Annotated in this window: 409 protein-coding genes, 3 tRNA genes, 2 other RNA genes, 10 pseudogenes and 1 riboswitch (2 of these 425 running past the window's edge); of the genes and pseudogenes, 192 read left to right on the forward strand and 232 right to left on the reverse strand. The window is 63.4% G+C overall.

The features are described from left to right. The 4 genes from FPZ08_RS07880 to FPZ08_RS07885 all read right to left on the reverse strand — a co-directional run. Positions 1 to 82 carry the 5' end (the start) of an outer membrane protein assembly factor BamB family protein gene (locus tag FPZ08_RS07880; protein WP_146289466.1) on the reverse strand. It extends 2,537 nt beyond the left edge of the window, so 82 of the gene's 2,619 nt are visible here — the first part of the coding sequence; the start codon lies at positions 80 to 82; its stop codon lies beyond the left edge, outside the window. Positions 83 to 169: 87 nt separating this feature from the next. Continuing rightward, positions 170 to 343, reverse strand: a complete 174-nt coding sequence (locus FPZ08_RS21880) for a hypothetical protein (RefSeq protein WP_186767247.1) — start codon at positions 341 to 343, stop codon at positions 170 to 172. Further along, positions 343 to 498, reverse strand: a complete 156-nt coding sequence (locus tag FPZ08_RS21885) for a hypothetical protein (RefSeq protein ID WP_186767248.1) — start codon at positions 496 to 498, stop codon at positions 343 to 345. The genes FPZ08_RS21880 and FPZ08_RS21885 overlap by 1 nt, the downstream gene beginning before the upstream one ends. Next, positions 498 to 737, reverse strand: a complete 240-nt coding sequence (locus FPZ08_RS07885; RefSeq protein WP_146289467.1) for a hypothetical protein — start codon at positions 735 to 737, stop codon at positions 498 to 500. The genes FPZ08_RS21885 and FPZ08_RS07885 overlap by 1 nt, the downstream gene beginning before the upstream one ends. A 132-nt stretch (positions 738 to 869) precedes the next feature. Here FPZ08_RS07885 and ku point away from each other — a divergent pair, with 132 nt between their 5' ends. Beyond that, positions 870 to 1,709 carry a non-homologous end joining protein Ku gene (ku, locus tag FPZ08_RS07890; RefSeq protein ID WP_146289468.1) on the forward strand — a complete coding sequence of 280 codons (840 nt, stop codon included), beginning with the start codon at positions 870 to 872 and terminating at the stop codon, positions 1,707 to 1,709. Positions 1,710 to 1,711: 2 nt separating this feature from the next. Continuing rightward, on the forward strand, positions 1,712 to 4,279 hold the full coding sequence (ligD, locus tag FPZ08_RS07895) for a DNA ligase D (protein WP_146289469.1): 2,568 nt from the start codon (positions 1,712 to 1,714) through the stop codon (positions 4,277 to 4,279). A gap of 203 nt (positions 4,280 to 4,482) precedes the next feature. Here the strand turns inward: ligD and FPZ08_RS07900 are convergent, their stop codons facing one another. After that, positions 4,483 to 4,713: a hypothetical protein gene (locus FPZ08_RS07900; protein ID WP_146289470.1), complete on the reverse strand. Its 231-nt coding sequence runs from the start codon at positions 4,711 to 4,713 to the stop codon at positions 4,483 to 4,485. An 87-nt stretch (positions 4,714 to 4,800) separates the two neighbouring features. Here FPZ08_RS07900 and FPZ08_RS07905 point away from each other — a divergent pair, with 87 nt between their 5' ends. Continuing rightward, the gene (locus FPZ08_RS07905) at positions 4,801 to 5,109 is read left to right on the forward strand and encodes a hypothetical protein (RefSeq protein WP_146289471.1); all 309 of its coding nucleotides are present in this window, start codon (positions 4,801 to 4,803) and stop codon (positions 5,107 to 5,109) included. Between the two features lie 31 nt (positions 5,110 to 5,140). On the opposite strand, the gene FPZ08_RS07910 is transcribed toward FPZ08_RS07905, so the two are convergent. Continuing rightward, positions 5,141 to 5,398: a hypothetical protein gene (locus FPZ08_RS07910; protein WP_146289472.1), complete on the reverse strand. Its 258-nt coding sequence runs from the start codon at positions 5,396 to 5,398 to the stop codon at positions 5,141 to 5,143. A 123-nt stretch (positions 5,399 to 5,521) separates the two neighbouring features. On the opposite strand from FPZ08_RS07910, the gene FPZ08_RS07915 reads away from it, so the two are divergent. From FPZ08_RS07915 to FPZ08_RS07925, 3 genes and pseudogenes are all read left to right on the forward strand, one after another. Continuing rightward, the gene (locus FPZ08_RS07915; RefSeq protein ID WP_146289473.1) at positions 5,522 to 7,273 is read left to right on the forward strand and encodes an alpha-amylase family glycosyl hydrolase; all 1,752 of its coding nucleotides are present in this window, start codon (positions 5,522 to 5,524) and stop codon (positions 7,271 to 7,273) included. Positions 7,274 to 7,284: 11 nt separating this feature from the next. Then, a pseudogene (locus FPZ08_RS07920) lies at positions 7,285 to 7,868 on the forward strand (cysteine hydrolase family protein). Continuing rightward, a complete protein-coding gene (locus FPZ08_RS07925; RefSeq protein WP_146293000.1) occupies positions 7,865 to 8,824 on the forward strand; it encodes a TIGR03885 family FMN-dependent LLM class oxidoreductase in 960 nt (319 codons plus the stop codon). The pseudogene FPZ08_RS07920 and the gene FPZ08_RS07925 overlap by 4 nt, the downstream one beginning before the upstream one ends. An 8-nt stretch (positions 8,825 to 8,832) precedes the next feature. On the opposite strand, the gene FPZ08_RS07930 is transcribed toward FPZ08_RS07925, so the two are convergent. The 11 genes and pseudogenes from FPZ08_RS07930 to FPZ08_RS23005 form a co-directional block, all read right to left on the reverse strand. Beyond that, a complete protein-coding gene (locus tag FPZ08_RS07930; protein WP_146289474.1) occupies positions 8,833 to 9,201 on the reverse strand; it encodes a DUF6766 family protein in 369 nt (122 codons plus the stop codon). A gap of 41 nt (positions 9,202 to 9,242) precedes the next feature. After that, a complete protein-coding gene (locus FPZ08_RS07935; RefSeq protein ID WP_146289475.1) occupies positions 9,243 to 10,136 on the reverse strand; it encodes an SDR family oxidoreductase in 894 nt (297 codons plus the stop codon). 167 nt (positions 10,137 to 10,303) lie between these two features. Next, positions 10,304 to 10,867, reverse strand: a complete 564-nt coding sequence (locus FPZ08_RS07940) for a hypothetical protein (RefSeq protein ID WP_146289476.1) — start codon at positions 10,865 to 10,867, stop codon at positions 10,304 to 10,306. Positions 10,868 to 10,877: 10 nt separating this feature from the next. Continuing rightward, complete coding sequence (locus tag FPZ08_RS07945) at positions 10,878 to 11,120, reverse strand: EF-hand domain-containing protein (RefSeq protein WP_146293002.1); 243 nt, start codon at positions 11,118 to 11,120, stop codon at positions 10,878 to 10,880. 529 nt (positions 11,121 to 11,649) lie between these two features. After that, a complete protein-coding gene (locus FPZ08_RS07950; RefSeq protein WP_186767249.1) occupies positions 11,650 to 12,348 on the reverse strand; it encodes a response regulator in 699 nt (232 codons plus the stop codon). Between the two features lie 2 nt (positions 12,349 to 12,350). Beyond that, positions 12,351 to 13,700, reverse strand: coding sequence for an HlyD family type I secretion periplasmic adaptor subunit (locus FPZ08_RS07955; protein ID WP_246132830.1), 1,350 nt, complete (start codon positions 13,698 to 13,700; stop codon positions 12,351 to 12,353). A gap of 23 nt (positions 13,701 to 13,723) precedes the next feature. Then, positions 13,724 to 15,712 carry a calcium-binding protein gene (locus FPZ08_RS07960; protein ID WP_146289478.1) on the reverse strand — a complete coding sequence of 663 codons (1,989 nt, stop codon included), beginning with the start codon at positions 15,710 to 15,712 and terminating at the stop codon, positions 13,724 to 13,726. A 4-nt stretch (positions 15,713 to 15,716) separates the two neighbouring features. Beyond that, positions 15,717 to 17,468 carry a type I secretion system permease/ATPase gene (locus FPZ08_RS07965; protein ID WP_146289479.1) on the reverse strand — a complete coding sequence of 584 codons (1,752 nt, stop codon included), beginning with the start codon at positions 17,466 to 17,468 and terminating at the stop codon, positions 15,717 to 15,719. A 57-nt stretch (positions 17,469 to 17,525) separates the two neighbouring features. After that, positions 17,526 to 20,858, reverse strand: coding sequence for a calcium-binding protein (locus FPZ08_RS07970; protein WP_186767250.1), 3,333 nt, complete (start codon positions 20,856 to 20,858; stop codon positions 17,526 to 17,528). Between the two features lie 208 nt (positions 20,859 to 21,066). Beyond that, positions 21,067 to 22,419, reverse strand: a pseudogene (locus FPZ08_RS23000) (hypothetical protein); the annotation flags it as partial. Between the two features lie 147 nt (positions 22,420 to 22,566). Beyond that, positions 22,567 to 26,136 (reverse strand): annotated as a pseudogene (locus FPZ08_RS23005) (peroxidase family protein); the annotation flags it as partial. Positions 26,137 to 26,618: 482 nt separating this feature from the next. On the opposite strand from FPZ08_RS23005, the gene FPZ08_RS07980 reads away from it, so the two are divergent. From FPZ08_RS07980 to FPZ08_RS07990, 3 genes are all read left to right on the forward strand, one after another. After that, a complete protein-coding gene (locus FPZ08_RS07980; protein WP_146289481.1) occupies positions 26,619 to 28,046 on the forward strand; it encodes a sensor histidine kinase in 1,428 nt (475 codons plus the stop codon). 116 nt (positions 28,047 to 28,162) lie between these two features. Beyond that, the gene (locus tag FPZ08_RS07985) at positions 28,163 to 28,882 is read left to right on the forward strand and encodes a response regulator (protein ID WP_146289482.1); all 720 of its coding nucleotides are present in this window, start codon (positions 28,163 to 28,165) and stop codon (positions 28,880 to 28,882) included. 42 nt (positions 28,883 to 28,924) lie between these two features. Next, positions 28,925 to 29,287, forward strand: coding sequence for a substrate-binding domain-containing protein (locus FPZ08_RS07990; protein WP_146289483.1), 363 nt, complete (start codon positions 28,925 to 28,927; stop codon positions 29,285 to 29,287). A 511-nt stretch (positions 29,288 to 29,798) separates the two neighbouring features. On the opposite strand, the gene FPZ08_RS07995 is transcribed toward FPZ08_RS07990, so the two are convergent. From FPZ08_RS07995 to FPZ08_RS08005, 3 genes are all read right to left on the reverse strand, one after another. Continuing rightward, positions 29,799 to 30,560 carry an NAD kinase gene (locus FPZ08_RS07995; RefSeq protein WP_146289484.1) on the reverse strand — a complete coding sequence of 254 codons (762 nt, stop codon included), beginning with the start codon at positions 30,558 to 30,560 and terminating at the stop codon, positions 29,799 to 29,801. 10 nt (positions 30,561 to 30,570) lie between these two features. Beyond that, positions 30,571 to 31,788, reverse strand: coding sequence for a tyrosine-type recombinase/integrase (locus FPZ08_RS08000; protein ID WP_146289485.1), 1,218 nt, complete (start codon positions 31,786 to 31,788; stop codon positions 30,571 to 30,573). A gap of 214 nt (positions 31,789 to 32,002) precedes the next feature. Further along, positions 32,003 to 32,078 (reverse strand) — tRNA-Thr (locus tag FPZ08_RS08005). A gap of 279 nt (positions 32,079 to 32,357) precedes the next feature. Between FPZ08_RS08005 and FPZ08_RS08010 the strand changes: the two genes are divergently transcribed. The 15 genes and pseudogenes from FPZ08_RS08010 (at position 32,358) to FPZ08_RS08080 (ending at position 54,741) form a co-directional block, all read left to right on the forward strand. Next, positions 32,358 to 34,097, forward strand: a complete 1,740-nt coding sequence (locus tag FPZ08_RS08010; RefSeq protein WP_146289486.1) for a type I secretion system permease/ATPase — start codon at positions 32,358 to 32,360, stop codon at positions 34,095 to 34,097. Next, on the forward strand, positions 34,094 to 35,443 hold the full coding sequence (locus tag FPZ08_RS08015; RefSeq protein WP_146289487.1) for an HlyD family type I secretion periplasmic adaptor subunit: 1,350 nt from the start codon (positions 34,094 to 34,096) through the stop codon (positions 35,441 to 35,443). The genes FPZ08_RS08010 and FPZ08_RS08015 overlap by 4 nt, the downstream gene beginning before the upstream one ends. Before the next feature lie 587 nt (positions 35,444 to 36,030). Further along, complete coding sequence (locus FPZ08_RS08020; protein WP_146289488.1) at positions 36,031 to 39,429, forward strand: VCBS domain-containing protein; 3,399 nt, start codon at positions 36,031 to 36,033, stop codon at positions 39,427 to 39,429. Between the two features lie 253 nt (positions 39,430 to 39,682). Further along, positions 39,683 to 40,087 (forward strand): annotated as a pseudogene (locus FPZ08_RS22295) (VCBS domain-containing protein); the annotation flags it as partial. A gap of 127 nt (positions 40,088 to 40,214) precedes the next feature. Beyond that, positions 40,215 to 41,768: a VCBS domain-containing protein gene (locus FPZ08_RS08030; RefSeq protein ID WP_186767251.1), complete on the forward strand. Its 1,554-nt coding sequence runs from the start codon at positions 40,215 to 40,217 to the stop codon at positions 41,766 to 41,768. Further along, positions 41,719 to 43,185 (forward strand): calcium-binding protein, encoded by a 1,467-nt coding sequence (locus tag FPZ08_RS08035; protein ID WP_186767252.1) that lies wholly within the window; start codon positions 41,719 to 41,721, stop codon positions 43,183 to 43,185. The genes FPZ08_RS08030 and FPZ08_RS08035 overlap by 50 nt, the downstream gene beginning before the upstream one ends. Before the next feature lie 110 nt (positions 43,186 to 43,295). Further along, positions 43,296 to 44,033, forward strand: coding sequence for a hypothetical protein (locus FPZ08_RS08040; RefSeq protein WP_146289492.1), 738 nt, complete (start codon positions 43,296 to 43,298; stop codon positions 44,031 to 44,033). Further along, on the forward strand, positions 44,030 to 45,427 hold the full coding sequence (locus FPZ08_RS08045) for an O-antigen ligase family protein (protein ID WP_146289493.1): 1,398 nt from the start codon (positions 44,030 to 44,032) through the stop codon (positions 45,425 to 45,427). The genes FPZ08_RS08040 and FPZ08_RS08045 overlap by 4 nt, the downstream gene beginning before the upstream one ends. A gap of 109 nt (positions 45,428 to 45,536) precedes the next feature. After that, entirely contained in the window at positions 45,537 to 46,232 is a 696-nt protein-coding gene (locus tag FPZ08_RS08050; protein WP_186767253.1) for a metallophosphoesterase family protein, read from the forward strand. 99 nt (positions 46,233 to 46,331) lie between these two features. Continuing rightward, the gene (locus FPZ08_RS08055) at positions 46,332 to 48,488 is read left to right on the forward strand and encodes a GumC family protein (protein ID WP_146289495.1); all 2,157 of its coding nucleotides are present in this window, start codon (positions 46,332 to 46,334) and stop codon (positions 48,486 to 48,488) included. A gap of 262 nt (positions 48,489 to 48,750) precedes the next feature. Further along, a complete protein-coding gene (locus FPZ08_RS08060; RefSeq protein WP_146289496.1) occupies positions 48,751 to 49,965 on the forward strand; it encodes a glycosyltransferase family 4 protein in 1,215 nt (404 codons plus the stop codon). Between the two features lies 1 nt (position 49,966). After that, a complete protein-coding gene (locus FPZ08_RS08065) occupies positions 49,967 to 50,947 on the forward strand; it encodes an NAD-dependent epimerase/dehydratase family protein (RefSeq protein ID WP_146289497.1) in 981 nt (326 codons plus the stop codon). A gap of 94 nt (positions 50,948 to 51,041) precedes the next feature. Further along, complete coding sequence (locus tag FPZ08_RS08070; RefSeq protein WP_186767254.1) at positions 51,042 to 52,352, forward strand: flippase; 1,311 nt, start codon at positions 51,042 to 51,044, stop codon at positions 52,350 to 52,352. A gap of 21 nt (positions 52,353 to 52,373) precedes the next feature. Further along, complete coding sequence (locus tag FPZ08_RS08075) at positions 52,374 to 53,747, forward strand: O-antigen ligase family protein (protein ID WP_146289499.1); 1,374 nt, start codon at positions 52,374 to 52,376, stop codon at positions 53,745 to 53,747. Between the two features lie 4 nt (positions 53,748 to 53,751). Beyond that, entirely contained in the window at positions 53,752 to 54,741 is a 990-nt protein-coding gene (locus FPZ08_RS08080; protein ID WP_146289500.1) for a sulfotransferase family protein, read from the forward strand. A 7-nt stretch (positions 54,742 to 54,748) separates the two neighbouring features. Here the strand turns inward: FPZ08_RS08080 and FPZ08_RS08085 are convergent, their stop codons facing one another. After that, the gene (locus FPZ08_RS08085; RefSeq protein WP_146289501.1) at positions 54,749 to 55,549 is read right to left on the reverse strand and encodes a sulfotransferase family protein; all 801 of its coding nucleotides are present in this window, start codon (positions 55,547 to 55,549) and stop codon (positions 54,749 to 54,751) included. Between the two features lie 62 nt (positions 55,550 to 55,611). On the opposite strand from FPZ08_RS08085, the gene FPZ08_RS08090 reads away from it, so the two are divergent. After that, a complete protein-coding gene (locus FPZ08_RS08090) occupies positions 55,612 to 56,694 on the forward strand; it encodes a glycosyltransferase family 4 protein (RefSeq protein WP_186767255.1) in 1,083 nt (360 codons plus the stop codon). Here the strand turns inward: FPZ08_RS08090 and FPZ08_RS08095 are convergent. After that, positions 56,675 to 57,610, reverse strand: a complete 936-nt coding sequence (locus FPZ08_RS08095) for a phage head spike fiber domain-containing protein (protein ID WP_146289503.1) — start codon at positions 57,608 to 57,610, stop codon at positions 56,675 to 56,677. The genes FPZ08_RS08090 and FPZ08_RS08095 overlap by 20 nt on opposite strands. Then, positions 57,610 to 57,873 carry a spike base protein, RCAP_Rcc01079 family gene (locus FPZ08_RS08100; RefSeq protein WP_146289504.1) on the reverse strand — a complete coding sequence of 88 codons (264 nt, stop codon included), beginning with the start codon at positions 57,871 to 57,873 and terminating at the stop codon, positions 57,610 to 57,612. Before FPZ08_RS08100 ends, FPZ08_RS08095 begins: the two co-directional genes overlap by 1 nt. Positions 57,874 to 58,053: 180 nt before the next feature. Here FPZ08_RS08100 and FPZ08_RS08105 point away from each other — a divergent pair, with 180 nt between their 5' ends. Further along, complete coding sequence (locus FPZ08_RS08105) at positions 58,054 to 59,499, forward strand: tetratricopeptide repeat protein (protein ID WP_146289505.1); 1,446 nt, start codon at positions 58,054 to 58,056, stop codon at positions 59,497 to 59,499. 34 nt (positions 59,500 to 59,533) lie between these two features. Here FPZ08_RS08105 and cysN read toward each other — a convergent pair whose 3' ends face one another. The 6 genes from cysN to FPZ08_RS08135 all read right to left on the reverse strand — a co-directional run bounded on the left by cysN (position 59,534) and on the right by FPZ08_RS08135 (position 65,566). After that, complete coding sequence (cysN, locus tag FPZ08_RS08110; RefSeq protein WP_146289506.1) at positions 59,534 to 61,423, reverse strand: sulfate adenylyltransferase subunit CysN; 1,890 nt, start codon at positions 61,421 to 61,423, stop codon at positions 59,534 to 59,536. Then, on the reverse strand, positions 61,423 to 62,331 hold the full coding sequence (gene cysD, locus FPZ08_RS08115) for a sulfate adenylyltransferase subunit CysD (RefSeq protein ID WP_146289507.1): 909 nt from the start codon (positions 62,329 to 62,331) through the stop codon (positions 61,423 to 61,425). Before cysD ends, cysN begins: the two co-directional genes overlap by 1 nt. A gap of 26 nt (positions 62,332 to 62,357) precedes the next feature. Beyond that, positions 62,358 to 63,149: a 3'(2'),5'-bisphosphate nucleotidase CysQ gene (gene cysQ / locus FPZ08_RS08120; protein WP_146289508.1), complete on the reverse strand. Its 792-nt coding sequence runs from the start codon at positions 63,147 to 63,149 to the stop codon at positions 62,358 to 62,360. A 165-nt stretch (positions 63,150 to 63,314) separates the two neighbouring features. Beyond that, the gene (locus tag FPZ08_RS08125) at positions 63,315 to 64,019 is read right to left on the reverse strand and encodes an exopolysaccharide biosynthesis polyprenyl glycosylphosphotransferase (protein ID WP_246132832.1); all 705 of its coding nucleotides are present in this window, start codon (positions 64,017 to 64,019) and stop codon (positions 63,315 to 63,317) included. Between the two features lie 387 nt (positions 64,020 to 64,406). After that, positions 64,407 to 64,760, reverse strand: a complete 354-nt coding sequence (locus FPZ08_RS08130) for a hypothetical protein (protein WP_146289509.1) — start codon at positions 64,758 to 64,760, stop codon at positions 64,407 to 64,409. A gap of 239 nt (positions 64,761 to 64,999) precedes the next feature. Next, on the reverse strand, positions 65,000 to 65,566 hold the full coding sequence (locus tag FPZ08_RS08135) for a transglutaminase-like cysteine peptidase (RefSeq protein ID WP_186767257.1): 567 nt from the start codon (positions 65,564 to 65,566) through the stop codon (positions 65,000 to 65,002). 520 nt (positions 65,567 to 66,086) lie between these two features. Between FPZ08_RS08135 and FPZ08_RS23010 the strand changes: the two are divergent. Next, a pseudogene (locus FPZ08_RS23010) lies at positions 66,087 to 66,266 on the forward strand (LuxR C-terminal-related transcriptional regulator); the annotation flags it as partial. Positions 66,267 to 67,533: 1,267 nt separating this feature from the next. On the opposite strand, the pseudogene FPZ08_RS23015 reads toward FPZ08_RS23010, so the two are convergent. Continuing rightward, positions 67,534 to 68,754: pseudogene (locus tag FPZ08_RS23015) on the reverse strand (ATP-binding protein); the annotation flags it as partial. Between the two features lie 184 nt (positions 68,755 to 68,938). Next, positions 68,939 to 69,109 carry a hypothetical protein gene (locus FPZ08_RS21895; RefSeq protein WP_186767258.1) on the reverse strand — a complete coding sequence of 57 codons (171 nt, stop codon included), beginning with the start codon at positions 69,107 to 69,109 and terminating at the stop codon, positions 68,939 to 68,941. Positions 69,110 to 69,360: 251 nt separating this feature from the next. On the opposite strand from FPZ08_RS21895, the gene FPZ08_RS08155 reads away from it, so the two are divergent. From FPZ08_RS08155 to FPZ08_RS08230, 16 genes are all read left to right on the forward strand, one after another. After that, positions 69,361 to 69,984: a hypothetical protein gene (locus tag FPZ08_RS08155; protein ID WP_146289513.1), complete on the forward strand. Its 624-nt coding sequence runs from the start codon at positions 69,361 to 69,363 to the stop codon at positions 69,982 to 69,984. 195 nt (positions 69,985 to 70,179) lie between these two features. Next, positions 70,180 to 71,181, forward strand: coding sequence for a PDDEXK family nuclease (locus tag FPZ08_RS08160; RefSeq protein ID WP_146289514.1), 1,002 nt, complete (start codon positions 70,180 to 70,182; stop codon positions 71,179 to 71,181). Beyond that, the gene (locus FPZ08_RS08165; protein WP_146289515.1) at positions 71,178 to 73,379 is read left to right on the forward strand and encodes a Mu transposase C-terminal domain-containing protein; all 2,202 of its coding nucleotides are present in this window, start codon (positions 71,178 to 71,180) and stop codon (positions 73,377 to 73,379) included. The genes FPZ08_RS08160 and FPZ08_RS08165 overlap by 4 nt, the downstream gene beginning before the upstream one ends. Beyond that, positions 73,376 to 74,395, forward strand: a complete 1,020-nt coding sequence (locus FPZ08_RS08170; RefSeq protein WP_146289516.1) for an ATP-binding protein — start codon at positions 73,376 to 73,378, stop codon at positions 74,393 to 74,395. Before FPZ08_RS08165 ends, FPZ08_RS08170 begins: the two co-directional genes overlap by 4 nt. Position 74,396: 1 nt before the next feature. Continuing rightward, on the forward strand, positions 74,397 to 75,920 hold the full coding sequence (locus tag FPZ08_RS08175; protein WP_146289517.1) for a hypothetical protein: 1,524 nt from the start codon (positions 74,397 to 74,399) through the stop codon (positions 75,918 to 75,920). Positions 75,921 to 76,203: 283 nt separating this feature from the next. Continuing rightward, positions 76,204 to 77,271 carry an acyltransferase family protein gene (locus FPZ08_RS08180; RefSeq protein ID WP_146289518.1) on the forward strand — a complete coding sequence of 356 codons (1,068 nt, stop codon included), beginning with the start codon at positions 76,204 to 76,206 and terminating at the stop codon, positions 77,269 to 77,271. A 201-nt stretch (positions 77,272 to 77,472) separates the two neighbouring features. Continuing rightward, positions 77,473 to 78,141: a phosphoribosylformylglycinamidine synthase subunit PurQ gene (gene purQ / locus FPZ08_RS08185; protein ID WP_146289519.1), complete on the forward strand. Its 669-nt coding sequence runs from the start codon at positions 77,473 to 77,475 to the stop codon at positions 78,139 to 78,141. Beyond that, positions 78,141 to 78,794 carry a Pr6Pr family membrane protein gene (locus tag FPZ08_RS08190; protein WP_146289520.1) on the forward strand — a complete coding sequence of 218 codons (654 nt, stop codon included), beginning with the start codon at positions 78,141 to 78,143 and terminating at the stop codon, positions 78,792 to 78,794. The genes purQ and FPZ08_RS08190 overlap by 1 nt, the downstream gene beginning before the upstream one ends. Next, a complete protein-coding gene (gene purL, locus FPZ08_RS08195; protein ID WP_146289521.1) occupies positions 78,791 to 81,028 on the forward strand; it encodes a phosphoribosylformylglycinamidine synthase subunit PurL in 2,238 nt (745 codons plus the stop codon). Before FPZ08_RS08190 ends, purL begins: the two co-directional genes overlap by 4 nt. Before the next feature lie 79 nt (positions 81,029 to 81,107). Beyond that, the gene (locus FPZ08_RS08200; protein WP_146289522.1) at positions 81,108 to 81,659 is read left to right on the forward strand and encodes a hypothetical protein; all 552 of its coding nucleotides are present in this window, start codon (positions 81,108 to 81,110) and stop codon (positions 81,657 to 81,659) included. A gap of 91 nt (positions 81,660 to 81,750) precedes the next feature. Beyond that, on the forward strand, positions 81,751 to 81,984 hold the full coding sequence (locus FPZ08_RS08205; protein WP_146289523.1) for a BolA family protein: 234 nt from the start codon (positions 81,751 to 81,753) through the stop codon (positions 81,982 to 81,984). Between the two features lie 6 nt (positions 81,985 to 81,990). Then, the gene (locus FPZ08_RS08210; RefSeq protein WP_246132833.1) at positions 81,991 to 82,308 is read left to right on the forward strand and encodes a DUF6665 family protein; all 318 of its coding nucleotides are present in this window, start codon (positions 81,991 to 81,993) and stop codon (positions 82,306 to 82,308) included. Further along, positions 82,305 to 82,931: an HAD-IA family hydrolase gene (locus FPZ08_RS08215; RefSeq protein WP_146289524.1), complete on the forward strand. Its 627-nt coding sequence runs from the start codon at positions 82,305 to 82,307 to the stop codon at positions 82,929 to 82,931. Before FPZ08_RS08210 ends, FPZ08_RS08215 begins: the two co-directional genes overlap by 4 nt. A gap of 126 nt (positions 82,932 to 83,057) precedes the next feature. After that, complete coding sequence (grxD, locus tag FPZ08_RS08220; RefSeq protein ID WP_146289525.1) at positions 83,058 to 83,393, forward strand: Grx4 family monothiol glutaredoxin; 336 nt, start codon at positions 83,058 to 83,060, stop codon at positions 83,391 to 83,393. Between the two features lie 147 nt (positions 83,394 to 83,540). Beyond that, entirely contained in the window at positions 83,541 to 84,758 is a 1,218-nt protein-coding gene (locus FPZ08_RS08225) for an MFS transporter (RefSeq protein WP_146289526.1), read from the forward strand. 130 nt (positions 84,759 to 84,888) lie between these two features. Continuing rightward, on the forward strand, positions 84,889 to 86,142 hold the full coding sequence (locus tag FPZ08_RS08230) for a multidrug effflux MFS transporter (RefSeq protein ID WP_146289527.1): 1,254 nt from the start codon (positions 84,889 to 84,891) through the stop codon (positions 86,140 to 86,142). Here FPZ08_RS08230 and FPZ08_RS08235 read toward each other — a convergent pair. From FPZ08_RS08235 to FPZ08_RS08275, 10 genes are all read right to left on the reverse strand, one after another. Further along, a complete protein-coding gene (locus FPZ08_RS08235; protein ID WP_146289528.1) occupies positions 86,136 to 86,768 on the reverse strand; it encodes an ATP-dependent Clp protease proteolytic subunit in 633 nt (210 codons plus the stop codon). The two genes, FPZ08_RS08230 and FPZ08_RS08235, sit on opposite strands and share 7 nt — an antisense overlap. 151 nt (positions 86,769 to 86,919) lie before the next feature. Continuing rightward, the gene (locus FPZ08_RS08240; RefSeq protein WP_146289529.1) at positions 86,920 to 87,258 is read right to left on the reverse strand and encodes an SRPBCC family protein; all 339 of its coding nucleotides are present in this window, start codon (positions 87,256 to 87,258) and stop codon (positions 86,920 to 86,922) included. Beyond that, entirely contained in the window at positions 87,255 to 87,569 is a 315-nt protein-coding gene (locus tag FPZ08_RS08245) for an ArsR/SmtB family transcription factor (RefSeq protein WP_146289530.1), read from the reverse strand. Before FPZ08_RS08245 ends, FPZ08_RS08240 begins: the two co-directional genes overlap by 4 nt. A gap of 199 nt (positions 87,570 to 87,768) precedes the next feature. Beyond that, positions 87,769 to 88,572 carry an inositol monophosphatase family protein gene (locus FPZ08_RS08250; protein ID WP_146293012.1) on the reverse strand — a complete coding sequence of 268 codons (804 nt, stop codon included), beginning with the start codon at positions 88,570 to 88,572 and terminating at the stop codon, positions 87,769 to 87,771. A gap of 11 nt (positions 88,573 to 88,583) precedes the next feature. Then, positions 88,584 to 89,450 (reverse strand): tRNA 2-thiocytidine(32) synthetase TtcA, encoded by an 867-nt coding sequence (gene ttcA / locus FPZ08_RS08255; RefSeq protein WP_146289531.1) that lies wholly within the window; start codon positions 89,448 to 89,450, stop codon positions 88,584 to 88,586. Between the two features lie 64 nt (positions 89,451 to 89,514). Next, the gene (locus FPZ08_RS08260) at positions 89,515 to 90,591 is read right to left on the reverse strand and encodes a putative transporter (protein WP_146289532.1); all 1,077 of its coding nucleotides are present in this window, start codon (positions 90,589 to 90,591) and stop codon (positions 89,515 to 89,517) included. A 142-nt stretch (positions 90,592 to 90,733) separates the two neighbouring features. Further along, a complete protein-coding gene (rpsD, locus tag FPZ08_RS08265) occupies positions 90,734 to 91,351 on the reverse strand; it encodes a 30S ribosomal protein S4 (RefSeq protein ID WP_146289533.1) in 618 nt (205 codons plus the stop codon). A 175-nt stretch (positions 91,352 to 91,526) separates the two neighbouring features. Beyond that, on the reverse strand, positions 91,527 to 92,114 hold the full coding sequence (locus FPZ08_RS08270; protein ID WP_210246868.1) for a DMT family transporter: 588 nt from the start codon (positions 92,112 to 92,114) through the stop codon (positions 91,527 to 91,529). Next, the gene (locus FPZ08_RS22155; protein ID WP_210246869.1) at positions 92,102 to 92,389 is read right to left on the reverse strand and encodes a hypothetical protein; all 288 of its coding nucleotides are present in this window, start codon (positions 92,387 to 92,389) and stop codon (positions 92,102 to 92,104) included. Before FPZ08_RS22155 ends, FPZ08_RS08270 begins: the two co-directional genes overlap by 13 nt. A gap of 83 nt (positions 92,390 to 92,472) precedes the next feature. Further along, the gene (locus tag FPZ08_RS08275) at positions 92,473 to 92,769 is read right to left on the reverse strand and encodes a DUF1330 domain-containing protein (protein ID WP_146289534.1); all 297 of its coding nucleotides are present in this window, start codon (positions 92,767 to 92,769) and stop codon (positions 92,473 to 92,475) included. 156 nt (positions 92,770 to 92,925) lie between these two features. On the opposite strand from FPZ08_RS08275, the gene FPZ08_RS08280 reads away from it, so the two are divergent. Then, complete coding sequence (locus FPZ08_RS08280; protein ID WP_186767259.1) at positions 92,926 to 93,720, forward strand: CPBP family intramembrane glutamic endopeptidase; 795 nt, start codon at positions 92,926 to 92,928, stop codon at positions 93,718 to 93,720. Here the strand turns inward: FPZ08_RS08280 and FPZ08_RS08285 are convergent. The 4 genes and pseudogenes from FPZ08_RS08285 to FPZ08_RS08300 all read right to left on the reverse strand — a co-directional run bounded on the left by FPZ08_RS08285 (position 93,717) and on the right by FPZ08_RS08300 (position 97,199). Then, positions 93,717 to 94,957: pseudogene (locus FPZ08_RS08285) on the reverse strand (MFS transporter). The gene FPZ08_RS08280 and the pseudogene FPZ08_RS08285 sit on opposite strands and share 4 nt — an antisense overlap. A gap of 94 nt (positions 94,958 to 95,051) precedes the next feature. After that, complete coding sequence (locus tag FPZ08_RS08290; RefSeq protein ID WP_146289536.1) at positions 95,052 to 95,837, reverse strand: RNA methyltransferase; 786 nt, start codon at positions 95,835 to 95,837, stop codon at positions 95,052 to 95,054. A 57-nt stretch (positions 95,838 to 95,894) separates the two neighbouring features. Next, the gene (locus FPZ08_RS08295; RefSeq protein ID WP_146289537.1) at positions 95,895 to 96,491 is read right to left on the reverse strand and encodes a GNAT family N-acetyltransferase; all 597 of its coding nucleotides are present in this window, start codon (positions 96,489 to 96,491) and stop codon (positions 95,895 to 95,897) included. 141 nt (positions 96,492 to 96,632) lie between these two features. After that, on the reverse strand, positions 96,633 to 97,199 hold the full coding sequence (locus FPZ08_RS08300; protein WP_146289538.1) for a GNAT family N-acetyltransferase: 567 nt from the start codon (positions 97,197 to 97,199) through the stop codon (positions 96,633 to 96,635). Between the two features lie 116 nt (positions 97,200 to 97,315). Here FPZ08_RS08300 and FPZ08_RS08305 point away from each other — a divergent pair, with 116 nt between their 5' ends. Both FPZ08_RS08305 and FPZ08_RS08310 read left to right on the forward strand, forming a co-directional pair. Beyond that, entirely contained in the window at positions 97,316 to 97,735 is a 420-nt protein-coding gene (locus FPZ08_RS08305) for a GFA family protein (RefSeq protein WP_186767260.1), read from the forward strand. Continuing rightward, positions 97,732 to 98,067, forward strand: a complete 336-nt coding sequence (locus tag FPZ08_RS08310; protein ID WP_210246870.1) for a TfoX/Sxy family protein — start codon at positions 97,732 to 97,734, stop codon at positions 98,065 to 98,067. Before FPZ08_RS08305 ends, FPZ08_RS08310 begins: the two co-directional genes overlap by 4 nt. 1 nt (position 98,068) lies before the next feature. Here FPZ08_RS08310 and fabF read toward each other — a convergent pair whose 3' ends face one another. Together fabF and FPZ08_RS08320 are read right to left on the reverse strand one after the other, a co-directional pair. Further along, positions 98,069 to 99,355 carry a beta-ketoacyl-ACP synthase II gene (gene fabF / locus FPZ08_RS08315; protein WP_146289540.1) on the reverse strand — a complete coding sequence of 429 codons (1,287 nt, stop codon included), beginning with the start codon at positions 99,353 to 99,355 and terminating at the stop codon, positions 98,069 to 98,071. Between the two features lie 60 nt (positions 99,356 to 99,415). Beyond that, positions 99,416 to 99,832, reverse strand: a complete 417-nt coding sequence (locus FPZ08_RS08320; protein ID WP_146289541.1) for a MarR family winged helix-turn-helix transcriptional regulator — start codon at positions 99,830 to 99,832, stop codon at positions 99,416 to 99,418. Between the two features lie 144 nt (positions 99,833 to 99,976). Here FPZ08_RS08320 and FPZ08_RS08325 point away from each other — a divergent pair, with 144 nt between their 5' ends. Together FPZ08_RS08325 and FPZ08_RS08330 are read left to right on the forward strand one after the other, a co-directional pair. Next, a complete protein-coding gene (locus FPZ08_RS08325; RefSeq protein WP_146289542.1) occupies positions 99,977 to 101,188 on the forward strand; it encodes an NADP-dependent isocitrate dehydrogenase in 1,212 nt (403 codons plus the stop codon). A 185-nt stretch (positions 101,189 to 101,373) separates the two neighbouring features. Further along, on the forward strand, positions 101,374 to 102,108 hold the full coding sequence (locus FPZ08_RS08330; RefSeq protein ID WP_186767261.1) for a head GIN domain-containing protein: 735 nt from the start codon (positions 101,374 to 101,376) through the stop codon (positions 102,106 to 102,108). A 52-nt stretch (positions 102,109 to 102,160) separates the two neighbouring features. Here the strand turns inward: FPZ08_RS08330 and FPZ08_RS08335 are convergent, their stop codons facing one another. The 4 genes from FPZ08_RS08335 to FPZ08_RS08350 all read right to left on the reverse strand — a co-directional run bounded on the left by FPZ08_RS08335 (position 102,161) and on the right by FPZ08_RS08350 (position 106,809). Further along, positions 102,161 to 103,843, reverse strand: coding sequence for a vWA domain-containing protein (locus FPZ08_RS08335; RefSeq protein ID WP_146289544.1), 1,683 nt, complete (start codon positions 103,841 to 103,843; stop codon positions 102,161 to 102,163). Positions 103,844 to 103,965: 122 nt separating this feature from the next. Further along, positions 103,966 to 104,847 (reverse strand): FecCD family ABC transporter permease, encoded by an 882-nt coding sequence (locus tag FPZ08_RS08340; RefSeq protein WP_425457579.1) that lies wholly within the window; start codon positions 104,845 to 104,847, stop codon positions 103,966 to 103,968. Positions 104,848 to 105,035: 188 nt separating this feature from the next. Continuing rightward, the gene (locus tag FPZ08_RS08345) at positions 105,036 to 105,977 is read right to left on the reverse strand and encodes an ABC transporter substrate-binding protein (protein WP_146289545.1); all 942 of its coding nucleotides are present in this window, start codon (positions 105,975 to 105,977) and stop codon (positions 105,036 to 105,038) included. A gap of 4 nt (positions 105,978 to 105,981) precedes the next feature. Then, positions 105,982 to 106,809 carry an ABC transporter ATP-binding protein gene (locus tag FPZ08_RS08350; protein WP_146289546.1) on the reverse strand — a complete coding sequence of 276 codons (828 nt, stop codon included), beginning with the start codon at positions 106,807 to 106,809 and terminating at the stop codon, positions 105,982 to 105,984. 110 nt (positions 106,810 to 106,919) lie between these two features. Further along, positions 106,920 to 107,135: riboswitch (cobalamin riboswitch) on the reverse strand. A 92-nt stretch (positions 107,136 to 107,227) separates the two neighbouring features. Between FPZ08_RS08350 and FPZ08_RS08355 the strand changes: the two genes are divergently transcribed. The 3 genes from FPZ08_RS08355 to FPZ08_RS08365 all read left to right on the forward strand — a co-directional run bounded on the left by FPZ08_RS08355 (position 107,228) and on the right by FPZ08_RS08365 (position 110,181). Beyond that, positions 107,228 to 108,196: a glycerophosphodiester phosphodiesterase family protein gene (locus FPZ08_RS08355; protein WP_186767313.1), complete on the forward strand. Its 969-nt coding sequence runs from the start codon at positions 107,228 to 107,230 to the stop codon at positions 108,194 to 108,196. Positions 108,197 to 108,294: 98 nt separating this feature from the next. After that, entirely contained in the window at positions 108,295 to 109,215 is a 921-nt protein-coding gene (locus tag FPZ08_RS08360; RefSeq protein WP_186767262.1) for a DMT family transporter, read from the forward strand. Positions 109,216 to 109,296: 81 nt separating this feature from the next. Continuing rightward, positions 109,297 to 110,181: a DMT family transporter gene (locus FPZ08_RS08365; RefSeq protein WP_146289549.1), complete on the forward strand. Its 885-nt coding sequence runs from the start codon at positions 109,297 to 109,299 to the stop codon at positions 110,179 to 110,181. A gap of 126 nt (positions 110,182 to 110,307) precedes the next feature. Here FPZ08_RS08365 and alaS read toward each other — a convergent pair whose 3' ends face one another. Together alaS and recA are read right to left on the reverse strand one after the other, a co-directional pair. After that, a complete protein-coding gene (alaS, locus tag FPZ08_RS08370) occupies positions 110,308 to 112,956 on the reverse strand; it encodes an alanine--tRNA ligase (RefSeq protein WP_146289550.1) in 2,649 nt (882 codons plus the stop codon). Between the two features lie 176 nt (positions 112,957 to 113,132). Then, a pseudogene (gene recA / locus FPZ08_RS08375) lies at positions 113,133 to 114,207 on the reverse strand (recombinase RecA). Between the two features lie 282 nt (positions 114,208 to 114,489). Between recA and araD1 the strand changes: the two are divergent. From araD1 to FPZ08_RS08400, 5 genes are read left to right on the forward strand one after another with little or no spacing between them, the layout of a single operon-like run. Next, entirely contained in the window at positions 114,490 to 115,485 is a 996-nt protein-coding gene (gene araD1 / locus FPZ08_RS08380) for an AraD1 family protein (RefSeq protein ID WP_146289551.1), read from the forward strand. Between the two features lie 56 nt (positions 115,486 to 115,541). Then, positions 115,542 to 116,561 (forward strand): aldo/keto reductase, encoded by a 1,020-nt coding sequence (locus FPZ08_RS08385; protein ID WP_146289552.1) that lies wholly within the window; start codon positions 115,542 to 115,544, stop codon positions 116,559 to 116,561. A 59-nt stretch (positions 116,562 to 116,620) separates the two neighbouring features. Further along, positions 116,621 to 116,974, forward strand: a complete 354-nt coding sequence (locus FPZ08_RS08390) for an ArsR/SmtB family transcription factor (RefSeq protein ID WP_146289553.1) — start codon at positions 116,621 to 116,623, stop codon at positions 116,972 to 116,974. A 9-nt stretch (positions 116,975 to 116,983) separates the two neighbouring features. Continuing rightward, complete coding sequence (locus FPZ08_RS08395) at positions 116,984 to 117,481, forward strand: SRPBCC family protein (RefSeq protein WP_146289554.1); 498 nt, start codon at positions 116,984 to 116,986, stop codon at positions 117,479 to 117,481. Next, positions 117,478 to 117,657, forward strand: a complete 180-nt coding sequence (locus FPZ08_RS08400; protein WP_146289555.1) for a hypothetical protein — start codon at positions 117,478 to 117,480, stop codon at positions 117,655 to 117,657. The genes FPZ08_RS08395 and FPZ08_RS08400 overlap by 4 nt, the downstream gene beginning before the upstream one ends. A 130-nt stretch (positions 117,658 to 117,787) precedes the next feature. Here FPZ08_RS08400 and FPZ08_RS08405 read toward each other — a convergent pair whose 3' ends face one another. The 8 genes from FPZ08_RS08405 to flgB all read right to left on the reverse strand — a co-directional run bounded on the left by FPZ08_RS08405 (position 117,788) and on the right by flgB (position 124,687). Continuing rightward, positions 117,788 to 118,183, reverse strand: a complete 396-nt coding sequence (locus FPZ08_RS08405) for a DUF2237 family protein (protein WP_146289556.1) — start codon at positions 118,181 to 118,183, stop codon at positions 117,788 to 117,790. Then, on the reverse strand, positions 118,180 to 120,753 hold the full coding sequence (gene cckA, locus FPZ08_RS08410) for a cell cycle histidine kinase CckA (protein ID WP_146289557.1): 2,574 nt from the start codon (positions 120,751 to 120,753) through the stop codon (positions 118,180 to 118,182). Before cckA ends, FPZ08_RS08405 begins: the two co-directional genes overlap by 4 nt. A 373-nt stretch (positions 120,754 to 121,126) precedes the next feature. Beyond that, a complete protein-coding gene (flhB, locus tag FPZ08_RS08415; RefSeq protein ID WP_146289558.1) occupies positions 121,127 to 122,209 on the reverse strand; it encodes a flagellar biosynthesis protein FlhB in 1,083 nt (360 codons plus the stop codon). A 3-nt stretch (positions 122,210 to 122,212) separates the two neighbouring features. Continuing rightward, positions 122,213 to 122,980, reverse strand: a complete 768-nt coding sequence (gene fliR / locus FPZ08_RS08420) for a flagellar biosynthetic protein FliR (RefSeq protein WP_146289559.1) — start codon at positions 122,978 to 122,980, stop codon at positions 122,213 to 122,215. A gap of 2 nt (positions 122,981 to 122,982) precedes the next feature. Further along, positions 122,983 to 123,249, reverse strand: a complete 267-nt coding sequence (gene fliQ, locus FPZ08_RS08425; RefSeq protein WP_146289560.1) for a flagellar biosynthesis protein FliQ — start codon at positions 123,247 to 123,249, stop codon at positions 122,983 to 122,985. A 249-nt stretch (positions 123,250 to 123,498) separates the two neighbouring features. Continuing rightward, positions 123,499 to 123,834 carry a flagellar hook-basal body complex protein FliE gene (gene fliE / locus FPZ08_RS08430; RefSeq protein WP_146289561.1) on the reverse strand — a complete coding sequence of 112 codons (336 nt, stop codon included), beginning with the start codon at positions 123,832 to 123,834 and terminating at the stop codon, positions 123,499 to 123,501. Between the two features lie 21 nt (positions 123,835 to 123,855). Beyond that, positions 123,856 to 124,266: a flagellar basal body rod protein FlgC gene (flgC, locus tag FPZ08_RS08435; protein WP_146289562.1), complete on the reverse strand. Its 411-nt coding sequence runs from the start codon at positions 124,264 to 124,266 to the stop codon at positions 123,856 to 123,858. Positions 124,267 to 124,279: 13 nt separating this feature from the next. Continuing rightward, a complete protein-coding gene (flgB, locus tag FPZ08_RS08440; RefSeq protein WP_146289563.1) occupies positions 124,280 to 124,687 on the reverse strand; it encodes a flagellar basal body rod protein FlgB in 408 nt (135 codons plus the stop codon). A 181-nt stretch (positions 124,688 to 124,868) separates the two neighbouring features. On the opposite strand from flgB, the gene FPZ08_RS08445 reads away from it, so the two are divergent. Together FPZ08_RS08445 and fliP are read left to right on the forward strand one after the other, a co-directional pair. Beyond that, entirely contained in the window at positions 124,869 to 125,552 is a 684-nt protein-coding gene (locus FPZ08_RS08445) for a flagellar biosynthetic protein FliO (RefSeq protein ID WP_146289564.1), read from the forward strand. Beyond that, positions 125,527 to 126,312, forward strand: a complete 786-nt coding sequence (fliP, locus tag FPZ08_RS08450; RefSeq protein WP_425457599.1) for a flagellar type III secretion system pore protein FliP — start codon at positions 125,527 to 125,529, stop codon at positions 126,310 to 126,312. The genes FPZ08_RS08445 and fliP overlap by 26 nt, the downstream gene beginning before the upstream one ends. Positions 126,313 to 126,462: 150 nt before the next feature. Here fliP and FPZ08_RS08455 read toward each other — a convergent pair whose 3' ends face one another. The 5 genes from FPZ08_RS08455 to FPZ08_RS08475 all read right to left on the reverse strand — a co-directional run bounded on the left by FPZ08_RS08455 (position 126,463) and on the right by FPZ08_RS08475 (position 133,140). Beyond that, the gene (locus FPZ08_RS08455) at positions 126,463 to 129,813 is read right to left on the reverse strand and encodes a tetratricopeptide repeat protein (RefSeq protein ID WP_146289565.1); all 3,351 of its coding nucleotides are present in this window, start codon (positions 129,811 to 129,813) and stop codon (positions 126,463 to 126,465) included. A 162-nt stretch (positions 129,814 to 129,975) separates the two neighbouring features. Continuing rightward, positions 129,976 to 131,025 (reverse strand): MotE family protein, encoded by a 1,050-nt coding sequence (locus FPZ08_RS08460; protein WP_146289566.1) that lies wholly within the window; start codon positions 131,023 to 131,025, stop codon positions 129,976 to 129,978. Continuing rightward, positions 131,022 to 131,450 (reverse strand): DUF6468 domain-containing protein, encoded by a 429-nt coding sequence (locus FPZ08_RS08465; RefSeq protein ID WP_146289567.1) that lies wholly within the window; start codon positions 131,448 to 131,450, stop codon positions 131,022 to 131,024. The genes FPZ08_RS08460 and FPZ08_RS08465 overlap by 4 nt, the downstream gene beginning before the upstream one ends. Further along, complete coding sequence (fliM, locus tag FPZ08_RS08470; protein WP_146289568.1) at positions 131,450 to 132,637, reverse strand: flagellar motor switch protein FliM; 1,188 nt, start codon at positions 132,635 to 132,637, stop codon at positions 131,450 to 131,452. The genes FPZ08_RS08465 and fliM overlap by 1 nt, the downstream gene beginning before the upstream one ends. Then, positions 132,637 to 133,140, reverse strand: coding sequence for a flagellar basal body-associated FliL family protein (locus tag FPZ08_RS08475; RefSeq protein ID WP_146289569.1), 504 nt, complete (start codon positions 133,138 to 133,140; stop codon positions 132,637 to 132,639). The genes fliM and FPZ08_RS08475 overlap by 1 nt, the downstream gene beginning before the upstream one ends. 289 nt (positions 133,141 to 133,429) lie before the next feature. Between FPZ08_RS08475 and flgF the strand changes: the two genes are divergently transcribed. From flgF to FPZ08_RS08525, 11 genes are all read left to right on the forward strand, one after another. Continuing rightward, positions 133,430 to 134,167 carry a flagellar basal-body rod protein FlgF gene (flgF, locus tag FPZ08_RS08480; protein ID WP_146293018.1) on the forward strand — a complete coding sequence of 246 codons (738 nt, stop codon included), beginning with the start codon at positions 133,430 to 133,432 and terminating at the stop codon, positions 134,165 to 134,167. Between the two features lie 14 nt (positions 134,168 to 134,181). Next, positions 134,182 to 134,967, forward strand: a complete 786-nt coding sequence (flgG, locus tag FPZ08_RS08485; RefSeq protein ID WP_146289570.1) for a flagellar basal-body rod protein FlgG — start codon at positions 134,182 to 134,184, stop codon at positions 134,965 to 134,967. Between the two features lie 11 nt (positions 134,968 to 134,978). Further along, entirely contained in the window at positions 134,979 to 135,923 is a 945-nt protein-coding gene (flgA, locus tag FPZ08_RS08490) for a flagellar basal body P-ring formation chaperone FlgA (RefSeq protein WP_186767263.1), read from the forward strand. A gap of 20 nt (positions 135,924 to 135,943) precedes the next feature. Next, entirely contained in the window at positions 135,944 to 136,681 is a 738-nt protein-coding gene (gene flgH / locus FPZ08_RS08495) for a flagellar basal body L-ring protein FlgH (RefSeq protein WP_146289572.1), read from the forward strand. A gap of 198 nt (positions 136,682 to 136,879) precedes the next feature. Then, complete coding sequence (locus FPZ08_RS21900) at positions 136,880 to 137,038, forward strand: glycine zipper domain-containing protein (RefSeq protein ID WP_186767264.1); 159 nt, start codon at positions 136,880 to 136,882, stop codon at positions 137,036 to 137,038. 235 nt (positions 137,039 to 137,273) lie between these two features. After that, positions 137,274 to 138,764, forward strand: coding sequence for a carboxypeptidase M32 (locus tag FPZ08_RS08500; RefSeq protein WP_146289573.1), 1,491 nt, complete (start codon positions 137,274 to 137,276; stop codon positions 138,762 to 138,764). A 50-nt stretch (positions 138,765 to 138,814) separates the two neighbouring features. Further along, entirely contained in the window at positions 138,815 to 138,964 is a 150-nt protein-coding gene (locus tag FPZ08_RS08505; RefSeq protein ID WP_146289574.1) for a hypothetical protein, read from the forward strand. A 208-nt stretch (positions 138,965 to 139,172) separates the two neighbouring features. Continuing rightward, the gene (locus FPZ08_RS08510; protein WP_146289575.1) at positions 139,173 to 140,768 is read left to right on the forward strand and encodes an ABC-F family ATP-binding cassette domain-containing protein; all 1,596 of its coding nucleotides are present in this window, start codon (positions 139,173 to 139,175) and stop codon (positions 140,766 to 140,768) included. A gap of 97 nt (positions 140,769 to 140,865) precedes the next feature. Next, on the forward strand, positions 140,866 to 141,300 hold the full coding sequence (locus FPZ08_RS08515; RefSeq protein WP_146289576.1) for a curlin: 435 nt from the start codon (positions 140,866 to 140,868) through the stop codon (positions 141,298 to 141,300). Between the two features lie 82 nt (positions 141,301 to 141,382). Beyond that, the gene (gene csgH / locus FPZ08_RS08520; RefSeq protein WP_146289577.1) at positions 141,383 to 141,769 is read left to right on the forward strand and encodes a curli-like amyloid fiber formation chaperone CsgH; all 387 of its coding nucleotides are present in this window, start codon (positions 141,383 to 141,385) and stop codon (positions 141,767 to 141,769) included. 322 nt (positions 141,770 to 142,091) lie between these two features. Further along, a complete protein-coding gene (locus FPZ08_RS08525; RefSeq protein ID WP_146289578.1) occupies positions 142,092 to 142,511 on the forward strand; it encodes a curlin in 420 nt (139 codons plus the stop codon). Between the two features lie 191 nt (positions 142,512 to 142,702). Here FPZ08_RS08525 and pbpC read toward each other — a convergent pair whose 3' ends face one another. The 4 genes from pbpC to FPZ08_RS08545 form a co-directional block, all read right to left on the reverse strand. Beyond that, positions 142,703 to 144,820: a penicillin-binding protein 1C gene (gene pbpC, locus FPZ08_RS08530; RefSeq protein ID WP_146293020.1), complete on the reverse strand. Its 2,118-nt coding sequence runs from the start codon at positions 144,818 to 144,820 to the stop codon at positions 142,703 to 142,705. Between the two features lie 165 nt (positions 144,821 to 144,985). Next, entirely contained in the window at positions 144,986 to 150,481 is a 5,496-nt protein-coding gene (locus FPZ08_RS08535) for an alpha-2-macroglobulin family protein (RefSeq protein ID WP_146289579.1), read from the reverse strand. Positions 150,482 to 150,638: 157 nt separating this feature from the next. Beyond that, entirely contained in the window at positions 150,639 to 151,058 is a 420-nt protein-coding gene (dksA, locus tag FPZ08_RS08540) for an RNA polymerase-binding protein DksA (RefSeq protein ID WP_146289580.1), read from the reverse strand. 153 nt (positions 151,059 to 151,211) lie between these two features. Next, positions 151,212 to 151,631, reverse strand: coding sequence for a flagellar assembly protein FliX (locus FPZ08_RS08545; protein ID WP_186767265.1), 420 nt, complete (start codon positions 151,629 to 151,631; stop codon positions 151,212 to 151,214). Positions 151,632 to 151,923: 292 nt separating this feature from the next. On the opposite strand from FPZ08_RS08545, the gene FPZ08_RS08550 reads away from it, so the two are divergent. The 8 genes from FPZ08_RS08550 to flaF all read left to right on the forward strand — a co-directional run bounded on the left by FPZ08_RS08550 (position 151,924) and on the right by flaF (position 159,238). Next, positions 151,924 to 153,003 carry a flagellar basal body P-ring protein FlgI gene (locus tag FPZ08_RS08550; RefSeq protein ID WP_246132886.1) on the forward strand — a complete coding sequence of 360 codons (1,080 nt, stop codon included), beginning with the start codon at positions 151,924 to 151,926 and terminating at the stop codon, positions 153,001 to 153,003. Next, entirely contained in the window at positions 153,003 to 153,323 is a 321-nt protein-coding gene (locus tag FPZ08_RS08555; protein WP_146289583.1) for a rod-binding protein, read from the forward strand. Before FPZ08_RS08550 ends, FPZ08_RS08555 begins: the two co-directional genes overlap by 1 nt. Further along, on the forward strand, positions 153,320 to 153,787 hold the full coding sequence (locus FPZ08_RS08560) for a hypothetical protein (RefSeq protein WP_146289584.1): 468 nt from the start codon (positions 153,320 to 153,322) through the stop codon (positions 153,785 to 153,787). The genes FPZ08_RS08555 and FPZ08_RS08560 overlap by 4 nt, the downstream gene beginning before the upstream one ends. A gap of 104 nt (positions 153,788 to 153,891) precedes the next feature. Further along, the gene (locus tag FPZ08_RS08565; protein WP_146289585.1) at positions 153,892 to 154,230 is read left to right on the forward strand and encodes a hypothetical protein; all 339 of its coding nucleotides are present in this window, start codon (positions 153,892 to 153,894) and stop codon (positions 154,228 to 154,230) included. Positions 154,231 to 154,439: 209 nt separating this feature from the next. Continuing rightward, entirely contained in the window at positions 154,440 to 155,903 is a 1,464-nt protein-coding gene (locus FPZ08_RS08570) for a flagellin N-terminal helical domain-containing protein (RefSeq protein WP_146289586.1), read from the forward strand. 688 nt (positions 155,904 to 156,591) lie between these two features. Next, the gene (locus FPZ08_RS08575; RefSeq protein ID WP_146289587.1) at positions 156,592 to 158,373 is read left to right on the forward strand and encodes a flagellin N-terminal helical domain-containing protein; all 1,782 of its coding nucleotides are present in this window, start codon (positions 156,592 to 156,594) and stop codon (positions 158,371 to 158,373) included. A 117-nt stretch (positions 158,374 to 158,490) separates the two neighbouring features. Next, complete coding sequence (flbT, locus tag FPZ08_RS08580) at positions 158,491 to 158,886, forward strand: flagellar biosynthesis repressor FlbT (RefSeq protein ID WP_146289588.1); 396 nt, start codon at positions 158,491 to 158,493, stop codon at positions 158,884 to 158,886. Beyond that, positions 158,867 to 159,238 (forward strand): flagellar biosynthesis regulator FlaF, encoded by a 372-nt coding sequence (gene flaF, locus FPZ08_RS08585; RefSeq protein ID WP_146289589.1) that lies wholly within the window; start codon positions 158,867 to 158,869, stop codon positions 159,236 to 159,238. The genes flbT and flaF overlap by 20 nt, the downstream gene beginning before the upstream one ends. Positions 159,239 to 159,310: 72 nt before the next feature. Here flaF and FPZ08_RS08590 read toward each other — a convergent pair whose 3' ends face one another. The 3 genes from FPZ08_RS08590 to FPZ08_RS08600 all read right to left on the reverse strand — a co-directional run bounded on the left by FPZ08_RS08590 (position 159,311) and on the right by FPZ08_RS08600 (position 164,956). After that, entirely contained in the window at positions 159,311 to 161,266 is a 1,956-nt protein-coding gene (locus FPZ08_RS08590) for a hypothetical protein (protein WP_146289590.1), read from the reverse strand. A gap of 17 nt (positions 161,267 to 161,283) precedes the next feature. Beyond that, positions 161,284 to 163,122 (reverse strand): flagellar hook-associated protein FlgK, encoded by a 1,839-nt coding sequence (flgK, locus tag FPZ08_RS08595; RefSeq protein ID WP_146289591.1) that lies wholly within the window; start codon positions 163,120 to 163,122, stop codon positions 161,284 to 161,286. Positions 163,123 to 163,189: 67 nt separating this feature from the next. After that, positions 163,190 to 164,956 carry a flagellar hook protein FlgE gene (locus tag FPZ08_RS08600; RefSeq protein WP_186767266.1) on the reverse strand — a complete coding sequence of 589 codons (1,767 nt, stop codon included), beginning with the start codon at positions 164,954 to 164,956 and terminating at the stop codon, positions 163,190 to 163,192. Between the two features lie 228 nt (positions 164,957 to 165,184). On the opposite strand from FPZ08_RS08600, the gene FPZ08_RS08605 reads away from it, so the two are divergent. From FPZ08_RS08605 to FPZ08_RS08620, 4 genes are all read left to right on the forward strand, one after another. After that, the gene (locus tag FPZ08_RS08605; RefSeq protein ID WP_146289593.1) at positions 165,185 to 166,051 is read left to right on the forward strand and encodes an ATPase; all 867 of its coding nucleotides are present in this window, start codon (positions 165,185 to 165,187) and stop codon (positions 166,049 to 166,051) included. 67 nt (positions 166,052 to 166,118) lie between these two features. Further along, positions 166,119 to 167,039, forward strand: a complete 921-nt coding sequence (locus FPZ08_RS08610; RefSeq protein ID WP_146289594.1) for a homoserine O-succinyltransferase — start codon at positions 166,119 to 166,121, stop codon at positions 167,037 to 167,039. Positions 167,040 to 167,261: 222 nt separating this feature from the next. Beyond that, positions 167,262 to 168,713: a YcjX family GTP-binding protein gene (locus tag FPZ08_RS08615; protein ID WP_146289595.1), complete on the forward strand. Its 1,452-nt coding sequence runs from the start codon at positions 167,262 to 167,264 to the stop codon at positions 168,711 to 168,713. Continuing rightward, positions 168,710 to 169,720 (forward strand): YcjF family protein, encoded by a 1,011-nt coding sequence (locus tag FPZ08_RS08620; protein WP_146289596.1) that lies wholly within the window; start codon positions 168,710 to 168,712, stop codon positions 169,718 to 169,720. Before FPZ08_RS08615 ends, FPZ08_RS08620 begins: the two co-directional genes overlap by 4 nt. A gap of 4 nt (positions 169,721 to 169,724) precedes the next feature. On the opposite strand, the gene FPZ08_RS08625 is transcribed toward FPZ08_RS08620, so the two are convergent. The 6 genes from FPZ08_RS08625 to cysG form a co-directional block, all read right to left on the reverse strand. Then, positions 169,725 to 170,045: a 2Fe-2S iron-sulfur cluster-binding protein gene (locus tag FPZ08_RS08625; RefSeq protein WP_056232065.1), complete on the reverse strand. Its 321-nt coding sequence runs from the start codon at positions 170,043 to 170,045 to the stop codon at positions 169,725 to 169,727. Between the two features lie 16 nt (positions 170,046 to 170,061). Continuing rightward, the gene (locus tag FPZ08_RS08630) at positions 170,062 to 171,087 is read right to left on the reverse strand and encodes an NAD(P)/FAD-dependent oxidoreductase (protein ID WP_146289597.1); all 1,026 of its coding nucleotides are present in this window, start codon (positions 171,085 to 171,087) and stop codon (positions 170,062 to 170,064) included. A 71-nt stretch (positions 171,088 to 171,158) separates the two neighbouring features. After that, positions 171,159 to 172,433: a phosphoadenylyl-sulfate reductase gene (locus FPZ08_RS08635; RefSeq protein ID WP_146289598.1), complete on the reverse strand. Its 1,275-nt coding sequence runs from the start codon at positions 172,431 to 172,433 to the stop codon at positions 171,159 to 171,161. After that, positions 172,420 to 174,078: a nitrite/sulfite reductase gene (locus FPZ08_RS08640; protein ID WP_146289599.1), complete on the reverse strand. Its 1,659-nt coding sequence runs from the start codon at positions 174,076 to 174,078 to the stop codon at positions 172,420 to 172,422. Before FPZ08_RS08640 ends, FPZ08_RS08635 begins: the two co-directional genes overlap by 14 nt. Beyond that, positions 174,065 to 174,388, reverse strand: coding sequence for a DUF2849 domain-containing protein (locus FPZ08_RS08645; RefSeq protein ID WP_146289600.1), 324 nt, complete (start codon positions 174,386 to 174,388; stop codon positions 174,065 to 174,067). Before FPZ08_RS08645 ends, FPZ08_RS08640 begins: the two co-directional genes overlap by 14 nt. Before the next feature lie 4 nt (positions 174,389 to 174,392). Continuing rightward, complete coding sequence (cysG, locus tag FPZ08_RS08650) at positions 174,393 to 175,784, reverse strand: siroheme synthase CysG (protein WP_146289601.1); 1,392 nt, start codon at positions 175,782 to 175,784, stop codon at positions 174,393 to 174,395. A 236-nt stretch (positions 175,785 to 176,020) separates the two neighbouring features. Between cysG and FPZ08_RS08655 the strand changes: the two genes are divergently transcribed. After that, positions 176,021 to 176,464, forward strand: coding sequence for a hypothetical protein (locus tag FPZ08_RS08655; RefSeq protein WP_146289602.1), 444 nt, complete (start codon positions 176,021 to 176,023; stop codon positions 176,462 to 176,464). Here the strand turns inward: FPZ08_RS08655 and FPZ08_RS08660 are convergent. The 3 genes from FPZ08_RS08660 to FPZ08_RS08670 all read right to left on the reverse strand — a co-directional run bounded on the left by FPZ08_RS08660 (position 176,461) and on the right by FPZ08_RS08670 (position 179,634). Further along, a complete protein-coding gene (locus FPZ08_RS08660) occupies positions 176,461 to 176,781 on the reverse strand; it encodes a 2Fe-2S iron-sulfur cluster-binding protein (RefSeq protein WP_056232048.1) in 321 nt (106 codons plus the stop codon). The two genes, FPZ08_RS08655 and FPZ08_RS08660, sit on opposite strands and share 4 nt — an antisense overlap. 79 nt (positions 176,782 to 176,860) lie before the next feature. Then, positions 176,861 to 178,036: a class I SAM-dependent methyltransferase gene (locus FPZ08_RS08665; protein WP_146289603.1), complete on the reverse strand. Its 1,176-nt coding sequence runs from the start codon at positions 178,034 to 178,036 to the stop codon at positions 176,861 to 176,863. After that, positions 178,033 to 179,634 carry a peptide chain release factor 3 gene (locus FPZ08_RS08670; protein ID WP_146289604.1) on the reverse strand — a complete coding sequence of 534 codons (1,602 nt, stop codon included), beginning with the start codon at positions 179,632 to 179,634 and terminating at the stop codon, positions 178,033 to 178,035. Before FPZ08_RS08670 ends, FPZ08_RS08665 begins: the two co-directional genes overlap by 4 nt. Before the next feature lie 175 nt (positions 179,635 to 179,809). Here FPZ08_RS08670 and FPZ08_RS08675 point away from each other — a divergent pair, with 175 nt between their 5' ends. Further along, positions 179,810 to 180,499 (forward strand): AraC family transcriptional regulator, encoded by a 690-nt coding sequence (locus FPZ08_RS08675; protein WP_186767267.1) that lies wholly within the window; start codon positions 179,810 to 179,812, stop codon positions 180,497 to 180,499. Here FPZ08_RS08675 and FPZ08_RS08680 read toward each other — a convergent pair. The 3 genes from FPZ08_RS08680 to FPZ08_RS08690 all read right to left on the reverse strand — a co-directional run bounded on the left by FPZ08_RS08680 (position 180,483) and on the right by FPZ08_RS08690 (position 183,206). Continuing rightward, positions 180,483 to 181,613, reverse strand: a complete 1,131-nt coding sequence (locus FPZ08_RS08680; protein WP_146289606.1) for an epoxide hydrolase family protein — start codon at positions 181,611 to 181,613, stop codon at positions 180,483 to 180,485. The two genes, FPZ08_RS08675 and FPZ08_RS08680, sit on opposite strands and share 17 nt — an antisense overlap. Positions 181,614 to 181,848: 235 nt before the next feature. Beyond that, positions 181,849 to 182,610, reverse strand: a complete 762-nt coding sequence (locus FPZ08_RS08685; RefSeq protein ID WP_146289607.1) for a nucleotidyltransferase domain-containing protein — start codon at positions 182,608 to 182,610, stop codon at positions 181,849 to 181,851. A gap of 203 nt (positions 182,611 to 182,813) precedes the next feature. Next, entirely contained in the window at positions 182,814 to 183,206 is a 393-nt protein-coding gene (locus FPZ08_RS08690; protein ID WP_146289608.1) for an Hpt domain-containing protein, read from the reverse strand. Positions 183,207 to 183,566: 360 nt separating this feature from the next. Between FPZ08_RS08690 and FPZ08_RS08695 the strand changes: the two genes are divergently transcribed. Further along, on the forward strand, positions 183,567 to 188,606 hold the full coding sequence (locus FPZ08_RS08695) for an apolipoprotein A-IV repeat region-like domain-containing protein (RefSeq protein WP_146289609.1): 5,040 nt from the start codon (positions 183,567 to 183,569) through the stop codon (positions 188,604 to 188,606). 187 nt (positions 188,607 to 188,793) lie between these two features. On the opposite strand, the gene FPZ08_RS08700 is transcribed toward FPZ08_RS08695, so the two are convergent. Next, on the reverse strand, positions 188,794 to 189,690 hold the full coding sequence (locus tag FPZ08_RS08700; RefSeq protein ID WP_146289610.1) for a LysR family transcriptional regulator: 897 nt from the start codon (positions 189,688 to 189,690) through the stop codon (positions 188,794 to 188,796). A 236-nt stretch (positions 189,691 to 189,926) separates the two neighbouring features. Here FPZ08_RS08700 and FPZ08_RS08705 point away from each other — a divergent pair, with 236 nt between their 5' ends. Continuing rightward, a complete protein-coding gene (locus tag FPZ08_RS08705) occupies positions 189,927 to 190,526 on the forward strand; it encodes an NADPH-dependent F420 reductase (RefSeq protein ID WP_146289611.1) in 600 nt (199 codons plus the stop codon). A gap of 60 nt (positions 190,527 to 190,586) precedes the next feature. On the opposite strand, the gene FPZ08_RS08710 is transcribed toward FPZ08_RS08705, so the two are convergent. From FPZ08_RS08710 to acs, 6 genes are all read right to left on the reverse strand, one after another. Beyond that, positions 190,587 to 191,171, reverse strand: a complete 585-nt coding sequence (locus FPZ08_RS08710) for a dihydrofolate reductase family protein (protein WP_186767268.1) — start codon at positions 191,169 to 191,171, stop codon at positions 190,587 to 190,589. A gap of 65 nt (positions 191,172 to 191,236) precedes the next feature. Beyond that, positions 191,237 to 192,436, reverse strand: a complete 1,200-nt coding sequence (locus FPZ08_RS08715) for an MFS transporter (protein WP_146289612.1) — start codon at positions 192,434 to 192,436, stop codon at positions 191,237 to 191,239. Between the two features lie 87 nt (positions 192,437 to 192,523). After that, entirely contained in the window at positions 192,524 to 193,585 is a 1,062-nt protein-coding gene (locus FPZ08_RS08720) for a glycosyltransferase family 4 protein (protein ID WP_246132834.1), read from the reverse strand. 420 nt (positions 193,586 to 194,005) lie between these two features. Continuing rightward, positions 194,006 to 194,803: a UDP-2,3-diacylglucosamine diphosphatase gene (locus FPZ08_RS08725; protein WP_146289613.1), complete on the reverse strand. Its 798-nt coding sequence runs from the start codon at positions 194,801 to 194,803 to the stop codon at positions 194,006 to 194,008. 114 nt (positions 194,804 to 194,917) lie between these two features. Continuing rightward, a complete protein-coding gene (locus FPZ08_RS08730) occupies positions 194,918 to 196,006 on the reverse strand; it encodes a glycoside hydrolase family 3 protein (protein ID WP_186767269.1) in 1,089 nt (362 codons plus the stop codon). 606 nt (positions 196,007 to 196,612) lie between these two features. Further along, positions 196,613 to 198,556 (reverse strand): acetate--CoA ligase, encoded by a 1,944-nt coding sequence (gene acs / locus FPZ08_RS08735; protein ID WP_146289615.1) that lies wholly within the window; start codon positions 198,554 to 198,556, stop codon positions 196,613 to 196,615. 175 nt (positions 198,557 to 198,731) lie between these two features. Between acs and FPZ08_RS08740 the strand changes: the two genes are divergently transcribed. Then, a complete protein-coding gene (locus FPZ08_RS08740; RefSeq protein WP_146289616.1) occupies positions 198,732 to 199,298 on the forward strand; it encodes a hypothetical protein in 567 nt (188 codons plus the stop codon). A 6-nt stretch (positions 199,299 to 199,304) separates the two neighbouring features. Here the strand turns inward: FPZ08_RS08740 and FPZ08_RS08745 are convergent, their stop codons facing one another. The 4 genes from FPZ08_RS08745 to FPZ08_RS08760 all read right to left on the reverse strand — a co-directional run bounded on the left by FPZ08_RS08745 (position 199,305) and on the right by FPZ08_RS08760 (position 203,160). Next, entirely contained in the window at positions 199,305 to 200,630 is a 1,326-nt protein-coding gene (locus FPZ08_RS08745) for a lipopolysaccharide biosynthesis protein (RefSeq protein ID WP_146289617.1), read from the reverse strand. Beyond that, positions 200,627 to 201,805 (reverse strand): lipid II:glycine glycyltransferase FemX, encoded by a 1,179-nt coding sequence (locus FPZ08_RS08750; protein WP_146289618.1) that lies wholly within the window; start codon positions 201,803 to 201,805, stop codon positions 200,627 to 200,629. The genes FPZ08_RS08745 and FPZ08_RS08750 overlap by 4 nt, the downstream gene beginning before the upstream one ends. Positions 201,806 to 201,916: 111 nt before the next feature. Then, a complete protein-coding gene (locus FPZ08_RS08755; protein WP_146289619.1) occupies positions 201,917 to 202,624 on the reverse strand; it encodes a YjbE family putative metal transport protein in 708 nt (235 codons plus the stop codon). Between the two features lie 152 nt (positions 202,625 to 202,776). Then, on the reverse strand, positions 202,777 to 203,160 hold the full coding sequence (locus FPZ08_RS08760; protein WP_146289620.1) for a c-type cytochrome: 384 nt from the start codon (positions 203,158 to 203,160) through the stop codon (positions 202,777 to 202,779). Positions 203,161 to 203,315: 155 nt separating this feature from the next. Between FPZ08_RS08760 and FPZ08_RS08765 the strand changes: the two genes are divergently transcribed. Then, a complete protein-coding gene (locus FPZ08_RS08765; RefSeq protein WP_146289621.1) occupies positions 203,316 to 204,656 on the forward strand; it encodes a hypothetical protein in 1,341 nt (446 codons plus the stop codon). A 223-nt stretch (positions 204,657 to 204,879) separates the two neighbouring features. Here the strand turns inward: FPZ08_RS08765 and FPZ08_RS08770 are convergent. Continuing rightward, positions 204,880 to 204,955, reverse strand: a tRNA-Lys gene (locus FPZ08_RS08770). 164 nt (positions 204,956 to 205,119) lie between these two features. After that, positions 205,120 to 205,326, reverse strand: coding sequence for a hypothetical protein (locus tag FPZ08_RS08775; RefSeq protein WP_146289622.1), 207 nt, complete (start codon positions 205,324 to 205,326; stop codon positions 205,120 to 205,122). A gap of 365 nt (positions 205,327 to 205,691) precedes the next feature. Between FPZ08_RS08775 and FPZ08_RS08780 the strand changes: the two genes are divergently transcribed. Continuing rightward, on the forward strand, positions 205,692 to 206,795 hold the full coding sequence (locus FPZ08_RS08780) for a pyridoxal phosphate-dependent aminotransferase (RefSeq protein WP_146289623.1): 1,104 nt from the start codon (positions 205,692 to 205,694) through the stop codon (positions 206,793 to 206,795). Here the strand turns inward: FPZ08_RS08780 and FPZ08_RS08785 are convergent. The 12 genes from FPZ08_RS08785 to FPZ08_RS08835 form a co-directional block, all read right to left on the reverse strand. Continuing rightward, positions 206,792 to 207,706, reverse strand: coding sequence for an endonuclease/exonuclease/phosphatase family protein (locus FPZ08_RS08785; protein ID WP_146289624.1), 915 nt, complete (start codon positions 207,704 to 207,706; stop codon positions 206,792 to 206,794). The two genes, FPZ08_RS08780 and FPZ08_RS08785, sit on opposite strands and share 4 nt — an antisense overlap. A gap of 104 nt (positions 207,707 to 207,810) precedes the next feature. After that, positions 207,811 to 208,260: a GNAT family N-acetyltransferase gene (locus tag FPZ08_RS08790; RefSeq protein WP_186767270.1), complete on the reverse strand. Its 450-nt coding sequence runs from the start codon at positions 208,258 to 208,260 to the stop codon at positions 207,811 to 207,813. A gap of 54 nt (positions 208,261 to 208,314) precedes the next feature. Next, positions 208,315 to 209,874: a 2-isopropylmalate synthase gene (locus FPZ08_RS08795; protein ID WP_146289626.1), complete on the reverse strand. Its 1,560-nt coding sequence runs from the start codon at positions 209,872 to 209,874 to the stop codon at positions 208,315 to 208,317. 113 nt (positions 209,875 to 209,987) lie between these two features. After that, complete coding sequence (locus FPZ08_RS22600) at positions 209,988 to 210,113, reverse strand: hypothetical protein (protein WP_281285679.1); 126 nt, start codon at positions 210,111 to 210,113, stop codon at positions 209,988 to 209,990. 98 nt (positions 210,114 to 210,211) lie between these two features. Then, complete coding sequence (locus tag FPZ08_RS08800; RefSeq protein WP_186767271.1) at positions 210,212 to 211,099, reverse strand: PhzF family phenazine biosynthesis protein; 888 nt, start codon at positions 211,097 to 211,099, stop codon at positions 210,212 to 210,214. Positions 211,100 to 211,107: 8 nt separating this feature from the next. Further along, complete coding sequence (locus FPZ08_RS08805) at positions 211,108 to 211,599, reverse strand: heme-degrading domain-containing protein (protein ID WP_146289628.1); 492 nt, start codon at positions 211,597 to 211,599, stop codon at positions 211,108 to 211,110. An 81-nt stretch (positions 211,600 to 211,680) separates the two neighbouring features. Next, positions 211,681 to 212,406 (reverse strand): NUDIX hydrolase, encoded by a 726-nt coding sequence (locus FPZ08_RS08810; RefSeq protein ID WP_146289629.1) that lies wholly within the window; start codon positions 212,404 to 212,406, stop codon positions 211,681 to 211,683. Between the two features lie 49 nt (positions 212,407 to 212,455). Continuing rightward, positions 212,456 to 213,475: a ketol-acid reductoisomerase gene (gene ilvC, locus FPZ08_RS08815; protein WP_146289630.1), complete on the reverse strand. Its 1,020-nt coding sequence runs from the start codon at positions 213,473 to 213,475 to the stop codon at positions 212,456 to 212,458. A gap of 25 nt (positions 213,476 to 213,500) precedes the next feature. Beyond that, positions 213,501 to 214,148: a TetR/AcrR family transcriptional regulator gene (locus FPZ08_RS08820; protein ID WP_146289631.1), complete on the reverse strand. Its 648-nt coding sequence runs from the start codon at positions 214,146 to 214,148 to the stop codon at positions 213,501 to 213,503. Between the two features lie 124 nt (positions 214,149 to 214,272). Then, a complete protein-coding gene (locus tag FPZ08_RS08825) occupies positions 214,273 to 214,476 on the reverse strand; it encodes a hypothetical protein (protein ID WP_146289632.1) in 204 nt (67 codons plus the stop codon). Positions 214,477 to 214,563: 87 nt separating this feature from the next. After that, complete coding sequence (locus FPZ08_RS08830; RefSeq protein WP_146289633.1) at positions 214,564 to 215,460, reverse strand: alpha/beta hydrolase family protein; 897 nt, start codon at positions 215,458 to 215,460, stop codon at positions 214,564 to 214,566. 2 nt (positions 215,461 to 215,462) lie between these two features. After that, positions 215,463 to 216,371, reverse strand: coding sequence for a hypothetical protein (locus FPZ08_RS08835; protein WP_146289634.1), 909 nt, complete (start codon positions 216,369 to 216,371; stop codon positions 215,463 to 215,465). 162 nt (positions 216,372 to 216,533) lie between these two features. Here FPZ08_RS08835 and FPZ08_RS08840 point away from each other — a divergent pair, with 162 nt between their 5' ends. Together FPZ08_RS08840 and FPZ08_RS08845 are read left to right on the forward strand one after the other, a co-directional pair. Beyond that, positions 216,534 to 217,664, forward strand: coding sequence for an NADH:flavin oxidoreductase/NADH oxidase (locus FPZ08_RS08840; RefSeq protein ID WP_146289635.1), 1,131 nt, complete (start codon positions 216,534 to 216,536; stop codon positions 217,662 to 217,664). Between the two features lie 117 nt (positions 217,665 to 217,781). Next, on the forward strand, positions 217,782 to 218,222 hold the full coding sequence (locus FPZ08_RS08845; RefSeq protein WP_146289636.1) for a hypothetical protein: 441 nt from the start codon (positions 217,782 to 217,784) through the stop codon (positions 218,220 to 218,222). Between the two features lie 17 nt (positions 218,223 to 218,239). Here the strand turns inward: FPZ08_RS08845 and FPZ08_RS08850 are convergent, their stop codons facing one another. The 4 genes from FPZ08_RS08850 to FPZ08_RS08865 all read right to left on the reverse strand — a co-directional run bounded on the left by FPZ08_RS08850 (position 218,240) and on the right by FPZ08_RS08865 (position 221,672). Continuing rightward, positions 218,240 to 218,521: a helix-turn-helix domain-containing protein gene (locus FPZ08_RS08850; protein WP_146289637.1), complete on the reverse strand. Its 282-nt coding sequence runs from the start codon at positions 218,519 to 218,521 to the stop codon at positions 218,240 to 218,242. Beyond that, positions 218,518 to 218,850 carry a type II toxin-antitoxin system RelE/ParE family toxin gene (locus tag FPZ08_RS08855; protein WP_146289638.1) on the reverse strand — a complete coding sequence of 111 codons (333 nt, stop codon included), beginning with the start codon at positions 218,848 to 218,850 and terminating at the stop codon, positions 218,518 to 218,520. Before FPZ08_RS08855 ends, FPZ08_RS08850 begins: the two co-directional genes overlap by 4 nt. A gap of 73 nt (positions 218,851 to 218,923) precedes the next feature. Beyond that, on the reverse strand, positions 218,924 to 220,759 hold the full coding sequence (locus tag FPZ08_RS08860) for a potassium transporter Kup (RefSeq protein ID WP_146293026.1): 1,836 nt from the start codon (positions 220,757 to 220,759) through the stop codon (positions 218,924 to 218,926). Between the two features lie 301 nt (positions 220,760 to 221,060). Next, positions 221,061 to 221,672 (reverse strand): NADPH-dependent FMN reductase, encoded by a 612-nt coding sequence (locus tag FPZ08_RS08865; RefSeq protein ID WP_146289639.1) that lies wholly within the window; start codon positions 221,670 to 221,672, stop codon positions 221,061 to 221,063. A 317-nt stretch (positions 221,673 to 221,989) separates the two neighbouring features. On the opposite strand from FPZ08_RS08865, the gene FPZ08_RS08870 reads away from it, so the two are divergent. Continuing rightward, complete coding sequence (locus tag FPZ08_RS08870) at positions 221,990 to 222,316, forward strand: hypothetical protein (protein ID WP_146289640.1); 327 nt, start codon at positions 221,990 to 221,992, stop codon at positions 222,314 to 222,316. Between the two features lie 34 nt (positions 222,317 to 222,350). Here the strand turns inward: FPZ08_RS08870 and FPZ08_RS08875 are convergent, their stop codons facing one another. The 3 genes from FPZ08_RS08875 to FPZ08_RS08885 all read right to left on the reverse strand — a co-directional run bounded on the left by FPZ08_RS08875 (position 222,351) and on the right by FPZ08_RS08885 (position 225,534). Beyond that, a complete protein-coding gene (locus tag FPZ08_RS08875) occupies positions 222,351 to 223,094 on the reverse strand; it encodes a pyridoxine 5'-phosphate synthase (RefSeq protein WP_146289641.1) in 744 nt (247 codons plus the stop codon). Positions 223,095 to 223,186: 92 nt separating this feature from the next. Continuing rightward, positions 223,187 to 223,741, reverse strand: coding sequence for an acetolactate synthase small subunit (gene ilvN, locus FPZ08_RS08880; protein ID WP_146289642.1), 555 nt, complete (start codon positions 223,739 to 223,741; stop codon positions 223,187 to 223,189). A gap of 23 nt (positions 223,742 to 223,764) precedes the next feature. Next, complete coding sequence (locus FPZ08_RS08885; protein WP_146289643.1) at positions 223,765 to 225,534, reverse strand: acetolactate synthase 3 large subunit; 1,770 nt, start codon at positions 225,532 to 225,534, stop codon at positions 223,765 to 223,767. 364 nt (positions 225,535 to 225,898) lie between these two features. Between FPZ08_RS08885 and FPZ08_RS08890 the strand changes: the two genes are divergently transcribed. After that, positions 225,899 to 227,398 carry an inorganic phosphate transporter gene (locus FPZ08_RS08890; protein WP_146289644.1) on the forward strand — a complete coding sequence of 500 codons (1,500 nt, stop codon included), beginning with the start codon at positions 225,899 to 225,901 and terminating at the stop codon, positions 227,396 to 227,398. On the opposite strand, the gene FPZ08_RS08895 is transcribed toward FPZ08_RS08890, so the two are convergent. The 4 genes from FPZ08_RS08895 to FPZ08_RS08910 all read right to left on the reverse strand — a co-directional run bounded on the left by FPZ08_RS08895 (position 227,395) and on the right by FPZ08_RS08910 (position 229,214). Further along, entirely contained in the window at positions 227,395 to 227,883 is a 489-nt protein-coding gene (locus FPZ08_RS08895) for an NUDIX hydrolase (protein WP_186767272.1), read from the reverse strand. The two genes, FPZ08_RS08890 and FPZ08_RS08895, sit on opposite strands and share 4 nt — an antisense overlap. Before the next feature lie 113 nt (positions 227,884 to 227,996). Continuing rightward, positions 227,997 to 228,212 carry a cold-shock protein gene (locus FPZ08_RS08900; protein WP_146289646.1) on the reverse strand — a complete coding sequence of 72 codons (216 nt, stop codon included), beginning with the start codon at positions 228,210 to 228,212 and terminating at the stop codon, positions 227,997 to 227,999. A 281-nt stretch (positions 228,213 to 228,493) separates the two neighbouring features. Beyond that, positions 228,494 to 228,769, reverse strand: a complete 276-nt coding sequence (locus tag FPZ08_RS08905; protein ID WP_146289647.1) for a hypothetical protein — start codon at positions 228,767 to 228,769, stop codon at positions 228,494 to 228,496. A 70-nt stretch (positions 228,770 to 228,839) separates the two neighbouring features. Beyond that, a complete protein-coding gene (locus FPZ08_RS08910) occupies positions 228,840 to 229,214 on the reverse strand; it encodes a DUF423 domain-containing protein (RefSeq protein WP_246132835.1) in 375 nt (124 codons plus the stop codon). Positions 229,215 to 229,295: 81 nt separating this feature from the next. Between FPZ08_RS08910 and FPZ08_RS08915 the strand changes: the two genes are divergently transcribed. Beyond that, positions 229,296 to 230,708, forward strand: coding sequence for an MATE family efflux transporter (locus FPZ08_RS08915; protein ID WP_246132836.1), 1,413 nt, complete (start codon positions 229,296 to 229,298; stop codon positions 230,706 to 230,708). On the opposite strand, the gene miaA is transcribed toward FPZ08_RS08915, so the two are convergent. Then, entirely contained in the window at positions 230,705 to 231,583 is an 879-nt protein-coding gene (miaA, locus tag FPZ08_RS08920) for a tRNA (adenosine(37)-N6)-dimethylallyltransferase MiaA (RefSeq protein ID WP_246132837.1), read from the reverse strand. The two genes, FPZ08_RS08915 and miaA, sit on opposite strands and share 4 nt — an antisense overlap. A gap of 24 nt (positions 231,584 to 231,607) precedes the next feature. Between miaA and serB the strand changes: the two genes are divergently transcribed. Next, positions 231,608 to 232,480: a phosphoserine phosphatase SerB gene (serB, locus tag FPZ08_RS08925; protein WP_146289649.1), complete on the forward strand. Its 873-nt coding sequence runs from the start codon at positions 231,608 to 231,610 to the stop codon at positions 232,478 to 232,480. Between the two features lie 65 nt (positions 232,481 to 232,545). On the opposite strand, the gene hflC is transcribed toward serB, so the two are convergent. The 7 genes from hflC to FPZ08_RS08960 form a co-directional block, all read right to left on the reverse strand. Next, complete coding sequence (hflC, locus tag FPZ08_RS08930; protein WP_146289650.1) at positions 232,546 to 233,631, reverse strand: protease modulator HflC; 1,086 nt, start codon at positions 233,629 to 233,631, stop codon at positions 232,546 to 232,548. 3 nt (positions 233,632 to 233,634) lie between these two features. Further along, complete coding sequence (gene hflK, locus FPZ08_RS08935; RefSeq protein ID WP_146289651.1) at positions 233,635 to 234,747, reverse strand: FtsH protease activity modulator HflK; 1,113 nt, start codon at positions 234,745 to 234,747, stop codon at positions 233,635 to 233,637. 109 nt (positions 234,748 to 234,856) lie between these two features. Beyond that, entirely contained in the window at positions 234,857 to 235,513 is a 657-nt protein-coding gene (locus tag FPZ08_RS08940) for a dihydrofolate reductase (RefSeq protein ID WP_246132887.1), read from the reverse strand. A 105-nt stretch (positions 235,514 to 235,618) separates the two neighbouring features. Then, positions 235,619 to 236,104 (reverse strand): GNAT family N-acetyltransferase, encoded by a 486-nt coding sequence (locus FPZ08_RS08945; RefSeq protein WP_146289653.1) that lies wholly within the window; start codon positions 236,102 to 236,104, stop codon positions 235,619 to 235,621. A 125-nt stretch (positions 236,105 to 236,229) separates the two neighbouring features. Continuing rightward, the gene (locus FPZ08_RS08950; RefSeq protein WP_146289654.1) at positions 236,230 to 237,237 is read right to left on the reverse strand and encodes a DUF4424 domain-containing protein; all 1,008 of its coding nucleotides are present in this window, start codon (positions 237,235 to 237,237) and stop codon (positions 236,230 to 236,232) included. A 40-nt stretch (positions 237,238 to 237,277) separates the two neighbouring features. Further along, positions 237,278 to 237,574, reverse strand: coding sequence for a nucleoside triphosphate pyrophosphohydrolase family protein (locus tag FPZ08_RS08955; protein WP_146293032.1), 297 nt, complete (start codon positions 237,572 to 237,574; stop codon positions 237,278 to 237,280). A 20-nt stretch (positions 237,575 to 237,594) separates the two neighbouring features. Beyond that, the gene (locus FPZ08_RS08960) at positions 237,595 to 238,389 is read right to left on the reverse strand and encodes a thymidylate synthase (protein WP_146289655.1); all 795 of its coding nucleotides are present in this window, start codon (positions 238,387 to 238,389) and stop codon (positions 237,595 to 237,597) included. Positions 238,390 to 238,445: 56 nt separating this feature from the next. On the opposite strand from FPZ08_RS08960, the gene FPZ08_RS08965 reads away from it, so the two are divergent. From FPZ08_RS08965 to FPZ08_RS08980, 4 genes are all read left to right on the forward strand, one after another. Next, positions 238,446 to 238,637, forward strand: coding sequence for a hypothetical protein (locus tag FPZ08_RS08965; protein WP_146289656.1), 192 nt, complete (start codon positions 238,446 to 238,448; stop codon positions 238,635 to 238,637). A 29-nt stretch (positions 238,638 to 238,666) separates the two neighbouring features. Next, positions 238,667 to 239,215, forward strand: a complete 549-nt coding sequence (locus FPZ08_RS08970) for a Fic/DOC family protein (RefSeq protein WP_342780176.1) — start codon at positions 238,667 to 238,669, stop codon at positions 239,213 to 239,215. 116 nt (positions 239,216 to 239,331) lie between these two features. Further along, on the forward strand, positions 239,332 to 239,730 hold the full coding sequence (locus FPZ08_RS08975; RefSeq protein WP_146289657.1) for a RidA family protein: 399 nt from the start codon (positions 239,332 to 239,334) through the stop codon (positions 239,728 to 239,730). Further along, on the forward strand, positions 239,727 to 239,969 hold the full coding sequence (locus FPZ08_RS08980) for a YdeI/OmpD-associated family protein (RefSeq protein WP_146289658.1): 243 nt from the start codon (positions 239,727 to 239,729) through the stop codon (positions 239,967 to 239,969). The genes FPZ08_RS08975 and FPZ08_RS08980 overlap by 4 nt, the downstream gene beginning before the upstream one ends. 3 nt (positions 239,970 to 239,972) lie before the next feature. Here FPZ08_RS08980 and FPZ08_RS08985 read toward each other — a convergent pair whose 3' ends face one another. Then, positions 239,973 to 240,518 (reverse strand): thermonuclease family protein, encoded by a 546-nt coding sequence (locus FPZ08_RS08985; protein ID WP_342780177.1) that lies wholly within the window; start codon positions 240,516 to 240,518, stop codon positions 239,973 to 239,975. Positions 240,519 to 240,597: 79 nt separating this feature from the next. Between FPZ08_RS08985 and ssrA the strand changes: the two genes are divergently transcribed. From ssrA to FPZ08_RS09000, 3 genes are all read left to right on the forward strand, one after another. Continuing rightward, positions 240,598 to 240,949, forward strand: a transfer-messenger RNA (tmRNA) gene (gene ssrA, locus FPZ08_RS08990). A gap of 114 nt (positions 240,950 to 241,063) precedes the next feature. Next, positions 241,064 to 241,558, forward strand: a complete 495-nt coding sequence (locus FPZ08_RS08995) for an SspB family protein (protein ID WP_146289659.1) — start codon at positions 241,064 to 241,066, stop codon at positions 241,556 to 241,558. Between the two features lie 10 nt (positions 241,559 to 241,568). Beyond that, positions 241,569 to 241,784, forward strand: coding sequence for a ribbon-helix-helix domain-containing protein (locus FPZ08_RS09000; RefSeq protein ID WP_146293036.1), 216 nt, complete (start codon positions 241,569 to 241,571; stop codon positions 241,782 to 241,784). A gap of 93 nt (positions 241,785 to 241,877) precedes the next feature. On the opposite strand, the gene FPZ08_RS09005 is transcribed toward FPZ08_RS09000, so the two are convergent. Beyond that, entirely contained in the window at positions 241,878 to 245,510 is a 3,633-nt protein-coding gene (locus FPZ08_RS09005; RefSeq protein ID WP_146289660.1) for an AsmA family protein, read from the reverse strand. A gap of 153 nt (positions 245,511 to 245,663) precedes the next feature. Continuing rightward, positions 245,664 to 247,835 (reverse strand): esterase-like activity of phytase family protein, encoded by a 2,172-nt coding sequence (locus tag FPZ08_RS09010; protein ID WP_146289661.1) that lies wholly within the window; start codon positions 247,833 to 247,835, stop codon positions 245,664 to 245,666. Between the two features lie 201 nt (positions 247,836 to 248,036). Between FPZ08_RS09010 and FPZ08_RS09015 the strand changes: the two genes are divergently transcribed. Further along, a complete protein-coding gene (locus FPZ08_RS09015) occupies positions 248,037 to 250,379 on the forward strand; it encodes an ATP-dependent helicase (RefSeq protein ID WP_246132838.1) in 2,343 nt (780 codons plus the stop codon). Positions 250,380 to 250,554: 175 nt separating this feature from the next. On the opposite strand, the gene FPZ08_RS09020 is transcribed toward FPZ08_RS09015, so the two are convergent. After that, positions 250,555 to 251,061 carry a hypothetical protein gene (locus FPZ08_RS09020; protein WP_146289663.1) on the reverse strand — a complete coding sequence of 169 codons (507 nt, stop codon included), beginning with the start codon at positions 251,059 to 251,061 and terminating at the stop codon, positions 250,555 to 250,557. Positions 251,062 to 251,134: 73 nt separating this feature from the next. On the opposite strand from FPZ08_RS09020, the gene FPZ08_RS09025 reads away from it, so the two are divergent. Next, a complete protein-coding gene (locus tag FPZ08_RS09025) occupies positions 251,135 to 251,452 on the forward strand; it encodes a heavy metal-binding domain-containing protein (protein WP_146289664.1) in 318 nt (105 codons plus the stop codon). Here the strand turns inward: FPZ08_RS09025 and FPZ08_RS09030 are convergent. Continuing rightward, positions 251,449 to 251,739: a putative quinol monooxygenase gene (locus tag FPZ08_RS09030; protein WP_146289665.1), complete on the reverse strand. Its 291-nt coding sequence runs from the start codon at positions 251,737 to 251,739 to the stop codon at positions 251,449 to 251,451. The two genes, FPZ08_RS09025 and FPZ08_RS09030, sit on opposite strands and share 4 nt — an antisense overlap. A 106-nt stretch (positions 251,740 to 251,845) precedes the next feature. Between FPZ08_RS09030 and FPZ08_RS09035 the strand changes: the two genes are divergently transcribed. After that, positions 251,846 to 252,718 (forward strand): 50S ribosomal protein L11 methyltransferase, encoded by an 873-nt coding sequence (locus tag FPZ08_RS09035; RefSeq protein WP_146289666.1) that lies wholly within the window; start codon positions 251,846 to 251,848, stop codon positions 252,716 to 252,718. Between the two features lie 500 nt (positions 252,719 to 253,218). Here FPZ08_RS09035 and FPZ08_RS22605 read toward each other — a convergent pair whose 3' ends face one another. Next, positions 253,219 to 253,353 (reverse strand): hypothetical protein, encoded by a 135-nt coding sequence (locus FPZ08_RS22605; protein ID WP_281285681.1) that lies wholly within the window; start codon positions 253,351 to 253,353, stop codon positions 253,219 to 253,221. A gap of 109 nt (positions 253,354 to 253,462) precedes the next feature. On the opposite strand from FPZ08_RS22605, the gene FPZ08_RS09040 reads away from it, so the two are divergent. After that, positions 253,463 to 255,286 carry an aminopeptidase P family protein gene (locus tag FPZ08_RS09040; protein ID WP_146289667.1) on the forward strand — a complete coding sequence of 608 codons (1,824 nt, stop codon included), beginning with the start codon at positions 253,463 to 253,465 and terminating at the stop codon, positions 255,284 to 255,286. 181 nt (positions 255,287 to 255,467) lie between these two features. Here FPZ08_RS09040 and FPZ08_RS09045 read toward each other — a convergent pair whose 3' ends face one another. The 7 genes from FPZ08_RS09045 to ftsZ all read right to left on the reverse strand — a co-directional run bounded on the left by FPZ08_RS09045 (position 255,468) and on the right by ftsZ (position 265,219). Beyond that, positions 255,468 to 255,932: a DUF3828 domain-containing protein gene (locus tag FPZ08_RS09045; protein ID WP_146289668.1), complete on the reverse strand. Its 465-nt coding sequence runs from the start codon at positions 255,930 to 255,932 to the stop codon at positions 255,468 to 255,470. A gap of 15 nt (positions 255,933 to 255,947) precedes the next feature. Further along, on the reverse strand, positions 255,948 to 257,231 hold the full coding sequence (locus tag FPZ08_RS09050; RefSeq protein WP_146289669.1) for a hypothetical protein: 1,284 nt from the start codon (positions 257,229 to 257,231) through the stop codon (positions 255,948 to 255,950). A gap of 30 nt (positions 257,232 to 257,261) precedes the next feature. Continuing rightward, entirely contained in the window at positions 257,262 to 259,469 is a 2,208-nt protein-coding gene (ligA, locus tag FPZ08_RS09055; RefSeq protein WP_146293038.1) for an NAD-dependent DNA ligase LigA, read from the reverse strand. Between the two features lie 201 nt (positions 259,470 to 259,670). Then, complete coding sequence (gene recN, locus FPZ08_RS09060) at positions 259,671 to 261,341, reverse strand: DNA repair protein RecN (RefSeq protein WP_146289670.1); 1,671 nt, start codon at positions 261,339 to 261,341, stop codon at positions 259,671 to 259,673. Positions 261,342 to 261,552: 211 nt separating this feature from the next. Continuing rightward, the gene (locus FPZ08_RS09065; protein WP_246132839.1) at positions 261,553 to 262,389 is read right to left on the reverse strand and encodes an outer membrane protein assembly factor BamD; all 837 of its coding nucleotides are present in this window, start codon (positions 262,387 to 262,389) and stop codon (positions 261,553 to 261,555) included. Between the two features lie 94 nt (positions 262,390 to 262,483). Next, positions 262,484 to 263,440 carry a UDP-3-O-acyl-N-acetylglucosamine deacetylase gene (gene lpxC, locus FPZ08_RS09070; RefSeq protein ID WP_146289671.1) on the reverse strand — a complete coding sequence of 319 codons (957 nt, stop codon included), beginning with the start codon at positions 263,438 to 263,440 and terminating at the stop codon, positions 262,484 to 262,486. Between the two features lie 111 nt (positions 263,441 to 263,551). Beyond that, positions 263,552 to 265,219, reverse strand: a complete 1,668-nt coding sequence (ftsZ, locus tag FPZ08_RS09075) for a cell division protein FtsZ (RefSeq protein ID WP_146289672.1) — start codon at positions 265,217 to 265,219, stop codon at positions 263,552 to 263,554. 243 nt (positions 265,220 to 265,462) lie between these two features. Between ftsZ and FPZ08_RS09080 the strand changes: the two genes are divergently transcribed. Continuing rightward, a complete protein-coding gene (locus FPZ08_RS09080; protein ID WP_146289673.1) occupies positions 265,463 to 265,924 on the forward strand; it encodes a VOC family protein in 462 nt (153 codons plus the stop codon). Between the two features lie 217 nt (positions 265,925 to 266,141). Here the strand turns inward: FPZ08_RS09080 and FPZ08_RS09085 are convergent, their stop codons facing one another. Beyond that, a complete protein-coding gene (locus FPZ08_RS09085) occupies positions 266,142 to 267,125 on the reverse strand; it encodes a magnesium transporter CorA family protein (protein WP_146289674.1) in 984 nt (327 codons plus the stop codon). Between the two features lie 367 nt (positions 267,126 to 267,492). On the opposite strand from FPZ08_RS09085, the gene FPZ08_RS09090 reads away from it, so the two are divergent. Continuing rightward, complete coding sequence (locus FPZ08_RS09090) at positions 267,493 to 268,515, forward strand: transporter substrate-binding domain-containing protein (protein ID WP_146289675.1); 1,023 nt, start codon at positions 267,493 to 267,495, stop codon at positions 268,513 to 268,515. Here the strand turns inward: FPZ08_RS09090 and ftsA are convergent, their stop codons facing one another. The 24 genes from ftsA to katG form a co-directional block, all read right to left on the reverse strand. Further along, positions 268,516 to 269,814, reverse strand: coding sequence for a cell division protein FtsA (ftsA, locus tag FPZ08_RS09095; RefSeq protein ID WP_246132840.1), 1,299 nt, complete (start codon positions 269,812 to 269,814; stop codon positions 268,516 to 268,518). 11 nt (positions 269,815 to 269,825) lie between these two features. Further along, on the reverse strand, positions 269,826 to 270,821 hold the full coding sequence (locus FPZ08_RS09100) for a cell division protein FtsQ/DivIB (RefSeq protein WP_146289677.1): 996 nt from the start codon (positions 270,819 to 270,821) through the stop codon (positions 269,826 to 269,828). Further along, entirely contained in the window at positions 270,809 to 271,729 is a 921-nt protein-coding gene (locus FPZ08_RS09105; protein ID WP_146289678.1) for a D-alanine--D-alanine ligase, read from the reverse strand. The genes FPZ08_RS09100 and FPZ08_RS09105 overlap by 13 nt, the downstream gene beginning before the upstream one ends. Positions 271,730 to 271,968: 239 nt before the next feature. Next, entirely contained in the window at positions 271,969 to 273,387 is a 1,419-nt protein-coding gene (murC, locus tag FPZ08_RS09110) for a UDP-N-acetylmuramate--L-alanine ligase (protein WP_146289679.1), read from the reverse strand. Continuing rightward, positions 273,384 to 274,496 (reverse strand): undecaprenyldiphospho-muramoylpentapeptide beta-N-acetylglucosaminyltransferase, encoded by a 1,113-nt coding sequence (murG, locus tag FPZ08_RS09115; RefSeq protein ID WP_146289680.1) that lies wholly within the window; start codon positions 274,494 to 274,496, stop codon positions 273,384 to 273,386. Before murG ends, murC begins: the two co-directional genes overlap by 4 nt. Further along, the gene (locus FPZ08_RS09120) at positions 274,493 to 275,662 is read right to left on the reverse strand and encodes an FtsW/RodA/SpoVE family cell cycle protein (RefSeq protein WP_146293042.1); all 1,170 of its coding nucleotides are present in this window, start codon (positions 275,660 to 275,662) and stop codon (positions 274,493 to 274,495) included. Before FPZ08_RS09120 ends, murG begins: the two co-directional genes overlap by 4 nt. Before the next feature lie 141 nt (positions 275,663 to 275,803). Further along, positions 275,804 to 276,640 (reverse strand): hypothetical protein, encoded by an 837-nt coding sequence (locus FPZ08_RS09125; RefSeq protein ID WP_146289681.1) that lies wholly within the window; start codon positions 276,638 to 276,640, stop codon positions 275,804 to 275,806. 430 nt (positions 276,641 to 277,070) lie between these two features. Next, complete coding sequence (gene mraY, locus FPZ08_RS09130) at positions 277,071 to 278,156, reverse strand: phospho-N-acetylmuramoyl-pentapeptide-transferase (protein ID WP_146289682.1); 1,086 nt, start codon at positions 278,154 to 278,156, stop codon at positions 277,071 to 277,073. 27 nt (positions 278,157 to 278,183) lie between these two features. Further along, a complete protein-coding gene (locus FPZ08_RS09135; RefSeq protein WP_186767274.1) occupies positions 278,184 to 279,575 on the reverse strand; it encodes a UDP-N-acetylmuramoyl-tripeptide--D-alanyl-D-alanine ligase in 1,392 nt (463 codons plus the stop codon). 157 nt (positions 279,576 to 279,732) lie between these two features. Continuing rightward, entirely contained in the window at positions 279,733 to 281,175 is a 1,443-nt protein-coding gene (locus FPZ08_RS09140) for a UDP-N-acetylmuramoyl-L-alanyl-D-glutamate--2,6-diaminopimelate ligase (RefSeq protein ID WP_246132841.1), read from the reverse strand. A 24-nt stretch (positions 281,176 to 281,199) separates the two neighbouring features. After that, positions 281,200 to 282,909 (reverse strand): peptidoglycan D,D-transpeptidase FtsI family protein, encoded by a 1,710-nt coding sequence (locus FPZ08_RS09145; RefSeq protein WP_146289684.1) that lies wholly within the window; start codon positions 282,907 to 282,909, stop codon positions 281,200 to 281,202. Next, on the reverse strand, positions 282,909 to 283,292 hold the full coding sequence (gene ftsL / locus FPZ08_RS09150) for a cell division protein FtsL (RefSeq protein WP_146289685.1): 384 nt from the start codon (positions 283,290 to 283,292) through the stop codon (positions 282,909 to 282,911). Before ftsL ends, FPZ08_RS09145 begins: the two co-directional genes overlap by 1 nt. After that, a complete protein-coding gene (gene rsmH, locus FPZ08_RS09155; RefSeq protein WP_146289686.1) occupies positions 283,289 to 284,290 on the reverse strand; it encodes a 16S rRNA (cytosine(1402)-N(4))-methyltransferase RsmH in 1,002 nt (333 codons plus the stop codon). The genes ftsL and rsmH overlap by 4 nt, the downstream gene beginning before the upstream one ends. Positions 284,291 to 284,395: 105 nt before the next feature. Beyond that, positions 284,396 to 285,370 (reverse strand): NAD(P)-dependent alcohol dehydrogenase, encoded by a 975-nt coding sequence (locus FPZ08_RS09160; protein ID WP_146289687.1) that lies wholly within the window; start codon positions 285,368 to 285,370, stop codon positions 284,396 to 284,398. A 9-nt stretch (positions 285,371 to 285,379) separates the two neighbouring features. Then, positions 285,380 to 285,607: a helix-turn-helix transcriptional regulator gene (locus FPZ08_RS09165; protein WP_146289688.1), complete on the reverse strand. Its 228-nt coding sequence runs from the start codon at positions 285,605 to 285,607 to the stop codon at positions 285,380 to 285,382. Between the two features lie 4 nt (positions 285,608 to 285,611). After that, positions 285,612 to 286,037, reverse strand: a complete 426-nt coding sequence (locus FPZ08_RS09170) for a hypothetical protein (RefSeq protein ID WP_146289689.1) — start codon at positions 286,035 to 286,037, stop codon at positions 285,612 to 285,614. 154 nt (positions 286,038 to 286,191) lie between these two features. Continuing rightward, an RNA gene (gene rnpB, locus FPZ08_RS09175) (RNase P RNA component class A) lies at positions 286,192 to 286,577 on the reverse strand. Positions 286,578 to 286,609: 32 nt separating this feature from the next. Continuing rightward, on the reverse strand, positions 286,610 to 287,362 hold the full coding sequence (locus tag FPZ08_RS09180; protein WP_246132842.1) for a molecular chaperone DjiA: 753 nt from the start codon (positions 287,360 to 287,362) through the stop codon (positions 286,610 to 286,612). A gap of 119 nt (positions 287,363 to 287,481) precedes the next feature. Next, the gene (locus FPZ08_RS09185) at positions 287,482 to 288,252 is read right to left on the reverse strand and encodes a hypothetical protein (RefSeq protein WP_146289690.1); all 771 of its coding nucleotides are present in this window, start codon (positions 288,250 to 288,252) and stop codon (positions 287,482 to 287,484) included. 194 nt (positions 288,253 to 288,446) lie between these two features. Further along, positions 288,447 to 289,364 carry a methylenetetrahydrofolate reductase [NAD(P)H] gene (metF, locus tag FPZ08_RS09190; protein WP_146289691.1) on the reverse strand — a complete coding sequence of 306 codons (918 nt, stop codon included), beginning with the start codon at positions 289,362 to 289,364 and terminating at the stop codon, positions 288,447 to 288,449. 12 nt (positions 289,365 to 289,376) lie between these two features. Further along, on the reverse strand, positions 289,377 to 290,327 hold the full coding sequence (locus FPZ08_RS09195) for an ArsR/SmtB family transcription factor (RefSeq protein WP_146289692.1): 951 nt from the start codon (positions 290,325 to 290,327) through the stop codon (positions 289,377 to 289,379). A gap of 191 nt (positions 290,328 to 290,518) precedes the next feature. After that, complete coding sequence (locus FPZ08_RS09200) at positions 290,519 to 291,649, reverse strand: DUF2336 domain-containing protein (RefSeq protein ID WP_186767275.1); 1,131 nt, start codon at positions 291,647 to 291,649, stop codon at positions 290,519 to 290,521. A 99-nt stretch (positions 291,650 to 291,748) separates the two neighbouring features. Further along, complete coding sequence (locus FPZ08_RS09205; protein WP_146289694.1) at positions 291,749 to 293,263, reverse strand: winged helix-turn-helix domain-containing protein; 1,515 nt, start codon at positions 293,261 to 293,263, stop codon at positions 291,749 to 291,751. A gap of 477 nt (positions 293,264 to 293,740) precedes the next feature. Beyond that, complete coding sequence (gene katG / locus FPZ08_RS09210) at positions 293,741 to 295,948, reverse strand: catalase/peroxidase HPI (protein ID WP_146289695.1); 2,208 nt, start codon at positions 295,946 to 295,948, stop codon at positions 293,741 to 293,743. A gap of 92 nt (positions 295,949 to 296,040) precedes the next feature. On the opposite strand from katG, the gene FPZ08_RS09215 reads away from it, so the two are divergent. Further along, positions 296,041 to 296,943 carry a hydrogen peroxide-inducible genes activator gene (locus tag FPZ08_RS09215; protein WP_146289696.1) on the forward strand — a complete coding sequence of 301 codons (903 nt, stop codon included), beginning with the start codon at positions 296,041 to 296,043 and terminating at the stop codon, positions 296,941 to 296,943. On the opposite strand, the gene FPZ08_RS09220 is transcribed toward FPZ08_RS09215, so the two are convergent. The 3 genes from FPZ08_RS09220 to rarD form a co-directional block, all read right to left on the reverse strand. Further along, complete coding sequence (locus FPZ08_RS09220) at positions 296,940 to 297,524, reverse strand: amidohydrolase family protein (RefSeq protein WP_246132888.1); 585 nt, start codon at positions 297,522 to 297,524, stop codon at positions 296,940 to 296,942. The genes FPZ08_RS09215 and FPZ08_RS09220 overlap by 4 nt on opposite strands. Beyond that, positions 297,430 to 298,629 (reverse strand): hypothetical protein, encoded by a 1,200-nt coding sequence (locus FPZ08_RS22310; RefSeq protein ID WP_246132843.1) that lies wholly within the window; start codon positions 298,627 to 298,629, stop codon positions 297,430 to 297,432. Before FPZ08_RS22310 ends, FPZ08_RS09220 begins: the two co-directional genes overlap by 95 nt. Positions 298,630 to 298,748: 119 nt before the next feature. Further along, complete coding sequence (gene rarD, locus FPZ08_RS09225; RefSeq protein ID WP_186767277.1) at positions 298,749 to 299,702, reverse strand: EamA family transporter RarD; 954 nt, start codon at positions 299,700 to 299,702, stop codon at positions 298,749 to 298,751. A gap of 195 nt (positions 299,703 to 299,897) precedes the next feature. Between rarD and FPZ08_RS09230 the strand changes: the two genes are divergently transcribed. Next, the gene (locus FPZ08_RS09230; RefSeq protein ID WP_146289699.1) at positions 299,898 to 300,347 is read left to right on the forward strand and encodes a host attachment protein; all 450 of its coding nucleotides are present in this window, start codon (positions 299,898 to 299,900) and stop codon (positions 300,345 to 300,347) included. Positions 300,348 to 300,538: 191 nt separating this feature from the next. On the opposite strand, the gene FPZ08_RS09235 is transcribed toward FPZ08_RS09230, so the two are convergent. Both FPZ08_RS09235 and FPZ08_RS09240 read right to left on the reverse strand, forming a co-directional pair. Further along, on the reverse strand, positions 300,539 to 301,375 hold the full coding sequence (locus tag FPZ08_RS09235; RefSeq protein WP_186767278.1) for an alpha/beta fold hydrolase: 837 nt from the start codon (positions 301,373 to 301,375) through the stop codon (positions 300,539 to 300,541). 43 nt (positions 301,376 to 301,418) lie between these two features. Continuing rightward, the gene (locus FPZ08_RS09240; RefSeq protein ID WP_146289701.1) at positions 301,419 to 301,760 is read right to left on the reverse strand and encodes a hypothetical protein; all 342 of its coding nucleotides are present in this window, start codon (positions 301,758 to 301,760) and stop codon (positions 301,419 to 301,421) included. A 651-nt stretch (positions 301,761 to 302,411) separates the two neighbouring features. Between FPZ08_RS09240 and FPZ08_RS09245 the strand changes: the two genes are divergently transcribed. Beyond that, the gene (locus tag FPZ08_RS09245) at positions 302,412 to 303,179 is read left to right on the forward strand and encodes a DpnI domain-containing protein (protein WP_146289702.1); all 768 of its coding nucleotides are present in this window, start codon (positions 302,412 to 302,414) and stop codon (positions 303,177 to 303,179) included. 372 nt (positions 303,180 to 303,551) lie between these two features. Continuing rightward, positions 303,552 to 304,532 (forward strand): DUF2971 domain-containing protein, encoded by a 981-nt coding sequence (locus tag FPZ08_RS09255; RefSeq protein ID WP_146289704.1) that lies wholly within the window; start codon positions 303,552 to 303,554, stop codon positions 304,530 to 304,532. Between the two features lie 78 nt (positions 304,533 to 304,610). On the opposite strand, the gene ettA is transcribed toward FPZ08_RS09255, so the two are convergent. Beyond that, on the reverse strand, positions 304,611 to 306,266 hold the full coding sequence (ettA, locus tag FPZ08_RS09260) for an energy-dependent translational throttle protein EttA (protein ID WP_146289705.1): 1,656 nt from the start codon (positions 306,264 to 306,266) through the stop codon (positions 304,611 to 304,613). Between the two features lie 159 nt (positions 306,267 to 306,425). Here ettA and FPZ08_RS09265 point away from each other — a divergent pair, with 159 nt between their 5' ends. Then, positions 306,426 to 307,265, forward strand: a complete 840-nt coding sequence (locus tag FPZ08_RS09265) for an AraC family transcriptional regulator (RefSeq protein ID WP_146289706.1) — start codon at positions 306,426 to 306,428, stop codon at positions 307,263 to 307,265. Here FPZ08_RS09265 and FPZ08_RS09270 read toward each other — a convergent pair. From FPZ08_RS09270 to FPZ08_RS09285, 4 genes are all read right to left on the reverse strand, one after another. After that, positions 307,262 to 308,536 (reverse strand): surface lipoprotein assembly modifier, encoded by a 1,275-nt coding sequence (locus FPZ08_RS09270; RefSeq protein ID WP_146289707.1) that lies wholly within the window; start codon positions 308,534 to 308,536, stop codon positions 307,262 to 307,264. The two genes, FPZ08_RS09265 and FPZ08_RS09270, sit on opposite strands and share 4 nt — an antisense overlap. Continuing rightward, complete coding sequence (locus FPZ08_RS09275) at positions 308,533 to 309,492, reverse strand: HupA family protein (protein ID WP_146289708.1); 960 nt, start codon at positions 309,490 to 309,492, stop codon at positions 308,533 to 308,535. The genes FPZ08_RS09270 and FPZ08_RS09275 overlap by 4 nt, the downstream gene beginning before the upstream one ends. A 96-nt stretch (positions 309,493 to 309,588) precedes the next feature. After that, positions 309,589 to 311,181 carry a GGDEF domain-containing protein gene (locus FPZ08_RS09280; protein ID WP_146289709.1) on the reverse strand — a complete coding sequence of 531 codons (1,593 nt, stop codon included), beginning with the start codon at positions 311,179 to 311,181 and terminating at the stop codon, positions 309,589 to 309,591. Positions 311,182 to 311,274: 93 nt separating this feature from the next. Beyond that, the gene (locus FPZ08_RS09285; protein WP_146289710.1) at positions 311,275 to 312,402 is read right to left on the reverse strand and encodes a PQQ-dependent sugar dehydrogenase; all 1,128 of its coding nucleotides are present in this window, start codon (positions 312,400 to 312,402) and stop codon (positions 311,275 to 311,277) included. Positions 312,403 to 312,682: 280 nt separating this feature from the next. Here FPZ08_RS09285 and greA point away from each other — a divergent pair, with 280 nt between their 5' ends. The 6 genes from greA (at position 312,683) to FPZ08_RS09315 (ending at position 319,047) form a co-directional block, all read left to right on the forward strand. Then, positions 312,683 to 313,156 (forward strand): transcription elongation factor GreA, encoded by a 474-nt coding sequence (gene greA, locus FPZ08_RS09290; RefSeq protein ID WP_146289711.1) that lies wholly within the window; start codon positions 312,683 to 312,685, stop codon positions 313,154 to 313,156. Between the two features lie 157 nt (positions 313,157 to 313,313). Further along, positions 313,314 to 314,264, forward strand: a complete 951-nt coding sequence (trxB, locus tag FPZ08_RS09295) for a thioredoxin-disulfide reductase (protein WP_146289712.1) — start codon at positions 313,314 to 313,316, stop codon at positions 314,262 to 314,264. A 30-nt stretch (positions 314,265 to 314,294) separates the two neighbouring features. After that, positions 314,295 to 315,188: a LysR family transcriptional regulator gene (locus FPZ08_RS09300; RefSeq protein ID WP_146289713.1), complete on the forward strand. Its 894-nt coding sequence runs from the start codon at positions 314,295 to 314,297 to the stop codon at positions 315,186 to 315,188. Between the two features lie 236 nt (positions 315,189 to 315,424). After that, on the forward strand, positions 315,425 to 316,129 hold the full coding sequence (locus FPZ08_RS09305) for an HAD family hydrolase (protein ID WP_146289714.1): 705 nt from the start codon (positions 315,425 to 315,427) through the stop codon (positions 316,127 to 316,129). A gap of 67 nt (positions 316,130 to 316,196) precedes the next feature. Further along, positions 316,197 to 316,715 (forward strand): hypothetical protein, encoded by a 519-nt coding sequence (locus tag FPZ08_RS09310; RefSeq protein WP_146289715.1) that lies wholly within the window; start codon positions 316,197 to 316,199, stop codon positions 316,713 to 316,715. A gap of 1,228 nt (positions 316,716 to 317,943) precedes the next feature. Beyond that, positions 317,944 to 319,047, forward strand: a complete 1,104-nt coding sequence (locus FPZ08_RS09315) for a hypothetical protein (RefSeq protein WP_146289716.1) — start codon at positions 317,944 to 317,946, stop codon at positions 319,045 to 319,047. A 137-nt stretch (positions 319,048 to 319,184) separates the two neighbouring features. On the opposite strand, the gene FPZ08_RS09320 is transcribed toward FPZ08_RS09315, so the two are convergent. Together FPZ08_RS09320 and FPZ08_RS09325 are read right to left on the reverse strand one after the other, a co-directional pair. Beyond that, the gene (locus FPZ08_RS09320) at positions 319,185 to 320,387 is read right to left on the reverse strand and encodes a pyridoxal phosphate-dependent aminotransferase (RefSeq protein ID WP_146289717.1); all 1,203 of its coding nucleotides are present in this window, start codon (positions 320,385 to 320,387) and stop codon (positions 319,185 to 319,187) included. 59 nt (positions 320,388 to 320,446) lie between these two features. Beyond that, entirely contained in the window at positions 320,447 to 321,517 is a 1,071-nt protein-coding gene (locus tag FPZ08_RS09325) for a LacI family DNA-binding transcriptional regulator (RefSeq protein WP_146289718.1), read from the reverse strand. 153 nt (positions 321,518 to 321,670) lie between these two features. Here FPZ08_RS09325 and FPZ08_RS09330 point away from each other — a divergent pair, with 153 nt between their 5' ends. Further along, complete coding sequence (locus FPZ08_RS09330; protein ID WP_146289719.1) at positions 321,671 to 321,862, forward strand: hypothetical protein; 192 nt, start codon at positions 321,671 to 321,673, stop codon at positions 321,860 to 321,862. A 30-nt stretch (positions 321,863 to 321,892) separates the two neighbouring features. Here FPZ08_RS09330 and FPZ08_RS09335 read toward each other — a convergent pair whose 3' ends face one another. Continuing rightward, positions 321,893 to 322,312 (reverse strand): DUF4864 domain-containing protein, encoded by a 420-nt coding sequence (locus FPZ08_RS09335; RefSeq protein WP_146289720.1) that lies wholly within the window; start codon positions 322,310 to 322,312, stop codon positions 321,893 to 321,895. Between the two features lie 133 nt (positions 322,313 to 322,445). Between FPZ08_RS09335 and FPZ08_RS09340 the strand changes: the two genes are divergently transcribed. The 4 genes from FPZ08_RS09340 (at position 322,446) to FPZ08_RS09355 (ending at position 325,174) form a co-directional block, all read left to right on the forward strand. After that, complete coding sequence (locus FPZ08_RS09340; RefSeq protein WP_146289721.1) at positions 322,446 to 322,745, forward strand: hypothetical protein; 300 nt, start codon at positions 322,446 to 322,448, stop codon at positions 322,743 to 322,745. Positions 322,746 to 323,004: 259 nt separating this feature from the next. Further along, positions 323,005 to 323,433 carry a CBS domain-containing protein gene (locus tag FPZ08_RS09345; protein ID WP_146289722.1) on the forward strand — a complete coding sequence of 143 codons (429 nt, stop codon included), beginning with the start codon at positions 323,005 to 323,007 and terminating at the stop codon, positions 323,431 to 323,433. A gap of 99 nt (positions 323,434 to 323,532) precedes the next feature. Continuing rightward, a complete protein-coding gene (locus FPZ08_RS09350) occupies positions 323,533 to 324,168 on the forward strand; it encodes a LysE family translocator (protein WP_146289723.1) in 636 nt (211 codons plus the stop codon). Positions 324,169 to 324,178: 10 nt separating this feature from the next. Further along, entirely contained in the window at positions 324,179 to 325,174 is a 996-nt protein-coding gene (locus tag FPZ08_RS09355; RefSeq protein ID WP_146289724.1) for an alpha/beta hydrolase, read from the forward strand. Positions 325,175 to 325,357: 183 nt separating this feature from the next. Here the strand turns inward: FPZ08_RS09355 and FPZ08_RS09360 are convergent, their stop codons facing one another. Then, positions 325,358 to 325,702: a GNAT family N-acetyltransferase gene (locus FPZ08_RS09360; RefSeq protein WP_146293048.1), complete on the reverse strand. Its 345-nt coding sequence runs from the start codon at positions 325,700 to 325,702 to the stop codon at positions 325,358 to 325,360. Positions 325,703 to 326,012: 310 nt separating this feature from the next. Between FPZ08_RS09360 and FPZ08_RS09365 the strand changes: the two genes are divergently transcribed. From FPZ08_RS09365 to FPZ08_RS09375, 3 genes are all read left to right on the forward strand, one after another. After that, positions 326,013 to 326,615: a Spy/CpxP family protein refolding chaperone gene (locus FPZ08_RS09365; protein ID WP_186767279.1), complete on the forward strand. Its 603-nt coding sequence runs from the start codon at positions 326,013 to 326,015 to the stop codon at positions 326,613 to 326,615. Positions 326,616 to 326,704: 89 nt separating this feature from the next. Beyond that, a complete protein-coding gene (locus FPZ08_RS09370) occupies positions 326,705 to 327,937 on the forward strand; it encodes an aminotransferase class V-fold PLP-dependent enzyme (RefSeq protein ID WP_146289726.1) in 1,233 nt (410 codons plus the stop codon). Between the two features lie 225 nt (positions 327,938 to 328,162). Beyond that, positions 328,163 to 329,068 carry a DMT family transporter gene (locus FPZ08_RS09375; RefSeq protein ID WP_146289727.1) on the forward strand — a complete coding sequence of 302 codons (906 nt, stop codon included), beginning with the start codon at positions 328,163 to 328,165 and terminating at the stop codon, positions 329,066 to 329,068. 200 nt (positions 329,069 to 329,268) lie between these two features. Here the strand turns inward: FPZ08_RS09375 and FPZ08_RS09380 are convergent, their stop codons facing one another. Then, positions 329,269 to 329,649 (reverse strand): DUF2147 domain-containing protein, encoded by a 381-nt coding sequence (locus FPZ08_RS09380; RefSeq protein ID WP_146289728.1) that lies wholly within the window; start codon positions 329,647 to 329,649, stop codon positions 329,269 to 329,271. Positions 329,650 to 329,935: 286 nt separating this feature from the next. Further along, positions 329,936 to 330,391, reverse strand: coding sequence for a GNAT family N-acetyltransferase (locus FPZ08_RS09385; RefSeq protein WP_186767280.1), 456 nt, complete (start codon positions 330,389 to 330,391; stop codon positions 329,936 to 329,938). Positions 330,392 to 330,501: 110 nt separating this feature from the next. Between FPZ08_RS09385 and FPZ08_RS09390 the strand changes: the two genes are divergently transcribed. The 7 genes from FPZ08_RS09390 (at position 330,502) to FPZ08_RS09420 (ending at position 335,369) form a co-directional block, all read left to right on the forward strand. Further along, complete coding sequence (locus tag FPZ08_RS09390) at positions 330,502 to 331,095, forward strand: thymidine kinase (RefSeq protein ID WP_146289730.1); 594 nt, start codon at positions 330,502 to 330,504, stop codon at positions 331,093 to 331,095. A 2-nt stretch (positions 331,096 to 331,097) separates the two neighbouring features. Next, a complete protein-coding gene (locus FPZ08_RS09395; protein WP_146289731.1) occupies positions 331,098 to 331,484 on the forward strand; it encodes an acyl-CoA thioesterase in 387 nt (128 codons plus the stop codon). A 101-nt stretch (positions 331,485 to 331,585) separates the two neighbouring features. Further along, complete coding sequence (locus tag FPZ08_RS21905; protein ID WP_186767281.1) at positions 331,586 to 332,227, forward strand: peptidase inhibitor family I36 protein; 642 nt, start codon at positions 331,586 to 331,588, stop codon at positions 332,225 to 332,227. Positions 332,228 to 332,361: 134 nt separating this feature from the next. Continuing rightward, positions 332,362 to 333,018: an SH3 domain-containing protein gene (locus tag FPZ08_RS09405; RefSeq protein ID WP_146289732.1), complete on the forward strand. Its 657-nt coding sequence runs from the start codon at positions 332,362 to 332,364 to the stop codon at positions 333,016 to 333,018. A gap of 120 nt (positions 333,019 to 333,138) precedes the next feature. Continuing rightward, the gene (locus FPZ08_RS09410; protein WP_146289733.1) at positions 333,139 to 333,714 is read left to right on the forward strand and encodes an SH3 domain-containing protein; all 576 of its coding nucleotides are present in this window, start codon (positions 333,139 to 333,141) and stop codon (positions 333,712 to 333,714) included. Positions 333,715 to 334,202: 488 nt separating this feature from the next. Further along, complete coding sequence (locus FPZ08_RS09415; RefSeq protein WP_146289734.1) at positions 334,203 to 334,841, forward strand: SH3 domain-containing protein; 639 nt, start codon at positions 334,203 to 334,205, stop codon at positions 334,839 to 334,841. A 156-nt stretch (positions 334,842 to 334,997) separates the two neighbouring features. After that, on the forward strand, positions 334,998 to 335,369 hold the full coding sequence (locus FPZ08_RS09420; protein WP_146289735.1) for a heme-copper oxidase family protein: 372 nt from the start codon (positions 334,998 to 335,000) through the stop codon (positions 335,367 to 335,369). 114 nt (positions 335,370 to 335,483) lie between these two features. On the opposite strand, the gene FPZ08_RS09425 is transcribed toward FPZ08_RS09420, so the two are convergent. The 5 genes from FPZ08_RS09425 to FPZ08_RS09445 form a co-directional block, all read right to left on the reverse strand. Then, entirely contained in the window at positions 335,484 to 335,957 is a 474-nt protein-coding gene (locus tag FPZ08_RS09425; RefSeq protein WP_146289736.1) for a hypothetical protein, read from the reverse strand. A gap of 11 nt (positions 335,958 to 335,968) precedes the next feature. Continuing rightward, positions 335,969 to 338,152, reverse strand: coding sequence for an autotransporter domain-containing protein (locus FPZ08_RS09430; RefSeq protein WP_146289737.1), 2,184 nt, complete (start codon positions 338,150 to 338,152; stop codon positions 335,969 to 335,971). Positions 338,153 to 338,409: 257 nt separating this feature from the next. Beyond that, complete coding sequence (locus FPZ08_RS09435; protein WP_186767282.1) at positions 338,410 to 340,497, reverse strand: autotransporter domain-containing protein; 2,088 nt, start codon at positions 340,495 to 340,497, stop codon at positions 338,410 to 338,412. Positions 340,498 to 340,648: 151 nt separating this feature from the next. Beyond that, on the reverse strand, positions 340,649 to 341,578 hold the full coding sequence (locus FPZ08_RS09440; protein ID WP_186767283.1) for a helix-turn-helix transcriptional regulator: 930 nt from the start codon (positions 341,576 to 341,578) through the stop codon (positions 340,649 to 340,651). A 202-nt stretch (positions 341,579 to 341,780) separates the two neighbouring features. Next, positions 341,781 to 342,743: an AraC family transcriptional regulator gene (locus tag FPZ08_RS09445; protein WP_146289740.1), complete on the reverse strand. Its 963-nt coding sequence runs from the start codon at positions 342,741 to 342,743 to the stop codon at positions 341,781 to 341,783. Positions 342,744 to 342,945: 202 nt separating this feature from the next. On the opposite strand from FPZ08_RS09445, the gene FPZ08_RS09450 reads away from it, so the two are divergent. The 4 genes from FPZ08_RS09450 to FPZ08_RS09465 all read left to right on the forward strand — a co-directional run bounded on the left by FPZ08_RS09450 (position 342,946) and on the right by FPZ08_RS09465 (position 345,572). Further along, positions 342,946 to 343,293 carry a PadR family transcriptional regulator gene (locus FPZ08_RS09450; RefSeq protein WP_146289741.1) on the forward strand — a complete coding sequence of 116 codons (348 nt, stop codon included), beginning with the start codon at positions 342,946 to 342,948 and terminating at the stop codon, positions 343,291 to 343,293. Continuing rightward, the gene (locus FPZ08_RS09455) at positions 343,277 to 343,915 is read left to right on the forward strand and encodes a hypothetical protein (RefSeq protein WP_146289742.1); all 639 of its coding nucleotides are present in this window, start codon (positions 343,277 to 343,279) and stop codon (positions 343,913 to 343,915) included. The genes FPZ08_RS09450 and FPZ08_RS09455 overlap by 17 nt, the downstream gene beginning before the upstream one ends. A gap of 4 nt (positions 343,916 to 343,919) precedes the next feature. Next, positions 343,920 to 344,813 carry an alpha/beta hydrolase gene (locus FPZ08_RS09460; protein WP_146289743.1) on the forward strand — a complete coding sequence of 298 codons (894 nt, stop codon included), beginning with the start codon at positions 343,920 to 343,922 and terminating at the stop codon, positions 344,811 to 344,813. A 78-nt stretch (positions 344,814 to 344,891) separates the two neighbouring features. Next, the gene (locus FPZ08_RS09465; protein ID WP_146289744.1) at positions 344,892 to 345,572 is read left to right on the forward strand and encodes a spermidine synthase family protein; all 681 of its coding nucleotides are present in this window, start codon (positions 344,892 to 344,894) and stop codon (positions 345,570 to 345,572) included. 1 nt (position 345,573) lies between these two features. Here FPZ08_RS09465 and FPZ08_RS09470 read toward each other — a convergent pair whose 3' ends face one another. After that, positions 345,574 to 345,945 carry a DoxX family protein gene (locus FPZ08_RS09470; protein ID WP_146289745.1) on the reverse strand — a complete coding sequence of 124 codons (372 nt, stop codon included), beginning with the start codon at positions 345,943 to 345,945 and terminating at the stop codon, positions 345,574 to 345,576. A 184-nt stretch (positions 345,946 to 346,129) separates the two neighbouring features. On the opposite strand from FPZ08_RS09470, the gene FPZ08_RS09475 reads away from it, so the two are divergent. From FPZ08_RS09475 to FPZ08_RS09485, 3 genes are all read left to right on the forward strand, one after another. Beyond that, positions 346,130 to 346,588: a DUF3597 domain-containing protein gene (locus tag FPZ08_RS09475; RefSeq protein WP_146289746.1), complete on the forward strand. Its 459-nt coding sequence runs from the start codon at positions 346,130 to 346,132 to the stop codon at positions 346,586 to 346,588. Between the two features lie 449 nt (positions 346,589 to 347,037). Next, positions 347,038 to 349,410 (forward strand): excinuclease ABC subunit UvrB, encoded by a 2,373-nt coding sequence (gene uvrB, locus FPZ08_RS09480; protein WP_146293050.1) that lies wholly within the window; start codon positions 347,038 to 347,040, stop codon positions 349,408 to 349,410. Between the two features lie 115 nt (positions 349,411 to 349,525). After that, complete coding sequence (locus FPZ08_RS09485) at positions 349,526 to 350,422, forward strand: AAA family ATPase (RefSeq protein WP_146289747.1); 897 nt, start codon at positions 349,526 to 349,528, stop codon at positions 350,420 to 350,422. 752 nt (positions 350,423 to 351,174) lie between these two features. On the opposite strand, the gene FPZ08_RS21910 is transcribed toward FPZ08_RS09485, so the two are convergent. Next, a complete protein-coding gene (locus FPZ08_RS21910) occupies positions 351,175 to 351,348 on the reverse strand; it encodes a hypothetical protein (protein WP_186767284.1) in 174 nt (57 codons plus the stop codon). A gap of 498 nt (positions 351,349 to 351,846) precedes the next feature. Between FPZ08_RS21910 and FPZ08_RS09495 the strand changes: the two genes are divergently transcribed. Continuing rightward, on the forward strand, positions 351,847 to 352,206 hold the full coding sequence (locus FPZ08_RS09495) for an SH3 domain-containing protein (protein WP_146289748.1): 360 nt from the start codon (positions 351,847 to 351,849) through the stop codon (positions 352,204 to 352,206). A gap of 65 nt (positions 352,207 to 352,271) precedes the next feature. On the opposite strand, the gene FPZ08_RS09500 is transcribed toward FPZ08_RS09495, so the two are convergent. Next, complete coding sequence (locus FPZ08_RS09500) at positions 352,272 to 352,748, reverse strand: Lrp/AsnC family transcriptional regulator (RefSeq protein WP_146289749.1); 477 nt, start codon at positions 352,746 to 352,748, stop codon at positions 352,272 to 352,274. Between the two features lie 115 nt (positions 352,749 to 352,863). On the opposite strand from FPZ08_RS09500, the gene FPZ08_RS09505 reads away from it, so the two are divergent. Together FPZ08_RS09505 and FPZ08_RS09510 are read left to right on the forward strand one after the other, a co-directional pair. Continuing rightward, on the forward strand, positions 352,864 to 355,221 hold the full coding sequence (locus FPZ08_RS09505) for a transketolase (RefSeq protein ID WP_146289750.1): 2,358 nt from the start codon (positions 352,864 to 352,866) through the stop codon (positions 355,219 to 355,221). Between the two features lie 64 nt (positions 355,222 to 355,285). After that, entirely contained in the window at positions 355,286 to 356,461 is a 1,176-nt protein-coding gene (locus FPZ08_RS09510; RefSeq protein WP_146289751.1) for an aminotransferase class V-fold PLP-dependent enzyme, read from the forward strand. 4 nt (positions 356,462 to 356,465) lie between these two features. Here FPZ08_RS09510 and hemH read toward each other — a convergent pair whose 3' ends face one another. From hemH to FPZ08_RS09525, 3 genes are all read right to left on the reverse strand, one after another. Continuing rightward, a complete protein-coding gene (hemH, locus tag FPZ08_RS09515; protein WP_146289752.1) occupies positions 356,466 to 357,491 on the reverse strand; it encodes a ferrochelatase in 1,026 nt (341 codons plus the stop codon). Positions 357,492 to 357,572: 81 nt separating this feature from the next. Then, on the reverse strand, positions 357,573 to 359,177 hold the full coding sequence (locus FPZ08_RS09520; RefSeq protein ID WP_146289753.1) for a HoxN/HupN/NixA family nickel/cobalt transporter: 1,605 nt from the start codon (positions 359,175 to 359,177) through the stop codon (positions 357,573 to 357,575). A gap of 177 nt (positions 359,178 to 359,354) precedes the next feature. Beyond that, positions 359,355 to 360,254 carry a LysR family transcriptional regulator gene (locus FPZ08_RS09525; RefSeq protein WP_146289754.1) on the reverse strand — a complete coding sequence of 300 codons (900 nt, stop codon included), beginning with the start codon at positions 360,252 to 360,254 and terminating at the stop codon, positions 359,355 to 359,357. A 144-nt stretch (positions 360,255 to 360,398) separates the two neighbouring features. On the opposite strand from FPZ08_RS09525, the gene FPZ08_RS09530 reads away from it, so the two are divergent. Continuing rightward, positions 360,399 to 360,821, forward strand: a complete 423-nt coding sequence (locus FPZ08_RS09530; protein WP_146289755.1) for a MarR family winged helix-turn-helix transcriptional regulator — start codon at positions 360,399 to 360,401, stop codon at positions 360,819 to 360,821. Positions 360,822 to 360,917: 96 nt separating this feature from the next. Next, positions 360,918 to 361,388, forward strand: coding sequence for an SH3 domain-containing protein (locus FPZ08_RS09535; protein ID WP_146289756.1), 471 nt, complete (start codon positions 360,918 to 360,920; stop codon positions 361,386 to 361,388). A 47-nt stretch (positions 361,389 to 361,435) separates the two neighbouring features. On the opposite strand, the gene FPZ08_RS09540 is transcribed toward FPZ08_RS09535, so the two are convergent. Together FPZ08_RS09540 and FPZ08_RS09545 are read right to left on the reverse strand one after the other, a co-directional pair. Beyond that, on the reverse strand, positions 361,436 to 362,359 hold the full coding sequence (locus FPZ08_RS09540) for a DMT family transporter (protein WP_146289757.1): 924 nt from the start codon (positions 362,357 to 362,359) through the stop codon (positions 361,436 to 361,438). Positions 362,360 to 362,434: 75 nt separating this feature from the next. Then, positions 362,435 to 362,755, reverse strand: coding sequence for a hypothetical protein (locus FPZ08_RS09545; protein ID WP_146289758.1), 321 nt, complete (start codon positions 362,753 to 362,755; stop codon positions 362,435 to 362,437). A 203-nt stretch (positions 362,756 to 362,958) separates the two neighbouring features. Here FPZ08_RS09545 and FPZ08_RS09550 point away from each other — a divergent pair, with 203 nt between their 5' ends. The 6 genes from FPZ08_RS09550 (at position 362,959) to FPZ08_RS09575 (ending at position 368,616) form a co-directional block, all read left to right on the forward strand. Beyond that, a complete protein-coding gene (locus FPZ08_RS09550; protein WP_146289759.1) occupies positions 362,959 to 363,741 on the forward strand; it encodes an SDR family oxidoreductase in 783 nt (260 codons plus the stop codon). Beyond that, complete coding sequence (gene uvrC, locus FPZ08_RS09555; protein ID WP_146289760.1) at positions 363,738 to 365,624, forward strand: excinuclease ABC subunit UvrC; 1,887 nt, start codon at positions 363,738 to 363,740, stop codon at positions 365,622 to 365,624. Before FPZ08_RS09550 ends, uvrC begins: the two co-directional genes overlap by 4 nt. 444 nt (positions 365,625 to 366,068) lie before the next feature. Then, the gene (locus FPZ08_RS09560) at positions 366,069 to 367,142 is read left to right on the forward strand and encodes a 3-deoxy-7-phosphoheptulonate synthase (protein WP_146289761.1); all 1,074 of its coding nucleotides are present in this window, start codon (positions 366,069 to 366,071) and stop codon (positions 367,140 to 367,142) included. Positions 367,143 to 367,354: 212 nt separating this feature from the next. After that, on the forward strand, positions 367,355 to 367,921 hold the full coding sequence (gene pgsA / locus FPZ08_RS09565) for a CDP-diacylglycerol--glycerol-3-phosphate 3-phosphatidyltransferase (RefSeq protein ID WP_146289762.1): 567 nt from the start codon (positions 367,355 to 367,357) through the stop codon (positions 367,919 to 367,921). Beyond that, positions 367,918 to 368,157, forward strand: coding sequence for a MoaD/ThiS family protein (locus tag FPZ08_RS09570; RefSeq protein WP_425457581.1), 240 nt, complete (start codon positions 367,918 to 367,920; stop codon positions 368,155 to 368,157). Before pgsA ends, FPZ08_RS09570 begins: the two co-directional genes overlap by 4 nt. 12 nt (positions 368,158 to 368,169) lie before the next feature. After that, positions 368,170 to 368,616, forward strand: a complete 447-nt coding sequence (locus FPZ08_RS09575; RefSeq protein WP_146289763.1) for a molybdenum cofactor biosynthesis protein MoaE — start codon at positions 368,170 to 368,172, stop codon at positions 368,614 to 368,616. Between the two features lie 186 nt (positions 368,617 to 368,802). Here the strand turns inward: FPZ08_RS09575 and FPZ08_RS09580 are convergent, their stop codons facing one another. Next, on the reverse strand, positions 368,803 to 369,693 hold the full coding sequence (locus FPZ08_RS09580; RefSeq protein ID WP_146289764.1) for a branched-chain amino acid aminotransferase: 891 nt from the start codon (positions 369,691 to 369,693) through the stop codon (positions 368,803 to 368,805). 137 nt (positions 369,694 to 369,830) lie between these two features. On the opposite strand from FPZ08_RS09580, the gene FPZ08_RS09585 reads away from it, so the two are divergent. After that, the gene (locus FPZ08_RS09585; protein WP_246132844.1) at positions 369,831 to 370,349 is read left to right on the forward strand and encodes a MarR family winged helix-turn-helix transcriptional regulator; all 519 of its coding nucleotides are present in this window, start codon (positions 369,831 to 369,833) and stop codon (positions 370,347 to 370,349) included. 108 nt (positions 370,350 to 370,457) lie between these two features. Next, on the forward strand, positions 370,458 to 371,189 hold the full coding sequence (locus FPZ08_RS09590) for a nodulation S family protein (protein WP_246132890.1): 732 nt from the start codon (positions 370,458 to 370,460) through the stop codon (positions 371,187 to 371,189). A 15-nt stretch (positions 371,190 to 371,204) separates the two neighbouring features. Here FPZ08_RS09590 and FPZ08_RS09595 read toward each other — a convergent pair whose 3' ends face one another. Together FPZ08_RS09595 and FPZ08_RS09600 are read right to left on the reverse strand one after the other, a co-directional pair. Further along, entirely contained in the window at positions 371,205 to 371,669 is a 465-nt protein-coding gene (locus FPZ08_RS09595; protein WP_146289766.1) for an Lrp/AsnC family transcriptional regulator, read from the reverse strand. A 379-nt stretch (positions 371,670 to 372,048) separates the two neighbouring features. After that, positions 372,049 to 373,209, reverse strand: a complete 1,161-nt coding sequence (locus FPZ08_RS09600; protein ID WP_146289767.1) for a hypothetical protein — start codon at positions 373,207 to 373,209, stop codon at positions 372,049 to 372,051. A 176-nt stretch (positions 373,210 to 373,385) separates the two neighbouring features. Here FPZ08_RS09600 and FPZ08_RS09605 point away from each other — a divergent pair, with 176 nt between their 5' ends. Then, positions 373,386 to 374,039, forward strand: coding sequence for a helix-turn-helix domain-containing protein (locus FPZ08_RS09605; protein ID WP_146289768.1), 654 nt, complete (start codon positions 373,386 to 373,388; stop codon positions 374,037 to 374,039). Between the two features lie 75 nt (positions 374,040 to 374,114). On the opposite strand, the gene FPZ08_RS09610 is transcribed toward FPZ08_RS09605, so the two are convergent. After that, positions 374,115 to 374,441 (reverse strand): hypothetical protein, encoded by a 327-nt coding sequence (locus FPZ08_RS09610; RefSeq protein WP_146289769.1) that lies wholly within the window; start codon positions 374,439 to 374,441, stop codon positions 374,115 to 374,117. A 190-nt stretch (positions 374,442 to 374,631) separates the two neighbouring features. Here FPZ08_RS09610 and FPZ08_RS21915 point away from each other — a divergent pair, with 190 nt between their 5' ends. Continuing rightward, positions 374,632 to 375,033 carry an META domain-containing protein gene (locus tag FPZ08_RS21915; protein WP_186767285.1) on the forward strand — a complete coding sequence of 134 codons (402 nt, stop codon included), beginning with the start codon at positions 374,632 to 374,634 and terminating at the stop codon, positions 375,031 to 375,033. 56 nt (positions 375,034 to 375,089) lie between these two features. On the opposite strand, the gene FPZ08_RS09620 is transcribed toward FPZ08_RS21915, so the two are convergent. Then, positions 375,090 to 375,413 (reverse strand): hypothetical protein, encoded by a 324-nt coding sequence (locus FPZ08_RS09620; protein ID WP_146289771.1) that lies wholly within the window; start codon positions 375,411 to 375,413, stop codon positions 375,090 to 375,092. A 205-nt stretch (positions 375,414 to 375,618) separates the two neighbouring features. Here FPZ08_RS09620 and FPZ08_RS21920 point away from each other — a divergent pair, with 205 nt between their 5' ends. The 8 genes from FPZ08_RS21920 (at position 375,619) to FPZ08_RS09655 (ending at position 378,830) form a co-directional block, all read left to right on the forward strand. Then, positions 375,619 to 375,792, forward strand: coding sequence for a hypothetical protein (locus FPZ08_RS21920; RefSeq protein WP_186767286.1), 174 nt, complete (start codon positions 375,619 to 375,621; stop codon positions 375,790 to 375,792). Next, positions 375,789 to 376,019 carry a hypothetical protein gene (locus tag FPZ08_RS09625; RefSeq protein WP_146289772.1) on the forward strand — a complete coding sequence of 77 codons (231 nt, stop codon included), beginning with the start codon at positions 375,789 to 375,791 and terminating at the stop codon, positions 376,017 to 376,019. The genes FPZ08_RS21920 and FPZ08_RS09625 overlap by 4 nt, the downstream gene beginning before the upstream one ends. A 72-nt stretch (positions 376,020 to 376,091) precedes the next feature. Further along, positions 376,092 to 376,544 (forward strand): DUF4126 family protein, encoded by a 453-nt coding sequence (locus FPZ08_RS09630; protein WP_146289773.1) that lies wholly within the window; start codon positions 376,092 to 376,094, stop codon positions 376,542 to 376,544. A gap of 36 nt (positions 376,545 to 376,580) precedes the next feature. Further along, entirely contained in the window at positions 376,581 to 376,877 is a 297-nt protein-coding gene (locus FPZ08_RS09635) for a putative quinol monooxygenase (RefSeq protein ID WP_146289774.1), read from the forward strand. 57 nt (positions 376,878 to 376,934) lie between these two features. After that, positions 376,935 to 377,318 (forward strand): MliC family protein, encoded by a 384-nt coding sequence (locus FPZ08_RS09640; RefSeq protein ID WP_146289775.1) that lies wholly within the window; start codon positions 376,935 to 376,937, stop codon positions 377,316 to 377,318. Between the two features lie 5 nt (positions 377,319 to 377,323). Beyond that, positions 377,324 to 377,911 carry a hypothetical protein gene (locus FPZ08_RS09645; protein WP_146289776.1) on the forward strand — a complete coding sequence of 196 codons (588 nt, stop codon included), beginning with the start codon at positions 377,324 to 377,326 and terminating at the stop codon, positions 377,909 to 377,911. A 35-nt stretch (positions 377,912 to 377,946) separates the two neighbouring features. Next, entirely contained in the window at positions 377,947 to 378,378 is a 432-nt protein-coding gene (locus FPZ08_RS09650) for a DUF3995 domain-containing protein (protein WP_146289777.1), read from the forward strand. Beyond that, complete coding sequence (locus tag FPZ08_RS09655) at positions 378,375 to 378,830, forward strand: GNAT family N-acetyltransferase (RefSeq protein WP_186767287.1); 456 nt, start codon at positions 378,375 to 378,377, stop codon at positions 378,828 to 378,830. The genes FPZ08_RS09650 and FPZ08_RS09655 overlap by 4 nt, the downstream gene beginning before the upstream one ends. Here FPZ08_RS09655 and glgX read toward each other — a convergent pair. From glgX to FPZ08_RS09700, 9 genes are all read right to left on the reverse strand, one after another. Further along, positions 378,827 to 380,830 carry a glycogen debranching protein GlgX gene (glgX, locus tag FPZ08_RS09660; protein ID WP_246132845.1) on the reverse strand — a complete coding sequence of 668 codons (2,004 nt, stop codon included), beginning with the start codon at positions 380,828 to 380,830 and terminating at the stop codon, positions 378,827 to 378,829. The two genes, FPZ08_RS09655 and glgX, sit on opposite strands and share 4 nt — an antisense overlap. A gap of 104 nt (positions 380,831 to 380,934) precedes the next feature. Then, on the reverse strand, positions 380,935 to 382,569 hold the full coding sequence (locus FPZ08_RS09665) for an alpha-D-glucose phosphate-specific phosphoglucomutase (protein WP_146289779.1): 1,635 nt from the start codon (positions 382,567 to 382,569) through the stop codon (positions 380,935 to 380,937). Beyond that, on the reverse strand, positions 382,550 to 384,010 hold the full coding sequence (gene glgA / locus FPZ08_RS09670; protein ID WP_146293057.1) for a glycogen synthase GlgA: 1,461 nt from the start codon (positions 384,008 to 384,010) through the stop codon (positions 382,550 to 382,552). Before glgA ends, FPZ08_RS09665 begins: the two co-directional genes overlap by 20 nt. Next, complete coding sequence (glgC, locus tag FPZ08_RS09675; protein WP_146289780.1) at positions 384,010 to 385,281, reverse strand: glucose-1-phosphate adenylyltransferase; 1,272 nt, start codon at positions 385,279 to 385,281, stop codon at positions 384,010 to 384,012. Before glgC ends, glgA begins: the two co-directional genes overlap by 1 nt. A gap of 55 nt (positions 385,282 to 385,336) precedes the next feature. Beyond that, positions 385,337 to 387,559 (reverse strand): 1,4-alpha-glucan branching protein GlgB, encoded by a 2,223-nt coding sequence (gene glgB / locus FPZ08_RS09680; RefSeq protein WP_425457582.1) that lies wholly within the window; start codon positions 387,557 to 387,559, stop codon positions 385,337 to 385,339. Positions 387,560 to 387,637: 78 nt separating this feature from the next. Then, positions 387,638 to 390,106 carry a glycogen/starch/alpha-glucan phosphorylase gene (locus tag FPZ08_RS09685; RefSeq protein WP_146289782.1) on the reverse strand — a complete coding sequence of 823 codons (2,469 nt, stop codon included), beginning with the start codon at positions 390,104 to 390,106 and terminating at the stop codon, positions 387,638 to 387,640. A gap of 97 nt (positions 390,107 to 390,203) precedes the next feature. Beyond that, positions 390,204 to 392,066 (reverse strand): monovalent cation:proton antiporter-2 (CPA2) family protein, encoded by a 1,863-nt coding sequence (locus tag FPZ08_RS09690; RefSeq protein WP_246132847.1) that lies wholly within the window; start codon positions 392,064 to 392,066, stop codon positions 390,204 to 390,206. An 80-nt stretch (positions 392,067 to 392,146) separates the two neighbouring features. Then, on the reverse strand, positions 392,147 to 392,395 hold the full coding sequence (locus tag FPZ08_RS09695) for a hypothetical protein (RefSeq protein ID WP_146289783.1): 249 nt from the start codon (positions 392,393 to 392,395) through the stop codon (positions 392,147 to 392,149). Then, positions 392,374 to 393,402 (reverse strand): AI-2E family transporter, encoded by a 1,029-nt coding sequence (locus FPZ08_RS09700; RefSeq protein WP_146289784.1) that lies wholly within the window; start codon positions 393,400 to 393,402, stop codon positions 392,374 to 392,376. The genes FPZ08_RS09695 and FPZ08_RS09700 overlap by 22 nt, the downstream gene beginning before the upstream one ends. 144 nt (positions 393,403 to 393,546) lie before the next feature. Here FPZ08_RS09700 and FPZ08_RS09705 point away from each other — a divergent pair, with 144 nt between their 5' ends. Both FPZ08_RS09705 and FPZ08_RS09710 read left to right on the forward strand, forming a co-directional pair. Continuing rightward, a complete protein-coding gene (locus tag FPZ08_RS09705; protein ID WP_146289785.1) occupies positions 393,547 to 394,488 on the forward strand; it encodes a nucleoside hydrolase in 942 nt (313 codons plus the stop codon). 227 nt (positions 394,489 to 394,715) lie between these two features. Next, entirely contained in the window at positions 394,716 to 395,327 is a 612-nt protein-coding gene (locus tag FPZ08_RS09710) for a LysE family translocator (RefSeq protein ID WP_146289786.1), read from the forward strand. Positions 395,328 to 395,418: 91 nt separating this feature from the next. Here FPZ08_RS09710 and FPZ08_RS09715 read toward each other — a convergent pair whose 3' ends face one another. Continuing rightward, a complete protein-coding gene (locus FPZ08_RS09715; protein WP_146289787.1) occupies positions 395,419 to 395,772 on the reverse strand; it encodes a YciI family protein in 354 nt (117 codons plus the stop codon). A 403-nt stretch (positions 395,773 to 396,175) separates the two neighbouring features. Between FPZ08_RS09715 and nirB the strand changes: the two genes are divergently transcribed. The 5 genes and pseudogenes from nirB (at position 396,176) to FPZ08_RS09740 (ending at position 403,272) form a co-directional block, all read left to right on the forward strand. After that, positions 396,176 to 398,623, forward strand: a complete 2,448-nt coding sequence (nirB, locus tag FPZ08_RS09720) for a nitrite reductase large subunit NirB (protein ID WP_146289788.1) — start codon at positions 396,176 to 396,178, stop codon at positions 398,621 to 398,623. Positions 398,624 to 398,634: 11 nt separating this feature from the next. Then, entirely contained in the window at positions 398,635 to 398,967 is a 333-nt protein-coding gene (gene nirD / locus FPZ08_RS09725; RefSeq protein ID WP_146289789.1) for a nitrite reductase small subunit NirD, read from the forward strand. Between the two features lie 39 nt (positions 398,968 to 399,006). Further along, positions 399,007 to 399,840, forward strand: coding sequence for a formate/nitrite transporter family protein (locus FPZ08_RS09730; protein ID WP_146289790.1), 834 nt, complete (start codon positions 399,007 to 399,009; stop codon positions 399,838 to 399,840). Between the two features lie 50 nt (positions 399,841 to 399,890). Next, positions 399,891 to 401,618 (forward strand): bifunctional protein-serine/threonine kinase/phosphatase, encoded by a 1,728-nt coding sequence (locus tag FPZ08_RS09735; protein WP_146289791.1) that lies wholly within the window; start codon positions 399,891 to 399,893, stop codon positions 401,616 to 401,618. Positions 401,619 to 401,768: 150 nt separating this feature from the next. Next, positions 401,769 to 403,272, forward strand: a pseudogene (locus tag FPZ08_RS09740) (FAD-dependent monooxygenase). 39 nt (positions 403,273 to 403,311) lie between these two features. Here FPZ08_RS09740 and FPZ08_RS09745 read toward each other — a convergent pair. From FPZ08_RS09745 to FPZ08_RS09765, 5 genes are all read right to left on the reverse strand, one after another. Continuing rightward, positions 403,312 to 403,974 carry a response regulator gene (locus tag FPZ08_RS09745; protein ID WP_146289792.1) on the reverse strand — a complete coding sequence of 221 codons (663 nt, stop codon included), beginning with the start codon at positions 403,972 to 403,974 and terminating at the stop codon, positions 403,312 to 403,314. A 129-nt stretch (positions 403,975 to 404,103) separates the two neighbouring features. Then, positions 404,104 to 405,447, reverse strand: a complete 1,344-nt coding sequence (locus FPZ08_RS09750; protein WP_246132848.1) for an HlyD family type I secretion periplasmic adaptor subunit — start codon at positions 405,445 to 405,447, stop codon at positions 404,104 to 404,106. An 18-nt stretch (positions 405,448 to 405,465) separates the two neighbouring features. Next, complete coding sequence (locus tag FPZ08_RS09755) at positions 405,466 to 407,442, reverse strand: cadherin-like domain-containing protein (RefSeq protein WP_146289793.1); 1,977 nt, start codon at positions 407,440 to 407,442, stop codon at positions 405,466 to 405,468. Further along, positions 407,439 to 409,190: a type I secretion system permease/ATPase gene (locus tag FPZ08_RS09760; protein WP_146289794.1), complete on the reverse strand. Its 1,752-nt coding sequence runs from the start codon at positions 409,188 to 409,190 to the stop codon at positions 407,439 to 407,441. Before FPZ08_RS09760 ends, FPZ08_RS09755 begins: the two co-directional genes overlap by 4 nt. A 72-nt stretch (positions 409,191 to 409,262) precedes the next feature. Then, positions 409,263 to 415,628 carry a peroxidase family protein gene (locus tag FPZ08_RS09765; RefSeq protein WP_146289795.1) on the reverse strand — a complete coding sequence of 2,122 codons (6,366 nt, stop codon included), beginning with the start codon at positions 415,626 to 415,628 and terminating at the stop codon, positions 409,263 to 409,265. Positions 415,629 to 416,002: 374 nt separating this feature from the next. Here FPZ08_RS09765 and FPZ08_RS09770 point away from each other — a divergent pair, with 374 nt between their 5' ends. Together FPZ08_RS09770 and FPZ08_RS09775 are read left to right on the forward strand one after the other, a co-directional pair. Then, positions 416,003 to 417,394 carry a sensor histidine kinase gene (locus FPZ08_RS09770; protein ID WP_146289797.1) on the forward strand — a complete coding sequence of 464 codons (1,392 nt, stop codon included), beginning with the start codon at positions 416,003 to 416,005 and terminating at the stop codon, positions 417,392 to 417,394. A gap of 24 nt (positions 417,395 to 417,418) precedes the next feature. Further along, positions 417,419 to 418,063: a LuxR C-terminal-related transcriptional regulator gene (locus tag FPZ08_RS09775; protein WP_146289799.1), complete on the forward strand. Its 645-nt coding sequence runs from the start codon at positions 417,419 to 417,421 to the stop codon at positions 418,061 to 418,063. Between the two features lie 146 nt (positions 418,064 to 418,209). Here FPZ08_RS09775 and FPZ08_RS09780 read toward each other — a convergent pair. Then, a tRNA-Ile gene (locus FPZ08_RS09780) sits at positions 418,210 to 418,285 on the reverse strand. 263 nt (positions 418,286 to 418,548) lie between these two features. On the opposite strand from FPZ08_RS09780, the gene FPZ08_RS09785 reads away from it, so the two are divergent. From FPZ08_RS09785 to phoB, 7 genes are all read left to right on the forward strand, one after another. Then, positions 418,549 to 419,304 carry an IclR family transcriptional regulator domain-containing protein gene (locus tag FPZ08_RS09785; RefSeq protein ID WP_146289800.1) on the forward strand — a complete coding sequence of 252 codons (756 nt, stop codon included), beginning with the start codon at positions 418,549 to 418,551 and terminating at the stop codon, positions 419,302 to 419,304. Positions 419,305 to 419,617: 313 nt separating this feature from the next. Then, a complete protein-coding gene (locus tag FPZ08_RS09790; RefSeq protein ID WP_146289802.1) occupies positions 419,618 to 420,628 on the forward strand; it encodes a substrate-binding domain-containing protein in 1,011 nt (336 codons plus the stop codon). A gap of 61 nt (positions 420,629 to 420,689) precedes the next feature. Next, positions 420,690 to 422,066, forward strand: a complete 1,377-nt coding sequence (gene pstC / locus FPZ08_RS09795) for a phosphate ABC transporter permease subunit PstC (RefSeq protein WP_146289804.1) — start codon at positions 420,690 to 420,692, stop codon at positions 422,064 to 422,066. 2 nt (positions 422,067 to 422,068) lie between these two features. Beyond that, positions 422,069 to 423,433, forward strand: a complete 1,365-nt coding sequence (gene pstA, locus FPZ08_RS09800) for a phosphate ABC transporter permease PstA (RefSeq protein WP_146289806.1) — start codon at positions 422,069 to 422,071, stop codon at positions 423,431 to 423,433. A gap of 75 nt (positions 423,434 to 423,508) precedes the next feature. Then, entirely contained in the window at positions 423,509 to 424,291 is a 783-nt protein-coding gene (gene pstB, locus FPZ08_RS09805) for a phosphate ABC transporter ATP-binding protein PstB (RefSeq protein WP_246132893.1), read from the forward strand. Positions 424,292 to 424,320: 29 nt separating this feature from the next. Next, positions 424,321 to 425,028 carry a phosphate signaling complex protein PhoU gene (gene phoU / locus FPZ08_RS09810; RefSeq protein ID WP_146289807.1) on the forward strand — a complete coding sequence of 236 codons (708 nt, stop codon included), beginning with the start codon at positions 424,321 to 424,323 and terminating at the stop codon, positions 425,026 to 425,028. A 111-nt stretch (positions 425,029 to 425,139) separates the two neighbouring features. Beyond that, positions 425,140 to 425,841 (forward strand): phosphate regulon transcriptional regulator PhoB, encoded by a 702-nt coding sequence (phoB, locus tag FPZ08_RS09815; RefSeq protein ID WP_146289809.1) that lies wholly within the window; start codon positions 425,140 to 425,142, stop codon positions 425,839 to 425,841. Between the two features lie 343 nt (positions 425,842 to 426,184). Here the strand turns inward: phoB and FPZ08_RS09820 are convergent, their stop codons facing one another. From FPZ08_RS09820 to FPZ08_RS09830, 3 genes are all read right to left on the reverse strand, one after another. After that, positions 426,185 to 427,810, reverse strand: a complete 1,626-nt coding sequence (locus FPZ08_RS09820) for an MFS transporter (RefSeq protein ID WP_146289810.1) — start codon at positions 427,808 to 427,810, stop codon at positions 426,185 to 426,187. Between the two features lie 446 nt (positions 427,811 to 428,256). Next, positions 428,257 to 429,696 (reverse strand): aldehyde dehydrogenase family protein, encoded by a 1,440-nt coding sequence (locus FPZ08_RS09825; RefSeq protein WP_146289812.1) that lies wholly within the window; start codon positions 429,694 to 429,696, stop codon positions 428,257 to 428,259. A 23-nt stretch (positions 429,697 to 429,719) separates the two neighbouring features. Next, positions 429,720 to 430,871, reverse strand: coding sequence for a fumarylacetoacetate hydrolase family protein (locus FPZ08_RS09830; protein WP_146289814.1), 1,152 nt, complete (start codon positions 430,869 to 430,871; stop codon positions 429,720 to 429,722). A gap of 182 nt (positions 430,872 to 431,053) precedes the next feature. Here FPZ08_RS09830 and FPZ08_RS09835 point away from each other — a divergent pair, with 182 nt between their 5' ends. Beyond that, positions 431,054 to 431,773 (forward strand): SIMPL domain-containing protein, encoded by a 720-nt coding sequence (locus FPZ08_RS09835; protein ID WP_146289816.1) that lies wholly within the window; start codon positions 431,054 to 431,056, stop codon positions 431,771 to 431,773. 132 nt (positions 431,774 to 431,905) lie between these two features. Here the strand turns inward: FPZ08_RS09835 and FPZ08_RS09840 are convergent, their stop codons facing one another. Together FPZ08_RS09840 and FPZ08_RS09845 are read right to left on the reverse strand one after the other, a co-directional pair. Beyond that, positions 431,906 to 432,736, reverse strand: a complete 831-nt coding sequence (locus FPZ08_RS09840; RefSeq protein ID WP_146289818.1) for a sulfite exporter TauE/SafE family protein — start codon at positions 432,734 to 432,736, stop codon at positions 431,906 to 431,908. Further along, on the reverse strand, positions 432,736 to 433,158 hold the full coding sequence (locus FPZ08_RS09845) for a secondary thiamine-phosphate synthase enzyme YjbQ (protein WP_146289819.1): 423 nt from the start codon (positions 433,156 to 433,158) through the stop codon (positions 432,736 to 432,738). The genes FPZ08_RS09840 and FPZ08_RS09845 overlap by 1 nt, the downstream gene beginning before the upstream one ends. A gap of 243 nt (positions 433,159 to 433,401) precedes the next feature. Here FPZ08_RS09845 and FPZ08_RS09850 point away from each other — a divergent pair, with 243 nt between their 5' ends. The 5 genes and pseudogenes from FPZ08_RS09850 to FPZ08_RS09870 all read left to right on the forward strand — a co-directional run bounded on the left by FPZ08_RS09850 (position 433,402) and on the right by FPZ08_RS09870 (position 438,880). Further along, a complete protein-coding gene (locus tag FPZ08_RS09850) occupies positions 433,402 to 435,636 on the forward strand; it encodes an OmpA family protein (protein ID WP_146289821.1) in 2,235 nt (744 codons plus the stop codon). A gap of 119 nt (positions 435,637 to 435,755) precedes the next feature. Beyond that, positions 435,756 to 436,270, forward strand: a pseudogene (locus tag FPZ08_RS09855) (TIGR00645 family protein). Between the two features lie 181 nt (positions 436,271 to 436,451). Further along, positions 436,452 to 436,730, forward strand: a complete 279-nt coding sequence (locus tag FPZ08_RS09860; RefSeq protein WP_146289823.1) for a hypothetical protein — start codon at positions 436,452 to 436,454, stop codon at positions 436,728 to 436,730. A 328-nt stretch (positions 436,731 to 437,058) separates the two neighbouring features. Beyond that, positions 437,059 to 437,742: a tellurite resistance TerB family protein gene (locus tag FPZ08_RS09865; RefSeq protein WP_146289824.1), complete on the forward strand. Its 684-nt coding sequence runs from the start codon at positions 437,059 to 437,061 to the stop codon at positions 437,740 to 437,742. 100 nt (positions 437,743 to 437,842) lie between these two features. Next, positions 437,843 to 438,880: an LLM class flavin-dependent oxidoreductase gene (locus FPZ08_RS09870; RefSeq protein WP_146289826.1), complete on the forward strand. Its 1,038-nt coding sequence runs from the start codon at positions 437,843 to 437,845 to the stop codon at positions 438,878 to 438,880. An 8-nt stretch (positions 438,881 to 438,888) separates the two neighbouring features. On the opposite strand, the gene FPZ08_RS09875 is transcribed toward FPZ08_RS09870, so the two are convergent. From FPZ08_RS09875 to FPZ08_RS09905, 7 genes are all read right to left on the reverse strand, one after another. Next, the gene (locus FPZ08_RS09875) at positions 438,889 to 439,326 is read right to left on the reverse strand and encodes a hypothetical protein (protein ID WP_186767289.1); all 438 of its coding nucleotides are present in this window, start codon (positions 439,324 to 439,326) and stop codon (positions 438,889 to 438,891) included. Between the two features lie 65 nt (positions 439,327 to 439,391). Next, entirely contained in the window at positions 439,392 to 439,613 is a 222-nt protein-coding gene (locus FPZ08_RS09880; RefSeq protein WP_146289830.1) for a hypothetical protein, read from the reverse strand. An 83-nt stretch (positions 439,614 to 439,696) separates the two neighbouring features. Next, entirely contained in the window at positions 439,697 to 439,987 is a 291-nt protein-coding gene (locus tag FPZ08_RS09885; RefSeq protein WP_146289832.1) for an HlyU family transcriptional regulator, read from the reverse strand. 21 nt (positions 439,988 to 440,008) lie between these two features. Next, positions 440,009 to 440,299 (reverse strand): DUF2442 domain-containing protein, encoded by a 291-nt coding sequence (locus FPZ08_RS09890; RefSeq protein WP_146289834.1) that lies wholly within the window; start codon positions 440,297 to 440,299, stop codon positions 440,009 to 440,011. Positions 440,300 to 440,309: 10 nt separating this feature from the next. Continuing rightward, positions 440,310 to 442,379: an RNA polymerase sigma factor RpoD gene (rpoD, locus tag FPZ08_RS09895; protein ID WP_146289836.1), complete on the reverse strand. Its 2,070-nt coding sequence runs from the start codon at positions 442,377 to 442,379 to the stop codon at positions 440,310 to 440,312. Between the two features lie 189 nt (positions 442,380 to 442,568). Next, complete coding sequence (gene dnaG / locus FPZ08_RS09900) at positions 442,569 to 444,503, reverse strand: DNA primase (RefSeq protein WP_146289837.1); 1,935 nt, start codon at positions 444,501 to 444,503, stop codon at positions 442,569 to 442,571. A 91-nt stretch (positions 444,504 to 444,594) separates the two neighbouring features. Further along, positions 444,595 to 445,071, reverse strand: a complete 477-nt coding sequence (locus FPZ08_RS09905; protein ID WP_146289839.1) for a hypothetical protein — start codon at positions 445,069 to 445,071, stop codon at positions 444,595 to 444,597. 268 nt (positions 445,072 to 445,339) lie between these two features. Here FPZ08_RS09905 and FPZ08_RS09910 point away from each other — a divergent pair, with 268 nt between their 5' ends. After that, the gene (locus tag FPZ08_RS09910) at positions 445,340 to 445,735 is read left to right on the forward strand and encodes a hypothetical protein (RefSeq protein WP_146289841.1); all 396 of its coding nucleotides are present in this window, start codon (positions 445,340 to 445,342) and stop codon (positions 445,733 to 445,735) included. 3 nt (positions 445,736 to 445,738) lie between these two features. On the opposite strand, the gene FPZ08_RS09915 is transcribed toward FPZ08_RS09910, so the two are convergent. After that, positions 445,739 to 446,254 (reverse strand): HdeD family acid-resistance protein, encoded by a 516-nt coding sequence (locus tag FPZ08_RS09915; protein ID WP_146289843.1) that lies wholly within the window; start codon positions 446,252 to 446,254, stop codon positions 445,739 to 445,741. Positions 446,255 to 446,419: 165 nt separating this feature from the next. Between FPZ08_RS09915 and FPZ08_RS09920 the strand changes: the two genes are divergently transcribed. Both FPZ08_RS09920 and FPZ08_RS09925 read left to right on the forward strand, forming a co-directional pair. Beyond that, a complete protein-coding gene (locus FPZ08_RS09920) occupies positions 446,420 to 447,598 on the forward strand; it encodes an MFS transporter (protein WP_146289844.1) in 1,179 nt (392 codons plus the stop codon). Positions 447,599 to 447,725: 127 nt separating this feature from the next. Next, positions 447,726 to 448,871, forward strand: coding sequence for a GGDEF domain-containing protein (locus tag FPZ08_RS09925; protein ID WP_146289846.1), 1,146 nt, complete (start codon positions 447,726 to 447,728; stop codon positions 448,869 to 448,871). Here FPZ08_RS09925 and FPZ08_RS09930 read toward each other — a convergent pair. Further along, entirely contained in the window at positions 448,868 to 449,320 is a 453-nt protein-coding gene (locus FPZ08_RS09930; protein ID WP_146289848.1) for a GatB/YqeY domain-containing protein, read from the reverse strand. The two genes, FPZ08_RS09925 and FPZ08_RS09930, sit on opposite strands and share 4 nt — an antisense overlap. 193 nt (positions 449,321 to 449,513) lie before the next feature. Between FPZ08_RS09930 and carA the strand changes: the two genes are divergently transcribed. Together carA and FPZ08_RS09940 are read left to right on the forward strand one after the other, a co-directional pair. Further along, positions 449,514 to 450,719, forward strand: coding sequence for a glutamine-hydrolyzing carbamoyl-phosphate synthase small subunit (gene carA / locus FPZ08_RS09935; RefSeq protein ID WP_146289850.1), 1,206 nt, complete (start codon positions 449,514 to 449,516; stop codon positions 450,717 to 450,719). Positions 450,720 to 450,722: 3 nt separating this feature from the next. Beyond that, on the forward strand, positions 450,723 to 451,460 hold the full coding sequence (locus tag FPZ08_RS09940) for a GNAT family N-acetyltransferase (protein WP_146289852.1): 738 nt from the start codon (positions 450,723 to 450,725) through the stop codon (positions 451,458 to 451,460). Positions 451,461 to 451,567: 107 nt separating this feature from the next. Here FPZ08_RS09940 and ypfJ read toward each other — a convergent pair whose 3' ends face one another. Continuing rightward, positions 451,568 to 452,500: a KPN_02809 family neutral zinc metallopeptidase gene (ypfJ, locus tag FPZ08_RS09945; protein WP_146289854.1), complete on the reverse strand. Its 933-nt coding sequence runs from the start codon at positions 452,498 to 452,500 to the stop codon at positions 451,568 to 451,570. A gap of 965 nt (positions 452,501 to 453,465) precedes the next feature. Here ypfJ and FPZ08_RS09950 point away from each other — a divergent pair. Then, positions 453,466 to 455,442, forward strand: coding sequence for a bifunctional 2',3'-cyclic-nucleotide 2'-phosphodiesterase/3'-nucleotidase (locus FPZ08_RS09950; RefSeq protein ID WP_146289856.1), 1,977 nt, complete (start codon positions 453,466 to 453,468; stop codon positions 455,440 to 455,442). Positions 455,443 to 455,508: 66 nt separating this feature from the next. Then, positions 455,509 to 455,954 carry the beginning of a ribonuclease T2 family protein gene (locus tag FPZ08_RS09955; RefSeq protein ID WP_146289857.1) on the forward strand. Its footprint extends 541 nt past the window's final position, so only the first 446 of its 987 coding nucleotides appear in the window; it begins with the start codon at positions 455,509 to 455,511; its stop codon lies off the right edge, out of view.

A 455,954-nucleotide genomic window follows, 5' to 3' on the forward strand; every position in this document is an offset into this window, starting at 1 on the left:
ATATCGGCAATCCGAAGATCACCATGATAGCTGCCAGCACCACTACTGCCCAATATCCGAATCCCCGGTTTGCCTGTGCCATGCCGTTTTCTCCTCCTGTTGGGGAACGGCCAGAGCCTCGGCAGTTCCGGTCGGCTCTGTGTCGGCGGTCCGCCTCGAAACCGACCACTCAGCTTGAGTCACGATCCTCGCGCTCGTATTCCTGACGGGTCGCCGCCTCGGTTAGCGCCTTTTCGGCCCTGGACCGGTGCTGGCTGCGATAAAGGCCGTAGCCCAGCGCCACCAGCAGGGCGACCGCGCCCACGGTCAGCACGATCAGCCAAAAGAATGGTCCCGATTCCATTAGGACACTCCTCGTTTGGGTTTGGGTGCCTCAGGTTTGACGGGCTGGTCATGCTCGCTGCCATCAGGCCGGCGGCCCAGATCGTCGATATTGTCGTCCTTCTGCTTGCCGGAACCGGTTTCAGCCGGCGCGGGCTTTGATTTATCGGTGCCCATCAGGTCACCACGCGCTGGCTGGGTGGCGGGTGAGCCTCCAGGCGCTCGAGCGCCCGGCCGACCCGGTCTGCCACCGCAAGGTCGAAGTCCTGATCAGGGCTGGTCAGCTCATATTGGCGAAGCGCCTCGAGCTCGACGCCGGCTTCGACGGCGAACTGCTCGAGTTCTAATCCCAGCGCGATCCGGCGATTGTGGTCGCCCTTCGGCGAGCGTCGGGCGGGGTCAATCGGAAGGGTCATCGGTTCATCCCTCCTGCAGATGCAGATGGTGGATCAACCGTCCCCGGACGGACTTGGTTCCCTTCCCGGCATCTCGGAACGAAGCGGCGGACAGGATCGTTTCGAGATCACCACGCTGAGGTGAATCTCGTCATGCCCGCATCCCGCCCCATCTGGAAAGGCCAGTTGCGCCTGTCGCTCGTATCGATCGCCGTCGAGCTTTACACGGCCACAAAGGCCAATGCGAAACCGAGCTTCCGCCAGATCCACGAGCCTTCCGGCAAGCCCATCCACTACGAAAAGGTCGTGGATGGCATCGGTCCGGTCGACAAGGACGAGATCATGAAGGGCTTCGAATACCAGAAGGACGACTATGTCCTGCTGACCGACAAGGAGATCGACGCGGTCAAGCTCGAAACCCGCAAGACACTGGAACTGACCCAGTTCGTGTGCAGCGACGAGATTGACCCGCTCTATTTCGACAAGCCCTATTACCTGGTCCCCTCCGATGATTTGGCTGAGGACGCCTTCATCGTCATCCGCGACGCCTTGCGCAAATCGGGCAAGATCGGGCTCGGCCAATTGGCCCTGCGTGGCAAGGAATATCTCGTTGCGGTCAAGCCGGCCGGCAAGGGCCTGCTGCTCGAAACGCTTCACTATGAAGACGAATTGCGCAAGGCCGACCCCTACTTCTCCGACATTCCCGGCAAAAAGGCGGATGCCGACCTGCTCGAAGTCGCCACCGCGCTGATCGACAAGAAGACGGACAAGTTCGACGCCAAGGTATTCAAGGATCATTACCAGGCCGCCCTGCGCGAACTGATCGCCCGCAAGCTCAAGAGCAAGGGCCGCAAGATCACCACCCAAGACGAGCCGCGCGAGGAAAAGGCCGGCAAATCCAATGTGATCGACCTGATGTCGGCGCTGAAAACGAGCCTTGAAGGTGGCAAGAAGCCGGCAAAGGTGAAGACCACGCGCAAGAAGGCGAGCTGAGCATGGCCAGCAAAGCCGATACCCTGCTGAGGGATTACAAGGCCAAGCGCGACTTCACGAAAACGCAGGAACCTTCCGGTGCCGGCAAGGGGAAGTCCGGCGGCAAAGCCTACCGTTTCGTGGTCCAAAAACACGACGCGACCCGCCTGCACTACGATTTCCGCATCGAACTCGATGGCGTGCTCAAGAGCTGGGCCGTGACCAAGGGGCCGTCCGACAATCCGGAAGACAAGCGCCTCGCCGTGCGGGTGGAAGACCACCCCCTCGCCTATGGCAGTTTCGAAGGCACCATTCCCGAAGGCCAGTATGGCGGCGGTGCGGTAATGCTATGGGACGAAGGCACCTGGGAGCCGCTGGGCGATCCACATGACGGGCTGGACGATGGCGACCTCAAGATGCGACTGCATGGCCAGCGAATGAAGGGCGAATGGGTGCTGGTCCACATGAAGGGCCGCGACAGCAAGCGCAAATCCGGCCCACGCCGTGAGAACTGGCTGCTCATCAAGCATCACGACGACTATGCCAGGGATCATGAAGCGCTGACCGAGCGCTTCACCCGCTCCGTTTCCTCCGGCCGTGACCTCGATGGCATCGCCCGTGGCCTCAAGCCGAAAAAGCAGACCGCGACACCCGCCGAGGCCGTCTGGAATTCCGACCAAGCACAAGACAAGCCAACCACGGGCAAGCGCCAGGCAAAGGCCGCTCGCCTGCCCGATTTCCGCCCGCCACAACTGGCGACGCTTGTCAGCGACGTGCCCGAGGGGCCGGACTGGCTGTTCGAGATGAAATATGACGGTTACCGCTGCCTCGCCGCCATTTCAGGGGAAGCCGTGCGGCTCTACACCCGCACCGGGCAGGACTGGACGGACAAATTCAAGGTGATCGTTCCGCCGCTGACCCGTATCACCAAGGGCTCGGCCCTGATCGACGGCGAACTCTGCGCCTTCGATGAGAATGGCCGTACCGACTTCTCCACCCTCAAGGACCATCTCTCCAATGGTGGATCGCTGACCTATTTCGCCTTCGACCTGATCGAGCAGGATGGCGAGAACCTCGCAAAACTGCCGCTCACCGAGCGCAAGGCGCGGCTCGAAAAGCTGCTTGGCAAGATCGAAGCCTCCTCGCTGGTGCAATTCTCCCCGCATGTGGCCGGCAACGGCCAGCGCGTCTTCGACACCGTCTGCCGCGAGGGCCATGAGGGCATTATCGCCAAGCAGGCGACAGCGCCCTATCGCAGTGAGCGCACGCGCAGCTGGCTCAAGGTCAAATGCGGCAAGCGGCAGGAATTCGTCATCGCCGGCTGGTCGCCCTCCACAAGGAAAAAGACCTTCGCTTCGCTACTGGTCGGCACCTGGGAAGATGACAAGCTGATCTATCGCGGCCGCGTCGGCACGGGCTTTTCCATGGATGACGCCCAGGCCCTGCAACGCCAGCTCGACAGCCGCGCACGGAAGACCGATCCCTTCGTCAATGTTCCGAGACCCATCGCGAAATCGGCCCATTGGGTTACCCCCGAACTGGTGGCCGAAATCGGCTACACCGAATTCACCCCCGACGGCATAATGCGTCACCCCTCTTTCCTCGCACTACGCGAGGACAAGCCGGCGGGAGATGTCGCCTTGGACAAGCCCGACCGGTCCAAAAGCCCTGCTCCTTCGCTCGATCGCGCGGCCGGCCTGGCTGCCGCCGAGGCAGCCGGCATCAAGCTCACCAGTCCCGATCGTGTGGTCTATCCCGGCCAGGGCGTCACCAAGGCCGATCTCGTCGCCTACTACGCTGCCGTGGCCGAGCGCATGCTGCCCTATATCGAGAACCGTCCGCTGAGCCTGCTGCGCTGCCCGCAGGGCCGCTCGAAATACTGCTTCTTCCAGAAACACGATACCGGCGGCTTTCCCGATGCCATGAAGTCCCTGATGATCGCCGAGAAGGATGGCCAGAAGGAAAGCTATTTCTACATCACCGACCTCGCCGGCCTCATCGCCGGCACGCAGATGAATGTACTTGAATGGCACCTCTGGGGTTCACGCACCAAGGATGTTGAAAAACCCGAGCGCATCATCTTCGATATCGATCCCGATGAGGGGCTAGGCTTCGAACAGGTGCGCGCCGCCGCCATCGATATCCGCGCCGAGCTGGACGCCTGGGGGCTGGAAAGCTATCCGCTGGTCAGCGGCGGCAAGGGTATCCACGTTATCGCGCCACTGCGCCCGACCACCGAATGGCCTGAGGTCAAGAGCTTCTGCAAGACCTTCGCGCAACGTCTTGCCGACAAATTCCCCGACCGCTTCACCGCCAATTCGCGCAAGGCCAGCCGCAAGGGCAAGCTCTTTATCGACTATCTGCGCAATGAGCGCGGCGCGACCGCCATAGCGCCCTGGTCGACCCGCTCGCGCGAGGGCGCTCCGGTTGCCGTGCCGGTCGGTTGGGACGAATTGGAGACGATCAAGGCCGCCAACCAATTCGGCCTGGCCGATGCGATCGCGCGGGCGAAGCGGCCCGATCCCTGGAAGGGCTATTTCACCACCAGCCAGTCGATCACCAAGGCGATGGTCAGTTCCGTGGCCGGTTAGCGCTTCGGCGAAATCAGGCCTTAGTCCGGCGGCCTGGTCCATTTTTTGTCCACGCGACGACGCCATTCCTTGGTCTGGATATGGCCCAGCGCAAGCGGCGCACTGCTTCGTCGAACGTGTCCGCACCTAACTGGCCTTGTGAACCTGCTCTCCATCCGAAATTTCAATGTCCCGGATAACGCTCTCCTGAGGGGCAGGCATGGTCAGTATCTCCTCCCATCCTCGATCTTGGCATAGAGCCTAACCATGGTCAGCGGCTGGCCGACAGGCTGCCAATAGACCTTGGCCACCAGGTCGCGCTTCGAACCACCGCGAACCACCTCGATGCCAAGAACTTTGCGCACGGCTTCTTCCGGCGAGGCGCCATCAATGACGGCGTCGATGGCCTCGGGACCGGCCTGCCGCAAGTCCATCACCCGAAAGCTTTTTTCCATGCCTCACCGTAGTCCCTAAGCCAGCGCCGAGCAACCGCCCCGGCTTTCAAGTCGTTCCTGCCGATCAGCTTTTGGAGTCGAGCCACGATGAATACCGCGAATCTGCAGCTTGAAGGCCTTCTCACCGCCATTGCGGGCATCAATCGGAAACTTGTCGCCAAGGATCTGCTGACCGCAGAAGAACTCGACCGCTGTCTCGCGGTCGCGGAGCAGACTGCCCTTGGCGATGACCGGGTGGCCGAAGAGCTCTCCCCGGCCAATCGCGACGCCGTCGTATTCCCGATCCGGCTGCTGCGACTGGCAAACCGTCCCGCGGAACCGGACGGCATACCGACATTCGCGGAACTGGCGCGCATGGTGGGCGAGACCAAGGAACCTTATAACGACCAGTACTAGGCCTCGCCTCGGGCTTTTCTGAGGACGCCGATCACGGCTTGGCGCCTTCGTTTTTCGGACGAGGCGGCGCCTTTCCATCATGGGCATAGCTGTTGGAGCTAATATCCGGACCACCTGGCGCCTTCGTGCCGCCCGGCTTGGATATCTTGTCATAGTCCCCTTCGGTAGCCGGATGGGGGTCGGCAACATCATTTTTGCTGGCGGTGCCCTCTCCGGTCGGCAGGGCGTCACGGTGCTGGTTCCTGCCCCTCTCCCTGGTCTCCGGACTGGATGCGGATGTTCTCGTCATTTCGGCCTCCTGAAGACGTTCTGCACCTTCAATGCCTGGGCGGCGTGCAAGTTGCTCAACCGTGAGCGGGAACGGCTCATGCTCGCCATCCGTTAGTCGAGGCACACTTGGCTGGATCCCTCCATGACCTTCCTTTTCGGCCCAAAACTCGACGATACCTCAACTCAATTCCGCCTCTGGGCGCCCAGCGCCGGCGCTGTCGAAGTTCTGTTTCCCGAGGGGCCACCCCTAGCCCTCAAGAAGGATGATGCCGGCTTCTGGTTCGGGCGGGCGGACAATCGTGGCCCAGGCACTCGCTACAAATTCCGCACCGATGCGCTCGAATTTCCCGATCCGGCCTCGCGCCAGCAAGAGGGCGGCACCACCGGCTGGAGCGTGGTCTGCGCGCCATTCGAGCCCTCCGGCCGCCGCGAACCACTGCGCCCCTGGCACGAAACCATTCTATGCGAGGTCCATGTCGGTACGGTTTCGCCCGAGGGCACCTTTGCCGGCCTCACGGAGCGGCTCGAACATTTCCGCGATGCCGGCTTCACGGCGCTCGAAATTATGCCGATCAATGAATTCCCCGGCAACCGTAACTGGGGCTATGACGGCACGCTGATCTTCGCGCCGGACAGCGCCTATGGTCCACGGGAGGATCTGCGCCGCCTGGTCGACCGCGCGCATGATCTGGGCCTCTGCCTGATCCTCGACGTCGTCTACAATCACTTCGGCAAGTTCAACAATTTCATCGAGCGCTACGCGCCCGAATGGTTCGACGAAGGGGTCGAGACGCCCTGGGGCAAGGGCATCGACTTCACCCAGGACATGGTGCGGCAGTTCTACTACGAGAATGCGTGCATGTGGCTGGAGGAGTTCGACTTCGACGGCCTCCGCTTCGATTCCGTGCACGAGATGAAGACCGAGGCCCGCGATGTCTTCCTGAGCGACCTCGCCAAGTCGTGCCGCGCGGTCAAAAGCGATGCCAAGCTCATCATCGAGAACATGGACAATATCGCCTCCTGGCTCGACCGCGAGCAGAACCAGCCCAAGGATTTCACCGCCCAATGGAATGACGATATCCATCACGTGCTGCATTATCTCGCCACCGGCGACGGCAAGAACGGCTATTCGGATGGCTCGCGCAACCCGATAGCCGACCTGGAGAAAGGCCTTGCCGATGGCTTCGTCCATGACGGCGAAGCTGAGGGTGAGAGTGACGGCACGACACGGGGCGAACCGGCCAGCCGGCTGCCGCCTGACGCTTTCGTTTCCTATATGCAGAACCACGACCAGATCGGCAATCGCGCCGATAGCAAGCGCCTGCCGGACCGCGTCAGCGCCGAAAAGCTCGACTTCCTGCATCTCTCGATCATGCTGGCGCCGCAAATCCCGCTGTTCTTCATGGGGGAGGAAGCCCATCTGCGCACGCCTTTCCCCTTCTTCATCGACCTGCCGGAAGACGCGGCCGAGCCCATGCGGGCTGACCGCTGCAGGCAGATGCGCGAGAGTTTCGGCGAGGACGTGGAGGATGGCGCCTTGCCCGACCCCAACGGTCCCCACACCTTCGAAAGCGCCAAGCTGAATTGGGGTGATTATGGCAATCCTGACCGCCGTGCCGCGCTCGATCGCTTCCGCATACTGGCCGAATGGCGCCGCGCCCGATTGTGGCCGCTGGTTGCCACACCCTGCCTCGACGCACGCTCCGGCCGCCAGGGCACGGCCATTGTCGTGAGCTGGATATTCGAGGCCGGCACATTGAGCATGGCGCTCAATCCATCGGACCTGCCCGCCGACATCGCCTGCATCATCACCGCCAGCCCCCTCTCGACCGGAGAGTTCTCCCAGCAGGACGAGGTGCTGCGGCTGGGCGCCTGGTCGGCGGTGGTCTGGTAGGGTCGCGGGAAATGGGACGCCTCGCCCATATCTGTGTCGATGTGCAAGCAATGTTTGCCGAAGGCACGGACTGGCATGCGCCATGGCTCAACCGGGTCCTGCCAGCCATCGAAGCCCTGGTCGAACGCGCTCCTGCCCTCACCATCTTCACCCGCTTCGTGCCCCGGAGCGCCCCGAGGAAGCCGGTGGCGCCTGGCGCGACTATTACCGTCGCTGGCCCGATATGACCGGCGAGCGCTTGCCCGCCGAAATGATCGAGGTCGTCCACACATTGCGGCGTTACATGCCCCCGGCGCGGCAACTGGACAAAGCCATCTATTCCCCCTGGCTGCGAACCGATCTGCATCGTCGGCTGGGCGAGGACGGCGTTACTACCGTCATAGTTTCGGGCGGCGAAACCGATGTCTGCGTCCTCTCCACCGTGCTCGGCGCCATAGATCTGGGCTATCAGGTCATCTTGCCGACCGACGCCGTTTTCGGCTCGGCCGACCAGACGCATGAAGCGGCGCTGGTTCTCTATCGCAGCCGCTTCGGCCAACAGCTGAGCGCCTGCGAGACGCAGGAGATACTCGACAATTGGGCGGACCTGGCATGACGCTGATCGGCTACCATGCCTCCCATGAGCAATTCAGCCCAAGCGAGTTGCTGCAACTGGTAATCGCAGCCGAACAGGCAGGTTTCCACTGCGCCAAATCATCCGACCATTTCCACCCCTGGAGCGAGCGGCAGGGCCAGTCGGGCTTTGCCTGGTCCTGGCTGGGCGCGGCGATGCGGGCCACACGGTTTGGCTTCGGTACCATATCAGCGCCCGGCTACCGCTATCATCCAGCCGTATTGGCCCAGGCCGCCGCCACGCTGGGCGAGATGTTTCCCGGCCGTTTCTGGCTGGCGCTGGGGAGCGGCGAGGCGATCAACGAAGCCATAACCGGCCTAGCCTGGCCGGAAAAACCCGAGCGCAATGCCCGGCTACGCGAATGCGTGGACATCATGCGTGCCCTGCTGGCGGGCGAAACCGTTACCCATCGCGGCCGCGTCACCGTGGTGGAGGCCAGGCTTTATTCGCGTCCCGCCGAGCCAGTCCCGCTCTTCGGCGCCGCCGTCACCGAGGCAACGGCTGCCTTCTGCGGCGGCTGGGCCGATGGCCTGCTCACGGTCGGAGGTGAGGCCGCCAAGGTGCGGAAGGTCGTGGACGCGTTCCGCGCCAATGGCGGCAACGGCAAGCCCGTCCATATCCAGCACGCTCTGTCCTGGGCGCCGGATGAAGCAACGGCCCTGGCCTATGCCATGGAGCAATGGGCGCCAGCGGCCGTAGGTGGAGAGGTCGCCTGGGACCTGCGTCGACCGGCCGATTTCGACACGATCGGGCGGTTGGCCCGGCCGCCCGATATCCGCCAATGCGTCGCCGTTTCCGCCGATGTGGGCAGGCATCGAGCCTGGCTGGAGGCGCTGGCCGAGCTAAAGCCGGCTGCCATTCATCTGCATTGCGTCGGGCGCAACCAGCAGGAGTTCATCCACTTTGCCGCTGCCAATCTCGTCGGCGCCCTGCGCTGAATCCGGCCTCATTTATTCGGGTATTTCTTCGTTATCTCGTTCAACGTCTTCTGCGCACCATCCGGATCGACATTGCGCAGGATCGCCTTGAGGATTTCCTCGCTGCGATCTTCACTATCCTTCGATTGGGGCGAACCGACATAGAGCAGGATAGTCAGGCCCGCGACCTGCCAGAGCAGTTGCAGGAATTCCGACTGCCAGTTTTCGAACGTGTCCCGCAGCATTTCGATGACGAAGGAGGAGACCTGAATCGGAAGCTGGTGGGCTTGTTGTTCATCGATATAGGCGAACCATCCGAACACCCAGTGCCCTATGAGGCTGATGACAAGAAAGCCCAGCGTCACCCACGCAAAACTGTACTTCTTCAGGTTTGACATCCTGCACCTCTATTGCCGAGTACACTGGCGGCCGGGCAGTTTCAGGCAATCCCCTTGCCACCCGTAACGCCGTAGACTTCGCCGTTGATGAAGCTGGCCTCCTGGCTGGCGAGCAATACATAGACGGGCGCGATCTCCACCGGTTGCCCCGGACGGCCGAAATCACTGTCTTTTCCGAATTCTCGCACTTTCTTGTCGGGCTGCCCGCCGCTGGGCTGCAGCACGGTCCAGAATGGACCAGGTGCCACAACATTGGCGCGGACGCCCTTGTCGATGAGCTGCTTGGACAATGCCTTGGTATAGGCCACGATGGCGGCCTTGGTCGTGGCATAGTCGAGCAGGATCGGCGAAGGTTCATAGGCTTGGATCGACGCCGTGGTGATCACCGCTGCCCCAGGCTGCAGATGCGGTATCGCCGCCTGGCAAATCCAGTGCAACGCATAGACATTGGTCTTGAAGGTGGCGTCAAAGTCCTTGCTGGTCAGTTCGGCTACGGATTCACGGAACTGCTGGCGCGCTGCATTGACGACAAGAATATCCAGACCACCCAGCCGCTCGACCGCGCGGTCCACCATGGTCTGGCACCAGGCCTCTTCCTTGACGTCGCCCGGCAGGCCAATCGCCTTGCGGCCCTCAGCCTCGATAAGGGCCAGGACTTCCCGGGCATCCTCCTCTTCCTCGGGAAGGTAGCCGATGGCCACGTCCGCCCCTTCGCGCGCATAGGCAATAGCTGTTGCACGTCCGATGCCGGAGTCGCCTCCCGTGATCAGGGCGCGTCTGCCTTTGAGCCGTCCGGCGCCGACATAACTCTTTTCCCCATGGTCGGGCCTCGGTACCATCTTCCCGACGATACCGGGCGCTGGCTGGGGCTGGGTGGGAAACGGCGGATGCGGATATTGCTTTCTGGGATCCTGCATCGTCAGTCTGTCAGCCATGGTGTCACCTCTCGTTCGAGCAGCCAACGAAGCATCATCTCCGCAGGTTCCATGGGCCTGCTCACCGCGAACTTGCGGCTTGCGATGAAACAGGAGCACTGGATCCGGCCGGCCCATTGCCATCCGGAATTGGCGTGAATTCTTCGCCCGACTACGTCAAACGCCGGTTAGTGACGCAGTTCGCCTTCCCGCTTGGCTTGCTCAAGATCTTCGTCTGTCAGCATGCGAATATCCGGATCGGCCGCATTCTGGTCCGCTGGCGAAAAGCGCAGTTTTTCCATGTAGGGGGTGGGCTTCTTGCGCCGATAGTCGGCAAATTCCTTGGCGTAATAATCGCGGGCCTGCTCCACCGATTTGGCGCCGGTGACAATGTCATGCATCAGGTTAAGCGCCAGAAAGTTGGCCTGCTCGTCATGGCACCGGGCCGAGACCTCACCCGTGGTGCGCTCCACCATCACGCTGCCGTCGAACTCGGCCAGGTCGGAAAATTTCTCCACGGGTACTTGATAGTCGATGACGGACTCGACGGCATCCTGATGCGGCGCGGGGAAATTGTGTTGGTAGAACGCCTTCGAGGCTACGATCCGTTTCCAGGGGCCAGGCTTGTCCCAGATGAGCTGGCTATCGGTGATCTCGTCCGGTTCGCCATACTTGTCGATTACAAGTTGCGCTGCCTCGCGGGATTCCTCGGGCCAGCTTTCGGTATATTGCGATTTCTGTCTGTCCGACATGTCGCTGCTCCTATGGCGCAACCGACGCTAGAACCTTCAGATATTCGTCCTCCGACAATTCCCCGCTCTCGTCTTCGTCCGCAGCGGCGAATGCCTCTTCGGTCAGGCTCGGCAATGCAGCAATGACTTCGGCCCAGGATATGGCGCCACTTGCGTCGGTATCGACCGCCGCAAAATCGTTCGGGTTATCCTGAGCCAGCACCGGGATTGATGCGGCCAAGAGCGCAAGTACGGAAAGCGTGGAAAATCGCATTGAACTGATCTCCTGTTGGGGTTCAGGGTCAATGCGAAGCAATGGGTGAAGTTCCTCCCGATGGCCAACTGTGATCGGGCGGAGAGAGGTTGTGACACCGCTGGCGCGCCACGGCTATTCGGTCTGAGTTGCGCTTTGTCTACCCGAACCAGCTCCTTGTTCGGGTGTTTCGTCCACCTGCAGGCAGGCCACTGAGAGGCGTTAGCTAACGGCAGCTTCTAGGAAACGATCATAGTCACATGAACGACCGGATGGGGGACTTGGGTCCATTTTGGGATGTGGTTAACGTCGGTCTAGCGGTAGGAATGAGGGCGCTTCAACGGTCTCGGTTTCGTGCCCTCAACTGATGATCGACCAGTTCTCATCTTCATCATCTTTGGTGCGCAGCCTGCGCAAGAGCGTGTCGAGAACGAAACACTCGGCTAGGCGCCGATGACGTGAAAGCCCGTGACTGGCACCAGCACCGGCCCGCTGATGATTTAGCCTCCATCGGAGATTGCTCGTCCAGTCTGCCTCACCAGAGGCATGGCTAGTTGCAAGCAGATCGCGCTGGGTTTCCTTTCAGAGCTTGCTCATGCCGCCGTACAGAGATCGCCACCTCCAATCGACTACGCGCCTTCAGTTTCGCCATGATGTGAGTCATGTTGTATTTGACAATGCGCTCGCTCAACTGAAGCTGATTGGCAATTTGCCGGTTGGTGTAGCCCCGAAGCAGATGCGCAACGATTGCCAGTTCTCGCGAGGTAAATCTTGTAGGCGTGAAAAGCGCGTCGGATTGTGACTGCTCTCGAAGTGCGGCTGTCACCGAACTTGCATATTGTTTTGTCACGAAGAACTGGCCTGAGCAGACAGCGTCGATCGCCTCTAGCAACTCTTCGTAGGGCGATGTCTTCAGGACAAAACCTACTGCTCCTGCCTCTAAAGCGCGCACGGCCGTTTCCGTGCTGCAATAGGCAGTATAGACAACGATCTTCGTGCTGGATGCCAGCCTGTTGATAGCATCAAAGACGTCTCCTGGCATGGATAGATCAACGATTGCCAGGTCCGGTGTCGTTGCCGCAATCAGCTCCACAAAAGCGGCTGCGCTGTCGGCTTCGCCGACGATCTGAAAAGGCGCCTCGCTACTGAGCAGCTCCTTGAGACCCTCGAGGAAAATGGGGTGATCATCGACGAGCGCGATCGTCATATACGGAGATTTGAGGGTTTCAAGCGCGCACTTGGGAGCCATTTTCATTCCTCCCGGAAAGCCCTTGCGATCTGGTCGGTGAAGGGTTTGACGAAATAGGCAATGGCCAGTTGTTCCTCGGTCTCTACGAAGATTTCGACAGGCATGCCGGGCACCAGTTCCCGGCCACCCAATTGCTCCATAGCCTCGTTGACCTCCACCTGTGCCAGATAGTAGCTCGCTCCAGTCTGGCTGTTGTACTGGGCGGCGGCCGAAACCTGGATGATCGTGCCGGTCAGTTCGGGAGTGGTGCGCTGGTTGAAGGCGCTGAAGCGCAGTTTGGCCTGCCGGCCGACCGCGATCTGGTCGATATCGTTGACCGCCACCTGGAACTCGATGATGAGCTCGGCATCCTGCGGCACGATGGTTACCAGCGCCTCGCCCGGCGAAATGACGCCGCCAAGGGTGGTCACATTGAGTTCGTTCACCGTGCCGCTTACCGGCGCCAGGATGCGGGAGCGGGCAAGGCGATCCTCGGTTGCGCCGAGGCGTTCCTCGAGTTCGGCAATCTGGGCCTCAACGGTCCGCAATTCACGTTGCGCCTCGGTGCGCAGAGCGCCATCAAGCGCAAGAATCTGCAATTCGACCTCGCTGGTACGCGACAGCGCGCGGGCAATGGCGGCCTCGATCTCTCCCTGCTGACCCTGCAGGCGCGCCACGTCGCGCTGTATTTCGCTAATTCGCGAGGTTTCCACCAGCCGTTCCTCCGCAAGCGCCATCATGCGCTCGCGATCGACCAGGGTGACGTCCAACTCGGCCATGATGGCCGTCTTCTGGAAAGCGAGGCCATTTACCTCCTCATGCAGCTGGGCCACTTGCAGCGCCAGCTGTTCCTTCTGGGAGACGTGATTGTGCATATTGCCATCGAAGAGCTGCCGTTCGCCATCGGCGATGAGCTCAGCATCGGCGTAGTCGGCAAAGTATTCCGCGGGGAAGACCAGTGTCTCGGCCCCGTCGCGTTCCGCCAGCAGGCGTGCGCGGCGTGCGGTCAGCTCCGCGAGTTGACCCCGGACGATAGCAAGCTCGGAGCGAACCTGTACGTCATCGAGCCGGAGCAGAAGCTGCCCCTCAGCGACAGTGTCCCCTTTGCGAACGGCGATGTCGCGCACGACCCCGCCTTCGATATGCTGAACGACCTTGAGGTCTTCATCCACGAGCACCGTACCCGTGCCGATAACCGCCCCGGAGAGCTTGGCGGTGACTGACCATCCCCCGATGCCGACAATTAGAAGCAGCGCAAAGATCGCGCCCCACGCTACCCGACCACGCATGGGGAACGGCCTCTCGCGCATGCGCTTCGCGTCGAAACCGGCCAATATCTGGCCATAGGGGCCGATACTATCCATTGTCGTCATGGTGCACTCCCTTGGCGGCCCGTTCAGGCATAGGTCCAGTTCGAATCTATCGGCAGCAGGATGCCGTGAATGTTGATGGTGATCTCATAGATGCCGTCCGCGGTGAGGTCGGCCCTGATGATGGTGTTGTCGATGTCGTCGTACCGGACATGCTGCACCACGATCGGCAGATCCGAGATCAGCCAGTCGTCGTCGTCATCGTCATAGATTTCGCGGAAGAGGTCGGCTTCCCGTGCCCTGGCCTCGCGGTCCAGGTCGTAGTCGCGCACCCGGACGCGATCGCCCACCACGAAGTCGAGGATTTCATGGACAATCCGGTCACTGAGCGACGGGGTATCATCCGTCACCTCGAAGACAAACGTGTCCCGACCGCCGCCGCCCGACATGACGGTGGCCGTGGCGCCAATGACGAAGAGATCGTCGCCTGCACCGGCGACAATCTGCTCGATGCCGGCGAAAGTGTCCTCACCAAACTCCGCGCTGAAGGTGGTGCCGGCAACGGCGTCGAAGATCACGCCGACAGTGGCGGCTGAATAGTCCAGCAGGTCGTCGCCGTCGCCGCCATCCAGATCATCGGCCCCCGCCCCGCCCTGCAGCCGGTCGTCGCCTGCACCGGCATCCATGATGTCATCGCCATCGCCGCCATCAAGCAGGTCCGCGCCTGCCCCGCCGATCAGGCTATCGGCGCCGCTGCCGCCCAGGAGCACATCGGCGCCCGGGCCACCATCGAGAATGTCGTCACCGCTCCCGCCTTCGAGAATGTCATTGCCGCCAGCACCGAGGATACGGTCGTTCCCGCCACCGCCATCGGCGATATCATTGCCCGCCCCGCCGTCGATTATGTCGTCGCCAGCGTCGCCGTCTATCGTGTCATTGCCAGCGCCGCCGAACAACCGGTCGTGACCGTCGCCACCCGAGATGACATCATCGCCCTCGCCTCCGAAGATCACATCATTGCCGGTATTGCCGAACAGGTGGTCGTCGCCCGTACCGCCGTTGAGATGATCGTCACCTTCGCCGCCGACCACGAGATCATTGCCGGCCAGAGCGTCGATCAGGTCGTCGCCTGCCAGGCCGTCGATATCGTCGTCATATGGCGAGCCAGCATGGATGCCGTCCTGCGGCGTCAATATCTCCACATTGCGGATGATGTTCAAATGGGCGGTCTGGACCACCCAGGCTTCGCCATCCGTCACTCGATAGGTGATGTCGATCGGCCCCAGCATGCCGGGCAAGGTAGTCAGGCGCCAGCCGCCTACGGTCCGATCCACCATGGCTCCGGTAATGGCCAGGTTGGTGACCAAAAGCGCGTCGTCGTCAGAATCAATTGCCCCGAACAACAGCTCGCTCAATCCGATCAGAACAACCTGACCAGCAAAGACATCATGCAGTCGCACAGGTCCACTGACACTGGGAGAGCGATTGGTCGGATCGTGATCGCCGTCGTCCGTCTCGTCATCCTCCTCGCCGGGATCGTCCTCATCGTCATCTTCATCCGTGTCCTGATCATTGGAGGTGATGAGGGGTAGAGCGGATGGTTGGCCCGGTAATGCATTGTCGTTAAAACCGGCAATGCTGAAGGCCGCCGGAAAGAATGCGGCGGTGGAAGGATGCGAGAATGCAGAAGGTTCGGCGAAGGTTATCGCCGGAAATTCGAGACCCGCAAACGGTCCCGGCCACAGCGGAGCCGGACCGACTGGACCGAACAATCCCGCTTCCCGATCGATGCTCTCAATCGTCGGATCCATATCGGCTTCCGGGCTTCCCTTATCCAATTTCCCCGGCAAGGCTCGGTTGAGGGGAGCATCGGGATCCGGTTTGGGCTCGGATGGCGGCTCACTGGCGGCAGCGGCCTGGCTGGAAACAATGCTCTTGAGATAGACGACCAGTCCGAGGACCGCCATGGCGATATAGAGCGGCAGCCGCGTCATCCGCTCGCCGGCATGGAACTTGAATCGTTCCCCGTCCTTGGGCGCCTGCTCAACTCTGGTGCTCTTGGCCTCGATGAGCATGGCGCTATTCCGCCGCAGTCCGACGCTTGCCTGGAGCGGCCCAGCGTTCTGGCTCGGCGGTCTGCTGCCGCGTCTGCGCAACGACCTGATCCCTGGGGCCAAAGCTGGTCAGCTTGCCATTCTGCACCACTGCCACCAGATCGACTGCTGCCAGCACGCTTGGCCGATGCGCCACGATGATGGCAATGCCGCCCCGTTCGCGGATCTGCTGGATGGCCTGGTTGAGCGCCTGCTCGCCTTCGGCGTCGAGAAAGGCATTCGGTTCGTCCATGACCACCACGAACGGCTCGCCATAGAGTGCCCGTGCCAATCCGATGCGCTGCCGCTGTCCGGCCGACAGGGCCGTGCCCATCGGACCGAGCTGGCTATCGTAGCCATCGGGCAGGCGAACGATCATCTCGTGGACACCGGCAGCCATGGCAGCGGCAACGATGGCCTTGCCGTCCCGCTTGGGAGCGAGGCGGGTAATATTGTCGATGATGGTGCCATCGAGCATCGCGACGTCCTGCGGCAGATAGCCCATATGCTTCCCGATGACATCCTCGTCCCACTGGCCCAGTTCGGCGTCGTCGAGCCGTACCCCGCCGCGCAAAACCGGCCAGATTCCGGTCAAAGCCCTCACCAGGGTGGTCTTGCCGCCGCCACTGGGACCGATGATCGCAAGGGCCTGGCCGGCCTTCAGCTCGAAGCTGACCTCGGTCAGCAGCACGCGGCCGGTGCTGGGCGCCGCAACGGTGATTTTCTCGATTTTCAGCGATTTGCCCGGCGGGGGCAGATCCAGGGGTTTGGTCATGGCACCCAGGGCAACCATGGTTTCGCGCAGGCGCTTATAGGCCTGTCGGGCCGCCACCACGCCTTTCCAGTTGCCGATGGCCAGGTCGATCGGCGCCAGGGCACGCGCAGAAGCCACCGAAACCGCGATGATGGCACCGGCCGACATCTGGCCCTGAATGGTGAGATAGGCTCCAAGGCCGAGCAGTGCCGACTGCAGCAGCATGCGTAACACGCGCGAGAAGGCACTAAAGGTCCCGACGATGTCGCTGGCCTGCGTTTGTAGCTTCAGGTGTTCCAGATTGGCATTATCGAAACGTTGCACAGCGCGCGCGCCAAAACCCATGGCCTTGAGGATATCGGCATTGCGTGCATTGGAATCGGCAATGGCATTGCGCACGGTACCGGCTTGCTGCGCGGCCGTTGCCAGTTTACGGGACCGCAATTCCGTCCACACGGTCAGCAGCGTCAGGACCGCCACGCCGCCCAGTGTCACAGCTCCGAGCAGGGGGTGGAGGAAATAAACGAACAGCACATAGAGGGGTACCCAGGGCAGATCGAACAGGGCCATCGGGCCCTGGCTGCCCATGAACGTGCGAACCGTATCGACATCCCGCCCGCGCTCCAGCGACTCGGCGGTGGAAAAGCCAAAGCGCGGCATATCGATGCTGACGCGGTGGGCGATCGGCGCCAATATGCGGTCGAGCCGGGCACCGACGCGCACCAGCAATTGGGAGCGGATCACGTCGAAGGCGCCCTGGAACAGGTAGAGCCCGACGGCAAGAGCGGAGAGAGCGGCCAAGGTAGGGATCGAGCCGCTGGTCAGCGCCCGGTCATAGATCTGCAGCATGTACATCGAGCCGGTGAGCGCCAGCACATTGATGATGCCGGAAATCCAGAACAGAAATATTCCCATGCCCTTGAACTCGCGTCGGAGCATCTCGTCGCCCTGCTGCTGGGCCAGGGCATTGGCTGAATTGGACATGGTTTTCCCCCGGGAAGTGCAGGACCCGGCCGGCGGATGCCGACCGGGTCAATCGGCCTAGAAGTTGAAATCAGAGGCCGTCATGTTGCGGCTTCCAGCGATCTCGACGCGGAATTCGGGATCGTTATCGTTTCCCGTATTGCCCGAAATCACCGTGTAGTCCCCGTCTTCCCGTGTCTCATGGGTGATCACGATCTGCCCCGGCGCAGTGGCCGACTGGCCGGTTACCAGGGTGAAGGTCTGGTTTCCGGCAAGGCTGCTGTTAGCGTCGATGCCCGAGAGATCGATTTTGTCGCCGGTTTCAAAGTTGCGGATCGTATCGCCATCGGCTGCTGCCTCGGTGCTGAAGACGAAGACGTCATTGCCGCCACCGCCGTCGATCACATTGGCCGCATTGCTGGCCGTGATCACGTCATTGCCCGAACCGGTGGTGACATTTTCGATGCCGTAGAGCGTGTCGGTGCCCGACTGGCTACCGGTGACACTGCCGCGGCCATTTACCCCGGTGCCAAGATCGACCTGAAGGGCGGCTGACAGCGAGCCCAGATCCAGCGTGTCGCTGCCGGCACCGCCATCGTAGAGGTCATTGCCGTCCCCGATCCGGCCGATGAAGAGATCATCGCCTTCGCCGCCGAATGCCTGGTCATTTCCGATGCCCGCATCGATCAGGTCGTCGCCAGCATCGCCGGCGATCCAGTCATCACCGCTTTCGCCATAGAGCATGTCGTCGTCGTCGCCGCCGAAAATGTCGTCATCCCCTTCCCCGGCGAAGATCACGTCGCGTCCGGCTTCGCCATAGACGAAGTCGTCGCCTTCATCGCCGCGGATCACGTCGGCGCCGGCTCCAGCAATGATGTAGTCGGTTCCGGCAAGGCCGAAAATCAGGTCACCTCCAGTCGTCCCGGTCAGGATGTCGCCCAATATCGTACCGGCCAGCGGTCCGGCCGGCGGAGTCGAAAGTTCCTCCACGTCATTCAGGTCATCATTGCCGGCCGGCGCCTCGTCGGCACCATCGCTGGCAGAGGCGAATTGCGGCAGGCCGCCGGTGCTGAAGAAGGTCACCGAGTGCGTATCACTGGCAATCCTGGTCGAGCCATCGGGATTGGTGACCACGACATAGTCCTCGATGGTCTTGCCGTCCGGCAGGTCAATCACGTCCTGCGGCCGCAACGTGCCGACGATCACATCCTGGCCGCCGCCGGTCTTGAAGACGATGCGGTGCGCAGATTGCAGCGAGGTGATGTCGATCACGTCATTGCCGGCAGAGCCGATGATGGTGATCGTGTTGGGCCGCAGATTGGTGGCGAGATCGAAATTGCCGTACATCTCGACCGTGTCGCTGCCAACCGGACCATTGCCGCTCACACCGGCTCCGTTGATCACGATCTCTTCGATCTCTGTCAGTTCGGCGATCGGCGTCTCAACGCCATCCACCTCGCGGGTAACGATGATCTCAACCTCGTCGCTGCCGGTGAAGCCGATCCGCGCCACCGCCTCGTCGAAGGTATAGATGCGGAAAATCTCGCTGGCGGCGCTATCGCCGACAACCTGGAAGATATCGCCATCGACCCCTTCCATGCCGCCATTGATGGTGTCGAAGCCATCGCCGACATTCCAGATGAAGATGTCGTCGTCCTGGGTGCCAGGCGTGGTGTTGTCATCGCCGTCCCCGATATCACTGCCATTCAGGATATCGTCGCCAGGGCCGCCGATAATGACGTCTTCACCCGGACCACCAATGATCGTATCGCTGCCATCGGTACCGAAGATGATGGATGAGACACCGGGAATGCCGGCGGCTACCGTGCTGATCGCCAAGGCCGGGCCGTCACCGAACTTCACGAATTCGATATTGGTAAGAGTGTCCGTGCCATCGGTGCCGACCATATCGGTAACGGTGGTGAGAGCAGTGCCGTTGAAACCGAAGCTATAGTTGCCCGCCGGACCGGAGAACACGGCTGTATCGGTGCCGTTGCCGCCATTGAGGGTGTCATCGCCGGCGCCCCCTTCCAGAATGTCGTGCCAGCCGCCGCCGTTGAGTATGTCGGCGCCCTCATTACCGATCAGGGTGTCATTGCCCAATCCGCCGCTCAGAGTGTTGTTGTTTGCGTTGCCCGTAATGACGTTGTCGAGACCGTTGCCAACCCCGTTTAGGGCCGCGCCAATCAGCTTAAGGTTTTCAACATCGCCAACCACATGAGCTGCATAATTAAGGTTGCGGTTAACCCCCGAAATAATGGTGTCGATACCACTGCCACCATCGGCTAACTCGTTCACGAAGTCCCTGCCCTGAATAACAAGGTAGGTATCATCGCCCGCCCCACCGGCCATGAAATCCACTCCCCTGCCGCCGTACAGGATGTCGTTGCCCTCGCCGCCATGGAGTTCGTCGCCACCATTGAAACCAAGCAGCAAGTCGGCGCCTGCAGTGCCGTTGAGGGCAGCACCGCCAGTGTTGGGAGCGTTCGTCCCCCGGACCATGTTGTAGACCACGCCGCCAAGATCGACGTTTTCGATGCTGACCAGGGTATCCAGCCCGCCAGTGACGCTCTGGACAGTGAAGATGGCACCAGCACGAGCGAAGTCGTGGTCCTCGATATTGCCAGATAGAACAACGGTGTCAGTGCCTAGACCACCGTCGAGGATATTGTTGCCACCATTGCCGGTCAGCCGGTTGTCCAGCGTATTGCCGGTGCCGTCTATCGCGCCCGCAATGAGAACCAGGTTTTCTGTCTCGCCTGCCAGGGTGTGGGATGCCAGCGAGGAATGAACCGTATCATTGCCCCCGCCAGCAAGTTCGGTGACGGTGTCGCCGGCATTGTCGACGATATATGTGTCATCGCCGGCACCGCCGGACATGGCGTCCTGTCCCAATCCGCCGTCGAGTATATTGTTTCCGCCATTGCCGGTCAGTGTGTCGTCATGGATGCTGCCAGTGAGGTTTTCGATGCTAACCAGCATGTCGATACCGGCTCCCTGCGTATCCTGCGGAGCCTGGGAGGCGAGCGTCACCGTTACGGCAGCGGCCGCGTCGATGTAGCTGACAGTATCGGAACCGAGGCCGCCATCGAGCCGGTCATTACCCTCGCCGCCGCGCAATGTGTCATTGCCGGCCTCGCCATAGAGCAGATCGTTGTCGTCGCCACCGATCAACATGTCGTCGCCGAAACCGCCGCGCAACGTATCGTCGCCGGCACCGCCATCGAGCACGTTGTCGACCAGATTGCCGCGCACGGCGTCGTCACCCGCGCCGGTCGTTACATTCTCGACGCCCCGGATGAAGGAAAAGCCTGTGGCAGTGCCGGCCTGCAGGTCGACAGAGATATTGTTGCCCGCCGCATAGGCCAGCGTGTCCGTGCCACCACGCAGATCGAGCTGAGCACTCTCCACGCCCGTGATCGAGGCCCCGTTGACGTCGACAATGAGCCCCCCCGGCATTGAGTGTCACGGTGGCGATGTCATCGGCGCCAAGAGCCGTCTCGACAATCCGAAGCGTGTCGAGATCGGCGCCGCCATCAATGGAGTCGGCACCATCATCGACGCCCTGAACGATGATGTCATCACCAGCGCCGCCAAAGATCGTGTCGTCCCCGGCACCACCATTGAGCGTATCCTGGCCGGCGCCGCCATCGATCACGTCGGCACCATCGCCGCCATTGATGATGTCGCTGCCACCAAGACCGGTTATGGAGTTGCTGGCCGCACCCCCCTGCACGAAATTGTCGCCCTCGTTGAGCGGACCGTCGGCGTCGCCGACGATGACGGCATCGTTCGAGATGACCAGATTGCCGACCACCGCGGTGATCGCCGAGATGACCTGGTGCGGATTCGTCGCGTCGTCGGTGTAGTCGACGACAACACGAAGCATCCTGCCTACCAGATCAGCACCGGGGGTGAAGCTGCGGAGATTTCCGCCGTCTGCGTCGGCAATGTCGACCCAGGGCCCTAGGGCATTGGGGGCGGATTGCCAGCGGTAGGTCATCAGCAGTTCCTCGAAGGCATCCGTCATGCCATCGGGGTCGGTGAAAGCCACCGTGGCCGTCAGTTCACTGCCTTGGGTCGGCGTCATGTCGCTGATGAGCAACGGGCCTGTCGGTTGGTCATTGACGCCGATAACAGGGTCAGTCGGCGCGGACGTCACCGTCTCGATCACGCCACCGCCATCGGTATAGAGGCCCAGAACCCGGATGCGCAGGCCGGCGTGTTCGTCACTGGGCGTGAACGTGGAGCCGGACGCGCCGGGAATGTCGATATAGTCGCCGGTGCCGTCATTGCGTTCGATCTGCCAGCGATAGGTGATGGTGGTGATCATCCCGTCGGGATTGTTGAGATCACGGACCGCTGCAGCACTCACCGTCAATGGCTGGTCTTCCTCGGCGGGAAGCGGCCCGAGCTGCAGCCGGCCTGTTGGATCGACATTGCCAGTTTCTCGGATCGTGTAGATCTGGTCGGCGAACTGGATACGTTCGATCCCCACCAGGGTATCCACGCCCTCGTCCACCTGTGGGTCGATCTCCTCCTGTTCGCGGCGGGCTACCTTAACGATGCCACCATCGAGATGCGTGATCTCGTACCAGTCCTTGCTGCCGGCAAAGACAGCCGTATCGACATCGCCCGAGGGGTCCTCATCATAGAGGATTTCGCGCACGATATGGAGCTGACGGGGCTTGATGACGCCATCTAGCAGGAACTGGGAAAGCGGCTTGGTCACGCCCTCCACCGTCACGACCTGCTTGAGGCTATCGACCGTGAATGCTTCCGTCGCCGTGACAGCGCCGTTGCCGTCCAGCGCCCGTATGCTGATACGCACATTGAGCCAGGCGTCGCCGTGGATGAAGTCGTCGCCGCCACGGCCTTCCATCACATCGTGGCCGTCGCCACCGAGAATGATATTGCCACCACTGAAGCCGATCAGGGTTTCAAGCTTGGCCAGAGCTTGGGCATCGGTCATCGTCGCCAGTTCATCAAGAACCGCTTGCGGAATTTCGGCGACGAGGTTGCCCAGCAATTCGCGCAGACCATCGATACGGTCGACGCCGGCCTGGGTGAGCTCGTGCCCCCGCAGGCTGAGTTCAGGCTCGATCTCTTCGGTGCTGCCACGATCATCGCCGCGCAGGATGTCATTGTATTTCCAGCCCGACAGACCCTCGGTCTGGTCGAAGCGGTCACGCAGGATGTCGGCCGCGACATTGGTGAAGATCGGAATGCTCATGTCGGAATCGGCAGCAATCCGGTTATCCTTGTGGATTGCCCAATCGAAGCCCAGCATACCTTCATTGCGCATGACGCTTTCGCCCTGCACCATGATGTCATCGCCGGACTCGGCATCGAAGTCGTTCTCGTTCTCGCCCGCCAGCAGCACGTCGTGGCCGATGATGGTCGAATTGAAGAACAGCTCCGAATTATCACCTGCCAATGTGTCGAAGCCGTCGCCGCCCTCGATCCAGTCGTCGCCCTCATTGCCCATGAGGAAGTCGATATCGGCGCCGCCCAGGATGAAGTCGTCGCCCTCCCCTGCGAAGACTTCGGTAGCATCGACACCGACAAGGAATACGTCCTTGCCGTCGCCGCCCATCAGGATGTCCAGGCCGTTGGCGTTGGCGATCACATCATCGCCATCCTCGCCCTTGATGAAGTCGCCGGTATCGCCGCTGTCGGTGATGATATCATCGCCAGCACCGCCGATGATGAGATCGACGCCGGCGCCACCTTCGATGCGGTCATTGCCGCCGCCGCCCCAGATCGCGTCGTCGCCATAGTCGGCGATGATCGTGTCGTCCCCCTCGGTGCCGCCGATAACGACATGTTCACCGCCGATGAAACGGATGTAGTTCGCATCGGGGCCGCTGGTCGCGAGATTATCGCGCTGAACCTTGGTGAGGCCGAGCGCGTTGAGTGCCGGATCTTCGTGGGTCGGATCGGCGCCGACCTGCTTGGTCGGATCCACATGCAGCACGTAGTCGTGCTTGGCGAAGGAGTCGACGCCAACGTGGTAGTTGACCTCGTCATCCTCGGTGCCCCGAACGCCGTCCGGACCGGGATTGGTCATGTCCGTATTGGCCATGATGAGTTTGCTGAAGGCGTTGTTTTCCAGCTCGTTGAGCAGATTCAGGCCCTGCGTGCGGGTGAGATAGTAGAACCGATCGAGATCCTGCAGCATTTCGAGCTGCGCCTCGAACACAGCATTGAAGGTCGAGCCGAGGAAACCGCCAAACGGCATCTTCTTTTCCGCCAGCCCACCGATCCACAGATCAATGAGATTGATGCCGGTTTCAATGTCGTCAGAATTGCCGGCGATCCCGTCGACGCCCGGGCCGGGGGCCCAGGCGCCGGTCCCGTTGAGGAATTCAAGCCGGTCATCGGGCGCACCTGTGCCGCCCAGCACCAACAGGGTCGCGGCGGCGCGCCGGTCAGCGACATCGTCGCCCGCCGCTAGGAGGCTGGCATGGGTGCCATAAGCAGCGATGAAGTTGATGATTGAGGCAGGAGTCTTGAGATTGGCCGCGAAATCGGTCCAGTTTGCATAGGGTTTGACGAAGGTCGAATTGGTCGCCGCGTAGAGCTGCTCGCGCGCCTGATTGAGCGTGGGCATACCGGTATCGCGGCCGCGTGCGATGTTGATCGTCGCAAGGTCGAGAGGCAGGCCGAGCAGGTTATTGCGCAGCGCATCCACTACGAATTCGTCGATCTCGTTGCCATGAACGAGCGTCATGCCGCGGAAGATCGCGCCAGCAGCCTGTTCATGCGTAATCGTTCCGCCGAGATCGAATGCCTCGGGATTGAGGAAGGCCTCGATAAGGCCGATATCGTTGTTCCAGTTGTCGGTGGTCAGCGGGTCGGTGACGGGCACGGCGACGCCGTTCGCGTCGTAGCGGATCGGCTGCCCTTCCTCATTGAGAAACATGCGGCCGATATCCTCGGTCAACATGGAATGGCCGAAGCGATAGACCACATTGGCAAATTCGGAGAAGATGGCCGGGTCGATATCGGTGATCGTGTTGAACACGAAAACGTCGATCAGCGGCTGTATCTTGCGGCCGAATTCCTCGAATACCAGGTGCTGATACTGCATTTCCGTGGCGAAGCGGGCCGCCTGGAATATCCGTTCGCCGTCCCAGGCAAGGGTGTTTCCATAGGCTGCCAAAGCCGCAGCGTCCGACGGCAAACCCGCGACTTCAGCCACGCTCAGGTCGGTCAGCAGCCATTCGTTGATGAAGGCTGCATCACCGGATTTGAGAATTTCGAGCTTTTGCGCAGCGACCTGCCGATTGTGCTCGGAGTGGAACACGTGGTGTACGGCAGTCAGGCCGATATTTTCGTTGCCCCGACCGTCACCCGTGATGAAGTGCTTATCGAGCAATTCATTGTCATATTCGAGATTAGCACCGGTCAGCGGGTCGAACTGCACAGCATTGCCGGCGGGGTCCACTTCAAGGCCGATTCCGTCGGGCCTCAGCTCACCGGTCGTGTCGAGCACCGGTACGGCATTGTGGGCGATATCGTCGAGGAATGAATGGCTCGTGCGCGCCGGCTCGACCCCACCGGTATTCGGATTGAGGTTGAGCGGCGCGTCGGCGCTGCCGGTCATCACCTCGTCGTCGTCGGTATTGGGAATGCCGTCAGGCCCGACGTGAATGATGACCTGCGGAAAGCCATTTTCACCGCGAATGAATTCGCCATAGAGGTCGGTGCGGATCAGCGGAATGTTGAAGACGTCACGATCCGTCAGTTCGATTCCGAGCAGATCGGCCGCCTGATCCTTGACATCCTTCCAGGTCGGCAGGCCACCGCCAGTGCCATCGAGCATCCGGCCTGTCGCCATGGGAACGAGGTGCCCGAGTTCGGGATCCATGACCATGGCGTATTCGCGCAAAAAGACCTGGTGCGAGGGATGGGATGTATAGGTCTGGTTCTGGTCGACGAAGGGCGTGGTGACGTTGATCTGTTCCCCACTGGTATCGTCGGCGGTGCCGAGCACGCCGTCCGCGCCGGGACCGTCAAACCGGGTCGCGCGAGTTAACACCATGAAATTGGTGAAGCCGCCTTCGACATAGAGCGGGTCATCGGGCTTGAGCGGCACATAGACCGTGCCGTTGCCGCCCTTGCTGATCAGATCCAGACCATGGTCGAAGAACTGGCCGAAGAAGGTCATCCACCCGTTGAAGGGTGCCGATAGGCCTTCGTCCGGGGCCACGTTGGGCAATACGATGGACTTGCCATCGCTTTCGAACTCGACGCCGTGCAATTCGGCTGCCGCATCGAGGATCGCCTGTTGGCCGGCCGCAGCGGAATTGGCGGCAGATGCGGCGGCCTGAGCCGGCCCAAGCGCCAAATTCGCGCCGGCGAGAACACCGCTCAATGCTCCGATCTGAGCGGCTTCCTCGGGAATCTCCGGGTCAAGCGCCGCGATCGCATCGGTCAGGTCGGCAATGGTCTTTTCCCAGGATGCCACACGATTATCGGCAATCTCGGCGGCGCGGATGAGCGCATACGGGGTCGAAATAGCCAGCACGGCCTGGTTGAGCTGGATCGCCGTACCCGCGAAGCCGGCGTGCTGGAGCGCCGCCATGATAGCCGCCGGATTGTTGGGGGTCTGGTCAACGATGAGATTGGAAATGAGGCGTGGATCGGCGTCGGCGACATTGCCGCTGTGGCCAGCATTGGTCATGTCGCCGGGGGCGTTCGCTTCGCCATCGACGCCATAATCGGTGTTATCGACGACCGGGGAACCGGGTGGGCCAAACGGCATTTCGTCGCCATCGGCATCGTTGCGCCAATAGGGATCGAACATGCGCGGCATGGTCTGGTCGGCGGCGCCCCAGAGCTCGCGGCCCGGAAGGATGTTGTTATAGCTGCCATCCACCGTTCGCAGGCCATAGGGCAGATGCGGCGCCGTGATGAGCTGGCTGAGCGGCGTCCCCGCTGAATGGGCTTCCGCGATCTTGATCTGTGTCAGAACGAACTGCAGGTCATGTTGATTGAGCTTGACTGCCATTTTTCCCTCCAAAGCATGTATCGCCCTGCCGACCGAGCCATGTGCTCAATAGCGGGTGAATGTTCGGAGCCAATGTTGTATGAAACATACGCGGATTGTTATCCGCGAAGGTCGAGCCATCTTTCACCCTTTGTTTGGTGATTGGAGTACCTACTTTGGATAGCCCTTTCGTCAGACCAAGGTCTGAAGGCCGGCGCCGTTGGCGCTGGCGCGAATTGAGCTTTTCGAGCCAGTTTCTGGGCGCAGCCGCCATTGTTCTTTTCGTTGCAATGGCGGTGCTGGGTAGCTGGGTTACCGAACAAATCAAGCAGAGCGTGCTGAAGACTTCGGGCGCCCAGGGCGCCCAGTTCATGACCGGCTTTCTCGAGCCGCACGTGCAGCAACTACAGCGAGGGCGCGAGCTTTCCGACGAAGTTCACCGAACATTGGACGCCCTTTTCATAGGTACGCCTGTCGGTGACAGCCTGATCTCGATCAAGATATGGCGGGTCGATGGAACCGTCATCTACAGCACGAACAAGGCCCTGATCGGCCAGAAATTTGTGTCCAGCGACGTAACACGTGCGGCCAGCGGAGAAGTCATTGCCGAATACGAAGACCTGGTCAGTCAGGAAAGTGCATATGAGCAGTCGCTGGGTGTTGCCCTGATCGAGGTCTATGGTCCGCTCTATCTCCGGGGTACCGACCAGGTCCTTGCCATCGGCGAGATTTATGAGAACGCCGACGCCCTCGCCGCCGAGCTGGAAATAAGCCGGCTACGAACCTGGATGGTGGTGTGTATCACCACCATGCTGATGCTGGCCGTACTGTATTTCATTGTCCGTCGCGGCGACATGACCATCGTGGCCCAAAGATCGGAACTTCGTCAGCATGTGCTGGAGGCAAGGCAACTTGCCCACCAGAATGAGGAATTCCGGTTGGTCGCGGAAAAAGCCAGGCTTGATGCAAGCGAAGCCAATGAACAGCTTTTGGATCGGATCGGTTCGGACCTGCACGACGGTCCGATACAATTGCTGACACTGCTGACGCTCAAACTTTCTAACCGCAGTATTGCCAAGCAACTCAAGGTGCTTCCGGAGGCGCTGACTCCCCTGATAAGCAGTCTGCGCACTATTGCGGGAGAAGCCATTACCGAGTTGCGAAATCTGTCAGCCGGCCTCAGCCTGCCGGAAATCAGCGAACTGACCCTCGAACAAGCTTTGGGGTCGGCCGTTTCCCACCATGTGGACATTACGGGAGATCGCGTATCAGTTGTCCTGAGAGACCTCCCAGATCATATCACGGAAGCCATCAAAATATGTGCCTATCGCATTATCCAGGAGGGGCTTAACAACGCCCAGAAGCACGCCAAGGACTCGGAGAAGTCCGTCGTAGCATTCGTAGAGAGAGGTATCCTGACGATCGAAGTCCGCGATAGCGGCGCCAAGTCGTCGGCTCCGGTCACGGACGGGGTCGGACGACAAAAAATGGGTCTGACCGCCATGCGCAATCGTGTCGGCGCCCTCAAGGGAACCGTATCCGTTACCACCGATCCGGAGCAAGGGACGGTCGTGGAGGCTAAGCTCCCGCTGGACCCCACATAGCAACTTTTTGCTGCCGCAAGCGCGTGAGCAACAAGTATCCGCCGGAGACAATACCGCGATTTACGACCGGTTTCTTTGGGCGTAATCTATTGGGTAGAGAGTGCGTAGAGGCGCGTATGCCCGATCCACTGACAATTGCCTTTGCTGACGATCATCCCATGCTGCTCAGGGGGATCATGAGCCTGTTCGAGGATGATCCTGCCTATCGTGTCGTCGGCAAGGCGGAATGCGCCAATACTGCGCTTGACCTGGTTAAACTCAACGCCCCCGATGTCATGGTCATGGATCTGAGCATGCCCGGCGACATCTTCAGGACGATTTCTGGTATTTCCGATCAGTTTCCAAATACTAGCATCGTCATATTTACAGCATATTCCAGTATTGATGCCGCTCTGAAAGCGCTCGAGGCGGGAGCCGTAGGATTTGTGCTGAAGGATAGCGACTGCGAAGAGCTATTTGACGCGGTAGCGGCCGTAAGCCGAGGCGACATATATATCACCAAGCAATATGCGGTTCAGGTTATGAACGGCCTGCGTGACCGTAGCAGACGCGTCAGCCCAGTTGCAGCCGTCCGACTAAGCCCTCGAGAAAAACAGATCGTCGGACTTCTGGTCCAGGCGCGAACCAACCGTGAAATTGCGCAGGAGCTGGATATCAGCGAACGCACCGTCAAAAGCTACATGAGCGCGCTCATGAGCAAACTGAAGGCACGAAACCGTGTTGAGGTCGCCATGGCAGCCCGGCAGGTGGAGGAGCGTGCGCGCGCAGAGGGGTCGGCGCTGGATACTTTCGACAATGGCGTTGGTGAACGGCAGCTACGAGGGAAACGGTTATAGTTACCTGAACGAGAAACGGGACGTGTTGCGGACCGGCCGATTATGCTCACCAGCAACAGTGACTGGTTCGATTTCCGCGACAGTCGTGCCGGCTTTGAGGCGCGACTGTGGGAGCAAGGCCAGGGTTATACGGGCCGGGTGATCGAAGGTGCGTTCGATGAAGCAGATGCTTACCGAATGGTCTGTCAACTAATGGCCGAGGGCACTTCGGCCACTGCCATACTGGCGGCAACTGACCGCCAGGCTCTGGGCACCTTAGCCGCCTTGACCGATCTGGAGGTGGCGATGCCAGAACGAATGGCCGTCATCGGCTTTGACAACCTTCCAACGAGCGAATTCTTGCGACCTTCACTGACCTCGGTGGATATGCCCGCCGACAGATGGGTGCCATGGCCATTCGTATGATCCAGGATTTCGTCGGCCCCGACAAAATTCGGCTTGCCAATCAAACACTGGAACCCAGACTGGAAGTGAGAAAGTCTTCGTAGCGTTTCCGGCAGGCTGGCACGGATCGCTCTCAGGACATTGTCTCGACGGCTTTCTGCCCGAATTTGCATCGTTGCGCGCCCACGAAGGCAATGCCGTTCCGATCATTCGTTGAGGTGGTCAATCTGTTTAAGAGCGAACGTCATCAAAAGCCGCCAGTCCGTACCACCCCATTCGAGACCAGCTTAGCGCCCAGCAGACGGTCAGAGCTCGAACGTCGGTCGGAACGACCAGTATGGGACTATGCGGCTTGCGCACAGCGGCCAAGGCCGCATCCTCCTTTCCCCGCGTAGGGCCACAAAGGTCGGAGACAACCCTGCACAGTTTCTGAAGATAGCGGCGAAGGCCCACATCGCGGGATCGTTTCAGCTTCAATCCAATCCATCAAATGCCGGGATTGAACATCTGGCCGATTTCCAAACGGGCAGCCCTAGAATCTGAACTGTTCACTAAGGACGCGCTCTTCGAGGCTGGTGCCGGGATCGAAGAGCAGGGTGACTGCGTGCCTGCGGTCTTCGCGCACCGTGACCTCGAGTACGTTATGAAATTCCACATTGTCGGCCACGGCGCTGATCGGGCGCTTGTTGGCCTCGCGGGTAACGAACCTGACCTCGGCCCTATTGGAAAGGATGGCGCCGCGCCAGCGCCTAGGTCGGAAGGGCGAAATCGGCGTCAGGGCCAGCAGCGGCGCCTCGATGGGCAGGATGGGGCCATGCGCGGACAGGTTATAGGCGGTAGAGCCGGCGGGCGTGGCGAGCAGGACGCCGTCGCAGATCAATTCGTCGAGCCGGGTCTCGCCATCGACGATGATCTGGATTTTGGCCGCCTGATAGGTGGAGCGGAACAGGGAGACCTCGTTGAGGGCCAGGGCCTGCCGGCTGTTGCCCGATACGTCGATCACCTGCATGGAAAGGGGATAGATGCGGGTACGCTGGACTGAGGCCAGGCGCTCGGCGAGCGCGTCTTCGGAGAAGGGGTTCATCATGAACCCGACCGAGCCGAAATTCATGCCATAGACAGGGATGCCGGTATGCATGACGCGGTGCAACGTCTGCAGCATGAGGCCATCGCCGCCCAGCGCCACCACTATATCGGCGGTTTCGATGGGATGATCGCCATAGCGAATGCGGAGTTGAGATGCCGCCTGATTGGCATCAATTGTATCGTTGGCTACGAAGTGTATCTGCTGCATGGGGGTGTCATTAACCATCAAGGCGAGCCTGCCTCGCTGCACTGATTTGCTCGAACCTAGTCGACATTCTTGGATGCCTTGGCGCAGTATGCCGCTCCTTGGCGTCAAATTTTTCGGCGTTCGCCCTTAGCCAGTTCTTCGGTGCAAATCTCTTGGCGGCCTCTAGTTTCATTACCACTGGCTCGCCGCCTGCTGCCAGGTAATGCTTGCGAATGATACGTTCACATTCCTTTTCATCGTGGCCAGTCGCCTCGGCGATTTCCATGATTGACGCGCCAGCGCGATGCGACAGCGTGATGAATGTGCCACGCAGATCGTGAAAGGTTACACCGGACAGCCCGGCGTGAGCGACCGCTTTGCGCCACGCTCCCTTGAACCCCTCCAGCACCCAAGGGATACCTCTGGAGTTGGTTAGGATGTAGTCAGGCTGGGGTCGCCGTTTCTTTGGATTTGGATCATTGGCTCGAGCAATCTGCTCAAGGTTTATTTCCTTCAGAATTTTCCGAAGTTCCTCTGCGACCAGCACCTTCACCCGACGAGCTGGTTTTCCTCGGTAGGACTTTCTGGGCTGGAGCATAATGTATCTGCCATCATAAGCCTCCCATTTCAGATTGATTAGGTCAGCCTGCCTCTGCCCGGTCCATATCGCCAACAGCAGGACGCGGGAGAGGTGCCGCGGTGCCTTGCTTAGGAAGGCTGCAATCTGTCCATCAGTCCAGATGATGTCACGTCGGGTTATTGTGTGAATGCAGCCTAAACCTGCCGCTGGGTTCCGATACAAGTACTCCTCGTCAACGGCGAAGTTAAGGATCAAGCGCAGTATCGCGATCGTGGCATCAGCCGTCCTAGGGCGCGATGCAAGTTCATTGTCCCGCCATTGTCGAATTAGTGTTCGAGCGCCGCGCTCGTCAAACATCTTGAGCGGCGAGGCGCCGAACTTCGTCAAAATGCTGTCGAGATACAACTGGTATGATTTTTTGGATGCGGCCGAGAGCCCCCTGAAAGACCCCGATGCCGTATATAGTTGGATGAGGTCCGCGACGGTCCGCACAATGTCAAAGCTCTCGCGACGCAATTTCGGGTTATCGTCGAGACCCCGATTCCAAGGGTCATCCTTATCGGCATTTTGCCAGCGCCCTTTGAGCCGAAGGGCATGCTGAAAGAATCCGACTGCTTTCGTCGCCATCTGCTTGTGGAATGAGTGCTTCCATGACTTTTTGGGCTTCATATATACTCCGCGGGTCAGGTCTAAAGGACAGACGCTTCCCGCGCGAACGTCGATAGATCAAGGTCAATCGCCAAGCGATCGCTAGTCACCGTTGACGAATTGCTTTTATTTCAAAATGGCCGATTTATCACCATTGCCGCTAGCCAAGGCGAGCTTTTTGGTTATCAAGAATGGTGTGGACTCCCATCCTGAGAGCTACGGTAGCGGATATGGGTGGTGCCGGCAGCAGGATTTGAACCCGCGACCCTCGGATTACAAATCCGATGCTCTACCAACTGAGCTATACCGGCGCGGCACTCGCTTAGCATCGGCACGGCGATCCGGCAATGCCCTCCTCGCGGATGGGCACCCCAGGCGACCAAGCAACATTAACTCCCTTTCGGTTCTATTCTTGCCTGAACAAGGGTAGCGGGCCTAACTACCGCCCATCAAGGCCGCGCTGCTGCCGTTGAAAGCATTTTCGGTGGCGCTTCGAAGAAAATGATGCTTGATCTTCATGTTCGATCGAATGCGATAACGGGCTTTACTGTCACCGCTTCTCGGTTGTGGCCCGGCACGCGCAGGTTTTCATGAAAAGCATCTGGTCATCGCTTCGTGTTTCGCAGAACGTCATGGGCGCCTTCGGCTTGGTGATGGTGTTCAGCATCTTCGTCAACCTGCTGATCCTGACCTCGCCCATCTACATGATGCAGGTCTATGATCGCGTGCTGACCACGAGCCGCGTCGAAACCCTGATCTTTCTCAGCCTCATCGCCTTCGCCGCCCTGGCCGTGCTCGGCCTGCTGGATGGCGTGCGCAGCTATCTGCTGACCCGTCTCGGCCGCTTCCTCGATCTGTCGCTGCGCGATCCGGTGCTGACCCAGGCCATTGCCCAGTCGCGCCGCGACGGCCAGAACCATCGTCGCCTGATCGACGACCTCGGCACCGCCCGCAATTATCTCGGCAGCGCTGCGGTCCTGCCCTTCTTCGATGCGCCCTGGGTGCCCTTCTTCATCCTGATCATGGCCCTGCTGCATCCCTGGCTGGGCGTGCTGGCGCTGATTGCAGCCATCGTGCTGTTCGGCATGGCTTTGGCCAACGATCATTTCTGCAAGACCCCGCTGCGCATCGCCACCAGCCAGCAGATCATGGCCAGCGAATTTGCCGGTGCCGCCCTGCAGAATTCCGAAGTCATCCATGCCATGGGCATGCAGGGCGCCGTGGCCGAGCGCTACCGCCAGCAGGTCGAGCAAATGGGCCAGACTGGCCAGAATGCCGCCGATATGGGCGCCACCATCACCGCCGCATCAAAGGCGCTGCGCATCGCCGTGCAGAGCGCGGCCCTGGGCCTGGGCGCCTATCTCGTGATCCGCGCCGAACTGACCCCCGGCGGCATGATCGCCGGCTCGATCATCCTGGGCCGAGCGCTCGCCCCGATCGAGCAGTCCATCGGCTCGTGGAAGCAGTTTGTCGGCGCCCGCGACGCCTACAAGAACATCAAGGGTTTCCTTAGCTCGCGTCCTGCCGAAGCCGAGCGCATCGCAATGCCCGCCCTTAAGGGCCGCGTGAGCGTCGAGAACCTGTCCTTCTCCATGCCGCGCGCCGAGCGCCCCAGCCTGCGCCGCGCCACCTTCCAGCTCGAGCCGGGCACCGCCTTGGCACTGGTGGGCGCATCGGCCTCCGGCAAGAGCACATTGTGCCGCCTGCTGGTCGGCGCCTGGCAGCCCACCACCGGCAGCGTCCGCATCGACGGCGCCGATATCATGACGCTCAATCCCACCGATATCGGCGCCACGATCGGCTATATGCCGCAGACGGTCGAGCTGTTCTCCGGCACGGTCAAGAGCAACATCGCCCGGCTCGGCGCTGCCAGCGACGAGGCCGTTATCGCGGCGGCCAAGGCGGCCGGCTGCCACGAAATGATCCTGCGCCTGCAGGATGGCTACGAGACCGAGCTGGGGCCGCGCGGCATGTTCCTCAGCGGCGGTCAGCGCCAGCGCATCGGCCTGGCCCGCGCCCTGTTCGGCGATCCGCAGCTCATCGTGCTCGATGAACCCAATTCCAACCTCGACCAGGATGGTGAACTGGCCCTGGTTCACGCCATGCGCGAGCGCAAGGCGCTGGGCGCCACCATCATCGTGGTGAGCCACCGCACCTCCCTGCTCGACCCGATCGACAAGATCGGCGTGCTGCGTGATGGCGTGCTCGACCAGTTCGGCGATCGCGACGAAGTCCTGCGCGACATGGCCGGCCAGCGCGCCATCTCGCGGCCGACCCTGGTCCCATCAGCCGACGAGCCCAAGCCTTCCACCGGAGCCAAAACGGCATGAACGCGATCGCTCCCGGCACCCTGCTCCGCCCTGCCCCGCCAGAGGCGCCCGCCATCCCCACCATCGGCAAGCTGTCGCGCGGTCCGGTGCTTTTCGGCACTGCCGTCGTGGTCCTGTTCTTCGGTGTATTCGGCACCTGGGCTGCCCTGGCCCCGCTCAGCAGCGGCGCTATTGCCCATGGCGTGGTCAGCCCGGATTCCGAGCGCCGCGTCATCCAGCATCTCGAAGGCGGCATTATCCGCCAGGTGCATGTGCGCGAAGGCCAGCAGGTGCAGGCCGGCGATCCGCTGGTGACCCTCGAATCCACCCGCGCCGAAGCCACCTTCTCCTCGCGCCGCCAGCAATGGCTTCGCCTCATCGCCATGCGCGCCCGCGTCCAGGCACAGCAGGCCGATCTCGAAGCGATCGAATTCCCGCCCGAAGTGCTGGAATCGACCAGCCCGGACGTGGTGGCTTTCGTCACCAACCAGCAGCAGACCTTCGAAATCCGCCGTACCGCCCTCGAACAGCAACGCTCCATCTTCGAGCGCCAGATCGAGCAGCTCGGCAGCGAAGTCGCCGCCATCGAGGCCGAGAATGTCGGCCTCAACACCCAGATAACCCTGATCGACCAGGAAGAAGCCGATAAGAACAGCCTGCTCGAACGCCAGTTGATCTCGCGCTCCGAAGTACTTGCCTTGCAACGCGAACAGGCCCGCCTGCGCAGCGCCATCGCTTCCAATACGGCACGGATCGCCCAGGCCGGCCAGAGCATCGAGGAAATCCGCCTCGCCTTGCTGCAGGCCGGCGAGAACTATCGCAACGAAGTGGCCGACGAGGCCACCCAGGTCAATAACGAGATCGCCCAGATCGACGAGGACATGGTGGCCACCGGCGACGTGCTGCGCCGCACCGAGATACTGAGCCCTGTCGACGGCTTCGTGCTCAACCTGCGCAGCCAGACCACCGGCGGCGTCATTCGCGGTGGCGATCCGATCATGGATATCGTGCCGCTCGGCGACGACCTGATCGTCGTGGCCCGGCTCAACCCGCAGGATATCGATGCCGTTACCGTCGGCCTGCGCGCCCACCTGACGCTGGTGCCCTTTGCCAACCGCAACACCCTGCCGCTCAATGGCGAGGTCATCCAGATCGCGGCCGATGCCACCGTGGAAGAACGCAGCGGCACCTCCTATTACGAGATGCGCGTACGCGTCCCCTCCGAAGAGCTGGTGCTGCATGAAGGCATGTATCTCAGCCCCGGCATGCCCGCCGACGTGACCGTGGTCACCGGCGAGCGCACCCTGCTGCAATACCTGGTGCAGCCCTTTATCCGCTCGCTTGGCAGCGCTTTCGTCTACGATTGATCACCGCCCTGCCGCCACGCTGCGCGTGGATCGCGATCCGGATCACGCCGGCCATCCGCTTGACCATTCGGACAAAAATCTCCCATTTTGGTACGCGATGTGCCATTTTGGCACCATCAAACGACCCTGTCGGCACGTTCATTTACTTGTCACTCGATTGACCTGAATGAACTACGTTGCCTTGAATTTCTTTGCTTTTCAGTACTTCTCAAGACCTGCTTTACCGAAGCAGGTAACCATTCGCCGCTTTCTTGGGTATTCCTGATTGACACCAAGCCCCCCATCCTGTTCTTAGTATTAAGGGAATTTTAACGATGCCCGCGGGGGCGCGGGTGGAGGGAACTTAGTGCCAGCACTCTTGGACGTGCGAACGCCTTCGCGGCGAACGACTTCGCTTGCCTTCAATTCTGCACTAATCGCCGACGGCAAGACTGCCGCTCGGCTTTTCTCGTCCATCGATATGCCCCTGGGCCTGCGCCTGATCGCGCAACCACACCAGTTCACCACCAGTGATACCGGCCGCCACACGCCGCCGCTTGCCGCTGTGACACACCCCCATTCAACCAATTTGTTCTCGGAGTAAGACCATGGCTGAAATTCACGTAGGCGCTAGCCAAGCATACGCCACCATCCAGGCAGCGATCATCGCGGCGGGGCCGGGTGACACGATCATCGTTCACCAGGGCACATATGCTGAGAACATCGTTATCAACAAATCGCTGACGCTCGTCGCGATCGATGGCCCTGCCCTCACCAGCATCGTGGGCAGCGACACCGGCGGCAACACGGTACGCATCGCTAATGGCACCAGCGATGTAGTGATCGGCGGGCCGGGACAGGGCTTCACCATTGTCGGCACTCCGGCAGCCAATGACGGTCTTGAAACCGCAGCGGTCTATCTCACCGGTGATGTCGACAACGTCGAAATCCGCAACAACACTGTCATCGCCAACGGCGAAGCGGCAATCATTTCTGAATGGCAGTTTGGCGTGACCAATATCACCGTTGATGGCAATACCATCGGCGGCAACACCTATGGTGGCGCCGCGCCTCTGCCGGTCGGCGATACCGTGAGCTCGACCAATCCTGGCGGCTTCGACACCAGCCCGAACCAATGGAACTCGGAGAATGTCGCCCGCCAGCTCGTGACCCTGGGCCAAGGCTATACCGGTGGCACCAACGCTAACAACGCCGGCGACAACATCGTCTTCACTAACAACATCATCACTGGCAGCAGCGGTGTCGGCGGCGTCGGCACGGGCCTGATCAACATCGAAGCCGACAATTCCACCGTTTCCGGCAACATCTTCGACAGCGCCAGCTCGACCGGTTCGTTCGAACTCCGGGTTCGCGGCGAGGATAGCGACGTCACCAACAACCAGATGCAGGGTCAGAAGACGGTCCTCGTCACGACCAAGGCCGACGACGTTTCCGGCAACACGTCCAGCGGCGATCCGGTCGGCGTGGTCTATTTCGGCACTGAGGGTGACGACACGTTTATCGGCGGTGAAGGCAACGACAGGTTCGAGGGCATGTCAGGTTCGGACACCGTAGATTATAGCGCGACGACAGGCGGCGTCATTGTCACGGCCAACACTGCGTTCGGGCTTCTGGACAACATCGGTACTGATGAGCTTTCCAGCATCGAGAACGTTATCGGCGGCTCGGGCAATGACACCTTTGTTGGCGAGAACGGCGTATCTAACACCTTTGTCGGCGGCGCCGGCAATGACCTGTTCAACGCCGGCACCGGCGCTGGCGTCGATCGCTTCATCTATGAGACTGCGCTCGCTGACGATGGCATCGCCACCAAGGGAACCAACCGCCTGTCCGTGGACGGCGGGGCCGAAGGCGTCGACGATCTGCGCAATGTCGATGAAATCGAGTTTGCCGACGGCAAGGTGATCACGGTCGTCAACAACAATGCGGCCGTCTACACCCAGGCCGACAGCCTCAACGTGGCCGATACCGACGGCACCGACGCCGGTACGGTCATCAACGGTTCGGGCCTGCTGATCAACGACATCAATATCGATGAGAGTATCAGCACCGGCGACCAGAAGGCCGTAGTGGAGCAGACCATCGATGGCACCTACGGCACGCTGCAGCTGTTTGCCGACGGCACATACACCTACACGCTCAAGGCATCGGTGGACGGCCTCTCGGCTGACGCCAGCGAGACCTTCAACTACAACGTCACCGACGGCACCAATGTCACACCGTCGTCGCTGACCATTAACATAACGAGTGCGAACGATGCCCCCGTGATCACCAATGGTCCGGTGACGGGCGGCGTGTTCGAGGCCGGCGATGCCGATACCTTCGCGAACGCGGCCTTGGGCGTCGGTGCCGATGCCAATTACGTGCCGACTGCGGCCAATGCCACAGCGATTAATACTGCTCTGTTCGGCCTGATTGGTGACCAAAACACCGCGGGCAATCCGGTGAAGCCAGTCGTTGACGCGATCGAAGCCGATCTGCTCGCCCGCGGCGGCACCCGTGCTGATGCCATCCTGGCAGTATGGGACTATCTCGACAACTTCTACACCGCCAACCTGCCCGGCAACTACGATCACGTGGGGCACAACACCGCGACGATCCGGCTGGGCCTCGAATACATCCTGTATCTGAAGGACGGCAATGCGCCGCTGACCGGCGTCATCGTCAAATACACCGAAAACGGCAGCGGCGACGTGACCCGCGAACAATCCCTGCACGACAATCTGCTGGGCAATATCAACGCGGCCGGGCTCGCCGATCGCTTCTCCGGCGACCATTTTGATCCCACGGGGGTCACGCCCCCAACTGGCATCTATGCCGATATCTTCGCCGTCATGGGTGCCGATACCGCGGCGCTGCTCGCCCGCCCCTGGATCAGCGGCAATATTCCGGGCAATGCCCAGGACATCGCCGATGCCGCGCTTGCTGATATCAATCTTGGCCTGGTGCCGGTCTCCGCCGGTCAACTCACCGCCACCGATGCCGATCATGACGATCTGAACTGGTCCATTCTTGCCGACCCGCTCGATCCCGATAGCGACACTGGCCATCTCGATGGCCAGTATGGCACGCTGCATGTCGATGCCGACGGCAAATGGCGCTATGTGCTCGACAATGCCAGGCTGGCAACCCAATCCTTGGGCGAAGGCGACCACGGCGACCCCGAAGTGTTCACCGTCCAGGTGGACGATGGCAATGGCGGCACCGCAACAACCACCATCACCATCAACGTGACCGGCTCCAACGATGCGCCGGTGATTGATGCTGCGGTGGATGGTGCCGTGTTCTCGGCGGTGGAAGACACCGCCATTGTCGACACCGACCCGGCTTCGGTCGCCAATATCCTGGCCAATGCCATCAGCGACATCGACGGCGACGCGGTCACCGTCACTCTGACCCTGACCTATGGTCCCTGGTCGGGTGGCGACACCCCCGATCCCGAGACCATCACCATCGCACCCGGCGATGCCTTCTCCCTACACACCGCCGGCCGACTACTTCGGCACCATCACCGTAGGCGTCACAGCCACCGACACGCACGGCGCGTCCGATACATCGACCTTCACCGTCAATGTCGCCGCGGTCAACGACGCCCCCGTGATCACCAACGGTCCGGTGACGGGCAGCGTGCTCGAGGCCGGCGATGCCGATACCTTCGTCAATGCATCATGGGATGGCGCCGCAGTTCGTCCCGAGTCCAACTACACACCCAGCACCACCGTCATAGCCGATGCTTTGCTGGCCATGCTGGGCAGCGACACCACTGCCGGCACCGAGAGCGTCGCCGATGTTCTCGACCTGATCCAGGCCGATCTGCCCGCGACCAGCACCCGGGCCGACGCCATCCTGGCAGTATGGGACTACCTGGACAGCTTCTACACCAGTGGCGACAACTACTACCACGTTGGCCACAATACGGCAGCCGTCAATCTGGCCATCCAGTATGTGAACTGGATCACCCTTTCCGACGGTGCGCCGCTGACTGATGTCATCGCCAAGTACACCGAGGACGGCAGCGGCAATGTCACTCGCTCGCAGTCCATCCATGACAACCTGCTGGGCAATTTTGGCCTGGCCGGGCTGAGCGACCGCTTCTCTGGCCAGGTTTATGATCCTGTTGACGGTACGAACTCGACCGGCATCTATGAAGTCATCTTTGATGCCGGCTATGCCGACATGCACGCCCGCCCCTACTATGGCGGCGCGCCAGCCAATCCCGAGGCCGCGCGTATTTTCGACATGGCCCATGGCCTGGTGCCGGTCTCCGCCGGTCAACTCACCGCCACCGATGCCGATCATGACGATCTGAACTGGTCCATTCTTGCCGACCCGCTCGATCCCGATAGCGACACTGGCCATCTCGATGGCCAGTATGGCACGCTGCATGTCGATGCCGACGGCAAATGGCGCTATGTGCTCGACAATGCCAGGCTGGCAACCCAATCCTTGGGCGAAGGCGACCACGGCGACCCCGAAGTGTTCACCGTCCAGGTGGACGATGGCAATGGCGGCACCGCAACAACCACCATCACCATCAACGTGACCGGCTCCAACGACGCGCCGGTGATTGATGCTGCGGTGGATGGTGCCGTGTTCGCAGCGGTGGAGGACACCGCGATCGAATCCGGCTCGACATCGGTCGCCGATATCCTGGCCGCCGCTATCACCGATATCGACGGCGACGCGGTCTCCGTCACTCTGACCCTGACCTATGGTCCCTGGTCGGGTGGCGACACCCCCGATCCCGAGACCATCACCATCGCACCCGGCGATGCCTTCTCCCTACACACCGCCGGCCGACTACTTCGGCACCATCACCGTAGGCGTCACAGCCACCGACACGCACGGCGCGTCCGATACATCGACCTTCACCGTCAATGTCGCCGCGGTCAACGACGCCCCCGTGATCACCAACGGTCCGGTGACGGGCAGCGTGTTCGAGGCCGGCGATGCCGATACCTTCGCGAACGCGGCCTTGGGCGTCGGTGCCGATGCCAATTACGTGCCGACTGCGGCCAATGCCACAGCGATTAATACTGCTCTGTTCGGCCTGATTGGTGACCAAAACACCGCGGGCAATCCGGTGAAGCCAGTCGTTGACGCGATCGAAGCCGATCTGCTCGCCCGCGGCGGCACCCGTGCTGATGCCATCCTGGCAGTATGGGACTATCTCGACAACTTCTACACCGCCAACCTGCCCGGCAACTACGATCACGTGGGGCACAACACCGCGACGATCCGGCTGGGCCTCGAATACATCCTGTATCTGAAGGACGGCAATGCGCCGCTGACCGGCGTCATCGTCAAATACACCGAAAACGGCAGCGGCGACGTGACCCGCGAACAATCCCTGCACGACAATCTGCTGGGCAATATCAACGCGGCCGGGCTCGCCGATCGCTTCTCCGGCGACCATTTTGATCCCACGGGGGTCACGCCCCCAACTGGCATCTATGCCGATATCTTCGCCGTCGTGGGTGCCGATACCGCGGCGCTGCTCGCCCGCCCCTGGATCAGCGGCAATATCCCGGGCAATGCCCAGGACATCGCCGATGCCGCGCTTGCTGATATCAATCTTGGCCTGGTGCCGGTCTCCGCCGGTCAACTCACCGCCACCGATGCCGATCATGACGATCTGAACTGGTCCATTCTTGCCGACCCGCTCGATCCCGATAGCGACACTGGCCATCTCGATGGCCAGTATGGCACGCTGCATGTCGATGCCGACGGCAAATGGCGCTATGTGCTCGACAATGCCAGGCTGGCAACCCAATCCTTGGGCGAAGGCGACCACGGCGACCCCGAAGTGTTCACCGTCCAGGTGGACGATGGCAATGGCGGCACCGCAACAACCACCATCACCATCAACGTGACCGGCTCCAACGACGCGCCGGTGATTGATGCTGCGGTGGATGGTGCCGTGTTCGCAGCGGTGGAGGACACCGCGATCGAATCCGGCTCGACATCGGTCGCCGATATCCTGGCCGCCGCTATCACCGATATCGACGGCGACGCGGTCTCCGTCACTCTGACCCTGACCTATGGTCCCTGGTCGGGTGGCGACACCCCCGATCCCGAGACCATCACCATCGCACCCGGCGATGCCTTCTCCCTACACACCGCCGGCCGACTACTTCGGCACCATCACCGTAGGCGTCACAGCCACCGACACGCACGGCGCGTCCGATACATCGACCTTCACCGTCAATGTCGCCGCGGTCAACGACGCCCCCGTGATCACAACGAGCGACCTCGTTGGCGAAGTTACCGAACCCATGACGGCTACGATCGAACAGGATACAGGCATAATCAGTGTCGTGGATGATGCCCCCGGCGTAACCTTCGCCGTCGATAATCCAGTCAACGAATTCGGCGAATTCTATATCGATGCCTCGACCGGAGAATGGACATTCACCCTTGGCACCGGCCCCGCTGTGCAGGCACTCAGCCTTGGTGATGCCCCCACGACCACGTTCAGGGTCATCATCACCGATGCTGGTGGCCTCCAAACCACTGCGGATATCGTCATCACCATCAATGGCACCAACGAGGTGTTCGATGGCACCCCCTACGACGACTTCTATATCGGGACGCCCTTTGTCGATGAGATCACTGGCGGTGCCGGCGACGATACCCTCTATGGCGGCAGCGATGATGACTTTATCGACGGCGGTGACGGCGACGACACCATGGATGGCGGCTCCGGCAACGACACCATTTTTGGTCGTGACGGCGACGACACCATCGACGGCGGCTCGGGCGACGACTTCATCGGTGCCGGTACAGGCGACGACCTTGTCAATGGCGGCTCGGGCAACGACACGATCCATGGCGGCCAAGGCGACGACACGATCCATGGCAACGGCGGCGGTGATATGCTCTATGGCGGCGGCGGCGACGACACGATCCATGGTGGCGACGGCGATGACCTGCTTGATGGCGGCGGCGGCCATGACAACCTCTATGGCGGCTCCGGTGATGATATCCTCTGGGGCGGAACTGGGCGCGACACGCTGACGGGCGGCGCAGGCGCCGACACCTTCAAGTTTATCAGCGTGGAGGATAGCTCCCGTGTGGGTAAACGTGACACGATCACGGACTTCGAGGCCGGGGACAAGATCGATCTGACCCAGTTCGATGCCAATAGCGATCTAAGTGGTCATCAACAGTTTATCTTCCGGGGGCTTGGCGCCAACAACCGCGCGGAAGAAGCTGGTTATCTCAAATATATGCATGATGGAAACCAAACCATCTTGGTGGGTGGCGTTGATAATGATGGTGATGGCCTGGGTGACTTCATCCTTGCCATAGACGGCATCCTCCATCTGACGAGCGATGACTTCGTGCTGGGCAGCGTCGTCGATCTGGAGTTAGATACGGGTACCGTCGATGACGAGACCTTCTACTCTGTCAACGGGCGTGACGTGTTCACGGGTGGTGGCGGCTCCGACACCTTCGTGATCGACAATATCGGGCAAAGCAGTTTCGCCAACTGGGACGTCATCACCGATTTTGGGAGCGACGACTACATCGACCTCAGGGGCATGGATCTCAACATAGACAGTCTCTTCCACGCCCTCAATGGCAACTCCACGGTACAGCATGGCGATATCAAGCTCTACCAGAGCGGGAATGACACTTTCATCCTCGGTGACCAGAACGGCGACCGTCAGGCAGACTTCAAGATCCAGCTACTCGACATCAACATGCACGATGTGACGCTGGATAACTTCATTCTCTAGAAATAGAGAAATCTGAACACCAAAAAGGGGGCTTAAGCCCCCTTTTTACTTTTGGCGTCGCCTCACGGTCATCATGAGACCCATGCCTTCGTTGGACCTTAAGACATTTGATGCTCTATTTCCTCGACGACCGTCTTGACCCCGCGAGGATGAAACACATTCAACTCTTCAAAACCGCAATCCTTGCATCGATCTGCCTGCTCGGTCTTGCCACAGCGGCCACCGGCGCGTGGGCGACCTATCGCGAATTGCAGCCGCAGGAGCTGGGCTCCACCGCGCTGGACCGGGTGCTGGCCATGCGGGATGGGACCGAGCTGTCGGCGTTTTCCATTGCCAGCCAGAATAATGCCCTACTTGACTGCACCAATGCGCTCGGCGCTACGCAGTCGCTGGCCATGATGTATGGCGGGACGGAAGCGCGTAGGCAGATCGCACCCAAATGCCTGGCCCTGGCCGATCACGTGGCGCGGCAGACCCCATCAAATGCTTTTGCCTGGTATGTCGGTGCCGAGGCCAGTGCCGCCCTCCAGTATTGGGACGGCCTCAACCGGCGACTTGCGCTATCCTGGCGCACCGGCCCGACTGAACAGTGGGTCGGCGAACTACGCGTTGCACTGGCCGAAGACAATTATCAACACCTCGACGACCAAGTCATAGCGGCCAATGACGCCGACTTGCACATGCTCGTGCGGAGCGCGCGCGGCGTACGCGCCATTGCCGCGCGCTATGTGACCGATCCCGGTTTCAGGGAACGCATAACCGCCATCGTGGAGACTATGCCCACAGAGAACCAAGCCCGGTTCCTGGCCAATGTCCGCCGCTTTGCCGTGACAAGGGCTCAGTCATGAGCCAGATCGAAAGCACAGGCGCGAGGACAGCCGGCAGCAGCGGCCGCAGCCATGCCCCCCGGCTGACGCGACTCAATGAGCTGACATTCTGGATCATGCTCGCGGTCTTGGTGCTGGCGCCCATTCCATTCGGCAGCGCTCGACCCGTCTTCTGGGGTCTCGCGGCAATCTTCGTCGGCCTCTGGACCGCTGCCTATATGGCCGCAATACTGGCCACCGGACAGGTTTTGCGCATCGGCCTCAACAAATTCGGCGCGCAGGCGCTGCTTGCCAGCCTGTTCTGCCTCTGGCTGATCGTGCAGATGCTGCCCGTCGGCATGAGTGCGATTCAACTGGGCGACGGCCTCAGCCTGCCGATTCCCACCATCAGCCTGGCCCCCGGCGCCACGCTGCTGATGCTGATTCGCCAGCTCACCTATGGCTTGTTCTTCTTTCTCGTCCTTCAGATCTCAGCCAATGAGAATCGCCGCCAGCGGCTATTCGACCTACTGCTCGGCATGATCGTGGCCTATGGCGTCTACGGCCTTGTCGCCCTGCATTCGGGCGACACCATTCTGGGCCTCAATAAGTGGGCCTATAGTGGCTATGCTACTGGAACGTTCGTCAACCGCAACTCCTTTGCCACTTTCCTCGCCATGGGCGCAGTCATCGCCGCTGCCCGGTTCGGCAAAGTGCTGTCGGATGGCGCCAGCACCTGCCCCGACGATGGCAAACCGCACCACCTAAGCAGTAACCTCCCGCTCTATGGCCTGGCCTTCGTCTGGCTGGTCATGGTCGTGCTGCAAACAGGATCGCGCATGGGCTTCTTCGTCACCGCCATGGGCGCCGCGCTCGCACTTGCCCTCACCTTGCGTCGAAATGCGTCTGCGTCCATCGTAGCACTGGTGCCCCCGGTTTTGCTGATTCTGGCGCTGACCATGCTCCTCTATGGCGGCACGCTGTTCGAGCGCCTGGGTCAGCTAGATGCGACCAGCGATGCCCGCTGGGACCTCTATCGCCAGACCTGGCAGCTCATCATGCAGCGGCCGCTTACCGGCTTCGGTGGTGGCGCCTTCGAACTGGCTTTCCCGCTGGTCCACCAAGCGCCTGTCAATTCCGACCTGATCTGGTCCAAGGCGCATAGCAGTTATCTAGCACTCTGGGCCGAACTAGGCCTAGTCTTCGGATCGCTCCCTCTCATTGCCATCGCGCTTATCGGCCTTCGGCTAGCTGTAGCGGTTATCCGCAAGCGTGGGCACCTGGAAAGCCAGGCCATTGCCCTGGGCGTTCTGGCCGTGGGTGGCGTGCATTCACTGGTCGATTTCAGCCTCGAAATTCCGGCCAATACCTTCGTCTTCCTCGCTCTGCTGGCAGCGGGCGCGGCATCGACAGTCAACCTCAAGGCAAGCAGGTAAACCATTGGCGCTCGGGGTTTTTTTGCGATCAATCCTAGGGGGTCGGCCGCCCGCCCCCTCCGCGCGCGCCCATCTTTCCGCCTCCGATCTGCCGGCGGCAATCTATGCCGTGGGTGACATCCACGGCTGCCTGCCCCTGCTCCACCTGTTGCACGAGCATATCTATGCCGATGCCGCCGGCATCGCGGGCGAAAAATGGCTCGTCTATCTGGGTGACTATGTCGATCGCGGTCCCAATTCCGCCGGCGTGCTCGATGCCTTGCTCGCCCCACCGCCCGCAGGCTTCCGGCGCATTGCCCTGCCCGGCAATCATGAAGTCATGATGCTGAACTTCCTCGAGCGCCCGGCCCGCAATGCGTCCTGGCTGCAATTCGGCGGCCCCGAAACGCTGGCCTCCTACGGGCTCGACGTCAAAAGCCTGCTGGCTTTGCCCGAGCGCCAGCGCATCGCACACCTGCAGAGCCATATTCCCGAAGAGCATGTCGATTTCCTGGCCGGCCTGCCACTGACCCTGTCAGCACCTGGCCTGGTTTTCGTCCACGCCGGCCTGCGGTCTGGCATCGCCGTGGCGGCCCAGGCCGAAGACGATGCCCTCTGGATTCGCGGTGATTTCTTTTCCGCGCCCCCGCGCGAAGGCCTGCTGGTCGTCCATGGCCACACCCCGGCCAGGGACCCCGTAGTGGCGCAAGGGCGCATCTGCGTCGATACCGGCGCTTTTGCCACCGGTCTGTTGACCGCCGTCAAGATCACCGCCTCCGAACCACCGCAGTTTATTTCCGTCGCCATGCCGACGACACCGCTGTAACCGTATTTTACTATGGACCTTGGCGCTTGGCCCAATCCCATCTACACGATCATTACCGAAAGATCGGCTTGGCGCCTCTCAAGGTCAGGAATTGAGTGAATGGACGAGACCGAGATTGATCTTCGCAGCCTGGCCGGTGTGCTTCGTCGTCAATTCCGCCTGATCGTCCTGACGGTAATCGTGGTAGTGGGCATTGCCGGCATGGGCGCTTTCGCCCTCACCCCCATTTTCTCGGCCTCCACCCTCATTCTGGTGGATCCCAGCAGCAAGAACCTGCTCGACCCCGAATCCAGCTTTGCCAGTGCCGGCGCCGATAGCGCCCGCATCGATAGCGAAGTCGAAATCCTGCGCTCCGACAGCATCCTGCTGCGAGTGATCGGGTCCGAGCAATTGGTGACCGATCGCGAATTCGGCCCGACGCTGGGCTGGCGCGCCCGCCTGCTCTCGTTTCTGCGCCTGTCCGACCAGCAGTTGCCCACCGGCCAGGAGGCGCTCAATGACACGCTGACCAATCTGCGCAGCGCCGTGCAGGTGCAGCGCCGCGGCGGCACCTACCTGATTTCGGTCCAGGTCCGCTCGACCAATCGGGACACCGCCGCCCGCCTGGCCAATGCCATTGCCGACGCCTATATCGCCGAGCAGCTCAGCTACAAGGTCGGCAGTGTCCTGGCCTCGCGCGACATTCTGCAGGCACGCATCATCCAGGCGCGCGACTCCATCGTGCGCTCCGAAGATTCGTTCGATGACTTCATCCAGAGCAATATCGAACGCATTACCGCCGAAGGCGGCGCCACCGGCGTCGCCGCCATGCAGCGCCAGATTGCCGAACTCGCTGCCGCCCGCGAAGCCAACACCGCCCTGGCCGCCACCGCCCAGGCCAGCATTGGCCAAGGCGACCTGCAGACGCTGGTGACCACGCTGCAATCCGATGCGCTTAATGCGCTGCAGGCCCAGCGCGACGAACTCACCGCCGCCATCTCCACCGCCACCACCGACTCTCCCACCGTGGCCGATCTGCGCAGCCAGCTCGAACGCATCAACCAGAACCTGCTCGCCGAGGCGAGCACCGAGGTCAGCAATATCCAGGCCGAGGTGGAGCGCTCCGAACAGCGCGAAGAGAGCCTGCGCGAAGCCATGCGCAACGAGGTGCTCAATTCCTCGCTATCCGCGGATGTGCTGACCGAGCTCTACAGCCTCCAGCAGAGCGCCGAAATCGCCCGCGGCCAGTATCAGACCCTGTTGTCGCGCGCCCAGGACCTCGATACCCAGGCCAATCTGCAGATTGCCGATAGCCGCATCGTTTCCCCGGCCCTCGCGCCGCAATCCCCTGCCTTCCCCAATCGCACGCTGATCGTGCTGCTTGCCGGCCTCTCGGCCCTGGCGCTGGGCGTTGCTCTGGCCTTCCTCTATGAAAACCTCATTGGCGGCTTCACCAATGAGGATCAGGTCGAATCCGTCCTCAAGACCCGTTTTGCCTCTGCCGTGCCGCGCCAGGCCAACAGGGGCGCCAACAAGAGCTTTGCCGATCTGCTGATCGAGGAGCCCTTATCGATCTACGCCGAGTCCATCCGCCGCATCCGTCTGGCCATCGACCGGCCGGCCCTGCGCAACCTGGGCGAAAGCGCCGGCGACAATAATGGCGGCCCGACCGAAAGCCAGGTCGTCATGGTCTCGTCTTCGGCCCCCAATGACGGCAAGAGCACGATTGCCCTAGCCCTGGCCCGCTCCTATGCCCTGTCCGGCGAGCGTACGCTGCTGATCGACTGCGATTTGCGCAAGCCCAGCCAGCATCGCCTGCTGAATCTCAATCCCTCCGAGGGCCTGCAGGAATTCCTGCGCGCCGCCCCCGGCGACAGCAAGGTCATCGGCCAGATCATGGCGGGAGACCCCATGCTCGACAGCCTGACCGTGATCCTGGGCGCCCGCCACAGCGACCTGCCCACCGATCAATTGCTGGCCGGCGTCCCCTTCGGCCGCCTCATCGACGCGGCCCGCAAGACCTTCGATGTGGTCGTGATCGACACGCCCCCCGTCGGCCCGGTCGTGGATGGCCTCTATATCGCGCCCTTCGCCGACATGATCGTTTTCGTGGCGCGCTGGGCGGCCACATCGCAGACCGAAGCCAAACGGGCCATCGAATCCCTGCGCGGCTCCAAGCGCCCCGAAACCGAGATCGTCGCTGTCCTCAACCAGCAGAACGAAACCCGCTCGAGCTACTACAAGAAATACGGCGGATACTATTCCGACGCCTATTGAGCCCAATAACCCGCATGCCGGAGTGACGGCTCAGCGCAAACCGCCGCGCATTCGTCCCTCCCAATAGTGTCGCTTTGCGCCGAAATTTTTCGCCAGCAGACGCCACCGGTCGCCGGTAACCCTTATCCCGAATATTCATTCAATATTGAGGCACTTGGGATAGTGTAAGGAGCATACCCGCAGTTGTTGGACACATCGCTGTCGTGCCTGGGCAGTACCAACGGTCTGACGGCTCTTGGTGTGGGCAGGACGGAACAGTGTAGTGGCAGCCTCAAGACGCATCCTCGTGCATGACTATTCGGGCCACCCTTTCCAGGTGCAGCTGTCCCGGGCCCTCGCCCGGCGGGGCCACGAAGTCCTGCATGTATTCTCCACCAGTTTCCAGACTCCCAAGGGCAACCTGACGCGCCAGCCCGGCGACGCCGCCGGTTTCGCCGTGAAAGGCCTGTCGCTCGGACGCGAATTCCGCAAGGACACCTTCGTGCAGCGGCGCCAGCAGGAGATCGAATTCGGCCGGCTCGTCGCCCGCGAAATCCGCGCCTTCCGGCCCGATACGGTGATTTCGAGCAATGCCCCGCTCGATACCCAGAAACAGATTTTCCGCGCCACCCGCGCCGGCAAGGCCCGGTTTATCTTCTGGCTGCAGGACATCTACAGCGAAGCGATCGGCAAGATCGTGCCGAGAAAACTGCCCCTCCTAGGCCACGCCATCGCCGCGCTCTATCGAAACCTCGAATTCTCCATCCTCCGCCAGAGCGACCACGTCGTTTCTATCTCCGACGACTTCATCCCCATCCTCACCGCCCGCGGCGTCGATGCCGGCAGGATCGCCGTCATTGAAAACTGGGCGCCGCTGGACGAGATCGTGCCCGTCGCGCGCGACAATGCCTGGTCGACCGACCATCTCGGCGCAGGCCTACGCGCGGTCTATTCCGGCACGCTCGGCTACAAGCACAATCCCGATCTGCTGCTGGAAGCGGCCCGCGCCTTTCCCGGCAAACTCTATGTGTTCTCCGAGGGCCGCGTGGCCGATGCGCTCCGCCAGCGGGCCTGCGACGAGGGCGTCCACCAGCTCGAAGTCCGGCCCTGGCTGCCCTTCAGCGACTTGCCCGCCATGCTCAGCGGTGCCGATATCTTCATCGCCATGATCGAGGCCGATGCCGGCATTTATTCCGTGCCCTCAAAGATCCTGACCTATCTCTGCATCGGCCGGCCCATCCTCGCCGCCATCCCGGAAGGCAACCTGGCGCGCAAGACGCTAGCCCGGGCCGGCGCCGGCATTGTCGTACCGCCCGCCGATCCCGCCGCCTTCATCGCCGCGCTCCACCAGCTCGCAACCGAGCCGGCCGCGCGCGACGCCATGGCCCGCGGCGGTCGCCGCTATGCCGAGCAGGCCTTCGATATCGAACAGATCGCCGATCGTTTTCAGGCTTTGGTGACAGCCCCGCTGTCACATCAGGACATCAAAGGAGTTTAGTATGGTCAAGACTGCACTGGTCTGCGGCGGCGGCGGCTTCATTGGCTCTCATCTCGTTCGCCGGCTCAAGCGCGAAGGCTTCTGGGTCCGCGGCGTCGACCTGAAATTCCCCGAATATGGCGATACCGAAGCCGATGATTTCGTGGTGGGCGACCTGCGCCGCCAGGAGGTCTGCGAGCGCATCATCGATCGCCGCTTCGACGAGGTCTACCAGCTCGCCGCCGATATGGGTGGCGCCGGCTATATCTTCACCGGCGAGCACGATGCCGACATCATGCACAACTCCGCCACCATCAACCTGAACGTCGCCGACCTCGCCCACAAGCGCAACATCCGGCGCGTCTTCTACTCCTCCTCCGCCTGCATGTATCCCGCCTACAATCAGGAAGATCCCGACAATCCCAACTGCGCCGAATCCTCGGCCTATCCCGCCGCGCCCGACAGCGAATACGGCTGGGAGAAACTGTTCTCCGAACGCCTCTTCCTCGCCTATAACCGCAATTTCGGCATGGAAAACCGCGTCGCCCGCTTCCACAACATCTTTGGCCCCCAGGGCACCTGGGATGGCGGCAAGGAAAAGGCGCCCGCCGCCATCTGTCGCAAGGTCGCGCTGGCCAAGGACAATAGCGAGATCGAAATCTGGGGCGATGGCCTGCAGACCCGCTCCTTCCTCTATATCGACGAATGCCTAGAAGGCGTCCTCCGCCTCACCCGCTCGGACTTCGAAGGCCCGGTCAATATCGGCTCCGACGAAATGGTCTCGATCAACCAGTTGGTCGATATCGTGGCCGCCATTGCCGGCAAGAAGCTCCACAAGAACCACATTCCCGGCCCGCAAGGCGTGCGCGGCCGCAACTCCGACAATCGCCTGATCGAGGAAAAGCTCGGCTGGCGCCCCTCGCAAACCCTGACAGCGGGCCTGGAACAGACCTATGAATGGATCGAGCGGCAGGTGCGCAGCAACCATTCGAAGGCGGCATGACTACGCGCCGCGGATGCACCGACCCAGCTATCCGATGAACGAAGGCCTGACCAATACGCCCGCTCCACCGCGCCCCAACCGGAACCTAGCACAATTGTTCCGTAGCCGACTTGCGCATATCTTTGCAGGGACGCTGCTGGCGGGTCTGGTGTCGCGCCTGCTGGTGTTGGTCATGACCATCATCATGGCGCGCCAGCTCTCGCCCGACGGCTATGGAGTCTTCACCTTCGCCACCGGTACAGCCATGCTGATCGCCCAGTTGGCTGGCATGGGCTGGCCCGCGCTCATGTCCCGCCTCATTCCGGTATTTCGTATCCAGCAGAACTGGTCGGCCCTGCGGGCTCTGATCCGTTGGGGCGATGCCGTGGTGCTGATGGGGTCGGTGGCTGCATTCCTCATCGTCCTGGCCGCGATTTTCACGCCGGGCTTCGATCAGTCGCTGCAAGCCGGGCTCGTCCTGACTCTTATTCTGATCTTTCCGGCGTCTCTCATGGTATCGCGCCGTGCCCAGCTTGCAGGCGCCCGCCGGCCGGCCATCGGCATAATCTTCGCCGAAGCCCTGCCCGCGGCTGCCGTTATCCTCGTCGCACTGATCGGCGGCCTTGCCAGCGCCCTGCCCGCCGTGGCCACCTTCGGCCTCGCGGCCACGGTAAGCGCGGTCCTGTCCACCTATGTCTTCCGCCTGGCCGTGCCGCGCGAAACCTGGCAGGCCAGGCCGCAAGGTGAACCACGTGCCTGGATGGCGCGGGCCCTGCCCCTGCTGCTAGGCAATTCGTCCCAGCAGGTCATGCATCGTATGGATGTCGTGATGCTCGGGCCACTCAGCTCGCTTCTGGAAGTCGGCTATTTCGGCGCGGCCTTTCGCCTGACCTATCTGATGACCTTCCCGCAGGTGGTGCTGATGCAGGTCATGACGCCACTGCTGTCGGAGAGCATTGCGGCGAGGGACGAGCCCGCCATGTGGCGCCATTTCCGCATGGCCGTCATTTTTTCGCTGGTCACCGTCACTCCCGTCAGCCTTCTCCTCGGCGTGTGCAGTGAACCGATCGTCACACTGATCTTCGGTCATGATTTTCTGCCCTCGGCCGCGCCGCTGAAGGTGCTGGCCATCAGCCAGGCTTTCGCCGCGCTCACCATTCCTTGCGCCGGCCTGCTGATCGCCGCCGGCCGCGGCGCCATTTTCGGGCTGATCAATCTCGTGGCCGTTCTGGCCAATATCGGCCTCAATTTCGTCCTTATCCCACCTCTGGGCATCATGGGCGCCGCTCTGGCCAGCATGGGCGCCGTCACGCTCATGTTCGTCTGGCAGGCATCCACTATCTGGCATAACAAAAAATCCATCATGGCCGGCGCAACCCTTTACGCCGCTGCGGCTGTCGCCAAAAATACCTCCGCAACCCCGTAGGCAGGAAGTAGAGGAATTTTAATGAAACTCCCTGCCCCTGCCCCTTTCCTGCTGGTCGTCCTTTTGGCGATTACTCCGATACAGTGGATAAGAATTGTCGAGAGCTCCATAGGGTTCATTGGTTACTTCCACATCGTCGCCATACTTCTCATTGCATCGACAATTCTCATACAAGAGCTTCGGCAATCCAGCATTCGCATCGTGCGGGCCTCACCCCATATCTGGGTTGGATTCGGCTTTCTGATGCTGATGACGGCATTGTCCTTGCTCAAGCCACTCCAGATGCTCCCGGCCTCAGACCTTGCCCGCCAGATCTTTTATGCGGCGTCCGGTCTGGCCTCGGGCACGGTGTTCTTCGGCTTGCTGCGGCGGAGCCGCACGGAAATACTGATGTGGTCCGCCCCCGCGACGCTCACCATATTCCTTACCTTCCTTGCGGTTAGTCTGCCCCATGTGAACATCTTCGCCCTAGTCGGCCAAGCCGTCATGCAGGCCAATCCCGACATCGTGGTGTTCCAATTGTTCAGGGCAGCCTTCCAAAGCGGCACCTTCGAAGATGGCGATGTCCGCTCGAACCTGCGTCATGGCATAATGGCCGCCCTGCTGCTGTCCGCCATGGTATCGCTATTCGCCCTCCCCAGGCAAAGGAGCAGGCTGACCACGGCAATTGTCGTGGCTAGCGTCATCATCACCTTGCTCATCGTGACCCTGTCGATGAGCCGCTCAAGCTGGCTTGTCATGGGTATGATCGGGCTGCTGTTCGGTTTTGCCGTAGTCATCCGCTCGGCAAAATGGATGTCCTATGTGGCGATCGGCATTCCGATACTGGCGGCCATCCTGCTCTTTCTAGGCGCCACGACGCCAATTCTGGCGCTGTTTATGGCGCGTCTGACCAGCAGCGGCTCTTATGAAGGCCGGGCCGAGATTTCTTTCTTCAACCTCGACGCAATCTCGGAAGATATTTTTTTCGGTGCTCACGTCATTCGTGAATCCGGGTCGCCCTGGGCACACAACCTGTTCATAGACTATTGGGCGGCCGCTGGCATATTGGGCCTCTGCGCTGCCATGCTCTTCGGCGGCGCGGTCATCCTGCTCTGGTTCAGGCAGGGCTTCGTGCTGGTCGGGCGGCCGGAAAACCGGATGCTTCATTTCTATTGCGCCGCATTCCTGTGCTTCCCGATCGCCCGTTTCATAACTGCGCCCAAGGGGCACCTGTTTCTCACCCAGTGGCAGGCGACCGGCTTCGCCCTGGCCATCGTGGCTTTTCTCGCCTGGAAGCGCCACACGGCCAATGCTCCCAAATCCCCGACCAGACCCCACATCCCGCTAGACCGGGCGCAACCGGCAGTCGCGCCGCCGCAACGCGTGGACGTCAATCGCGCAGTAAGCGAGTAATCGAATGGACCAGGATCGCAAGACACAGGTGTTTCTCATCGGTGCGATGAAGGCTGGAACCACCAGCATCGCCAGCATGCTGGGGGAGCAGCGGAAAATCTACTTGTCCTCGGTCAAGGAGCCGAACTTCTTCAAGACCCGGGCCAGGACGCTGCCCTTTACCGGCCCCGTCTCCAGTGTCGAGCAATGGACCAATTTCCACTGGACGCTGGACGATTATGACCGGCTCTTCGCCAAGACCATGCCGGGGCAATTATGGCTTGATGCCAGCACTGCCTATCTGCCGAGCGCCGAGGCCCCTTCCATGATTCGTGAATACAATCCGGACGCCCGGATCATCGTCTCGCTGCGCGACCCGGTGGAGCGCGCCTACTCCGCCTATAACTATATGTCGGCGGGAGCCGGGGACCGTGCCAGGACCTTCGAAGAGGCGCTAGCGAGCGAGTTGAACGGCGAGCGGGACACCTGGCTCAGCCCATGGCGCTATTTGCATGTCGGCAAATACGATATTCACTTGGCCAATTGGCTGGCCGAATTCCCCGCCCAACAAATCCTCATACTCGATTTCAACGACCTGGTGCGCGACTCAGCCGGCACGATCGGCACCATATGCAGGCATCTCGATATCGGCTTCGATCCCAGCCTGGTGCGCAGCGAACGAGAAAACACCACGGCGATCGGCGGCCCGGTCAATCGCTGGGCGCGGCGGTTTCTGCTCAATCCCGGCCCGTGGAAAGTGGCTATCAAGCCATTCCTGCCCCACCATATCCGCCATGGCATGAAGCAGGACGCCCTCAAGGCCCTGCAGAAGGTGGGAAAGCGGCCCGAGAAGATGAAACCGGAAACCCGCGCCATGCTGCAGGCCTATTATCGGCCTCATATCGAGCGGACTTACGATCTGCTCCTTGCCGCGTTCGGGCTGGCCGGAACCGCCAACCCCGCCAATGGCTGGCTGGCTTCAGCCGATGCCTGGGCCGACGGGCGACCCGGCTAAGGCCGGCTCACTCGGCAGCGGACCGCAGGGCTTCGGCCAGCCTCTCGCGCGTCTGCGGCTCGAGCTCGCCCACCTGTTGCTGGACCGGCGTCAAGACCCTGCCGGCCATTCGTTCCCGCATCCCCACCGGCACCAGCGGCTTGATCTGGCGCTGATAGAAGCGCGACGCCACCACGGCCTTCCATAAGCCCCTGGGGACCATCTTGCCTTCGCTGGTGTTGAAGGCGCGGTCGAAATCGCCGGCTGGCGCCGATACCCCCAGGAATTGGCAAATTCGGCCGACCGTTTCGGCCCGGCGCGCCACATAGTCCTCGAAGCGCAGCACTAGCACATTGTCCGGCCCGAGCGCCGCCAGCCACGGCGCCAGCTGCCAGTCATAGCGGCTGTAGGCCACATATCGCCCATTGGCCAGCACGGCCTGGTTCAACGGCTCCTGCACCAGCCCCAGCGCCAGTTCATGCCGGTACTGGCTGACGATCCGGCTGATCGGCTCCCGCGTCAGATAGATGATCTTCAGCTTCGCCCCGCAGATGCGCAGCGCCCGTTCCGCCACGCCCTCGTGATCGGGCCGCTTGGTATAGGCCGTCGATGCCTCGCCGCATATCTGCCCGGTGGCGGCCGGCCGCATTAACGACCGATAGTCCTCGAGAATAGCCCGATCGTCCTCGCCAAAGCGCACCAGCGTCTCGGGCTCTTTCTCCTGGGGCAGAAAAATATCGGGATGCTGCACTAAATCGCGATATAGGGTGGTCGTACCCGCTTTCATCGAGCCAACGATCAGAAAATCGGGAACGGTATAACTTGTCATGCCTGGCTTGAATCTGAATGGATACGCCAAGGGACAATGAAGCCAGGATCGAAGTTTTTCAAATGGCAAGATCAACTGAGGTTAAGGCTGTGCCGCTGCTCTATGCCGGCCCCTTTCCCCCGCCGGCGCATGGGCAGTCCCTGTGCACGCAAGTGCTGGCCGAACGGCTGGCCGCCCATGGCGTGCCCCTGGTCCGCATCGATCTCAACGCAGCGGGCGCCAAGCCCCTAAGCCGGTTGCTGTCGAAGCTGGGCCGGCACCTGCGGCTGGCCTTTGCCGCCCAGGACGCCTCCTGCGTATACATCTCCGCCAATTCCAATGCGGGCATGTGGCTCACCGCGGCCGCTGCCGGGGTGCTGCGCATCAGGGGCAAGCGCCTCTTGATCCATCATCATGCCTATGACCATGTCCGCCGTCGCCGCGCCAGCATGGTGGCGCTGGCCCGAGCCGCCGGACCGCGGGCGACCCATATCGTTCTGGGCGCCGGCATGGCGCGACAGCTCCGGCTCAACACGCCCGAGGCCGAAAACACCTTCGTGCTCAACAATGCGGGCCTGGTGGACGATACGCTCCTGGGCCTGCGCTCATCGGCCGCTGGCCTCTGCCTGGGGCATCTGAGCAATCTCAGCGGCGAAAAGGGCATTGCCGAAGTGGTCGACCTGGCCATTCGCCTCAACCGGTCTGGCACGCCTGCGCGTCTGGTCGTCGCCGGCCCGGCGACCGACGAGGCGGCCAGGGCCGCCATAGCGCGGGCGCGCGAAGCCCTGGGCTCCGCCTTCACTTGCCTGGGACCGGTATCGGGCGGGCAAAAGCGCGATTTCTTCACCCGGATCACCCATTTCGTCCTCCCCACGCGATACCGCAACGAAGCCTCGCCCCTGGTGCTGCTCGAGGCGATGGCCGCCGGCATCCCCTGCATCGCCACCGATATCGGCTGCATCGCCGACGATATCGGCGCCGGCGGCGGCCTGGTCATTCCGCTCGCGGACGACTTCGTCGCCACCGCCGCCCGCTACCTTTCCGAAGCGCATCCCGCGCCGGATGCCCGCGCCCGCTTCAGCGAGTTGCGGCAGGCGCACGAGGCCCAGCTATCCGGCCTCATCGCCCTTGTCGCACCACGCCATCCTATTCCGGCATGGCAATGACGGAGCGGATCACCGGCCGATCCAGATCGGTCGGTACGGCATAGTCCCCCACAGCCCCGGCGATCACCTGCGTCGTCATGTCGTCGAAGGTGAAGATCAGCTCATGCGTGCCGGCCGGCAGATGCAGGGTCACGCGATCCGCGGCGCGGCTGCTGGCGGCTCCCGTCCCGATCATGGGGCCCGTGAATGCCGTACCCGGCTCCATGAAGGCCCCCAACAGGCCGATCGTATCGCGCAGCACACCCGTCCCAGGCCCCATGGAGATTTCGCATACGCCCGAAAAATTGGGCGTCCACAGCACCTGCGCGCAATAGACGCCCGCGCCATGCGGCACGAGGCGGGCCAGCGTCATGGTCCCCCGCCCCGCCAGCAGGCCGAGCTCCCCGGCCGTCGCCACGGAAATGGTCAGCCGCGAGCGCGCGCCATCGCCACCGGCCATTGCCACCATTGTCGGCGTGACGGTGGGCTGGAACCAGTAGGACAGCGCGTAGGATGCTCCATTGCTGACGGACGAGGTGGTGGGATGCCGCAGCCGGTCAACGGCGGTGCCGCCCGTGCCGGTCAGCAGCATCGGCTCGGCGAAGATGCCCAATAGGGGCATCGGCAGCGGCGTGGCACTTGCCGCAACCGCCAGCCAGGCGCTGAGCCGCACCGGGTCGGTCAGCAGATTGCTCGACGCCGGCTCCACCGAAAGCCCGCGATCGGTTCGGGCCGCGATGCCGGCGGCGAACGGGGTGAAGCTGCCGCTGCCGTCGGCGGCATATTTGACCGAATTGCGGGCGACGCTGAAGGCATCGCCCGCCTCCACCGCCAGGCCTTCCCGAAAATAGAGGTCGGCGGCGAAATCGGCGACATAGCTGGCGCCCAGCACGTTCCCCGCACCCGGGACCATCCACAGATCGACCCCGACCCGCATCACACCAGCCCCACGACGGCGCTGGCGCTGGTGCCGCTCGCCTTCAGCCGCCGCACCCGGAGCGGCAGCACCGTGCCCGCCGCCACGCCCTGCAATGTCAGTTCCGCGCCCGATTGCAGTACGATCGACAGCGATCCGCCGACCCCGACATAAAGGGCGCGGGTGATCTCGGCCAGATCCGCGCCGTCATCGGGCACGATTGCGAAGCCATGGCCGACCGGCCCGGCGAGGCTGCTGGAATATCCATCATATCTGTCTTGCATCTGGCTTGTCCTTGCCTGGGAAACGAGCCGTTATCCTAGTCCCACTTCTAGCAGCGGGGATAAGCAGCAGAACTTCCCCGTTAATCCATTGACGAAAAACCGGACCTCAGTGACCGGATTGACCTTTCTATTGCCGATGCCTGTGACTAGTCTTCGACAGGAAGATGCTGGAGGGGTGCAATGGGTTGGAAACTTGCAGTTGCCGTTGGCTGTGTCGTGGCTGGCACCTGTTCAGCGGTGGCCTATGCTCAGGCGCCATCCGCCCAGCCAGCCGAAACCGCACAGGCTGCCGACCAAGTGCCCGAGCCGCGCGCCCTGCGCTTGCTAACCCGCATCCTGCGCGACCCCGACAGGGCACATCTCCTCGAAGGCGCGCTGGTCGAACTCGAGGCCATGATCGCAGCCGGAGATGCCGAAGCGGCTTTGCTGCTCGGCACCGAATACGCCAATGAGCACAGTGCCCTGCCGTTCGACCCCGCCAAGGGCGTATCCTATCTGGAACAAGCGGCCGTCCTGGGCTTGCCCGAAGCCTATCTCACCCTGTCCCAACTGCATCGCCGTGAGGTCGGCGGCCTGCCCCGCGCCAAGGCGCTGGACTATCTCCGCGCCGCGGCCGACACCGGATTAGACCAGGCGTTGATGCCCCTTGCCAACGCCCTGCGCAGGGGCATTTACGGCGAGCCCGACATTGCCGAGGCGATCAAATATTATGACATCGCCCTTGAGGCCGGAAATACCGACGCCGCCATTCCGCTGGCGACCCTCTATCGGGCCGGCACTGGCGGACCGGACGATGGTGCCAGGCTGGCCAGATATCTCGGCATAGCCGCCGACGCCGGCAGCAATCCCGCGCGACGCTCCCTCGCCGACCTTTATCTCAGGGGTGTAGTGGTCCCTCCCGATCCGGCCCTAGCCGAACGTTATCTGCGCGCCGCGCTCGCCGATGGCGACGACGATGCCGGTGTCGTCCTGGGCAATACCCTGCTGCGCGGCCAGCTCGGCACCGGGCGCGAGGGGGAAGGCGTCGCGCTGCTTCAATCGGCATTTGATGCTGGCAATACAGCCGTCGCCGCCCTGCTCGGCGACGCCTATACCGAAGGCCGCGGAGTGACGGCGAATCCAGCCAAGGCGGTGGCAATCCTGCGCACCGGCGTCGTTAGCGGCGATATGGCGGCCAAGGCAGCCCTGCTCAACCTCTATGTGCTCGGCGCCGGCCGAACCCTGCCACCCGATCCTGCCGCGGCAAGGGCACTCTATGACACCATTCCCGCGGACGCACGCACCGGAAACGTCTTGATCAATGGTGCGACGCTGGCGGCGCATGGACCCAGCCTCGATGACTATGCGCTGATGTGGACGCGCTTCCAGGGGCTGAACGCCATGCAGCAGGCCCGCACCGGCAGGCAGATTCTGCGTGTCAACAGAAACGCCTATGTCTATATGCTGCAAAGACTTTTGACCGAGCGCGGCTATTATTCCGGCGCCATGAGCGGCTTATTGACCTCCTCTACCATCTCGGCGGTCAATGCCTTCTGCGTCCAGTTGGACATCGCCCGACAATGCCGCCTCGGCCCGCTCGACCGCAATACCTGGAACGCGATAGCCGCTGCCGGCCTCAACGGCTAAAGTTCTGGAGTGATGCACCTCGCCCTTTCCGGCATCATCCCATCAAATGCGCATAGAGCTGGTCGGCCATTTCGGCGGGCCTCATTTCGCCGCCTTTGAGTACCACATCGGGGTGCTCGGGCGCCTCGAACGGGCTGCTGATGCCGGTGAAATTCTGCAGCTGGCCGGATCGCGCCTTAGCATACAGCCCCTTGGGGTCGCGCTTTTCCGCCACTTCCAGGGGCGTATTGACATAGACCTCGACGAACTCGACGTCGCCGGCAATCTCCCGCGCGGTCCGCCGCTCATTGCGGAAGGGCGAGATGAACGACACCAGCACGATCAGTCCGGCATCGGCCATCAGCTTCGCCACTTCGGCCACGCGGCGGATATTCTCCACGCGGTCGGTCTCGGTAAAGCCCAGATCCTTGTTGAGCCCGTGCCGCACATTGTCGCCATCGAGGATGTAGCAATGCTTGCCCTCGGCTGTCAGGCGCTTTTCCAGCAGGTTCGCCGTCGTCGATTTGCCCGAGCCCGACAGGCCGGTAAACCACACGATCTTGGCAGTCTGGCCCTTCATCGTGCTGCGCACCGCGCGGTCCACGTCGAAGCTCTGATAGGTCAGGTTCTGCCCACGCCGCAGCCCGAAATCAATCGTGCCGGCGCCCAGCGTCTTGTTGCTGATGCGATCGATCAGGATGAAGCCGCCGGTCAGCGCGTTCTCGCTATAGGGGTCGAAGGCGATCGGCTTGTCGGTCGAGATGGTCAGTGTGCCCACCTCGTTCAGTTCCAACGTGCGCGCCGGGCTCTGTTCCAGCGTATTGACGTTGGTCTTGAACTTGAGATTGGTGATCGAGGCCGGCACGACCTGCGAGCCCACCTTGAGCAGGTAGGACCGCCCCGGCTGCGCCGCTTCCTCCGCCATCCACACGACACGCGTCTGGAACTGGTTGGAATATTCCGGCGTCTCGCCTGCATGGCTCAGCACGTCGCCGCGCGAAATGTCAATTTCCCGGTCGAGCACCAGCGTCACCGCCTCGCCGGCAATGGCTGCCTGCTGCTCGCCATCCATGGTCACGATGCGGGCAATCACTGCCGGCACGCGCGAGGCCGCCACCAGCACTTCGTCGCCCACCTTCACACTGCCCGAGGCCACTGTGCCGGAAAAACCGCGGAAATCGAGGTTCGGCCGGTTCACCCACTGCACCGGGAAGCGCATCTTCTGCTGCGTGCGGTCCTCCGAAACGTCGATCTGTTCCAGATACGGCACCAGCGACGATCCCTTGTACCAGGGCGTCCGCGCGCTATTGGCGACCATATTGTCGCCGCGCAAAGCCGAAACCGGCACTGCCGCCAGGCTCTTGAAGCCAAGATCCTTGGCGAATTCCATGTACTCGGCGACAATCTTGTCGAACACCTCCTGGCTGTAATCCACCAGGTCGATCTTGTTGACCACCAGCACCACATGCTTCACCCCGATCAGCGACAGGATGAAACTGTGCCGCCGCGTCTGGGTCAGTACGCCCTTGCGCGCGTCGATCAGCAGCAGCGCCAGGTCCGCATTGGAAGCGCCCGTCGCCATATTGCGGGTATATTGCTCATGGCCCGGCGTATCGGCGACGATGAACTTGCGCTTGTCGGTCGAAAAGAAGCGATAGGCCACGTCGATGGTGATGCCCTGCTCGCGCTCGGCCACCAGCCCATCCACCAGCAGCGAGAAGTCGATCCCCTCGTCGCCCACCATGCGGTTGTGGCTTTCCTTCTTGAGGCTCGCCAGCTGGTCATCGAGAATGAGCTGGCTGTCATAGAGCAGCCGACCGATCAGCGTCGATTTGCCATCGTCCACGCTGCCGCAGGTCAGGAAGCGCAGCAGCGACTTGTTGGTCTGCTGCTCGAGCCACAGCCCGATATCGGTATCTGGCGTCAGGTTCATGGCCATGGACATCAGAAATACCCTTCCTGCTTCTTCTTTTCCATCGACCCCACGGAGTCGCTGTCGATCAGGCGTCCCTCGCGTTCCGAGGTGCGGCTGGCCTGCATTTCCATGATTATTTCCGGCAGCGTCGCTGCCTCGGAGCGGATGGCTCCGGTCAGCGGATAGTCGCCCAGCGTGCGGAACCGCACCATTTCCTCGCGCGGCTTTTCGCCCGGCTCGAAGCGGAAACGGTCGTCATCCACCATGATCAGCGTGCCCGAGCGGTCCACCACCGGCCGCTGCTTGGCGAAATACAGCGACGGCAGCTCGATATTTTCCGAATAGATGTAGGTCCACACATCCAGCTCGGTCCAGTTCGAGATCGGGAATACCCGCATGCTCTCGCCGGGGTTGAGCCGCGTATTGAACACCCGCCACAGCTCCGGCCTCTGGTTCTTGGGGTCCCAGGCATGGCTGGCATTGCGATGCGAGAAAATGCGCTCTTTGGCGCGCGATTTTTCCTCGTCGCGCCGCGCGCCACCGATCGCCGCATCATACTGCCCCGCATTGAGCGCCTGCCGCAAAGCCTGCGTCTTCATGATGTCGGTGAAGCGCGACGAACCATGATCGAACGGGTTGATCCCCTGCTCCAGTCCTTCCGGATTGGTGTGGCTGATCAGGTTGAAGCCATGCTGCTCCGCCATCCGGTCGCGGAAGGCGATCATTTCCTTGAATTTCCAGGTCGTGTTGACATGCAGCAGCGGAAACGGAATGCGCGAGGGAAAGAACGCCTTGCGCGCCAGATGCAGCAAGACGCTGGAATCCTTGCCGATGGAATACATCATCACCGGCCGGTCGAAGCTCGCCGCGACCTCGCGCAGGATTTCGATGCTTTCGGATTCGAGCGACCGCAAATGGGTCATCCGTTCACTTGTCATGCGTCAACTCCAGATGCGCAAAAGGCTTACGCCAGCGCGGGGTCGCCAAAGGCCACGAAATGCGGATTGGCGAAGTCGCAATCATGGCCCTGATCGCGCTTGCCATAACACAGGACTTCGCCGAATAGCGTCTCCACACGGCCACCCGCAGCCCGCAAAATGGCGTCACCCGCGGCCGTGTCCCATTCCATCGTGCGCCCGAGCCGCGGATAAAGGTCCGCTTCGCCCGATGCCACGAGGCAGAATTTGAGCGAAGAACCCGCCGGCACGAATTTGGCGACCTGGAAACGCTGCAGCCAGGCGTCGGTATCGCCGGCGCCATGCGAGCGGCTGCCCACCACATCGATGCCACCAGGCGCCGCGCCACGCACGCAGATCGTCTGCTGCTCCACGATGGCGCCATCGACAACACGCCCGCTGAAAGCACCCTCGCCCGCCCTGCCCCACCAGATGCGGCCCAAAGCCGGCGCATAAACCACGCCCAGCACCGGCACGCCATGCTCGATCAGCCCGATATTGACGGTGAATTCGCCATTCCGGGTGATGAATTCCTTGCTGCCATCAAGAGGATCGACCAAGAAGAACCGCTCCGCGGCAAGCGGCACCTGCCCTACCGCCGCAGCCTCTTCGGCCACCACGGCAATATCAGGCGCCATCTGCTGTAGTGCCGCGACAATGATCGTCTCGGCCGCGATATCGGCCAGCGTCACCGGCGATTCATCGGCTTTGTAGGCAACCGTAAAGTCCGTCTCATAGATGCGAAGGATCTCCGCGCCCGCTGCAATGGCAACCTCCAGCAGCCTCGCTATCTCGACCATCCAGACTCTCCGAACTCGGTGTGCTTACAAAAGTCCGGCGCAGCATGCGCCGCCCCGCTCCGCCGCATAGATAGCGCGGCTCGCATCCATGGCGAGGACTTAGCTTCAAAGCCGCGCGGCGGCAACCGCGCCGCATAGTTTCCTGTACCGCCGCAACCGCGCGGTTTAGTTTCCTGTTCCACCAAGGAATTCGTGGCGGATCGTCCGCAGGATGATGCGCAGGTCGAGCCATAGCGAGAAATTCTGGATATAGGCCAGGTCATGGTCGATCCGGGCATGCGCCAGCGCCGCGTCGGTGGCGTCGCCGCGCAGACCATTAGCCTGCGCCCAGCCCGTTATCCCCGGCAGCATGGCCAGCCGGTGGTCATAATAGGGCACGAGCACTCGGTAGGTATGGTTCCCCGCACGCATGCCCGGCACATGCGGCCGCGGCCCCACAATCGACATTTCCCCACGCAGCACATTCAGCAGTTGCGGCAGCTCGTCGATGCTGGTCCGCCGCAGGAAGGTACCGACCCGCGTCACCCTTTCGTCGTTGCGCACCGTATGGGCAACGCCCGTCGCGTCTCCCTGCTCGCGCCGCATCGAGCGAAACTTGAAGACGCCGAACGTGCTGCCATTGAGGCCTTCCCGTGTCTGCCGGAACAGCACGGGCCCCTTGCTCTCCATGCGAACGGCGATGGCAACGATGATGAGAAGCGGCAGCAGAAACAGCAGCGCCAGAACCGAAAAAATCACGTCGAACACACGCTTGGCGGTCATTTGCGCGTCACGGGTCGCGCTACGGGCAAGCGACAGCGGTTCCTGCAGCAGCTTCATCAGGGGCAGCCCCGAATGATAGCTGATCCGCAATGCGCTCAGCTCTGCCACGCCGCTTGTTCCACCTGGCCGGCTGTTTACGACCAGGCGCTCTGTACGCTCGAATCCATCAATGGGGATACTCAATTGTAAAGTCCATCATGGTAAGCAAGTTGTTACGCCACGCCAAACAATAGCAAAGTTCCGTGCAAGTCCAACGACAATCTTATATCTCTTGCCGTTTCAGTTAATCGCCACATCGCCCTTCGCTACAAATCTCCGAAAAGAACTTCCGGAGGAGCACGTTTTCTCGCCACGCCCTGACGAGCTATTGAATTACACCTGCTTTTCCTCAGCACATCCAGACGAAAACAAGCTACCGCCCGTCACGAGCGACCGGTTGCTGAAATCTCGGGTCAAGTATAGAAAACCGGCCCGCAGGCCAGTTCTGGTAATAGCCTAGACGGGGCTGGCGACCGCGCCGATGGCACCGGAGTCAGGCAGCAGCAGCTCGAACAGCGCATCGATATCGGCCTGGAACTCTTCATCCGCGGCATTGGCCACGAAGACTTCCTGGCGGAGTTCAGTGAACGACTGGTTGGCAACCGTCAGTTCCACATTCGCCACGAGCGCGCTGGCATAAGCATTGATGGCCGCTTCGCAGGCCGCCAGCGTACCGTCAGGCAGCGTGCAGCTGGTGAACACGGTATTGTAGAGGTCTTCAAAACCCGGCACCGGAGCCGCGTTTGCACCGGACAGGCCGGCCACGCTGAGCATCCCGGCGGTCACGATCGACGCAACGAGCCTACGCATCTGGAACCCCACTCTTAACTTCTTGTTAAGATTCTTTACTGCCACCCATGATTACTGTCAACGTTTTGCTTGGCCTTTACAGGCCCTTGCGCGGCCTTTCTCTCATTACGATTAACGCCGGAAACCCGCCGGTTTCAGGCTCTTTCGGCCGCTGCCGACCCGGTCCGGCGCTGCCTTCCGCGCAAACAAAAAGCCCCGGCGCCATGGGCACCGGGGCTTTTCTTTATTTATGTGACAGTTTAACCGGCGGTCCAGCGCGTCGGATTGGGCGAAGACATCGACCGAATATTGTATCCCGAGGCGCGCAACGTCTTGATCGTGTTGGTCAGGTTGTCGAGCACATAGTCGCCTTCGCTGGTCTTGACCACCAGCACCGCGTGGGGCTCGCCCCGGCGGGTATGGGTATATGCGATGCGCAATGCACCGGCCGAAACGCCCTGGCGGATCAGCGCGCTGCGCTTGGACAATACATAGTCCTCGCAATCGCCGCTGGTCGGGTTCAGCTCCCACACATCGGCCGTGTCACGCGCCGGGCGGATCGAGCGGTTCACATGGCCGTTGATCTGCTTGAGCACCGCCATGAGGTTCGGACTCATGGTCACTTCGCCGCGACCGCCGCCGGCGCATTCGCTCCGGTTCTTGGCGCAGAAGAACTGCATGGAAAGCGGCGTGATCGCGGCGGTCTGGGTGACCAGGTCGAAGGTGACGATCTTGCCGGGATTGCTGTAGGCGGCTGCGCCGCCGGTGGAGAACAGGCTGACACTCATGGTCAGGCCCGCCATCACTGCTGCGAATTTGGTATTCATTTGTGCCATCCCCTGATGAACTGATGTCAGCAGGATGCACGCAGCCGATTGCTGCCGAATGTGAAAATTCGGTACAATTTTATTCAATTGCCCGAGGTTGTTCGGGCTTCCCAATGGGTCTTAAGGCCGTGCCTTTTCCAGCAGGTTGAATAAACTCAAGCAATTTGGCAGGTAATTTGGTCAAATTTGACCGGTCTGACGCGGCCTATTGCGATAGCGTCTTCGCTGATGGGACAACTATCCGGGACCTCCTGCACCGCAACGTCCCACGGCCCTGCACTCCCACGCGGATTGCGTGGCCGCCTACCAGATGTGCATGCCGGCAGACGAACGAGCACCGCGCCCGTCGAGCGGTGGATGTCTATGGGTTGGCCCCGAGGCGCATTTTAGAACGATCGGCTGCGAGGTCTCGACCTCATCGAGCAGGACGAAGGTGGATCCGTTCGCAGCGGCCTCGGCGATCGACTGCGAGAAGAGTTCGGACACCGCCTTTTGAGGCTTGCCCATCGCAGAGCAGGTCAGGGAACCCCAGGTCCTCCGCTCGGTAGTCAAAGGTGCGCTTAACAAGCAGATTGCCTTCGATTTGAACATCAGCGAGGTGACGGTGAAGCTGCACCGTTCCAGCATGATGCGAAAGATGAATGCACATTCCGCCGCGCACCTGTTCGAGGCCTGGCAGTCTCTGCCCGCCGAAATCCGCCTGGCCGAGGAGCGAGCGATAGCTCCCTGCCTGAGACTACCCCAGAAGGAGAGGTCGGGATGGACGTCACGCCGTTGCCTGCTCGTCGCCTGGTTCATGCTCGAACCTGTGGGACTGCTCGTGGTCGTGGCTGCCATATGCATATGGCTTGGCTGGGAGGCCGGCCTCGTCTCCTTCGGCATGGCCACGCTGCTCTGGATATCAATCCTCATTCTGAGGGCGCCGTTGACCCTCTATGACAGCATCCGCATTGCCGTTTTCCTTTGTGCCGCCGGTGCCATCTGGCTGCTGGTGCTGCTATTCAGACAAGTCAGCCTCTCCGATGTACTCGACCAAGATTCGCAGCGTCTTGTCTCCGACATTCCCTGACTAGGCTGTTGCCAACCATGCTGGGATCCAAGGCTTCCGTGAGAAGGGCCGCGGTCGGCGGCCGCAACCCAACTTGGTCGGTGTCGTTGATCCAGCGGCCTCAATTGAGCAATCGTAGGTGGTCAGCAGAGAAGTTGGCGCCTCGGGCGCTCTTGCCGTTGCTCGCCTCCAACTCCTCCACGTTATCGAGCAGCAACGCAGACGCGCGCGCCAATGCCCCTTCCAGGCGCCTGCGGACACTTCCCATGGCTGCACTCGAAAGCGTCGACGCCGGGTTGGGTTCGCCCAGATAGATCACCCCTGTCTCGCCAAACCCTGCCTTCAGTTCCATATCCGACGCAATCATGGTCGCCGCGGCTAAGTCCGAGTCCGGGCTGGCAGCGCCAAACACCGAAACGTCGCCGAACACAATCTCCTCAGCAGCGCGGCCGGCCATGACCACGCACAGAACGTCGTTACAGACTTCCTCCGTGGGAAAACGCTCCTCCGACAGCCCCTTGGCCAACAGCCGACGGAGCCCCTGGTGCGGTCCTTCGACCATCATATCTGCAAGTCCCAGAACTTGGGCGACGATCTTCTGGCCATTCCGATAGATCGAGATCCGTCGCCGGGCGCGCGGCGGCAGCGCTTCAAGTGGATCTGCGGCATGTGCATGGAGATCATTCACCGAAAAGGTCCGCCCTGCCCTGCGCGCTGTGGCCTTGGCCGCCCGTACTAGCTTCTCGATATCGGCGCCTGAACTTCCTGCAAGCCGTTCGGCGAGCCTGGATCGCTCTTTCTCGGGCAAATCAAGGCCGGAATATCGGTTCAGAATCGCGCCAATCGCTTCGGCGTCCGGCAGAGGGATCTGGATGATCTGATCGAGACGTCCTGACCTTGTCAGCGCTGGATCAATTCGGTCGACATGATTGGTGGCGCCGACAATCACCAGGCCTTCGATCGACAAGGCGTTTGTGACGAGTTCGAGCATTCGATTGACGATCTGCGTCCAGTACTCACTGTAGCGCCCCTCTATGGCCTCGCGGCTTGAAATTCCATCCAACTCATCGACAAACAAGACAGTCGGCGCTTGCTTCATCGCCTGCTCAAACACAGCCTCCATGCGCCTTAGTGCGCCAGACAAGTTGTCGCGCCCATTCCATTCCGCAACACTGGTCGCAACCAGTGGCACCTTGAGCGTGGCCGCCAAGACAGACGCAAATGACGTCTTTCCCGTCCCCGGCGCGCCGCTCAGGATGACCGCTCGGTGGTCGACTTCCTCCCAGCTGAGGCGGCCCTGCCGCCATAGCTCGAGGTCCTGCGCCAGTTCGAGGCCCCAGGATTTAGCCTCGCCGTATCCCGCCAGGTCGCGGAGCAGGATGGTTGTAGTTTTCGACGCCGCCTTTGGCGGATTCGCGGCTTGCTGCAGACCCGACAAGCACTCGGCCGCTGGCCGCCCCCGGCGAACATGCGCCACGAGGTTTTGGATGCTCAGCTTTTCGGCTGACGTAAAGCTCAGGACACCAGCGGGAACCTCGTCATGGGCCGTCTCAAACAACAAGGCGAGCATTTCAGGGGTCATCGGCGGAAGGTGCAGCTCGAGGTCGGCACCCGCGAGGGCATCCGGTGGTGGAGCGTCGGCTGACATAGTGCAAAATATGGGAAGGCACTGCTCGGCGGCCTGGGCGATGAGGCGGACAGAATTGTTGGCAGGTCGAATGCCGGCATCAGCTAGCACAACAAAACGATCCTCTTCCCCCAACCCATAGTGGGGATTGCAGACCGCCCTGCCCGCCTTCAAGACGGCTGCGCCGGTCAGGACATCGCCCACCGTGGCAGCATCATCCCCGTTGCGCGTCCTGATGACCACGAACGCCTTGGTCGCCACCAACGACCTCATGGTCGCGAAGTGCGGCGCGAGACAATATCCCAGCGCGATTGCATATGCGGCCTTGTCGACCGGCAGCCGCATATTGGCTTGAACCTTCCTGGCGATGGCCAACGCTTCTTCTTCGCCGCCTGCGTCGAGTTTTAGTCTGCGTGCCACCCGGCGGCGGAGGCCGTCGAGCAGTTCAAGCGCGAGCTCGTTTGCAGCGCCGGTCGTGGTCTTCGACGGTTCTGCATTCTTCTGGTTTGTCATGGTCGCCCTCGGACACCGGCAAGCCGGTCATCTGTTGATGATGTCTGAGGAGGCGGCTAAGCGAGATCGCTATCGGCAGGCGCTCCAAGGCGCGATATAGAACAAAAAGAGAACAATGTAAACCCAACGACACCTGACCTGTCAGTCTGAATGGGGTATCGGCCAACGCTCCACCAATAGGCCCCTAATCGCCTCGTTCCACCGCCTTGGTCAGCAACTCCTCGACCAGTTGGTAGGCATGTCGCTCCTCGCTTAGCGCTCTGACCTTGATCAGCTGGATCAGCTTAGGATCCAAGTATACCACAAACTTCTTTCGGCCGTCAGCGCGTTCGGGGGGCCTGGATTCGTCCATCATTCCGTCCGCCTCCCAAAAACCGGAGCAAGCTGGCTTTTCGCAAATCTGATCGTAGGTCACTAAAGTTGCCAATCCCCTTCTGCAAAATGGACCAAAATGCGGAACGCAATTCACCAACGGTAAACCCAGGATTCTAGACGTCTAGGTGTCTAGACGTCTAACCGTTGACAATTTGGCTGATCCCTTCAAATTGGAGCTGGCCCTGCGAATTCGGTCTCTGTCGGCAAAACCCACTCGCCCAGGAGGCCTCTTTGAGCGCTCACGTCATCTCTTTTATCAAGGCAACCCGTCCAGCGGAAACTGGCCGGGGCTTCAAAAGCTTTAAGAGCAGTCGCGTGATCCCGTACACAAGGCGCTGTTGCCGTGACGCCTTGATACAGGCCGCCCTGGACCCCGAGGTCACGCGGCTCTTTCCTTATGATGCTCCAGCCGGCACACCGCCGGACACGTTTTTCACTTTCGGCGTTCAGATCGCAGACCGCAGTTGCTTGCTAGCCTTGTGTGATGAGACCACTGGCGCGACGTTTTCCCCGCCGGACGGATTCACACTCGGCTTCTGCCTCAACCGGGAGACGATCCTGGCCGAGCCCATTTTAACCACGTCGAGAACGGTCTGGTCGAAACGGGAGGTTCTGGTCCCACCTCTGTTCTCGATCCGTCTGCTCAAGCGACTGGCTAGCGACCCTGGTGGAGTGGCGCTTGGCACTTTGGAGGATGACCTCGTCGATGAGCCAATCCGGTGGGTCGATTATGTCCTGGCCATGGCCTGCACCGGCTTAGTGACCGTCGATTGCCGCCAGCCGCTGACCCACGCCACTTTGGTCAAGATAACCACCTACCAAAGTGACCGGTCGTCCATGCACTGGCTCTACTAGAGATTACGGACACCGTAGTCGCAACCCGGCCCGGTTTCGGCAGAGTCAATCCGAAATATGTGAGGAACTCTTCGCCAAGGTGGACTCCTAGGCGTCGAAGATGGCCTTTGGACTCAAATCCAGGGAGTCCTGTCAATGACTTAGTCGAACAACAAAGCAAAAGAGCGCCCCGGTAGGACGGGAACGCTCTTTCATATGCTCTGCCTGAAATCCGATGCTACCCGCACCTTATCAACAACCAGCTCGCCATTTTTCATGGTCGGGCCACGCTGTGTGTTTGACCATGCATTGACGCCTTCTGGCGGTCAAGGTTCGGCCGAACTTTTGCACAGCGGCAGGGAACTTTTCATGCCGATATCTCAGAAATTTGGCTTCCGCCACTTCGACACCACTCGCCTCAGCCGTCAATCGTTTCCACTGCGCCGATATCTGCCGACTGAACCCAAGGAACCCAGGGAAAAACCACCATCCGTGAAACGCATGGTGGGTGCGCGGATCTTTGCCCACCCGGACAACAGCCCCGTGCGAACGCCTGGAGGGCGTGGGGGACTAAATCCACGTGGGTACATTCCGTCCTACAAAACGCTGCGCAAGCAGCCATTCGAGTCGGATCCAGAATTCGACTATATGCTGGTGTTCGAAGCTGACGCCGATGTCGTTGCCTACTTTATGCAGCCACATCGGCTTGAGATGTACGTCATTGGCCGCGATGAACCTCTGGTCTATTTCCCCGATGTCAGGCTCGAGGCAGCAAGCGGCAGGGTCAAGATCCACGAGATCAAGGTCACTGGCGATGCGGCACAGCGCGATCCTGACTATGCGCTCAAGCTGCAGCTGGCCGAGGAAGTATATGCCGAGCAGGGATGGGATTTCGAGGTCCTGACTGAAGAAGGGTTGCGGGACGACCTTTATCGCCTCGCGAATGCCCGCAAAATAGCCGGGGACAGTGACACGGTCCTCGGCACAGCGGATTTCCTTCGCCTGCGCAGCCACATGGAGGGCTGCAATGGCGTGTCCACGTATCGCGACGTCGCCCGGGCGCTGGCACCAGACGGAACGGAACCAGAGTTTGTCGGCCGCGCCAAGCTGCATGCCCTCATCGTGCAGCGGCGTATCCGCATGGATCTGCGGATGCGCTTGCTCCCCGCGGCGCCAGTTTGGCTCGTTGCCGGCAACGGAGGCGAGGTGGCACGATGAGGATACGAGAAGACAATTCCGGCCTGATCAAGCACGACATCGTCGAGTTTCCGGACGGCCGCTACCGCTTTGACCACGGCGTGGGTGATCTGCTGGTGTTCACTAAGCAGGGAAGTGGCGAGGTATTCGACATTTCCAAGGAGCGCTACGACTACCTGTTTGAAGCCGGAGACGTCCGCCAGATTATCACGCCAATCGCTGCGTCGGGACGGATCCAGTTCACCGATGTGCCTGAAACCTTGCCGCCCGATACGTCCATTGCAGCTGCACTACGTGCCCAGACCATGCAGTGGTTCACTCGCCAGTATGATGACGACCCATTGGCCGTCAGTCTCGGCAAGAGCTTCATCGAAAAGTTCGTCCGATCGCGAGCAAAGGAGGCATCACGGCTCGGACTGACGCACCAGTTCTCCGCACCAACCCTCATCCGCGATATCCAGAACAGGGGCAGGCCTGGCCACCGCCCCATCGGCTACTTCTTGGATCGCCGCGGGCAGTACGCTAGGGAACCCCAGCATCCCGAGATTGCAGACCTGCGCGCTGAGACCGTGACGCTGTACTGGACTCGTGCGCTTGTCACAAAGTCCGATGCATTCGCATTTTATCGCACAGAGCTCGCCGGCATCAATGAGGAGCGCGTGGCAAACGGGCTGGGAGAAATTCCGCCGCCGAAGGAGATGACCTCGGTCATCGAGGCCATCGACGCCGCCGAATGCCATGAAACATGGACGACCAAGTGGGGCCGGCAGGCTGCAGACGAGCATTACAAGGGTACTGCTGAGCACATCGTCGCTGATGAGATCGGCGACGTGATCATTATCGACCATACCACACTCGATACCTACCTGCTGATGGACACTGAGTACGGGGTGGTGTTCGGACGCCCGACCGTCACGATCGCCATCGACGTAAAGTCGCGCAGTATCGTCGGCTTTCTGATCAGCCCCGAACCGCCATCTCTCTACACGGTGGTGACAATCCTGAAACGGGTCGTCAGTCACAAAAAGCGGTACCACAAGCTCTACCCGGAACTCGGCTCGGACTGGGACCCGTTTTGCCGCCCCACCTTGGTCCTGGTGGACAACGGGGCCGAGTTCATTTCACCCAGTTTCCAACAAGCGCTGCTCGACGTCGGGATCATCATCAAGCGCTCGCCCGTGGCCACACCACAGTTCAAAGCCATCGGTGAGCGCTTCTTCCACACGCTGAACCTGCAGCTCAGCCACAAAGCCCCCGGAACAACCGTCCAAGGGAAGCGCAAGAGCCGCAAGCCTGCCAAGCCCGGAGACGGTGCGGTGATCACCTATTCCGAGGCCGATGAGCTGCTCTATCGATGCATCCTCAACTACGAGAAGTCGGAACATGACGGTCTGCGAGGGCGAAAGCCGCGAGACGTCTGGAGCGAGGGAGTCAGCAGGGGCTGTCGCAAGACCATCCGAGACGTGCGCCTCCTCGAAACCCTTATCGGAAATATCGATACCGTCCCCATCGCGCGGGATGGGATCACCTTTAAGAACTTCCAGTTCCATGACGAAGTTGCGACGTCGTTTGTCTTGAACTTCTGGGCGCGCAACACGCCCAAGAGGGACCGCCGCAAGAAGGGTGCGATGGCTAAAGTCACGATCAAATACAATCCGGCCGACTGCACCCGGATTTACGTGTATTGCCCGACCGAGTTATCGAGCAATCCTTGGGTCGCTCTGCCCAATACAATGCCCGACTATGCCCCCGCCATGACGTTCTGGCATCATGATCAGGTCGTCGCTCTTGCCAGGAAGAAAAAACGGAACGTCAAGGACGAGAACGCCCTCTACAAGTCTCGCGACGACCTCCGCCGGATCACTGAGGCCAAGCTGGCCCTCAGCAATACCCGGGACGGCGCCAAGATGCGCCGCCTCCTCCAGCAAGACAAGGACCGGCTCGCCGGCGGTCGTGTGGAGGAGGTCGAAATCGACAATGACGCCCCCTCGGTGGAGGTAGGAGCGTTCAACTCCGTGCGCATGGATGCACAGTTCGTGCCCCCAGGCGCCGCAGGCGGCCGGGCAAAGGCCGCCGCCACCAGGAAGCGGAATGACAAGGCGCGCGCCCGCCTCGCGCAGTTGGAAGCACCGGACGAACCGGGAGACGCGGCCGGACCTGACTCCACGGCGGGCCTTGTCCGAAAGGACTTCCTCAAAATGGCGGGGTGGAGCAAATGAAACCCGATATTCTCGACTCGGTCGATCGTTATGCCGCCTTCCGCAGCATCGTCGTCCCCCACAAGGAGATCGCCCAGCTTAAGGCACGCATCCAGCTGTTAATGGCGGAAACCCAGAATGTGCTGGAACAGAACGCCGCTCAAGCCGCCAGTGTACCTGCGGGTTCATTTAAGCCCATCGAGCTCTGGTACTTGCCCCTGGTGGGTCCCACCTGCTCAACCAAGTCGAGCACTCTTAGGCTCGTCACTAAGGAACTCGCTGCGCCAGGCATCGCCAGGGGCGAACAGCCCATCTTGTTTGTGACATTGCGCTCAACGGTGCGCACCACCAAGCAACTGCAGTTCGAAATCCTCCAGGCCTTTGACAGCGACACCGACGAAAAATTCCTCACCGGCCGCGACTACAGCGAGGGTCACGCCAACCTATCCCTGTTGGAGCTGGCCCGTCAGCGCAAGACGGTGCTGGTGGTGCTCGATGAGGCCAACAATATGCTGAAGGGGGATACCGGCAAGGTCGCTGCGGAGATGGCTAAGGCGCTCAAGTCCATGGTCAACGATGCGGTCTTCTCTTTGGTGCTTGCGGGGACGCAGCGGGTGAGGGAGTTGATGCAAGCCGATGCCGAGTTTGACGGCCGCAAACGCTATCCCATGGAGTTCGAACCCGCCAGTATCAATGACCATGGGGCGGTCATTGAGTTCTGCGCTTATGTGCAGACGCTCCTGCAACGGATGGTTTCCGAAGGCGTGATCGATCGCCCTTTCAATCCTCTGGCTACCGTGGACGACATGGCGACCGTCTTTGAGATGGCGGGAGGCGTCAACGGAGCCTTCTCAAAGCAGCTCTTGGGGGCGCTGGATAATGCCTTCCTGGACGGTCGGGGTTTCCTCACCTGGGGTGATCTGGAACTGGCCTACATACAGTGGAAACGTGACCGCACCTTGCCCGGCGCCAATGCGAAGTTTCGGTCGCCCGCCAAGCAGACCGTCGAGACCATGCGTCAGATTGCGGGGGTGTAAAATGCCAATATCCCCTGTTCCACGCCTGCCTTTGACCCAGGGATCTCCGCACCCAGGCGAGAGTTTCCTTGGCTTTCTAACCCGCTCGATCGCAACAAATCCGATCCGGCGCACGGTAACGAACATCCGCCGGGCACAGGATGTCGACAACATCCACCCCAGGAGCCTGGCGATCAAACCCGACGACCTTGAACGCTTCGCCCAGCTGCTCGACGTCGACGTTGCCGCCCTGCGGCCGACGACGCTGCCGCCGCGCGAGGGAAATTCGGCTCGTTTGCTCGGCGGCGCTCACATTTTTCCGTCTGACCTCGATTGGCGTCGCCGGCGTCTCGCACCGCAGCGTTTGCGCACTGAGCCCTATCATCGCGCCATCTGGCAACTGAGGTTCCTCACCGTTGATCCCATGACGTTTGAGCCGTTGATCGATACCTGCCCGGTATGTCGCAAGGTCCTGCGCTGGGCGCGATCGGTGCAACCACACCTGTGCGACCATTGCGTAGACGAGCGCGGTCGCAGCAATCTTGACCTGCGGGAATTCGCCCTGGAACCGATTTCCTTGTCGGACTCGGAAGCCTATCGGTTCGTCTTCAACCTGGTGGACCCAGTTGAGCGGCCTGCCGCCGGTCACGCTGCGTGGCCCGGCGTGAAACCGGGCGTTTTGTTCGAACTGGCGATCCTGTTGGCCCGGTGGGCCAACCGATCCGACGGAGAGGTACCCGTTGCTCGAGCCAGGGACATCCAGCCCGAAATGCTCGCGAAAGCCGGGCGGATCATCCTCAATGGGCCGGCGGCGCTGCGCAGCGTCGATGATACAACTGCCACGACACCTCGTCGTAGCTTTCGCAATAGCGTCATTACCAACCGCTGGCTCAATTTGCCGGTTCGACAGCTGGTCGAGCAAACGATCGAACCTTGGACGCACACCTCCCCGGCCCATTTCGTGCGGACAGGTCCCGACCTCTCGGCCCCAACTCGAGCCCTTTTGCAGTCACCACGCTCGCTTGCACCGTTTTCGCCCACCGAAGGTTTTTTGAACGAGTTTTCCGAGACCTGCGCCAATGCCAAGTCCGACCGGGATGTTGCCCGCCATATGGGGATAGCGAACGCGGACCTTGATGTTCTCGTCGATGAGGGTGTTTTAGTCCGGCCATCCAAGCTGGCTATTGTCGCGCTCAAACGCACCAAGTTGGTGACGGGAAAATCGCTCGCTAACCTTCTCAAACACCTTGCAGAGCTTGAGCACGACGGCCAAGGACAGCACGTCTTCCCGTTTCAGAGAATCGTGGAAACCGCCCAGTTTCCCTATTCGGCCGGAGCGCTCATCACCGTTGTAGTTAAGGCGCGCCTTCCGATTTATCGGGTCAAGCAAGCCGAAGCCTCAAACTGGACATCGAAATTTGGTGTCCTGGATATCGATGCATTGCCGCGCCTTTGTCAAAGGCTTCAGCTCAGGCCGACTAGGCAAGGATGGCTGAAGTCCGGCGTCAATGTCCCCAGCGAAGATCAATTGAGCCTGGACCTATAAGCCCGGGAGGGCCGGGGTTCACAAGAAACTGCTGGCGGAATGATCGGGCCCCTCCGTTGCGAGGGGCCTGCGTTTTGGCGTTAAGATTCAGACTCAGTCTTGACTGGAAATCGACTCACTCTTGGGCGCGCAGAATACCTTTGCAGCGAGCGCCGGCATTGCAAGCAAGCCATTAGTTAAATTCTTACCAGTTAAGCATTTTGTTTAAGCCTGTCGGCAAGTCGTTACCCGCGATAAGTCATCAGGGAATACTATGCGCCCCAGCTTTACGAAGGGGCATGACATGGCAAGCGGCAACCGTCTCGACTGGGTGGATATGGCCAAGGGCATTTCCATCTTTCTCGTCGTCATGATGTATGCGGCGTCCAGCGTCGGTGAAGACACCGGCGGCGTGGGCGCCCTGCACTGGGCCATCGCCTTCGCCACCCCGTTCCGCATGCCCGAATTCTTCCTGATTTCGGGGCTGTTCCTGTCGCAGGTCATCGACCGGCCGTGGAACGCCTATGCCGACCGCCGCGTCGTGCACTATCTCTATTTCTATGCGCTGTGGGCGGTGATCCACATCGTCTTCAAGGTGGGCCTGCTGGCGACCGATCCGGTCGGCGCCGTCGAGCAGATCGCCTGGGCGTTGGTCCAGCCCTATGGCGTGCTGTGGTTCATCTACATGCTGGCCGCTGTCAGCGCCGCCACCAAGCTGCTGCATGACCTCAAGGCACCGGTCTGGGGCGTGTTCGGTATCGCCGCCATCCTGCAGATGGCCGATATCCAGACCGGCAGCTACCTGGTCGACCAGTTCGCCGAATATTTCGTGTTCTTCTATGCCGGCTATGTGCTGGCGCCGCAGCTGTTCCGGCTGGCCGCCTGGGCCGTGGATCACGCCGCGCTGGCGCTGGTCGGGCTGCTGGTCTGGGCCATCCTCAATGCCGCTCTGGTCTTCTCGCCCGGCTTTGCCATGCATCCGATCCATCCAGTTATGGGCTATGCCGGCCTGCCGGGCCTGCATCTGCTGCTGGCGCTGGTCGGCACGGCTGCCCTCTGCACCATCGCCGCCCTGCTGACCCGCCTGCCCTTTATGGATTGGCTGCGCTGGATGGGATCGAAATCGCTGGTGATCTATGTCGCCTTCGTGCTGCCCATGGGCATTGCCCGCACCCTGCTGATCAAGCTGGGCGTGGATGAACCGACGGTGCTGAGCCTCGCCATCATGGTCATCTCCATCGTCTCGCCACTGGTGCTTTACTGGATCGTGCAGCGCATCGGCTTCGGCCGCTTCCTGTTCGAGCGGCCTAACTGGGCTCACCTGCCCGGTACCGCCCGCCGCGCCGCACCGGTCGCGACCCCGGCGGAGTAGCCATCCCTGAAGTAGACCTCATGGTGAGCCTGTCGAACCACGAGGTCGTGGCACCTTGGCCTCCACTCGCTCGACCTCGTCCTTCGACAAGCTCAGGATGAGGTCTCCAAATGCATGGATACCAGGTCGCGAAGCCCTTGCCTTTTGCGCCAAGACTCAGCACAAGGGCCTCGCTAACCCCCACATAGCGAGGACCAGTCGATGAAATCCGCAGTCATCGTCTTCCCCGGTCTCAATCGCGACCGCGACATGATCGCGGCGCTGACCAAGATTTCCGGCACCGCCCCCGCAACGGTCTGGCATCAGGATGCCGACCTGCCTGATGTCGACCTCATCGTCATCCCCGGCGGCTTCTCCTATGGCGATTATCTGCGCTGCGGCGCCATCGCCGCGCGCTCCCCAATCATGGACAAGGTGCGCGAGCGCGCCGCCAAGGGCGTCAAGGTGCTCGGGGTGTGCAACGGCTTTCAGATCCTCATCGAGGCCGGCCTGCTGCCCGGTGCGCTGATGCGCAATATGAGCCTCAAATTCGTCTGCCGCGAGGTCAAGCTCGAAGTCGCGAATGCCGACACCGATTTCACCCGCGGCTACAGCCAGGGCCAGGTGTTCCGCTGCCCGGTGGCCCATCACGACGGCAATTATTTCGCCGATGCCGAGACCGTGGCCCGCCTCGAAGGCAACGGCCAGGTCGCCTTCCGCTATGCCGAGGGCACCAATCCCAATGGCTCGATCAACGACATTGCCGGCATCTTCAACGAAGGCAAGAACGTGCTGGGTCTGATGCCCCACCCGGAAAACCTGATCGAAGCCGCGCATGGCGGCGATGATGGCAGGGCGCTGTTCTCGGGCCTTCTGGGCAAGGCCGCCTGATGAGCTGGCGCGCGCCCGTCAATCCGCGGACGCTCCTCACCTGGCTGGGCCTGCTGTTCGGCGCTGCCGGTCTCGTGCTGCAATTCACTATCTCGATGCAGTCCATGCTCGGCAGCGGCCGCGACGTCTTCGGTTCGCTCGGCGCCTTTTTTTCGTATTACACCATCCTCACCAATATCGTCCTGGTGCTGATCTACCTGTCCGAGGTCTTGCCCGCTGCCGGACTGGCGCTGTTCCGCCATCCGATCGTACGCGGCATGATGGCGGCCAACATTGCGCTGGTGGCGCTCTATGTCTTCTTCGTGCTGCGCTTCCTCTCGGCGCTGACCGGCCTGTTCCAGGTCGCCGACTCGATCCTGCATTATCTCTGCCCGGTGCTGTATCTGCTGTGGTGGCTGATCGGGCCGCATGGCCGCCTGCGCTGGGGCAACCTGCCCCTCATGCTGGCGCCGACGCTGGTCTATTTTCTCTACGCCATGGCGCGCGGCGCCTGGGTGCAGGAATACCCCTACCCCATCCTCAACGCGATCGAGCTCGGCTACGCGCAGGTCGCGCTCAACGCGCTGTACATGACCGCTGGCCTCGCGGTTCTCACCCTCATCGTCATCGCGCTCGACCGCCTGCTGGCTCGCCCATCCCGGACATTCCAATGACCTCCTATCAGAACAACATCGCCATCACGCCCCAGCTCGTCGCCGATCACGGCCTCAAGCCCGACGAGTTCGACAAGATCGTTGCCCTGATCGGCCGCCAGCCGACCTATACCGAGCTGGGCATTTTTTCGGCCATGTGGAACGAGCACTGCTCCTACAAGAGCTCCAAGAAGTGGCTCAAGACGCTGCCGACGTCAGGTCCGCGCGTCATCCAGGGCCCCGGCGAGAATGCCGGCGTGGTCGATATCGGTGACGGCCAGGCCGTGGTCTTCAAGATGGAGTCGCATAACCACCCCAGCTATATCGAGCCCTATCAGGGCGCGGCGACCGGCGTGGGCGGCATCCTCCGCGACGTCTTCACCATGGGCGCCCGCCCCGTCGCGGCGATGAACGCGCTGCGCTTCGGCTCGCCGGATCACGAAAAGACCCGCCACCTCGTCTCCGGCGTCGTGGCCGGCGTCGGCGGTTATGGCAATGCCTTCGGCGTGCCCACCGTTGGTGGCGAAGTCGAATTCGACGAACGTTATAACGGCAATATCCTGGTCAATGCCTTCGCGGCCGGCCTCGCCGATACCGACAAGATTTTCTATTCGGAAGCCAAAGGCGTCGGCCTGCCCGTGGTCTATCTCGGCGCCAAGACCGGCCGCGACGGCGTCGGTGGCGCCACCATGGCCTCGGCCGAATTCGGCGACGATATCGAGGAAAAGCGCCCCACCGTACAGGTCGGCGACCCCTTCACCGAAAAGCGCCTGCTCGAAGCCTGCCTTGAACTGATGCAGACCGGCGCCGTGATCGCCATCCAGGACATGGGCGCAGCGGGCCTGACCTGCTCGGCCGTCGAAATGGGCGCCAAGGGCGACCTCGGCATCGAACTCGACCTCGACAAGGTGCCGGTGCGCGAAGCGCAGATGACGCCCTATGAGATGATGCTCAGCGAAAGCCAGGAGCGCATGCTCATGGTGCTGCATCCCGAAAAGGAGGCGGCGGCCCGCGCCGTGTTCGAGAAGTGGGAACTCGATTTCGCCACCGTCGGCAAGACCACCGACGACCTGCGTTTCCGCGTGATGTGGCAGGGCGCCGAAGTCGCCAACCTGCCGATCAAGGAACTGGGCGACGAAGCCCCCGAATATGACCGCCCCTGGACCGAGCCGAAAAAGCCGACGCCGCTCGCGGCCGATGACGTGCCGCAGATGGACGTGGCCGATGCCCTGCTCAAGCTAGTCGGCAGCCACCAGATCGCCTCGCGCCGCTGGGTCTACGAGCAATACGACACGCTGATCCAGGGCAATTCCCTGCAGCGCCCCGGCGGCGATGCCGGCGTGATCCGCGTCGACGGCCATGCCAGCAAGGCGCTGGCCTTCTCGTCCGACGTGACACCGCGCTATTGCGAAGCCGATCCCTATGAGGGCGGCAAGCAGGCCGTGGCCGAATGCTGGCGGAACCTGACGGCAACCGGTGCCGAGCCGCTGGCCGCCACCGATAACCTCAATTTCGGCAACCCTGAGCGTCCCGAAATCATGGGCCAGCTCGTCCATGCCATCAAGGGGATCGGGGAAGCCTGCACGGCGCTGGACTTCCCCATCGTCTCGGGCAATGTGTCGCTCTACAACGAAACCAATGGCCGCGGCATCCTGCCGACCCCGACGATTGGCGGCGTGGGCCTGCTGCCCGACTGGAACAAGATGGCGCGCATCGGCTTTGCCGGTGCCAATCAGGTGATCCTGTTGGTCGGCTCGCCCGCCAGCCGCGGCACCCATCTCGGCCAGTCGGTCTATCTGCGCGACCTGTTCGGCCGCAAGGACGGCCCGGCGCCACATGTCGATCTCGCCCATGAAAAGCGCACGGGTGACTTCGTGCGCAAGCTGATCCGCTCGGGCACGGCCACTGCCTGCCACGACCTCAGCGATGGCGGCCTGGCCGTTGGCCTGGCCGAAATGGCCGTGGCCTCGGGCATCGGCGCCACCATCACCGATCTCACCGACCAGAACCCGATCCTGCAATATTTCGGCGAGGACCAGGGCCGCTACCTGGTTACCATCGATCTCGACCCGCAAAGCGAGGCCCTGGCCGCCCTGTGGCGCGATGCCGAGGTAGCGGGTGTCTTCGCCCCGTGGATCGGCACGACCGGCGGCGCCGATCTCGTGCTGGGCGCAGCCCGGCCGGTGCCGGTTGCCGCGCTCAAGGCCGCTCATGAAGGCTGGTTCCCCAGCTACATGGATGGGGTGGCTGCATAATCCGTGCATCTGCCTTATGATCGCCGCTCTTTGGAGTGTTGTGACTGCCAGGGGCGGCGTCATTTAGTGGAGACTTGAGATGAGATTTGTACCGGCAATTGTGGCCCTGTCCCTTAGCCTCTTGCCGGTGGCTGCCCTTGCCCAGACTGCCGGCATCAGCGGCTCTCCACTGCCCGACCAGCCCTATACGCTGATCTATCCCGACGTCATGGTGACCAGCGGGGAGGCCGGTGGTCCACTGACCATCAATCACCCCGGCCTGCCGCTGCAATGCGTGCTGACCGTCGTGCCGGTCGAGGACACGGGCTGGACCGCCGAAGGCGCCCTCGCCGCGCTCGATGCGGCAGTGGTCGCGGCCGGCTGGAGTGAAACCTTCCCCGGCTTCACCCTCGGCGCCAGTCTCGTCACCCGTTACCAGAGCAATCCCGCCCTGCAATATGAGGGCACCAGCACCGGCGGCGAACAGGGCCCGATCACGCTGGTCCATACTGAAACCGTGGATGGCGACAACGGCTACACGCTGGATTGCTTCTACGCCACCGAAATGGCTGCCGACGCCCGCCCCGTGGTCGATGCCATTATCGCCAACTTCTCCACAAAGCAGGACGCGCAACCCGTCGTTACGCCCTGATTACCGCCTGGCCATGTTGAAGGTGCCGCACCCTCATGCCATATCATGGGCGTGGTCCGGCACGATGCCGGCGTTATTGAGGAGTTGAGCCATGGCCATGGATGCCAGCGAAATCGAGCGCCGGATCAAGGCAGCTCTTCCTGATGCCCAGGTCGATATCCGTGACCTGGCCGGCGACGGCGATCACTATGCCGCCACTGTGGTTTCCGAACAATTCCGCGGCAAGTCGCGCGTGCAGCAGCACCAGATCGTCTATGCCGCCCTGCAGGGCGATATGGGCGGCGCACTGCACGCCCTCGCCCTGCAAACCAGCGCCCCGGAATAGTTCGTCTTGTCGCTGCGCGACTCGCTAGATCTGATTCGAACCGTCCGGCCCGAAGCCGGCACCTCAGCGCTCGAATACGAGGTCATGGCCGAACGCGCCGCCTCGCTCGGCGCTGCCGAGCAGCGCGTCGTGCAGGCCATAGCCGCGCTCGCCGCCGCCACCGATGACCGCGACACCTGCCTGGCGCAGGCGCGCCAGACCGTGTGGGAATATTTCGTGCAGCGTGAGCTGATCGGCTTCCGCAAGCACAATGAAGTGATTCAGGACCTCAACATTCCCGGCGAAGTCCTTGCCGGCCTTGGCGCAATGGGCAAACGCCCATGACCCGCGCCGTCTTCTTCGATGTCGATGGCGTGCTGGTGCATGGCATGCATGCCCGCCCCGAACTGAGCCGGCGCTGGGATACGGCATTGCTCGCCGATATGGGCGTCGATCCGGAGCGGTTCACCCAGGAATTCATCTTCGGTGTCTTCATCAAGAAGGTGATCGTCGGCAAGATGTCCGTCATCGAGGCGCTAGAACGCCATCTGCCATCGCTGGGCTACAAGGGCTCGCCGATGGTGTTTCACCATTACTGGCTCATGCAGGACAGCGTCCTCAACCAGCCGCTGCTCGACCATATCCGGGTGTTGCGGGCCCAGCCGGACATCCGCCTCTTCATCGCGACCAATCAGGAGCATCTGCGGGCCACCTGGCTGTGGAGCCATCTCGGCCTCAGCGAGCTGTTCGACGACATTTTCTATTCCGCCCGCGCCGGCATACGGAAACCCGAAAAGGGCTTCTTCGACTTCATCGACCAGCGCATCGGCCCGCAAGCGGAGCCACCGCTGTTCTTCGACGACACGCCCAAGGTCATCCAGGGCGCCAGCGCCCATGGCTGGGAAGCCGTGCTGTTCGAGACCCTGGAAGACTGCACCACCCATCCCTGGATCGCCGCCCGGTTATAGCGCGCCGAGCCATGCGCTCACAATCATCGCCCCTTGCCGATGGCGACCTCGACAGCGCCCAAGTCCTGTCCTATTTATGCCAGCAGCAAAGCGGCCCTTAACCCCGCCCCTCGAAAGGTTTTCGCCATGACCGATATCAACGCCTTCATCGACGACAAGGTGAAGAACAACGACGTGTTCCTCTTCATGAAGGGCTCGCCCGATTTCCCGCAATGCGGTTTCTCCGGCCAGGTCGTGCAGATTCTCAGCTATCTCGGCGTCGAATACGGCAGCGCCAACGTTCTCGAAAGCGAAGAGCTGCGCGACGGCATCAAGGCCTATACCAACTGGCCGACCATTCCCCAGCTCTATGTGAAGGGCGAATTCGTCGGCGGCGCCGATATCGTGCGCGAAATGTTCCAGGCCGGCGAACTCCAGTCGCACCTGCAGAATGCCGGCATTGCCGTCAAGCAGACCGCCTGATTTCCTGCTCTTTGCCTGCAGCAAGCCCGGCCATTGGCCGGGCTTTTGTTTTGCATCACGCGGATTGATGGCCCCCATTCCGCATTATCACTTTGCGGAATGACCAGCCGGGCGTAAATAGAGCATCCACCTTTCGGATGCTTCCCCATGACCACCTCCGCGCTCCGCCCCGCAGTTCCGCTGCTCGTGCTGATCATTGCCGGCTGCATCATTGCCGCCGTGGGCAATGGCATTCGCAGCAGCTTCGGCCTGTTCACCCTGCCGATGACCGGCGATCTCGGGTTGACGCGCGAAGGCTGGGGCATGGCCATGGCCATCCAGAACCTGGCCTGGGGCATTGCCCAACCCTTCGCCGGCGCCTGGGCCGATCGCGTCGGCACCGGCCGCACCATCGCCGTGGGTCTTGCCGTCTACGCAATAGGCGTGCTGGCCATGGCCTTCTCGCCCGATACCGGCTGGCTGACGCTGACCGCTGGCGTGATTGCCGGCGTGGGCATTGCCGTCAGTTCGTTCTCGGTGGTCATGGTGGCCTTCGGCCGCGCCGTGCCCATGGAAAAGCGCTCGCTGATCTTCGGCGTGGCCACCGCCGCTTCGTCCTTCGGCCAGTTCGCCTTCGCCCCCATCAGCCAGGGCTTCATCAATGCCTTTGGCTGGCAATCGGCCCTGGTCTATCTGGGCGTGGCTCTGCTGCTGGTCATTCCGCTGAGCTATGCCCTGCGCGGCCGCACCGAAAACCCGGTCGGCCATGCCGACCTGCCCTTCATGGAAGCGCTGTCCCGCGCCTGGGGCCATGGCTCCTATCGTCTGCTGGTGATCGGCTTCTTTGTCTGCGGTTTCCACCTAGCCTTCATCAACGTCCACATGCCCGCCTATCTGGTGCAATGCGGCCTGTCGCCGGAAGTCGGCTCGTGGACCATCGCGGTTATCGGCCTGTTCAACATCGCCGGCTCGCTGCTGGCCGGCTATCTCGGCGGGCGCCTGCCCAAGCAGATGATGCTGGCGACCATCTATTTCCTGCGTGCCGTGGCCATCGGCCTCTTCCTGCTGTTCCCGGTCACCGAAGTCACCGCCTATACCTTCGCCGCCGCCATGGGGCTGCTCTGGCTCTCGACCGTCCCGCTGACCGCGGGCCTGGTCACCCTGTTCTTCGGCGCGCGCTATATGGGCATGCTCTATGGCGTGGCCTTCCTCAGCCACCAGATCGGCTCCTTTGTCGGGGTGTGGCTGGGCGGCTATGTCTATGACCAAACCGGCTCCTATAGCCTGGTCTGGTATCTCGGCATCGTGCTGGGCCTGGCCTCGGCAGCGGTGCATATCCCGATCAACGAACGCAGCGCCTCCAGCTTCGCCCTAAAAACGGCCTAGGGCGGACAGATCTCAACCATCGGTTTTTACCGATATATAGTCTTGCAAATGTCGCCTTGCGGGTTCATGGTCCGCGCCTGATTTCCGGCGCCCGTGTTTCTCGCGAGGCGCTATCATTCCAGGTTCCTTTATGTCCGATCATTTCACGCGAGTTCTCTCGCGCCCCGAATTCATTGCCCTCATCGCTGCCCTGATGGCGCTCAATGCACTGGCGATCGACGTCATGCTGCCGGCGCTGCCCTATATGGGCGAGGCGCTCGGCGTCACCAGCGAGAACGAACGGCAATTCGTCATCTCGGCCTATATGCTGGGCATGGGCATTGCTGTGCTCGCCTTCGGCCCGTTGACCGATCGCTTCGGCCGCCGCGCGCCGCTGCTGGTCGGCATGGGGCTCTATATCGTCGCCGCCATCGTCGCCGTCTTCGCCCCGAGCTTTGCCGTGCTGCTGGTGCTGCGTTTCATCCAGGGCATGGGGGCGGCCAGCGTGCGCGTCATCGCCACCGCGGTGGTGCGTGACCGTTATTCGGGCCGCGAAATGGCCGAGGTCATGTCGCTGACCTTCATGGTCTTCATGGCCATTCCCATCATCGCGCCCGGCATCGGCCAGGTCATCCTGCTGGTCGGCGACTGGCACAATATCTTCATCTTCATGGGCGTGCTGGCCGCTATCTTCTGGGTCTGGACGTTCATGCGCCTGCCCGAAACCCTGCCGGAAAACCAGCGCCGCCCGCTGAGCATCAAGGCGGTGTTCGACGGCTTCCGCATCGTCTTCACCAACCGCGTGGCCTTCTCCTATGGCCTGGCCGGCATGTTCCTGTTCGGCGCGCTGTTCGGCTTCATCAGCTCGTCCCAGCAGATCTATGTCGATATCTACGGCCTGGGCGTCTATTTCCCCGTTGCCTTCGCGGCCATGGCCGGGCTGATGGCGGTGTCGTCCTTTACCAATTCGCGCATCGTCCGTCGTCTCGGCATGCGTCGGTTGTCGCATGGCGCCATGCTGAGCTTCACCGGGTTCAGCGGCATCTGGCTGGCCTTCGCATTGTCAGGCTTCCTGCCACTGTGGCTGTTCTTCTCGCTGCTGGCCGTGGTCATGTTCAGCTTCGGCTGGGCCGCCTCGAACATGAACTCGCTCTCCATGGAACCGCTCGGTGCCGTGGCCGGCACGGCCTCGGCCGTGTTCGGCTTCATCCAGACCGTGGGCGGCGCGCTGATTGGCAGCTATACCGGCCAACTGTTCGATGGCACCACCGTTCCGGCCGCCATGGGCTATTTCGGCATGGGCGTGCTGGCGCTGATCTGCATCCTGGTCGCCGAGCGCGGCCGGCTATTCGGCGTCGGCGAGCAATATGCCCATGCCGACGCCATTCCCGAAGCCGGTCACTGACCGATTTCGGGCGCTGCCGGGCCTTCGATCTGGCTGCGGTCGCTATAGACATGATCGACCAGACCCCAGTCGCGGGCCTGGTCGGGCGTCATGAAGTGGTCGCGCTCCAGCGCAGCCTCGACCTCCTCATAGGTGCGTCCGCAATGCTTGGCGTAAAGGTTGTGCATGCGCCGCTTGAGCCGCTGGCTCTCTTCGGCATGCAGCATGATATCGGTGACCTTGCCCTGATAACCGCCTGACGGCTGGTGCAGCATGATCGAGGCATTGGGCAGGCAGATGCGCGTGCCCGGCTCGCCCGCCATCAGCAGGAATGAGCCGGCCGACATGGCCATGCCCATGCACAGCGTGCCCACCGGCGCCTTGATGAACTGCATCGTGTCATACATGGCCATGGCCGAGGTCACGACGCCGCCCGGCGAGTTGATATAGAGGTAGATTTCCTTCTTGGGATTTTCCGCCTCGAGGAACAGCAACTGGGCGCAGACCAGGCTGGCCATATTGTCCTCCACCTCGCCATTGACGAAGATGATCCGCTCCCGCAGCAGGCGGGAATAAATATCGAAGCTCCGTTCTCCCCGCGTGGTCTGTTCCACGACCATAGGGACGAGTTGCATCATGTCGCGCATCGGCGATTCTCCTTTTTATGATTTGGATCGGCTTAGCCAGAAGCTAGCAAGTAGCCCTCATGGTGAGCCCGTCGAACCACGAGGGCGTGGCACGAAGGGCTCCACTGGCCCGACCTCGTGGTTCGACAAGCTCACCATGAGGTCTCAATAGCTATGCGGCCATCATCAGCGGCCCGGCCAGGTTGCTGTTCGCCGCCACCGGCACCGCGATGGGTGCATGGGTCAGGCGGAACCAGGTGCCACCATCGCTGGTGGGCGTCAGCTCGAAGGTGACGAGACTGTCCTCCATCCCCATGACGGCGCCCTCCCCGGCTTCGCGCCAGCGATAGGTGAGGCTCTTGTTTTCCTCTGAGGTGACCACGGCCAGTTCGACCGCCTGCTCGGGCTTGAGCCAGCGCTCCAGATATTCGGGCACGGTCAGCGCCCGCCAGACCTTTTCCGGCGGTGCATCCAGGGCGCATTCGAAGGTCAGCGCATCCGTTTCGGTCATTGATCCATCTCCCTGAGCAGGTCCTTGAGCCCGTCGATCCGGCTCGGCCAGAAGGCGCGATATTTGGCCAGCCATTCATGCAGCGGCGCCATGCCGTCCGGCGCGACGCGATAATGCGCATAGCGCCCTTCGCGCCGCTCGCTGACGAGCCCCGCCCCGCGCAAGACGGCGAGATGCTGGCTCATGGCGGGCTGGCTGATGGCAAAGCCTTCGCGCAGCTCGGTGGCCGTCATCTCGGCCCCCGCCAGCCGCTCGAGCATGGCTCGGCGGGTCGGATCGGCCAGCACTTTGAAAATATCGGCATCGCTCATGTGCAATACATAAGCATACACTTATGAGTCGTGGCAAGGGGCGCGTTGGTGGTTGGCTACCCCACAGTCAACCCACCCGCCAGCCGTCACCCTCGGGCGTGACCCGAGGGCTCTTCACTTACGGAGCGATGGTTAAGTGCAGTGTCCTCGGGTCAAGCCCGAGGATGACGCGCGGTGGGTGTGGGAGGTAGAGGTGCCTTTAAAACACAAACACTTCCCGCCGCAGCTCGGCCCAGGCATCGCGGTTGATCGCCACCAGCAGCCCGCCATCGACATGGCTGGGCAGATACGACCCGCCATCCAGCCGCGTGGCATAGGCGCCCGCTTCCTGGCTGATCAGCACGCCGGCCAGATGGTCCCAGGGCATCAGCTTGTTGTAGCAGAGGAACTGGGAATGGCCGGAAGCGAAGGTACGATATTCATGACCGGCGCAGCGGAGATTGGCCACCATGCGCACCTTGTCGAAATTGGACAGCACCTGCGGGCGTGACGCAGCCGGCATGAAGGCCACCGACGACATGCCCACCATTTGTCCCAGCGACAACGGTGCCGCCACATTGAGGCGAACTGCCTCGCCATCGGGCCGGCGCAGCCAGGCGCCGCCGCCCTTTTCAGCCATCACCCAGTCATCACCCATCGGGTCATAGATGATGCCAGCCACGGTCTCGCCCTTCGAGACCACCGAGGCCATGGTGGCAAAGAGCGGCAGGCCGGCGGCATAATTGGCCGTGCCATCGATAGGATCGACCACAACCGCGAGGTCAGCCGTCGCCAGCTTCGGCAACAGGGCCGGATCGGCCGCTACCGATTCCTCGCCCACGAACAGGGCCCCGGGCATCCACTGGGCGATGCGCGCCTTGATGACGTTTTCGGTCGCGATATCGGCTTCGGTCACCAGGTCGATCGCCTCGGTCTTGACCATCACCATGCTGGTATCGAGCCGGCGGAACCGCGGCAGGGCTTCTGATCGCGCCGCATCGCGGAGGATGGCGGCCAGGTCCATGATGTCGAAAGTCACTGAGAAGTCCTTTTGTCGAAGAGGGCGGCGAAATCGAACAGCCGCGTATCCAGCATATGGCTCGGATTGATATTGCCCAGCGCCCGGATCATCACGTCCTTGCGGCCCGGTATGCGCTTTTCGATGTCTGCCAGCATGGCCTTCATGGCATTGCGCTCGAGCCCATCCTGGGACCCGCACAGGTCGCAGGGGATGATCGGGAATTCCATGGCGTCGGAGAAACGCTGCAGGTCTTCCTCTGCGCAATAGATCAATGGCCGCAGCACTTCGATATCGCCATCGTCATTGAGCAGCCGTGGCGGCATGGCGGCGAGCTTGCCACCATGGAACAGGTTCATGAAGAAGGTTTCGAGGCTATCGTCGCGATGGTGCCCCAGCACTAAAGCCGTGCAGCCCTCTTCCCGCGCGATGCGATAGAGATTGCCGCGGCGCAGCCGCGAACAGAGCGAGCAATAGGTCGCTCCGACGGGCAGCTTGTCGGTGACGATGGAATAGGTGTCCTTGTATTCGATACGGTGTTCGATACCGAGCCCGGCCAGGTATTCCGGCAGGACATGCTTGGGAAAGTTCGGCTGCCCCTGGTCGAGATTGCAGGCCACCAGATCCACCGGCAGCAGCCCGCGCCATTTGAGGTCGAGCAGCAGCGCCAGCATGCCATAGCTGTCCTTGCCGCCTGACAGGGCCACCAGCCACTTCTCGCCCGGCCGCGCCATGGCGAATTTGTCGATCGCCTCGCGCGTATTGCGGATCAGGCGCTTGCGCAGCTTGTTGAACTCGACACTGCGCGGCGCCTGGGCATAGATCGGATGCCCGCCGGTCTCGGCTTCGGCCTGTTCGATATCGATGGGCAGGGCTTGGTTCATGTCTGCCTCAAAAGCAAAGGGGGCGTCGCCGCCCCCTCTTAACCCAGTCATCCAGCATGCGCCACTAGATCGGCAACGGGCTGGCTTCCTGCGCGCCGGCGGCCACGTCATGGCCGGTATCATATTTGTCGAGATTGCCCTCGAACTCGTGCAGACGCTTCCAGATGGAGCGCAGCTCGGTCAGGGTGGTCCAGTTGTTCAGCACCACCGAGAAAGCCCCGTCCACCTGCCCATAGGCATTGTTGACCTGGAACAGCAGGCCCACCGAAACGGCGCCGGTAAACATGGCCGGGCCGATCATCAGCAACGGGGTCAGCGAGGTGATCTGGCCATAGGCATTCGACCACAGGTTGAAATAGCCATAGTGCAGGTAGAGCCGGAAATAGTTGAAGCGCAGCCCGGTAAATAGGCTGAACAGCGTTTCGGGCTGGGCATGGTGAATCTTGTCATCCTCACCCAGCACCAGCTCCTTACGGAACGCGGCTTCCACCTTCTGGTTGTTGTATTCCAGACCCGGCAGGAACCAGCCGACAAACCACGAAATAGCCATGCCGCCAACGCTGACCAGCAAGGCGGCCCAGACCAGCGAACCCGGAACGTCGCGGATGATGGGCAGGTCGACCTGCCCGCTCAGCGTCCACAGGATGGGCAGGAAGGCGATCAGTGTGAGGATGGCCCGCAGCATCTGCAGGCCGAGGCTTTCCACGATGCGCGCAAAGCGGTTCGCATCCTCCTGGATGCGCTGGGAAGCGCCTTCGATTTCGTGTTCCACATTGCGCCAGCGCGGAATGTAGTTCTCGGTGATCGCCTGCCGCCAGCGGAAGCCGTAATGCGAGATCAGGAAGTTGCCCAGCGTGCCCGTCAGAACGATCGGAATGGCGATCCAGATGAATGTCTTGGGCACCACCATGGGGATGACGAAGAATATCTTCTCCCACGCCCATTCCCAGCCGAACAGGGAATGCCAGAATTCGGAAACGTCGTGCTCCTGGGCCGTCTGCAGCATGTCGTAGAAGGTTCGGTACCAGGCATTGGCCTGCACTGACAGATCGACCTGCAGCCAGATGATCAGGACAATGAAAAGGCCCATGCCATAGGCCCATGAGGCCCAGCGGCGGCTCTTGAAGAAGGCGTGAATCATCTGCGTACCCTTAGCGACGTTCCCTCGGAACGCGTTCAATCCGTCACAGAATTGTGGCGACGGCAAGCAGGATCGCAAACATGGACAAAAAGTAAGGGCCGCTCCGAAGAGCGGCCCTTGCCAATTCCAATATAGGCTTCGCTTAGCGCGAGTAGAATTCGACGACCAGGTTCGGTTCCATCTGGACCGGATAGGGCACATCCGACAGACCCGGCACGCGGGCGAAGGTGGCGGTCATCTTGTTGTGGTCGACTTCGACATAATCAGGGACATCGCGCTCGGCCAGCTGGGTAGCTTCGATCAGCACGGTGAGCTGCTTGGAGCGCTCGCGCACTTCCACCTTGTCGCCGATCTTGACCTGATAGGACGGGATGTTGACGCGCTTGCCGTTGACCAGGATGTGGCCGTGCGACACGAACTGGCGCGCAGCGAACACGGTGGCGACGAACTTGGCGCGATAGACGATCGCGTCCAGGCGGCTCTCGAGCAGGCCGATCAGGTTCTCGCCGGTGTCGCCCTTGACGCGGGCGGCTTCGTTATAGAGCTTCTTGAAGCTCTTTTCGGTGATCGAGCCGTAATAGCCCTTGAGCTTCTGCTTGGCGCGCAGCTGCAGACCGTAGTCGCTCAGCTTGCCCTTGCGGCGCTGGCCATGCTGGCCGGGGCCATAGGCACGAGCGTTGAGCGGGGATTTCGGACGACCCCAGATATTTTCGCCGAGACGGCGATCGATCTTGTACTTGGCTGAATGACGCTTCGACATCGCGTATCCTTCTTTGGCGCATGGCCGGGGCCAGCGCGGGTTGAAATGGATCGCGCCCTCCTCTGCCCTCCTCGCGGAGGGCCGACAGACCCCAAATATTTGAGAGATCCCGGGTGCGCCTATGGGCCGACGGCCCGGATAGGTGCGCGCCTGATAGAGCGGAAACCCGCAGGAGTCAAGCAAGTGCGGCGGCAGCGCGCCTCTCACGATGAAACACGTAGAGACCTGACGCCAGAATGACGCCCGTTCCGATCCAGGTCCAGAAATCGGGAAAATCCCCGAACACGAAATAACCCAAAATCGTCGCCCCGATGATTTCGAGATATTGGAACGGTGCCAGCGTCGATGCGGGTGTCCGACGGAACGCCTCGGCAAACAGGAAGAACGTAAAGGCCGAGAGCGTCCCCATCACCAGCAGAATCCCCCAGGGACCGGCGAAATCCACCCCTGCGCTCGAAACCAGCGTCATCCGGTCGGTTGCCAGCAGCCCCGCGCCCAGCAGGATTGCCGCGACAAGGGCGAACCAGAACTGAATGGAAATCGAGCTCATCTGCCGCGACAACCGGCGCATGATGATGGCATTGAGGGCGAAGGCCAGCGCGGCAACCAGAGGCAGCAGCGATGCCCAGCCAAAGATGTCCCAGCTCGGGCGAATGACAATGACGACACCGGCAAGCCCCACCAGCACCGCCACATAGCGGCGCCATCCCGTGCGCTCGCCGAGAAATATGGCGCTGAGCACGGTCAGGATCAGCGGCTCCACGAAAAGATGGCAATCGCCGTCGCAATCGGCATCACCGCGAAGGCGCCGATGAGCGCAACGAGGACAGAGGCCGAGGTCAGGCCGCCCAGCAGCAGAAGCAGGGGACTGCCCCGCTCCAACCTTTGCCGCAACACCAGCAGAACCAGCCCCAGGATCAGCATTTGCAGGGCGAAACGCCAGAAGGCGATCTCGAAGGGGCCAAGCACCGCCGTCATGGATTTGGACAGGGCATCGCCTATCGGCACCAGCACCACCGCCAGTATCATGATGGCCATCCCGCTCTGATGTGAGGACATGGCGGAGGGGGCGGCGGCAACGGGTGGCATGGCAATTCCGGATATTGATTTGAACAGGCAGCCTAGCGGGCGCCCTCGCCCTCGACCACCACGATGTCGGCCATGGCAGCGCCGGCGCGTAAAGGAATGATGGCCTGGTAGGCGTCGGAGCGGTAACAGGCCAGCGCCTGCTCATAGCTGTCGAATTCGATCAGGATGGCGCGCTGGCGCGTCACGCCTTCGACATCCTCTCGTCGGCCGCCCCGTACCAGGAACCGGCCGCCAAACGGCGCCAGTGTCGCATCGATCAGCGCGGAATATTCGCCGTAGCGCTCCGTGTCTTCGACATCGACCTGCGCGATCCAGTAGCCCTTGGCCATGCCAGCCTCCCGTTCCAGTGGAACGCTACGTGACGCTCGCCACAGTGTCGAGCATTCGGGCCATAAATGCCCCAAGGGCTGGACAGCGGCGCCAAACGTCCCCACGTTTGCCGCACTCGAACCAACGGAGGTCTCCGCCTGATCCGCTCCCCCGCCATGCGCGTCGCCATCCTCTGGCTTGCCCTGCTCGCCATATTCCATACGAAATCGGTGATCGCGATCGCCCTGTTCGGCCCGGATTATGCCGTGGATCGCCACATCGTCATGGCGCTGCTGACAACGGGATTGGCCGTGCCGCTGGTCGTGCTGGCGCGACGCTATTTCGACCGGGAACCCATGGCCGGGCTCGGCCTAGCGCTCGATCTGTCGGCCCTCCGCCCCTTCGCCATCGGGGCCGTGGCATGGCTGCTGCCCTTCGCCGTCGGCATAACCGTCTGCCTGGCCCTTGGGCTGGTAACGGTCACGCCCCTGGCCCCGTGGAGCGAAATCCTCGCCTTCGTGCCCCTATTGATCGTGCTGGTCTTCCTGCTCGAAGCCCTGCCCGAGGAATTGGCCTTTCGCGGGTATATCCAGGCCAATCTCGGCAAGATCCTGCCGCTCTGGGCGGCGGTGGCGGTACAGGCCATCTTGTTCGGTAGCTGGGGCGTGGCGCTGTGGTTCCTCTCATCGGGCGACATCGAACCACTCCATGCCTCGCTCTTTTACGTGATGGGCGCCATCCTGGGCATATTGCGAGTCATCACCAGCTCGGTCTGGACCGGCATCGGCTTCCACCTGGCGTTTCAGACCGTGGCCCAATTGCTGCTGAGTGCCGAGCGCGGCCACTTCGCCATCGAAAACGCCACGCTATTGCAAGTGGTCGCCCTGGGCGCATTGCCCTTCTCGGTTGCCATGCCATTTGTCGAACTGTTCTATCGCGGCAAGGTGGCGTGGCGCGACAAGGCCGCCTAGTCGACCATCCGCTTGGCGAGGCTGCGCTGTTCGCGCAGACCGGGGAAAATGCGGCTCCAGATGATGGCGACGCCGATGGCGCCAACCCCACCAATGACCACCGCAGCAACCGGCCCGATAAAGTGGGCCACCGTGCCGGCGCGGAATTCACCCAGTTCGTTCGACGCGCCGATGAACACCGAATTGACCGCATTGACCCGCCCGCGCACCTCCTCGGGCGTCCAGAGCTGCATGATGGTCTCGCGAATGGTGACACTGACCATATCGGATGCGCCCACCAGCGCCAACGCCGGAATGGAAATCCAGGCCGTGGTCGAAAGCCCGAAGATCAGCGTGAACAGGCCGAACAGCCCCACGAACAGAAACAGCAGCTTGCCGGCATGGTCTCTGATAGGAAACCGCGTCAGGAACAGCGCCATGGCGATGGCGCCGATGCCCGGCGCAGCGCGCAGCAGACCCAGCTCCTGCGGCCCGGCATGCAAGATATCCTTGGCATAGACCGGCAGCAACGCCACCGCACCGCCCATCAGGACGGCGAACATGTCGAGTGAAATGGCGCCCAGCACCACCTTGTTGGAAAAGATGTAGCGGAAGCCGCCGAAAATGGTTTCGAGGCTTTTCGCCTGGCCCGCCCCCGCTGCGCCGGCTTCGGAATCAGCAGGACGCTGACCACCGCGAGCATCAACAACACCGCGCCCGTGCCAAAGGCCACGGTTGGCGAAATACCATAGAGCAGCCCGCCGGCGGCCGGCCCCATGATCGAGGCCATCTGCCAGGCGGAGGCATTGACCGTGATGGCATTGCTGAGCGCCTCCGGCGGCACCAGATTGGGCGCCAGCGACTGCGCCGCCGGCCCCCAGAAGGCACGGGCCGTGCCCAGCACGACCAGGATGCCGAAGATCGGCCAGACCTCATGCGCCTCGGCATTGACGAAGGCGAGAAACCCCAAGGCGCAGAGCAGTTCGACGCTGAGGCAGACCGCCATGATCATGCGGCGATTGAAGCGGTCGGCGGTGAGACCCGTCACGAGAATGAGCAGCAGTGCCGGCAGGAACAGGCTGAGCCCGACCAGCCCGAGCAGGAACACATTGCCGGTGACATCGTAGATCTGCCAGGCAATGGACACCGACATGATCTGCACCGCGAAGCTGACCAGCAGCGTCGTCAGCCAGAAAAAACGGAAGCCGATATAGGTGAAAGCCAGGCGGGACGGCTCGGTGGGAACGGCGGTGCTCATGATCTGGAAGTGCCATGGCGCCGAAGCGCAGTCAAAGCCGTTCCGGCGAAATCCGTTCGGCGGCAATAAAATAAGCGGCTCCGTTGCCCGCCGGTTACTTCTGCCGGTTGGGGTTGGGCCGCTGGTGACGCCGATCGATGGAGGAAATGACCCCGCGCAGGGTGCGGATTTCCTGCGAGGAGAAACTGCCACGCGTCAGCGCCGTGCGCAGATTGTGGATCATGCTGGGCTTCTTCTCCGGCGTGGTGAAAAAGCCCGTCTGGTCGAGTACGCCCTCCAGATGCTCGAACAGCCCGACCAGTTCGCTCCTGGGCGCCACTTCGGAAAGGCCACTGCCAAAGGGCAGGGTTTCCGCCTGCCCCGATTGCCGCCGCCACTCATATGCCAGGATCAGCACCGCCTGCGCGATGTTGAGCGAAGCAAACGCCGGCTCGACCGGCAGGGTGACGATGGTATCGGCCAGCGCCACTTCCTCGTTGAGCAGGCCCCATTTCTCGCGGCCGAACAACAGGCCGACGCCCTTTCCGGCCGCGATCTGGACCGCCATGCGCTGGGCGGCGATATCGGGGCCGATCACTTCCTTCTGCAGATCGCGCGACCGCGCCGTGGTAGCCAGCACCAGTTCGAGGTCGGCAATGGCCGCTTCCAGCGTTTCGAACACCCGCACATGGCTGATGACATGGTCGGCGCGCGAGGCGGCCGCCACGGCCTTTTCGTTGGGCCAGCCGTCGCGCGGTCGCACCAGGCGCAGGTCCCACAGGCCGAAATTGGCCATGGCCCGCGCCGCCGTGCCGATATTTTCGCCCAGCTGCGGCTCGCACAGGATTACCGCCGGCGACGGCCGCAGCTCGATTTTGATGGATGTGTCGGTTCCGGCCATGACGCCCAATCCAGAAAGGTCAGGCGCTCATAACCCCTTTCGCGGGCTCAAGGCAATTCAGGCGACGCGATGGCGGATCGGCAAATCCCTGACCTTGGTGGATCGCTGCCATTCGCGATCGAGAATGGCGAAATGCAATTCCTCGTCCCACTCGCCCTGGAACAAAGCGTGCTCCCGGTAATGCGCTTCGAGCCGCATGCCCAATTGCTGCATCAGCTTGATCGAATGGTGGTTGCGGCCATCGCTGCGGGCAAAGACCCGGTGAATGTGGAAATGGTCGAAGGCCAGATCGAACAGCGCCGCCAGCGCCTCCCCGGCATAGCCCTGCCCGGCATGGGCCGGATTGACCACGAACAACACCTCGCCCTGCCCCGCCGTCGCATCGGACCAGCGCAGTGCCACATGACCGACAAGCGTCTGGTCGCCCCTGCGGATCACCGCCAGCGTCAGCGTATCGCCCGGCCGCTGCAGGCTCACATGCTCGCGCATGATCTTAAGCGCCCCGGCAATCTCGGTACGGTCGCGCGTGCGGCTGAACACGTAGCGCTGCACCGATGGCAACGCGTGATAGGCGCAGAGGCCCTCGATATCGCCACGTTCGAAGGTTCGCAGGGTCAGACGGTCGGTGTGAATGGGCAAAATCAGTGACGTCATGGCAGCTGCGATCCCTCCGCAAAGTCGTTGCAAGCCCAAAGCCTCCAACGCCGCCGGAGTCGGGGAAGTTCCTGCCGCCGTCTGGAAAAGAATACTAACGGATGGCGCCCGCCGTCGGGCATGGTGAAGGCGCCAAAAAGCCTAGTTCCGGCGCCCCAGCCATTCGCGGCGCAGCATGGCATAGACGAATTCTTCGTCCCACTCGCCCTTGAACAGGGCATGCTCGCGAAAATGGGCTTCCCGCCGCATGCCCAGCCGCTCCATCAGCCGCCAGGAAGACCCGTTGCGCACATCGCAGCGCGCCGAAACGCGATGCTGGTCACCCGGCCCGAAGGCGAGATCGAGCAGCGCCGTGGCCGCTTCGGTGGCATAGCCCTGCCCCTGATAATCCGGATCGAATATCCAGCCGACCTCGCCCTGTCGTGCATCGGCGCTGCGCAGGATCAGCGAGACCTCGCCGATGACGCTGCTGGTCTGGTTGAGCTCCGCCGCCAGGATGATCTTGTCGCCATCGGCCTCCAGCGCCACCTGGCCGATGCGCTGCTGCACCGCCAGCGCGCATTCCTCCCGGCTCAGCGCCACGTCGAACAGATAGCGCGCCACATCCTCCCGCCGCCGATAGGCATAGACGGCATCGACGTCGCCTCGCGTGAAGGGCCGCAGTGTCAGCCGCTCGGTGCGGATCGGATAGTCTGGATAGAGCGCCATGCCTCCCCCGTTTTGGCGCCGCACTCTCGCCACTCAGGCGCGCAAAGGCAAGACCGGCCTTGCCGCCGATGTGGCCGCGTGCCAGCCTCACACCCATGTCCAGTTCAGAACATCCCATGATCGACCTTACCGCCCGTTGCGATTGCGGGGCGATCACCCTGACCGCCAGCGGGCGCGTGGCCTCCATGTTTCAATGCGCCTGCGACAACTGCCAGCACGTCTCGGGCAGTGGCCATTCCAGCGTCGTCTTGTTGCCCGCCGACGCGATCAGCGTGGTCGGCGCTACGAAATCCTGGTCCCGGCCAGCCGATTCCGGCGCAACCTTCACCCGGCACTTCTGCCCCGAATGCGGCACCACCATTCATGCGCGGAGTTCGCGGGCGCCCGGTTTCGCCATCCTCCCCGTCGGCCTGTTCTCCGGGCAGAATGACTGGTTCGTACCCAACCAGCTCATCTTCGCACGCAGCCACCGCGATTGGGACCTGATTGCCGACCACCTGCCCTGGCACGAGCGTTATCGGGAGGACCCGCAATGAGCCTGGCCGTCGAGGAACTGTCCGACCGCATCCGCAACCTGCTCGACCAGCGGCTCACCATCACCGAGCAGAAAATGTTCGGCGGCCGCTGCTTCATGCTCGGTGGCAATATGCTGGTGTGCCCGATGAAGGATGGCGGCCTGCTGGTCCGGGTCGGCAAGGAGGGCTACGACGCAGCCCTCACGCTGCCCGGCGCTCGACCCATGACCATGGGCAGCAGGACCATGGCGGGCTTCGTCGAAGTCAGCGGCGACGTGCTGGAAGACGACGAGGTGCTGCTCGACTGGATCGCACTGGCGCGCGGCTTCGTCGAGACCCTGCCTGCCAAGTAGCTCAGGCAGGTGCCTTGCCGAAAACCAGCGCCGCATTGACCCCGCCGAAGCCGAACGAGTTCGACAGCGCATAGTCGATTTCCTTGGGCTTGGCGACATTGGGCACGAGGTCGAAGATATCGGCTTCCTCCACCGGATCATCGAGGTTGATCGTCGGTGGCAGCATGCCTTCACGCAGCGCCTTGACCGAAATGATGGCCTCCAGCGCGCCCGCCGCGCCCAGCAGATGGCCCGTAGCGGACTTGGTCGAGGACACAGAAAGATCCTTGCCCCGGCCGGGGAAGACGGCGGCAATGCCGGCGATTTCGGCCGTGTCGCCGACTGCGGTCGAGGTTGCATGGGCGTTGACATAGCCAACCTGGCTTTGGTCGACGCCGGCCATGGCAAGCGCGTTGCGCATGGCGACCTGCGCCCCCGCCCCATCAGGCGAGCCGGCCGTCAGGTGATAGGCATCGGCGGAGGTGCCGTAACCGGCGAGCACCGCCAACGGCGTGGCGCCCCGGGCCAGCGCATGGCTGAGCTTTTCGATGACCAGCACCGCTGCCCCCTCGGCCAGCACGAAGCCGTCATGTCCCTTGTCGAAGGGACGCGACGCCTTGTGCGGCTCATCGGCATAACTGCCGCTCAGCGCGCGCGAAGCACCGAACCCGCCGATGGAAATGGGGTCGACCGAGCCTTCGGCGCCGCCAACCACCGCGACTTCGGCTTCGCCGGTCATGATCAGCCGCATGCCGTCGCCAATGGCCTGGGCCGAGGCTGCACAGGCGGTGACCGGCGTGCCGATGGGACCACGGAAACTGTGGAGGATGGACAGCCAGCCAGCCGCCAGATTGGCGAGGAAGGATGGCACCGTAAACGGCGACAGGCGCCGTGGACCCTTCTGCTGGATGATTTCCACCGCGCGGGCCATGACGGGCGAGCCGCCGACGCCCGAGCCGATGATGGTGGCCGTTGCCGCCTGGTCCTCGGGCGCGGTCGGGTGCCAACCGGCCTGGTCCAGCGCCTCGGCCGCCGCACCGATGGCATATTGGATGAACAGGTCCATCTTCTTGATTTCCTTGCCGTCGATGAAATCGGCAGCATCGAAACCGTTCGGGTTCTTGTCCTTCGTCGGAACGAGGCCGGCAATGTGGCTGACGAACTCGCTCGTATCGAAGCGGTCATTGTGGACGATGCCACTGCGGCCGGCGACAAGCCCCTGCCAGAGGGTATCGACGCCAACGCCCAAGGGGCTGACGGCACCCATGCCGGTGACAACGATGGGATCGGCGGGATCGGGCTTCAGCATGATGGGTTCCTGTGTATATGCACGGAGTGAATTTCTCAGAATTGCGGCAGGGCGATGTCGCTAAAGCCGCGACAGATGCCGAAGCCCGTCGATGACAGTGTCAAAATCCGGACTGGCGAGTGCCTCCCGCAGTTCCGCCTGCGAGCGGCGCCATTCGGGTAAGATGGCATCAAAGGTCTCGCGACCCTGCTTGGTAAGGGCGCCAAGGCGGCCATTGCCGCGCCCGGCCGGCGCGCTGGCGACCAGCCCCTTGCGTTCGAGCAGCGCCAGGTTGCGCGACAGCGTGGTGCGGTCCATGGCCAGCGCATTGGCCGTGTCGGTGATCGAGCGTCCCGGATGGTTCGCCAGCGCCCCCAATATGTTGAACTGCGCCGCAGTGACGCCGAAGCCGCGCAATTTGCGATCGGCACGACGAGTCACCGCACGAGCCGCCATACGCGTATTGAGAACGAGGCAAAGGTCGAAATCGTCGATCATGTGCTGCCAGATAAGCGTGCATATGCACGATGTCAACCGGCATGCCCCCTTGCCCTTTGCCGGCTTTGCGCCGCGGCGCACCGATGCTATAGGGCACGCCGAAGGCCAGAGGGCCAATATGCGGATTTCAGGGAGATATTTCCGATGAGCAAAATCAAAGTCGCCAACCCGGTCGTCGATCTCGACGGCGACGAGATGACCAGGATCATCTGGCAGGCGATCAAGGACAAGCTCATCCACCCCTATCTCGACCTGCCGATCGAATATTACGACCTCAGCGTGGAAAGCCGCGACGCCACCGACGACCAGATCACGGTCGATGCCGCCAAGGCGATCCAGAAGCACGGCGTGGGCATCAAATGCGCGACCATCACCCCCGATGAACAGCGCGTCGAAGAGTTCAAGCTCAAGAAGATGTGGAAGTCGCCCAACGGCACCATCCGCAACATCCTGGGCGGCGTGATCTTCCGCGAGCCCATCATCTGCAAGAACGTGCCGCGCCTCGTGCCCGGCTGGACCCAGCCGATCATTGTCGGCCGCCATGCCTTCGGCGACCAGTATCGCGCCACCGACTTCCTGTTCCCCGGCAAGGGCACGCTGACCATCAAGTTCACCGGCGAAGACGGCAAGGTCATCGAGCACGAAGTGTTCCAGGCCCCGGGCGCCGGCGTCGCAATGGCCATGTACAATCTCGACGATTCGATCCGCGACTTCGCCCATGCGAGCTTCAACTACGGCCTTGCCCGCGGCGTGCCGGTCTATCTGTCGACCAAGAACACCATCCTCAAGGCCTATGACGGCCGCTTCAAGGACATCTTCCAGGAGATCTACGAGGCCGAGTTCAAGGAAAAGTTCGAGGCCGCCAAGATCTGGTACGAGCACCGCCTGATCGACGACATGGTCGCTTCGGCCCTCAAATGGTCCGGCGGTTATGTCTGGGCCTGCAAGAATTATGATGGCGACGTGCAGTCCGACATCGTGGCGCAGGGTTTTGGCTCGCTGGGCCTGATGACCTCGGTCCTGGCCACGCCCGATGGCAAGATCGTCGAAGCCGAGGCCGCCCACGGCACGGTGACCCGTCACTACCGCCAGCATCAGCAGGGCAAGGAAACCTCGACCAACTCCACCGCCTCGATCTTCGCCTGGACCCGTGGCCTGGCCCACCGCGCCAAGCTCGATGACAATGAGGCGCTGGCCAAGTTCGCCGCCACCCTCGAAAAGGTCACCGTCGACACGATCGAAGAAGGCAAGATGACCAAGGACCTGAGCCTGCTCGTCGGACCCGACCAGCCGTGGCTCTCGACCCTCGGCTTCCTCGACGCCATCGACCAGAACCTGCAGAAGGCCATGGCGTAACCAACCCGTTACGCATGAAATTCGAAAGGCCGGGTCCGCGCGACCCGGCCTTTTCTTTGCGCGCTAGGTAACACGGATGTTACCTTCAACCCCGCTCCTGGCGATTTTTGTCGCCCGACGCGGGTTGAGCGGCGCTGATGCCCGCCCATATGCGATGGGTCCAGGGCTCATTGGAGGGATCAGACATGCGCCGCAGTATCGCAATCGCCACCACCGCAACAGCCAGCCTTCTCCTCGGCAGTGCCGCATTCGCGCAGAGCGCCGACTACGATTTCAGCGGTTTCGACCGCGTCGACATCGCCACCGGGCTCGACGCCCGGATCACCCAGGGCGACAGCTTTTCGGTTCGTGCGGAATCGCGCAGCCAGGATGCGCTGGACCATCTGCAGATCAGCGTCGATGGCGGCACCCTGACCGCCCGTTTCGAGCAGAGCTTCCTCGATTTCATCATCAGCGGCGGGCTGGTCGGCCAGTTGCTCAATAGCGGCAACGCCATCACCATCGACATCACCATGCCCGCTTTGGCCGGCGTTACCGCCAGCTCGGGCGCCGATGTCGGCGTGATCGCCGTGACCAGCGAGCGGCTCGAACTCGACGCATCGAGCGGCGCCGATATCAAGGTGACCGACGCCGTACTGGGCCACGCCATCGTCTCCGCATCCAGCGGGTCCGATATTGAAATCAGCGGCTCCGCCGATACGGTGGAAGCCGACGCCTCCAGTGGCTCCGATATCGACGCGGATGACCTTGTGGCCAGCAACGTCGCGGCAGAGGCCTCCAGCGGCGCCAATGTGTCGGTACATGCTACGGCGGGGATCAAGGCCGACGCGTCGAGCGGTGGCGATATCGAGGTCCGGGGCAACCCTGCAGACCGCGACGTAGACACCTCCAGCGGAGGCGATGTCAGTTTCGACGACTGATTCAAAACGCAAAGGGCGCCCATCGGGCGCCCTTCTCGTATCTGCGGGCAGCCTATTTGCTCTTGCCCGCCGCGGCCGCTTCCACGGTCAGCTCGAACCGCTCGCCGCCCTTGATGGTGATCGGGGTTTCGCTCTCGCCATCACCGATGCGGGTGAACACGACATAGTCTCCATCCGGCAGAGTGGTCTGGAATTCCGGGCCATAGCCGTAGTCGAAGGATTTGCGGCTGCCATCGATGCTCTTGGCCGCGCCGAATACCTCGACATAGTTGTCACCGGGCGTAGTGACCGCGAGAATGCCGGCATCGAGCACCAGGGGGACCTCGGTCAGTTCCGCCGTCTTGATCGAGAACGGCGCTTCGCCCTCGGCCCCGCGCAGCCGATAGACGGCGACATAGTCACCCTCCGGCAATTCGAAACTCACGTCGCTGCCATAGTTGTAGGTCACCGACTTGCGCGAGCCATCGATCGCCTTGGCGGCCCCAAAGATCTCGATGAAGATATCGTCCGACGCCGGCATGCCCTCGACATAGAACGAGGCGATTTCGGCCCGGCCGACGCCGACAATGACATCCTCATCGATCGTCTCGCCCGCCACCGCGTCATAACTGCGCGTCACGGTCGCTTCGCCGATGGACACATCGACCTCGAGCGCCCCGGCCGGAACGACCAGGTTGGTGTCACCGTAATTGGTGGTGACATAGTCGCCGGCATGGCGGATTTCGACCGCGGCATTTTCATCGACATCGGCACCCTCGCTGGGCAGCGGATGCAGCTTGAGAATGGTGCCATTGAGCACGAAATGCGGCGTGGCGATCTTGCCGGCCTCGATGGTCACGGGCTGGGATGCGATGGCATAGCCCACTTTGGCGGTCATGATGTAGTCGCCCGGCTCCAACGCACCTTCGAAGTCCGAATTATAGTCGGTGCCAACATATTCGCCCTGGCTGCCATCGGCCGCCGGCTTGTACCATTCCCAGACCAGATCGCCGTAGTCGCTGGTGAGATCGGGGCCGCCTTCCGACAGGGACGCGGTGGGCTTGTAATTGTAGTCGGCCACCGGCTCGGGTTCAGGTTCCGGCTCTGGAACCGGCTCCGGTTCGGCCTGCACCACCTGTGCCACCGTGGTGGTCAGCGCCTCGACCAGCGCATTCCCATCATTGGCCGACAGATACTTGCCGCCGGTATTTTCGGCGAGGCACGCCACCTGCTGCCCCTCGTCGTCCGACAGGCCGAAACCGAGGACGTGGGTGGTGAAGTCGATGCCCTGGGCTTCGAGATCGGATGCCAATGCGCAGGGATCGACCTCGCAGGTTTCAAGCCCATCGGTGATAAGGATCACGGTGGCCTTCTGCTCGGTGAAGCGCAGGTCTTCGGCCGCCAGGCGCACCGCGTCTGAAATCGGCGTCATGCCCTTGGGATTGATCTTGTCCGCTGCGGCCGCAATGGCCGCGCCAGTGCCGGTAGCCGGCTCCACCAGCATTTCGATATCGGAACAATTGCCCTTCTCGCGGTGGCCATAGGTCATGAAGCCGAGTTCGAGATCGTCGGGCAGCGTGGACAGCACTTCGTGCAGCGTCTCGCGTGCAATGGTGATGCGCGCCTTGCCGTCGATCTGCGCCCACATCGAGCCCGACCCATCAAGCACGATAATGGCCCGCTCGGCGGCAAGTGCCGGCAGCGCCAGGCCGAGCGCCGCAATGGCCCCCAGCAAGAAGTTTCGAACAATCCGCATGGGTAGCCCTCCAGCAGCGGCCTCGACTATCGAGCACCGCACAATAGCGCGCAATTGAAATCACGCGCCAGATGACGCCGGAATGAATGCTTCGTTCAGACAATAGAGGTGACTTGCCGGAACTACTCGGCCCCCGTTTTACGCCAGCGCAACAGGCCGACGAAGAACAGCCCGCCGATCACGCCTGTCAGCACGCCGATCGGCATGTCTTGCGGCGGCATCAGGGTCCGCGCGGCAATATCGGCCAGCACCAGAAAGATGGCCCCGACCAGCGCGGAGAGCGGCAGCACTCGCCGGTAATCCCCGCCAACCCCCATGCGGACGATATGGGGGATCATCAGCCCGACAAAGGCGATGACGCCGGAAAAGGCCACCGCCGAGCCCGTCAGCAGCGCACAGACGATGAAGACCGTGAGCCGGAACCGGCTGGCGGGAATGCCCAGTGTGGTGGCGCTCTCATCGCCCAGCGTCATGGCATTGAGCGCCCGGGCGCGCGCGATGAGGTAACCGCCGCAGACCAGCAAGGCCACCAGCGGAAAGGGCAATTGCGGCCATTGCGCCAGGCCCAGTCCGCCCAGCATCCAGAACACCACGGTGTGGGCCGCGCGGGGATCACCGAGAAAGATGAAGAGATTGCCCGCGGCGGTGATGATGAAGCTGATCGCAACGCCAGCCAGTACCAGCCGGCCGGCGCTGTGCGACTTGGTGAGATTGGAGACGGCCAATACCAGCCCGGTCGCCACCAGCGCGCCGCCAAAGGCGAAGAGCGGCACGGTGACGAGGCCGAGGAACATGCCGGTATGCAACAGCACGAGGATCGCCCCGAAACCGGCGCCGGATGAAATGCCCAGCAGATGCGGATCGGCCAACGGGTTGCGCGTGACCGATTGCAGGGCCGCCCCGACGACGGCGAGGCTGGCCCCGACAACGGCCCCCCAGCACGATGCGCGGAAGGCGCACCTCCCAGACGATGGCCTCGCGGCCGGACGACCAGTCCACGACAACGCTGCCGGGCATGAGCTTGGACGCGATGATGCGCCAGACTGTTTCGACGGGAATGGGCACCGCCCCGGCCCCTGTTGCCACCGACATGGTGACGACGAGCAGGATGGCCAGCCCCCCGATGAGAACCGGCATCCAGTGAGCAGCCGCGTGGCGGCGGCCGGTGGCGAGGTGGCGGTGCGACAAGACCCTACTCCCGGAAGGCTGTTGCGAGGCGCTTTACCGCCGCGATATTGCGCGGGCCGGGCGTCGCCTCGACATATTCGAGCACCACGAAGCGGTCATTGGCCACCGCCGGAATGGACGCAAAGGCCGGGTTGGACTTCATGAAATCGATCTTCTGCTCAGCGGTCACTTCGCCATAGTTGACGATGACGATCACCTCCGGATTGCGCTCGATCACCGGTTCCCAGCCGATCTCGACCCAGCTCGACTGCACGTCGTCCATGATATTGACGCCGCCCGCCGCCTCGATCAGCGCGGTGGGAATGGCGAAGCGCCCGGCGGTGAACGGCTTGTCCTCGCCCGAGTCATAGACGAAGACCGGCACCGGCGCTTCGAGCAGTGGCAGCGTGGCCTGGAAATCGGCCAGCTCCTGCTTATAACCGCCGACCAGCGCCGTGGCCCGATCGGCAACATCGAAGATGGCGCCGAGATTGAGCAGGTCACTGTAGAGATCATCCATGGAGGCCTTGGGCTTGTCCATGATGTGGATGCAGCTCTCGGTCAGTTCGTAGACGGCAATATCGAATTCTGCCAGCGTCTCGGGGGTCACCTCGCCGCCGACGCGCATGCCATAGTTCCAGCCGGCAAAATAGAAATCGGCATCGGCGCCGAGCAGCACTTCCTTGCTCGGATATTCCGGCGACAGCTCCGGCAATTCGGCCACGCCTTCGCGCAACGTCTCGTCCAGCGTCTTCCAGCTCGAAACGCCGGTATAGCCGGCCATGTGGTCGGTGAGGCCCAGGGCCAGCATCATCTCGGTGAGATTGACGTCGTTGGAGACGGCGCGCTGCGGGGCGGACTCGAAGGTCACGTCGCGATTGCAGCTCTGCACGGTCACCGGATAGCCGGCGGCAAGAGCCGTAGAGCTGGCGGCCGCCAGCGCGGCCATGGCAAGAACGAGGCGCATGAGATCACTCCTGGATCTGGTTGGGGAGGTAGAAGCTGAGACGCGGCCTTCCGGTGGCCGGATGGGCGTCGAGCAGGGTTTCGACGGCAAAGGCCGCGCGAATGGTGGATTGGGTGAGCGCTTCGGCCGGCGCACCGAGGGCGGCAACACGGCCCCCATCGAGCAGTAGCACCCGGTCGGCATGAGCCGAGGCCAGCGCCAGATCGTGCAGCGAAACGATGACGGTGCAGGCCAGCCGCCCGAGCAGATCGAGCACTTCGAGCTGGTGCCTGATGTCGAGGTGATTGGTCGGCTCGTCCAGAATCAGAAGATCAGGTTTCTGCAGCAAGGCTCGGGCAATCATCACCCTTTGCCGCTCGCCGCCGGACAAAGTGGCAAGGTCGCGCGGCGCCAGATGGGTCAGCTCCATCAGATCAAGCACGGCTTCGACGGAATCGTAGTCGCCCCGATCCGTGCCCCAGCCGCCGCGATGCGGCGTCAGGCCCAGCTCGACGATTTCAGCGACAGTGAGGCCGAAATCTGAGGCCTGTTCCTGCAAAACCGTGGCGATACGCCTGGCCACGGCCTTGCCGGGCAGCGACCAGATATCCTGCCCATCGAGGCGGACCATGCCGGTGGATGGCCGATGGTAGCGATAAAGACAGCGCAACAGGCTGGACTTGCCCGCGCCATTGGGACCGACCAGAGCCAGCATCTGGCCCGGCTCGACCGCCAGGGACAGCGGCCCCACAATGGGATCACCCAAGCCGACGCCCCAGCTGAGGTCGATGAGTTCGAGCCGCGCCGGATGCGCGCCGGTGAAGCGGTCAGCCGAAATGCCGCCGGATGCCATGGGCAACCTCCGCCGTCTGGCAGGAGGGCACGGGCGATCCGAGCAGCGGAATAGCAGCGATGTCGCGGCAACTGGTCATCATCGTCTCCCGCGGCACACCCCGGCCGGGTTGAAAGGAAAGGATGACGGCAGGTCTCCTGGCTCGCGGGTCGCTGCGGCGCCGGACCTTCCCAGCCATTCGGCCAGTGGTAATTCCCGGTGTCGCTATCCGCTCACAGTTGCGGGGGCAGCCACGGTCTTGCGCCCTGATGGGTACGTCGCACCGTGTTCCCTTTTAATCCCGCCGCCCGAGAGGGGCGGCCGGAACCATCACTCAGAGTGATGCGGGATTCGCCGGTCCCTGGCAAGGCGCCACATTTCAAACTCATTACCTGCCAATTCTGCGGCCGGGGCATTTGGGGGAATCGTGATGCGTTGGTTGCGGCGAATTCTGCTGGCATTGCTGGTGCTGGCAGCGGGCATCTATGTGTTCAACGCCAGCTGGCGTGTGGCGCCGCCCGCCGAGCCGCAAGTGACGCTGATCGCCCATCGCGGCATTCACCAGACCTTCAACCGTGAAGGCCTGGAGAATGACACCTGCACCTCCGAGCGCATCTATCCGCCCGAGCACCAATATATCGAGAACACCATTGCCTCGATGCAGGCCGCTTTCGCTGCCGGCGCCGACATTGTCGAGCTCGATGTGCATCCGACCACCGACGGCCAGTTTGCCGTGCTGCATGACTGGACCATCGATTGCCGCACCGAGGGCACGGGCGAGACCCGAAGCCATGACATGGCCTATCTCAAGACGCTCGACATCGGCTACGGCTACACCGCCGATGGCGGCGCCACCTTCCCGCTGCGCGGCACCGGCGTGGGTCAGATGCCCGAGCTCAAGGAAGTGCTGTCGGCCATGCCGGACCGGCAATTCCTGGTCAATTTCAAGAGCCGGGAGGCGCGCGAAGGCGACATGCTGGCGGCTCTTGTCGACGAACGTCCCGAATGGCGCCACGCCGTCTGGGGCGCCTATGGCGGGGACGAGCCGACCTATCAGGCGGCCGGCCAGATTGACGGTCTCGCCGTCTGGTCACGCCGCGGCCTGGTCGATTGCCTGCTGCAATATGAGGGCCTGGGCTGGACCGGCTACATGCCCGAGGCCTGCCGCAACACCAAGGTCATGCTGCCGGTCAATGTGGCGCCCTTTGTCTGGGGCTGGCCCAACCTGTTCCTCGAGCGTATCCGCAAGGCCGGCAGCCAGGTGATCCTGCTCGGACCTTACGATGCCGGTGATCCCGGCACAGCCGGCATCGACACGCTGGACCAGCTGGCGCAGGTGCCGGACAGTTTCGAAGGCTATATCTGGACCAACCGCATCGAAATCATCGCGCCGGCCGTGCAGCAATAGGCCGCGACACAATTTCCATCGACGGAATGCCTGGCGCCCACTAGGGTCGCTCCATTGCCCGCAGCCCTCGTTTTTCTGGATGTGTCATGCCGGTCGGCGTGTTGTATGCAGTTGTCGCCTATTCGGTCTATTCGTGTGGCGACGCCATCATCAAGGGTTTCGGCCAGAGCCTCTCCGTCTTCGAGATCGGCTTCTTCATCGCCGTCTTCAGTCTCATCCCGGCCGCCTTTGCCAAGCCGAAAGGCGAACACTGGCGCGACAGCTTCCGCCTCAGGCATCCTGGGCTGGTCCACCTGCGCTCGTTTACCGGGGTGGCCTCGTCGATCCTGGTCACGGTGTCCTTCACCACCATTCCCTTCGCCGAGACCTATTCGCTGGTCTTCATGATGCCGCTCTTCATCACCGTGATGTCGGTGCTCATCCTGCGGGAACACGTCGATATCGTGCGCTGGTCCATGCTCACCCTGGGCTTTGTCGGTGTCATGCTGGTGGTGCGGCCCGGCTTTCGCGAACTGGAATTCGGCCACCTGACCGCCCTGCTCTGCGCCGTCTTCGGCGCCTCGACCACCACGATTTTGCGCGTCATAGCCCCGACCGAGAAGCGGGTGAGCCTGATCGCCCTGCCGGCGATCTATGTGATCGTCGTCAACGCGGTCCTGATGGTGCCCACCTTCGTCATGCCCACGCTGCAGCAATTCGGCCTGCTGGCCGCTTCGGGGAGCCTGGTCGGCCTGGGCCATATTCTGCTGATATCAGCCACCCGCAATGCCCCGGCCAGCCAGGTCGCCCCCATCCAGTATGTGCAGATCGTCTGGGCCATCGGGCTGGGCGCCTTCTTCTACTTCGAATATCCGGACCTATTGGCCTATATCGGGCTTGCCGTCGTGGTCCTGTCCGGCCTCGTCAACGTCTTCGTGGATGGCGCACGGGCGCGCATTGCCGGCCGCTTTGCCGAATATCGCGCTGTGCGACCCGGCCCGCCCAGCAACATTACCGAAGTGCAGGGTCCCGAAATATAGTTCGATCCCGTCGACGGCCCGCCGCATCGCTTGTATGGTACGGCCAGTCTTTCGAGTCCTTTCTATTTCCTGGATATTTCGATGCCGGTCGGCGTCCTCTTCGCGTTTCTGGCCTATGCCAGCTTTTCCGTCGCCGACGCCCTCATCAAGGCCACCGGCCCGGCCATGTCGGTGTTCGAGATCGCGTTTTTCACCACGAGCCTCTCCATCATTCCCGTCATGCTGACCAAGCGCGGCGAGCGCTGGCGCGATCTCTACAAGCTGCAACATCCCTGGCTGGTGCATCTGCGCTGCGCCACCGCCATCACCAGCACGGCCTGCGTGATGTTTGCCTTCACCCACATTCCGTTTGCCGACGTCTATGCCATCGGCTTCCTGACGCCGATCGTGGTGACCCTGCTCGGCGTGCTGGTGCTCAAGGAACATGTGGCCGCCCATCGCTGGCTGCTGCTGATTATCAGCTTTCTCGGCGTCGTGCTGGTCATCCGCCCCGGCGTGCGCGACCTGCAACTGGGGCATCTCGCAATTTTCTTCAGCGTCTTTCTCGGCGGCATCACCACCATCATCCTGCGCCATGTCGCGCCCAGGGAGCGGCGCGTGAGCCTGGTGGGCCTGCAGGTGCTGTATTCGGGCATCATCAACGGGCTGCTGATGATCCCGTTTTTCGTGCTGCCGTCGCTGGAGCAGATGGCGGTATTCCTCGGCATTGGCCTCTTGGGTGGGACCGGCGGCCTGCTGCTGATCTCGGCTGCCAAGCGCTCGCCGGCCAATCTGGTGGCGCCGGTGCAGTATAGCCAGCTGATCTGGGCCATCGTGTTCGGGGCGCTGTTCTTCGGCGAATACCCCGACTATGTCGCCGTGATCGGCCTGGTCATCGTGCTCGCGGCAGGACTGGCCAATGTGCTGACCGAGAAACTGAAAATCGTCTGGAAGCCGCGGCTGTTCTTCTTCAGAACGGGGCTGTGAGGACCGTCATCTTCCAGTAGACCTCATGGTGAGCTTGTCGAACCACGAGGTCGTGGGCACTCAAGCCTCCACTCACCCGACCTCGTCCTTCGACGAGCTCAGGATGAGGTCTCCGGAAGATTCCGGTTACAGCGCCGCGCGAACCGCCGCAATCGCCTCGGCGGCCTTGCCGCCATCTGGCCCGCCGCCTTGCGCCATGTCCGGCCTTCCGCCACCGCCCTGCCCGCCAAGCGCGGCCGTGGCCAGCTTGATCAGGTTGCCGGCGGCATAGCGTGCTGTCAGGTCGTCGGTGACGCCGATGGCTACCGTGCCCTTGCCGTCATCGCCCCTCAGCACGACCGTCACGACGCCTGAGCCGATACGCTTTTTCTCGGTATCGACCAGGCCCTTCACGTCCCTGGCGGGAATGCCTTCCACGGTGCGGCCGACATAGGTGACCCCGTTGACGCTTTCGTCGGCCGACGCGGAGGCGCCCGACCCGGCGCCGCCACCAAGGGCCAGCTTCTTGCGGGCATCGGTCAGCTCACGCTCGATCTTCTTGATATTGTCCTGCAGGGCCGAAATGCGGTCGAGCACTTCATGGCTGCCCGACCGGAGCAAGCCGGCCGCGGCATCGACGATGGCGACATTGGTATTGCCGCGATGGCGGGCTGCTTTGCCCGTCAGGGCCTCGATGCGGCGCACGCCGGCACCCACGGCGCTTTCCGCCACGATGGAGACTAGGCCGATATCGCCGGTGCGGCGCACATGCGTGCCGCCGCAGAGTTCCACCGACCATCCCAGGCTATTGCCGGTGGGTTCGCCCATGGCGACCACGCGCACCTCATCGCCGTATTTCTCGCCAAACAGGGCGCGCGCACCCGATTCCTTGGCTTCCTCGACGCCCATCAGCCGGGTTTCGACCGGAGTATTCTGCAAGACGATGGCATTGGCGATGTCTTCCACCTCGGCCATTTCCTGTTCGGACATCGGCTTGGTGTGGACGAAATCGAAGCGCAGGCGGTCGGCCGAAACCATCGAACCCTTCTGCGCGACATGGTCGCCCAGCACGATGCGCAGGGCCTCGTGCAGCAGATGGGTGGCGGAATGGTTGGCGCGGATCGACGAGCGGCGCTCATGATCGACCACCAGCGTCACCGGCTGGCCGACTTTGAGGCTGCCCTCGGTGACCACAACCTTATGCGCGAAGACGCCGTGATGCTTCTGCGTGTCGCTGACATCGGCCACCAGGCCCTCGCCGGTCAGCCGACCGGTATCGCCGACCTGGCCGCCGCTTTCGCCGTAAAACGGCGTCTGGTTGAGCACGGCAAAGCCTTCCTCGCCGCTGGCCAGCGAGGCGACTTCCTTGCCATCCCTGAGCAGGGCCGTGACCTCGCCCTCGGCCGTTTCGGTTTCGTAGCCGAGGAATTCGGTGGGGCCGAGCTTGTCGGCCAGGCCATACCACACCGTATCCGTCGCCGCCTCGCCCGAGCCGGACCAGCTCTTGCGGGCCTCGGCCTTCTGCGCCGCCATGGCAGCGTCGAAGCCGGGCTGATCCACGGTGATGCCGCGGCTGCGCAGGGCATCCTGGGTCAGGTCGAGCGGGAAGCCGTAGGTGTCGTAGAGCTTGAAGGCACTGGCGCCGGCAAGCACCGCGCCTTCGCCCATGTCCCGCGTCTCGTCGGACAGCAGCTGCAGACCGCGGCCCAGCGTCTTGAGGAAGCGGCCTTCCTCCAGCAGCACGGTCTCGGTAATCATCGCCTCGCCGCGGCTGAGCTCGGGATAGGCCTGGCCCATTTCGCGCACCAGCGTCGGCACCAGCTTGTGGATGACCGGCTCGTTGGCCCCGAGCAGGGTGGCGTGGCGCATGGCGCGGCGCATGATGCGGCGCAGCACATAGCCGCGGCCTTCATTGGAGGGCAGCACGCCCTCGGCAATGAGGAAGCTCATCGAGCGCAGATGATCGGCAATGACGCGCAGGCTGCGATTGCCTTCGCCATTGCTATCGACGCCGGTCGCCGCGGCGGCGGCCCCGATCAGCGCCTTGAACAGGTCGATATCGTAATTGTCGTGCACGCCCTGCATGACGGCGGCGATGCGCTCCAGGCCCATGCCGGTATCGATCGAAGGGTGCGGCAGGCCGTTGCGGGAGCCGTCGCCATGCTGCTCATACTGCATGAAGACGAGGTTCCAGATCTCGATCCAGCGGTCGCCATCTTCCTCGGGCGAGCCCGGCGGGCCACCCCAGATATGCTCGCCATGGTCGTAGAAGATTTCCGAGCACGGACCGCAGGGACCGGTATCGCCCATCTGCCAGAAATTCGACTTGGCGCCGAGCCGCACAATGCGATCCTCGGACAGGCCGGCAATCTTCTTCCACAGCTCCAGCGCCTCGTCATCGTCCTGGTAGACGGTGACCATGAGCTTGTCCTTGGGCAGGCCCCAATCCTTGGTCAGCAGGTTCCAGGCCAGCTCGATGGCGTGGTCCTTGAAATAGTCGCCGAACGAGAAATTGCCGAGCATCTCGAAGAAGGTATGGTGCCGCGCGGTGAAGCCGACATTGTCGAGGTCATTGTGCTTGCCGCCGGCGCGCACGCATTTCTGCGCCGTGGTGGCGCGCGAATAGGGGCGCTTCTCGACACCGGTAAAGGTGTTCTTGAACTGCACCATGCCCGAATTGGTGAACATCAGCGTCGGATCGTTCCGCGGCACAAGCGGGCTCGACGCCACAGCGTGGTGACCATTGCGGGCAAAGTAGTCGACAAAGCTCGAACGAAGGTCGTTTACGCTGGTCATCTAGAAGGCTTTCATTGCGGAAACTGGCGCCGTTGCGCCGCAGAACAGGTCGGCAGGCTTTCTATCGTGCAGCTTGCCGCCCTGTCCAGCATTGCGGCACCCTTGCGGATGATCGGCAAAGAAAAGAGGCACCGCTTGCGCGATGCCTCGAGATTCCCTGCATGGGAGGGAGGAACTCAGTCGTCGTCGGACGTATTGTCGTCGCCGCCGGCCACCAGCAATACTTCGCCAAGCAGGCCCGAGCTTTCGCGCACACCCTGCTCGATCGTATCGGCGACCGTGGGATTATCCTTGAGGAACTGCCGGGCATTCTCGCGACCCTGCCCCAGCCGCTGGCTGTCCCAGGAGAACCAGGCGCCGGACTTTTCGACAATGCCCGACTTGACGCCCAGATCGAGCAATTCGCCGGTCTTGGAAATGCCTTCGCCATACATGATGTCGAACTCGACCTGGCGGAATGGCGGGGCCAGCTTGTTCTTGACCACCTTCACGCGGGTCTGGTTGCCGACGATTTCCTCGCGGTCCTTGAGGGCGCCGATACGGCGGATATCGAGTCGCACCGAGGCGTAGAACTTGAGCGCATTGCCGCCCGTCGTGGTTTCGGGCGAGCCGTACATCACGCCGATCTTCATGCGGATCTGGTTGATGAAGATGACTAGGCACTTGGACTTGGAGATCGACGAGGTCAGCTTGCGCATGGCCTGGCTCATCAGCCGCGCCTGCAGGCCCGGCAGCGAATCGCCCATTTCCCCTTCGAGTTCGGCGCGCGGGGTGAGCGCAGCAACCGAATCGACCACCAGCACGTCGATGGCGCCGGAACGGACCAGGGTGTCGGTAATTTCGAGCGCCTGCTCGCCGGCATCGGGCTGGGAAATCAAGAGGTCATCGACATTGACGCCCAGCTTGCGAGCATAGACCGGGTCGAGTGCATGCTCGGCATCGACAAAGGCGCAGATGCCGCCAGCCTTCTGGGCTTCGGCGATAACATGCAAAGCCAGCGTGGTCTTGCCCGAGCTTTCCGGTCCGAAAATCTCGACGATACGGCCCTTTGGCAGGCCGCCAATGCCCAAAGCGATATCGAGACCGAGCGAACCGGTGGAGATCGATCTCGACCTCGATGGCCGACGCTTCGCCAAGGCGCATGATCGAGCCCTTGCCGAAATTGCGCTCGATCTGGCTGAGCGCCGCGGCAAGAGCCTTGTCCTTATCCATCGATCCACCTTCAACAATACGAAGCGGCGCACTAGCCATCTGATCTCTCCTTATTCCATGCTCTGGGAGGCTGCGCAACGCGCTGACACCGCCGGTGGTTCTGTCCTGAATGTCCGCTATTTGTTCTCATATTGTTCCAAATCCGTCAAGGGACAAAATGAGAACATTCGCATTCGCATACAGGTCGAATTCGTTAGCAGACTGTTAGCATCGACGCGCGCGATGCGTGAATCGGCGGCCCCGCCCAATAAGTATGATTTTTGACTTGCCACGTCGCGTTCGGTTGCGCTTTATGCCGGCAGAGAGTTGAGGAGCCGCGCCATGAACCTGATCCAGTTTTTCGATGCCAATGGCGAGCGCGCGGTCGGCGCCGTCGACAATGGCGTCGCCCGCATCGTCAATGACGCCACGAGCGTCCACGAACTGGCGCTGAGCGCGCTGTCGCGGCATGGCGGCCTTGGGGCGCTGATCGCCGAAAAGGGGCTCGGCGCCGAAGTGGACCGGGCGGCCCTGCTGGCCGAGGGCCGCATGCTGGCGCCGATCGACCATCCCGATCCGGCCCATCTCTATGTCACCGGCACGGGCCTGACCCATCTCGGCTCGGCCGCGACGCGCGACGCCATGCACAAGTCCAACGGCACCAAGACCGAGGAAGGGCTGACCGACTCGATGAAGATGTTCCGCATGGGCCTGGAAGGCGGCAAGCCGGCCGACGGGCTCAAGGGCGTGCAGCCGGAATGGTTCTACAAGGGCAACGGCTATTCAGTGGTCAATCCCGGCCACCCCATCCCCTCGCCCGGCTTTGCGCTGGATGCGGGCGAGGAGCCCGAAATTGCCGGCATCTATGTGATCGACCAAAATGGCCAGCCGCGCCGGCTGGGCTTCGCGCTGGCCAATGAATTTTCCGACCATGTGACCGAGCGGGTGAACTATCTCTACCTGGCCCATTCCAAGCTCCGTGCCTGCGCCTTCGGGCCGGAACTGCGCGTCGGCGACCTGCCCGGCCATATCGAGGGCCAGTCGCGCATCTGGCGTGATGGCAAGGTATTGTGGGAAAAGCCGTTCCTGTCAGGTGAGGACAATATGAGCCACACCATCGCCAACCTGGAATATCACCACTTCAAGTATGACCTGTTCCGCAATCCGGGCGATGTGCATGTGCATATGTTCGGCACGGCGACGCTGAGCTTTGCCGATGGCATCAAGACCCAGCCGGACGACATTTTCGAAATCGAGGAAGCCCAGTTCGGCATGGCCCTGCGCAACCCGGTGCGGGTGGAAACCGAGCACCCCGTCATCGTCGGCAACGTCTATTGAGCTTGAAGCCAGGCAACTAACATGTCAGTTATCCCACCGCCTGCTGGAGGGATGACATGACTGCTCGCGAGTTCGAAAAGCGCCGCATCGGCCGCACCGATCTTGAGGTGACGACGCTGGGGCTGGGCTGCGCTTCGCTGGCCGGCATTTTCTCCGCCGTTCCGGCCGAACAGGCCCGTGCCACGGTCGGCCATGCGCTCGATATGGGCATCAACTATGTCGATACCGCCCCGCAATATGGGCTGGGCCGCTCCGAGCATCTGGTGGGCGATGCGCTGCGGGAACGACGGGACGGTGTGGTGCTGTCGAGCAAGGTGGGGAGGCTGCTCAAGCCCGTCAGTGCCGCCGAGCAGGACAAGGGCAACTGGATTGATCCCCTGCCCTTCAACCAGGCCTATGACTATTCCTATGACGGGATCATGCGCTCGTTCGAGGACAGCCGGCAGCGGCTGGGCATCCACCGCATCGACATCCTCTATGTCCACGATATCGGCGTGGCGACGCATGGTGTCGAGGGCAACAAGCCGCTTTGGGCGCAGTTGGCCAATGGGGGCTACAAGGCCCTGCGCGAATTGCGCGATGCCGGCGTGGTCAAGGCCATCGGGCTGGGCGTCAATGAGTGGCCGGTGCTGATGGACGCCTTCGCGCTGGGCGACTGGGACGTGTTCCTGCTGGCCGGGCGCTATACGCTGCTGGAACAGACCTCGCTCACCCCGTTCATGACCACCTGTATCGAGCGCGGCGCCTCGGTGGTGATCGGTGGCCCATTCAATTCGGGGATTCTCGTGGGCGGCGACAAGTTCAACTATGCCAAGGCGCCGGACGAGATCGTCAGCAAGGTCAGGGCCATCGAGGCGGTGTGCCGCGAATTTGGCGTGCCCCTGCCCGCTGCGGCTCTGCAATTTCCGCTGACCCATCCGGCTGTCTGCAACGTGCTGCCCGGGCCGCGCTCGCCGGCCGAGTTGGACGGCATTCTCGACTGGTGGGATGTGAAAGTGCCCGGCGATCTCTGGACAACTTTGGCCGCCAAGGGCCTGCTGGCGCCGGGAACGCCCATTCCCGGCGGCGTGGCTTGACGACTCCGCGACAGGAGAGCAATATAACCGGACGGTTCTAGAACCTGAAAGTTATTCCTATGCCGACGCCAGCCGCCCTTGATGCCACCTTCCAGGCGCTTGCCGATCCGACGCGGCGAGCCATTCTGGCGCGCCTGGCGCAGGGGGAAGCCTCGGTGATGGAACTGGCCGAACCCTTCGCCATGAGCCAGCCGGCCATTTCCAAGCATCTCAAAGTGCTTGAGAATGCCGGACTGATCTCGCGCGGTCGCGACGCCCAGCGCCGGCCCTGCAAGCTGGAAGCCGCACCATTGGCTGAAGCGACAGGCTGGCTGATCGAATACCGCAAATTCTGGGAAAAGCAGTTCGGGCAGCTCGATGACCTGCTCGACGAGCTGAAGAAACTCGAAGCCATGGCGGGCAAAAACAATTAGGAGATCGACATGGCCTTTGGCGGCCCCCTGACCGTAACCACGCCTGAAGACACGCAGATCGTGATCACCAGGCAGTTCGATGCGCCCCGGCACCTGGTCTTCGCCTGCTACACCCAGCCGGCACTGATCCGCCGCTGGCTCAACGGCGCCGACGGCTGGATCATGACGGTCTGCGAATTCGACGCCAAGGTGGGCGGCAAATACCGCTACGAATGGAAGGCGCCCAGCGGCTATGTGATGGGCATGGGCGGCGTGGTCAGGGAAATCCACCCGGTCGAACGGCTGGTCAGCGCCGAAGTGTTCGATGATGACTGGACCGGCGGGGAGACCGTATCGACGCTCATTTTCGACGAGAAGAGCGGACGGACGACGCTGGTCAATACGCTCAACTATTCGTCGAAAGAGGCCCGCGACGGGGCGCTGGCAACGCCGATGGCCGATGGCATGGAGTTCGGCTACAGCAAGCTGGATACGGTGCTGGCGGAACTGGGAAAGGGGCAGGCATGAACGATCCGCGTATTTCGGCAATAATCTGTGCCGCGGTGGCCGCGTGGCTGGGCTATACGATTTTCTTTTCCGCCGAGGCGCCGAGCACGTTCCTGGCGGTGCTGCAGTGGACGTTCTTTGTGGTGGCGCTTGCCGGGCTGGGCGTGGCGCTGGCGCGGCTGGTAAAGGGGCGGTAGTCGGCTGCCACGAAGCGCGCAGCAGCCCTCATGGTGGCCTGTCGAACCATGAGGGCGTGGCACGATAACTCCACTCGCCCGCCCTCGTGGTTCGACAGGCTCACCATGAGGGCTTTGGAATTTCGATGCCTCAGTTCAAATCCAGCGCATAGGCCTTAAGGACATCCAGCGGGATGAGGCCGAGCACGGCCTGGTTGGTGGAGCGCAGGAACACGCGCGGGGCTTTGCCGGCCTGGTGGGCCTGCCACCAGCGCTGGGCGACGAGGCACCAGCGGTTGCCGGCGACGAGGCCGGGAAAGGCGAATTGCGGCATGGGGGTCGAGAGGTCGTTGCCGACCGAGGCGGAATAGGCGAGGAACTCGTCGGTGGCTTCGATGCAGACCAGATGCACCGCCGCATTATCCGGGCCGGCGGCGCAATAGCCGGTGCGGAAGAAGCCGGTCAGCGGGTCGCTGGAACAGGGGCTGAGCGGCTCGCCGAGCACGTTGAGCTCGGCCGGCCCTTCGAAGCGCCCATGGACGTTCAATTGAGGTCGCTCTTGCCCACCATCTGCAGCACTTCCTTGACCTTGGTATTGATCTGGTCGAGCGAATACGGCTTGGGCAGGAATTCGACGCTCTGGTCGTCCTCGATATCGCGGCGCACGCTTTCCTCGGCATAGCCGGAAACGAAGATCACCTTGAGATCGGGCATGCGCTCGCGAATATGTTTCAGCAGCGTCGGGCCATCCATTTCGGGCATGGCCACATCAGATATCATCAGGTCGATGTTGAAATCTTCATCCTCGAGGATTTCAAGGGCTTCCTCGCCGCCATCGGCCTCGAAAACCTCATATCCGGTGGCGCGCAGAGCGCGGGCCGAAAAGGCACGCACGCTCTCCTCGTCATCCACCAGAAGGATGCGTTCGTGGCCGGTGAGATCGCGCACCGGCGCGGCGGCGGCGGCGACCTTGGCAGCCTGTTCGGCAGCGCTGGCGACATGGCGCGGCAGGAAAATCTTGAACGTGGTGCCCACGCCGACCACGGAGACCGGATAGATATAGCCCTCGGTCTGCTTGACGATGCCGTAGACGGTGGAGAGGCCCAGGCCCGTGCCCTTGCCCAGTTCCTTGGTGGTGAAGAAGGGCTCGAAAATCTTCTGCAGCACTTCCGGGCTCATGCCGGTGCCGGTGTCCTGCACGTCGATCAGCACGTAATCGGCCGGCACCATGCCTTCGAAATTCAGCCGCTCGGCCTCGGAGCGCTCGACATTGGAGGTGCGGATGGTGATGGCGCCGCCATTGGTCATGGCGTCGCGGGCGTTGACCACTAGGTTGATGATGACCTGTTCGAGCTGCACCACATCGGCCCGGACCGGCCAGATATTGCGGCCATGTTCGACGCCGAGCGTATTCTTCTCGCCGATCATGCGCTTGAGCAGGACCGTGAGGTCATCGACGATCAGCGGCAGTTCCAGCACCTGCGGGCGCAGGGTCTGCCGGCGCGAGAAGGCCAGCAGCTGGCGGGTGAGGCCCGCGGCGCGATTGGCATTCTGCTTGATCTGCATCAGCTCGCTGAAGCTAGGATCGCCCGGCTTGTGCTTGAGCAGCAGCAGGTCGGAAAAGCCGATAATGGCGGTCAGCAGATTATTGAAATCATGCGCCACGCCGCCGGCAAGCTGGCCCACGGCCTGCATTTTCTGGCTCTGGGCGAACTGGGCTTCGAGCTTGCGCTGGTCGGTCATGTCGAGGGCATAGACATTGACCTGCTCGGGCGAGCCGCTGCTCATTTCCGACGAGGACAGGTAGAGCCGCACGGCGTGATCGCCCTCGGCGCTGAGCAGCGCATCGACCGGCTCGACCTCGGACAGATGGGCGGCGGCATCGGCGATGGCGCGACCGAATTTCTCGCGGCTCCCCTCGCCGATCAATTCGCTGAGCGGCTGGAGTTCGAGGCTCTTTTCCTCGCCCGCCCATTTGAAGATGCGGCCGAAGGGGGCATTGGTGCGGATGATCCGCCCTTCCCCGTCCAGCGTGGCGATGGCGAAGGGCGTATCGTTGAAGAAGCGCGAGAAGCGCACTTCGGCGGCGCGCAGGGCCTCTTCGGTGTCGGGCGCCTTGGATTTGTCGAGGACGAGGGTGCGGGTCTCGCCCAGTTCGCCATCGGCGAGGCGGGCGGCGCGATGCAGCAGGCGCACCGGAAAGCTGGTGCCGTTGCGGCGCACCAGGTCGATATCGATGATCTCGGTGCCGATCTCGCCATCGCCACGCCCGCGCATGAGCAGGGTCGCGCCATCGCCGCGCACCAGGTCGGAAAGGCCGAGATGGCCGGAATTGAACTCGGCCAGGTCATAGCCGAGCCAGTCGGTCAGGGTCGAATTGAGATACTGGATGCGGCCATGCGCGTCGGCGGAGAAGAAGCCGGCCGGCGAATGATCGAGATAATCGATGGCACGCTGCAGGTCGCGGAAGGCGCTTTCGTTATTATCGCGGTCGCGGGTGATGTCTTCCACCGACCAGATGGCCAAGGGCTTCTGCGCCTCGTCGGATTCCGGCAGCGGCCGTACCGCGACGCGATACCAATAGGCCCTGCCGCTGTCGCCCAGCGAGCCGCCCAGCCCGCCGACAATGCGGATATCCTCAATCGCGGTCCGCCCGTCCTTAGCGGCGCGGGAGAGGCGATAGATCGCTTCGCTGGCATCGGACTGGCCGGCGAAGAGGCGTGGCACGCCGACCGGCACGCCATTGGTCATGGCGCCGGAAAAGCTGCCGTAATGCGCGTTAACATAGGAAATCTTGCCATCGCGATCCGCGACAACAGCGCCGAAGGGCAGGCTGTCGACCATGGCGTTAGAAATAGTGCGGCGTTCCTCGCCATTGGCGAAGCGGAACAGGCCCGCCGCGAGGCCGAACAGGCAGAACACCCCGATGACGGCAAGCACGCCGACAAAGGTCATGATGAACTCGGCCGGGATCCTGTCGCCGAAGAAGGAAAAGGCCACCGCAATGGCCACCAGCACCAGAGCCAGTACGACGACCCGCCACAGGCCGGCTCCGCCGCGCCCCGCCGTAACGAGCGGATCGGGATAAGTGTCCTCGCCTGTTGGCGTCGATGCCATGGGTCAGGATGCTCCGTAACCGGTGAGTCGGGCCGAATCAGGCACGTGGCAATGGTCTAGCAAATGGTCCGGCCCTGCGGGAGGCCGATCATGGTTTTCAACACGGGATCGCGGCGAAACAACAGCATGAACGCGGGAAATGCTGCCCGCATAGGACTTCTGGCACGATGTCCCAGTCGACACCCTCCCCCTTGAGGGGAGGGATCAAGGGAGGGGGTGTCGGAGGCGCCGCATACATAGAGTTCGTAGAGCCCTCAACACCCCCGCCCTGCTCGATTCAACGGACTTAGCTAAAGCTAAGTCCTATCTCGCTTCCCTCCCCTCAAGGGGGAGGGTGAGTCTGGTGGTTCTGGCGCCATCACACGACAACAAATCAATTCGCCTTCCATCCTGCCCCGCGCTTGAGGCGCATGACGAAGCCGATGACTTCGGCGACGGCCTTGAAATGCTCGTTGGGGATGGACTCGTCGACATCGACGCTGGCGAAGAGCGCGCGGGCCAGAGGCGGGTTTTCGACGATGGGGACGTCGTGCTCCTTGGCCAGTTCGCGGATGCGGAAGGCCACGGCATCGGCGCCCTTGGCCACGCATCTAGGGGCCTTCATGCCCTTGTCGTATTTGAGCGCCACGGCAAAGTGGGTCGGGTTGGTGATGACCACGGTCGCATCGGGCACCGCCGCCATCATGCGCTTGCGCGCCCGCTCCTGCCGCAACTGGCGCAGCTTGCCCTTGATGTGAGGATCGCCCTCCATCTGCTTGTATTCGTCGCGAGTTTCCTGAACCGTCATCATCAGCTTCTTCCACCATTTCTGGCGGACATAGAGATAATCGGCAAAGGCGATGACGGTGACGATGGCCAGCACTGCGATGAAGATCTTGATACCGATTTCCTGGAAATCGGCCAGGATCATTGCCGGATCGGCCGTCATCATCGTGTCGAGCCGGTCGCGCTCGGGCCAGACCACGGCCATCACCACGGCGCCGACAATGCCGATCTTGAGCAGGCCCTTGCCGAAATTGACCAGCGACTCGGTGGAGAACAACCGTTTGGCCCCGGCCAGCGGCGAAATCTTGGAGAGTTTCGGGGTGATCGGCTCGGCCGAAAACAGCGGCCGGTGTTGGATGAGATTGGCCAATATCGCGCAGCTCGACAGCACGACGAGCGGAATGAGCACGGTGCCGATCAGGGCCAGCGCCAGATTGTTGAAGAAAGCGCCGAAGCCCGCGCCACCCAGCTCGAACTGGTCGGCATTCATGATGAGCAGCTTGAGCGTTTCCGACAGGCTCGACGCCGTGGCGGGCGCCATCATGGCGAAGATGGCGGCCGAGCCGAGTAGCATGAACCAGGTGACCACTTCCTGGCTCTTGGCGACATCGCCCTTCTTGTGGGCGTCCTCGAGCTTCTTTTGGGAAGGGTCTTCTGTTTTGGCGTCCTGTTCCGGGGCTTCGTCTGACACGCCTCAGCCCCTCCACATTGCGAGATGGGCTTCGAAACTGCTGAGATACCAGCCCATCATCATGGTCAGGAGCATGGCGAACAGCACCAGCCCAATCATGATGTTGGCCGGCATCAGCAGGAAGAAGACCTGCAAAGCCGGCATGAGCCGGGCCAGGATGCCGGCGCCCAGGTTGAAGACCAGGCCGAAGACGATGAAGGGCGCCGCCATCTGCACGCCGACACTGAAGGCCCCCGCCACGGTGCGGATGGCCAGTTGCGCCGCGTCATCGAACATCAGCGGGGCATCGAGGGGGAAGAGGGTGTAGCTGTCATAGGTGGCGGCCAGTGCCACGTGGTGCAGGTCGGTAGCGAAGATCAGCACCATGCCCAAAAAGCTGAGGAAGCTGCCGAACACCGCGCCCTGCACGCCAACCTGGGTCGGATCGGCCGCCATGGCGGCGGAGAGGCCGGCCTGGAAGGCGATGATGGCGCCGGCCACCTGGGTTGCCATCACGGTGATGCGCACGATGGCGCCCAGCATGATGCCAATGGCCAATTCGTGGAAGATGAAGCCGACAATGGCCATGAAATCGGCTGGCATGGCCGGCAGGCTGGACGCGAGCAGCGGATAGACCACCAGCGTGAAGGCCAGCGCGAAGCTGAGCCGCATGCGCATGGGGATCATGTCCTCGCCCAAAGCCGGCATGAGCATGAGAATGGAGCCGATGCGCGAAAACAACAGCAGGTAGACAAAGGCCGTATTGGGCAGCCAGTCGAGCCCGACCGTCACCGTCAGCCGCCCACGATGATCATGTCGACCACGCGGTTCATGTAGCCGCCCATGGTGGCGCCGAGGAATGGCAGGGTCAGCAGCATGGTGACGAAGATGGCAATGATCTTGGGCACGAAGACCAGGGTCTGTTCCTGAATCTGGGTCAGCGCCTGGAACAGCGCGATGATGACACCAACGATAAGGCCGATGATCATCATCGGCGCCGATACGATGATCAGCGTCCAGATGCCGTCACTGGCAATGTCGAGGGCCTCTGCGCCGGTCATTGTCGGGTCCGGGGTGGAATCACGACTACAGTCTATCTCATTCCCAAGATTTCAGTGCCCCGAAGCCGCAGTCGTCTCCCTCCCCCTTGTGGGGAGGGATCAAGGGTGGGGGTGGGCCACGCGCACCGGACTCGCGGTGAGATACCCCACCCTGCTCGATTCAACGGACTTAGCTGACGCTAAGTCCTATCTCGCTTCCCTCCCCCTAGGGGGAGGGAAGACGACTGCCTGGCTGGTGTATTGCCCAAACTAGATCGGCATCCGCATGATTTCTTCGTAGGCCGAGATGACGCGGTCGCGGACGGTGACCATGCTTTCGATGGCGATTTCGGTCTCGCTGAGGGCCGTCACCATGTCCACGACATTGGCCTTGCCGTTGACCATGTCGATGGCCATCTGGTCGCTGGTCGCGCCGGTATCGATCACGCCCTGCACCTGCTGGGCCAGCATGTCGGCGAAGTTCGGGCCACCGGAAGGATTGGCCAGCGCGGTGAGGTCGGTCTGCGGCCGCGCGGCCTGGTTGATCAGGCGCTGAGCATTGCCATAGGCGACGGTGGCAGCATTGAACGGCGTATTGACGGCCATTTGTTCTTATTCCTCTCCCGGTCAGCCGCGCAGGATGTCGAGCGTGCGCCCGAGCATCTGCCGCGTGACGGTGACGACGTTGAGATTGGCCTCATAGGTGCGCTGGGCCTCGCGCATGTCCATCGCCTCGATCAGCGGATTGACGTTAGGATATTGCACATAGCCGGAAGCATCGGCGGCCGGATGGCCGGGCTCGTAGCGCGAGGAGAAATCGCTCATGTCATAGGCAAGGCGCCCCACTTCGACGACCTTGCCGCCCACAGAGGGATCGAAGCTGGCTTCGAAAGTGGGGATGCGGCGGCGATACGGCTCCTCCCCCGGCGCCTTGCCGGCGGAATCGGCATTGGCGAGGTTTTCGGCAATGACGCGCATGCGGGCGGTCTGGGCGTGCAGGCCCGTGGCGGCGATGCGGAGAGATGAATTGAAGTCCATGTGACGTTAGCTCCTAGGCCTGCTTGCCCATGGCGGTGCGGAGGATCTTGATCGATTTCTGGTAGAGGCTGGTCGCGGCCTGATAATCCATCAGGTTGGTCGTGACTTTCATCATCTCGTCTTCGAGCGTGATGCCATTGCCCTCAGGGGTGATCTCGAAATTGGCCATGCGCTGCGCGCCAAAGGCGCCGCCTTCGCTGCTGGACACGGAAAAGTGCATGGGCTGGGTCGCCGTGGTGGTGACCGCCGCCGAGGAGAAGCCCGCCTGGCGGTCGGCAAAATCATATTGCGCCAGATCGCGGCCACGATAGCCGGGGGTTTCGGCATTGGCCACATTCTCGGCCAGCAGGCCTTGACGGGTCTGGTGCCAGCGCATCTTGTCGGTGAGCGCCGAAAAGACCGGCATGTTCATGAGGCCCATTGGCCGAAGTCCCCCGCGAGTCTAAAATCGTGGCGCGATGGGCAATTCTTGCCGACCTATGGTTAATCAAGCGTTAACCGGAGGTCGTTACGGCAGTCTCAGCCTCGCATTCTGCACATTTGCGGGATGTGGTAGGCAATATGTGCCGCCCGGATTCGGGTGAACCTGATTTGGAGCCGACATGAGTTTTATCACCAGCCTCTTCGGTGGCGAGGGCAATAGTTTCCTCACCGCGATCTTCGCCCTCGGCGTGGTCATCGTGGCTATCCTGCTGGTGCTGTGGCTGCTCAAGCTGCTGTTCAAGGCATCCGGCAATGTGGCCCGCGGGCGCAACCGGCGGCTGGCCGTGGTGGATTCGCTGGCGCTCGACCCCAAACGGCAATTGCTGATCGTCAGGCGCGACAATGTCGAGCACCTGATCCTCACCGGCGGAGCGCAGGACCTGGTGGTGGAAACCGGCATCGCCGTGGAAGAGGCGCCCGCCGCCCAGCCGACGCGCCGTCCCATTCCCATGGTAGCGACCCGCAAGCCGGCGCCGGCCAAGACTCCTGTCGTCACGCCCCCGGTTGTGACGCCCCCGGTCGTCGCGCCCGCCGCGCAGCCGGCAGAACCGGTAGCCGCGGCGCCGGGCACGGCCATCGAGCGCCTACGCGACCTGGGGCAGCCAACCAACAAGAAGGCCCATCTTTCGCTGCGCCATACCGGTCTGCTCCGCCCGGTCAGCGACATGGAAATGCCGGTATCCCCGGAAAACACGCCCGCTCCGGTCGCGCCTGCCGACGACTCAGCTAAAGAGGATACGGCGCGGCGAGACGTAGAAGGCTCCGACCTTGTCGAGGATACCAGCGAGGCAAACCGGAACTGAGGCGCCGCCGTCGCGTCTGCGGCGGCTTGCACCCTTTGCCGGCCTTCTCGCCTTTGCGCTTGCAGCGCTGATCCCCAGCCTGGCCTTCGGGCAAGACATTTCCATCGATTTCGGCGACGACACGACGCTGACCGAACGCGCCGTGCAGCTGATCGGGCTGATCACCCTGCTGTCGCTGGCCCCGTCCATCCTGGTGATGGTGACCAGCTTCACGCGCATCGTCGTCGTGCTGTCGCTGCTGCGCACGGCCATCGGCCTGCAGACCGCGCCGCCCAATTCGGTGATGGTGTCGCTGGCTCTGTTCCTGACCCTCTTCGTCATGCAGCCGACGCTGCAGCAGAGCTATGACCAGGGCATTGCCCCGCTGCTGGCCGGCGAAATCGAAATGACCGAGGCGTTCGAGCTGGGCAGCGCCCCGCTGCATGAATTCATGCGCGCCAATGTGCGCGAGCAGGACCTGACCCTGTTCTACGACCTGACCGACGCTCCGGTGCCCGACGAGCCGGAAGCCATTCCGCTGCAACTGCTGATCCCGGCCTTCATGATTTCGGAGCTGCGGCGCGCCTTCGAAATCGGCTTCCTGCTGTTCCTGCCCTTCGTGGTCATCGACATGGTGGTGGCCTCGGTGCTGATGAGCATGGGCATGATGATGCTGCCGCCAGTGGTCATCTCGCTGCCGTTCAAGCTGATCTTCTTCGTGCTGGTCGATGGCTGGTATCTGGTGGCGGGCTCGCTGGTGCGCAGTTTTGTGAGCGGGTAGCGGTATGCGCTCAAGGTTAGCCACACCCACGATGTCACCCCGGCCTTGAGCCGAGGCCCATCTCGAGATCTTGCCGGATGAGACCATCTCAGGATGGATCCCGGCTCAAGGCCGGGATGACATCGAGTTTGGGGATTCTATGGGGAACGACTACAGGCTCGCCAGCCCCGCGCTGGGTTCGGCGGCGGTGAGGGGGGCCAGGGCGCCCTCGTCGGCATAGGTGTCGCGGTAGGAGGCGAGGAAGGCGTTGATGCCGCCGACATCGGCGACCTGGCTGGCCACCGCCTTGAATTCGAGACTGGTAATGGCAACCTGCCCGGTCACCAGGTCGAACATCGGCCATTCCGGCGTTACCACCATGGCGTCGCCGAACTTCGAGCGCAGGCGCGATAGCCCGAATGTATCGCCTGACAGGGCAAAGCCCACCGCGGCCTTGATCAGCCCGAGGCGGACAGGCTGGGTCAGCGGCTGGCCGCGCTGCTGCTCGGCATAGAGCGCTTCGAGCATTTCGCTGGCCTGGTCATAGCGCTTGGCGCGCCAATGCGCGTCGATGCGCAGCAGGGTCGCGTCGCGCCCGTCCAGATCGCGCAGCAGGTCGAGCGCCAGCAGGTCGCGGCCACCATCGATCATGGCGCGCGCCTCGAGAATACGCCGCTGGCGCTGCAGGGAGTCCGGCAGGCCGGGCAGCCGCGTCTCGTTGAGCACGCGCAAGGCATCCTGCGGCTGGCGATCGGCCAGGTAGATCACGGCGAGATCGGCGGCGATCTGGGTGCGGGCCACGCCGCGCAGGCGATTTTCCAACTGATATTCGAGCAGGTCGGCGGCCTGCGCCAGCAGATCGACGCGTACCAGCCGGCGGGCCAGGTTGCGGATCATCTCGTCGCCGCGGGCGCCGGGCGGGGTCAACTGGCGGAAATCATAGTAGAGGCTGAGCGCATCGATCGGGCCCAGCGAGTCGGCGACGCCATTGAGGAACAATTCGCTGAACATATGCTGCGCCTTGTCGCGCAGCGCGTTGACCGAGGTGTTTTCCGAGTAATTGGCGACGGCCTGCTCGACGGTTTCGAAGCCGCGGCGATAGTCGCCATCGCGGAAGTAGAAATCGGCCAGCATGGTCTGCATGTCCGCTTCCAGCGGATTGCCGCGCCACAACAGGGATTCCGCCGACAGCGTATCGGTGGCCTTGGCCAGGTCGAGCGTGCCCTGCTGGTCGAGCAGGCGCAGGGTGCGATAGATGGCCTCGGCGCGGGTGGGGCGGATGTCGGCGGCGATCACCTGGCCATACGTATCGATGGCCTCGGAAATGCGATCCCGCCCCTCGTCGATCCGGCCCGACATCAGGTGATAGAGGCTGGAATCCTCGGGGTCGAGGCTGGCGAAATCGATCGAGTCGAGAAACCGCTCAGCCAGCGTCATGTCGTCGGTTTCGACGGCGGCGCGCACGGCGGCAAAATAGAACCTGTTGCGTACCCAGAGCGGGTAATTCTCGACAATGCTGTTGGCCTCGATGGCGTCGAACCGCGCGCCCTTGAAGTCGTAGCCGTCGGCGCGGGCTATGGTGCGCCACAACAGGGCGTCGAGTTCCTGGCCTACGCCGGACGAATTGAGGATGCGCAGGGCGTCGGTGGGACGGGAGGCCAGCGTATCGGCGATGGCGCGGGTGATGCGGATCTTGCGCGTCAGGTCCTCGGCCTTGAGTTCGGTCTCCAGCACATCGAGCACACCCAAAGCCTCATGGGCGAAATGGTTGGCCACGTAATACTGCGCCAGGTCCAGCCGGGCGACGTCGCGCTCCCTGCCCTCGCTGCTGGCGGCATCGACCAGCAAATCCTCGCGGCGCTGGTTGAATGCGCCGTAATCCTTTTCTTCCAGCGCAGCCAGGTCGACAAAGCTGCCGCGCAGGCTTTCGGTAATGCCATTGCCGATGGTGCGGGGCGCATCCACCGCCGAAACGGTGAGCCCCCCGGCGGTGGACAGCACGGCCAGGTTGTTTTCGACGGCGATGTCGAGTTCCGGATTTTGCGGCTTGATGACGAGGCCGTGCACGCTCCGCAGGGCCGAGAATTCGACATAGTCGAGCCGGCGGGTCACGCCACGCGCCGGCGGATAGGCGGTGACCACCTTGAGCAGGTCCCCCACCAGCGGATCGCGGAAATCATGGATGCGGGCGGGACGCGCCACATCGGCCACGACTTCAAAATTGCCCTCGATATCGCGGCGGCGGCTGAGTTCGATCGGCTCGGTCGGCGTCAGCATGATGTCGCCCAGCGACAGGACCCAGGCCATGCCTTCGGACCCGAGCGTCGCCAGGCGGTCCTGCGACAGCTCGACCCGCACCACCTGCGTGTCGCCCGACGTCACCACGGCAAATTCGCTGGCCAGGGCATCGAGTTCGGCCGAATGGGTCGGCGGCGTGATGCCCGAAACGGTGTCGAACATCATCCAGACCGTGTCGCCCCGGCGGAACACGGCAGCCGGCGTATCCTGCTCGAACGGGAAGACGACGCGCACGGTCGAACCCAGCACGCTGACGAATGGCGTTATCGTGCGGGCGGCGGTTTCGGGGAAGAGCTTGTCGACCTGGGCCGTTGCGGGACCGCCTGCTGTCGCAGCTTCCGCTTCCGCCTCCTCTGCGGCCTCATCCACCAGATCGGCAGCGGCGAAGCTGGGCAGGCCGACACCGGCAATGTCGATATCGAGAATGTATTGGCTCGGCGAATTTTCATAGAAGCGCGGGGTAATGCCTTCGGCCAGGCTCAGCGTGACCAGCGCCCCATCGGGACTGACCGCGCTTTCGACAGAGGCGATTTCGGGCGGCAGGTCCACCGCCAGGTCGCGCAGATCGACGCCGACAGGCCATTCGAAGGCGATGTGGCTGGTCTCACCTTCCTGCACATATTCGGCCGTGGTCGGCACGGTCCAGTCGAACTGGACGCGCATGAAAGTGGGATTGCGGCCAACGCGAATACTGGCCTGGGGATTGAGCTCGACCACCTCGGCGGCCTTGCGCTCGCGCTCGGCGCGGATGGCGGCGAGGCGGGCCCGCTCGGCCAGTTCGTCGATGATATCCTGCGGCAAAGCCGGCGGCATGCCCTGCCAGGTGCTCGGCAGCAGATCGATGAAGAGCTTTTCGCCGGCCTCGATGCGGTTGAAGCTGAAGGCGGCGCGGAGGCCCAGGCGCAGCCCCATGCCGTCAGGATCGACGCGGGCCACCGAAAGATAGGGCGCCATGGTGGTGCCGACATCGGGCAGGATGACCGCGACCTTTTCCTCGAATTCGAGCGAGAGCACGCCGTTTTCGATGCGCATCGTATATTTGGGGAGATCGTCGCGGCCCGGAAAGCTCAGGATCAGGCGGGCGTAACCATCTTCCTGGGTGGCAAAGAGCTGGCCCTGCTCCTGCGCCATTGCCGGCGCAATAAAGCTCAGCGCCGCGATGACGACGCCTGCCAGGACGGCCCGCCCCGCGCGCCGCAAACCAACCATGATCGCGGTCTTCACCGGCTTCTGCCCGCCCGACGCACTCTGCGCGTCTCATGGCGAAGCCTTCGGCTCCGGGGTCATAAAACGCATGGGTTACACGATAGTCTGTGCCGACCCTAGCGCTCCGGGCTTAACGTCACCTTACGCCAAAGCATAAAGCCTCCGGCATTTCAGCGTTCATTATTGACCCACGATCTGCGGCAGGGCGGCCAGGTCGTCCTGGGTCATTTCCGTCGCCGGCTTGTCGGCCAGCGTCGCCATCTGCACCGTCAGTTCCTGCGCCCTCGGGGCAGACATTTCGGCCAGGATCGGCGCCATCTTGCGCGGATTCATCGTCTTGGCCACGCGCAGCAGCACATCCATGTTGAGATCGTTGAAGATATTGGCCGCATCCTTGGGACGCATGGTTTCATACATCGCCACGATGCCGGCGAACTGTCCGGCTTCCATCTCGGTCCGCTGGTCGACCAGGCCGGAAATCTGCGCTTCCAGTGCTTCCAGCGTGGCTGCCCGTTCCGCGATGCGCTTTTCGGCGGCATCGACGATCGAGGCGCGCAGGGCCAGGTCGCTCTCATACTGCTCGAGTTCGGTGCGGCGGGCGGTGAGGCGCTCGAGCAATTGCTGCTCGGTACCGGACACGCCATCGGCAGCAATCAGCGGAACAACCGTACCGCCATCCGAGATTTCCGTAGGCACGACATCGCCCGAAGGCAGGCAATCGGCCGCCATCTGCTGGGCGAAGCTGCCCTCGGGCACCGGACGGGGTTCCACCGCCACGGCTTCGCCCTCAACCTCGGCAGCCACCGGCCGCAGGATGACATCGCCGCTGGCGGTGATCGTGGCGTCGGAATCGACGCAATAGGTCTGCGAAGCCATCACGTGACCGGCGGGCGGCGCATCCAAGGCCGGTATTTCACCCGCCTCATTGGCCGTCTCGTCCGCCGCCGGAGCACCGTGGCCTCCGCCGGCTTCGGCTGCCGGCGCGCCAATGGTCGGCGCCCCATCAGAGAGCGTCGGGCTGATATCTTCCATGGTCGGCTCGCCGGCCGGCGTCACCGTCTGGTCCGCCTCGGTCGTTCCCACCGCATCGCCCTCGGAGGCGCCGGCCGCCTGCGCCACGCTGACGCCACCCAGCACATAGCTGCCATGGGTCACAAGACCCATGGTCTTGAGCACCAGCAAAGCGGCAATGGCCATGACGACGACGGGCAGCAGCCGGATTTTGGTCACGCAGCAACTCCGCGAGTGCGCACGCGCGTCGACAGCTGTTCAAGCGCAGACTGCACCTTGTTGGGCTGTTCCACCGGCTCGATGGCCTGGCTATGGCGGGCCACGCTGGTGATCTTGGCGATCCGCTCCATCAGCACCGTGCCGGCGTTGACGTGATTGGCCAATTCGATCCCGAAGCGCTCGGCTTCCTCCAGCCGCGCATTGAGCGACAGGTCGGCCTCGACGGCGGTCTGCTTGAGCTCCTTGATCGCCTGATTGGCGAGGTTGGTGGCCCCGACCAGGTCGGCGACCATCTGGCGCATCACGTCCTTGTCGGCGTGAAGGCGCTTGAGGCGCTGGTTGAGCACGATGCAATATCCGATTGTCAGCGCGAGCAGAATGGCGACAGCGCCTTCCACGAACAGCCCCAGAGGCAAGCCGAACATCATCGTCCTTCCATTTTCTCGTCGATCGCCTCGAAGGCCGCCATGGTGACCTTGGGCGGGTTAAGCGGCCGGGAAACCCGCACCGAAACGTGATTGCCGATATGGCCCATAACGGCCTCGGTGAGATCGACATCGCCGCAGCGCAACCGCACCGGATCGCTGGGCGAGCGCTCGAACATGACCGTGTCGCCCGGCTGCATGGCCAGCATGCGCGAGAGCGGCAGTTCCTGCTCGTGCAGCACAGCCTCGATCTCGACATTGGCCGAATAGATCTCGGTGGCCAGATGGCCTTCCCAGATCGGATCGCGGCCGAACTTTTCACCCATGAACATCTGCAGCAGTTGTTCGCGGATGGGCTCGATGGTCGCGTAGGGCAAGAGGATTTCGATCTTGCCGCCGCGATCGTCCATCTCGATGCGCAGCTCGATCAGGATGGCGGCATTGCCCGGCCGCGAAATGGCGGCGAAGCGCGGATTAGTCTCCATGCGCTCGAGCTTGAAATTGACATCGGTCACCGGCTCGAAGGCGCGGTGGGTATCGTCGAGGATGACCTCGATCATGCGGCGGGCCAGCGCCATTTCGATCGTCGTATAGGGCCGGCCCTCGACGCGGATATTGCCGCCAATGCGACGGCCTCCCAGCAGCACGTCGATCATCGAATAGATCAGGCTGGAATCGACGGTGAGCAGGCCGTAATTCTCCCATTCCTCGGCCTTGATGACCGAGAGGATAGCCGGCAGCGGAATGGAATTGAGATAGTCGCCGAAGCGCACCGAGGAGATGGAGTCCATGGTGACTTCGACATTGTCGCTGGTGAAATTGCGCAGGCTCGTCGTCGCCAGCCGGACCAGCCGGTCGAAGACGATTTCGAGCATGGGCAGGCGTTCATAGCTGACCAGCGCCGAATTGATCAGCGCCTGGACGCCGGTCAGCTCGACATTGCTGCCCACGCTGGCGTCGAAGCCGAGCAGGCTGTCGATTTCATCCTGGTTGAGGACGCGGTCGGGACCGCCCTCCCCGTCACCATTGTCGCCTTCGAGCATGGCGGCCCATTCGGCGGCAGCGGCAGCAGCCCGCTCCTCCTCGGTCATGTCGTCTTCGCTGACGGGGGCGGCCGCAGCGGGAGCCGCGGCATCATCGAGCCCCCATTCGTCCGCCAGCTTGTCCTGTTCGGTCGGGCCCGCCATTACTGCACCAGGATTTCCTTGAACAACACGGACTCGACGCGGCTCGGATAGATCGCGACGTTGACGCGGCGCAGCAGCTCTTCCTTGAGGCGATAGACGCCGGCCGAACCTTCGAGGTCGGACCGGCGCAGCTCGCGCAGATAGACCTGGAAGGCATCGACCACCTTGGCCATGCGCGGCTGGATTTCGAGCATCATCTCCTGATTGGCGACTTCAAGCGCCACGGTCAGCTTCATGAACGAGCTCTTTGGCTCGGCATCGTCCTTCAGGTTCACGATCATCGGCGGCAGGTTGAAGATGAAGGTGTGCCCGGTATTGACCGCCCCTTCCGGCAACGCGCCCTCCGCGACCGTTTCGGCCGGCGCGGAAGAGGATGAGAGGAAGAAGTAAAGCCCGGCGCCCGCCAGCAAGACGACTATGGCCGCCGCGCCAATGATGATGAAGAGCTTTGGCGGCCCCTTCCGGGTCGCGGCGCCGTCTTCGATTTCTGCATCAGCGGCCATGCCAACCCTGCCAGATATGAGGCTTCCCGGACGATTCCGGCTGTTGGTCCAGCTAAGCGGTCGATGGTTAACGATTGGTTACAAATCGACCCCAAGCGGCAAAATTTGCCGGGCAGCTTTTGCCGTGCGCGGAAAGAATGACGCGGCATGGATAGCAGGGCCTGAGACCTATCTATCTGATTTTATTAAAGTTCGTGACTTGGCATGGTTGCTGCAAGGTAAATGGCGAGGCCGCGGCTTGGGGAAGTCGGCAGTCTCGGGGACGTTAATATTCCGGGGATCAGCAATGATCGAGAATGCGCAGCTCATCAGCCTGTCCAAGCAGATAGCGCTCCAGCGGCAGATGGACGTGGTGGCCAACAACATGGCCAACATCAACACGTCAGGCTTCAAGGCCGAGAACATCCTGTTCGAGGAATATGTGATGCCGGTCGCCCGCGACCAGGATTTCCCGAGCCTCGACCAGCCCCTCTCCTATGTGCAGGACTGGGCCACGATGCACGACCTCAGCGGCGGCGCCATGGTGCAGACCGGCAATGACCTCGATGTCGGCCTCAATGGCGACGGCTTCTTTGCCGTGCAGACCCCGGCCGGCGAGCGCTGGACCCGGTCCGGCGCCTTCCAGCTCAGCGCTACCGGCACCCTGGTCGATCTCAACGGCAATCCCGTGCTCGGCGAAGGTGGCCCGATCCAGTTCGGCGCCGAGGAAACCGGCATCCTGATCGCCGCCGATGGCTCGGTCAGCTCCAGCGCCGGCCCCAAGGGTCGCCTGCGCCTCGTCGAATTCGCCAATGCGCAGGAACTGACCCGCGAGGGCAATAACCTGTTTGCCGGCGGCACGCCGGTCGCCGCCACCAATACCAAGGCCATGCAGGGCTTCATCGAACGCTCCAACGTCTCGGGCGTCGCCGAAATGGCCGAGATGATCCGCGTGACCCGTGCCTACGAATCCGCCGCCAATCTGGCCCAGAAGCAGGATGAGCTGCGCCGCAGCGCCATCCAGCGACTGGGCGACGCCAACGCCTGATCGGAGCAAATGCCATGAAAGCCCTCTACATCGCATCGACCGGCATGGGCGCGCAGGAACGCAATGTCGAAGTCATTTCCAACAATATCGCCAATATGCGGACCACGGGCTACAAGCGCCAGCGCGCCGAGTTCGAGGACCTGCTCTACCAGCAGATCACCCGCGCCGGCTCGCAGACCTCCGACCAGGGCACGATGATCCCGGCGGGCCTGGAAATCGGTTCGGGCGTGCGCACCGTCTCCACCCCGCGCGTGATGAGCCAGGGCGCGGTCAACATCACCGAGCGCGAGCTGGACGTGGCTATCCGCGGCGAAGGCTTCTTCATGGTGCAGCTGCCCGATGGCCGCACCGCCTATACCCGCGACGGCTCGTTCGAGCGCTCGCCCGAAGGCGAGATCGTCACCTCGACCGGCTATCCGATCGATCCGGGCATCACCATTCCGGGCACGGCGACCTCGGTCGCCATCTCGCCCGACGGCATGGTCAGCGCCTATCTCGACAATGAATCCACCCCGACCCAGATGGGCCAGCTCCAGCTGGCCCGCTTCGTCAACAAGTCGGGCCTGGAATCCATGGGCGACAACCTGTTCGTGGAAACCGCGGCCAGCGGCCCGGCCCAGGTCAGCGTGCCCAACAATGATGGCACGGGCGACCTGATGCAGGGCTATCTCGAAATGGCAAACGTCAATTCCGTCACCGAAATCGCCGACCTCATCGCTGCCCAGCGCGCCTACGAGATGAACGCCCGCGTCATCTCCGGTGCCGACCAGATGATGCAGGCCACGAGCCAGTTGCGTTGAGGGGTATGAAGATGATCCTGCGTTCCACCATCGCCACCCTTGCCGGAATGCTGCTGACAGGCGCCGCCTGGGCCGCGCCCGTGCTCAAGGCCGATATCGTCGTCACCGGCGCCATCGTCACTGTCGGCGACATGTTCGAGGATGCCGGCGCTGCCGCCGAGCAGGCCCTGTTCCGTGCCCCGATGCCCGGCACCAGCGGCATGGTCGGCCTGGCCGATGTCGACGCTGCGCTCAACCGCATCGGCATCGACGCGTTCGAAGCCGCAGGGGTCGACAGCGTGCGCGTCACCCGCGCCGCCACTATCGTGGATGAAGCTGCACTGGCCGATCTCATCACCGCCGACCTCGCCGCCCGCGGCATTGTCGGAACAGGCATGAGTGTCGATACGCTGTTCTCCAGCCCGGTCCAGCCGCTCAATGCCGAGGCCGTGGCCCAACCCGCCAGCATTATCAGCCTGCGCTACCTGCCCGGCAGCGGTGCCTTCACCGCCCGCTTCGCCATTGCGGGCATCGACCAGCCACTCGACGTGGCCGGCTCGATCGAACTGATGATCGAAGCGCCCCATATCAAGGCCAACCTGCCGGCCGGCACGCTGCTGGCCGAGAGCAATATCGAAATGCGCCCCGTGCCGCTGAAATTCGTCGAAAGCAGCGGCGTGCCGCGGCTGGAAGACGTGGTCGGCAAGACCCTGCTGCGCCAGAGCCGCGAAGGCATGATGCTGCGCGCCGCCGACGTGGCCGTGCCGCTTGCCATCAACAAGAACGACCCCGTGACCATCTATTTCCGCAAGGGCCCGATGACGCTGACCGTCAAGGGCCAGGCCGTTACCGGCGCCGCCTCTGGTGGGCCGGTGCAGGTGCTCAACCTCATGTCCAAGCGCGTCATCAGCGCCACCGCAATCTCTGCCGGCGCCGTCGAAGTCAGCGCCGACCCGCTCGCCGTAGCGGGACTCTAAAGCCTCAAGAGACCAGACCAATGAACCTCATCAAACTCGCCGCCCTCCTGACGCTCACGGCCAGCCTGGCTGCCTGCAGCACCATGGACCAGCTCGCCAGCGTCGGCCAGGCGCCGCCGCTGACCGCTATTGCCGACCCGACCACGACGGCGGGCTACCAGCCGGTGCATATGCCCATGCCCGAGGCCATCGCCGATACCTATCAGCCCAATTCGCTGTATCGCACCTCGGCCAAGGGCTTCTTCAAGGACGAGCGCGCCCACCGCATCGGCGATATCCTGACCGTGATGGTGACCATCGACGACAGTGCCCAGATCGCCAACACCACCCAGACGGGCCGCAACTCGACCAATTCGGCCGGCATGGGCGGTATTTTCGGCGTCGCCGTCGACAATATCAGCGGCGGCAGCATCAATCCCTCGGCGATGATCGACTTCGACTCCGGCCTCACCAATCGCGGCAATGGCTCGGTCAATCGCTCGGAAAGCCTCGAAACCTCGGTTGCCGCCGTCGTCACCCAGGTCCTGCCCAATGGCAACCTGGTGATCGAGGGCCGCCAGGAAGTGCGGGTGAATTTCGAAGTGCGCGACCTGATCGTCGCCGGCATCGTGCGGCCCTCCGATATCCAGGCCAACAATACGATCCTATCATCCAAAATCGCCGAAGCCCGCATCTCCTACGGCGGCCGCGGCCAGATCACCAACATGCAGCAGCCGCGCTACGGCCAGCAGGCCATGGACGCCATCCTGCCCTTCTAAGATCACAGCAGTTTCCCTGCCGGCGCATTCCCCCAATGGCGCGGCAGGGTCCCTGGCGGGCGCCAGAATGGCCCCGCCCGGTCGGCTCCAGAACAGATCCGGCCTTCCAGAGGCGCAGTCCCCCGGCTGCGCCTCTTCCCCTTTAGGGGAACGCATCGGGCCCGCTATGGTTGACCAGCAGCGAACAAGGAGATTGCCATGTCCATGGGCACAGGAATTGCAGTCGGGGTCGCCATTGGCGTCGCCATCGGTGTCGCGATGGATAATGTCGCGATGGGGATCGGCATCGGCATTGCGATCGGCATCGCCATGGGCGGCGCCTGGCAGGCGTTCGGCAAGAACAAACCGAAGGAGTGATCGGTTTTGCCCCAGCACCGAACGGGCTTCCCTCCCCCTTGTGGGGAGGGAATGAGGGTGGGGGTATGCCACAGGCACCAATTTCGCGGAGAGACCCCCCACCCTTGATCCCTCCCCACAAGGGGGAGGGAGACGACTGATGGTCCGGTTCATCCACTAACCAGGCGTCACCCACACTTGCCGTTCCGGTCAGGCTATGGAACATCACGCCTTCCAGCTATTCCCGGAGCCCCCTATGTCCTTCCAAAAACTCGATACTCTCGGCCGCAAGCTCGAAGCGCTGGAGCATGCGCTGTCGATATTGGGGGCGGACGAAGCTACGCATATGGCGGTCGGCGGCGGCGAGAAGCGGGCCGAGGCCATGTCGAACCTGGCGGGCATGTATCATGCGCAGGCCACCGCGCCTGAAATCGCCGACTGGATCGAGGCGGCCAAACCCGAGAGCGAGGACCAGACGCTCGCGCTGGCCGAGTTCAAGCGGCAATATATCAACGCCACCTGCCTCCCCACCGAATTCGTCGAGCGCCGCACCGCGGCCACCATGCGTTCGGAGCAGCTCTGGCGCGAGCTGCGCGCCAAGGGCGATTGGGACAGTTTTTTGCCGGCGCTGGAGGGCGTGGTGGCGCTGGTGCGCGAAGAGGCGCAATTGCGCAGCGAGGCGCTGAAACTGGCGCCTTACGACGCGCTGATGGATCAGTATGACCCCGGAAACCGGACGGCGGAGCTGGATGCGGTGTTCAGCGATCTGAAGGGTTTCCTCAAGGGCTTCGTACCCGAGGCGCTCGACGCACAGGAACGCCGGCTGGCCAAGCGCCCGCGCAAGAGCCTCAACGGTCCCTACCCGATCGAAAAGCAGCGCGAACTGGGCCTGGCCGCCATGCGCGCCGTGGGCTTCGATTTCACCCACGGCTCGCTCGCCGTGTCGCATCACCCCTTCTGCGGCGGCGTGCCATCAGACGTGCGCATGACCACGCGCTATCGCACCGACGAATTCCTGAGCTCGTTGATGGGTGTGCTGCACGAAACCGGCCACGCGCTCTACGAGCAGGGCCTGCCCAAGGACTGGTCGCATTGGCCTCTCGGCAAGGCGCGCGGCATGGGCATCCATGAAAGCCAGAGCCTGTTTGTGGAGATGCAGCTGGCGCGAAGCCCCGAATTCTGGGAATTCGCCCTGCCGCTGGTGCATCTGCATCTGGGCGAGGACGCCATTCCCGGCTGGGATATCGCCGATATCCTCAACGAGGTGAACTATGTCGAACGCGGCTATATCCGCGTCGATGCCGACGAGGTCACCTACCCGCTCCACGTCATCCTGCGCTACGAACTGGAGCAGGAGCTGGTCAACGGCAAGCTGGAAGCCAGCCAGATCCCCGAGGCCTGGGACGCCAAGATGACCGAATATCTCGGCATCTCGACCCTCGCCGATCCCAAGGACGGCCCGATGCAGGACGTGCACTGGCCCGGCGGCGCCTTCGGCTATTTCCCCAGCTACACTTTGGGCGCCATGATCGCGGCCCAGCAATGGGCGGCTTTGGAAAAGGCCCAGCCGGGCGTACGCGAAGATATTCGCAAGGGCGAATTCGGCGGGGTCAACCAGTGGCGCAGCGACAATATCTGGTCGCAGGGCTCGCGCTGGTCGACGCCGGACCTGATTACCAAGGCAACGGGCGAGCCGCTCAACGCCGATTTCTTCAAGGCGCATTTGAAGCAGCGCTACCTGGCCTGACGGGAACAGGAGAAGCGGATCACCCGTTTGCCTCCGAAAGGAGGTGCGCGATGATCCGCAAGCTCAAATCCGGGGAATACCGGCTCTATTCCCGCAAGACCGATCCCAAGACCGGCAAGCGCCGGAATCTGGGGACGTTTGATACGCGTGAAGCGGCCGAGAAGCACGAGCGCGAGGTGCAGTATTTCAAGCGGCATTGAAACCTCTGTGGCTCCCGTCACCCCACCCTCATTCCCTCCCCCTTGTGGGGAGGGAATGAGGGTGGGGGTAGGCCACACGCACCGGCAAAACTTGACTTCCCCACTCCCATCCCTATTTTCCCGTCATCCGCAGCACTGACCGGACGGTACCCCATGGATTCCACGCTGAACGACTGCCTCGCTTGCATCGCTCACTTGGAATCCGTCCATGCCCGCCTCCGTTTCACTGCACCAGCTTTCCTATTCGACGCCTGACAACCAGCCGCTCTTTTCCGGCCTCGACCTCTCGTTCGGCAATGAACGAACGGGGCTGATCGGCCGCAACGGCACGGGCAAGTCCACCCTGCTCCGCATCATCGCCGGGCAGTTGCAACCGGCTGCCGGCTCGGTGAGCGAGCAGGGCACGCTTGGCATGCTCAAGCAATTGGTGCAGGTCGCGCCGGACGCCACGGTGGCCGACCAGCTTGGCGTGGCCGAAGCGCTGGCGCGGCTCGACCGGCTCGAACAGGGGCTGGGCGACATGGACGATGCCGCCGAGGCAGACTGGACCCTGCCGGGGCGGATCGAGACGGCATTGGCAGATGTCGGCCTGCCCGCCTATGCGCCGGATCGGCCGCTGGCGACTCTGAGCGGTGGCCAGCGCACACGGCTGGCTTTGGCGCGGCTGATCCTGGCCGAGCCCGATATCATCCTGCTCGACGAACCAACCAATAATCTCGATGCCGACGGCCGCCGGGCCGTTGTGGACCTGCTGCATCGCTGGCGCGGTGCGGCCATCGTGGTCAGCCATGATCGCGCCTTGCTGCGCGAAATGGATGCCATAGTGGAACTGACGACGCTGGGCGCCACGACCTATGGCGGCAATTGGGACCATTATGCCGAGCGCAAGGCGCTGGAACTGGCGGCGGCCGAGCATGAGCTGAGCACGGCCGAGCGCAAAGTGGCGGAAATCGACCGCAAGATCCAGGCCGTGGCCGAGAAGAAGGCGCGCAAGGATGGCGCCGGCAAGCGCAAGGCGGCCAAGGGCGATATTCCCCGCATCATGCTGGGTGGCATGAAGGACAACTCCGAAAAGACCAGCGGCGAGAATGCAAGGCTGGCCAACCGCTTGCGGGGCGACGCGGCTGAGGCGGCCAGCGAAGCCCGGGCCAGGGTCGAAATCCTGACCCCGCTTTCGGTGACGCTGACCCCGACCGGACTGCCCACCGGCCGGACCGTCTTGCAGGCCGATGGGCTGACGGGCGGGCCGGAAGGCGTGCCGCCTGTTATCCGCGATTTCTCGCTGAACATGACCGGTCCCGAGCGGGTCGCAATCACCGGGCCGAATGGCTCGGGCAAGACCACATTGCTGCGCATGCTGACCGGCGCCCTGCCCGCCGTTTCCGGCACGGCCCGCATCCTCGTGCCGCATGCCATGCTCGACCAGACGGTGAGCCTGCTCGATCCGGCACTGAGCATTCGCGACAATTTCCTGGCGCTCAATCCCGATGCCGACGAACGAACCTGCCGTTCGGCGCTGGCCCGCTTCATGTTCCGCGCCGATGCAGCGCTGCAGCAGGTGGGCACATTGAGCGGTGGCGAAATGCTGCGCGCCGGGCTGGCCTGCACCATCGGCGGCAACCACCCGCCGCAATTGCTGATCCTGGACGAGCCCACCAACCACCTCGATATCCATGCCATCGAGCAGGTGGAGGCGGGTTTGCGCGGTTATGACGGGGCGCTGCTGGTGGTGAGCCACGACGCCGACTTTCTCGACGCGATCGGCATCGGCCGCACAATTGCCTTGGCGATGAACGCAAACTGAATTCACCGCTCAGGACCGGTTCCAAATCATCGGACTAATCCTCGTGTCATCGGCAAGAAGCGCTCGGAGGGAGCGCAGCCCAGACAGGAGAGACCAAATGATCGCCAAGTTCTTCATCACCGCAGTCGCCGCCGTCGCCATCGCTGCCTCGGCCGCCCCCGCAATGTCCAACGACGTCTTCGTCAACCAGTTCGGCTTCGGCAATGGTGCCGGCGGTAGCCAGATCGGCTGGAACAACCTGCTCGGTGTCGACCAGACCGGCAACTGGAACACTGCCACCGGCCACCAGAATGGCGGCAACAATGTCGGCGCCATCGGTCAGCAGGGCAACAACAACTATGCCGACACCTGGCAGGACGGCTGGAACAACGCTGCCGGCGTCGGCCAGTTCGGCGACAACCACACCGCCATCCTGACCCAGGACGGTAACGGCAACGTCGCTGCCGGCGTGCAGGTAGGCAATGGCTGCAATGCCAATATCCACCAGGCCGGTGCGGGCAATGTGACCGCTTTCGTGCAGGCCTGCCCGTAACCAGGTCCCGACGTGACCTGCGCATAGCCGGAAGGGCATTCCCCCTTCCGGCTCGTGTGCCACCCGAAATCAGGAGGAAGCCATGACCATCTCACCCCGGCGCATCGGCGCCATCGCCCTCGGCCTCGCCGTCGCCGCCTTCGCGGCCAATGCGGGCCTCGCCAATTCCGCATCTGGTGACACTGTATGCGGCATCGCCAGCAGCTCCGAACGCGGCATGCTGGCGCTCGAAGGTACCATTGTCAGCCCCGTTGCGCTGAGCGGCGAATATCGTCTTGCCATCCGCAGCTCGGGCGGCGGCGGCTCGTCCAATATCAGCCAAGGCGGCTATTTCACCGCCAATGCCAATGAAGCCACAACGCTGGGTAAGGTGCTGATCAATGCCGGCTCCAGCTACAGCATCGACTTCAATGTCAGTGCCGGCGGCCAGAAGATCGATTGCGATCAGGACATTGCGAGCCTGCGTTGAATCACATCATCAGGGACGGCTGAAAAGGCTCCGGGACACCGGGGCCTTTTTTGTTTGCCAAATCTCACCACCCACCACCAGGTCATTCCCGCGCAGGCGGGAATCCATTCTTTGGCTAAACCGATGCAGAAGAGTGGATTCCCGCCTGCGCGGGAATGACGCTGTGGCGTTGGAACGCTCCATGCAAACAACTGCCGCAAATTCCCTCGCTGAACCCATTCTGAACACCCCGCTCCAAACCGGTTCAGTCACGCTCTCCTAATCTCGGGTCATCGGCTGGAACACCCAGCAAACACAACCAACACCCTCAGGGAGAGATGCCATGACCACCACGTTCACCAGGACCTTCGTCGCCGCCGTTGCAGCCGCCGTCATCGGCACTGCCGCCCTTGCCGCCCCCGCCATGGCCGCCGGCCAGGTGTCGATCAGCTTCACGCCGACCGACCCGGACCAGCAGCAGGCGCTGGGCGCCGGCCTGCAGATTTTCTCGCTGATGCAGGGCCTGTCGGCATCAGGCGCCAATGCCAGCCAGAACGGCAATTTCAACGCCGCCGGCTTCAACCAGAACGGCTCGGGCAATCACGGCCTGATCGTGCAGGAGGGCAATGGCCACCAAGGCACGATCGAGCAGAACGGCAACAACAACAATTGCGGCCTGTTCCAGTTCGGCCAAAACACCAATGGCCAATGCGTGCAGAACGGCAATGGCCAGTCGAGCGTGACGACCGTGTTCGGGTTCTGAGCCACGCAACGCCGCGAAAACAGCGGGCCCCTCGGGGCCCGTTTGCTTTTGCAGGCAATCTCTCCAAGCACTGGCGCTTCCCGCGGACTTGATCCGCGGGTCACTCTCCAAGCGGTACAAGCGGCGAAAGACCCCCGGATCAAGTCCGGGGGAGGCGATCGTGGGTAAGATGGAGCAGAGCCTATCAGTGACTAGTTCAAAAATACCGTCACCGTATCGGCCCTGCCCTCGGCATCGACGACCGACAGCGTGACGAAGCCCGGCCCGTCGGGTTCCCACAGGCTCTGGCGGGCGAATTCGGGACGGCCGAAGGGGGCGCCGTTGGCGAAGAAGATGAAGGGCGGCACGCCGTTGCGCACCTTGACCATCAGCGGGGAGATATCGCCCGCCGTCAGGCCGAGATCGACATCGACACCATTGGCGGGAAAGGCGATTTCGGGGGCGGCGACACGGGCGACCATGTCATTGTCAGGATGACGGAAGCGGCGCAAAGGCGTGGGCAATTCGCTGTTGGAAGCAAAGAGCACGCCCTGTGGCGCCCGGGGCAGCGGCGCCTTGCGATTGCCGAGGCGATCGAAGGCCTCGAACAGGATCGGCGCTGCGCCGGTAATACCGGCCAGGCCCGGCACCGGGGCGCCGTCGGGCCGGCCGACCCAGACGCCGATCACCGTCTTGCCATCGAAGCCAATGGCCCAGCCGTCGCGATAGCCATAGGAGGTGCCGGTCTTGTAGGCGATGCGGCCCGGCGAGCCGTTAAGCGGCGGCGGCACGTCGGCAAGAATGTCGGACACATACCAGGCCGAGACCGGATCGAGCACCGGCGCGGCAATTTCGGCTTTGGGGGCCGGCCCGATGCCGTCATAGAGGCGGATCGGCTTGCCGCCATTGCCGATGGCGGCATAGACGGACACCAGATCGCGCAGGGTAATGCCGACGCCGCCGAGACCGACGGCCAGGCTCGGCGCGGTATTGATCGGCAGGCGCGGGTCGGCGTGAGCACGGCGCAGGCGGGAGACCAGGCGCGCCGGGCCGACCGCATCGAGCACCACGACGGCGGGAATGTTGAGCGATTCCGTCAGCGCATCGTGGATGGTCACCGTGCCGCGATTGAAACCGTCGAAATTGACCGGGAGGTAGGCGCCGAAGGCCGTCGGCCGATCCTCGATCAGGCTTTCGGGATGGGCCAGACCCAGCTCGAACGCCAGGCCGTAGATCAGCGGCTTGAGGGTGGATCCGGGCGAGCGGATGGCATTGGTCATGTCGACGAAGCCGGCGCTCTGGGTGGAGAACAGGCCGGCCGAGCCGACCGAGGCGAGCACTTCGCCACTGGCAATATCGGCGGCAACGATGGCCACGGACACCTTCGGGTCGATCAGCCTGGCGCGGCCGGCGGCGAGATGCTCCAGCGCGTCCTGCAGGCGCTTGTCCACGGTCAGCTCGATTGCCCGCGCCGTGGGCTGGGCCCGGACCGCCTGCGCGGCCATATGCGCGGCCAGCATGGGGAATTCCCGCCTTGCGGTGGGCACAGGCTCGCGCTTGGCGACGAGCGCATCTTCCGGTGGCAGGGCGCCGGTCGCCACCAGCCGGTCCAGCACCATGTCGCGGCTGCGCTTTGCGGCCACCGGGTCGCGGTCGGGGCGGCGCGCCTCGGGCGATTGCGGCAGGGCCACCAGCAAAGCGGCCTCGGCAATGGTCAGGCGGCCGGGCTCCTTGCCGAAATAGGCCAGGGTGGCGGCGCGGATGCCCTCGATATTGCCGCCATAGGGGGCCAGGGTCAGGTAGAGATCGATGATCTCGTCCTTGCTGAGCTCGTGTTCCAGCCGGTCGGCATGCACCATCTGGCGCAGTTTGCCCCAGATATCGCGGGTCGGCTCCCCCTCGATCAGCCGCGCCACCTGCATGGTGAGCGTCGAGCCGCCGGAGACGACGCGACCGGCCATGACGAACTGCCCGGCAGCGCGCAGCATGGAACTCCAGGCAATGCCATTATGCTCGGCAAAGCCGCGATCCTCATAGGCGATGAGCATCTGGAGGAAGCGCGGATCAACCTCCGCCCGGCTGACCGGCAAGCGCCAGCGGCCGTCGCCAGTGGTGAAGGGACGCAGCAGCATGCCATTGCGATCGGTGACGGCGACGGAAACCGGCAGCGTCGCCACATCAGGCGTCGGCGGCAGCGTCTCGGCAATGCCTGATAGCGTGGAATTGAGCTGGATGGCCCCAGCGCAGGCGGCGACGAAGAAGCCGAAGCCCGCAAGCGTCAGCCAGCGCGTCCAGCGTTTTGGCGGCTTTGATTTGCCCGTATCCGTCATCGTCACGTGACTAATCTCTCAGTCGTCACCCTCGGGCTTGACCCGAGGGCTCTACACTTGACCAACGCACCGCCAGTGCAGGGCCCTCGGGTCAAGCCCGAGGGTGACGGCCGGTGGGGTGGAAGAGACCCTGCCCTCCAACCGCCATATGCACCAGCACGGTCATCATGGCCCGGTCGGCGTGACCTCGATGGCGCCGGCGGCGGTGTTCGCCCGGAATTCGGGGCGATACATATCTTCCACCGTCGCACCGGGCAGCACGAAGGTGCCCGGCGACACGGCCCGCACCAGATAGGCGGTGGTGAAGGTGCCGGTTTGATCGAAATAACGGAAGGCAGCGACATACTGGTCGGTCCGCGATTCCACATGGGTTGCCGCATTGAGCTCGAGCCAGCTGAAATCGGCCACGCCGCTGCCGGCGGAGAGGTCCGGATTTTCGATCTCGAAGCCCGCAGGCAAGGGATCAGCCAGGAGATACTGGCCCGAACCCAGGTTTTGCGGCCGTACTGTCAGCACCACGACGAGGCGATCATTCTGCGCAATGGGCGCCGCCTGCGGATCGACCGGCGTACCATCGGGCAGGAAATATTCGCGGGCGATGGTGAAGCCGTCGCTGGTGGCCGGCGGCGGCGTGATCGGATAGCCGGTCACGGTCACCTTGGCCTCGGTATCGGCAGCGCCGGTATTGGCGATTTCCACCGGTGCGAAACCGGCTTGGTCATAGCGCCGATACACCTGGCCCGTGAGGGCTTCGCCATCGAGCGTGATCGAGCCATCGGTGCTGGAGGCGCCGAGTGCTGCTGCGGCCATGAGGGTCCAGCTATCTTCCTGCGTCGAGGTATAACGCGCCCGGTCGCGGAGTTTGGCCAGTTCATTGGCCAGTTCCGTGAGGTTGACGCCCGCAGGCTTGAACTCGGCGGCCAAAGCCAGCACGCCGGCATAATCGCGCATACGGCTGCCATAGTCGCCGCGATAGCGCTTGATATTGTCAGGCGACTTAAGCCCGACAATGGCCGCCTCGAAAGCGGTTTTGGCGCGCGTCGGATCGCCATAGAGCGCCAGCGCCGCCCCGAGCTGCGCTTGGGCCAGCGGCGAACCGAAGGCCTGGAGACGCGCCTCGTGATAGTAGCGCAGGTCGCCCATGGAGACCCGCCCTGCCCGGGCCAGATCGTAGAGCGCATAGGCGATGTCTTCGCCGCCGTCATCGAAGTCGGAGGCATAGGACAACTGGTTGGCCAGGTTGTCGAAAGCCATGGTCAACGATTGTTCGGGCACGGCATAGCCAGCCGCCTTGGCGCGCAGCAGGAAGTCGGTGACATAGCCGTCGAGCCACAGGTCGCCGCCATCGAACGGCCCCCAGAGCCCGAACCCGCCATTGGAACTCTGCTTGGAGAGCAGGTTGGCAATGGCGTCTGTCACCGTCTGGTTGAGCTTGTCGTCTTCAGCGACGCCCACGAGCTTGGCCACATCGTTGAGGTAGAGCAGCGGCAAGGCGCGGCTCGAAACCTGCTCGGCACAACCATAGGGGTAGCGATCGAGCGCCAGCAGCAGGCCGGGCACATCGAGGCGGGCAATGGGGCCGATGGCCAGCGTCATGGCGCCGGTATCGGTCATGTAGCTCTCGAAATAGTCCGGTCCGACGGTGATGCTCTCGCCCGCCTTGATCGGCAGGACGCGGCTGGTGGTGACCGGGGCGCTGGTCGGCCGCACGCCGAGCAGCAATTCCTTGGTCTGCGTGCTGCCGTCGGGCGCGGTGATGGTCAGCACAACCGGCCAATCACCGATCTGCATGCCGTTGAGCCTGAGATCGAGCGCCGTTCGCTCACCCTGGGCCAGTTCGACATCGCTGTTCGCTGCCGGCGTGGCAATGCCCTCACCCGTCGAGAGCGAAACGCCATAGCTGCCATCGGCACCGCCGACATTGTTGATCTCGACCAAGAGGCGGGACTCGTCGCCCACGCGCAGGAAGCGCGGCGGGCTGAGGGTCACGACGACAGGATCGCGCACGATGACATCGGCCGAGGCGTGGCCGACGGCCGTGTCGGTCCAGGCCATGGCCATAACCCGCACCGTGCCGGAGAAGTCCGGCATATCGAAGGTGATGGTAGCCTTGCCGTCGGCATCGACCTCGACAATGCCCGAATGGAGGGCGACGAGAACCGAAGTCGGCGGCGGGGTGCCGGTGCGGGACGAGCCGCCGTCACCGCCCGAGCGCATGGCACCGGACAGGCCCTGGGTCGGATCGATCAGCGAGCCATAGAGGTCACGGATATCCATGCCGAGCTGGCGCTGGCCGAAATACCAGCCGTCCGGGTCCGGCACCTTGAAGTTGGTGAGATTGAGAATGCCCAGATCCACCGCGGCCACGGCCACATAGGCCTGCTGGCCGGCGGCCAGGTTGCCCAGTTCCACCGTGGTGGTGAAGCTCTGCCGCGGCAGGGTCACCTCAGGCGTATCGAGGCTGACGTCGAGCTTGCGGTCGCCCGGCTCGACATCGGCGAAGGCCAGGCCCAAGGCCCGCGACGGCATGCGCTTTTCGGCCACGTCGGACGGGCGATAGAGAATGGCCGTGACATAGGCGCCGGGGCCCCATTCATCGGTGACTTCGAGCGGCACCGTGGTGCCGCCTTCGGGCACGTCGACCGCCTGCATGGCGATGACGCGGTTGTCGATCACCATGACCAGCGCCGTGCCGGCAAATTGCGGGTCGAGCTTGAGCTGGGCGGTGTCGCCGACCTTATAGCCGGGCTTGTCGAGGGCGACCTGCAATGTGTCGGGCGTGTCGCTGCCGGCATCGGCGTAATAGTAGCCGGCATAGAATTCATAGCTGGATGAGGTCGCATCTGGCCCGCTGCTATCCACTTCGACCCGGTAGCGCCCCCAATCGACATTGGCGCCGATCGTCGCCGGCCCGCCATCAGGCGTAGCGGCGGTGCCGCTGGCGACTTCGCGGGTCGTGGTGATGGCCTCCCAGCGCCAGTTGCTGCCGGAGCGGTACCATTGGTAATGCGTCTCGACGCGCGAAATGCTCCAGTTTAGGCCTTCCTTGGCCACGGCTTCGCCTTCGGGCGAAACCGCCACGATGTCGAAGCGGGCCTCGCTGCCTTCGGCGAGCCCGGAAGCATCGCTGAAGACCGGCTTGATGCCGAGGCGGTCGCCGCTGGCGAGCACAGGGCGGCTGATGCTGCGCTCGATACTGCGCCCATTGGTGTCGACGAGGCGCAGCAGCACCTGTGCCTGCAACGGACGGGTGGTGGATTGCGGTTCGGGCAGCACGATTTCGGCCACGGCATGGCCGGTCTCGTCGGTCGTGCCGACCACGCCCAGCGGCTCGCGATTGGTCTCGATCGTGTCATCCAGCCGGCCGAAGCTGTAGCCGGGGAAATCGGGCAGGCTCATCACCGGGCGGATAATGGCATCGGCCTCGATGGCGAGATTTGGCGCGGTGGCGCCATAGAGATATTTGGCGTCGACATCGACTTCGGTCGCGACACCGGTTGCCATCGGCTCGTCGGCGGCGCTGACTTCGAAGGCCAGCCGCTCGGGTTCGAAATCTTCCACGAGGAAGCTGGTGCTGGACAGCGCCTGCGCCTCGGGATCGGCATAGAGCCGGGCGGTCCAGGAACCGCGCATGGCCTCTGAGACCAGCGGCAAGGCCACGAAATAGCCGCCGGCGCCTTCATCGCTCAACACCTGCTTGCTGGAAATGACGCCATCCGGGCGCTCGACTTCCAGGGTCAGGGGCAGGCCGGTGACGGCATTGGCGCGTTCGTCGCGCAGCAAGGCGGTGAGATAGACGGTTTCGCCGGGGCGATAGACGCCGCGTTCGGTGGTGGCGAAGATATCCAGCGGACCGGGCGAGGGCCGCCCTTCCACGCCCCGATCGGTGAGATCGAAGGCCGGACGGCTGAGGTCGAGGAAGGCGTAGTCGCCGTCGCCGGTTTCGGCGACCAGCAATTGCGGCGCCCTGCCCCCTTCGCCCCGCGCCAGGCCCGGCGCGAAGACGGCGCGGCCATCGGCATCGGTGGTGGTCTCGCCCAGGATTTCGTTATTGACGGCGACGAGGCGCACCTTGGCATCGGCAATCGGCTGTGCGTCGGTGAGGCTGCGCACGAAAGCATGCACGCCATCATCACCGGCGACAGTGGTCAGGCCCAGATCGGTGACGATGAACCACTGCGTGGCCACGCTGTCCCAATATTCGGTCTGCTCATCCTTGATCTTGGCGGTGATGACATAGGCGCCGGCTTCCATCTGGCCGAGCGTTTCGGCGACGGGAATGGCGGTGGTGGTCAGTTCATTGGGCTTGCCCCGGGCGAGATCGACCTCGCCCTTCCAGACTTCTTCGCCGACGCGACCGGCAATGTCCTCGGCGTCGTATTCGGTGAGGCTTCCCTGGAAGATGCCGTCGCGCACGGCGGTCGCGATCGAGCGGTCGCCTACGCGATAGATCATGACTTCGGCCACATCGGCATTGACCGAGGTGATCGGCAGCCCGCCGCCGAGACCGGCCGGCATGACATAGGCATTGTTGGCAAAGCCGACGAAGGGCGAGCGATCCGGTATATAGATGTCGAGCACGACATCCTTGAGCAGTTCCTCGCCATCAACCGACGGCAGGCCGGCGCGCAGGCGAATGGCATAGCGCCCGCCATGCAGCAGGCCGCCAATGCAGATCTGGTCCTGTTCAGGCTCGATGGAGGCCTGCGGCGTATCGGCCACGACCACGAAGGCGGACAGGTCGGTCGAGCCATAGGGCAATGGATCGGAGAAGACGGCGCAGACGCGCGGCGCGGCGGCCTCGGCATCGACGACGTGATTGACCACGCGGAAGCCATGCTGGGCGACGACGCTGTCGAGATGGGTAGCCACGGCCTCATTGGCCGCCAGCTTCAGGCTCACGCGATAGGTCGCGATGACTTCGCGCCACATTTCGCGATATTCCATGCCATTGGCCAGGGCGGCCAGGGCATCGGCACGGTCCCGCGGCTCGCTGGCGCGCAGGAAGGCATTCATGGCCGCCGACGTGGCCAGGCGCGCCAGGTCGCCGCTATTGTCGCCTTCCGACAGGCCCGCAACGGTTTCGGCCTGCGTCAGCGCCACCTGCGCCAAAGCCTGCCAGACGGCAAGATCATTGGCATTGATGGCCAGGGCCTGCCGGTAGGCGGTGATGGCGGCGAGGGAATTGCCGGCCGCTGCGGCCTCCTCGGCGGAGGCCACGAGGTCGGCATAGGTCACCTTAGGCGGCGGCGCATCGGTCTGCGGCAGGCCACGGGCAAAGCTGCGGGCGGAATCGATGATGCTCTGGGCAGGGAACGGCAATTCGGCCTGGCGGACCGCTTCGATCACCGCCGGGGACGGCGCCCGGCTGACGCGACCCGATACGGCGCCGGCAAATTCGGCCTGCTCGCCGACCGCGCCCTTGAGGAAGCACCAGTTGGACTGGCTGTTGAAGGTGAAGGCGCGGCAGATATTGTCGTCGGTGCATGCCGCAGTGCAGGCATCGAGGTCGGTATTGCGGATAATCGAATAATCGGAACCGGGGAGATCGGTGTCCTGCAGCAGCGTGACCTTATGGTCAGCCGCCAGCGCCGGAGAGGCGCCCAGGGCCAAAACCATGGCCAGCCCCAGCACGCGCATCTTCGAGATGAGCTGCAGCATCGTTGTCCTCCCAAACTCAGTGCCGCCATATTGGACGCGAAGCTGAGGCAGAAACAAGGCCGCAAGAGTATTGGATTGTCAGGAGTTTGATGTTGCACGGCCATAAAGCAGAAAGGCCCGCAACTGTTGCGGGCCTTTCCTGTTATCGCCGGGTTTCCTATTCGTCCCGGTACACCTTTTCGCGGCGCTCGTGCATTTCCTGGGCTTCCAGGCTCAGCGTGGCGATGGGGCGGGCGTCGAGCCGGGCAATGCCGATGGGATCGCCGGTTTCCTCGCAATAGCCGTAGGTGCCGTCATCGATGCGCTTCAGCGCGGCGTCGATCTTGGAGATCAGCTTGCGCTGCCGATCGCGGGTGCGCAGTTCCAGGGAACGATCACTCTCGGAGCTGGCCCGATCGGCCATGTCAGGGTGATTCTGGCTCTCTTCCTGCAGGTTTTCGAGGGTTTCCCGGCTCTCGCGGAGAATGTCATCCTTCCAGGCGTTGAGCTTGGCCCGGAAATACTCCCGCTGGCGCGGATTCATGAACGGCTCGTTGTCACTGGGCCGGTATTCAATCACTTCTGCAACCGAAGACATCAGCAGACTCAACTCCAATGCACCCCTAAGGCGGCCTATATATGCGCGTCGACCCCACCGGGCAAGCGTTCAAAAGTGGCGCTGCTTAACACGGGAAAGCCTCGGCGCAGCAGGCGCATAGCACGGGATTGACAACATTTTGATGATCGGCGGTCAGGCCGCGGGGAAACGCCCGAATTTGGCCAGTTCCACGCGCACCCGCAACTCGATGTCATCGAGCACCGCATCGAGCCCCGGCAGCGAGCGCTCGCGGGCCTCGGACAGCATCGCCACCATGCTGTCCAGCCGGTCGGCACTGATCCGGCCAACCAGCAGGTCCGCCTTGATATCGTCGAGCAGGTCGAGCAGCGAGGCGCCGCGCCGCACCGCCTTCTTGCGACCGGTCAGGGGACCATCCACGGCCTGCAAAGCCAGGATGGCGTCGATCCCGCCAGTGGCCTGCACCGGCATATTGCCCGCCACCCGCGCCGGGGCATTGCCGCCGGCCGGCACGAAATCCACACCCGAGCCGGAACGGCCGACACCGCTGCCGCGGCCGGCGCCCGTCGTTCGGTTGGTGGTTTCAATGCGCAAGGCGGGACTCAAATCGGTTTGCAGTGACACCGGCAAAATCTGCCGCCAGCCGTTAACAAGGCATTAACGCACCCGGCAAGAATTGCTCACCGCACGGCTTTGACAGGCCAAGGCCGGCCCAAGACACCCGAAATACCCTTGAATCTCAACGCGCTGCGACTGCCGGGTCAAACTGGCACGGTTTTCGCAATGTCACCGGCGAATGCTGCGCCATGGGGATGGAGCGGCCAGACGACGGGGATGCCGGATGACCAAATCGCTGCTGCACAGGCTGATCGCGGGACTGCTCACCATGACAATGGTGCTGCTGCCCGCCCTTGAAGCACAGGCCGCCTCCGCCCGTATCAAGGATATCGTGGATTTCGAGGGCGTGCGCGAGAACCAGCTGGTCGGCTATGGCCTGGTGGTCGGGCTCAACGGCACCGGCGACAGTCTCAACAACTCCCCCTTCACCAAGCAGTCGCTGCAGTCGATGCTGGAGCGGCTGGGCGTCAACACCGCCGGCGAGAATGTGCGCACCGCCAATGTGGCGGCGGTCATGGTCACCGCCAACCTGCCGCCCTTCGCCACCCAGGGCTCGCGCATGGATGTGTCGGTCGCCGCCCTCGGTGACAGCGACAGCCTGCAGGGCGGCACCTTGCTGGTGACCCCGCTGCTCGGCGCCGATGGCGAAGTCTATGCCATTGCCCAGGGCCCGGTTTCCATCAACGGTTTCAAGGCCGAGGGCGACGCGGCCACCATCATTTCCGGCGTCCCCACCACCGGCCGTATTTCCTCGGGCGCGCTGATCGAGCGCGAGATCGACTTCCATCTCGGCAGCCAGACCTCGCTCCGCCTCGCCTTGCGCAATCCCGACCTCACCACGGCCCGCCGCATCGCGCTTGCGGTCAACGACTTCATCGGCACCCCCACGGCGACGCCGGAAGACCCGGCCACGGTGCGGCTCACCCTGCCCTATGGCTTTAACGGCAATATCGTCGACCTGCTGACCGATATCGAGCAGTTGATGGTCCAGACCGACCAGACGGCCAAGATCGTCATCGACGAGAATTCCGGCATCATCGTCATGGGCAAGGATGTGCGGGTATCGAGCGTGGCGGTGGCGCAGTCCAATCTCACCGTCACCATCGCCGAAAACCCCACCGTGGTGCAGCCCAACCCGCTGAGCCTTGGCGTCACCGCGGTCGAGCCGAATACCAATCTCAATGCCAACCTGTCCGAAAGCGCCCTCTCGGTCGTCAATGAATCCGTGTCGCTGCAGGAACTGGTCGACGGCCTCAACGCGCTGGGCATTTCCCCGCGCGACCTGATCGCCATCCTCCAGGCGATCAAGGCCACCGGCGCGCTGCAGGCCGAAATCGAGGTGCTGTAATGTTCGTCAATAACAATACGCAGCCCGGCTCGACGCTCACCCCGGCCCAGATCGCCCGGGTCCGCCACCAGGCCGAAGAACTCGAAGGCGTGTTCCTCAACACGCTGACCAAGGAACTCTTCTCGTCCATCAAGACCGATGCCAGCGTCATGGGCGGCGGCTTCGGCGAAGAGACCTGGCGGTCCATGCAGTCCGAACAGCTCGCCAACAGCATGGCGCAGAATGGCGGGCTGGGCATCGCCGAACAACTCCTGCCCGACCTGCTCGCCATGCAGGAAGCGGCCAATAACCAGAACATTTTGCCCGGAGCCTATAAATGACCGCAGCCGCACGCCTCGCCGCCCTCGACAGCCTGCCGGCTGACGAACTCTGCCGCATGGCCGAAAGCGCCCTGTCGGCACTGGTCGATGTGATGAACCAGGAAACCACGCTGCTCCGCGCCGGCCATATGCGCCAGGCCAATGCCCTGACGCCGGAAAAGACCCGGCTGGCCCAGGACTATGTGGGCTTTGCCCGCTCCATCCAGCGCCAGAGCCTGCGGCTGAGCACCGAGGCGCCCGGCGCCATAGAACGCCTGCGGCTGGGCCATGAAAGCCTTGCCACGCAGATGGCCGAGAACCTGCGCGTGCTGGCCACGGCGCGCATGGTCACCGAAGACCTGCTGACCGACGTCGCCAAAATCGTCGGGCAGCAGAACAAGGCAAAGACCTATGGACGCGGCGGCGCCATCACAACAGATTCGGCAACATCGGCTCGCGGCATCGCAATCAATCGCGCCCTTTGACTTGGACTCAATTTTAACCAACTGCAACGGATTGAAGTAACCGACCCGCAATAGCGGTGTATATACGATGACGACTGGCATTCGTGTATGCACTGGACAGCGTCATGATCACTGCAGTTGCGGCAGATCCAATCATCAGTAGCAGCGGCCTCGCTGGCTATCGGCAGCGCCCCACCACCGGGGAGCGCAGCCTGTCGCCTGACAGCCCGCCGCCGGCGCCGAAGAATTCCAGTGCCAGCGACAATGGCGCCTTTCCCCAGCAGGATACGCATGCGGAGCCTTCCCCCGAGCCGCGCCCAGACGCCGGCTCCATGTTCGCCGCCGCGGTGATCGCCGGCGCCTTGCCGCCCGTGCCGACCTCGATGGAAGAGCTGATCATGCGCATCGGCTCGATCCCGATCCCGCCGGAATCCCAGGCCAGGCTCAAGGATTTGCTTGCCTAGGTTAATGCAGCCTCACCAGCCATCGTGCAGCACATAGCCACAAGCCCCGGATTTCCGGGGCTTTTTCTTTGTTCCGCGACAACATCTTAGGCAATTTGCCCAAATATTCGTCACCCGCTTAATGCTTCTTTAGAGGCTGCCGGAGGAGGATCGGCTTGCCTCAGGAGAGGCGTGTTAGTTTGCGTAATCCTAGAAAAGGACTAGTAACAATGGGTGATATCTCCCTCTCGAAAGCCGTTCGCTCGAACCTGCTTTCCCTCCAGAGCACCGCTTCCATGATGGCCAAGACGCAGGAGCGTCTCGCTACTGGTAACAAGGTGAACTCGGCTCTCGACAACCCCACCAACTTCTTCACCGCTCAGGGCCTCAACAGCCGCGCTGGCGACCTGAACCAGCTGATGGACTCGATGGCAAACGGCATCCAGACCCTGGAAGCCGCCGATAACGGCCTGACCTCGATCACCAAGACCCTGGAATCGATGCAGTCGACCCTGCGCCAGGCTCGCCAGGACAAGTCGTTCCAGACCGCCTCGTATACGGTGGGTGCCGGCCTGACCTCTGCCCAGAACATCTCGTTCTCGGGTGGCGCGATCGGTGACACGCCTGTCGATATCGCCCTGGGCACTGCCGCTGTCGGCGCTACCGCCGCGACCTATGACGGCGGCTCGGTTGACTTTTCGGCTGCTGATCCGGACCTGTCGGGTCTCGAAAACGAGACGATCTCTGTCAACGGCGCGGTTGTCTATACCTTTACCGACCAGGCTGCAGGTCAGAAGGCCGACCTGCTCGCCGCCCTCGACGCCGCTACCGGCGGTACGACCACCGCGGATGCCACTGGCGTCCACATTTCGGTGGCTGACGGTACCAACTTCTCGATCCAGGCCAGCGACGCTGCGGTTACGACCGCCACGGGTATCGCTGCCACTGTTGCGACCACCACCGACGGCGTTGCCGCCGTTGCCGCCGCCGCCAAGAGCGTCGACACCCTGGTCTCCGAGATCAACAACAATGCCGATCTCAAGGGCAAGGTTCGCGCTTCGAACGACAACGGGAAGCTGCGCATCGAAAACCAGTCCACGCAGGATCTGGATGTCGATGGCGTTTCGTCCTCGGGCGCCATTGACGGCGTCTCGACCGGTGCTACCTCGATCGATGGCAACTCGGTTCGCGCCGACCTGGCCAACCAGTTCAACGAACTGCGCGACCAGCTCGACAAGCTCGCCGATGACGCCTCGTTCAACGGTATCAACCTGCTCCGTGGCGACAACCTGAAGCTGACCTTCAACGAGACCGGCACTTCGACCATCGACATCCAGACCAAGGAAGGCGCTTCCATCAACGCCGCCAACCTGGGCGTCCTGAATATCGAAGACAAGGATCTCGACAGCGACACCAACATCGACACGCTGCTGGGCAACCTCAAGACTGCCCTGAACGACGTGCGTTCGCAGTCTTCGACCTTCGGTTCGAACCTGTCGATCGTGCAGAACCGTCAGGACTTCACCAAGAACATGATCAACACGCTGCAGACTGGCGCCGCCAATCTGACGCTGGCCGACATGAACGAAGAAGCCGCCAACCTGCTGGCCCTGCAGACCCGCCAGTCGCTGTCGAGCTCCTCGCTCTCGCTGGCTTCGCAGGCCGACCAGTCGGTCCTCCAGCTGATCCGTTAATCGGTTCTATCATCGCAATTGGAAAAGGCGGGCTCCGGCCCGCCTTTTTCGTTTTTGGGCCCTACCCCCCACCCTCGATGCGGCGGAATTGGCACTATCCCACCCACCCCCGATGTCATCCCGGCCTTGAGCCGGGACCCATCTCGAGATCGCGCCACAGCCGCAAGGTGGATCGCCCGACCACCGGACATGCCCCACCACCTCAGGATGGATCCCGGCTCAAGGCCGGGATGACATCGTGGTTGGGGAAACGACAGCGAACCTATCCATCTTATCCCCCTCCCCAAAACCGAGCGTATCATCCTGCCATCCCTCCGCATGGGCGGCCTGCAGGCGAACAGTGGTGGAGGGCGTCGGGTGCGGCTTCGCTGCTCGCACAGGTCCGAGTCCGGGCGGAAGCGTGTGCGCGACCCCCGTACTGCTCCAAAAACCGGCACCCCGAGACGGCGAGCGTCTCACTCTAAAAATTACTCAGGGACGTAAGCCGTCTCGGGGTCCGCCCATCCGCGGCCGCATTTGCGGTCCGCACACGACAACCGCATCACAGGCGGCGCTTGTGCACGTCGTTATGGTTACCGCGCTGCCAACAAGCATGGTTAACGCTGCATTAGGATTCAATGAGATAAAAGTGAATCAACCTCAAGGAGAGGCATGAGCCGACGATCGGCGCAGTAGTGAAGGAAGCACAATGTCCGATATCTCTCTCTCGAAAGCCGTTCGGTCGAACCTGCTTTCGCTGCAGAAAACCGCCGAGCTCATGGCCACGACCCAGGGGCGCCTGTCCACCGGTAACAAGGTGAACTCGGCCCTGGACAATCCGACCAACTTTTTCACCGCCTCATCCCTCAATGCGCGTGCCGGCGACCTGAACGCGCTGATGGACTCGATGGCCAACGGCATCCAGACCCTGGAAGCCGCCGATAACGGCCTGACCTCGATCACCAAGACGCTGGAATCGATGCAGTCCACCCTGCGCCAGGCGCGCCAGGACAAGAGCTTTCAGACCGCTTCCTATTCGCTGGATCCCGATACGCTGGGCATCGGCACGATCGAAACGCTGGATTTCACTGGCGGCGCCTTCGGCGACGACACCGGCTCGATCACGCTGCACAACACGGTCAAGCGCGGCAATAACGGCTTCGTCAATGCCGGCGGCACCGCCGGCAAGGGCGGCTCGCTGACCATCGAGACCGACAGTCTCAATGGCGGCACGGCCATCACCGTGAACTTCACGGCGGCCGATACTGCCGAAACCACTGCGGCCAAGATCAATTCCACCATCAGCGCGCTCGGCGAAAAGGGCGGCGTCAGCGCCCGTGTCGTCAACGGCCAGCTCGAGATTGCCAGCGCCAAGGGCGATGACATCACCCTGACCGGTACCGATGCCGAATTCATCGGCCTGGTCTCCGGCGGTCCGGTGGCGGCAACTGCGGCCACCCGCGTCGGCGGCGCAGCCGTGGCTGACCCGGTTCCGGGTTTCAGCTTCACCATCAACGGCCAGGAAGTCAGCATCCCCGCCACCGACCTGGCTGACGCTACCGCCAACGGCACGTCCATCGCTGCCGCCATCTCCAGCTCGTCTGCCGCCCAGGCCGCAGGCGTTACGGCGACCAGCGCTGCCGGCGTCATTACCCTGACCAATGCCGATGGCCAGAACTTCACGCTCGATGGGGCGGGCCTGTCGAGCATCGGCCTGACTGCCGGCGCCTCCACGAACGGCGTGCCGGCTTCGGGTACGGTGACGACCGTCGACCAGGCCAACGCCGTCAAGACCATCGACGCGCTGGTCAGCGAGATCAACAACGACCCTGCTTTGCGGACCAAGATCCGCGCCAGCAACGACAATGCCAAGCTGCGCATCGAGAACCTGTCGACCCAGACGCTCAATATTGCCGGCGTGACCTCGTCGGGCATTATCGACGGCACCTCGTTCGGTGCGGCGACGATCGTGGGCAACTCGGTTCGCGCCGACCTGGCCGAGCAGTTCAACGAGCTGCGCGACCAGCTCGACAAGCTCAGCGATGACGCCTCGTTCAACGGCATCAACCTGCTGCGCGGCGACAATCTGAAGATCACCTTCAACGAGACGGGCACCTCGACCATCACCATCCAGACCAAGGATGGCCAGGCGCTCAACTCGGCCAATCTGAGCCTCTACAACCTCACCGCCGACCAGCTCGATGCCGATGCCGATATCGACAGCCTGCTCAACGACGTGAAGAGCGCCCTGGCCCATGTGCGGACCCAGTCCTCGACCTTCGGTTCGAACCTGTCGATCGTGCAGAACCGCCAGGACTTCACCAAGGAAATGATCAACACGCTGCAGACCGGCGCCGCCAACCTGACGCTGGCCGACATGAACGAGGAAGCCGCCAACCTGCTGGCCCTGCAGACCCGCCAGTCGCTATCGAGCTCCTCGCTCTCGCTGGCCAGCCAGGCCGACCAGTCGGTTCTCCAGCTCCTTCAGTAAACGCTCCGTTCAGGACGATCATCGCATCAAGGCGGGCCAGGGCCCGCCTTGATTGTTTTCGCCATGATCGCAAGCTAGACCTGACGGGGACATATTCGAGTCGCGGAGGCTGGTTGAATGGCGCTCAAGGTGGAGCTCAAGCCGGGCGAAAAGCTGCTGGTGGGCAACTGCATCATCACCAATTCCGATCAGCGCACGCGCCTGTTCATCGATGGCCGTGCGCCCATTCTGCGGGAAAAGGACATCCTGACCGCCGAAACGGCCAATACGCCGGCCAAGCGCATCTATCTGGCGGTGCAGCTGATGTATATCGGGGATGATATCGGGCTGACGCGGGACCAGTATTTTTCGCTGGTCAACGAGTTTCTCGAAGCCGTCCCCTCATCCACAGAAATAGTAAACCAAATCAACAACGAGATATTAACCGGGCAACTGTACAAGGCTCTGAAGGCTGCTCAACGCCTCATCGAGTACGAACAGGATCTCTTCTCCAATGCATCAACAGGGCGCTAGCGCGTACCAGCAGACCGCCAAGATCGTCGAATCGTCCCGTGAGCGCGAATCCGCGCTGCTGATGAAGGCGGCGGCCGGCCTGCAGAAGATCAAGGACGAGTGGCCCGACAGCTACGACAGCCTGAAGCCCGCCCTGACCTTCAACCGCAAGCTGTGGACCATTTTCATGGCTTCGGTGACCAAGGACGACAGCCCCTTGCCCCATGATGTGCGCCAGAACATCGCCAATCTGGGCATGTTCATCATGAACCAGACGCGCGACATCCTGCTCGACGTCAATCCGCAGCCCCAGCAGCTCGACGTGCTGGTGCGGCTCAACCGCCAGATCGCCGCCGGCCTGCGCGGCATGTAATTCGGTATTAATGCCTGCAAAAAAGCCCCTCGCACTGCGAGGGGCTTTTGCATTTTGGCGGGGATGGCTCGGCTAGATGAAGTTCACCAGGCTCAGCTTGCTGACCATCGAGGTGGTCTGATAGCTCGCCTGCAGCCGGGTCTGCAGCGCCAGGATTTCCATTGCCACATCTTCCTTGCTCACCGTTTCGATATCGCTGAGCAGATTGTCGAGCTGAGCCTTGTAATTGGTATGGCGCTCGGCCGAATTGTTGTTGGCGATCTGCGCCACGGCCAGTTCCATGGTCAGGATTTCGATGGAGCCGCGTTCCGAATTGTGTGCCTCCGACATTTCCGACTGCTGGCGCAAAGCCATGGCATCGAACTTGGCGAGGGCATTCGGATCGCTGTCCTGATAGGTCTCGACCGACATGGCGCCGAGCGTGCGGATCATGCGCAGGAAGCCGGATTCATTGGCTTCAAGGCCATAGGCGACCCGCGTAGAATCATCGACCTGGGCGGTCACGCTCTGGCGCGGATTGCCTTCGGCGAGCATGGCCGTCTGCGTCAGGGCCAGTTCCAGGCCCTTGGCGAAGTTTTCCGCATTTTCGTCGGCACTGCCGCCGATGCTGAACTGGCCGGCAACCGCCTTGCCAGTCACAGCGGTCAGTTGAACCGTCCGCGTCGTGCCATCGGGGTCCTGCAGCGTGACGCTGACCTTTTCACCAGGTGTCAGGGTAGCCGAGAAGGCAACATTGACGCTGCTGGGATCGGCGCCGGTATAGGTGGTGTTGATATTGGCCGTGTCGGCAGAGACGTCGGCGATCTGGAAACCATGTGCCGCCGAAACCGGCGATTTTTCCGTCAGCGTCACGCCGCCGCCCGAGGTCGCAATGCCAAGCCGGCCCAGCCCTTCGGCCGCAACGGCCGGCGACTGGCCGCGATACCACAGCACGGTATCGGCATCGGTAGCCACCTTGAGCCCGGTTGCGGTCGCCGGGTCGCCATCGACGCGCAGAGCCGGCTCGCCCGGACCGTTGAAGAACATTTCGCTCGCCGCAAAGGTCGACGCCGCTTCGAGGTCGGAACCGGCCACCGCCTCAAGGCTGGTCTGCAAGGCGGCCTTGAAATTGGTCGCGGTAACGGCCGGATCGGCGGGAACGGCGGGCGGGCCGGCCGTGCCGGGATCGACCACGAACTGGCCCTTGCCCGGCGGGCCGTCTTCGGGCGCGATCGCCGTCAGCGTGATCTGGGTGTCGCGGCCATCGGGCAGTTGCAGCCCCAGCGTGATGGTCTGGCCAGGCAGCATCTGCGCGGCGGGCGGCGCCTCGAAGGTGATGGTATTGGTATTGCCCGGCTGCGGCACGGCCACCGGCGACGGGGCTACCGTACCCACATTGACGGAAGCCAGCGGCGCGGTGCTGGTCATGCGCAACAGCTTGAAGCCGAAAGGGTGGATGCCATCCTCGGTCAGGCTGACCGAATTGGTGGTCGGCTGATCCAGCACCAGGCGCCCGAGACCGTCAGCGCCAGCATCGGCAGCCTTGCGCTCGCCCACCACGGTCTTGAAGCCATCCTTGCCGCCGATGCCTTCGAGCAGGCTGTTGGTATCGGGCAGCGGGGCGCTGTCGGTATTGGAGCCACCGAACAGGTAGCGGCCCGCCACATCGGCATTGAGCAAGGTCACGAGCTCGTCGAACCGCGCCTTGGACAGCCCCGGCAGGGTCGCCATGTTGATATTGTTGGTGCCGTATTGCCCCTGCACCGCCGAATTGCGCGTCTCCGCTTCCATGGCATCGAGGCGGGTCATGGTCTTGTCGAGGAAGCTCAGGCGCAGGTTGACCGTGTCGATATTGGCCGAGAAACCCTCGATCTTGCTGAGCCGTGCCCGCACCGACAGTGACATGGGCAGATCGCGCCCCATTTCCGAGAGCTTGGACGCTTTCTCGCCGGTGCCGAGCTGCATCTGCAGCGTGGCAAAGCGATCCTGCATCTTGGAGATGACGCCGAATCCGGTCTGCAGCGGAAACATCGACTTGTTGACGATCATCCTACTCTACTCCCTCGTCATGTCGCAGCCAGCAGGGCATCGAGCAGTTCCTTGACCACCGACACCACGCGCGCATTGGCGGCATAGGCATTCTGCAATTCCATGAGGCGCGCCATTTCCTCATCGACATTGACGCCGTAGTCGGACTCCATCTGGTCGACGATGGTACCCAGCGTCAGTTGCCGGTCGTCATTCTTGGTGATGGCGGCATTGATGGTCGAGCCCTGGAAACCGACCACCTGCGAGATCAGCTCGCTGAGATTGCCGCTCAACTGGAAGCGGCCGGAATTCGCGGCGGGATTGCCCCCGGATACGAACTGCATCTTGCTGAGCTGGTCGATCACATAATTGGCGCGATCGGCATCGCCCAGCGTGCCGCCGACCTCGAACTGCACCAGCAGGCGGTTGTCGGCGATGATGGCCGGATCGATCGAGATACGCGCCGCAAAACCTTGCTTCTGCGGCGGATCAGTATCGAGATTGTTGGTGAAGGCCGAATTGCCCTGGTCGACGAACAGGTTGAAGCCCAGTCCCGAGCCCTGCAACCCGGTCGAGCTCGACCGGGCGACGGCGGTGCGCACATCGGTCTTGCCGGCAGCGCCATCGTCGAGAATGCGAAGATTGTTCGCGCCGGTGCTGCTGATGTCGAGATTGGGCAGCTTGGCGTCCAGCGCCGCGGCGACGGCCGTTGCGCCGGCCGAGAAATCCACCCCGATGACCCGCTGGCCGGAGGCATCGACATAGTCCTGCGCCTGACTGGTATTGACGATGCGGACCCGCTTCTCCACGCCATTCTCGGCATAGGTGAGCAGGACATCATTGCCCGGCGCCATATTGGAAATATCGACATCCAGGCCGTCTGCCGTGCCGTCCGTGGCGGCGACGCCATCAGTCTTGTTGGTCGAAAAGGCCATGGCCAGGCTGGCGGCGATTTCGTCGAGCTGCTCCTGCGCCTCGACCAGCGTCTTGTCGCGCAAGGTGACCAGGCCACCGAGTTCGCCGCCCTGCAGCACGCCCTGGGTCACCAGGTCTATGGTGAGGCCCGACGGCGTGGTCAATGTCAGCTTGCCGACCTTGGTCTTGGCCGGATCGGGATCGAACTGCGAGTTCGGCGACAGGGTGCCGGCGCTCTCGAACTTGAAGCTCGACACGCCATTGTCGATCAGGCCAACGCCCGACCGCGTCATCAGTGCCACCGTGCCGTCCGGCCGGTAGTCGGCCCGCACGTCGATCATCTCGGCGACCGAGGCGACCAGGCGGTCGCGCTGGTCGAGCAATGCCGTGCGCGACGCATCGGTCATGCCCAGGTCGAGCATCCGGTTATTGACCTCGGACAGCGAATTCAGCATGCCGTTGAGGTTGTGGACATTGGAGGCGATCTGCCCCTCGGTCTCCTGGCGCATGCCCTGGATGGTGGTGGACAGCCGGTTGAGCGTCTCCACCATGTTCTGCGCCGCGGCAACGGCTTCGGCCCGCGAATTATAGTCGTCGGGGCTCGTGGCAATGCCCTGCAAAGCGTTCTGCAGATTGCCGAAAACGGTATCGAGCGAACCGGTCGTGCCGGGCTTGCCCATGAAGCCCTGCAGCCGGTTGAGATAGCCGGCCTGAATGCCGGAATTGGCGGTGTCGGAGACCTGTCGCGTATAATAGGCCTGCAGGCTGGCGTTGAAGGCGCGCTGCGTGCCGACAGAACGTGCGTAGCTGCTGTCCTGCGAATTGTAGTCGACAATGTTGAGCGCCTGCCGATGGTATCCCGGCGTGCCCGCATTAGCGATGTTGCGGCTCAGGATATCGAGCGAATCCTGATTGACCCGCAGACCGGACACAGCATTGGTAAGGGACGATGTCAGACCCATTCACCGGACTCCACACTGAGGAACCGACCCGGAGCCTTGCCCCGGGCCGCTACTGGCTGGCTCCGCCTCAGCGGATCATGTTGAGGGCTTCCTGGAGCATATCGTCAGCCGCGCTGACGATGCGCGTGCCGGCCGCATAGGCCTGCTGCGTCACGATCAGCTTGGTGAACTCGTCGGAAATGTCGGTATTGGAGGCTTCCAGCGCCCCGCCGATCACGCCCGAGCCGGAGAGATCGAGAATGGCCTCGCCCGATTCCGACGTGCTCGCGAACACACCGCCATCGAGACGCTTGAGCTTGTTGATGGCGTTGAACTCGGCCGTCACCACCTGCGCCATGTCGATACGCTCGCCATTGGAGTAGGTCGCCACGACGCGGCCGCTGTCATTGATGGCCACCGAGACGAATTCACCGGCGCCATAGCCGTTCTGGTTCAGCGTCGAGACGTTGACCGTGCCATTAACGTCGGCGAACTGCGACACGCCATTGGTGTCGTGCTTGAGCTCGACATCGCCCAGATTGACGCCATTGACCGTGAGCCCGGTAATCGTCGCCGTGGGAACGCCCGGCGGAAGCAGCGAGCCGTCGCCGCGGAAGGTATAGTCCTGGTCGACGCGGGTCCACATCGGCGAGGCGCCGGTCGCGGCGCTGTTCGACATGTAATAGAGGTTCCAGGTATCCGCGCCGCCCGCAGCCTTGCTGTCCACCTTGGCCCAGCGCAACTGCACGTTGGCCGGAGCGCCGTTCTCGGCATAGACGGTGATGGCGCCGCCAGCGACCGAATTGGCCTTGAACTCGGCGTCGAGATCGGCCGGGATCGTATCGACATTCGGCCGCGTCGGCGCGCTGGATGCGCCAGCCGTCATGCCAAGGGCAGCCAAGGTGCCTGCATCGCCTGCCACCGAGAATGAGGCGTGATAATCGGAACCCAGAGTGATCTGCAGATTGCCACCGACAATGCCCACGGTAGCCGTGGACGCGGCCGGACCACCGGCCGAGCGCAGCCCCGCCTCCATCGCAGCCAGCGCATCGGCAACGGTGGTCGGTGTGGTGTTTTCGATGTCGATGCCGACATTGGTGCCGGTATAGGGCCCCAGGTCGCTGTCATAGAAATCGAACTTAACCGCCGTGCCATTCACCGTGACGGTGAGGGATTCGCCGGCCGTCAGCACGGTATCGGCGTCGGCACCCGCCGTCAGCGCGCCGCCTGTCTTGGAGGCCGTGGTGGAGCCGGTGACATAGTCATTCGCCTCCATCAGCTCGCTATTATAGATGGTGGCATTGTAGCCGGTATTCTTCGGCAGTTGCGGCAGGTTGGCCTGGTAGTTGACCCGGGTCGTTGCCTGCGCCGGCAGGAAATTGTTGGAGAGCTTGATCACTTCGGGCACCGAGCCCGAAATGTTGCCGGTCAGCGTGTCGATCGGCAGGCCCTTGAGATAGTAGCCGGCGCCGTTGACCAACAGACCATCCTTGTCGATCTCGAAATCGCCGCGGCGGGTGTAGAAATTCGTGCCGGCGAACACCGCATTGCCGTCCGACTGGCCGATCTTGGGTTCGACGACGAAGAAGCCGTTGGAATTGAGCGCGATGAAGGTCTCGTTCGACACCGTCTTGATATCGCCCTGCACGTCATTGGTGCCGCGCGACTGGGCCAGCACAGCGCCGGGCACCTGGCGCGAAATCGGCGCATCGGGAATGAGATCGAGGAAATCGGTCTCGATCCGCTTGTAACCTGTGGTCTGAGAGTTCGCGATATTGCCCGAAATGTTCTCCAGCGCGTGGGCCTGGGCCCGCAGACCGGTCACCGCACTGGAAAGAGCGCCATAAATGCCCATGTGAAACTCCGTAAAACCCGTTTGCGTCGCCGGACGCGTTCGCCATGATTGATGCAAACGGGATGCCAACTCGGGGGAGTGTTGAATCTGTTGGGCTTTTTGGTTCGACCAGCCGAAATGTGGCGACATATCGGCAATTGAGTCCGAGCCAGGCGGCAGAAATTGCCGCCCGCTTGTTAAGACGGGGCGCTTGCATTAATGCAGGGGCCTGAAATTCCGGGGCATTCCATGCTGTTCAGTAGTGCCGATGAGTTCGTGAAAGCGCCGCGCCGCGCCGTGACGGTGTTCGGCATGGCCGGCGTCGGCAAGACGCGGCTGTCCAACATGCTGCGCGCCAGCAAGTGGTTTCACTACTCGGCCGACTATCGCATCGGTACGCGCTATATGGGCGAATATATCGTCGACAACTTCAAGCTCGAGGCGATGAAGGTGCCGTTCCTGGCCGAACTGCTGCGGTCGGACTCGATCTATATCTCGTCCAACATCACCTTCGACAATCTCGATCCGCTATCGACCTATCTCGGCACGCCCGGCAATCCCGACAAGGGCGGCCTGCCGCTGGCCGAATACCAGCGCCGGCAGGAGCAGCACAGGATCGCCGAAGTCGATGCGCTCAAGGACGTGCCGCATTTCATCGAGCGCGCCAAGGCGCTCTATGGCTATGACGATTTCATTGCCGATACCGGCGGTTCGCTGATCGAAGTGATCGACCCCACCGACCCCGAAGACCCCGTGGTCAAGACCCTGGCAGCCTCGACTGCCCTGCTCTATATCCGCGGCACCACAAAGGACACGACCGAACTGGTGCGTCGCTTCCGGCAATCGCCCAAACCCATGTATTATCGCCCGCCCTTCCTCATCGAGAAATGGGCCGAGTACAAGCTGATCAACGGCATTGTGGAAGATTGCGACGTCGACCCACTGGGCTTTGGCGCCTGGGGCTTCGAGGCTTTGTTGCATGACCGGCTGCCGCGCTACCAGGCGCTGGCCGACAATTTCGGCTATGTGGTCGAAGCATCGGACCTGGCCACGGTCCGCGACGGCGACGAATTCATCGATCTCATGGCCGCCGCGATCGAGCAGCGAATGCGTTAGCGCGGGCTCCACTGGAGACGCGCCACGCCTGAATCGCTTTTCGATCAAACTCGTTCAAGAGGCTGATATGCCTATCCGAATTCCCGACAACCTGCCCGCCCGCAAGACCCTCGAAGACGAGGGCGTCAATGTGATGGATTCCGCCCGCGCCGCGCGGCAGGACATCCGTCCGCTCGAAATCGGCCTGCTCAACCTGATGCCCAACAAGGAGCGCACCGAAACCCAGTTCACCCGTCTCATCGGCTCGACGCCGCTGCAGGTCGATCTGACGCTGGTGCGCGTCACCGAGCACCAGTCCAAGAATACGTCCGAGGACTATCTCAAGGCCTTCTACAAGACCTGGGACGAGGTGCGGGAGAAGAAGTTCGACGGTTTCATCGTCACCGGTGCGCCCATCGCCAACATTCCCTTCGAGGAGGTGCGTTACTGGCCCGAAATGCTCGAAATCATGGATTGGACGCAGACCAATGTGCACCACACCATGTTCATCTGCTGGGGCGCCCAGGCGGCTTTGGACCATTTCCACGGCGCCAAGCGCTACCGCATGCCCGAAAAGGCCTTCGGCGTATTCCGCCACCAGGTGATCAACCCGCGCTCGCCCTTCCTGCGCGGCTTTTCGGACAGCCCGATGATCCCGGTATCGCGCTATAACGACATCGACCGGACCACTCTGGGGCCTGACCTCGAAGTGTTGATCGACAATCCCGAGATTGGCGTGTCGATGCTGGGCGACCAGAAGCACCGGGCGGTGCATTTCCTCAACCACCTGGAATATGACAACCGCTCGCTGGCCGATGAATATGAGCGCGACATCAGTGCCGGGCTGGACACGCAACCGCCGGCAAATCTCTATCCCAATGGCGACACCAGCCAGACGCCGGAAAACCGCTGGCGCAGCCATGCCCACCTGCTGTTCCAGAACTGGATCAACGAGATCTACCAGACCACGCCCTATGAGATGGACAAGATCGGTAGCGGCAAAGAATAGAGTCTTTGGTGGATACCCCCTCTCTAACCTCCCCCTGATAGGGGGGAGGAATCCGACCGGCGCGCGGGGCAAGATCCAGACGCAAACTCGATCTGTTCCTCCCCCTTTTCAGGGGGAGGCTAGGAGGGGGTACTCTTTGGCGTAGCCTATGTTGAAGTAACGCAAATGCTTGAACCGCCGCCACAAATCCCTATCTTGCGCAGGGACAAGTGAGACAAAAGCGTGCCCCAGCCTCCCACGACCATCGTCGACGAACTGGGCATTGCCCTGTCCAACCTGGCCGATGCCGCCACGGGCGCCTTTACCCCGACATTGCGGCTGGGCGTGACCGGCCTCAGCCGGGCCGGCAAGACCATCTTCATCACCGCCTTGGTGCATAACCTGCTGACCGGTGGCCGCCTGCCCGGCTTTGCGCCTTTGGCCGAAGGCCGTTTCATCGGCGCAAGACTGGCGGAATATCCCGATGCGACCATTCCCCGCTTCGCCTATGAGCAGCATCTCGAAGCGCTGACCGGCAAGACCCCGACCTGGCCGGAAAGCACGCGGCGGATTTCCCAGCTTCGCGTGGTGCTGAAATTCCAGTCCAAGCACTGGTATTCGGGCATGACCGGGCCATCGACGGTCAATCTCGATATCGTCGACTATCCCGGCGAATGGCTGCTCGACCTGCCTTTGCTGGGCCTGAGCTTTGCCGAATGGAGCGCCGAGGCACTGGACCGCGCCGACCGGCCGGGTTCGGGCAAGGAGGCAGGGCCGTTCCTCGACCTGCTCGAAAGCATCGATCCGCTCAAGGAAGCCAATGACCTCGACGCGGAAAAGCTGGCTGCTGCCTTCACCGACTATCTGCGCAAGAGTCGCGAACATCAGGCGCTCTCGACGCTACCGCCCGGCCGCTTCCTGCTGCCGGGAGACCTGGAGGGCTCGCCCGCGCTGACCTTCGCGCCGCTACCGCCACAACGGCAGGCCATTCGCGGCAACAGCCTCTATGCCATGCTGGAGCACCGCTACGAGGCCTATAAGGACCGCATCGTACGTCCCTTCTTCCGCGACCACTTTGCCCGGCTGGATCGCCAGATCGTGCTGGTGGATGCCCTGCGGGCGCTCAATACCGGCCCGGCCGCTGTGGCCGACCTCGAGACGGCGCTGACATCGGTGCTCGCCTGCTTCCGCCAGGGCGAGACCAATCCGCTGCTGCGCCCCTTCGTGCGCAAGATCGACCGGATATTGTTCGCGGCCACCAAGGCCGACCATGTGCATCACACCAGCCATGACCGGCTGGAAGCCATTCTCAATCGCCTTGTGGCCAATGCCGGCAAACGCGCCCGCTTTGCCGGCGCCGAAGTCAAATCCATCGCCATGGCCGGCATCCGCGCCACGCGCGAGGGCACGATATCGGAGGGCGGCGAGACGCTGCCCACCATTATCGGCACGCCGATGAAGGGCGAGACGCTTGACGGCGTGACCTATGACGGCAAGACGGAAATCGCCTTGTTTCCCGGTGACTTGCCGGAACGGCCGGATTCATTGTTCGAGGACGGCACGCCCGTCGCGCTCAATTTCCTGCGCTTCACGCCGCCGCAAAAACTCGACCGCAACGCCAATGGCGACGTGGTGCTGCCCCATATCCGCTTCGACCGGGCGCTCGATTATCTGGTGGGAGACTGGCTCGCATGAAACGCCCCATCGCCCGCCCGACTGCACCGACTGACGACGCCCCCGAGCCCTTCCGCGCACCGCGGGCCTTCGCGCCGGCCAAGGTGGAGATCGTTGAGCCGGAATTCGATGCGGCAACCGACGAAACGCTGATCGCGCCGGCTCCCCGCCGCATGGGCTGGGTCGGGCGACTGGCCTGGACGGCCGGCGGCATATTGGTCTCGGCCGGGCTGGGCCTTGCCGCCGACCGGCTGATCCGCGACCTGTTTGCCGCCAATGAATGGCTGGGCTGGTTGGGGCTTGGCGTGCTGGGCATCTTCCTCATCGCGGTGCTGGCGCTGGCCGCCCGCGAAATCTTCGCCCTGCGCCGCCTGCGCGTGCTCGATGCCTTGCGGCGCGACGCGGCAGCGGCCATCGCCGACAACGATGGCCACAAGGCAAAGCACGTCGTCAGCAGCCTTGAAGCCATCTATGCTGGCCGGCCCGATCTGGCGCGGGCCCGGCAGGGCGTGGCCGACAACCTGCCCCATATGTTCGACGGCCACGAAATGATCGCGCTGGCGGAACGCAGCCTGATGGCGCCGCTCGATGCACGGGCCAAGGTGCTGACAGCGGCCTCGGCCCGCCGCGTGGCGCTGGTGACGACCGTGTCGCCGCGCGCATTGGTCGATATTGCTTTCGTCATCTATGAGAGCTTTCGCCTCTCGGGGGCCATTGCGCGGCTCTACGGCGCCCGCCCGGGCTTTTTCGGCTCGTGGCGGCTGCTAGGGGCCATCCTGACCCATCTGGCCGTCACCGGCGGCCTGGTGCTGACCGATGGCGTGGTGGAGCAACTGGTGGGTCAGGGGCTGGCGGCCAAGCTCTCGGCGCGACTGGGCGAGGGCGTGGTCAATGGCTTGATGACGGTGCGGGTCGGCATCGCCGCCATGCGCGTGGTCCGCCCCCTGCCCTTCGAGACGCAGAAACAGCCCATGGTGCGGGACTTCATTCCCGAGCTGACCAACCTGGCCGGCGACGTAGCCAAATAGCCGGTCAGTCCTTGGCGGCGCTCGGTGCCAGGGTCAGCTTGAGGCCGTCGATCGCGTCGCTGCACAGGATCTGGCAGCAGAGCCGGGAGTTGGAGCGGACATCGCCGACGCTGTCGAGCATGTCCTCCTCCTCGTCGCTGGGGGCGCCGACCACGTCGAGCCAGTCCTTGTCGACATAGACATGGCAGGTGGCGCAGCTCATGGCGCCACCGCATTCGGCCTTGATATTGAGGCCCCAGTCGCGGATGACCTCCATGACGCGCCAGCCCTCGAGCCCTTCGAGCTCGTGGTTTTCGCCGGCCTGGTCGGTGACATGGATGATCATGGGCGGGTTCTCAACTTCAGGCAACGCCGAGCTTTTTCTGCAGCTTGGTGGAACTGGTCGTATACTGGAACACCACCCGCTCGTCCGGGGAAACGATCTTCTTGGCGGCCTGGGCCATCAATGCGGCTTCGTGGAAGCCGGACAGGATGAGCTTGAGCTTGCCGGGATAGGAATTGATGTCGCCGATGGCGAAGATGCCCGGCACCGAGGTTTCGAACTTCTCGGTATCGACGACGATGGTGTTGTCGTTGAGCTCGAGCCCCCAATCGGCCACCGGACCCAGCTTCATGGTGAGGCCGAAGAAGGGCAGCAAACGCGTTGCGGGCACGGAGAGATCGCCGGCATCGGTGGTGAGGTGGACGTGGTTGATCTGGCCGTTTTCGCCATCGAGCTTGGCGATCTGGCCGGTGAGGAAGTTGATCTTTCCCTCGCCCACCAGCTCCTGCATCTTGTTGACCGAGGCCGGGGCCGCCTTGAACACGGCGCGGCGGTGGACCAGGGTCAGCGAGCGGACGATGGGCTGGAGATTGAGGGTCCAGTCGAGCGCGGAATCGCCGCCCCCGACGATGACCACATCCTGGCCACGGAAATCGTCCATCTTGCGGACGGAATAGAAAACCGATTTGTTTTCAAACGCTTCGATGCCATCCACCGGCGGACGCTTGGGCTGGAACGAGCCGCCGCCGGCCGCGATCACCACGACCTTGGTGTGGAACACCTCGTCGGCATCGGTCGCCAGCTTGAACGAGCCGTCGGCCTGCTTCTCGATGGTGTTGATCATCCGGTTGAAGTGGAATTCCGGCGCGAAGGGCGCGATCTGGGCCATCAGGTTGTCGGTGAGCTGCTGGCCGGTGACCACAGGAAAACCGGGAATGTCGTAGATCGGCTTCTCGGGATAAAGCTCGGCGCACTGGCCGCCGGGACGGTCCAGAATGTCGATGAAATGACATTTGAGATCGAGCAATCCGAGTTCGAAGGCCGCGAACAGCCCGCAGGGGCCCGCGCCGATCACAACGACATCGGTGGTGATTTCAGTGGTCATTTCGTCTCAAAGTCCGTTTTCGCCGGGGCGTCAAGGGCCCCGGGTAATATGAGTAACGCGATCCACTTACCTTAGTGGACGCGTCGAAGGAAGGGGCGAGTGCCGACGGGGACTTCCGCGGTACCGACTGGCTGGTAGAACAGCGCCACCTCGGGCAGCCTGTCCTCGATGAGCGCCTGGCGGGTCGGCTCGTGGGTGACCACGAAGGCGGTGAAGCCGCACCGCCGCATCAGCGGAATCTGGTCCTGCAACACGTCACCAATGGCCCTGATTTCGTTAGCGTACTGGTAACGTTGAGACAGCAGACGTGCGGTTGAGTAGCCACGACCATCGGTGAAGCCGGGGAACTTGATGGCGATGGAGGCAAAGCGCCCGACATCGGCTTCCACGTCCTCGATACTCTCGCCCGGCGACACCAGCAGGCCCAGCGGATGCGGGTTGGCCAGGAAGGCCGCCTTGTTGGCAAGAAACACCGCCAGCGGAACATGGGTATAGCTGGCCGTGGCCGGATCGCTCCCCTCGGTCCACTCATGGAACGGGTCGGCAATGAAGGCGCCATTCTTCCACAGCGTATGGCGGGTCGCGGCAGTCATCGGCGAGGCGATCGCTCCGTTGAAATCGAAATGAATGCCGCATTCCTTCTTGTTGAGGCCGCGCCAGCGTCCGGCGCGCGGGTCCTCGCCCTCGGCAACCACCGAGGTGCAGGGCGCGCAGCCGATCGACTTGTAGCCCTTAGCGAACAGCGGATGCTCGGGCAAGCCGTGGTCGATTTTGTACTGGTTGACGTCGGCATCGGTGAAATAGGCCAGCGGGTTGACCTTGATACGGTCATCGCTGGTCAGTTCGAAATGCGGCAGCACGCCGCGTTCCTTGGTCTGGAAACGCTTGCGCCCGGTGACCCAGCCGCCGAACTGCTCGGTGATCGGCTCCAGCGGTTCGGTCTTGCGGATATGGCAGCAGGAATCCGGATCAGTCTCCCACAGGTCGCCATTGGGATCGAAGCGCTTCACGTCCGCCACGGCGGGCCGGATGGCGTGGACATTGATGAGGCCGAGATGCTTTTTCAGCGTCTCGACATAGTCGAGCGTCTCGCGGAAGTGCTTGCCCGTTTCAAGGAAATAGACCGGCATGGACGGATCGACCTGCGCCACCAGATGCAGCAGCACGGCGGAATCGGCGCCAAAGGATGAAACGATGGCGAGATCATCAGGCAGCACGTCGCTGATGGCATAGCGCAGCACGCCCAGCGCATCCATGTCGTCGAACATGCCGTTGAGGGCGACAATGCCGAGGGCGCGCAGCTTGTCATGCGCGGGCTGGACGGGGGCGAGCTTAGGCAGCGCCATAGAGCGCCTCCTTGAAGGGGGCTTCGCCCAGGCGACGATAGGCCTCGATGAAGGTTTCGTCGGCGCTGGTGCGGCGGGCGATATAGGTATCGACCAGCGTCTCGATGGCGCCGGGCACGTTTTCGGCTTCAAAGCCCGGCCCGATGATCTTGCCCACCGAAGCGTTCTCGGTGGCGTCGCCGCCCAGGGTGATCTGGTACAGCTCGCCGCCCTTCTTCTCCACACCCAGAATGCCGATATGGCCGACATGGTGGTGGCCGCAGGCATTGATGCAGCCGGAAATCTTGATCTTGAGATCGCCGATTTCGGCCTGGCGCTTGGGCTCGGCGAATTTGCGCGAAATTTCCTGCGCAATCGGGATCGAGCGGGCATTGGCCAGGGCACAGAAATCGAGGCCTGGGCAGCAGATCATGTCGGTGATGAGCCCGGTATTGCCCTCGGCGAGGTCGGCCGCGACCAGCGCGTCATAGACCGCGCGCAGGTCGGCAATGGCGACATGGGGCAGGACCAGGTTCTGCTCATGGGTGACGCGCAACTCGTCGAAGGAATAGCGCTCGGCCAGATCGGCCACGACATCCATCTGCACATCGGTCGCGTCACCCGGCGCGCCGCCGACGGGCTTGAGCGAAACGGTGACCGAGGCATAGCCGGGCTGGCGATGCGAATTGATATTGTTGTCGAGCCAGCGGCCATAGGCCGGGTCGATGATGGATTCATAGGCCACATCGATTTTCGTGGCGGACTGGACCTTGAAGTCCGGCGCAGCGAAATAGGTGGTGATGCGGTCGACTTCCTCAGCCGGCAGGGTCAGCACGCCCCCGCGCACCTGGGCAAACTCGTTTTCCACCTGGCCCTTGATGGTCTCGAGACCCTCTTCGTGGACCAGGATCTTGATGCGCGCCTTGAACTTGTTGTCGCGGCGACCATAGCGGTTGTACACGCGCATGATGGATTCGAGGTAGGCGAGCAGGTGCTCGTTGGGCACGAAGCTGTTGATCAGCTTGGCGACGATGGGCGTGCGCCCGAGCCCGCCGCCGACCCAGACTTCCCAGCCGATATCGCCGGCCGCATTGGCTGCGGCCTGCAGGCCGATATCGTGGAAGCGGATGGCCGCCCGGTCATTGGGCGACCCGCTCATGCCGATCTTGAACTTGCGCGGCAGATAGCTGAATTCGGGATGCAGGCTCGACCATTGCCGGATGATCTCGGCCACGGGACGTGGATCGATGATTTCGTCGGCAGCGGCACCGGCGAACTGGTCGGTCGTGGTATTGCGGATGCAATTGCCCGAGGTCTGGATCGAGTGCATTTCCACCGAGCCCAGCTCGCGCAGAATCTCGGGCACATCCTTGAGCTTGGGCCAGTTGAACTGGATGTTCTGGCGCGTGGTGAAATGGCCATAGCCGCGATCATAGGTGCGGGCGATATGGGCCAGCTTGCGCAACTGCCGCGACGACAGCGTGCCATAGGGCACCGCGATGCGCAGCATATAGGCGTGCAGCTGCAAGTAGAGCCCGTTCATCAGGCGCAGCGGGCGGAACTGGTCTTCGCTCAATTCGCCCGACAGGCGCCGGTTCACCTGGTCGGTAAACTGCGCGGTGCGGCCGGCAACGAAGGCCTCGTCGAATTCGTCATATCGATACATGACCGTCCTCACCCAGATGCTGGCGGTCAAAGGCCCGGCCGTTCAAACTCAGCGGCGCGGTGGGACCTGCCGCCCTGATGCGTTCGCGCAGGCGCTTGGGCACGATCCTGCCGCCGTCATGGGACACATCCTCGATCTCGACACTGACAATGCGGCCGCCCGCCTTGGTGGCGGCCAGCGCGGCATCGCGCGCTTCGGCGTCGTCCTGCGAAAAGAGACGCGCCGCCTGCAGGTCCTCGACCCAGCGATTGGTGGCATCGAGATAGACCGTGCCGCCCGATATCAGTTCGTTGCCTGTCAGAATTTCCATGTCGTCACGCTACCCTGAAGCTCTGCGCGGCCAATTGGGCAGCGTCTGCCCAATCGCCGGCCGCAACCGCCTCGCCTACGAAAATGATTGCCGGACCGTCGCTGAACGTGACCTGACCGGCCGAGAGGGCACCCAGCGTGCCCGCATACGTGGATTTGTCGGCCCGGCCGGCATTGACCACGATGCCGACAGGCAAGGTCGGCGCCGCGCCATGGGCGATCAGCCTTGCGGCGACGTCTGATGCGATGGACTTGCCCATATAGAGCGCCAGCGTGAGGCCCGACTGCGCCAGCGCGGCCCAATGGGTGAGTTCGCCGTCGTCGGCGCCATGGGCCGTGGCCATGATGAAGCCCGATGACACCTTGCGCAGGGTGACCGGGGTCGCCGTATCGGCGGCGGCGGCCAGGGCAGCGCTGATACCCGGCACGATCTGCCAGGCGATGCCGGCCTTGCGCAAGGCGGCGACTTCCTCGCCGGCACGGCCGAAAATCATCGGGTCGCCGGATTTGAGGCGGGCGACGCGCTTGCCCTGCCCCGCCAACCGCACGATCAGCGTATTGATCTGCGCCTGGCTAAAGCTGTGATGGCCCTTGGCCTTGCCGACATCGATCCGTTCGGCATCGCGCCGACCCATGTCGATGACAACGGACGGAACCAGTTGGTCATGCACGATGACATCGGCTTCCTGCAGGAGGCGCTGGGCGCGCAGGGTGAGCAGGTCTTCCGAGCCGGGGCCAGCGCCGATGAGCCAGACCACGCCCTGCCCTTCGGCGCGGGCATGGGCAGCCAGCAGGGTTTCGGCGGCCTCGAGGCCCTGCCCGCGCGCTTCTGCCGCCTCGATTTCGGGCGAAGTCACCAGCGCTTCATAGAAGCGGCGGCGGGCGGGGCCATCGTGAATCAAGTTCTCAGCGGCATGGCGCAAGCGCCCGGCGAGGCTAGCAATTTTGCCGAGGCGCGGCGACAGCATGGCCTCGATGCGGGCACGCACCAGCCGGGCCAGAACCGGCGCATCGCCCTCGGTGGAAATGGCCACGGTAAGCGGCGCGCGATCGACGATGGAGGGTGTGTAGAAATCGCATTCGGCCGGCACATCGACCACGTTGAGCGGAATGCCGCGGGCCCGCGCTTCGGCCTTGGCGAGGTCGGCATCGGGGCCTTCCTCGGCGACAAAGAGCAGAGCCGCATTGTCGAGATCGGCGGGCACGAAGGCGCGCTCGATCACCTCGACAGCAAAGGCGCTGAAATCAGCCTCGATGTGGCGGGAGATAATGACTACCGAAGCAGTCGTCTTAGTTACCAACCGGACCTTGTTGAGGGCTTCATCACCACCGCCGAGGACGACGATGCGTTGACCCTGTACTTTGTAGCTCAACGGAAATGTGTTGAGTTGACCCATTGGAACCCTGATTGTGCGTAGCAGGAAAATAATCCAAACCAGCCCATCGCGACAAGACGTTGAAATTCAATAGCTTTTATATTTCCCTGTGAAGGGCCGCCGTGGAATGCCACCTATGGCTTTGGCGCATAGAAGCTAAATGAATCTGCGGGCGGGGGAGCGGGAGAAATTTTTGCGCGCCGGACGCGGGTCCGGAAATACGGCGGCGCCGCGGCGGCGGGAAGGAAAGGCATGAAATGACGGCGAAGCACCTGGCGCTTGCTGTGATCGCGCTGGCACTGGCCACATCAGCCGTTTCGGCGCTGACCCCGTTTCCAAAGCCCGAACCAACGGACGACGTCGCCAATGCCCATGCCCACGCCTTTGCCGGTTCATGGGCCATCCGAAATCCGACCATGACAATGGGCGAGCCCGATCGCAGCCTGGCCATCTGCCGCCTGCCCATACGCATCGAGGCGATGGGCGACAAAACGATGATCTACTACCAGCCGGGCGAGACCCGGTCCGGAACCATGCTGACATTGCGGGCTATCGAAGGTGGCACGCTATGGATACCCGATGACGGCAGCGACAGCGACTTCGCCTTCTGGGTCAGCCGGGATGCGTTCTATTTCTACGACGACGTTCCCACCCGGGATGCAGAATGGGGGCACCCCCATATATTCACGCGCTGCGACTAGCCCTGCCGGCTGGGAACATGCACGACGAGGCCATCCAGCTCGTCCTTGACCTTGATCTGGCAGGACAGGCGGCTCTGGGCTTTCACGTCGAAGGCGAAATCGAGCATGTCTTCTTCCATGTTCGACGGGCCGCCGACCGTTTCGGTCCAGGCGTCATCGACATAGACATGGCAGGTGGCGCAGGTGCATGCGCCGCCGCATTCGGCGACAATGCCGGGAATGCCGTTCATGATGGCGGTTTCCATCACCGTGGCGCCGTTTTCGCCCTCGGTTTCGATGCGTTCGCCGTCCTGCTGGACGAATGTGATCTTGGTCATGGTGTCTTCGGGCTTGCTGATTGCATCGTATATAGGCGATGGGCGGGGATTTAAAAAGCCATAGCTTGGAAAAGCTCTCCTACAGGCCCAGCAAGCCTTCCAGATAATGCCGCTCCACGCCGAACAGCGCCTTGGTCTCGGCGATCTGTTTGAGCACGGCATCGCGATCCCGCCCGGCCCATCCATCCTTTTCGGCGACGACAAGGTTGTTCTTGGGCGTATGGGCGTCCGAGACGAATTCGAACACCTTGACCCGATAGCCACTGAGTTCGAGCAGCAGGGCGCGCAAAGTGTCGGTGACCATTTCGGCCTGGCGTTCGAGGAAGATGCCGTGGCGCAGCAGGACGCCGAGTTCGGTCGCGGGCTTGCCAGCTTCCATCTGGCGGCGGATCTGCTTGTGGCAGCAGGGGGCGACGGCGATCAGCGCGGCGCCGGCCTTGATGCCCTGGTAGATGGCGTCATCGGTGGCGGTATCGCAGGCATGGAGCGCGATGACGGCATCGGCGCCAGCGGCGTCATAGTCGAGGATGGTGCCGGGCACGAAGCTGAGGCCAGTAAAACCCGAGGCGGCGGCGGTGGCATTGCCGTCGGCGACCAGCTTGTCGCGCAGCTCGACGCCGATGATCTCGGCGGGGCGATTGGCGACATTGGCGAGGTAGTCGTAGAGCGCGAAATCGAGATAGCCCTTGCCGGCGCCCATATCGATTATGCGGGGCTTGTCGGCCTTGATGGCTTGAATCAATGGCGCGAAAATCTCGACCATCTTGTTGATTTGCCTGAACTTGTCCTGCGCGTCGTTGCGGACCTGACCGTCCTTGCCCGTGATGCCTAGGGCGTGGAGCCAGGGCTTGTCGGTGGCGGTCAGCGGGCGGTTCTTGGCGCGATCATGCCCGGTCGAGGGCGCTGCCCTGCCAGTCACTTCGCTGCGCTTGAGGCGGACTTTGTCGCCATTGCGTTCGAAGGTGAGGTCGAATTCGGTGGTGGCCAGGCGGGCGCTGCGGAATTCGTCGCGCAGGGCGGTGCGCAGATTGCCCAGCGCCTCGGGCTGGATCTGGTTCTTGATGATGTCGCGCGTCTTGTAGTGGAAGGTGAAGCTGAACTTCTCCACGCCCTTGGCGACGATCTTCTTGATGTCGATGCTCTTGAGGTCGGCTTCGCTGCCATGATAGCCGCCCAGCTTCAGCCCCACCAGCGTATTGCCGGCAAAGGCTGCCTTCACGGCGGTCAGGAATTCCTCGATGCGCTCGGTGCTCAATGCCGTTCCTTGGTGGTGAGGAAGCGGATATTGGGGAAATCCTGCTTGGCACGATCGGCCCACCAGGCGTTTTGCGCCAGGAAGACCGGCGCGCCGGTGCGATCCTCAGCCACATTCATCTTCTGGGCGGTGATGAAGCGGTCCAGTTCCTTGGGATCATCGCTCTCGATCCAGCGGGCGACCTCGTAGTTGAGGCTCTCGAAGGTGATCGGCACGCCATATTCCTTGGCGACGCGACTGGACAGCACTTCGAGCTGGAGCTGGCCGACCACGCCGACGATCCAGTCGGCGCCGACCATGCGGCGGAACACCTGGGTGACGCCCTCCTCGGAGAGGTCGCTGAGGGCCTTGGCCATCTGCTTGGTCTTCATGTGATCGGTGAGACGCACGCGGCGGATGATTTCCGGGGCGAAATTGGGAATGCCGGTGACGTTGATCGTGGCGCCTTCGGTGAGTGTATCGCCGACTGACAGGGTACCGTGATTGGGGATGCCGACAATGTCGCCGGCCACGGCCTGTTCGGCCAGTTCGCGGTCATTGCCGAAAAAGAACATGGGGTTGGAGACAGCCATATCCTTGCCGGAGCGCACATTCTTGAGGCGCATGCCGCGGGTAAAGGTGCCCGAGCACAGGCGGACGAAGGCGATGCGGTCGCGGTGATTGGCGTCCATATTCGCCTGCACCTTGAACACGAACCCGGTGACCTTTTTCTCGCTCGGCGCGATGGGCGCGGGAATGGCCGGCTGCGGACGCGGCTCGGGGCCCCATTCGCCCAGGGTGCGCAACAGTTCGGCGACGCCGATGCCCTTGAGGGCCGAGCCGAACAGGACGGGGCTCAGATGCCCGGCATGGAAAGTTTCGAGATCGAATTGCGGCAGCATGGCCGTGGCCATTTCCAGCGTTTCCAGCGCCACCATGAAGACCGGATCATCGACCAGCTTTTCGTTATCGAGCAGGTCTTCGATGGCGTCGAATTCCGCAATGGGCTTGCCCTGGGGGCTGAGCACGCGCTTTTCGAACAGGTCGAGATAGCCATGGAAATCGACGCCCTGGCCGATGGGCCAGAGCACCGGCGTCAGATCGAGCGCCAGCTTGCCCTGGATTTCATCGATCAGGTCGAGCGGGCTGAGGCCCTCGCGATCCACCTTGTTGATGAAGGTGATGATGGGAATGTCGCGCAGGCGGCAGACTTCGAAGAGTTTCAGCGTCTGGCTCTCGATGCCCTTGGCGGCGTCGATGACCATGATGGCCGCGTCCACGGCGGTCAGCGTGCGGTAGGTGTCTTCCGAGAAGTCCGAGTGGCCGGGCGTATCGAGCAGGTTGAGGGTGAGCCCGTCATATTCGAAGGTCATCACCGACGAGGTGATGGAAATGCCGCGCTGCTGCTCCATCTCCATCCAGTCCGAACGGGTCGAGCGCACACCGGACTTGCCGCGCACCGCACCGGCCGACTGGATGGCGCCGGCGGCCGCCAGCAGGCGTTCGGTCAGCGTCGTCTTGCCGGCGTCCGGGTGCGAAATGATCGCAAAGGTGCGGCGGGTGCGGAACGGCTCGGCATTGGCCCGGGGCGAAACCTCGGCGGCGGAGGAAAGGGACATCGGTACTGCTGAATGTTGGGCCGCCGCCACCAGGGCGCAGCACGTCAAATATTGGGGCGCTCTATATGCTTTGACGGCCGTCCGGTCAAACCACCCTGCCGCGATGAGGCCCCTGACATTGCGCCCCGATACGGGCCGCGGTAACCTGGCAGGGCAATCACCGCCGAGGTCGATCGTGCATCAGGTAGAGCGACGCCACGACGTTCATCCGCTGGTCCAGTCGGTAACGCACCGCGTGTTCACCACGGCCGGGGTGGTGGAATTCCTGCCCGACCACTGCTGGGACATCACCTTCATCCGCAACCGGCAGGGCACGTTCGTGCTGCGCACCGGGCTGACGACGCGCCCTGTCCAGTTCGACGTGGAGCCGGGCGACGAGAACTTCGCCATCGCCTTCAAGCCCTTTGCCTTCATGCCACTGATGCCGGGCGAGCTGATGCGCGACGAAGGCGTGATGCTCGACATGGCCGGGCCGGATCGCTTCATGCTGGGAGTGCAGAGCTTTGAAATTCCGCGGCTGGATAGTGTCGAGGATTTCGTGCGGCGGCTGATCGGGACCGAGGCGGTGGAGACCAATCGCCTGGTGGCTTCGGTCGTGTCCGGCCATCCCGATGCGGCGACCGAGCGCACTTTGCAGCGGCATTTCCTCAAGACGACAGGCATGACGCTCAAGACTTATGGGCAGATCGCGCGGGCACGGCGGGCGCTGACGATACTGGCCGAGGGAGTGCCGGCAGCCGAGGTCGCTTATGCCCTCGGCTATGCGGACCAGCCGCATCTCATCCGCTCGCTGCGCACCTTCATGGGCACGACGCCCGGACAGGTTGCCCGGGCGCCGCAAGGCGATTTCAGCGCAACCGGCTGAAGAAGGACTGCATATCAGCCACCAGCGCTTCGGAAGCATCGGCCGCCGCGAAGTGACCGCCGCTCTCCATTTCGGTCCACTGCACGATATTGCTGAACGAACGTTCGGCGAAGGTACGGACCGAGCGGAAGTCATTGGCGAAGGAGGCAACGGCGGTCGGTACGGCGGTGGGGATTTCGCGGTAGCCGCCGCCGGTCTGCGACCCTTCGAGGAAGAAATTGCCCTGCCCGCTGCCCGAAGCGGTGAACCAGAAGATCGCGGTATTGGTCAGGAACAGCTCGCGGTCGAACGATGTTGCCGCCTCGCCTTCGAAGCCGAAGAACAGTTCGGCATTCCAGGCCAGTTGGGCCACCGGAGAATCCACCAGGCCATAGGCCAGCGTGCCGGGGCGCTTGGACTGGATATCGGCATAGCCATTGTATTTCTGGAACTTTTCCAGATTGGCGAAGCCGGCCAGTTCGAACGGGCTCAGCATATCCATTTCGCCCGGTGCGCCGGAGGGGAAGGCGAAGACCTGCTGCAGATGGACACCCATCAGGCCTTTCGGATTGAGAATGGCCAATTCGCGTGACACCAGCGCGCCGGCATCGCCGCCCTGGGCGCCGTAGCTGGTATAGCCAAGGCGCTTCATCAGCACGTCCCAGGCAGCGGCGGTGCGCACCGGCTCCCAGCCGGGGCCGGCCAGCGGCGTCGAGAAGCCGTAGCCGGGCAGCGAGGGGATGACGAGGTGGAAGGCCTGCGCACCAGGCTTGCCATGGGCGGCCGGATTGGTCAGCGGGCCGATGACCGGTAGATATTCGACAAAGCTCGACGGCCAGCCATGGGTCAGCACCAGCGGGATGGCATCAGGCTCGGGCGAGCGGATATGGAGGAAATGGATGGTCTGGCCATCGATCTCGGTCAGGAATTGCGGATAGGCGTTGAGCTTGTCCTCCCAGGCGCGCCAATCATATGAATTGAGCCACTGCTCGGCCAGTTCGCGGATGAAGTGGACGGGCTGGCCGTGGCTCCAGTCGCGGGAAAAGGTGTCCGGGAAGCGGGCATGGCGCAACCGCTGCTGCAGGTCGTCGAGCTGGGTGGCGTCGATGGCGATCTTGAACGGGGTGATGGTCATTTGTCGATCCTCGCTGTGGCTGGCTTCGACCTCCGAAGCCCTGCCCCGGTTGTAGGCAGAGGAGGCGCGGCGGGATTGAAGATTTCCGACAAACGGGGGTGCCACGCCCTCGTGGTTCGAGGCGCTGAAGAAGCGCACCTCACCATGAGGGCTACTGAGGCCGCAGAGTTCAAAGTAGCCCTCATGGTGAGGCGGGAGCGTAGTGACCCTCGAACCACGGGACCGTGCCACAGGGTCAGGCCAGAATGGGCGCCCCAAGACCCGCCACGTCCGAGATACGGCGGAAGCCGGCGAAGACTGCGCCGCCTCGTGCTGCCAGTTCGCGCTCGCATAGGGCGCGCATGGCGGTGCCGTCGCCCGCCGCTGCATCGGCCATGGCCGCGGAGAGCTGGTCCGCCAGGGCGGCATCGACCGTGCGCAGGCGGCGCGGTAGCCATTTGCCGGCACCGGACCAGTGGCCGCGTCCCCAGAGCATGAGATCGATCAGCTTGGGATAGAGCGTGACGGCGATGGCCAGCACTTCCTCCCGGTCGCGACGACCGCGCAGGTCGTCGGCCAGATCGGACACCTGATAGAGCAGCAGTTCCGCCCGCTCACCTTCCAGCGGCGCCGGACCGACCTTGAGCAGGCGGCTCGCTTTGGCTCGCAGCGCCGCCGCGCCCTTGACCTGCGCGCCCACGATCCGGCCCTCGGCGACCATGTTGATCATGATGGGGCGGCCGTTTTCGACGTCGCGGCCGAGGAACACGTCGAGCGTCGCCGGGTCATGCACGAAGGTCTCGACCGGAAACCCTTCCTCCATGAAGGACTCCCGCCAGGCCCGCTCCAGCCGGGGATAGATGACCACCATGTCGATATCGGAACCAACAGTGCCCTGCCCGCGCATGATCGAGCCGGCGACGAAAGCGAAATGCGCGCCGGCGAAGCGCGTTTCCAAAACATGGGCGGCCGTGGCCAAGGCCTGGTTGGCAAGGATGCCCGGACGATACTGGTCCATTCTATGTGTCCTGATAGGCGGACAGGCGGGCATTAAAAAACCCCGCTCGTGTCCGGCGGGGTTTTTGACGTCAGTCCTGATCGAAAATCAGATCACACGATGCCATTCCCCCGCAAGGCGGTGGTGGTGCGCATGGTGGACATAATCTGGTTCGCGATCATGGCCGGACCCTAGCGAGGGCGCCTGCCGCGGTCAATGCCGGTTCAGGCCGGCTCGTCGCTCAGCATGCGGGCGATAAAGCTGCGGACTTCCTCGATGGCCATGCCGAGATCGGCAATGCGCTCAGGGGTCAGCGGCCGGCCGGCCTGCATTTCCATTTCGGCCGCCTTGGCGAGGTCGGCAATGGTCCAGGCGCCGACGCCGCTGGCCGCACCCTTGATGGAATGGAGGTTAATCGCCAGGTCATCGTAGCTGGCCGCCAGTTCGAGGCGGTCGAAATAGGTTTTGACCGTGGTGTCGAACAGGCGAAGGATTTCATATTCGAGATGTTCGTCGCCCAGGCACTGCTTGGCCAGGTGCACCAGGTCGATGGGGCGCATGGCCCGGACATGGGCGGCCTGTTCGAGCTTTTCGACCGCTGCTGATCGCTGCGCCATTCTGGCGGCTCCTTAACTGGTGCGGCGACGCGTCCGGAAGGACAATGCCACACCAGTCAGCCTAGAACGACCGGATGAACAGGTGATTAAGCCACATCTTCGCCTTTGTTTGGCGGTTCTGATGACCCCGCTTCATCCCCAGAAAATTAACCTTTGGGTAAGAAAGCGTTCGGTTTGGTTCAAATTGAATGTATTAATGGGCTTTGAACCAGCGCGCGGCGGCGAGGGTTGAGGGACGATGCGGGGCATTTGCATCGAATTGTTTCCATTTGACGATGCGCCCGGAAACGGGTGTGGCGTCATAACAACTCCCATGGTCCGCCTTGTTGCTGTGAAGCCGACGCGAGAGTTGTAAAGAGTATGGCGAAGAATCCGACCCCACAAAACGATCCCGCCGCGCTGGCCTTTTCAGCCGTCGAAGACGCCCTCAAGGAATCGGTGTTCAGCCTGGACAGCACACCTCAGCAGCCTGCGGAAAAGAAGCCGGCGGACAGCGCGCGTTCCGAACGCCTGCGCGCGGCCGACAAGATCGCCCAGCAGGCCGGCAGCGTCGCCAATGACGATCGCTTCCCCACCTCGAAAATCCTCTACAACCTGCAGAACCGCTCCTCGTCCGCCCCGACCTGGATCGCGCTCGTGCTGTCGGTTGTCTGGCTGGCTGTAGCGGGCGTCGTCGCCTGGCTGCGCTATGGCCCGCAAATGGCCGATTTCAGCGCCTTTATCGGCACGATCGACTTTGTCGGCCTGCTCGCCATCATGGTGCTGCCGGTGCTCGGCTTCTTCGCCGTCGCCACGCTGTTCCGCCGCGCGCAGGACCTGCGCAACGCCGCCTCCTCGATCACCCAGGCCGCCATTCGCCTGGCCGAGCCCGAAGTCACCGCCGCCGACAAGGTCGCTTCGGTGGGCCAGGCCGTGCGCCGGGAAGTGAACGCACTGGGCGACGGGCTGGAACGCGCTTTGTCCCGCGCCGGCGAGCTCGAAGTGATGATCCACAACGAGGTCACCGCGCTCGAACGCACTTATTCGGACAATGAATCGCGCATGCGCGCGCTGATCGCCGAACTGGCCAGCCAGCGCGAAAGCGTGCTCACCAATACCGAGCGCGTACGCGAAGCCATCACCGAGAGCCATACCGGCCTGGTGTTCGACCTCGACATGATCAGCCAGCGCATTGCCGGCACGATCGTGGAAAGCGGCGGCAACCTGACCCGCGCGCTGGAAACGGCCGGCAATACGCTGACCAACACCTTTGGCGAGCGCACCGAGAATTTCGTGTCGCTGGTGGATAATCGCACCACCGACTTCATCTCCTCGCTCGACAACAGCGCCAGCCGGCTGTCGCTGACCTTCGAGGACCAGACCGGCGCCATGGCGCGCACGCTGGACGAACGCGCCGCCGATCTAAATGCCGGCGTCGAAAGCCGCATTTCCTCGCTGACCGACGCGCTCGATGCCCATTCGACGTCAATCGCCAGCGCCATCGACTCGCGCACCCAGCAGATCGAACAGCGCACCGCCGCGCTGACTGGCTCGTTCGAGGAACGCACGCAGTCCATCACCGGCCTGCTGGAAAGCCGCACGACCGAACTGGCCAATGCGCTCGACGAACGCACCGGGGCCCTGTCGCACCTGTTGACCGATGGCGGCGCCACCCTGCTCGAGCAGTTGCGCGAACGCGGCCATGAAGTGACCGGCGGTCTCGACATGATCGGCCAGCGCATTGCCGAGGACATTTCGTCCCGCTCGCACGAAGCCGAAGTGTTGCTCAATGCGCTGACCCGCCAGCTCGATGAATCGGTGTCCATCCAGCTCAACGCCATGGATAGCCGCCTGCAGTCGGCTGTCATCGAGATCAACGGCGCGCTGGACGATACCTCGGAACGCGCCCGCATCACGCTGGCCACGGCCGGCCAGGATTCGCTGAGCCAGTTCGACGCCCGCCTCAACGAAATCGCCGCCATTCTCGATACGCGCCTGCATACTTTGGACAATGTCATCGGCGACAAGGGCGACAGCCTGATCGCGCGCCTCGACGAGCAGGGCACCAGCTTTGCCGCCCGCGCCAATGTGCTGGAAATGGCGCTCAACGAAGAGAGCGGCCGCTTCAACGATGTCGTGGCTGAACGCACCCGCGAAATGGGCGAAGTGCTCGGCGCGCGCACCAAGGCGATCACCGAAAGCCTCACCAACCGCACCCGCGAAATCTCCGATTCCCTGGAAGGCCATGCCGGCATCATCGCCGAAGCGCTGGACGGCCGCACCAAGGAAGTGGACGAGCTGCTGGCCGCCCGCACCACCGAGATGAGCGAAGCCATCCGCGCGCGCAGCGAGGAACTGGGCGAGACCCTGACCGGCAGCACCAGCGCCTTCGACCAGGCCATTGCCGGCCGCACCCAGCGCCTGGCCGATACTTTGGCCGAAAAGACCACTGCCCTGTCGCTCGAACTCGACAGCCGCACCGGCACGCTGGCCAGCCAGCTCGACGAGCGCACCACCGCATTGGTGGGCCAGATCGAGGAACGCACCACCACGCTGGCCGGCGAACTCGACCGCAGCGGCAGCGAATTGCGCGGCGCGCTCGACAGCGGCACCCAGCAACTGGCCCAGGCCGTCGGCACCCGCACCCAGCAGCTTTCCGAAGCCCTGGGCAGCCGCACCCAGGCGCTCAGCGACACGCTGGCCACCCATACCGCCTCGATCGGCGAAACCATCGGCCTGCGCACGTCCGAACTGGCCGACACCATAGCCCAGCAGGGCGAGGAAGCCCGCGCCAAGATCGACGGCTCGCTGCGCACCGCCACCGATGCCATGGGCGAACGCGTGACCACCATGTCGGCGCTGATCACCGACAAGGTGGCCGAGCTCAACAGCAATCTCGGCACCGGCCTCGACAGCGCCATCGCCCGCATTTCCGACGCCGAGCACGGCGTCGCCGCCCGCATCGACGCGGCCAGCGCCACGGTCAGCGAAAGCGCCCGCCAGGCCGCCGAACTCATCGAGACCGGCGTCACCTCCGCCCGCCAGGCCATTGGCGACATGGTGGACCAGCACCTGGGCACCCTGCCCGAAGCCATCACCGCCCGCGCCGATATAACTGCCGAGCGCCTCGCCGCGCTCAATGCCTCGATCAATACCTCGATCACCCAGTCCATGGCCGATCTCGAAGCCGGCGCCGACCGCATCGAGGAAACCATCGCCACCCGCATCACAGCGGCGACGCAGAACATCTCGACCGACATCACCAATACCGCCAACCGCATGGACAGCGCCGTGCGCACCGCGCTGGAGCAGATCCGCGTGGCGGCCACCGATATCGACCAGTTGCTCACGGTGAAGGCGGTGGGTGCGGTCGACACGATCGAGACCCGCCTCAGCGACATCAACCGCTCGGTGGAAGAGCATACCAGCGCCTTCGCCAACCTGGTGAGCGAGAAGTCCGATCAGTTGCAGGGCGCCCTCAACAATCACGGCAACCTGCTGCGCGACGCGCTGGGCGAGAATGCCCGCGAGGCCGAGGCCATCATGGCCGTTTCGACCTCGCGCATCCTCACCGACGTCACCTCGGCGCTGGGCAAGCTCAACGATTCCAACCTGCTGCTGCAGCGCGTGCTGGACGCCTCGACGGCCAACCTGGCCAACCTGGAAACCTCGGTCGCCCAGCAGACCTCGACCTATTCGACCACCGTCCGCGAGGCCATTGGCCAGACCGAACAGGCCGGCGCCATGGTCAGCCAGCATGTCAACGCCCTGCAGGCCACCATCCGCGGCATGGTCGACGAATTCTCGACCGTGCTCGGGCGGCTGGATGCGGAAGCGGCCAACATGTCCCAGGCCTCCAACGCGCTGGCCCTCACCAGCGACGATGCCCTGCAGACGCTGGAAGATCGCCGCACCGCCATGGACTCGCTGGCCCAGAGCTTTGCCTCGCGCGCCGACGATATCGACGGCCGCATGCGCCTCTTTGCCCAGTCGATTGCCGATACGGTCAACGATACCGAACGCCGCCTGATCGGCGCCCGCCGCGCCATGGACGAAGCCCTGACCGCCACGTCGGGCACCATTGCCGAAACGATCAAGGCCTCGACCGACAGCGTCAACGACGCGCTCTATGCCACCAATGAGCGCTTCACCTCGACCCTGGCCAGCAATGCCGGCCAGGTGGACCAGGCCGTGCAGCGCGCCGCCGAAGCCGCGACGACCGCCCTCAGCCAGACCGCCTCCTCGGTCCGCCTGGCGCTCAGCGACCAGGCCGCGCAGGTCAATCACGCGCTCGAGGACAATGCCGGCAAGGTTGGCGACATCCTCGTCTCGACCACCAGTACGCTGGCCGACACGATCGCCGACAGCTCGCTGTCGGTCCGCGCCGCCATCGACCAGACCACCGGCGCCTTCCGCCAGACCCTGGATGCGACGGCGGGCGACGTCACCAGCCGCCTCGGCGAATTCCGCGGTGCGGCCGATGCCGAAGGCCGCCGCGCCAATGCTGCTTTGCAGCAGGCCCAGCAGATGATGGTCGCCGAAATGCAGCGCGCTATCGAAGAGGCGACCGCCCGCTTCGGCGACACGGCCCGCGCCATGCGCGAGACCGCGCGCGAAGTGGGGAGCGAGCTGGAAGCCACCCGCGCCGAACTGGCGCGCGGCGTCAACGAACTGCCCGAGGAAACCCGCGCCAGCGCCGCTGCCATGCGCCGCGTCGTGGCCGAGCAGATCGAGGCGCTGAGCGAACTCAACGCCATCGTGCGCAGCCAACCGGCCACGCATGACCTCAACGACCGTCGCCCGTCGCGCCCTGCCCCGCGTGCCGAAATCCGCCACGAGGCGCCGGCCTACCAGCCGCCGCGCCAGCCTGAGCCTCCGCGCGAAACCTATGAAGAGCCGGCACAGCAAGCCACAACGCTGGTCGATCCGATCCGCGCGGCTGCGCCGGTTCGCCGCCCCGAGCCGCAGCCGGTTGCCGAGCCCGAACCGGAAGCCCCTGTCGCCACCACCGGCAATGGCGGCTGGCTGCGCGACGTGCTGCGCAATGCCACGGCCAAGCAGCAGAGCACCCAGCCGCAGCAGCAGGGCGGCCTGTCGGGCCTGACCGACGAAATCGCCCGCTCGATCGACGATGGCGCGCTGGCCGATGCCTGGGCCCGTTACCAGGCCGGTGAATCCAACGTGTTCTCACGCCGGATCTATACGCTGGCCGGCCAGGGCACCTATGACGAAGTGCGCAAGAAGCTGCAGCGCGACCCCGAATTCGCCCGCACCGCGCAGGCCTATATGGGCGAGTTCGAACAGCTGCTGAAGCGCGCCGCCGCCGGCGCCCACCCGGCCGCCGAAACCCGCGAATACCTGCTGAGCGACCGCGGCAAGGTCTATACGACCTTGGCCCATGCGAGCGGCCGGCTGAACTGAGTTTCAGTGGAAGATTGAAGCGGCCCCGGGAAACCGGGGCCGTTTTTGTTTGGGGCGTAATGCCACGCCCTCGTGGTTCGAGGCGCTGAAGAAGCGCACCTCACCGTGAGGGCTGTTGATGCACCGAGCCACCAGTAGCCCTCATGGTGAGGTGCGAGCCCTTCGCGAGCCTCGAACCACGAGGGCGTCAATCAGACGACACGGACAACCCCGCGAGCAGCGGACCATAGGCGGCGAGCTTGTGGGACAGAAACTCCGTGAAGAGCCGCACGCGTTTGGTCTTGCGGGTCTCCCCCTGCGTGAGAAGCCATAGCGTTCCATGCTCGTGCAGGTCGGCGCCCGGCACCCGCGCCAGCAGGGGGTCGGCATCTCCGACGAAGCACGGCAGTGTCGTCATCCCCAGCCCTTGCCGCACGGCAACAATCTGCGCCTCGGCATCCGTGACCGCGAATGGAACCCCCGTGGTGCGAACTTCCCCCGCGCTGGCCCAATCGGGGATGCCATGGCTGCTTATGACAATCCACCGGACGGGATCAGGCGCACCCGCACGCCACGCGGCCAGCCGATCGCGAGACATGTAGACGCCGCTGAACAGCTCCGGTCCCTTCAGGCCGTGAAGATTGAGCGGCAGGGTCTTGCGGTCGTAAACAACGCGGATTGCGACATCGGCGTCGCGGTTGGTCAGGTTCGCCAGCGCGCCGGACGACAGGACTTCCATCTCGATGTCGGGATGCAGGCGCGCAAACTCGGCGAAGTCGGGCATGAGCAGGTGCGTCGCGAGAGGCGGCGCCAGCGTGACCCGCAGCAGTCCGCGTACACCCTGGTCGCGGCCGAAGACGCGCGTCTCCAGCCGGTGCGAGGACGCCTCCATCTGCTCCGCGAATTCGAGAACCTCTTCGCCCGTGGCCGTCAGGCGGTAGCCGGATGGCAGCTTTTCGAACATATGCGCCCCAAGGCGCTCCTCAAGCTGAGCGATGCGTCGCAGCACGGTTGCGTGATTCACCTTGAGGTGCCCGGCGGCCGCCCGCACCGAGCCTCCCCGCGCGACGGCAAGAAAGTAGCGAACGTCATCCCAGTCTATCATGGTGCAATCCCGCACCGCACGGCGCGCCTTCCCAAGCCAACACCTAACATACCGCGCCGCATTTAGGGCAGTCATCATCGCCTATACCGGCGCGTGCAGGCAATTCCGAACGGCAACTGTCCTCCGGCCGGATCAATTTCGCACCACCGATATGCGCGCTTCCGCACTCAACGCACGGCTCCGCCGGACCCATGTTGAGGCAGCTACACAGCACAACGGACAATTGGAGAAGCATTATGAGCTACGCGATTATTGGATTCGGCAGGATAGGCCAGGCGCTCGCCCAAGCCTTTGCCCGCAAAAACATTGATGTGACCGTCGCCAGCCGCCGGCCGGCCGAGGCACTGGCGCCGCAGGCTCGGGCGATTGGCCCGACAGTCGTCGCCAGATCGTTGCAGGAGGCACTCGAAGCCGACACGATCATCCTGGCGATCCCGTTCGGGGAGCATGGCGAGGTTGCGAAGGCCCTGTCGAGCTGGCAAGGCAAGACGGTCATCGACGCGACAAACGCGCTGGTTGCCCTTGAGGACCTGGAAGGCCTCCCGTCTTCCGCCTTCCTCGCCAGGGCGTTCACCGGCGCCAGGCTCGTCAAGGGATTCAATCACCTGGTCGCGGCCACCCTGGCCGCCGATCCGGTCGTCGATGGTGGCCACCGCGTGGTCTTCCTGTCGAGCGACGACGAGGATGCGATCGCTCCCGTGGCAGATTTGGCCAGGCAGCTCGGCTTCGCGCCGGTCGATCTGGGAAGGCTCGATGAGGGTGGCGCGCTGGTGCATGCGCGCGACCGCGTCTGGGGCAAGCTCATCTTCCAGGATCTGTTCAAGCAGGAGCAGTAATCGATCTGCGACCGGTGATCGACGCCGAGAACCGGTCGCGCCCACTGCCTGCGACCACGATCAGATATCGGCGTCCCTGTTGCGGGAGATGGGCCGGTATCGCACCCGAACTGTCGATGTGGTGTCGCTGTTCTCGGCGAGCGGCGTGAGGCGGATCGGGGTGCCATCCGGCTTGCTGTAGAGCCGGATGCCGTCACCGAGCAGAACGGGCGCGATGTGCAGGTCGATCTCGTCGATGAGCCCGAGTCCGAGAAGCTGGGCGCCGATATTCGGGGAGAACACCATGATGTCCTTGCCGGCCGCGGCGGCAAGCGCCAGCTGCACGACCTCGGCGGGTTCGCGATGCAGGAACGTCACATTTTCAGCGGGCTCAGCATCTTCGGGATGGTGCGTGAGAACGAAGATCGGACCGCGCCATGCCCCACCCCAGGGACTATGGCCTCCTGGAGAGTCCCAGCCGTCGCGTCCTGCGATGATCGCGCCGGTTCGTTCGATATATCCCCGGATCACCCCCGGCTCGGCGCGATATCCACCGGTCCACATCCAGCCCATGTCATGGTTGGGCCCTGCGACAAACCCATCCAGCGACATCATGAAGCTCCACAGCACTCTGCCGTGCCGCTCGTCACTCTGCCCGATAGCCATGCCGGTTTCCTACCAATGGTAATCTGCGACTGGTTGCACCATACGCCAACCACCCGCCTGGAGTCTTACCCCACCAGCGACTTTGGTGGGCGGAGCCGCAGGGACAGCAGCACGCAGCCGACGGCCAGCAGCGAGGTGACGGTGGAGTAGAAGAAGGCGTAGGCCGCGAAATGCTCCACCAGCACGCCGAAGATGACCAGCGCCAGCATGGCCATGGCCATATTGAGCATATTGGCAAAGCCCTGCGCTTCGGCGGCATTGGCCTCGTTGGTCCAGTTGGCGATGAAGTGCACGACGCCGAAATAGCCCATCCCGAAGCTGAAGGCGTGGAGGAGCTGGGTGAAGAACAGCACTTCCACCGGCGGATTGAAGGCCATGATGGTGAAACGCACCAGGCCCGCCAGGGCCGCCACCAGGATCATGTTGCGCGCCGTGACCCGCCCGCCAAAGCGCCGCCAGGCAAACATCAGGATAGCCTCGCCCACTGCAGCTATGCCCAGCAGGGGCCCGAGGAAATAGCTCGGAATGCCGTTTTCGTGCCAGAGCAGCGCGCCGAAGCTGCCGATCACCGAATTGCTGGAATTGACCAGCGCAAAGGCCAATAGCGGCAGGACGAACCAGGGCTTGAGGGAATCCCGCAGCCGGCTCGGCTGGGCGGCAATGGCGGGATCGGTATTGGCCAGCGTCGGCTTGGGCGCCGGGGCGCGGAAGCGCGGCAGCAGGAAGGCCAAAGCCGCCCGCGCCACTACGGTGATGACATAGAGGCCGACAAAGGCGCCCGATCCCAGCACATTGAGGAAGAGGCCGAGCCCGCCCGCCGCGAACACATAGCCCACCGTGGCCCAGGCGCGGACGACGCCGAAATCGGTGCCGTTGCGGCGCGTCATGCGCACGGTGGCCGCATCGATGACTGGCGCGACCAGCCCATTGGAGGTGGCGCACAGCGCCCAGACCGAAAGGATGCCCCAGAATTCGGAGACGAAGAAAAGTGGCACCGGCGCCAAAGCCGAGCCCAGCGAGATGACGATGAGCGCGGTGCGCCAGTCATCGGCCTTGTCGGCAACCCGGCCGACAATGATGTTGAGCAGCAGCAGGCACAAAGTGGGCAGCGCATTGATGACGCCGATCTGGTCGGCGGGAATGCCGTGCTCGCTGAGCCAGATGCCGAGAAAGACCGAAGCCACGCCGCCCGGAATATAGACGGTGAACTGGTATAGCGAGGCGCGCAGCTCGGGACTGGCCGAGCGCGAAAATGCCGAAAACATGGAAAACCGACTCCGGGCAAATCAGCGCCGGAACCCTTGGTGCCCCGCATCGGCGGGCAACGCAAGCGGCTTGTTGCCGCTTTACTGTTATCCGGCCGCCGCCAGCCGCTGCGGCCCGGCGCGAAGCGGTTCGAGCCCCGCGAAAAACTGCGCCGCACTGGCCGCCCAGGTGAAGCGCTCGCCATGGGCGCGGGCATCGGCGCGGTCCAGCGTGAGGGCGCGGGCCACGGCGATATTGAGGTTGTCGTCGAGCGCGCCGGCTTTGGGATCGCTCAAGACGTCGCGCGGACCGGTGACCGGAAAGGCCGCAACGGGCGTGCCGGAGGCCAGGGCTTCGGTGATGACATTGCCGAATGTATCGGTGTGGCTGGGGAAGACCAGCACATCGGCGCTGCGATAGAGTTCGCCCAGCTCCTCGCCATGGCGATAGCCGAGAAACACGGCATCGGGATAGGCTTTCTGCAGGCGGGCACAATCGGGGCCGTCGCCGACCACGATCCTGCTGCCGGCAATGTCGAGATCGAGGAATGCCTCGACATTCTTCTCGGCGGCGACGCGCCCGACATAGAGCAGATGCGGACCCGGCAGGTCGGTGAACAGCGTCTTGGGGCCGGGGCGGAAGCGGGTGCCATCGACGCCGCGGCTCCACAGCATCAGCCGGTCGAAGCCGCGCGCCAGCAGATCGTCGCGCAATGAGGGCGTCGGCACCATGGTGCGGGCGGCGGCGGCGTGGAACCAGCGCAGATAGCCATAGCTCCATTCCTGCGGCACCGGCACGCGCATGGCGACATATTCCGGAAAGCGGGTGTGGAAGCTGGTGGTGAAGCCAAGGCGGTGACTGAGGCAATATTGCCGCGCCAGCAGGCCCAGCGGCCCCTCGGTGGCGATGTGGATATGATCAGGCGCGGCGGCCTCGATCTGCCGCGACACGGCGCCAAGGCTGGCCAGCGAAATCCGCACCTCGGGGTAGGATGGCACCGGCAGCGTCCAGAACCGCTCGGGGGTGAGGAAGGCTATGTCATGCCCTGCGCTGGTCAACTCGCGGGCGATGCTTTCGAGCGTGCGCACCACGCCATTGATCTGCGGCCGCCATGCGTCGGTGACGATGAGAATGCGGCGGGACGGAATTCCGATAAATGAATGGGGCACGGCAGCACCGCGACAGGTTCAACTGCGCTTCAGGCTCGCCTGAGTCCAAGTCGGTGGCGTGAATGGAGTGTGACGGTTGGCTGACAGGGCCGGCGTGTTCTTTAGGCTTCCGTGGCTCCCGTCACCCCACCCTCAATCCCTCCCCATCAAGGGGAGGGAGGCGCATGGGTGAAGTTTGAGCACATGCTCCCTCCGCGACGTATGAGGCTGGTTACCCCTCTCCCCTCGTGGGAGAGTGTGGAAATCCGCGTTCAGCGGATTTCCGGGTGAGGGGGTCTGCGTCTTCCCATGCCTGGGTGTTTGTGGATGGCACAGTACCCCCTCATCCGCCCTTCGGGCACCTTCTCCCACGAGGGGAGAAGGGAAAGACAGCCCAAGCGCCAGAAGTAAACACTTCCCCCTTGAGGGTGGGGGTACAGGCTACCCCGCGGCGCGGCGGAGGCGGAATTTGCGGGGTTCGCCGGCGACCATTTCGGTCCATTTGACCAGCTCGAACGCGCCATCGGTATTTTCGACAATGGCGGTGCAGCTCTCCACCCAGTCGCCGGTATTGATATAGTGGATGCCCAGGCGGTCATGCATGTCGGCAAAGTGGATGTGGCCGCAGATGACGCCGTCGACACCCGATTCCTTGGCCTCGTGCACCAGCGCTTCCTCGAAGCGGCCGATGACCGAAACGGCATTCTTGACCTTCTGCTTGGCCCAGGCGCTGAGCGACCAGTATTGCAGGCCCAGCCGGCGGCGCACCCAGTTGATGGCGATATTGACGCGCAGGGCGGCGTTATAGGCCCAGTCGCCGACATGGGCGAGCCACTTGGCATTCATCACGACCACGTCGAACTGGTCGCCGTGAATGACGAGATAGGTCTTGCCGCAAGCCGAGGTGTGGACGGTGCGGTCGACGAATTCGACCTCGCCGAAATAGGTGCCCAGATATTCGCGCAGGAACTCGTCGTGATTGCCCGGCAGATAGACGACGCGCGTGCCGGCATTGGCCTTGTCGAGCAGGATCTGCACCAGGACATTGTATTCGCTGGGCCAGTGCCAGGACTTGGCGAGGCGCCAGCCATCGAGAATATCGCCGACCAGATAGATGGTCTCGGCATCATGCGCGCGCAGGAATTCGATAAGCTGCCCGGTTCGAATCGGCTTCATGCCCAGGTGGACGTCCGAAATGAACATCGCCCGGACCTGTCGGACTTCGCGATCATCCGTCATCAAGCAACGACTCCTGCTTCGTGGGGGCGCACTTTATCCGCGGATGCAGCAGGTGGGAACCATTGGCGGCGAGAAGGTGGGGAAAGCGGCGGACACGCCTTCGTGTCACAACTCTCAGCGAATCCGGCCCTTCAGCGCCACGATCCGCGCATAGCTCTGCTCGATCCGCGCCGCGAAAGCCGGGTCGGCCGCCGCTTCGGCGAGCAGGATATCGAGGATTTCCTGGCCCAGGCTGGCGCGGTATTTGGCGGTGTTGGAGAACAGCAGCACATCGGTGCCGGCGCGGACGGCCTGGGTCACGGTCTGCTCGAGCGTGAAATGATCGCGAATGGCGCCCATTTCGAGATCGTCGCTGATGACGACGCCACCATAGCCCAGCTCGTCGCGCAGCACGCCAGTGATCCATTGCGGGGAAAGCGAAGCCGGCGTCTGGGTGCCGGCATCGGCATAATCGGCGTGGTAGAGGTGACCGACCATGACCATATCGACGAGACCTTCCGACATCAGCGTGCGATAGGGATCGAGTTCGGCCTGCTGCCAGGTCTGGGTGATATCGACAAAGCCTTCGTGGCTGTCGGCGGTGGACGAGCCGTGGCCGGGGAAATGCTTGAGCGCAGTGAGCAGGCCCGCGGCATGATGGGCCCGGACGAAGGCCGCGTCGTACTCGGCCACCACGGCGGGATCGCTGCTGAAGGCACGACCGAATTTGGCGATGACCTGATTGTTCGGGTTGAGATTGACGTCGGCGATGGGGCCGAAATTGACGGTGAAGCCGAGCGCGGCGATCGAGGCGGCCATTTCTGCATAGATCGCCTCGGCCTGTTCGGGTGAATCGGCGGCGGCGATGGCCGCGGCATTGGGGATTTCCTTGAAGCCGACATCGCTGGTCAGCCGCTCGACCGCCCCGCCCTCCTGATCGAGGGTGATGAAGGGGGGCAGGTCGGGAGATGTGTCACGGAAGGCCGCATTCATCGCCGCCACCGCATCGAGGCTCTTCACATTGACCTTGAGCAGCATGACGCCGCCCAGCCGGCCGGAGGTCAGCTCATCGCGCAGCCTGGCGACGGAAGCATCATCGGCGTCATCGCCCTGGAAGCCGACCACGATCATCTGGCCGGCCATCTGTTCGAGCGTTGCGCCATGCGCCCAGGCGGGCAGCAGCAGCGGAACCAGAGCGGCGGCAAGGCGGAAAAATGAGGTCACAAGGATGGTCCGGGCAAGAATCACTGCTGCGACCTTGATCGGCAAATGCCGTCGAATCAATGGCAGCGCCGGTCGAGTCAATACCATACTCACCCCTCATTTAGGGGGTGCGGAGGCCGAGGCGGTCATGCCAATCTGGCATCGGTGACCTGGAGCATGGGCCGTTTTCAACCTTCAGCCCATGAAGCCGTTGCCTCTGATCGGGCGGGGATCTTGGGTTCCCCGCCCGTGATATTTTTGGGGGTACGATCCCTTGGCATCGATTGCCTCCCCCCCCCTAATGGCCTTGCTTACTCTGGGCGTCTAGAGGCTGTAGTCGGTACGGCTCCTGCCACCCCTCTCCCCTTGAGGGAGAGGGTGGAAATCCGCGTCCAGCGGATTTCCGGGTGAGGGGTCCTGCGCCATCCCATGCTTCAATGTTCCTGGATAGCTCGATACCCCTCATCCGCCCTTCGGGCACCTTCTCCCTCAAGGGGAGAAGGCAACAAACCCAAGCGCCAGAGGTAAAGCCGAGAATCCCGGCCACAAAACGAAATTCCCTCCCCTTGTGAGGGAGGGAATGAGGGTGTGGGTGTTGAACTCGGATACGAGGCGTCCGGCAGGAACCTAGCGGTTCTGGCGGTTCTCGATCAGGTCGTTGACCACGGCCGGATCGGCGAGGGTGGACGTATCGCCCAGCGAGCCGAAGTCGTTTTCGGCCACCTTGCGCAGGATGCGGCGCATGATCTTGCCGGAACGGGTCTTGGGCAGGCCCGGCGCCCATTGGATGAGGTCCGGCGTGGCGATGGGGCCGATTTCCTTGCGGACCCAGGTCTTGAGCTCGGCCTTGAGGGCGTCGTCGCTGGCTTCGCCGGCCATCAGGGTGACATAGCAATAGATGCCCTGCCCCTTGACGTCGTGCGGATAACCCACCACGGCGGCCTCGGAGACCTTGGGGTGGCTGACCAGCGCGCTTTCGACCTCGGCGGTGCCGAGGCGGTGGCCCGAAACGTTGAGCACGTCATCGACGCGGCCGGTGATCCAGTAATAGCCATCCTCGTCGCGGCGGCAGCCGTCGCCGGTGAAGTAATAGCCCTTGTACTGGGTGAAATAGGTCTCGACGAACCTTTTGTGATCGCCATAGACGCTGCGCATCTGGCCCGGCCAGCTATCCTTGATGGCCAGCACGCCCTCGGCCTTGGTCTCGTCCTGCACCACGCCTTCGGGCGACAGCACGACGGGCTGCACGCCGAAGAAGGGCACGGTGGCCGAACCGGGCTTGGTGGCAATGGCGCCGGGGAAGGGCGCGATCATGTGGCCACCGGTCTCGGTCTGCCACCAGGCGTCGACGATCTCGCAGCGGCCCTTGCCGACATGCTCGTGATACCAGCGCCAGGCTTCCGGGTTGATCGGCTCGCCCACCGTGCCCAAGAGGCGCAGTGTGGGCATGTCGTATTTGTCAGCGAACTCGGCCCCTGCCCCCATCAGCGCACGGATGGCGGTGGGCGCAGTGTGGAACACGTTGACCTTGTGCTTTTCCACCACCTGCCAGAAGCGCGAGGCATCCGGATAGCTCGGAATGCCCTCGAACATCAGCGTGGTGGCGCCATTGGCCAGCGGACCATAGACGATATAGGTGTGGCCGGTGACCCAGCCGACGTCGGCCGTGCACCAGAACACTTCGCCGTCGCGATAGTCGAAGCTCAGCTCATGGGTCAGCGAGCCCCAGAGCAGGTAGCCGCCGGTGGTGTGCAGCACGCCCTTGGGCTTGCCGGTGGAACCGGACGTATAGAGGATGAACAGCGGGTCTTCGGCGCTCATCGGCTCGGGCGGGCAGTCCGCATTCACCTTGGCGACTTCGTCCTGGTACCAGACGTCGCGGCCCTCGACCATGTTGATCGGGTTGCCGGTGACCTTGACCACGATGACACGCTCGACGCCGCCGACCTTGGCCAGGGCATCATCGACATTCTTTTTGAGCGGCACGGTCTTGCCGCCACGGCGGCCTTCATCGGCCGTGAGAATGATGCTGGAACCGCAGTCGGAGACGCGGCCGGCAATCGAATCCGGCGAGAAGCCGCCGAAGATCACCGAGTGAACGGCACCGATACGCGAGCAAGCCAGCATGGCCACCGCGGTATCGATGATCATCGGCATATAGATGGTGACGCGGTCGCCCTTCTTGACGCCATTGGCCTTGAGCACATTGGCGAAGCGGCAGACCCGGTCATGCAGCTCGCGATAGCTCACCTTGCTGTCGGTGCCGGGCGAGTCGCCTTCCCAGACGATGGCAGTCTGGTCGCCGCGCGTGGCCAGGTGCCGGTCGAGGCAATTGTAGGAGACATTGAGAATGCCGTCCTCGAACCATTTGATCGAGATATCGGGATAGGCAAAGCTGGTATTCTTGATTTTGCTGGGGAATTTCACCCAATCAAGCCGCTTGGCCTGCTCCGCCCAGAACCCATTGGGATCGCTGAGCGAACGCGCATACATCTCGTCATACTGGGCCTTGGTGGTCCGGGTGCGTGCGATTGCGGCCGCACTTGGCTGGAATACGAGCTGCTCGCTCATACTATCCTCCCTTATCTCTCCCTGCCCCGTTCTAATGACCCACCCCGCGTGGGGCAAGGCCTTGACTCTGCGACTTAATGGGTAGCGCACAGACTACCGCCCATTAACCGCGTCCAGCCTAGGATGCTCCAGCGCCTGTGGGGTTTGCTATGACTGGCGCAAAGGGAGTGCCATCATGGCCGAGATGACCATTCGGGCCGCCACATCGGCCGATATCGACCTGGTCCACCGCGAACTGATGGACGTGATCGCCACGTCCCCATATTACAGCGACCGCTTCAAGGCCCACGAAATGGGCCGGTTGAACAAGAATTTCCTGCGCACCCTGCTGGCGCTCGACCCCTGGCACATCATGATCATGTGTGCCGATGGCGAGGCGGGCGGCGCGATGGTCTCGGGGCCCGAATGCGGCGCCATTTTCCGCTATTGGGGCTGGGTGTTCCCCAGCCACCGCCAGACCAAGCTGGGCATGTTCGCCATGCGCGCCTTCGACGAGCATTGGGACAATGGCCGCTTCCACAAGGCCTATACCTTCGTGCGACCGGAAAACGAGGTCACGCGCCTGCTGCTCAAGCGCTACGGCTACAAGGAAACCTGCCTGCTGGAAAAGCACATTTTCGGGCAGGATTACCTGTTGATCGAAAAGCCCTATACCAAGGTCACCGAGGACTATGACAGCGGCGCCAATATCGGCCGGCTCGGCCTGTTGAAACGCCGGATCGGGCAACTGGTCGGGGCGTAGCCCCGGCTATTCCGCCGGCACGGCCGCGGCGCGGCGGGCGCGGAACCACTGCATGATCGAGACGTCGAGCTTGGCGGTGCGCAAGGCGACCCACCACAGGCCCACCGACCAGATGGTGATGGCAATGATGGCCGAAAGCGCCGCGCCCATCAGTCCGAACGAGGGCACCAGCAGCCAGTTGCACAGCACCAGCGTCACCACGCCCATGCCCACTGAAGGCAGGCTGGCATAAGGGCGGTCGTGGATGGAGAGGACCAGCGAGGCCGGCCCCATGACCGACCGCACCACCAGCGCCAGCGACAATACGGCCAGCGGCGCAGCGCCCGCCGCAAAGCTCGGGCCGAACAGCATCAGCGCAAACGGTCCGGCAATGGCTATGCCGCCGAACAGCACCACCGAAATGACGCTGGCAACGAAATTAGCATCACCCACCTTGCGCTTGAACGCCTCGCGATCGGCATTGGCCTCGCTTTCGAACATGTCGGGCAAGGTGACCGCATAGACAGCCGAGACGGCAAAGGAGGTCAGCGCGAAAATGCGGGTGCAGATGCCGAATATGGCCAGTTCCTCGCGGTTGAGCGTGTGGCTCAGCAGCAGCAGGTCGATATCGAAGAAGAAGTCGGTGGCCAGAGAGATCAGCACCCATGGCAGGGCGAAGCGCCACCAGCGGGCGGCTTCGGCAGGCCGCTGCGGCGCGGTGTCGGGAATGCGGTTCAGCGACGTCGCGACGAAGGCGAAATGCACCAGCGCAATGACCACATAGCCGGCCGCCACGATCCACAGCATGGCCGAGAACCCCTCGACCGGCACCGCGAAGCTCATGGTGGCGAGGAAGGCGGCGATGACCACGATGGGGCGGAACATGGTATCGGCGAAAAAGCCGGCAAACGGCCGCTTGAGCCCGACCAGCAGCGCGCCGTTGACATAGACCATGGCCGTGGCGAAGGCGAGCAAGGCCACCGGAATGAAATGGTCGGCCAGCACGCTGCCGCCCTGCCCCAGCATGTCCAGCAACGGATGGCCCAGCAGCAGGATCAGCACCAGCGTTGCCACGACATGGCCATAGGCCCTGATAATGAAGGTGACGAACTGCCGGCGCTCGCCACGCGCCCGGTATTCGGCGGCGAAATAGGTGCCGACGGTGTGGAAGCCGAGCGGCATGACCACGGCGATCAGGTTCACCGTGGCGATGACGAGCAGATATTCCCCGAGCAGTTCGGGGCCCCAGATCCGCGCGATCAGCGCCTGGACCAGGAAGATGAGCCCGGCGCCCGCCAGCCGTGCGCCGAAAATGACGCCCGACTGCGATGCGAGGCGGCGATGCAGGCTCATTCACCCGCCTCGTCATGCGCCGGCTTGGTCTGTGTCGCCTTGGTCTTGGGATTGCGCCAGCCATCGACGGCGCGGCGCACCGCATAGAGCGCATCGCGGAGGGCGAAGGCGCCGGTGCCGAGCAGCAGGGCCAGCGGGCGGCTGGCATAGTTGGCGACGGGTGGCACGGGCTGGATGACACCGGCATCGCCCACCATGCCCTTCTTGAACTGATGCAGGCCCTGGAAGCCGTCGGTGCCGCCCAGGTCGTACCAGGTGGCCCTGGTATTGTCGCGCAGCCAGCGGATGATGTGCCAATGCATGAAATAGCCGGCGCGCAGGGGCAAAGCCTTGTCGTTGGTGGCGCCATAGAGATAAACGGCCCGGTCGCCTGCCTTGAAGATCAGCGCGCCGGCGACGAGTTCGCCCTCGTGGCGCACGAAGAACAGTTCGGGCCGCAATTCCGGCACGTCGATTTCCATGAGCGCCGGCACGGTTTCATAGGCCGAGTGGTCGGAGAACTGCTTGCGATCGGTCATGGCGGTGTAGAGCGCGTCGAAATCGGCCATGCGCTCGGGACCGGCATGCTCGAAGCTGAGCCCGGCCTTTTCCGATTTATTGAGCTGGCGCCGCCAGGTCTGGCTGAAGCTCTTGCGCTGTTCCTCATCGCTGAGGCGCAGATTGACGATATAGCGCGCGGGAAAGCCCAGTTCGGAGCCGCGCTTGAAACCGCGGGCCACCAGGCGTTCATATTCGCGATTGACCGGATAGATCGACGCCCGCGGCAGCACGGACAGCATCTGCCCGCGCGCATTGGCATATTCGGCCACCATGGCCTCGACCATGCCGGCGTGAATGGCGTCGGCATCGGGACGCGACACGTCCTTCAGCATTGGCGCCCATTTGGAGACGGCAATCCGTGCCAACCCGAGCGGCAGCGACTGCACCATGATCAGCGCGCCGCCGACCACTTCGCCATCGAGCAGGAACAGCATCGGCTCCTGCTTGACCGAAGGCCAGCGCGTCACCGCGAAAGCGTGCATCTGCTCCTGGCAGACCTCGTCGAAACCGGCAATGGTCCGGTCCCATTCGGCGCCGTCGACAATGCGGGTCTGCAGCGGGCGCGCCGTAATGCCGATGGCGCGCTCCGCCGGATAGCCGGCTTCGGACGCCACTCGATCAGCAATAAAGGACATTATAGCTACTTCCCGCTCATGTGACTGAGCGGGAAGCTAGACCTGGCAGGTGAGCAAATCCCTATTGCGGCACGACAAATGCCGCAAAACTCGCTCCGTGGTTACCAAAGGCTAATGGGCAACCGCCGCGGCAGCACCGACGGCATGCGGCGTATAGACGAAGGGGATTTCCGGGATCGGAACGCCGACGCCACCCAGTCCTTCAAGCGTCATGCGGATCGCTACGAACAGAATGATCAGCAGGCCAACCCAGGCGATCCAGCGGTGCTTGTGCAGCAGGCCGGCGATGAAAGTGGCGGCAACGCCCATCATCACCACCGACAATGCAAGGCCGATGATCAGCGCCTCGAAATGGTGCTGCGCCGCGCCGGCCACGGCCAGCACGTTGTCGAGCGACATGGAAACGTCGGCAATGATGATCTGAATGACGGCCTGGCGCAGGGTCTTGCGCGGCGCCTTGCCGGCCACCGTGCCATCGGCATTCTTGTCGCTGTCTTCGAGCGCTTCCTGCGCCTCGTGCTCGTCGGCCTGCGAGACGGTGAGCTCGCGGAACATCTTCCAGCACACATAGAGCAGCAGCACGCCACCGGCGATGAGCAGGCCCCCGCCAAGCGACAGCAACTGGGTGGTGATGAGCGCGAAGAAGATGCGCAGCAGGGTCGCAGCGAGAATGCCGATGAGGATCGCCTTGCGGCGCACATCCGAGGCAAGCCCGGCTGCGGCCAGGCCGATCACGACGGCATTGTCGCCAGCCAGAACGAGGTCGATAAGAATGACCTGAACGAGCGAGCTCAGGAAACTCGGGTCAATGCCGAACATGGGTGGGATATCCTCAGGCGGGTAAGCAATGAACCGCCTATACCCCCCTCACGCCGGACTGCAAGCGAAACACGACAGGAACCGACCAAAGTCTGAGGATTCCACCCCAACGCGCGCCTGCCCCGACAGGTTGGTGACAGACAGATACGGCTTCAGGGCGCTATGCGCGCGCCATCCGCGTCGAAACTGGCCAGGTAATCGATCAGAGCGTCGATTTCGGCACGCTGGGTCATGCCGGCAAACGCCATGCTGGTGCCGGGCAGGAAATGCTTGGGCAGCTTGAAAAAACGCGTCAGGTTCTGGCGGTTCCACTCCACGCCGCTATCGCGCGCCGCCAGCATGGCCTGGGAATAGCTGTAATCGTCGAGGCTCCCCACCGGACGCCCCACGACACCATTGAGCCGTGGCCCGACCTTGTTGACGGCATCTTCGCCGATCGCATGGCAGGCCAGGCATTTGTTGAACGCGGGAGGCGCTTCCTGCGCCACGACAGGCGTGACCATGAGGCACAGAGCCGAAACCAGCAGGAACCGCATTGTCTCCCCCGTCCACGACGAGCGGTCAATGTGCCGTAAATCGCGGGAATTGGCGATAGGCAAACTAGCTGCAGCTGAATGCGGGATCTGTTGAGAATCCTTTGTTGGCAGGCAGTAGGGAGCAAGTTAACCTGAAGGTCCCTTGGAGGATCATTATGTTAAGAGCCGCTACCCTTTCGTTAGGAACTGTTATTTTCGGCGTGTTGCTTGCAACAGACGTATTGGCCGCCACTTGGAAGTACGTTGAAGAAGTAGATCCCATGACGGACAAAAGGCAGCAGTTCGTCTACGGCCTGCCTGATGGCGCTGATCCCGCAAACTCGCCTATCATTCGAATTGGGTGTTACAACCCCAATGACGCATACCCGATGGGACTCTCCTTCTTTTGGAATGAACCACTCAAGAAGAAGTACCGCGACGGCGACCTTTCGCTAACAACCATAACCTTCCGCCAAAACACCGATCAGCCAAGGGATATGGTATGGGCCATGTCGGCCGACCAATCGGTGACCTATGCCCCCGACCAGTTTTCAGGCGCTCTGTCCACGTTAGGCGACGCCATAATCGGGTCGATCCTTCCCGGGCGGCAGGTTGCCAGCGCAACGTGGACGCCAGAGCAGATGCATTTTACAATGTTGAACTCTGATCGAGTAGTGTTTCGTGCGTACTCGCTTCGCGGCCAGAACATTACCGTGACGTTCACAATGGATGGCTATTGGCAGGCCATCGCACCATTTTCCGACCACTGCCAGGGGGTCGCTGGGCGATATCGAGACGCATCGACGGCCACCCCAACGGTAACGCCGCCTCCAGTTGCTGCACCATCGCCAGTCGCGGCGGGCGCTCCTGTGGCAAACTCAACCTTCACGAATATTGCTTACCTCGATTGGAACAAAATCGAGGACTCCAGGCTCAAGGAACAATTGGCGTCCCTGCCGCCCCTGGACGGGAAGTATCCCATGCGCGCGCAGTCTATCATGCGGCAGGTCGATCTGGCCTTTACGAACGCGAGGTTGATAAGACTATACGATCTCCGCTGGAAGTCAGGCCCACTTTATTTTTACTATCTTCTCGACGATAATCAGAACCTCCACAGGCTCGACGGCACGGAGGAGGCGTTCACATCCGCCATGCAGGCTTCAGGACTATCTCTGAATGGTTCCAACGTAGCCAACTACCTCTGGTTCTATAACTTCTTTTCCCGCCCAGGCGGTGAGCTAAGCCTCCCCCTTGAATTCCCTGATCAGATCTTTGCCCCTGTTCTCTATGACGACAGGCACGATGAAGTGATGCATGATGCCTTATCCCATGCCAAACGCATCGAATGCCTTCCTAGCGTCAGCGAGTTTCTGTGCGACGCCGTCATCTATCTGGGCGATGGAATCTATAGAGCCAAGTTCGTGATTCAGCATGATGGCGGTGTCACCGTGGAGGACAGAGCGGCTCTTGCCTCCGGGCTGCCAGCTAAGGTGGTCGCGCCTGTCAGAGTTGAGTGAGGGAGAGCCAAGCTGCCGTTCGAAACCCCTCGGATCAGTCGCCCACGTGCCGGGCATTCAGTCCGGCATTGACCAGCCCGATTATCCCGCCAGCAAACGCGGCGATGACCAGCCGGTCGTTTTTGGAACGAGAACAGAACACGAATTGGAAACCGGCGAGGCGGATTGGAAACCGCTGGCAGCGCAGCGAGCGGCAGAAAGGCTTGAATTTCCGGGGGAACTTTGGTGGGCGAGCACGGATTCGAACCGTGGACCCGACGATTAAGAGTCGTCTGCTCTACCAGCTGAGCTACTCGCCCCAATGCCGGAGCTTCCAAAGTGGCGCCTCTCTAGCAAAGTGATTTCGCGCTGTCCAGCACCCGCCAGCACTTTCCTTGCATGGATTGTCACGAGAGTGTCACGGGCGACAGGCCCGCTGGAGAGCCGGTGGCGCTGGCGGAAATCGGCCAGCGCCACGGATGGATCAATCGAAATTGGCCTGGCGCTCGCGGAAACTTGCGAAATCCAGAACATTGCTGGGCCGGGACGCCGGCTCCTGCCGGGTTTCGTCCATGAGGGTGATGGTCCGTTCGATGATGTAGCGCAACTGACGCGAGCGACTGTCAACGCCCTGCAGGATCGTCGCGGCGCGCTGCAGGTGATCTCGGGCGAGAACGTAGGTTGGCGGCATGGCACGAAGCTCCTTCGAGGAATCAGATTTTAGGGAGCGCCAGGGAGGTGACGCGAACCAAAGGGTGCCCGCGCATGCCTTCCTCAAACTTGCCAGAACGCCCGGCTTTTGATTCAAAAGCGAGCGATTTGCATGACCTGCCGGAGAGGCCTTGTTTCCGTAGGCGCGGAGTACCGCAACCCCTGCTGGCAGCCTGTGTAAAAACTTGCCCCAATTCCGTCGGGATTGGCGAAAGGCCCCGAAAGCGGCAGAATCAGGGCGAAAATCATCGGTCTGGCTGGAGAATCGCGCGGGCGTTGAATCGCTTTCCGGCGACAGGAACGCTTGGCTAGGATGACCCGACCAAGAACAGCGAGTCGCAGCCCGTGCCCCGTCCATCCCTGTCGCCCATCACTGCCGGCCTCGACGAAACCGTGCCCTTTGTCGGCCCGGAAACCATCGTCCGGCGCAGCGGCGTACCGTTGCGCGCGCGCATTGGCGCCAATGAAAGCCCGTTCGGCCCCGCCCCGTCCGTGCTCGCCGCCATGGCATCGGCGGCCCGCGAGAGCTGGCATTACGGCGACCCGGAAAATCACGATCTGCGCGCCGCCATTGCCGACCATCTCGGCATTGGCTTCGCCAATGTGATGCCCGGCGAAGGCGTGGACGCCATCCTGGGCATGGCGGTGCGCCTGTTCGCGGCGCCCGGCAGCACGGTGGTGACCTCGCTGGGCGGCTATCCCACCTTCAATTACCACATCCACGGCTATGGCGCGCTTATGCACACGGTGCCCTATATCGGGGACCGCGAGGACATTGACGGCCTGGCCCGCGCCGCGCGCGAGACGCAGGCGAGCATGGTCTATCTCGCCAACCCCGACAACCCGATGGGCAGCTGGTGGGACGCCGCTTCGGTGGAGCGCTTCATATCAGCGGTGCCTGAGACCACCATGATCGTGCTCGACGAGGCCTATGGCGAATTCGCGCCATCAGGCACCCTGCCCCCGCTCGACATGGAGCGGCCAAACCTGCTGCGCATGCGCACCTTTTCCAAGGCCTATGGCCTGGCCGGCGCCCGCGTGGGCTATGTGTTCGGCGAGGCGCGCAACATCTCGGCCTTCAACCGCATCCGCAACCATTTCGGCATGAGCAATGTGGCGCAGGCGGCCGGCATAGCGGCGCTAGCCGATGGCGCCTTTCTGCAGCAGTCGCTGGCGGAAATCCGCCGCTCGCTGGACGATACTGCTGCCATCGTGCAGCGGCACGGACTGACGCCCCTGCCGACGGCGACCAATTTCGTCGCGGTCGATTGCGGCCGCGACGGCTCCTATGCACAGGCCATCCTCGACGGCGTGGCGGCGCGGGGCGTCTTCGTGCGCAAGCCTGCCGTGGCCGGGCTCAACCGCTGCATCCGGATCAGCGCCGGCACCGATGCCGACCGGGCCTTGCTCGATCAAGCGCTGGGCGAGGTGGTGACGGGCTTGCGCTAGAACAGATCGACTGTCGCCAGCAGGCCCAGATGATTTGAGCCGAAGGCTTCGGGTGTCGGTGCGATCTCGCGGATCAGCACCGGGCCGTGGGTGAACATATTGTCGATCGGCACGCCGAGAGGGGCGATTCTGACCGGCCAGGTGGCGGGATAGCCGGGTGGCGGCACCAGCCCTAGGTCGCTGGCAAAGGCCGCGATCTGCTCCGACCAGGCCGCCGCATTGAAATCGCCGGCCAGCAGCACCGGACCTTCGATGGCGCCGATGACCGAACGGGCCTGGCGCAGTTCGAACACGGCGACATTGTCGAAATAGGGCTTGGTCAGGTGCAGAGCGACAATGGTGACGGGCTGGCCGTCTATGATTGTCGCTGCGGTCAGCAGCCGGCGGCGATTGAGACCCTCAAGCCGCAATATCCTCGTATCGGCCAGCGGCGTGCGCGAAAAGATCGTCACGTCGCACGTTGCCGGGGCGTCGCAGCCCAACCGGTGGGGATAGCGGGCGGCTATCGCGTCCAGCCCGGCCGCGCCGAGGCCTGCGGTTTCCATCAGCACCAGAATGTCGGCATCGCTGTCGATGGCGAAGGCGGCAGCTTCGGCGCCGCGCCTGTTGTCATTGAGAATATTGAAGCTGAGCACGCGGAAACTGGCCTGCGGCGCAGCATTCTCCAGCGGCGCACGGCGTTGCTGCTGGCCCAGCACGATGGCGGCACCCTGAGCCAGGCTGAGGCCGACCAGCCCCGCCATGACCAGCGCCCGCAGTCGTGCGCCCGACAGCGCCAGCCCCAGCGGCAGGAGCAGCAGCACCGCGCCGATATGAAAGCGCAACGTGCTCAGCAATTCCTGCCCCGGCACGCCGAAATCGACGCTGACGGCAAAGATCACCAGCGCCGCCACGACGGACAGCCCAGTCAACAGACCACGAATTTCCGATGCTACATTCAGACCGACGCCCCCCGGTTCGACGAACCAGTGGTGACCCAGTCGGCCGATACATGCAAGCCCGACGCTTGCTGCTGTCAGATCAGCTTGCGCATCTGGACACAGTCGCTCGCGATACCGACAAGCTCGCTTTCGTCCCATTCATGACGGTGCCAGCCCGTGGCTTCATAATAGCCCAAGGCTGTCCTTGCGGCATTGACCAGCAACACTGTTGCGCCGAAGGCTCGCGCTCTCTCCTCGACCATCCGGCCGAGCACGCGTCCATGGCCCCTGCCCTGCTCGGAAGCGGTAATGGCCACCAGCCGAAACACGGCCGAACCATCGCCGTTTATATCGAGACGCGTTGTGCCTAGCGGCTTGCCGTTATGCCTGAGCAGATAGGGATACATGCCGGGAAGGCGTTCGCCCGGATAGTTGGGGTCGTAGACCCCGTGCCTGCCGCGCGCTTCGAACAGCTCCTGCCGGCGGATGGCGTGATAGGCCGCCCAATCCTCCGGCGCGACCACGTCGACCAGTTCATACCCCATCATCGTCCTCCTGCCCCGGCCACGATGGGTCGGGGCACGAGGCGCGTCTTGAGATCAGCCCGCCATGGCGCCTTGGGCCGAAGCGCCGCGATCGATGAGCAGGCGGTTATAGGCGTTGAGATAGGCGCGGGCCGAGGCCACCAGCGTATCGGGTTCGGCGGCATTGCCCGAAACGATGCGGCCGTTCATTTCCAGCCGCACATGGGCGCTGGCCTGTGCGTCGGTACCGCCGGTCACGCCATCGACCGCATAGAGCACCAGATGCGGCTCCTGGCCGACACCCGCCTTGATGGCGTTGAAAATGGCATCGACCGAGCCGGTGCCCTCATAGACCACGCTGGTTTCCTCGCCGTCGATGGAGAGCGTCATGGTGCATTTGTGGTTGCCACCGGTCTTGGAGACGACTTCCATGTCGACCAGCCGGATGCGGTCGCCCACCGAGCCGACTTCGTCATCGACCAGGGCCACGATATCGGCGTCATAGACGTGCTTCTTGCGATCGGCGAGGTCCTTGAAGCGCACAAAGGCTTCCTGGAAGGCATTGTCGCCAAGCTCGTAGCCCAATTCCCTCAACTTGTCCTTGAAGGCGGCGCGGCCCGAATGCTTGCCCATGACCAGGGTGGTTTCCTTGATGCCGACGCTGGCCGGGGTCATGATCTCATAGGTCTCGGCATTCTTGAGCATGCCATCCTGATGGATGCCGCTTTCATGCGCGAAGGCATTCTTGCCGACGATGGCCTTGTTGTACTGCACCGGGAAATTGGCGGCGGCCGAGACGACCTTGCTGGCGCGGGCCAGATGAGTGCTCTCGATCTCGGTGTGATAGGGCATGGCATCGCCACGGGTGCGCAGGGCCATGACGATCTCTTCGAGCGCGGCATTGCCGGCGCGTTCGCCCAGCCCGTTAATGGTGCATTCCACCTGCCTTGCGCCGCCGCGCACGGCGGCCAGCGAATTGGCGACGGCGAGCCCCAGATCGTTGTGGCAATGGGCCGAGAAGATCGCCTTGTCGGCGCCCGGCACCATGGTGATGATGTCGCGGAACATCTTTTCATGCTCGTCGGGCACGGCATAGCCGACCGTATCGGGCAGGTTGATCGTGGTGGCACCGGCCTTGATGGCGGTCTCGACGCAGCGCTTCAGGAATTCGAGCGGCGTGCGGGTGGCGTCCATGGCCGACCATTCCACGTCGTCGATCAGGTTGCGCGCCTGCGCCACGGTGCGGGCGATGATCTCGATGACCTCGTCCTCGGTCTTCTTCATCTGGTGCGCCAGATGGATCGGCGAGGTGGACACAAACGTGTGGATGCGGCCGCGCTGGGCATGGCGCACCGCCTCCCCTGCCCGGTCGATATCGGCCGATATGGCACGGGCGAGACCGGCCACCGTGGAGCGCTTGACCTGCTTGGCCACGGCAACGACAGCCTCGAAGTCACCATTGGAGGCGATGGGGAAACCGGCCTCGATGATATCGACGCCCATATCGTCGAGCGTTTCGGCAACCTGCAGCTTTTCTTCGAGCGTCATGGTGGCGCCGGGCGATTGTTCGCCGTCGCGCAAGGTGGTGTCGAAGATGAAAACGCGGTCTTTATTGGTGTCGGAAGCGGCGGACATTTCTTCTCAAAATCCTATCGGGCGGCCCAGAGTCAAAGCTCTGCAGGCCGAACATTGACTGTGCGGCTTATGGCGTTATCCCCTGACGACCCGCTCGTTCGAGCTGCCGGTGATCAGGGGCTGATAAGAAGGAGAAGAAGCGCAGCAGGCAGCAAAAGCAGGCCAGCACCAAGCATCAGGACGCGGGCGCGTTCCTGGCGTTGGGCGACGGCGATGGCAATTGCGCGCTTGCGCTGCATGGATTCAGTTCCGATTTATCAGCAAGAATGCGCGAAACTGCCTCGCCGTGCAAGCCCAAGCTGCCGCACATGTTTGATTTTTTCTTGCAAGCAGACGTTCACGCCTCCAGATCGAGCACCCCTTCGCCCACGATAACGGCGTCGCCGCCGATACCACCATGCACCAGCACGTCATTTTCCTTGCGGAGCTGGATGGTGATGCGGCAGGGGCGGCCCATTTCGTGGCCCTGGCGCAGGGTGAAGTCCGCCTGCCCGGTCGCCAGATTGGCATGTTCTGCGAGCAGGCCGATCAGCGCCGCAGCGGCTGAGCCGGTGCCGGGATCCTCGCCGATATCCATACCGAACATGCGGGCGGCCAGATCGTTTTCGGGCTCGTCAGGGGTCAGCGTGAACACATAGGCCGAGTTGTGGTCATGGCTGAAGACGCTATCCCACAGGCCCTGATTGACCTTGATCCTGCGCAGCACCTTGGCGTCGCGTACCGGCACGAGGTGGAAGGTCACCCCGGCCGAGAACACTGCCGGTTCATACCCATCGCAGCCGATATCTTCCACTTCGATGCCCAAAGCCTGGGCCATACCGAGCCGGTTGGTGAGCGGGGCGATCCGCGATGGCAGGCGCGGCAGCGCGAAGCGGGCCTCGCCCGAGCGCCTATCGGTCTTTTCGAACAGGGCCGTGATGAGGCCGACCTTTTCCTCCAGCCGCACGGCGCTGACCTTGTTCTGCAGGCCCAGCACTACGGCGGCGCCCACCGTGGGGTGGCCGGCGAAGGGCAGCTCGGCATGCGGCGTGAAGATGCGAATGGCGGCGGTGTTGCGCTCGGCCTTGGGCTTGAGGATGAACACCGTCTCGCTGAGATTGAATTCGCGGGCAATGGCCTGCATCTCGCCATCGAGCAGCCCATCGGCCTTCAGGACCACGGCAAGCTGATTGCCCGTAAGCCGCTCGCGGGTAAAGACGTCCAGCAGCAGATAGTTGAGCTTCACCGCTTCCCCTATTCTGCCGGCAAGGCGTAGACGGCCCGGTCGAGCCCCAGATGATCGCACAAAGCGGCAACGGCAACGCCATGGTCGCTGCGTCCGGGCAGCCCGGAAATGGTCAGGCAGCCGACAATGCCCGCGCCCTTGACGCGAATGGGGAAGCCACCGCCGGCAATGACATAGTCGGCCGGATCGGCGCCCGATTGCGGGCTGAACGGCGCTTCGCCCCGCTCGAGCACCAGCCGGTAGCTGGCGCGCTGGAAACGGCGGACGGAATTGATCTTGCGGCGCACCCATTCGGCATTGTCGGCGCTGGTGCCCGCCGTGGCGGCAAAGAACATCTGCCGGTCCCATGTGCGGATATCGACCACCAGCGCCAGGCCTTCGGCCAAAGCGCGGTCGCGAATGGCGCTGCCCAGCTTGAAGGCGACCTTCTCGTCGAATTCGGCGAGCACGAGCTCCTGCTCCTGCTTCTTGACGAGGGCGATATCTTCGGCGGCGGCCATGGTCTTGTGTCCTTGCTACAGGGTTGCCGGGAATAGCGGGTTCGGTTCTAGACCAAGTTCTCCCGGCGAAGAAGCGATGTTTCAGGTCGTCAAAATCGCGCCTGCGAAGTAGGCCTCGGCCACCGCCGCGGCATAGGGCACGGCACCGGCCGCTTCGGCCTCGGCGCGGGAGCGGATAGCAACGATATCGGCCAGTTCGCGATGCTCCTGCCGGTCGAGATTGGCGCGGATGCGGGCGGCAAGCTGGTCGGCCGGTTCGGCAAAGCGGAAGACCTGGCCAAAGGACAGCCGCGGCCCGTCAAAGACGACGACCATGCCGCCCGCCACGGCTTCATCGGTGCGCAGGCCGGTTTCCTCTTCCAGTTCCAGCGCAATGCAGCGCGGCACATCGACCCGGTCATCGGGCAGCACGTCGCGCGGCTCCAGCGATCCGCCGGGCGGATAGACCCGGCCGGCATTGGCCGTCTGGCCGCCCATGACGCCATAGAACAGCGCATTGTCGCTGCTGACGATCAGTGCCCAGCCGAAAGCGTGGCAGATGCCGATCTCGGGAAAGCCCTGCTGGCGCCACAGCATGAAGGCCGAATAGGCATCCTCGCGCGCCTCGGCGCGGAGCACGCCATTTTCAACCGATGGCATGCCGCCGCCGGGCGCCGACAGCCCGAGGATGCGGCCGTCCCACAGATGCGGATTGGCCGCGGTCGCGCCGCGCCAGTAGTCGCCCACGGCCGCGCGCTGGCTTTCGCTCAGCGGCCATGGGCCGGGCACACTGACAATGTCGATCTGGGTGACCGGAACGATGCGCATGGGCTGAAATACAACGGCCGGGGTTTCCCCCGGCCGCTGCATGTCTCTGTTAGTTCTTGGCCTTGTCAACCAGGGCGCCGGCCTTGATCCAGGGCATCATGTCGCGCAGCTTGGCGCCGATTTCCTCGATCGGGTGCTCATCTGCCAGGCGACGGGTCGCCTTGAAGCGCGAACCACCGGCCTTGTGCTCCTGCATCCATTCGGAGGTAAACTTGCCCGACTGGATGTCGTGCAGCACCTTCTTCATCTCGGCCTTGGTCTCCGAGGTGATGATGCGCGGGCCGGTGACATATTCGCCCCATTCGGCGGTGTTGGAGATCGAGTAGTTCATGTTGGCGATGCCGCCCTGGTAGATCAGGTCGACGATCAGCTTCACTTCATGCAGGCACTCGAAATAGGCCATTTCCGGGGCATAGCCGGCTTCCACCAGCGTCTCGAAGCCGGCGCGGATCAGTTCCACCAGGCCACCGCACAGCACGGCCTGCTCGCCGAACAGGTCGGTTTCGCATTCCTCGCGGAAATTGGTCTCGATGACACCCGAACGGCCACCGCCGACGCCCGAAGCATAGGCCAGCGCGATGTCATGGGCATTGCCCGACGCGTCCTGGTGCACGGCGATCAGGCACGGCACGCCGCCACCCTTCTGGTATTCGCCGCGCACGGTGTGGCCCGGGCCCTTCGGCGCGATCATGATCACGTCGACGGTCGACTTGGGCTCGATCAGGTTGAAATGCACGTTGAGGCCATGCGCGAAAGCCAAGGCGGCGCCGTCGCGGATATTGGGTTCGATATGCTGCTTGTAGATATCGGCCTGCAGCTCGTCAGGGGTCAGCATCATGATGACGTCAGCCCACTTGGCGGCATCGGCAACCGACATCACCTTGAGGCCTTCGCCCTCGGCCTTCTTGGCCGAAGCCGAACCGGGGCGCAGGGCCACGACGACATCCTTCACGCCGCTGTCGCGCAGGTTCAGCGTATGGGCATGGCCCTGCGAGCCGTAGCCGACAATGGCGACTTTCTTGGATTTGATGATGTTGAGATCGGCATCCCGATCGTAATAGACGCGCATGGGTTTCTCCCTGGAAATGCAGTGTTTATGGGTTGGCTTTCGCCCCATAGAGGGCGAAGAACTGGTCGGTGGCGGCCTTCACATCGGCTTCGATATTGGCCACGACATTGGTCTGGGTCAGCGCCTTGTCGCCCAGCAGCAGGCGGATCTGCACGTCGCGGACGACGAGACCGAAAAAGGTACGATAGGCGTCTTCGCTGGAGTCGAAGCGCAGCAGACGCGCATCGCGCCCCGCTTCGAGAATGGGCTTGAGCCGGCGGCGAATGGCCAGCGGGCCATTTTCCAGCACGATAATGCCCAGACTGTCCTTCTCCTGGGCCGCATGGGTCACGGCCGTGCGGTTCAAGGTAATGGAGACTTCGCCAGTGATGACGGTCAGCAGATCACGGGCGAATTGTTCGATGGAAAGCCGCAGGGCCTTGGCATTGAGGTGGGAGCGATCGACCACCGGCATGCGCACCTTGGCCGCCTGCCACTGCACGGTGGCAGTCAGCAGCCCATCGCGGTCGCCGAACCACTTGTAGAGCGTTTCCTTGGAGCACGAAGCGCGGCGCGCCACGGCCGTCATGGTCAGCCCGTCGCCATTTTCGACGAGCAGGTCCAGCGCCGCGGTCAGCACAGCTTGCTGGCGCGGCGTGAACGTCTCTTCGCTGACCTTGATGGTCACTGGCACGGCTTGGTCCCCACAAGGGCCGAGTGGTTTCGGCCAATTCTTGTGCAGGCGTACCGTACGGTACGGTTCGATGCAAGCCCCTATTTGCGGTGGCCTGCCAGATTTCGTCCGTCAGTTGGTCAGCTTATGACGCATCCACAAGCGTCAAGACCAGGTAGTCGGACGCGTCAGGCTTTGGCGCCGGCCGTCTTGGCTTGGGCTTGGCGGCATCTGCAACAGCAATCGCGCCGACCGCCGGTGGCCCGGCATGCGTCCCGATCACCTCTGCGGCAAAACTCGGCGTGGCGACGAAGATGGCAAATGCGGCGACAACTAGGGTGCGGATCATGGTTTCCTCCTGCGTTGACCAGGAAGAGACCACATGTGGTCTTACTGCAGTCGGAATGGCCCATTCATCCGCCATTCACCGCGCGGCCTAACCCATTGGCGGGGCGAGATGGGTGGCGAAGAAGGCCAGCATTGCCTCCCGCATTCTCGGCGTTTCCTGATGGCCGATGCCCGCTTCGCTCACTCGCTCCAGCCGGTCGCGCATAGTGGCATAGGCCGGTTCCAGTTCGGCCCAGGCACGGGCGACAGCGGCGGGCGGCGTGAGGCTGTCGGCTTCGCCCAGGCACACCAGTTGCGGGCGTGGGGCGATGAGCGCGGCAATGCTGCCGCCATCGGCTTCGGTCAGCAGGCCCGGCACGGTGAGATAGATGCCATGGCCGTCATGCGCGCCCAGCTCGATCATGGTGCGGAAATCGGCGAAGCAGCAGAGATGCGCCACCGCGGCAATACGCTCGTCCATGGCTGCGAGCCAATAGCTCAGTACGCAGCCCATGGAGATGCCGAAAGCGCCGATGCGCGTGGGATCGACATCGTCGCGGCCGGCCAGATAGGTCAGCGCGGCGGCATGGTCGGACAGCATCTGGCCGAACAGCGACTTGCCATGCCAGAGCAGGGCCTTGGCGGCAAAGCTCTCGCTGACCGTGGCGCGCTCGCCGAACACGGGCATGTCGATGCACAGGGTCACATAGCCGGCGCGGGCAAAGACCGGGCCGAGCGGATCGAGCAGGTATTCGCGACCATCGAGCAATTCGCTGGCACCGATGCCATAGCCGCCGCCATGTGAGTGGCCATAGAGGATGGCCGGCAGGCGGCGGGAATTGTCGGTCGGCCTTGTCAGGATGCCGCGGACGTCCTCGTCGCCCAGTTGCAGGCGCAGATGTTCGATCACATAGCCATCCATGGGCTCCGCGCGGCTGGACAGCAGCGAGACTGCGGGCTCGGCGAGGCCGATGAGTTCGCGAAAGCGGGTGCGGGTGATCGCCATGACTACGCCCTGCCCGCTTCGGCGCCTTTGCGGGCGCCAACCCAGCGGTTGAAGCGGGCCAGCGCCAGGCCGAAGCCGATCAGCAGCAAGCCGCCGCCAAGGATCGACAGCGGCTGCGCGCCCAAAGCCATGAACCATTGGGTGAAGAAGTGAATGGCGCCGAACACAGCCGTGGAATTGACCACCCAGCGCCGATTGGCGAACACCGCCCAGGTGCCGAAGGCCAGCAGGGCAATGGACCAGGCGACCGAAAAATAGACACCGGGCCAACCCAACAGGTCATCACCAAACAGCGAGCCGATGAAGAAGGCGGAGTTGACCAGCAGGATTGCCGTGCGCATGGCGATGATGGCCAGCCGCTCATAGGCGGGCGCGAGACGCAGCGACAGCAGGTAGAGCCCCAGCACCAGCGCCGACAAAGCCAGGATGGCGACGGCGAGATAATGGGTGGGGGTCCACAGATCGACATCGATGGTGATGGTGGCGGCGAAGGCGAGGACGGCCAAGGCCGCCAGCAGGCCGGAGGTCGCCAGCACGGCCGCGACGGCGGTGGCCAGCGTCAGCGCAATCCGCACCCAGAGCTGCTCGCCGAACAGGCCACCCAACCCGCCGAGCAGAGCCAGCGCCCCGATGACCATGACGATCTGCGCGAAGACCGCCCAGCGTGTCACGCCGGCAAGGCGCAGCCAGAAACCAGCGGCGAACAGCACCGCGCCCAGCGCCACCGCCGTTTCCAGCGTGGGCACCAAAACGCCGACGCCGGTTGCCACGGCTGCGGCGCCGAGTGCGAACAGCACATTGCTGCCCAGCTCGCCCGTATCCCTGGCGGCAAAGCCCTTGAGCCGTTCGGCTTCGGCGGCACTCAGCTTGCCTTCGGCCACCAGGGCGTCGAGGTCGAGCGTGATCTTCATACCGGTGTCTCCATCCGCGCCGGACCCTAGCCTGCGACGCGGCTACGGGAAAGACCGCTTGCATGCGCCAGCCGCAACCGAGCACTTCTTCCATCGGCACTTGCCGATGGATCGGGAACAGGGCATTTATGCAGCGCTATTCAGACCAACCACGAGCCGTCCATGTCCAAACTGTTCTCCCCCACCACCCTGCGCGGCCTGACCCTGCGCAACCGCACGGTCGTCGCCCCCATGTGCCAGTATTCGGCGCAGGACGGCTTCGCCAATGACTGGCACTTCGTCCATCTCGGGCGTTTCGCACTGGGCGGTTTCGGGCTGGTGATGCTGGAGGCGACCGGTGTGGTTCCAGAGGGTCGCATCAGCTATGGCGACCTCGGCCTGTGGAAGGACGAGCAGATCGCCCCGCTCGAGCGCATCGTCACCTTCCTGCATAGCCAGGGCGCGGCGGCAGGCATCCAACTGGCCCATGCCGGGCGCAAGGCCTCGACCTCGATTGCCTGGCGCAATGGTTTCGACGAAACCGAGGAAGAAAAGGCGGCATTGCATTTCGAGAGCTGGACGCCCGTTGCGCCGAGCGCCCTGATCCATGCCGAGGACAAGGGCTTCACCAGGCCCGAAGCGCTGGATGAAGCGGGAATCCGCAATATCATCGACGCCTTCGTCGCGGCGACGAAGCGCGCCGACCGGGCGGGCTTCGACACGGTGGAAATCCATGCCGCCCATGGCTATCTGCTCAACCAGTTCCTCTCCCCGCTCGCCAACAAGCGCACCGATCGCTATGGCGGCAGCCGCGAAAACCGCATGCGCCTGCTGCTGGAAGTGACCGAGGCCGTGCGCGCCGTCTGGCCGGAAGACAAGCCGCTGCTGGTGCGCCTGTCGGTCAGCGACTGGCACAATGAAGGCTGGCAGGTGGAAGACAGCGTGGCACTGACCCGCGAACTCAAGGCGCGTGGCGTGGACGCCATCGACGCCTCGAGCGGCGGCTTCGAAGGCGCAGTCATTCCGGCGGCGGCCGACTACCAGGTGCCCTTTGCCACCGCCATCCGCAATGAGGGCGGCCTGCCCTGCATGGCGGTGGGCCTGCTGGGCGACGCCCACCGCGCCGAGGACATCATTGCCAATGGCGAGGCCGACTTCATCGCCCTGGCCCGCGGCGCGCTGGACGATCCCAACTGGCCGGTACATGCCCGCCACGAACTGGGGGCCAGCGACTACGACCTGTGGCCCAAGCAGACCAATCGCGTGCGCGAACGCGACCGCTCGCTGCGCCAGCGCAGTTTCGCCGCGTCCTGATCGCCGGCAATTTCCGCCAAACAACCTTCGCGGCAACGCAAAATTGCCGCGATTGGCCGGCCACTCTTGTCCATCGCCAACGCCGTCACCAGATGAGCGTGAACAGGGAGACGTTCTATGGACACCAAGGCCGCAATTCTCGCCCTCATGAGCGTCTGGGGCGTCGGCACCTGTGCCACCCTGCCTGCAAATGCGCAGGACGTTGACGACGCCACCGAAGACGCGGTTGATGATGTGGGCGACAGCGAAAATCCGCTGCTCAACAAGGTCTGGGTCCGCACCGATGCCGACCCTGCTTTGCCCGGCCCCATGCAAATTTTTCTCGGCGACGGCACGCTGGTGACCGACAGTTGCTGGGAGACCTATCGGCTGAGCAAATGGCAGCAGGTATCCGACACCGCGATCAGCTGGGACGAGGACGGCATGACCATCAACGCCGACATTGCCAGCGTCAGCGACACCGAACTGGTGCTGAGCCTCAAGCTGGGCAGCGACGTGCAGGAACAGCATTTCGCCGTGGCCGAAGCGCCCTATGTATGCCCGGACATGGTGAAGTAAGCGAATATCTCGTTGGTTCAGGCGGCGTTTAGAACCCGCAACTCGACATGCAGCCCTGCCGCCCCGACCAGACTGACCAGCATGTCCAGGCTGAACAGCTCTATCTTGCCGCGCAGCAAGTCGGAGACGCGCGGCTGGGTCACGCCGAGCCGTCGCGCCGCTTCTGCCTGCGTCCATGCCTGCGCCCGGATATGTCGTTCCAGCGCCATCATCAGCGCCGACCGCAGCTTCATGTTCTCGGCTTCTGCCGGCGTCGCTTCAATGGCGTCCCAGACACTGGAAAAGGTTTGATCGCTCATCGGATTAAGTCCTTCATCAGATCGGCATAGCGCTTTGCCGCCAGGCCCAAATCTGTCTTGCTGGTCTTCTGTGTCTTCTTCTGAAAGCGATGCAACACGAAGACCGCTTCGGCGAATCTGGCAACATAGATGACCCGGAATGCCCCGGCAGCATCTCGGATACGGATTTCCTGCACGCCCGGCCCGACTGTCGGCATGGGCTTCCAGTCGGTAGGCGCTTCGCCTGCCTGGACCCGGTCAAGCTGATACCCGGCCTCGCGCCGCGCTGCCTGCGGAAAGGCCCGCAGATCGCTTAGGGCGCTGCCCCGGAACACCAGCCCCCTGCTCATGGCCCAAATATACAAGTTTTTGTATAATTCACAAGTGCCATGCAACCGGGGCACATTGGGTCGCTCCGAAACCCTACAATACCACCTGCGTCCCGATCTCCACGACGCGGCCGGTGGGGATGTGGAAATATTCCGTCGCGTCGCTGGCATTGCGGGCCAGCCGCGTGAACAGCCGGTCCTGCCAGTAGCGCAGCGGGCTGCCCGATTTCGGGCCGGGCTTCAGCGAGCGGCGGGACAGGAAGAACGAGGTCGACATGATGTCGAACTTCCAGCCCAGCTTGCGGCCCAGGGCCAAGGCCTTGGGAATATTCGGGCTTTCCATATAGCCGAAGGTGACGACGACACGGCTGAACAGCTCGTTATAGGCGTCGATGGTGACCTTCTCGTCGTCGGGCACGCGCGGCGAGGCCGAGGTGCGGACGGTGAGGATCACGTTCTGCTCATGCAGCACCTTGTAGTGCTTGAGGCTGTGCAGCAGTGCCGTGGGGGCGCCCTCGATATCGCTGGTGAGGAACACTGCCGTGCCAGGCACCAGCGTCGGCTTTTTCTTGGCGAGGTTATCGACCAGGAATTGTAGCGGTACCTCGTCGCGGCGGGTCTTTTCCGACAGGCGCTGCCGGCCGGCCATCCAGCTCCACATGACCAGCGCCACCATGGCAGCAACCGCCGCCGGCACCCAGCCACCCTGGAACAGCTTGGCGGCATTGGCGGCAAAGAATCCGCCATCGATGAAGGTGAAGATAATGCCGAAGGCGATGACCGCGGCGGGGTGCCACTTCCAGTTGCGCCACATCACCACCACAAGCAGGGACAGCGTCACGATCATCACGCCGGACACGGCAATGCCATAGGCATTGGACAGCGCGCTGGAACTGCCGAAGGCCAGCACCAGCACCAGAACCCCGACCATCAGCATGGTGTTGATCTGCGGCATGTAGACCTGGCCGCTCTGGGTTTCGGACGTATGCGTCACCACCATGCGCGGCAGCATATTGAGCGCGATGGCCTGTTGGGCCAGGCTATAGGTGCCCGAAATCACCGCCTGGCTGGCAATGATCGTCGCCAGCGTGGCAAGGCCCACAAAGGGCAGCAAGGCCCATTCCGGCTGCATTTCGAAGAAGGGACTGTCGATATTTTCGACGCCCGCTTCGAGCACAAAGGCGCCCTGCCCGAAATAGTTGAGCAGCAGGCAGGGAAAGACCAGGCTGAACCAGGCCAGCACGATCGGCCGGCGGCCGAAATGGCCGAGATCGACATAAAGCGCTTCCGCACCGGTCACGGCCAGGAAGATGGCGCCGAGCACCACGAAGGCGATGGCGAAATGCGTCGCCAGGAATTGCAGCCCGAGCAGCGGATTGAGCGCCCAGAGCACGGCCGGATAGTCGATGATATGGACCAGGCCGGAAAAGCCGAGCACCAGGAACCACAACGCCGTTATCGGCCCGAACACGATCGACACTTTCGCCGTGCCGAATTTCTGCACGAAGAACACGCCGACAATGATGACCAGCGTGATCGGCACCACCCAGCGTTCCATGCCGGGGGCGACCAGTTGCACGCCTTCCACCGCCGACAGCACCGAAATGGCCGGCGTGATGATGGCATCGCCGAAGAACATGGCGGCGCCGAGCACGCCGAGCACCGTGATCCAGACCGGCGGATTGGTGAAGGTCTTGCGCGCCAGCGCCATCAACGACAGCGTGCCGCCTTCGCCATTATTGTCGGCGCGGGTGACGAAGAACACGTATTTCAGCGAAACGGTCAGCGTCAGCGCCCAGATGATGAGCGAGAGCAGGCCCAGGATTTCGCTGTCGCTCGACGCCGCGCCGGGACGAATATGCATCGCCTGGCGGAAGGCATAGATCGGGCTGGTGCCGATATCGCCATAGACGACGCCGAGTGCGCCCATCAGCAAGATGGGAAGATCCTTGCGGGAATGTGAGTGGCTGGTGAGGTCGCTCGCATCGACGCCGGCGGGGGGAACCGCCGGCCGTGTTCGTCTGCGTCATGAACCTTGTGCTCTCTTGGTCAAAGGCGGGCGCCGCTATACACCGCCCCGTCGTCACACACAACACGCTCCCATCACAATGGTTCAAAACCAGCAGGGGCCGCCCCTCACGGAGCGACCACCCGATATAGAAAACAGCGAGGGCTGCCCCTTTCGGAGCAGCCCTGGCCTGTAAACGAAGATATGGAGGTCTTCGTAAGGTTTATTCGGCGGCCTGGGCGACAGCCTCGTCTTCACGGGCGGCCTTGGTGGCCTGGCCCCACCAGACGAGCTGGTCCAGCATGTCCTTGGCCGAGTTGCCGATCGCGGGCTCGATGTCGGTCAGGGTCTTGGTACCGCCGAAGCCGGGATGCACGGCCATGAAGTCGGCGCCGGCAATGTGGACGGCCGAACGGGTCGAAACCATCTGCAGCTCGACACCGATCGTGCGCAGGTTTTCGATGGCGCGGGCGCCACCAACCGAACCGTAACCGACGGCGCCGAATACCTTCTTGTTCCAGTTGGTATAGGCTTGGTCGATCGCGTTCTTCAGCGCACCGGTGATGGCGCGGTTATATTCAGCGGTGACGAAGATATAGCCGTCGAATTCGCTGATCTTGTTCTGCCACTTGACGGCATTCGCATTGGCCGACGGGACCCAGGCATTGGAAGCCATTTCGTCGAAGAACGGCAGGTCGAAATCGCGGATATCGACGATCTCGGCTTCGATCTCGGGACGTTCATTGGCCTTTTCGAGGATCCACTTCGCCGGAATCTCACCAAAGCGGGTCGGGCGGGTGGACGAAATAATAACGGCAATCTTGAGTTTGGACATTGGAAGCCCTCCTTGGTAACAAATCGTAACTGAGGCGATATATGTGCCTACCGAGACCGCTCACAAGGAGGCACTTTGTTGTGGTGCGGAGACACCGGGCTGCCTAGGGAACATTTATGTAAGTATTGGAGGGAACTGGTGTTTTTCCCGATTGCGGCACCGCCGGGTCCATCCCCGCGCCGCTATCGGCACCGCTCGCTGACGGAGCGTTCGACACAAGGCAACAATCGCGCGGGGTACCCCCATGAATCCGGGTTGGCGGCGACCGGGCAGCGGACTAAGCCAGCCGTGGGGCACATTCATCGGGAGGGATTATCATGCTCAGAACGTCAGCGGCCTTCGCGCTGGCCATCATGGCCATGGGCACGATCGACGCCGCGGCGCAGGATCGGCACGTGCGCATCAACAACAACACGTCCTACGACATCATCGAATTCTATGCGTCCAACAAGGGATCGCGCTCATGGGAAGAGGACATTCTGGGCCGCAGCATCCTGCCGGCGGGCCATAGCGTCGTCATCAATATCGACGACGGCAGCGGCTACTGCAAATACGACTTCCTGGCCGTTTTCGAGGACGGGGAAGAGCTGACCAAATACGACAACAATGTCTGCGAGTTGAGCCAGTTCAGCTACACAGACTAGGCCGGGCGGCGCTGGTTCGCGCCAGCGCCCTCCCCTAGCTTCCCAAGACGGCGCGATATTGCCGCACCGCTTGGGCAAAGCCGACCAGCAGCGCATCGGCCGTGAGCCCATGCCCGATGGACACTTCATCGACATGCGGCACGGCCGACTGGAATGCCGGCAGATTGGCCAGAGTCAGGTCATGCCCGGCATTGACCCCGAGCCCCGCAGCCTTGGCCGCCTGTGCCGTATGGGCCAGGGCCGCCAGTTCGCGCACGGCGCGGTCGGGATCGTCGTAGCAACCACCATAGGGGCCGGTATAGAGTTCGATCCGGTCGGCGCCCGTGGCCCGTGCCGCCGCGACACCCTCCGTGCCCGCATCGGGATCGCAGAACAGCGATATGCGCCGGTTCGGCGCCTTGAGGCGCTGCACCACCGAAGTGAGGAAATTGCCCTTGCCGCGGAAATCCCAGCCATGGTCGGAGGTCGCCTGTGCCGGATCATCAGGCACCAGCGTCACCTGTTGCGGGTTCACCTGATCGATCAGGGTGAAAAAGTCCTCGCTGGGATAGCCTTCGATATTGAATTCGGCTGCCGGATATTCGGACCGCAGCAATGTGGCGAGATCGAATACGTCACCGCGCCTTATATGCCGCTCATCGGGCCGCGGATGCACGGTGACGCCGCTGGCGCCGGCATCGAGCACCACCCGCGCCAGACCGACCACACTCGGCCATGGCAGGTCGCGCCGATTGCGGAGTTGCGCGATGGCATTGAGATTGACGGAAAGAAGGGTCATGGGCCGGCCTGCACGAAATTTCGTGCAGGCTTACACCATGGCGGGGCGCCTGCCCAATCGAACCTTGTGATAGGTCCGATCAGGCTGGTCGATCACATGCCCTGCTGGCCGCGCGAGATGGCCGCGAGGCCGGTGCGCACCACTTCCACCAGTCCGAGCGGCTGCATCAGCCCGATGAAGCTGTCGATCTTGCCCGGCTTGCCGGTGACTTCGAAGACGAAGCTCTCGACCGTGGCATCGACGATCTGGGCGCGGAAGGCGTCAGCCAGCCGCAGGGTCTCGGCGCGATGCTCGCCCGAGCCAGCCACCTTGATCAGGGCCAGCTCGCGCTCCAGCGAAGCGCCTTCCGTGGTCAGGTCATGCACCTTGTGCACGGGCACGAGGCGCTCGAGCTGCAGCTTGATCTGCACCAGCGTACGCGGCGTGGCGGTGACGACGACAGTGATGCGACTAAGTCGACGGCCGTGTTCGGTCTCACTGACGGTGAGGCTTTCGATATTGTAGCCGCGGGCCGAGAACAGGCCCACGACGCGGGCCAGGATGCCCGGCTCGTTATCGACCAGCACCGAGAGCGTATGCCGCTCGATGTCCTGGGTTTCCTTGGTGATGAAATAGGCCGAGCCGGTCGGCTGCAGATGTGCGTTCATGTGCGTTTCTCCTCTGCAGCGCCCTAGACGAGCGCCCGTCCCTTCTCGTCGATGATGTCGCCGATATTGGCGGTGTCGGGCAGGATGATTTCGTTATGCGGCTTGCCCGACGGAATCATCGGCAGGCAGTTCTCGTCTTTCTCGACCAGCACGTCGAACAGCACCGGGCCGTCATAGTCGAGCATTTCGGCAATGGCGGCGTCGAGTTCAGTCGGGTTGTCGCACCGGATACCCTTGCCGCCATAGGCCTCGGCCAGCTTGACGAAATCGGGCAGAGATTCCGAATAGGAATGCGCATAGCGCGACCCATGCAGCAGGTCCTGCCACTGGCGAACCATGCCCATGCGCTCATTGTTGAGGATGAAGATCTTGATCGGCAGGCGATACTGCACCGCCGTCGAGAGTTCCTGCATCGTCATCTGCACCGAGGCTTCCCCGGCAATGTCGATCACCAGCGCGTCGGGATGGGCAACCTGCACGCCGACCGCGGCCGGCAGGCCATAGCCCATCGTGCCCAGGCCACCCGAAGTCATCCAGTGGTTCGGCTTGTCGAAGTGGAAATGCTGGGCGGCCCACATCTGGTGCTGGCCGACCTCGGTGGTGATGAACACTTCCTTGCTCTGCTGCTTCGTCGCCTCGTAGAGGCGCTGAATGGCATATTGCGGCTTGATGACCGTGTCGGAATTCTTGAAATTGAACGAGCCGACATCGCGCCATTTCTGGATCTGCTTCCACCACGGCGCGATGGCCTCGCTGCGAGGCTGGTTGGTCTTGCTGCGCCAGACGCGGACCATTTCGGACAGCACGCGCTCGCAATCGCCGATGATCGGCAGGTCGACATGCACGACCTTGTTGATCGAGCTGGGGTCGATATCGACATGGATCTTGCGGCTGTTGGGCGAAAAGGCATCGACCCTTCCGGTGATACGGTCATCGAACCGCGCGCCGATATTGATCATCACGTCGCAATCATGCATCGCCAGGTTCGCTTCGTAGCTACCATGCATGCCCAGCATGCCCAGCCATTGCGGATTGGACGCGGGGAAGGCGCCCAGCCCCATCAGCGTCGAGGTCACCGGAAAGCCGGTGAGTTCGGCGAGTTCGCGCAACTGCTCGGAAGCCTGCGGCCCGGCATTGATGACGCCGCCGCCGGTATAGAAGACCGGCCGCTCGGCCCTGAGCATGAGATCGACCGCCGCCTCGATGGCAGCCGCATCGCCATCCATCTGCGGGCGGTAGCTCTGGTGGCGCAGGGTATCGAGATCGGGCTTGTAATAGTCGCCCAGCGCAAACTGGATATCCTTGGGAATGTCGATGACCACCGGACCAGGGCGGCCGGTCGTGGCGATGAGGAAGGCCTCATGCATGATGCGCGGCAGGTCTTCGACCCGCTTCACCAGGTAATTATACTTGGTGCAGCTGCGGGTAATACCGACCGTGTCGCATTCCTGGAAGCCGTCGGTACCGATCAGCGTCGTCGGCACCTGCGCGGTGATGCAGACCATGGGGATGGAATCCATCAGCGCATCGGTGAGGCCGGTGACCGCATTGGTGGCGCCGGGACCGGAGGTGACCAGCACGACGCCGGGCTTGCCGGTGGAGCGCGCATAGCCTTCGGCCATGTGGGTCGCGCCCTGCTCGTGCCGCACCAGGATATGCTGGACCACATCCTGCTGGAACATCGCGTCATAGATCGGCAGGGCCGCGCCACCCGGATAGCCGAAGATATGTTCGACTCCCTGGTCGGCGAGCGCCTGGATCACCATTTCCGCGCCGGTCATTTTTTCGGCCATCGTCAATTCCTTCCTAAAGTCCGGCCCAGTCTCGTAGCGGCGAAAACCGGGCACATAAAAAAGGCCCCATCGGGACCTGTTTTCAGCGCACCAGCTATCGCGCGGGGTTTTACCCCACGTTGCCGATGCGCCTACCTACTACGAGAATGAGTGCCCGCACGGGACCTCTCCATGAAACTTGCGGTCGCATTGATAGGTGCAATGCCGCGAAGGTGTCAATGGGCCTGCCGCAGATTGTCGGGCCACCATGCCCGTCTGAACCAAAAACCGTGGAGGAGCATTCCGTCTGTGCGCAAAACAGGTGGCCATTGGTTCAGACAATGCTATTGGCGCGGGATACGGTTTTATGACGGTTTGATGACAGATGGCCAAGAGCGTCCTCGACAAGGATCTGCAGCGGGTTTCCGGGCTGGAAGACGCCACTCAGGACCTGGCCCGCGCGCTGGCGGCGCCCGGCATTGCGCTGGTCTTCCTGCTGCTCGCGGCGGTCTGGGCCAGCTACGCCGTCACCGACGGCCCCATGAGCTATCTCGTGGTCATCGCCGCGGCCATTGCCGGCTATATGGCGCTCAATGTCGGCGCCAATGACGTCGCCAACAATATGGGTCCGGCGGTCGGCTCCAAGGCCCTCACCATGGGCGGCGCGCTGCTGATCGCCGCCATATTCGAGGCGGCCGGAGCGCTGCTGGCCGGCGGCGACGTGGTCAATACCGTGGCGCGCGACCTGCTGATCGGCGATGCCATTCCGCCCGGTCAGTTCGTATTGCTGATGATGGCGGCCCTGCTGGCCTCGGCACTCTGGGTCAATCTCGCGACCTATATCGGCGCCCCAGTCTCCACCACCCATGCCGTGGTTGGCGGCGTCGTCGGCGCCGGCGTGGCCGCGTCGGGCGTGGGCAGCGTGGCCTGGCCGGTCATCGGCACCATCGCGGCGAGCTGGGTCATTTCACCCGTGCTGGGCGGCCTCTTCGCGGCGCTGTTGCTGCTGCTGATCAAGCACACCATTACCGACCGCATCGACAAGGTGTCCGCCGCGCGCATCTGGGTGCCGATCATCGTGGCCGGCATGACCGGCATCTTTGCCATGTATATCGCGACCAAGGGCCTGAGCCGGATCTGGGCGCCGGACCTGCCCGTCGTTCTGGCGCTGGGCATCGTCTGTGCCGCATTGGGCTGGATCGGCGCCATGCCGCTGGTTCGTTTCCAATCCATCGGCATGGAAAACCGCAAGAAGCATGTATCGACCCTGTTCCGCCTGCCGCTGGTGGTTGCGGCGGCTTTGCTGTCCTTCGCCCATGGCGCCAACGATGTCGCCAATGCCATCGGCCCCTTCGCGGCCATCGTCACCACATTGCAGTCCGGGCAGATGGAATCCTCGGGCCTGGCCCTGCCCTTCTGGGTGCTGGCTATCGGCGCCATCGGCATTTCGCTGGGCCTGGCGCTGTTCGGCCCCCGGCTGATCCGCACCGTGGGCGAGCAGATCACCAAGCTCAACGAAATCCGGGCCTATTGCGTGGCGCTGTCGGCAGCGGTGACGGTGCTCGTGGCCTCGGCTTTGGGCCTGCCGGTCTCATCGACCCATATCGCAGTGGGTGGCATTTTCGGTGTCGGCTTCCTGCGTGAATATTATTCCCGCCGCGATCTCGATTTCGCGGCCGTTCCCATCCATGCCAAGCATGTCGATCCGGCCGCGCTCAATGCCACGCCCGAAGACGCCCTGTCGCGGGAACGCAAGAGCGAGCGACGCAAGCTGGTGCGCCGGCAGCATGTGACGGGTATCGCCGCGGCCTGGATCATCACCGTGCCGGCCTCGGCCGTTCTGGCCGCCATACTGTTCTGGATACTCGATCTGGTGATCGGCTAGGCCGCCGGCGGAACGGCGCCCTGCGATTCCCGGCGCAACTGGATTTGCAGCTTCACCGCCAGGCGCGACAAGGCGCTGTCATTGAGCAGCCGCCGCGCTTCGGGCAGCACGGCCCAATGGCGCAGGCGCTGGTCCATTTCCTTCCAGGTGTCGAGCTGGGTTTCCACGCGCAGCGGATAGAGATCGACATCGACCAGGCTCGACCCATCGACGCTGGCGCTCGAGCGATAGCTGCCGACCGGCTCGGTGCCGATCTGCCCGTTGACCCCGGCCTCTTCGAGAGCTTCCAGCGCCGCGCTCTCCCAGGGCGTCATGCCCGGTTCGATATCGCCCTTGGGGAAAATCCAGCGGCCGGTGCGCCGCGAGGTGATCAGCAGGAAGACCACGCGCCCCTCCACGACCGAATAGGGCAGCGCGCCGGACTGCCGCTGCCCGGGCATGGTTTCTACCTTCGGACTCCAGTGGCTCAGGAATTCGCGCAGCATGGCACTCTCCATCGGATCGACGGCCGGACAGTCGCATGACACCGCTGCTTCTGTCGATGCTGAGATCAGCAAAAAGGGCCCCGCAGGGCCCTTCGAAAACGCGATGCCGCTGTTTACTGCAGCAGGGTCAGGTTGGTCGCCGAAACCTTGCCGTCGCGGCCGGTTTCGAGCTCATAGGTCACCTTGTCGCCCTCATAAAGCCCCTGCAGGCCTGACCGCTGGACGGCTGAGATATGGACGAATACGTCCTTCTCGCCATTCTCGGGCGAGATGAACCCGTAACCCTTGGTGGTGTTGAAGAATTTGACGGTACCAGTGATGGTATCCATGGAACTTGTCCTCGCGAGTGGACGCCGCCGGGGGCGGCTAAGGGTTGAAAACGGGCCATTGTGGCCCGGCCTAAACGATTCACAGATCAGGAGGTAGCCAAGGTCCCGGCCTCCGCCGGTCGATCAGATAGCGCTGCAAGATGTCGTCACGTGTCGGCTGTCTGTCAGAAATTCAAGGCGTTTCACTGGTCGATGAAAAGCCCCCGATCCAGGAGGGACTCCGGATCGAGGGCCCTGGCGCCCTAGGGCGCGTGCAGCATGGGGCGATGCTGCAACTTCTGTCAGCCACGCGGGCAGGTGTCGCGATAGCGGCTGCCGTCGTTGCGTTCGTAGATGCAGATATTGTTGCTGCCGGACACACGGCCGAGCACATTACCTGCCGCTGCGCCGGCCACTGCGCCGACACCGGCACCGACCAGCGTACCAACCGCGCTGCCGCCCGTAACGCCAGCGCCCACCACGGCGCCGCCAAGGCCGCCAACGACAGCCCCCTGTTGAGTAGTGGTGCAAGCGGCAAGCGACAGGCAGGTTGCGGCGATGATCAGGAATTTGTGCATGGGAAACCCTCCAAAAACTATCGAGGGCAAGAATGCGGCACACCGGCATTTGGTTCCGGCTACATTTTAACTAATTGCGATCGGGTCCATTCCAGGCCAGCCCAACCAGCACAATGGCGAGCCAGCCGCCGATCATGCCGAGCCCGCCCAGCGGCGCCGCGCCGGGGAACAGACTGTGCCCCAGCCATTCGCGCATGCCGAGATCGCCGGCAAAAATAATGGTGCCCATCGCCAGCAATGTCGCGGCAATGGCCGGCAGGCGACCGCGTCCCGCCAGCCCCAGGGCCAGCAGCGCCGGACCATGCGCCAGGCCGATGGCGGCAATGGCCCCCAGGTTCCGCGAATCGCCATGCGAGGCCCCCGCCGCGGCCGCTACGCCCATTGCGCCGATGAGCCCCGATAGGGCCAGGGTCAGGCGCCGCATCACCTCATGTCGTCCGCTCATTCCGGGTCTCTCCATGTGCCCCCCCCTTCCGCTACCGGGCGGTTTCCTCTAGAGCAATCCCTCGCGAGTAGGACTTTCCAGATGAGTGAACCAGCCACGGTTGCGTCCGGCGCAGCCGCCACCAGCCTTTCCATGTCAGCCAGTTGGGGCGACGAATTGCGCGCCACCTTCGCGCTGGCATGGCCGCTGGTCATCGCACAACTGGCGCAGAATGCGTTGACGGCAACCGACGTCATCATGCTGGGCTGGCTCGGCCCGACCCATCTCGCCGCCGGCACGCTGGCGACCACTTTCCTCATGCCCTTCCTGGTCTGCGGCGTCGGCATTGTCGGCGCCGTGGCGCCCCTGGTGGCGCAGGCGCGCGGCGCCCGTGACATCAAGGCGGTCCGCCGCGTCGTGCGGCAGGGCATGTGGGCGGCCATTCTGCTGGCCGTGCTGTTCACGCCCATCCTGCTGCAGATCCGCCCCATCTATGCCGCGCTCGGACAGGACCCCACCATCACGCTGATGGCCGAGGAATATATCCAGGTGGGCGTGTGGATGCTGTTTCCCGCGCTCACCATCATCGCGCTCCGCTCCCTGCTGTCGGCCTTCGACGCCACGCGTATCATTCTGCTGGTTACCGTCGGTGGCGTGCTGTTCAACGCCTTCGCCAATTATGGGTTGATCTTCGGCCATTTCGGCATGCCACGCCTCGAATTGCGCGGCGCCGCCCTCGCCACCGTGCTGGCCAATATCGTGATGTTCGGCCTGATGCTGGCCTATGTGCTGCGCCAGCGCCGCTTCAAGCGCTTCTATGTGTTGATGCGCCTCTGGAAGCCCGACTGGCCGCGCTTCCGCGAAATCTTCCGCATCGGCACGCCCATCGGGCTGACCGTGCTGGCCGAGGTTGGCCTGTTCACCGCCGCAGCGCTGCTGATGGGCCTGCTGGGCACTGATGAGGTCGCCGCCCACGCCATCGCCCTGCAATGCGCCTCCATGGCCTTCATGGTGCCCTTGGGGCTGGGCATTGCCGCCACCGTTCGCGTCGGCATGGCCTATGGCCGGGGTGACGCCGAGGGTATCCGCAAGGCCGGCTGGACCGCCTTTGCCCTGGGCACTTCCTTCATGGCCGTCTCCTGCGCCCTGTTCCTCACGCTGGGGCCGTCCATCGTCGCCCTGTTCCTCGATCCGCGCGTTCCGGAAAACGCCCATGCGCTGGCGCTGGCCGGCACCTTCCTTGTCGTGGCCGGGGTGTTCCAGCTCGTCGATGGCGCCCAGGTTGTCGCCGCCCATGCGCTGCGCGGCCTCAGCGACACCAAGATCCCGATGGTCTTCGCCATTCTGGGCTATTGGGCCATCGGTCTGCCCACCGCCTGGCTGTTCGGCTTCGTCATCGGCTGGCGCGGCGTCGGCATCTGGCTCGGCCTGGCTGCAGGCCTCGCCGCCGTCGCCGTGGTGCTGGTCGCCCGCTTTGCCATGCGCGAACGCCTCGGCCTGCTGCGCCCGCGCTAGCTTGCGCGCCGCGGCCAGTCGCCGAAGCGGTTGCGGAACCATGTCCGCTGCCTCTTGGCATATTGCTGGGTGGCAATGGTCGCCCGCGCTATTGCCTCGTCGCGCGCCAACGCACCATCGAGCCAGTCGCCGATCTCGCGCACGCCGATGGCCTTCATGACCGGCAGCGCCGGATCGAGATCGAGCGCGCGCAGCGCCTCCACCTCCGCCACCGCCCCGCCGGTGAACATGGCCTCGAAACGCCGCGCGATCCGGCCGCGCAGCACATCGCGATCGGGGTCCAGCACTAGGCGCTCCACCAGGAAATCCACGAGCAAACCGGAGGCATTCTCGCCCTGGAAGGAAGAAAGCATGCGGCCTGTGGCGCGCTTGACCGCCAGCGCCCGCGTCAACCTTTGCGGGTCAACCACCCGCAGGCGCTCTGCGGCCACCGGGTCCTCCCGCCGCAGCAGGGCCAGCCGTTGCGCACCATCCAGCGCTTGAATCTCTTGTTGAACTTGAAGCGTCAGCGCGGCCGGAATCTCGGGAATATCGGCGAATCCGTTTAGCAGCGCATCGAAATAAAGCCCTGTTCCACCAACGAAAATCAGCAGCCGCACCGGATCGCTCGTCTCGATGACCTCGCGCACCGCGCCAAGCCATTGCCCGGTCGAAAACCGCATGCTCGCCGGCACGGTGCCATAGAGCCGATGCTCCGCCAGCGCCATGTCCGCAGCATCGGGCCGGGCCGTGACCACGGCCAGCGTGTCATAGACCTGCATGGCATCGGCATTGACCACGATGCCGCCCTGCTGCTGCGCCATGGCGAGCGCCAGCGCCGACTTGCCGCTGGCAGTCGGACCCGCTATCAGGACGGCGCGCCTGCGGCCTGTCACGCATTCCTCCGAAAAGTAGCCCTCATGCCGGTTCTCTGCCTCATCGCCGATCCCGCCGATTCCGAACTCGATCCGGCGCTGGCCGCCGCCGTGGTGAAGCAAACCGGCGGCGAACTCAACTGGCTCAACCATTCCATTGCCTGCGAGATCATCGAGCCGAAGTCAACCGATGCGCTGGCCATTGCCCGCGAGATCATCGGCAACACCAGGGTCGATGCTGCGCTGGTGCCGACGGAAAACCGCCGCAAGCAGGTCCTCGTCGCCGACATGGATTCGACCATGATCAACGAGGAATGCATCGACGAACTCGCCGCCGCCCTCGGCATCAAGGACCAGGTGGCCGCCATCACCGACCGCGCCATGCGGGGCGAGCTCGATTTCGGCCAGGCGCTCGACACGCGCGTCGCGCTGCTCAAAGGGCTGGAGCGCAAGGTGATCGAGGAAATCCGCCGCGAGAAGATCACGCTGGCGCCGGGCGGCCGCGCGCTGATCCAAACCATGAAGGAATATGGCGCCTATACCTCGCTGGTTTCGGGCGGCTTCACCTTCTTCGCCGACTATTTCGGCAAGCGCATCGGCTTTCACGAAGCCATCGCCAATGTGCTCGAATTCGACGGCGACCGCCTGACCGGCACGGTGGCCAAGCCCATCGTCGACAAGAACACCAAGCGCGAGCGCCTGACGGCCCGGGCCGCCGAACGCGACCTGCCGCTCAGCCAGACCATTGCGGTGGGCGATGGCGCCAACGATCTCGACATGATCCGCATTGCCGGCTTCGGCGTGGCTCTGCATGCCAAGCCCGCCGTGGCCGCGGAAGCCGGTATCCGCATCGACCATGGCGACCTCACCGCCCTGCTCTACCTGCAGGGCTATAGCGACGAAGACATCATGCGCTGACACGCCTGCGGCCAACAAAAAGCCGACGCATTGCTGCGCCGGCTTTTGCATTTCCGGGGAGACGCCTACTGGGCTGGTGCCGCAGCAGGCTCCTCGGCAGGCACCGGAATTTCGGTGCCCTGCGTCGGCGTCAGCTCCGAGCCGTCCTCGAGCGTGATGCTCGGCACGGTGGTTTCCTCGATACCCAGCCCGTCAAGCGCCGGCTCGTCGGTCGGCTGCTGTGTGATCGGGGCAGCAGTCGGCTGGATCGGCGGCGCCAGGTTGGTATTGGCCGCCGGCAGTTCGCCATTGGAGCCGAAATAGCGGAAGAACTCGCTATCGGGCGACAGGATCATGGTCGTGCCGGTATTCACCAGCGCATTGCGATAGGATTCCATCGAGCGATAGAACTCGAAGAATTCCTGATCCTGACCATAGGCGGCAGCGAACAGACGGTTACGCTCAGCATCGCCCGTACCACGGATGATTTCCGCATCACGGGTCGCCGCGGCCACGATTTCCACCGCCTGACGATCGGCAATAGCCCGCAGGCTCTGTGCCTGCTCCTGACCACGGGCGCGCAGCAGCGCGGCTTCGGCGAGACGTTCGGCGCGCATGCGTTCGAACGTGGTTGCCGAAACATCGGCGTCGAGGTCGGTGCGCAGGATACGCACGTCCACCACGTCGATACCGAGATTGGCGAGGTCCGGACGGATAAGGTCGCGCGTTTCCGCCATCATCTGGCCGCGCTGGTCGGACAGGGCGGCGCTGAATTCACGCAGGCCGTAAACCTGACGCAGGGCCGCATCGAGGCTGGCCCCGATACGGGCCTCGGCAACCGAGAGCTGGCCGGTGGCCCGCTCGCGGAACAGCCGCGGATCGGAAATGCGGTAGGTCAGGAAAGCATCCACCTGATAGAAGGCGTTGCCCGAAACCTGCACGCGCATATTGGCGATATCGTAGCGCAGCAGGCGATCTTCGATCACCTGAACCGTGTCGACGAAATCCGTCGGAATCTTGAAATAGATGCCCGGTTCGGTGCGGACGTCGGTGATCTGGCCAAAGCGCATGACGATGGCCTGTTCGCGCTCGTTGACCACGTAGATCGACGAGAAGAACACATAGAGGGCGGCGAGAATGACAACGCCAATGATGATCAGACGATTGTTCATGGCTTAGTTCCCCGTCGTCGTATTGGTCGTGGCGCCGGGCCGCAGTTCAGGCAATGGCAGATAGGGGATCACCCCCTGGCCACCGGCTCCGGTTTCCACCAGGACCTTTTCCGAACTCCCCATCACCTGCTCCATGGTTTCGAGGAACAGGCGCTTGCGCGTCACTTCGGGGGCGTTGACATATTCTGCATAGATGGCGTTGAAGCGCTCGGATTCACCGGTTGCTTCCTGCACCACGCGGTTGGTGTAGGCGGCAGCCTCTTCACGCAGGGCCGCAGCGCGACCACGGGCATCGCCCAGCAGCGTATTGGCATAGGACCGCGCCTCTTCCTGCAGGCGGGTTTCGTCCTGCCGGGCGCGCTGCACTTCATTGAAGGCGTCGATGACTTCGGCCGGCGGACCGGCATTCTCGATCAGGATCTGGGTGACATTCACACCCAGGCCATAGCTGTCGAGCGTCGTGCGGATGATCTGCAGGACTTCCTCGGAAATACCGCTACGGTCGTCACTATAGATGTCCTGGGCCGGACGACGGCCCACCACTTCACGCATGGCGCTTTCCGCAGCGAAGCGGACCATGGATTCCTGGTCGCGGACGTTGAACAGATAGTCCTGCGGATTATCGATCGCCCAGAACACCGAGAACTGCACATTCACGATATTCTGGTCGCCCGACAGCATCAGCCCGTCGCTGGCACTCTGCGACGGGCGCGAGCCGGTGGCGGTCGCCGTTCCGATCTGGGTCTGATTAAGCGTGGTCGTCACGCGTTCGACGGTGTCGACCGGCCACAGCAGGAAATGCAGGCCCGGGCCGGCGAGTTCCGGCTTGGGCTTGCCGAAGCGCAGTTCGACGCCAACTTCCTGCGGCGCCACGGTATAGACCGAGTTGGCGCCCCAAAAGGCGAGCACCGCAAGAATGCCGCCGATAATGGCCCAACGGCCACCGGGCAACCCGCCCTTGAACTGGTCGCGACCGCGGTTGAGAATATCTTCGAGATTGGGTGTATTGCCGCCACCCGGACGCCGCGGGCCACCGCCCCCGCCACCGGGCGCCTGCCCCCAGGGACCGCCATTATTATTGCGGCCACCCCCGCCTCCGTTACTCTCCCACGGCATCGCGTCCCTTTCGGATAAATTTCGTTTCGTTGAGGACTTATATAGGCAAGGGCTTCAACCGATCAATGCGCGCTGTCCTGTCGTCGCTCGTACACTTTGACGCGGTAGGCTAAAAAAGGGTCGGGTGATCCGCCAACGCATCATCGTCAGCAGGTTGGCTTTCTATAAATTCCGACCATTCTTCTAGACGGTCAATTATATGGGAACTCGTTGGCATGAACTCTTCCTTAGACCTCATCCGATGTTCAAATTTTCGTCGGGCGTAATGGGTTATTCGAAAAGAAAAATCATCGTGTTCCCCGGATGGGAACTCTCTCTCTTCACGAGTCCGCCACTCCGACGGTAGAAAAGTATAATCAAATTTGGCATCGCCATTCATATGTCCAGTATATACGTCAGTAAGCCAAAATTGATTTATATATTTTTGAAACTCTCCAAAAATGACCTCGCCACCAATTATAAAAAATTCCGGCTGAAGCGTAAATATAGAATGGACATCCGCTAGAAGAAGCGCTGTTTCTGGATCTTTTGCCCACTTAACATTCGCGCAATCATCAAAAATCTGTCGCGACAAAACAATATTAAGTCGATTTGGCAGCGGACGACCAAGCGACTCAAACGTGCGGCGCCCCATGATGACTGCGTGCCCCGCAGTCAATTTCTTGAAATGCTGTAAATCCGTGCGAAGGTGCCATGGAAGCGTATTGTCCACGCCGATAATGTGGTCTGGATGGCTCCGTGCAACGATGGACGTCGCTGAGGGCATCTTCACGCGAGGTGGAGTGGGCATGGACAACCTAGCAGATGGGCAAGACTGAAGTTCGCCGGTTCATCGCAGACCCGGCCTTGGGTCACAAGACACAATAACCGGTTAATTCGAACCGAGGAGTAGTAGCGCGTCACCATCGACCCGCACCTTGGTCCACTCGTCCTGCATCACCCCGCCCTGCGCCTTGTAGAATTCGATGCTGGGCTCGTTCCAGTCGAGCACCCACCATTCGAACCGTCCCAGCCCTTCGGCCACGCAGCGCCGCGCCAGATTGACCAGCAACGCCTTGCCGATCCCCTTGCCGCGCATGGACGGATCGACGAACAAATCCTCCAGCCAGATGCCATGCCGGCCCTGGAAGGTGGAATAGGTATAGAACCACAGCGTGAAGCCGACCGGCTTGCCCTCCCATTCCGCGATCTCGCAGAACACCTTGGGCGCGGACCCGAACAGGTCGCGCAGGATATCGGCCTCGGTCGCCTTGGCCTCATGGCTCAGCTTCTCGTAGGCCGCTAGCGCTTCGATGAAATGCACGATCAGCGCGGCGTCTGCGGGGGTGGCGGAGCGGATGGTGAGGGAAGTGTTCAACTGTTGTTCGATCTTCTCATTTTCACGGCGTCATTCCCGCGCAGGCGGGAATCCACTCTTCATTCCTTGCGGCGCCAACAGAAAGAATGGATTCCCGTCTTCGCGGGAATGACGTCGCGTTTTAGCTAATTACTTGTCGGCTGCCGCTCGAGGATCAGGATATTCAGCTCCTCCTGCGGCCAGAAATCCTCCTTGACCATCTCGAACGTGGTTGGGCCGATCTTCTTGACGCCTTCGCCGCAGAACGAGACGAGATTGTCGGGACTGCCCTTGTCCACCACGAGGCGGAACTTGCCGATGGCGCCCCCGCTCCAATTGCCGCCGGTGGTCAGGATGTAGGAAATCCAGCTCTCGAAGAAGGGCGCCGACCACGGCTCGTCGGGGTTGGCCAGCGTCTTGCGGACGGCTGCCAGGAAACTCTCGTCGGTGCAGTATCTGGTCCTGTATTCGGCCGCCGGATCGTAGCCTTCATAGGGCTCGCCGAGGAAGCTGACGCCGACAGTGCCGCCGACGCTGGGCTTGTAGCGATGCTCGACCGTCACGGTCTCGCCCGCCGGAAACAGCCCTTCCCAGGTATAGGTCGCCTTGTAGGTCCAGGCTGGCCAGTAGTGCTTTTCCCAGCCTTCGCCGGCGTCATATTCATCGGGCGCGACCAGGCCCAGATGCAGCAGACGCGCGGTTGTCTCGTCATCCAGCGCATCGGTCGCATCGCTGGCCTGGCTGGTGATCGGCACCAGCGGCAGGCCGAGCTGCTTGATCATCTTGGTGCGATCGACGCCGAAGGCATAGGCATATTCGTGCAGTTCCGTCTCGACATGCTTGCCGTCGAGCGTCGTCTCGAACTGGAAAAGGTTGTCGTCCGGCCCCACCGGAAAAGCCACCGGCGACCAGAAATCGGGCACGATATCGGGCATCGGGAAGGCGACGAGAATATTCTGGTCGGCGTCGCCATCATTGCGGAACTGGTAGACGACGCGGATTTCATCCTTCGAGATGAACAGCTCCTCGCTCTCCATCACGATATCCTGGTTGGTGATGAATTCGAGCCCGCCAGTGGTCAGCACCGCCGACGTGTCATTGGCCAGTGCTGGACCGGCAGCCAGCAATGCACCGCAAAGCAGCAGAAACCTCATCCTATCCTCCCGATATACGCGCCATTTGCTTAGCACGGCCTCAGCCGCTGCGTCCCAGATACTGAAACCACTTGCGCTCCAGCGCCGCATCGAGGTCGATGCCGTTCTTGTGGGCAAACAGCAGCAGCGTGGCCAGCACGTCCGCAGCCTCGTCCTCCAGCGCCTGGCGGATGGCCGGCGCATCGGCACCCTTCATCCGCCCACGTCCGGTGGTCTTGAGATATTCGGCCGTGAGTTCGCCGATCTCTTCCTGCAGTTTGAGCAGATACCAGTCGTTGTCGCGCGCTATGGCATTGCGGGACGCATAAGTGTTCGAGACCTCGACCACCAATGGCATCAGCTCGGCCAGCCTGCGGCTCAAACCGAAACCTCGGCCTTGATATGCGGATGCGGATCGTAGCCTTCGAAGGCAAAATCCTCGAACACGAAATCTTCCAGCCGCGTCACATCAGGATTGATCTTCAACACCGGCAGCGCCCGCGGCTCGCGCGTCAGTTGCAGCCGCGCCTGCTCGAAGTGGTTCGAATAGAGATGCACGTCGCCAAAGGTGTGGACGAAGTCGCCCACGCCCAGCCCCGTCACCTGCGCCACCATATGAGTCAGCAGCGCATAAGAGGCGATGTTGAACGGCACGCCGAGGAACGTATCGGCCGAACGCTGATAGAGCTGGCAGCTCAGCTTGCCATTGGCGACATAGAACTGGAACAGGCAGTGGCAGGGCGGCAGCGCCATCTCGTCCACCTCGGCCGGATTCCAGGCCGAAACGATATGCCGGCGCGAATCCGGCTTGGTGCGGATGGATTCGATGACCTGGGCGATCTGGTCGATCTTGCGCCCATCCGGCGCCGGCCAGCTGCGCCACTGCGAACCATAGACCGGCCCGAGATCGCCATTCTCGTCGGCCCACTCATCCCAGATCTTGACGCCGCGCTCCTGCAGCCAGCGAACATTGGTCTCGCCACGAATGAACCACAGCAGCTCGTATATGATGGATTTGAGATGCAGCTTCTTGGTGGTCAGCAGCGGAAAGCCCGCATTGAGGTCGAACCGCATCTGATAGCCGAACAGCGACCGCGTGCCGGTGCCAGTCCGGTCGGCCTTGTCGGTGCCGTGTTCGAGAATGTCGGAGAGGAGTTTGAGATAGGGCTGCATGATGAAAGCTTAGACGATTCTCTTGGTTATCGGCTCGGCTATGGTACAATCTCCACATGACGAAGATCATCCTGCAACACGGCCAAACGAGCCAATTCGTCCTGGGCCGCAAGGCCGCTGAAAAGATCAGCGCTGTAGAAGGTATCGTTCGCTCTCCAAGAACCGGGCAACTAATCCATGCAGCCGATGAACGCGGCGAAACGGGCGATGCGCGACGTGCGCGCATCAGGGCGGAGTTCAGGAAGTAGTTGGTATATGCCGGCGAACCAGATCCGCTGTGTTACGCTGGCACGACCGTACTGAAAACCGCGCAGGCCTGACCGATCAAGACGAACTCAATGAGTTCGAGTTCGCCATGTATTTATCTCGTGCGGAAGAACCGCTCCCAACCGGCGATCTCGGCTACGAACATTATCGCCGGATTCATCACCATCTCTTTCAGGATGTATACGATTGGGCCGGGCAACGGCGAAGCGTTCGGATCGGCAAGGGAGGAAACTGGTTCTGCTACCCTGAGCATCTGTCTCGGGAAATGCATCGGGCGTTTTCCCTGGTTGACCCGGTCCTGACATCGGCAACGGCGCAGAACTTCGCAGAACGCGCGGCTATCCTGCTCGCGGGGATCAACGCAGGACATCCCTTCCGCGAAGGCAATGGTCGCACGCAGCTTGCCTATCTTGCACTCCTCGCGGCAACCATCGGATACGGTTTCAACCAGGACATGCTTGATCCAGATCGCGTAATATCCGCGATGATTGCCAGCTTTTCCGGCGAGTTGTTGCCACTGACGCAGCTCATTTCCGACTTGATACGCAACCCTGGTTGAGGGCTAGGAATTGCACAGTCGAGAGCATCGACTCCGGTAAAAGAATACCTCATCTCCTCCCGACACCCGCTGTCAGGGTGTCCGGTCTACCTTAAGCCGCACCAAGGAGAACGATCATGCCCATTGAACACATCAATCCCGATGGAATGTATAAAAGCCCGGTTTTCTCGCAGGGCATCATCCTGCCGGCCAATGCGAGGCTACTGTTGATCGGCGGCCAGAACGGGGTCAACGAGAAGGGCGAGATCGTCGGCAAGGGCGATGTGGTGGCCCAGACCAGGCAGGCCCTGGACAATCTGCAAATGGTGCTGTCCGCCGCCGGCGGGCGCCTGGAAGACCTGGTCAAGACGACCATCATCATGCAGCAGGATATCGACCTCGGCGCCGCCTTCGGCGTGTGGATGGGCGTTTGGGGCCAGCGGCCCAATCCACCCACCGTGACGGGCTTTCGGGTCCCCGGCCTCGCCAATCCCGATTTCCTCATCGAGATCGAAGCGCAGGCCATTTTGCCATGAGCCCGGTGCTACGGCCGCTGCGCAAGCGCGAGGAAATGCCTGATTTCGTGCGCGCGGCACTCGCAGAGCGCGGTCTGCGCGAGGCCTATGACGCCCGCCCACCCTATCAGCGCAACGACTATCTGCTCTGGATCAACAAGGTGAAGCGCGACGACACCAAGCAGAAGCACCTGGCCCAGATGCTCGATGAATTGGAGGCCGGCGGCGTCTATATGGGCATGAAATGGAACGGGAGCTGACGCTCAGCACCAGCTCTCCTTGTAGCCCCGCCAGTGATGCGCGAGCCCTTCGGCCACCAGCGTATCGCCGATCGAATGACCGCCCCGCACCACCACGCGCAGCTTGCGGCCATAGACATCTTCATCGCGGTCGGCGGGTTGCAATTCGAATGAGCCGGCGCTGAGCAATTCGCGCAGCCGCGTGGTCGCGCGTCTGCCGAGCGCCGCTTCGGCGCCGCAAGCCGGCGAGCTGACTTCCGGCGTATTGATGTCGGCAATTCGTATCTTGACCCCCCGAGCCAGAACGTATCGCCATCCACCACGCAGTCGATACGAACACGGCCGGCGCAAACGGCGAAGGTTTGCGGCACGGTCGCGACAGTGCTGTGCGCCACCGGTGGGTTGAACAGCCTTGCCAGGTTCTGCTCGGGAAGTGCGCCCAGCAGCGCCCCACCCAATCCGCCGACCAGCAGAAAAGCCGGAACGAGAATCCAGTTCGACGGCGCGCGCCGCCTGCCCGGTCTCGTCACCAGCCGTAGTGATGTTCTTGATGCCATAGCCCCCTCCCACCAAGTGGATGGCAGCATGGCCGGCAAGCGTTAAGTCGGGTTCAACACGCAGGGGACAATACGGGCTCGCCGCGCGCGCGTGATTTGCATCCCGCCCCGACCGCGCCTATATAGAACCTGCTCGCAAGAGCTATGGCGATAAACGGTCATCGTAATAAACCTTTCGGACCCGGGGGCAGTACCCGGCGCCTCCACCATCTACCCCTCGGGGGCCAATGGGGGCGAAACAGGATCGACGAGGGCGTAAAAGGTGTGCTTTTGCTCGGTGAGGTACCACCGTTATCGGTCCAAAACTTATAGTTGCTAATGACAACCATAAGGCTCCGGTCGCTCTCGCCGCGTAAGCGGTGCTAGCACTGGGAATTTAAGTCCTCCGCTCCTAGCCGGGCGACAGGCGGGGTCCGCAGGCACCTGGCAACAGAAGCCTGCACCTTTTCCCGCATTCTTCTGCAAGTTTTCCTGTGCCTTTCTCCTTGAATTCTCGTGGAACGTGAGGCTGATATGGGCCATCAGGGATTCTATCCCTCGTGACAGGAAAGTGAGCCGATGGCCGAAGACCACATGCGATACGACATTCTCGCCCAGGAAGCCCTGCGCGGCGTCGTGCGCAAGGTACTGGCCGAGGTCGCCAAGACCGGCCTGCCCGGCGAGCATCACTTCTTCATTTCCTTCGTCACCCGCGCGCCCGGCGTGCGGCTGAGCGAGAAACTGCTCGGCCAGTACGACAAGGAAATGACCATCGTCATCCAGAACCAGTATTGGGACCTCAAGGTCAACGAGACCGGTTTCGAGGTCGGCCTCAGCTTCGACGGCATTCCCGAAACGCTGGTGGTCCCCTTCTCGGCGGTCAAGGGGTTCTTCGATCCTTCCGTGCAGTTCGGCCTGCAATTCGATCCGGCAACCGCGCCGGGCGCTGCTGCGGTCGAAACCGAGGCCGACGCCGAAGTGGAAGCCACCGCCGAAGCCGGTGCTGTCGAAGCGGGCGAGGAAAAGCCCGGCGAAAAGGTCGTCAGCCTCGACGCCTTCCGCAAGAAGCCCTGACATGTCCTTGATGGACAAACGCTCCCTGTCCATATCCGGCCACCGCACGTCCATCGCATTGGAGCCCGAATTCTGGGCAGCGCTTGATGCGATGGCCGCCGAAAAATCCCAGACCATGGCGAGCCTGATCCGCGATATCGACGAAGTCAGGCAAACGGCCAACCTCTCCTCGGCCGTAAGGCTGGCCGTGCTGGCCTGGTATCAGGACAAGGCCGCCACCGGTTAGCCGAGTAGCCCTCATGGTGAGCTTGTCGAACCACGAGGGCGTGGCACGATAGCTCCACTCGCCCGCCCTCGTGGTTCGAACCATGAGGGCTTTCTAAAACAGCGGCTGGTTGACGCTCGACCCCAGGGGCCGGTTCACGGGTGGCGGCAGGCCCAGATCCAGTGGCCCTTGCGGCGGCGGCAGGGTTTCGATCGGCGGTCTGGGCTGCGGCGACTGCTGCTGTTCCAGCCGCCTTGCCTCTTCTTCCGCCGCCTGTCGCGCTGCCTCCTCGGCCGCAAGCCGGGCAGCCTCCTCGGCAGCTCGGCGGCGCTGCTCCTCGATCAGCCGGTTGCGCTCCTCGGCAGCGGCGCGCTGCCGCTCGGCATCCTCGGCCCGCAGGATTTCGAGGCGCTCCACTTCCATTTCATTGGCCCGTACCAGCACCGCGGCGACCATCTCGCCCAGATCCAGCGTCACATCAGGCGCCAGCAGCGTCCCGGCCAGCCGTGTGATGATACGCGACGTATCGGGGCCGACCAGGCCGCTGCTGTCAGCGAAGTCGCGCGGTGTCATGACGAAGCTGCCATTGAGCCCCAGATCGGCGAGCGTCAGGTTGAGATCGCCCGCCAGTCCGGCGCCCTCGCCATTGACGATGACATTGGCCAGCCGCACCACGCCGCCGGCAATGGAGAAGGCGCCGGTGGCCTGGGGCGCGGTGAATGGCCCCTGCCCCAGCGCCAGCCCCATAATGGTGCTCATCGCATCGGGCTCCATGTCGAGCACGTTTTCGAGCCCGGCCACGGTCGGGTAGACCTCGGGCGACAATTGCTGCACCGTCAGGCCGCTCAGCGTAAAATTGCCCTCGCCCGCCATGACACCCATCAACTCGGCCAGGCTCGCCCCCGTCGCCTCGAACCGCACGCCGCCATCGAGCAACCCGCCCAGCATATCGGCAATGCCGGGAGGCACGACCATGTCGCTCGGCACCGCCGCAACAGTCATCCGGCCACTGATGGTCTTGTCGACCAGCGGGCCTGCGCAGCAGATCGTCATGTCGAGGCCGAGCGTCCCAAGGTCCGCCACCGCCTCGAACCGCGCCAACCGCGTGCGGGTCTCATCCCAGCTCAATTCGAAACTGGTTTTCCCCAGCCGCTCCTCGCCGCCAGCCGCCAGCGCACCGGCCGTGACCGACACCGTGCCGCGCGTCTGCCGCGCCTGGTCGCCCAGTGCAATCGGCCCCTCCGGCCATATATCGCTGCCAGCGACCAGTGCCGCCGGCCCCAACAGCGTCGCGGCCAGCCCTTCGACCGACACCAGATCCACGGCGATCTCGCCCGATACTGCCGCCGTGCTGCCGGTGCGCGATAGTGACAGCGCCCCGCTGAAACCGGTTTCCCCTGATGTCCCGACAATGTCGCTCAGCCGGGCCAGCCGCTCACCCTCGAAATGGATTTGTGCGCTGCCCTTGGCCATGGGCAGGGTCAGGCCCCGCGCGCCCACGATCCGGGCCAGGCCGCCGGCATTGGCCATGGCGATATCCAGTTGGCCCGTCCCCTGGATTTCGCCATTGTCCAGCGACAGCAGGTTCCCGGCATAGCTGATGCTCTCATCGCCCAGACTGGCGGTGATATTGCTGTCGAGGCTGTTATTCGGCGTGCCCACCAGGCCCAGGCTGACCAGCATGGAGCCATCCCCGACAAAGAGCGGACTATCGCCGAATCCGATCTGCTCGGTCAGCCCGGCAATATCGGTGGATTCGAGCCCTCCGCTCACCCGCAGCGGCGCCGTGGTCAGTGCCCCGATGCCGCCGCTGAGTTCGGCCCGCAGATTGAGTTCGCCCGCACCCAGCGCCCCCGCCAGGGTCACCGTCTGGGCGCCATCGATCAGTTCGCCGATATCGACCAGCAGGTCCGCCGGAGCCGAGGCGGCGAGAAATCCGCGCCAGCTTTGCGGCATGTCGAGCAGATCGTAAAAACCCAGCAGAGCCGGCGCGTCGCCGGCATCCACCCGCACCATGCCCGAACCCGACACGTCAGGCTCGGCGACGGTTCCACCTGCCGTCAGCGTGGCGTCCACGCCCACACCGCCCCAATTCTCGGCCGAAAGCCGCGAGAAGCTGACTTCACCGCTGCGCCACTGCCCCTCGGCCACCAGCCCGGTGCCGTCGAGCCCGAGAACCCGCGCACTCTTGCCGGTCAGCGAGAAACTGCCATAGGGAAAACTGGTGCCGAAGGCCGGCTCGGTGGAGATATCGGGCAATAGCGCGCCGACCAGCGCGCTGCCCCGCTGCCCCAGCTCATCGAAATGCGCCACGAGATCGAGCCGCTTTTCCTCGCCGAAGCCGAGCCGGATTTCGACCCCATGGGTGCGCCCGGCAAGCGTCAGTACGCCATTGACCAGGCCGAACGCATCCCCCGCCAGCATGACGCGGCCGGTCAGCGCGCCGGGCTCATTGAACAGCACATTGTCCTCGCCCGGCTTGCGCCAGAGCGCGGCCAGCCCGTCGAGGCGGTTGCTGACCAGCGAGACTTCGCCGGCAAAGGCCGGGCGTTCGCTTTCGCGCGTCAGCTGTCCACTGGCCCGCAATTCGCTATCGCCGGGCAATTGGGCGATGAATTGCTCGATGGTCCAGCCCGCCCCATCGGTACGTGCATCCATGCGCACATTGCGCAGGGCAAAGCCCCGCAGGCTCACCTCGGCCAGGTCGATCCCCACCCGCCCGGCCATGGGTGGAATGATCGGCGCCGGTAGCTCCGACAGCAGCCGCACCGCCTCATAGGGCAAAGTGGAGGCATCCTCCTTGGCGTCGCGCGGCGGCAGCGAGAAGACGCCGCCGGAAATCACCGCGTCGAAACTTCTGGCATCACCAAGCTGGATACTGGCCGCGCCGGTCAGCCGCGTACCGGCCCGGTTCTCGTCCGGCCGCAACGTATAGCCTGACAGCACGATGCGGTCGGTCGAGCCAGTGACCTTGCTTTCCAGCACCAGGTCACCGCGGATATCGGTCGCCACATCGGTGGCCTCCGGCTTCTGGCGGTAGACCATGTCGCCATCGAATTTCGGCGCCATGCCGGGCTCGAGCAGCCCTTCCAGCGAGAGGGAAAAGCCCGCCGATTGCGGCTGTACGAACAGGGACACCCGCGCCTTGCCGGCATCATCGACCAGGCTTGAATTGAACCGCACGCCATAGGACTGGTCGCGATAGGACCCATTGCCCTGGAACGAGAACGGCCCGCTGAACCCGCCAAGACGCAATTCGCCGGTGACATCGCTGGCGACGAACGTCTCGCCCGAGCGGCGATCCATCAGCCGCACAGTAGCACCGACCACGCTGGTCTGTCCGAGCCCGACCCCGCCAGTGCCCGAAGCCAGCGCCACGCCGCTGCCGAAAAAGCCGCTCTCATCCACGGTGAAATCGATCACCGGCTGGCGCAGCACAAGGTTGGTGACGTTATAATTGTCGCGCAGGAAATCCATCAGCGCGAACTCGGCTTCGACACTGTCCACCGTCGCTGCCGGCTCTTCGGGCGAGCCCACCAGCACGTCGGAAAACCGCAGCCGGGGCTGCGGCAGCAGCGTGAAGTCGATCTCGCCCCGCACGGTGACCGGTGTGCCGAGCACAGAAGTCGCCAGCTCTTCCATCCGCCCGCGATAGTCGCTCCAGCGAATGAAATGCGGCGCGATGAAAGCGCCGGCCAGCACGATGATCGCCAGCAGGCCGACGACGATGTAGATGCGATTGAGCACTGTGCGTGACTATCCGATTTCCCGCGGCAGAGTGTAGGCAAGCACGCGGTCGGCGCAACCCCGCCCTTGCCGCGATACATGCCAGATTCGTCGCGCCCAAAACAAAGCGGCCGGACCTTTCGGCCCGGCCACTCTCATTGCTTTTGCAACGCCTTAGAGCGCGCCGATGGACCAGAAGAAGGTTTCGCCCGAGCTGTCGTCGACGCCATCATTGTCGGTGATCACGAAGCCGTTGCCGGCAGCGTCGACCGCGAAGCTCTCGACCTTGTCGACCACATAGCCGTTATTGGCGGCAAGATCGGGCACCAGGTCACGCACCAGTTCCTTGGTCACGGTGGGCAATTCGCCGCCCAGTTCGGCCGGAACCAGCTCGCTTACCGGTACACGGTAGAGCGCCTTGAGAGCGGCCTTGCCCGCGATCTGGTTGTCGCGCTCGATGATATAGGCGTAGTCACCGTGCACGGTGATTTCGCTGAGGCCGACCCAGCCGCCTTCCGGCGCCGCTTCGAGCGGATAGCGCACCGCGCCCCATTCTTCGGTCTCGAGGTTGTAGGAAACGAGCTTCACGAAGCCCTTTTCGTCATCCTTCCATTCGCGCTGGATGGCGATCCACAGCGTGTCGCCGATCTTGGCCACGCCTTCCGAGCCCGACCGGGTTTCGCCGGCCAAGAGGGCCGCCGGATAGGCGATCTCGTCTTCGATCTCGCCATCGGCATTGACGTGGTAGAGCGCATGCGGGGTCAGCTTGGCCGTATCGCCTTCCGAAGCCAGCCAGAAGCCGCCTTCGCCGTCCAGCGTGATGCCTTCGAGGTCGAGCTTCTGCGCGGGAACGCCATTGCGGGTCACCACGGTCTTCTTGACGATGCGGGCCGGCTTGGCCGTTGCGTCGATCTCGTAGATATAGGCTTCGCTGAAGGCGCTATCGCTGACGGCATAGAGAATGCCCGGCTTTTCGGCATCGCCCACGGCGCCCGAAAGTGCGGCCCAGCCGATCGGCTTGCCGCCGGCATCGAGGTCCGACATGATCTGGGGATAGGCCGGCTCGCTTTCGCTGAGCTCGAAAATCATGACATGGGCGCCGGCCAGCCCGTCGGGGCTGAGATCGGTTTCATTGGCGGTCACGTAGAGATTGCGCGACGGAATGGCCAGCGCGCCCTCCGGGCCAAGGCCCGAGGGGACCGACTGCCAGTATTCCGGCACATCGCCGGTATCCTTGTAGATGGCGACCAGCGAGGAACGTTCCTGATTGACGAAAATGAACTTCGTCTCGCCGAACGTGCCGACTTCCATGCCTTCGGGCTCGACGCCCTTGGCGTCCGAACGGCCTTCGGGATAGTGGCCGAGTTGGGCGGCGATATATTCCATCGACGGGCCGCTCTCATAGAGCTCGGTGCCGTCCTTGTGGAAGATGGTGAAGCCGCGCGAACCGCCTTCATAGTCGCCTTCATTGGCGATGATAATACGGTTCTCATCGAGCCACTGCACGGCATCGGGCTCGCGCTTGCGGCCGGGCTGGCTCTCGGTGAAGCTCAGGCGACCGTCTTCGGTGGCATCGATCCCTTCGAGGTCGACACTGCCGGCGCTGAAATCATTGATGATTGCGCCGGTTTCGCCATTGAGAATGACAATGTGGTTGTTTTCCTGCAGCGTCACAGCCAGTTCGTTGAGGCTGTTGAAATCGGTATATTCCGGCTCGGCATCCTCACCGGCGAAATCGGCTACGCCGGCCAGTTCGGTGACGCGCATCGTACCGCAATCGACCGTGCCGTCGGCAACGTCGAAGAAGGTGATATTGCCGCTCGGCAGTTGCGGGATCACGCCGTCGTTGAGGTCTTCATTGCGCTGGTTTTCCATCGAGATGGCGATCAGCGAGGCGTCGGCATTCTTGGCGATGGCGTCGGGCTGCCCGCCCAGGTCGCAGGTGGTCTCGATGGTCTTGGTCGCGATGTCGATGACCGAGAGATAGCCGGTCGGAGCGGTGAAATCCTCGGTCGTGTCTGAGGTCACCAGCGCCTTGCCGCCGATGACGGTGACCGAGGTCGGGCCGCCATCGAGCGCCACGAAGCCTGCGGCCTTTGGTGCGGTCGGGTCGGTGATATCGACAAAGCCGATGCCACCCAGCAGGGCATTGGAATAGACCAGCGTCATGCCGTCTTCGGTGGCGGTGATGATCTCGGCCGAATTCTCGACGCCGGCTTCGGCATCGGGATTGTTCAGCGCCACCGGGAAGCTGGCGATGCGGTTGAAATATTCGGCGGCGGTAACCGAAGCCGTGGTAGCCAGCAATGCGGCGGTGATCGCGACCAGATGTCTTGGCTTAAGCATGATGGAGCCCCTGTTGGAATAGGCTCCGCATAGGGCCGCGGAAAGACAGCGCCGTGACACAACCATGACGGATCGGTGACAGGGCGGCGTTCTATACACCAGGCCCGCCAGACCCTATATTGCCAACGAGAACAAAATAAGATTCGTCAATCCCCGCGCTGCGTCTGCCGGCCCCGGCACGCGGCGATGGAAAGGCCCCTAATGCCCGGTGCACCCCACCCTATCGACCGCCCCTCTGCCGGGCCGATCACCAGCCAGTTCGGCCGGTCGCAATCGCCTGATTATCTCAGGGGCCTCAACGAGGAACAGCGCGAGGCCGTGCTGACCATTGACGGTCCGCTGCTGGTGCTAGCCGGCGCCGGTACGGGCAAGACGCGTGTGCTGACCACCCGTATCGCCCACATTCTCACCACCAAGCGCGCCTGGCCGTCGGAAATCCTGTCGGTGACCTTCACCAACAAGGCGGCCCGCGAGATGAAGGAGCGCATTGGCCACCTCGTCGGATCAGGCGTCGAGGGCATGCCGTGGCTCGGCACGTTCCACTCCATCGGCGCCCGCATCCTGCGCCGCCATGCCGAACTGGTGGGGCTGAAGTCGGACTTCACCATTCTCGATACGGACGATCAGATCCGCCTCATCAAGCAGCTTCTCGACGCCGAAAATATCGACGAAAAGCGCTGGCCGGCCCGCCAGTTCGCCGGGATGATGGACACGTGGAAGAACCGGGGCCTGCTGCCCAAGGACATTTCGCCGGCCGACAGTGGCAGCTACGCCAATGGCCGCGGCGCCAAGCTCTATGCCGACTATCAGGCCCGACTCAAGGTGCTCAACGCCGCCGATTTCGGTGACCTGCTGCTGGAAAACATCCGCCTGTTCCGGGAATACCCGGACGTGCTGGCCTATTACCACGGCAAGTTCAAATATATGCTTGTCGATGAATACCAGGACAGCAACACCGCCCAATATCTCTGGCTGCGGCTCCTTGCTCAGGGAAAACCCGCAAGCGAAGCCAATATCTGCGTCGTCGGCGATGACGACCAGTCCATCTATGGCTGGCGCGGCGCCGAGGTCGACAACATCCTGCGCTTCGAGAAGGATTTTCCCGGCGCCAAGGTCATCAAGCTGGAGCGCAATTATCGCTCCACCTCCAATATCCTCAAGGCCGCCTCGACCCTGATCGCCTTCAACGAAGGCCGGCTTGGCAAGACCCTGCAGACCGATGTGGGCGAACAGGGCGAGCCGCTTTCGGTCACCTCGCTGTGGGACAGCGAGGAAGAGGCCCGCACCATCGGCGACGAGATCGAGAACTATCAACGATCAGGCGAAGCCCTCAATTCCATGGCTATCCTGGTCCGCGCCTCCCACCAGATGCGCTCGTTTGAAGAGCGCTTCATTACGCTGGGGCTGAACTATCGCGTCATCGGCGGGCCACGCTTCTACGAGCGCAAGGAAATCCGCGACGCCATTGCCTATCTGCGGGTGGTCTCCAACCCATCCGACGGGCTGAGCTTCGAGCGCATCGTCAATGTGCCCAAGCGGGGCCTTGGCGATTCGACCGTGCAGATCATCTACAATGCCTCCCGCGCCGCCGAGGTCTCGCTGCTCGCGGCCACGCGCATGCTGCTCGAAACCGAAGAGCTCAAGCCCAAGCAGCGCTCCACCCTGCGCGAGCTGGTCGGCCAGTTCGACAACTGGTCGGCCCGTCTCAACGCCATGCCGCATTGGGAGCTGGCTGAGCAAATCCTCGACGAAAGCGGCTACACCGCCATGTGGCAGGCCGACAAATCCCCCGATTCCCCCGGTCGCCTGGAAAACCTCAAGGAACTCGTGCGCTCGATGGAAGAGTTCGAGACGCTGGGCGGCTTTCTGGAACACATCTCGCTGGTGATGGACCGTGACACGGCTGAGGCCGAGGACGCCGTGTCCATCATGACGCTGCATTCGGCCAAGGGGCTAGAATTCGACACGGTTTTCCTGCCCGGCTGGGAGGAAGGCCTGTTCCCCAGCCAGCGCACCATGGACGAAAGCGGCCGCGCCGGGCTCGAGGAGGAACGGCGCCTGGCCTATGTCGGCATCACCCGGGCCCGCAAGCGCGCCCGTCTCTCGGTCGCCCAGAACCGCCGCATCAACGGCCTCTGGCAATCGGCCATCCCGTCCCGCTTCCTCGATGAACTGCCGGCCGACGCCGTCGAGGTCAAGGATACCGGCTCGTCCTATGGCGGCTACGGCTATGGTGGCGGCGCCACCAGCCGCTTCAACAAGGCCGACCCGTTCGAAAGCGTCTACGAAACCCCCGGCTGGCAGCGCGCCCGCGCCCAGCAGGGCAATCGCAAGAGCGCCGGCCCCCTGACCATCGAAGGCGACCTCGTCGCCCGCTCGGTCGACCTGGGCAACGACCGCTCCGCCTTCGGCGTGGGCGAGCGGGTGTTTCATCTGAAATTCGGCTACGGCGCCATCATCGACATCGAGGGCAACAAGCTCAGCATCGAGTTCGAGAAAGCCGGTCGCAAGAAGGTGCTGGAGAGCTTTATCAAGAAGGCTTGAGGGGCTCCGGCTCCTCCCCATTCCCGATGTCACCCCGGCCTTGAGCCGGGGCCTATCCCGAGGTCGTTCCGCTGCCGCGAGGTGGACCGTTCGAAGCACTTCGCCGTTGAACAGCCATCTCAGATGGATCCCGGCTCAAGGCCGGGATGACACTGTGGTTGTGGCTGCTCCGTGGCTAAGGAAACCGCTTCCCAATCTCCGCCACATAAGCCTTCGCCAACCGCTCGAACGTCTCCACGTCCAGCGCGATCTCCTGGCCCACCGCGATGCCCGCCACGGCCTTCTCCGCCTTGTACTTGATCGTCTTGTTCTCCTTCAGCACCCCGTCATGCTCCATGATGGAAACGCTGAGCATCCGCACTTCGTTGAGCGGGTTGCCGTCCTTGCCTTCGGCGCCGCGCATGCGGTGCATGAAGTGGTGATCGAGGGCGAGGAGCATGGTGTTGAAATAGCCGGACGCAAAGCCGGCCAGCGCCGCTTCGGCCTTGGCATTGCCCTTTACCGCGGCTGCGAGCGCGGCATAGGCGGCGAGTTGCTCTTCCACCTTGGCGGCAGTCAGTTGCACATAGACTTCGTTATAGCTGGTGACGGCGAGCACGGCGAAAATCCCTTGGTTGCGGCCGGAAACCCGGCTCTCGATCCATGTCGGCCAGTCTGCCCGGACTTCGACATTTTTGGCCAAAGATTTCTGCGCCACTCTTTTGCGCGGACGCATGGCGGCTTATCTCTTGGCCCAGCACATCAGGAGACACCGCATGATCATCTCGACCACGCCCACGCTCGAAGGCCGCCCTGTCCGCGATTATCTCGGCATCGTCACCGGGGAGGTGATTGTCGGCGCCAATATCTTCAAGGACCTGTTCGCCGGCATCCGCGACATTGTCGGTGGCCGGGCCGGCGCCTATGAGGGCGCGCTGCGCGATGCCCGCCGGCAGGCCTATGAGGAACTGCGCTTCGAAGCCGAACGCATGGGCGCCGATGCCGTGGTCGGCGTCGATCTCGACTATGAAGTGGTCGGCCAGGGCGGTTCCATGCTGATGGTTTCGATCTCGGGGACTGCAGTGAAGCTCTAAAGCCCCACCCCGCCCAGTGGCTCGGTCTCGAACCGTTCGCCGAAGCCGGCGATCAGCGGCCGGGCCCGCGCGATGGTGGCCTGTACCTGGGGCAATTGCAGCGAGCCGGCATGGCTTTCCTTGCTGTCCCAGGCCTCGGTGATCCAGAGCCCATCCTCGCTATCAGGGTCGCGCGCGATGATGTAGCTCAGGCAGCCAGGCATGGCGCCGACATTCTCGAGCAGGATGGCCAGCAGCTCCTCGCGCTTGCCCGGTGCCGCCAGCATCTTCCCGATCAATCCGTACATCCCTGTCCTCCGCCGAATCTACACCACCCCGCCGATACGGGGATAAGTCAGATTGACCTCGCGGCGGACATGGCGCAACTAGGCGCCGAACAAAGGATTTTTCGCCATGGCCGTCGACCAGCTCTCTTCCATCCCGCTCACCAAGGACCAGGCCTATGCACTGGTCGATGCCGTGATGGAGCGGGACGACCTGGCATTGACCGCCTCGGCGCATGAGAATGAAGAGACCGGCGAATGGATTTTCGAGGCGACCTGCGACAGCCCGCCCGATGTTGATTCCTTTGTCGAACTGGCGCGGCAAACCCTTGGCGGCGCTGTGGAATTTTCGGTGGCGCCTGTCGATCCTGAGATCAACTGGGTGGCCAAGTCGCTGGAGGGCCTGGCCCCGGTCATCGCCGGGGGCTTCTATGTCTATGGCAGCCACGAGACCGGGCCGGTTCCCGGTGGGCTGACGCCGATGAAAATCGATGCGGCACAGGCCTTTGGCACCGGCCACCACGAAACCACAACCGGATGCCTCGAAGCCATCGACAAGGTGCTCAAGCGCCGCCGACCGCGCCATATGCTCGATGTCGGCACTGGCACCGGCGTCCTCGCCATCGCTTTGGCCAAGCGCACGCGGACCTCTGTCATCGCCAGCGATATCGACCCGGTTTCGGTGACCACCACGATCGACAATGCCGCCCAGAACGGGGTGGGCAAGCTGATCGTCGCGCTGGAGGCGACCGGCGTAAACCACTCCACGATCATAAGAAATGCGCCCTATGACTTGATCGTCGCCAATATCCTGGCTGGCCCGCTGGCCGCTTTGGCGCCTGCTATCGGGCGCATTGCCGGGCGCGGCGCCACGGTGATCCTGTCGGGCATTCTGGAGCATCAGGCGCGTGGCGTGATCAACGCCTATGCAAGGCAGGGCATGGTGCTGAACCAGAAATTGCAGCGCAAGGACTGGACCACGCTGATCCTCGAAATGCCGTAACGCGCAGGCCGAATAGGTTAGCGCACTGTTAGCATTGACGAAGCCGAAGTGTGAATCGCGTAGCGAGGCGGCGCCGAAGTTCAAGCCCTCATGGTGAGCTTGTCGAACCACGAGGGCGGGCGAGTGGAGCTATCGTGCCACGCCCTCGTGGTTCGACAAGCTCACCATGAGGGCTGCTGGAAAAAAGCAAAATCCCCGAAGCGGGCTCCGGGGATCGACAGATCGTCAGCAGTAAACTGCAGCGCCTTACGGACGCTTGGTGAATGCGCCGATCGAGCTGGTGCTGCATGCGGTAGCTGACCTGGCGGCTCGATTCACGACCGCGGGCGTCAATGACGGACCCCAGGGCCTTGCGGAAATCGTTCTTGCTCTCAGTCATCTCAGTCTCCATGCACGCGCGGCGATGGTCTGTTGCCACCGTCACGATCCATTTAGTCTCGCGCGTAAAGTTTGGTTAGGCCCTCTGGGTCAGACCAGCCCTGCAAAACGCGCAAGTCCCGTTACCGCTTCGTTAATTTTTCGTTCAGCTTGCCGTAATCACGCTCATAGCGTGCCACATAGTGACGAGCCTGGCGTTCGCGGCCGGCGATCAGCGCGTCGAAAGCCCGGCTGAAGAAATTCTTGTCGCGTTCCATCTTCGCTCTCCTTCGTTCTGCGACTAAGGTAGGCCGAAACTGGCGGTTTACTACGCCCCAAACGTCACGACAGCCATGACCGGAGCGCAACCCGGCCGAAGGACACATTATGACAGCCCAGAGTTTTCCGCCCGCCATATTCCAGAGTTTCGAGGAAAAGGCCGACAGGAAAACGGTGGCGCCCCGCCTCGCCGCCTTGCGCGAGGCCATGGCCAAAGCGGGTGTCGATGCCTTCCTCGTTCCGCGCGCCGACGCGCATCGTGGCGAGTCCGTTCCGGCCTCTGACGCCCGGCTGGCCTATATGACCGGGTTTACCGGCTCGGCCGGACTGGCCGTGGTCGGAGCGAAGAAAGCCGGCTTGTTCGTCGATAGCCGCTACACGATCCAGGCGCCGGCACAGACCGATACCGGCAAGGTGAAGGTGCATGAATGGCTTCAGGGCGGCCTGTCGCCACAAGTCGCCGACTATGTGCCCAAAGGCGGCACCATTGCATATGACGCATGGCTGCATACGCCAGCCGAGATCCGCGACCTGGCGGCCAGGCTGGAGGGGCGGGTGAAGCTGGTGCCCGGCCCCAACCTGGTGGACGCCATCTGGACCGACCGCCCTGCCCCGCCGGTTTCGCCGATCGAATTTCTCGGCCATAACCGCGCCGGCCAGACCGCGCCGGACAAGATCGCCGAAATCCAGCATTCCATTGCCGCCGACCATGCCGATGCCGTGGTGCTGACCCTGCCCGAATCGATCTGCTGGCTGCTCAACATGCGCGGCCGCGACGTGCCCAACACGCCCTTTGTGCTCGGCTTCGCCATTGTGCCGAAAAAGGGCCAGCCGACGCTCTATCTCGACAAGGCCAAGATCACCGACGAATTGAAGGCCGCCTTGGCCGGGGTGGCGAAAGTGGCTGCCAGCAAGACCCTGCCCGCAGCTTTGGCGCGGCTGGGCAAGGCCGGCAAGGCGGTGATGATCGACCCCGCCACGGCCCCCGAAGCCATCGTCGCGGCGCTGAAACAGGCCGGGGCAAAGCTGGTGGAAAAGCGCGACCCGGTGCTGCTGCCCAAATCGCGCAAGAATCCGGCTGAACTGTCCGGCATGCGCGAGGCGCACCTGCTCGATGGCGTGGCCCTGGCCAAGTTCCTCGCCTGGTTCGACACCGCCGCGCCCAAGGGCGGGTTGACCGAAATCGGCATCGTCACCGCGCTCGAAGCCTTCCGCCGCGAGGAGGAAACCTGCGTCGATGCCAGCTTCGACACGATTTCCGGCGCCGGGCCGAACGGGGCCATCGTGCATTACCGGGTGACCGGCAAGACTGACCGCGTGCTCAACCCCGGCGAATTGATGCTGGTGGATAGCGGCGCGCAATATCTGTCGGGCACGACCGACATTACCCGCACCCTCTCGACCGGCAAACCGAGCGATGAAGAACGCGACCGCTATACGCGCGTGCTCAAGGGTATGATCGCCATTTCCATGACGCGCTTCCCCAAGGGCACGACCGGCGCGCAGATCGACGTGCTGGCGCGGCAATTCCTGTGGCAAGCCGGCCTGACCTATAATCACGGCACCGGGCATGGCGTGGGCGCCTATCTCGGCGTGCATGAGGGCCCGGTGGGCATTTCCCCGCGCTACACGACGCCGTTCGAGGTGGGGAATGTGATCTCCAACGAGCCGGGCTACTACAAGGCCGGCGCCTATGGCATCCGCGTCGAGAACCTGATCACGGTGGTGGAGAGCGTGGATTTCCCGGGTTATCTGGAATTCGAGACGCTGACCCTGGCGCCAATCGACAAAAGGCTGATCCGCAAGTCGCTGCTGTCGGAGGCGGAGCGGGAATGGCTAGACGCGTATCACCACCGGGTGTGGAAAGAGGTGGGGCCGCTTGTGAAGGGGAAGGTCAAGGACTGGCTAAAGGAGGCGACTGGGGCGCTGTAGAGGCGCCTAGACTAGCTGGCTGAAATTGCGCTGGTGCTTATCGCCCCACCCCACCCTCGGTCCCTCCCCATCAAGGGGAGGGAGGCGCCAGCACAGAGACCAGTGTTCATCGTCTCCCTCCCCCTTGTGGGGAGGGATTAAGGGTGGGGGTGGGCCACACACTCAGGAGCTAGGGCGCCCCTCAATACCCCGCGGCCGCCTCGGCGAAAATCTCTGTCAGCCGGTATTGATTATCCGGATTGGTGGAAACCACATCGTCGATCTTCCAGCCGCCGTCTTCCAGCACCAGTTCATAGCTCAGCGCGCGGGGCTCGCCGAAATTGCGGAAGGTGACGTCGACCGTGGCGGCATCGCCGGCCATTTCGGGGGCGCCGATTTCCAGCTCGGTAATGTCGTAATCCTGCCCGTCGATATAGGGGTCGAAGCTGATGGCGCCCATTTCGCCTTCGCCCGCCAGCTCCACGTCATTGTCGTAGAGCGCCTGCAGGGCCTGCGAGCGGAACTGGCTCTCGTCCTCGGAGAAGGTGTCGCTGAAATAGGGTTCGTAAAAGGCTTCGAGCAGCGCTTGCGGCGTCTCGTAGGGCTGGGCGGCGGCAAGGCTGGTCAGGGCCAGGAACAGGCCGGTGGCGAGAGCGGCGAGGCGCATGGAAATCTCCGTAGATCAGTTGAACCAGAGCGCGAAGCCCGGCCAGTTGTCGCCGAAGACGCGATTGGCGTCGGCAAACGCCTCGGCATCGGCAATCGGGCCATCCTTGAGATAGGGCAGCGCGCCAAGGCCGGTGAACAGCATGACCAGGTCGGTCTCGGTCGCCGTATCGAAATACGCCTTGAGATCAAAACCCTGCTTGAAGCGCCAATGCGGCAGCAGCAATTCGCCATTGAGGATCTCGTCGAGCCTGTCGAGCGTGGCCAGCCATGCCGCGACCGTCTCTTCCGTCACCGGCGTGTCGGGCACCAGCGAGGTCTGGTGCGGGCCGGGGACCAGCTCCCTGTCATCGTCGGTCTCGACCAGGATCAGCTCCCAGTTCTTGCGCGACAGGGCAGTGATGGACAGCAGGCGCTCGCGCACCCCCGCCAGCCGCGCCGCATCGGTGACCGGGAAATCGGCCGTGTGGATGGCCGCGATGATGTCGGCGATGAAGGTGTCGCTGTCAGGGTCCATGAACAGCGTGCCACCGCGCGAATAATCCTGCATCGGCAGATCGGCCTCGGGGAAGACGCGGTGCAGATAGGCATCGTAGAATTGCGAGAAATCATGGGCCAGCAACAGCTCAGCCGGGGTCGAGATAATGGTGCTGTAGCCGGCCAGCCAGATGGCATCGGCATTGTCGAAGCCGATGGTCAGGTCCGGGGCGGGCTCGGGCCTGGTCTTGCTCTTGCCTAACGGAGGCGGGCCATCGGGGGCGGGAATATCGGTGAATTCACCCAGCGGGCCGAGCAGTGACGCCAGGGTTTCGCCCGGCTCGGCCGTGCCATTGCCGTCGAGATCGATCCGTACCTTGAGCGGATCGATGGGAATGACGAAGCCGGTGCCCATATCGGCCATTTCGAAATGGCCGCGCGCCACATCGAGCAGGCTGGTGAATTCCTCGAGAATGTCGCGCAGGCCCTGATAGGTCAGCGGTTCCGGATCGGGATTGGCCGGGCGCGCCGGGGCGTCGAGCCCCATGCCGAACAACATGGCCATGGCCGGCGAATTGGGTGCCGTCACGCCATGGCGATAGAGCGCCTGCGCGGTGCGTTCATAGGCGGTGACCAGATCGAGCATGCCGAGCGCGAAGCAGGCATCGGCATTGTATTCGTCGCAGCGCTGCAGGGCCAGGTCGCCGATCTCGGCGAGGGTGCCATCATAGAGGCGCTGGGCCAACTGGTCGCCAACCTCGCTGGCGGAGGCCGCAGCCGGCAACAGCATGGCGGCCAAGGCAACCGCAGAAAAACCCCTCATCACACTCTCCCTCGTGACGTCTCGGTGACGCTATTTGCCGACGCGTACGAACCACTCGTCTTCGCTGATGACCTCGACGCCAAGCGCTTCGGCCGTTTTCAGCTTGGAGCCGGCGCCGGGGGCGGCGATCAGGATATCGGTTTTCGCCGATACCGAGCCCGCCACCTTGGCGCCCAGCCGTTCGGCCATAGCCTTGGCTTCCGATCGTGTCATTTTTTCGAGGGAGCCGGTGAAGACCACCGTCTTGCCGGCGACGGCGCTGTCGGCGGAGACATTGACGATGTAGGGCTTGGGATTGACCTGGGCCAAGAGGGCATCGAGCACGTCGTCATTGCGCTGGTTGCCGAAGAAACCGACCAGCGCCTCGATGACCGTGCCGCCAATGCCATCGACCGAGGGGAAGACGCTTTTGGGGTCTTCGGCGGCGGCGGTTTCCTTGCCCACCTTGATCAGCTCTTCCATCGTGCCGAAGGTGCGGGCCAGGGCGGCGGCCGTGGTCTCGCCGATATGGCGGATGCCCAGCGCGAAGATGAAGCGATCGAGCTCGGGCTCGCGGCGGGCATCGATGGCGGCAAACAGCTTGTCGAGGCCTTCATAATTGCGGTCTTCGACGGCGCGGACATTCTTGCGCACCTTGCCCGAGGCGGCTTCGCGGATTTTCGCCTGCTCCTCGCGGCGCTCGGCCAAAGCCTGCTGCACGGCGGGGCGACGATCCCGGAGCGTGAAGATATCGGCGGCGGTCCGCACGAGGCCCTTGGAGAAGAACAGCTCGATATTTTCCGCGCCCAGCCCTTCGATATCCAGCGCCCCGCGCGACACGAAATGCCTGAGACCTTCCACCGCCTGGGCCGGGCAGATCAGCTCGCCCGTGCAGCGGCGGCGGGAATCTTCCTTGCCGGTCTTCTCGTTGATCTCGCGCGTGGCGGGCGACTTGCAGATCGGGCATTCGTGCGGAAACTGGTAGGGCACGGCATCGGCGGGGCGCTTTTCCAGCACCACGCGGACGATCTGGGGAATGACATCCCCGGCCCGCTGGATGACGACCGTGTCGCCGATGCGGATATCGATCGGCTCGTCGCCGCGGATCGGCAGGCCATTGCTGTCGATGCCGGCAATATAGTCCTCGTTGTGGAGGGTGACGTTTTCCACCACCACGCCGCCCACCGTGACCGGCTCCAGCCGGGCCACCGGGGCCAATGTGCCGGTACGGCCGACCTGGATATCGATGCGCTTGACCGTGGTGGTCGCCTGCTCGGCGGGGAATTTATGGGCCACGGCCCAACGCGGCTCGCCGGTCACGAAGCCCCAGCGGCGCTGCAATTCGAGCTGATCGACCTTGTAGACGACGCCGTCGATATCGTAGCCGAGCGAGGAGCGCTGTTCCTCGATCTTGCGATATTGCGCGATGAGTTCGTCCACCGACTTGGCCCGCACCATCAGCGGGGACACCGCAAAACCCCATTCGGCGAATTTCTGCACCGCGTCATATTGGGTGGGCGCCGGGTCTTCAGTGGTAAAGCCCCAGGCATAGGCGAAGAAGCGCAGGTTGCGGCTGGCGGTAACCGAGGCATCCTTCTGGCGCAGCGAGCCGGCGGCCGTGTTGCGCGGATTGACGTAATCCTGCCCGCCGGCAGCGGCGGAACGGGCCTTGAGCGCCTGGAACTCGGCATAGGTCATGTAGACCTCGCCACGGATTTCGATGGTCTGCGGCCAGCCCGAGCCTTTGAGCTTGTCGGGGATGTCCTTGATGGTGCGCAGATTGGCCGTGATGTCCTCGCCGACCGCACCGTCGCCACGCGTGGCGCCCTGCACGAATATGCCATTCTCGTAGCGCAGGGAGGCGGATAGCCCGTCGATCTTGGGCTCGGCGGTGAAGGCGATTTCCAGGCCCTCGTCGCGCTGGAAGAAGCGCCGGCCCCGCTCGAGGAAATCGACCACATCCTCGTCGGTATAGGCTTTGGCCAGGCTCAGCATGGGCACGGCATGGCGCACCTTGGCAAAGCCCTCGGCCGGCGGCGCACCGACCGACATGGAGGGACTGTCCTCGCGTACCAGATGGGGGAAGGCTTCCTCGATGGCGTCGTTGCGACGACGCATCGCGTCATAAGCGGCGTCGGTAATCTCCGGCGCATCCTTCTGGTGATAGGCGATATCGGCCTCGGCAATGGAAGCGGCGAGGCGGGCCAGCTCGGCGTCCGCTTCCTGTTCGGTGAGATCGTCGACGGGTTTGGTGGACAGGTCGGTCATGGGATTACTCGTTAGACGGGGCGCCAACTTATCGGAGACCTCATGGTGAGCTTGTCGAACCACGAGGTCGCGCGGGTGGAGGCATAGTGCCACGCCCTCGTGGTTCGACGGGCTCACCATGAGGACTACTGATATCTCGACGGGAACATTAGGGGATTCCCGCCTGCGCGGGAATGACGTTCGGCAAGCGCCCTACCCGACTTCGCTCAGCAATTTGCTTGCGGCCGCGCGCGCCTCGTCGGTGACCTTCGCCCCGGCCAGCATGCGGGCGACTTCCTCCTGCCGCGCAGGCACGTCCAGCGGCTTCACATGGGTGCGCATGAAGGCGCCTTCGCTGACGGCCTGCTTTTCGATGAGCAGATGCCGCTGCGCCCGTGCGGCCACCTGCGGCGCATGGGTGACGGCGAGGACCTGCACCTTGCCGGCCAGCCGGGACAGGCGGCGGCCGATGGCATCGGCCACGGCACCGCCGACGCCGGTGTCGATTTCGTCGAAGATCAGCACCGGGGCCGAACCGCGATCGGCCAGCACCACCTTGAGGGCGAGGAGGAACCGGCTGAGTTCGCCGCCCGAGGCGACCTTGAGCAAGGGGCCGGCCGCCGTGCCGGGATTAGTCTGTACGTGGAAGGCGATCTGGTCGAAGCCGGAGGCAGCAATGCGGGCCTTGTCGACCTGGTGATCGACGATGAATTTTGCCGAGCCCAGCTTGAGATCGGGCAATTCCACGCCGACCGCCTTGCCGAGCGCGGCAGCGGCCTTGGCGCGGCCGGCGCTGAGCGTTTCGGCCAACTTGCGATAAGTTTCCAGCGCCCTGGCTTCGGCGGCTTCGAGGGCGACGAGGCGGGTTTCCCCGCTTTGCAATGTGTCGAGGTCGGCGCTGTATTTTGCCAGCACGTCGATAAGGCCATCGCAGGAGGTCTGGTGCTTGCGGGCAGCGGCGCGCAGGGCGAAAAGGCGCTCCTCGACGCTTTCCAGCTCGGCCGGATCATAGGCCATTTCGCGCTTGAGCTCCTCGAGCGCATCGCCGGTGCGATCGAGCGCCACCAGCGAGGCATCGAGTGTATCGACGATGGGCTGGAACAAAGCCTGCCCGCCATCGATCTTGCGCATCAGCCGGCGCATCAGGCTGGCCAGAGCCGGCGCGGGCGCCGATGGGCCATTGAGCATCTCATCGATCTCGATGACGTCGGAGGCGGAGCGCTCGACCTGCTGCAAATGCTGGCGGCGCTCGGCCAGCTCTTCTTCCTCGCCGGCCACGGGCTTGAGCTTGGACAGCTCATCCACCGTGTGGCGGGCGTAGTCCTCGGCTGCCAAGGCCTGGGCCACGAGAGCCTTCTGCGCCACCACGGCATCCTGTGCATCGGTAAGGTCCTGCCAGGCATCGCTGACCCTGGCGGCAGCTGCTTCGAGTTCGCCGAAGGCGTCGAGCGCGGCGCGATGGGTGGCGACATCGACCAAAGCCCGATCGTCATGCTGGCCGTGGATTTCGACGATCTGGCTGCCCACCTTCTGCAGCAGGGCAGCGGAAACCGGCTGGTCGTTGATGAAGGCGCGGGTGCGGCCATCGGCGAACTGCACGCGGCGCAGGATGACGTCCTCGTCGTCAGGGATGGCATTGTCGCGCAGGGCGGCGCGGGCCGGATGGTCGGCGGAGAGTTGCAGCACGGCAACCACCTGCCCGCTCTCCTGCCCGCTGCGCACCAGCGAGGCATCGCCCCTGCCCCCCAGGGCCAGGGTAAGGGCATCGAGCAGGATGGATTTGCCGGCGCCGGTCTCGCCGGTGAGAACCGTCATGCCGCCATCAAGCGCCAGATCGAGCTGGTCGATGAGAACGATGTTGCGAACCGAAAGCGCGTTCAGCATGCGCGGACTATTCCCAGATCAACCAAGTTGGATGAGCATCCATTTACCACCACTGCGTCATTCCCGCGAAGGCGGGAATCCACCTTATCCGCGGAGAAGAATGGATTCCCGCCTTCGCGGGAATGACACGGGGGATGGATGTCTCCCAAAAACGAACCGGGGCGCATATTAGCGCCCCGGAACAAACTAGCAACAAATTCCTTCGGAAGCGTTAGTTCCGCAGGCCGGCCATCCAGCTTCCGCTGTTGATGGCGGGGGCCAGGCCCTGCTTGGCCAGCAGGTCATAGGCTTGCTTGTACCAGGTGCTAGACGGATAGTTGTGGCCCAGCACGGCCGCGGCGGTCGAGGCTTCGTTGGTCAGGCCGAGCAGCAGATAGCCCTCAGTCAGGCGGAACAGGGCCTCCTCGACATGGGTCGAGGTCTGCCAGGTTTCCACCACGACGCGGAAGCGGTTGATGGCGGCGGTATACTGGCCATTGCCGAGATAGTAGCGGCCGACCGACATTTCCTTGCCGGCAAGCTGGTCGAAGGCCACGAGCAGCTTTTCGCGCGCATCCTCGGCATATTCGGATTTGGGATAGTTCGAGATCACCAAGTTGTAGGTCTCGATCGCATCGGCCGAGAGCTGCTGATCGCGGGTGATATCCTTGATCTGGGCGAAATAGGAATTGCCCTTGAGATAGAGCACATAGGCCGCATCGGGCTTGTTGGCATAGAGCGCCATATAGCGGTCGGCCGCCAGGATGGCCTCGTCAAGCTTGCCGCCGCGATAGTTGGCATAGACCTGCATCAGCTTGGATTTTTCCACCAGCGGATCGCGCGGATGCTGGCGGTCGAGCTGTTCCAGCGACTTGATGGCCGTGGCGTAATACTGGCGATCCATGTCGTCCAGCGCCTTCTGATACAGCGAGGCAGCCGGAATGATCGGCTCTTCCTTGATCTTCTGCGGGCCGAACATGCTGCAGCCAGCAAGCATTACGGCCAGCAGGGCAACCGTGAGAAACCGGGCGGTACGGCCGGTGAGACCACCAATAGCGTCAACTGTCACGAACTGCCCCGTCCTTATAACGAAAACCGCTTGCCTGCGGCGTAGTTAGCAAATGGATCAAAACTGTGGCGCCGCGCGCCGGCCCCATCGGGGATCAGCGTACGGACCGCAGATAGTGATTGACCGCCAACCCCTCGGGCTGATCATCGAACGCCTCGAATTCGAGCGGCAGGTCTTCGGCGCCGACTATCTCATAATTGGCTTCGCTGGAAAAGAGACCGGTCAGCACATGCGCATTGAGCGCGTGCCCGCCCTTGTAGGAGCGGAAACGGCCCCAGATCGGCAGGCCGCCGAGCGACAGATCGCCGATGGCATCGAGCAGCTTGTGGCGCACGAATTCGTCTTCGTAGCGCAGCCCGCCCGGATTGAGGATGCGGTCCTCATGCACGGTGATGGAATTGTCGAGGCTGGAGCCCAGCGCATAGCCGGCCTGGCGCAGGATCTTGGCATCGCGCACGAAACCGAAGGTGCGGGCGGCAGACACGTCTTCGAAATAGCGGCGCGGCGTCCAGTCGAAAATCATGCGCTGGCGGCCGATGACCTTGGAGTCGAAGTCGATCTCGAGGTCGAGCGCGCGGCCATTATAGGGTTCGAGCGCGGCAAAGGCATCATTGTTGCGCACGGTGACGGCGCGCATGATCTTGAGGAATTTGCGCTGCGCCGGCTGGATTTCGAGCCCGACCTGCAGAATCGCTTCGGCAAAGGGCCGCGCGCTGCCATCCAGAATCGGGCATTCGCCGCCATCGACGGTAATGAGGGCATTATCGACCCCCAGACCCGACAGAGCCGACATGACATGCTCCACCGTGGCGACGCTGACGCTGTCGCCCAGATCGAGCGTGGTGCAGAGCGTGGTGCGCGTGACGCGCGAAAAATGCACGGGAACCGGGGCAGTCGTGGTGCCATCGCTCTTGAGACGGCAGATGGTGATTCCGCTATCGGGAGCGCCTGGGCTGATGGTCAGGGTCACCGGCTGGGCACTATGGACACCGTATCCGGAAAAGCTGGTCGCGGCCGCGAGGGTACGCTGGCGCGTGGACAATTTGTTCATACGCGAAATAACTCCGACCCCAAGCCCGAACGCCCGAAAGTTGTGTTAGCTAAAAAAACTCGGCGCGAAAGCCGCGCCGAGCAATGTTCTCTGGAATTTACGAACCGGCCGTTAACCGTGCTTGCGCAGGAAGGCCGGAATTTCGAGGCTGTCCTTCTGCGGTGCCGGTGCCGGCTGGCGGCCATGGGCATCGGACAAGCCACGGGCACCCTCGACGGCGGGGGCAACCCGCGAAGTCCTTGCGCCGCCTGCCTCAATGGCGCTGCGGGCGGCAGCATCATCGGCAGCCGAATAGGGCGCTTCTTCGCGGACCGGTGCCTGCGGCTGGCCCAGGTTGAGGCCGACATTGGAGGCCAGTTTCTTGAACAGCGCGCGCGCATTGCGCGGCTCGGCGTCCTGACGTTCCTGCTGCTCCTGTGACCGCCTCGCAACAATTGGCAGTTCCTCGGTGCGCGGCATGCGGCGCTGGCCCTCGGGGCGTGCGGCATGGGACGGCACATAGACGCTGGGCACCGGCTCGTCGGCCATGGCGGGCGCCTCATCGGCCTCCTGCACGCTTTCGGCGGCCGGGATATAGGGCTCGACGAAAACGCCATCGTCTTCCATGTCATAGGGCGCGGGCGCCGGAGCCGACATGCTGAAGGCTTCGGCCACGGCGGCCTCGACCTGATGCTCGATGGCCTGCGCCGGAGCGGGCGTCGCCAAAGCGGCGCGTTCGGCGGAAACACGGGTCGGCTCGACCGGCACATGGCGGCGCACTTCGAGCGGCGTGCGCGAAGCATGCGGCTTGGCCGGCTCCAGCGCCTGGACCATGGTGGCATCGGTGCCGGTGGCAACGACCGAGACGCGCAGCGTGCCGGTGAGGCCGGGATCGTAGGTGGCGCCCAGGATGATGTTGCAATCGGTGTCGACTTCCTCGCGGATGCGGCTGGCCGCTTCGTCGACTTCATATAGCGTCAGGTCCGGACCGCCGGTGATGGAGATCAGCAGGCCGCGCGCGCCCTGCATCGACACATCGTCGAGCAGCGGATTGGCAATGGCGGCTTCGGCGGCGTGGCGGGCACGATCTTCGCCCGAAGCCTCGCCGGTGCCCATCATCGCCTTGCCCATGCCGCGCATCACGGCGCGCACGTCGGCAAAATCGAGGTTGATCAGGCCTTCCTTGACCATGAGATCGGTAATGCACGCAACACCCGAGAACAACACCTGGTCAGCCATGGCGAAGGCATCGGCGAAGGTGGTCTTCTCGTTGGCGACGCGGAACAGGTTCTGGTTCGGAATGACGATCAGCGTATCGACATGGCGATGCAGCTCATCGATGCCGTCTTCGGCCAGACGCGCCCGGCGATTGCCTTCGAAATTGAACGGCTTGGTGACGACGCCGACGGTCAGGATGCCCTGCTCGCGGGCCGCACGGGCCACGACGGGCGCCGCGCCGGTGCCGGTACCGCCGCCCATGCCGGCGGTGATGAACACCATATGCGAACCGCTGAGGTGATCATTGATCTCGTCCCAGCTTTCCTCGGCCGCCGCACGACCCACTTCGGGGTGCGAACCGGCGCCCAGGCCTTCGGTAACACCGACGCCGAGCTGGATGATCCGCTGCGCCTTGGACAAGGCCAGAGCCTGGGCATCGGTATTGGCGACGACGAAATCGACACCGTCGAGCCCGGATTCAATCATGTTGTTGACGGCATTGCCGCCGGCGCCGCCCGTGCCGAACACGGTAATGCGGGGCTTGAGTTCCTGGATATCCGGGATGGTGAGGTTGATCGTCATGGAAGGCCCCATAGTGGCGTGATTGGTAAAGATTTACCCTCCCAAACGTTAACCGGCCCCTAACAATTGTCTCACCGGTGTTAACGTGAACGCAATTTGCGACACTCCCCGGTTACGCATTGAGGGTCCGTTAACCACGCGAAAACCCGCCTTAGGCCTGTTGACACCGCATATATAACCAATTAGCAATATAACATATTGGTTCTGGACAAAGGCTCCGGCGCCTATCGAGGAGAATGAAAAATGACCAAGATCATGCCCTGCCTGTGGTTCGACAACCGCATCGACGACGCCATCAAGTTCTATACCGAGACCTTCCGGAACGCGAAGGTGCACGAAGTGGTGCGCCAGGACCCCAAGGGCCCGGCCTTTACCGCAGTGATCGAACTGGAAGGCCACAAATTCCTGCTGCTCAATGGCGGCCCGCAATTCAAGTTCAACGAAGCGGTGAGTTTTTCCATCGACTGCGCCGACCAGGCCGAGGTGGACTATTTCTGGAACAAGTTGGTCGGCGAAGGCGGCGAGGAAAGCATGTGCGGCTGGTGCAAGGACCGCTTCGGCCTGTCCTGGCAGGTGGTGCCCAAGCAGATGTTCGACACCGTCTATGGCAAGGACCCTGTGGGCGCCAACCGCGCCATGCAGGCCATGCTGCAGATGCGCAAGCTGGACGTGGCGGGCTTGCAGAAAGCCTATGCGGGCGGTTGAGCCTCTCGTCCGCGAGGAGTTCAGTCTGTGGCTCCCCCGTCACCCCACCCTCATTCCCTCCCCATCGAGGGGAGGGAGGCGCCAGCTCCGAAGCCCGTGTTCATCGTCTCCCTCCCCCTTGTGGGGAGGGATCAAGGGTGGGGGTGGGCCACAGACACGGGACAGGCGGAAAAATCCTAGTTCACTTGCGAAGGAGAGGCGGCACGCCCCCTCGCAGCTACAGCCAGCCGCGCCGCTTGAAATAGAGGAAGGGTAGCACGGCCGAGGCGATCATCAGCCCCAGCGAAAAGGGATAGCCGAAATCCCAGTGCAGCTCGGGCATGATGTCGAAGTTCATGCCATAGACCGAGCCGATCAGCGTCGGCGGCAGCAGCACCACCGCCACGACCGAGAAAATCTTGATGATCTGGTTCTGCTCCAGATTGATTAGCCCCAGCGTGGCATCAAGCAGGAAATTGATCTTGGTGGAGAGCGTGCGGGCATGCTCGCCCAATGACAGCGCATCGCGCTGGATCAGCTTGGACAATTGCCGCGCCTCGCGTGCCGCCTTAGTCGCCCCCTCATTGGAGGCGCCGTGATAGGCGGTGAGGCGCGACACGCTGACCAGGCTTTCCTGCACCATGGTCAGCAATTCGGCCTTGCCGCCGATCTGCTCGATGATGGAGCGCAGATCCTGCTGGAATTTCTCGGCGGTGGAGCTTTTCTTGCGGAACACGTCGCGGGAAATCTGGTCGATTTCATTGCCCAGCCGCTCCAGCGCATCGGCCGTGCGGTCAGTCATGGCTTCCAGCAGACCCAGGAACACTTCCGCCCCGCTCTTGCAGACCACGCTTTTCGGCTTCATCGCCCGCATCGTATAGGCGGTGAACGGCCGGGGATCGGCAAAGCGTACGCTGACCAGCGTATTGCCCTTGAGAATGAAGGTGATCGCTGTCTTGATCGGCTCTTCGGTATCGAGCCCCGACAGCGCCGTCATGGTCATGAACTCGGCGCCGTCCTCGGTATAGAGGCGCGAGGACAGCTCGATTTCCTCCATCTCGGCCTTGGTGGGGATTTCGATCGCCAGCAGGTCGTTGACCAGCTTTTCTTCCTCGGGCGTGGGATGGAGCAGGTCCAGCCACACCAGATTGGTGGCGCTGCTCAATTCGGCAGCGGGGACTTCAACGAGCCGGGCAAGATTATTCTGATAGCTGCGCAGCATGGGCAAACTCCTGGGCATAGACCGCACGCGGCCGCCTCACAGGGTTGCCGTCAGTGTCGGTGGGCAGCGAAAAAGGGCGACGTCGAACTTCGACTGTCGGGATTCATGGTGTTTCTCGATTTTTGAAACGGCCAAGCCGTCAACACGCCTCTGTTGCGCCCGGCGCCTGCCGGAGTCAACCGCTGGAAGCGCGTGCGCGGCCAGTTTCGCCCCTGTGGGTTGCATCATTCGCCTCGGGCATAAAAACTACCTGCCATATGAACGACATGGGAGGTGTTCAGCATGAAATTGGGTCGACGCCTGCTGATCGCTATGGGGCTTGCACTGGGCTTTTTTGCCGCGACGGGGGCCCAGGGGCAACAGGCCGATGGCGCTGGCGCAACCGAGATCGCAGGCGGTGACTGTCGGGGTCTATGTCAGCCCGCCTTTCGTCATGGAGGATGCCGGCGGTTTCTCCGGCATGGCCATCGACCTCTGGGAGCAGGTCACCCAGCCGCTGGACCTGACCAGCAGCTATATCGAATTCGATACATATGCCGATCTCGTCGCGGCCACCGCCGATGGCAGCGTCGATGCCGCCGTGACCAATCTCACGGTCACCCGCGACCGCGCCGAAGTGCTCGATTTCACCCATCCCTGGTTCGATGCCGGATTGCGCGTGATGGTGCAGGAAAATCGCAGCTCCAGTTTCTGGGACGTGCTGGCGGGCCTGCAGGCCTCGGGACACCTGACCGCCTATGGCTGGATCATCGGCATCATCGTGCTGGCAACCATCCTGCTGACCATCTTCGACCGGCGCTTTGACAAGAACTTCCCGCAGCGCTGGCACGATGGCGTCGCCGAAAGCTTCTATACGGTCATGTCGGTGGCCACGACCGGCAAGCCACCGTCGCGCAAGAACCTGTTCGGCTGGATGGGCCGCATCTGGCAGGGGCTATGGCTGGTCTGCGGCGTGGCGGTGCTGGCCTATGTCACCTCCTCGGTCACCAGCGTCATGACCACCCTGACGCTGACCAACCAGATCAACAGCGTCGCCGACCTGCCGGGGCGGCCGGTCGGCGTCTTCAGCGGTTCGGTGGCGGAGCGCTATGCTGCCGGCGCCGGCCTGGATATCCGGTCCTTCGCCCATATCGAGGAAGCGGTCGATGCCCTGGTCAAGGGACGTGTCCTCGCCATTGTCGGCGATGCACCCGTCCTGGAATTCTATGCCTACAACAATCCCTCGGTGCCGGTCGCTGTCGTCGGGGCCATTTTCGAGCCCGACAAATATGCCTTCGGCCTGCCCCATGGCAGACCGCTGAGCCGGCCGTTGACGGTGGAGGTGGTGGGCGCGACCGAGAGCGGCGCGGTTGCCGATATAAGGGAGCGCTATTTCGGCGACATGCCCTAGCTAGAAGCTGGTGCGCAGCCAGTTGCCGACGCGGGCGAAATAGCCGTCGGTGCCGGTGAGTTTGCGGCTGCCGCGCGGCTCGGCATATTCCTGGGCGCAGACCTGGGGATAGATCAGCATGCCGGCGACGCTGGCAAAGGCGGCGCCCTTGGCCATTTCGGGCAGGCCGGCAATGCCCATGGGGCGGCCATTGCGCACATTGCGGGCCAGGATACGCCGGGCGACTTCCGGTAGGCCGGTCATTTCGCTGGCGCCACCCGTGAGCACGAAGCGGCGGCCGCAGACATCCATCATGCCGGTAGCCTGCATGCGGTCGCGGATAGCGGTGAGGATTTCCTCAATGCGCGGCCGCATGATGCGGGTGAGCACGGAACGGGCCACCTGCCCCGGCGCCTCGTCATGGCTGGCGCCGACGGGCTGGATCGGGATGAGGTCACGCTCATCGGCCTGGCCGGGCAGCACCGAGCCATAGAAGGTCTTGAGGCGTTCGGCATCGGCCACGCTGACCGAAAGCTGGCGGGCGATATCGAGCGTCAGGTGATGGCCGCCAATGGCGATGGCATCGGCATAGACCAGATGACCGTCGTTGAAGACGGATACGGTGGTGGTCGCGCCGCCGAAGTCGATGCAGGCGACGCCGAGCTGGGCTTCGTCATCGACCAGCACGGCAAGGCCCGAGGCATAGGGCGTGGCGATCAGCGCTTCGATCTGCAGGTGGCAGCGATGCAGCACCAGTTCGAGATTGCGCATGGCCAGGGTTTCCGAGCTGACCACGGCGACATCGACGCCGAGCTTGTCGCCGACCATGCCCTTAGGATCGCGGATGCCCTTCTGCCCGTCAATCGCGTAACCGATCGGTAACGCGTGGATGATGGAACGCTCCGGCCGCACCGAGCGCTCGTTGACCGCGCGCAGCACGCGATGGATGTCGCCCTTTTCCACTTCCTGGCCATCGAGCGAGACGGCGGCGGAAAAGGTCTCCGAGCCCAGGCGCCCGGCCGTGACATTGACGATGACGGTTTCGAGCGTCAGCCCCGCGGCGCGCTCGGCCATGCCGACCACGGAGCGGATGGCCTGCTCGGCCTTTTCGATATCGGTGACGACGCCGCTCTTGACCCCCGAAGACGGGCCATAGCCGAAGCCGATCACCTCGGCCTGATGCGAGCGCCCCCTGAGCGCCCTGCCCTCGGGACGCGGGGTGAGGCGCGCGATGACGCAGCAGATCTTGGTGGAGCCGATATCGAGCACGGCGACCAGCGTGGTCTTGCCGGGCTGGACAGGGCGAAGCCGGGAGGTCATGGCATCGGTCATCATTGCGGAAGTGTCGTCGGTTGGGGAAACGTGGTCGATGGCAGGTTGCGCGGCGGCAGCGGATAGGGCTGGGCCGAGCGGGCGCGTTCGGCAATGGCGGCCTTGCGCGCCTTTTCCTCGGCCGCCAGTTCCTCGTCGGTCTTGGTGGGGCGCACGGCGACCAAAGTATCGACGCGCATGTCGATGACGGTCACGTCGCGATCCAGCAACTGGAATTTGGCCTGATAGGATTCAAGATTGCGCAGCGCACGGGCCACGCCCAGTTCGGGCAATTGCACCCGCAACCCGGTATCGTAGATCAGGTCCCAGCGGCGGTCGGCAATGCGCGACAGCGCGACCAGCCCATCCTGCAGCGCCGGATGCAGATCGAGGGCGCGGATCATCACCATGGCATCGTCATTAGCGCCGTCGCCGACGACCAGCGGCAGGTCGCCATAGGCGCCGTGATCCTCGCCGATCTGCTCGCCCGCGCCATCGACCACGAAGGTGATGCCATCGACCCGCCAGCGGGCAACCGGTAGCTTTTCGGTTACCGTTACGATGACGTCGCCGGGATAGGTCTTGCGCACGGTGACACCGGCAACGGCCGGCAATTCCGCGATGCGCTGGCGGGCGGCCTCGACATCGAAGCTGACCGTGGAGGTATGCGGCTCGATGCCGAGCGCATCGAAAATGGCCTGTTCGCCGGTCAGCGTCTGGCCGGAAATGGAAATTTCGCCAATGGCGAGGCCGGCGGCGGCGAAGCGCCCCTGCGCCACATCACCCAGTGCGATGGCGCCAATGCCGATGGGCTCGCGCAATTCATAAATGGCGATGGCGGCGCTCAGCAGGGCCGCAACCGCCACGCCGCGCATAATGGCCTTGCGATGCAGCACCCAGGCGCGGCCGAGATTGTTGGCGAGCCTGCGCCGCGGCGAGCGTACGGGAACAGGCAATGCGCGGGGATCGACCACCCTTGCGCCGGCGAGAAAGGTCTCGCTCTTTACCTGTTGCAACTCGCGTCCTCCACCATCCAGGCGACCAGCTCTTCGTAGGAATGCCCGGCATGCACGGCCTGCTCGGGCACCAGCGACGTCGCGGTCATGCCCGGCTGGGTGTTGATCTCAAGGCAGACCAATTCCCCATCGGGACCGGCAGCGTCGTTGAAGCGGAAATCGCACCGCGTCACGCCCCGGCAACCGAGAGCCGCATGCGCGGCCAGGCTCAGTTTTTGCACTTTGTCGTAAATTTTAGGTTGAAGCTGCGCCGGAATAATGTGGACCGATCCGCCTTTAGCGTATTTGGCCTCGTAATTGTAAAAGCTCAGATCGGTGACGATCTCGGTGACGCCAAGCGCCACGTCGCCCATCACGGCGCAGGTGAGTTCCCGTCCCGGAATGTAGCGCTCGACCATGATCTCTTCGCCGCAATTCCAGTCTTCGCGCAGGATTTCCTGCGGCGGATGGCTGGTGCCTGTTTTGACGATGAACACGCCGAAACTGGAGCCCTCGGCGATCGGCTTGATGACATAGGGCGGCGCCATGACATGGCTGCGCGCCGCTTCGGGCCGCGACACGATGACGTGATCGGTCACCGGAATGCCGGCGGCCTTGAGCATGGTCTTGGCCTGGTGCTTGTCCATGGCCAGCGCCGAGGCCAGCACGCCCGAATGGGTATAGGGGATTTGCAGCAGTTCCAGCACACCCTGGATCATGCCGCTTTCCCCGAACGGGCCATGCAGCGCATTGAAGGCCACATCGGGCTTGAGCTCGAGCAGGACATTGGCGATATCGCGCCCGACATCGACCTCGCTCACCTGGTAGCCGGCGCGCCGCAGGGCCGCCGCACACTGCGCCCCGCTGCTGAGCGAAACCGGCCGCTCATTGGACCACCCGCCCATGAGGACGGCGACATGCTTGGTCATGGGTAGGTCCTCTTGTGGGTTAAGCGCATCCGGGAAGAAACCCCCTCCCTAGCTTCGCTACGGCCCACGGGCCTTAGCTGCGCTACCCTCGCCTCAAGGGGGGAGGGTGAGGCCGGTGGAGATGGGCAGATCGTGCCACACCCGCGATACCACCCTCCCCCTTGAGGGGAGGGTAGCGGAGCTCGGGCTGCAAGCCCGTAGCGAAGCTAGGGAGGGGGTGATGCCGCAGTCAGCCACGCTCACGTCACATCCTTGCCGATCAGCGCCCCGAGTTCACCCGGCAGGGCTGCGGCCCACTGGGTGATGTTGCCGGCGCCCAGGCAGACGACATAGTCGCCATCCTCGGCACGGCCGGCGATGAGCCTTGCCAGGTCTTCCGGCTTGTCGAGCACGCGGGCATCGCGGTGACCGAGGGCAATGATGCGATGCACCAGTTCCTCATGGGTCACCCCGGCAATAGGCTGCTCGCCGGCGGCATAGATCGGGGCCACGATGACCGTATCGGCATCGTTGAAGCAGGCGGCGAAATCGTCGAACAGGTCATGCAGGCGGCTATAGCGATGCGGCTGCACCACGGCGATGACATCGCGCCTTGTCGATTGACGCGCCGCGCGCAAAGCCGAGGCGATCTCGACCGGGTGATGACCGTAATCGTCGATGATGGTGATGCCGCCCACTTCGCCGGTGCGGGTGAAGCGGCGCTTGACGCCGGAAAAGCCTTTGAGCCCCTTGCGGATCGCATCGGCCGGCACGCGCAACTGGTCGGCCACGGCGATGGCGGCGGTGGCATTGAGTGCATTGTGCTCACCCGGCATCGGCAATTCGAGCCCGTCGATGCGCAACTGCGTCTGGCGGATGCGGTCGCGGATTTCCACCGAGAAATGACTGACGCCATTGACGGTGGTGAGTTCGACCAGCCGCACATCGGCCTGCGGGTTGGTACCATAGGTGATGACCCGGCGATCCTGGATCTCGCCAACCAGCGCCTGCACCACGGGATGATCGAGGCACATCACGGCAAAGCCGTAAAAGGGCACATTCTCCACGAACTGGCGGAAGGCGCGCTTGACGCCGTCGAAGTCGTGATAGTGGTCGAGATGTTCCGGATCGATATTGGTGACCACGGCTACGTCGGCGGGGAGCTTGACGAAAGTGCCGTCGCTCTCGTCGGCCTCCACCACCATCCAGTCGCCGCCGCCCAGCCGCGCATTGGTGCCATAGGCGTTGATGATGCCGCCATTGATGACGGTGGGGTCGAGCTCGCCCGCATCGAGCAGCGTCGCCACCAACGTCGTCGTGGTGGTCTTGCCATGCGTACCGCCAATGGCGATGGCATTCTTGAAGCGCATGATCTCGGCCAGCATTTCGGCGCGGCGCACCACCGGCAAAGCCCGGGCGCGCGCGGCCATCAATTCAGGATTGTCCTTCTTGATGGCCGAGGAGATCACCACGACTTCGGCTTCACCCAGATTGTCGGCCGACTGGCCGATATGGATGGTGATGCCCATGTCGCGCAGGCGCTGTACATTGGGATTGGCCGCGGCGTCCGAGCCCTGCACGATATAGCCCTGGTTGTGCAGGATTTCGGCAATGCCACTCATGCCGATGCCGCCAATGCCAACAAAATGCACCGGGCCGAGGGTTTCCGGCATGTTCATGAGCGTGGGTCCACTTCGATATTCTTGCCGGAAAGCATCTCGGCCAGGTCTGCCAGCTTCTCGACGGCGCGCGGCTGGCCCAGCGCGCGGGCCGCATCAGCGGCCTGGGTGAGCGTCGCGGGGTCGGTGAGCAGCGTCGCCAGGCGAGTGGCAAGCGATTGCGGTGAAAGCGTGGCCTGTTCGGCGATCCAGCCACCGCCGGCCGCTTCCACCACCAGCGCATTGTTCTTCTGATCGGCATCGAGCGAGCCGGGCAGCGGAATGAGGATGGACGGGCGGCCCAGCACGGTGAGCTCGGCAATGGTCGAGGCGCCCGAGCGGCCGATGACCAGATGGCTGCCGGCAATGCGCTCGGGCAGGTCGGTAAAGAAGGCCGCCAGCTCGACATTGATCTTGGCCTGCCGATAGGTCTCGGCCACCTGGTCGAGGTCATCGGCCCGGCATTGCTGCACGATGCGCAGCCGGGGCCGCAGGCTGTCGGGCAGCAGCGCCATGGCGGACGGCACGATTTCGCTCACGGCCCTGGCACCCTGGCTGCCGCCGAAGATCACCAGCCTGATCGGGCCATCCGGCGTCAACGCCGGATAGGGCGTGGTGGCCACGGCGCGCACCCTGTCGCGCACCGGATTGCCGGTCACGACCTTTTCGAGGTTCAGCGTATCGGCGAAGCGGGTTTCCGAAAAGCTCATGGCCAGCATGTCGGCAAAGCGGCCCAGCGCCCGGTTGGCCCGGCCCATGACGGCATTCTGCTCGTGCAATATGCCGGGAATGCCGAGCAGGCTCGCCGCCACGAAGGGCGGGAACGTGGGATAGCCGCCAAAGCCGATCACCGCATCGGGCTTGATCCGGCTCAGCTTGCCAAAGGCCACGGCAATGCCGCGCAGGATGCGGAAGCCGCCCGTGACGAATTTGAACGGGTTGCGCAGCGAAGGCGTGGCCGAGGGCACGATGTGAACCTGGCTGGCCGGGAAATCGCCGCCATAGCTCGCCACCCGATGGTCGGTCATCAACTCGACCTTGTGGCCGCGCCGGATCAGCTCCTGCGCCAGCGCCATGGCCGGAAAGAGATGTCCGCCCGTGCCACCTGCCATGAGAACGAAAGTCTTCATTCGGCAGGCGCCAATGGCGCCACGGCGCTCTTGTAGCTGGGCAGGCCGGTGGTCATGCGCTCTTCCGGCTTGGTGCGGGTAAAGGCCAGCATCAGCCCCATGCCGAAGGCGATGGCGATCATCGAGGTGCCGCCATAGGAAACGAAGGGCAGCGTCATGCCCTTGGGTGGGATGAGATTGAGATTCACGGCCAGGTTGATGCCCGATTGCATGGCGAACTGGATGGCCAGCGTGGAAGCGGCCAGGCGTGCAAACAGGCTCGTCTGCCTTTGCGCCCCCATCATGGCGCGCAGCACGATGAAGGCGATCAGCGCCACCAGCACCAGGCAGAACAGGATGCCAAATTCGCCGGCCGCGGCGGAGAAGACATAGTCGGCATGGGCGTCGGGGATGAGCTTCTTGGCGATGGATTCACCCGGGCCGCGACCGAACCAGCCACCCTCGAGCAGCGACTGCAGGGCGCGGTCGATCTGGTAGGTATTGCCGCCCCCTTCCGGGTTGAGGAAGGTATCGATGCGCCGCGACACGTGCGGGAAAAGTGCATAGGCGCCGAACAGCAGCGCTCCGGCGGCGCCGGCCAGCCCGAAGATGATGAACCAGGAAATGCCTGACAGGAACAGCAGCACGGCATAGGTGCCGAGCACCAGCGCCGTCTGCCCGATATCGGGCTGCAGCAGCAAGCCGCCGACAATGGCCGCCATGATCAGCGTGGCGAGAATCTTGCCCGGCACGTTCTTGTGGATCATCGATTCCGCGAACAGCCACGCGCCCAGCACGGCAAAGGCCGGCTTGACGAATTCGGACGGCTGCAGGGACTGGCCGGCAAAGGAAATCCAGCGCCGCGCGCCCTTGACCTCGGTGCCGAAGCGCAAGGTCGCCCAGAGCAGCAGCAGGCTGACGGCAAGCGTCACCAGTGCCCAGATGCGCGCCTGGCGATGGCTGAGGAATGAGGTGACGATCATCACGCCCAGCGCGGGCACGCAGAACATGGCGTGGCGGATGATGAAATGCCATGGCGACAGGCCGAGGCGCTCGGCCACCGGCGGGCTGGCCGCGAAGCTCAGCACCATGCCGCAGGTCATCAGCAGGATCAGCGCCCCCAGCAGTTCCCGGTCTATCGACCACCACCACTCCGCCAAAGGCGTCTTTTCGGCACGGGAAAACATCATGGGAAAGCCGGCTACTCGATACAAGTCGATTTGAATTGTAGCAGGCGGTTGGTTACCGATTTCCGAATCCGAAATGCAATTTGCGAAACAGAACGGCCCCGCACGAAGGCGGGGCCGTCCAGGCAGGAGGACTGCCGATCAGTAGACGTAGACGGTCAGGCGCGAGCCGGAACGATCGACGCCCAGCACCCGGTTGGCACCGTAGCTGGTGCGGCTGAGGGCCGCTGCCACGAGCGCGTCGGACTGCACGGCATATTGCAGCTGATTGAACTTCTGCTGGTTGCGCAGCGCCTGGGCCAGTTGCTGGCGATCACTCGGGCAAAGCTGCACCGGGATGATCTCGATGTTGGAGGCCCGGTTCCAGCCCGAGAACGAGGTGCGCTCGAACAGCGACCACGCCTGGTTGGGGTTGAAGCCGGTGCAGGCTACGCCGCCGGTGCCGGAGCCGCCGTTACTGGCGAAACCATTGCCACCATTACCGCCGCCGCCATTGCCGCCGTTTCCACCATTACCGCCATTGCCACCGTTTCCACCATTGCCGCCGTTTCCGCCGCCGCCGTTATCGCCGCCGCCGCCATTGTCGCCGCCGCCACCACCACCGCCGCCGCCGACATTGATATCGACGCCGACCAGGCCCTTGCTGCCGCCGACATTGACATTGGCATCAACCGCGCCGCCGACATTGGCATTCACGTCGAGCAGGCCGTTGCTGCCGCCGCTGCTGACATTGGCCGTGACCAGGCCATTGCCGCCCGAGCTGGGCAGCACATTGGCGTCGAGGACATTACCGCCCCCGCCACCGAGCCCGAGATTGACGACACCGGAATTGCCGGCCTCGCCGCTACCCAGAGTGATGAGGGCTCCGCTATCGCCATCGCCGAGGATGCCCAACAGGCTCTGCGCCGCCACCGGCTGCGCAAATACACTAGCCGCAAGCATCACCGCGGCCAGGCTCGTAAGAACGTTGCGTCGCATAATTTTTCCTCCGAAAACTTAAGTACCAGACAAGAATTAATTACGTCATGGCATAAGCCGTCGCACTCTGAACAAGCACACAAAGTTGTGCGCCCATGCATAGACTCACGTCCGACTCATCGCTCAAAACGATTTCATAAAATCGACTCTATGCAAGTAAATCTAGACTGTAAGATTATACTTTAGTGCCATTTAATACTCTGTATTATTTTAGTATCCGATCGGAACATAAGGCCTGCACGGCAAGGTGCAGGGGTCGAACGGCCCGGAAATGGGGGGATTGCGTTGGCTACAGGCCGGCCTTGCAAACCGTCCCTGCCCCGACGGGGGAAGCGGAGGACGTGGCAATGGCCGCGCAAACAGAAACGCCGCCCCCTCGGCAGGGAGCGGCGACTGGTTGGTTTCGCGCCTTATCGGCGCCTGGCGATGCCTAGCGCAGCTTCAGCGAGCTCAGCCCGATCAGCGCCAGCACGAAGGAGATGATCCAGAACCGGATCACCACCTGGCTCTCGGTCCAGCCGAGATGCTCGAAATGGTGGTGGATCGGCGCCATGCGGAACACCCGTTTGCCGGTGAGGCGGAACGAGGCGACCTGGACAATGACCGAAACGGTCTCGAGCACGAACAGGCCCCCGATAATGGCCAGCACGATTTCATGCTTGGTGATGACGGCGATAGAGCCCAGTGCGCCGCCCAGAGCCAGCGAGCCGGTATCGCCCATGAAGATCTGCGCCGGGGGCGCGTTGAACCACAGGAAGCCGAGACCTGCCCCGATCAGCGCGCCGCAGACCACCGACAGCTCGGCCGTGCCGGGCACGTAGTTGAGGAACAGGTAGTCCGAGAAGGTGACGCTGCCGACCAGATAGGCGATCAGCGCGAAACAGGCGGCCGCCACCATGACCGGCACGATGGCCAGGCCATCGAGGCCATCGGTAAGGTTGACCGAATTGCCCGCCGCCACGACGACGAAGCCGCCGAACAGGATGTAGAAATAGCCCAGGTTGAGGGCCAGATCCTTGACGAAGGGGAAGAGCAGCGAGGTGCCATAGGCGCCCTGCGCCAGTTGCGAGGTGGCAAAGGCAGCAATGCAGCCGATCAGCGCTTCGAGCAGCAGGCGCTGCTTGCTGCCAAAGCCGGCATGGCTCATGCGCTTGACCTTGAGGTAGTCGTCATAAAAGCCGATGGCGCCAAAGCCGATGGTGACGAACAGCACCACCCAGACATAGCCATTGCCCAGATTGGCCCAGAGCAGCGTGGAAAACACCGCGCCGGAGAGGATCATCAGCCCGCCCATGGTGGGCGTGCCCTTCTTGGTCAGCAGGTGGGTCTGCGGGCCGTCTTCGCGGATCGGCTGGCCACGCCCCTGCTTGAGGCGCAGCATGGCGATCATGCCCGGCCCGAACAGGAACACGAAGAACAGCGCGGTGATCACAGCCCCGGCGGTGCGGAAGGTGATGTAGCGGAAGACGTTGAAGGCCGTGAGCGCGTCACCCAGCTGGCCGAGAAAGTACAACATGAAACGAAGGGTCCTCGTTGGGTGGGATCAGGTGTCTTCGAACCGTTTGCGGACCTTGTCGACGATACCAGTCAGCCCCACGCCGTTCGATCCTTTGACCATAACAGCGTCGCCATAGGCAAGCTCGTTGAGCACGATCTCCGCCATCTCGGCGGCCGTCTGTGTATGGGCGGCCACACGGCTGGAGCCGAGGGCTCCGGCCAGGGCGGCCATGCTGGCGCCCACCAGATAGATGCGCTCGGCGCCCGAGGCGATGACATCCGGAGCAAGGCTCGCATGCAGCTCGGCCGATTGCGGCCCCAGTTCGAGCATGTCGCCCAGGATGAGCAGCTTGCGGCCACCGGGCGCGGTCTGCGCCGCGAACACGTCGAGCGCCGCTGTCATCGAGGCGGTATTGGCATTGTAGCTCTCATCGATCAGCAGCAGCGGCTTGTCGGCCGGACCGAGCAGCAGGCGCTGTCCGCGGCCGGGCTGGGCGCCGAAGCCGGCCAGTGCGCGCAAGGCCACTTCGGGTTCGACGCCGGCCAGATGCGCCACCGCCAAAGCCGCCGTGGCATTGGCGACCATGTGGCGGCCGGGCACATTGAGCACCAGCGCATGGCGCTCGCCATTGTGCTCCACCGTGGCAAAGCTGCGATCGGCCGCCGTTTCGATATCGAGAATGCGCCAATCGGCGCCGCGCGCCTCGCCATAGGTGACGATATTGCTGACGCCGGCCGCATTGGCCTCGTCGAGCAGCACACCGAGCTGGGGGTGGTCGGCATTGAGCACGGCCGTGCCGCCGGGCTCGAGCCCGGCGAAGATTTCCGCCTTGGCGCGGGCGATGCCGTCAAGCGAGCCAAACGCTTCCAGATGCGCCGCCGCGACCGTGGTGATGACCGCGATATGCGGCCGCACCAGTTGCGCCAGCGGCCGGATTTCGTCGGGCGCGCTCATGCCCATTTCGAACACGCCGAATTGCGCGCGCTCGGGCAGGCGCGCCAGCATCAGCGGCACGCCCCAGTGATTGTTGAAGCTCTTGATCGAAGCATGGGTCTGGCCTGCCGCCTCGAACACCACGCGGATGGCCTCCTTGGTCGTGGTCTTGCCGACGCTGCCGGTAACGCCGACCACCAGCGCCCGGCTGCGAGCACGGGCGGCGCGGGCAATGTTGCGCAAGCCTTCGAGCGCATCGGGCACGACGACGCGATGTTCGCCTTCGCCGCGGCTGACCAGAGCCGCGACGGCGCCATTGTCCAGCGCCTTGTCCACGAAATCATGCCCATCGAAACGATCGCCCTTGATGGCCACGAACAGCGCATCGGGACCGAGCTCGCGGGAGTCGATGGAGACGGAATTGATCGCCGTGGTCGGGTCGAGCGAGGTCGTGCCGCCGGTAGCGGCGAGGATATCGGCGATGGTGTAGAGGGGCTGGGTCATCAATGGTTTCCGCGCACTGGATGCGGCACCTCCCCCTCGACGGGGGAGGTTGGGAGGGGGTGGCGGCTGGGCACGATGCCCTGCGCGTGGGAGCCCCCCTCCCCAGCCCTCCCCGCAAGGGGGAGGGTGTCGCGCGGTGCATGTGGCAGCATCTGCCCTACCCCTTGATCGCCTCCGCCACCACTTCATGGTCGGAGAAATGCGTCTTTGTCGTGCCGACGATCTGGTAGTCCTCGTGGCCCTTGCCGGCAACGAGCAGCACGTCGCCGGATTTGAGCCCCTTGACCGCCTCCGTTATCGCCGTCTTGCGGTCGCCGATTTCCCGGGCGCCCTTGGCTGCGGCGAGGATTTCCGCGCGGATGGTGGCGGCATTCTCGGTGCGCGGATTGTCGTCGGTCACGATGACATCATCGGCAAGCTCGCTGGCGATTGCGCCCATTTGGGGGCGCTTGCCCTTGTCGCGATCGCCGCCGCAACCGAACACCACGGTCAGCTTGCTGGTCGCATAGGGACGCAGCGCTTCGAGCGCCGTCTTGAGCGCGTCGGGCGTGTGCGAATAGTCGATGAAGACGGCCGCGCCATTATGCTCGGCCACCAGTTCGAGCCGTCCCTTGGCGCCGACCAGCTCTGACAGCGCGGGGAAGGCCTGCGCCTTGTCGACGCCGCTGGACATGGCCAGGGCCGCCGCCACAATAGCGTTGGACACCTGGAATTCGCCGGTCAGCGGCAGGTGGAAACTCATCTTCTCGCCGACATGGCGCACTTCGACGCGCTGGCCGTAGCCTTCCGGCTTGATATCGAGCACTTCGATATAGGCGCCCTCGCGACCCACGGTCAGCAGCGTTGCGCTTGCTCCGAGGGCGGCGAACATGAAGGGCTCGTATTCGGGATCATCGACATTGACGATGGCCGCGCCGCCATCGACCAGCAGGTCGGTGAACAGCCGCAGCTTGGCATTGCGATAGGCGTCCATGTCGGCGTGATAATCGAGATGGTCGCGGCTGAGATTGGTGAAGGCCACGGCCTCGAAATGGATGCCGTCGAGCCGGCGCTGGTCGAGCCCGTGGCTGGAGGCTTCCATCGCCACATGGTTGATGCCCTGCGCCTTCAGCGCCCGCATCGACTGGTGCAGCGTGCGCGAATCCGGCGTGGTCAGGCTGCCATCGATATGGCGGGTTGCCGTGTCGACGCCCAGCGTGCCGATGCTGGCGCCGGCAATGCCGGCATAGTGCCAGATCTGGCGCACGAAGGCGGCGACCGAAGTCTTGCCATTGGTGCCGGTGACGGCGACGGTGATTTCCGGCTGCGGCTCGAAAATGCGCGAGGCGGCGCGGGCATAGGAGGCGCGCACATCCTTGACGATGATGACGGGCACGCCCGGATCGCCCACCGGTGCCGTATCGCTGATGACAGCCAGCGCCCCGCGCTTGACCGCATCGGGCACGAACTGATTGCCATGCACATTGGCGCCCGGCAGGGCGAAGAAGATGTCGCCCGGCTCGATCCGCCGGCTATCGGAATTGAGGCCGAAGACCGCACCCAGACCCTTCTTGGGACGGGCGCCGGAGCCTTCGAGCAGTTGTGTTACGCTGAGTGACACGGCGATGAACCCTTCTGGATCATTCTATCTGAGGGCGGGAGGAACGAGATTCCGGTCCAGAATCTCGGAAAAATCGGGCGCAATGCCGAGCATCGGCGCGACGCGCTGCACGATGCGGCCGGTGACCATGCCGGCATTCCAGCCGGCCGTCGTACCGGTCGTCACGCTTTCAGCCTTCGGCTCGTCGACCATGATGACCATGGCATAGCGCGGATTGTCGAGCGGAAAGGCCGAGGCGAAGAAGTTGGTGACCTTGCTGGACGAATAGCGGCCATCGACCACCTTTTCGGCCGTGCCGGTCTTGCCACCGACGCGGTAGCCCAGGGCTTCCTTGTTCATCTGGCTGCCCGAGCCTTCCAGCGCATTGAGCCGCATCAGGTAGCGGATGGACTCGCTGGTGGAGGGCTGCAACACACGGCGATAGAGCGCTTCGGCCTCGGCCACGTCGCGCTTGTAGAGCGTGGGCGCGATATAGTTGCCGCCATTGACGAAGGCGGCATAGGCCGTGACCATATGCAGGGGCGAGACCGACAGACCATGGCCGAACGAGGCCGTGGCGGCGCCCACTTCGGACAATTCCTTGGGCACGGTCGGCAGGCGCATTTCCGGCAGCTCGAACGGCACGCGCTGGTCGAAACCCACCGTGGTGAGGAAAGCGCGGAACGCATCCTTGCCCATGGCCTGCATGACGCGGATCGTGCCGATATTGGATGAGTATTTGTAGACTTCCGGCAGGCTGAGAATGCGGTGCTTGCCATGGAAATCGTCGATGGTGAAGCGGCCGAAGCGAATGCCGAAACGCGCATCGAACTGATCGGTGATCCGCACCAGCCCGCTATCCAGCGCACCAGCCATGGTCACCGTCTTGAAGATGGAACCCGGCTCGAAAATGCCCGAGGTGATGCGGTTGAAACTATCCTTGACCAGCGCGGTCGCCGGTTCATTGGGATTGAAGTCGGGCAGCGAGGCCAGAGCGATGATCTCGCCGGTATAGATGTCCATCATCACGCCGGCTGCGGCGATGGCCTGGTAGCGCGTCATGGCATCCAGCAATTGCTCGTGCATGATATGCTGCACGCGCATGTCGACGCTGAGATCCACCGGCGCCAGCGCATTGCCGCGCGCCAGGCCCAGATCCTGCAGCAGGGCGACATTCTCGCCATCCATATGCTTTTCGATACCGGCAATGCCCTGATTGTCGATATTGGTCGCGCCCAGAATATGGCTGGCCTCGGTCATGCCGGGGTAAAAACGCTTGGATTCGGTGATGAAATCGATGCCGGGAATACCCAGGCGCATCACCTGATCCTGGATGGCCGGCGACAGCTCGCGCTGCACCCAGACAAAGCCCTGTTCGCCCGTGAGCCGGTTGCGCAGCCAGGTCTCGTCGAGATCGGGCAGCACAGTGCGCAGCTTGCGCACGGCTTCCTCGACATCGATGATGCGGCGCGGCTCGGCAAACAGCGACGGCACGCGGATATCGACGGCCATTTCGAGCCCGTTGCGATCCAGGATCGGCGGCCGCGTGGCGGTGATGACATCGCGCGCCTGCCCCTCGATGGTGGAATCGGGCACGACCATGCCCAGTTGCACCAGCCGCCCCCCGACCAGCCCGAAGCCCAGCACCAAAGCCAGCACCATCCAGCGGATGCGGTTCTGCGTGAGGTTGCCGCGCGCCTTGCGGGCGCCGTCGAGCGCGATGGTGGGGCCGAAATCCTCTGCCGTGACCGCCATTATTCGATCCCCTCCAGTTCGAGAATGGCGTCGATCGGATCCACGCCGGCTTCGAGGGATTCGAACAGGGAATCCATCGCCGCCGTATTGGGTTTGACCGGCCGCATCGGCAATTCACCGAAGGCGCCGAACTGCTCCTGCTTCACCGGCACGATGGCCAGGGCCACCTGATGGCGCCGCACGATGGGCTCGATATGGCCGGGCTGGCTCAGCACCGCCTCGTCGGCCTTGACCAGCGAGAGCTGGCCCTCCTGGCTGTCGATCAGGGCGATGAGCGCCGTGCGCTCGCTGGCCGTGTTCTCGATGGAGAATTTGAGCGCATAGACGCCGGCCAGCATGAAGACGCTGGTGAAGATCAGGATGATGTTGAGATTGCGGATCATGCGGCCCCTCGCACCTGGGGCATGCCGAGCCCGTCAAAGCGCACCGGCCGCGCCGGCGCCGCCGAACGTGTGGCGGCACGCAGGATGGACGAACGCGCCCGCGGATTGCGCGCCAGCTCGGTCTCGCCGGGCTTGGCGGCCTTGGCCACCTCGATCCAGCGGCGCTCTTCGGTCACCACCTGCGGCAGGTGGCGCGACTGGGCCGGGCCACCCTTGTCGGGATCGAAGAACCGTTTGACGATGCGGTCTTCCAGCGAATGGAAGGTCACGACGGCCAGCCGCCCGCCCTCGCCCAGCAGCCGCTCGGCCGCGAACAGGGCTTCCACCAGTTGTTCGAATTCGGCATTGACGGCGATGCGCAAGGCCTGGAAAGAGCGCGTGGCCGGGTGGGCATCGCCCGGCTTGCGGCCGATAGCCTTTTCGATGATGCGGGCCAGTTCCAGCGTGGTGCGGATCGGCGCGGTTTCGCGAGCCGCCACGATGAACTGGGCAATGCGGCGCGATTTGCGTTCCTCGCCGAAGGCATAGAGCAGGTTGGCCAGCGGTTCGGCATCGAGCGTGTTGACCAGGTCGGCGGCGCTTTCGCCCGCCCCGCTCATCCGCATGTCCAGCGGCCCCTCGCGCATGAAGGAAAAGCCGCGTTCCGGCTGATCGAGCTGCATGGAGGAAACGCCGATATCGAGCACGACGCCATCGATCGGCCCATGCTCGGCGGCAAGGCTGTCGAGTTCGGAAAACGTGCCGGCGACGAAGATGAAACGGCCTTCGAATTCGGCCATCAGCGCATCGGCAAAGGGCTGCACGCTGGGGTCGCGATCGATGGCGATGACCACGGCGCCCGCTTCGAGCAGGGCGCGGGAATAGCCACCGGCCCCGAATGTGCCGTCGACAATGCGCTTGCCCGATAGAGGCGACAGCGCTGCCAGCACCTCATCCAGCAGGACGGGGACATGCGGGCCAGCATTTTGGCTGGTTTCGGGCACGGAACGCTTGCCCATAGAGGTCACTACTCCACTCCCGGCTCAGCGGCCGGTTCGTAAACTTCTCCCCACTTTGCGTGACGACGCTTAAGATTCTGTTTCCCATGGGGAGTTTGGCGGCGTTTACCAGGCCATTTCCACCACCACATCGCCCGCCTTGCGCTCGGTCTCGACATAGCGGTGCGCCTCGACCACTTCGGTCAGCGGAAACCGCCGATCCGTCACCGCCCGCACCGCGCCGGCCTCGACCAGTTCGGCGAGCACGGCCAGGTCCGCGCGCTTGGCGCTGACCGGCCGCAATCCGGTCGTCGCCAGCCTTCCGCGCCTGCCCGGCGCGCGTTTGGTCAGCATGTGCCAGATGATGGCCAGGCTCGGCACCGTGGTGAGATAAATGCCGCCCGGTTTGAGCGCCGCCCGGCAGCGCCCGAAGCTCGATTTGCCCACCGCATCGAAGATCACGTCATAGGCATCGCGTGCCGTGGTGAAATCAGCCTCGTTCCGGTCGATCACATGATCGGCACCCAGCGCGCGCATCAGGTCGGCATGGCGGGCACTGCACACCGCCGTCACTTCGGCCCCGAAATGCCGGGCCAGTTGCAGCGCCACCGCGCCGACACTGCCGGCAGCGCCATTGATCAGCACATGATCGCCCGGCTTCACCTGCCCCTCGTCGCGCATGAAGGGCATGGCGGTGAGATAGCCGTAGCTCAGCCCCGCGCCCTGCCCGGCATCGAGGCCATCCGGCCGACGAACCACCGCCGCGTCTTCGGCAAGACACACATAGTCGGCCGCGCCGCCCAGGCTGGAGCCGACCGAGCCGAAGATCGCATCGCCCACCGCAAAGCGCGTGACCGCGCTGCCCACCGCCTCCACCACCCCGCCGATATCGTCGCCCAGCACCAGGTTTTTCGGGCGCAACAGTCCGTTGAAAAATCGCGTGATGAACGGATCGGCCTTACGGAAAGCGCAATCGGCCAGCGTCACGCTGAAGGCCTCGACACGAACGAGGATTTCATTCTCCTTCGGCACCGGGCGTGGCACATCGCGAATTTCGAGCACGTCCGGCCCGCCATAGCGGCTTTGCGTTACTATTCTCATCGCCCGCTCCTATTGGCCCTGACCATGCCACTGGAACACCTGGTCGAGCGGCACATCGAAGGCCGCGGCAATGCGGAAGGCCACTTCCAGCGAGGGCGAATAGCGCCCCTGCTCGATGGCCACGATGGTCTGGCGCGTCACCCCGACCTTCTCGGCCAAGGCCGCCTGCGTCATCTCGCCGGCATTGAAGCGCAGCACCCGGATCGTATTGCTGATCGCCGCCTGTCCCTTGCCCATCGTTCTAGCCGACCCGGTAGTAATAGAGCCGCGACGCCGCATCGGTGGCCCCGGCCAGCATCAGTCCGCCGAACAGTACGTAGATGCCCACGGCAAAATCGAAGCCGAAAGCCCAGAGAAATATCGCCGCCGCCCCGCCCGCCGACGCCACCACATAGCCATTGCGCATGGACCGGGCGCTCACCGCATGGTCGCGCTCATCGGCCCGCTCATCCTTCAATTCCTGCCCCTGCACCATGCTGACCAGAATGGCGAAAACGATCATCGCCACGATATTGAACACCACCGACGCCACCATGGCCCAGCCAAGCCGCGTCGCCACCTCGGGCACGCCGGCCCCGGGATCGCCAAGCGCCCCCATCAGCACCCACGCCGAAATCACCACTGCACTGAGCAGCATCACACCCGCATTCATTTCCTTGAAGGTCATGGTTCGGCTCCATTCTTGTTGGGGCCTAAGTATGGGAAAGACGACATAATGTCAATTATTTCATACACAATGTCGTAAAGACCCGACCTGCCGGGCTCCCGATCACCCGAAATGGCACCGCCGACCTCCATTTCTGGAGATCGGCGGCATATTCTACGCCAGTTGACCTATAAGCCGGGTTCTGTAAGGCCGCGTTGCCGCGACGTGGTGACCATTCATCTGTGGCGCCTGTTGCCAGGACGCTCGTGCAACCAACCCGGATGATCTGGCCTCGAAACAGGCTGGGGCCGGAGCCCCGCGTCATCCCTATTTGGTCTTGCTCCCGGTGGGGTTTACCGTGCGGTCCCTGTTGCCAGGCACCCGGTGCGCTCTTACCGCACCCTTTCACCCTTGCCGGCCCGAAGGTCGGCGGTTTGCTTTCTGTGGCACTTTCCCTGGGGTCGCCCCCGCCGGCCGCTAGCCGGCACCGTGTTTCGATGGAGCCCGGACTTTCCTCCAGCAGCAGGTTACCCCACTGCCAGCGGCCACCCGGTCAACTGGCCGGCTGATGTAGTGAGTTGGGTAGGCCCGCGTCAAGCGCTGGCGGGATCGGCCGTCAGCAGCGGCGTCTGCCTGGGCTTGGTCAGCGCCTGGTAGGCAAGGTTGATCGCCTTCATGCGATCGGTCGCTACATCGATCAGATCCTCGGGCACACCCTTGGCGATCAGCCGATCAGGATGGTGCTCGGCCACCAGCAGGCGATAGACGCGGCGGATTTCCTCGGGCGGCGTATTGGGCGCCAGGCCCAGCACGGCATAGGGGTCGACGCCCGCTTCGAGCTGCACATGCTGGCTGGCCATCTGTTCGAAGCGCGCATCATCGAACCCGAAAATATCGCTCACCGACTTGAGGTAATCGAGCTCGGCCTCATGCACCATGCCGTCGGCCGTGGCGATGTAGAACAGGCTGTCGAGCACATGCTCGAGCGTATCGGGACTGTCGTGGAAGAAGCGCGTCACCTTGCGGGCATAGGCGTCGTAGCCGGCGATATCCTGCTTGGCCAGGTTAAACACGCGGATAATCTGCTCTTCATGGCCATGGGCGATTTCCACCGTGGCGCGGAAGGCGCGCTCCTCGGAGGCGGTCACCGCGCCATCGGCCACCGCCATTTTGGCGGCGAGCGCGATCAGCGCCAGGGTGAAGGCGGCGTCGCGCCCACCCGGCAGCCAGGTATCGGGGTCGAGCGCATTGACCAGCGACCCCGCAAGGCCCGTGCGCTGGCTGAACGAGCCGACCAGGTCGCTCAATCTCTGCCACATGTCGATTTTCTCTTCAGGCTTGCGCATGCAAATAATGACCGGCTGCGCCTTTGGAATGAATCGGGCGGGCATCATGCCCGCTGGCGGGCAGGATAACGATTGCGCGTGGCGCGGTCCATTGCCGGCGGCGCATGGCCGCCCTGCCCTCAATCGGCGAAGAAGAACGAATCCACTTCCCGCGCGATGACGCGGGCACGCGAACGGTTGGGGCCTTCATCGAGATAAAAGCCGTTCGGGTCATAGCCCGGATCGACATAGCCATTGCCCTGGCGCCGGGCCAGGAATTCGGACAGCGGCCCGCTTTCCCAATCGGCCAGGTCGGTCGCGGTGACATTGGCCGGCGGCAGGCCGACAGAGGGCGGAATGACCACAACCGGCGGCGCCACGGCGACAACCGGCCGGGGCCGCATCGACAGCGGCATGGGCACCGGCGCGACCTTTTGCGGCGCGATGGCGGCGACTTCGACTGGATCGATCGCAGCTGATGTGGCTGGTGGCGTGGTGACGATGGGCGTGCGCGCGGGCGGCGTGACGGCCACCGTGGTCGGCGGGGCGGCGTCGGCGCCGGTGATATAGCTGGGCAGCTTGCGGCCGGACTGCAGGAAGGCATCGACCGCATCGGCCGTCTGCGCAGCGGGGGTCGCGGCCGGCTTGGTAAGAGCGGCTGGCGGTGTCGCGGGCTTGACCGGAGTGACCACCGCCACTTCCGTCGCCGGCTCCACTGCCGGCGCATCGGGGCGCTGGCTCAGCGGCGCCGGAACAGGGGCAATGGGTTCGATCACGGCCACCTGGGCCGACACCGGAGCGGCCGGATTGCCCATGAACTGCGCCGACAACAGGTCCGCCGTCGGAATGCCGACGACGAGAATTGCACCGGCCCAGGCCAGGCCATTGGTGATACGACGGTCGATGCTCATGGTCCTAACGTCCCGATTTGCGCCGCCCTCAAGGGGCGAAAGAGCCGGATTTTCGTGGCCATTTTATGAAATCGGCGCACGCTGCCAGCAATGAGGCCCGCAAGCTGAACCGAAGCTGAATGACGCTGTGCCAGCTCCCAGCCGCGCGGGCCGAGAGCCAATGGCACCAGATCATGGTGAATACAAGGTTAAAATCAGGCGGCGTCGACCGCCGCGACCTCGTGCCGCCGCCCCAGGATACGGCCCAGCGCCAGCGCCAATGGCGAGCGGTTATGGGTATAGATGTGAAATTCGGTCACGCCCTCATCCACCAGCTCGGTCACCTGCTCCGCTGCCACGGCGGCGGCTACCAGGGCATGGGTTTCCGGGTCATTGTCGAGCCCGTCGAACCGTTCGGCCAGCCAGCCGGGAATGGCCGTGCCGCAGCGCGCGGCGAAGCTGGCAATCTGCCGGAAGCTATGGATCGGCTGGATGCCCGGCACGATCGGCGCGGTGATCCCGGCCGCGCGGGCGCGGTCGAGATAGCGCAGATAGTCCGAATTGGAGAAGAACATCTGCGTGAGCGCACGAGTGGCGCCTGCATCGATCTTGCGCTTCAGGTTGTCGATCTCGTTGTTCCAGTCGGGGCTCTGCGGATGCCGCTCCGGATAGGCCGATACCGAAATGTCGAAATCGCCGATGCGGCGGATGCCCTCGACCAGCTCGATCGCATTCCGATAGCCCTCGGGATGGGGCACGAAGGGCTTGCCGACGCCTTCCGGCGGATCGCCACGCACTGCCACGATACGGTTGATGCCCGCTTCCCTGTAGCCGCGCACCACGTCATCGACCTCGGCCCGGCTCGCGCCCACGCAGGTCAGATGCGCCGCGGCATCGACGCCGGTCTCGGCCTTGATGCGGCGAACCATGCGCAAAGTGCGCTCGCGGGTGGACCCACCAGCACCATAGGTAACTGAAACGAAACGCGGCTTGAGCGGCGCCAGCCGATGCACAGTGTCCCAGAACTTTTCCTCCATGACGTCGGTCTTGGGCGGGAAGAATTCGAAGGAAATCTGCAGGTCCGGGCGATCATGCGCTGTCTGGCGGCTGGCGCGGAGGTTGTCGTCGAGCATTGATCTATCCGTTCAAGTCTTGTCGCTGAGGCGCCACAGGCAGACCGTCAGCCCACGTTTACTGTTCTCGCCGGGAAACTCGTGCACCGCCTCGACCGCAAGGCCGGCAGTAGCGGCCCAGCCGCTCATCTGGAGCTGCGACAGGCCGAGCCGCCGATGGGCATGCTCGCTGCGCAGGAATTCGAGATCGTGCGGGGCGAAATCGACAATGATCATTTCCCCGCCCGGTTTCAGCAGGCGTCTCGCCTGCGCCAGCATGCGCCCCGGATCGTCGAAATAATGCAGTACCTGATGGATGACGATGACATCGGCCGGTCCGGCCGCCAGATCGACATCGCCGATATCGCCCAGCCGCACCTGGGCATGGGTAATGCCTGCCGTGGCCAGCCGCGAGCGGGCCACGGCCAGCATTTCGCGGCTCGAATCGATACCGATGCCGCGCTTGTAGGAGCCCGAGAGCACTTCGAGCATCCGCCCGGTGCCGGTACCCAGGTCGATCAGCGTCTCGACGCGTCGCCCGCCCAGGGCAGCAACCACCGCGGCTTCCACCGCTTCCTCGGGCACATGCAGGGTCTTGAGCAGGTCCCAGCTACTGGCGACCTTGGCAAAATATTCGGTAGCCTGCGCCTGCTGGCTGGTGCGCACGGCCTGCTGCCGCTCGATGTCACGCCGGCGCTCCGGATCGTGCCCATCCACCCGCTCGATGAGCCATTCGGCCAAAGCGGCGCCATGCCCGTCCTGCGCCAGGCCATAATAGGCCCAGGCGCCCTCGGCATTACGCTCGATCAGCCCGGCATCGGCCAGGAGCTTGAGATGCCGCGACACACGCGGCTGGCTCTGCTTGAGGATTTCCGTCAGGTCCTTGACCGAATGGTCGCCATCGGACAACAGCGCCAGCAGGCGCAGCCGGGTCCCCTCCCCCGCCGCCTTGAGCACGCTAACCAGTTCATCCAGCTCGGCCATCTGCCCCTCACGAGATATAAAGATATCTTTATATCGAAATTCAGGTGAGGTCTAGGGGGAAGTGGGTGCGATGCGTCGCCAAATACCAAACGTCACCCTCGGGCTTGACCCGAGGGCTCTGGACTTGCGGTGCATTGGTTAAGTGAAGCTCCCTTGGGTCAGGCCCGAGGGTGACGATCCAGGTAGAACGCCTAGGCGCTCATCGCAGCACGTTCTTCGCTGACCGCGCGTTTGCGAAAGGAATGGGCGCGCCACAGTTCGAAAATACCGATGGCTTCTTCCTTGTCGATGGCCTCGAAGCGGCTGACGACCATGGCCTTGTCGGCCTCGCTCGGCAGGTCGCGCCATGGCAGGGTTGCCACGGTGGCCTCGAACAGGTCCGGCGACATGCCGGCGGCCTTGAGCGCCACGGTGATCGCCACATAATCCTGGCTGGCGAGCCATTTGACGAAGACTTCGGGCGCCACGCGCAGGATGACGGTCAGCGCCGCCGCCGCATGGTGGCCATAGCCGAAGCGGGCGAAACGGGTCAGCGCGCGGTCGTCGAGCTGCTTGCGGTCGCTCAGCGCCTTGACCTGGTTATAGGCCACCTTCCATTCGGTGGCCGAGAAGCCGGCGCGGTTGCGTAGCCGATTATAGACCACGGCATTGACCTTGCCGGCCGCGACCGGATCGAGGCCGCGATCGACCTGGCCTAGCGTTTCCAGCACTTTTGAGGCCACCGAGTCGATTTCGCCGCGCAGGCTCTTCCAGTCGATTTCCGGACGGTTGCGCAGGTCGGCGGCAATCTCGGCATCGCGCGTGGCGCGCTCCACCAGCTTTTCCAGCGTCGCCTTGTCGAATTCGGCATTGGTATTGCGCACCAGGCGCACCACCGACGTGCGGTCGCCATGCTCGACAATGGCCTCGCCCACCCGTTCGGGCACGCTGGCGCGGCCGGCAATGGCCAGGCGATGCTCTTCGCTCTGGCGACCGATAATGTCGATCAGGTCGTCGTCACTGAGCACATTGGAGAATTCGAGCAGGGGCTTGGCCACCTCGATATCGTCATTGGCGAGCTTGACCACGACAGTGCCCGGCGCGCGCTCCAGCGGGGCCAGGAGCTTGGCGACATGCGCCCGCGCCTCGACCTCGACCAGTTCGGCCAACTGGCACAGCACTTCGTCATACTGAGCGACCTGTTCGTCGTCGCACCGGTCCGAGACGTAGCTGAAGAGCTGCGCCATGTTGCGGAACAACTGTTCCCGTTCCGGTTGGTTGTCTTCGCCATTGAGGACCCGGAAACTCGAAAATGCCCGCTGGCCTTCATCAAGTTCGCTCATTGCCTGCTCTCCCGGCTTCTGCCGCAAATCTGGAGCCTGACGATGCACAGCCACCTTCTTGCGGGCCCTGAAAGCCGGCGCGGGCATTTGATTCAAATTTTAGCGAATGGATGCGGCCAGCAGCCTGGCAATGTCATCAGGAATGGCCTGCGGCCCCACCAGCCGGCGCAGGCCGGTCGCCAGCCCGCGCATCACACTGGCCCGGTGCCCCGCGGCGAGGAAATGCCGCGCCGAGGTCTGGTAGAGGTGCCGCAGCACCTGCTGGCAACGCTCGGGCGAATAGGCCGAAAGCGCCGCCGCCACCGGCTCGGGCAGGTCATCGTCATAGGGCGAGATGAAGAATGGCGCCATCCAGCGGCTATTGGGCCGGGCGAGGTAAAGCTCCTCGCTGGTCCGGGCCACGCCCGGCCGGTCATTGCCCGCCATCAGCGCCGTGCATTTGAGCACCAGCAGATAGATGTGAAAGTCCGACCCGAACTCGGCCAGCTCGATCCCCTTGTCGTAGAGCGCCACCGCCTCTGGTATGGCGCCCCGGCACATCAGCATCTGGCCGCGCGTGGCATAGGCCGCACCGAACGCCGTGCTGTCGGCAAAGGCTTCGTCGGCCAGTTGTTCGGCCAGTTCGAGATGCCCGCGATCGGTGAAGAACAGCAGCTTGGCCGCTGCCAGCTTGAGCAGGGCATTGTCCTCGATCCCCGCCAGGTTGCCGAGCACCAGCGTTTCGATTTCGTCTTCGAGCGCCGTGGCCCCGCCGGGAGAGGCCAGCCCCGGATCGGGCGGCCACTGGATAAGCCGGGCAAACAGGTTGAGCGCCCACAATATGGCCAGCGACGGATCGCCCGGCCGCTCGTCGCGCGCCTTGCGCAATTGCGCCTCGGCCTCGCGCCAGCGTTCGGGCGAGCGGGTCAAAGCGCGGCCCGCCTCGTTGAGCCGGATTTCCACCGGCACATCGGATGGCGTCAGCAGCTCGGAGCCATCAGGCACGGCGATATGGCGCCAGATGGCGCCGCGAGCCCAGCGGGCAATCGCCACACCCTGCCCGGCCGCCTCACGCTGCGCCATCCGCGCCCGCCGCGTCGCGATCACCCGGCCCGAAGGCAGGCTGCGCAGCGCCATGGCGGCATGCAGGTCCGACAGCTCCGCATGCAGGCTGATCTCCAGAGCAAAGGCGACCTGCGCCGCCTCGTCCCCCTGCCAGTCCGGCACCAGCACGACCTTGCGCCCGCTGCCCAACAGCGTGGCCAACTGATCGCTTATGCCCTGCACCAGGCTCGCCGCCGCGGCCGATTGCGCCTCGCCCCGCACCGGGCCCACCACGACGAAAGCCGCCACCCCATCCGGCCGGTCGGCAGCGGCGATCCACACATAGCCTTCGCCATATTGCGTGGCGATGAAACGCGGCGCCCGTGCATCGTCACCCAGCCGCGCGCGCAGGCGATTGACGATAAAATCGACATTGCGCTCGCCGGCCATGCGGCCGGTCGCGGCCATGGCGCGGTGCAACTCGCTCCGGCTCAGCAATGCGCCGGGCCGACGGCTCAGCTCCATCAGCAGCACCCGCTCCTGGCGCGTGAAGACGATCTCGCTGCCATCGGCGCCACGGGCCGAACGCATCGATTCCTCGAATATCAATCCGTTGAAACTGTGCCTGCGCAAGACTGTCTGCCCCCGAAGGCCGGAGATTTGCAGCGGCGGGCACCAATGACAAGCGGGCAAATCGCGAAAATCCGTCCATCAAACAACAAGCCAACAATCTCCGCGTAGCCTGCCGCCGAAGCATGGGGGGGAATCGATGGAACGTGATCGGGACCGTAGCGAGGGGGCGCCGCTCGTGAGCGTCATGTTCACCGCCAGATTGGGCGGATCGGCCACACGCCCGATAGGCGAGGACCACCCTGTCGCAAGAAACGAGCCGCCGCCGCCGTCAAAGGCCGGCTTGTGGGAGCGCCTGAGCGACTGGCTGCGCCTGACCTGATCGGCTGGCCAGCCGGCCGGTCGCGGCATGCCCGAAGAGATTGAGCTCCCTTCGGGCATGCCATTCATGAAAAAGGCCCCGGGACATGCCCGGGGCCTTTTGTTGGTTTCCGTCGCTTAGCGCAGGTCGAAGCGGTCGGCGTTCATCACCTTGACCCAGGCCGAGACGAAGTCCTTGGCGAACTTTTCCCCGGCATCGGCCTGGCCATAGACCTCGGCCAGCGCGCGCAATTGCGAATGCGAACCGAAGATCAGGTCGGCACGCGTCGCGGTCCAGCGGAGCTCACCACTCGTCCGGTCGCGGCCTTCATAGATGCCCGGGCCTTCGGCCGCCGGCTTCCATTGCGTGGCCATATCCAGCAGGTTGACGAAGAAGTCGTTGCTGAGCACTTCCGGGCGGTTGGTGAACACGCCATGCTCCGGCTCGCCGGCCCGCAATACGCGCAGTCCACCGACCAGCACGGTCAGTTCCGGCGCCGTCAGCCCCAGCAACTGTGCCTTGTCGATCAGCCCCGCTTCGAGCGACAGGCGCTGCCGGCCGCGTGCATAGTTGCGGAAGCCATCGGCCGTCGGCTCGAGCGGCGCGAAGGAATCGCCGTCGGTCTGCTCCGCCGACGCATCCATGCGGCCCGGCGTGAAGGGCACGGTGATATCGAGCCCGGCATCCTTGGCGGCCTTTTCGACGCCCGCGCTGCCGGCCAGCACGATCAGGTCGGCCAGCGACACTTTCTTGCCGCCGCCCTGAGCCGCATTGAACTCGCCCTGGATGGCTTCGAGCTTGCCCAGGATATCGGCGAGCTGGGCCGGCTTGTTGATCTCCCAATCCTTCTGCGGCGCCAGGCGGATACGCGCGCCATTGGCGCCGCCCCGCATGTCCGAAGCGCGGTAGGTCGAGGCGGACGCCCAGGCGGTCGAAACGAGTTGGGCCACCGACAGGCCCGTGGCGAGGATTTTCGCCTTGAGCGCCGCTGCATCGGCATCGTCGATCACGGCATGGTCGAGCGCCGGGATCGGATCCTGCCAGATCAGATCTTCTGCGGGAATTTCCGGCCCGAGATAGCGGGTCTTGGGGCCCATGTCGCGGTGGGTCAGCTTGAACCAGGCGCGCGCGAAGGCGTCAGCGAATTCGTCCGGATTCTCGAAGAAGCGGCGCGAGATTTTCTCATAGGCCGGATCGACCCGCAGCGCGATATCGGAGGTCAGCATGGTCGGCGCATGGCGCTTGGACGGGTCATGCGCATCGGGAATGGAATTGGCGCCCATGCCATGCTTGGGCGTCCATTGGTGGGCACCGGCCGGGCTCTTGGTCAGCTCCCACTCATAGCCGAGCAGGTTCCAGAAGAAATTGTTGCTCCACTTGGTCGGCGTCGAGGTCCAGGTGACTTCGAGCCCGCTGCCGATCGTGTCGCCGCCCTTGCCGGTGCCGAACTTGTTTTCCCAGCCCAGCCCCTGCGCCTCGATGCCGGCCGATTCCGGCTCGGCCCCGACATTGGCGGCGTCGCCCGCGCCGTGTGTCTTGCCGAACGTGTGGCCACCGGCGATCAGCGCCACGGTTTCCTCGTCATTCATCGCCATGCGGGCAAAGGTGTCGCGGATATCGCGCGCCGATGCCAGCGGGTCCGGATTGCCGTTCGGCCCCTCGGGGTTGACGTAGATCAGGCCCATCTGCACCGCCGCCAGCGGATCGTCCAGATCGCGCTCGCCGCTATAGCGCTCGTCGGCCAGCCACTCGCCTTCCTTGCCCCAATAGATATCGAGCTCCGGCTCCCAGGTATCGACGCGACCGCCGGCAAAGCCGAAGGTCTTGAAGCCCATGGATTCGAGCGCGACATTGCCGGCCAGGATCATCAGGTCGGCCCAGGAAATGGCCGAGCCGTATTTCTGCTTGAGCGGCCAAAGCAGGCGCCGCGCCTTGTCCAGATTGACGTTGTCGGGCCAGGAATTGAGCGGCGCGAAGCGCTGCTGACCACCGCCACCGCCGCCACGGCCATCGGCCACGCGATAGGTGCCGGCGCTGTGCCAGGCCATGCGCACGAAAAGCGGGCCGTAATGCCCGAAATCGGCCGGCCACCACTCCTGCGAATCCGTCATCAGCGCGTGCAGGTCGGCCTTGAGCGCCTCGAGATCGAGCGCATTGAACGCGGCGGCATAATCGAAGGCCTCACCCATCGGGTTGGACAGGGCCGAATGCTGGTGCAGCACCGAAAGATCGAGCTGGTTGGGCCACCAGTCGCGGTTGCTGCGACCCGCCGATTTACCGTGATCCACCGGGCACTTGCCGGCCGGAGCCTCACCTTGCGAATGGGGAGAAATCTGGTCGTCCATGAGGGGCTCCTTTGCTGCTACCGGCCTTATAGGGGGGTGACAATCATTAGGCCAATCGATACTTCTTCCCATATCAATAGGAAAAACTTATCGTGAGCGTGTCCCTCAAACAGATGCAATATGCCCTGGCCGTGGCCCGGTCAGGCCATTTCGGGCGGGCAGCCGAGGCCTGCGCCGTGTCGCAGCCGGCTTTATCCCAGCAAATCCTGGCGCTTGAGGGCCTGTGCGGCGCGCCACTGTTCGACCGGCTGCGCAGCGGCGTCCGGCCCACCCCGCTTGGGCGGGAATTCATCGCGCTGGCCCAGCGCGTGGTCGAAAGCGCCGAGGCGGTCGAAACGCTCATTCTCGGCCATGCCGGCCAGCCCGACCGTCCGATCCGCTTCGGCCTGATTCCGACCGTGGCGCCCTATCTGCTGCCCGAGATTTTCCCGGCCCTCACCGCGGGCCTGCCGGGCCTCGATTTCACCGTCAGCGAAAACCGCACCGATGCGCTGCTTGCAGGTCTCGCCGATGGCAGCCTCGATGTCGCGCTGATCGGCACCGCAGCGCCCAGCGATGGCCCGCGCCTGGTCAGCCGCCCCCTGTTCGACGACCCTTTCGTGCTGGCCACCAGCCGCGAGGAAACCACCACCGCACCGGTGTCGCTATCCAGCCTCGACCCCGATCGCATCCTGCTGCTCGACGAAGGCCACTGCTTCCGCGACCAGACCATTGCCGCCTGCCGGCTCGACAGCGATCCCGCCGGCCGCACTTTCGCTGCCACCTCGCTCTCGACCATTGTCGAATTCGTCGCCAACGGCCAGGGCGTGACCTTGCTGCCGCGCATTGCCCTGCGCAAGGAAGCCAACAATCCCCGCATCGCCATTCACGACCTGCTCTCGCCCGGCGCCGGCCGGCATCTGTCGCTGGTCTGGCGCGCCGCGACGCCCTTCGGCAAGACCTTCGATAAGATGGCCGAACTCATCGGTCGCAGCGGCAACGCGCCAGGAGACTAGCTGTTGTTCAGCGCGATGATCGTATCGAAATGCGCGGTGCCCTTGGTCTGGTAATAGTCCTGCAGGCGCTGATACGTTTGCGCCCCCGGAACCAGCCCGAACAGCCGCAGATTATTGGCCACGAAAATCCGTTCGATCTCCGCCGGGCCGAGCCCGGCCTCGTCCAGATAGCCCTCGATATGCGAGGGATATTGCTCATTGTCCCGCTCTTTTGAGATCATGTGCCAGTCGCTGCCGAAGACAATGTGATTGGCCAGGTCCGGGACCCGGTCCAACGTCGCCTGCAACCCGGCAATGGCGATATAGCGGTTGGCACTCTCGGGATGCCGGGGGATCGCACGGGTCAGATAGGACAGGTCGGCGAAAACCTGGCCCGGATAATTCATCGCGAGGCCCGCGACGACCGCCTCCCAGGCATCGGATGGCGCATTCGGGTCGGATGCAAAGCCGCCGAAATGCGCCATGCACACCCGCAACTTGCTGAATTCATCGAACACACGGCGCCAACCGTCCGGATGGGCGCGCTCGCCGAATCCCTCGCCGGCCTCGTTGCCATCGGCAGTATGGGCCAGGATGGGAATATCGAGCCTGCTGCAGGTCTCGTAGAGTTTCAGCAAAGCATCGTCCAGCCGCCCCCTGAAAGCCGCTTCCCAGCTCAGCCTTCGCCCGGGCCGGAAAGGCCAGGTCGCCCTCGGCATTGCCAATCGGCAGGAAGCCCATCGGCGGATAAATCTTGACGCCGACAGCGCCGCGCTGCTCGACAGCCTCGGTGATCAGCGCGATCGGGTCCGGCCCACTTGCCCGCCCGATATCGGCGACAACCTGCCGCCAGGGATTGAACGGCACGATCATCTGCATCAGCGTGCCGGTCCGGGTGCACCACTGCAGATCGCCCATCTGCTCGATCTGATAGGCGATCGAATGGGTGGGCTCCTCATCCAGCCAGCCGGAAAGATCCACCAGCGCCGCCGCGACCAGCGCCGGCCCTTCCCTGTTGGTATAGAGCCCGAAAAGCGTATCGAGGTTTTCCGCCTTCGGAGACGCCAGGCGACGGCCGAAGTCGAGCCCGCGCCCCAGCCAGCCGGACGAGTTCGCCAAGGTCTGCGCCCATTGATACCAGGCCTCTTCATGCTCCTTGATGGCCTGGTCGAGTTGGGCATTGATCTCCTCGCGAATGGCTTCGGCCGCGGCAGCACGATCCACATCCATGTCCGCGACAGCCCGTCCATGGGCCGCGAGTTCCTCGCCGAACGGCGGGAAATACAGCCGCTCAAACGTCGCGGTGTCGCGAAACAGCAGGCGCAGCGTTTCCGCCAGGCTGCCCAGAAACCGCTCTTCCGTCGCCCCGCGCGAAAAACGCTCCGACAGTGGCGTTCCGGGCGGTGCCGGCTCAATGTCCTTCAGCGGTTCGATGGCCCGCACGACAACCGATGTCAGCACCGCCAGCAGGCCCTGCACCACCAGGGTCTTGTCGTGCCGCAACTCTTCCTGCTGCAAGGTCTCCTCGAACTGCCGTGCCTGGACGCGCCACAGAAAGCTCGCCCAGGGAAGATCAAGCACGTTGAAGATATGGGTATGAGCGTCGATGCCGATCCGGCGTTCGTTCATCTGCCCGATGGCAGGCGCGGGCAAAAGAGCCGTGGCAGCGCCCGCGGACAATAACCCCAGAACGCCCCGTCTTTTCATCGGAAATCTCAGCAATGACCGCGACGCGCAAACATAGCACGGCCATGCGGCCATTCAACTATGCTTGCCGTGAGAGGATTTACTGAGAAACTACAGTAGAGACGACACCGCAGACTATATCAGGCCGCCGCCACCCGCGCCCGGCGGCGGAAACTGTCATAGCTGAACACCATCAGCGACACCCAGATCAGCGCGAAACTCAGCAGCCGCAGCGCGTTGAGGTGTTCGCCGAACAGGAAGATCGCCACCAGGAACTGGATCGAGGGCGCGATATACTGGAACATGCCGATCGTGGTGAGCCGCAGCCGACGCACCGCAAAGGCGAACAGCAGCAGTGGAATGGCCGTGGCCGGCCCGGTCAGCACCAGCATGGTCATGAGATAGGGATCGGCATGGACGCCGGGGCCGGTCGCGATGAAGGTATAGATGATGAAGCCCAGCGCCACCGGTACCAGCATGGCCGTTTCGGCGAACAGGCCTGTGGCCGGCCCGAGATGCGCCGTCTTGCGGAAATAGCCGTAGAAGCCGAAGGACAGCGCCAGCCCCAGCGCGATGAACGGGATATTGCCCAGCCCGATCGCCTGGATGCCGATGGCCACGGCGGCGATCAGGATGGAAATGGTCTGCAGCCGGTTCTGCCGCTCGCCGAGCAGGATCATGCCCATCAGCACATTGACCAGCGGATTGATGAAATAGCCGAAACTGGCTTCCAGCACCTGCCCGGTTTCCACCGCCCAAACGTAAAGCAGCCAGTTTCCCGCGAGCAAAACGGCGGAAAGCAGCGTGCCAAGCGCGCGCTTCCTGTCGGCAAACAGCGCGCGAACCTCGCCGAAACCGCCGGAAAAGGCCAGAATGCCCGCCAGCAGCACCAGCGACCACACCGTGCGCTCGGCCACGATCAGCACCGAGCCGGCCGCTTCGACCTCGCGGAACAGCAGCGGCAGGAAGCCCCACAGCGTATAGGCGGCCAGGGCCGCCAGCACGCCGTTGCGGCCGTCATTTGCCGCCGCCTGGGACGGGGGAGAGGCCTCGGCCGGCGCGATAGCCTCCGGGGCGGATTCGGGCAGGGACATCGAAAAACTCCGCATCCCGGACGGGATGGCTGAAGCCAAGGTGATACCAGCGCCACGCCCTGGCTGCCAATCAGAGTTTGTGATCGGCCCATCTTGCAAAGCTGATGGGCAAGGCCAACCTTTTTCGTGCCGGGGCGTTTGGCCTCAAGCGCGCAACGCGCTTTCCATCACGACCAACACCAGCAGGAGCACATCATGAAAAAGACCGTCACCTGGGTTTTGATCGCCGACGGCGCGCAAGCGCGCGTCCTCGAAAACACCGGTCCGGGCAAAGGGCTCAAGCAGGTGGATGGTCTCGACTGGGCCATCGAACCGCTCTCGGCGCAGGAGATCGTGACCGACCGCCCCGGCCGCGGTCACTCCTCGGCCGGCAGCGGCCGCAGCGCCATGGAGCCCCGCACCGACCCGGTAGAACACCGCGAAAGCGAATTCGTGAAATCGGTGGCCGCCACCCTGGACCGCCGGCAGCAGAGCGGCGCCTTCGATCGCCTCGTCATCGCCGCCTCCCCCATCGCGCTCGGCAATATCCGCAAGGCCCTGACGCCTGCCGTCAAGAAAGCCATCGTCGCCGAACTGAACAAGGACCTGACCAACACCCCCACGGCTCAACTCGACCAGCACCTGGACGGCATCATCGCAGCCTGACGAGAAAGAGCAGCAAAATCAATGCATTGAACACAAAAGCCGATTCAATTTTCCAACACGTTGAATCGGCTTCTCAATGTCTTGAATCAGTTTGTGAAGGGGATACAGCGCCAATTTAGAGCTCTATCTCGCCTCCCCACCGGCCGAATTCCTCCCCCTTTTCAGGGGGAGGCTAGGAGGGGGTATTCTTCCTACTCATCATCCTCGTCATCGCCGCCCTCGATAGCATCGAGAAATTCCAGCAGCATGGAATTGACCAGTTCGGGCCGCTCGATGCTGGGAATATGCGCCACGCCCTCCAGCACGGCGGCAAAGGCATTGGGCATTTCCTCGGACAGATGCTCATGCCGGTCGATCAGCGCGGTGAAATCCTCATCGCCCACCAGCAGCAGCGTGGGCGCGCCGACCTCGCTCACACGCGGCCAGGCCAATGGCGGCCGCTCCTCCTGCGTCAGGTCAGGCTTGCCGAGCGCCAAGGCATTCATGTCGAGAAACAGCGCACGCACCGCGCCGCCGACCCGCCCGCTCTGCGCCCGCGGGCCGTCGAGCCATTCATGCGCCTGCACAAGGTTGAGCATGTCGCGATCGCCCCGCTCCCAGGCATCTTCCTCGGCCGCCTCGATCTGCTGCTCGGCCTGCGTCGCGCTCCACGGCGCCCCGGTGACAGACGTACCGATCAGCACCAGCCCGATCACCCTGCCGGGATGGCGTAGCGCGAAATCCACCGCCAGCCCGCCGCCCATCGAACAGCCGACGAACACCGCCGCATGAATATCGAGCGCCGCCAGCACCGCCTCGAGGTCATCGACATGGCTGAATGCTTCGTCGGCACTGTCGGTCTCGCCATAACCGCGCCGGTCATAGGCAATGGCCTGCCAGCCTTCGCCGACCACCATTTCCATCTGGCTCTGCCACATGCGCTTGTCGCAGACCCCGGCATGCAGGAACACCACCGGCAGGCCCTCGCCCACCTGGCTTCCCGCCAGGACGGCCCCGCCAACCGCGACCGAAAACGCCTCGCCAATCACCCGTATTCTCCGTATCGATGGCGTCGCACCCAGCGGGCGCCGCCTATTGCGCGACCAGCACGCAGAATTCGAAATCGTCACCCCGCGCCCAGCAGCCCGGCTTGCCGTCAACGGCGCTGAAACCGCGCATCTCCTCGGGCACCTGCCCCGGCCCCGCATCGGCCTCGATCAGAAACGCCGTACCGACGCCCTCCTCCACCAGCGTGAAGGCAAAGGTCTTGCCATCAGGCAGGGCAAATGTCAGCCCGCCGCCATCCAGCGCCACATCGCAATCGAACGTGTCATATCCGCTAACCGTACACTGCCCCGGCGCCCCCGCCGCCAGCGTCACCATCCCACACGTCGCAGCGACCACGACCGCGGCCGCCCAAATCATCCGTTTCAAGTCTTGCCCCCAGAGCAATCAGCCAGTGCAGTACCGTGGTTCACTCTTAGCGCGGGATTGCGGGGGTGTCGCGGATTTTTGCGCGCACAGGTGAACGAAGAACAAGCGGGCATGCCAAGGCGCCCGCCTGTGACGCGGGTTGTCATGTCGCATGTCAAAGCCGGCAGCGAAGGCGGACCCCGAAGCGATTGCCGCCCCGTAGGAAATTAAAAATGAGACGACAATCGCCCCGGGGTGCCGGTTTTTGGAACAGCACGGGGAGTCGCGCACACGCTTCCGCCCGGGCTCGAACCTGTGGGAGAGGCAAAACCCCCACCCGACCCACCCCACCACCGTTCGCCTGCAGGCCGCCGTATGGAGTGATGCGGGAAGGATACGCGAGATTTTGGGGGCGGGGATAAGATGGATACGTGGCCCCTCAGTCGACACCCTCCGCGATTGCCTACGCATCGTGCCACGTCCCCGAGGTCATCCCGGCGGAGGCCGGGACCCATCCTGAGGTCTTTCCACGTTCACTGCGGGGTCCAGTCACCACAGGATGGATTCCGGCCTGCGCCGGAATGACACGGCGGTGGTGAAAGCCTGGTGCCCTGTCGCTTGCACGACCTGCCGAACCGCGCCAAGCTCGGCCATCGCCCCGGATGACCGCACTTGAAATCAGCTTTCGAAGAATTCTCATCCACCTACATCAGTGGCTCACAGTCCGCCCGCGTGAAAACCGAGCGCTGGGTGGCCGACTGGATGTACTGCATCAATTGCGGGGCGCCCCGGCTCAGCCAGTTCCCGAACAACAGCCCGGTAGCCGACTTTTTCTGCCCAAGCTGCCAGGATCAGTTCGAGGTCAAGTCGACCAAGAAGGCGATCGGTGCACGCGTTGCCGATGGCGCCTACTTCACCAAGATCGAGCGACTACAGTCTGCAACTAACCCAAACTTGCTGCTGCTCGGCTATGACGCGACCGCAGATGCAGTGCGCAATGTCTGCATCGTGCCGAAGCACTTCTTCACGCCTGACATCATCGAGAAGCGCAAGCCGCTGGGGCCAAATGCCCGCCGCGCGGGCTGGGTCGGCTCGAACATCCTGCTCGGCAGGGTGCCCGAAGCCGGCCGCATCTTCGTGTTTCGCGATGGCATGGCCGAGCCGAAGGACGACGTTCTGGCAAAATCGCGGCAGACACTATTTTTACGCGAAACCGGCGGAGCCGCGCGCGGCTGGCTCATCGAGGTGATGAAAGCGGTCGAGCGTCGTAGCAAGTTCAGCCTCGACGACGTCTACGCCTTCGAACAGCACCTGAGTGCGCTCTACCCCGAAAACAACAATGTCCGCCCCAAGATACGCCAGCAACTCCAAGTCTTGCGCGACAACGGCTTCCTGGAGTTCACTGGTCGCGGTCAGCATCGACTCGCACGGAGGACCTGATGGCCTGGTATCGCAACCACTATCACTGCGGCGACTGCGGCACGGACTGGGAAGATGAATGGTCTTGCTGTTGCGACGACGAGTGTCCAGAGTGTGGGTCGCGGCATTGGTCGCCACTTGCGAGTGAGGACCTTACGGAGGTCATCGCCGAACGAAAGTCGATCTTTGCAGTCCTGAGATCGCCCGCGCACGCCAGCGACCGGCCCCGATACACACAAATCGCCGAGTTTAGCTCACGCGAGCTAGCCGCCAAGCTCATTGTTGATGGCGAACTGACATGAAGGCGGCGCCGGCTGAGTCTATGGCACACCGGCGACCAGTGCAGCCAACTTCGCGTGATGCCAAGATGAACAGGGATGGGGGTAATCTTCGATGCGGTCATTTGCCGACGCTTGGAACCTTATGTCGGCGCTATACAACGACCTTTCTGAAGGAGAGGACCATAGCGATTTCTTTAGCGATCCACCATTGCTGGCGCATTACACTACAACATTTGTGCTGGAACAGATCGCCAAATACAATCAAATTTGGTTTGGCAATCCACTCCTTATGAACGATATCGAGGAGGTTCGCTTTGGCATCAATGAAGGTCTACGGACCTTTCTCGCTAGCCAAATAATTAGAGATTCCTTCGCGAGCCCAGCCGATGCCGAACACTTTGAGAGGCAACTGAACGCCGCGTATCAAAACTTCGACTCCAATCACGCCTTCGACACTTACATTTTGTGTCTGTGTGAACACTCTCGAACAGACGAGGACGGGTTGCTGTCGATGTGGCGAGGCTATGGAGACTCCGGAAAGGGGGTTGCTGTGGTATTCGATCCGCGCGGCGTCCTTGAGACTCCGACTTCGCCCCTGATCATCGCCAAGGTTAGGTACGCCAGTACCGATGATCGCTACGGCTGGTTCGACAAGATCGCCGGGGAGTTTGCGGGGATTATTGCGCAGCAGAGAATTGAAGGGTCCGACGAAGTAGCTGGCTCGGCATGGGGCCTTTTCGCCCGACTTCGCCAATTCGCGCTTTTTACGAAGCATCATGGCTTTAGCGAAGAAAGGGAGTGGAGGCTGGCCTACCTACCAGAACGTGACCCGGACGGTGGTCTAAAGCAATTCCTAGGCTACCATAACGGCGCGCGAGGCATTGAACCCAAGCTCAAGCTGCCCGTTGCTCCCAATGCTGCTTTTGGCGGCCAAGACATTTCACTTGAGAGGCTGGTGCATTCTATCATTCTCGGTCCCTCAGCATCGTCAGCGATCGCGGTACGATCAGCGCAGCGCATGCTTGAGTTGCTGAATCGCCCAATCTTGGCCCAGCGCGTCCAAGGTTCGACGATCCCGTACCGGAACTACTGAAGGCGGACTGATAATCAGTAAGCGAGTCATTTGCTAGGCGAACGCCCTCGGGAGCTACCCCGGGGCGTCCCAGATCGACTACCGCGTCAGCGGCTTATACGTCGCCCGCTTCGGGTTCACGGCATCCGCGCCCAGCCGGCGGATCTTGTCCTGCTCGTAGTCCGCGAAGTTCCCCTCGAACCACTCCACATGGCTGTCGCCTTCAAACGCCAGCATATGCGTCGCCAACCGGTCGAGGAACATGCGGTCGTGGCTGATGATCACGGCGCAGCCGGCGAATTCCTCCAGCGCTTCTTCGAGCGCGGCGAGGGTTTCGGTGTCGAGGTCGTTGGTGGGCTCGTCGAGCAGCAGCACGTTGGCGCCTGATTTGAGCATCTTGGCCAGGTGCACGCGGTTGCGCTGCCCGCCGGAGAGATTGCCCACCTTCTGCTGCTGGTCGCCGCCCTTGAAGTTGAAGCTGGACGTATAGGCGCGCGAATTGACCTCGCGCTTGCCCAGCATCAGCACTTCGTCGCCTTCCGAGATTTCTTCCCAGACGGTCTTGTTGGGGTTGAGGCTGTCGCGGCTCTGGTCGACGTAACCCAGATGCACATTCTCGGCCACGGTCACCGTGCCGGCATCGGGCTTTTCCTGGCCCGTCAGCATCTTGAACAAAGTGGTCTTGCCAGCGCCGTTCGGCCCGATAATGCCGACAATGCCGCCCGGCGGCAGCTTGAAGGTCAGGTTGTCGATCAGCAGGCGATCGCCGAACGACTTGCTGAGCCCGTCAATGTCGATGACATTGTGGCCCAGCCGCTCGCCGGCCGGGATGATGATCTGTGCCGTGGACGACATGGTGCGGGCTTCGTTGAGCTTGACCAGGTCGTCATAGGCCTTGATACGGGCCTTGGACTTGGACTGGCGGGCCTGGGGGCTCTGGCCCATCCATTCGCGTTCGCGTTCCAGCACCTTGGCGCGGGCCGCGTCTTCGCTCTTTTCCTGCGCGAAGCGCTTGGCCTTGGCGCCGAGATAGGCGGAGTAATTGCCCTCATAGGCAACGCCGCGGCCACGGTCGAGCTCGAGAATCCAGCCGGTGACATTGTCGAGGAAGTAGCGGTCGTGGGTGATGATCAGCACCGCGCCTTCGAATTCGCGCAGGTGGCGTTCCAGCCACGCCGTGGTTTCGGCGTCGAGATGGTTGGTCGGCTCGTCCAGCAGCAGCAGGTCCGGTTTGCTGAGCAGCAGCGCGCACAGGGCCACGCGGCGGCGCTCACCACCCGACAGCTTGGTGACATCGGCATCGCCGGGCGGGCAGCCCAGGGCTTCCATGGCCACTTCCACCTGTGATTCGAGATCCCACAGGTTTTCCGCGTCGATCTTGTCCTGCAGCGCGGTCGCTTCATCGGCCGTCTCGTCGGAATAGTCCATCATCAGCTCGTTATAACGATCGACGATGGCCTTCTTTTCCTTGACGCCGGTCATGACGTTGCCGAGCACGTTCAGCGCCGGGTCGAGCTCGGGCTCCTGCGCCAGATAGCCCACCTTGGCGCCCTTGTCGGCCCAGGCTTCGCCCTGGAACTCGGTGTCGATGCCGGCCATGATCTTGAGCAGGGTCGACTTGCCCGAGCCATTGGGGCCCAGCACGCCGATCTTGGCGTCGGGGTAGAAGCTGAGATGAATGTTGTCCAACACCTTCTTGCCGCCGGCATAGGCTTTGGACATTCCGTGCATGTGGTAGATGAACTGGCGAGCCATAGGCGTCGTCACCCCTTTGCGTAGGCGCTGAAGTGTTTAAGGTTGGCCGTATGTAGGCCAAGGCCGTGCCGGGGGCAACTGCCCCTCGCGCATGATGGGCGCTTGCATCCTGTTTCTTCCAGTGCGCCACAGGGGCGACGCGCAATTCCGGGATTGAAGATGGACAAACGCATCCACCAAGCCATCCGCCTGATCGAGGAACAGGTGGGCGAGCGCATCGCCCTGGATGACATTGCCGGCGCGGTCGGCCTGTCCCGCGCGCAATTCAACCGCCTGTTCATGGCCGGTACGGGCGAGGCGCCGTCGGACTATCTGCGGCGCATCCGGCTCGACATGGCGGCGGCGCGCCTGCGCTGGACCCAGCAATCGGTCGGCGCCGCTGCCGTGGAAGTGGGCTATGACAGCCAGCCCAGCTTCACCCAGGCCTTCGGGCGGCGCTATGGCGTATCGCCCGGCTCCTTCCGGCAGGACCGCGAGCGCTGGCCCGACAAGGACAGCTCCGGCATCCATGAGCGGCGGGTGCGCGTGGTCGAACTCGATGGCTTCACCTGCTGGGGGCGCCGCTATATCGGCCCCACGCAGAATGCGCCGCACCACTGGCAGCATTTCCTCGCCGGCCTGCCGCCCGCGCTCCGCGATACGGCGACCTTTGTCGGCATATTGCGCGACGACCTCCGCTTCACCCCGCCCGACAGGGTGCGCTACGACTGCTGCATCCTGCTGGGCGATGATGCCGACACATCCGCCCTGCCCGACGACCTGCTGCCGATCACCACCCATCCCGGCATGGCTGCGACGGTTCGGCACCGGGGCGGCTATGGCCATGACGAGCGCACCGGCCTCTGTGTCGCCAATACCTATGCCTTCCTGCTGGACGAATGGATCAGCGCCAGCCGGCACACTTTCGCCGCCAATTACGTGCTCGAAATCTACACCGAAACACCCGGCCGACTGGACCCCGACATGGCCGAGTGCACCATCATCGCACCCATTCTTTAGAACGCGTAGCGCACCGCCGCGGTCACCGCATGGCGCTCGACATCATGCAGGTCGATGCTGGAATCGGTTTGGCGATAGGTGTAGCCGAGGCTGGCCGACATGCCCTGCGCCACCGCATCGGACAGATCGAACGTCAGCATGGCCCCCAATTGGTGCGTCCTGTCCTCACGCCCCTGCGGGAACATGGCGAGGCTGTCGTCATAGGCTGCCATCTCATAGGCATAGCTGAGATCGAGGTCGATCTGGGGTGCCAGCACCGCCGAAACACCCAGGCGCGGCGCGTGCGACCAGTAGGAATAGAGCGGGCTGCCCGCCTCCGACCGGCTGACGACATAGTCGAGATTGGCCGACAGGCCGGGCATCAGCTCATACTGCACCCCCGCTGTCGCACTGCGCAGCACGCTGTTGCGATTAGCGTCGGCTGGCAGGTCGAAGCGACCGATAAAGCCGCTGACGCCGAAGGATAACTCCGGCGTCACCGCCAGGCTGGCGCGGGCGCCGAGCCCGGCCGATGTCTGGTCCACCGCGCCATTGCGCCAGTTGACGCCGAAATCGCCCTGCAGATTGGCGCTGAACGGTCCCTCGCGGAAAATCACCCCCGCCGTGCCGCGCGCGAATTGCCGGGAATGGCTGGCATCCACCGTATAGAGATTGGCGCCGACATCGGCGCGCAGCACCAGCGCGAATTGTGCACTGAGCGGCTGCAGGTAGCTGGTCGACAGGCCCAGTGTTATGGCATTGTCGGGCTGGCCCTGGCTGGCCGGGTTCAGGTTGAGCAGGATCGGAAACGCCCCCAGCATCGCCTGGACGGAAGTGGCCGAGGTGCCGGCATTGGCATTGCTGTCGAACAGCACGCCCAGGCTCGCCTCGCCGCTCAGCATGGCCGGCGGCAGGGTCTCGGGCACCTGCTCGACCACGATGACGCCACTGCTTGCGGCCGCTTCGAGCACCAGCAACCGCGCCACGATGATCGGCGCGTCAACCTGCTGCAGGATACGCCGGTAATCGGCCATGGCGCGGCCATACTGCCCCAGCCCGGTGCGGCATTCGCCGAGCCTGGCCACCGCCTGCAGATTGGCGGGCGATGCCCCGAACGACGATTCGAGCAGGGTGCAGGCACGCTGCCATTCCCGCAATTCCAGCAGCGTATCCGCCCGCGCCAGCACCGCAGCTTCCGCCTCGGTCGCAGCGGTGAGATTGGCCCAGGCCGGTGCGGCCGTCAGCAGGGACGCGGCCAGCACTGCCCCCAGCGCGACGTGACGCGCCCTCATTGCTGGCCTCCGAATTTGCCATGCACCAGGCCCGCATTCGGCCCGCCATCGACCGTGGCCCGCCAGTCGCCACTGACAATGTCCGCCATCGATCCATAAAAGCCGCCCGACCACTTGCCGTCTTCGATGACGCCGCCAAAGGCGCCCGAATACCAGATGTCACCGGCCATGGCATGATTGCTGCCGCCGATCTGCGCCGTGCCGCCGAATTCGATATCGCCCGCGAGATCGGGATTGGCCGAACTGAAATTCATCGCGCCCGACACGTCCCGCGTATTGAAATCCACCACCAGCGTCAGGTCGCCCGTCGAAGCTGCGCCGCCAGGCATCACCGCAACGGCCGAGCCCGTATAATAGCCGCTCAACACCGTGGGCAGCACATCACCCCAGACCGGCCGAATGCCGGCCCGATAGGCTGGGTTGCCAACCGTGAAATCTTTCAGCCATGCTTGCAGGGTCGCCGCACCCTTGTTGGCGGGGTGCGGCTGCAGCGCCTCGGTGAGTGCGAAACCCGGCACCTTGGTTTCATTGAAGTCCGTGACAACAGGAAGCGGTTTTATCGTCTCGCGGTCGAACTTGCCCTTGGCCGCCTCGGCCAGCTTGACCGCAGCGGCGATGCTGGCGAGATGCTGCGCCTGGCTGGCCTGCAAGTCCGCCAGGATTTTCTGGATGGAAAGCCTCAGAGTGGTGGGGTTCAGATTGCCGCCCGCTCCATAGAGGCTGGGCGCGGGACTGGCACCTGGTGCCGGTGTGGGGGGAGAGGCCGGCGGAGGCGGCAGACCAAGGACCGTGGACAGCAGTTGCGCCATGTCTTCCTTGATCATCGATTCCGGCGGCTTGCTGGCCAGCACGTCCTTGATGCCGCTGAACGTACTCTGCGCCTGCACAGGCACGGCAACCAGAAGAAACCCGGCCGCAGCCATCAGCACATGCGAGCCCTTACCCCAGTAAGTCATGCTATCCCCCAAATCAGTTGGGGCAGACTAGGGAGGGGTGTGAGGCTCGTCTTATCCGTACTTCTCATTCCGCGCGCAAAATGCGGGCACTGCGGATCAGGCCAGCAGGTCGAGCTCTTCCAGCGCGTCGCTGGCGACCAGACGATCCCGCCCCTGCGCCTTGGCCCGATAGAGCCGGCGGTCGGCAATGGCCATGATTTCGGCCTGCTCCATGCCCCGCCCCGCTGCGGCGAGACCGATACTGGCGGTAACGCGCAGTCCCGGTCCCAGATCGGACCAGTTGGCTCGCGAAAACGCCTCGCGCACCGCTTCGGCCACCGCCGCCGCCGGCTCGATATCGAGATCGGGGAACAGCAGCGCAAATTCCTCGCCGCCCAGCCGGAAGGCCCGCATGCCCCAGCCCAGCCCGTTCAGCAGCTCGGCGGCGCGCCGCAACACCGCATCCCCAACCAGGTGGGAATAGCTGTCATTGACCGCCTTGAAGTGGTCGAGATCGAGAATGCCCAGGCAGAAGCGGCTGCCGCGCAACGCCTCGATGGCCGCATCGAACCGCCGCCGGTTCGGCAGTCCGGTCAGTGCATCCTGCCCGGCCTGTTCCTCGAACACTGCCGCCCTCGCCTGCAATTTACGGGTCTGCAACTGCATTTCCACCAGTTGCGCCCGCCGCCGCGTTACGTCGCCCATCTGCCGCTGGTAGGCGATGTGGAACTGCTTGTAGAGGCCGAGCGCCTGCTCGAAATTGCCCAGTGCCTCATGCACTTCGGCCAGTCGCCTGATCGTATTGGCCTTGTGGTCGGCATTGGCATTATCCGCCGCCAGCGCCACCGCTTCCTCGCTCAGTGCCAGCGCTTCGGCCAACTGGCCGGCATGGGTCAGCAATTCGGCGCTGGTATAGATGTAATGGATGCGCTCGCGCAGCCCCACCGCCCCGGCCACCGCCTCCCAGCGCGCCAGATAGGTCCGGGCCAGGGCAATATTGCCCGTCAGCACATGATATTCGGCCCCGTTACACAAAGCCGTGCGCAATGACCAGCTATCGCCACACCCGTCCGCCGCCACGATGGCGCGGTCATTGTTGACGATGGCGAGCTCGCGCAGGCGGCGCCCTTCCGCCATGTCGCCCCGGCTTTCCGCCGCCTCGGCCATGGAAACCTGCGAATAGGCCAGGTTGGTGAGATAGAGCGACCGCTCCGAAGGCAGGTCGAACCCCGCCACCAGTTCCAGGCACCGCTCCAGCAGCGGCACGGCCAACTGGTCCTGCCGGCAATACATCAGCGCAATGGCCTTGGCATTCATGGCAAAGGCCAGCATGCCCTGGTCGGGCTGCATCTCGGCCAGCCGCATCGCCGTCTCCGCCTCGGCAAAGCCCTCGTCGACCAGCCCCATTTCCACCAGGAGCCAGCTATAGATGGCCGAGGCATTGGCATGGCCATGGGTGCGGCCATGCTGGCTCCACAACTCCTTGGCCGCCACCGCGCAGTCTATGCCCTCGTCGGCCAGCCCCAGTTGCAGGCAGAACCAGGCGATCTGCGTCAGGCATTCAGCCATGCCCGGCCCGTCTTCCGCATCCTGCACCAGCCCATAGAGCCGGCGCGACTCCGCCAAAGCCTCGGCCGAACGCCCGGTACGGCCCATGCGCCAGCACGCGGCAAGCTGTTCGGCAAAAGGCGTCGGCGACTGGTCGGACACGTCAGCAAAGCACTCGATAAGGACGCCTTATTGGAGCGCGATCCCGTAAAGATTCAGCAAAGTCCAGTCGTTGCAATTGTTTGACTCGACGGATCAGCCCTCCGGCGCCACCCGGATCAGCCTGCCATTGTCCGCATCGGTCAGCAGATAAATCGCCCCATCCGGCCCCACCCGCACATCGCGGATACGGCCCAACTGGCCGGCAAACAGCCTCTCCTCGCCGACGATTGCGTCGCCCTCCACATCGAGCCGCACCAGCAATTGCCCGCTGAGCCCACCCGCGAGCAGGTCACCCTGCCAGTCCGGCAACAGGTCGCCCTCGTAGAAATCGAGCCCGGACGGCGAAATCGACGGGTCCCAGTAATGCAGCGGCTGCTCCAGACCTTCCTTCTCGGTGCCCTCCCCGATCGGCACGCCGGAATAATCGACCCCATAGGTGATGACCGGCCAGCCGTAATTGCCGCCGGCCCGGGGCATGTTCACCTCGTCCCCGCCGCGTGCGCCATGCTCCACCGTGAACAACACGCCATCGTCACGCAAAGTCGCGCCCTGCGGATTGCGATGGCCCTTGCTCCACAATTCGGGCGCCCAGCCCTCCGGTTTCGGATTGTCATCCGGCACCGAACCGTCAGGCGCAATCCGCACGATGGCCCCGGCCAGGTCCATCATGTCCTGCGCCCGGTCCTGGTCGCCGCGCTCGCCCAAAGTCACGAACAGGTTGCCGTCCTGCCCGATCACCACACGCGACCCGAAATGCCGGTTGGTGGTGGTGAAATTGTTCATGCGGAAGATGACCGTGCTGTCCTCCAGCCGCCCGCTATCGCCTTCCAGCACCAGCCGGGCCGACAGCAAAGCCGTCCCCTGCCCACGCTGCAATCCGGCATCCTGCGCGCGCTCGGAGAAGGTGAGATAGATCTGCCCGCTGGTCTCGAAATCAGGCGCCAGCGCCAGGTCGAGCAACCCGCCCTGCCCCTGGTTATAGACTTCCGGCAGGCCGGCAATCGGCTCGCCCACCACGCCGTCATCGATCACCCGCAACTGCCCGCTGCGCTCGGTCACCAGCATGCGTCCATCGGGCAGGAAGCCGAGCGCCCAGGGATGGTCCAGCCCCTCGGCAATGACCGTAGCAGTGAGATTGCCGGCACTCGACTCGACGGTCTGTGCCGCAGCAGTGGGAACAAGCGCCAGCAGCGCGGCGGAGGTTATGGCAAAGCGAAACATCTGAGGCCTTTCGACGCGATCGGGAGTAAAAACTTGAACCCGCATGTGAACATGACCATCTTCATGCCGACACCCGCTTGACCGAAACGCGGCAGGCGGGCAATTTGAGCCCATCTCCCCTCAAAACTAATCGTGAAGCGCACGCCGAACGGGATTTTGGCTGGGAAGAAGGCTATGAGAGCATCGCGCGGAGAAGCGGGAAACCGCTTGTCCGCAAAAATGCTATGACATCAAAGACTTGGAGCCGCATCGCGGCTCTGTCGTGCCGAGGAGGCTACGAATGGACAAGATTCCGATGACGGTGGGTGGCCACAAGGCGCTCACCGCCGAGTTTGAGCATCGCACTGCCAATGAGCGCCGTCGCATCATCGACGCGATCGCCGAAGCGCGTGCGCATGGGGACCTGTCCGAAAATGCCGAATATTCGGCTGCCAAGGAACAGCAGAGCCTCAACGAGGGCCGCATCAAGGAACTCGAGACCATCCTGGCGCTGGCCGACATCATCGATGTCAGCAAGCTCAGCGGCACGTCGGTCAAGTTCGGCGCCACCGTGACCTATCTCGACGAGGACACCGAGGAAGAAAAGACCTATCAGGTCGTCGGCGATCCCGAGGCCGATGCCTCGGCCGGCCGCATCTCGATTTCCTCGCCCATCGCCCGCGCCATGATCGGCAAGTCCGAGGGCGATTCGTTCGAGGTTGCCGCACCCGGTGGTGCCCGCAGCTACGAAATCATCAAGATCAAGTATGTCTGATGCCCAATTGGTGGGCATTTGCCTGCCTCGGGTGTGACATTTCCGTCTGTTCCACAGGCACGTGGCTGCCGGAGGAATGGTTTGCCTTGAAAGAATACTCCTTCGGCCCTTAACTTAGGGGCAGAGGGAGTATTCGCATTTGTCGGAGAGCGTCGCGATGCACGCGAAAGTCATCATCATCGGTTCCGGCCCGGCCGGTTACACCGCCGCCATCTATGCGGCGCGCGCCATGCTGGAACCCGTGATGATCCAGGGCCTGCAGCCGGGTGGCCAGCTGACCATCACCACCGATGTCGAAAACTATCCCGGCTTTGCCGATGTCATCCAGGGCCCCTGGCTCATGGACCAGATGAAGGCGCAGGCCGAGCATGTCGGCACGCGCATCGTCAGCGACATCATCGTCAGCGTCGATTTCGACAAGCGTCCCTTCACCCTGACCAGCGATAGCGGCGTGGTCTACACGGCCGACAGCGTCATCATCGCCACCGGCGCCCAGGCCAAGTGGCTGGGCCTGCCCAGCGAGCAGAAATTCCAGGGTTTCGGCGTGTCCGCCTGCGCCACCTGCGATGGCTTCTTCTATCGCAACAAGGAAGTGCTGGTGGTCGGCGGCGGCAATACCGCGGTCGAGGAAGCCCTGTTCCTGACCAATTTCGCCTCCAAGGTGATTCTGGTGCACCGCCGCAACGAGTTCCGCGCCGAACGCATCCTGCAGGAGCGTCTGTTCAAGAACCCCAAGATCGAAGTGCGCTGGAATACCGAGATCGTCGAGGTCGGCGGCTCGCCCATGCCGCCTTCGGTCAACACGGTCACCCTGCGCGACATTGCCAGCAATCGCACCTATGAGCAGCCGATCGACGGCATCTTCATCGCCATCGGCCACGCGCCCGCCACGTCCATCTTCGCCGGCAAACTCGACATGAAGCCGGGCGGGTACCTCCAGGTGAAGCCGGGCACGACAGAAACCAACATCCCCGGCGTCTTCGCGGCGGGCGATGTGACCGACGACGTTTACCGCCAGGCAATCACGGCCGCAGGCATGGGTTGCATGGCGGCCCTCGAAGCGGAACGATACCTCGCCGAACACGAACTCGCCGAGGCGGCGGAGTAACAGCCGACCAACTGGAAAGCGTCATAAGAAATGCTCGACTGGGACAAACTCCGGATTTTCCACACCGCCGCCGAGTCGGGCAGTTTCACCCATGCCGCCGAAAAGCTCGGCATGAGCCAGTCGGCCGTATCCCGGCAGATTTCCGCCCTCGAAGACGATCTGGGCCTCAAGCTCTTCATCCGCCATGCGCGCGGCCTGGTGCTGACCGAAGTGGGTGAGCAACTGTTCCGCACTGCCCACCGCATGCATTGGGAGCTCCAGCAGGTTGAAACCCAGATGTCCGAGAGCCAGGACGTCCCCACCGGCCCGCTCATCGTCACCACCACGGTGGGTATCGGCTCGACCTGGCTCAGCTCGCGCCTCGATGAATTTTTGAAGCTCTATCCGCTGATCCAGCTCGAAATCCGCCTCAACGACGCCGAGCTGGACCTGGCCATGCGCGAGGCCGACGTGGCCATCCGCCTGCACCGGCCCAACCAGTCCGAGATGATCCAGCGCAAGCTGTTCACCGTCCACAACCACTTCTACGCGTCCAACGCCTATATCGACGAGTTCGGCATGCCCACCAGCGCCGAACAGCTCGATGATCACCGCATCATCAGCTTCGGCGAGCCGGTGCCGTCCTATCTCGGCGATATCAACTATCTCGAACGCATGGGCCGCACCGATTCCAGCCCGCGCCGCGCCGCGCTCAAGGTCAACGCCATCTATGGCATGATGCAGGCCTGCCGCGCCGGCATCGGCATCGCCATGCTGCCCGACTATGTCACCGAAAAGGAAGACGGCCTGGTCCAGGTGCTGCCCGAAGTCGAGCTGCCGGCCTATGAAGGCTTCTTCGTCTACCCCCCGGCCCTCAAGAACTCCAAGCGCGTCGGCGTCTTCCGCGACTTCCTCGTGGCCAAGGCAAGAGAGTGGAGCTTCTGACCCGTCGGCTGGTGCCAATTTGCGCCTCACGCTCCACAACCACCGGGTCACCCCGGCCTTGAGCCGGGGCCTATTTTGAGATCGGGCCGCACACCGCCAGATCGCGGTCTGAACCACCATCTTGCGGCCGCGAAGAAATCTCGAGATGGATCCCGGCTCAAGGCCGGGATGACATCGCGGATGTGGTAACGCCAGCGCACACAGCCTTCCACAGCCAACCTCTCCGCGAGGCCCCCATGCCCATCACCACCATCGCCCTCGATGCCGACGATACCCTCTGGCAGAACGAACAGTTCTTCCGCCTCACCGAGCAGCGCTTCGCCGACCTGCTTAAGCCCTATACCGATGCCACCGACCTCAATGAGCGCCTGATCGCCTCGGTCACCAAGAACCTGAGCTTCTATGGCTTCGGCATGAAGGGCTTTGCCCTGTCCATGGTGGAAACCGCGCTCGACGTCACCGACCACCGCGTCCCCGGCACCGTCATCGCCGAAGTGCTGGCGGCCGGTCGCGAATTGCTGAGCTATCCCATCGAAACCCTGCCCTATGTCGACCAGGCGCTCGACCAGTTGCAGCAGACCCATCGGCTGATCCTGGTCACCAAGGGCGATGTGTTCGACCAGGAGCGCAAGCTGGCCGCCTCGGGCCTGGCCGATTATTTCGCCGCCATTGAAATCGTCGCCGACAAAACTGCGGCCACCTATGCCCGCATCTTCGAGCGCCATACCGATGGCCCCGACCACACGGTCATGGTCGGCAATTCGCTGCGCTCCGACGTGCTACCATCGCTCGAAGCCGGTAGCTACGCCGTCTATGTGCCGCATGACCTGACCTGGTCCTATGAACATGCCGAGGAACCCGAAGGCCAGCCGCGCTATGCCCGCATCGCCCATCTCGGCGAACTGGCCGACGCCATCGCGCAGTTCGACGGGTCGCGCTAAGCTACGTTCATCGCCAATTCAGGCGGACACGCTAGCAGCGGCGCCATAAGTCTTGGGGGAGCAACACATGCGTTACGTCGCTGCGATCGGCATCCTTCCGCTTATCCTTCTCTCCATCCTGCCCGCCCGGGCACAGGCCGAGATGGCCACCATCACGCCCGAGCAGATCGGCCAGATTTTCTGCATCGGCCGCCTCGGCAACGACATGTCGCCCGTAAGCGGCGTGATGAACGACGACCTCGCCGCGCTCATCGAAGATGCCTTTGCCAGCAGCAATGCATACCTGGATCGTCATCCAGGCGACAAACCGCCTATGGGCGACGGCGTGCGCTGGAGCAGCTTTCCCGACTATGCCGATGGCTGCACGGTCGGGGACGCCTCGATACGGGACCTGGTGGCCTATGTCGTGATCAACTACACATTCTCCGATTATCCCGAGGCCAATTACTCGGACACCCTGATGCTCCTGCCCAACTATCCCGAGAATGGCCCTCCCTACATCTGGCGCCTTTACGACATAAATCTGGGCGACGGCACGACCACGCGCGAATTCCTCTACGGCGCCCTTGAGGCTTCCGCCGAATAATACCCGGCGCCCTTCTCTCTGCGGTTCCCCTTGATTCGGCATGATTATTCGAAATCGCATGCGCGAGGCGCATGGCTTCCATGTCACCTGCCCGATTGTTGAGCAGAAGCTCGCGGCCTATATGCCCCACAGCACAGCGGGCGCTTCTCCTCCTCCCTTGCGCCCTGCTGCGTTCCCTCCTTGCGGGAATTCGTTCCTGCAACTTATGTGGCTCCGCTCTCCCCTCGAGCGGGGCCACATTTTTATCCAGCCTACGCGAAATTGCATGGCTGACATGTTCGTCATCGTATTGTCTACCGATCCGATAGAGTTCATATTGTCATTGTCGCTGAGACGCGCTCCGTATCCTCCTCCCTCGGACCCCGTATCGCGACACCGAACCGGGATCGTATCCTCCTCCCTCGATCCAGGTTCAACGGCAGAGCGCATATCCTCCTCCCTTGCTCTCTGCCCCACTTTCGATTTGGCTTCGGCCCTATCATCAGGCTCCAACTTCGGTTGGAGCCTCTTTTTTGCTCTATGACCCAGAGACCTCATGGTGAGCTTGTCGAACCACGAGGTCGCGCGAGTGGCGCTATCGTGCCACGCCCGCATGGTTCGACAGGCTCACCATGAGGGCTGCCAATGCCAGGTGGACAACTTGTCGCTGTGCGAAATGCATGGCAGTCATGTTGACCCATCTATTGCTGACCAAACGGTCAAAACCTATATTGGCTTTGTCGCTGGTGAAGCCGCTCCGTATCCTCCTCCCTCGGACCCGCTTCTTGCGACACCGGATCTAGGCCATCTCCTCCTCCCTTGGCTTGGGTCCACCGGTTCGGCGCATATCCTCCTCCCTTGCGCTGGGCCAAAACTTTCGATTTGGCTTCGGCCCTATCATCAGGCTCCAACTTCGGTTGGAGCCTCTTTTTTGCTCCGGGCATGAACCGGCCAGCGAATCTGCATGGCAGCGTTTCCCATTGCGCGTTTGTGTCGCGCCGGCGGGAGTCCGATACTCCCGCTCGACCAAACCAGCGGCGTTCGTGGCGCCGCTCCTCCAAGGTCAGATGCTTCGGCTGACGACCTCTAAGGCCCTGCCCATCCCCTCGGGCGGGGCCTTTCTTTCCCCGCCCCCGGCAAGTTCTGCCGCCCCGGCGCGCGGCGGAAACGCCAACATTCTGTTTTCGCTGAATTTTCCATCCGGCACGCCATTTGCATCACGGTCTTCGACCGATCGCAGGAGCATCCGATGGTTGTCGTCAGCAGCGCTTATTCCACCAATAGCTATTACAAGGCCGCCGCCTCGGCCCAAGCCGCCGGCGCGGCCAGCACCAGCAGCGTGGCAAACACCACCACCACGGAACAGGCCGCCACCTCGGTCACCCTGTCCGACGAAGCTCGTGCGGCCCTTGCCGACCGCGACTTCGCCACCGTGATTACAGATGCCCGCGCCAAGCTCACCACGCTGCTGACCGAAGCCGACCGCACCTCACCGCTCGAAGGCGGCAAGCTGGCGCTCGATCTCACCAGCCTCGATGCCCGCGAACTCTTCGCCATGGCCAGCGACGACAGCTTCACTTCCGACGAGCGCGACGCCGCGGGCCTAGAAATGCAGCGCCGTTTCGAAGCCGCCCTGTCCGGCCCCGCTGCCATTGCCGAAGTCACCGGCAATTTCACCGCCCTCTACAAGGCCGCTGCCGAATATCTCGACAGCCTCAGCCCCGAGGAAAAGGCCGGCACCGACTGGATAGCCGGCCGCGCCGCCGTCACCGAAGCGCAGAAACAGTTGCAGATCGCCCCCAAGACCATGCCCGATGCCGGCGAGGACGATCCGGTGGCGCTCTATCTGGCGCTGGTCGAGGCCGGCAAGTCCGCCGAGCCGCAGGACATCGCCGACGTGGCCACCGGTGCCCGCAAGACGCTCGACGCCCTCTATGCCGACGCCATCAAGGCCGGCAAGGTGCCCACCTTCAACAAGAACACCACTATCGGCACCTATATCGACATGTCCAAATTCGGCAGCCGCACCCTGTCCGCCATCGTGCTCGACAAGACCGGCCAGTTCACCGATCAGGAAGTCAGCGCCGCCAATGCGGCCATGCGCAGCAAGAGCGGCGCCGCTTTGCTGGCCGGCTTCCAGAACGCCGCCAAATCCAGCGACCCCACCGCCTTCAGCCAGAACATCATGTCCCTCTTCGCCTCGATGAGCCCGGAGGAACGCCAGGCCGCCGGCTGGAGCGAGCAATTCTACCAGGCCGCCGTCCAGAGCTACCAGTCCACCACCAAGCTCATGGACATGTTCGCCCAGGCCGGCGGCAGCAATACCGGCTTCCTGAGCTGGCTCGGGAAATAAGCGACCACTCAAGCACTCGCCCCACCCACCAGCCGTCACCCTCGGGCTTGACCCGAGGGCTCTGCACTTGATGAGCGAACCGCAAGTATAGTCCCCTCGGGTCAAGCCCGAGGGTGACGATCGAGTTTGGGTGACGCCTAGCGTATCCCCGCGCAGAACCCCTGTATCCGCGCCACTGCCTCTTCCAGTTCCGCATTGCTGGCCGCATAGCTCAGCCGGAAGTGCCCCGGCAGGCCAAACGCCGCGCCATGCACCAGCGCCACGCCGGTTTCCTCCAGCAGCGCCATGACGAAATCCTCGTCAGTGTTCAGCGCCTTGCCCCCGGCGCTGGTCTTGCCCAGCAGCCGCTTGCACGAGGGAAACACGTAGAACGCCCCCTCCGGCGTCAGGCAATCGAGCCCCGTATTGGCATTGAGCCCCTTCACCACCAAGTCCCGCCGCTCCTGGAACACCTGCCGCCATTCAGCGAGGAATTCCTGCGGCCCGTTGAGCGCTTCCACCGCCGCCCATTGCGCGATGGAGCTGGGATTGGTGGTCGACTGGCTCTGCAGCTTCAGCATCGCCCCCAATATATGCCGCGGCCCGGTGCAATAGCCGATGCGCCAGCCGGTCATGGCATGCGACTTGGACACCCCGTTCATCGTCAGCGTGCGGGGCTGCAAGGCCGGCTCCACCTGCGCGATGGTGGCGAATGTGCCGCCGTCATAGACCAGCACTTCATAGATATCGTCGGTGAGGATGTGCACATGTGGATGCCGCAGCAGCACCGCCGCCAGCCCCTTGAGCTCGTCCGCCGTATAGGCCGCCCCGCTGGGATTGGACGGCGTATTGAGGATCAGCCACTTGGTCCTGGGCGTGATCGCCGCTTCCAGCACATCCGGCTTGAGCTTGAAGCCCGTCGTGTCATCGGCCACGGCAAAAACCGGCTCCGCCCCGCACAGCCGCACGATTTCCGGATAGCTCACCCAATAGGGCACCGGCACCACGACTTCGTCGCCCGGATTGAGCGTCGCCATCAGCGCATTGAAGATGATCTGCTTGCCGCCCGAAGCGACGAAGCAATCCGCCGCCGTCACATCCAGCCCGTTATCGCGCCGGAACTTGGCCGCCACCGCTTCCTTCAGCTCGGGAATGCCATCGACATTGGTGTAGCGCGTCTTGCCCTCGGCCATGGCGCGGATGGCCGCCTCGCGTACATGCAGCGGCGTGTCGAAATCCGGCTCGCCGGCGGAAAGCGCGATGATATCGCGCCCCTCCTGCGCCATGGTGCGCGCCTTCTGGCTGATCGCCACCGTCGCCGACGGCGCCACGCGCTCCAATGCTTCGGACAAGAACCCCATTCGTCACTCTCCCCGGAAATCCGGGCAAACTGATACGGCCTCGCGCCATCAGGGGCAAGTTATGCCTTGGGCGGAGTGGTGGTTTCGCGCACCACCAGCCGGGCCTGCAACACCTGCTTGCCTTCCACCTGTACGCCGCCCAGCGTCGCCTCGACGGCCCTGCGGGCGATCTCCTTCATCGGCTGTTCCATCGTGGTGAGCCTGGGCGTCGCCACGGCGCTTTCCGGCACGCCGTCGAATCCGATCACTGAAACATCATCAGGCACTGTCCGTCCGCTGCGGAACAGCCAGTCCACGGCAAACATGGCGATCTTGTCCGACATGGCCAATATCGCCGTCGGTTGCTCGGTCCCGGCAAACATCTCCGCCATGACCTCATGCGTGCTGGCCTCGTCCTCGCGCGTCTCGAAGACCGGCACATCGGCGCGATCTATCCCCGCCGCTTCCATGGCCTGCCAATAGCCCCGCGCCCGGTCGCGCGAGGAGGAATAGGTCGCCGATTCCACATAATCCACGTCGACACGCCCGGCATGGCCGTGGCTGAGCATTGCCGACAGGATGGCCAGCCGCCGGTGCCCCAGCCCGATAACATGCTCGGCCGCCACGCGTGCACCGGTAATATTGTCCACCCCGATCGCCGGAATATCCCGCGCCGCCGCCGCGCCGATGGCCAGCGCCACAAAGGGCAATTGCCGCTGCCGCGTGATCTCCACCAGCCGCTCGCCGCCCTCGACGCAGAGCAGGATGAAGCCATCCACCAGCGCCGACTGCACATTCCAGTCCAGCCGCTCGTCGCTGCGCGCCGAAACCAGCGCCACGCCGGCCCCGCGCGCATCGCAGATTTCCGATATCTCGGTCATCAGGTGGCGCGCCCACGGATCCTCGAAGAAATAGCGCAGCGGCTCGATCGCCGCCACGCCCACCGCATTGACCTTGCCCTGCCGCAGCAGCCGCCCGGTCACGCTGGGGCCGGCATAGCCAAGCTCCTTGGCCACGGCCAGCACATGCTCGCGCACTTCGTCGCGCACGACTTCGGGCTTGCTGAACACGTTGGACGCCGTGCCTTGCGACACGCCCGCCGCCTTGGCCACGTCCTTGAGCTTGATGCTCGTTTCACCCTGCCGCGTCACTGCCCGCCGAACTCCTTTGCATCATGCCCTCTCCTAACAGAATTTTTGTATCGGTTCAAATTTCGCTTGACTCGGCCGTGTATCAGTCCCATTTTGAACCGGTTCAACGCATTTCCACATTGGCATTTTGAATCGATCCAAAGGAGACTGAAAATGATCCCCGCCAGCTACCTGTTCAAGGATATCTATCGCCAGCACTGGGAAGAACCCGAAGCGCCCGTCGCTATCAAGAGCCGCCGCTTTCCCGATGGCTTGATGCGTCCGCTCGCCCGCGCCGTCAGCGCCTTGCTGGCGCGCCAAGGCAAGATCCGCAGCCATCATAGCGGCGTCCACGCCTATGAGTGACCCCACCTGCCGCCCCGGCCGGTCTTCGGCTCAGATGCCGAGGCCGGCCGTCCGGCGCAGCACCACGCCCTGCACCCGCCAGCCCTGGTCCGGCTCGTCGGCCAGCTGATAGACCGCCTCATAGAGCCGCTGGTCCGCCCCGACGAATTTCACCACCTGCAGCACATCAGTTTCGCTGCTCCGGTTGAATTCGCCAAAGCTATGCGATCGCGACTCCCCGATCGCCCCATAGCCGGCCGCGACAATCGCCTCGTCGAACATCTCTGGCGCCTCGCCGAACTGCATGCGGAACCCCTGTCCCGCAAAACCCAGCGCCGCTGCGCCATCCTGCGCCCGAAACGCCGCGATCTGCCCGCTGACCACCGCCCGCCAGGGTGCCGGATCATCCTGTGCCACGCCCGGCGCCACCAGCGCCGCCAGCAGCATTGCCACTGCCATCATCATGCGCATCGCTCACCTCCCGACGGCCCTGCCGCCACAGTTTCGCCCTCAAATGGTACGCGCCACACCCTATTCGACACAAACTCGAACCGCATTCGCATGGCTTACTGGCACCATTGCGAAGACATGGACGACGGATCCCATGCATAAATCTACGTCCATCAAGCGGAAAAGTTTCAGGCTCTACGCCATTGCCTCGACGGCCCTTATTGGCCTCGGTTCGATGGCTGCCCTGATTGCCGGCGTCACACCGGCCACCGCCGCGAACCTGGCCAGCCAGCCCGACACCCAGATTGCGGTGTTCATGGTGCCCCTGACCATTCTTGTCGTCGCAATACTGTTCGAAGCCGCGCGGATTGCCTTGCGCGGTGCTTTGCCGGCGGAAGCTCCAATTCGCCGTTCGACCCGCCGCCACTGGTCCCCTGGCCAGGGCGAGGGTTGACCTCCCTGATTCCCGACGTCACTAGGCCGGCCTTGCGCCGGCCTTTTCTTTTCCGACCTTCGGCCTATTGCTGCCCCGCGACTCCGGGTCCACAGTCAGCACTGCGGTATGCTGGGATTCACGTCAGGGCGCGCCGAAAATGGTGGGATTCGAGAACCGGAGCGGAGCGTACGTTCTGTACGTGAGCACCGGAAGCGCAGAGCCCGCCATTTGCAGGCCGCCATCACGTGAATCCCAGCGTACCGAGGAGGACTTCAACATGCTTGTCGATACCATCCTGCAAACCAAGGGCGTGATCGTCCACACCCTGCCCGAAACCGATACGCTTGCCGATGCGGTGCGGCTGCTCAACGCTCACAATATCGGCGCCGTGGTCATCACCGATACCGGCGGCGCCATTATCGGCATCCTGTCCGAGCGCGACATCATCCGCCGCCTCGGCAAGGACCCAACGGGCGCCCTCTCCCTCACCATAGCCAAGGCCATGACGCGCGGCGTCGTCACCTGCACGCGTGACACCAATATCGCCGAAGTCATGGAGCGCATGACCAGCCTGCGCATCCGCCATATGCCCGTCGCCGAAACCGGCGAACTGATCGGCATCGTCTCCATCGGCGATGTGGTCAAATTCAAGATTCAGGAAGCCGAGCGCGAGGCCGAAGTGCTGCGGGAATATATCGCTTCATAGCTCTGGCGATCCGCCGCGAAATCCATTGACGGTGCCGCTGCGCCGCCACTAGGCTCGCCGCTGCGCATCGGATCGCGCATCGCCAACCCCGGGCCTTCCATGCTGCAGAGTTTCCTTCTCGTCCTCCTCGGCGTGGCCGCGGCCCAGGCTTCGCCCGGCCCCAACATGTTCGCCGTCATCGAAACCGCGCTCGGCCGTGGCCGCCGCTCGGCTTTGCTGGTGGTGGCCGGCATTGCCTCGGGCACCCTGGTCTGGGCAGCCCTGGCGTCGCTCGGGCTCGGCGCCGTCTTTGCCGCCGTTCCCGCTTTGCTCACCGCGCTCAAATTCATCGGCGGCGCCTATCTCTGCTATCTGGGCTTTCGCGCCTTGCGGGCCGTGCTCCGCGGCGGCGAGGCGACCCTGCGCGCCGAAACCCGTGCGGTCTCCGACCTGGCCGCCTGGCGCCGTGGCTTCTTCGTGGTCATGACCAATCCCAAGGCCCTGATGATGTGGCTGGCTCTGGCCACCTTCCTGTTCGGCACCGGCCTCAATCCCGGCCAGGTCCTGCTTGTCGGCCCGGTCGTCGCCCTCTCGGCCACGCTGATCTACGGCTTTTACGGCGTCATGTTCTCCACCGGCTTTGCCAGCCGCGGCTATGCCCGCTTCTGGCGCTGGATCGAAGCCGCCTTCGGCACCGCCTTCAGCGCCCTGGGCATCACCCTGCTCATCTCCGGCCTGCGCGATATCAGGCCGTAGCGGAGGGCGCATGAAGCGACTGTTCTTGTGGATTCTGGGCATCATCGCGGTACTGGCCGTCGCCCTGTTCCTCGCCTTCAAGCTGAGCCCCTGGCCCACCGTCCTCGTCATCCAGTATGCCTTCGGCAAGGGCGACGCCGCCTCCGAGGCGCGGCTTGTCAAGCATGTGCCATCAGGCATCTTCACCCGCACCGACCTGCCCTATGGCACCGGCCCCGCCGAAGTCTTCGACCTCAACCTGCCCCCGGACGCCACCGGCCCGCTGCCCGTCATCGTCTGGGTGCATGGCGGCGCCTGGATTGCCGGCAGCAAGGCCGGCGTCGCCAACTATCTCAAAGTGCTGGCCGGCCAGGGCTATGCCACGGTCGGCGTGGAATATTCCACCGGCTACGGCACCAGCTACCCCACCCCGGTCCGCCAGGTGAATGCCGCTTTGGGCCACATATCGGCCAATGCCGCCGACCTCGGCATAGACCCGTCGCGCATCATCCTGGCCGGTGATTCCGCTGGCGCCCAACTGGCCGCTCAGGTCGCCAATATCATCACCGACCCCACCTATGCCGGCCAGGTCGGCATCGCGCCGCTGATCGATCCGGCGCAACTGCGCGGCGTGCTGCTGGTGTCAGGCGCCTATGACATGCAGGCCGCCACCGTCCCCGGCGGCGACATGTCGTGGTTCGTCAATACCGTGCTCTGGGCCTATTCGGGCGTGAAGGATTTCGTCGAGGACGAGCAGTTCACCCTCGCCTCCGTCGCCCACTATGTCACGCCAAACTTCCCGCCCGCCTACATCACCAGCGGCAATGGCGACCCGCTGTCGCCCCAGGCCGAACGCCTCGCCGCCTCCCTGTCCGGCATGGGCGTACCCGTCTCCAGCCTCTTCTATCCCGCCGACCACGAACCTGCCCTGCCGCACGAATACCAGTTCAATCTCGACACGCCGGAAGGCATGGCATCGCTCGACAAGATGCTCGCCTTCCTGCGAACCACGCTGGCGTCGCCGTAACCCCATCTGCCTACCCTCTCCCCTTGAGGGAGAGGGTGGTTCTTCCGCGTCCAGCGTAAGAACCGGGTGAGGGGTCCCGCGCCCTCCCATGCTTCAATGCAGGTGGATAGAAACCCCTCATCCGCCCTTCGGGCACCTTCTCCCTCAAGGGGAGAAGGGAAGGAGCCACGGGGCCGTCAACGCTCATCCCAACCGCATCAGCCCCGCCCCTGTCGGCCTAAACCCGCATTGCCGGTAAAACCCCTCCAGATGCGGCTCGAAATCCACATGCAGCCACTGTGCCCCACGCACCCGCGCCACGTCAGCCGCGCGCTCCACCAGCCGCAACGCAATCCCCTGCCGGCGAAACGCCTCATCCACGCAGGTATCGAGAATGAAGGCATGCACGCCGCCATCCCAGGCGACATTGACGAAGCCGACCAATCGAGCGCCGTCATAGGCGCCAACATGCGTCAGGCTCCGCTCCAGCAGCAGCTGGAAGCTCGCGTGACCTTCGTCGCCCCAGGCCGCCAGCCACAGCCGGCGCATCGTCTCGTCCGTCGGAAACGGGTCCGTCACGATCTCAATGGTCAAAGTCCGCCTCTTTCGTAGAAACTGTTTGGAAATGCGCTCCGGTGAGTCAGCTGGCGTGATTTTCGAGAACCGGAGCGCAGCGTACGTTCGGTACGTGAGCACCGGAAGCGCAGAAAATCGCGTTAGATGGCCGCCGAAGTGCTTTTCCAGACAGTTTCTTACCAACCTGACCAAGTCTTCATACCCCCCGCAAGGTCCTGAACAGGCGGCACAATCTAGGGTCATTCCTGCCGGATCAACCGGCTCCCATGCAAAGGACCCTACCATGAAGACGATCACCACGACCGCCATTGTGGCACTGATGACGGCCACTCTCGGCCTGACCGCCATTGTCCCCGCCTACGCGCAGGATGCCGCGCCCACCCAGGAACAGACCTTCCGCCAGGGCGGCCCGGGCTTCCACCTCCGTCAGGACGGCTACGGCGGTCCCGGCCGTGGCGGCCTTGTCGATTTCCTTGGCGGCAGCAGTGAAGCCGTCGAAATCGCCCTCGTCCGTCTCAGCCACGCCGTCGAGATGACATCAGAGCAGCAGGCTCTGTTCGACACCCTCAAGACCGACGCGCTGGCCGCCGCCGAAACCTTCACCACCGCCACCGAAGCCCTGCGCCCCGCCGAAGGCCAGACGGCCGAAGCGTCGACCCTCTCCGAGCGCTTCGAAAACCGCATCGCCTTCGAAACCGCGCGTCTCGCCGCCCTCGAAGCCGTGCAGCCGTCGCTCACCGCCTTCTTCGACAGCCTCACCGCCGAGCAGCAGGCCCAGCTGACCCCGCAGCGCCCCGATCATGGCGGCAATTTCGGCAAGGGCGGCCCGCGCCATATGGGCCAGCAGGGCGGCCCGGATGCCCCAGCCCCCGCCTCCAAGGGCTAGGCAACCCGCAAACCCCGGCGCTCAACCGCCGGGGTTTGCTTTTGTCATGCCTTCCACTACCAATCGGAGACCACCCGACTGGATAGATCATGACCGCCCTGCCCCTCGATCCCGCCCGTATCCGCGCCGAATTCCCCGCCTTTGCCGAACCGTCCCTCCAGGGCCAGGCCTTCTTCGAAAATGCCGGCGGCTCCTATACGTCGCGCGCCGTGCTCGCCAAGCTCGACCACTATTATCGCGCCACCAAGCTCCAGCCCTATGGCCACTACCCGGCCTCGCAGGCGGCCGGCGCCGCCATGGATCTCAGCTTCGAGCGCCTCGCCCAGGCCCTCAACGTCACCGCCGACTGGATCCATTTCGGCCCCTCCTCCTCGGCCAATACCTATGTGCTGGGCAAAGCCTTCGGCGAATATCTCAAGCCGGGCGACGCCGTCATCGTCACCAATCAGGATCATGAGGCCAATACCGGCGCCTGGCGCAAGCTGGCCAAAATGGGCGCCGAAATCCGCGAATGGCAGGTCGATCCCGCCACCGGCCGCCTCTCCCTGTCAGATCTCGACAAGTTGCTCGACAGCAAGGTCAAGCTGATCGCCGCGCCGCATTGCTCCAACGTCTCCGGCGAGATCAATCCCATCGCCGACATCGCCGCACGGGCGAAGTCCATCGGCGCCGTCACCGCCATCGACGGCGTCAGCTATGCCCCGCACGGCCTGCCGGACCTCACGGCCCTCGGCGCCGACATCTATTTCTTCTCCGCCTACAAGGTCTATGGCCCCCATCAAGGCGTCATGGCCGTGCGGCCGGAGCTCGCCATGTCGCTGCCCAATCAGGGCCATTTCTTCAATGACGAAAAGCCGCGCTACCGGCTGACCCCGGCCGGCCCCGACCACGCCCAGATCGCTGCCGCTTCCGGCATTGCCGACTATCTCGAAACCGTCGCGTCCATCGCCGGCAACAGCGTCGAAGGCGCTGACCCCTTCCGCCGCGCCCACGCCGCCATGCGCGCCCAAGAAGTGGCCCTGGCCACGCCCCTGCTCGACTATCTGCGCAAGAAGAATTCCGTCCGCATCATCGGCCCCGATGATCCCAACCTGCGCGCGCCCACCATCGCCCTCGGTCTGGCCGAACCCGGCGCCGCCGTCGCCGCGCGCCTGGCCAGGCACAACATCATGGCCGGCGGCGGCCACTTCTACGCCTACCGCCTCCTCGAAGCCGTCGGCATCGCCCCCGACCACGGCGTGTTGCGCCTGTCCTTCGTGCATTACACGACGCCAGAGGAGATACAGCAGCTCATCGCCGCGCTGGATGCGGAGCTGAAATAGGCCCCAGCCTACTGGGAACACCCTCCCCCTTGAGGGGAGGGTAGCGCCGCTAGGCCCGCAGGGCCGTAGCAGAGCTAGGGAGGGGGTGTCGAAGGCTCCGCGAACTCCATAATACACGCGGAACCTCCGACACCCCCCACCCTTGATCCCTCCCCACGAGGGGGAGGGAGACGACTGCCACCTCCGCATACCAGCTGGCAGAAGCCAACAACGAGTCCCCAAAAAATGTCCCGCCCCGTCGCCGCCCTGCTGCTCCTGATCTGCACCATGCTGTGGGGCTTTGCCTTCATCGCGCAGAAGTCGGCCATGGATTCCATGGGTCCACTGACCTTTGCCGGCGTCCGCTACCTGCTCGGCGGCCTGCTCATCCTGCCACTGGCTCTATGGGAGCGCCGCCGCCGCACCGAAAAGCTGACTGGCGTGAATTGGGCCTTTATCCTGGCCATGAGCACGGTCTTCCTCATCGGCTCCTGGCTGCAGCAGGCGGGCCTCGCCACCACCACGGCCACCAATGGCGGCTTCCTCACCGGGCTCTACGTCTTCTTCGTGCCGGTGCTGGGCTTCCTGCTGTTCCGCACCCGCCCCCACCCGATCATCTTCGTCTGCGTGCCGCTGGCGCTGATCGGCATTTACTATCTCAATGGCGGCGGGCTCGACAGTTTCACCGAGGGTGACGGGCTCATCGTCATCAGCGCCGTATTCTGGGCCATGCATGTCATCCTGCTCGGCCATGTCGCCCGCGCCACCGGCCTGCCCATCTTCGTCTCCGCCGTCAGCTTCCTGTTTGCCGGAGCGGTCGCCCTGTCGCTGGCTTTCGCCCTCGAAACCCCGAGCTGGGAAGGCATTTCCGCCGGCTGGATCGAAATCGCCTATGCCGGCATTCTCTCGACGGCGGTGGCTTTCACCTTCCAGGCTATCGGCCAGCAATATGTGCCACCCGCCAATGCCGCCATTATCCTGTCGGCCGAAAGCCTCTTCGCGGCCATTGGCGGCGCGCTGATCTTGGGCGAACGCCTGCCGCCCATCGGCTATGCCGGCGCCACCCTGATCTTTCTCGCCATCCTCGCCGTCGAGGCCCTGCCGCCGCTATGGGAGCGGCGCCGGGCCCATGTAGCGCGAACGACGAATTAGCGGAACAACCCTCAAAGTCTCCCCACCCACGATGTCACCCCGGCCTTGAGCCGGGGCCCATCCCGAGATCATTCCACAGCCGCAAGGTCGCCCTGACCAGCCGCGCTAGCCGACACACCCCAGGATGGATCCCGGCTCAAGGCCGGGATGACACCGAGAGTGTGCAACATGGGGTCCCAACTCAGGCAGCAGTCCGCCTCCTACTCCCCATACCGATACATCTGGTACGTCTTGCAGATCACGAAGGCCACGCAACCCTTCAGCGTGATCTGGTCTTCCCCCACCTGTGTGATGGTGCCGCTGGCATGTTTGCCATAAATGTTGAGGTCGCCCTTCCACTGATGCGGCTTCACCTGCCGCGCATGGTCGATCAGCAGCGTATTGAGATAGGGCAGGTTTTCTGCATTGTCGGCGCCATTGCCCAGCCAGATCAGCGTGCCGCACAATTGCGTGCCATCCCCGCACAGTTCCACGCTATAGCGGGAATCCCGCATCTCGATTTCCCAGATGCCCTCGGGAGAGGCCAGTGCCGGCTGCGCCAGCAGCGCCAATGCGCCAAGCACGAGAACAGGTTTCCGCATCACGAATACTCCAGGCTGTGGACAACCAGCCTGCCCGAGCCAAGCTGAACTGCTCCTGAACGATATCTGACCAATCGCGTCACGTCCCCGTCATACAAGATCGTTAAGTCTTGCCCCGTTCCGGCCCATCCCCCATTGGCCCGAACCTGCCGCGCCCCACGTCCCCAACGTCGCGCCCGGCCTTTTGGAGAGTGCGGCCGCCAACCCCCACTCTCCCTGCCGATCCAGTCGGCATTCTGGCCGCCCCGCCGGGCGGCCTCTTTTTTCGACGAAACGATGAACTGAACTAAGCCTCGGCCAGCGCCATCTGGATCGTCACCACAGGCGTTCCCATTTCGGTGTCGTCCTTCTGGCCCATGGCCAGCCAGCCGCGCCGTTCGTAGAAATGGCGCGCCCGCTCGTTGAATGCCCGCACTTCGAGCCGCCGCGCCCCCTCGCCTTCCGCCCGCGTCATCATCGCGCGCCCGATCCCGCTGCCGATGTGATCGACCGCCACGTGGATGGAATGGAGATAGGGCCTGTCGAGATGATACATGCCGACCACCGCCCCGTTCAGTTCGGCCACCATAATGTCCTGCCAGCACGCCTGGGCATAGCCGCGCGCTGGATGTTCCCGCACGAAACGCGCGCGCGATTCCGCACTCACATGCGGCCCCCAATGCGCAAACCAGGATTGCTCCAGCATGTTGCCGAGCGGAAGAATATCCGCGGCAACGGCCTTGCGAATGACGATGTCGGCCATACCTTCCCCCATGAACCTGTTGATGGCTGCCTGCTGGCGCTTCATGCGCGGCGGCACAGGGTCTATTGCCTTAACTCGTCACCGCCGCAACCACGAGACCCCAGCCCGAAATGGCCAAGCTCTATTTTTCCTACGCGGCGATGAATGCCGGCAAGTCCACCCTGCTGCTGCAGGCCGCCTATAACTATCGCGAGCGCGGCATGCGGCCGCTGCTCTACACCTCCGCGCTCTATGTGGAAAACGGCATCGGCCTCATATCCTCGCGCATCGGCATTTCCGAGCCGGCCGAACTCTATTCGGCCCAGGACGACCTCTACCATTCCATCCGCGAGGAAACCGAAACCGGCAAGGTCGATTGCGTCTTCGTCGACGAAGCCCAGTTCCTCACGCCCGACCAGGTCTGGCAGCTCGCCCGCGTCAGCGACCGCCTGCGCATTCCGGTCATGTGCTTCGGCCTGCGCACCGATTTCCAGGGCAATCTCTTCCCCGGCAGCCGGGAATTGCTGGCCATTGCCGATACCTTGCGCGAAATTCGCACCATCTGCGAATGCGGCGCCAAGGCGACCATGGTGGTGCGCCAGAGCGCCGATGGCCGCGTGCTCACCGCTGGCGACCAGGTATCGATCGAAAAATCGGTCTATATCTCGCTCTGCCGCAAGCACTGGGAAGAAGCTGTTGGCCGCTGGCCGGTAAAAGGACCCTGATCATGCAATCGAATACCGACGAGCCCAAGGGCGCTCTGACCATCCGCACCCTGGCCATGCCGGCCGATACCAATCCGTCCGGCGACATTTTCGGCGGCTGGGTGCTGAGCCAGATGGATATTGCCGGCTCCATCGCCGCCCACGAACGCGTCAAGGGCCGCACCGTCACCGTCGCTGTCGAAGCCATGACCTTCATCGCCCCGGTCAAGGTCGGCGATGTCCTGTGCATCTACACCACGGTCGAGCGTGTCGGCACCACCTCCATCACCGTGGGCATGGAAGCCTGGGCCCGCCGCAACCGCCTGGCCGACCGCGTCAAGGTCACCGAAGGCCGCTTCGTCTACGTCGCCCTCGACGACGACGGCCAGAAACGCCGCATCGATCCGTGAGCCTGCCCGATTCAAGCTGAACGATTTCGTTCAGCCGGCGTTCAGGCAGCACGTGGTTTGTTGCCGCTATCGACCGGACCCGGTCGCGTTGGAGTGTGTTTATGAACATCCGCCTGCTCGTCGCCGCTATCGCCGCCATGGTCGCGGTCAGCATTGTCCCGGCCTTCGCCGATATTGGCCGGACAACGCAGCAGACCAGGGTCTACCAGAGCAACAGCGCCAGTTCCGCCCTCATCGGCACCCTGCCGGCAGGGGTAAACATCGAGGGCCAGTGCCAACGCGATGGCTGGTGCCAGATCAGCGGGGGCGGTCTGAGCGGCTGGGTGCAGCGCAACGACGTCGTCCTCCAATCGGTCAGCCCGCCGCAGCCACAGCCTCAACCCCAGCCGCCCCGGCCGCAGCCGCAACCCCAACCCCAGCCAAATCCGGGCTGGCCATGGCCGCAGCCGTGGCCGCAGCCACAGCCGCCGCGCCCGCAGCCGCCGGTCTTCGACAATGCCGAGGCCTGCTTCTATAGCGAGCGCAGCTTCCGCGGCTCCCGCTTCTGCGTCGATGCAGGCGATTCCTACAGCCGCCTGAACAACTGGGACAACAAGATCCGCTCGGTCGAGGTCTTTGGCGGCGCCCGTGTCGATCTCTGCAGCGACGAGCGCTATCGCGGCTACTGCGTTACTCTGCGCAGCAGCGCCTCGCGCCTGCCGGTCGAGCTTGACCGCCGCGCCTCGTCACTGGACGTTTACTAAGTTGGCAAACCAATATTCACCGGAACTCTTTCTTCTCGGTTCCGTTTCTTGAACAATCAAAAAGCTGAAGCGTCATCGGCCGCCAAGCGTCGCCCCATCCCGGGGCCGGTCGAAGCACAGAGGAGCACAGACAGATGAATCGCCACACTCGCAAGATGTTGCTGAATATCGCCACCGGCATCGCCGTGGCCGCAACCGCCGCCGTCGTCTTCCTGCCGGCTGCCTATGCAGCACCCGGCGTCGTGACCGGCAATGTCAACGTGCGCTCCGGTCCGGGCACCAATTATGGTGTGGTCGATGTCGCCGCCCGCGGCACCCAGGTCGATGTGCAGCGCTGCCAGGGTTCCTGGTGCTATATCGTCAAGCCCGGCCCGGACGGCTGGGTTTCCGCCAGCTATCTGAGCGCCGGCGGCCGCCCGGTCAATCCGAGCCAGCCCGGCCTCAGCTTCGGCTTCACCATTGGCGGCCCCAACGGCCCGCAGATCAGCATTGGCGTCGGCAACCAGCCGCCGGTTATCCGCCCGCAGCCCCCGGTCATCCAGCCGGTCTATGACGAAGTCTGCTTCTACGACCGCACCAGCTTCCGCGGCACCAGCTTCTGCATGGAATCGGGCGACAGCATCCGCAACCTGGGTGATTGGACCGACCGCATCTCCTCCATCGAAAACCGTGGCGGCCTGCAGGTCCAGGTCTGCTCGGAAAGCAGCTATCGCAACTGCCGCACCTACACCACCAGCGCCTCTTCGCTGGGCGATTTCGACGACTACGTCGCTTCGGTGCGCGTGCGCTAAACGGCGAACACAGTTCACAGCAAAGGGCGCGGCTCCAGCCGCGCCCTTTTTGTTTTGCCCCTTGGAGCGGGCCGCCTGCCGCGCTAGGCTGGCACCATCGAGAGCATCCGGGATTCAGCCATGCGTCATGTCACCCGCTTCCTGACGGCCCTTGCCGCCATCACGCTACTGGCCATGGCGCCAGCCTTCGCCGCTTCCGAGGCCGGCACCCATGCCTGGAGCAGCAATACGCTCATCCTGCGCGAAGGCCCGGGCCTGGCCTATGCCGTGACCGGCGAAATCGCCGCCGACCAGCAGATCAAGGTGCTGCGCTGCCAGAAACTGTGGTGCAACGTCGATGGCCCCGGCGGCCGCGGCTGGACCGGCAAGCAATCCGTGGTCTTCGGCCTCACCCCGGCCGACTGGCCCGGCGGCGTCAATCCCGATTATCCCGCCGGTGGTCCCGGCATGGTCTGCTTCTACCAGGGCACCAACTTCACCGGCGCCGAGCTCTGCGTCGGCTCCGGCCGCGTCATCAACGACCTGGCTCTGCTCGGCCTCGACAACAGCTTCGCTTCCGTCCGGATCGACGGCAATGTCTCCGCCGCTGCCTGCCGCGACCGCGGCTTCCAGTCCTATTGCGAGCGCATCATCGCCTCCCAGCCCACCCTCGCCCCCTACCTCCGCCGCGCCCTGTCTTCGATCCGGGTGTATTGAGGCGTCTTAGCTCGGTCGCCCGCCCCACTTTGAGCGGTCCGCACGACACCATCGTCCCGCCTAACTCCCCTTGAGGGGGAGTGTTTGGCCGCGTGGAGCTTGGGGGTTTCCCTTCTCCCCTTGAGGGAGAAGGTGCCCAAAGGGCGGATGAGGGGTTCTGCGCTACCCACAACCATTGGAGCATGGAAGAGCGCAGCACCCCTCACCCGGAAATCCGCTGAACGCGGATTTCCACCCTCTCCCTCAAGGGGAGAGGGCAGGCTGAGGCGTCAATGTTCATCGTCTCCCTCCCCCTTGTGGGGAGGGATCAAGGGTGGGGGTGGGCCACGCCCACCATGCCTCATTCATCTTTCCACGGCTCTGCCCGCCCATTCTGACCACGCCCCCTAAACACCCCATTCAGCGCCAGTTCAGCGCCAATACTGTCTATTCCCCCTCGAAAACGGGCGCGCTTCACGCTCCCTACAAGTCAAACGAGGGTTATCGAAATGAACATCAAGCACATCACTGCTGTGTCTTCCGCCGCTGCCGTTGTCCTGCTGTCGACTGCTGCCGCTTTTGCCCAGCCCGGCATCGCCACCGGCGCGGTTAATGTCCGTACCGGGCCCGGCACCTCCCACGCCAAGGTCGGCACGCTCAGCGCTGGCGAACTGGTCGATGTCCTCGACTGCCAGGGCTCCTGGTGCTTCGTCGATCGCAATGCCGGCACTGATGGCTGGGTCTCGGCCAATTACCTCAAGCCCGCCGCCGCCCAGCCGGCGCCCGGCCCGTCCAAGCCCGATATTCCGTTCAATTTCGGCGTCACCGTCGGCCCCGGCGGCCCGGCCTTCTCCTTCGGCATCGGCGATGCGCCGCTGCCGGCCCCGCCTGCCCCCGCCGCGCCCAAGGTCTGCTTCTTCAAGAGCACCAATTTCAGCGGCAGCCAGTTCTGCGTCAGCCCTGGTGATAGCAATCCGACCCTGGCCGGTAGCTGGAACAATGCCATCTCCTCGATCAGCGTCGAGGGCGGCGCCCAGGTCACCATCTGCAAGAACAGCTGGTATGGCGGCATGTGCACCACCATCACCACGTCCAAGAGCTCGCTCGGCACCTACGACAACGCCATTTCGAGCTTCCAGGCGCTCTGAACCCTCGCTCCGATCAGCCAGCGCCACTCCTTCCGGGGTGGCGCTGCATTGTTGCTGCGGACCGATGGATTTCGCCAAAACTCCGGCCTACCATGCCCCCGCTGACCCGAGTCTGTGAGGAGACGCCAGAGGGCAGCTTTGGGGGAGACAACAACTATGCCACGCATATCCGAATACTATTTTCGCACCGCGATCCTGTTCCTGATCGTCGGCATCGCCATCGGCATTCACATGTCGATCAGCCAGAACCACAATGTCATCGGCGCCCACGCCCATATCAACCTGCTCGGCTGGGTCACGTCGGCCGTGTTCGGCGGCTATTACGCCCTGAACCCGGCCAAGGCATCCGGCCGCCTGCCGATGATCCAGTATTTCGTCTATGTCATCGGCGTCGTGCTGATGGCCGTCTCGCTCTACCTGCTGCTGCAGGGCAATACCGCCCTCGAGCCGCTGGTCGCCGCCGGCTCGCTCATCACCTTCGCCGGCGTCCTGCTCTTCGCCTGGGTGGTGTGGACACCCGCGCGCTAGAAGGTTCCAAAAATACGTCGAGCGCCGTCCTTTTGGACGGCGCTCTGTCTTGGCAGCATCTTTGCTGGGAATGCAGGGACTGACGCTGCCAACTCCGGGAGGAGATCGGCGGGGTTACTCCCCGAAAAACATCGGATACAGCCGGTCGGCATAGGGCAGCACCGCCTGGGCATGCACCATGCCGCTTTCCCGCGCCCGCTGCGCCTCGGCAATATGCAGCACCATGTCCTGGCGCAGTTCGGCCTTCTGCTCGTCGCTCAGCGTCGATGCCTCCAGCATCGCCACCACGTCGCGGAACATCGCGTCGAACTCGTCCTGCGGAATGGTCGCCATATAGCCGGTCACCACCTCGTCAAACGTGGCGATCCAGTCCGCCTCGCCGAACCCGGCCGCGGCGATATAGCCGTTATAATCGAGCTCCAGGAACACATCGCCCGCGCCGTAATAGATGTCCTCGCCGCTCTCCTCGGAGATTTTCTCCATGATGGTCACGACAGTGCCCGCGCGGTTCATATCGAGCGCCGCAACCGGCACGGCAAACCCCGCCAGCGCGGCAAAAGCCAGAATCGTCTTCTTGAAAAACTGCATCTTCTTGTCTCTTAGAAAGTGAATTTAAGCCCAACCGACCCGGAGATCGACGGATCGCGCCCATTGGTCGCCGCATGCACCGAGCCTGACAGCGCAAAATTGTCGGCAATCTGGTGATCCAGTTCGAGCCCGGCGCGCAGCCAGGTGGCGCTTCGCGTGCCCCCGCCCAGGCTGAAATCGAACAGCCCGATCACATTGCCCTTGGCCGCCGGCGCGTCGCCGCTGCGATGCACCACTTCGAAACTGGTGGTCAGCGTGGTCTGCGCGGAAAATTCGGTCACCGCCGCCACGCCCAGCCGCATCTCGGCCATGCCCAAAGTCTGCGCATCGAAATGCGCCGGAAACGGCCCGCCGGTCTCGGTGAAGGCGGCAATATGCTGCCGCCCGAACGCCACCGACGCCCACGGATTGATCGTCGTATTGCCGATTTCGGCAGCCCCGAGCCAGTCCGCCCGCAGCCGGATCACGCCCGAGCCGAGGCTCGTCTTGCCGTCCGAATAGGCCGTCGCCGCGCCATTGCTATAGCCGCGATGCATCTCGGCCTGCCAGCCGCCCAGCATGCCGGTCAGCGACAGCAGCAGCGGCGTGCCGTCAGGCTGCCAGTCCACCTCGCCGATCACATATTGCCCGTTGAGTCGGCTGGAGCCACCCAGCGCCAGCGTCTGCCAGGAATGGCTGGTGCCCACGCCCAGCCCCGCCTTGACGCTGCCACCCAGCAGGTCAATGCAGCCGCCGGCTTCCGCCAGCCCCAGCCCCGTGCCGCTTTCCCCATGCAGCCCGAAATCGCCGGTGGCCCACATGCAATGGCCATCCTCCAGCCGCCCCTGCTGCATCAGCGGCCGGTGATGCGCCCCGTTCATCGGCAGCCAGGTCAGGAACTCGCCGGCACTGGCAATCTGCGTCGTCGAGAACAGCGAGCGCTGATATTCCGCCACATCCATCAGCCCGCCATCGCCGCCACCATCGCCAGTGACGCGGGCGATGAAGGCGCCCGACCCTGGCTCAGCGGTGCTCATGAGCCCGGCAATAACCCGTCCATTGTCAGAAACCGCCGTGGCTTCGGTCAGCACCTGCCCGTCTGCCAGCGTAACCCCGTGCCGCTCCAGCCAGTCATGCATGGATTCCATGCCGGTTTCTTCGGTCCAGCGGAAGGCCAGCCTGTCATCTTCCTCCTCGCTCGCTTCGGCTGCTGCGTTGCTCCAGCCCACGATATAGGCGCCATCGCGCGATACGGCCTTGGCCTCGCTTTCCGCATCGGAGCGCGAGGGCACCAGCGTACCCAGGTCATACATCTGCACATTGGCGCCGACGCCGCCCGCGGCGCCTTCCACCCAGCGGAACGCCCGGCTGATACCGTCCGGATCCGCCGCGGCGCCGACAACGATCCGCCCATCCGCGGAGATATCACGCGCGGTGGACCAACCGTCCTCGACCCCGGTGAACGAGCCGAGATCGAGCGGGGTTCTGGCGCCCGGACTGCCGGCCTCCAGCCCCGACAGGTCCCAGCGCACCGCCCGCGAAGCGGTCGCATTGCCGTCGCTATAGCCGGCGGCATAGTGGCCATCGTCCGAAATCGTCCAGGCGGCCCAGTTATTGGCATCGTCCAGCCCGTCGAGCCGATACATTTCCTCATTGTCCACCTCGCCGGTGGTCGCGTCCTTGATCCAGGCCCAGGCACGGGTCATGCCGGGGCGGATATAGGAACCAACCACCCGCGTGCCGTCACCGGAAACATCCCGGGCCGCCATATGGGCATTGGGAATAGCGGGATAGAGCAGGCCCAGGTCGATCGGCACGCCATTCGGCGCATCCCACAGGAAGGCCCGGTTATAGCCGGCCAGGTTCTGCGAATAGCCGACCACCCAGCGGCCATCCCCGCTCATGCCGTAGATGAGCGACGTGCCGACCCCAAAACCGGGCAGGCTCGTCACCCCGCCGGGCTCCTGGTAATAGCCGGTATAGATGCGGTTGAACGCGTCATAGACGTTGCCGACGAAAATGCTGCCATCGGCGCTGAGCGCCGGAATGTCGTAATAATGGTAACCGAGGTCCTGCCGCGACGGATCGATGATTTCCCCCGCCGCCTCGGCCCGGGGGACCGTCACGATGGCCGTCGTGCCCAGCAGCATTGCCATGCCCGCCAGCCGCCATGCCCCGCGCCTGCGCGGCGCCGTGCCGAACGATCGTGTTGCCATGTCCCTCTCCTGAAACGCAAAAACGGCCCGGAACTGGGCCTGGCCTGCGAACTAGGAGACGGCGGCGGCGCGTTCAACGCCGCGGCCCTTGAGGCATAATCATTGCTGCCGCGCATAACCGTCCGCGCGGCCAAAACAAAAGACGCCACCCTGTTACAGGGTGGCGTCACCGATCGGTTCTGCGTTTTGGGAATGCAGGGGAACCGACCGGAACACGACGGACCTGTAGCGTCCGTATAAGCCGGTCGTGGAACCGCCTAGAACGCCGCCTTGATCCCCACCGAGCCCGCAACACTGGGGTCGCGGCCATTGGTGGCCATATGCAGCGAGGTGGACAGCGCCAGGTTCTCGGTCACCTTATGGTCGAGCTCGAGCCCGGCCCGCAGCCAGGTCTGCCCATAGCTGCCGCCCCCGATATTGAAGGCGAACAACCCGTCCACGCTCCCCTTCGCCGCCGCGGCCGTGCCGCTGCGATGCGCCACTTCGAATGTGGTGCTCAGCTTGGTCTGGGCAGAGAATTCCGTCACCGCCGTCAGGCCGATACGGATATCGGCGCTCGACAGATTCTGCGCATCGAACCGCGCCGGAAACGGCCCGCCGGTTTCGGCATAGCCATCCACATGCACATGGCCGAACCCGATGGAAGCATAGGGATTGAAGCTGGTATTGCCGATCTGCGCCGCTTCCAGCCAGTCCGCCCGCACCCGCACCACGCCACCAAAGGCATTGGTCTGCCCGCTCGACACCGCCGTCGCCGCGCCATTGGAATAGGCCCGCTCGATATTGGCCTGCCAGCCGCCCAGCATGCCGGTCACCGAGAACAGCAGCGGCGTGCCGTCGGGCTGCCAGTCGGCCTCGCCCAGCACATATTGCCCCGCCATGCGCGCCGATCCGCCCAGCGCCAGGTCCTGCCACGAACGGCTGATACCCACCGCCGTCCCCAGCCGCACCGAACCGCCCGCCAGATCGACACAGGCCCCCGCCTCGGCCAGCCCCATGCCGGTCGACGTCCCGCCATGATGGGCCAGGTCACCCGTCGCCCAGGCGCACATGTCCCCGCTCAGGTTCGGCGTCATCATCAAGGGTCGATGATGCGCCCCGTTCATCGGCAACCAGCTCAGATACTCCCCGGCATTGGCAATGCCCGCCGACGCGAACAGCGTCTGGTGATATTCCTTGACATCCATGATGCCGCCACCGCCCCCAGGGCCCGGTCCTGGCCCAGGCCCAGGGCCGTCAGCGTTGAGGCGCACCAGATAGGCCCTCTCGTCGTCGCCGACATTCATTGTCCCGACAATGACCTGGCCATCGTCGGAAACGTCCCTGGCGACCTTCAATATCCACGAGCCGATATCCACCCCTTCATCGGCAAGCAGGCCGGCAACGCTGACCATCCCGTCCTCTTCCGACCAGCGGAAGGCTATGCTTCTGCTGCCCGCGGCGGGTTCCGAGGAACCAACGACATAGTGTCCGTTGGAAGAAATCCCTTCTGCCCGGCTCTCATTGCCCCCCAGCGTGCCCAGGTCGCGCATCTGCAAGTTGCCCTCCACGCCGCCTGTACCGCCCTCGGTCCAGAGGAAAGCGCGCGCGCGCCCATCCGCGATCGTCGACGTCCCGACCACCTGCGTGCCATCACCCGAAACCGCGCTGGCCCAGGATGTCGTACCGCCCAGGTTTCCGAGCGGCACACCATCCTGGGGCCCACTCGTTTCGATGTCCGTGACGTCCCAGCGCATGGCGCGTTGGTACACAAAGCCGTCCAGCACCCTCTGGTAGGTTCCGACAACAAAATTGCCATTGTCCGAGATCGCTCTCGCATTGGTTTCAGCCGTGTCCGCCGCCACCAGTTGAAACATCTGTTCGTTATGCGACACCCCGCCCGTCGCCCCGCTGACCCAGATAAAGGCGCCGCGATTTGATAGCTCATCCCGGTTTGACCAGCCCACGACCCGGCTCCCGTCGCCCGAAACCCCAGTTGCACCGGAATAGCTGCGCGTTTCGCTGTCGATCAGGCTGCCCAAATCCTGCGGAACGCCCCCATTCGTCCAGCGGAATGCGCGCGAAAGCCCATGCTCGAAAACCGTGCTCCCAACCACCACGCTGCCATCCCCGGAAAGGCCGGAAATAACCACTTCCCGCACAGGCCCGGGGACCTCGACCACGCCGCTTGGCGTGTAATATTTTGCGCCCGCCACGTAGATGGTCCCGTCATTGCTCACCGCAATACCATCGCGGGCCGGACCATGGTCGTCCCAGAGATTGTCGATCCGCGCCCCATATGCCGGCGCCAGGCCGGCCAGCGCCGTCGTCGCCAGCAGTCCCGCCGCGAGCACCGACGACCGCAATCGCAAATTTCCCGGACCCATCTCGTTCTCCCACAATACAAAAGACCGGCCCCTTTCACGGGTGCCGGTCCTGCCAACTAGGTGACTCTGTTCATCCTCTCAACGCAGCGAACCGGCACGCATAACCATTGCCCTCGCGCAAAACCGCCGCTCAGCTATCCTCCAGGTCGCGCCGGTAGATCCCCGGCGACACCCCGAACCGCCGCCGGAACGCGGTGATGAAATTCGACGGCTGGCGATAGCCCATCATCCAGGCCAGTTGCTTGAGCGGAATATCGAGCCCCTCTTCCAGCATCTGCCGCGCCGCGACCAGCCTCGCCTCCAGCAGGTAGCTGAACACCGTCATGCCGAACAGTTGCCGGAACCCCAGATTGAGCCGCTTGGGCGCCAGCCCCACCGACCGCGCCAGCGCCATGAGGTCCGGCGGCGTGGCCAGGTCGGCCAGCAGCCGCTCCCGCGCCTCGCGCACGCGGATGAGCTCGCGCGGGCTGAGGCCCCCCGGCATCGCCGGTTCCTCCGCCAGCACATCCATCTGGTGCGCGATCAGTTCCAGCGTCTTGGCCCGCTGATAGAGCATGCCCATCCGGCCCTGGTAGATCGGCGCCATCAGGTCCTGCGCCGCGCGCAGCGCACCGGCCGACATGGCCCGCATCAGCGAGATCGGCTCGGACCGCCCCTCCAGCACGCGCGCCACCAGTTCCGGCACACCATCTTCGCTGGCCATGAGTTCGAGCGCGTCCGGCGTCAGCATCACCGCCACCGAGCGATAATCGGCCTGCCCGCTGATATCGTAGCGCAATTGCCGCTCCGACAGGCTCACCGCATACATCTGCCCCGGCAGCCGCCAGTCCTGCGTTTCATTGCCCTCTGCCACGATACTGCCGGCCCCGCCCAGCAGGCAGCCGATCACCAGGTTACGCGATGGCATTTCACCGGTCGGGGAAAGGCTGTATCCGCTCGGCGAGCTTCCTCCGCCGGCAAACAGGGAAATGCCGTCCTGTACGATGGCATGTTCCATGAAGATGCTGAGGGCGGCATCGGCGACCGTGATACGCCCGGCCCCGTCGAAACCACGGACCACGCCTTTTCGTGCGCTGGCAAAGGACCATTCTCTCCTGCTGCCGGCCGGATACGGCCTGCTGGCATTCCAGTTTACTGAATTCCTGCGGATTTGCGGGGCTCCACGCTCGTCAATTGGAGCCCTCCCCCTTCGCTGCTTTGCCCCGGAGGAACAACCCGGCCACCCCTTGCGCATAACGATCGCCGTTGCGCATAACGCGCCTTTATTCGGCGGCCTGCGCCCGGTAGGCCCCCGGCGCCACGCCGAACCGACGGCGGAAGGCGGTGGCGAAATTGGTCACCTGCCCATAACCCAGTTCCCATGCCAGTTGCTTGAGCGAGAGCGGCGTGCCGCCCTCCAGCGCCGCCCGCGCGGCGTCGAGCCGGGCATCGCGCAGATAGTTGAACACCGTCGTGCCATAGAGGCTGCGAAAACCGCGATTGAGCCTTTTGGGCGTCAGCCCCACATCCAGCGCCAGTGTCTCCAGGTCCGGCGGCTCGCGGAGGTCCTCCAGCAGGCGCTCGCGCGCCCGGCGCACCCACGCCATCTCCCTGGAGGCCAGTGGGCCGCGATCATCCTCCACCTCGAACCGGTCGAACAGATGCGCCAGCAATTCGAGCACCTTGGCCTGCCGGTACAGCACCCGCATCGATCCCTCATAGGGCATACGCAGCAGCATGTGGCTGACGGCCCGCAACGGCCCCGAAATCGTGGCCACGTCGGCCAGGTCGTCCACCCGCCCTTCCAATACGTCGCGCACCACATCGGGCAGGTTGCCATCGCTGCCCAGCAGGTCCAGCGCTTCCGTTTCCAGCCGCAGTGCAATGGTGCGCCAGCCGTCTTCGGCGGCAATGTCGTAGCGCATGCGCCGCTCGGTGGGCGACAGCAGGTAGGTCCTTCCGTCCTCGCGCCAGGTCTGCTCGTCGCAGCCTTCCAGCGCCATCACGCCATTCCCGCCCAGCATGCTGCCCATGATGATCCGCCCCCGCGTGCCTGCGCCGGCCTCCACCTCCATGTTGAACCGGCTGCGTCCCGCCGCCTCGCCCCGATAGAGCCAGATGCCGGGAAAGACCGGCGTCTCCTCCAGATAGGCCGGCACCGGTCCCCGCTGGAAATCCGCGCGCTCAAGCGCGTCGAAATCATGCGCCCACGCATGGTTTCCGCTGGAAAACAACCAGTTCTGCATAACGAGCCCTCACCCCCATGGGAGTGGCGACAATACAGAAAACTTGCGACCACTTGCAGTCCTAAGCGCGCCCTGAAACCGGAATTTCTGATGCGTGACGGCCTTTGCTTATGCGCGGCGGCCAATCCTGCGTGATCGCCCGGCTTGACATACCTATCGCCCATAGGCATAAATCCTTACCTATCAAAACTAGGTATACGTCATGCCCGCGCCCTCCTCGCCGTTTCTCAACGGCGTTCCCGAACTCCTCGTCCTGCGCCTGCTGCGCGACCGGGAAATGTATGGCTACGAAATCGTGCAGGCGATCCGCGACGCCAGCGGCGAGGCCATCGGCTTTGCCGAAGGCGTCATCTATCCGCTCCTGCATGCGCTCGAACGCGATGGTGCGCTCACCGCCCGCCGCCAGACCATCAATGGCCGCAGCCGCGTCTATTACGCCGTCAGCGCCGACGGCCTTGGCCGGCTGGAGGCGCTGGCTGCCCAATGGCGCAATCTCAACACCGCCATTGGCGCCATTCTGGAGGCACCCGCCCATGCCCGACCAGCTTGAAAATCTGCGCGAAACCCTGCTGCGCGCCGGCACCTCGCCCGCCCATGTCCGCCGCTATCTGCGCGAACTCTCCGAACATCGCGACGACCTCTACGATCACCTGCGCCAACAGGGGTTTCGGGCACAGGCCGCCCGTAATGAGGCTGACCGCCGACTGGGCAGCGCCGATGCCCTGCTCCTGCCCATGCTGGCAGATCCGCGCTTTCGCAGCCGCGCCGCCCGCTGGCCCGCCCTGTTTTATATTGTGCTGCCCCTCGCCTGCCAGGCCGGTCTCGTCGTGGCCTTCACGCTCGTCCTGCTTCTGGTGGCCGGCACCAGCCTGCGCCCGATCATTGCCGATCTGGGCAGTGGTCTCGCCCTTCTGCTTCTCGCCGCGCCGGTTCTCATCGCCTGGCTGACGCTGCTCGCCGCCCACCGCCGAAGGGCATCGCGCCGCTGGCCGATAGTCGGCGCCGTTTGCGGCGCGGCCTTCGCCGCGGCGCTCCAGCTCGGCGTCACGCTCCCCGCGCCCGACGTCCATGGCCAGATTGGCCTGTCGCTCGGCCAGCCGGCTCTGCTGCCACTACTGGTGCTGACCCTGCTCTCGCTGCTGCCGCTGTCCCTGCAACCCCGCCCGGAATGACCTCATGAAATCGCTGCTCCCCTTTCTCCTGCTGGCGCTGTCAGCCGGCACGGTCTCTGCTGCCCCGCAAACCCACCAACTCCCCCGCCCCGATGGCACGATCATTCATTACCTGCTGGATGCGCCGCAGCGCGAAAGCACCGGCCTGCTCGTGCTGGCACAAGGCTCCGGGTGCAGACCGGCAAGTGGCAGCGCCAACTTGGCAACCATCCGCGCCGCCTTCCCCGCCTACACCGCCCTGATCGTCGAAAAATCCGGCATTGCCCCCGGCGATCCCATAGAAAACGGCTACGACGATTGCCCGGTGGAATTTCTCGACACCTACACCCTCTCCAGCCGCATTCTCGACTACGAGCGTGTGCTGGCCCATCTCCAGCCGGCCAGTGAACCACCCCTGCCGATCGTGTTGTTTGGCGGCTCGGAAGGCGGACTGGCCATGGAACGGCTGGCCGCCCGCATCCACCCCGCCGCCGCCATCCTGCTCTCCGGCTCCGTCGGCGGCACCTTTGGCGAAATGGTCCTGTCCACGGTGCCGCCCGAGGGCCAGACCACCGTCAGCGCCGGCTTTGCCGAAGCCCGCGCCAACCCGGACAGTAGTGCCATGCTCTCCGGCCACACCTTCCGCTTCTGGGCCGATAGTCTCGACCACCGTTCCTCCGACTATCTCGAAGCAACCGACACGCCCTTCCTGTTGATCTATGGCGGGCGCGACACCGCCCCGGTCCGCTCCGTCCGCATCCTGGCAAACCGCTTTGCCGAGCAGGGCCGCTGCAACCTCACCTATTGGGAATTTCCCGCGCTCGATCATGGCATGGCCGATCCCAAGGGCCAGTCCCGCATGGCAGACGTCGCCCGCCTCGCCGCCGCCTGGGCCGAACAGCCACTACCGGCCTGCTGATCCGCCGCCCTTCCCTTGCCGCCGGCAACGCCTTCCTGCTACGGCAGCGGCCTCTGCCGCCACCACAGGACTCCGCCCATGCTGCCCTGGATCAAGCTCGATGAAGCCACCATGCCCGGCGGCGGCGTGCTCAAGCTGATGCAGCGCGGCACCGAATTCTCCATCATGTCCGGCACGACCGAACTGATGAACAGTCGCCTCAGCGGTTCCGAAGAGCAGTTGGCAACCCTCTCCGCCGCCCGCCTCGCCGCCAGGGCCAAACCGCGCATCCTGATCGGCGGCCTCGGCATGGGCTTCACCCTGCGCGCCGCCCTGCAGAGCTTCCCCGCCGGCAGCGAAATCGTCGTGGCCGAACTGGTACCCGAAGTCGTCGCCTGGGCGCGCGGTCCGCTCAATGCCATCCATGGCACCAGCCTCGATGATGACAGGGTAAAGCTCCACCAGGGCGATGTCGCCACCGCCATCACCTCAGGCACGCCGTTCGACGCCATCCTGCTCGATGTCGATAACGGTCCCGACGGCCTGTCGCGGCCGGCCAATGACCGGCTCTACAGCGCTGCCGGTCTCGCCACCGCCAAAGCCGCCCTGACATCGGGCGGTCACCTGGCCGTCTGGTCCTCCGCGCCCGATGCGAAATTCACCAAGCGCCTGAGGCAATCGGGCATGGACGTCGAGGAAATCGGCGTCCGCGCCACCAGAAGCGGCCGGGGTGCGCGCCACACGATCTGGTTCGCCACCCGCCCCGGTCGCCTTGCCTGAGCTACTTCACCAGCGGAAACACGCCGCGCAGCTTTTCCTCGCGCAGCCACAGCGCCACCCACACCGCCACGCCGAGATAAATAGAAAACAGCGTGTGGCTGAACAGCGGATTATCCACCCGCAGATTGGCCGCCAGCGCGCCGCCCAGCAGCCCCGTGGTCAACACGGCGCCCAGCAATGCCGTCCGCGGAATGAGGAACAGGATCACGCATCCCACCTCGATACAGCCGATCAGCAGCAGGTATTTCACCGGCCAGCCCACCACTTCCATGGCATAGGTCGCCGCCTCGATCCCCATGAATTTCGGCGCGGCTGACGCAACCACCAGAAACAGCCCGATCAGCCCGCTCAATACCCAACCTGCAATCTTCATTTCTCATCTCCCGAAACAGGCGCCCCTTCGGCACCCCATGCCCTGACGACGAAGCACGCCCCCGGCTTTCGACGCGCCCTGCACTTTTATGTCGGCAAGTATATCCCGGCCCGGCTATTCCGGCCTTGATATCGCCGCGAATTTGCGCCCTGAAAAGGACTTAACAATTGACGAGGGTCGCTCCATGAGCTTGTTCGACAGCATCAAATCCAGGATTTTCGGCGCGGATGCGCCCGCCGGCGCTTCGCCCGCCACATCCGCCAAGGCGCCCACGCCGGCCGCCTCCCCCGATATCAAGGCCGCCCAGCAGGCCGCGCTCGATGCCGGCATGGCCGCCGCCAACAAGGCCATTGCCGACGCCATAGCGGCCAATGCCGCCGCCGCCAAGGTCGATGTCGGTGCTGTGCTCGACGCCGCCGTCGCCAAATCGGGCCAGAAGCTCAACTGGAAGACCTCCATCGTCGACCTCATGAAGGCCCTCGATCTCGACTCCTCCCTCACCGCCCGCAAGCAGCTCGCCGACGAGCTCGGCTATACCGGCGACAAATCCGACTCCGCCGCCATGAATATCTGGCTGCACAAGCAGGTTCTCGCCAAACTCGCCGCCAATGGCGGCAAGGTCCCCGAAAGCCTCATCGCCTGAACGCAGATGCCCGCCACCAGGCGGGCATTTTTCTCTGTCCGGGCCTGTTCCTGACTCTCCCTGTCAGCAGCCCCCGTTCCCTCTCCGTTCGATACCCTCTATGCTCTGCGGAACATTGCATCCGCGCGCCTCGTTCCCCATCTGAGTCGCTCCCCTAGAGCTTTGGTATCCTCATGGCCGACAAATCCGCCCGCCCGGGCAAAGCCGACTTTTCCATCGACGATTTCCTCGGCGAGATCGAGAAGGCCGAGGATCTGGCCGCCAACAAGCCGCTTTATGCCGAGCGCATGCGCAACAAGCGCGCGCTCGACCGCGCCGACCAGAAGCTCGCCGCCGAAGCCGCCCAGGCCGAGGAAGACGCGCGCAAGGCTCTGGCGCAGGCTGAAAAGAAAAAGACCGCTCTCGAAAAACGCCGCACCACCAAGTCCAGCCACGACACCGTCACCGGCATGTCGGCCAGGACAAGCAAGACCAAGATCAACTCCGTCGATCGCATCGACTTCGGATTCGGCGAGGCCGAACAGGCCGGCTTCGGCCACAAACCCTCCGACAAGGCCCTCTCCGCCCGCGACATCTCCCGCGCCGCCGCCAAGGATCCCGAAACCCTCGGCAAGCTGCGCGACGCCCTCAGCAGCGCCAGGTCCAAATCCGGCTCCAGCCGCACCATCGAAGATGCCAGCACCGTCGGCGTCACCGCCACGGTCAAGGCCCTTGAACAGATCATCCTGCACGGCCGCAAGGAAGTGGAGGGCTCCTCCCCCTGGGTGCCGCACAAGGCCGCCAATCTGCTCGAAAAGCGCGCACCCTCCCGCCCCTTCCGCATGCAGACCGACTACAAACCGGCCGGCGACCAGCCCACCGCTATCGCCGAGCTGGTCGAGGGCATCAACAATGGCGAATCCGATCAGGTCCTGCTCGGCGTCACCGGCTCCGGCAAGACCTTCACCGCCGCCCAGGTCATCGCCCAGACCAACCGCCCGGCCCTCATCCTCGCCCCCAACAAGACCCTCGCCGCCCAGCTCTATGGCGAGTTCAAATCCTTCTTCCCCGACAATGCGGTGGAATATTTCGTCTCCTACTACGACTATTACCAGCCCGAGGCCTACGTCCCGCGCACCGACACCTATATCGAGAAGGAATCCACCATCAACGAGCAGATCGACCGCATGCGCCACTCGGCCACGCGCGCGATCCTCGAGCGCGACGACGTCATCATCGTCGCCTCCGTCTCCTGCATCTACGGCATCGGCTCAGTGGAAGACTACACGGCCATGACCATCGACGTGCAGAAGGGCCAGAAGATCGACCAACGCGAGCTGCTCGCCAAGCTGGTCGCGCTGCAATACAAGCGCGGCGACACCGGCTTCGTCCGCGGCACCTTCCGCGTGCGCGGCGACACCGTCGAAATCTTCCCCGCCCACTACGAAGCCGCCGCCTGGCGCGTCACCCTCTTCGGCAACGAAATAGAGTCGATCGTAGAGTTTGACCCTCTTACGGGCAAAAAAAGCGCCGATCTCACCTTCATCCGCGTCTTCGCCAATTCCCACCACGTGACGCCGCGCACCACGATGAACCAGGCCATCAAGGCCATCCGTGCCGAACTCGCAGCCCGCCTGCAGGAGCTCAACGGCGCCGGCCGCTTCCTCGAAGCCCAGCGCCTCGAACAGCGCTCCCTCTTCGACCTCGAAATGATGGAAGCCACCGGCTCCTGCGCCGGCATCGAGAATTATTCCCGCTACTTCTCCGGCCGCAAACCCGGCGAGCCGCCGCCGACCCTGTTCGAATACCTGCCCGACAATGCCCTGGTTTTCGTCGACGAAAGCCACGTCACCATCGGCCAGCTCGGCGCCATGTATCGCGGCGACCTGCGCCGCAAGGCCACCCTCGCCGAATACGGCTTCCGCCTGCCCTCCTGCATGGACAACCGCCCCCTCCGCTTCGAGGAGTGGAACGCCATGCGCCCGCAATCGGTCTATGTCTCGGCCACGCCAGGCTCATGGGAAATGGACCAGACCGGCGGCGTCTTCGCCGAACAGGTCATCCGCCCCACCGGCCTCATCGATCCCCCGGTCGAAATTCGCCCGGCCAAGGCCCAGGTCGATGATGTCGTCGACGAAATCCGCCAGACCAATGCCAAGGGCTACCGCACCCTGCTGACCGTCCTCACCAAGAAAATGGCCGAGGACCTCACCGAATACCTGCACGAACAGGGCATTCGCGTCCGCTACATGCACTCCGATGTCGACACCATCGAGCGCATCGAAATCATCCGCGACCTGCGCTTGGGCGCCTTCGACGTCCTCGTCGGCATCAACCTCCTCCGCGAAGGCCTCGACATCCCCGAATGCGGCCTCGTCGCCATCCTCGACGCCGACAAGGAAGGCTTCCTCCGCAGCGAAACCTCCCTCATCCAGACCATCGGCCGCGCCGCCAGAAACGTCGACGGCAAAGTCGTCCTCTACGCCGACCGCGAAACCGGCTCCATGACCCGCGCCCTAGCCGAAACCAACCGCCGCCGCGAAAAGCAACTGGCCTACAATGAAGCCAACGGCATCACCCCCCAATCCGTCCGCTCCAACATCCACGACATCGTGGACAGCGTCTACGAACAGGACCACGTCACGATCTCCATCGGCAAAGGCAAAGACGGCAAGGAGGCGGTCGCCGTCGGCGCCAACCTCGCCGCCGTCATCAAAGACATGGAAGCCCAGATGCGCGAAGCGGCGACGAATCTGGAGTTTGAGAAGGCCGCAAGGCTGAGGGACGAAGTGAAGCGGCTGCGGGAGATGGAACTGGATACGCTGGAGGGGGAGGTGTCTTAGAACCTGGTGGAGAGCGCCGCACCTGCCGTCTCTTGACGGCTATGATTGATACTCCTCTTGAATGTTTTGATCAACGACTTATGCTGCAGTTGGCTCTGTTAGCCGTGGAACTCGCATGTCACTTATAGTCAAAGAAGTTCAAGTCAAAGGATTCCAAGGCTACCGTCAAATATCGGTCCCCATGTGGGACGACGTGAATTTTATCATTGGACGAAATGGCTCTGGAAAAACTTCATTTGTAAGGTTGTTGTATGCGTCACTAAATCTCGACGCATCAGAACTTGCCCAAGGCCAGTTCCAGTCTCTTACTGTGAAGTTCAGAAATACCGAAAGTAAGCGCGTCCCCGTTTTAACGATCGAAAAAGATACGTCTCGTTCGAACGTACTCGATATTCGTTTCCGGCCACACAGCAAGGCTCCTATAACGCGCTACTATGTTGACGAGGACGATTCTGAATCTGGCAGGTTCAGAGTAACCGAGCGCAACATTTTGGCCGAACTGCTTTCTCGACAAAATTCCATCAGCGAGAACATACGCCCGCTTTCGGAGCTTCGCCGTACTCTTCGACGAAACCTACAATTCAGTTGGCTCCCATTATTGCGGTCACGTGGAGTGGCCCGACGAGCAAGCGAGTATTACGCCGCTGATTTTGCGGACGAACCAATCAACAGAAAAATAAAAGAACTTCTATCTCAGATCACCTCCTTCTTGGCGGTACTGGACACCAGAGTTTCTGAAGCTAACAAGAAATTCCAGCGAAGCGTGTTTGTCTCTTATATCCGCCAAGGTCTCTTTGATGTGCGGGCGCTGCAAAGACTAAATATGCGAACAGAGCAATCAGAACTACTTCGCATGTTGAACGAAATGGAATACCCCATCTCTGACATAGAAGGAGCTATTGAGAGCTTCTTTCAAGGCGCTGAGCAAACAAAAGGTTCCGTTATACCCGGGCAACCGTCATTGATCAAAATCGATCAAATCTTCCTGTTCGATTTAGGCGTGCAGCCATAAAACAAGAGATTTTAGTCTGCAATAAAAAGTCTACTCTAAAATCTCCAACGTTAATACTTTTTGCATGTCCCAGAAGAACGCCGGCACACTTACTATTCGAGATAGTTTATGTGACTCTGATTAGGTCGGTTAAAATAATTGCAACCGCCCGTTATGATAGGGACTGGGTGAGAAATCTGTGTTTGTCTTTCTTCAGGAGAACGTGGGAGATTCACTTAGAACCTGCCACAAATGCACATTATGATGCTCTAGCTAATCGCGACATCCTCAAGTTTTCTAGCGTGGGATAAGCGCCTATCGATCCAATGTGCCGTGCCATTTGGACCCGCCCTCGTGGCCTTCTTGTCTTCCAGTCGCTCCGCAGCACGAACGGTCTTGCACCACGACAAGAAGCCTACCGACAAATCGCCTCACACGGCACGCCGTCGCCATCGCTGTCCAGCAACGCGCCTCAACTACAATTGGCCAAATACCATCGCGCTTCCTGGCATGACCCGATCTGCGAGCAATAGCGCCGCGACGGGCAGGACGCCGCCGTCTGCCGCTGCACGATCCCATAGCCCGGCTGGTTCTGCGCCGGCACCGAAATATCAGGCTCCACCGGCGCCCCGGCAAGATACCGCTCGCTGACCCAGCCCACCTGCCCTGTGCCGAAACCAGCACCCAGCCGCTCTGCCGTTCACCGGCCGCGGCAAACTCGTCAGCACGCGCCCGCCGGTGTTCGGTGCTTCGCGCAGGTTGAGGCCGCTGGGCTACACGAACAATGTCGCATCAAACCGTGGCGCCGCCGGAATATCCGCCCGCACCACAGCCTGCCCGCCTCCCGGATCGACCCTCGCCGTCACCGGTGTATCCGTGCCCCCGATAATATTGCCCAAAGCCGCCAGCACCATGATGCCGGCAACCACCCAGAACAGTTTGCGCATGCCCCCTCCGCCCGAACCATCGCGCGGAGCCACCTCTCTGTCCAGTCAGCCAGCCTCAGCCGTCCCTCGCTGCCCCACTCTCCCATCCCCCCTTCCGTCATCCTTCCTTCCGTCCTCCCTCTCCACCGCCCACCCTCCATCGTATTGCAAATAGGTCCTAATTGCAAAATGGCGCCACCCCACCCCCGATGTCACCCCGGCCTTGAGCCGGGGCCCATCCCGAGATCGCGCCACCGCCGCAAGGTGGTTCACCCCTCCACCGCGCCTGCCCTACCACCGCAGGATGGATCCCGGCTCAAGGCCGGGATGACATGGTGGTTGGGGCGGCAACTGGCAAAAACAAAAAACTTCCCCCTCCCCTCAGCCCGCCCATACTCCTCCCCATCCCCGCCATTCACGCCGTCCCGGTCGCCGCCCGGCCGGGTTCCTCCCGGCCTGCTTGCCTTAGCCGCGCCACAGAGCCGTGCTACAGGGGGGCAATCCCGCACGAGACCCACCATGCGCCCCATCGCCCTCGCCATCCTCATCGCCCTCGCCGCCGCAATACCGGCGCAGGCGCTTACGGTCACCGCGCGGGTCTCGGGCGGCAATATCGCCGTGCATGACGGGCCGGGCTTCCGCTATGCCATTGTCGGCCGCCTCGTCGACGGCATGGAAATTCCCATCGACCAATGCACGCAGAACGATTCCGACTCGCCCTATGGCAGTTGGATCGGCGATGCCGGCTACAGCCTGCGCGGCGATGGGGCCACGCAATGGTGCCGCATTCCGGGCCAGGGCTGGGTGGATCGCAGCTATATTGTCGGCCGCGGCCTGGTCAATGTCACCCCGCCCGATTTTGCCGGTCCAGGCTGGTAGCCGGATTCACGCATAAGCGCGCTCGATGCTAACAATGTGCTAACCAATTCGCCCCTGATGCGAACTCACAAAGGCAGCACCCGGGAATACTTTACCTGCCCCAGCGAGAAGCTGCTTTCGATGCTGGCCACGCCCTCCACCTGCGTCAGTCGCTCGCGCAGGAACTGCTCATAGGCCCCCAGATCGGCGCAGACCACCCGCAGCAGGAAATCGAACTGTCCGGTCATCAAATAGCATTCCATCACCTCCGGCCAGCGGCTGATCGCTGCCCCGAACGCATCCAGTTCATGGCTGCGCTGCCGCTCTAACCGTATGGAAATAAACACGGAAACCGGCAGCCCGACGGCCTTCTGCTCCACCACCGCGCTATAGCCCGCAATGATCCCCGCCCGCTCCATCTGCCGTATCCGCCGCAGGCAGGGCGAGGCCGAAAGCCCGACGCGTTCGGCAATCGCCTGCACGGTCATGCGCCCGTCCTCCTGCAGCGCCCGCAGGATTTTCCGGTCGAGGGCGGTCAGGGCAATAGCGGCGGCTTCCGCCATTTTTATGCTCCAGATTGGTCAATTCCTGCGCAAACCTGCGCTGCCGGGGTCAAAATAGACAAGAACCGCCGCACCACAAGGCGCAAAATCAGGGCACTATGGCCTGGAGGAAAGCATGGATCGGATCGCCAGCATCGAAGCGCTGACCAGGAAAGCCCTGTGGCTGTCCAACTGGATGATCCACCACGCCAATCACATCCGCCCCAATGTCGACGGCGTCAAAGTCGGCGGGCATCAGGCCAGTTCCGCCTCCATGGCGGCGATCATGGCCGCGCTCTATTTCGGCGTGCTGAAGCCGGAGGATCGTGTCGCAGTCAAGCCCCATGCCGCCCCGGTCTTTCATGCTATCCAATATCTGTTCGGCAAGCAGAGCCTGGAAAAAATCCAGCAATTCCGCGCCTTCGGCGGCGCCCAATCCTATCCCAGCCGCACCAAGGATAGCGACGACGTCGATATTTCCACCGGCTCGGTCGGCCTCGGCGTCGCCTTCACCGCCTTTGCTTCGCTGATCCAGGACTATGTGCGGGCCAAGCCCTGGGCCGACACATCGCGCCCCGAAGGCCGCATGGTCGCCCTGGTCGGCGATGCCGAACTCGACGAGGGCAATGTCTACGAATGCCTGCTCGAAGGCTGGAAACACGGCCTGCGCAACACCTGGTGGGTCATCGACTACAACCGCCAGAGCCTCGACGGCGTCGTCCGCGAAGGGCTCTATGACCGTATCGAAGCCATTTTCCGCGCCTTCGACTGGACCGTGGTCACCCTCAAATACGGTGCCCTGCAACGATCAGTCTTTGCCGAGCCGGGCGGCGAAAAACTCAAGGCCTGGATCGACGCCGCGCCCAACGCCATCTATTCCGCCCTGATGTTCCGCGGCGGCGCGGCCTGGCGCGAGCGGCTGAGCGACGAAATCGGCGACCAGGGAGATGTCTCGGCTCTCCTCGCCCGCCGCAGCGATGCCGAACTGGCGGAGCTGATGGCCAATCTCGGCGGCCATTGCACGCAAAGCCTGCTCGAACAGTTCGAAGCCGCCGGCAGCGACAAGCCCACCGTCTTCATCGCTTATACCGTCAAGGGCTGGGCCACGCCCTTGGCTGGTCACAAGGACAATCACGCCGGCCAGATGACGGGTGCCCAGATCGAGCAGTTGCGCCGGGCGATGCAGGTCCGCGAAGGCCACGAATGGGACAAGCTCGAAGGCCTGGCCGATCCCGCCGCCATCGAGCGCTTCCTCGCCACTGTGCCGTTCAACACCAACGAAAGCCGCCGCCACACTTCACCGGCCGTCGCCACTATCGGTCCCCAGTTTGTCGGCACCGGCCCCACCTCGACCCAGACCGCCTTCGGCAAGATTCTCGACGCCATCGCCAAGACCGACAGCGACCTCGCCCGCCGCATCGTCACCACCTCACCCGACGTCACCGCCTCGACCAATCTCGGCACCTGGGTGAACCGGCGCAATCTCTACGCGAACCGCGAAATGGTCGACGTCTTCCAGAAGGAAGCCATTCCCAGCGCCCAGAAATGGCGCTTCACCCCCGAAGGCCAGCACCTCGAACTGGGCATTGCCGAGATGAACCTGTTTCTCGCCCTCGGCGCCGCCGGCCTCAGCCATTCCCTGTTCGGCGAACGCCTGCTGCCCATCGGCACGCTCTACGATCCCTTCATTTCGCGTGGCGCCGATGCGCTGAACTATGCCTGCTACCAGGATGCCCGTTTCCTGCTCGTCGCCACGCCCTCGGGCGTGTCGCTGGCCGGCGAGGGCGGCGCGCATCAGTCCATCGCCTCGCCACTGATCGGCATGGCGCAGGATGGCCTTGCCAGCTTCGAGCCGGCCTTTGCCGACGAACTCTCGGTCGTCATGGATTGGGCCTTCGACTATATGCAACGCTCCGGCGATGCCCGTCCGGACCTGGCCGATTGGCCACGCGACGTCACCGGCGGCTCGGTCTATCTCCGCCTCTCCACCCGCAGCATCGAGCAGCCGCCCCGCAAGGTGGACAAGGCCCTGTCAGACGGCATCATCCGCGGCGCCTATTGGCTCAAGCCGCCAACGCCGGAATGCGACGTCGTCATCGCCTATCAGGGCGTCCTCGCCAGCGAAGCCATCGCCGCGGCCGGCGCCATCGGCGGCGACCGGCGCAATGTCGCCGTGCTGGCCGTCACCTCGGCCGACCGCCTCAATGCCGGCTGGCATGCCGCGCAGCGCGCGCGCCTCCACGGCGACCACGCCGCAACCAGCCATATCGAAACCCTGCTGGCCGACATCCCGTATCGCGCCGGTCTCGTCACGGCGATCGACGCCCATCCGGCCACGCTCGGCTGGCTCGGCAGCGTGCTCGGCCACCGCACCATCACGCTGGGCGTCGAACATTTCGGCCAGACCGGCACGGTCAACGATCTCTACGCCCATTTCGGCATCGACGCCGCGGCCATCGAAAATGCCGCCCGCAGCCTCATCGGCAGGGCATGACGGCAAGGGCCAATAGCCCTATCAGTAGCCCTCATGGTCCCCGCCCCCCTGAAAGGCCGCTGACGTGTCCGAAAACCTTGCCCGGCAATTCCTGATCCGCGAGGACATCACCTTCCTCAACCACGGCTCGTTCGGCGCCTGTCCGCGCCCGGTCTTTGTCGCCTACCAGAACTGGCAGCTCGAACTCGAGCGCCAGCCGGTGGAATTTCTCGGCCGCAATCTCACCGAAGCGATGCGCCAGCCCCGCATCGCGCTCGCCGCCGAATTGGGCACTATCGAGGACAATATCGTCGGCCTGACTAATGCCACGCTCGGCCTCAACATAGTCGCCCAGTCGCTCGACCTGAAGCCGGGCGACCAGATCCTCACCACCGATCACGAATATTCAGCACTGGAGAAAACCTGGGCCTATGTCTGCCGCCGCACCGGCGCTGAAATCGTCGTGGTCAAGGTGCCTCTGCCGTTGCAGACCGAAACCCAGTTCACCGACGCCATCCTTGCCGGCATGACCGAGCGCACCCGCGTGCTGTTCCTCAGCCACATCACCTCGCCCACCGCCCTGCTCTTCCCCATCGAGCGGGCCATTGCCGAAGCCCGCAGGCGCGGCATCTGGAGCGTCATCGATGGCGCCCACACGCCCGGCCATATCAGGCTCGACCTCGACCGGCTCGGCGCCGATTTCTATGCCGGCAATTGCCATAAATGGCTGATGGCCCCCAAGGGCTCGGCCTTCCTCTATGCCCGCCCCGACATGCAGGGGCTCATCCGCCCACTGGTCATCTCGCATGGCTGGACCGAAGCCTCCGGCCGGCCTGGCGTCCTCGGCGCTTTCGGCAATTCGCCCTTCATCGACGAGCTGGAAATGCAGGGCACCCGCGATCCGGCGCCGTGGCTGACCGTGTCCGCCGCGCTCGACTATCGCCGCGACAATGATTGGGAATCCGTCGCCGCCCATTGCCAGGCTCTGGCGCAGGATACGGCCCGGCGCCTCGCGGAACGCACCGGCCTCGCCCCGCTGAGCGCGCCCGAATTCTGCGCCCCGCAAATGGTCGCCATGCCGATTCCCGATTGCGATGTCGCCGCGCTCAAGCTGGCGCTCTACGACAAGTACCGCATCGAAATTCCGGTCTTCCGCTGGCAGGACAGATGCATCGCCCGCCTGTCGGTGCAGGGCTACAATTCCCGCCCCCAGATGGACCTGCTGATCGATGCCCTGACCGACCTGCTGGCCCTGGGCTGACGGCTCAGATCCAGCCGGCCAGCTCCCGCCGCACCATGGCCTCGATCATGTCCATGCCGCCGGCACTGGCATTGAGGCAAGGGATATAGGCAAACTTCTCGCCGCCTGCGCCCATGAAGCTGTCACGGCCCTGCATGGCGATTTCTTCCAGCGTCTCGATGCAATCCACCGAGAAAGCCGGCGCGAGGATCGCGACTTTCTTGACGCCCTTGCCCGGCAGCGCTTCCAGCGTCTCCGCAGTCGCCGGCTCCAGCCATTTGGTCGGCCCGAAACGGGACTGGAACGTCACCATCATCCGCTCTTCCGGCCAGCCCAGATAGCCCCGCGCCAGCCGCGTCGTTTCGCGACAGTGCCGCTCATAGGGGTCGCCGCGCTCGACATAGCTCTGCGGCAGGCCGTGATAGCTGGTGATGACCAGGTCCGGCTCGAAATCCAGCGCCGCCACGCCGTCGCGGATCGAATTGCCCAGGGCGGCGACATAGTTCGGGTCGTCGAAATAGGCCGGCGCCGTGCGCACCGCCGGCTGCCAGCGCATGTCGCGCAAGGCGTCGAACGCCTTGTCATTGGCGGTCGCGGTCGTCGTCGCCGAATATTGCGGATAGAGCGGCACCAGCAGGATTTTCTGGCAGCCAGCGGCCTGCATCTTCTCCAGCACGCTCCGGGTCGAGGGATTGCCGTAGCGCATGGCGAAATCGACCATGATTTCCCCATGCCCGGCCAGTCGCTGTGCCAGCGCCTCGGCCTGGTCGCGGGTAATCACCCGCAGCGGGCTCTCGTCCTTTTCCTTGTCCCAGATCTGCGCATAGGCATGGCCGCTCTTCTGCGGCCGGAAGGTCAGGATGCCCAGGTTGAGAATGGGCCACCACAGCCATTTCGGCGTCTCGATGACGCGCGGATCGCTGAGGAATTCCCCCAGATAGCGGCGCACGCTCCAATAGTCGGTGCCATCAGGCGTACCCAGATTGAGCAGCAGAACGCCGATCCTGGACGGGTTGATTTGCGACTGATCGGACGGGAGAGACTGAGACATGAAGCGCCAGTTTGGAAGGGTTCTAGGCTGGCGCGCACCATAACGGCTTCCCCACCATCTGCAAGGCGGCGATGGGTCGCGCTAGAGGCTCGCAATCAGCAGCAGCACACCAAAGGCCAGCACCGCCACCGCGCCCAGCAGCTCGAGCCACCACACCACGGCCGCGGTCACCGGATTGTCCACGCCACCGACCCGGCGCGCCAATCCCTTGGCCGTCACCGCGATCGTCGCCAGCACCGCCACGGTGATCGCCGTCCCCGCGCCCATCAGGAACACTGCCGCAATCCCCGCCGGCAGCAGCCCCTGCGATAGCGCAAAGACCAGCACGACCAGCGCCCCCGAACACGGCCGCAGCCCCACCGCTAGCACCACGCCCAATTGCTCGCGCAGGCTGCCGCCCGCCGCCTGTGGCGTCACCACATGCACATGCCCATCATGGTCATGGTCGTGGTGATCGTGATGCTCATGGTCATGGTCATGCCCATGCAGGTGCTCATGCGCCTTGTGCGCCATGTCCCCGTGATGATGCTCGCCCCAGCCGAACACCTTGCGCGCCACCAGCCACAGGCCCAGCAGCGCCACCAGCGCATAGGACGCGATACCGATCCAGTTGGCCGCGTCGCCCATGGCGATGCTGGTCATGCCCAGTATCCCCGCCGCGACCAGCACGAACACCACAGCCACCAGCGATTGCAGCATAGCCGACAGCACGCTGAGCAGCACCCCGCGCCGCAACTGCGTCTCGTTGGCCAGCACATAGGACGAGATCACCACCTTGCCGTGCCCCGGCCCAGCCGCGTGGAATATGCCATAGAGAAAGCTCAGGCCGCCCAGCACCCAGAAGGCCGTCCAGTCCGTCCGCAGCGCATCCAGCGAAGCCGTCATCGCGCTGTAAAAATTCCGCTGCTGGTCCTGCAGCCAGCCGAAAAATCCGGTGCGCGGCAGGTTCAGGCCCGGCTCGGGCGGCGGTCCGCCAAACGGCATGGTGGGCCTCGCCTCCGCCACCTGGTTGACCGCCTCCAGCGCGCTCGCCGGAGCCGCCACCGGCGCATCGCCACAGGTGACCACGATCATGCCCTGCGTGCCGCGCATTGCCGCCGCCAGGTCCGGCGGCAGTTCCAGCACTTCCGGTCCCAGTGCATAAAGCCGCTCTTCCACGGCGGGATCCATCGGCTTGGGCGGCTCCAGCACGGCGCTGCAACTGGCCGGCGCATTCTCCAGCGTCACGTCGGAAGCATCGGCAAAGCCGATCGCGACATAATATTCCGGATCATAAACCGCCAGTTCGAACCGGCCGCTGACCGGCATCGGCGTCACCGCCTCGGCCGAATAGGTCAGCGTCACCCGCCCGTCCTGATAGACCATGCGCTGGTCGCCGGCGGGCGTGAACGCCATCAGCGCATCGCCCTCGCCGGCATAGGTGTAGAAGCCATAATCGGCCAGCCCGACCATGTTCTCGTCGGCCAGTTCCTGCAATTCGTCCGGGCTGGTCTCGCGGTCGCCATTGGCGTCCAACCCCTGCACCATCCACGCCGAAAACGCCGAGTCGAACGTCCAGGCATGGCGCAGCCCGGCTACGGCCCCGCTGGCGTCGAACACCACGGTGACCTTGGCATCGATCAAAATATGCGGATGCGCCATGGCCGGCGCGACGAGGCCGAGCAGGACAAACACTGCCCCGGCCAAACGATATCCAATGGAACCAGGTTTCAATTCGTGCCCCAGGGTGTGTCGAGATTCGCGTCAGGACGCGGCGAAAAGGGTGGCTTTCGAGAACCGGAGCGGAGCGTACATCGGTACGTGAGCACCGGAAGCGCAGAAAGTCGCTCTTTGCAGCCCGTCATCACGCGAATATCGACACACCTAGCTGACAGGATGGCTCTGGAACCACGCGACCAGATGGTCGATCAGCGCCCGCACCTTGCCTGCCAGATGCCGCCGATGCGGATAGACCGCCTGCAGTGTCTGGCCGGTCGGCAGGAAATCGGCCAGCACCGGCACGAGTTCGCCTTTTACCACGGCCGGCTCCGCCAGATAGGACGGCAATATGACGAATCCGAGACCCATCACCGCCGCCTGGCGCGCCGCCAGGGGCGAGTTGACGCGCAACGGCCCGTTGACCGGCACCGAAATGGTCTTGCCATCCTCGATAAAGCGCCAGTTCGACTGCCCCTGCAGGTTCACGTCGATAATGCAGGGCAGGTGCCGCAGGTCTTCGGGGTGCTTGGGCGTGCCATGCTGCTTGAGCAGATCGGGCGCCGCTCCCACCACGACGTGCATGTCGGCGATCTTGCGGGCGATCAGCGAGGAATCGGCCAGCGTCGAAATGCGCAGGGCCACGTCGATCCCCTCGTCGACCAGGTCGACATAGCGATCCTCCAGCCGCAGATCGAGCGTCACCTTGGGATATTTCGCCAGATATTCGTAAATCGCCGGCGCCAGCGTCGACTCGCCGAAATTGCGCGGCGCCGACACCCGCAACAGCCCCCGCGGCTCAGCCGTCTGGTCGGTAATGGTCGCGTCAAGATCGTCCAGCTGCTGCAGCAGCGCGCTGGCTTCCCGGTAATAGGCTTCCCCCGCCTCAGTCAGGCTCAGCTTGCGTGTGGTGCGGTTCATCAGCCGCACCCCGAGATAGTCCTCGAGATCGGTCACATATTTGCTGAGCAGCGCCTTGGAGCGTCCATGCTGGCGTGCCGCGGCAGAAAAGCCGCCGGAATCAAAGACCTGGACGAAAGCGCGAATGCGAGCGAGATCCTGCGTCATGGCACTCCGTTCACGCTAGCGACGTAATGGAGGCATAACTCATCTGCGCTGGGTGAACAATAACCGCCCTTGGTCGTTCCACGATTAACGATAGGATGGGACGCCAATCGACGCGCCCGAGGAGTTCGGACTATTTTCCCACTCATGTCCAGACCGTCATCCCGATCCACGCTTTACCGGCTCATCGAGGCCGGGCAGCTCGCGCACAAGGCGCTGCTGCTGCCTTTGATGGAGCGCGGGCTGGAGCCCGGCGACGACGCCATCCTGTTCGAACTCGGCCGCTCGGGCACCACCGAGGCCGCGCTCGCCGCCGAACTCGGGCTCGGTGAAGACGCCCTGGCCGCCCGCCTGTCGCGCCTGCTCGATCGTGGGCTGGTCACCCGCCAGGCCGTCGGCCCCGAACTTGCCCCCGGCGTGGCGCTGACCGAACGCGGCGTCCGCATCCGCAACGGCCTTGCCGACCACTGGGCCCAGCTCGAAGATGCCCTGATGGGCGAACTCAAGCCCAAGCAGCGCAAGAAGCTGGCCGAGCGCCTCAAGCGCTTCGTGGACCTGCTGCGTCTTTAATCGAAACCTGAAAGGGCCATTCAGGTCCGGTTCATCCGCCAGGGTGTTTTCTATCGTTCAAAGGCATTTAGCTGCCTCAAACGAAGGAGAAACAAAATGGCTCTGAGCAAGAAACTCATGGCTGGCGGCCTCGCAGCACTGGCGCTTCTGGCGACGGCTGGGTCCGCTTTCGCTGCTCCGGCCGTCGCGACCGGCAATGTCAATGTGCGCTCGGGTCCGGGCACGGGCTATGCCCGCGTCGACGTCCTGACCCGCGGCCAGCAGGTCGATGTGCAGTATTGCCGCGGCAGCTGGTGCTTTGTCGAAAAGCGCGGCCCCGATGGCTGGGTCTCGGCCAGCTATCTCAGCCGTGGCAGCAGCGGCGGCTGGCAGGGTGATGACGATTGGGATCGCCCGCCGCACTGGAATCCCCGTCCGCCGCGCCCGCCGCACTGGGATCCCTATCCCCCGCGTCCGCCCCACTGGAACCCGCGGCCGCCTCGCCCGCAGCCCTGGCCCACCTATCCGGGCAATAGTGGCAGCGTCTGCTTCAACGGCCCCAACGGCTACTTCTGCGTCGGCAACTAAGCCCGCACCAATCCTGTCGAACGCCGCCCCTCCCGGGCGGCGTTTTTCTATTCCTGCCCCGGCAAGGTCGGATCGGCCACCACAGGCACGCGCTTCATCCGCTCGCGCGCCATGACCACCAGCCCCGCCCCGGCAATAATGGCCGCGCCGAGCAGTGAAATCGGATCGATCCAGTGCCCGAAGACCACGGCGCTGAGCAGGATCGCCCAGGGCAACGAGAAATAGTTGAACGGCTGCACCACGCTGGCCGGCGCCATCGACAGCGCATACACCATCACCCCATGCCCGGCGCAGGTCGTGACCATGATGACCACGACCAGCAGGAAATCGCCCCACCCCATCGGCTGCCAGAAGAACACGCCGACCGCGGCCGACAGCACCAGCCCCACGGTCGCGGTATAGGTCATGCTGGTCGCCGCACTGTCGAACTGGCTGACCTTGCGGGTGATGACGATATAGATCGCGTAGAATGTCGCCGAGGCCAGCGCGAAACCCACGCCCCAGTCCAGCGGCAAGCCGCCCGGCCGCACGATCACCAGCGCCCCGGCAAACCCCACGCCAACCGCGGCAAACCGGAACACGCCCACCTTCTCGCCTAGAATAGGAATGGCGAACAGCGTCACCAGCAGCGGATAAACCACCGTGATGGCCTGCAATTCACCCAGCGGCACGGTGCGCAGGGCGAGCCCGAAAAACCAGATATCGGCCATCAGCAGCATGCCGCGCAACACCTGCAGCATGGGAACCCGCGAGCTGAATGCTTGCCGCAACGGCGCCTGCCGCATCACCAGCAGCAGCGAAAAGGCGGCGAAGCCCCAATAGCGCATCATGGTGATCTGGAACGGCGAATAGGTCTGCACCAATATCTTGGAAACCGCATCCTGCACGCCGAACACCCCGATGGTGATGAGCGTCAGGACAATGGCGCGGCCGATATTGTCGGTGCGGATATCGGCGGCGGAGGAAGACATGGTGGTTGAATCGCCCAGGCACAGGAAAACGCCCCGGCCTTGGGTGCCGGAGCGTTCGAAGCGCTATCGCAAAGCCTAGGCCTTGGCCATAGAGGACTTGATGAGCCCGGCAATGGCGGTGAGAATGCCGCCGCTGACCAGGCCCGTTGCGCCCTGGCCCGCCAGGGCACCCAGATCGAGCCCGCCCGCCGTGCCTGCAGCACCTGCAGCCGCACCGACCAGACCGTCAAGTCCGGGAATCATCCCGGCAAGCCAGGTCCCGGCTATGCCACCAATCGCGCCGACAATCGTATTGCCGGCCGTACCGATGTTGAGCGACTTGGCGATTTGCCCGATGACATTGCCGCCGACACCGCCGCCGACAAGCTGGACCAGAATAGGCACGATGACTTCCATTTGCTTCCCCCCTCAAGGAATGCCCCGCGGGGCCACCTGCCGCGCGGTGACTAGGCAAGCCTACGCCCGAAGCTGCGGCAGTAAAAGGACAAGACTGCTGTCCGAACTTGTCAGCAGACCCCAGTAAATCAGCCATTGCCGATGCATTGAACCGGGCCGTAAAAGCGGCCTATGGTCCGCTTACAAGGTCAGCCACGTCCATTATGTCGAATCGCTCCGCACCATCACCGGCCTCTTCCGTCGCCCTCGTCACCGGCGCCAGCGACCGCATCGGCGCGGCCATTGCCATGGCTTTGGCCAAAGCCGGCCATGCCGTGGTCATCCATTATCGTGCCAATGCCGAAGGCGCCCGCGCCGTGCGCGACGCCATTCGCCGCGAAGACGGCCGTGCCGACATCATCAAGGCCGATCTCGCCAAACGCAGCCAGCGTGCCGCGCTGATCGCCAAGGCCGCCGCATTTTTCGGCCCCCTGGCCGTGCTGGTCAACAACGCCTCGACCTTCGAGCCCGACAGCGCCCGCGACATGGACGAGGCCCTGTGGGACGCCCATTTCGCCATCCATGCCGAAGCGCCGATGTTTCTTGCCCGCGATTTCGCCGGCCAGCTCCCCGCAGGCGTCACCGGCAACATCATCAATCTCGTCGATGAGCGCGTGCTACATCCCACGCCGGCCTATTTCAGCTATACGCTCTCCAAATCCGTGCTGTGGACGGCCACCCGCACCCTGGCGCAGTCGCTGGCTCCCGCCATTCGCGTCAACGCCATCGGCCCCGGCCCTGTCCTGCCCCATACGCGCCAGAGCCAGGTCGAATTCGACCGCTCCGTCGCCGCCCTGCCCTTGCAGCGCCATGCCGGCCCGGAGGCCATTGCCGATGGCGTCATAATGTTGCTCAACACCCCGTCCATGACGGGCCAGATGCTGGCGCTCGACGGCGGGGAGCATCTCGAATACCTGCCCAAGAGCAAGCCCACGCCACGCGCATGACCGACGAAATCGCCCCACCGCCGCCCAGCGGCCACGAAGTCATCCGTGCCTTCGTCCGCACCCTGCCGTCAGCGCCGGGCGTCTACCGCATGCTCGATGCGGAAGGTGCCGTCATGTATGTGGGCAAGGCCCGCAACCTCAAGGCGCGCGTCACCAACTATACCCGTCCCGACGCCCTGGAAATCCGCCTGCAGCGCATGATATCGGCCACTGTGAGCATGGAATTCGTGCGCACCGAGACCGAGTCCGAAGCGCTGCTGCTCGAAGCCAACATGATCAAGCGGCTCAAGCCCCGCTTCAACGTGCTGCTGCGCGACGACAAGAGCTTCCCCTATATCCTGATCGCCACCGATCACGAGGCGCCCGAGCTGACCAAGCATCGCGGCACGCGCCGCCGGCAGGGCCATTATTTCGGCCCCTTCGCCTCGGCCACTGCCGTGGGCCGCACTATTGCCAGTCTGCAAAAAGCGTTTCTCCTCCGCAATTGCTCGGACAGCTTCTACGCCGCGCGCACCCGCCCCTGCCTGCAATTCCAGATCAAGCGCTGCGCCGCCCCCTGCACCCGCGAAATTTCGCTGGAGGGCTATGGTGAACTGGTGGAAGACGCCCGCCAGTTCCTGTCCGGCAAGTCCAGTGCCGTGCGCGACCACCTGCAACGCGACATGAACCAGGCCGCCGAACAGCTTGATTTCGAACGTGCGGCCCTGCTGCGCGACCGCCTCTCGGCCTTGGCCCTCATCCAGTCGCAGGGCGACGCCACCGCCAAGACCGTGGAAGAAGCCGATGTCTTCGCCATCCACCACGAGGGCGGCCAGTTCTGCGTACAGGTCTTCTTCTTCCGCGCCTTCCAGAACTGGGGCAATTACCCCTATCGCCCCCGCGCCGATGCCAGCCTCTCCGACGCCGAAGTGCTCGAAGCCTTTATCGGCCAGTTCTACGAAAACCGCACCCCGGCGCGCCTCGTGCTGATCAGCCACGACCTGGCCGAACCCGAAGTCATGACCGAAGCCCTCAGCACCCGCGCCGGCCGCCGCGTCTATATCGAGCAGCCCAGGCGCGGCGAAAAGCGCGACCTGGTCAATCACGCCCTCAACAATGCCCGCGAGGCGCTCGGCCGCCAGCTCGCCGAAGGCGCCACCAACCGCACCCTGCTCGAAGGCGTCGCCGAGACCTTCGGCCTCGAGGAAGTCCCGCGCCGCATCGAGACCTACGACAATTCCCACATTTCAGGCACCAACATGGTCGGCGCCATGGTCGTGGCCGGCGAGGAAGGCTTCTCCAAGAAGCACTACCGCACCTTCAACATCAAATCCGACATCGCGGCCGGCGACGATTTCGGCATGATGCGCGAAGTGCTCACCCGCCGCTTCACCCGCCTCGCCAATGAGAGCGAAGACGATGCCGAAGACGAAAATACCGGCATGCCCGACTGGCCCGATGTCGTCTTCATCGACGGCGGCGCCGGCCAGATGAGCGCCGTACGCGGCGTTATCGCCGAACTGAACCTGCCCAAGGAAGTGACCTTTATCGGTATCGCCAAGGGCGAGGAACGCGATGCCGGCCGCGAAAAATTCTTCATGGAAGGCCGCGAGGCCTTCATGCTGCCGCACCGCGACCCGGTCCTCTACTACGTCCAGCGCCTGCGCGACGAAGCCCACCGCTTCGCCATTGGCACCCACCGCGCCAAGCGCAAGAAGGACCAGATCAAGAACCCGCTCGACGAAATCGAAGGCATCGGCCCGACCCGCAAGCGCGCTTTGCTCAACCATTTCGGCTCCGCCAAAGCCGTCGGCCGCGCCAGCCTGACCGACCTGCAATCCGTCCCGACGATCTCAAGCGCCATGGCGCAACTGATCTACGACCACTTCAACCGGGTGGAATAGCCGGTTGAAGTGCACGCCCCAGGAGTGGAGCCACCCCTCGCCCCCTGAGGGGAGGGGGGCAATTTCCTCGTTCAGAGGAAATTGCGGGTGAGGGGTCTGCGCTCGCCCATGCTTCAATGCCGGTAGATAGCGCAGGACCCCTCATCCGCCCTTCGGGCACCTTCTCCCTCAAGGGGAGAAGGGAGGAGGTGGGAGTGGCGTGATGGGACGCTCCAACATCCAAAAGTCGGACTCGACACCCGCAAACCACCGCGCTACAACCACCGCATGATCCGTTCCGTCGCCACCGTTTCGTTTTGGTTTAGCTATCCGCTCCCGGCGGAGGCTATTGCGCGCTTGATCTGATCTCACAAGATACGACCAAACCCGAAGCCAGCCGCCCCCCAACGAGGCGGCTTTTTTGTTGGCCGCCTCCGAAGTTCAGAACTCCGAGGAGACCATCAAGTGCTCAAATCCACCGACGACCTTCGCATTACCGAAATCAAACCGCTGACCACCCCGATCGAGGTGATGCGCCAGCATCCGCGCACCGATGCCGCCACCCGCACCGTCATCAGCGCCCGCCACGCCTTCCACAATATCCTCGCCGGCAATGACGACCGCCTCGCCGTCGTCGTCGGCCCCTGCTCCATTCACGATCCCGCTGCGGCGCTGGATTACGCGAAACGCCTCGTGGCTTTGCGCGAATCCCTGGGCGACCGGCTTGAGATCATCATGCGCGTCTATTTCGAAAAGCCCCGCACCACCGTCGGCTGGAAGGGCCTGATCAACGATCCCAATCTCGATGGCAGCTTCGACATCGACAATGGCCTGCACACCGCCCGCGCCCTCTTGCTCGACATCGCCAATCTCGGCCTGCCCGCCGCCTGCGAATTCCTCGACATGACGACCCCGCAATACATTGCCGACCTGGTCAGCTGGGCCGCCATCGGCGCGCGCACCACCGAAAGCCAGATCCACCGCGAACTGGCCTCCGGCCTCTCCTGCCCAGTCGGCTTCAAGAATGGCACCGACGGCAATGTGAAGATCGCCCTGGATGCCGTCGCCTCGGCCGGCCAGCCGCATCATTTCCTCGCCGTCACCAAGGATGGTCGCTCGGCCATCGCCGCCACCTCGGGCAATGAGGATTGCCACATCATCCTGCGCGGCGGAAAGACCACCAATTATGACGCAGCCAGCGTCGATGCCGCCGCTGCTGCCGCCGAAAAGGCGGGTCTCGCGCCATCAATCATGATCGACGCCAGCCACGCCAATTCCTCCAAGAACCCGGAAAACCAGCCGCTGGTCCTTGCCGATATCGGCAACCAGCTCGCATCAGGCGACCGCCGCATCATCGGTGTGATGGTCGAATCCAACCTCGTCGCCGGCCGCCAGGACTTGGTGGAAGGCCGCGAACTGGTCTACGGCCAATCCATCACTGACGGCTGCATCGACTGGGACACGACAGTGACGGCGCTGGAGGCCCTGGCCGAGTCGGTAACGCAACGACGCGCGGCGACCAACCAGGCGGTGGCGTAACTACCGAACTTCCCCTCTCCCCTTGCGGGAGAGGGTGGCAATTTCTTCGTTCAGAAGAAATTGCCGGGTGAGGGGTTCTGCGCCATCCCATGCTTCAATGCCAATGGATAACGCGGAACCCCTCATCCGCCCTTCGGGCACCTTCTCCCGCAAGGGGAGAAGGGAAGAGCGGTAGGCTTGACCCCTCACCCCCATTCCTGTTCTGTCCCCCCATGGCCAAGAACCCGCTGCTGCTCGTTCCCAATATCATCACCATCGCCCGCATCCTGGCGATCATCCCTATTGTCTGGCTGGTGATGCAGGGCGACATCGTGCTGCGCCTTGTCGCGCTCATCATCTACGTCATCGCCGCCGCCAGCGACTGGCTCGACGGCTATCTCGCCCGCGCCTGGAACCAGTATTCGCCCTTCGGCCGCATGCTCGATCCCATCGCCGACAAGCTGCTGGTCGGCATTCTCATCGCCGCCCTCGCCTGGGATGGCAGCTTTTCCGGCTGGGACATGATCCCGGCCTGCGCCATCCTGTTCCGCGAATTCTTCATCCCCGGCCTGCGTGAATTCCTCGGCAATATCAAAGTCGTGCTGCCGGTGAGCTGGCTGGCGAAGTGGAAGACCACCATTCAGCTCGTCGCGCTCGCCGTGGTCCTGCTCGAACGCATCGTCCCCGGCCTGGGCCTGGTCAGCGACATCCTGCTCTGGCTCGCCGCCATCCTGACCGTCTGGACTGGCTTCCAGTATCTGCGCGCCAGTTGGCCCCACCTCGTCGAAGAGCAGAAATGAAAATCCTCTATTTCGCCTGGCTGCGCGAACGCCTCAATCGCGGCGAGGAAGAGGTGTCCCCACCAGCCGAAGTCGCCACCGTCGCCGATCTCATCGACTGGCTCGCAACCCGCGACGAAGCCTTCGCTCTCGCGGTGGAAAAGCGCAGCCTCATCAAGGCCGCCGTGGACGCAAAGCTCGTTGCCCACACCGCCCCGATTGCCGGCGCCAAAGTCGTCGCCCTCTTCCCCCGATGACGGGAGGCTGACATGGCCGTCCGCGTCTCCCCCGACCCGTTCGATCCCGGCGCCGAAACCAACGCCTTCCTCGCCGCTGGGCAGGGTGCCGGCGCCGCCGTTACCTTCACCGGCGTCGTCCGCTCCAGGCCCGACGACCCGATCACCGCCCTGACGCTGGAATGCTATCCCGAACTGGCCGTCAACCAGCTCGCATCAATTGTAGATCGGGCCAAAACCCGCTTCGGCCTCCTCGCCGCGACAGTCATCCACCGCTATGGCACCCTCGCCCCCGGCGAGCCCATCGTCCAGGTCATGACCCTCTCGCCCCACCGCGAAGCCGCCTTCAAGGGCGCCGAATTCCTGATGGACTACCTCAAGACCGACGCCCCCTTCTGGAAACAGGAAACCGGGCCGGGGGGAACGCATTGGGTGGAAGCAAAAGCGGAGGACGATGTTGCGAAGGCGCGGTGGGAGTAATGCCACACCCTCGTGGTTCGAGGCGCTGAAGAAGCGCACCTCACCATGAGGGCTACTTTGAACTCAGCGCTAACGGTAGCCCTCATGGTGAGGCGGGAGCACAGCGACCCTCGAACCACGAGGGCGTGCCCACAAACAACAAAAAAGCCGGGCACTTGGCCCGGCTTTTTCACAAATTGATTCCGCTTATTCCGCTGCGGCGCGCTTGGGCTGGACTTCGGCGCTATAGGCGTCGATCAGCGTACGGCAGCCCTCGCCCGGCGTGAACCTGTACTGGCCGATCTCGCTGACCGGCGTAACCTCGGCAGCCGTACCAGTCAGGAAGCATTCATCGAACCCGGCAAGCTCTTCCGGCATGATGTGGCGTTCGGTGACCGTATAGCCATTGCGCTTGGCCAGGTCGATCAGCGTCTGCCGCGTGATGCCGTTGAGGAAGCAATCCGGCGTCGGCGTGGTGATGTCCTTGCCCTTGATGAAGAACACGTTGGCGCCGGTCGCCTCGGCCACATAGCCGCGATAGTCCAGCATCATGGAATCGGCATAGCCATTGGCCATGGCCGCGTCCTTGCTCAGCGTGCAGATCATGTAGAGGCCGGCGGCCTTGGCCGAGGACGGAATGGTCTCCGGGCTGGGGCGCTTCCATTTGCTCCATTCGAGCCGGATGCCCTTGAGCTTCTCCTCGACCGAGAAATAGCTCGGCCACACCCAGGCGGCGATCGCCAGATGCACCGTATTGTTGCGGGCCGGAACGCTCAGTTCCTCCGAACCGCGCCAGGCCACGGGACGCACATAGGCATCGACCAGACCGTTCTTTTCGAGCACCGCGCGCTTGGCTTCCTCGATCTGCTCCACCGACCACGGCATGGGCATGTCGAGCGTCTTGGCCGAGCGGATCAGCCGCTCGGTATGCTCGCGCGACTTGAAAATTTCGCCGCCATAGGCGCGCTCACCCTCGAACACCGAGCTGGCATAATGCAGCCCATGCGTCAGCACGTGAACCTTTGCGTCTTTCCACGGTTTGAACTCGCCATCAAACCAGATCCAGCCATCCCGCTGGTCCATCGGCACGCCTGCCATGATCGTCTCCCGAATATTCCTGTGGGGGTGCCGCCACGCGCGGTCGCCCGTTGGCGCCGATCATGCCCCAGGCCCAAGGCCTTGGCAAACCACAAAGGCTGAGGGATAAGACGGAACGGCGTCCTGATGGGAAGACAATGGCAGCGCACCAAAAAAATGTCAACATAGCTGACATAAATTCCGCCCCGCCCGGCGGCGAGGCCCTGCCCCTCGACATTATGGGCCTGTTTTTCTTCGCCTATCGCGATTTCACCGGCGATGCCGATGCTCTGCTCGGCCATCAGGGTTTCGGTCGCGCGCACCATCGGGTGCTCTATTTTGTCAATCTGCGCCCCGGCATGCCGGTGGCCGACCTGCTTGATATCCTCAAGATTACCAAGCAGAGCCTGGCGCGCGTACTGCGCCAGTTGATCGACAATGGCTATATCGAGCAGAAGACCGGCCATTCCGACCGCCGCCAGCGCCTGCTCCACGCCACCGACAAGGGCCGCCAGTTCTTCGCCACCCTGTCGGCCACCCAGGCCAGCCGCATCACGGCGGCCATTTCCGCTCTCCCTCCCGATTCCCGGCGCATCGTGACGCGGTTCCTCGTGGGCATGGTCGATCCCGCCGACCGCACCGTGCTGGATCGCTTGAACCTCACCACGGGGCTCTAAAAACCCTCCGCCGGCAGGCACGCGAATTAACCAGGAAACATCCCGCGGCTTTCTATTTTCCCGCCCATCCCAATATGTTGGGACAGTAAGGGGGAAATAGTGTCGGACATGGATACGCGCCAGCAGAAATACGAAGAACTGTTATTCGCCCACCTTGCAGATCGTGAGGCCGGCGAGGTCCGTTTCTTCGTCAACGAGCGCCGGTTCGACATCATGCGGCAGGCTTTCGCGGACCAGTTGGCCGGCAAGAGTGTCCTCAATATCGCCAGCGGCCCTTTCGCGATGGAGTTCTATCTCTCGCCCGATTGCGCGCGCATCGACAGCATCGATATCGACGCCTGCCTCGCGCCGCTCCATGCACGGCTGATCGAGGAAGAGCTTATCGCTCCGTCCAGTTTCGCCGTCTGCGACGTCATGGCATTCGAACCCGAGCGCCAGTATGACGTGATCGTGGTCAACGACATGTTCTACACCAAGCATGTCGATTTCTACGCCGTCATGGAAAAATACGCGCCCTTCCTCAAGCCGGGCGGCCAGCTCTATTTCGACATTCTCGACCGGCGCGCCGGTCCGCTATGGTCGCTCTTCAACAAGGACAGCCGCTATCGCCGCTACGACATGGCCGATGTCCATGCGACGCTGCAGCAGCACGGCTTCGCCGTCGAGGCCAGCCTGCCCTCGCTCGGCATCAAGGGCGGCATGGACCGGGCGATCCGCAGCCTGCTCTGGCATACGGCAGGCGTTGCCAACAATATCATCTTCCTGTGCCGCAAGGGCGGCGCCGCACTGGCCTTTGCCGGCGCCATGCTGCTGGGCGAACCGCTGCTCCAGGCCTACTGATCGCCGCCCGGAGCCTTAGATCGGCAGGCCGGTGCGCGCCTTCACCGTGCGGATGCTCATGTTCGAGTGAATGCGCGCCACCCCCGGCAGCCGCGCACTGAGCCGCCGATGCAGCCGCTCGAAATCCTCATGGTCCTGGCACACTACGCGCAGAATATAGTCCGATTGCCCCGCCATCAGGTGGCATTCGAGCACTTCGGGAATATCCTGCACCGCCGCCTCGAAGGCCTCGAGCACGGCCTCGCTCTGGCTGGTCAGCCCCACCTCGATGAAGAACTGCATCGAATAGCCCAGCCGTCCGGCATTGAGCACGGCGCGATACCCCTCGATCAGCCCCTGCTCTTCCAGAGCCTTGAGCCGCCTATGGCAGGCCGAGGCGGAAAGTCCCACCGCTTCGCCCAGCACCTGCACGCTCTTGCGGCTGTCCACCTGCAACGCCCGCAACAGCTTGCGGTCCACGCTATCGATCTGCAATGCCATCCCGAATTTCCCGCCCTATCTCGAATGTCATTCGATTTTCAGCGGCAATAGCACGAAAACACCAGCACTCCGGCACGAAAAAGGGCGCGAAACCGAAGTTCCGCGCCCCCACCGGAGACACCACAAAGGAGCGTCAGCCTCTGCAGCAGTCCACCGATCGCCAGGTGCCCGGGAGGACAGGCACCAAGGCCATTCCCGGTCACGTCGGTGGCCGCAGCCGGGTTCAGTCGGATAACGGCGCTATCAGGCAAGAGTTCCGCATGATCGGCCTCTCCCTGCAGCGTTTCCAGCAAAACTGGACACGGTTTTGCGGTTCGGAAACGCGGCAAGCCAAGGGATAGCGGAGCATTTCGGCGTTTCGGCGAAACGTCGAAATACTCTAGAAATCGCCCCGCAGCGACAGGGCGAGGCCGGCCTTGTCATACTGCTCGTCGGGCTCGGCATGGCGCGACCAGGTCAGCATGGCCCGATAGGTGAAACGCTCCGATACGGCATAGCGCGCGCCCAGCGCCGCCATCCGCACCGACCGCACCAGATCCGTATCGAACAGTCCCCATTCCTGCTGCCCTGCCAGGCTCGCCGATAACGTGACCTCAGGCATCAACATCCAGGTCGCCCCGAGATCGATTGCAGCCGTACGCCCCGCCACCCCATCGGCCGGATCGGCCAGTTCCACCCCGGTTTCCCCGCTCGCGGCCAGTGTCACCCCGGCCATCGGCACCACGCTCGCGGCAACCGCAATATAGGGCATGGTCCGCGTCAACGCGCTGAACCCCTTGGGCCAGACCAGATCGACCCCGCCCTTCCCCTCGGCGGTCCAGGTCCCATCCGCCAGCCGCAACCCGGCACTGACCCGGCCACCATCGGCCGGCGCGCGCAGATAGGTCAGTTGATCCACCTCCGGGATCAGCGTGAACCACGCTTCCATCCCGGTCAGCACGGCCAGATTGGGCGTCAACGCCCGCTCCCAGTTCACCTTTCCCGCGACCGACCCCACAATGGGCGGCAGCCGCAGCGGCGGCAATCCGAGCCCATCGAGCACACTGTCACCGGGCAGTGCCCAATCCCCAGTCACCGCCACGACTACCTGCTGATCGATGCCCCGCAGGGTAAACTCGGCCAGATATTCATGCTGCGTCTCGCTGCTGCGCACCGGCACCACCAGCGCGCCGATCCCCAGGTCATCGCCCGTCCAGTTCTGCGTCACCGCATACCCCAGCCGCAACACCGCATCGGCGCCCAGCGCCAGTTCCCCCTCCACGGCGCCAGTCACCGCAGCATCGTCCTCGAATTGCGTGGTCGCGAACCGCGTCTGGCTGATCGAAAGGCTTCCGCGCAACAGCAGGTTGTCGGTCCGGCCAGTTAGCGACAGGTCATGGCTGTGCGTGACGTAAAAATCCTCCCCGCCCGCCGCGCTGTCGGTGGCATTGGAGGTCCAGCCGCTCTCGACCTGGCTCGAAATAGCGATCGGCGATTGCGCCAGTGCCGGCACCACGCCCGTCATCGCCACTAAAATCAGCGCAATTCTACCCCGGCCCATCCCCGCCTCCCGCTATCGCGGCAGGATCGAACGGTTCCGGTAACCAATATTTCACGTAGGGGCTAAGTCATTCTCCTTATCTCTGCTGGTTGAAATTGACCATTAACGCACGAGAACCAGCCCGTAAGTATTTGATTAACTATATTATTCTTCGCTCAACCGGGATTCTGCCGGTCATGATGCTCAAGCATGATCACGACAGGACTGGCGAGATTTGCGGCGAGTTGCGCGCCTGGCGCATCCGCTCGCGCCTGCGCCAGGATGCCATAGCCAAATGCCTGGGCGTCGCCCAGAGCCAGATCAGCCGCTGGGAGAGCGGGCGGGAACTGCCGCGTCCGCATAATGTCGAAGCCATCCGCCGCCTCATCCGCGGCCCGGAAGTCGATCCGCTGCTGGCGCTCCGGCATTTCGTGCTCCATTCCAGCCAGCATCTGCTGCTGTTCGATGACCAGCTCGAAATTCTCGCCCGCAGCCTGCCTTTCCAGGCCTCGCCCAATCCGCTCGACCGCTTCGGCTGGGTCCTCGACCCCGAGCGCAACCCGCCCTTCGCGCCGGTGCAACGGCGCTATCGCGAAGTGCTGAGCGATCCGGCCGGCGTGGTCGGCCTCGCCATCACCCTGCCTTTCCAGCATGAAGGCGCGCGCTGGGTGGCCAGCATCGGCAAGACCATCCATTCCATTGCCGGCATCAGGGTCTGCCTCTGCGAACTGAGTTTCGCCCCGGCCGGCGCAGACGATGCCGATATCCGCGTCGAGGAAGTCCGGCTCGACCCGACCGGCGAAACCCGCCATTCCATGACCCTGTGGCGCCAGCCATCCGCCAACGCATAAAAAGACCCGCGCCGGGGCAGCGGCGCGGATCTTCCGTGGGGGGCCCTGGAGGTCCGGCCCCTGGGGCGGCGTGACCTACCAGCGCTTGCGGTTGTGGCCACCCAGCCCGAGAATGCCGTTGCCGCTCAGCACGCCATTCAGCACCCCATTGCCGTTGAGCACGCCGCTCAGCACACCATTGGCATTGTTGTTGCCGATGCCCGACAGGATGGAGCTGTTATTGCCCACCGCAATGGTGGTGCCGTTGAGCACATTGATGTCCCGCGTGGTCAGGCCCACGGCGATGCCGGTAATGTTGGACAGCACGTTATTGCTGACCCGCTTGTGAAAGAAGCCACCGGCCTGAGCCCCCGACGTCATCGCCATGACGGCAACAACCGATACCGCGATCAAGGTCTTCATCTTACGCATACTCCCGATTTGCTGTGTCGTGTGTTCGACACGCCAACGGAACCATTGGGGAACCATGCCGGGCAATCTTGCGCCGCCATTTTATGCGTTCCATGCGAACTATGCGCAGATCAGGCCCTCAAACGGTCGAAAACCGCCACAATCGCCGGCCAGCCTGCCGGCAAATCAGGAGATGCGAACCATGTTATCCCGGACCTTGCTGAGCCTCGCCACGCTGGCCCTGCTGTCGATCCCCGCCGCCGCCGATGGCGATCCACTGGCTGACCTCATCGGCACCAGCTGGCAATTGACCACGCTCGATGGCGCCCCGGTCAATGCCAAGGTCAAGTCCACCCTGGTCATTTCGGCCGACAGTATCGGCGGCAATGGCGGCTGCAATACCTATGGCGGCGACCTGGCCGCCACGCCTGACGGCATCGACATCAGCCAGGTCTTCTCCACCATGATGGCCTGCGATGGCCTGCAGCAGGAACAGGCCTTCTTCGCCGCCTTGGAAGCCACCGACAATTTCGCCCTTGTCGGCGGCAATCTGCAACTGCTGGAAGGCGACACGGTCCTCGCCGAACTGGCGCCCGCCAGCTAAACAAGAAAATGCCCGGCGCAAGGCCGGGCATTTCCAAGGGGCTGATGCAGCGCGTCTTAGTTGGCGGCTGCGGTAATCAGGCCGGCCTCGACACAACCTTCCAGGGTAATCTGGCCCAGGTCGATCGTGGGTTCGCTGGCCTCGGCTGCGGCATCATCCCCGTCAGCGGGCGAATCGTCGGCCGCCGCGGCGGAGGCATCGTCCGTGGAATCGGGCGTCATGCCGGACTGAAGCTGCTCGCAATAGGCCTGCACGAGAGGCAAATCCACCTCGGTAACGGTCAGCCCATTAACGGTGACCGGTGTTTGCGCATAGACAGCGCCGGCAAGGCCAAGGGACGTAGCGAGGGCAATGGCGGAAGCAATAGCTTTGATATGCATTTTCAATAGCCTTCTCTAATGTCTCAATGAATGAGCATCTGCTCGCATGGAAAACGTGCTTGCCTGACAATCGTTGCTGAAAAACGGGTTGCATCAACAAGTCGTGCACCCGCGCAGCGCCGTTACATTTGTTTTTGCGGCCCCCATGGCGTTGCGCGCGCACAAATGCTTTAAGGCCGCAAATCGCATTAACGGGACCTGGCCGATGACCAAGGAACAAGATTTCAAGAACCGCTTCTTTGCCGTCCTCAAGGATGTGCAGGAAGACGGTGTCGATGACGGCGAAGCCATGTGGCTGCTGGGCCGCCTGGCCGCCTGGCCGCCGGCCTGGTCGACGATCTTCAGGCGCCCGACTGGTCGACCGCCAAGCGCGACATGACTCCCGAAACCTACGATACGCTGCTGCGCAACTTCGAAACCCACGGCAATGCCCATCACAAGGCCGGGCAGACCAGGCAGGCCTATGTCATCCAGGTCATGGTCGTCTCGCTGATCGCCCGCACGCAGAATGCCGACCCGCAGATCGCCGCTGGCGAGCCCCTGCTCGATCAGGTCATCAATGCCAGCATCACCGGCTATCGCCAGCAGGCAACCAAGCCCAACTAGCTCCCCACTGACCTCTGGACAGCCGCTCGCGGCAGGCGCAGGCTGCCGCCATAGCGTCAACAGGGGTCAATCATGATCTACCTTCTTGCCGTCCTTATCGGCGTCGCCGCCGGTCTGCGTGCCGTTACACCGATCGCCGCCATTTCCTGGGGCGCCTGGCTCGGCTGGATCGATCTCAGCGCCACCCCGCTCGCCTTCCTCGGCAACATTATTGCCGTCGTCATCATCACGTTGCTGGCCATTGCCGAACTGGTCAGCGACCAATTGCCCAACACCCCCAGCCGCAAGGTCCCGATGCAGTTCGGCACCCGCATCGTGCTGGGTGCCCTGGCCGGCGCCCTGCTGGTGGTCGACAACTGGATCGTCGGAGCCATTCTCGGCGCCGTCGGCGCAGTCATCGGCACCTATGGCGGCGCCGATATCCGCGCCCGCCTGGCCAAGGCATTCGGTCGCGACCTGCCGGCCGCGCTCACCGAGGATGTCGTGGCCGTCGTCCTGGCCTTCCTCGTCGTCTATCTCGCCTGATCGGCAAGGTGGCGTGACAGCGCTCAGGGGTCGCTCGTGATCTATGTCATTGCCACCTTCCGCATCCGTCCGGCGGCGCTCGAGAGCTTCGTCGAGGCCGCCTATGCGCTGATCGACGTGGCCCGCCGCCAGCCCGGCTGCCTCTATTACGATCTCCATGCCAGCGTCACCGACCCCGATCGGGTCATGTGCTTCGAGCAATGGCAGGACCGCCCCGCCTTCGACCGCCATCTCGCCACGCCGGACGTGGCGAGTTTCAGCGCGGCAATCGAAGGCCTTGTGCTGTCCTCGAAAATCGAGATCATCCACCCCGACAGCATCGATACGCTTTGACCCCAATTCTGCCGTGCATCGGCAACACCATGGCGCAACCCCATCACGGAGCTCCCCATGACCAGGTCCATCCTCGCCGCCCTCCTCGCCACCGCCATGTTCGCGCCTGTCGCGGCGCAGGCGGCCGAGGCCACACTCCAGATCGAATTGAGCGCCACCGGCGATTTCGAACGCCGTGTCATGACCTATGACTGCAATGACGGCAGCTCCGTCACCGTCACTTACATCAATGCCGCGCCGAACTTTCTCGCCATCCTGCCTGTTGTCGATGAGCCGGAGCCGCTGATCTTCTCCTCGGTCGTGGCCGCTTCGGGCGTGCGCTATGTCTCGGGCATCTGGGAATGGTGGACAAAGGGCGTCGATGCCACGCTGCATGACGTAACACTTGGTCAGGATGCCGAACCCGTGCTTACCTGCAGCGAGTTGAACAACACACCGTAATATTCATGGACCAGATGTCCCCGGCCGAACTCTTCCCCCATGTCCGCATCGTCATGGGCATGATTGTCGGCCTGGGCATCACCCGGCTGCTGATGACCGTGGCCGGCCTGATCCAGCACCCGCATCGCTCGCGCATCTCGGCCATTCACCTGCTCTGGATCGCCTCGATCCTGGTGGAGCTGATCCTGTTCTGGTGGTGGGAATTCGCCCTGTTCCGCCTGGAACACTGGACCTTCGCCATCACGCTGTTCCTCATCCTCTACGCGGTGACGCTGTTCCTGCTGGCCGCCCTGCTCTCGCCCGACAACATTGCCGAATATGCCGGTTACGAGGATTTCTTCCTCAAGCGCCGCCTCTGGTTCTTCGGCCTGTTCGCCGCCACCTTCGCGCTCGACACCGTCGATTCCCTGATCAAGGGCGAGGCCTATTGGGATCGTTTCGGCGCCGATTATTACATCCAGGTGCCGCTCGGCCTCATTCTCTGCGCCGTCGCCATCCGCTCCGCCGATCGCCGTGTCCATCTCGTCGCAGTGCTGCTGCATCTGGCCTATCAGGCCTATTGGATCGGGCGGTTTTTCTATACGGTGAACTGACCGAACCGAAACTTGCCGTACGAGAATCCTCCTCCATGAGCATGCTCATCGCCGCCCTCATGTTCATCGCCCTGCTGGCCGTCTCGACTGCCCATTTCCTCTGGTCCATCGGCCGCACCTGGCCGATCCGCGACGAAAGGCTGCTGGCCCAGACCGTCGTCGGCTTCGAGGGCATCGAGCGCATGCCGCCGCGCCTGGCCTCGTTTGCCGTCGCCGTGGCCACCCTGACCGCCGGCATCATCGCCCTGGCGCTGGCCGATCACGATAGCGGCGGCCTGCCCTTGAGCCTGCTCGGCCTGCCGCTCGCGGCCGTGTTCCTCGCCCGCGGCGTGGTCGGCTACACCGCCTGGTGGGCCGAAAAGACCCCCGAACCCAATTTCCGGCTCAATGATCGCAGGGTCTATTCGCCGCTCTGCCTGCTCCTGGGCCTGGGTTTTGTCGCATTGGTCGTGCTGAGGCTGCTGTGACCGAAAGCTATCTGCGGCTGCGCAAGCGGCTCGATGGTCCGCTCCCCGTGCCGGCCTGGCCGCAGGGCATTACCCCCGCCGCCTTCGACGCCGTCGATCCCCGCCTGCTCCATGCCCTGCTGGATGAAGCCTTTCCCGGCGGGCTGATCGCACCATTCGAAGACTGGTACGGCAATCTGACCACCGATTCTGAATTCGACCCGGCGCTCTGCGTTCCGGCCTTGACCGGGGACGGCCGGGTTGCCGGCTTCGTACAGTGCTGGACGTCAGGTTTCGTCAAGGACCTCGCGGTCGCACCCGGATATCGCGGCCAGGGCCTGGGCGCCGCCCTGATGCTGCACGCCTTCGCCCTCTTCGCGGCCCGGGGCACGCCGCATGTCGACCTCAAGGTCCAGTTGGCGGAAGCCCCGGCGCGCCGCCTCTATGCCCGCCTCGGCATGGTCGAGGCTTAGCCCGCGCTGCGCACCAGCGCCACCACCGAGCGCGGCGTCAGCGTTGCCGTTCCCTCGGACAACACAACGCTGGCGGTATTGTCCGACAGGATCCCCACCGCCCAGCCGCCCTCGGGCAGTCGTGCCACCACCGGTTCGCTCCGCCGGTTGAACCACACCAGCACGTCATCGTCCTTGTGCCGCAGATGCATGCCCAGCACCGAGGCGCCCGACTGGCCCCAGTCGCCCTCATTCATCTCGCGGCCATCAGGATGCAGCCACACCACGTCGCGCATGCCGCCCTTGTCCTGCCCGCTGAGGAAATGGTCATGCGTCAGCGCGACATGGGCTTTGCGGAAGCCGTTGATCGCCGCCACGAAATCCACCAGGTCGCCATCGGCGCTTTCCCAGTCCAGCCAGGTGATTTCATTGTCCTGCGCATAGGCATTGTTATTGCCCTGCTGGGTGCGGAACATCTCGTCGCCCTGCTGCAGCAGCGGCACCCCGCGCGACAGGAACAGCGTCGCCAGCAGCGCCCGCACGTCGCGCTTGCGCGCCGCATTGATAACAGGGTCGTCGGTTTCCCCCTCGACGCCGCAATTCCACGAGGCATTGTGATTATGCCCGTCGCGATTGCCCTCGCCATTCGCCTCGTTATGCTTGTCGTGATAGCTGACCAGGTCGCGCAGCGTGAATCCGTCATGCACGGCCAGCATGTTCACCCCGGCACTCGGCTTGCGCCCGGCAAAATCGAAGATTTCCGCCGAACCGGCCACTTTGCCGGCCAGCGCACCGATCTTGCCATCCTCGCCGCGCCAGAATTCCCGCACTTCGTCGCGATAGGTGTCGTTATGCTCTTTGAATTCCTTGCCGAACTGCCCCAGCGCATACCCGCCCGGACCCGGATCCCACGGCTCGGCCACCAGAATGGCTTTGCTCAGCACCGGGTCGGCCTTGATCTTTTCCAGCATGACCGCATTGGGGTTGAACCCCGGATCGCGCCCCAGCACCGTCGCCAGGTCGAACCGGAAGCCCGAAACACCCATTTCCTCGACCCAGTAGCGCAGCGAGTCGATCACCAGCCTTTGCACCGCCGGATGGTCGCAACGCAGCGTATTGCCGGTACCAGTGTCGTTGACCAGATGCTGCTTCCCATCGACCTCGACGAAGCGATAATAGGTCCGCGCATCGAGCCCCATCAGGCTCAGCATCGGCCCATTGGCATCGCTCTCCCCGGTATGGTTGTAGACCACGTCGAGGATCACCGAGATGCCGTTCTTGCGATAGAGATCGGTCATGTTCCGCAATTCCTGCGGCCCGCGCGGCGCCAGCCGCGGATCGATCGCCGAATAGGCCACCGGATTATAGCCCCAGGCATTGGTCAGCCCGAGCACCGGCAGATGGCCCTCGTCGATCCACGCCGCCGTCGGCATCAGCTGCAGCGTATCGACGCCGATATATTTGAGATGGTCGATCACCCTTTGCGTCGTCAGCCCGGCAATCGTGCCGCGCAACGGCCCCTGCACGCTGGGATGGCGCATCGTATAGCCGCGCACATTCATTTCGTAGAACAGTCCCGGCGCCTTCTTGCGCGGCAGGATGTTCTCATTGCCCATGTCTCCAACAATGGCCTTGGGGATCAATGGCGCCGTATCCACCGCCTCGGCCCGGTCCAGCCGCAGCCGCGGCGAGCGCACGAAGACCCGGTCGAGCCGCTTGGCATAGGGATCGACCAGCAGCTTCATCGGGTCGAAGAAATAGCCCTGGTCCGGATCATATGGCCCGTCGGCCCGCAGCCCATAGCGCGCGCCGGCAGCCAGCCCCGAAACCAGCCCGGCGCGGATATTGTCCTGGTGGACATCCAGCTCGAACCGGTCCGTTTCCTGGTCCTGCTCATCGAAAATCGACACCCAGATATGGGTGGCGCTTTCCGAATAGACGGCAAAGTTGACGCCCGCCTCGGTCACCGTGGCGCCGAGATGGGCAATACTGCCCCCGTTGGGGACCAGCATGGGTTTCATGGAAATTCCGATTCTAAAGCGTTGGACCGAAAAGTGTCTCCACTTTCCGGCCGAATCCGACGCGACAACAAAGCTACGGAGCGGCGTTCCATCCGAACGTCGCTCTAGGTAATGACGCTGGGTTCCTGGCGCCCGGTGCGCTGCCTGACCCCGGCAAGTTGGTCTGCCAGCGCTATGAGGGGTGCAAGAGCCAGTTGGGTGTCAAGATCATGCCGTCCATCTGCCGCCTCATAGCGCTCCAGATAAAGACGCAACGTGGCGCCGACCGTCCCGGTTCCGCTCAGCCGCAGCACGATGCGCGAGCCGTCGGTAAAGCCGATCCTGATCCCCTGCTTCGCACTGGTCGAGCCATCCACCGGGTCGTGATAGGTGAAGTCGTCCGCATAGGCCACCTGCAGGTCATCGCCGAGGATTTGCCCCGGCAGGCCAGGCAGCGCCGCCCGCAAATCGTCGACGAGCTTATTGGCGATACCAGCATCGACCTCTTCATAATCGTGCCGCGTATAATAGTTGCGCCCATAGGTCGCCCAATGGTCGCGCACGATCTCATCCACGCTCTGCTTGCGCACCGCGACGATGTTGAGCCACAGCAGCACGGCCCACAGCCCATCCTTCTCGCGCACATGGTTGCTGCCCGTGCCGGCGCTCTCCTCGCCGCAAATGGTCACCCGACTGGCATCGAGCAAATTGCCGAAAAACTTCCAGCCCGTCGGCGTTTCATGCATCTCGATGCCGAGCTTCTCGGCCACCCGGTCTGCCGCCGCGCTGGTCGGCATCGACCGCGCAATGCCCGCAATTCCACCTTTATAGCCCGGCGCCAGATGCGCATTGGCCGCCAGCAGCGCCAGCGAATCCGATGGCGTCACGAACCGGTTCTTGCCGATGATCAGGTTGCGGTCCCCGTCGCCGTCAGACGCCGCCCCGAAATCGGGCCCCTCAGGCGTCATCAGCAGGTCATACATGTCCTTGCAATAGACCAGGTTCGGATCGGGATGCCCATTATTGAACGAGGGCGACGGCGTGCCATTGACCACCGTGCCCTTGGGCGCGCCGAGAATGCCTTCAAGAATTGCATGGGCATAAGGTCCGGTCACCGCCGACATGGCGTCGAACGTCATGCGGAAGCCCGAGGCAAACAGGCCCCTGATCGCCTCGAAGTCGAACAGCGTCTCCATCAGCCTGGCATAGTCGGCCACCGGGTCGATCACCTCGACCACCATGTCGCCCACCTTCTGCGTACCGACCGCAGCCAGGTCGATATCGCCGGCATCCACCGTCTTGTAGCTGTCGATCACCTTACTCCGGGCATAGACAGCCTCGGTGATCTTCTCCGGCGCCGGCCCGCCATTGCCGATATTGTACTTGATGCCGAAATCGCCTTCCGGCCCGCCCGGATTGTGGCTGGCCGATAGCACCAGCCCGCCCAGCGCCTTGTAGTGCCGGATGATATTGCTCGCGGCCGGCGTCGACAGAATCCCGTTTTGCCCCACCAGCACCTTGCCGAAACCATTGGCCGCGGCGATGCGGATCGCCTTCTGGATGGCCACGTCATTGTAGAACCGCCCATCCCCGCCGATGACCAGCACCTTGCCGGCAAAGTCCTCCAGGCTGTCGAAAATCGACTGCACGAAATTCTCGACATAATTGGGTTGCGAGAACACCGTCACCCGCTTGCGCAGGCCCGATGTGCCCGGTTTCTGGTCGCCATAGGGCGTGGTCTTAATGGTCTGGATCGTCATTGGTCATCAGCCCGGTAATGATGGCATAGAGCTCGGCATAGCGGACGGCGCTGGTGTCCCAGGACACGTCCGACTTCATCCCCCGCCGCTGGATTTTCTTCCACACTTTGTCGTCGTGATAGAGCCGCGTGGTCCTGCGGATCGCCTCGTAGAGCGCATGGGCGCTGCCCGCATCGAACACCACGCCTGTCGCCACTTCGGCGGCCAGGGCGGCCGGATTGGCGTCGATCACGGTATCGGCCAGCCCGCCGATGCGGCTCACCACCGGCACACAGCCATAACGCAGCCCGTAAAGCTGGGTCAGCCCGCAGGGCTCGAACCGCGAAGGGATGAGAATGGCGTCGCATCCCCCCTGCATCAGGTGACTGAGCTGCTCGTTATAGCCCGTAACGATGCTCACCTTGCCGGGATGGCGCGCCCACATGGTGCGGAACCCGTCTTCCAGTGCCGCGTCGCCCGAGCCCAATACCGCCAGCCTGCCGCCCAGGTCGACCAGCCCGTCCACTGTCTGCAACAGCAGGTCCATGCCCTTCTGGTCGGTCAGCCGGCTGATCACGCAGAACAGCGGTCCATCGGCGCCATCCAGTCCGAATTTCTCCACCACCGCCCGCTTGTTGACCTGTCGCGCATGGATCGTATTGGCCGAATAGGTCTGCACCAGCGCCCGGTCGGTCGCCGGGTTCCAGGCATCCACGTCGATGCCGTTCAAGATCCCGACCACCGTCTCGGCCCGCCCGTTCAGCAGCCCTTCCAGCCCCATGCCGAATTCCGGCGTGCGGATTTCGTCGGCATAGTTGGGGCTGACCGTGGTCACGTAGTCCGCGCATTCCATGCCCGACTTGAGATAGGACACCCCGCCATAGAATTCGACGCCACCCATCTCGAAAGCATGCGGTGGCAGCCGCAACTGCCCGAAGATTTCCGGCCCGAACGATCCCTTGAAGGCAATGTTGTGGATGGTCATGACCGTCTTCACATCATCGGTCGGCCCGAACTTGATATAGGCCGGCGCCAGCCCGGCCTGCCAGTCATGGCAATGCAGCAGGTTGGGGCGGTAGCCAGCGACCAGCCCATGGGCCAGTTCGGCCGCCACCCAGCCCAGAGCCGCAAAGCGCTTCCAGTTGTCCGGCCAGTCCCAACCGTCAGGGCTCACATAAGGGTTGCCCGGCCGATCATAGAGCGCTGGCGCATCGATGACGATGACGTCGAGCCCTTCCACCCGCGCCGCGATCAGCTTGGCCGGCACGCCGAACAGGTCGTCCAGCTCGCGCACCACGCGGCCGCCGCTGAGCTTGCTCATCACGGCCGGATAGCCCGGCACCAGCGTCCGCATGGTGACGCCGCGCCCGGCCAATGCACCCGGCAGGGCGCCCGCCACATCGGCGAGCCCCCCGGTCTTGATCAGCGGATAGACTTCGGACGCAACCGAAAGAACTTCGATCATCGGCCCGCCAGATACTTGTTGACCATCGCCTGGGTGATCAGCGTCACCCCGTCATCGCTGCGCCGGAACCACTTGGCGTCGAATTCGGGATCCTCGCCCACCACCAGCCCCTCGGGGATGCTGACGCCGCGATCGATCACGACCTTCTTGAGGCGCGCATTCCGCCCGACATCGCAATAGGGCAGAACCACGGCCTCTTCGAGCACCGAATAGGAATGCACCCGCGAGCCGGTCGAGAGCAGCGTGCGCTGCAAATGCCCGCCCGAGATGATGCAGTCGCCCGAAACCAGCGAGTTCACCGCCGAACCGCGCCGCCCGTCGAAGTCATGCACGAACTTGGCAGGCGGGGTGATTTCCGCATAGGTCCAGATCGGCCAGTCGCGGTCATAGAGATCGAGCTGCGGCTCGATATCGGTCAGATCGATCGAGGCCTTCCAATAGGCGTCGATCGTGCCCACGTCGCGCCAATAGGCCACGTCTTCCTTGCTCGACCGCACGCAGCTCCGCGTGAAGCGATGCGCCCAGGCCGTGCCGTTCTTGACGATATAGGGAATGATGTCCTTGCCGAAATCCCGGCTCGAGCCTTCCGTAGCCGCGTCGCGCCGCAACTGCTCCATCAGGAACCGCGTCTCGAACACATAGATACCCATCGACGCGAGCGCCGTGTCCGGCTTGTCCGGAATAGCCGGCGGGTCCTTGGGCTTTTCGACGAAGTCGATCACCCGGTCGCGCCCATCGACATGCATCACGCCGAAGCCCGTGGCCTCCATGCGCGGCACTTCCAGGCACCCGATGGTCACGTCGGCACCGGTATCCACATGCTGCCGCAGCATGATTTCATAGTCCATCTTGTAGATGTGGTCGCCCGCCAGGATGACGATGTAGCGCGCGCCGTAATCCTCGATAATGTCCATGTTCTGGAACACGGCATCGGCCGTGCCGGCATACCACATGTCCTCGGCCACGCGCTGGCTGGCGGGCAGCACGTCGAAGCTCTCGTTGCGTTCGGGCCGCAGGAAGTTCCAGCCACGCGACAGGTGCCGGATCAGGCTATGCGCCTGATATTGCGTCGCCACCGAAATGCGACGAATGCCCGAATTGATCGCGTTGGAGAGCGCGAAGTCGATAATGCGCGATTTGCCCCCGAAATAGACGGCTGGCTTGGCGCGCCGGTCGGTCAGTTCCATCAGGCGCGTGCCGCGTCCTCCCGCCAGCACATAGGCCATGGCCTCGCGGGCCAGCGGCGATGGTGTTCTGTAGTCTGCCATTCTTCTAACCCTCCACTACTGCCCGTTTTCCGGGACGTATCTCACTCCATCCGGGTCACGCCGGCTCGTATTTCAGGAACAGCGTCGAGAGCGGCGGCAGATAGATTTCCGCCTCTGCCGGCCAGTGCTTGCCCTCCACGGCATAGGCCTCGACCGCCCCCTGGTTTCCGGTATTGGACCCGGAATACCACCCCGCATCGGTATTGATGCGCTCCACCCATTTGCCTGCCAGCGGCATGGGAATCTTGTAGCCGCTGCGCGGCACCGGCGTGAAATTGGACACCACCAGCACCGGGTCGCTTCCCGGCGCCTTGCGCAACCACGCAAACACCGAATTGGCGTGATCGTTCCCGATCACCCATTCGAACCCCTCCGGCTCGCAATCGCGCTCATGCAAAGCGGGCAATTCGCGATAGGCCAGGTTGAGGTCGGCAATCAGCCGCCGCATGCCCTCATGCATACCCGCGTCGAGCAGGTACCAGTCCAGCGACTTGCCGTCGGCCCATTCGTCGCGCTGCGCGAATTCCTGGCCCATGAACAGCAGTTTCTTGCCGGGATGCCCCCACATGAAGGCGTAATAGGCCCGCAGGTTGGCGAATTTCTGCCAGTCGTCACCAGGCATCTTTTCCAGCAGCGAGCCCTTGCCATGCACCACTTCGTCATGGCTCAGCGGCAGCACGAAATTCTCGCTGAACGCGTAGACCGTGCCGAACGTCATGTCATTGTGGTGGTATTTCCGATGCACCGCCTCGCGGCTCATGAAGCGCAAAGTGTCGTTCATGAAGCCCATATTCCACTTGAAGCCGAAGCCTAGCCCGCCCGTATAGGCGGGGTGGCTGACGCCAGGCCACGAGGTGGATTCCTCGGCGATCATGAACGTGCCCGGATGCAGCCGATAGGCTTCCGAATTCACCCGACGCAGGAATTCCACGGCCTCCAAATTCTGGTTGCCACCGAACTTGTTGGGCACCCACTGCCCCTGCTGGCGCGAATAATCGAGATAGAGCATCGACGCCACGGCATCGACGCGCAGCCCGTCGATATGGAATTTCTCCAGCCAGTAGAGCGCATTGTTGACGAGGAAGCTCACCACCTCGCGCCGGCCGAAATTGTAGATCGCCGTGTTCCAGTCGGGGTGATAGCCCTGCCGCGGATCGGCATGCTCGTAGAGCGCCGTGCCGTCAAAACGGGCCAGCCCATGCGCATCGGTCGGGAAATGCGCCGGTACCCAGTCGAGGATCACGCCAAGCCCCGCCTCATGCGCCGCATTGACGAAGCGGGCAAACGCCGCCGGATCGCCGTGTCGCGAGGTCGGCGCATACATGCCCGTGGGCTGGTAACCCCAGCTCGGATCGAACGGATGCTCGGTGATCGGCAGCAGCTCGATATGGGTGTAGCCCATATCCGCCGCATAGGGCACGAGCTGCTCGGCCAACTGGTCATAGCTCAAAAACCCGCCATCGGGCCGCCGCCGCCAGCTACCCAGATGCACCTCATAGATCGACATCGGCACCCGCCGCCAGTCGCGCATGGCGCGCTCTTCGATATATTTGGCGTCGGTCCAGGCGAATTCGGTCGGGTCGGGCACCACCGAGGCCGTACGCGGCCGCAATTCCGATTGCCGGGCAAACGGGTCCGCCTTGAGCGGCTGCACCACGCCATCCGGCCCGACGATCTCGTATTTGTAGAGCGTGCCGGTGCCCAGCACGGGAATGAACACTTCCCAGATGCCGGTTTCCAGGCGGTTGCGCATCGGGTTGCGGCGTCCGTCCCATTCGTTGAACGGGCCGACCACGCTCACGCGCTGCGCATTGGGCGCCCACACGGCAAAATGGGTGCCGTGAATGCCCTCGAATTCCATCTCATGGCTACCGAGCTTGTCGAACAGCCGCAGGTGATTGCCTTCGCCGATATAGTAGTCGTCCATCGGCCCCAGCACCGGCCCGAAGGAATAGGGGTCGTAGACATCCCATTCCCCGCCGGCATTTTTGGCGTGATAGCGGATCGGCTGGCGCCCGCTGATGCTGATCTTGCCCTCGAAAAAGCCGCCGCCATGGCGCGGAATCAGCGGACCGAGCGCCACTCCGTCCAGCGCGTAGGCCGACACGGTCTCGGCATGCGGGATGAAGGCCCGCAGCACCCATTGCCCGCCAATCTCGTGCAGCCCCAGAAACGCGAACGGATTGGGATTGCGGCCATTAACGATCGCCTCCACTTCCCGTGCATCGGCCTGCCAGTCTTCCTTGCTCACACGCACGCTCCCCCGACAGCGGCGCAAGCCATCCGGCCCAGCCCCCGAACCATTCATCGGCAACAGGTCCGGTCCGCATTTCCGCTTGCCGCCCCCTGCCTATGCTCATGCCGGCACGCTCCAGATATCCTCGGCATATTGCCGTATCGTCCGATCCGACGAAAAGAAGCCGACATGGGCGGTGTTGCGGATCGCCATGGCGTTCCAGCGCCTCTTGTCCTGCCAGATTTCGTTCACCTTGGTCTGCGCTGCGGCATAGGCATCGAAATCGCGCGCCACCATGAACCAGTCATGGTCATAAATTCCGCCGATCAGGTCGCGATAGCGGTGCGGATCATCAGGCGAGAACACGCCCGAAGCGATCGTATCCAGCGCTTCCTTGAGCCGCGGCGAAGCATCGATCGCCCCGCGCGGCACTTCGCTCTTGGCGCGCTTCTCGTTCACCTCCTGGGTGCTCAGCCCGAAGATGACGATATTGTCCGGCCCCACTTCCTTGTGCATCTCGACATTGGCACCGTCCATCGTGCCGATAGTGATGGCGCCATTGGCCATGAACTTCATATTGCCGGTGCCCGAGGCCTCCATGCCAGCCGTCGAAATCTGCTCGGAAAGGTCGGCCGCCGGCACGATCACTTCGGCCAGGCTCACATTGTAGTTCGGCAGGAACACCACCTTGAGCAGGCCCCGAACCGCCGGGTCATTGTTGATGACCTTGGCCACATCGTTGATCAGCTTGATGATGAGCTTGGCATTCCAGTAGCCCGGCGCCGCCTTGCCCGCGAAAATCTTGACCCGCGGGACCCAGTTCCGTTCGGGATGCGCCCGGATATCGTCATAGAGCGCCACGGCCTGGATGATGTTGAGCAACTGCCTTTTATATTCGTGGATGCGCTTGATCTGCACGTCGAACATCGCATCGGGCGATACCGTGATGCCCATCCGGTCCTTGATCAGCTTGGCCAGCTTCTGCTTGTTGGCCTGCTTCACCGCAGCGAACTGCCCCTGGAAACCAGGATCGTCCGCATGCGCGTCGAGCCCGGTCAGCAGATCGATATTGTCGAGGAATTCCGGACCGATCCGCTCGCTGATCAGCTTGGTCAGACCAGGATTGCACTGCATCAGCCAGCGCCGCGGCGTGATGCCATTGGTCTTGTTGTTGATGCGCTCGGGGTAGAGCTTGTGCAGGTCCGAAAACACGGTCTGCTTCATCAATTCGGTATGCAGCGCCGAAACGCCGTTGATCGAGTGCGACCCCACAAAGGCCAACTGCCCCATGCGCACGCGCCGGCCACCGGCCTCGTCGATCAGCGACACATTGGCGATCTGCGCATCGTTGAACTTGGCGCGTGTCCGCGCATCGGCCAGCACGTCGGCATTGATCTGGTAGATGATCTGCATATGCCGCGGCAGCAGCCGCTCCAGCAGCGCCACCGGCCAGCTTTCCAGCGCCTCGGGCAGCAGCGTGTGGTTGGTATAGCCGAACGTACCCTTGGTCAGCGTCCAGGCATCGGCCCATTTGACCCCGTTGTCGTCGACCAGGATGCGCATCAGTTCGGCAATGGAAATCGCCGGATGGGTGTCGTTGAGCTGGATCGCCACCTTGTCGGGCAGCGAGCCCAGGTCGCCATATTGCTGCAGATGCCGCCGCACGATGTCCTGCAGCGAGGCCGACGAGAAGAAGAATTCCTGCCGCAGCCGCAATTCCTGCCCGGCCGCCGTCGAATCCGCCGGATAGAGCACGCGGGTAATCGCTTCCGCCCGCGCGCTTTCCTCGAGCGCGCCGATATGGTCGCCCGAATTGAACTTGTCGAGCAGGATCGGGTCGATCGGCTGCGCGCTCCACAGCCGCAGCGTATTCACCCGCGCCCCGCGCCAGCCCACGATCGGCGTGTCATAGGCCACGGCCAGGACGTGGTCGTTGGGCCGCCATTCCTGCCGCTCGCTCCCGTCGGGGTCGGTGACCTTCTCGACATGACCGCCAAAGCCGATCTCATAGGCGCTTTCACGCCGCTCGAATTCCCACGGATTGCCGTGCGCCAGCCATTCCTCGGGCAGTTCGACCTGCCAGCCCTCGCTCATTTCCTGGCGAAACAGGCCATGCACATAGCGGATGCCATAGCCATAGGCCGGGATTTTCACCGTCGACATGGATTCGAGGAAACAGGCCGCCAGCCGCCCCAGCCCGCCATTGCCCAGAGCCGCATCGGGCTCGAGGTTGATGAGGTCCCCCAGGTCGACATTAAGATTCTTCAGCGCGTCGCGCACCGGCTCCATGAGCCCGACATTGCTCATCGCGTCGCGCATCAGCCGGCCGATCAGGAATTCGAGGCTGAGGTAATAGACCCGCTTGCGCGATGTGCGCCACGTCTCGCGCGACGACTCCATCCAGCGGTCCATGACCCGGTCGCGCACCGCCAGGATCGTCGCTGCCAGCCAGTCATGCGGCCGGGCGACAATCGGGTCCTTGCCGACCGAATAGATCAATCTTTCGAGGATTTCGGCCTGGATGGCCTCAACGGTCTTGGCACGGGGCTCCGGCGTAGGGGCGTCGTAAACGATCGGCTGTTGCGGCATATCGCAATCCAGGTTTCATGACGATGTATTCCCCTCTAGAGACTTTAGTCTTGCACTTAATTTGGGCAGGCGGAAGCCCCCACGCGATACACCTGGATCAGACGGGTTGTGTCGGCTGCGTGCTTTTGGCCACCGCATCTTCGGCCGCTTCTTCTGCCACGGTGACGCCGCCCTCGCGTGCCTGCTCCTGCGCATTGCTGAGCAGCAGGCGCCCCAGGCCCCGCCAGTCCTCGCCCGCCAGTTGCAGTTCGAACCGCTGGCGGTCGCGGTCGCGCACGCCTTCGACCACCTCGGCAGCCTCCTCCTCGCTCGCCCCCAGCGCCCTGACCGCCGCGCCACCGAATTCCAGCGCCGACTCGAACATCTCGCGCAACTGGTATTCCACCCCGGCCTTGACCAGTTCGATTGCATGACCACGATCGAAGGCCCGCGCCATCACCCGCACCAGCGGAAACTCGTCGCGCATCAGTTCGGCGATACGCGTCGTCTGTTCCTTCCGGTCGGTGCAGATCAGGATGAGGTCCGCGGTGTCGGCGCCCGCCGCATGCAGGATATCGAGCCGCGTACCATCGCCGTAATAGACCTTGAAGCCGATCTGCGCCGCCGCCCGTATCATCTCGGTGTCGTTGTCGATGATCGACACCGAGTGCCGCATCGCCAGCAAGGGCTGGCTGGCAATCTGCCCGAAGCGGCCGAAACCGATGATGAGGATGCGCCCGGACAGGCCATCGGCCGCCTCCACGCCCTCCATCGACTGCTCCGCCGCCTTGGGCATCACAAAGCGCAGCCCGATGATGAAGAACGGCGTCAACACCATCGAGACGATGACAGTCGCCGTGAAGATCGCATTGGTCGGCCCGTCGATGATCCCCGCCGAAACCGCCGTCGTATAGAGCACGAAGGCGAATTCGCCGCCCTGCCCCATCAGCACCGCCCGTTCCAGCGCCACGGCATGGCTCGCCTTGAGCAGCCGGGCGATGACATAGATGCCGGCCGCCTTGACCCCCATATAGGCCACCACGCTAATGGCAATGATCTGCCAGTTCTGCCCGACAATGCCGAGATCGAGCGACATGCCCACGGCCAGGAAGAACAGGCCGAGCAGGATGCCGCGGAACGGCTCCACATCGGCCTCCAGCTGGTGCCGGAAGGTCGAGGTGGACAGCAATACCCCGGCCAGGAACGCGCCCATCGCCATGGACAGCCCGCTCGCCTGGAACAGCAATGCCGCGCCGAAAATCACCAGCAACGCGGCCGCCGTCATCACCTCGCGTAGCTTGCTGGAGGCCAGCAGCGCAAAGAACGGGTTCATGATGCGCTGGCCGATAAAGATCAGCAGCAGCACCGCGCCGATCGGCGCCGCGATGCTCAATAGCCGGGTGATCATGTCGACCTCTTCGCCGCCGCCCGGCGCCAGGATGGCGACGATGGCCAGCAGCGGCACGATGGCCAGGTCCTCCAGCAGCAGGATCGACACCATGCGCTGCCCGCTATCGGTCGACAGCTCCCCGCGTTCCCCCAGGATTTGCATGACGATGGCTGTCGAGGTCATCACGAAGCCCATGCCGAAGATGAAGGCCACCACCGGCGCAAAGCCCAGCAGCACGCCCACGCCCGTCAGCAGCGCCCCACAACCAGCCACCTGGATAACGCCCAGCCCGAAAATCTGCTTGCGCAGCGCCCACAGCTTGGACGGCTCCATTTCGAGCCCGATGATGAAGAGAAACATCACCACGCCCAGTTCGGCCGTGGTCAGTATCGATTCCGGATCGTGGATCAGCCCGATCCCCGATGGCCCCAGCAGCAGCCCCGCCGCCAGATAACCGAGCACCGAGCCCAACCCGATCCGCTTGAACAGCGGTACGGCAATGACCGCCGCGCCCAGCAGCGCCACCACCGGAATGAGGTCCACGCCATGCGCCGCGGCTTCCGCCGCATGTCCAACAACCTCACTCGCCACCGCAGACTCCACACTTGGTCAGGAGCCGAGTTTTTCCGCCCCGCGCTATCGCGTCAAGCGCAACCGTCGCATGGCTGATGCTACGGCACTGATTCCGCGCCGCTCGGCGCAGTACCCTCAGGCGGCTGCAACCGCTCTTCCTTACGCTTCTCCTCCGGTTGCTGCTCGAGTTCGGCCTGCTCCCGGATAGCCTTGGCCGTATTGGCCAGCAATTCCTCGCGGTCGCTCATCCGCGCCGTGCGGCGCACCGGCCGGCTCGGCACCAGCGGCTTGCTGGGCAGCATATGCGCCAGCACCGAAGTCGCGATCAGCAGCGTAGGCACCGCCACCAGCCCCCCACCGGCCCCCAGGCCCATAGCCAGAAGGTGATGGAGAGGAAGATCAGGAACGGATTGAGCGTCATCGTCCGCCCGATGAAATGCGGCGTCACGATCTGCCCTTCGACGAAGTTGATGCCGACATAGCAGGCCACCGGCAGCAGAATCCCCGTCAGCTCCGTCTGCGTGCCCAGCCCCACGGCCAGCAGCACCAGCACCATCACGCCCTGCCCCACATAGGGGATATAGTTGAGCACCGCCGCCATCGCCCCCCACAGGATCGGCGAGGGCATGCCGATGGCCCACATGGCCAGCGACACCGCGCAGCCCACGCAGAAATTGATGAAAGTGATCGACAGCAGGAACCGGCTGACCTTCTGCTCCACGTCGCGGAACACATGCGCCGTGCGCCAGCGCATCCGCCGGCTGACACAGAGCGACAGCACCGAGATGCGGATATGGTCGCGCGTCGCCACGAAGAAATAGAGGCTGGCGAGGAAGATCAGCATCTGCGCCAGGATGGCCGGCGCCAGCATGGCGAGGCTGATCACCTGCCCGCCATCCTCCACCGTCACCGCCATGGCGCTATCGCTGCCCAATATGGACGAAATCTGCTCCTGGAAGGCACTGACCGATTGCAGCGGCCCCTGCAGGCTCGCCAATTGCTGCTGCAGCTTGGCCCAGATCATCGGCGCCCGCGCCACCCATTCCGACAGCGGCACCGCAAACAGCGTCACCCCCGCCGCGATAACCCCGATCAGCATCAGCACTACGACACCCGCCGACAAAGCCGGCGGCACGCCGAACCGCTCCACCCGATCGGCCACCGGCCCGAACATCAGCCCGATCACGATAGCCAGCGTCACCGGCGCCAGGAACACTTGTCCCACCTGCAATGCGAACAGCAAGGCGAGAAATCCCATGAACACGATGGCAACGCGCGCGGCATTGCCCGTTATGCGTTCGAACTGGCTTTCGCTCATGTCTTGTGGTGTCGCCGGCCTTGCTGCGCGTGCCATGTCATTTTTCCCGAAACCCCTCGCGGATCGGTAACGTGCCCCCGGCGCAAACGTTCCGTAGCGAGCCCTACGCAGGGCAGTCGACCGGCGCCCCGCCAGTCGCTAGTGTGCCGGCCGGATTCTCCCTCCCGTCAAGGCGCTTTCATGCCCCGCAAGATCATCATCGATACCGACCCCGGCCAGGACGATGCCGTCGCCATATTGCTGGCGCTTGCCTCCCCCGAAGAGCTTGACGTGCTGGGCGTCGTCGCCGTGGCCGGCAATGTGGGCCTGCACCACAATGCCAACAATGCCCGCAAGGTGGTCGAACTGTCCGGCCGTCGCGACATTCCCGTCTATGCCGGCTGCGCCCGCCCCATGCGCCGCCATCTGGTCACCGCCGAGCATGTGCATGGCGAAACTGGCCTCAACGGCCCCGACCTGCCCGACCCCACCATTCCGCTCCAGGCCCAACACGGCGTCGACTACATCATCGATATACTGATGGCTTCCGAACCCGGCACCATCACCCTCTGCACCCTCGGCCCGCTGACCAATATCGCCATGGCCCTGGTCAAGCAGCCTGCCATTGCCGAACGCATCGCCGAAATCGTCATGATGGGCGGCGCCTATTTCGAAGTGGGCAACATCACCCCGACCGCCGAATTCAACATCTATGTCGACCCCGAAGCGGCCGATGTCGTGCTCCGCAGCGGCGCGCCCATCACCATGCTGCCGCTCGACGTGACCCACCAGATCCAGTCCACCCCCGAACGCCTCACTGCAATTCGTGGCCTGGGCAACAGATCCGGCAAGGCCGTCTACGACATGCTGACCTTCTCGGAAGGCTTCGACCTCAAGAAATACGGCTGGTCCGGCGCCCCCCTGCACGACCCCACCGTCATCGCCTGGCTCCTCCGCCCTGACCTGTTCGAGGGCCGCCACTGCAACGTCACGGTCGAAACCGCGAGCGAGCTCACCGTCGGCATGACCGTCACCGACTACTGGCACGTCACCGGCAAGGTGCGAAACGTCAACTACCTCAGAACCGGCAATGCCGAAGGCTTCTACCAGTTCCTGACCGAACGGCTGGCCCGGCTGCCGTAACCCGAGTGGAGTTCCCCCTCTCCCCTTGCGGGAGAGGGTGGTTTTCCGCGTCCAGCGGAAAACCGGGTGAGGGGTCCTGCGCCTGCCCATGCTTCAATGCCTGTGGAACCAACCCCTCATCCGCCCTTCGGGCACCTTCTCCCGCAAGGGGAGAAGGGAAGAAGGAGTGGCACCTTGCCCCCATTCTCGCCCCAGCATAATCTCCGCCTCCCAACAGGACCCGCCCCATGGACCTCTTCACCCTCGCCGCCTTCACCATCGCCTATGCCATCGCCGTGCTGGTCCCCGGCCCCGGCGTCGCGGCCGTGGTCGCCCGCGCCCTGGGCGGCGGGTTCAAGGGCGCCTTCCCCATGGTTCTCGGCATCCTCGCCGGCGACCTGGTCTATTTCGTCTTTGCGGTTTTCGGCCTCGCCGCCATCGCCACATATTTCGGCCCGATCTTCGTCATCGTCCGCTGGGCCGGCGCCGCCTATCTGCTCTATGTCGCCTACAAGTTCTGGACCGCCCACCCCGGCTCCGAACAGATGAAGCCGAAAAACGAAGACAGTTGGAAAACCTTCCTTGCCGGCTTCTCGCTGACCATGGGCAATCCCAAGACCATCGTCTTCTACCTAGCCATCCTGCCCACCGTGATCCCGCTCGACCAGATGAACCCCGTCGCCTTCGCCGAACTGACCGCCATCGTGGTGATCGTCCTGCTCATCATCGGCTGCGGCTATGCCTGGCTGGCCTCGGCCGCCCGCGAAATGTTCAAGAGCCCCCGCGCCCTCGGCCGCCTCAACAAGACCGCCGGCGTCATGATGGCCACCGCCGCCGGCCTCGTCGTCTGGCAGCACTGATCTCTCTTCACCTCTTCCTTTGGGGGAGAGGTCGGCGCGCAGCGCCGGGTGAGGGGGCCTTCGCCGCCGACCAGCCCGGCCTCAGCCGAAATCAGCCGAAAATCGGCCGAACCTCGATTTCGCCCTCCCACCCCGGCCAATGCGCGGTATGGAGGTTCGCAAACCGCACCGCCCAGTCCATGGCCGCGGCCATATCAGGCACCTCATAGACGGCATAGCCGCCCACCAGTTCCTTGCTCTCTGCAAACGGCCCATCGGTAACGATCACTTTGCCGCTGCGTATATTGATGAAGGCGCTCTGCTCCCGGCCCATCAGCCCGCCCTGCGTCACCAACACGCCCGCCGCCTCGGCATCCGCACCCAATTGCCCGATCGCCTGCATCAGCGCCATTGGCGGCGCGCCCGCTCCGGCCTTGGTCGTCTTGACCAGTGTCATGACCTGCATCGTCTTTCTCCTTCTCTCTCAAGCCCATCCGGCCCTGCCTTCGCGACGAAGCACACTGCGCGGATTCGACAGCGGCACAAACCGACACCAAATTGCGCAATTGATGACCCACAACGCATAATCGCCTATTTTTTACGCAGTTTGACGCCCGATTGAGCGCCCACCGCGTCTGCGCCACACCAGCCCTCCGGTGAGACGCTCCAGTAAACCGCTGCCCCATAAGCCGAATTCTCCCGCCCATCGCCGTGGCACGCTTCCTGCTTTGTAGGGGCCATCGGTGTCCAATGGCGGGCACTCACAGGCAAAGCTGCCAACTGACAGACGCTCCGGCCCTCGGGCCGGGCGGGTCGGTTGGCGGCTTTTTTGTTTTCACGGCTGCCCGGCAGCGAAGCGGGAGAAACAGATGACCGAACGCCTCGTCATCATTGGTGCCGGCATGGCCTCGGGCCGCGCCCTCGAACATATTTTCGAGGATGCCCCCGGCCGTTTCGACGTCACCCTGTTCGGCGCCGAGCCGCGCGGCAATTACAATCGGCTGATGCTCTCCCCGGTCCTGGCGGGCGAGAAGGACTACGAGCAGATTATCACCCACGATGCCGCCTGGTACGAAGAGCACGGCGTCCACACCCGGTTCGGGGAAACCGTCACCGCCATCGATCGTCAGCGCAAGCTGGTCATCTCGAAAAATGGCGAAACACCCTACGACAAGCTGATCGTCGCCACCGGCTCGGCCCCTTTCATCATTCCCCTGCCCGGCAAGGACCTGCCCGGCGTCATGGCCTTCCGCGATCTCGACGACGTCAACAGCATGGTTGAAGTGTCCCGCCGTCCCGGCTCGAAAGCCGTCGTCATCGGCGGCGGCCTGCTCGGCCTCGAAGCCGCCGCCGCTTTGCGCGCACGCGGCATGGATGTGGTCGTGCTCCACCTCATGGGCCATGTCATGGAACGCCAGCTCGATCCGGCCGCCGGCTACCTGCTGCAGCGCGATCTCGAAGCCCGCGGCATCAAGGTTCACTGCAAGGCCCAGACCAAGGCCATTCTCGGCGAGACCAGTGTCGAAGCCGTCGCCCTCGAAGATGGCACCGTTTATGGCGCCGATATCGTGGTCATGGCCGTGGGCATCCGCCCCGAGGTCCGCATCGCCGTGGATGCCGGCCTGCATGTCGAACGCGGCATCGTGGTCAACGACCAGATGGTCACCTCCGACCCCGATATCCTGGCTTTGGGCGAATGCGTCGAGCATGAGCGCATGGTCTATGGCCTCGTCGCCCCGCTCTATGACCAGGCCAAGGTACTGGCCAAAACCCTCGCCAAGACAGATGCCGCCTTCCGCCCGGTCCAGACCGCGACCCAGCTCAAGGTCACCGGCGTCTCGGTCTATTCAGCCGGCGATTTCGCCGAGGCCGAAGACCGCAACGAGATCGTGCTGCGCGACGCCACGTCAGGCGTCTACAAGCGCCTCGTGCTCAAGCAGGACCGGGTCATCGGCGCTGTCCTCTATGGCGAAACCGGCGACGGCCCGTGGTTCTTCGACATGATCCGCAAGGGCACCGACACCAGCGACATGCGCGACACGCTGATCTTCGGCCAGGCCTATCAGGGCGGCTCCCCGCTCGATCCCATGGCCGCCGTCGCCGCCCTCCCCGACGATGCCGAGATTTGCGGCTGCAACGGCGTCTGCAAGGGCACCATCACGGGCGCCATCGCGTCCAAGGGCCTCACCACCCTCGATGGCGTCCGCGCCCACACCAAGGCCTCCGCCTCCTGCGGCTCCTGCACTCATCTCGTCGAACAACTCCTGCGCTCCACCTTGGGCGAGGCCTACAACCCCGCCGCCATCCAGCCCATCTGCCCCTGCACCGAATATGGCCACGACGATGTCAGGCGCCTCATCATCGCCAAGGGCCTCAAATCCATTCCGGCGATCATGCAGGAGCTGGAGTGGAAAACCTCCTGCGGCTGCGCCAAGTGTCGTCCCGCCCTCAACTACTATCTCGTGGCCGATTGGCCCGGCGAATACGAGGATGACGGCCAGTCCCGCTTCATCAACGAGCGCGTCCACGCCAATATCCAGAAGGACGGCACCTATTCCGTCGTGCCCCGCATGTGGGGCGGCATGACCAATCCGAAAGAGCTGCGCGCCATCGCCGACGTGGCCGACAAGTTCCAGATTCCCGCCGTCAAGGTCACTGGCGGCCAGCGCATCGACCTGCTCGGCGTGAAAAAGGAAGATCTCCCCGCCGTCTGGGCCGATCTCAATGCCGCCGGCATGGTCTCGGGCGCCGCCTATGCCAAGGGCCTGCGCACGGTCAAGACCTGCGTCGGTTCCGACTGGTGCCGCTTCGGCACCCAGGATTCCACCGGCTTCGGCATTCGCCTCGAAAAGTTCATGTGGGGCGCCTGGACCCCGGCCAAGGTCAAGCTCGCCGTGTCGGGCTGCCCGCGCAACTGTGCCGAAGCCACCTGCAAGGATATCGGCGTCATCTGCGTCGACTCTGGTTACGACATCCACTTCGCCGGCGCCGCCGGTCTCGACATCAAACCCACCGAACTCCTCTGCCACGCCGATACCGAGGATGAAGCCCTCGAGATCATCGTCGCGCTCACCCAGCTCTACCGCGAGCAGGGCCGCTATCTCGAGCGCATCTACAAATGGGCCAAGCGCGTCGGCAAGGAATCCATCCTGGCCAATGTCGTTACCGACCGCGACAAGCGCCGCACCTATTTCGAGCGCTTCGTCTACGCGCAGACCTTCGCCCAGGTCGATCCCTGGCAGGAGCGCGTCAACGGCAAGGACGCCCACGAATTCGCCGCCCTGGCCGAATTCGGCATGCCCGTGGCCGCAGAATAGGGAGATCGCCCATGAGCGACTGGATCGAAATCGGCACCATCGACGCCATCCCGCGCCGCGGCGCCCGCTGCGTCAACACGCCGGCTGGCCGCATAGCCGTGTTCCGCACCCAGGAAGACCAGGTTTTCGCCATCGAAAACCGCTGCCCCCATAAGCAGGGGCCGCTCAGCGAAGGCATCGTCCATGGCGCCTCCGTCACCTGCCCCCTGCATAACTGGGTTTTCGACCTCGCCACCGGCAAGGCGCTCGGCGCCGACGAGGGCCAGGTCAAAACCTACCCGATCGATCTCGTCGATGGCCGCATTTACCTGGCGCTCGAAGGCGCCCTGGTCGCCGCCGAATAGTGCCTTACCCAGCAAGCCCCCTGCTCCCAAGGAGACGATATGGCCTACGTCGTACCAACCGAATTTGTGACCAAGATGATCGACGCCGGCGAGGCCAAGGTCTTCATGTCCACCCGCGACACACTAATCCGCGCCTATATGGCCGGCGCCATCCTCACCCTCGCCGCGGCTTTCGCCGTCACCGTTAACGTGCAGACCGGCCAGCCGCTGGCCGGGGCAATCCTCTTCCCGGTCGGCTTCTGCCTGCTCTATCTCATGGGCTTTGACCTGCTCACCGGCGTCATGACGCTGGTGCCCCTCGCCCTCATCGACAAGCGTCCCGGCGTCACCCTGGCCGGCGTGTTCCGCAATTGGGGCCTGGTCTTTCTGGGCAATTTCGGCGGCGCCTTCACCGTCGCCGTATTGATGGCGATCACCTTCACCTTCGGCTTCAGCCAGGAGCCCAATGCCGTCGGCCAAGCCATCGGCCATATCGGCGAAGGCCGCACCGTCGGCTATGCCGAACACGGCGCCGCCGGCATGCTCACCCTGTTCGTCCGCGGCGTCCTCTGCAACTGGATGGTCTCGACCGGCGTCGTCGCCGCCATGATGTCCACCTCGGTTTCCGGCAAGGTCATCGGCATGTGGATGCCCATCATGCTGTTCTTCTACATGGGGTTCGAACATTCCATCGTGAACATGTACCTCTTCCCCTCGGGCCTCATGCTGGGCGGCCAGTTCTCCATCATGGACTACCTGATCTGGAACGAGATCCCCACCATCCTGGGCAATCTGGTCGGCGGCCTCGCCTTTGTCGGTCTCGCGCTTTATGCCACGCACAGCACAAGGGCCACGCAGCGCGCTGCCTCCGGCAAGTTCGTACCCGCCGAATAACCCGCCTCGAACGCTCAGCTCCGGCGGAGCGTTCTCCCCATGGACTGCAGATGAGCGCCAGCCTCGCCATTTCCCTCGGCCAGCATTCCGACAAGGGCCGCAAGCCCGCCAATCAGGATTTTTACGGCGCGCTGATCCCCACCCAGCCGGCACTCGACCTCAAGGGCATCGCCATCGCCTTGGCCGATGGCATTTCCACCAGCACTGTCAGCTCCATCGCCGCCCAGACAGCCATCAAGAGCTTCCTCACCGACTATTACGGCACCTCCGACGCCTGGCCGGTCAAGACATCAGCCCACCGCGTCATCTCGGCCACTAATGCCTGGCTCCACGCCCAGACTCGCGCTTTGGGCGCCGACGACGCCGATAGCGGCTATGTCTGCACGCTCAGCGTTCTCGTCCTCAAGTCACGCGCCGCCTACATCTTCCATATCGGGGATTCCCGCGTCTATCGCCTCGCCGGCCGCGCCCTCGAGCAGCTCACCACCGATCACCGCGTCCCCGCCGCTCCCAATCGCTTCTATCTCGGCCGCGCCCTCGGCATCGGCAGCAATGTCGAAATCGATTATCGCAGCGTCCCCGTCGGCACCGGCGATGTCTTCGTGCTCACCACCGACGGCGTCCACGAGCATGTCGATGGCGCCACCATCGCCGAGGCAATCGCCGCCCATCCCGACGATCTCGACACTGCCGCCCGCCACATCGTCACAAGCGCCTTGGCCAATGGCAGCCCCGACAATCTCACCATCCAGATCGTTCGCGTGGATGCCCTGCCCGGCGGCGAGGCCGCCGATTTCCTCGGCCAGTCCGCCGACCTACCGCTGCCGCCGCCCATCGAACCCGGCATGGATTTCGACGGATACCGCATCCTGCGCCCGCTGCGCGCCAATGCCCGCAGCCAGGTCTTCCTCGCGCAGGACAGCAGCGATGGCCGCCCGTGCGTCATCAAGGTACCCGGCTCGGACATGCGCAGCGATCCGGCCTTCCTGCGCCGCTTCATGATGGAAGAGTGGATCGCCCGGCGCCTCAACACGCCGCATGCCCTCGCCATCCACGATCAGGATCGCAAGCGCCACTATCTCTATCTCGCCACCGAATATGTCGATGGCCAGACCCTCACCCAGTGGATGGCCGACCACCCCCGCCCCGATCTCAACGCGGTGCGCGACATCATCGAGCAGGTCGCCCGCGGCCTCAACGCCTTCCACCGCCAGGAAATGGTCCATCAGGACCTGCGCCCCGACAATATCATGATCGACAAGACCGGCACGGTGAAGATCATCGATTTCGGCTCCACCAAGGTTCCGGGCCTCATCGAGGCCCAACCCATGGACGACGATGCCCAGCTCGGCACGGTGCAATATGCCGCCCCCGAATATCGCCTCGGCGATGCCGGCACCGATCGCTCCGATCAGTTCTCGCTCGGCGTCATCGCCTATCAGATGCTGACCGGCCAGCTCCCCTACGGCCCCCACGCCGCCATGCTGCACACCCGCGCCGATCTCGCCCGCCTGCGCTACCAATCCGCCTCCACCCCGGAATTCGGCATCCCCGACTGGATCGACCGCGCCCTCGAAAAAGCCGTCCACCCCGACCCTGCGCGGCGCTACGAAGCCCTCTCCGAATTTACCTACGACCTCCGCCACCCCAACCCGGAATTCGCCACGCTGCCGCCGCGCCCACTGCTGACGCGCAATCCGGTTCGCTTCTGGCAAATGCTGTCGCTGGCTCTTGCAGGCACGGTCCTCGTGCTGCTGGGCTTGCTTGTCGGGGGATAAGGGAGAAAGCTGGGGCCACACGCCACGGCCAAAAGACAGGCAAGCACATGCATGCCTCTCCATTTCTTATATGTAGATCGCAAGGCTCTTGCTTCAAGCCCCCGGTCATCCCGTAAAACACCGGCCCAGCCAGAAATTACGGAGCGACAGATGCGCAAAACCGAACATGCCGTGGTCATTGCCGGCGGCGGCCCCGTCGGACTGATGCTGGCAGGCGAACTGGCTCTCGCCGGCATCGATGTCGCCATTGTCGAGCGTCGCCCCGACCAGGGCCTGGCCGGCTCCCGCGCCGGCGGCCTTCATGCCCGCACCATCGAAATGCTCGATCAGCGCGGCATAGCCGACCGCTTCATTGCCGAGGGGCAGAAGGTCCAGGCCACCGGCTTTGCCGGCGTCACTTTCGACATCAGCGCCTTCCCCACCCGCCACCCCTATACGCTCGGCCTGTGGCAGGTCCATATCGAGCGCATCCTGGCCGCCTGGGTCGCCGAACTGGCCGTGCCCACCTATCGCGGCATCGCCGTAACCGGCCTCACCCAGCACGAATCCGGCGTCACCATCGCGCTCAGCGATGGCCAGTCGCTGCATGCGCAATATCTCGTCGGCTGCGATGGCGGCCGCAGCCTCGTCCGCAAGGCGGCCGGCATAGACTTCCCCGGCGCCGAACCGACCACCAGCAATATCATCGCCACGGTCGAACTGGCCGAACTCCCGCCCGAATGGGGCATTCGCCGCGACGCCGTGGGCATCCATTCGCTCGGCCGGGTGGATTACGAAATCCGCGATGGCAAGATCGTCTATGCCGATACCGGCCCGGTGGGCATCCTGATCACCGAGCAGCGCCCCGACGCCACCACCGAGCCCACCCTGGACGATCTCCGCGCCGCCATGATCGCCGTCTATGGCACCGATTACGGCGTCCACTCCCCCACCTCGATCGGCCGCTTCACCGATGCGGCTCGCCAGGCCGCCACCTATCGCAAGGACCGGGTCATGCTGGCCGGCGACGCCGCCCACACCCATCCGCCCGATGGCGGCCAGGGCCTGCAGACCGGCATGCAGGATGCCCTCAATCTCGGCTGGAAACTGGCCCAGGTGGTCAAGGGCACCTCACCGCAAAGCCTGCTCGACACCTACCACGCCGAGCGCCATCCGGTCGGCGCCCGCGTCCTGCGCAACACGCTTGCCGCCAGCACGCTGCGCCGCGATGACGACCGTACCCGCGCCCTGCGCGACACCGTGGCCGAACTGCTCGCGATGGACGAGCCGCGCACCCATTTCGCCGCCATGATGACCGGCCTCGATATCCACTACGACCTCGGCGAAGGCCATCCCCTGCTCGGCCGTCGCATGCCCGATCTCGACCTGCAAACCACCACCGGCCCGCTGCGCCTCTTCACCCTGCTGCACGACGCCAGGCCGGTCCTGCTCAATCTCGGCCAACCCGGCGCCATCGACATCGCCCCCTGGGCCGACAGGGTAAAGCTGGTCGATGCCAGCTCTGCCGGTCCCTGGACCCTCCCGGAACTTGGCCCGGTCCCCGCCCCCCACTGCCGTGCTGATCCGCCCCGACGGTTATGTTGCCTGGACCGATGCCCAGCCAAACCTCACCGCCGCCCTGACCACATGGTTCGGACCGCCAGCCGGCGCATGACAGCGAAATGATGGTATCGGAAAGCTGCTCCTGGCCCCGCTATCGGGTCAGGGCGCTCTCCTGTTCCTGGCTCAACCGGGAGGCGATGACCACTTCCACCCGGTTGCGCGCCTTGAGCTTGAGCATCAGCCCGGTCATGTAATGCTTGACCGTTTTCTCGCTGATATGCAGCGCCGCAGCAATCTCCCGGTTGGTCCGCGCCTGCATAAGATGGCCGACAATCTGCTTCTCGCGCACATTGAGCTTGATCGATTCATCCAGCGCCTGCCGTCGCGCCCGGTCCCGCAGCCCGTTCATCACCTGGCTGGCATATTGCCTGGTCACGAACATCTGGCCGGCCATGACCGTATCGATGGCTTCCAGCAGTTCCGATGATGGGCTGCCCTTGAGGGCAAAGCCGGTCGCCCCGGCATCCAGCGCCTTGAGCGCCGACTCGATGCTGCAAAAGGCGGTAAACACCACCACCTTGGTGTCGGGCGCCGTGGCCACGATCTGGGCAATGGTCCGGAACACATCGCCCGGCATGCTCAGATCCATGATGATGACGTCTGGGCTGACGGCCTTCACGATCTCAAGGCTGGAATCGGCGCAAACGGCTTGCCCGACAATTTGGTGCCTGTCGCTGCCGGCAAACAAAGACACCATTCCAGCAAGCAAAACCGGGTGATCATCGGCGATAGCGACTGTCGTCAATTTTCTCATGGTACGCCAACGGTACTAACCTGTCGCCCCAATAGTCCACAGGCGCCAAATCTACGACTAAATTAACGTTCGGTAAATTCACTTTCGGCAAGCCATCGAATATTTGATTAACGCAAGTGTCAGCATTACTTACTCTTCCCGGAAAGCCCGCACGATCTGGTCGGTGAAGGGCTTGACGAAATAGGCGATCGCCACCTGCTCTTCGGTCTGGACGAAAACATCCACCGGCATGCCCGGAATAAGCCCGCGCTCGCCCAGTTCGGACAGGTCTCCATTCACCTCCGCTTCGGCGAGATAATAGCTCTGCCCACTCTGCGGATCGCTGGTCGCGGCCGCCGATACGCGCGACACGATTGCCGGGATTTCCGGCGTCGTCCGCTGGTTGAAGGCACTGAAGCGGAGCTTGACCTCCTGCCCCAGCACGATTTGGTCGATATCATGCACGGCAATCTGGAACTCGATCTTGAGGTCGGCATCATCAGGGACGACGGTGAGCAGCCGTTCCGCCGGGCTGATAACCCCGCCCAGCGTGGTCACCGACAGCTCGTTCACCGTGCCCGTCACCGGCGCCCGGATGAGCGTCCTTGCCAGCCGGTCCTCCACCTCGGCCAGCCGATCCCGCAATTCGGTGATACTGGCGGCAACACTGCGCAATTCCCGCTGCGCATCGGTATAGGCCATGTCGTCAATGGCCAGGATTTGCAGCTTCACCTCGCTGATCCGCGCATTGGACCGCGCGATATTGGCCGTCAATTCCCCCTGCGACCCCAGCATGCGCGCCAGCTCGCGATCCGCCACGTTGAGCCGCGTCGTTTCGATCAGTGCTTTCTCGGACAGCGCGCCAATGCGGACGCGTTCGTCGCGCGCCAGCGCCAGTTCGTCGGCCAGCGCCGCCGCCTGGAATTGCAGCCCGCCCACTTCCTCTTCCAGTTGCGCCACCTGCAGCTCCAGCTGCTCGCGCTGCGACTGCCGGTTGCGCGCCGTGCTGTCGAACAATTGCTGCTCGCCCTGCAGGATGACCGCGGCATTGGGATAGGAGGCCAGGAAATCGCCAGGAAACGCGATCGCCTCCGCCGCATCGCGCTCGGCGATCAGCCGCGCCTGGCGCGCCACCAGCTCGGCAAGCTGCCCCCTCAGGATCGAACGCTCCGTCCTTATGGGAACATCCTCGAGTCGCAGCAGCACATCGCCGGCGACCACGCTCTGCCCCTTTTGCACGTTGATCGCCGCGATCACCCCGCCATCCAGATGCTGGACAACCTTGACATTCTCGGCCACCAGCACCGTTCCGCTGGAAATGACGGCGCCGGACAGCTTGGCCGTCGCGGCCCATCCGCCGATGCCGCCCAGCAGCAGGATGGCGGCGATACTGCCCGCAACCACCCGGCCGCGCATTGAAAAATCCGACATCTTGACCTTGCCCCGCGCGCGCTCGGCGCGCGGATAGGGTGCCGTCATGTCCATGGTGCTCATCGCGTCCTCCCAGCGCCGTCAGGCCACCTGATGCTCGATCATCATCGGCAACTGCACGCCCTTCAGCGTTATGGAAATTTCGTAGAATGCGTTGCGGTCGACATCCGCTTCGATGACGGTATGGTCGGCGTCATCGTAATAGGCATGGGTCACGCGGATCGGCAGGTCGGCTTCGAAACCCGCTTCCAGCTCGTCATAGATTTCGCCGAACCTCTCCTCCTCGAGCCGCTCGGCCCTGGACGAGACTTCGTATTCGGCGACGTGAACGCGGTCGCCCACTACGAAATCCAGAATCTCGAACAACAGCGGCCGACTGAGCTGCTGCGTTTCCTCGCTGACCGTGAAGATGAACAGGTCATCCCCCGGCCCGCCGGTGATGATCGCCGTCGTCTCGGAGAAGATGAGCGTATCGTCGCCCTGCCCGCCGATCACCGCCTCGACGTTTTCATACAGGTCCTCGCCGATTTCCTCGCTCCAGGCGATACCCGCCTCGAAGTCGAGATGGATGTCGGCCGAGAATTCCGAATAGTCGAGCGTGTCGTGGCCGTCCCCGCCATCGATACGGTCATCGCCCGCATCCCCGGTTATGGTGTCATCCCCCGCCCCGCCATCGATCTCGTCGTCATCAGCGCCTCCGCTCAGCGTGTCGCTTCCGCCGCCGCCATGGAGCAGGTCATTGCCCGCCCCACCGACCAACTGGTCATCGCCGTCATTGCCCTCGATGGCGTCGTCGCCCTCGTCGCCGCTGAGGCTGTCATCGCCGGCACCACCCATGAGCACGTCGTCGCCCGCATTGCCTTCGACCACGTCGTCGCCGTCCCCACCATCGATTATGTCATTGCCGGCCTCGCCGAAGAGACGGTCATTCCCACCGCCGCCGCCGATCACGTCATCGCCGGCCCCGCCGAAAATCACATCGTCGTCGAGACCGCCGAACAACTGGTCATTGCCGGCCCCGCCATTGATATGGTCGGCTCCAGGCCCGCCGGTGACGATGTCATTGCCAGCACGGCCATCGATAATGTCGTTACCTTCTAGCCCGTCGATATTGTCGTCCCACGGTGTGGCGACAAAGACATCATCCCAGGGCGTCAGCAATACGGTGTTCTGCACGACCTCCAGGGTCGCCGTCTGGGCTGCCGCGACCAGGCCATCGCTGATCGCATAGGTGAAGGTGATGACCCCGAACATGCCGGGCAGCGTCACGAAGGACCAGTCGGTGCCCACCCGCACCAATGTGCCACCCGTAGCGGTAATATTGTTGATGGTAAGCGTGTCGCCATCGGGGTCGGAGGCGCCGAACAACAGGTCGGAAAGCCCGATCAGCACCACCTGCCCCGCAAACACCTCGCGCAGCCGCACCGGACCCACCACGACCGGAGCACGGTTCCCTGGCACGGTCTCCTCTTCATCATCATCGTCCCCGTCCGGGGCCGGCTCTTCCTCGTCGTCATCGCCCCCTGGCCCGGGCTCCGGGTCGGCGGGCGGTTGGGCGGATTGGGCAGTGCCGCGAGCGGACGGCCCGGAAGCCGCGCCGCCACGCGGTAGCGCCACATTGTCGTTCTGCGGCTGGTAGTTGAACGCCGCCGGAAAGAAGGCCGCCACCTGCGGGCCGAGATATTCGAAATGGGTCGCCGCATAGTGGAACGACATCGGGTCGGTCAGCGACAAGCCGCCATTCCAGCTGGGTGATCCGCCAGCTCCACCCTCGGCCGGCTCCTCTGCCGCAACCTCGTCGATCTCGTCCCCACCGAGCGCAATGATTATGCTGGACGGCGTGCCGCCATCCTCCGCCGTCTCATCCCCCTCGGGCACGGGCGGCCTGTCATGCGCCTGTGCCGCAAAGGCACTTTTGAGAAAAAACGCAATCCCAGTCACGACCAGCGCGAAATAGACCGGCAGACGCGAGGTCTTTTCCGGTGCGTTGAATTCCAGCCGTTTGCGCGGATCTTCCGGTTCGGGCTGCTGGCGGTTGGCCTTGCCTTCGATGATCATGCCAATTCTCCCGTTTCGGCCCGGGTCTCGACCACTTTGGGCACGTTGGCATTGGCCTGCCGCTGGCCGGCCACGATCTCGTCCTTGGGCCCGAAGGCGGTCATGCGGCCATTCTGGATGACCGCCACCATATCCACCTCGGCCAGGATCGACGGCCGGTGCGCCACGACCACCGCAATACCGCCCCGGGCGCGGATCTGCCGTATCGCCAGGTTCAGCGCCTGCTCGCCCTCGGCATCAAGAAAGGCATTGGGCTCATCCATGATGACCACGAAGGGGTCGCCATACAGCGCCCGCGCCAGGCCGATGCGTTGCCTTTGCCCCGCCGACAATGCCGTCCCCATCGGCCCAAGCTGGGTATCGTAGCCGTCGGGCAGCCGCACGATCATCTCATGCACGCCGGCCGCCTTGGTCGCGGCCACGATCGCCCTTGCATCGCGCTGCGGCGCCAGGCGGGTAATATTCTCCACGATCGTGCCGTCGAGCAGCGCCACATCCTGCGGCAGATAGCCGACATATTGGCCGATCTTCTCCTCGTCCCACTGCGCCAGGTCCGCATCATCAAGCCTTATGGCGCCGCGCAGCGCCGGCCAGATACCGGTCAGCGCCCGCACCAGCGTAGTCTTGCCGCCCCCGCTCGGCCCGATCACGCCGAGCCCCTGGCCCGCTTTAAGCTCGAACGCCACCTCGGTCAGCAGCACCCGACCCGATGCGGGCGCCGCAACGGTCACTTTGTCGATCTTGAGCGACTGGGTCGGCGCCGGCAGGTCGAGCGGCTTGGTCATGCCGGCCAGCGCAACCATCGTGTCGCGCAACCGCTTGAGCGCCTGCCGCGCCGCCACCACGCCCTTCCAGTTGCCGATGGCCATGTCGATCGGCGCCAGCGCGCGCGACGCCGCAACGGACACCGCGATAATGGCACCGGCCGACATCTGCCCCTGAATGGTCAGGTACGCCCCCGCTCCCAGCAGCGCCGATTGCAGCACCATGCGCAGCACGCGCGAAAAGGCGCCGAACGTGCCCACCACATCGCTGGCCCGCGTCTGCAGCGTCAGGTGATCCTGGTTGGCCGTGTTGAAGCGCGCCACGGCCCGCCCGGCAAACCCCATGGCCTTGAGAATATCGGCGTTGCGGGCGTTGGAATCGGCAATGGCATTGCGGGTCAGGTGCGCCTGCTGCGCCGCCGAGGCCAGCTTGCGCGATTTGAGCTCGGTCCAGACCGTCAGCAAGGTGAGCACAACCGCCCCGCCCAGCGTCATCGCACCCAGCACGGGATGGAGGAAATAGACGAAAAGGATGTAGAGCGGCACCCAGGGCAGATCAAACAGGGCCACCGGGCCCTGGCTACCCATGAAGGAGCGGATCGTATCGACATCGCGGCCCCGCTCGAGCGCCTCACCCGTCGAAAAGCCGAAGCGGGGCATGTCGACACTGACCCGATGCGCGATGGGCGCCAGCAGCCGGTCGAACCTGGCGCCGATGCGCACCAGTAGCTGGCTGCGAATGATGTCAAACACGCCCTGGAACAGATAGAGCCCGATCACCAGAACGGAAAGAGCGGCCAGCGTTGGTACGCTGCCGCTGGTCAGGGCCCGGTCGTAAATCTGCAGCATGTAGAAGGAGCCGGTCAGCGCCAGCACATTGATGATGCCGGAAATCCAGAACAGGAAAACGGCAATCGCCTTGAATTCCTTGCGCAACATCTCGTTGCCGCGGTGTTCGGCCATCGCCTTTGCGGTCAATGCCATGATGTCAGCCCCACATTGGATGGATATTGGGCACGAGACCCGGCTGGCAGGGCCAGCCGGGTCGGCTTGAGGCTAGAGCACGAAATTGCTCTCGGTCAGCGCATGATTGCCGGCAATGCTGATGCGGAATTCCGGAACATTGTTCCCCGCCGTATCGCCGGAGATGACGGTATATTCGCCATCCTCGCGCGTTTCATGCGTCACCACGATCTGGCCGGGCGCCGTGGTTGCCTGGCCGCTTTCCAGCGTGAACGTGTCATTCCCGGCATTTGCGCCATTGGCATCGATGCCCGACAGGTCGATCTTGTCGCCGGGTTCGAACCCCCGGATGGTATCGCCATTCGCCGCCGCGGCCGATCCGAAGACGAACACATCCTCGCCTTGACCGCCGTCCACCACGTTGACGGCATTGCTCATGGTGATCGTGTCGTCCCCCGCGCCCGTGGTGACGTTTTCGACGCCCCAGAGCGTGTCGGCGCCGCTTTGGCTGCTGACCGCGCTACCGCGGCCGCCGACGCCGGTTCCCAGGTCGACCGTGGCATCGACGGTGAGAAACCCCATGTCGAGCATGTCGCTACCGTCATCGGCAGAGACCTCGCCGCCATAATAGGTGTCGTCACCATCATTGAGCGAAGCCACAATCGTGTCGTCGCCGGTGCCACCAAAGACCAGGTCGCTGCCTGCCCCGCCTTCGAGCAGGTCATTGCCGTGCTGACCGAACATCCGGTCGTCGCCGGCGCCGCCATCCATCATGTCGTCATTGGCGCCACCGAACAGGTCGTCATCGCCGTCTTCGCCGAGCAGGACATCCCGCCCGGCCTGGCCATGAACCAGGTCGTCCCCGGCACCGGCCCGAACCACATCGGCCCCGGCACCCGTTACGATGAAGTCGGTTCCGGCATAGCCGAATACCAGGTCCCCGGCTGACGTTCCGACCAGGACATCATGCTGCGGCGTGCCGACAATCTGGCCCAGCTCAGCCGGGGCATCATCGTCATCGTCGTCGTCATCATAGTCGTGGTCGTCATCATCCTCGTCGTCGTGAGCGAGGTAGCTGACGCTGTTGGCACCCATGGTGCGGGTGGTGACGCCATCGTCGCCAGTGGTCTCGGTATAGTCACCGCCCGAGCCATCGGACATTTCGATCACGTCCTGCGGCCGTAGGGTCCCCACAATGGTGTCATTGCCGCCATTGGACTTGAAGACGATCCGATGCGCCGATGACAACGAGGATATGTCGATCGTGTCGTCGCCCGCGGTGCCCTCGATGGTGATGGTGTTGAAGTCCAGGCTCGTGGCCGTGAAGTCGCCGATCACGATGATCTGGTCGCCACCATCATTGCCCCCGCCGGCACCGCCGGGCGTGGTCACGTCGAGGGCGTTGACCCCGATCTCCTCGATATTGTCGAGCTCGGCAATCACCGACGCCAGGTTGGTGCCGTTCCGCGTGATGACGATCTCAGTATTGGCATTGAGCGCGGCACCGTTATTTCCGGCCACCGCATCCCAGGCAGCCCGCGTATAGATGCGGAACACCTCGGCACCGGCTACCCCATTGAGCTGATAGGTGTCCGTATCGGCTCCGCCATCGACGAAGTCACGACCACCGGCATCGCTGGTGTGATTGATCGTATCATTGCCGGCCCCGCCATTGATGAAGTCGCGATTTGCGCCGCCATCGATGGTGTCGTCACCAAGTCCGCCATCGATGGTGTCTCCGCCGACGTCGCCATTCATGGTGTCATTGCCGGCTCCGCCGAGCATTTGGTCAGCCGCACCACCACCATCCAGCACGTCATCGCCGTCACCGCCATCGAGCGTGTCGGTCCCGCCGCCGCCGGAAAGCGTATCCGCGCCGGCATTGCCGTTGAGCTGGTCCGATCCATTATTGCCCGCGCCGATATCATCACCGGCAGTGCCATTGAGGATGTTTGCAGCGGCGTTGCCGACCCAGTTGACGCCGGTCGGTCCTGTTGGTCCCGACGTCACGGTTTCAACATTCCCGGCGCCGTCGGTGAAGGTCACCACCACCCGGAGCTGCAGGCCGGCTTGGGCGCCGAATAGCTGCCCGCCCGGATTTGCCGGCGTGAATGTCGCCGCCGTTGCCCCGACAACATTCGTCCAGGTCGTGCCATCGGACGATGACTGCCACTGATAGGAGAACGCACCCAGGCCATTGGCATCGGCGATCGAGCTGGTGTCGGTGCTGAGTTGCTGGCCCTCGGTCGGGGTCAGGTCGTTGATGACAGGCGCTCCCGTCGCGGCCACATTGCCGCCCAGCGTCACATCAGCGAACTTCAGCGCCTCGATATTCCACAGCGTATCGACGCCGTCGGATTCCAGGCCATCGGACACATTGGTGTGGGCGACCGTTATCGAGCCATCGTCATTGTTGGTGATGGTATAGGCGGCCAGCACATCGGCGAACACCGCCGTATCGATATCGTCACTCCCATCGGCCGTCCGGATCGTCCGGACGATGCTCAGCTGTCCCGGATTGATCGTGCCGGCAAACATCGCCGAGGCGAGTTCGGTCATGCTCTTGTGTAGGGAAATGGGCGTCCCCTGGTGATTGGTGTCACCGGGCGCGAACACGCCGATCTGCACGTCGAGCCACTTGTCGCCGTCGATGATGTCATCGCCCATCTGGCCGCTGATCATGTCGCTGCCGTCGCCGCCCAGGATGATGTCGCCGGCCGAGAAGGACGTCACCCCGGCCCCGAGCACCTCCTGCAATCCGTCGATAAGGGCGATGCCCTCGGCGTCGAGAATGCTGCCCTGATAACCTTCCAGCGGCGTCACATTATTGACCGGGTGGAACGGCTGGCGCTCCTCGGCCAGGATGTTGGAGCCCTTCAGGATGTCATTGCCGGCAGAGCCCGACAGGCCTTCCATCGACTGGTATTCGTCGAGCGCCGCGTTTTCCGGAATGATCGGCGCTTCGTCGAACACGATCGGGATCGACAGGTCGGCATTGACGCCGGCAGTGCCGATCGCGCTGTCCTTGTAGGTCGCCCAGTCGAAGCCCGACATGCCCACCATTTTGCCGCGGCCGGCGCTGCCGACCATGATGTCGTCACCGCCCTCGCCGATGAACTCGTCGAACCCGCCGTCACCGAGGAACACGTCGTGCCCCTTGATGCCGTCATGGGCGAAGATTTCATCGAAATTATCGCCGGGGGCACCGTCGAACGTGCCGGTTTCGATCCAGTCGTTGCCCTCGTTGCCCAGGATACGCTCGGCATTGCGGTTGCCGAAGATGAAGTCATTGCCTTCGCCGGCAAACACTTCGGACCCAGCGTCGGTCCCCAGGAAGACGAAGTCCTGTCCCGCGCCGCCCATCACCAGGTCGAGGCCCGGTCCGGCATGGACGACGTCATTGCCGTTACCGGCCTTGATATTGTCGTCGCCGCCGGCGTCGACGATAATGTCGTCGCCGTCCCCGCCATTCAGGATGTCGTTGCCGAAGCCGCCATCGAGCCTGTCATTGCCGGCATCGCCGAACAGCGTATCGTCGCCGATCCCCGCAGTCAGGATATTGTCCGCCGCGGTCCCGCCTAGAATGACGTGCTCGTCCCCATTGTAGCGCAGGTTATTGGGCCCGCTGCGCACCACCAGCTGCGTCAGGATGCCCGAGCCCACCGGATCGAGGCTATCGAGCAGGCCATCGCCGTCCGTATCGTTGAACTGCTTGGTCTGGTCGACTTCCAGGATCAGTCCGGGCGTCGAGAACACGTCCGAGGGCAGATGCGTCGCGTCGGTATTGCGCATGGCCATGGCGGCGAAGGAATTGTTCTCCATCTCGCCGAACAGGTGCAACCCGTCGAGGCGCTGCAGGTAGTAGAAGCGGTCGCCGCTCTGCAGCTTCTCCATCTGGATTTCGAAGACGAAGTTGAAGGTCGAGCCCAGCATGCCGCCAAACGGCATGGTTTCCTCGGCCAGGCCACCGATCCACAGATCGACGCTCTCGAGCCCGCCCAGGCTGTTCGCGACCCCACCGGCATAAGGCCCGCTGGCATTGAGGAATTCCAGCCGGTCGGCCGGAACGATCAGCCCGCCGACCGAAACGCCGGTGATGATGGTCAGGGCCGCGTCGCGCTTGCCGTCGATCGTCGTCTGCGAGGTGATCAGGTCATGGTCGCCATAGGCGGCGATGAAGTTGATGATCGAGGCTTCGTTCTTCAGGTGACTCGCGAAATCCACCCAGCTCTCATAGGGCTTGAGCAGGATATTCTGTTGCGTGGCCTCATAGAACTCGCGCCGCGCCTCGTTCAGCGACGGCACGCCCGTATCACGGCCGCGGGCCAGGTTGATCGTGGCGAGATCGAGCGGCAGGCCCAGCAGGTTGTTGCGGAGCGCGCTGGTCACGAATTCGTCGATCTGGTTGCCCGCCTGCCGCGTCATGCCGCGGATAATGGCGCCGGCCGCAATATCGGCATCGACAGTAGCGGCGCCGCCATTGTTCTGGAATTCCAGCGGATTGAGGAAGCCTTCGATCAGGCTGATCTGGTCAGGCCCCATCGCGGGGTCGAACCGGTCGATCGACTCGGTCAGCATCGAGTGGCCGAAGCGGTACACGACATGGGCGAACTCGGCCACGATCGACGGATCGATGGTGACATCATAGCCGTCGGGCACCAGGAAGACATTGATCGCCGGCTGGATCTTGCGGGCGAATTCCTCGAAGACCAGGTGCTGATACTGCATCTCGGTGCCGAACTTGGCCGCCTGGAACAGGCGCTCGCCGTCCCAGACCAACCCGGCCACGCTGGCCGGAACCGTCGCCACGTCATCGATGAGCCATTCGTTGAGGAATGCCACGGCTTCGGCCTGGCTGGCGCCATTGGCCAGCATCGCCTGCGCATCGGCAAGCGTGACCGCCTTGGTGTGCTCGACCAGCCGGTTGTGCTCGGAATGGAACACGTGGTGGACCGCGGTCAGCCCGATATTCTCGTTCACCCTGCCGTCGCCGGCCATGAAGTGGGCGTCGAGCAACTCATTGTCATAAAAGCCGTCGGTCGCCGAGCCGTCCCCATTGCCGAGCCCGATCTCGATATCGCCATCCTCCAGCCCGTCGGGCACGGCGCTATGGGCGATGTCGGCGAGGAAGGCATGGCCGGTCTGGATCGCCCCTACGATCGAAATGCCCAACCCGCCATTGGCGGCCGGATTACCCTCCACCAGCACCGGCGGATCGCTTGGCGTGGGGCCGGGGAAGACCACCTGCGGGAAGCCGTTCGCGCCGGGAATGAAATTGCCGTATTCGTCGGTGGCCAGCAGCGGGACATTGCCCACATCCTGGTCGCGCAGCCAGATGCCCAGCAGGTCGCTGGCCTGTGCCTTGACATCGGCCCAGGTGGCCATGCCGCTATTGCTGCCCTCGATCAGGTTGCCGGTATTGACCGGATCGCCCGCGCCGTTGAACGCGTATTGCCGCAGGAAGACCTGGTGCGAGGCATGCGAGGCATAGGTCTGGTTCTGGTCGACAAAGGCGGTCGTGGTGTTGAGCGCCTCCCCGTTCTCGTCCAGCGTCGCCCGGGTCAGCACCATGAAATTGGTGTCGCTGCCCTCCACATAGAGCGGGTCATCCGGCATCAGCGGAATGAACACCGTGCCGGCGCCGCCCTTGGCGACCAGGTCGAGACCATGGTCGAAGAACTGGCCGAACAGGGTGAACCACGAGTTGAACGGCGCCGACAGGCCTTCGTCGGGCGCGACATTCGTGATCTGCACATTGTCGCCTTCCAGCACGATGCCGTTCGCCGTCAGCAGCGCGTCGAGCGGCCCGCGAACCGCACTCAGTGCGGCCGTGGCATCGTTGAACGCCGCCAGCGCGTCGGCTGCCGCCTGCTGGGCCACCGGATCGCTGGGATTGGCCGCCGCGGTGGTTGCCGCGTTGAAATAGGCGACCTTGGTCTGGCTGACGGCCAGGAATTCGGCCTCGATCAGTTCATAGGCAGCGGTAATGGTCCCCAGCACCGCCATCTCGTTGGCGGGGGCGACCAGTCCGCCGCGTTGCAACCCGGTCAGGATGGCCGATGGGTTGCCCAGCGTCTGGTCGACGATCAGGTTGCTGATCGTGCGGACATAGGGGTCGAACACATCGCCGGGGCCGGCCGTTCCGGGGCCGTCGTTATCCACACCCGGCTGGTAGCTGACCGGCATCGGCCCCATGCCGCCGGGGCCGTCGGGATCGACCATGATGGTCCGGTATTCCGGGGTCAGCAATGTGGGGAACGGATTGTCCGAGGCGCCGTCTTCGGACCGCCCCGGCAGCAGGTTGTTATAGGTGCCGTCGACCGTGCGCAGGCCCCAGGACAGGTTGTAGGTGGGTATCAGCCCGCCAGGCCCGTAAAGCGGCTGGCCGCTGGCATGCGCCTCGGCGATCTTGATCTGCTTCAGGATGAATTCGAGGTCGCTCTTGATATAGGTAACCATTTTCAATCCCCTCTGACCCAGGCGCGGCCCTGCATGGGCGGGCGCACCGGCTTGTTTCGCCACGGCAGCACGCCATGACTCGATACTGGAGAGGATACTGCCCAACTGCGCGGCAGAACGTCAGGTCAGAACGTCGGGTCAATCAGCGGCATGAAGGTCTGATGGAAAACAAGACTTCCGGGCATTGCGACCCTGTACTTTAGGTCAGCATCGCGCCAACTGGCCCATATCTATTGCTGCATGCCTTCGCACGGCGTCGGCTATTCTCCGGGCTATTTCACGCGCGCGGTCAATCTGGATAATCCATGCAAATTTTAGTATAACTACTTGGGTGCAGACCGGGAAACAATCACCGCTGCGGCGTGGGGTAAGTGATGATCGACCTGGGCGATCGTCTGAAACGTCTGAAGGAAAAGTGGAACAGGTTCCCGCTCGCCCATAAATTCGCGATATCAGGGGCCGCCGTCACGCTCGCCGCCATGCTGCTGTCGGGCATATTGACCACCACCGTCATGACCGAGCTCGTCCTGGCGCGCCGCGGCGATGTGGTTTTCGCGGCCGCCCAGCGCGTCCTGTCGCCCGCAGTCCAGGATTTGGGCCCCAGCGGGTCGATCACCCGCCAGGGCCTGGACCAGCTCGATGCGATCATGAGCGACGAGACCTTCGCCGCCGAATTTCCCTATCTCGACCTGTGGCTGTCGGACGGCACCATTCTCTATTCCAATGCACCCGGCCTGACGACGCACCGGCTCGACCTGCCACCCGAAGTTCGGCGTGCCTTCGAGGGCAAGGTCGCTGTCGGCTTTACCGACATCGCTTCGGCGGATTATCGCGAGCACCAGCTTTCGACCGACTATATCGAAATCTCCCTGCCCCTGCGCGACCTGGGCACCGGAGAGATCGTCGCCGTGGCCCAGTTGCGCGAGGTCACCACCTCGCTTGAAAGCGATCTGTGGTCGCTGACGATAGCCAGTTGGGTAACGGCCATGGTCGTCACCTCGGTCATGGTCGTCATCCTGTTCAGCATCGTGCTCGAGGGCAGCCGCAAGATCGAGCGACAGGGCCGCATTCTCTCCAAGCGCCTGGCGCAGTCCCACGCCCGCGCCGCCCGGCACCGCGAGCTCAAGGCCGAGGCGCAACGGGCCTCGCAAAGCGTCACCGAGCTGACCGACAAGCATCTGCGCACCATCGGCACCGACCTGCATGACGGCCCCGCCCAGTCGATCAGCTTCGCCGTGCTGCGGCTGGACCAGATACGGCGCCTGTCGCGCACCAACGAACGCAATGCCGTCGTGTCTGATATCGAGGATATCCTCCGGGATGCCCTGTTCGAAATCCGCTCCATAGCGGTCGCCGTGGTCCTGCCCGATATCGCGGACCTCAACCTGGAGCAGGTGATCGACCGGGCCATCCAGCAGCATGTGCTGCGCACCGAGAGCGTCATTGCCGTGGACAGCATGGTGGAACCGGTTCATGTTCCGCCTGAGGTCGCTGTCTGCGTGTTCCGCTTCATTCAGGAAGGCCTCAACAATGCGTTCCACCATGGCCTGCCCGAGGGGCAGGCTTTGTCTGCCATGCTGCAGCGCGGAGTGCTGAAATTGTCGATTACCAACAACTATGTCGAGAGCGAGAAAGCCGAGCGGTCCGACCATCTCGGCATCGGTCTCTATGGCCTGCGCGCCCGCGTCCAGAGCGTCGGCGGCAACTTCGCCTTCATCCAGAACAATGGCCACACCCGCCTCGAAATGTGGCTGCGCGATGTGTGACGGCGAGCCTCGATTGTCGCCACCATGATCAGGATCGTCGTCGTCGATGACCACCCCATGTTCCGCACCGGCCTGATCCAGGCCGTGGCGGCCGATGGTGATATCGCTGTCATCGGCGAAGGGGGCAGTGCTGCCGAGGCGGTGGACCTGGTCGGCACGCTGCAGCCCGACATATTGCTGCTCGATGCCCGCATGCAGGATAGCGGCCTGGACCGCGTCGGCGATGTCCTGCAGGCCCATCCGCCGGTGCGGATCATCATGGTGACCGCCTCCGAGGACGAAACCGACATCGCCCGGGCCCTTGAAGCCGGCGTGTCCGGCTATGTGCTCAAGGGCACGACCGGGCCGGACATGCGCAGCATCGTCAGGCTGGTGAATACCGGCGAAACCTTCATTCCCAAGGACCTGGTCGGCCGGTTGCTCAATATCCTGAAGGACAAATGGGGCAATGCCCGCCAGGAACGGCCCAACGCCCTGTCCGGCCAGGAAAGCCAGGTCCTGCAAGCCCTGGCAACCGGCCTCAACAACCGCGAAATCGGCGCCCGCCTCGGCGTCACCGAACGCACCGTCAAATTCCACCTGTCAAACGTGTTCGCCAAACTGCAAGTCCGCAACCGCGTCGAAGCCAGCATAATCGCCCGCCGCATGTGGCCCGAGCTTGAAAAGTAGGAAAATGGCGCGTGGTCGGAGCGTTGTGTTCCCCGAGTGTCCTCGAGCGGTTCGATGGACCTGCGCGTCGTCCGCAAACGGGCGCGTCACACTGCCTCGAAAGCCCGAACTCTCCGACTCATTGGCATTATCAGCATGTAGAAAAATGGTGGGCCCACCAGGACTCGAACCTGGAACCAGACCGTTATGAGCGGTCGGCTCTAACCATTGAGCTATAGGCCCCCGCCGCGTCTTAGCAGGGTCACGCCTGCTGGCAAGAGGGAAGTCGCCACGCGACGGCATTCGTCACTGCTTCATTGCTCTTCACACGCCTTCACCGCTACGGCACCAACCCTGCCTCCAGCACCACTCCCCCACCGGGTCATTCCCGCGAAAGCGGGAACCTCCGTTTCCCACCCCACCCACGCACCCCGCCTCACTTTCCACCCTGTGCGACAACCGATCTTTGTGCGAATATCGCATCAAACCATCCCCGCGGAGCCCCCATGCGCGAAGGCGACATCATCAATGGCCTGGTCAAGGGCCTCTCCGTCATCGAGTGTTTCGACGAGGAACATGCCAGCCAGTCGATCACCGATGTCGCCAACCGCACCGGGCTCGAGCGTGCCACCGCCCGCCGCTGCCTGCTCACCCTCGTTCATCTCGGCTATGCCAGCTATGACGGCAAGTTCTTCCGCCTCACCCCGCGCGTGCTCAATCTGGGCCATTCCTACCTCGCCGCCACGCCCCTGCCGCGGCTGATCCAGCCTTTCCTCGAAGAGCTGTCCGGCCAGATCAACGAAAGCTCCTCCGCCGCCGTGCTCGACAATACCGAGATCCTCTACATCGCCCGCGCCTCCTATCGCCGGGTCATGTCGATCAATCTCGGCGCCGGCGCACGCCTGCCGGCCTATTGCACCTCCATGGGCCGCATCCTGCTCGCCGCCCTCCCCCCCGCGACGGCGCGCGCCGTGCTCGATCGGTCCGAGCTCATCGCCTATACCGAGAAAACCAAGGCCGACCTGCCCTCGATCACCACCGAACTGGCGGTTATTGCCGCCCAGGGTTTTGCCGTCATCGACGAGGAACTCGAACTCGGCCTCTGCTCCATTGCCGTTCCCCTTTTCAATGCCAGCGGCCACGTCGTCGCCGCCCTCAATATCGGCGCCCAGTCGGCCCGCGCCTCCACCTCGCACATGATCGCCAATTTCCTGCCCTTGATGCGCAAGGTGCAGGCCGAAGTGCGCCCCCTGCTGCGCTGAGCGTCGCAGCACCGGCCGATAGCAAGACTGTCACAATCTCCCGCTAGCCTTGGGCCTGCATGAGGGATGCAGACTCGGCCCCGCCTGTCGCAATCTGTCACAATCGCATGTCATCCGACGATGACATGCGCCGACTTGTTCCAGACATTGCCGTTATTTTTCAGTGCATTACGCTGTCACAAACGCGTCACGCAACCGCAATAAAACTGTCGCGCAGCGCCCATATGGTCCCCCTCGTCAAGGGCGGCGCCGGGGAATGAACTGCCGGATCGGCCAGCCAGGTTTTGAACTGAATTCCGAAAGGGAACTCCCCATGAGAAACGCACTCTACGCCAGTGCCGCCGTGCTCGCGCTTGCCGCCTTCGGCACGCCGGCTGCCTTCGCCCAGTCGCGCGACACCATCCAGGTTGCCGGCTCCTCGACCGTCCTGCCCTTCGCCTCGATCGTGGCCGAGGAATTCGGCGCCGTCTTCCCCGAATTCAAGACCCCCGTCGTCGGTTCGGGCGGCACGGGTGGCGGCTTCAGCCAGTTCTGCGCCGGCGTCGGCGACAACACCATCGACATCGCCAATGCCTCCCGCCCGATCAAGGACGGCGAGCGCGAAGCCTGCACCACCGCCGGCGTCACCGATATCCGTGAAATCCAGTTCGGCTATGACGGCATCGTCTTCGCCTCGGCCGCTTCGGGCCCCGATTTCGCCCTGACCCCGATCCAGGTCTACAAGGCCATTGCCGCCAACGTCGTTGTCGATGGCGCCCTGGTTCCGAACCCCTATAAGAGCTGGGCCGAGGTTGACGCCTCCCTGCCCGACCAGCCGATCGCGCTGGCCGTTCCGGCCTCCAACCACGGCACCCGTGAAGTCTTCCAGGAACGCGTCGTGACCGCCGGTTGCGAAGAAGCCGGCCTGCCCGAAGGCGCTCCGGAAGATGCCTGCACCGCCTTCCGTCAGGACGTGGTGGTCGAGATTTCGGGCGACTACACCGAAACCCTGGCGCGCCTGAACTCCGATCCCAACACGGTCGGCGTGTTCGGCCTCTCCTTCTACGAGCAGAACACCGACACCCTCAAGGTCGCGACCGTCAATGGCGTCGTCCCCTCCAAGGAATCGGTCGTTGCCGGTGAATACCCGGTCAGTCGTCCGCTGTTCTTCTACGTCAAGGGCCAGCATATCGGCACCATCCCCGGCATCGAGGAATATGTTCAGTTCTTCCTCTCCGAGCAGATGGCTGGCGACGGTGGCGTCCTCGAAGCTGCCGGTCTGATCCCGCAGACCGCCGAAAAGACCGCTGAAGTTCTCGCCGCTTTCGAAGCCGGCGCTCAGTAAATCGACCCTGGGCCGCGCCACCAAGGCGCGGCCCGCTTCATTCCGTCCGGGGAGCCGTCCCATGAATGCCTTGATCGTCGCCGGCCTGCTGCTGGTCCTGCTGGGCCTTGCCTACCAGTCCGGCTGGTCCCGTAGCCGGGGCCTCGTCACCGCAGATGGCGTCAAGATCCATTCCCGCCCGCAATATCACGGCTCCTTCGTGGCCATCTGGGCCATGGTGCCCACCCTCGTCATTCTCGGCCTCTGGGCCTGGTTCGGCGGCGGCATCACCCGCGACTACACCGTTTCGCTGATCCCCACCGACATCATGATGTCGCTCGATCAGGTCGGCCTCAATGCCGCCATCGCCCGCATCGGCGCCCTGGCCTCCGGCTACGGCGTCACCGGGGAAAGCCCGGCCTGGGAACAGGCGGCCGGCGATGCCCTGCGCTCCTTCCAGATGCTGACCTTTGTCGGCGTGCTGGTCCTGGCCCTGGTGGCCGGTGGCGCCGCTCTCGTCTATGCCCGCAGCCGCATCGATGCCCGCCTGCGGGCCCGCAACGCCGTCGAGCGCGTCATCAATCTCGCACTGCTCGCCTGCTCCGCCGTTGCCATCCTGACCACTGTCGGCATCGTCGCCTCCCTGGTCACCGAAGCCTTCCGCTTCTTCACCTTCATCCACCCGTTCGATTTCTTCTTCGGCACGGTGTGGAACCCCAACAATGCCGGCTCGGCCGGCAATTGGGGCAGCTATGGCCTGCTGCCGCTGCTGTCGGGCACGCTGATGATCACGGCCATCGCCATGCTGGTGGCCGTGCCCGTCGGCCTCATGGCCGCGATCTATCTCAGCCAGTATGCCCCGGCCCAGTTGCGCGCCGTCGCCAAGCCGATGATCGAAATCCTCGCCGGCATCCCCACCATCGTCTTCGGCTTCTTCGCTTTGGTCACGGTCGGCCCCTTCCTGCGCGATCTCGGCAATCTGATCGGCCTCTCCATCAATGCCACCAGCGCCCTGACCGCCGGCATCGTCATGGGCATCATGATCATCCCCTTCGTGTCGTCCCTGTCCGACGACATTCTCAACCAGGTCCCCCGCACCCTGCGTGATGGCGCCTATGGCCTGGGCGCCACCCAGTCCGAAACCATCCGCAACGTGCTGCTGCCCGCGGCCCTGCCCGGCATTGTCGGCGCCTTCCTGCTCGCCGTCAGCCGCGCCATCGGCGAAACCATGATCGTGGTGCTGGCCGCCGGCAATGCCCCGGTCCTGCGCGGCAATCCCTTCGAGCCGGTCGCCACCATCACCGTCTCCATCGTCAACCAGCTCACCGGCGACACCGATTTCACCGGGCCGCAATCGCTGGTCGGCTTCGCGCTGGGCCTCACGCTCTTCGTCATCACGCTCGGCCTCAATATCGTCGCCCTCTACATCGTCCGCCGCTTCCGGGAGCAGTACGAATAATCATGACCGATACGCTCTCCACCACCCGCCAGGCCTCCCTCGAACGCACGCAGCGCATCCGCGCCGGCCTGCGCCGCCGCCACCTCGGCGAAACCATCTTCCGCGGCCTCGGCCTCGCCGCCATCGTGCTGGCTCTGGGCTTTGTCGCCCTGCTCTTCGTCGATGTGGTGCGCAAGGGTGTCCCCGCCTTCACCCAGTCCAACCTGCATCTTGCGGTCAATTTCGACCCCGAAGTGGTCAAGGTCGATCCAGCCCCGGTTCGCGACGCCTTCGCCTCCCAGGCCGAATACACCGCCGCCAGCCTCAAATGGCAGCGCGACGTCGCCTTGCTGAACTGGAACAAGGTGGTCGAAGCCTCGCTTCGGGCCGCCGCGCCCGCCGATTTCGAGATCGACAGCCGCCAGATCCTCTCCATCGCCGAAACCGACGCCCGCCACGATATCCGTGAAATGTTCGTCGCCGACCCGTCCCTGCTCGGCCAGACCGTCGAGGTCGACGTACTCGCCTCGGCCAATGCCGCCAACTGGATCAAGGGCAATATCGACCGCTCGCTCGGCGATGCCCAGCAGCAGCTTTCGGCCCCGGCCCGCGCCCTCATCGATCAATTCGTCGACAACGGCACCATCTCCAACGGCTTCGCCTGGTCCATCTTCACCAATGTCGACAGCCGCGCTGCCCCCGCTTCGGCAGGCCTGCTCGGCGCCTTTGTCGGCACTATCTGGATGATGCTGATCGTTATCATCCTCGCCGTGCCGATCGGCGTGGCCGCGGCCGTCTATCTCGAGGAATTCGCACCCCGCTCGCGCTGGACCGATCTCATCGAGGTCAATATCAACAATCTCGCCGCCGTGCCCTCCATCGTCTTCGGCCTGCTCGGCGCCGCCGTCTTCATCAACTACATGCACCTGCCCATTTCCGCCCCCATCGTCGGCGGCCTGGTGCTGACCCTGATGACCCTGCCCACCATCATCATCGCTACCCGCGGTGCCTTGCAGGGCGTTTCCCCCGCTCTCCGCCAGGCCGCGCTGGGCATGGGCGCCTCGCGCACCCAGATGGTGTTCCACCACGTCCTGCCGGTAACCTTCCCCTCCATCCTCACCGCCACGATCATTGGCGTGGCGCAGGCCCTGGGCGAAACCGCGCCGCTGCTGCTCATCGGCATGAAGGCCTTCGTCGCCTCGGTCCCCCTGACCCCGCTCGATCAGGCCACCGCTTTGCCCGTCCAGATCTATCTCTGGCAGGGCAATGAAAACCGCAATTTCTTCGAACCGCGCACCGCCGCCGCCATCATGGTCCTGCTTGCTGTGATGATCCTGCTCAACGGCGTCGCCATCTACCTGCGCTCGCGCCTCGAAAAGCGCGCCTAGCGAACGACAAGGATGAGTCAAATGGATATGGTCGCCGGCAAGGTTAAGATGACCCAGCAATCAGTGAAATCAGCCATGAACCCGACCGACATGCTCGAACGCCCGATCCGGCTTACCGCCCGCGACGTCACCGTCCACTACGGCGCCAAGCAGGCCTTGCACGGCATTTCGATCGACATTCCCGACCGCGCCGTCACCTCCTTCATCGGACCTTCGGGCTGCGGCAAATCCACCTTCCTGCGCTGCATCAACCGCATGAACGACACGATCGAGGGCGCCAAGGTCGGCGGCACGATCAAGCTCGACGGCGAGGATATCTACGATCCCTCCCTCGACGTAGTCGAGCTGCGCGCCCGCATCGGCATGGTGTTCCAGAAGCCCAATCCCTTCCCCAAGTCGATCTATGAAAACGTCGCCTATGGCCCTCGCATCCACGGCCTGGCCCGCAACAAGGCCGACATGGACGAGATCGTCGTCTCCTCGCTGCGCAAGGCGGGCCTCTTCGAGGAGGTCAAGGATCGCCTCAACGAGCCCGGCACGGGCCTCTCCGGCGGCCAGCAGCAGCGCCTCTGCATCGCCCGCGCCATTGCCGTCGGCCCCGAAGTCATCCTGATGGACGAGCCCTGCTCGGCGCTGGACCCCATCGCCACCGCCATCATCGAGGAACTGATCGATGAGTTGCGCGAGAACTACACCATCGTCATCGTCACCCACTCGATGCAGCAGGCCGCCCGCGTTTCGCAGAAAACGGCCTTCTTCCACCTGGGCAACCTGATCGAGGAAGGCGTCACCGAAGACATCTTCACCAACCCGGTCAACAAGCAGACCCAGGACTATATCATGGGCCGCATCGGCTGATCCGCCTGCGGTTTGAAGAGGATTTCACCATGCCCACCGGCACCGAACACATCGTTACCGCCTATTCCGACGAGCTGACCGGCCTTGCCCAGTTGATTGCCGAAATGGGTGGCCAGGTCGAAGTCGCCATCGAAAACGGCACCAAGGCCCTGCTCAAGCTTGACCGCGAACTGGCCGATCTCACCATCATCGCCGACCAGCGCATCGACGACATGCAGCGCCGCATCGACGACATGGCCGTCTCCATGATCGCCCGCCGCCAGCCAATGGCCTCCGACCTGCGCGCCATCATCACCTCCATCCACGTCGCCTCCGATCTCGAGCGCGTCGGCGACATGGCCAAGCAACTGGCCCGCCGCTCGCTCAAGCTCGAAGGCATGAACCTGCAGCCCACCTTCTATAACGGCGTCAAGAACATGACGGCCCTGGTACTGCGCCAGATCAAGGAAGCGCTGGACGCCTATTCCAACCGCGATTCCGCCCGCGCCATCGAAGTCTGCAATCGCGATGACGAAGTCGATGCCATGCATACCTCGCTGTTCCGCGAACTGCTCACCTACATGATGGAAGACCCGCGCAACATCACGCCCTGCACCCATCTGCTGTTCTGCGCCAAGAACCTCGAACGCATCGGCGACCACGCCACCAACATCGCCGAGCGCGCCTACTACCTGCAGACCGGCAAGCAACTCACCGCCGACGTCCAGGAACTCCAGCGCACCCAGATCAAGGCCTGATCTGAGCCACACCCACCGCACTGCACCTCCCCCTTGAAGGGGGAGGTTGGGAGGGGGTGGGGCCAAGAGCACCGCAGCCCGGTGCTGAACATCAACGTGGGAGCCACCCCCATGCCTGCCACCATTCTCGTGGTCGAAGACGAAGGCGATATCGCCATCCTGCTGCGCTACAATCTCGAAGCCGAGGGCTTCCGCGTCGTCACCGCCGAATCCGGCGACGAGGCCCAGCACGCCATCCAGGAAAAGCTGCCCGACCTGATCCTGCTCGATTGGATGCTGCCCGAAATTTCCGGCATCGAACTCTGCCGGCGCCTCCGCGCCCGCGAGGAAACCGCCCGCGTGCCGATCATCATGCTCACCGCCCGCGGCGAGGAAGAAGAGCGCGTCCGGGGCCTCGCCACCGGCGCCGACGACTATGTCGTCAAACCCTTCTCGGTCCCCGAACTGGTCGCCCGCATCCACGCTCTGCTGCGCCGCGCCAATCCCAACCTCGTCACCGCCGCCCTCAAGGTCGGCGACCTCGAGCTCGACCGCACCACCCACCGCGTGCGCCGCGCCAACCGCGACGTGCATCTCGGCCCCACCGAATACCGCCTGCTCGAATACCTGATGCGCCATCCCGGCCGCGTCTATTCCCGCGAGCAACTGCTCGATGGCGTCTGGGGCAATGACGTCTATGTCGACGAGCGCACCGTCGACGTCCATATCGGCCGCCTCCGCCGCGCCATCAACCGCGGCCGCGAAACCGACCCCATCCGCACCGTCCGCGGCGCGGGATATGCGTTTGACGAGCGTTTCGCGCAAGTCGCCTGAGTACCACGAAAGCAGCCACACCCACGGTGTCACCCCGGCCTTGAGCCGGGGCCCATCCCGAAATCTTTCAGCGCTCTGCGATGGTGGAAATCTCTCAAGATGGATCCCCGCTTTCGCGGAGGAGTCTTTACTTGAATCGCTAAGGCTTGGGGCGTTTCCCTTCTCCCCTTGTGGGAGAAGGTGCCCGAAGGGCGGATGAGGGGGCTTTGAGTCATCAACGCCCCTGGAAGCATGGGATGGCGCAGCCCCCTCACCCGGAAATCCGCTGAACGCGGATTTCCACCCTCTCCCACGAGGGGAGAGGGTAGGCGGCCTCATGCGTTCGTCGGTTATCTAAGTCTCCCTAAACCTCCGGCCCTTCCCTTAGCGGCGTATCATCCCGCAGCGGCACGGTCTGCCGCTCGATCATCCGTCGCACTTTCGGCAGTCCCTCACCCCGATGCAGCGCCCGGATCAGTTCGGTATTTTCCGAATCCGCCTTGGTCCGCCGCAGATTGTGCCGCAGGTAATCGATCCAGGTCGGCACATGGTAGGATTCGGTCCAGGTCTCCGGATGCTCCAGGTCGCGCAGCAGCGCCCATTGCCGCGCCCCGTCCCGAATGCGGATTTGCCGCCGCTCGGCCATCAGCGCCAGGAATTGCGGAATGTCCTCCTGGGCGATCACATAGTCGATCATCGCCAGGATCGGCCCGCTGCGCGGCCGCAGGTCCAGCCTGAGGATCGGCTCGTTGAACGTACCGAGCGGGTTGAGGTCGCGCGCATTGAACTGTGGCAGCGGCAGCCGGAAGCCCACCAGCGCACAGACCAGCAATACCCATCCGGCCAGCGTCAGCGCCCAGCCTGGCCCCACCGCATCGGCCGAAAGACCCCAGATCCAGCTGCCCGCCGCCATGCCGCCAAAGGTTGCCGTCTGATAGAGCGAGAGCGCCCGCCCCACCACCCAGCGCGGCGATGACAGCTGGATCGACACATTGAACAGCGACAGCGACAGCACCCAGCAGGCCCCGGCCGGTAGCAGCGCGAAATGGCTCAGCACCGGGTCGCGGCTGAACCCCACCAGGGCGCAGCTCACCGCAAAGCCCACACAGGCCAGCCGCACGATCACTTCATTGCTGTAGCGCTCGCGCACCTGCCCGTTGAGGAAGGCGCCCCCGATCGCACCCAGCCCGAAACAGCCCAGCAGCGTGCCATAGACCAGCGCCCCGCCGCCCACATATTCGCTCGCCACCGACGGCAGCAGCGCCAGCACGGAAATCGCCCCGAACCCGAACAGGAACGCGCGCAGCAACACCGTCATCAGGTTGGGCGACAGCGACACATAGCGGATGCCGGCCCACATGGCGCTGCCGAAATTTTCGCGCGGCAGCCGGTTTGCCGGCCGCTCCGGTTTCCACCGCCCCAGCGCGACGATCAGCGGCACATAGGATATCGCATTGACCGTAAAGGCCGCCCCGGCCCCGGCCAGCGCCACGATCAGCCCGCCCACCGCCGGGCCGACGCTGCGCATCATGTTGAAGCCCATCGAATTGAGCGTCACCGCGCCGGCCAGTTCCTGCCGCGGCACGATATCGCCCATCGAGGCCTGCCATGATGGATTGAACAAAGCCGTGCCGCAGCCGATCAGGAAGGTGAAACCCAGCAGCAGCCACGGGCTGAGCATGCCGAGAAAAGCCAGCACAGCCAGCGCCACCGACACCACCATCATCCCGCCCTGCGCGATCAGCATGATGGTGCGCCGGTCGAAATTGTCGGCCAGGGCGCCCGAGGCCAGCGAGAACACCATGATCGGCAGTGTGGTCGACGCCTGCACCAGCGCGATCATGTTGTGCGAGTCCGTCAGCGTGGTCATCATCCAGCCGGCGCCCACCGACTGCACCAGCCCGCCCAGGTTGGACACCAGCGTCGCCAGCCACAGCAGCCGGAAGGTTTCATGCCGGAACGGCGCCAACACGGACATTCGCTCAGCCATAACGCCTTCTCTTGCCTCCAATGTCCGGACTGGCCAAGCCTGCTTCGGCAGGCGCGGCATCGACCGGATCACAATGAGGGAGAATTCTCCGTTGCGCCAGCCACCAGAAGGCGCGTCAGACGCCAAACAACAGCCCGCGGCTTTCGCCACTTGCTGCGCTCGATGTTAACAGTCCGCTAACCAATTCGCGGTGAATGCGGTCCGTTTTCGGCACCCCGAAAAAACTTATCCCCGCAAACGGCCTATCGGCTCCTGCCCACCCTCCCCCTTGAGGGGCTTCGCACCGGCCGAAGGCAAGTTTGCTCCAGTGGAGCAAACCTAGGTAAGAAGGCCATGAGGCCTATGGCCGAATGGCTGGTAGCGTCGCTAGGCCCAAAAGGGCCGTAGCAGAGCTAGGGAGGGGGTAGCCTTGGGACCACCGATAGCCCCCCCCTCCCCATCATTCCCTAGCCAGCGGCAGTGTAAGCCGTCTTCACCACGGTGAAGAATTCGGCTGCATACTTGCCCTGCTCGCGCGGACCATAGCTCGAGCCCTTGCGCCCACCGAATGGCACGTGGAAATCCACACCCGCCGTCGGCACATTGACCATCACCATGCCGGCTTCGGCATTGCGCTTGAAATGTGTCGCATACTTGAGCGACGTGGTGACGATGCCGGCGCTGAGGCCGAATTCGGTGTCATTCGCCGTCGCCAGCGCCTCGTCATAATCCTTGACCCGGATGACCGATGCCACCGGCCCGAAGATTTCCTCGCGGCTGATGCGCATGGAATTGGTCGCCTCGGTAAACAGCGTCGGCTGCAGGAAATAGCCCTCGGTCGCAGCCTTCACCAGCTCGCCACCCGCCGCCAGCTTCGCCCCTTCGGCCTTGCCGATGGCGATATAGTCGGTGTCCTGCTTGAGCTGGCTCGGGTCCACCACCGGGCCGATTTCCGTATCCTTGGCGAGAGCATCGCCCACCCGCAGGTTACGCGTCCGCTCGGCCAGAGCCTCGACGAACTTGTCGTGGATGCCTTCGGTCACGATCACGCGCGAAGAAGCCGTGCAGCGCTGCCCGGTCGAGAAAAAGGCCGACTGCGCCACGCTTTCCACCGCGACCTTGAGGTCGGCATCGTCGAGCACCACGGTCGGGTTCTTGCCGCCCATTTCGAGCTGGAACTTGCGGCCCACCTCGATCGAAGCCGCCGCGACCTTTTTGCCCGTGCCCACCGAGCCGGTGAAACTGATGGCGTTGACGTCCTTGCTTTCCAAGAGGGTCTGGCCGACGACCGAACCACGGCCCATCACCAGGTTCAGCACGCCCTTGGGCAGGCCGGCACGCACCAGGATATCGACAATCGCCCAGGTCGAGCCCGGCACCAGGTCGGCCGGCTTGATCACCACTGTATTGCCATAGGCCAGGGCCGGCGCGATCTTCCAGGTCGGAATGGCAATCGGGAAATTCCACGGCGTGATGATGCCGATCACCCCGATCGGCTCGCGGGTGATTTCCACGCCCACGCCCGGCCGCACGCTGGGCAGCACTTCGCCCGCCAGCCGCAGCACTTCGCCGGCAAAGAAGTCGAAAATCTGCGCCGCGCGCGTCACTTCGCCAATGCCCTCGGGCAGCGTCTTGCCCTCTTCGCGGCTCAGCAATTCACCCAGTTCGGCCTTGCGCGCCAGGATTTCCTGGCTGGTCTTGCTGAGGATCGCATGGCGTTCCAGGATGCCCGAGCGCGACCAGGCAGGGAAAGCCGCCTTGGCCGCGGCAATCGCCTGCTTGGTTTCCTCGGCCGTGGCGCGGGCATAAACGCCCACGACTTCGGCCGTATTGGAGGGGTTGATATTCTCGACCCCATCCGAGCCAACCCATTCCCCGTTGATGAGGTTCTTGTGCAATTCAGCCATTCTGGGATGCCTTTCGGATAGAGCTAAAGAAGATCGGCCTTGGCCAGGTCACGCAGCAGGGTGCTGGTGCCATAGGTCCAGGGCGGACATTTGGTGGAGAGGTTTACCCTGTTGGACAGGGTACCCAGCTCGGATGTCGATATCGAGACCACATCGCCCAGCTTGTGGGTAAAGCCCTTGCCGACGCCGTCGCGGTCCTTCACCGGCGCGAACATGGTGCCCAGATACAGCACCAGGCCATCAGGGTATTGATGATGCTCGCCGATCGTCGCCGCCACCAGCGATTCCGGCGTGCGCGAAATCTGGCTCATCGAGGAATGGCCTTCCAGCACGAAGCCGTCCTCGCCCTTGACCAGCAGCGCCAGTTCCGACTGCTTGACCGTTTCCAGCGAGAAGTCGCCGTCGAACAGGCGGATGAACGGCCCCAGCGAGGCCGAGGCATTATTGTCCTTGGCCTTGCCCAGCAGCAGCGCCGAGCGGCCTTCCACATCGCGCAGGTTCACGTCATTGCCCAGGGTCGCGCCGATGATCTCGCCCTTGCTGGTCACCACCAGCGCCACCTCCGGCTCGGGATTGTTCCAGCTCGACACCGGATGCAGCCCCACTTCGGCGCCATAGCCCACCGAACTCATCGGCTGGCCCTTGGTGAAGATTTCGGCATCCGGCCCGATGCCCACTTCCAGATACTGGCTCCACACGCCCTTCTCGATCAGCGCCGCCTTGACCTTCATGGCCGTTTCCGACCCCGGCACCAGCGCGCTGAGATCGGTGCCGATCAGCTCGAGAATTTCCCCGCGCAGCGAATCGGCGCGAAACTTATCCCCGCGGGCCTGTTCTTCGATTACTCTTTCCAGCAGCGAAACGACGAAAGTGACGCCCGAAGCCTTGATGGCCTGCAGGTCGATGGGAGACAGCAGGCTCGGCAAGCCGTCATCGGTGTGCCCAGCGATGGAATTTGCCAGGATCGCAGCCACGCTGCCGAGCGACTGGCCGGGCGCTTTGCGCACATGCTCGGCCGCGCTTCCGCTCTCGGCAATGTCGCGTACCGTGGCGAAGCCCTTGGTCGTGATATCGACCAGCTCATCGTTACGCACCGTAACGATACGGGGATGTACATACCCCGGAACGCGGGCCCGCCCCAGCAATGTGCCATCGGGATAGTGCCTGTCGCCCATGTCATGCCCCTGAATTATCAGCGCAGTCAGTACCCCACCGGTGCCCCGCCGCGCAACCGTTTATAGTCATACTTTTGTCGATGAACCGATCTCCACAACCCCGTTCAACTCCGGTTCATCTATGCCGCAATACTGACGCAATGGATGGGGATTAGTCCCCCGATACCTGTTTGGAGTGTCTCATGGCCCGCTTTGCCGCCCTCGTCCCTTTCGCCCTGCTCGCCGGCCTCACGCTGCCGGCCTATGCCGGCACCGTCACCATTGAAGGTCGCGGTGAAATCATGGCGGCGCCTGACATGGCGCAGATCAATTCCGGTGTGACCACGCAGGGCGCCACCGCCCGCGAGGCACTCGACGCCAATACCGCTGCCATGGCCGAACTGATTGCCGAGCTCAAGACCGCCGGTATCGAAGCCCGCGACATCCAGACCTCTGGCTTCTCGGTCAACCCGAACTACGTCTATACCGACGAGCGCGATGCAAACGGCTACACCCTGCCGCCCAAGATCAACGGCTACCAGGTCAGCAACACGGTCACCGTCACGGTGCGCAAGCTCGATACGCTCGGTACCATCCTCGACAAGTCGGTAACGGTCGGCGCCAACACCATCAACGGCGTCAGCTTCTCGGTGGCCGATCCGTCCGAGCTCTATAACGAAGCCCGCAAGGCCGCCTTCGCCGATGCCCGCGCCAAGGCCGAGCTCTACGCCACCGCTGCCGGCGGCGCACTCGGCGAAATCGAGTCGATTTCCGAGGCGCAGGGCTTCAACAACCCGCAGCCCTACCCCATGTATGCTCGAGCCGAAATGGCAGCCAGCGCCCCGGTTCCGGTCGAAGCGGGCGAACTGGCCTTCGCCATCAATGTCAACGTCCAGTGGGAACTGGATACCGACGCCAAGTAATCAATTCCCATCCCCTCCCATCGGGGCTTGGGCGGTGGGAGCGGTTCGGAAATACCGTAGTCACCCGCTCCCACCAACCTTATCCGGCAAAGCCCTCGCGCAAGCGGGGGCTTTGTTTTTTGGCGTGACAGGTCACCCCATCACCACCTTCCACAGCATGTTGAGCCCCACCACGACGAGGAAAATCGCGAAGACATATTTCAGCGTCTTCTGGTCCAGCCGATGTGCCAGCGCCGCGCCGACTGGCGCGAAGACTGCGGCCAGCACCGCCACCAGCACCAGCGCCACCAGGTTGATATAGCCCAGGCTGAGCGGCGGCAGGTCCGCAGCGCCCCAGCCCGAAATGATGAAGCCCAGCGTGCCCGACAGGGCGATCGCCACCCCCACCCCTGCCGAAGTGCCCACCGCCGCATGCATGGTGGCGCCAAAGGCCACCAGTGTCGGCACCGTCAGCGACCCGCCGCCGATCCCCATCAGCGACGAGATATAGCCGACCACGAAAGCCGATATCCGGTGCGTCGCCGATGACCCGTTCAAATACCCCATCAGCCTGGTCTGGAAGGCGAAGATGATATTGGCCGCGATCACGAAGGCCATGACCGCAAAGACAATGCGCAGCACGTCGCCCGAAAACAGCCCCGCCATCAGCCCGCCGATAAACGTGCCGGCCACGATGAACGGCGCCCAGAGCCTGAGCACCTTGAGATCCAGCGCGCCCCGCTTGTAATGCGCCCGCGCGCTCATGATGCCGGTGGGAATGATGATGGCGAGCGAGGTGCCCACCGCCACATGCTGCACCACGTCCCCGTCATAGCCCAGCAGCAGCAGCGCATTGCTCAGCGCCGGCACGATGATCGCCCCGCCGCCAATGCCCAGCAGGCCCGCCGCCACGCCAGAGACCACCCCGGTCACCATCAGCCCGAGCACGAAGGGCCAGTAGCCGGCCAGTGTCGCCCAATCCATCAACGATCTCCAATCAGATGCAACACAACCTGCCGCCGATGCGGGCGACGGCGGTGCTCGAACAGATAAATCCCCTGCCAGGTGCCGAATACCGGCTGCCCCTCGACAACAGGTATGCCGATGGACGTCTGCGTCAGCGCCGCCTTGATATGCGCCGGCATGTCGTCCGGCCCTTCGGTCGTGTGGACCAGCCAATCCATGCCCTCGGGCACCAGTCGCCGGAAGAAGCCGTCGAGATCGGTCTTCACGTCGGCATCGGCATTTTCCTGGATCAGCAGCGAGCATGACGTATGTTGCACGAAGGCCGTCAACAGCCCGGTCGCGACATCGGCACTGGTCACGAATTCCCGCAGCGCCTGCGTGAATTCGTAGAGGCCCGGCCCCTCTGTCGAAATGGTGAGCGTGTCGACCGCTTGCTGCATGGCACCGGCCTATCATGATCGTCGCATCCCGGCCAAGCGCAACGCCGCCGAAAGCGTCCACCCCGCCCCATTGGCGCCATCTTCGGCTGGCCACCGTCCCATGGGAACCATCGCAGAATCGAGGCGTTGCGGGTCTTGCGGGGAGAAAGCATCGCCGACACGGCTGACAATCCATTCAGTCTGCGTTCAGAATGGCACCACGATGCTTGGCTCAAGTGTCAACCGACATAAAGGAAAAGAACAATGCGCCTTAGAAATTGGCTCCTGACCGGCACCAGCATTGGCCTCATGGCCCTGCTGCCGCTGACCGTGCGCGCGCAGGACGGCGATCTCGTCGCTGCGTACCAGGCCTATGCCGCCGCCCAGGCATCCGGTGACGCCGCCGCGCTCGAAACCGCGCAGGCAAACCTGACCGAACTCTGCATCGTGGCCGGCTATGCCAGCATCGACGAATGCATCGCTGCCGTTTCCGCCGGCCCGGCGCCCGCCGAGGCTGCCCCGGCCCCGGCTCCCGAGCCCGTACCCGAAGCAGCACCCGTCGAAGAAGCGCCCGTCGTCGAGGAAGCGCCCCCTGAGCCTGCTCCCGTCGAAGCCGCTCCCCAGCCGGAGCCCGCCCCTGCCCCCGAACCCGAACCGGCGCCCCAGCCTGAACCGGCCCCTGCGCCTGAGCCAGCCCCTGCGCCGGCACCGGCACCGGCTCCTGAGCCTGCCCCGGAACCGGCGCCTCCAGTGGAAGCCGCTCCTGTTGAAGCCCAGCCCGCGCCCGTAGCCGAGGAACCTGCGCCGGCCGCCGAACCGGCCCCGGTCGAAGCGCCCGCCCCTGTGGAAGCACCTGCGCCCGCCCCGGCCGTCGATATCTCGGCCGAGCTGCAGGTCCAGGTCGATCTCTATACCGCCGCTGTCGCCGACCTGATGTCCGGTGGCGATGCCGCCGCTGCACAGGCACAGATTGCCGCCGCGCAGGCCGAAATCGCCAGGCTCTGCGGCGAGGCCGGCTTTACCGACCGCGATTCCTGCCTGGCGCAGTATGGCCTCTCGCTGCCGGCCGTGCCCAACCTGCCGGCGCCCGCCGAGCAGCCTGCTGTCGAACCGGCTCCGGCCGAACAGCCGGCCGCTGAGCAGCCCGCGCCGGAACAGCCGGCAGTGGAAGAGCCCGCCGCCGAACAGCCTGCTGCAGAAACGCCGGTTGACCCGACCACCCTGCCGGCCGAGCCGGTCGAGATCGTCGAGGATCTGCCCGAAGGCGTGACCCAGGAACAGCTGGCGCCGGTGCTCGACAGTGCCAAGGATGTCGATGCCGACCCGGCCGCCGAGGCCGAGTTGGAAGCCGAAGTGGTCGCCGAACCGGTTGCTCCACCGCCCGAAAGCGACGCCGCCGCACAGTCGGAAGCCATTCGTGAGTTTGCCGCCGAACCAGTTGCCGTCGAAGAAGGCACCCAGGTCACGGCGACCGAGAACACGACGGTTACCCAGACGGTGGTGAACAACTACATCAACAACATCACGAATATCACCAACAATACGACGAACAACAACGTCACCAATAACGTGACAAACAACACGCAGAACAATATCGGCCAGCAGAACAATGTCACCATTGTCGAGCAGGCCGAGGTTCAGCCTGCCAGCACTGGTGACATTATCACCCAGGTCATCCTGCAGATCGGCAGCCAGCTCGTGGTCAATTCCATCGGCCAGGATACCGATCGCTTCTACGATCCCCAGCAGGACGAGATCTTCTACGAGAACCTGAGCAACGGCCGTGTGCGTGAAGTCATCACTCGCCCGGACGGCAGCCAGATCGTGACGGTGCGCAACCGTAATGGCGACGTAGTCCGCCGCTCGCGCATCACCCCGGATGGCCAGGAATATGTGCTGGCCTACTTCGATGACCGCTACAGCGAAGACCTGGTCGAATGGCGCGATCCGGGTCGCGACCTGCCCCCGCTGCGTCTCAACATCCCGGTGCAGGACTATGTGCTGGATGCCCGCTATGCCGACGAGGACGAAGTGGTCGACTTCTTCGCCCAGCCGCCGGTCGAGCAGGTCGCACGCCTCTATTCGATCGACGAGGTCAAGCGGTCGGCCCGTATTCGCGACAGCGTGCGTCGGCTTGAAGTCGGCGGGCTGACTTTCGATACCGGTGCGGCCACCATCGGCCGCGACCAGGTTGGCGCCCTCTCGGCCACCGCCAATGCCATGCTGACCCTGTTGCAGAACAATCCGGGCGAGACCTTCCTCATCGAAGGCCACACCGACGCGGTGGGTTCGGATATCTCCAACCTGCGCCTGTCGGACCTGCGCGCTGCCACCGTGGCCCGCATCCTGACCGACTTCTACGGCGTACCGCCGGAAAACCTGGCCACCCAGGGCTATGGCGAGCGCTATCTCAAGATCCGCACCGAAGCGGCCGAACGCGAAAACCGTCGCGTCACCATCCGCCGCATCACGCCGCTGATCACCGTCGCCAGCAACTGACGCTGCCGACACCGAATACGGAAAGGCCGGGCCCAGCGCCCGGCCTTTTCTTTTGTCTCGCCGTCTTGTCAGATACGCAGAACTTGCTATCTCAGCAGCACCGAGTGCTGGAGCATCCCATGAAGCGGCTGGAAATCTTCGTCGAGAACGTCATTCTCGCGTCTCGCTGCTGCTCGTGGTGTTCTATATCGGCCTCGGCCTGGCACTGGCGCTCTATGCCATCACCTTCGGCGCCAAGCTCTGGGACTTCGCCAGCCATATGATGGGCATGGACGAAACTGAGACCATCCTCAAGATTCTTGGCCTGATCGACGCCGCGCTGATCGCGAGCCTCGTCGTCATGGTCATCATCTCGGGCTATGAAAACTTTGTCTCGCGCTTCGACAATGAGGGCGAAGTTCACTGGCTCGGCCAGATCGATGCCGGCTCGCTCAAGATCAAGGTGGCCTCGACCATTGTCGCCATATCCTCGATCCACCTGCTGCAGATCTTCCTCAACGTGCCGCAATACACCGACAACCAGATCATGTGGTACACGATCCTGCACCTGACCTTCATCGTCTCGGCGCTGTTCCTGGCCGTGATCGACCGCATCTCGAAGAAGCCGGGCAAGGCAAAAGCGCCCAATCTCTGATATTTTTTTGCGATCCCGGCCCGCCACACCCGCTTTTCTGGTCGGATGTGGCCTGGCATGCCCTTGAATCAAAAGCGCTATTTTTGCCGCGACAATCTGCGCGTAGCGTGATCACGCTTTCGGGAACGAAAACAAAAAGCCCGCGTTTCTTTGCCATACGGTGAAACAAAGGAGCGAACTCATGGCTATCCCTGAACGCGATACCGTTTATACCAACGACGGCAACCGGACCGTCTACACCCGCGAAAGCAGTGGTACCGGCTGGTTCGTCGGCATCATTGTCGCCCTGGCCCTCCTGGCCATCGGCTATCTGGTGTTCTCTGCCAATTCGGGCCCGTCGACTTCGGTCGATGTAAACGGCGCCCCGGTGACTGAAGCCCCGGCCGATCCGACCCTGGCTCCGGCTCCGATGACTGAAGCCCCCGCGGCTCCGGCCACTGACGCCGCCCCCCATGACTGAGGCCCCGGCCGCTCCGGCGACCGACGCGGCTCCCATGACCGAGGCCCCGGCTGCTCCGGCGACTGATGCCGCCCCGGCTACGGAAGCCCCTGCGGCTCCGGCTACTGACGCTGCCCCGGCCACCGAGGCCCCGGCTGCTGAACCTGCCGTCTAACAACGGCAACAGCTAGCCTCCCCTGATATTGCCAGCCCTCCCTCTGGTAATATCGAAAGAAGACCCCGGCCGCCCCGCCGGGGTCTTGCTTTTTGGGCGCGACATTACGGCTTTGCGCCTTGCGCAGGGCCACTTGCATCCCCATTTGCGCAAGCAACAAAGAAGGGAGCCCCCATGTTCAATATCGACCAGATCGTCAAAGCCCTCCAGACCGACCCCAATGCCCAGCGCACTGCCATGACCGGTGCTGCGGGCCTCGCCGCCGGCATGCTGCTGAGCGGTGGCGGCCTGGGCAAGCTGGCCGGCAATGCCGTCAAGATCGGCGCCGTCGCGGCCGTGGGCGGCCTCGCCTACAATGCCTGGCAGAACTACCAGAAGAACCAGCAGGGTGCCCCCGCGGCGTCCCAGGACGCCTTCATTCCGCCTGCCAGCGATACCAGCGCCCAGGAAGAACTCGGCAAGTCGCTGGTCCGTGCCATGATTGCCGCCGCCAAGGCCGATGGCCGCATCGATGCCGACGAGAAGGAAGCGATCTTTTCCAAGCTCGAAAGCATGAACCTGTCTTCCGAGGAAAAGGCCTGGGTCTTCGACGAGCTCTCCAGCCCGCTCGACATCAACGCCGTGGCGGCCCGCGCCAGCACGCCGGAACTGGCCACCGAAATCTACGCCGCCTCGCTGGTCGCCATCACCGCCGATACCGCCTCGGAACGCGCCTATCTCGACGCGCTGGCCTCCAAGCTCAATCTGGCGCCGGCCCTCGTGGCCGAAATCCACAAGGCCGCCGGTGAAAAGGCGCCCGAGCCGGCGGCGCCCCCTGCTGCCCCCTTCGCCTATACGCCCTCCGGTAGCAACGTCTGATTTTTCAACCGCGCGCTCCCGGGCGCGCGGTTACATCCCTGTGCGTTCTTGATCGTCCCTGTCGCGCGGGCCATCTGTGACCCAAACAGGAGTCACCCAGATGGAACTCGGACTTTATTCCTTCGCCGAAAACACGCCCGACCCGCTCAACGGCGACGCGCTGCAAAGCCCCGCCGAGCGCCTTCGCGACCTGCTCGAAGAGATTGAGCTGGCCGACCAGCTCGGCCTGAGCTTTTACGGCCTGGGCGAACACCACCGGCCCGATTTCGTGGCCTCTGCCCCTGTGACCATTCTCGCCGCAGCCGCTGCGCGCACCAAGACCATCCGCCTCTCCACGGCCGTCACCGTGCTGAGTTCGGAAGACCCGATCCGCGTCTGGCAGCAATTCGCCACGCTCGATCTGCTGAGCAATGGCCGCGCCGAAATCATGGCCGGCCGCGGCTCCTTCGTCGAAAGCTTCCCGCTCTTCGGGCTCGACCTCAACGACTATGACAGCCTGTTCGAGGAAAAGCTCGAACTGCTGCTCAAGATACGCGAAGGCGGCAAGGTCGCCTGGCCGGGCAGCCAGCACACCAAACCCATTCCCGGAATCGAAATCTACCCCAAGCCATTGCAGGACCCGTTGCCGCTCTGGATCGCCGTGGGCGGCACGCCCAATTCAGTGGCCCGCGCCGCCTATTATGGCCTGCCCCTGATGATCGCCATCATCGGCGGCCAGCCTCAGCAATTCGCCCCGCTGGTGCAATTCTATCGCGATACCGCCGAAAAGGTCGGCCGTGACCCCAAGACCCTGCCCGTCGGCATTTCCTCCCATGGCTTCATCGCCGCCGACAGCCAGGACGCCCGCGACATCGCCTTTCCCGCCCATAGCGCTGCCATGGGCCGCATCGGCAAGGAACGCGGCTGGCCGCCCACCACCCGCGCCCAGTTCGACGCCGGCGCAACCCCGCAAGGCGCTTATTTCATGGGCTCCCCGCAGGAGATCATCGACAAGATCCTGATGCAGCACGAATGGTTCAAGCATGACCGCTTCGGCCTGCAACTCAGCGTCGGCACCCTGCCCCATGACAAGGTCATGAAGGCGATCGAACTCTATGGAACTGTGGTGAAACCGGCGGTGGACAAGGCGCTGGGCTGATATCTGCGCTAGTCGCGCAGGTCTACGGCGAGGTCGCGGACCCGCTGGCTGACATCGCGGCCAGCGGGATAACTGCACCGCAATCCCTCGACTTCGGCCATGTTGGTCCAAAGCAGCAATTCTATGGAAAATGCCTCGGCGCCGGACTGGAACGCATAACGCGCCGTGACCCAGTCCAGCCCTGAAAATGAAACCAGTTCGGGCCCCGACAGACGATCCCCGCCCGACATGTCGCCGGGGTCGAGATCGTCGCGATCACTCATGGTTGCGACGACCATGGCATAGTCCATCTGGCCCCATGGCAGGTGGTCTGTTTTCGTCAGGTCTGTTGGCTGCAGACCCTTGCTCCCGGGATGCGAGAACGTGACACAAACCACCCGATCCTTGGCGCACCCATCCTCGCAGACATAGCGCTCGGCGCCGACAAAGCCTGTCTCGGTGCGCACCCATCCTTCCTGTGCAACGGCAGCACTGCTTCCAAGCAGCAGGATCAGGGCGGCCGGTAGCCGTTTCATTTGCCCGAACGCTTGATCGTCTTGATCTCCAGCGGCGGCAGGCCGGATTTTTCCGAAATGGCGCGGTCCTGTTCCTCGATGGCGGCCTTCGCCGGCTCGTCGCCGTCGAGGCCCCCGAGCAGGCTGGCATCCACCTTGCGGTTGGAGCGCTGGCTGCCATCTTCATAGATCACGTCGAACATGACGAATTCGCTGCGTGCTGTTGGCTTCCTGGCCATTGATATTCTCCTGTGCGAAAAGCCGGTCCCGCAGGACAAGCGTCCGCGGGCTCCGGCAATACTGAAACTTGCGATAGTCCGGCTTAGCGGAAGATGCCTTCGCCTTGCTCGTCGACGATCTGTCGGCCTTTGCTCAATGCCAGGGCCACCAGGTCGTCGCGGGAACTCATGCGGTCGGCGCGAATGAAGCGATAGGTCTTGAGCTCGCCACCGACATCTTTCTCGATCGTGCCGGCCAGCTGCAATTCGCTGCCGGCCTTCATCTCGATCGCCTTGATGAGGAAGCCCTTGTAGCTTTCCTCGCCCAGCGCCTTGTCGCCTTCCGGCTCACTGCTCGACGAACCGCCACCGAACAGGTTCTTCCAAAACGACATGGCTCGTCTCCTTCTCGTTGGTCAGCGCCTGCGGCGGACCGGCAGCGGCAATTGCAACTCGCCGCGTTTTTCCATTTCCTCGCGCAGCCAGTCCGGCGAGATATCGAAGTGGTTCGGCCAGGTCGGCACGCCGTTCTTCAATTCGACCGTGCCAAAGAACCGCCGATCCCGCAACGGCTCCGTACCCTCGCCCCGCTCCCCGATCATCCCGGCGGCATCGAATGTGCCATGCGAGCCATCAGAAAACGCCACCACCAGCCTGAACGGCACAATGGCGCGGATGCTGGTGAGCTTGAGGCGGGAGACGGCCATCGCCCCGCCCCTAATTGTCCAGGAAGCTCCGCAGCTTGCGGCTCCGGCTCGGATGCTTGAGCTTGCGCAGGGCCTTGGCTTCGATCTGGCGGATGCGTTCGCGGGTCACCGAGAACTGCTGGCCGACTTCTTCGAGCGTATGGTCGGTATTCATGCCGATGCCGAAGCGCATGCGCAGCACGCGTTCTTCGCGCGGCGTCAGCGAGGCCAGCACGCGGGTCGTGGTTTCACGCAGGTTGGACTGGATCGCCGCGTCGATCGGCTGGATCGCATTCACGTCCTGGATGAAATCGCCGAGGTTGGAATCTTCCTCGTCGCCGATCGGCGTCTCGAGCGAGATGGGCTCCTTGGCGATCTTGAGCACCTTGCGAACCTTGTCCAGGGGCATCTGCAGCTTTTCGCTGAGCTCCTCGGGGGTCGGCTCGCGGCCGATTTCATGCAGCATCTGGCGCGACGTGCGAACGATCTTGTTGATCGTTTCGATCATATGCACCGGAATACGGATGGTGCGCGCCTGGTCGGCAATCGAACGCGTGATGGCCTGGCGGATCCACCAGGTCGCATAGGTCGAGAATTTGTAGCCGCGGCGATATTCGAACTTATCGACCGCCTTCATCAGGCCGATATTGCCTTCCTGGATCAGGTCGAGGAACTGCAGGCCGCGGTTCGTATATTTCTTGGCGATGGAAATCACGAGACGCAGATTGGCCTCGACCATTTCCTTCTTGGCAATGGCGGCTTCCCGCTCGCCCTTCTGCACCTTGTGCACGATACGGCGGTATTCGGCGATGTTGAGGCCGGTTTCGCTGGCCAGCGTCGCCACGTCGCCACGGATTTCGCGGACCGTGTCGGCTTCGCGCCGCGCGAATTCGGCCCAGCCCTTGCCCTCGAAATCGGCAAGGCCGGTTTCCCAAGCGGGGTTCACTTCCTGGCCGTAATAGCTTTCGAGGAACTTTTCGCGCTTGACGCCATAGCTCTCGGCCAGGCGCAGCAGGCGCCCTTCCAGCTTCACCAGGCGCTTGTTGATGTCATAGAGCTGCTCGACCAGGCTTTCGATACGGCTGGCATTGAGCGACAGCGACTTGACGTCGGTGATGACATCGCCGCGCAGCACGTCGAGCTTCTTGGTATCGGCGTCCGACACCGAGGCAGACAGGTCCTCGGCGTGGCGGTCCTGCATTTCTCGCATCTGGCCATAGGCACTGGCGATACGATCGAAAGTCTCCACCACCTGCGGCTTGAGCTCAGCTTCCATCGCCGACAGCGACAGAGCGTTCTCGAATTCGTCGTCGTCGTCATCAGGCGCCGGGTCCTGCGGTGCTTCCGGCTCCTCGGGCACGTAGTCGTCGTCTTCGCCGCCCGACGATGGCTTCTTGGCCGGGGCCGGCTTGGGCTTCTCGACCACGGCTTCCATCTTGGGCGCCGCATTGAGGCTCACCATGTCCGGGGCCGGGGCGGCCTGCTTGGCGTCGGGGCCGGCATAGGTGGCTTCGAGGTCGATAATGTCGCGCAGCAGGATTTCGCCCTGGGCGAGCTGCTCGCGCCAGATGATGATGGCCTGGAAGGTCAGCGGGCTTTCACAGAGACCCTCGATCATGGTCTCGCGACCGGCCTCGATACGCTTGGCGATGGCGATTTCGCCCTCGCGGCTCAGCAGCTCCACCGAACCCATTTCGCGCAGATACATGCGCACCGGATCGTCCGTGCGGTCCGAGCCGGCCTTGGTATTCGAGGTGGTGGAAACGGCAGTGCCGGTGGCCGGGGCCACTTCCTGGCCCTGGTCTTCTTCTTCCTTCTCGACTTCGGTCTCTTCGACCTCGTCTTCATCAACGACATTGATGCCCATGTCGGAGAACATGGACATGAAATCTTCGATCTGCTCGGACGACACTTCGTCCGAGGGCATCACGGCATTGAGCTCTTCATAGGTCACATAGCCACGCTTCTTGGCGACCTTGATGAGCTTTTTTACCGCGGCGTCGGAAAGGTCGAGCAGCGGGGAATCGTTCGTCGCCTCGGGGGCGCCGGTTTCCGGCTTCTCGGTATCCTTGGTGGTCTTGGGTGCTGCCTTGGTGGCCATCTGGTACTCCGTCGGAACCCGTGATCGCACGGGTCCGGGTAAGGCTTAAGTGGTGACACCTCAAGGCAAGGTAAAGGTTTGGTCACCGAGGCGTTAACGCCCGGGCTCCGACCATGGTTCGCCTCGGATGACCTCACATATCGCCATATGCAAAATCGCGCGTACCCGCGGGCTTTTTCGGGTCATCCCCTAAAAGCTGCGTGTCGCGCGTCCCGATAACGAACCGAATCCTTCGATCAATGCCTCTGTGCCATCGACAGTGGTAATCTGGTTCTTGATGTCCCGCAGCCTTTCAAAGGTTTCTTCGCTCGGGTCTTCGCCCAGCGCCGCTTCGGCTGCCTTGAGTTCCCTATTTAGCTGAACTTTCTTGTTATGCAAGGCCAGTGCGTGACTCAATCCGGTCTCGGCATCGACCAAAGCGATTTCCGAGGCGATCTGCCACACGCCCTGTCGGGTCAGCACATCGCTCATCTTGTCCAGCGCCGGCCCATTTCCGCGCACGCCCAAAGCCGCCTTCAGGTCGTCTCCGGAAATATCGTGATGGCGCACCACCAGGCTCAAAATTTCGTTCATCACTTTTTGCGCCGTCGGCGTTTCGAAATCGAGCGCCGCCAGCGCTTCGAACTTGTCCTCGACCAGCGCCGGGTGATTGACCAGGCTCAGGATGATCGCCGCCTCGCGCGGCGTCGCCTCTGCCAGGGCGCCCGGCTTGAGCAGCCGCGAATTGCGCAACGTGTCGGAAACCACAAGCCGCGGCGTGCCGCCCCGCGGATAGCCATAGGCCCCGCTCTGGCCATAGCGCTGCTGCCCGCCGCGCGGCTCGAAGCGGTTCTGCCGCACCGGCGCAAAGAAGGCACGCAGCTTTTCATCGAAGGCCTGCGCATAATGGAAGCGTACCGAGCCGTCCTGGATGCCATTGGCCCGCTCGCGCAGCCGCGCCTGCAAGGCCGCCCGCGCTTCAGGCGTCTCGGGCACGAGCCCGCCGGTCTCCATGCTCCAGATCACGTCCGACAGGCTGCGCGCCCGCTCGAGCACGTCGGCAAAGGCACCCCTGCCCTGCGCCTTGATCAGATCGTCCGGGTCTTGCCCTTCGGGCAAAGTGGCGATGCGCACGGTAAAGCCCGGCTTGAGATGTGGCATGACCAGATCCGCCGCCCGCTCCGCCGCCTTGAGACCGGCCTTGTCGCCGTCGAAGCAGAGTATCGGCGAGTCCGTCATCCGCCACAGCAATTGCAGATGCTCCTCGGTCAGCGCCGTGCCCAGCGGCGCCACCGTGCCTTCGAAGCCCGCCGCCACCGCGGCAATCACGTCGAGATAGCCCTCCACCACGACAACCGTGCTGCCATCGCGCGCGGCCTGCCGTGCCGTCTGCCCGTTGTAGAGCGTCTGCCGCTTGTGAAAGAGTTCGGTCTCGGGCGAGTTGAGATATTTTGCCGGCACATCCGCCGACATGGCCCGGCCGCCGAAGGCAATCACTCGGCCGCGGAAATCCATGATCGGGAACATGACGCGGTTGCGGAACCGGTCATAGGTCAGCGGATCGTCGTCGCGGCTGGTCACCAGCCCGGTGTCGATCATGTCCTGCGCCGAAACGCCGTTGGCCGCCAGATGCTCCTTGAGCCCGTTGCGGCTATCCGGCGCGAAGCCGATGCGGAATCGCGTCTGGCTCTGGGCCGAAACCCCGCGCTCCAGCAGGTAGCCGCGCGCCCGCGCCCCGATATTATGGCTCAGCGCCGCCTCGAAATATTTCGTCGCCAGTTCCATGACGTCGATCAGGCTCTTGCGCTCGGCCTCGCGCTTTTCCTGCCGCTCGTCGCGCGCCGGCATCGGCACACCGGCCATGCCGGCCAGCTTTTCCACCGCCTCGGGAAAGCTCATCCCGGCCTTTTCGATCAGGAACTTGAAGTGGTCGCCCGACACGCCGCAGCCGAAGCAGTGGTAGATGCCGCGCCGGTCATCAGCATGAAAGCTCGGGCTTTTCTCGCCATGAAACGGGCAGCAGGCCCACATGTCGCCCTTGCCCGGCTGGCTCTTGCGCTTGTCCCACATGACGTGCTCGCCCACCACCTGCGTAATCGGCAGGCGCTGACGGATTTCATCGAGGAACTGATCGGAAAAGCGCATACTGGCCTAGATAGGCCCTTGGCCGCTTCGAGTCACCAACATCGCGGGGGAATTATTCCCGCTGTGGATAGCCGCTGCTCATCCAGGCAGATCAATATCCCCGCATAACCAGCCGCACACTTTCGCCACCTTGAACGCTGACCCGTTCGATGACGGGGAACTCGTGAAAGCTGTAGTCACTGGGCAAATGGATCATCGCGACAACGTAATATTCACCATCCGCCACATGGTTGAAACTGAATGACCCGCCTGAACTTGCAATTGTCTTGCGCATATATTGTTCGTAGAGCGGATCGGCATCGGGCATCCAAACGCCCCAACGTTGCTGCTTGTAATCGCCATAAATGGCGGCGATGCGCTCATCCGCGTAGGGGGTTCGCGGAACAAGAAACACATCCGTGCCGACCGCGCGCAACAACTTGCCGCTGTTGCGGCGCACAAAAGCCTGCCCGCTGATCCGAGCAGATCCGCTTTCGTTGATGAAAGATGCGACGTGGGGATCGAACGAAGCCGTCAACACCACAGGTGCACCCAAAGAAGTACATGCGGAAACGAGGAAGGTCAGCAAAAGTATCGCCGCCAGGCGGAACGAGGCACGATGCCAACAAAATCCAGCCATATTTGCCAAACGCCCTATTTGTTCACGTTACGTACCCATAAATCTATTACAGAGTCAAGAAAGCGCAGTGCGGTATTCTACAGACACTCCGCTCGGCTGATCGGCTTTCGTTCCGGCGGCGCATGCATTGCCGCTGGTTATGGCAAGAGCCGGCAAATTCATCGAAAATCGAATTTGGGTCCACGGGCTCACGACTTATCCACAGCAGGAGTTTCCGGTGGCCATCCCCAGCAGGTTTCCCTTCCGCGTCTTCGCGGCGCTGACCGTATTGCCGGCCGTGCTGATCGGCGGCGTATTGTGGTACCTGTCGAGCCTGCTGCCGGGCTGTGAAACGACCGAGCATGGCCGGCTGACATCGCCCGATGCCAGCTTCGATCTAGTGGTGTTCTCGCGCAATTGCGGCGCCACGACGGGCTTGAACACGCAGGCTGCGCTCATCCCGGCCGGTGATGACCTGCCCGACGATGCCGCCAGCTTCGCCTCGGTAGGAACCGAGGCAGACCTCGATCCGCGCTGGGATGCCTATGGCAATATCGAGCTGACCCTGCCGGCAGACGCCACCATCTACCGACAGGACGATGCCGTGGCCGGCATCGCGGTCATTTATCGCTGAGGCTCAGGCCGCCTTGCTGCGCTGATAGAGTCGCCAGGCCCAGCCGAACAGGCCGAAGGCGAAGAACACCAGCAGCACGCCGCCGAAGATGACCCCGATCGAGGCGCTGAGCAGCGGGGAGAACAGGAAGACCAGGCCCAGCAGAATGTAGGAAATGCCCGAGAGCACGACCGGCCAGATGCGCGCATAGCTTTCCCGCTCGCGCACGATGACCCAGATCTGCATGATGCCCACCACCAGCGCGGCAATACCAACCAGCGTCGACAGGAAGGTCACCGTAAAGATCGTCGCCAGAAATGGACTGATCAGGATCAGTATACCCAGGATCAGCGACAGCGCGTTCGACACCACATCGAACCAGTAATTGCCGCTCTTGCCGCCACCGAAGGTCAGGCTCCACAGGCCCAGTGCGCCGTCGATCACCAGCAGGATGCCGCCAGCCAGCACCAGCACGGTCAGCGCCTCCCCCGGCCAGATGATGGCATAGAGCCCCGCCAGCAACATCAATACGCCACGCAAAGCCGTTGCCAGCGCAAATCGTCTCTTCGTCTCAGCCGAAACCGTGCCAAGCGGCCCGCTATTTAAGATTATCTATAGTGCGCGCAGCAATTTGTTGATTGCGACCCGACCGTCTCCATGGTTTGAGACCTCTTCAATCGAGGTCCGCCTTTTGGCGGTTGATTCATGTCGCTCCCGCTTATCGCCCTGTTCCTCGCCGCTTTCGCCTTCGGCACGGCAGAATTCGTCATTGCCGGCGTGCTGCCGGACGTGGCTCTTGGCCTGGGCGTTTCCATTCCGGTTGCCGGTTACCTGGTAACCTCCTATGCCATCGGCATTGCGATCGGCGGCCCGCTGCTGGCCGTGGCGACCAAGAAAATGTCGCGCAAGACGCTGATCCTGCTGCTGGGTGCAATCTTCACGATCGGGCAGGCGCTCTGCGCGGTGGCGCCCAATTTCGAACTGCTGCTGGCCGCGCGCGTCCTCGTTTCGGTGGTCCATGGCACCTATTTCGGCATTGCCGCCATTGTCGCGGTTGGCCTCGTTCCGGCCGACAAGCGCGGTTTTGCCGTGGCGCTGATCCTGTCCGGGCTGACCGTCTCCAACATATTGGGCGTGCCCGGTGGCACGGCCATCGGCAATGCACTGGGCTGGCGCGCTACCTTCTGGGCTGTCGGTGCCCTCGGCCTGGTTTCCACGCTTGCTATCGCCATCTTCCTGCCGGCCAATACCGGCGAGACGGCGACCGGCGGCAGCTTCCTGCGCGAGTTCAAGGCGCTTGCCCGCCAACAGATCGTCACCTCGCTGGCCATCGCCCTGCTGACGATGATCGGCCAATACAGCCTCTTCACCTATATCGCCCCGCTATTGCTCGAGGTCACGGGCCTCGACGCGGCCACCCTGCCATGGATGCTGCTGCTCTATGGCGTCGGCTCGACCATTGGCGTGTTCATCGGCGGGCGTCTGGCTGACTGGAAGCTGATGCCTTCGCTGATCGGCATTCTCGCGACACAGGCAGTGGCCTTCACCATCGTCTATCTGGTCAGCCCCAATCCATGGATCATGACCGTTGCGGTCCTATTCTGGGGTGGGGTCAATTTTGCCTTCGGCTCGCCGCTGCAGTCGCGCATCCTTGCCTGGGCAGCGGATGCCCCCAATCTGGCTTCGGCGCTGATCCCCTCCTGCTTCAATATCGGCATCGCCATCGGCGCCGTGCTGGGCGGAACCCTGCTCGAGGCCGGCTTCGGCTATCGCAACCTGCCGCTCATCGGAACCGCCGCGCTGGTCCTGGCCCTGCTGATCGCCATCGGCTCCTACCTTGCCGAGCTGCGCGATACGCCTGCCATACCAGATGCAGCGGAATGACCGGCTAAACACCGACCAAAACTAACGATTTGGTGACCAAGTCCGGTCTCAATGCCCGCGCAACAATTCTTCTTTCTGTAAGCCGCACCATATTGGCGGAAACGGCAAGGGCGACGCGGACGGCTCGATGATCGACAACAGCACATTGATGGTAGCCATCGCTTTCTCCAGCGGTGCGCTGATGCTGACGCTGATGCTCAGCTGGCTCAATGCCCGCCATGATGGCCACCTGATCAGTTGGGCCGCCGGCATGGCCTTCGTGGTCATGGCGCTGGCCGCACTCGGCCTGCGCAATGGCCGCTATGATACCCCGATGCAGCTGGTGTCGTTTTCAGCGCTGCTCTCGGGGATGGCGCTCATCCATGTCGGCATCTGCCAGTTCCGCACCGGCCGCGTCTGTGTGCCCCAGGCGGCGCTGTTATGGGCAGCAGCCATGCTGGCAACAGGTCTGCCGTTCCTGATGGGCTTCTCCGGCGTCGGCACGATTGCGCTCAATCTTTTCTGCGCCGTCTATATGGCCCTGTCCGGCTATCAATATTGGGCCGGACGCGCCGAAGCCCCGGTGCCGCTGATGACGGCGGCGGTGCTTTTCGCGCTGACTGGCATATCGTTCCTCGCCTGCGCCGTGGTGCTGGTCGTCGAAGGCCGGTTCGTGCTGACGGCGCCGCCCAATAACTGGGCCGAGGCGTTCAACTCCATCATGGCCATAGTCGGGCTCACCGGCATTGGCGCGCTGTCGCTGACGCTCAACCAGTCGCGTGCTGCCCGACGTCACCGGCTGGAAGCCCAGACCGACTCGCTGACCGGCCTGCTCAACCGCCGCGCCCTGTTCGACCGCTTCGGCAAGGCCGAACTGCCTGTCGGCACCGCGGTCCTGATGTTCGATATCGACCATTTCAAGCAGATCAACGACCGCCAGGGCCATGCAGCCGGCGACGCCGTGATCCAGAAATTCGCCGCCATCCTGCGCCAGAACCTGCGCGACGACGACAGCATGGCCCGGATCGGTGGCGAGGAATTCTGCGCCGTGCTGCAGCCGATGCCGGTCGATCAGGCCAAGCTGATTGCCGAGCGCATCCGCACCGATTTCGAGCAGGCCGCCATCCGGCTGTTATCGGAGAATATCCGCTCGACCGTCAGTGTCGGCGTGGCCACCAGCGGCGCCGACGAACCGTTCTCCTCCGTGCTTAACCGCGCCGATTCAGCGCTCTACAAGGCCAAGGACAACGGCCGCAATCGCGTCACCGCCGCCGCCCTGCGCCTTATCGCCTAACCGGCCAAAGCTGCCCGCACCTTGCCGCTGGCCTTGCCGAAGTCGATTCGCCCCGGATAGTCGGCTTTGAGCTGGGCGATGACCTTGCCCATGTCTTTGGGCCCTTCGGCGCCGGTGGCAGCGATAGCTGCCGTGATCGCCGCCTCGACCTCTTCCTCGGTCAGCCCCTTGGGCAGGAACTCGTTGAGAATATCGATCTCTTCCTTTTCCACCGTGGCAAGGTCGGCACGGCCGGCCTGCGCATAGATGGCGAAGCTCTCCTCGCGCTGCTTGACCATCTTCTGCACGATGGCGAGGATTTCCTCATTGGTCGCCGGTCCGCGATTCTCGGGACGGAGCGCGATATCCTTGTCCTTGATCGCAGCGGTGATGGCCCGCAGCGTTGCCGTGCGCCTGATATCGCGGGCCTTGAGGGCCGTCTTGAGTTCCTCGCTGAACTGTTCGCGCATGGCTATCATCCTCTTGGCTTTGCATTTGTTGGCCCCATATAGGCACAATAAGCCGCCCGCGCTACTTGCGCCGGACGCGACAGGCTTCTAAAGGGAAGCCTCAACCGACATATCGCGAGCGTGGTCAGGAAAAGTCGTGAGACTTTCCCGGTTCGCCGCGCGACCATTTGAAACCAACCCCTGGAGGCCCACCGTGACCGGCTGGCAGCAATCCCCCGCGACCGCTCTTCTGATCCTTGCAGACGGTACGCGCCTGGAAGGCCGCGGCATCGGCGCGATCGGCCACGCGGCCGGCGAAGTGTGCTTCAACACCGCCATGACCGGCTACCAGGAAGTGCTGACCGACCCCTCCTATGCGGGGCAGATCGTCACCTTCACCTTCCCCCATATCGGCAATGTCGGCACCAATGACGAAGACATCGAGACGGTCAACATGGCCGCCCTGTCCGGTGTCCGGGGCGTCGTGCTCAAGGCCGGTATCACCAACCCGTCCAACTATCGCGCCGCCGAAAAGCTCGATGCCTGGCTCAAGAAGCGCAACATTGTCGGCATTGCCGGCATCGACACCCGCGCCTTGACCGCGCAGATCCGCGAACACGGCATGCCCAATGGCGTGATTGCGCACGAGCCGACCGGCATGTTCGACGAAGGCTCGATCGCTGCCGAGCTCAAGGCCTTTCCCGGTCTCGAAGGTCTCGACCTGGCGAAGGAAGTCACCACCGCCCAGACCTATCACTGGGACCAGACCGGTTGGCAGTGGGACAAGGGCTATGGCAAGCTCGACAAGCCCGATTTCCATATCGTCGCCATCGATTACGGCGCCAAGCGCAACATCCTGCGCTGCCTGGCCGACCAGGGCGCCAAGGTCACCGTGGTTCCCGCCACGGCCACGGCGGCCGATGTGCTGTCGCACAATCCCGATGGCATTTTCCTGTCCAACGGCCCCGGTGATCCGGCCGCGACCGGCAAATATGCCGTGCCTGTTATCCAGAAGCTGATGGAGACCGGCAAGCCGATTTTCGGCATCTGCCTCGGCCATCAACTGCTCGGCCTGGCGCTGGGCGGCACCACCTCCAAGATGCATCAGGGCCATCACGGCGCCAATCATCCGGTCAAGGACCTGACCACCGGCAAGGTGGAAATCACCTCGATGAACCACGGCTTTGCCGTGGACAAGGCGAGCCTGCCTGCCGGCGTCACCGAGACGCATATCTCGCTGTTCGACCAGTCCAATGCCGGTCTCAGCGTCGAGGGCAAGCCGATCTTCTCGGTGCAGTACCACCCCGAAGCCAGCCCCGGCCCGCGCGACAGCCATTATCTCTTCACCCGGTTCCTCAACCATGTCCGCACCCAGAAGGGCATGGAACAGCGTCCGGAACACGCCGCACCCGCGGCCTGAGCCATGGCCGTCGCGCTGTTTTCGGCAGCCGATCGCCCCGAACTGATCGCGGCCGCCGAGGCCATGGGCGGCGAGATTTGGCCCGACTGGCTCGATACGGCGGCCTTGCGGGCCTATTGGCCGTCGCTCTACGAGGGTGCATTGGCCGCCCACCAGACCATCGCCATAGACGAAGCCAGTGGCGAGGTCGTGGGCCTGGCCAATAGTGTGCCCTTCCCGCGGGGCGACAGCCTGCCCCATACGGGCTGGGACTGGGTGCTGGAACAGGGTGTGCTGGCAGCCCGCTCCCGTGCGCCCGTCAATGCCCTTTCCGCCCTTTCGGTGGCCATCCGACCGGAACAGCGCGGCACCGGCCTGGCCCAGCGCCTGCTCGAAGCCATGAAGCCACCCGCTCGCGCTGCCGGGCTGACGACGATGGTCGCGCCGGTCCGGCCGACGCTCAAGGCGGCCTATCCGCTGCAGGACTTCGCCACCTATTGCGCCTGGCGCCGCGCGGACGGTACGCCGTTCGATCCGTGGCTGCGCACGCATGAGGCGATGGGTGCCACCGTGATCGGCCCGGCCATGGCATCGCAGACCATTACCGGCACGCTGGAACAGTGGCAGCGCTGGACCGGGATGCGTTTTCCGGCCAGTGGCCGCTACGCCATCCCCGGCGCCCTCGCCCCGCTCGACATCGACCTTGCTGCGGATTCCGGCGTCTGCCTTGAGCCCAATCTGTGGATGGAACATCCCCTCTAGCTGCCTCGTGAGTGGCAAACCAAGCATAGCGCGCCGTGGGGCGGCGGGGATAAATGTGGTGCAGGGAGCCCTCTTCACCTCTCCCCTGGGGGAGAGGTGAAGGACGGTCACACGCTCCCCGAGAATGTGTCGCAATCGCCCGGATTGCCGGACGTATAGCCGCGCTCGAACCAGGTCTTGCGCTGCGCCGAGGTGCCGTGATTGAAGGTCTTGGGCACGGCAAAGCCCTGCATGCGCTTCTGCAGCGTATCGTCGCCGATCTGCTCGGCGGCGTTCAGGGCTTCTTCGACATCGCCATTATCAAGCAGGTCTTCCTGCCCGGCATAATTGGCCCAGACGCCGGCATAGCAATCGGCCTGCAATTCCACGCGCACCGAATAGGCATTGGCCTCTTCCTGGCTCATGGCGGCGCGGCGCTGGTTGAATTCGGGCAGCACGCCGGTGATATTCTGGACATGATGGCCGATTTCATGCGCCAACACATAGGCCTGCGCGAAATCGCCCGGCGCGCCGAACTGCTCGCGCAACTGGTCATAGAAGCCGAGGTCGATATAGACCTTCTGGTCGCCCGGACAGTAGAACGGTCCCGTGCTCGAATCGGCAGCGCCGCAGGCCGTATTCACCGCATTGGAGAACAGCACCACGGTCGGCTCGGGATAGTTCTGACCCGAAGCCTCGAAGACCTGGCTCCACAGATCTTCCGTTTCCTTGACCACCACGCCGACGAAGTCGCGCAATTCGGCCTGCTCACCCGTCGTGGGAAGCTGGCTCGATGAACTGGCCGACGAGCTGCTGGTGCTCGAGCCGCCCGTGAGGATATCGATCGGGTTGGTCCCGGTCGCGACCCAGATGATGCCCAGCACCACCACGATGCCGATCAGGCTGCCCAGGCCGCCGCGCGAGCCGCCGCCGGTGGGAATGCGAATGCCTCCGCCACCACCCCGACCGAACGGGCTGCCGCCCAACCCGCCCAGGCCGCCGCCGCCCTGGCCGCGCCGATCTTCGATATTGGAGCTCTGCTCGCGCCCGCGCCACTTCATAGTAATATTCTCCGATAGGTACCCCAGCCTAGCAATAAGCCGGGCCGATGCAATCAGTTCCGACAGGCAAGCTGAAGCGCCGCCTGTGATGCGGTTGTCGAATGCGGACCGCAAGTGCGGCCGCGGACGAGCGGACCCCGAGACGGCCTTCGCCTCTGGTAAGTAAAAATATGAGACGGAGGCCGTCTCGGGATGCCGGGACTTGCTCGGACGGCGCGATCGCAGACCCTAGCGGTTAGCCGTAGCACCCCGCCCAAACGCCTCGTCCGCTCGACCCGGAGCGGAGCGCGACCTCCACTCCCCCGGCTGGCCTCCGGACGCCCGTCGCTGCAGCGCCGCCCGCATCCCGGAAGATGGGGAGGATGATACGCGCGGTTTTGGCGAGGGGGATAAGATGGATAGATTTGTGCTTGTGGCTTACCCCCACCCTCCCTGGGGAGTATTCGCTTCGGAGGCATGAACCCTCTACCCCTCTCCCCTCGTGGGAGAGGGTGGAAATCCGCGTTCAGCGGATTTCCGGGTGAAGGGGCTGCGCTATCCCATGCTTCAATGTCTGCGGATCCCTTGGTGCCCCCTCATCCGCCCTTCGGGCACCTTCTCCCACAAGGGGAGAAGGGAAAGCGCCCAAGCGCCCGAAGTAACACTCCAGGGAGGGGGTGTTTGTGCACGATCCACCTTGCGGCCGTGAAATGATCTCGGGATGGATCCCGGCTCAAGGCCGGGATGACATCGGGGGTGGGAGGATGGTGCCCCGCCGGAAATGATATGTCATCGAAATGTCATAAATTGACCACCCGGTCAAAATTCCATAGCTTCACTATGCCGCCGTCATTCCACCGTCACCTATCGGCGGCAAGAGCATGCGCGCTCCATCAGGAGTGTCACGCCGGGCCAATGGGCCCAATCTCCGGGAGCGCGGCGCCCCCGGACACTGTTCAGCCAATGAACGCTTCAGGGAGACATCAATGAATTTCCTGCCAAAAATTTCTCGACGGACTTTCCTCGCGGGCTCCGCGAGCGTGGGAGCCATGGCCGCCATGCACCCCTTCGCCGCTTTGGCCCAGGCCAACCAGGCGCATCTGCGCATCATGGAAACGACAGACCTGCATGTCGCCGTCTTCCCCTATGATTATTATGCCGACGCCCCCAATGACACGATGGGCCTGGCGCGCACCGCCTCCATCATCGAGGGTATCCGCGCCGAAGCCGGCAATTCGATGCTGGTCGACAATGGCGACATCATCCAGGGCAACCCGATGGGCGACTACATCGCCTATGAAAAGGGCCTGGAAGACAACGTTCATCCGATCATCGCGGCCATGAATACGCTGGGTTACGAAGCCGCGACGCTAGGCAACCACGAATTCAATTATGGCCTCGACTATCTCGACACGGCGCTTTCAGGCGCCACCTTCCCCTTCGTTTCGGCCAACCTGGTGCGCGGCGAACTGGCCGCCGACCCGCTTTCGGACGACACCTATATCGAGCCCTACCTGATCGTCGAAAAGGAACTGACCGACGGCTCGGGCGCCACCAAGACGATTCGAATCGGCCTGATCGGCTTCCTGCCACCGCAGATCATGACCTGGGACGCCACGCACCTGACCGGCAAGGTGAACACCCGCGACATCGTCGAGACCGCCACCGCCTATGTGCCGAAAATGCGCGAAGAAGGCGCCGATATCATCGTCGCGCTCTCCCATTCCGGCATTGCCGCCGACCAGACCACCGGGGCCGAGAATGCCTCGCTGCAGCTGGCCGCGGTCGAGGGTATCGACGTGGTCCTGACCGGCCACCAGCACCTGGTCTTCCCCGGCCCCGATTATGAGGGCGTCGAGGGCGCCGATATCGAGGCCGGCACACTGAGCGGCAAGCCCGCCGTGATGGCCGGCTTCTGGGGCTCGCATATGGGCCTGATCGACCTGTTGCTGGAGCAGGATGCCGATGGCAAGTGGAGCGTGGTGTCGCACACGTCCGAGGCCCGCCCGATCTTCGAGCGTGTCGACGGCAAGGTGAACCCGCTGGTCGAGAACGAGGCCGAAGTGGCCGCGGCCGCCCAGGCCGACCACGACGAAACGCTGGACTATGTGCGCCGCGCCGTGGGCGAGACCTCGGCCCCGCTGCATTCCTATTTCGCGCTCGTCGCCGACGATCCGTCGGTGCAGATCGTGAGCCAGGCCCAGACCTGGTATATCGAGCAGATGATGAAGGGCACCGAATGGGAAGCTTTGCCGATCCTGTCGGCGGCGGCGCCGTTCAAGGCCGGTGGCCGTGGCGGCCCGGACTATTATACCGACGTGCCGGTCGGTCCGGTCGCCATCAAGAATGTCGCCGACCTCTACCTCTATCCCAACACCATCCAGGCCGTTGTGGTGACCGGCGCCGAGGTCAAGGACTGGCTGGAGCGCTCGGCCGGCATCTTCAACCAGGTGGAAAAGGGCGCGCAGGATGCGCCGCTGATCAACCTCGATTTCCCGTCCTACAATTTCGACGTCATCGATGGGGTCACCTACAAGATCGACCTCACCCAGCCCTCGAAATATGCCAGCGACGGCAAGTCGGTGACCAACCCCGACGCCAATCGCATCGTGGACCTGATGTATGATGGCGCCCCGATCGATCCGGCAGCCAAATTCGTCGTCGCCACCAACAATTACCGTGCCGGTGGCGGTGGGTCCTTCCCCGGTACCGGGGCGGATCACATCATCTTCAAGGGTCCCGACACCAATCGCGACATCATCGTGCGCTTCATCGTCGAGAACGGCACGATCAACCCCTCGGCCGACAGCAACTGGTCACTGGCCCCGATCGGCGACACGACCGTGATCTTCGCCACCGGCCCCAAGGCGGCCGAACACGTGGCCGATGTCACGGCCGTCTCGATCGAGGCGACCGGCGAGACCGATGCCGACGGCTTCGGCCTCTACCGCATCGCGCTCTAAGGCTAGCGCTGGCAATCTGGCGAGGGAGCCGTTACGGCTCCCTCGTTGCTTTTTGAGGGGACGATTATGCGGCGACTGCTGGCGAGTGCCTTGTTGCTGATGCTGGCTTTGCCTGCCCGGGCCGAAGTGCCGCTCACCGGCTATTTCACCGCCACATCCGCCTGCCCGGCCTATCAGTCGATCAATCGCCAGACCAATCCCGGCCAGGTGATGACCCAGCCCGGCCGGGCCTATGATCTCGTCGCCGGCAATACGGCGCGGCCCACCCATTTATGGATCGTCGTCCCCGGCGCCGAACCCGAGCGCCGCTGGGTCGCGGTGGATTGCGGCACCCGCGCTACGGATGCCGAGGGGCAGATCGCCGCGCCGCCGCCGCCAGCACCGGCGCCCACCTATCGCGGCACGCAATATATCCTGGCGGTCAACTGGCAGCCGGCCTTCTGCGAGACCAGCCCGCGCAAGCCCGAATGCCGCGACCAGCAGGCGGATGATTTCGAGGCCACCAATTTCAC

This window comes from Devosia ginsengisoli (genome assembly GCF_007859655.1).
Classification (GTDB): domain Bacteria; phylum Pseudomonadota; class Alphaproteobacteria; order Rhizobiales; family Devosiaceae; genus Devosia; species Devosia ginsengisoli.

Excerpts from the sequence above, each read along its gene's own strand:
- pbpC (WP_146293020.1), bottom strand. The coding sequence starts at position 144,820 with ATGACGGATACGGGCAAATCAAAGCCGCCAAAACGCTGGACGCGCTGG.
- FPZ08_RS08400 (WP_146289555.1), top strand. The coding sequence starts at position 117,478 with ATGAACGATCCGCGTATTTCGGCAATAATCTGTGCCGCGGTGGCCGCG.
- ftsA (WP_246132840.1), bottom strand. The coding sequence starts at position 269,814 with ATGACCTCCCGGCTTCGCCCTGTCCAGCCCGGCAAGACCACGCTGGTC.
- pgsA (WP_146289762.1), top strand. The coding sequence starts at position 367,355 with ATGGCCAAGAACCCGCTGCTGCTCGTTCCCAATATCATCACCATCGCC.
- FPZ08_RS22600 (WP_281285679.1), bottom strand. The coding sequence starts at position 210,113 with ATGCAGCGCAAGCGCGCAATTGCCATCGCCGTCGCCCAACGCCAGGAA.
- FPZ08_RS08680 (WP_146289606.1), bottom strand. The coding sequence starts at position 181,613 with ATGACCATCACCCCGTTCAAGATCGCCATCGACGCCACCCAGCTCGAC.
- FPZ08_RS08975 (WP_146289657.1), top strand. The coding sequence starts at position 239,332 with ATGCCCATTGAACACATCAATCCCGATGGAATGTATAAAAGCCCGGTT.
- FPZ08_RS08015 (WP_146289487.1), top strand. The coding sequence starts at position 34,094 with ATGAACGCGATCGCTCCCGGCACCCTGCTCCGCCCTGCCCCGCCAGAG.
- FPZ08_RS08560 (WP_146289584.1), top strand. The coding sequence starts at position 153,320 with ATGACCGCAGCCGCACGCCTCGCCGCCCTCGACAGCCTGCCGGCTGAC.
- FPZ08_RS09770 (WP_146289797.1), top strand. The coding sequence starts at position 416,003 with ATGATCGACCTGGGCGATCGTCTGAAACGTCTGAAGGAAAAGTGGAAC.
- FPZ08_RS08330 (WP_186767261.1), top strand. The coding sequence starts at position 101,374 with ATGCGCCGCAGTATCGCAATCGCCACCACCGCAACAGCCAGCCTTCTC.
- fabF (WP_146289540.1), bottom strand. The coding sequence starts at position 99,355 with ATGCTGAAGCCCGATCCCGCCGATCCCATCGTTGTCACCGGCATGGGT.
- metF (WP_146289691.1), bottom strand. The coding sequence starts at position 289,364 with ATGCTCGACGACAACCTCCGCGCCAGCCGCCAGACAGCGCATGATCGC.
- cckA (WP_146289557.1), bottom strand. The coding sequence starts at position 120,753 with ATGGCATCGACGCCAACAGGCGAGGACACTTATCCCGATCCGCTCGTT.
- FPZ08_RS08845 (WP_146289636.1), top strand. The coding sequence starts at position 217,782 with ATGGACACCAAGGCCGCAATTCTCGCCCTCATGAGCGTCTGGGGCGTC.
- FPZ08_RS08915 (WP_246132836.1), top strand. The coding sequence starts at position 229,296 with ATGAGTGAACCAGCCACGGTTGCGTCCGGCGCAGCCGCCACCAGCCTT.
- FPZ08_RS09950 (WP_146289856.1), top strand. The coding sequence starts at position 453,466 with ATGAATTTCCTGCCAAAAATTTCTCGACGGACTTTCCTCGCGGGCTCC.
- FPZ08_RS09885 (WP_146289832.1), bottom strand. The coding sequence starts at position 439,987 with ATGTCGTTTTGGAAGAACCTGTTCGGTGGCGGTTCGTCGAGCAGTGAG.
- FPZ08_RS09390 (WP_146289730.1), top strand. The coding sequence starts at position 330,502 with ATGGCCAAGCTCTATTTTTCCTACGCGGCGATGAATGCCGGCAAGTCC.
- FPZ08_RS07915 (WP_146289473.1), top strand. The coding sequence starts at position 5,522 with ATGACCTTCCTTTTCGGCCCAAAACTCGACGATACCTCAACTCAATTC.
- FPZ08_RS09200 (WP_186767275.1), bottom strand. The coding sequence starts at position 291,649 with ATGAGCGAACTTGATGAAGGCCAGCGGGCATTTTCGAGTTTCCGGGTC.
- ligD (WP_146289469.1), top strand. The coding sequence starts at position 1,712 with ATGGCCAGCAAAGCCGATACCCTGCTGAGGGATTACAAGGCCAAGCGC.
- FPZ08_RS08445 (WP_146289564.1), top strand. The coding sequence starts at position 124,869 with ATGAGTTTTATCACCAGCCTCTTCGGTGGCGAGGGCAATAGTTTCCTC.
- FPZ08_RS09120 (WP_146293042.1), bottom strand. The coding sequence starts at position 275,662 with ATGTTTTCCCGTGCCGAAAAGACGCCTTTGGCGGAGTGGTGGTGGTCG.
- pstC (WP_146289804.1), top strand. The coding sequence starts at position 420,690 with ATGAATGCCTTGATCGTCGCCGGCCTGCTGCTGGTCCTGCTGGGCCTT.
- FPZ08_RS08830 (WP_146289633.1), bottom strand. The coding sequence starts at position 215,460 with ATGGCGATCACCCGCACCCGCTTTCGCGAACTCATCGGCCTCGCCGAG.
- rsmH (WP_146289686.1), bottom strand. The coding sequence starts at position 284,290 with ATGGGCAAGCGTTCCGTGCCCGAAACCAGCCAAAATGCTGGCCCGCAT.
- murC (WP_146289679.1), bottom strand. The coding sequence starts at position 273,387 with ATGAACATGCCGGAAACCCTCGGCCCGGTGCATTTTGTTGGCATTGGC.
- FPZ08_RS09050 (WP_146289669.1), bottom strand. The coding sequence starts at position 257,231 with ATGAGGGGTTTTTCTGCGGTTGCCTTGGCCGCCATGCTGTTGCCGGCT.
- FPZ08_RS09320 (WP_146289717.1), bottom strand. The coding sequence starts at position 320,387 with ATGGGGTTCTTGTCCGAAGCATTGGAGCGCGTGGCGCCGTCGGCGACG.
- FPZ08_RS07930 (WP_146289474.1), bottom strand. The coding sequence starts at position 9,201 with ATGTCAAACCTGAAGAAGTACAGTTTTGCGTGGGTGACGCTGGGCTTT.
- FPZ08_RS08095 (WP_146289503.1), bottom strand. The coding sequence starts at position 57,610 with ATGCGGGTCGGGGTCGATCTGTGGATGGTCCCGGGTGCGGGGAACGTG.
- FPZ08_RS09535 (WP_146289756.1), top strand. The coding sequence starts at position 360,918 with ATGGCTCTGAGCAAGAAACTCATGGCTGGCGGCCTCGCAGCACTGGCG.
- FPZ08_RS08100 (WP_146289504.1), bottom strand. The coding sequence starts at position 57,873 with ATGCAAGACAGATATGATGGATATTCCAGCAGCCTCGCCGGGCCGGTC.
- FPZ08_RS09850 (WP_146289821.1), top strand. The coding sequence starts at position 433,402 with ATGCGCCTTAGAAATTGGCTCCTGACCGGCACCAGCATTGGCCTCATG.
- FPZ08_RS09825 (WP_146289812.1), bottom strand. The coding sequence starts at position 429,696 with ATGGCTGAATTGCACAAGAACCTCATCAACGGGGAATGGGTTGGCTCG.
- FPZ08_RS08290 (WP_146289536.1), bottom strand. The coding sequence starts at position 95,837 with ATGGCCGGAACCGACACATCCATCAAAATCGAGCTGCGGCCGTCGCCG.
- FPZ08_RS09380 (WP_146289728.1), bottom strand. The coding sequence starts at position 329,649 with ATGCGGAAACCTGTTCTCGTGCTTGGCGCATTGGCGCTGCTGGCGCAG.
- FPZ08_RS08135 (WP_186767257.1), bottom strand. The coding sequence starts at position 65,566 with ATGAATACCAAATTCGCAGCAGTGATGGCGGGCCTGACCATGAGTGTC.
- FPZ08_RS08805 (WP_146289628.1), bottom strand. The coding sequence starts at position 211,599 with ATGGCCGCCGCCGAAGATATCGCCCTCGTCAAGAAGCAGGAGCAGGAG.
- pstA (WP_146289806.1), top strand. The coding sequence starts at position 422,069 with ATGACCGATACGCTCTCCACCACCCGCCAGGCCTCCCTCGAACGCACG.
- FPZ08_RS08020 (WP_146289488.1), top strand. The coding sequence starts at position 36,031 with ATGGCTGAAATTCACGTAGGCGCTAGCCAAGCATACGCCACCATCCAG.
- FPZ08_RS07965 (WP_146289479.1), bottom strand. The coding sequence starts at position 17,468 with ATGTCCAATTCAGCCAATGCCCTGGCCCAGCAGCAGGGCGACGAGATG.
- FPZ08_RS09430 (WP_146289737.1), bottom strand. The coding sequence starts at position 338,152 with ATGGCAACACGATCGTTCGGCACGGCGCCGCGCAGGCGCGGGGCATGG.
- FPZ08_RS07905 (WP_146289471.1), top strand. The coding sequence starts at position 4,801 with ATGAATACCGCGAATCTGCAGCTTGAAGGCCTTCTCACCGCCATTGCG.
- FPZ08_RS09645 (WP_146289776.1), top strand. The coding sequence starts at position 377,324 with ATGGACCAGATGTCCCCGGCCGAACTCTTCCCCCATGTCCGCATCGTC.
- FPZ08_RS09385 (WP_186767280.1), bottom strand. The coding sequence starts at position 330,391 with ATGGCCGACATCGTCATTCGCAAGGCCGTTGCCGCGGATATTCTTCCG.
- FPZ08_RS08705 (WP_146289611.1), top strand. The coding sequence starts at position 189,927 with ATGAGCTACGCGATTATTGGATTCGGCAGGATAGGCCAGGCGCTCGCC.
- FPZ08_RS08010 (WP_146289486.1), top strand. The coding sequence starts at position 32,358 with ATGAAAAGCATCTGGTCATCGCTTCGTGTTTCGCAGAACGTCATGGGC.
- FPZ08_RS09165 (WP_146289688.1), bottom strand. The coding sequence starts at position 285,607 with ATGGGCAAGGGACAGGCGGCGATCAGCAATACGATCCGGGTGCTGCGC.
- cysQ (WP_146289508.1), bottom strand. The coding sequence starts at position 63,149 with ATGGTCGAGATAGCGAGGCTGCTGGAGGTTGCCATTGCAGCGGGCGCG.
- FPZ08_RS08365 (WP_146289549.1), top strand. The coding sequence starts at position 109,297 with ATGCCGGTCGGCGTCCTCTTCGCGTTTCTGGCCTATGCCAGCTTTTCC.
- FPZ08_RS08600 (WP_186767266.1), bottom strand. The coding sequence starts at position 164,956 with ATGGGCATTTATGGCGCTCTTTCCAGTGCGGTGACCGGTCTGCGGGCC.
- FPZ08_RS07900 (WP_146289470.1), bottom strand. The coding sequence starts at position 4,713 with ATGGAAAAAAGCTTTCGGGTGATGGACTTGCGGCAGGCCGGTCCCGAG.
- FPZ08_RS08230 (WP_146289527.1), top strand. The coding sequence starts at position 84,889 with ATGTCCGATCATTTCACGCGAGTTCTCTCGCGCCCCGAATTCATTGCC.
- uvrC (WP_146289760.1), top strand. The coding sequence starts at position 363,738 with ATGACCGACGAAATCGCCCCACCGCCGCCCAGCGGCCACGAAGTCATC.
- FPZ08_RS09755 (WP_146289793.1), bottom strand. The coding sequence starts at position 407,442 with ATGATCATCGAAGGCAAGGCCAACCGCCAGCAGCCCGAACCGGAAGAT.
- FPZ08_RS09585 (WP_246132844.1), top strand. The coding sequence starts at position 369,831 with ATGGCAGCGCACCAAAAAAATGTCAACATAGCTGACATAAATTCCGCC.
- FPZ08_RS09160 (WP_146289687.1), bottom strand. The coding sequence starts at position 285,370 with ATGAGAATAGTAACGCAAAGCCGCTATGGCGGGCCGGACGTGCTCGAA.
- FPZ08_RS09040 (WP_146289667.1), top strand. The coding sequence starts at position 253,463 with ATGACAGCCCAGAGTTTTCCGCCCGCCATATTCCAGAGTTTCGAGGAA.
- FPZ08_RS09750 (WP_246132848.1), bottom strand. The coding sequence starts at position 405,447 with ATGAGCACCATGGACATGACGGCACCCTATCCGCGCGCCGAGCGCGCG.
- FPZ08_RS08790 (WP_186767270.1), bottom strand. The coding sequence starts at position 208,260 with ATGGGGTATGAACTGGTCGACGTGGTCGCGCCGGAGGATTGGGCGGCC.
- FPZ08_RS09045 (WP_146289668.1), bottom strand. The coding sequence starts at position 255,932 with ATGCGCCTCGCCGCTCTCGCCACCGGCCTGTTCCTGGCCCTGACCAGC.
- FPZ08_RS21905 (WP_186767281.1), top strand. The coding sequence starts at position 331,586 with ATGAACATCCGCCTGCTCGTCGCCGCTATCGCCGCCATGGTCGCGGTC.
- FPZ08_RS08640 (WP_146289599.1), bottom strand. The coding sequence starts at position 174,078 with ATGTATCGATATGACGAATTCGACGAGGCCTTCGTTGCCGGCCGCACC.
- FPZ08_RS08855 (WP_146289638.1), bottom strand. The coding sequence starts at position 218,850 with ATGAGCAGGGGGCTGGTGTTCCGGGGCAGCGCCCTAAGCGATCTGCGG.
- flbT (WP_146289588.1), top strand. The coding sequence starts at position 158,491 with ATGGCGCTCAAGGTGGAGCTCAAGCCGGGCGAAAAGCTGCTGGTGGGC.
- FPZ08_RS08090 (WP_186767255.1), top strand. The coding sequence starts at position 55,612 with ATGGCAAGATCAACTGAGGTTAAGGCTGTGCCGCTGCTCTATGCCGGC.
- ilvC (WP_146289630.1), bottom strand. The coding sequence starts at position 213,475 with ATGCGCGTCTATTACGATCGGGATGCCGATCTCAACATCATCAAATCC.
- FPZ08_RS09360 (WP_146293048.1), bottom strand. The coding sequence starts at position 325,702 with ATGCGCCGGCTGTGGCTGGCGGCCTGGGGCGACGAAGGTCACGCGAGC.
- FPZ08_RS08895 (WP_186767272.1), bottom strand. The coding sequence starts at position 227,883 with ATGCTGCGCGAATTCCTGAGCCACTGGAGTCCGAAGGTAGAAACCATG.
- FPZ08_RS08765 (WP_146289621.1), top strand. The coding sequence starts at position 203,316 with ATGTTAAGAGCCGCTACCCTTTCGTTAGGAACTGTTATTTTCGGCGTG.
- flgG (WP_146289570.1), top strand. The coding sequence starts at position 134,182 with ATGAAAGCCCTCTACATCGCATCGACCGGCATGGGCGCGCAGGAACGC.
- FPZ08_RS09485 (WP_146289747.1), top strand. The coding sequence starts at position 349,526 with ATGTCACTTATAGTCAAAGAAGTTCAAGTCAAAGGATTCCAAGGCTAC.
- ilvN (WP_146289642.1), bottom strand. The coding sequence starts at position 223,741 with ATGAACGCACATCTGCAGCCGACCGGCTCGGCCTATTTCATCACCAAG.
- purQ (WP_146289519.1), top strand. The coding sequence starts at position 77,473 with ATGAAATCCGCAGTCATCGTCTTCCCCGGTCTCAATCGCGACCGCGAC.
- FPZ08_RS07910 (WP_146289472.1), bottom strand. The coding sequence starts at position 5,398 with ATGACGAGAACATCCGCATCCAGTCCGGAGACCAGGGAGAGGGGCAGG.
- ku (WP_146289468.1), top strand. The coding sequence starts at position 870 with ATGCCCGCATCCCGCCCCATCTGGAAAGGCCAGTTGCGCCTGTCGCTC.
- serB (WP_146289649.1), top strand. The coding sequence starts at position 231,608 with ATGCCGGTTCTCTGCCTCATCGCCGATCCCGCCGATTCCGAACTCGAT.
- FPZ08_RS09405 (WP_146289732.1), top strand. The coding sequence starts at position 332,362 with ATGAATCGCCACACTCGCAAGATGTTGCTGAATATCGCCACCGGCATC.
- rpoD (WP_146289836.1), bottom strand. The coding sequence starts at position 442,379 with ATGGCCACCAAGGCAGCACCCAAGACCACCAAGGATACCGAGAAGCCG.
- FPZ08_RS08170 (WP_146289516.1), top strand. The coding sequence starts at position 73,376 with ATGAAACCCGATATTCTCGACTCGGTCGATCGTTATGCCGCCTTCCGC.
- FPZ08_RS09365 (WP_186767279.1), top strand. The coding sequence starts at position 326,013 with ATGAAGACGATCACCACGACCGCCATTGTGGCACTGATGACGGCCACT.
- FPZ08_RS09125 (WP_146289681.1), bottom strand. The coding sequence starts at position 276,640 with ATGCGACGCAACGTTCTTACGAGCCTGGCCGCGGTGATGCTTGCGGCT.
- FPZ08_RS09715 (WP_146289787.1), bottom strand. The coding sequence starts at position 395,772 with ATGCAGGTCATGACACTGGTCAAGACGACCAAGGCCGGAGCGGGCGCG.
- FPZ08_RS09830 (WP_146289814.1), bottom strand. The coding sequence starts at position 430,871 with ATGGGCGACAGGCACTATCCCGATGGCACATTGCTGGGGCGGGCCCGC.
- hemH (WP_146289752.1), bottom strand. The coding sequence starts at position 357,491 with ATGTCTCAGTCTCTCCCGTCCGATCAGTCGCAAATCAACCCGTCCAGG.
- FPZ08_RS09085 (WP_146289674.1), bottom strand. The coding sequence starts at position 267,125 with ATGCTGCGCAGCTATCAGAATAATCTTGCCCGGCTCGTTGAAGTCCCC.
- katG (WP_146289695.1), bottom strand. The coding sequence starts at position 295,948 with ATGGACGACCAGATTTCTCCCCATTCGCAAGGTGAGGCTCCGGCCGGC.
- FPZ08_RS09605 (WP_146289768.1), top strand. The coding sequence starts at position 373,386 with ATGATGCTCAAGCATGATCACGACAGGACTGGCGAGATTTGCGGCGAG.
- FPZ08_RS09790 (WP_146289802.1), top strand. The coding sequence starts at position 419,618 with ATGAGAAACGCACTCTACGCCAGTGCCGCCGTGCTCGCGCTTGCCGCC.
- FPZ08_RS07925 (WP_146293000.1), top strand. The coding sequence starts at position 7,865 with ATGACGCTGATCGGCTACCATGCCTCCCATGAGCAATTCAGCCCAAGC.
- FPZ08_RS09925 (WP_146289846.1), top strand. The coding sequence starts at position 447,726 with ATGATCGACAACAGCACATTGATGGTAGCCATCGCTTTCTCCAGCGGT.
- FPZ08_RS21895 (WP_186767258.1), bottom strand. The coding sequence starts at position 69,109 with ATGATGGACGAATCCAGGCCCCCCGAACGCGCTGACGGCCGAAAGAAG.
- FPZ08_RS09590 (WP_246132890.1), top strand. The coding sequence starts at position 370,458 with ATGGATACGCGCCAGCAGAAATACGAAGAACTGTTATTCGCCCACCTT.
- FPZ08_RS09410 (WP_146289733.1), top strand. The coding sequence starts at position 333,139 with ATGCGTCATGTCACCCGCTTCCTGACGGCCCTTGCCGCCATCACGCTA.
- FPZ08_RS09270 (WP_146289707.1), bottom strand. The coding sequence starts at position 308,536 with ATGAGGGCGCGTCACGTCGCGCTGGGGGCAGTGCTGGCCGCGTCCCTG.
- flgB (WP_146289563.1), bottom strand. The coding sequence starts at position 124,687 with ATGGGCCTCATGAACATGCCGGTCTTTTCGGCGCTCACCGACAAGATG.
- FPZ08_RS08385 (WP_146289552.1), top strand. The coding sequence starts at position 115,542 with ATGACTGCTCGCGAGTTCGAAAAGCGCCGCATCGGCCGCACCGATCTT.
- FPZ08_RS08645 (WP_146289600.1), bottom strand. The coding sequence starts at position 174,388 with ATGGAAATTCTGACAGGCAACGAACTGATATCGGGCGGCACGGTCTAT.
- FPZ08_RS08080 (WP_146289500.1), top strand. The coding sequence starts at position 53,752 with ATGGACCAGGATCGCAAGACACAGGTGTTTCTCATCGGTGCGATGAAG.
- FPZ08_RS22155 (WP_210246869.1), bottom strand. The coding sequence starts at position 92,389 with ATGGCCATCATGATACTGGCGGTGGTGCTGGTGCCGATAGGCGATGCC.
- FPZ08_RS08795 (WP_146289626.1), bottom strand. The coding sequence starts at position 209,874 with ATGTCCGCCGCTTCCGACACCAATAAAGACCGCGTTTTCATCTTCGAC.
- FPZ08_RS07960 (WP_146289478.1), bottom strand. The coding sequence starts at position 15,712 with ATGCTCATCGAGGCCAAGAGCACCAGAGTTGAGCAGGCGCCCAAGGAC.
- FPZ08_RS08695 (WP_146289609.1), top strand. The coding sequence starts at position 183,567 with ATGGCGAAGAATCCGACCCCACAAAACGATCCCGCCGCGCTGGCCTTT.
- FPZ08_RS09500 (WP_146289749.1), bottom strand. The coding sequence starts at position 352,748 with ATGGCGGAAGCCGCCGCTATTGCCCTGACCGCCCTCGACCGGAAAATC.
- FPZ08_RS09230 (WP_146289699.1), top strand. The coding sequence starts at position 299,898 with ATGAAAAAGACCGTCACCTGGGTTTTGATCGCCGACGGCGCGCAAGCG.
- FPZ08_RS08940 (WP_246132887.1), bottom strand. The coding sequence starts at position 235,513 with ATGCCCTCAGCGACGTCCATCGTTGCACGGAGCCATCCAGACCACATT.
- FPZ08_RS09080 (WP_146289673.1), top strand. The coding sequence starts at position 265,463 with ATGACCAAGATCATGCCCTGCCTGTGGTTCGACAACCGCATCGACGAC.
- FPZ08_RS08670 (WP_146289604.1), bottom strand. The coding sequence starts at position 179,634 with ATGTCCCTTTCCTCCGCCGCCGAGGTTTCGCCCCGGGCCAATGCCGAG.
- FPZ08_RS08910 (WP_246132835.1), bottom strand. The coding sequence starts at position 229,214 with ATGAGCGGACGACATGAGGTGATGCGGCGCCTGACCCTGGCCCTATCG.
- FPZ08_RS07945 (WP_146293002.1), bottom strand. The coding sequence starts at position 11,120 with ATGCGATTTTCCACGCTTTCCGTACTTGCGCTCTTGGCCGCATCAATC.
- FPZ08_RS09185 (WP_146289690.1), bottom strand. The coding sequence starts at position 288,252 with ATGAGCATCGACCGTCGTATCACCAATGGCCTGGCCTGGGCCGGTGCA.
- FPZ08_RS09450 (WP_146289741.1), top strand. The coding sequence starts at position 342,946 with ATGCCCGCGCCCTCCTCGCCGTTTCTCAACGGCGTTCCCGAACTCCTC.
- FPZ08_RS08205 (WP_146289523.1), top strand. The coding sequence starts at position 81,751 with ATGGCCATGGATGCCAGCGAAATCGAGCGCCGGATCAAGGCAGCTCTT.
- FPZ08_RS07885 (WP_146289467.1), bottom strand. The coding sequence starts at position 737 with ATGACCCTTCCGATTGACCCCGCCCGACGCTCGCCGAAGGGCGACCAC.
- FPZ08_RS08040 (WP_146289492.1), top strand. The coding sequence starts at position 43,296 with ATGCTCTATTTCCTCGACGACCGTCTTGACCCCGCGAGGATGAAACAC.
- FPZ08_RS09505 (WP_146289750.1), top strand. The coding sequence starts at position 352,864 with ATGGATCGGATCGCCAGCATCGAAGCGCTGACCAGGAAAGCCCTGTGG.
- FPZ08_RS08465 (WP_146289567.1), bottom strand. The coding sequence starts at position 131,450 with ATGTTCGGCTTGCCTCTGGGGCTGTTCGTGGAAGGCGCTGTCGCCATT.
- FPZ08_RS08245 (WP_146289530.1), bottom strand. The coding sequence starts at position 87,569 with ATGAGCGATGCCGATATTTTCAAAGTGCTGGCCGATCCGACCCGCCGA.
- FPZ08_RS08390 (WP_146289553.1), top strand. The coding sequence starts at position 116,621 with ATGCCGACGCCAGCCGCCCTTGATGCCACCTTCCAGGCGCTTGCCGAT.
- FPZ08_RS08130 (WP_146289509.1), bottom strand. The coding sequence starts at position 64,760 with ATGCGTAGGCTCGTTGCGTCGATCGTGACCGCCGGGATGCTCAGCGTG.
- FPZ08_RS08890 (WP_146289644.1), top strand. The coding sequence starts at position 225,899 with ATGGCCAAGAGCGTCCTCGACAAGGATCTGCAGCGGGTTTCCGGGCTG.
- FPZ08_RS08710 (WP_186767268.1), bottom strand. The coding sequence starts at position 191,171 with ATGGCTATCGGGCAGAGTGACGAGCGGCACGGCAGAGTGCTGTGGAGC.
- FPZ08_RS09550 (WP_146289759.1), top strand. The coding sequence starts at position 362,959 with ATGTCGAATCGCTCCGCACCATCACCGGCCTCTTCCGTCGCCCTCGTC.
- FPZ08_RS21900 (WP_186767264.1), top strand. The coding sequence starts at position 136,880 with ATGTCCATGGGCACAGGAATTGCAGTCGGGGTCGCCATTGGCGTCGCC.
- FPZ08_RS09710 (WP_146289786.1), top strand. The coding sequence starts at position 394,716 with ATGGACCTCTTCACCCTCGCCGCCTTCACCATCGCCTATGCCATCGCC.
- FPZ08_RS09930 (WP_146289848.1), bottom strand. The coding sequence starts at position 449,320 with ATGCGCGAACAGTTCAGCGAGGAACTCAAGACGGCCCTCAAGGCCCGC.
- FPZ08_RS09870 (WP_146289826.1), top strand. The coding sequence starts at position 437,843 with ATGGAACTCGGACTTTATTCCTTCGCCGAAAACACGCCCGACCCGCTC.
- FPZ08_RS09030 (WP_146289665.1), bottom strand. The coding sequence starts at position 251,739 with ATGTACGGATTGATCGGGAAGATGCTGGCGGCACCGGGCAAGCGCGAG.
- FPZ08_RS09600 (WP_146289767.1), bottom strand. The coding sequence starts at position 373,209 with ATGGGCCGGGGTAGAATTGCGCTGATTTTAGTGGCGATGACGGGCGTG.
- greA (WP_146289711.1), top strand. The coding sequence starts at position 312,683 with ATGGACAAGATTCCGATGACGGTGGGTGGCCACAAGGCGCTCACCGCC.
- FPZ08_RS08635 (WP_146289598.1), bottom strand. The coding sequence starts at position 172,433 with ATGGCGCTGCCTAAGCTCGCCCCCGTCCAGCCCGCGCATGACAAGCTG.
- FPZ08_RS08555 (WP_146289583.1), top strand. The coding sequence starts at position 153,003 with ATGTTCGTCAATAACAATACGCAGCCCGGCTCGACGCTCACCCCGGCC.
- uvrB (WP_146293050.1), top strand. The coding sequence starts at position 347,038 with ATGTCGGCCAGGACAAGCAAGACCAAGATCAACTCCGTCGATCGCATC.
- FPZ08_RS08515 (WP_146289576.1), top strand. The coding sequence starts at position 140,866 with ATGATCGCCAAGTTCTTCATCACCGCAGTCGCCGCCGTCGCCATCGCT.
- FPZ08_RS08075 (WP_146289499.1), top strand. The coding sequence starts at position 52,374 with ATGAAACTCCCTGCCCCTGCCCCTTTCCTGCTGGTCGTCCTTTTGGCG.
- fliE (WP_146289561.1), bottom strand. The coding sequence starts at position 123,834 with ATGGCCGTCAATACGCCGTTCAATGCTGCCACCGTCGCCTATGGCAAT.
- FPZ08_RS09335 (WP_146289720.1), bottom strand. The coding sequence starts at position 322,312 with ATGCGCATGATGATGGCAGTGGCAATGCTGCTGGCGGCGCTGGTGGCG.
- FPZ08_RS08180 (WP_146289518.1), top strand. The coding sequence starts at position 76,204 with ATGGCAAGCGGCAACCGTCTCGACTGGGTGGATATGGCCAAGGGCATT.
- FPZ08_RS08225 (WP_146289526.1), top strand. The coding sequence starts at position 83,541 with ATGACCACCTCCGCGCTCCGCCCCGCAGTTCCGCTGCTCGTGCTGATC.
- flaF (WP_146289589.1), top strand. The coding sequence starts at position 158,867 with ATGCATCAACAGGGCGCTAGCGCGTACCAGCAGACCGCCAAGATCGTC.
- FPZ08_RS09570 (WP_425457581.1), top strand. The coding sequence starts at position 367,918 with ATGAAAATCCTCTATTTCGCCTGGCTGCGCGAACGCCTCAATCGCGGC.
- FPZ08_RS08105 (WP_146289505.1), top strand. The coding sequence starts at position 58,054 with ATGGGTTGGAAACTTGCAGTTGCCGTTGGCTGTGTCGTGGCTGGCACC.
- FPZ08_RS09015 (WP_246132838.1), top strand. The coding sequence starts at position 248,037 with ATGCCCGGTGCACCCCACCCTATCGACCGCCCCTCTGCCGGGCCGATC.
- FPZ08_RS09445 (WP_146289740.1), bottom strand. The coding sequence starts at position 342,743 with ATGCAGAACTGGTTGTTTTCCAGCGGAAACCATGCGTGGGCGCATGAT.
- FPZ08_RS09650 (WP_146289777.1), top strand. The coding sequence starts at position 377,947 with ATGAGCATGCTCATCGCCGCCCTCATGTTCATCGCCCTGCTGGCCGTC.
- FPZ08_RS08275 (WP_146289534.1), bottom strand. The coding sequence starts at position 92,769 with ATGGCCAAGGGCTACTGGATCGCGCAGGTCGATGTCGAAGACACGGAG.
- fliM (WP_146289568.1), bottom strand. The coding sequence starts at position 132,637 with ATGGCGGGCCCGACCGAACAGGACAAGCTGGCGGACGAATGGGGGCTC.
- FPZ08_RS08280 (WP_186767259.1), top strand. The coding sequence starts at position 92,926 with ATGCGCGTCGCCATCCTCTGGCTTGCCCTGCTCGCCATATTCCATACG.
- FPZ08_RS09685 (WP_146289782.1), bottom strand. The coding sequence starts at position 390,106 with ATGCCGCAACAGCCGATCGTTTACGACGCCCCTACGCCGGAGCCCCGT.
- FPZ08_RS09395 (WP_146289731.1), top strand. The coding sequence starts at position 331,098 with ATGCAATCGAATACCGACGAGCCCAAGGGCGCTCTGACCATCCGCACC.
- FPZ08_RS09940 (WP_146289852.1), top strand. The coding sequence starts at position 450,723 with ATGGCCGTCGCGCTGTTTTCGGCAGCCGATCGCCCCGAACTGATCGCG.
- FPZ08_RS08550 (WP_246132886.1), top strand. The coding sequence starts at position 151,924 with ATGACAATGGTGCTGCTGCCCGCCCTTGAAGCACAGGCCGCCTCCGCC.
- phoU (WP_146289807.1), top strand. The coding sequence starts at position 424,321 with ATGCCCACCGGCACCGAACACATCGTTACCGCCTATTCCGACGAGCTG.
- FPZ08_RS08725 (WP_146289613.1), bottom strand. The coding sequence starts at position 194,803 with ATGACGGATGATCGCGAAGTCCGACAGGTCCGGGCGATGTTCATTTCG.
- FPZ08_RS08160 (WP_146289514.1), top strand. The coding sequence starts at position 70,180 with ATGCTCTGCCTGAAATCCGATGCTACCCGCACCTTATCAACAACCAGC.
- purL (WP_146289521.1), top strand. The coding sequence starts at position 78,791 with ATGACCTCCTATCAGAACAACATCGCCATCACGCCCCAGCTCGTCGCC.
- recN (WP_146289670.1), bottom strand. The coding sequence starts at position 261,341 with ATGCTGAACGCGCTTTCGGTTCGCAACATCGTTCTCATCGACCAGCTC.
- FPZ08_RS09420 (WP_146289735.1), top strand. The coding sequence starts at position 334,998 with ATGCCACGCATATCCGAATACTATTTTCGCACCGCGATCCTGTTCCTG.
- FPZ08_RS09170 (WP_146289689.1), bottom strand. The coding sequence starts at position 286,037 with ATGACCTTCAAGGAAATGAATGCGGGTGTGATGCTGCTCAGTGCAGTG.
- FPZ08_RS08335 (WP_146289544.1), bottom strand. The coding sequence starts at position 103,843 with ATGCGGATTGTTCGAAACTTCTTGCTGGGGGCCATTGCGGCGCTCGGC.
- FPZ08_RS09775 (WP_146289799.1), top strand. The coding sequence starts at position 417,419 with ATGATCAGGATCGTCGTCGTCGATGACCACCCCATGTTCCGCACCGGC.
- FPZ08_RS09625 (WP_146289772.1), top strand. The coding sequence starts at position 375,789 with ATGACTCCCGAAACCTACGATACGCTGCTGCGCAACTTCGAAACCCAC.
- FPZ08_RS08590 (WP_146289590.1), bottom strand. The coding sequence starts at position 161,266 with ATGATCGTCAACAAGTCGATGTTTCCGCTGCAGACCGGATTCGGCGTC.
- pstB (WP_246132893.1), top strand. The coding sequence starts at position 423,509 with ATGAACCCGACCGACATGCTCGAACGCCCGATCCGGCTTACCGCCCGC.
- FPZ08_RS09785 (WP_146289800.1), top strand. The coding sequence starts at position 418,549 with ATGCGCGAAGGCGACATCATCAATGGCCTGGTCAAGGGCCTCTCCGTC.
- FPZ08_RS08825 (WP_146289632.1), bottom strand. The coding sequence starts at position 214,476 with ATGATCCGCACCCTAGTTGTCGCCGCATTTGCCATCTTCGTCGCCACG.
- FPZ08_RS08875 (WP_146289641.1), bottom strand. The coding sequence starts at position 223,094 with ATGACCCTTCTTTCCGTCAATCTCAATGCCATCGCGCAACTCCGCAAT.
- FPZ08_RS08865 (WP_146289639.1), bottom strand. The coding sequence starts at position 221,672 with ATGTCCAAACTCAAGATTGCCGTTATTATTTCGTCCACCCGCCCGACC.
- FPZ08_RS09035 (WP_146289666.1), top strand. The coding sequence starts at position 251,846 with ATGGCCGTCGACCAGCTCTCTTCCATCCCGCTCACCAAGGACCAGGCC.
- FPZ08_RS09370 (WP_146289726.1), top strand. The coding sequence starts at position 326,705 with ATGACCGCCCTGCCCCTCGATCCCGCCCGTATCCGCGCCGAATTCCCC.
- hflC (WP_146289650.1), bottom strand. The coding sequence starts at position 233,631 with ATGAACAATCGTCTGATCATCATTGGCGTTGTCATTCTCGCCGCCCTC.
- FPZ08_RS09255 (WP_146289704.1), top strand. The coding sequence starts at position 303,552 with ATGCGGTCATTTGCCGACGCTTGGAACCTTATGTCGGCGCTATACAAC.
- FPZ08_RS08575 (WP_146289587.1), top strand. The coding sequence starts at position 156,592 with ATGTCCGATATCTCTCTCTCGAAAGCCGTTCGGTCGAACCTGCTTTCG.
- FPZ08_RS08510 (WP_146289575.1), top strand. The coding sequence starts at position 139,173 with ATGCCCGCCTCCGTTTCACTGCACCAGCTTTCCTATTCGACGCCTGAC.
- FPZ08_RS09025 (WP_146289664.1), top strand. The coding sequence starts at position 251,135 with ATGATCATCTCGACCACGCCCACGCTCGAAGGCCGCCCTGTCCGCGAT.
- FPZ08_RS09640 (WP_146289775.1), top strand. The coding sequence starts at position 376,935 with ATGACCAGGTCCATCCTCGCCGCCCTCCTCGCCACCGCCATGTTCGCG.
- FPZ08_RS09865 (WP_146289824.1), top strand. The coding sequence starts at position 437,059 with ATGTTCAATATCGACCAGATCGTCAAAGCCCTCCAGACCGACCCCAAT.
- FPZ08_RS08320 (WP_146289541.1), bottom strand. The coding sequence starts at position 99,832 with ATGATCGACGATTTCGACCTTTGCCTCGTTCTCAATACGCGTATGGCG.
- cysG (WP_146289601.1), bottom strand. The coding sequence starts at position 175,784 with ATGGGTCAACTCAACACATTTCCGTTGAGCTACAAAGTACAGGGTCAA.
- FPZ08_RS09860 (WP_146289823.1), top strand. The coding sequence starts at position 436,452 with ATGGCTATCCCTGAACGCGATACCGTTTATACCAACGACGGCAACCGG.
- FPZ08_RS08995 (WP_146289659.1), top strand. The coding sequence starts at position 241,064 with ATGGCCGAAGACCACATGCGATACGACATTCTCGCCCAGGAAGCCCTG.
- FPZ08_RS09545 (WP_146289758.1), bottom strand. The coding sequence starts at position 362,755 with ATGGAAGTCATCGTGCCTATTCTGGTCCAGCTTGTCGGCGGCGGTGTC.
- ftsZ (WP_146289672.1), bottom strand. The coding sequence starts at position 265,219 with ATGACGATCAACCTCACCATCCCGGATATCCAGGAACTCAAGCCCCGC.
- FPZ08_RS08350 (WP_146289546.1), bottom strand. The coding sequence starts at position 106,809 with ATGGCATCCGGCGGCATTTCGGCTGACCGCTTCACCGGCGCGCATCCG.
- murG (WP_146289680.1), bottom strand. The coding sequence starts at position 274,496 with ATGAAGACTTTCGTTCTCATGGCAGGTGGCACGGGCGGACATCTCTTT.
- FPZ08_RS09705 (WP_146289785.1), top strand. The coding sequence starts at position 393,547 with ATGCCCCGCAAGATCATCATCGATACCGACCCCGGCCAGGACGATGCC.
- FPZ08_RS21910 (WP_186767284.1), bottom strand. The coding sequence starts at position 351,348 with ATGCGCAAACTGTTCTGGGTGGTTGCCGGCATCATGGTGCTGGCGGCT.
- flgK (WP_146289591.1), bottom strand. The coding sequence starts at position 163,122 with ATGGGTCTGACATCGTCCCTTACCAATGCTGTGTCCGGTCTGCGGGTC.
- FPZ08_RS09195 (WP_146289692.1), bottom strand. The coding sequence starts at position 290,327 with ATGGCCGAGCTGGATGAACTGGTTAGCGTGCTCAAGGCGGCGGGGGAG.
- FPZ08_RS08295 (WP_146289537.1), bottom strand. The coding sequence starts at position 96,491 with ATGACGTCACTGATTTTGCCCATTCACACCGACCGTCTGACCCTGCGA.
- FPZ08_RS21920 (WP_186767286.1), top strand. The coding sequence starts at position 375,619 with ATGACCAAGGAACAAGATTTCAAGAACCGCTTCTTTGCCGTCCTCAAG.
- FPZ08_RS08610 (WP_146289594.1), top strand. The coding sequence starts at position 166,119 with ATGCCTATCCGAATTCCCGACAACCTGCCCGCCCGCAAGACCCTCGAA.
- FPZ08_RS08200 (WP_146289522.1), top strand. The coding sequence starts at position 81,108 with ATGAGATTTGTACCGGCAATTGTGGCCCTGTCCCTTAGCCTCTTGCCG.
- FPZ08_RS08850 (WP_146289637.1), bottom strand. The coding sequence starts at position 218,521 with ATGAGCGATCAAACCTTTTCCAGTGTCTGGGACGCCATTGAAGCGACG.
- FPZ08_RS08065 (WP_146289497.1), top strand. The coding sequence starts at position 49,967 with ATGGTCAAGACTGCACTGGTCTGCGGCGGCGGCGGCTTCATTGGCTCT.
- csgH (WP_146289577.1), top strand. The coding sequence starts at position 141,383 with ATGACCATCTCACCCCGGCGCATCGGCGCCATCGCCCTCGGCCTCGCC.
- FPZ08_RS08030 (WP_186767251.1), top strand. The coding sequence starts at position 40,215 with ATGCCTTCTCCCTACACACCGCCGGCCGACTACTTCGGCACCATCACC.
- FPZ08_RS09415 (WP_146289734.1), top strand. The coding sequence starts at position 334,203 with ATGAACATCAAGCACATCACTGCTGTGTCTTCCGCCGCTGCCGTTGTC.
- FPZ08_RS21880 (WP_186767247.1), bottom strand. The coding sequence starts at position 343 with ATGGAATCGGGACCATTCTTTTGGCTGATCGTGCTGACCGTGGGCGCG.
- FPZ08_RS09475 (WP_146289746.1), top strand. The coding sequence starts at position 346,130 with ATGAGCTTGTTCGACAGCATCAAATCCAGGATTTTCGGCGCGGATGCG.
- FPZ08_RS08505 (WP_146289574.1), top strand. The coding sequence starts at position 138,815 with ATGATCCGCAAGCTCAAATCCGGGGAATACCGGCTCTATTCCCGCAAG.
- FPZ08_RS08755 (WP_146289619.1), bottom strand. The coding sequence starts at position 202,624 with ATGTTCGGCATTGACCCGAGTTTCCTGAGCTCGCTCGTTCAGGTCATT.
- FPZ08_RS09350 (WP_146289723.1), top strand. The coding sequence starts at position 323,533 with ATGCTGCAGAGTTTCCTTCTCGTCCTCCTCGGCGTGGCCGCGGCCCAG.
- FPZ08_RS09530 (WP_146289755.1), top strand. The coding sequence starts at position 360,399 with ATGTCCAGACCGTCATCCCGATCCACGCTTTACCGGCTCATCGAGGCC.
- araD1 (WP_146289551.1), top strand. The coding sequence starts at position 114,490 with ATGAACCTGATCCAGTTTTTCGATGCCAATGGCGAGCGCGCGGTCGGC.
- FPZ08_RS07990 (WP_146289483.1), top strand. The coding sequence starts at position 28,925 with ATGCTCACCAGCAACAGTGACTGGTTCGATTTCCGCGACAGTCGTGCC.
- FPZ08_RS08345 (WP_146289545.1), bottom strand. The coding sequence starts at position 105,977 with ATGCGCCTCGTTCTTGCCATGGCCGCGCTGGCGGCCGCCAGCTCTACG.
- FPZ08_RS07935 (WP_146289475.1), bottom strand. The coding sequence starts at position 10,136 with ATGGCTGACAGACTGACGATGCAGGATCCCAGAAAGCAATATCCGCAT.
- mraY (WP_146289682.1), bottom strand. The coding sequence starts at position 278,156 with ATGTTGTACTTTCTCGGCCAGCTGGGTGACGCGCTCACGGCCTTCAAC.
- FPZ08_RS08305 (WP_186767260.1), top strand. The coding sequence starts at position 97,316 with ATGATCGACCTTACCGCCCGTTGCGATTGCGGGGCGATCACCCTGACC.
- FPZ08_RS08085 (WP_146289501.1), bottom strand. The coding sequence starts at position 55,549 with ATGACAAGTTATACCGTTCCCGATTTTCTGATCGTTGGCTCGATGAAA.
- FPZ08_RS08620 (WP_146289596.1), top strand. The coding sequence starts at position 168,710 with ATGAAACGCCCCATCGCCCGCCCGACTGCACCGACTGACGACGCCCCC.
- FPZ08_RS08690 (WP_146289608.1), bottom strand. The coding sequence starts at position 183,206 with ATGGCGCAGCGATCAGCAGCGGTCGAAAAGCTCGAACAGGCCGCCCAT.
- ypfJ (WP_146289854.1), bottom strand. The coding sequence starts at position 452,500 with ATGAAGTGGCGCGGGCGCGAGCAGAGCTCCAATATCGAAGATCGGCGC.
- FPZ08_RS08905 (WP_146289647.1), bottom strand. The coding sequence starts at position 228,769 with ATGCACAAATTCCTGATCATCGCCGCAACCTGCCTGTCGCTTGCCGCT.
- FPZ08_RS08500 (WP_146289573.1), top strand. The coding sequence starts at position 137,274 with ATGTCCTTCCAAAAACTCGATACTCTCGGCCGCAAGCTCGAAGCGCTG.
- FPZ08_RS09840 (WP_146289818.1), bottom strand. The coding sequence starts at position 432,736 with ATGGATTGGGCGACACTGGCCGGCTACTGGCCCTTCGTGCTCGGGCTG.
- ttcA (WP_146289531.1), bottom strand. The coding sequence starts at position 89,450 with ATGAACCAAGCCCTGCCCATCGATATCGAACAGGCCGAAGCCGAGACC.
- FPZ08_RS09265 (WP_146289706.1), top strand. The coding sequence starts at position 306,426 with ATGGACAAACGCATCCACCAAGCCATCCGCCTGATCGAGGAACAGGTG.
- FPZ08_RS08565 (WP_146289585.1), top strand. The coding sequence starts at position 153,892 with ATGATCACTGCAGTTGCGGCAGATCCAATCATCAGTAGCAGCGGCCTC.
- FPZ08_RS09745 (WP_146289792.1), bottom strand. The coding sequence starts at position 403,974 with ATGAGAAAATTGACGACAGTCGCTATCGCCGATGATCACCCGGTTTTG.
- nirD (WP_146289789.1), top strand. The coding sequence starts at position 398,635 with ATGAGCGACTGGATCGAAATCGGCACCATCGACGCCATCCCGCGCCGC.
- FPZ08_RS09620 (WP_146289771.1), bottom strand. The coding sequence starts at position 375,413 with ATGCATATCAAAGCTATTGCTTCCGCCATTGCCCTCGCTACGTCCCTT.
- FPZ08_RS09145 (WP_146289684.1), bottom strand. The coding sequence starts at position 282,909 with ATGGCGGTCACGGCAGAGGATTTCGGCCCCACCATCGCGCTCGACGGC.
- FPZ08_RS08190 (WP_146289520.1), top strand. The coding sequence starts at position 78,141 with ATGAGCTGGCGCGCGCCCGTCAATCCGCGGACGCTCCTCACCTGGCTG.
- FPZ08_RS08700 (WP_146289610.1), bottom strand. The coding sequence starts at position 189,690 with ATGATAGACTGGGATGACGTTCGCTACTTTCTTGCCGTCGCGCGGGGA.
- FPZ08_RS08535 (WP_146289579.1), bottom strand. The coding sequence starts at position 150,481 with ATGCTGCAGCTCATCTCGAAGATGCGCGTGCTGGGGCTGGCCATGGTT.
- FPZ08_RS09845 (WP_146289819.1), bottom strand. The coding sequence starts at position 433,158 with ATGCAGCAAGCGGTCGACACGCTCACCATTTCGACAGAGGGGCCGGGC.
- FPZ08_RS09375 (WP_146289727.1), top strand. The coding sequence starts at position 328,163 with ATGTCCCGCCCCGTCGCCGCCCTGCTGCTCCTGATCTGCACCATGCTG.
- FPZ08_RS07985 (WP_146289482.1), top strand. The coding sequence starts at position 28,163 with ATGCCCGATCCACTGACAATTGCCTTTGCTGACGATCATCCCATGCTG.
- FPZ08_RS09730 (WP_146289790.1), top strand. The coding sequence starts at position 399,007 with ATGGCCTACGTCGTACCAACCGAATTTGTGACCAAGATGATCGACGCC.
- cysN (WP_146289506.1), bottom strand. The coding sequence starts at position 61,423 with ATGTCCATGGCCATGAACCTGACGCCAGATACCGATATCGGGCTGTGG.
- FPZ08_RS09665 (WP_146289779.1), bottom strand. The coding sequence starts at position 382,569 with ATGACGATCCAGACCATTAAGACCACGCCCTATGGCGACCAGAAACCG.
- FPZ08_RS09090 (WP_146289675.1), top strand. The coding sequence starts at position 267,493 with ATGGCGCTGGCGCAACCGAGATCGCAGGCGGTGACTGTCGGGGTCTAT.
- FPZ08_RS09835 (WP_146289816.1), top strand. The coding sequence starts at position 431,054 with ATGGCCCGCTTTGCCGCCCTCGTCCCTTTCGCCCTGCTCGCCGGCCTC.
- FPZ08_RS08840 (WP_146289635.1), top strand. The coding sequence starts at position 216,534 with ATGTCCAAACTGTTCTCCCCCACCACCCTGCGCGGCCTGACCCTGCGC.
- FPZ08_RS08235 (WP_146289528.1), bottom strand. The coding sequence starts at position 86,768 with ATGCGCGACATGATGCAACTCGTCCCTATGGTCGTGGAACAGACCACG.
- FPZ08_RS08980 (WP_146289658.1), top strand. The coding sequence starts at position 239,727 with ATGAGCCCGGTGCTACGGCCGCTGCGCAAGCGCGAGGAAATGCCTGAT.
- glgC (WP_146289780.1), bottom strand. The coding sequence starts at position 385,281 with ATGGCAGACTACAGAACACCATCGCCGCTGGCCCGCGAGGCCATGGCC.
- FPZ08_RS09765 (WP_146289795.1), bottom strand. The coding sequence starts at position 415,628 with ATGGTTACCTATATCAAGAGCGACCTCGAATTCATCCTGAAGCAGATC.
- FPZ08_RS08240 (WP_146289529.1), bottom strand. The coding sequence starts at position 87,258 with ATGACCGAAACGGATGCGCTGACCTTCGAATGCGCCCTGGATGCACCG.
- FPZ08_RS22605 (WP_281285681.1), bottom strand. The coding sequence starts at position 253,353 with ATGGAACGCGACAAGAATTTCTTCAGCCGGGCTTTCGACGCGCTGATC.
- FPZ08_RS07940 (WP_146289476.1), bottom strand. The coding sequence starts at position 10,867 with ATGTCGGACAGACAGAAATCGCAATATACCGAAAGCTGGCCCGAGGAA.
- FPZ08_RS09315 (WP_146289716.1), top strand. The coding sequence starts at position 317,944 with ATGGTTGTCGTCAGCAGCGCTTATTCCACCAATAGCTATTACAAGGCC.
- FPZ08_RS09630 (WP_146289773.1), top strand. The coding sequence starts at position 376,092 with ATGATCTACCTTCTTGCCGTCCTTATCGGCGTCGCCGCCGGTCTGCGT.
- FPZ08_RS07955 (WP_246132830.1), bottom strand. The coding sequence starts at position 13,700 with ATGACGACAATGGATAGTATCGGCCCCTATGGCCAGATATTGGCCGGT.
- FPZ08_RS09000 (WP_146293036.1), top strand. The coding sequence starts at position 241,569 with ATGGACAAACGCTCCCTGTCCATATCCGGCCACCGCACGTCCATCGCA.
- FPZ08_RS09285 (WP_146289710.1), bottom strand. The coding sequence starts at position 312,402 with ATGTTTCGCTTTGCCATAACCTCCGCCGCGCTGCTGGCGCTTGTTCCC.
- FPZ08_RS08870 (WP_146289640.1), top strand. The coding sequence starts at position 221,990 with ATGCTCAGAACGTCAGCGGCCTTCGCGCTGGCCATCATGGCCATGGGC.
- FPZ08_RS08655 (WP_146289602.1), top strand. The coding sequence starts at position 176,021 with ATGACGGCGAAGCACCTGGCGCTTGCTGTGATCGCGCTGGCACTGGCC.
- FPZ08_RS09470 (WP_146289745.1), bottom strand. The coding sequence starts at position 345,945 with ATGAAGATTGCAGGTTGGGTATTGAGCGGGCTGATCGGGCTGTTTCTG.
- FPZ08_RS09540 (WP_146289757.1), bottom strand. The coding sequence starts at position 362,359 with ATGTCTTCCTCCGCCGCCGATATCCGCACCGACAATATCGGCCGCGCC.
- FPZ08_RS08625 (WP_056232065.1), bottom strand. The coding sequence starts at position 170,045 with ATGATCATCCATGTCACCGACCAGGCCGGCGAAAACCACGAGCTCGAA.
- FPZ08_RS08965 (WP_146289656.1), top strand. The coding sequence starts at position 238,446 with ATGACGAAGATCATCCTGCAACACGGCCAAACGAGCCAATTCGTCCTG.
- FPZ08_RS07995 (WP_146289484.1), bottom strand. The coding sequence starts at position 30,560 with ATGCAGCAGATACACTTCGTAGCCAACGATACAATTGATGCCAATCAG.
- FPZ08_RS08605 (WP_146289593.1), top strand. The coding sequence starts at position 165,185 with ATGCTGTTCAGTAGTGCCGATGAGTTCGTGAAAGCGCCGCGCCGCGCC.
- FPZ08_RS09300 (WP_146289713.1), top strand. The coding sequence starts at position 314,295 with ATGCTCGACTGGGACAAACTCCGGATTTTCCACACCGCCGCCGAGTCG.
- ftsL (WP_146289685.1), bottom strand. The coding sequence starts at position 283,292 with ATGATCCGCAATCTCAACATCATCCTGATCTTCACCAGCGTCTTCATG.
- FPZ08_RS08475 (WP_146289569.1), bottom strand. The coding sequence starts at position 133,140 with ATGGCCGCTGATGCAGAAATCGAAGACGGCGCCGCGACCCGGAAGGGG.
- flgC (WP_146289562.1), bottom strand. The coding sequence starts at position 124,266 with ATGGACTTCAATTCATCTCTCCGCATCGCCGCCACGGGCCTGCACGCC.
- FPZ08_RS08165 (WP_146289515.1), top strand. The coding sequence starts at position 71,178 with ATGAGGATACGAGAAGACAATTCCGGCCTGATCAAGCACGACATCGTC.
- FPZ08_RS09205 (WP_146289694.1), bottom strand. The coding sequence starts at position 293,263 with ATGCGTTCGGCCCGTGGCGCCGATGGCAGCGAGATCGTCTTCACGCGC.
- lpxC (WP_146289671.1), bottom strand. The coding sequence starts at position 263,440 with ATGAACAAATTGTCCACGCGCCAGCGTACCCTCGCGGCCGCGACCAGC.
- FPZ08_RS09305 (WP_146289714.1), top strand. The coding sequence starts at position 315,425 with ATGCCCATCACCACCATCGCCCTCGATGCCGACGATACCCTCTGGCAG.
- FPZ08_RS08325 (WP_146289542.1), top strand. The coding sequence starts at position 99,977 with ATGAGCAAAATCAAAGTCGCCAACCCGGTCGTCGATCTCGACGGCGAC.
- rpsD (WP_146289533.1), bottom strand. The coding sequence starts at position 91,351 with ATGTCGAAGCGTCATTCAGCCAAGTACAAGATCGATCGCCGTCTCGGC.
- FPZ08_RS09575 (WP_146289763.1), top strand. The coding sequence starts at position 368,170 with ATGGCCGTCCGCGTCTCCCCCGACCCGTTCGATCCCGGCGCCGAAACC.
- flgA (WP_186767263.1), top strand. The coding sequence starts at position 134,979 with ATGATCCTGCGTTCCACCATCGCCACCCTTGCCGGAATGCTGCTGACA.
- FPZ08_RS08760 (WP_146289620.1), bottom strand. The coding sequence starts at position 203,160 with ATGCGGTTCCTGCTGGTTTCGGCTCTGTGCCTCATGGTCACGCCTGTC.
- FPZ08_RS09135 (WP_186767274.1), bottom strand. The coding sequence starts at position 279,575 with ATGACCCAGCCCCTCTACACCATCGCCGATATCCTCGCCGCTACCGGC.
- FPZ08_RS08775 (WP_146289622.1), bottom strand. The coding sequence starts at position 205,326 with ATGCCGCCAACCTACGTTCTCGCCCGAGATCACCTGCAGCGCGCCGCG.
- FPZ08_RS09455 (WP_146289742.1), top strand. The coding sequence starts at position 343,277 with ATGCCCGACCAGCTTGAAAATCTGCGCGAAACCCTGCTGCGCGCCGGC.
- glgX (WP_246132845.1), bottom strand. The coding sequence starts at position 380,830 with ATGAAACCCATGCTGGTCCCCAACGGGGGCAGTATTGCCCATCTCGGC.
- FPZ08_RS08310 (WP_210246870.1), top strand. The coding sequence starts at position 97,732 with ATGAGCCTGGCCGTCGAGGAACTGTCCGACCGCATCCGCAACCTGCTC.
- FPZ08_RS08395 (WP_146289554.1), top strand. The coding sequence starts at position 116,984 with ATGGCCTTTGGCGGCCCCCTGACCGTAACCACGCCTGAAGACACGCAG.
- FPZ08_RS09425 (WP_146289736.1), bottom strand. The coding sequence starts at position 335,957 with ATGCAGTTTTTCAAGAAGACGATTCTGGCTTTTGCCGCGCTGGCGGGG.
- FPZ08_RS08300 (WP_146289538.1), bottom strand. The coding sequence starts at position 97,199 with ATGGCGCTCTATCCAGACTATCCGATCCGCACCGAGCGGCTGACACTG.
- FPZ08_RS09820 (WP_146289810.1), bottom strand. The coding sequence starts at position 427,810 with ATGGCTGAGCGAATGTCCGTGTTGGCGCCGTTCCGGCATGAAACCTTC.
- FPZ08_RS08570 (WP_146289586.1), top strand. The coding sequence starts at position 154,440 with ATGGGTGATATCTCCCTCTCGAAAGCCGTTCGCTCGAACCTGCTTTCC.
- FPZ08_RS09880 (WP_146289830.1), bottom strand. The coding sequence starts at position 439,613 with ATGGCCAGGAAGCCAACAGCACGCAGCGAATTCGTCATGTTCGACGTG.
- FPZ08_RS08035 (WP_186767252.1), top strand. The coding sequence starts at position 41,719 with ATGACGGCTACGATCGAACAGGATACAGGCATAATCAGTGTCGTGGAT.
- FPZ08_RS09580 (WP_146289764.1), bottom strand. The coding sequence starts at position 369,693 with ATGGCAGGCGTGCCGATGGACCAGCGGGATGGCTGGATCTGGTTTGAT.
- trxB (WP_146289712.1), top strand. The coding sequence starts at position 313,314 with ATGCACGCGAAAGTCATCATCATCGGTTCCGGCCCGGCCGGTTACACC.
- FPZ08_RS09330 (WP_146289719.1), top strand. The coding sequence starts at position 321,671 with ATGATCCCCGCCAGCTACCTGTTCAAGGATATCTATCGCCAGCACTGG.
- acs (WP_146289615.1), bottom strand. The coding sequence starts at position 198,556 with ATGAGCGAGCAGCTCGTATTCCAGCCAAGTGCGGCCGCAATCGCACGC.
- flgH (WP_146289572.1), top strand. The coding sequence starts at position 135,944 with ATGAACCTCATCAAACTCGCCGCCCTCCTGACGCTCACGGCCAGCCTG.
- FPZ08_RS22310 (WP_246132843.1), bottom strand. The coding sequence starts at position 298,629 with ATGAAAAGACGGGGCGTTCTGGGGTTATTGTCCGCGGGCGCTGCCACG.
- dksA (WP_146289580.1), bottom strand. The coding sequence starts at position 151,058 with ATGTCTTCGGTTGCAGAAGTGATTGAATACCGGCCCAGTGACAACGAG.
- cysD (WP_146289507.1), bottom strand. The coding sequence starts at position 62,331 with ATGACAAGTGAACGGATGACCCATTTGCGGTCGCTCGAATCCGAAAGC.
- FPZ08_RS21915 (WP_186767285.1), top strand. The coding sequence starts at position 374,632 with ATGTTATCCCGGACCTTGCTGAGCCTCGCCACGCTGGCCCTGCTGTCG.
- FPZ08_RS09495 (WP_146289748.1), top strand. The coding sequence starts at position 351,847 with ATGCGCCCCATCGCCCTCGCCATCCTCATCGCCCTCGCCGCCGCAATA.
- FPZ08_RS09525 (WP_146289754.1), bottom strand. The coding sequence starts at position 360,254 with ATGACGCAGGATCTCGCTCGCATTCGCGCTTTCGTCCAGGTCTTTGAT.
- dnaG (WP_146289837.1), bottom strand. The coding sequence starts at position 444,503 with ATGCGCTTTTCCGATCAGTTCCTCGATGAAATCCGTCAGCGCCTGCCG.
- fliQ (WP_146289560.1), bottom strand. The coding sequence starts at position 123,249 with ATGACCGGCGCAGAGGCCCTCGACATTGCCAGTGACGGCATCTGGACG.
- FPZ08_RS08250 (WP_146293012.1), bottom strand. The coding sequence starts at position 88,572 with ATGGACCTGGCCGCCATCCTCCGCGATGCGGCGCGATCAGAAGCCCTG.
- FPZ08_RS08885 (WP_146289643.1), bottom strand. The coding sequence starts at position 225,534 with ATGGCCGAAAAAATGACCGGCGCGGAAATGGTGATCCAGGCGCTCGCC.
- FPZ08_RS09760 (WP_146289794.1), bottom strand. The coding sequence starts at position 409,190 with ATGGCATTGACCGCAAAGGCGATGGCCGAACACCGCGGCAACGAGATG.
- rarD (WP_186767277.1), bottom strand. The coding sequence starts at position 299,702 with ATGTCCCTGCCCGAATCCGCCCCGGAGGCTATCGCGCCGGCCGAGGCC.
- FPZ08_RS09465 (WP_146289744.1), top strand. The coding sequence starts at position 344,892 with ATGCTGCCCTGGATCAAGCTCGATGAAGCCACCATGCCCGGCGGCGGC.
- grxD (WP_146289525.1), top strand. The coding sequence starts at position 83,058 with ATGACCGATATCAACGCCTTCATCGACGACAAGGTGAAGAACAACGAC.
- FPZ08_RS09010 (WP_146289661.1), bottom strand. The coding sequence starts at position 247,835 with ATGCTTAAGCCAAGACATCTGGTCGCGATCACCGCCGCATTGCTGGCT.
- FPZ08_RS08835 (WP_146289634.1), bottom strand. The coding sequence starts at position 216,371 with ATGAAGATCACGCTCGACCTCGACGCCCTGGTGGCCGAAGGCAAGCTG.
- FPZ08_RS08175 (WP_146289517.1), top strand. The coding sequence starts at position 74,397 with ATGCCAATATCCCCTGTTCCACGCCTGCCTTTGACCCAGGGATCTCCG.
- FPZ08_RS09920 (WP_146289844.1), top strand. The coding sequence starts at position 446,420 with ATGTCGCTCCCGCTTATCGCCCTGTTCCTCGCCGCTTTCGCCTTCGGC.
- FPZ08_RS08860 (WP_146293026.1), bottom strand. The coding sequence starts at position 220,759 with ATGGGCGCACTCGGCGTCGTCTATGGCGATATCGGCACCAGCCCGATC.
- FPZ08_RS08745 (WP_146289617.1), bottom strand. The coding sequence starts at position 200,630 with ATGAGCCTGCATCGCCGCCTCGCATCGCAGTCGGGCGTCATTTTCGGC.
- FPZ08_RS08260 (WP_146289532.1), bottom strand. The coding sequence starts at position 90,591 with ATGATTCACGCCTTCTTCAAGAGCCGCCGCTGGGCCTCATGGGCCTAT.
- hflK (WP_146289651.1), bottom strand. The coding sequence starts at position 234,747 with ATGCCGTGGGAGAGTAACGGAGGCGGGGGTGGCCGCAATAATAATGGC.
- FPZ08_RS09340 (WP_146289721.1), top strand. The coding sequence starts at position 322,446 with ATGCATAAATCTACGTCCATCAAGCGGAAAAGTTTCAGGCTCTACGCC.
- FPZ08_RS08715 (WP_146289612.1), bottom strand. The coding sequence starts at position 192,436 with ATGTTTTCGGCATTTTCGCGCTCGGCCAGTCCCGAGCTGCGCGCCTCG.
- FPZ08_RS08630 (WP_146289597.1), bottom strand. The coding sequence starts at position 171,087 with ATGACCACTGAAATCACCACCGATGTCGTTGTGATCGGCGCGGGCCCC.
- phoB (WP_146289809.1), top strand. The coding sequence starts at position 425,140 with ATGCCTGCCACCATTCTCGTGGTCGAAGACGAAGGCGATATCGCCATC.
- FPZ08_RS08960 (WP_146289655.1), bottom strand. The coding sequence starts at position 238,389 with ATGCAGCCCTATCTCAAACTCCTCTCCGACATTCTCGAACACGGCACC.
- FPZ08_RS09595 (WP_146289766.1), bottom strand. The coding sequence starts at position 371,669 with ATGGCATTGCAGATCGATAGCGTGGACCGCAAGCTGTTGCGGGCGTTG.
- FPZ08_RS09105 (WP_146289678.1), bottom strand. The coding sequence starts at position 271,729 with ATGACCAAGCATGTCGCCGTCCTCATGGGCGGGTGGTCCAATGAGCGG.
- FPZ08_RS08810 (WP_146289629.1), bottom strand. The coding sequence starts at position 212,406 with ATGCGCATCGTTCCGGTCACCCAGATCGACATTGTCAGTGTGCCCGGC.
- FPZ08_RS09275 (WP_146289708.1), bottom strand. The coding sequence starts at position 309,492 with ATGACTTACTGGGGTAAGGGCTCGCATGTGCTGATGGCTGCGGCCGGG.
- FPZ08_RS09700 (WP_146289784.1), bottom strand. The coding sequence starts at position 393,402 with ATGGCACGCGCAGCAAGGCCGGCGACACCACAAGACATGAGCGAAAGC.
- alaS (WP_146289550.1), bottom strand. The coding sequence starts at position 112,956 with ATGACCAGCGTAAACGACCTTCGTTCGAGCTTTGTCGACTACTTTGCC.
- FPZ08_RS08660 (WP_056232048.1), bottom strand. The coding sequence starts at position 176,781 with ATGACCAAGATCACATTCGTCCAGCAGGACGGCGAACGCATCGAAACC.
- FPZ08_RS08750 (WP_146289618.1), bottom strand. The coding sequence starts at position 201,805 with ATGTCCTTTATTGCTGATCGAGTGGCGTCCGAAGCCGGCTATCCGGCG.
- FPZ08_RS09180 (WP_246132842.1), bottom strand. The coding sequence starts at position 287,362 with ATGCGCAAGCCTGAAGAGAAAATCGACATGTGGCAGAGATTGAGCGAC.
- FPZ08_RS08950 (WP_146289654.1), bottom strand. The coding sequence starts at position 237,237 with ATGAGGTTTCTGCTGCTTTGCGGTGCATTGCTGGCTGCCGGTCCAGCA.
- FPZ08_RS08900 (WP_146289646.1), bottom strand. The coding sequence starts at position 228,212 with ATGGATACCATCACTGGTACCGTCAAATTCTTCAACACCACCAAGGGT.
- FPZ08_RS09345 (WP_146289722.1), top strand. The coding sequence starts at position 323,005 with ATGCTTGTCGATACCATCCTGCAAACCAAGGGCGTGATCGTCCACACC.
- FPZ08_RS09735 (WP_146289791.1), top strand. The coding sequence starts at position 399,891 with ATGAGCGCCAGCCTCGCCATTTCCCTCGGCCAGCATTCCGACAAGGGC.
- FPZ08_RS08685 (WP_146289607.1), bottom strand. The coding sequence starts at position 182,610 with ATGGACCAGTATCGTCCGGGCATCCTTGCCAACCAGGCCTTGGCCACG.
- ettA (WP_146289705.1), bottom strand. The coding sequence starts at position 306,266 with ATGGCTCGCCAGTTCATCTACCACATGCACGGAATGTCCAAAGCCTAT.
- FPZ08_RS08740 (WP_146289616.1), top strand. The coding sequence starts at position 198,732 with ATGGCCGAGATGACCATTCGGGCCGCCACATCGGCCGATATCGACCTG.
- FPZ08_RS08045 (WP_146289493.1), top strand. The coding sequence starts at position 44,030 with ATGAGCCAGATCGAAAGCACAGGCGCGAGGACAGCCGGCAGCAGCGGC.
- FPZ08_RS08055 (WP_146289495.1), top strand. The coding sequence starts at position 46,332 with ATGGACGAGACCGAGATTGATCTTCGCAGCCTGGCCGGTGTGCTTCGT.
- nirB (WP_146289788.1), top strand. The coding sequence starts at position 396,176 with ATGACCGAACGCCTCGTCATCATTGGTGCCGGCATGGCCTCGGGCCGC.
- FPZ08_RS09310 (WP_146289715.1), top strand. The coding sequence starts at position 316,197 with ATGCGTTACGTCGCTGCGATCGGCATCCTTCCGCTTATCCTTCTCTCC.
- FPZ08_RS07950 (WP_186767249.1), bottom strand. The coding sequence starts at position 12,348 with ATGGCTCCCAAGTGCGCGCTTGAAACCCTCAAATCTCCGTATATGACG.
- FPZ08_RS09610 (WP_146289769.1), bottom strand. The coding sequence starts at position 374,441 with ATGAAGACCTTGATCGCGGTATCGGTTGTTGCCGTCATGGCGATGACG.
- FPZ08_RS09355 (WP_146289724.1), top strand. The coding sequence starts at position 324,179 with ATGAAGCGACTGTTCTTGTGGATTCTGGGCATCATCGCGGTACTGGCC.
- FPZ08_RS08955 (WP_146293032.1), bottom strand. The coding sequence starts at position 237,574 with ATGCCATTGGTGGTCGAGGTCTCGAACACTTATGCGTCCCGCAATGCC.
- FPZ08_RS08525 (WP_146289578.1), top strand. The coding sequence starts at position 142,092 with ATGACCACCACGTTCACCAGGACCTTCGTCGCCGCCGTTGCAGCCGCC.
- FPZ08_RS21885 (WP_186767248.1), bottom strand. The coding sequence starts at position 498 with ATGGGCACCGATAAATCAAAGCCCGCGCCGGCTGAAACCGGTTCCGGC.
- FPZ08_RS09890 (WP_146289834.1), bottom strand. The coding sequence starts at position 440,299 with ATGGCCGTCTCCCGCCTCAAGCTCACCAGCATCCGCGCCATTGTGCCG.
- FPZ08_RS08215 (WP_146289524.1), top strand. The coding sequence starts at position 82,305 with ATGACCCGCGCCGTCTTCTTCGATGTCGATGGCGTGCTGGTGCATGGC.
- FPZ08_RS09460 (WP_146289743.1), top strand. The coding sequence starts at position 343,920 with ATGAAATCGCTGCTCCCCTTTCTCCTGCTGGCGCTGTCAGCCGGCACG.
- FPZ08_RS08000 (WP_146289485.1), bottom strand. The coding sequence starts at position 31,788 with ATGAAGCCCAAAAAGTCATGGAAGCACTCATTCCACAAGCAGATGGCG.